Raw genomic sequence first — 461373 nt, 5'->3', positions numbered from 1 at the left:
CCTCTATACTCTGACGCTCTTCGTCTGTCAGTTCAAACTCGAAAATCTGCAAATCCTCTGACATATGTTTTAGCGAGGTGGTGCCTGTTAATGGAATGATGTCAATTTGGCTCAAATAGCGGAAAAAGATTTGCGCTGCGGTGCGCCCGTGTTTTGCCGCCAGTTTTTTTAGAACCTCATGGCCCAGAACATGAGGGTTTGCCGTCAACGTCCAAAAGCTTTGATAGATGATGTGCTGTTGTTTGCAAAATTCACGGATACTGCGGTCATAGTGTTTATCGGCATAAAATCGGTTTTGCAGCACAGCCGGCTTGATTGATGCCTGCCTGTATAAATACTCAAGTTGCTTGAGATCATAGCAATTGCTGATGCCCATCTGTTTAACGCCCCCTTCAGTGAAGATCCTCTCCATTGCCTGCCAGACCTCCAGCAGTTGCTGAGTATCAGCCAAAGGCGAATGCAGCACCAGACAATCCAGGTATCCGGTTTTGAGGTTAGTCAGCGACACCTCAAACGATTGGGCCACCTGCTCACTGAGACTCGCCTTGGCATCATAAGGCACCTGCAAGGGATCTTGTCCGTCTAACGGGGTAAACTTGGTCTGCAAATATAAATCGCTGCGCTCCAAACCCTCTCCCAGTGACGCCACCACACCGTCACCGACCCCGGCTTCGTTATAGTGCTTGGGCTGACAAGCCGTATCGATACCTCTGAATCCCTGTTGGATGGCCTGCTGCACCAGCGCAGCGGTGCGCTCTTTCTTCCAGGCCGTCCCGTAAATAATTCGAGGCATTCTTACGTTATAGGCGGAAGTCAAATAGTGGTTTTGGTTCATGGGGAGACAATCTCAAAAATGACGTGTAAAAGATACCTGCATACTTATAACCTTCAGCCAAATTGAGTTGACTCAGCGTTACCACCTAGGTCCCGTTAGGATGCAGCGGCCTACCGGTGTCTTTTCAGTGGCTTCCCGACGATTTAAGCATATCGCCTAACCCGGCTTACGGCTTTGCTTTTTAGCCTTAATGGTATTGTAGATTTTGTAGCAGAGAATGGAACCGGACAAAACGAAGGTGATTAAGTTGGCCATGATAATGGCATAATCTTGTTTTTGAATGCCGTAGACTAACCATAAGAGAACACCCAGCGTAAACGCGCTGTACATCCCCAATGAAAGTGATTCGGTATTGCGGGTTTTGATCGTCAGTATGGCTTGGGGCAGGAATGAGGCAGTCGTCAAAGCTGCGGCAATATAGCCCACTAAATCCGGCATTAATGTCATCATTACTTATTTCATCATTTTGTAAGCGATGCCGCCAATCACGACGATGGCAACCAAAGCCCAGCCTATCCAGTCCATATATCTGCGTAAATTTGACTCCAGCTTTTCTCCGCCAGCCGCTATCAGTAACGAAACCAGAAAAAACCGGCCGCCACGGCCAATCAAAGAGGCCAGCACAAACGGAATAAACACCATGTTCAAAGCGCCGGCTGCAATAGTAAAAACTTTATAGGGTATCGGCGAAAAGCCGGCAACAAAAACAGCCCAAAAACCCCACTCGCCAAACCAGACGATGGCTTTTGTATAATTTTCCCAGTAATGCGTGGTTTTGAGCCATGGTTCTATATTATCAAACAGAAAATAACCTATTTCATAACCCAAAACACCACCCAGGACCGACGCAATCGTGGTCCAAAGGGCGAACCGAAAAGCTTTGGAGGGCTGAGCCAAGGCCATGGGCGCCAGCATCACATCCGGCGGTATCGGAAAAAAAGAGGACTCGGCAAAACTTAAGATACACAGATAGGTCAATGCGTTGCGATGTTTGGACCAAAGCAGAACCCGGTCATAGAGTTTTTTAAACATTCGGTTATTGCCTTCCTGGGAGTAAGGGGACAAAGCTGACAGGTTCCATCGCTTCAACTTTAAAATCATTTTCAGTTCGGGTGACTCGCTGCAAAACCTGCCCCCCCGCTTTGCCTATGGGTATCAGCATCGTCCCGCCAACTGCCATTTGCATTAATAAATTTTCAGGAATTTCCGGCGGCGCTGCTGTCACCATAATACCGTCATAAGGCGCATGTTCTTCCCAACCCCAACCGCCATCACTGTGCAAATAACTGACATTTTTTATTTTGATTGACCAGAGCAGGTTCTTGGCCTTTTTTTGCAAAGGCTGTATCCGTTCGACGGTATACACATGATCAATCAATTGCGCCAGAATAGCCGTTTGGTAACCGCAACCGGTACCGATTTCCAGCACCTTGTTCAAAGGACCGGGAGCCAGCAAGAGTTCCGTCATTTTTGCGACGATATAAGGCTGCGAAATCGTCTGGTTATAGCCTATTGGCAGTGCAGTATCTTCATAAGCCCGGCTGGCCAGTGCTTCATCCACAAACAAATGCCTGGGAGTATTGCGCATTGCATCCAAAATCTTACGATTAGTGATGCCCTGCTCTTCCAGCCTACTTATCATGCGTTCACGGGTCCGCATGGAGGTCATACCTATGCCGTTGACATTTTGCTTCATAACCAGGCTCCCTCATGGGGTAGCCAGTTTTTCAATCCATCAATACGATCATGCCAGGTCAGATCCAATTGCAGCGGCGTTACGGATACATAACCGGCTTTAACGGCATAAAAATCGGTACCGGGGCCCGCATCCTGCTCAGGACCTGGAGGCCCCACCCAATAAATCAGCCGTCCCCGGGGATCATGACTACTGATCATGGCTTCAGCTTTATGGCGCTGACCCAGGCGCGTTGCCTGAAAGCCTTTCAATTCGAGCAAGGGCAGATCGGGTACGTTAACATTCAGTAAAGTGTCCTGGGGTAAAGGCGAATCAATCAATCGTTTCAGAATTGTTACAGCAACATGCGCGGCTGTATCAAAGTGCACAGGATCACTGGACGCCAAAGAGATAGCAACGGCGGGCAAGCCCAAAAAACGACCTTCTGTAGCAGCGGCTACGGTACCGGAATATAAAACATCATCACCCAGATTTGCGCCGTGATTGATGCCTGCAAAAACCATATCCGGTTCCTTGTCCAACAATCCGGTTATTGCCAAATGAACACAATCAGTCGGAGTTCCATCGACTTTGACAAAACCGTTCTCGCCTATTTGAGCCCGCAACGGCATTTCAAGAGTTAGCGAATTGCTCGCAGCGCTTCTATTTTTATCGGGGGCTACAACCGATATTTCTGCATATTTGTTTAATGCATTGGCTAATGCAGCTAAACCCGGCGCTAGATAACCGTCATCATTACTCAACAGAATGTGCATTTCAGTTCGCTCTGAACAACAATAAGCTATAAAATCAGCAATGTTAGCAACTTATCAAAGCAAAATCAGCTCACGTGAGAAAAAAAAACATAACACCTGAAGACAGGGAGTTATTTAGACAATCGGTAGGCACCGTAAAATCGATAAAAAACGACCGGATTGCTGTAGATAACGGGAAGAAACCCAAGCCCATACCCAGAACTCAAGCAGCTGAAGTTGAAAACGTGTTGAATCATGAAATCGGCGTAACAGAAATGTTGAGCCTGGAAGATACGCTCAGTTTCATTAGCCCCGGCCTGCAAAAAAATGTTTTAAAAAAATTGCGGCACGGCAATTACGGACTTGATGCGGAAATTGATCTGCATGGCTTAACCAGTCAGGAAGCCAAACGGCAACTGCTGGATTTTTTGCATCGCGCCGTCCAGGAAGGCTGCCGTTGTGTGTGTATTGTGCACGGCAAAGGCTACCGGTCTCCTGACAACCACCCGATTCTGAAGAATAATCTTAATCTATGGCTTAGGCAGCATAAGGAGGTTCAGGCGTTTTGCTCTGCACCACCCAGACAAGGCGGCACAGGTGCCGTTTTTGTGTTACTGCAACTGGCGGAAAAATTTAACCGCCAGGAAGAAATGAATGACCGTTAGTTAAGCGAGCAACCGCACCCCGCCTGCCCGACGTTAAATTAGAGTCCCCAAACCTCAGTCGACAGTCCATTCAACCAATCCACTGTAAGCGGTGCCTATGACTAACAGCCCGAAGACGATGCGGTACCAGGCGAAAACGGTGAAATCATGATGACTGATGTAACGAAGCAAGCCTCTTACTGCCAGTAAGGCACTGAAAAAAGCCGCCAGAATTCCGACACCGAAGATAGGTAAATCGTCACTGTTCAAAAGCTCATGGTGTTTGTATAAATCATAGAGACTGGCAATAATCAGCGTGGGTATCGCCAAAAAGAATGAAAATTCAGTTGCTGCTTTGCGTGATAATCCGAAAAACAAGCCGCCGATAATCGTAGAGCCTGAGCGGGAGGTTCCCGGAATGAGCGCCAAAGCTTGAGCAAACCCCAGTTTTAAAGCATCCGACCAGCTTAAATCCTCAACTTCGTGAATGCGGACGGTGTGTTCTCTTTTTTCAGCCCAAAAAATAATAAAGGCACCGACGATAAAAGCGGTTGCAACCGGTATTGGTTTAAACAAATAGGCTTTGATCAAACTACCGAATAACAAACCGAGAATGGCAAGCGGCATGAATGCAATCGCCAGATTCAATGTAAATTTAACCGCAGCCGCTTCCCATTTGAACAAGCCCCGGATCACCGAACCGATTTTAACCCGGTATTCCCAGCAGATAGCGAAAATGGCGCCCGTTTGAATGACTATTGAAAAAACCTTGCTGGTTTCGCCGGTGTAGTTCAGCAAATCACCGGCCAAAATAAGATGGCCCGTACTGGAAATAGGCAAAAACTCGGTCAGCCCTTCTACAATACCCAATATGATTGCTTTTACCGCTAAAATTAAATCCATTCTTTCCTCGTTTTAATGCTTGATAATTTCTCGTAATACCGCCGTGGCATAACTTCCCGCCGGTAAAGTAAAACTCAGTTCCAACTCATTTTCAGTTAAATACTGCCAACTCAAAGACTCCACATTGATGCGAAGCGGCCGGATATCGGGTTCAAGACCGGCATCGCTCAAGCCCTGAGCTAACTCAGATAAACAGGAAGGTAAAGATGGATCCAGATAATCATCCATCTTCATGCCTTTGCCCCATAAAAAAACCGCAGGATGAATCTGTTTTGCCGATAAGCGCTTCACTATCGTTTCATCCGGCTGTTCCATTGTAAAAAAGCTGTGTGACAAATCGAATACATAAGTATCTCCAGGCAGCGGCTGATTCCAGGTATTTTGCGCCACACGCCGGGCCAGCAAGCAATTGAACAAATACGATCTTGCTGCCGATAAATAAATACTGCGCTGTTCGCGCTTGCATTTCATGCCTTTGAACATCGCCAAGGCTTTAGTTACATTTTGCCCACCATGGCCGAAACGCTGTTCGCCAAAGTAATTGGCAATGCCTTCTTTTTGCAGGGTTTCCAGGTGGCTTTGCGTCAGCGCTTTTTCGCCTTGCCACTGCCGGATAACAATTTTAAAACGATTGCCCGACAGTACACCGCGTTTTAGTTTCCGGGCATGGCGCACTTCCTGAAGCACACGCATCGTATCCGTTTCTATGAATGACCAATCCGGAGCTTGCTTACCGGGCAACCAGACACTGAACCACTGCGTGGTTACGGCATGCCGGTCTTTTAATCCGGCATAGCTCACATCCTGTTGCCTGACGTCTGCAAAACGAGCGAGACAGCGGGCTACATATTCGGTATTTTCGCCTGATTTTTCGATCTGCAGAAAAACGTGTTCCCCTTCACCGGAGGGTGAAAAAGACAGATTTTCATATACGGAAAAATCTTCCGGTCTATCCCTAATGGTGCCCTGTCCGGCAGGACCGCCCAATACATAAGGCCAATCGGGCAATTCAATCGGAGTTACGAAATTATTTTGAGAGTCTTGGGTCAAGGCGAAACCATTAAGGTTTGTAATGTTCAAAGGAATTATAGACAAGCTCCCACCAGATAGTCAGCATCTGCAGGTCAACGCTAAAATGCAGCGGATTTTTGTCCGACGTGCTGTAAGGTCTGATCACATAATAACACGGCCATGGGCTTAACTGGACAATCGCGCCTTCGCTGTCTATTATGCAGGTCCTGATTATGAAGAAGAAAAATTAGGCCTTCCTTATCTTTCGGTTACTAAATAGCGATGGCTGATGTTTATACGACATGGGTATTAATATGGATCATTCGAACCAGTTTAAACAATTCAACATCGCTCACCAACACAAAAACCGGCTTCGTATTATTGCTCATTGCCTGATTAAAGACGACGAACGCGCACTGATTTTGCGCATCCTGTTACTGAAACGCGAAGCGATCAAAGACGTCAAGATTGTTCCTGACATTGGATCAGTCACCCTACGCTATGATGCGGTTCAACTTCCGACAGCCAATCTGCTGATGCTGCTTGAGGCCATCCTGACGAACGTCGGGTTAAAACCCAAACAAGTCATAGATGCGTTGGGGATCAAAAAAACGGCACTCCAGGGTTCAGCAAAAACAATCAATTTTGCTATCCAGGGCATGAGTTGTTCGTCTTGTGCTTTATATATCGAAATGATGCTGAAGCGAGACCCGAAAGTGTCTCATGCTTCGGTTAATTTCATCACTCAAACAGCCAGCGTAACCGGCACTCTGTCCAAAAAAGAACTGTTCGCGCTTATCAATGCCAATGGCTATCAGGCCGTTTCCATGGACACGCTCAGTGAACGCAAGGAAATGTTCAGGCTGGAAAACCGGCATCGCCAAGAAGCCCGAAAACAACTTATCATCGCTGCCGCATTAAGCTTGCCTATTCCGTTACTGAGCATTTTTGGCAAGCGCTCCCTGCCCGTTATTTTGATCCAGGCAACGCTGAGTTCAATCGTGGTATTTTGGAGTGGCAAAGATTTTTTCAAGAATGCCGCCAGACACGCCAAACAGCGCACCGCGGACATGGATACGCTGATCGCACTGGGCGTTGGCGCCGCCTACCTGTACAGCCTACCCAGTTTGTTCAGACGCAGCAGTCACATTTATTTTGAGGCCGCTTCAGGCATTATCGCCTTTGTTTTATTGGGCCGGTTTCTGGAAGAAGTGGCCAAAGGCGAAGTCCTGAGAGATATTCGCAAACTGGTCAATCAACAACCGCAAGAAGCAACGCTGCTAAAAGGATCGGTCGAAATCCGGATTCCGGTGGAAGACATTGTAGTGGGCGACATTTTGCTGATTCGTCCCGGCGAAAAAATTCCTGCCGATGGCGAGGTCATTAAAGGCTTGTCCATGGTTAATGAAGCCCCGGTGACCGGAACCGGCGCGCCCTGCATTAAAGAGGCCGGCCATCAGGTACTGGACGGCAGCATGAACGGCAGCGGCGTTCTGCAGGTGCGGGCTACGGCGATTGGAACCAATACCGTCTTATCGGGGCTGGTTCATATGGTTGATCAGGCACAAACATCCAAATTACCGATTCAAAAAACGGTGGACAAAATATCGGCCATGTTCGTACCGGCCGTTATTGTTCTCGCCGGTGTCACTTTCGGCGGCTGGCTGTTTAAGGGTGAAAAACTGGCTCATGCGCTGGCCAATGCCATATCGGTATTGCTGATTTCCTGTCCATGCGCGCTGGGCCTCGCAACGCCCGCCGCGACAATGGTCGGTACGGGCCAGGCCGCCAGAAAAGGTATCTATATCAGAAACGGGGTTGCGCTTGAAACAGCCGCGAATTTACAAATTATTATCTTTGACAAAACCGGCACTATTACAGAAGGCAAACCGGAAATCAGCGATCTGTTAAATGTGTCGGCTTGGGATGACGATACATTAATACAACTGGCTGCTTCTGCTGAATTTAACTCTGAACATTTTTTAGCAAAAGCCATAGTCGATTACGCTCGCAGCAAGGACTTGGCTATTCTGGAATCCTCACACTTTCACAGTATTCCTGACCGGGGCGTTCGCGCCACAGCAGGTGAACATGAAGTATTGCTGGGTAATGAACCCTGGTTAAATGAAAAAAATATCGACATCGGCGCGTTAGCGGCAACGGCAAAAAGACTGAGCTCGTTAGGACGAACACTCGTGTTTTTGGCGATTGATAATCAACCTTGCGCGTTATTTGCATTTATCGATCCTATCCGGCCACATGCCCGGGAGGTTATCAAGCAACTGCATGACATGGGCATCCAAACACTGATGGTAACCGGTGATACGGAACAGGCCGCCAATCAAATTGCAGGTGAAGTCGGCATTACGACAGTGATTGCTGATGCCAGTCCGGCCAGAAAACTGAAAATCATTCGTGATCTGCAGAGCCAGGGCAAGCGCGTTGCGATGGTAGGCGACGGCATCAATGATGCGCCGGCTCTTGCTGCCGCTGATGTGGGCATGTCCATAGGCAAAGCTACCGGCATTGCGATTGAAACCTCCGATCTGATTTTGATTAACGGTGATATCGCTCAAGTCGCTGAATCAATAGAATTAAGCGGCAGAACATTGGCTGTCATCAAGCAAAATCTTTTCTGGGCCTTCAGCTATAACGCTCTGGCTATTCCGGTTGCAATGGCCGGACGGCTCAATCCGCTTATTGCATCGGGCGCGATGGCTTTAAGCTCGGTTTCGGTAATAGCCAATTCACTGCGACTCAAAGACAAATAGACACATAAAAGCGTTTAATATGTCTGAATTTATACCTTTCGCACTTCAAATTTAGGCAGTGCCTAAGGAGGCAACGGGTTGTTCGGCAAAGGCTTTGCCTACATGGATGGTTTTACGGCGTCCTTTGACGGACACCCCGGTGCCGAATTTCGATCTACGATGGATATAATTTCTTTATGTTGTAAACCTTGTGCAATAAAGTCTTAGCCAACAAGGCAGATTGTTTATCTATGCATAATCTGCCTATTTGCCTGCCCTAATAGCAAGCAGCTGTGGTAATGACTTTATGGAAATATCTGCTGATTGTGGCGATACCTGATTAATCAACGTCTATTCTGATTAATTTTTTGCATCGCCAATTCCCGGTATGACTAAGGTCTAACCCGCATTAAAAGGATGGCTGCTATGCATAACTCTAAAATCACCATTGACGGCAATGAAGCGGCAGCCCATGTCGCTTATTTAACCAACGAAGTCATTGCCATTTACCCCATCACTCCCGCTTCACCCATGGGCGAATTAGCCGACAAATGGGCTTCAGAAAATCGCAAAAACATCTGGGGCACGACACCCAGCGTCATAGAAATGCAAAGCGAAGGTGGGGCCGCCGGGGCTATTCACGGCGCATTACAGAATGGCGCGCTGGCAACTACGTTTACCGCTTCCCAGGGCTTGCTGCTGATGATTCCCAATATGTACAAGATTGCCGGAGAACTGACTCCGGCCGTTTTTCATATCGCGGCAAGGTCTATAGCGAGTCAGGCTTTGTCCATTTTTGGCGACCACAGCGATGTGATGTCGGCACGGGCGACAGGCTTTGCATTCCTGGCCTCCAATTCCGTTCAAGAGGTCATGGATTTTGCATTGATTGCTCAAGCGGCAACGCTTAAAGCCCGCATCCCTATCCTCCATTTCTTTGACGGTTTCAGAACTTCCCATGAGGTCGCCAGTATAGAGCCGGTCAGTAACGAAACCGTGCGGGCGCTGATCGATGACGATTTTGTTCAGGCACACCGCCAGCGGGCATTGTCGCCGGAACACCCGGTGTTACGCGGCAGCACACAAAACCCTGATGTATTCTTTCAGGCGCGGGAGTCGGTGACACCTTTCTATCAAGCCATGCCGGGTATTGTTCAAGAAATCATGGATCGCTTCGCCGCATTAACCGGCCGTCATTATCATATTTTTGACTACACAGGCCCTGCCGATGCCGATAAAGTCATCATCCTGATGGGCTCGGGCGCTGAAACCGTTGAAGAAACGCTGTATCACCTGAACGAAAGCGGTGAAAAGAACGGCCTGTTGAAAGTCCGGCTGTACCGGCCATTTTGTCCGGAAGCTTTGCTGGCGGCACTTCCTTCAACGGTTCGGAGCATTGCGGTTTTGGATAGAACCAAGGAACCCGGAGCCGATGGAGAGCCTCTTTATAAAGATGTGATCACCGCTGTGGCGCAGGATCAGATGAACGATAATCCGCGTTTTAGCCGCTTACCCCGGGTTATCGGAGGCCGCTACGGTTTATCATCCAAAGAATTTACACCGGGCATGGTCAAGGCCATCTATGATGAATTGAGCCGGACTCAGCCCAAGCAACCGTTTACGATCGGTATTATCGATGATGTCAGCCATACCAGCCTGTCCTGGGATCCGTCATTCAGAAGCGATGCGTCCAAACAAACGTTCAGTGCTATTTTTTATGGCTTAGGCAGTGACGGCACGGTCAGCGCGAATAAAAATTCAATAAAAATTATCGGCGATAAAACCCAAGGCTACGCTCAAGGTTATTTTGTTTACGATTCCAAAAAAGCCGGTGCGGTGACCGTTTCACATTTGCGCTTTGGCAGCGATAAGATTCGCTCCAGTTATCTGATCGAAGATCACGAAGCCCGCTTTGTCGCTTGCCACCAGCCGGTTTTTCTGGAGCGTTACCCGATGCTGGATAAAGCCGCCCCCGGCAGCGTTTTTTTGCTAAACACCGCTTTACCGGTTGAAGAAGTGTGGTCTTCATTGCCCCGTTCCATGCAAACCGCGCTGATAGAAAAGCAAATCGAGTTTTATGTGATCGATGCATATGCCATCGCTCAAGCCTCCGGCATGGGTCGCTTGATCAATACCGTCATGCAGAGCTGCTTTTTTGCCCTGGTCAGTATTATTCCCAAAACAGAAGCCATTGACGCAATCAAGAATGCGGTACAAAAAACCTATGCAAAAGCCGGAAAATGGATTCTGGATGCCAATCTAAAAGCCATAGACGCGGCACTGGCCGGACTCCACAAAGTCGCCGTTCCGGCTCAAGTCAGCAGCACTCATGAAATACCGCATTCTGTCTCAGACGATGCGCCGTCTTTCATACGTGAAGTTACCGGCGAAATCATGTCCGGACGGGGTGACGCCATCCCGGTCAGCCGATTTTCCGCTGACGGCACATTTCCTACCGGCACTTCCCGCCTGGATAAGCGTAATCTGGCATTACAGATTCCGGTTTGGGAGCCGGATATTTGTACGCAATGCGGCAAGTGTGTATTCGTTTGTCCCCATTCGGTCATTCGCAGTAAATTATTTACCGATGACAGCGTTGCCGATGCACCCGAGACGTTCAAGCATGTTCCGGTGCTAAGCAAAGCCTTTGGCAACGGCCTTCAGATCAGTTATCAGGTCTCTCCTGAGGACTGTACCGGGTGTAACCTTTGCGTTGAAGTCTGCCCGATTCGCGACCGGGAAAATCCTGATCGCAAAGCCTTGAATATGGCCCCCCACCCCCCCTTGCGTGAACAGGAAAGCATCAACTGGGATTTCTTCGAGCATCTGCCTGACTATGCCCGTACCGCATTGCATCACAACAAAATCCCTGAAGCCATGCATTTGCAACCATTGTTTGAGTTTTCAAGTGCCTGCGTCGGCTGTGGTGAAACCCCTTATATTCGCCTCGCAACCCAGTTATTCGGCGACCGCATGGTCGTCGCCAATGCAACCGGCTGTTCATCGATTTACGGCGGCAATTTGCCGACAACACCGTGGACAAAAAATGCACAAGGCCGTGGACCGGCCTGGGCTAACTCACTCTTCGAGGACAACGCTGAATTCGGCTTGGGCATGCGCATAGCCATCGATAAACAAAGAGAGTATGCGGCCGAATTACTGTCTTCGTTACGCGAAATGGCCGGTGCAGAACTGGTAGATGCCACTCTACACGCAGATCAAAATGATGAGGCGGGTATTTATGAGCAACGTGAACGGGTCGAACGATTAAAACACAAACTGGCTGACTTGCCGGGAGACTCGCCCAAATACCTGTTGAGCGTCATCGACACGTTGATTAAACGCAGTGTCTGGATCATAGGCGGCGACGGCTGGGGATATGATATCGGTTTTGGCGGTTTGGATCATGTTTTCGCGGCGGGACGCAATGTGAATATTCTGTTACTGGACACCGAAGTTTATTCCAACACCGGCGGCCAAACATCCAAATCGACACCGCGCGGCGCTATTGCAAAGTTTTCTGCCGGGGGCAAAAGCACGCCGAAAAAAGATCTTGCCAGGCTGGCCATTGATTATGAACAAGTGTATGTCGCGCAAGTGGCATACGGCGCAAAAGACACCCAGACCCTGCGCGCTTTTCTTGAAGCCGAATCCTATCCCGGAACATCATTGATCATTGCTTACAGCCCCTGTATTGCTCATGGTGTTGACTTATCGAACAACCTGCGACAACAGGATATGGCCGTCCGTTCCGGACATTGGCCGCTGTTACGATACGACCCTAGGGCCATCGATTCAGGTCGCAACCCGTTGCAATTGGACAGCCAGAAACCATCCATCCCCTTCCGGGATTATGCGATGACGGAAGCCCGCTTCAGCATGCTCAGCCGAACCCATCCGGACGAATCTGAAAAATTCATGCGCCAATCACAACAGGATGTGAATAAACGTTACCAGTATTATCGTGATTTGGCGGATAAGCTCTTTGAAAAGAAGGCCGATATCAAAGGAGAAAAAGCATGAACAGCATCGATCTGAGCACCGACTATTTGGGCTTGAAACTGACCAATCCACTGATTGCCTCGGCTTCGCCGCTATCGCGCAGCATTGATAGCGCCAGACAACTGGAGGACGCAGGTGCTGCAGCGATTGTCATGTATTCGTTGTTTGAGGAAGAACTGCGCCATCAGGAAGAGGAGACCGCCCGATTCATGATCCATCAAGAGATAGGCTTTGGTGAAGCGGATAGTTTTCTGCCCTTTGATGACCGGTTTGAACATGGCTTGGATCAGTACCTTAACCAGCTGAGCGCATTAAAGAATGCGCTGGATATACCGGTGATTGCCAGCCTCAATGGTGTCTCGCTGGATGGCTGGGTGGATCACGGTAAATTACTTCAGGAAGCAGGCGCGGATGCTCTGGAATTAAATGTCTATTATCTGAGCAGCCGGATTGAAGAATCCGGAGAAGCGATAGAATCGCGTTATGTATCATTGCTCGAAGCCTTGCGCCGACAAGTATCCATTCCAATTGCAATGAAACTCTCGCCCTATTTCAGCAGTCCGGCGCATTTTATTAAACGGCTTGATCAGGCCGGTGCCGATGGTGTGGTATTGTTTAACCGCTTTTACCAACCCGATATTGATCTGGATACGCTGCAAGTCATCTCGCAACTGCAATGGTCTCGCTCAGCGGATATTCAACTGTCATTACGCTGGGTCGCGTTACTCTATGGAAAACTCAATTTGTCCCTGGCCACAACCAGCGGCGCGCATAATGCTAACGATGTGTTGAAATTACTGCTCGCCGGCGCCGATGCCATTCAGTTATGTTCAGTCCTGCTTGAGCACGGGCCAGCTTATCTGAGCACTATAAAAGAGAACCTGACTCGCTGGCTGGAAACCAGAGAATATGCGGCAGTATCCGAAATCAAAGGCTTATTGAGCCAAAAACAAATCTCAAATCCGCAGGTTTTTGAACGGTCAAATTATATCAACCTGCTTGACGGTTACAGCCGGTCGAAAGGGGTCAGAAGCTAGCACTCAACTGAATGGATGACCAATGGCCGGATGTCATTCACTTCTTTTTATCGCTGGGATAAAGTGAGGATACATTTCCCGCCGTAGCGGCTTCTGATTCTCCGGCGAATATTTTGGCCGGTCCACGTTTTTTGACCTGATCAATCCGAATTATTTTGTGCATCGGTATAAAGGAGCAATTAACGTTTTCAAACTCTGACCTTAATTTTTCCTCTGTAGGATCAATCAAAATGGAGCTTTTCTCACCAAAGACGAAGTCTTCTACCGTCACGAAGCCATAGATATCGCTTTGATAAACATTTTTAGCATAGATTTCATAGATCTGGTCTTGATTGACAAAAACAACCTTGTATAAGTGTTTATCCGACATTTCAAAAAGTAGTTAATAAAGGGGTCTAACTCGAATGTTCTACAACCATCGAATACTGAACTTTACCCTGTATCAAAAGTGAATCCGGGATTCATTTTTGATACAGATTAGTCATGTGTATTGGGCTGTACTTGCAAGATAATACCGGTCTTAAGCTGACAAAGCGAGTTTGATCATAGCCCTGAAAATAAAAACACCACAATAATGTCAGGTCCATAATAAAGAAACCATGGGCTTGTGGACAATAACCTCAGTCACCGTCCTTATTTTTCTTGATGCGCGACCTGAGTCTTGTGTTTTCAAATGCCTGAACGCGACTGTTTGGATGTTGTTTGAAGAGGGCTTGATGAGAGTAAAATTCAGCCATATTGAGCGTTGACTATCGGCAGTAAGCGGACCACTGCGTTACGCCGCAAGTGACAGCACTTGAGTCGATACTAAATGGATGGCGCATTTTTGACATAGGGAATGCCGCTCGCAACAACGCAGGGTTTTCCGGTTCGAACAGAATTTTACGTCGACGGAAAGTCACATCAGAAAAAATAGTTAGCTCTCGACGTTTTGGCGCGGCAATATTGCATATAGATAATCCAAGCGTAGGTCGGGCAACAGTTTTATCGTTGCCCGACATTGCGGTCTTCAATGATAAAATGGCAGATGTAAAACCACAAATCGTTTCCACATTGAAATATTGTAATGTCGGGCACGAAAAGCATGTGCCCGACCTACAAGGCTTTTTGGCGCGGCAATATTGCATATAAACAATCCAAGCGTAGGTCGGGCAACAGTTTTATCGTTGCCCGACATTGCGGTCTTCAATGATAAAATGGCAGATGTAAAACCACAAATCGTTTCCACATTGAAATATTGTAATGTCGGGCACGAAAAGCATGTGCCCGACCTACAAGGCTACAAAGCCGCTATTCAGAGTTGGCCCAAAACTATAGACGGGTGATCAGATGATCGCGAATCAATAAAAATAAGGATCAGGGATCCTGAATTCAGGTCTTGCAATCAAGCATTTTAGTCATGCCTTTAGATGTAAATTGTTTAAATTTGATTAGCAATGACCAATCGCTATAATGGCCGCAATGACTTAATCACTATTAGGCAAGTTGCTATGACCGATGATGAATTACGTGAAATTGTTGCTAATTTAGCGCTGTCTGTCGCAAACCAAAACGGATGCGCAGCTGGCTAAGACAGATGCCCAACTGGCTAAAACTGACGCGCAACTGGCCAAGACGGATGCGCTGTTGGCTAAGACAGATGTTAAATTGAGCAAACTGGCCGATATGTATGGGGGAGTCGGTAATAATCAAGGCAAAGTTGCCGAAGAGTTTTATTACAATTCGCTAAAACACAAGCTGGAAATCAACGGTATTCAGTTTGATTTTATTGAGAAAAATGTTACACGAAGCAAAGGTGATATTGAAGAAGAATACGGCATATTGCTGGTCAATGGTAAAGACGTATTTATTGTAGAGGTTAAATATCGATTACATCCTAGAGATATAGACTGTTTATTAGGCCGTAAACTGGCTAATTTTATAAAATTATTTCCTGAATACCAGGACTATAAAATTCATTTAGCATTAGCGAGTTTTGCCATAGAAGAAGATGTTAAGCGGATGGCGTTAGAACAAGGCATTACAGTATTACAGCGACGGGGAAATATCATAGAAACATTGGCGGCATAAAAGCAGGTCTGGCTCAGGCCTTTTATTTTCTACGCTGTTTTGCCATCATAGTCCTGAAAACAAAAAAAGCCCTTCCGGACTTTTTTTGTTTTGGTCTAACGCGTCTAAAGTCGCATTTTTTATGGCTAGCCGAGTTTATCCAATATGGCTTGAGCTTGCTTTTTCTGTTCCGGATTGCCGTTCAGGACGACTTCGTTTGCCAGTCCCATCGCGGCTTCGGCATCACCCATATCAATATAGGCTCGTGCCAAATCTATCTTAGTTTCAAATTCATCCATATCCGTGAGATCAGAAACACCAAAATCCAGGTCTAACGAAACTGAACTATCATCGTTCACCTTCTCCGGCTTTTTATCCTCATCAAAATCAAAGTTAAAATTAAAATCAAATTCTTCATTTTCATTCGAAGCGCCATCCTCAGATAAATTGACTGCGCTTGGTACTTCCGGACTTTCCTTCTTGCTGAAATCAGGCAGAACAGATAAATCAAAGTTTAACTCGGGAGGAAGTTTATCCTCCCCATTGGGTGCCGGACTCTTGGTATCACTGCTGTCAAATTCAGGAACACTAAAATCAAAATCAAAACTTTCTATATCGGCAGCATAAGGTGCGTCATCTTTCGTTGAATCACTCTCTGATGAATCGTTAATGGCGGTAAAATCAAATTCAATTGAATTATCTTGAATCTCTGTTTTATCCTGACTTTTCTTGGCTACTGAAATTGAGTCAATATTTTCAAATTCACTTAAGTTAAAGTCAAAATCCAGACCGTCGTCCCCATCGGTTACATTTTCATCTTTTAGGGTATGCGGTGTTTTCAAGTCTGTTTTATCGAAAACCGGTAGATCAAAGTCATAAGCATCTTCTTCTTTAGTCTCAACCTGACTGACAGGAACATCGTCCTGCTCCATTGCAGCCAGCGCTTCTAATTCAGAAGTAAAGTCTGTGCCGAAATCAAGATCCTCCGGCACTTCATTTTTGCTTGCTAAACCGGACGCAGGGATACCGTTGCCGGGACTTATTTCACTAGCCATCTCATTGACTTTAGCCCAAAAGTCTTTGTCTTCCTGTTTGCTAGAACGTTTTAACTCGCTAACGTAATGTTCAAATGCCTCTTTGTTTTCATTGGCATAAAAAATTTCCAGCAATTTTAATTTCAGTACATTATTGTCAGGGGCATCAGAAATAGCATGACGAATTAACTCCTCAGCTTGCTGATAGCGGCCGTAAGCCAAATAAACATCCGCTTCGGATATTGGATCAACTTCATGTTGATCCGTGTCGAAAGCATCGAAATCACTGGGCGTGAATTCACTTAAAAACGAACTCTCGCCCACGGTGCCGACATCATAATTTGAGGCATCTTCTATAGAAGGCACATTAAGCTGCTCTTCTAAATCAGGCAAACTGATCTCGGATGAGGCGGCGAACATGCTATGAATTTCTTCTTCAGCCTGGGACTGGCGTTTTCTTAAGCCGTACCAACCAACGCCACCCAATACGCCTAGTCCAAGCAGCGTGAGAAGTTCGTAATAGTAGTCAGAGAAAAAGCTCGTTTCCGGCTCAGGCGCTTTAACCGGTAATGGTTTGGGTTTAACAGGAGCCGGTTTTGCAATCGGTACAGGTTGCGGCTGAGAAGGGGTAGGAATCACAACAACCGGTTCGCCGATCTTATTCGGTTCAACAGTGACAGGTTGGGTTTCTGAAGCTTTTTCCTTATTTTGTAAGGCTGCAAGTTGCTCGTCTTTCAATGCCAGCAACTGTTGCATAACCGCCAATTGTTGTTCAAGCTTCTCCATTCTGACCTGCAGATCTGACTGAGCCTTGTCCTGCGTAGCTGCCAGACCTGTTGCTGACGACGGAGAAACGGAGTCTTTGACACTTCCGTCCTCCTGATTGCCACTGACTACATTGTCCGTATCAGCCACATCAACAGCCGTTGGAGCAACCAGTTTTAATTCGTTTTCAACAGCTTCCTGCACCGGTTTTTCAACTTCAACGCTTTGCCGGCTTAGCCCGCTTTTCCAGGCCTGATTATGTTTTTGAAACTCAGCAATTGCATCCTGCCTGCTCAGTTTCAATATGACATCTTTACTTGGAATTTTAAGCCGGGTTCCGGCTGTCAACGCATTGACATTGTCCTTAAAGAAAGCCTGAGGATTCGCTTCAAATAAGGCCATCATGACCTGTTCTACTGAAGCTTCTTTTGCCCGGTTTATTTTTGATGCGACTGTCCATAACGTATCGGAACGGCCGACTGGTCCATAGACATTAGGATCGGCAGGTTTGGAAGGGCGTCTTGGTCTTGGCGTGTATTCGTAGTCCTCAGCTGATCTTGCTGACGACTCACGACGGGATACAGGAGCGGAAAAAACAGGAACTACGGCCTGTTGATAGGTTGCAGGAGGATCAACCAGAACAGTAAATTCACGGTATATACTGCCTTTAGGCCAAGTGACCTGAAGCAGGAAATCCAAAAAAGGCTCTCTTAAGGCCTCGGATGAAGTCAACCTGACAACAACAGCCCCATTAGGCTTGGTAATCAGATCAAACCTGATCTTGGAAAGAAAACCCGCCCAAGATAAACCGGCCTCATCGAACTTGTCCGGTGATGCCAGTTTAACTTGAATATCCGATGCATTTTCATCACCTGAAAGTTGCAGTGCAATTTCAGCGTTTAAATTCTGATTCAGAGCTGAGTGCAATTTGATCTCCCCTAACCCTAATGGGAGCGCGCTTGTAGGTGTCAGCAACGATACAAGCGCTAAAGTTCTAGTCAAATTGCGCACATTGTTCTCCTTCTATACACATTTACCACTGTCTAAACTCGGATCGGCCAAATACAGAAATAAGCTTAGCTTAGATGTAATTTTTTACCAGCTCTTCGGCTATTTGCACGCTGTTCAAGGCCGCACCTTTCCTAACGTTATCCCCGACTACCCACAGATCCAAACCCAATGGGTGCGAAATATCTTCCCTGATACGGCCTACAAAAACATTATCATGTCCAGAGGATTCGGTTACTGCCGTTGGGTAACCGCCATCCTTACGCGCGTCCATTACCGTAACGCCAGGCGCACGGGCGAGTAACTTTCTCACGGTATCAACATCGATTTTTTTGCGTGTCTCAATATGGACTGCTTCGGAATGCCCATAGAAAACAGGAACCCGAACAGCAGTAGGATTGACCTGAATGTTTTCATCCTCCATGATTTTTCGCGTTTCCCAAACCATTTTCATTTCTTCTTTGGTATAGCCGTTATCCATGAAAACATCAATTTGCGGCAACACGTTAAATGCGATCTGTTTAGGATAAACCGATGACTGAGCCGGTTTGCCGTTTAATAACGCAGCTGTCTGCTGAACCAATTCCTCGATGGCCTCTTTGCCCGTTCCTGAGACAGCCTGATAAGTGCATACATTGATGCGATCAATGCCCACCGCGTCATAAATCGGTTTTAACGCAACCAACATTTGAATCGTTGAACAATTTGGGTTGGCTATTATGCCTCTGTTTTTATAATCGGCAATTCTATGAGCATTGACTTCAGGAACCACCAAAGGAATGTCATCGTCATAACGGAACTGTGACGTGTTATCTATCACGATACAACCCGCAGCTGCAGCTTTGGGCGCATATTCAGCCGACACTGAGGCGCCTGGAGAAAACAAGCCGATTTGTACTTTGGAAAAATCAAAATCGGCTAAATCCTGTACTTTTAAATAGGAGCCTTTAAAATGGATTCGTTTTCCTTCGGAACGGCTGCTGGCCAGCGCATAGACCTCACCCACCGGAAAATTGCGTTCTTCTAATATCGATAGCATCGCTTCACCGACAGCGCCTGTTGCACCTACGACTGCGACGTTATAAAGTTTTGTCATTGTTTATTACTCGTGTGTTAATGCGGATATATCTGCATCACCTGCTCGGTCATGCAGACGCTAATTATGGCTTTAGAATCTATAAGCACCCCGGCATCTAAAGCATTATTACTGTTTGAACGATCAATGTGTCTCTTGTGGCCTGATTTTTAAAGCATTAACTCCAACGTAATGGAGTTATACGCTCTCAGGTTAATCTTATAAGCAGTCAGTAAATAACCAGGGCGCCCGTTTTGCACGCTCAACTTCATAGGCTTTGATTGAATCGGCCTGCAGCAGTGTTAAGGCTATATCATCCAAACCATTTAAAAGTCGGTATTTTCGGGCTGCATCAATCTCGAATGATATTACTTTAGCGCTGGGCGTAGTTATCGTTTGAGTATCAAGATCAATGGTCAATTGATAGCCTTTATCCTGTTCATTAAACAAATCATCAACGATGCCGCTATTGAGAACAATCGGCAACAGACCATTTTTAAAGCAGTTGTTATAAAAAATATCGGCAAAACTGGTTGCGACAATCGCTCTAAAGCCAAAGTCCTCAAGTGCCCAAGGGGCATGTTCTCGAGAAGATCCGCAGCCGAAATTCTCCCGTGTCAACAATATTTCCGCACCTTGGTACTCCGGTTGGTTCAAAACAAAATCCGGATTTACAGGCCGATGGGTACAATCCATCTCAGGCTCGCCTCTATCCAGATAACGCCATTCATCGAAAAGAAAAGGACCAAAACCTGAACGTCGGATAGATTTTAGAAACTGTTTAGGAATGATCGCGTCGGTATCAACGTTTGCCCTGTCTAGCGGAGCCACTAATGAAGTTAGTCGGGTAAATGGTTTCATCGATTTAGTTCCTGCTCAGCTTGCTGACATCAACGAAATGGCCTGCGATCGCTGCGGCTGCAGCCATTGCGGGACTGACCAGATGCGTTCTGCCTCCGTATCCCTGCCGGCCTTCAAAATTTCGGTTAGAGGTTGAAGCACAACGCTCACCGGGTTCCAGTTTATCGGCATTCATCGCCAGACACATCGAACAGCCCGGATCACGCCATTCAAAACCCGCTTCCATAAACACTTTATCCAGGCCTTCGGCTTCAGCCTGCTGCTTAACCAGACCGGACCCCGGAACGACCATTGCCAATTTGATAGTGGCTGCTACTTTTTTTCCTTTTGCCACTTCAGCCGCCGCCCGCAAATCTTCAATACGCGAGTTGGTGCAAGAACCAATGAATATTTTATCGAGGTAAATGCCGGTTATTGGCTGACCGGCTTTAAGGTCCATGTATTGCAAAGCTCGCAACATGCTCTCTTTTTTGACCGCATCGGTTTCAAGACTGGGATCAGGCACGGAAGCATCAACAGGCACGACTAATTCAGGCGAGGTTCCCCAGGTCACCTGCGGCTTGATTTGCGTTGCATCCAGTTCGACCACTTTATCGAACACTGCATCGGCATCCGAATGAAGCAAACGCCACAAGCGTTCAGCCATAAACCAGTTGCTTCCTTTCGGAGCAAAAGGTCTGTCACGGTAATAATCGATGGTAATTTCATCAACGCCGATCAAACCTGCTCGCGCACCCGCTTCAATCGCCATATTACAGACAGTCATACGCCCTTCCATTGACAAGGCTCTGATGGCTGAACCGGCAAACTCAATGGTGTAGCCGTTTCCGCCTGCCGTGCCTATTTTACCGATGATTGCCAGCACGATATCTTTTGCAGTCACACCCGGCCCGACTTGACCTTCAACCTTGATCAGCAGGTTCTTGGCTTTTTTCTGCACAAGACATTGCGTAGCCAGCACATGTTCTACTTCCGAAGTTCCGATACCGAACGCCAGCGCCCCAGAAGCACCGTGCGTTGAGGTATGGGAATCACCGCAGACAACCGTCATACCCGGCAAGGTCGCCCCTTGCTCGGGCCCGACAACATGTACGATACCCTGCCTGATATCCGTCATATTAAATTCGGTGATGCCAAATTCCGTGCAATTTTTATCCAGCGTTTCAACTTGTAAACGCGAAATCGGATCGGCAATACCCTTATCTCTATCGGTTGTGGGCACGTTATGGTCGGCAACTGCCAGATTTCTGGATCTGCGCCACGTCTGACGCCCTGCCAAACGAAGTCCTTCAAAGGCTTGGGGCGAAGTGACCTCATGGACCAATTGGCGATCAATATAAATCAACGCGGAACCATCGTCGTCCGTATAGACCACATGATCGTCCCATAATTTGTCGTATAAAGTTTTACCTGACATAGCTTTATCAATAATTACGCCGGACTGCCGGCAACGAAGAAAAACACCGGTAAACCGTTTAGCGGTTAAACCGGAAACCATTTAATCAGCTCAATATGGCAAATACTTTCTGAGTAATTTGATCTACGGTGCCTACCCCCTCAATGGAAGCAAAGCGGTTGGAGCGTTCCGGAGCCGAGTAAAAACCCACCAAAGGCTTGGTTTGTTCATGATAGACACTCAAACGCTTGCGAACGGTTTCTTCTTTGTCATCATCACGCTGAATCAAAGACTCACCTGTCACATCATCAACCCCCTCAGTTTTGGGCGGATTAAATTCGATATGGTAGGTTCGGCCTGATCCAGGGTGAACCCGTCTGCCGCTCATTCGTTTGACAATGTCTTCATCTTCAACGACGATTTCTATGACCTGATCGATCACCACACCCATGGTCATCAAACCTTCCGCCTGAGCAATCGTTCGGGGAAAACCATCCAGTAAAAAACCATTGCTGCAATCGGGCTGCGTAATGCGTTCTTTGATGAGGCCCAAAATAATATCATCGGAAACCAAACCGCCCGCATCCATTACCTTTTTAGCTTCAATCCCCAAGGGTGTGCCTTCGCGCACTGCCGCACGAAGCATGTCACCGGTCGAAATTTGAGGAATCTTGAATCGTTCGGTAATAAACTGGGCCTGAGTTCCCTTGCCGGAACCTGGACTGCCCAAAAGAATGATGCGCATAACTAACTCCAATGTGGTTATTATTGTATTTGGAAACGTTCAGACTGATGTAAAGTAAAAATACTGCGCCTATACATAAGCAGAAAGTCAATAGAATTAAACGGTCCATTTTATATCAGAACATCTATTAACTCTTGTAAAAATATGATTATTTCCCTATTCTTAGCCGGTTTTATAAAACTTAGGAGTAAAGTTACATGCGCGTTGCAGATTTAATGACAACTAAAGTATTCACGGTTGACCAGCATGACATGGTTGATCGCGTCTTTTTCTTGATCCATTACGAAAAAGTCAGGCATTTACCTGTGACAGAAAAAGGTAAAGTGATTGGCATTGTCTCTGACAGGGATTTATACAAAGCGCTGGGGCCTAAAAGCAATTCCAAATCGATTGAACCGGTTGAAGGATCAACTTTACTCCATGTGATTCCCCAAAAAGTTCAGCACATTATGCGCCGGGGCGTATTAACCGTTAACCCTGAAACCTATGCGTCAGAAGCGGCCGCAATTATGGCTGAAAACAAAGTAGGCGCATTACCTGTGGTTGACCAGAATCATAAATTAGTCGGCATTGTATCGGCAACGGATATTCTGAGGGTTTTTGCAAAGATTCAAAAAGCCAATGAAGCGCGCGAAGAACGCATTTCTGAAGGCGTCAGCCATACTTAAGCTTTAAAACAAAAAGCCCTTCGGGGCTTTTTTATTCCTTTTTCAAAGTAGAAACATGTGTCTCCCGAAGCAATAACTGAACAAACCCGGCATTGGCTGGAGACCGTCGTCATCGGCTTAAATCTGTGCCCTTTCGCCCGTAAAGTCCATGAACAAAAACGCATTCGTTACAGCATCTGCTTTGAGCTCAATCCCGCTTATTGCCTTGATCTGTTGCTTGAAGAGTTTAAACAGTTGGATCAAAAACCCGATATCGCGACAACCTTGCTGATTTATGCCGAGGCTTTCTCTGAATTCGATGACTACCTGGATTTACTCGGCTTGGCCGAGGACTTACTGATCGATAACGGTTATGAAGGTATTTATCAACTGGCAAGCTTTCATCCTGATTACCGTTTTGATGGCTGTGATGACAACGATCCTGCCAATTATACCAACCGGTCACCTTATCCCATGCTGCACCTGCTGAGAGAGAGCGACCTGGAAATGGCGATAGCACAACATCCTGACGCAAGTTTAATCCCCGAAAACAATATAGCTTTGACCCGGAATTTAGGTTTGGAGCAAATGCAAAAACGCCTGGCGGCCTGTTGCGCGAAAAACAAAAACGCTTGAAAATAAAAAGCCCGCCCTTGAATGCAAGGGCGGGCTTTTTAGTCACACGTGAAAATTCTTATCAGCAAAGTTGATCAAGCAGCAACAGACGTTTTACGTGCCCGGGCAAAACCAAACAAACCCAACAAACCCGTACCCATAAACCACACAGCTGCGGGGATAGGAACAGGCGAGCCTTCATCAGGAGTGATGAAGGCTATGTCTTTAGAGCTGCCACTGCCACCATTGGGGCCTGGCCCTACTGACTGAGCTCTGATACCGAATGCAGTGCCTAAGAATACCTCTTCCAAAATTTTACCCGAGCTGGCAAATGTAAAACTGGTTTGGGTAATCAAACCCGAACGCGAACCCGGATCTCCAATTGTCAACAGTACATCAGGCGTACCATTGGAAAACAAATTGTCGCCAGAACCCTGGAAATTGTTGCCACCCCCATTGTTCAGAGTATTAAAACCAACTTTTTCAATATCGTCACCTTTTATAGCTAAATTGTTGGCTATAAACCCATTGTTCAAGTCAAATGCGATACCCAGAATATCGCCGGTATTTGGACTGTTATCGGCAATTTTGACATTGACAGTGAAAGTGTCAGTAAGGTGGTCAATAGTGACAACATAATTGACAGCATCAGAACCGTATTGAACAAAATCATTAAATGTTACAGTGCCTGCACTTGCAGAACCGGCACTTGCCATTAATAAGCCCGCGAGCATCGCGCTACCAGGGGTAATTTTTTTCATACAAGGACTCCGATTGATAAACATCAAAATAATTAACTCAGTCTTTGCTAGTATAAACCAAATAAAATATTGTGACCAATATCACAATAACAGATAAATTTTTTTACACTCTTTCAGAGCAAAAACCCGCTGTCCCCTACCCTGGTAAAGCTGCCTTCTCTGAGGTTGTTCCCAGTACCCATAACCCACTTCAGGACAGAACGTTACCAAAATCATAAATCAAAGGAGCAAAGCCAATTAGCTTTCTTGAATTAATTGACGATTTGCCCGACCTCAAATTTTCTCAAATAATCCCCCAACTGAAAATTCTCCTTAACCTCATCATGCGGGATTAACACATACTTCCAAGCTTTACCGCCGTTTTTCAATAAGTACTCGCCAGCATTCTGACACCATTTAGAAGCAGCGTCTGCTTTCGCCTGTACGATTGCATCGGTCATTTCCGCTTGTGACTTGGTTTCTACCATCAGTACGCACTCGTTCGTTTCAGCAACAAAGTCAGGCACATATTCGGGATGTTCTCCGCCATCACGATAGAAGATTTTGAATTGGCCTTTAGCCGGCTTAAACCACTTTTGTGCGTCACGCTCCAAGATCACCGCAAAGCGGCGTTCGGTATCGGAATCAAACTTTTGCACAGGATATAAACACTTGCTGAATCCGCCAAACAGCATCTGTTTGATCTTGTCTTTCTCTGTAACAGTATCGCGATAGGAATTGACGGCTTGTCCTGCTGCAATGGTATACGCGCAGCTTTTTAATGGGGTAAAGCCGCTACGCACCTAGACCTCATACGAGTCAGCTTTTTCCCAAAAGTGCGCAGCCATTTGCGTGTAGATGAATTTGGCAATCAGCGGGCGATGGTTGCTCAGTACAGTGTTGATTTCTTCATCCGACAACGTCATATCTTTGAGATGCTGAACTACTTGGCCCGACAGGTCATACAGCAAATCTGCATGGTCATCGTAGCTTATATCGTCATAGTCAATCAGCGCATGAACAATATAGTTTTCGGGTTTGTCTTCTGTTAAGCCAATCTGCGAAACCATGAACACTTGCTCGTTGGTTCGTAAATTTTGAATGACAATATCGCGTTCTGATGGATGTAAATTCAGGCCGCTTAAATCCAGCGTAAAGGCTTTATAACCGTAACTGACTTCGCCTTTCGGTACGACGATGACACGCGGAATATCTATAGTATGCTGCACCAGCAATTCAGTAGTCTTTGCCGCAATGTCAGCGACATCAACCGGATGTTCCAAATCAAACAGTGATTGTTGCCCTACTGCTAATTGTTCCGTCACCGCTTTTATCACGGATTGTTGCACAGCATCATTCAATAAGGCTTTGCTAGTGGCAACGGTTTGCGGTGCGTGTTGTAGCTTGTTTAGCTCAGCGATAACAAATTGCGCAACCGTTTGTTCAGCAATTCCAGAAAAAATCGGTTGTTGTTCTTTATCAGGCAATGGGTAGCAAACGCCACCTGAAGTGCTACCTCCAACTAAGGTATCCAAGTTAGAAATAACCGACACGCTAATGGTTTTGTCATCAGCGGATGGGGCATCCAGTATCACTTGTTTCAAGCGCAATGGATTCTCCGGATTGTTTGCTTCATCTAAAATGTGTTGAAACCTGTCGTGCGCAACAATATTCAATCTATCTACCATTGCAACACCGGTACGCTTTCCATACGGTAAACGTAAACCACGACCGATGGATTGTTCAATCAAAGTCCTGGCATTGGCGGCACGTAACGGCACTATCGTATACAGATTAGTAACGTCCCAACCTTCTTTGAGCATGTTGACGTGAATAACAATTTCAGTCGGTTCATCATGGCTTTCTACCGCCAATAACCGGGAAATCATTTCCTCTTCAGCAGCACCTGATTTACTGCTATCCACCTGAATGATTTTGCCTTGATAGCGGCCCTCAAAAAACGCCGACGATTCCATCAACTCCAGCAATTGCCCTGCGTGTGTCGTGTCTCTGGCAATCACCAGCATAAACGGCTTAACCACCGATAAATCGTTTTCGTGCGCATAAGTCAGCAGTTCAACCTTAGTCGCTTCATGTAATCGAATACCATCCATCAGCTTGATACGTTCAATATCTGCTGCCGAATGCTGCGATGGATCAAAGTTGCGTTGCGTGACAACCGCTGGTTCCTTAACAAAACCATCGTCCATCGCTCGCGCTAATGGATAATCTACAACGACATTTTTAAACGGTACGGGGCCTTTGCTGGATTCGGTAAATGGCGTTGCAGTCAGTTCCAAACCCAATAACGGCTTTAATTCATTTAACGCACGAATACCCGCATCAGCCCGATAACGGTGCGACTCATCCATCAACAACACCAGATCAGGCAATGCAGCAAGGTAGTTAAAGTAGCTATCGCCCAGATATTCGGATAAGCGTTTGATGCGTGGCGCTTTTCCGCCGCGCACCTCTGAGTTGATTTTAGAGATATTAAAAATGTTGATGGAAATAGACGAAAATACATCCAGCGCACGACCTTTCACTTCATAGTCGTCGCCGGTGATGATTTTGGGTGAATTAACCGCAAACTCCGCAATGCCTTTAAACACATACTTGGGTGTATTAGGCGTAAAGTCCGCGATCAACTTATTATAGATGGTTAAATTGGGTGCTAAAACAAAAAAATTGCTAATGCCATGCGCCAAGTGCAAATAGCTGATGAAGGCACCCATCAAGCGCGTTTTACCCACGCCCGTTGCCAGGGCAAAGCACAATGATGGAAAGTCCCGTTCAAAATCCGAAAGTTTAGGAAATTCAGATTTTAGAATGTCCAGTATGGCCGCAGTATCCCGTTTAGGATGCAATATGTCAGGTGTTGCAGTAATGGCTTGTTGTAACGCTTCCAATGATTCGCGTTGCGGTGCACGCAGGCTTAACCGTCCGGAAACGGTATTGACAACTCGGTTAGTCATGAGTTGATTCCTTGTCTGGAAGATTGGCTGCGTAGAGGGTTAATTTCAACTCCATATCCGCTAGATTCTCATACAGCGGTTTTTTGCCGGACAGCCGCTCACTTTCCGCCAGAATCACATCAACGCCCGAACCTCTGCGATCCATTAAATACTCGCGGCCTAAACCAGACTCACGTAAAGGGTAATATCGAGAAAATAAGCTGGATAGCACTTCATTTCGCGGCATGGACATCAACCGCATGGTGTCAACCGTCATCGAGTTAGGCAGCGCGCCCGGCGAATACAATTCCAGCCGATCTGCAAACAGATGTAAGCGAATTCGTCCGTTCCAAATCGAATAATCCCGATGCACCACAGCATTGACGATGGCTTCGAAAACCGCGCGCAAACTGTATTGCGGATAATCAATCCGTCCCAAGTCTTTACGCGCCGGCACCTTCATGTGTAAACGTACAAAATCAAAAGCATCCCATATTTGCCGATCCAGCGGACCTTCAAAATCTTTTGCATCCAATTGCTCGTTAGGGTCGTTGACCAAACCGCTATACGCCACCGCCTGAATATAAGCAGCGGGAAACCATTCCGTGGGCTTAGGTGTGCATAACAACACCCCAGCCACGCTTAATCGTGATACGCCCTGATCGTCTGCCATCAAATGCAGGCGGCGCAATTGTTGCTCGGGCTCGCCTTCGTTGGCGCGTAAAAACGGCCTTACCAACAACGCATCCGCCAGCGAAAAATCAGTGGCTAAGACCGCTTGCTCTTCAAAACGAATCAAGCGTGATTGGCTACGTTGTTGAAAGAGTCGCGCCAGAACATCCGGCGTCATCTCGCGTTTAGCATGGGCAATTCGCTTGAAATAACCGTTGGGACTTTTATGCACCATTAAACTGCGCGGCACCTCAACAACAATCACGGGCCGAAGTTGTCCACCGGCATCCGGTAACTCAATATGCCGGGTGAAAAAATCCAAAGGCGGCTGAATTCGGGTTTGACCAATTTCAGCCAGCCACTTTTCCACCGTATCTAAGGCCGCGCATTCAATCCCAAGTATCTGTTTAGTGTTGTCGTCAACACCCAAAATCAAGCAACCGCCATTGCCATTCGCCATCGCTGCCAATTCATCCGCCAAACTATCCGGGTGCGGCCCCTCGACTTTATGATCACCCCGCATCACCAGACGCTTTAACTCCATGCTGGAATCTTCACCCAGGCGAATTCGGGTCAACCAGTTATTAACTGTCATTCTTGGACTCCTCGACTTGCGCCTGCTTTTGAAGTTCGAGCAGTGTACCCCGCATACGCTCCAGAACCGCTTCTGTTTGCTGCAAAATGTCATGATTCCAGAAGCGCAAAATCGTGAACCCCTGAGTTTTAAGCCAGGCGTTGCGTAGCGAGTCGGCTTCATCGCCATGCTGCCCACCATCAGCCTCGATAATTAAACGATATTCAAGGCAAACGAAATCCACAATGTAGCGACCGATGGGTAGCTGTCGTTTGAATTTCAAATCCATGAAACGGTGTGCTCGGAGGTGATACCAAAGGCGTTGTTCAGCATCGGTTTGATGGGATCTTAGGTATTTAGCAATTTCCAGTTGGGTATCCCCACTTTCATCAGAGTGAGTGGAATTTTTGGGGTTGTTTTCATTCATGAAACACCTCCTCGTTAAATAAATCCAGAGTCAGATCATCTTTCAGAGTTGCCCGCTTTTTGCTCCCCTCTCCTTCAGGGAGAGGGGCTGGGGGAGAGGGTGCGACCATCGGCAAATTCGCCACATTCAAACTGTAATCGTCATGCGCCCATTCACAACGCGATAACACCATCTTGGGGATTTTCTTTAAGGTCAGGTTAGCAAACTGATCCGCTTTACCGCGAAACGCTGCGCAGCAGACTAACAAGGAACGATCACCGCCGACTTCCAGCGACAACTCTTCCAGTTGTTGATGCGACAGATTCTGTGTGGTGGCGTAGATAAAATCCAGTTGAGACGAATAGCCATGATTCCACCACTGCAAATCAGAAGGCGCATAAGTAAAACCTTCCAGCTTGCATAACGCTTCGGCCAGCATGGCCGGATTGTAATTTTTATTCACCACCCAGTTACCCCATTTGTCTTGCTCTAATAGAGAAGGTGCCAAGGTGTAATAACGAAAGCCACCACCGCCTTGCCAGTTGACGGCTTTGCTTATACCTCCCTGATCTTCACCGTCTATGACTTTTTGCAAACGCGGGATGATATGGGTTTGGCAATGCTCACCGAGTTCTATCATGATCCAGCGTCGGCCCATTTTGTGGGCGACAGCGCCAGTGGTGCCTGAGCCAGCGAAGGAGTCTAGGACTAGGTCGTTGGGCTTTGTTGTAAGTTCTAAAATCCGTTGGATCAATTTTTCAGGTTTAGGAGTAGAAAATATATTTTTATCGTTGAATTTTGATACTTCGCGTTTTGCATCTTGATTATCGCCAACCTCTGTTCTTAGCCATAAGGTCATACAGACAATACCTTCTTGAACCTCGGTAAGAAATCGTTTTATTCGCGGTACATTATTTCCAGTTTCTCCAAACCAGATTCTATTATCAGCTCGTAATTCTTCAAATCGCTTTGGAGATGCAGCCCAACAACGACCTTTTGTTGGAAGGAGGGTTCTACCAGAAGGGGTAGTTATTTCGTATATATTTTCACTAATACCCGTTTTGGCAAATTGAGCACCGCGCTGTCCACCTGTAAGGCTGATTGTAAAATCGCCTGAAGTCCATACTCCGCGAAGGTCATTGTCAGGATTTAGGTATCTTGAGTCTGAGTCGCTAGTTCTAGGTAAGAGGTTAGGACGCCAAAGCTCCTTATTTTTCGCATATACGAGAACATGGTCATGGCTATCAGAAAGCCAAATACTGTTGGCTTGAGGGGAGAATTTTTTTTGCCAAACCACATTGGCTACAAAATTTCCCCGTCCAAAAATCTCATCACACAAAACCTTCAAATAATGCGCTTCATTATCGTCAATCGTAATCCACAACGAGCCATCATCCGCTAATAACTCACGAATAATCTCCAAACGATCTCGCATCAACGACAACCAAAGGGAATGCTCTAAGCCATCGTCATAATGGGTAAAGGCGCTGCCGGTATTATAAGGCGGGTCGATAAACACACATTTCACCTTACCTCGAAAGTCCTGTTCCAAGGCTTTTAAGGCCAGCAGGTTGTCGCCAAAGATCAGCTTGTTATCAAACTGATCGTTATCATTGACGCGATGCTTAGCGTGATACGACAAACTGGGGTCTTCCAATAATATGCGCGGCTCCAGCTTCGGCCTTTTATCCTTGCCTATCCAGGTGAGTTGCAGTTTCTGCTTTCCCGCCATTAGAAACTCCAATCCTGTTGTTGCATAAACTTTTCCGGATCAATGCAAGGTATTTGGAAATACTGGCAAACGTTCGGTATTTTGGTGGCATTTGGTTTAAACAGCTCTTCGGTCACAACCGTTCCCTGATTGATTTTGGCGCAAGCGATCACAAAAGGATCGGCCACCGGCGTTCCTTTTAGCCGTCGTTGTTCGCCTATAAGCGCTTGAAAGTGGGTGATTTTAAAAATTTCAGCAACAAACCTTAATTCTGCCGCACTGGGGATAGTAAAAATTTCTTTTCGTTCTTTTAGCCATACATTGTTGTATTGGTCTGGATTACCTCGTTCCATTTCATTCCATACTGATTTAAATACGCCGGGATAAAAGTGTTTCAACTTGCTTAGGGAACTCGTATCAAAGACATAAATCATGCGTTACCAACTCCCTGTAATACTTTTTGCTCAAGGCCTGCAAAATTTTTAGCTTTTATTACAAGTAAGTCTGAGGCCTGCTCCATACTGATTTGGCTGCGATAGTACTGGGTAAAAACCTCAGTAGAAAAACGATGGCTTAGATACACATTTTGAGATGCATACCAATCACCACCGCTACCGGTTTTCTTTTGATTAGCCCAGAATTTTGCTTTTTCTTCGTAAAAATTTTTACTTGCGCGCCCTTGATCCAGAAACCGCCGCAAAATAGCTTCTCTGCTTACACTGTATCGGTTTGCGATTTCAGAGAATCGCTCATCAGATACGGAATCAACATTCTGGGGAAAATTAATAGTTTGCTGCGTAAAGTCGTCAGATGGAATCAAGATTTCGGCAGCAATGGTATTACAAAATTGCTCAATTGTTTTTTCTTCGCTGGTTAATCTTTCGATATAACGGCTATCGAATTTACTAAGACCATTGATGTTCATCAGCAAGTGCGCCAATTCGTGCAGCAAGCTGAATATTTGGCGTGTTTTCGTTGTGCCGTTGTTGACGTAGATAATCGGCAGGTTTTTGTCCCTTAGGCAAAAACCGGAAATATCCTTTTGCTTGAAGCTGTTTTTAAAGACAAATACCCCCGCCTCTTCAATTGCTTGCCGCCACTGCTTTAACGCAACGTCATCGCTTGACCAGGACATTTGCTGATCCATGCGTATCCCAAGGAATTCACGAATATTGATGGCCTGCTCATTAATAGGCTTATTTGGAACAAGACTAATGCTTTCCCAAATAGGCTTTTCAACAGGATTTCTCCCGTTGAAAAGCTCATCCAAAGCAATTTGGTAAGCGTGCGCCCGACGGATTTGAATATAGGTTTCAGGGGATAAGTTTTCTAAATCAAATTCAGGAAGGGTTCTGAATTCTCTATCCGGGGTAATTTCGTCTGGTGGTTTCGGCAAGAAAAAGACTGCCAAAGGACGTTTGTAGACCTGATAAGCCAATTTTTCCAATTGTGCATAGCTTGGAGTATCTTTTCCCAATTCCCATGCTTCAACTTCTTCTGACGGACGTTTAAGTTTTCGAGCAACATCGTCGATCGACAAGCCAAGCGTTTGCCTTGCCCAACGAAACATTTCAGGCTGTATGCCATCAATTGGTTCCCGTTTCATATAAGCCTCTATTTTTATGGTCTTTCTAACACAAATAATTTTTTATCAATTCAGTAACATTCTTCCGAACAACACACGAAGGCATAGCTATTCAGACAGATGCTAATCATTGGCTTCGAACTGCTCCAAATTTTTCCGGTATTTAAGCCAAAAGACAGCTGTCGATCCTAACACACACGCCAATTTCAATGCTGTTTCTTCGGTTAAATCAGCTTTACTGTTATACCTTTCGCGCTTCAAATTTCGGCAGTGCCTAAGGAGGCAACGGGGTGTTCGGCAAAGGCTTTGCCAGCATGGGTGTATTTACGGCGTACTTTGACGGGCACCCCGATGCCGAATTTCGATCTACGATGGGTATATTAACTGTTTAAGGTAATTGGGCGAAAAACCGAGCCATTGTGCCAGTTCGGTTTTGGAATACTCGCGTTCTTCAAGTAAATCAAAAATTTTCGCTCCCGGCGGTGATACCCAGTCAGGGTAAAATAAAGTGTATTTATTAGCCATTAATGACCTCTGGTAAATAGGATTTTTACTTAATTTGCCAAGAAAGGATAAACAAATCTTCAATCGCCATATTTTGGTTGAGCTTGCTTTCTAATTGACCAATCAGCGTTTCCCGCCGTTCATCTATTTCATCTTGCCGGTCAAATAACTCTTTGCGCTGTTTATTGCGTGTACGCTCTAGCTCGTGTTGTTGCTTTTGAAAGGACAGTTTTTCTTCCAGCGTTGGCGCTATCTTAGCGTTGCGTCGTACTTCCTTGATTTGCTGGTCGGTGTCTTTAATGCTTTGTTCAAGCCCAAATTTCAAATCATCCGCCCAGTCTCCAGTTTGCTGACTTCTTCTTCAAAAAAGCTCAAGTTGCTCTTGTTGACCATTTTAATGATGTCGCTTTGCGCACTAGTCAGAGACTGCTCAATCTGCTGATTGGAACTAACGAAGCTTTGTATGCAAACTGATGCCGGACATTGCATGATTTTTTTGTACCGTCTCAGCAGGCAGTACTTGCCCAGTCTCGGTGACGGCAGCAAACAACAAAAGATCTTCGCTACGATCCAATGCATCAATGCTAAAACGCTGTAATTTCAATTGGTCGTCAATCTGTGCGTAAGATTTTAGTTGGTGTTGCGTGACCGCCCAAAACCAGCGACTGATTTTATCCAGGCGCTGTTCTGCCTGATCCAGTTGAAGTTTAAGCAAGTCGTGAATATCTTCATCAAAGTTTTCCAGCAAATTTTTGCCCGTAACGGTGGCAACGGCCAATACGCTGCTCTACACGTTGCGGATTCCTGAATAAGTCGTAGTTGATGAGTAGCGAACCAAATTGCCGGTTGACACCTTCCTCACCGGCTTCCGTGGCGATCATGATTTCTGCATGATGTTGGAAGTGGTCAATCAGCGCCTTTCTTCTGTCTATACTGTGTTGTAGAAACGGTCCACACCCACATTAACCTCATTAAAACTTAAAAGTTTAAGTTCATATAGTTTTACAATAGCCACGACGATTTAGGTTTTTAAATACAGTGAACTAAACAGCCCCTAACCATTCATGAATACCATCGATATAGAACAGATAAAGACGTATCTTCTAAACCTGCAAGATCGGATCTGCAGTGCTTTGGAAACTCAAGAAACCGGCCCAGGTTTTATCGAAGATAACTGGATCCGGCCGGAAGGCGGGGGCGGCAGAACGCGTGTGCTGACCGGAGGAAAGGTAATCGAACAAGGCGGCGTCAACTTTTCCCATGTTTACGGCGCACATTTACCTCCTTCTGCCACGGCAGCCCGACCGGAATTGGCGAACCGGAAATTTCAGGCCATGGGCGTTTCGTTGGTCATTCATCCGCTCAACCCATTCGTTCCAACGTCCCACGCAAACGTCAGATTTTTTGTTGCCGAAAAAGCCGGTGAAGATCCTATCTGGTGGTTCGGTGGTGGCTTTGACCTGACCCCTTTTTATCCGGTCGAAGAGGATGTCATTCACTGGCACCGAACCGCAAAAGCGGCATGCGACCCTTTTGGCGCGGACGTTTACCAAAACTATAAAACGTGGTGTGACAACTATTTCTATTTAAAACACAGAAACGAAACCCGTGGCGTAGGGGGTCTATTCTTCGATGATTTGAATGAATGCGGCTTTGAGCGCAGTTTTGCATTCATGCAGAGTGTGGGCGATCATTACATAGACGCCTATCTGCCGATTGTCGAAAAACGCAAAAATACGGCATACGGTGAACGGGAACGCGAATTTCAACTCTACAGGCGCGGACGTTATGTGGAGTTTAATCTGGTTTATGACCGAGGTACGCTGTTTGGCCTGCAGTCTGGCGGAAGAACGGAATCCATACTCATGTCGATGCCGCCTGTCGCGCATTGGAAGTACAACTGGCACCCTGAACCAGGAAGTCCCGAGTCACTCCTTTACGACCGCTATCTTAAGCCGCAGGCATGGCTGGATTAGATTTTTATCGTGCTCTGGACTGCCGATTGAAAAGGGTTAGCAGTCCTTTTCAACTCACACGCATGACATCGACCGAAACCAATAAAGTATGCTGACCGCCGCCGTATGCAACGCCTTTTAAAGGCGTCACATCACTGTAATCGCGGCCCCAGGCTAGAGTAATATGCTGGTCTGTCGGCATCTTGTTATTGGTTGGATCAAACTCGCACCACCCGGTACCGGGAATATACACCGCAAACCAGGCATGTGACGCATCAGCCCCTACCAGCCTTTGCACGCCCGGCATCGGTGTCGATTCAATGTAGCCACTTACATAGCGAGCCGCAAGTCCGTATGAGCGCAGACAACCGATCGCCAAATGAGCAAAATCCTGACACACACCCCGCCGGTGCAATAAAACGTCGGATAACGGTGTTGCAATCGTCGTAAACGCAGGATCGTAAGTAAAATCGTTGTATATACGGCGCATTAAATCGGCGACCGCATCGATCAGCGGTCTGTCGGGTGAAAATGAAGCTCCCGCATATCCGGCCAGATCACCACTGCTGACGACCATAGGCGAATCCAGCAAATATTGCCTGGCGTCCATCAGCTCAAAATCATCCTCAGTCCAATTGGCTTGCGCTAAAGTCCTTACCTGCGACTGAGCCTGAATGAACGGCGACTGCAATATAGACCTCGCCTCTTCCCACGTAATTGAACTGATGGGATTTTGCTGCTGAAGTCCGGAGTGGATAATCACATCACTCAATGCCGTCACAGTTAATTTGGCATGAGACTGCTGGATTGCAAAGTAAGCGACACGGTTACCGAAAAAGTCGATACGTTCTTTAAAGTCACTGGGCTCAGGACTTAACTCAAACCGGCTGGAAACACATTGCTGCCGCCAAAATTCCCGGGGTTGAAGGCGGGCTTCGTTCTGACACAAGCCTACCGGCTGACTATAGTGATAGGTTGTCGTGTGCGTGATATTGAACCTCAAAGCTCCTCCTCGGATTGGGTCGGCGTCAACTGATGGATATCCTGAGCATGACTGAAATAAGCCTGCGCTATCATGTCGGATGCTCGCCATAATCGTTCAGTGACACTGACTAACAATGAGTCCAGCTGACTGTAAACACCTTCATTCTGTTTGACTTTAGTCAACTCAACCAGATTGACCAAGCGTATATCCGTATAGGCCTTAAAAATATCGCGCTCTTGAGGGCTTAATTTTCCTGTATGCCGCTCAGAAGGCATGGCGGTAATATTTGAGCACAACTGCTGAAGCTGGTAAGCCAGTGATCGGGGATGTGTTTCATCCATTAATAACAGCTCCAGCACCATGGGCAACTTGATAAATGACCGGTAGCGCCGCTGATAAACACTGAGGCTGTCGGTTGAAATGAGCACCGCTTCCAACAGCCGGTTTTGCACGGCTTCCTCATGACGCAACACCACAGTGGAACGAAGCAAGGCAATCAGCATCAACGCCCTTTCCAGTCTTCGCCCGCTATCCAGCATTAACCAACCCGATTCGCGCGCCATACTTTCGCTGGTCAACCCCGTGAAGGCGACAATCCCGGTTATTAATTCATTAAGATGATCCAGTAAAGTCTCGATAGATAAGGGCTGAGCAATGACATGAAGCTGCCAGCGCTGTTGAATATCATCGACACATCGCCAAGTATCCAGGGACCAGAGATCCCGAATATTAAACGCTGAGTGGCGAAACGCATTCAGCGAATACGGCAACGCGCCTATCCGGTTTTGATCGCGCGCCAAAGACAGTAATTCAGCTTCAGGTTTATTCAATAAGCTTTCATCACCTCGGATAAAACCCGGATAGGTCACGGTAACCTGAGTCAGCGCTTTAAGCAGAACATGACGGCATTTGATGTTTACGTCGGTGGTATCCAGATTTTCCAGTATATTTTGCAATACGGTGCGCATCAACCGGGCCGCTGATTCAGAGCGTTCCAGATTTCGGCCTACCCAATAAAGATTATCGGCCGCCCGACTGGGCAAAGGCTCGAATACCGGCTCGACCAACTGATTACGGCGCGGCTTCAGCCATAAACTGACTTCATGCTCGGGCTTATCCGCCAATACCCAGGTATCTTTACTCAATCCCCCTTCCTGGTTGGATACGATAAACGTGTCGCGTTCCTTGGCAATCCGGGTCAGACCGCCCGGCATGGCTTCATAGCCGTTATCACCCGCAATAACAAAATTTCTTAAAATCGCATTGCGAGGCTCTATATGCCCGTCGACAAATGCCGGTACGGTTGAAAAGCCCACTTTTTCCTGACCCACAAACAGGTGAGGTTTAGCCAAAATCATCGCACGAAGATTTTCCTTTTCCTGCCGGCTTAATTGAGAACCGAATACCGTCCTTTTCATGGCACTGCGGTTAACGGCCTTGATCACCATTCTGTCGAGATTTTGCAGGACAAAATCACATTCTCGTTTTTGCCCGCACCACCAGGTCGCCACAGAGGGCAGCAGTAATTCCTGATTTAAGAAGTAGCGTGCCAGACGCGGCAAGAAGGCCAGCAAGCCGTTATTTTCCAGGACACTGCTTCCCAATGGATTGGCAATCGTGACGTTTCCCCGTCTGACCGCTTCCAGAATTCCCGCCACACCCAGCCGCGAGCTTGAGCGTAGCTCCAAGGGATCACAAAATGAATCATCCACACGCCTAAGAATCACATCGACCTGATGCAGTCCCTGAAGCGACTTTAACCATACCCGCCCATCCCTGACCGTAAGATCGTCACCCTGAACCAGCGTGTAGCCCAGATGCGACGAAAGATAAGCATGCTCAAAATAAGTTTCGTTAAGGGATCCGGGAGTTAGTACAACAATGCGGGGGAAATCTTTGTTATGTGCCGCCAGATTAGCCAGTCCACTGCGCAATGAACGAAAAAACCCGGATAAGCGATGAACATGGGCATCGCGAAACAGATCAGGCAAAACCCGGGTCATCACTATCCGGTTCTCCAGGGCATAACCGGCACCGGAAGGCGCCTGAGTACGGTTACCCAACGCCCACATCCGCCCATCAGGTCCTCTTGCAAGATCGGCGGAGTAAATAAACAGCTTTTGCTGACTGGCGTTTAATGAGCCAACACAGGGGCGTAAAAACCCCTCATGACCATAAATCAGCTCGATCGGTACCAAACGTTTTTTCAGTAAATTCTGTTCACCATACACATCCTGCAATATCAGGTTGAACAGTTCTGCCCGCTGAACCAAACCGGCGGCAATTTTATCCCATTCCTCGCTGCTGATGAGAAGCGGCACGGGATCCAGCTGCCATGGTCGTGCCTGGGTTTTTGAGTCGGCATAAACATTGTAAGTGACGCCATTATCCCTAAGGATTCTTTGCGCTTCCTGTCGACGCCGAGCCAATTCCTCGCCGCCCATTTTTTCGAGGGAGGCCATGAAGTTTTCCCAATAGGGCTGAACTTTACCCCGGGAAGCATACATTTCATCATAGCTGCCGAGCTGTGTCGCATAGTGTTGCGTCCCCAGATCACAGTTCACTTGATTGGCATTGCTTGAGCTGATCTGTTCCGAATCCATTGAATTAATACATTATGAGAAAGAAACCCTGGTTTCATTGTCCTGAATTTAATCCGTATGCCTTAACCTAAAAACGGCAGTCAGCCCACGAAAAGTAAGAAAACCCTCAATAATCAGTCTGTAGCCCCTGTGCAGCCATCAACCTTCTGGCTAACAGCTGAAACCGGATATCTCATTGATTATTATCGTACTTTGCAAGTTTTTAGTGGACCACAAGCCTTTTCCAAGAAAAGATCAGATTATCCTAAAAAAGCCATTGTCCAGGTAGATGTTGAAAAATCCATACCCACCTGCGTTTTAATCAACAAAAAACGTAACTACTCGCCCGCTTGGAATAGCGGGTGTAGGTGATTGATTGAAAAGCTTTCTGCAACAGGGACGTATTAATACGCCCTTTGAAATCAAGTACCTACACCCAATAAAACGGGAAAAGGGTGAGCAGTTACCAAAAAACAACATCAGGATTATTACCCCATCGTAGATCGAAATTCGGCACCGGGGTGCCCGTCAAAGGACCCGGTAAATACATCCATGCAGGCTCTATGCCGAACAACCCGTTGCCTCCTTTGGCACTGCCGAAATTTGAAGTGCGAAAGGTATAGCTTTGTAATCTTCCATAACTTCAATTTTTTCCAGCCGTCAACACTGCAGATGTGAGTCAGTCACATCTGCAGTGTTTATTTGATGTTTACCAGTACAGCATTTTATTTTCAGTTCCGGTACCTTAAGTCCAAGGTGTAAGGAAAATCTTTATTCGGCTCTTCTTGCGGCGGCGCCATAGGTCTAGGCTCGGCACCGGCAACAACGAATCGACCCTCCATCGGCTTATCGGAAGGCGCAACAGGTGATGTTGCCATAGGCGGCCGGATTATCGTTCCCGGAGTATGCCCATAATCCCAGAACCGCGTAATCCGGCGAGCCTCCGCCTCATACGCGTTAACCGGGAAGGCATCGTAACTGCGTCCTCCAGGATGAGCGACAAAATAGGTGCAGCCTCCAATCGCATGCCCGTTCCAGGTATCAATTACGTCAAACACCAACGGCGTATGTGGACTGATCGTAGGATGCAGTGCAGAGGGCGGCTGCCATGCCCGATAACGCACACCGGCCACATATTCGCCTTTACGCCCGGTATTACGCAACTGCAACCGTCTGCCGTTACAGGATAAAACATAACGCCCTTCGGTAAAGCCGGTCACCTTAACCTGCAGGCGTTCCACTGACGAATCGACATAACGCGCAGTGCCTGCCCGGCTGACTTCTTCACCCAAAACATGCCAAGGCTCAATCGCAAAACGCAATTCCAGATCCATATCATCGATCATGGTATTACCGTAGCGTGGAAAACGGAATTCGAAAAACGGGTCCAGCCATTCCAATTCAAACGGATAGCCTGCCCTTTGCAAATCCTTGACTACATGCTTCATATCCTCCTTGACGTAATGAGGCAGCATGAACCGGTCATGCAATTCAGTCCCCCAGCGCACGAGTTCATGCTTGTAAGGCTCACGCCAGAACCAGGCAATCAATGACCGTAACAGCACCATCTGCACCAACGACATACGGGCATGCGGCGGCATTTCAAAAGCGCGCAATTCTAAAATACCCAAGCGACCGGTTGAACTGTCCGGTGAATAAAGCTTGTCGATACAAAACTCGGAGCGATGAGTATTGCCGGTAATATCGGTCAACAAATGACGTAACAAACGGTCAACCAGCCAAGGTGCAGGCGATTCCCCTTCCGGCATTTGTTGAAAGGCAATTTCCAGCTCGTACAGCTTCTCGTCGCGTCCTTCATCGACCCGCGGCGCCTGGCTGGTGGGACCGATAAACATACCTGAAAACAGATAGGACAAACCGGGATGATGCTGCCAATAGGTAATCAGGCTTCGCAGCAAATCAGGCCGCCTCAACAAGGGGCTATCAATGGGTGATTCTGCGCCCATCGTAATATGATTGCCGCCTCCGGTTCCGGTATGCCTGCCATCCAGCATGAATTTTTCAGTGCCCAGGCGAACCAGGTGGGCTTGCTCGTAAAGCACGGTCGTTTTATCAACCAGTTCCTGCCAGGTTTTGGAAGGATGAATGTTGACCTCAATCACCCCCGGATCCGGCGTTATCATCAACCGCTCTATGCGGTAATCACGGGGTGGCTCGTAACCTTCGAGCACGACAGGAATCTTTAGCGATTCAGCCGTTGCTTCAACGCCAGCCACTAACTCCAGGTAATGTTCCAATAAGGTCATCGGCGGGAGAAAGACATGCATCATGCCATTTCTGACTTCTACGCAAATGGACGTATGCGGCACGCCTACTTGAACAGTTTCTTCGTCCCCTGCTGCTTGCTCAACTATTTCAGGATGGTCTTTGGCACGCTTTTCAAGATGACTGTACCGGCGAGTCACCTCACCATAGTAATCGCCCAGTTCCGGCAAATCCTGGAACAAGCTTTGCGGCTCGCCGCTGTCGCGCTTATCGGGGGCCACCCAGGGCAAACTGTCCAGAGGCTGCCGCATTCCCATCGGAGAGTTTCCGGGAATCAAAAACATAGCTCCGCGACGGAAATTCCAGGGTCCGCTTTGCCAGCGCTGACCTGACCAGTCCCACTGTATCGGCAGAGAAAAACCAACCGGCTCGCTTAAATCATTTTCAAGAACAGATGCCAGCGTCCGGCGATCCAGAGAATCTTTCAAATTGACTTTAAAAGGATCCAGGTTTTCCGGAATATTGCCTTCCTGCCAGACATAATAGAAAGCATCTTCAAACGCCGTCACAATGTATCGCGTCTTTATACCCAGACGCTGAGTCAGTTGACGCATGAATGCATAAGCATCTTTGACGGTAAATGTATGTTCTTTGGTGATGTCGGCGAGTAAATCGGGATTGCGCCAGACTGGAAAGCCGTCTTTTCGCCAAAAACACCCGTATTGCCAGCGCGGCAAAGGCTCACCGGGATACCATTTACCCTGGCCGTAATGCAGCATCGCACCGGCAGCAAAGGTATCACGCAAACGAAGCGTCAGGGCATGGGCTCTTTCCCGTTTGTGATCGCCATCAGCCAGGGTATTCCATTCGGCGCCTTCCATATCATCGACAGATACAAAAGTGGGCTCACCGCCCATGGTCAATCTGACATCGTCCTCTAGTAGCTGCCGGTCGACCTGCTGACCCAACGCATCGATGTAATACCACTGCTCGTCGGTATAAGGCTTGGTAACCCTGGGATCTTCATGCAAGCGGGTAACCGAATTATCAAATTCGAAAGACACTTCACATTTATCCGTGGCGCCCGAAACCGGTGCCGCACTGGCAGGATCTGGCGTACAAGCCAGCGGAATATGACCTTCTCCCGCCAACAGTCCCGAAGTAGGGTCCAGACCAATCCAACCAGCGCCAGGAATATAGACTTCCGTCCAGGCATGTAAATCGGTAAAGTCATGTTCAGGGCCGGACGGGCCGTCCAGCGATTTGACATCGGCCGTCAATTGCACCAGATAACCCGACACAAAACGGGCAGCAAGCCCCAAATGGCGCAGGATCTGGACTAACAGCCAGGCGGAATCACGGCAGGAACCGCTGCGTTTGGTCAGCGTTTCCTCACAGGATTGAATGCCGACTTCCATGCGTATGTTGTAACCGATATCCTGAAATACCTGGCGGTTAACATCGACTAAAAAGTCATTAATCGATCGTTTATCCTTTTTAAAGTTTTTAAGCCATTTCGTTAGTAATGGACCATCTTCAGTAATTACAAGATTAGGCTCCAGTTCTTTAAACAATTGGGCATCGTATTTAAAGGGATAGTCGACGGCATATTCTTCAACGAAGAAATCAAAGGGATTGATCACCGTTAAATCCGCAATCACTTCCACTTCGACGCTGAGCCTTTGGCATTTTTCCGGAAATACAACACGCGCCAAAATGTTACCAAATGGGTCTTGTTGCCAATTGATAAAATGCTCTTTAGGTTCAATTCGAAGCGCATAACCTTTAATCGGTGTTCTGCAATGAACAGCCGGTCTTAGTCTAAAGACATGAGGTGATAGAGAAACGGCGCGATCGAATTGATAGCTAGTCTTGTGGTTAATAGCCACCCGAATGGTCATATACTTTTCCTATTTTGGCACGTGAGATGAACGATCTACTGATGACTGACAAACAAGGCAAAACCGGGCACGACCCAAAAATAACTCTTCTTTGGTGCGCGCGCTTCATTATGGTGCACCAAAGGCCGTCGCTTTTTTAAAAACCAATCCAATGGATACTGATTGCCCCGTTTTAAAGCGTATTTTATGCTCGCTTCATCAGTCACAAATTACACATAATTAATTTAGCAATTTTCGAGCCCAAATAAACCGAATTCCAGAATAACCTTAACAAATGAGATTGGATCAGAATCAACTGCGATCAAAGCAAGAGACCCCAATCAATATTTCCTGAGCTTTAGCAATTTTTACAGATTGTGAGAGGGAGGTTTTCACCGTGATGACTTAAATCAAACGGGAAGTCATCAATTTATAATGAGGGTTCCGGGTAAAAGCTCTCGTGAGCAGAAGCACAAATCCGGCTCAAAACGCGGCAAATGTGTTTACCGCCGAAAAAACATCCCGGTCTTCAGCGGCATTAAATGTGGCAATATCTGAACGTAAAATCCGTTTTATTCGGCTTTTTCTTTTGAATCCGCAGACGCCTTGGGTGGTTCGACTGATGCGGATACTTGCGGCTCTTCCTCACCGGCCTTCTCTTCATTTAATGCGGCTTCTGTTTTATAAACTGCATCTTCGGCTGCCTCGGCTTCCTTGACTTTCAAACCCTCGATAAGATCTGTAAACCACTGATGTGACTTAATATTATTAAGATCCGGATCATTCAAAATGTCTTCAATACTGGGCAGGCTGCCATGCTCATCAGAATCATCCAGAGCCTTCAGGCATTCTTCATTTTCATTTCTTAGCGCATAGATACATGCCAGATTATACGACGCAGTACCTTTCTGGATTCTGTTGGCATTTAAAAAACTTTTCTTGGCCAGTTCATAGAGCTTATCCGAAGGGGGCACACCTTTAGTACGGGCCAGTTCCATGTAGGTAAAACCGCCGTCAATTGCGGCACCGAGAAAATCCGGATCAACGGTTAAACAAAAGTTAAACTTGGAAAGCGCATCTTCAAAAATGCTTATCGCTTCATCGCCCGATTTGGTTTTGCCTTGATGAAGTAAAGCAAACCCCCAGTTATAGAGCGTTTCACTGAACAATAAATCTTTTGCCAGAACTTCAGCAAAGCCTTTATAAGCCGTGCTGTATAACTGGTCGGCTTTAGCACCTTCATTTTTTCTTGCTTGCCTGACCTGCTTGATTGCAGCGTCAAGTTTTGATTTTTTAAAGAACGAGCCTAAAAAAGACATCTTTGCTCCTGAGTGATTGAGTTAATTATTATTAGAACGAACAGCATATCATCCTCATACAGGCGGTCAATGCTAAAGAAATCTTGACCTATACTTCGCGCGATCAAGTTTGCGGCTTTTATGGCAAGGCTATTTTGTTCGAGAGCAAAGTGCGGAAACAAGCGCATAGCAAGCTATGTAACTGTTTTCGCAAAGCTTCCGTTCCTGCTCACTCCCCTTACCTACATCCATGGAGGTAACGCCGCTATCGAACAAAAGAGCGCACTAGAAAACCGAAAATGTGACCGCGCGAAGTATCTTATCGCTTGCCGGCAATAAAGCGTTTTTTCTCCGGCTTGCGTTGAAGTTTGGCGGGCTTTTTGAATGAAGCCGGTTTTGAAATCGGCTTTTTTACAGGCCGTGAAGCGGGCACCTCTTTTTTGGCCTCTAAATTGACCGCCTCGTAACCGGTATCCAGCACTCTTGGAATCGGCTTTTTCAACAATTTTTCAATAGCCTTTAGTGCCATCGCTTCTTCAGGGCAAACCAGCGACACCGAATGACCGGGTAGCCCTGCTCTTCCGGTACGGCCGATACGGTGTATGTAATCTTCAGCCACTGAAGGCAAATCAAAATTTACCACATAGGGCAGCTGATCAATATCCAATCCCCTGGCTGCAATGTCGGTAGCCACCAAGACCTGGACCTTACCCAATTTAAAAGCATCGAGCGCTCTACTTCTTGCGCCCTGCGTTTTATCACCGTGCAAAACGGCGCATTTGATGCCGTCCTTGAGCAATTGCAAACCCAGACGATCGGCACCGTGTTTTGTTCTTACAAATACCAGAACGCCCCGCCACTGACCGTGGCCAATCAAATAGGATAGCAATTCCCGCTTGTACTCTCTTTTTATCGGGTAAAGAGATTGTATGACGGTATCGGCAGCCACACTGGATGCAGCAATTTCTATATCAACCGGTTTTTTCAACCACTGTGACGCCAAATGCTTGATTTCGCCGGATAAGGTCGCCGAAAACAGCAGGCTTTGTTTATCCGATGGCAGCATGGCCAATATCGCGTTGATCTCCTGACTAAACCCCATATCCAGCATCCGATCCGCTTCGTCCAGAACCAAAATGGACAACGCATCAAAAGTAACATGACCTTGCCGGATATGATCCAGCAGACGACCCGGTGTCGCGACTACAATATCACAGCCTCTTCGCAACCTTTGGGTCTGGCTGTTCATGCTCACACCGCCGTATATCAGTTCGGCAAACAAATTGACATGCTTGCCGTAATTGGTGACATTTTCATGCACCTGTGCAGCCAATTCTCGTGTGGGCGTCAATATCAAAGCCCTGACCGGACGCGGCTTGTTATAGGCCGTTTTGGATAAATGTTGCAGCATCGGCAAAGAAAATGCGGCCGTTTTCCCGGTCCCGGTTTGTGCTTTTGCCATGACATCGCAGCCCTTGAGAATCAGCGGAATGGCTTTAAATTGAATGGGCGTAGGAACTAGATAGCCCTGCTCAGTTACAGCCTGGACAAGTTCATCAGCAAGCCCTAGTGATTTGAAAGAAGTAGTTGAATCAGAATTCATTAATTTTGGTATCCAATTGACGGATCAGAGTTGAAAGTGGACGTTGTCATTATGCTAAACATCATGACAAGCCTGTTGGCTAATCCGGGATAACAACTTGCAACAACAATAAGCTTTATAACTTTTGGTCTCGGGTTGACCGGGTTTTAGTTCAGTGCAAAAAATAAAATCCACAAAAATGAATCTTAACTTGTTCAGCTAAAATTTTAGAGCATCCTGACTATTCAGCGTAGGATGAATTGCATGCTTTTCGCAACCCAACAAAGAACGCCTTGGTCTTGAATGTTGGGTTGGCTATCGCCAACCGCAACCTACATTGTATTCTTTAAGGCTTTTACAGCAAAACCAGAGCCGTCTTTAATGCACTATTTTTGGGCCCCATGCTCATTTTTTAAGGTTATATAATGTAGATAGGAATATTCGAGAAAAGCCTTCTCCTTGTCAGTTAATAGTCTGACAGCTTTAGCCGGCGATCCAACATAGAGATAGCCGCTGTCCAGTTTTTTACCGGGCGGCACCAAAGCTCCGGCACCCAACATGACATAATCTTGCAAAACGGCACCGTCCATGATAATCGCCCCAATACCAATCAAACAATAACTGCCAATCTGACAGGCATGCACAACAGCTCGATGACCTATTGTCACCCCTTTTCCTATCACAAGCGGATAGCCTTGGGGGTTATAAGGCCCGGCATGGGAGACGTGCAAAACAGAACCGTCCTGGACATTGGTTCCCGCCCCGATGAAAATTGATTCTACATCACCTCTGATTACCGAGGCAGGCCATACCGAGACATCGTCCTCCAGTGTCACATCCCCTATGACTACCGCAGACTCGTCAATATAGACGGACGCCCCAAGCTTGGGCTGTTTCCCATTAAAATTACGAATTGCCATAGTTTGCCTCTGTTTGTTCAGAATTAACACTATTCACATGCTCAAACAATAGAGTATCAAAGCCTCGTAGATTTTACGTCCTACGGTTACTATACACAGGTATTTTTTATCAATCTCGAGACTTAAGATGCGGTTAAGTTTATCACTGTTTAATTCCCGGCGATTGTATATACTGGGCTCAAGATACGAAATCGAATGCCTAATAAGTCAGATGAGCTATAATTTCCGGCTTTAGTGCTGACAGTAGTCATTTCACTTTACTCCTCAATTGTCAGCTATAATTTTTAAAAAAAGGTTCAGCTGTTCATATCGATGTGTTTAAGCCGTCAATATCATCGATTTTTAGTCCCTTTCCATTGAAAACTGATGCTACCCGTTTCAACTGATAGGATGGCGAATTGATTATGATCAACAGAAAATAATCGGATGTTAAATTAAATCGATTGCATCAATACCAATCGGTTTGCTAGAGAACAAACATGTATACAAAATACTTCGGACTCAACAAAAAACCTTTTTCTCTGATTCCCGACCCGGAATTTTTATTTCTCAGCCCACAGCATCGTAAGGCACTCAGTACCTTGCAATACGGATTGATGAGTCATGCAGGGTTTACTGTAATTACCGGCGAAATAGGATCCGGAAAAACCACTTTAATCCGGAGCATGCTGGGCAAAATTAAAGATCAATGCACCGTAGGCGTAATTACCAACACGCATAGCGCTTTTGGAGACCTGCTGACCTGGGTTCTTGGGGCTTTTAACATCACCCACGACACCAAAAACAAGGCGGAACGCTACGAATTGTTCGTCAGGTTTATCAATGAGCAAAATAAGAAAAAGCGCCGTGTTGTGCTGATCGTAGACGAAGCGCAAAACATGGAACTGGAAACACTGGAAGAATTACGTCTGCTCTCCAATATTAATGTCCATCACGAAATCATGCTGCAGCTTATCCTGGTTGGGCAACCTGAGCTGGTAGATAAATTGAATGACCCTCAATTAGTCCAGTTTGCGCAGCGTATTTCCATTGAGTACCATCTGACACCGCTTAATTTTGAAGAAACTGAACAGTATATAGAACACCGCTTGGCGACCGCCGGTTGTACCAAGAAAGTTTTCAACCGGTCAGCCTGTGCCGCCATTTTTTATTACACGGCCGGCGTCCCCAGATTAATAAACAACATCTGCGATTTGGCCATGGTTTTTGCTTTTGCAAATGATGCTACGGAAATTGGCTGGAAAACCATTATTGAAGTGATCAACGAGAGAAAAACCGGGGGTATCAAACGTTTCAGAGGAAAATATTGCCCTGAACCGGATTTAATGCAAAAAGTAGCGGAAGCAGAAAAATTACGCCGTGCAATTTTAGAAAAAACCGGTGTGGACATCTCTAAAATTCATTAAAGATCAGCAGGATACAAATCTGTTTCGCCCCCACTCAGTAGATAGCTCAACTCATTCCCAATCAAGGGTAGACTGGCCCGCCACAATCAATAACCCGTGTTATTTGCCTGTACTCACTTAAGCCGCATTTAAAACGGCATATCCCTATGCCTGAATATCAAAGGCTTACAAATCCTAGGAATCGTAAACTTTTATTGAGCGGGTTTAGGTTCTTCCACTGGCGCAGGTTTCAGGTCATCAAGTGCTTTTGATGTCGCATCAAGAGAACTGGAGGCTGCATCTTTGGAGGCATCTACGGCCTGAGCAGCACTCTCAGTGATGGCTGCGGCAGAGTCTTTCGCCTCTTCAACCACCTGAGACTGAACCTCTACAGCCTGATCAACAGCATCTTGAACTGCCGTCGCGGCGGCATCATTGACTTCTTTAACCGTTTCCACTGATTCGCTTATGATTTCGCTGGGAGCAGGAGCAGGAACGGCTTCTGTTACACTTTTAACTTCAGTCGGCGCTCGTTGAACTGCTTCAGTTTTTGCCGCTTCGGTATCTTCAGATTTATCACAGCCAGCCAGTGCAACCAAACCCGCCACGCCAATAATTAGTAGTTTTTTAGATTTCATAGCATCCTCATTTTGTTAAATTTATGATGATAAATTAGGTTTCGTCAAATTTTAAAATACTCTTTCGCTGTGCGATCGAATTGGCAATGTAAATGACACGCCAGCATTTGTCCCAATTTACTGCCCGGAAAAAACTCTATACAAACGCAATGACTTACGCAGTCAAACTCAACCATGTTCATCTCATTTCAAAATTTGTTAAACAATCACTTTTATCTGTATCTATTAATAGCTGAAAGTTTCTTAATCACTGTCTCAAAACGACATTAAACCAACTCAAAATGATCACCCGCGGAAGTTGTATGCATCATCCTGCCCAACTTGAATGTCATCAACTGACCTTTTCTATCAAAACTGACTGTCTGGCCTGACTTCATGATTCCGGAAGACAAAAGCAAACTGTCTCTGACCCGTAGCGCTGTAATTTTAGGTATAAATACAGCCCAAAAACCTTCTTTGTGGACTGAGGAAGAACTTATTGACCAGACCGCTTCCGATTCCAGCGCAATCAATTCAATACCCAATCGAATGGACTGGTTATCCAGCTTATTGATTCTTTTGAGGAGACCAATTTCCAGTCTTTTACCCTTATTCTGTTTAATGCCTAAAAGCTCGCCGACTTTTACCCGGCCTTTTTGTGGTTTCATTATGAAGCCGTAGCCTTTTATACTGGTGTCAATAAATTCAAAACCAACCTCCGGACTTTCCGCACCGCCCCGATTATCCAGTCCGTCTGCGGGACCGGCGTCTGATCCGGTTGTCTTATTCTCATGATCTTTTCCTAAGTCAGGCCATGGGATTTTAGGTTTGGATTTTGAAAAATGCGGTTGCTTTGTTCGAGAATCGAAATCAGTGTCTAACGGCACTAAATCCAGATCAGGCACTTTCCAAAAACCCAACATTTCTTCGTGCTTGACAACGGGTAAAGGTATTTTTTGGGTAATCGTTTTCTCATGTCCAGCCGCCAGATAATTGACAATGCTGCCAAATCCCAAATAGGCGCTGATCTCTCCATGAGCGACCAGCCTGGTGTATTTTCGGCTATGCACCAGACTCAAAGAATTAACGGCTTTAACTAAAAGCGTCCCTATTGCCTTTTGCTGTGATGTTTTCACGCCCGGTTCTAAAGGCAGCATCTTATTGATCTGCATGGCGACAGGAAAAACATCTAAATACCGACTGAAAGAATCATGCTCCGTTATCCTTTTAGGCGCAGACTCATTTTCAAAATTGAATCCATAGGTATTTTGCAAAACATCCACTTCAACGGTGTCCTCAATATGCGCATAGTCAACATAGGATTCCAGTAATTCTTTGAGCCCTTTCATTTCCCGTGGACTCAAACTTTGACAGTCACACACTTCAAAAATGAGAATATTCTTGAAGACAGCGTCAATTGTCCTGGTTTTATAAGTCAATTCAGGTAACATCAAATCAACCAGATTCAATTCTTCAGCCAATTTAAAAACAAGGTAGCATTTCGCCCAAAAATGATCCTCCAATTCGGCATAGACCATCTTTCTGAGTAACTGAATTTGTGCTGAAGCGTGCAGCGCCAAATATAAAACAAGAGCCTGTTCCTGTCGCGTAAGAACACCATTAGGCTGGTGACCCAGTTCCGAAACCATCGCCAGCAAACCAGCAAATAAAGCTCTGAAAATAGCGTTTGCCACCCCCATTTGCGCTTCTTCATCATCCGTCACCGGAAACTTTGTATCCAGTAAAACTCTGTCAATTTTTTCAACCAGATTATCTGCAACCGGAGTGATTTGTTCGTATAACTGGCACTTAAGTTTTGGTGGCAGAGACAAGCCGTTCAGCTGATTCAAGACAGCATTAAGCTGGCAACAGGCTTTATACGGATCTTGCAAATTCAATCCATTTAACCAGTCAAGCAATGCCGGCTTGGTGAGATGGAATGGCAAAGCCGAGATTAAATCAGCACTGGATTCTTTTAAATTACCGTTCATTATTTCCTGTTCTACAGCGTAATGTATCGATTAAATCACTGACCAAGCAATACTCGAACCAGCGAAAAAACAGCTGTTAACCGTATGTATAAGATGTCACCCGAGATAAGCGTAGTCACCGGTATCAACAAAGAAAAACAGACTCAAAAAACATTGACTTGAGTAAAGTTAGTTCATCATTCTGTTATACTCCAACAATAATTTTTTGGCTGCTGATTTATGAGACTAACTCAATGAGGGGGGTTAAATTAAAGTTAGCCTACAAAAAATGCTCCCTGTATATTAACCACATCTAAGTGTTTCCAAGGCAACCCGTATGTCGTTAAAGAATTTTTTTTCAAAAAGCGATAAAACAAAACAGCCTCAAGCGATTGAGGCGGAAAATATAACAGTTGAAATGCTCAAGACCTTAATTCCTATCAGAAGCTTGAGCATTGAAAAAATCGAGTCTTTTGCTACTGATAGAAAAGCCGAGAGATATCCAGCCAAGACCATTTTGTTTAGTCAGGGTGATGAGGCCGATTGCGCCTTTTATCTTTTATCCGGGCAAGTCTCCATTTCAGATAATGCCGGAAAAAATTATGAAGTTGAGGCTAACACTGCAAAAGCCAAGTTTCCGCTTTCCAGCGGAATCAAGTACACCTTAACGGCGGAAGCTAAAACCGACGTCAGCATACTCAGAGTTTCACAAAAAATCATGAGCATGCAGCCCTCCGAACCGCACCATCCAATGAGCTTGAATTTTCCGGCCCGTTTAAGTAACAGCCGCCTGATACAAACGTTTTCGCAAAACTACATGGAAGAGGATATTCCGGTGCCTTCCATGCCGGATGTGGCATTAAGATTACGCAAAGCCATGGAAAAAGACATAGGTATTGCAGAAGCCGTCAAGATTATTCAGTTCGACCCTGTGATTGCCGCAAAACTCATACAAGTGGCTAATTGTCCTCTTTATGTAACCGCCAATCCCGCTAAAACCTGCCTGGAAGCTGTCAGCCGTATAGGGCTTAAAGCCACACAAAACCTGGTTATTTCACTTTGCATCAAAGACATATTCCAAGCCAAGAGTAGCGCAATCAAAAAGCTGCTGGAAAGCATCTGGCGGCAAAGTGTTTATGTATCCTGTATCAGCTATGTTCTTGCCGCAGAAACAAAAATAGTTAATCCTGAAGAGGCACTATTGGCAGGATTGATATGCGATATCGGTTTAGTGCCTTTTTTGACTTACGCAGCGAATCTGCCTGACGATTATTACACCGAACAGGAACTGATTGCAGCTATCCCTTACATAAGAGGGCCTGTCGGAATGAATATTTTACGCGAATGGGATTTTCCTGAGGAACTCGTTGTCATTCCTTCCTTTGCTGAGGACTGGTATCAACATACTCAAGATAAACTGAGTCTGATCGATATCGTTGTGCTGTCAAGACTGCACAGCAAAATCGGTACCGCTGATATGGCACAACTTCCAGCCATCACCTCGATACCTGCAGCCAGCAAGCTCGATCATGTCCAGCTTTCACCGGAAAATTCATTACACATCCTGCATGACGCGCAAAACAAAATCAACGAAGCAAAACGCGCTTTTTCTATATAGCTTTAGCAAACTAACCGTATATGGATTGGTCATTTTTCAAAAAAAAGCCCTTACCCCCGCCTTCAACCAAGCCTGAGCCTTCTCTTCAGGAAGAAGAACAAGACATTACGACTTCAGGCCCTGATATTTCAGTGTCTCTCAGTTATTTGAAACGATTGATTCCGGTCGGCCAATATCTGGATAATGCCGCCCTCCAGCAGCTAAAAATCAAAAGCGGTCAGTTCAAACCCGGCATGGCTATTTTCAGCAGTGGCAAAGAAACCGATTCGATTGTCTATTTAGTCAGCGGTGAGGCCTACCTTGAAGTGAATAACGGCACAGCTCAAATGGTCTCATCTGACACCATGAAAGCTTTATACCCTTTATCCAGTGAACGATTTCATCACTTGACCGCCATTGCCAAGTCTCAGGTAACGGTTATTTACCTTCCCCGAACGCTTTTAAAACAACCGCTATCAGCAAGCAAGCTACCGGCAAAACTCAAAATAAATGAGACGCTGGGGCAAAATGTATTTGCTCGTCAATTTATGGATAATTTGACCCAGGGGAAACTCAACATTCCTAATTTACCGGACATCGCGGTGAAGATACGGCAAGCGGACACGGACACCATAGGCATTGCCGAATTCGTAAAACTCATCAACCTCGACCCGATCATCGCCGCCAAATTAATTCAGGTAGTCAACAGCCCGGTTTATCGTCCTATCAGCCCGATAACCAATTGTCTGGATGCCGTAAACCGGCTGGGCATCAGCGCTACGCGCAATCTGATTACTGCGCTTACAATGAAAAACCTGATCAGAAGCCGCACGCCCTTAATGAAAAAGCGTATACAGGAGGCGTGGGTTCAGAGCGTCAAAGTATCAAGCTTGAGTTACATCCTTGCCAAACTCATCAATAAAGTCGATCCTGAAGAAGCGCTGTTAGCCGGACTGGTTCATAACATCGGCATTTTACCCATACTGATTTACGCAGACAGGTTACCGCCAGAAAGCTATCTTATCAGTGAGCTTGATGAAGCCATTCCGGAAATACAGGGGCAATTAGGCGCGTACATGCTTGAGAAATGGCAATTCCCTGATAGTTTAAAAATGGTTCCGGTCAGGACTGAAAATTGGTTTAATAACACCAGTGAGTCATTGGATATTAACGATGTAGTCGTTCTGGCAAAATTCCACAATATTCTGGCGAGTCAAAAAAAGGGCGAATTGCCGTTGATCAACACACTACCGGCTTTTCAGAAGCTTGAAAAAAAGATACTTTCGCCCGACTTGTCACTGCAGATCTTGTTGGATGCAAAACAGCAAATCAGCGAGACAATGAAGCTATTTACAGCCTAATTTAATGAAGTATTTAGAACAGTTTTTTAACGCAAAAGCCGCTGCGCCAAAAGCGTCAATAGACACAAAATCCGTGGTGGACAGTCCCTGCCTCATCGAACAAACAAAGCAACCTTTGGCAGTACTTCAACGATTTGTCCCGATAAGAGAACTGGACAGCAAAACAGTCCAGCTATTACCCCATAAGACACTTCACTATGCTGCCGGTGACACAGTATTTCTGATTCATCAAGCCACGACATCGGTCTGGTACCTTTTTGAAGGAACTCTGACGATGGTGCCGGACGGCGCGACTCCTTTTGAAATGCAAGCAGATTCACTTAGAGCCCATCTGCCGATTAACAGCGGCAAAAAGTTCGGCGCTTCCGGCATAGCCAAATCCTATGTCAAGATTCTTGAAGTTTCGGCAGATCTGATTGCCCATTGGACAAGCCAAAGCAAACAACAGGAGCAATGTGTCGTAATTCAAGACCTCAAGCTGCCGGAGCAAATCAACGAATCATTTTTTTTCACTCAATTTGCCAAGGCTTACCGGGAAAATAAACTGATTTTGCCGACCTTGCCGGATGTAGCTTTAAAACTGAAACAGGCCATGGCCAAAGAAATAGATATCGCCACGGCTGCGCACATCATTCAGGTTGACCCGGCCATCACGGGCAGCCTGATTCAAATTGCCAACAGCCCTTTATACTCACCCATCTCGCCGGTAACCAACTGCCATGATGCAGTAACGCGCCTTGGACTAACCGCAACGCGCAGCCTGGTCTTGGGCATCAGTCTCAAGCAACTGTTCAGAAGCCATAATCCTAAGCTGATAAAAGCGATGCAAAGCTTATGGAAAAAAAGCCTTTATCTGTCCAGTTTGAGTTTTGTTTTAGCTCAGCAAACCCATGATGTTAATCCGGAGGATGCTCTTCTAGCGGGTTTGATCAGTGATATCGGCGTCATTCCCCTGCTGTATTTCGCAGAACAACAAGGAGAAAACGACATTGACATCACGCAGCTTGAAGAAACCATTCCATTGCTGCGAGGCCCGGTTGGCAGGCTGGTTCTGCATACACTGGGTTTCAGTGAAACACTCACTCAAATTCCCTATCACGCCGAAGACTGGTATTTTGACAACAATGACACACTTGGACTCATTGACATTGTCATACTGGCGAAATTACATAGCTTTATCGGCACTGAACGGAGCAAAACGCTTCCCGCCATTTGCTCCATTCCAGCCTATACCAAATTGAACGACGGTAAACTTAACCCTGACCTTTCCCTACAAGTGCTGCGTAACGCTCAACAACGCATTCAAGCAGCCATGAACATTCTTTCCTGATAACTATGAAAAATCCATTACTGATAGACAGCGCACTACCCCATTTCTCTGAAATCAAAACCGAACATATTGAACCCGCCATCGATGCTTTACTTGCAGAGGCGCGCTCGGTTGTCTCCGCCCGCCTGGAGTCAGCCCAAAACTATACCTGGGAAAATCTGGTTGAGCCTATCGAAAACGTTGAAGATAGACTCAACAAAGCGTGGTCTCCTGTCAGCCACATGAACTCGGTGGTCAATAGCGAAGCCTTGCGTGAAGCCTACAATGCCTGTTTACCCAAACTCAGCGAGTATTCGACTGAAATGGGACAAAATGAGCCGCTTTACCACGCATATAAAATGATCGCGCAAAGCAATGATTTCGTTCACCTTGATAAAGCGCAAAAAAAAATCATCGAAAATGCGCTTAGAGATTTTCGATTATCGGGTATCGATCTGCCGGAAAAACAGAAACAACGCTACAAGGAAATCAGCCAGGCATTGTCAAAATTGACCAGTCAGTTTGAAGAAAACCTGATGGATGCCACCAATGCCTGGTCCAAACACATTACCGACAGTGAAGAACTGGCCGGATTACCCGAATCCGCATTACAGCAAGCTCAACAAACCGCGCAGAGCGAAAACCTGCAAGGCTGGATGATCACGCTGCAATTCCCCTCGTATCTGGCGGTCATGACCTATGCCGACAATCGCCAACTGCGCAGAGAGCATTATGAAGCCTTTGTAACCCGGGCTTCTGACTGCGGTCCCTATGCAGGTCGCTGGGATAACAGTCAAATCATGGAGCAGATTCTTAGCTTGCGCCATGAGAAAGCGCAAATGCTGGGCTTTGCCAATTACGCCGAATTATCCCTTTCCACCAAAATGGCCGAAAGTACCGATCAGGTCATCGACTTTCTTGAAGACCTCGGCGACAGGTCCTGGCGTCAGGCACGCAAGGATCTGGCCGAATTGCGCGAATTTGCCGGAAAATATTACGGTATCAAGGATTTGCAACCCTGGGATATGAGCTATTTTTCCGAAAAAATGCGGCAACATTTCTACCAGTTATCCCAGGAAGAAGTTAAAGCCTATTTCCCGGACAGCCGGGTATTAACGGGCTTATTTGCAATCGTCGAAAAACTGTACGGCTTGCAAATTTCAGAAATCGATAAGGTTGACACCTGGCATCCTGACGTCCGGTTTTATCAGATACTCGATCAAAACGGCCAATTACGCGGCGAGTTTTATACCGATTTATATGCCCGTCCTAAAAAGCGTGGCGGTGCCTGGATGGATGTGTGTACTAGCCGTAAAAAAACGGGCGACAGCATTCAAACCCCGGTCGCTTATCTGACCTGCAATTTTACTCCGCCAACCGGCAACGATCCGGCGTTACTTACCCACGACGAAGTCACGACGCTTTTTCATGAGTTCGGTCATGGCCTGCACCACATGTTGACACAAGTCGATCATTTGGGCGTTTCAGGCATCAGCGGTGTGGAATGGGATGCGGTGGAGTTGCCCAGTCAGTTTATGGAAAACTGGTGTTGGGAAAAAGAGGCGCTGGGATTAATTTCAGGTCATTACCAAACCGGCGAAGTGTTGCCTGACAGTCTGTTTGACAAGATGATGGCGGCCAAAAACTTTCAGGCCGGCATGCAAATGGTCAGACAACTGGAATTCAGCTTGTTTGATTTTAGAATCCACCTTGAATATGACCCTAAAAAAGGTGGCCGTATTTATGAAATTCTTGATCGCGTCAGAAAACAGGTCTCAGTCGTTCAACCGCCCGCGTTCAACCGCTTCGCGCACGGATTTTCCCACATTTTTGCCGGAGGCTATGGCGCCGGTTATTACAGCTACAAATGGGCCGAAGTCTTATCCAGCGATGCATTCTCGCTGTTTGAAGAAAAAGGCATTTTTGACGTTACAACCGGCCATGCATTTTTAACCCATATTCTCGAGCAAGGCGGCAGCGAAGACGCCATGTCGTTGTTTATTGCTTTCCGCGGCCGTGAACCCAAAATCGATGCCTTGCTCAGACACAACGGAATTGCTGCATGAAGTACCACGATTTGCGCGACTTCATCAGGCAACTCGAAAAACAAGGTGAGCTGAAAAGAATTCAATATCCGGCCGATCCGGTCCTTGAGATTACAGAAATCTGCAGCCGCACCCTCGAACAACAGGGTCCGGCGCTGTTATTCGAAAAACCGAAAGGTCATACGATACCGCTGTTAGGCAACTTGTTCGGCACGCCTCACCGCGTCGCCATGGGTATGGGTGCCGATTCGGTCGAAGCCTTGCGAGAAATCGGCAAATTGCTGGCCTATCTGAAAGAACCCGAGCCGCCCAAAGGCTTCAGGGATGCGCTGGACAAAATCCCAGTATTCAAACAAGTGCTGAACATGGCGCCTAAAATCGTCAGATCACCGCCTTGTCAGGAAGTCGTGCTGGAAGGCGACGAAATCGATCTGGCCAATTATCCCATTCAAACCTGCTGGCCCGAGGATGCCGCCCCTTTGATCACCTGGGCGCTGGTCATTACCAAAGGTCCCTACAAGGAACGCCAGAACCTGGGTATTTACCGCCAACAAGTCATAGGGAAAAATAAAGTCATCATGCGCTGGCTCGCCCATCGCGGCGGTGCGCTGGATTTTAAGGAATGGCAGGAAGCCCATCCCGGCCAGCCTTTTCCGGTGACGGTTGCGCTGGGGGCAGATCCTGCGACGATACTCGGCGCGGTTACGCCGATTCCTGACAGCCTATCGGAATATGCTTTCGCCGGTTTATTACGCGGCAGTAAAACCGAACTGGCCAATTGCTTGTGCAATAACCTGCAAGTGCCCGCCAGCGCTGAAATCGTGTTGGAAGGCTTCATTTATCCCGGCGAAACCGCACCGGAAGGCCCCTACGGCGACCATACCGGCTATTACAATGAAGTCGATGATTTTCCGGTGTTCACCATCGAAAAAATAACCCAGCGCCACGACCCGATTTACCACAGCACCTACACCGGCAAACCGCCTGATGAACCTGCTGTTTTGGGCGTGGCATTGAATGAAGTGTTTGTGCCTATCCTGCAAAAACAATTTCCTGAAATCGTCGATTTCTACCTGCCGCCCGAAGGCTGCTCGTATCGCTTGGCCGTGATCAGCATCAAAAAGCAATACCCGGGACACGCAAAACGGGTCATGCTGGGTTTGTGGTCGTTTTTGCGCCAGTTCATGTACACCAAATTCGTCATCGTTGTCGATGACGACATCAGTCCGCGCGAATGGAAAGAGGTCATCTGGGCCATGACCACGCGCATGGATCCAACCCGTGATATCACGCTGCTGGATAATACGCCTATCGATTATCTGGACTTCGCCTCACCGGTATCGGGTCTTGGCTCGAAAGCCGGATTCGACGCCACCAATAAATGGCCCGGTGAAACCAACCGCGAATGGGGACGGCCTATCGTCATGTCAAAAGAGATCATCCAACAGGTGGACAGAATTTGGGATGAGTTGTTTTGAAGCGCGGATTCAACTAACAAGTGCCATTTCCGGTTTGAACTTCTAATATGGCTTTGTGGGTTGCGGTAAGCCTTGCGCGGAACACCGCAACCCCATACATACTGGCTTGACGATGGCAATCCGTAACGGGGCGACACCAATTATTAGCCTTAAAATGCTATTGGCAATCCATCGCAAAGGACCTCATTCAGCAAGAATTACCTAAATGACGGCTGCATAGGCGGCATTTAAACTCGCCATCAATGACCCCGCGAAAGCGATGTCTGATACGGCTTTCTGAAGGCTGCAAAAATGAAATAAAAAATGAATCTTGTGCAATGTGTGTCTAAAATTCATTAGCATGAATCGACACACTTTTCTTACCCGCACAGCTTCACTACCGGCAATTGCATCCACGCCTTGGCTTTTCGCCTGCTACCCGGCACAGCTATTGACTGTCGGAATACATCACTGGATGGGTTATGAAACACACAACCTGGCCCGCGATGACCGACTAAAGGGCGCAGCAAAAACAATATCGACTTTTCCCTTTAATACCCGACTACCGGTACAGAAAGATTTGTTGCATCGCCCGGTTTCTGCAAAGCGGCTGCCAAACGCAGCAAAATAGCCAGATGAAAACATTAATGCTTGTTTTGACACTTGCAGGGTTTGGCCTTTCCGAAGCAGCGTTGTGTTCAAACCTGCAAGCTCCGTTAAAATTTGCTGTCCTTGCTTTTCGTCCAAAAGCACAGGCCATGACCCATTGGGAACCCTTGGCAGTCTATCTTTCAGTCGCTCTGGACCAACGCGTCGAACTCGGAGTTTACGACTATTCCGAACTAGACGCCGCAGTATCCCGAAAAGAAGTGGATATTGTGCTGACCAATCCGGGACACTCTATCCAGCTTCAACTTCAAAACAATTTATCGGCACCCTTGGTGACACAGGTGACTCAAGCAGGTGACTATAAGCTTTCAGCGTTCGGAGGTGTTATTTTTACCCGTCATGATGCCTTATCGATTAACGCCTTGGCTGACTTGAGTGAAAAACGTATAGCAATAACCTTTATAAATTCTGCCGGCGGTTATCAGATGCAAGTCTTTGAATTGCTGTCTGCCGGCGTTCCGTTACCCAAAAAGCAAAACCTGATCACAACGGGCATGCCTCACGACCTTGTTGTGGAAGCAGTCATGACCGGCCGCGCCGATGCTGGTTTTGTCCGAAGCGGTGTCCTTGAGGGCCTGCATAACGAAGGCAAGCTTGACCTGAATCAAATCAAGATTATCAACCAGCAGAAGCTGCCCGCTTATCCCTATATCAGCTCCACCCCTCTGTATCCGGAATGGCCGGTATCGGTGATGCCCCAGGTTGATGAACAACTCTCCCGCAGACTGATCATTGCCTTGCTTAACCTGCCTCCCGATAGTTCGGCGGCCCGTTCAGCAGGTATTTATGGCTTCATTCCCCCAGCCAATTATGAAAGTGTGCATGAGGTACTCAGAAAACTACGTTTGCCGCCCTATAGCGAGGCGCCTGATTTTACCCTCTCCGACCTGTGGAAAAAATACCAGCTATGGATTACCTCCATAGGCATCTTGACGCTACTTTTAACGGCATCCGGCTTTCTTTTGATAATACAGAACCGCCGATTACGTCAAAGTGAACAGCGTTTTGCAACCTTGTTTGAGTTGGCCCCGGAACCCACCTGGATTATTGCCGACGGGCGCTTTATAGACTGCAACATGGCAGCCGTGCGAATACTGGGTTACAAAAACCGGACCAAACTGCTGAATGCCCGTCCGGCCGACATTTCGCCGGAACGTCAACCCGATGGTGAAAGTTCACAAAGTAAAGCTGAGCGTATACTGCAGCTAGTCGCAAACGGTGAGCCGCAACGTTTCGAATGGATCCATAAAAAATTTGACGGCAGCAAATTAATAGCCAATGTCAGCCTGGACCCGGCAATTTTAAACGGAAAAAAAGTCGTGCTCTGCTCCTGGCATGATGTCACTCAACGTAAACAAACCGAAGCCAGATTATTGGAGAGCGAGCGCAAATTTCGTGAGCTGAGTCGCCGCCAGGAAGAAATCATCTGGGCTACCAATATAGGCACCTGGGAATGGAACATCAGGAGCGGTGAAACGATATTCAACGAAAGATGGGCCGAAATTACCGGTCATACCCTGGATGAACTGACTCCTTATAATATTAAAACATGGATAGCCCTAGTCCATCCGGAAGATATCAAGCTATCGAGAGACAAACTGGAAAAATGCTTTTCTCGCGAAACAGCTTCTTACAGTTGCGAAGTCCGGATGCGGCACAAGCAGGGCCATTGGATCTGGATTCTGGATCAAGGCCGGATTGTCGAATGGACTGCCGACAACATGCCTTTACGAATGTCAGGGACTCATCAGGACATTACCGGCCGTAAACAGGTGGAGAACGAGTTGAAGCTCGCCGCCAGCGTCTTCACTCACGCCAAGGAGGGCATACTGATTACCGATGCCGACGCCACCATCATAGAAGTCAATAATACCTTTTCGCTGGTCACCGGTTACAGCCGTGCCGAAATCCTGGGCCAAAATCCTCGAATATTAAATTCCGGACGGCAACCGCCGGAATTTTATTCGGATATGTGGCAACAGCTTATCGACAAGGGCCATTGGTGCGGGGAAGTATGGAACCGGCGCAAGAGCGGCGAAGTTTATGCGGAATTGTTGACTATCAGTGCCGTCAAGGACACCTTAGGCAGTACGAAAAGTTATGTGGCTTTGTTCACGGATATTACCCAGATCAAGGAACAACAACACCAACTGGAGCATATTGCGCATTTCGACACGCTCACCCAACTGCCGAACCGCCTGCTGCTGGCTGACCGGCTAAGGCAAGCTATGATCAATAGTGAACGTAGCGGCCGGTCTTTGGCACTTATCTACCTGGATCTGGACGGATTCAAGGCCGTCAACGACCATTACGGACACCCTGCGGGCGATGAACTGTTGATCAAAGTCGCACAACGCATGAAGTCGGTGTTACGAGAAGGCGACACCCTGGGACGAATCGGTGGCGACGAATTTGTTGCGATACTTATTGACCTTGAGCAAAACGAAGACTGGGAGCCGGTTCTTAATCGCCTGCTTATCGCAGCTGCACAGCCTGTGACTATCAACGAAGACCAGTTGGCTGTATCGGCCAGTATCGGTGTCACACTGTACCCGCTTGACAATGCCGATGCCGATCAACTGCTGAGACATGCCGATCAAGCGATGTATCAGGCTAAACAACAAGGCAAAAACAGTTATCAGCTATTCGATATCGCTGGAAATGCCGTAGCAGCAACACAGCGAGAGACTTTGGAGAGCATCCGGCGCGCCATTGATTACGGTGAATTCGTCCTTTATTATCAGCCTAAAGTGAATATGAAAACGGGCGAAATTATCGGCGCAGAAGCGCTTATTCGCTGGCAGCATCCTGAGCGCGGCCTTCTGCCTCCGGCAGCCTTCCTGCCTTTTATCGACAAGCACCCTATTAGTCTGGAAATAGGCGAATGGGTCATTGATACTGCATTAAGCCAACTTGCGGCCTGGCGCGCAGAAGGCTTGGAGATATCGGTCAGTGTCAATATCAGTGCGTTACAATTGCAACAAACCCGTTTCGAAAAACGTTTGTTTGAATTGCTGACCGCTCATCCTGAAGTTGAGCCGTGCCAACTGGAATTGGAAATCATTGAATCCAGCGCGCTAGAAGATATAGCCTACGTATCCGGCGTGATGAATGCCTGCGTCAGCCTCGGCGTGCAGTTTGCATTGGATGATTTCGGCACCGGCTATTCTTCGCTGACCTATTTAAAACGTCTTCCGGCCAGCACGCTAAAAATTGACCAAAGCTTCGTCAGGGATATGCTGGAAGATCAAGACGATCTTGCCATTGTTGAAGGTGTAATGGGTCTTGCCAACGCTTTCGGACGAGAAGTTATAGCCGAAGGCGTAGAGACGATCGCCCATGGCAATTTGCTGTTGGCTCTGGGATGTGAGTTGGCGCAAGGCTATGGTATTGCCAAACCTATGTCTGCGCCCGAACTAAAACCCTGGATTAAAACCTGGCGTCCCGACCCGTCCTGGGCTGCCTGGAACCATTGCCGAATCAGCCGTAACCAGCAACCATTGCTGTTTGCCGAAGTAGAGCATCGCGCCTGGGTAAAAGTCATTGCAGGCTGTCTTAAAGGTGAGCGCGAAGTGCCTCCGCCACTGGATGAACACCTCTGCCGCTTCGGCATCTGGTATAAGCATGAAGGCCGCATCCGCTATGGCAATCACCCTGAATTTCAAGACATTGAGCCATTGCATCGACAGGTTCATGACCTGAGCAAGCGATTTTTGAAAGCCGCCAATGAGAACCGGCATCTGGAGGTATTGGATCAGCTAGATGAATTGTATACAGCGAGCAATCAATTAATCAACGCCTTGCACAAACTGATAGCCGTTATCGAGACTCAGGCATAGCAACTTATAGTATATCCATCGTAGATCGAAATTCGGCACCGGGGTGCCCGTCAAAGGACGCCGTAAAACCATCCCGGTAGGCTCTATGCCGAACAACCCGTTGCCTCCTTAGGCACTGCCGAAATTTGAAGTTCGAATGGTATAACCCAAGCCTATTTAGTTACGGCAGCTAATTTTTAAATAAGCCGCCAGTGATTAGACCTTCGACACGCTCAGGGTAAGCGGACCCCTTTTATTACCCGCAAAAATTCAAGGATGACGGAGTACCCGTTATGAATACCAGCAATTCCCTGTTTGATGATAATAATGGGGAGACGTATGCAATGCGGGGATCTTGTCATCAAGCCCCCATGGGTGGGTTTACGGCGCTGCTGGCTACTTCACCCTAAGCAACTCTGGCGCTTGATCTGGACCTTCGCTTACTCAAGGCCAATCAACCAATGTGAGGGGTGAGAAGATACTATCAAAGTTTGATTGAATATCCGGCAGAGCCTATCTACATGCCAGGACAAAAGCATTAATTTAACAGTCCAAACACCAATGCAGACGGTTTTCTATACCCGAGTGAGCACGTACCGCATGAGCAAAACGTCTGGCATCGGCAGCGATGGAGTTGATGAATTCGCTCAAGCCCATCCACTCAACCTGTGCAGAGGTGGTTTGCCTCGCTTACGGTCTGTCGAGCCTCGCGAAGTCTTACTGTCAATTGCGATGACTTACACCTGACGTTTTTTCCCTAACGCTTTCAACCCAGTACAAAAAACTGGCCCTGAAATCGTAAAACGAAATTCGCTCAAACATATAGGCAATGCAGTCGTGAGAAAGTATTCCATTTTTCCGCGGCACAAAACAGCGTAGTCAATCCAACTTTTCATGAGCAAAATCGACAATACCCTGCCAACCCTCTGCGTCACTGATAATCGCGCAGACACTTAACCCCATTATGTCGATTAAGCCATGAAGCTTTTTGCATTCAACTCGAGAGTCTTTTTGGTTATCAATATCTTCTATAAAACTTATGGAGATATTGATATAGATCCTTGTATGTCAATCATTTTTAATGCATTTGCCCTGCCTGTTTACCCAGGCAGAAACGATGTAGGAAGCAGCCGATAGACTGTTATATTTAGCCATACAACCGGCCGTAACCCGTTATGCTGCGAGGATTAGGGGTGGTTATTGGCAAAACCTCTAAGCCAATCACTCAAAGCTGCGCGAAAGTTCATCAGGGAATGCTGTGTTATTCTTGATGGAATGTAATTAGCTGAAAGGTTGGGGCGAAAACCTATCAACCTGTATAGTTTTCAACCTGACTGATCACTTCACTAGAAGCTAATTCCAGTCCCATTTTGTAGCACTCAATGGCATTATTTTTATCGTCTTTGCCAAAAAGTATATTGCCCAATAACTGATAAGCTGAAACCGAAGGTTCAACAGCAATACTCTTTTCCAGATAAAGTTCCGCTTTATCCGTATCGTTCAACAAAATACATAATTTACCCAGGATTCTCAGCAAGACAGGATCATCCGGGTATACGGTCAACCAGCTTTCCGCTGTTCTAAGCTGTCTGGCCCGGTCATTTGACTGAACGCTGCCGAACAGAACCAGTAAGGTATGGTCCCAGTTCGACGAGATAATTTTAGCCAGTTCATCTTCAATCTTGGCCCCGGCACCCACATCAATCATTGCTGCAAAATAAATGGCAGGAATTCCTGACACGGTTTTGATGTAATCAGGTATTTCCTGCCAAAGTTCTTGAATATCGGTGAAGTCTCCTTTTTGTGCCGCCTCTCTGAGGAGATTGCTGTAAGCGTCAGCCTCCAACAGTTTGACTTCGGCTTCCATCAATACTTTGTTCTTGTTCAGCGAGGGAATCAGTTTCCTGATAGCATCCCAATCGCCTATATGCCGGTATGTTTGATGCAGCAGTTTAAGAACGGCAGCATGACCCGGATTGATGGAATGTAATCTGGCCAGCGTTTGTAGCGCCTCTTCAAACTGATTTCCCGACAAATGCAGTTCTGCCTGAACCAGGCCCACGGCGATATCAGAACCCGGTGCATAATCGGCCGCTTTTTTCAGATATTCATCGCGTTTTTCAACTGCGCCTCGAGATTGAGCCGCCCTTGCCGCAGTCAAATAATGAATCAAAGGCGCGCCGCTATGCGATGCATGCTTGATCAATATTTTTTCGGCTTTTTCCCAATTACCCTCAGCAGAATCAACTAACCCGGCAATCAGTGCTTCTTGAGAACGGTTGAATTTGACACTCTTTCCGCGATCTTTCATCTTGCCCGGCAACCGCATCAACCAGCCTAGCAGGCGAAAAAACATATACGTGATAAAAAAAACGATCACCAGAGCCACACCAAAAAACACCAGCGAAGTCTCTAGAGACCATCGTCCCATACCAATCAATACATAGCCCGAGTCATCATATTGACTTAGCCAGCTATGGACTATAAAAGCGGTTACGACTGCAATAAAGAGCGAACCCAGAAAATAGATGACATTTTTCATAGTTCACTCATTGATTATCTTGAGGTGGCTGTTCAGTAACTTCCGGTTCAACCAGCGCTTTATCAGTTTCAATTCTTAATTTGGTAATATCGCGCAGCATCTTAAGCGACCGGCTGATATCCGGAAATTCGCTCTTTAATCGAATAATATTCATCCGTTCCAGCTCGCCCACAACCGATTTTGTTTCGTCGTTCATCGTGAAGTTTTCCTTGAGCCAGGCTATTGCATCGGCAATGGCTGCCTTATACAGAACTTCATTTTGTTGAACCAACGCAAGCTTGATCATTTCCAGCTTGACTCTGAATTGTTGCTGGATAAACAGAGCTTCCTCGGGTTCCAGAATAGCCTTGATTTCCCTGTCTGTATGACGAATAGTGACAACGCCTTCGAGTTTTTTCATCGCGAAGGACAACATATTATGTTCATCCTCGCCTGAATCACCATGACTATGAATGTCTGAAGATGGCGTAAACGGTTTGCCGGCATAAGGCATGATCAAAGGCAATTGTCCAACTTTATCTTGCAACATCTGCAGCGCCGAATAAATCCCGACCATATCCGATTCGACAATGGTTTTCAATGCGGCTATATCTTTTGAAATCTGCTCTCTGACCTTGAATACTGCAGCATCTCCGCTTTCGCGTAAACGTTGGTCAGCCGCTTCAAGCGCTTCGGTCGTCGTGGCCAAATCGCCCATGAGCTGCAAACGCTGATTTGCTACACTCAGTAAATATTCGGCATCGGCAATCAACCAATCGCCCCGGGTTTTACCCAGTTGACGCTGAACCTGACGAATCTGATTACCCAGGTCTGTTCTGGCATTATCGAGCTTTTCGGTATGAAGCTCAGAGAAGTCGGACAATGTTTTGTTAAACTGCCCGTCCTTGTTTTTAACATCAGCAACCAGTGTCGCCAATTGCGATTGCAAAGCCGATAATTGGGTTTGATAGCCGCTCAGTTGCTTGCTGAGTTCAATGACCTGCATGTCTCCCTTATCAAGCTCGCCACCCAAGTTTTCCTGTTGGGCGCGCAATTGCATGAAAAAATAATAACCAATCCCCCCGATGCTGATAACGATCAGTACAATTAAGAATCCGAACCAAAGCCCGCTTTTGGATTTGCTTTTTAACAAAACTTTATCGGTATTCTGGTCTTGTTTTTCACTTAACTCAGCCACTGGTATTCCCCATTAATGATCTTTTTTATTTCTTCTAAAATAGCGGTATCAGAGGGGTTTTTTGCCACAACCACGTGAAAAAAACCTATCGCCTGCGCATCTTGCGCCATTCTCTCGCTAACAACAACTAAGGGCAAAATTAATAGCGCTGATTTAAGCTCATCACCAATCATCCGGACCAAATTTTTCAGTCCTTCGGAACTCGTTACTGTAATCACAGCCAATTGCTCTTCTTGCAACATCGTTATCAATGGCTCACGACTCGAATCCGGACAGTCTCTTTGATAAACTTCCAAATAATCAACCGAAGCCCCACGTCTGCGCAATTCGTCTGCCAAGGCTTCACGCCCGCCCACACCACGGATGATTAAAATGCGCTGACCTTTAACGGCCTGCAACTGAGGCATAGCCAACAGCGCTTCTGTGTTGAACCCGCTTTCGGGCACCGTATCAACCACTAGGCCTTGCTTAACCAATGCATCGGCGGTAGACGCCCCTACTGCCGCTATTGGCCTTTTAGTAAAAGCGGCTATTTTGCCATCATTCAGGAGCAGTGCAAAATTTACGGCGTTTACACTGATAAATATCAACCGGTCATAGTCATCAATCCTGGCCAGAATTTGGCTTGCCTGATCACTCTTTTGTGTAGGGACTATGTCCAGAACAGGAAACCGAATGGGCAGAAAACCCGCTTCATACACCAAACTGCACAGCTTTTCAGCCTGATGAACCGGACGTGTTATCAGAATGCCCTGTGAGCGTTTCAAGCCAGCAATTCCCTTAGAATCTCATCGGCGCCATTTGCCAGCAAGTCTTCGGCAATCGCTTTTCCAATTGCCTCGGCCTCTTCGGCAGAACCGGAACGTTCCGCCCTGTATAAAACAGTGCCATCAGGGCTGCCGACCAAGCCCCGCATAGTCAGATGGTTACCCGCCAATTCTGCAAAACCGGCTATCGGCACCTGACATCCACCATTCAGGCGCTTGTTCATGGCTCGCTCGGCGCGAACGCAGATAGTGGTGTCCGGATCATGCAGCGTCTGCAGCAAACGGTTGAGTTCCGCATCGTCAATTCTGCACTCTATGCCAATCGCGCCTTGCCCGATAGCGGGTAAACTCTGCGCAGGGTCAAGACAGGCGGTGATGCGATCCCCCATGCCCAAACGTTTAAGACCGGCTGAAGCCAGAATGATGGCATCGAATTCACCGGCATCCAGTTTAGCCAGCCGGGTATTGACATTGCCCCGTAACGATAAAATCTCCGAGTCCGGAAATTTTTCTTTAATCTGGCACTGACGGCGCAAACTGGATGTACCAATTTTTGCGTTTGACGGCAAATCATCCAGAGAACGAAAGTGATTCGACACAAACGCATCGGTAGGGTCTTCCCGCGTCAAAATTGCAGCCAAATGAAGTCCCTCAGGAAATTCCACAGGCACATCCTTCATGGAATGAACAGCAATATCCGCTATCCCTTCCAGCATGCCCTGCTCCAACTCCTTAACAAAAAGACCTTTTCCACCGACTTTGGCAAGAGGCGCATCCAACAACTTATCGCCCTTGGTAGTCATTTTTACAAACTCAGTTTGTAAACCGGGAAATGCTGCTTTCAAACGTTCGGCAACATGCTCTGCCTGCCATAATGCCAATGGGCTTTTACGGGTCGCTATGCGAATAACCTTTTGTACCAAAACAATACCTTATCTGTTATAAATTTAAACCAAACGAAAGCGCATCTGCCCGGAAAACGTAACGCTAACTTTGTAACTTCCTCGACTGATTTGTTTTTTTGTAATTATTTCAGCTTAGGTTAGGCTGCCTGCTTTTCGCAACCCAACAGTTAACGCTATGGCCTTGAAATATTGGGTTGGCTGTCGCCAACCGCAACCTAAGCGGTGCATCACCTTAATTTTGTTGCTCCGCTGAATAGTTACGTTTTTAAGCTCACAAACAAATGCTATTCTGAAATCATCACATTGTACCCTTTTTAACTCATTTAAAACTTATTCGGTTTAAATTTTATTTCATTAGAAAGTATCGGCAAAGACAGAATTAACTGTTTATATGATAACTTAAGACTGCCTTAACAAAGCAGGGTGAGCTCGTCATAAGAACCGATGAACAATGCTGTTAAATCAGGTAACTGCAAGTCAATATAAATTGAGCGCCGAAGTTTCAAGGCAGAACCGGCTACTAAAATAGCTTTACTTAACTATAATGGCCTCTAATCTATTTACTTTAAAAGAAACGATCAGCCAGTCTCTTCCAATAAAAAACAATGGGTTTTTAATTCGCTCTAATGATTCCTTCTAACGCTTGCCAAATCATGCTGGTCGAGGACGACCCCGGTGATGCTCACCTGATAAGTTCCGCGTTAAGAATGAGCCGGGATATTATATTTGATGTGATCTGGGTAACTCATCTGGCGGAAGCCAAGATAAAACTGGAAAAGCAGCTTCCCCAGGTTCTGTTGCTTGACCTTTCCCTGCCTGACTCTAACAGCATCAAAACAGTGGAGGCCTTATTAAAAGAAGCGCATTCCATTCCCATCATCGTGTTAACCGGTCACGAAAATAATGAATTGGCACTGCAAGCGTTAACATTAGGGGTTCAGGATTACCTGGTTAAGGGTAGCTATGACGGTGAAGCACTGATCCGCTCCATCAGCTATGCCATCAGCCGTAACCAGTTGGAACAACGACTCGCCGAAACCGGCTCCCAATTACGTACGCTGATTAACGCCATGCCCGACATTGTCTGTTTTAAAGACGCTGAAGGACGCTGGCTTGAAGCCAACACTTTTGATCTGAAATTATTTCAACTGGAAAACGTCGATTATCGGGGCAAAAAAGATTCCGAATTAGCCGAATACCAAACTTTTTATAAAGATGCCTTTCTTGCCTGCGAAGCCAGTGATGAAAAGGCCTGGCAATCCGGCGTCATGCTCAGAAGAGAGGAAACCATTCATCGCCCCGGCACTAGCCCACTCATATTCGATATAGTAAAAGTCCCGTTATTTCATGAGGATGGCAGACGCAAAGGCCTGGTGGTGGTCGGCAGGGATATTACCGAAATTAGAAAGGCGGCAGAACGACAAAGACTGGCCACCCGTGTATTTGAAACCACCGGAGAAGCCATTGTCGTATCCGATGCGACACCGAAAATAGTCGCCGTAAACCCTTCGTTTCTGAGTATCACCGGTTTTAAAGAAGAAGATGTCCTGGATAAAGACCCGCTTAAATTTTGCTTTGGCCTGCATTCCAAAGATTTTCTGAGAGGTGTTTTGACCTCACTGATGACCAAAGGGCTATGGAGTGGCGAAATGCTCTGCAGTCGTCTTAACGGTGAAGTTTTCCCTGTTATACAAACTATCAGTACCATTAAGGATGAACTCGGCAACATCACCCATTACACCGCTATATTTTCGGACCTTAGCGACATTAAGCGCGCACAACATACCGCTGAACGTCTCTCATGGTCCGACCCGTTGACGAATCTGGCAAACCGGGCGCAGTTTCTCAAACAAATGGAACAAACGCTGGAACAAGCTTACCAGGACGGTCATTTTGCAAACGTTATTCTTATTGATATCGACCGGTTTAAAAGCATTAATGAAGTAAGAGGAATGGCTATGGGCGATGACCTGCTCAAATCCTTCGCCATGAAGCTTGAGCAATGCATGAACCCTAATGATTTATTAGCTAGACTTGATTCAGACGAATTTGCCATTCTCCAAAAAAATGCATCCTCTGACATAAAGAACGGAATGCGTGAAGCAGCAACCACTTCCGAGAGAATGCGCGCGACACTGCGGGAAGGCATCATCATAAACGGCGAAACCATTTATCTGGACATCTGCATTGGGATCAATTTATTCCCCAAATCATCCACGGAAACTGCCATTGATGTCCTTCGTGAGGCCGATATCGCCTTGAATCAGGCCAAAGCAAAAGGCGAAGGCCAGACTGTCATTTTTGAATCCGCGCTCAGCGAGGCCATCATTGAACGCTTCCAGCTGGAAAATGAATTGCGTCTGGCAATAAGCCTCAATCAACTGAAAGTTTACCTTCAACCACAAGTTAATGCGGCAGGACAACAAGTAGGCGCTGAAGCACTGGTGCGTTGGCCTCATGCCAATCGCGGCATGGTCTTTCCAAATCAGTTCATCCCTTTGGCTGAAGCATCCAACCTGATTATCGCACTTGACCGGTGGGTGCTAACCGAAGTTTGTCAACTGCTGGCAAGACTGGAACAAGAGAACCTGGGCCTGCGCATCTCGGTGAATATCAGCCCCCGCCATTTTGACCAGGCTGATTTTGTTGACAAGGTCCTGCAAATCATGACGTCTGCAGGAGCCAATCCGGCTCTTCTTGTTCTTGAGGTCACCGAAAGCCTGGTTATCAATGATATCAATGAAGTGGCTGAAAAAATGAGTTCATTGACAGCGCTGGGAGTTCACTTTTCAATGGATGATTTCGGCACCGGTTATTCAAGCCTTTCATATCTTAAACGATTACCCATTCAGGAAATCAAAATTGATAAAAGCTTTATTCAGGACATACTGACAAACTCCAGCGATGCGGCTCTGGTTGAAACCATTATTGCGGTCGCCAAGCATCTTAATTTGCGCATTGTCGCCGAGGGCGTGGAAACAAAACATCAGGCTGATTTCCTGAATACGCTAGGTCATGTTGTACACCAAGGTTATTTCTTCGGTCGCCCCGAACCGGTTGATTGCTGGCTGAAAAAATTTAATCGGCTAGAACAATCACTACCATGACAGCCCCAATTTTGCTGAGTCACTCATGTTAAACATTGTAATACTTCCCTTGAAAAAGCAGTTTTCATATGCGGCTGCTATGTTTTGCTAAGCGTTGGCTAAGCAAAAGGGGCAGGATGCACCCGGATAATACTGATTTATCCTTATTATCTTCAGCACCTAAAAACAGGAAAACCAGATCCGGCTATGGGCTGTTGATGCTTTATAGTTTCCTGAGCGTGACATTCACCGGTTCCATTCAAGCGGAGCCAGTAAAGATCGGCGTACTTGCTTTCCGCTCCCAGCAGGGCATGCAGCAACAATGGCAACCGCTGACCAGGATGCTCAAAACCGCCATTCCCGAGCATGACTTTGTCATTGAAGCGCTCTCTCACAATGAACTGGAGATGGCTGTCTTTTCCCGGCAGATTGACTTCATTCTGACAAGTCCGGCTCACTATATACAAATCGCTCATCACATCGGTTTATCTTCGCCGCTGGCAACGCTGATTAACAGTTACGATGACAAAGGACTTGCCGCCTTTGGGGGGGTTATTTTCTCGTTAAAAACCCGGAATGACATTCAACGTTTAGCCGATATTCGCGGAAAAAATGTCGCAGCGGTAGGCCAGGAATCTTTGGGAGGTTACCACTTGCAAATTCATGAGCTGCAAAAAGCCGGTTTAAAAGCGGGCAAAAATTATAAAATCCAGACTACCGGCACTCCGCATGACAAAGTAGTTGAGGCCGTTTTGAGCGGCAAAGCCGATGCCGGTTTTGTCCGGACCGGAGTACTGGAAAGCCTGGCTCAACAAGGCAAGCTGGACATCAACACCATCAGCATTATCAATAACCAGGATTTACCCGACTTTCCCCTCTTCATTTCGACACGTCTGTTTCCTGAATGGCCTTTTGCATCGCTGCCACAAATCGACGAAAAACTGGCGCGACGAGTCACAGCCGCCTTATTCATGCTTAGCGATCACTCGGATGTGAGCCGGTCGATCGGCATTCAAGGCTTTACCGTCCCCGCCGATTATCTGGCCACCAATGAGTTGCTTAGAGAACTTCGAGCACCGCCCTACGAAAACTTGCCCGGATTTACATTAAATGATGTCTGGCGCCGCTATAACACCCAAATCCTGGCCATCCTTTTTACTGCCGCGTGTATTATCGCGCTGGGTATTGCGTTGATCATCGCTAACCGGAGACTGCGCGTTGAACGCAAAAACGTACTACAACAAACAATAAAGCTGCAGGAAAGCGAGGCACTCTGGAAATTCGCACTGGAAGGTGCCGGTGATGGCGTCTGGGACTGGCATATTCCAACCGGACAGGTCTTTTTTTCAAAGCAATGGAAAGCAATGATCGGCTATGCTGAGGATGAATTTGAAAACACGTTTGACTCCTGGAAAGATCATTTACACCCGGACGATAGTGATAGAGTGCTTGCCACAGTACACAATTATTTTGAAAAAAATCTGCCACTTTACACGACAGAATTCCGGATACGCAGCAAGAACGGAGAATGGCATTGGATTCTTTCGCGTGGCATGGTTGTGAGTTATTCTGAGTCGAACGAACCCTTGAGAATGATCGGCACACACACAGATATTAATGAACGAAAACAGGCGGAATTTGACCTTCGAAAATCTAATGCCGATCTTGAACAGTTTGCTTACAGCGTATCGCATGATTTGCGGCAACCGCTAAGAATGGTAACCGGTCATCTGCAATTAGTGGAAAAACACCTGGATGCCGTTCTGAATAATGACGATAGGGAAAACATGAACTTTGCGTTACAAGGCGCAAAGAGGATGGATGCGATGATTGTGTCCTTACTCGAGTATTCGCGTGTCGGCCGTAAATCCGCCCCCAAAAGCAAGCACCCCAGCCAAACTGCCCTGGATAATGCCCTGTTTTTTCTGGTGCCTGCCCGTCAGGAGGCTCATGCGGAAATCACTATTAGCGGAGAATGGCCCGAAATTATCGCCAGCCAGGATGAGATGACGCGCTTGTTTCTTAATTTGACGAGTAATGCAATCAAATATCGCAACAAAGAACAGCCGCCCATCATTCATATCCATGGCCACATGGAAAATACTATCTGGCGAGTCACTATAAGCGATAACGGGATTGGCATTATTCCCAGTCAGATCCCCCGTTTATTTCAATTTTTCAGCCGTTTGCAATCCCGGGCAAAATTTGAGGGAACAGGAATGGGTCTGGCATTATGCCGAAAAATTGTCGAACACCACGAAGGCCGGATTTGGGCAGAATCGGAAGGTGAAGGCAAAGGCAGCCGGTTTATTTTTGAAATACCGGTAAAAACCAGTGAGACAGCGTAACCCTATTATCCTGAAACTTAGAGCCTTCGCATGACGTTAACCCCAAACAGACCCGGTCTTTCCCGTAGAGGATTTATCATTCAGCTAAGCGCTTTGGGTTTTTTACCGCTGTTTTCAGGATGTGAAGCAGTATTCAGCAAACCGCTATCCATAGCCGCTCACGCCTGGCCCGGATACGAGTTTATGTTTTTAGCGATGCGGGAAAACTGGCTGGATAAAAACCAGGTGAATCTGATTGAAACGCGTTCTGCAACCGACTCGTTACAAAAGCTGAAAGCGGGACAAGTCGATGGAGCAGCGCTGACGATGGATGAAATATTGACGGCCAGATCCGAAGGAGTGGCTATTTCGATCGTATCGATTTTTAATATATCCGCCGGGGCTGACATGCTGTTGGCGCTTCCCGGCATTAACCGTCTCTCCGATATCAAAGGCAAGCGAATCGGGGTGGAAGAAAGTTCAGTTTCCAGCCTGATTCTCCACAAGGCATTGGAAGCAGCCGGTTTGTCATCAAACGATATCATCAAACTACCGTTAACAATCGCAGACCACCTTGACGCCTGGAAAAATAACCAGGTTGATGCAATAGTGACTTACGAACCGGTAGCCAGCCAATTGCTTGCCGATGGAGCAGTAAAGCTGTTTGATAGCCGGTTAACACCCAATTTGATTGTGGATGCCTTGGCGGTAAGAACTGACCGGCTGAATGTGAGCTACAGGCAGGCAATCATGCATCTCATTGAAGCCCATTTTAAAGGCCTTTATCATCTCAACACCAATCCACAAGACGCTTCTTACCGCATGGCCAAACATCTGAATCTGCCCCCCGAAAATATACTCAATGCCTATAAGGGTCTTGTATTACCCGATCTGAAAAGCAACCACCGTTTATTATCCGGCAATAAGCCCGTCCTGCTTGAAAGCGCCGGTCGTCTGAACACGGTGTTGCTTCAAACCGGAAAAATCAATCGTAGCGATTCACTGAATAACCTGATTGATTCTAGCTTTCTGCCCACAATCCTCTAAAATTCCAATGAACGGTATCGTGAGAGCAGGTTTGCAAAACAAAACAATACCTGATTACATATAAGCTTCAGTCTATTTAAAGTCCGAAGGTAACTACTTGCCCGCTTTTAATTAAGGGGGTAGGTGCTTGATTTCAAAGGACGCATCTATACGTCCCTGTAGCTCTCTGCAACATCCCTGTTGCAGAAGCCTTTTCGATCAACCACCTACACCCACTAAAATTGGAGGGGGTGAGCAAATACGTCCGAAGACAGGTGGGAACTCTGAGTCAAATCAAATTGGCCGAAGGTTCTAAATAATCAAGAAACAATAAGAGTGACAACCCCGTATGATAAATAGCTATAAAACATTTCAACTGATAGCTGCAATAAGCCGTCCGTTATGAGCGCTTACAATTCACTTAATTTCAGGATATTACTGATAGAGGATGAGCCTGCCGAGGCTAATCTGGTCAAGATGGCGCTGAAAGAAAATAACATTCAGTGTAACCTACACCATGTGACTGACGGACTGGAAGCGCTGGAATATCTTAGGAACGGCAACCCTGAAAATGCCGGATATCAGCTACCCGATATCATTCTGCTGGATGTCAATATGCCGCGTATGAACGGACAGGCGTTTTTGACTGAAATCAAATCGGATCACAACCTGTCATATATCCCAGTGATCGTCTTTTCTTCCGCCGATTCGGAAAGTGAAATTACCACATCCTACCAACTGGGCGCGGTGAGTCATATCATTAAACCGACCGACATGGCTGCTTTCATCGATACGTTCAGAATAATCGACGCCTATTGGTTTAAGCTTACCCGCTTACCCGTCAGCAAGCCTTATTTAGATCGTGTTTCAATTGAATAAAGGCGGCACACTCGGTTTAAGTCTGATCAGCAGCGACATTTTGATTCAAAAAGTTTTTCAACTCGGGAAGACACGAACCGCACCCTGTCCCCGCGCTTAAACGCCGACCAATCTCTTCAACAGTTTCCAACCCAAATGTTTTGACCGCTTTGGCAATCGATTTTTCGCCCACGTTAAAACACGAACAGACAATACGTCCACAATCCTCACCCCCCATGGGCGGCAGTCCGCTAAGCAAGCGCAAACGTTCGGGTCGACTTAGCGCATCTTGAGCAAACAACGTTGCCAGCCAGGCGGGTTCCGGCAACACCGGTGTGGACGAGATAAACAAACAGCATTCCAGCCGATTATCAATGACTAAGGCGCTGCGGTAGGCACCCAACTCAGGGTCGCTGTATTCCAGCCAGTCATTATTTTCAGCCGGTTTTGACACGATTGTCTCTAGCCATTGCCGCCAATGCGGAGGTTGCGTGACATCCGCCAATTCATACCGGCTAAAGCCATTTCCCTTGATTTTGACCACGTATTCAATATCAGGGATCATCAACGGTGTGCGCGACAAAATCATCCCATACCACTGCGCGTGATAACGAGTGACAGCTACCGGCGTTTGCTTGCTTTCCGGCTGCCCTGAGCACGGATCAACAACCGGATTGACCAACGCCCCAACTCTGCCCCGGCTGCTGAGTTGAGCCGTCCAATGCATAGGCACAAACACGCTGCCGGGCTGCTGGCCTTCGGTTGTTACAACCCGGGCCATCATGCTGCCCCAAAAGCTTTCCAGCACGGCCAGATCCTGCGTTTTAAGGTTATATTCGGCCGCATCTGCGGGATGAATTTCAACAAAAGGTTCCGGTTTATGTGCATTAAGTCTGGCCGACAAACCGGTACGGGTCATCGTATGCCACTGATCACGCAAGCGTCCGGTATTCAACGTCAACGGGTATTGCCCGTTTGGCGCATTGACCGGAGGACGCGGTTGAATGGCGATAAACTGCGCTTTTTTTGACGCCGTATAAAACTGACCATCGCCAAAGAGCCGCGCCGTTCCGTAGCGAGCCTTGTCTGTAACAGGCCATTGCAACGGCTGTAATTGGTCAAATTCATGCTGTTTAATCCCGGCGAACGAGGAAATATTAAAATCGCGCTTGAGACCTGACGCATCATTTTCAAACCCGGACAAGGCCGCATGTTCTCGAAATATATCGGCGCTGGTCCGGTAATTGAACGCTTCCCGGTAACCCATTCGGCCAGCTACCTGACTGATAATCCACCAATCCGGCTTGGCCATGCCGGAGGCCTGAAACAAAGGCCTTTGCCTGGAAATACGGCGCTCCATATTGGTGACCGTACCGTCTTTTTCGCTCCAGCCCAAGGCCGGCAATTTGATATGTGCCAGATCAATCGTGTCCGTCGCTTCGATACAATCGGAAACAATCACCAGCTCGCATTTTTTCAATGCCGCTTGGATTTTATCGGCATTGGGCAGCGTCACAACCGGATTGGTCGCAATTATCCAGACTGCTTTAACGCTGCCGTCATAAATTGCATCGAACAGTTCCACCGCTTTCAAACCCGGTCGTGTCGCAACACGATCGCTACCCCAAAACCGGCTAACCAGATCAACCTGTTCAGAGTTATCCAGTTCCATGTGTGCGGCCAAGGTATTGGCAAGACCGCCCACTTCCCTGCCGCCCATTGCATTCGGCTGACCGGTAAATGAAAAAGGTCCCATGCCGGGCTGGCCTATTTTGCCGGTTGCCAGATGGCAGTTGATAATCGCATTGCATTTGTCAGAACCGGAACCGGATTGATTGATGCCTTGAGAGTAAACCGTCACAACATTGCGAGTCCCGGAAAACCAGTTGAAAAACTGTTCAACAGCCGCTGCCGTCAAGCCGCAACCTTCGGCCACTGCAGCTATTGTCGGGGCACTGGCTATTGCCGCGGCCAAAGCCGAATCAAAACCTTCGGTATGGGCTTTTATATAGTCGTTATCCAAAGCATCGGTCTGTGCCAGAAAGCTCATCAAGCCATTAAACAACAGTCCGTCCATGCCTGGCTTAACCGCCAAATGCAGATCTGCACTGTCGCACGTAGCCGTCCTCCGCGGATCGATAACCACTATTTTTAATGCCGGATTTTTTTCCCTCGCTTTACGGATGCGCTGGAATATAACAGGATGGCACCAGGCGGTATTTGATCCGGTCAATACGATTAAGCCGGCCAGTTCCAGATCTTCATAATTACAGGGAACCGCATCCGCCCCAAAAGCCCGCTTATAGCCAGCAACGGCTGAGGACATGCAAAGCCTGGAATTGGTATCGATATTTGCGGAACCGATAAACCCTTTCATTAATTTATTAGCGACATAATAATCTTCGGTCAGCAGCTGGCCGGAAACATAAAAAGCCACAGCATCAGGGCCGTAATCTCGAATAATGCGGGTCAATCCATCGGCAACCCCATCCAGCGCCGTATCCCAGTCACAGCGCTCACCCCTAACTTCCGGATACAGTAGCCGGTTTTCCAGCGAAACCGTATCACCCAACGCCGCGCCTTTCGAGCACAGTTTCCCGAAGTTGGCCGGATGTTCCGGATCGCCTTGCACGGTCACCCGATGAGCGAGAGGGTCATCGACAGTTGCAATGATGCCGCAGCCGACCCCGCAGTAGGGACACGTCGTTTTAATCTTGGTCTTTATCATGGCAACAGCTTATGCAGCGGCGGATAAGGGCGTTTGTCCAAAAATCAGGCAGTCACGCAAGGATGAAATATCAGTTTTATTCTTCAGTAAATCCAGATACCAGGCCGAATCGGCCGTGTCGCCGTACAACAACACACCGGCAATCGAGCTGTTTTTTACGGTTATTTTTTTGTAAATGTTTAAGGCCGGATCAATAAATACAATCTGTTCGGCACCGGCTTCACCGGTAAAATCGCCTGCCGAAAACAAATCGATACCCGTCACTTTCAGACGTGTCGCAGGCTGCAGGCTTTGGTACACCGGCGCTTTTTTATGCGCCAAATGCTGCGCGCACACTTTGGCTTGCTCGTAAACCGGTGCGACCAGCCCGAACAGTTCGCCGCGATGCTGAACGCACTCGCCCACAGAATAAATAGCAGGATCACTGGTACGCAAACTGTCATCGACCACAATACCTTGTTCACAGTGCAAGCCGATGTGCCGGGCAAGCGTCATATTGGGCAGAATACCGGTCGCCATTATCAGCAGATCAGCTTGAAGCACGGATCCGTCGCTGAGTTCAACCTGGCTGATATGACCTTGATCGCTGGCAATATTTTTAATCGTGCAGCCTAATTTAAAGCTAAGCCCTTTGCTTTCCAGTTGTTTCTTCAACATGCTACCGGCCTGATCATCGAGCTGCCGGTTCAGCAAATGCCCGGCGCGATTGACGACGGTAACGTTCATGCCGCGTTGCTGCAAGCCATTGGATGCTTCAAGACCCAATAAACCGCCACCCAGGACCACGGCATGCTGACTGGTTTCGGATTTTTTGATCATGGCCTCGACATCGGCAATTTCCCGGAAACTCATGACGCCGTCGGCATCGCGCCCCGGAATGGGCAAAATCAGCGGTACAGAGCCTGTCGCAATCAATAATTTATCGTAATAAGCCTGCGTTCCGTCCTTGGCAAGAACTCTCTGTTTTTCCCTATCGACATCGATAACCGTTTTATCCGGACCGCAATAAAGCGTAATGCCGTGCTTATGATACCAGGCAAAATCGTGAATCATGATTTCATCGATTCGCTTCTCGCCAAACAATACCGGTGTCAATAATATCCGATTGTAATTGCCGTGCGGTTCAGCTCCGAAGACAGTAATGTCATAGAGTGCAGGTGCCGCTTCGATTAACGCTTCAACGGTACGCATGCCAGCCATACCGTTACCTATCACCACCAGTTTCTGTTTCATTGTTTCTCCGGAAATCAAGTCTATCTCGTTGCGACGCGGACATCGCTTCAACTCATTTCGCCAATGAAGCGAGGAGAAATGAGCTGATTTCAACACGTCACACCCTGATTTTGCCTGGCTGCATCCCGATTACGAATTAAAATGCAATATTGCCTTGCAGCCAGATTTTTTGAGTGTCGTTCTGCGCAAATAGCGGGGCATTGTCATCCGCAACGTAGTAAGCGTATTTGGCCAATAAGGAATAATGTTTACCGAACGCCTTGGTGATCTGAAAATCGTATTCATCGCCGAAATCAACGTTACCGGTGTCATCGCTTAATTTGTGATAGACGAACATCAAATTGGCCGTCATAACGGTGCTGGCCAGCGTAAAGTTGACATCGCGAATACCGGTGCCCGGCGTGACCAAAAACCGGTCTGCCCAGCCTTGAAAGGCATGGTTGGTTCCTAGCGGCGTTTGAAAGGCCCCTCTTCCTGCCGGGGTCGTGATACTGCCGGAACCATCGAGCTGCTCCATGGCCGCTTTTGCAGTTAAGCCAAACATCGTCAAGCCGCCCATCAGGTTATAACGATCGGCTGCATAGCTGGTGGGATTATTCTCGTAATCGGTCTGATAGCTGTATTCGGCAATATAATGCAGCGTTAACATGTCGTTAACCTTGGGAGAACCTAGCGTCCGGATGCCGTAGGTTTGACTTGAACGTCCGAATAACGCGGTATCCTCTTCATACTTCAACCAATACCCGTAGGCGATGGCATTACCCAAATTACCCAAGCTGTAATTCACGTTGACAAAAGGCAGTTCGGTCTTGTCATAAAGCGACGTGATCGTTTGAACCCCGTCAATGTAACCGGCTTTAATCGTCAAATCGGCAATGGACGTATTGGTCAACATGACAGCATCGTAAGTCATTTCCATCTGTCGCCAGCCGACGTTGCCGATAAAGCGGTCATCATCGATTTTGATACGCTGCCTACCGCCTTTAATCAAGGTATCCGGTATGCCTTTAAAGCTGATCCAGAGTTGGTTAAGCTCGTGTTTATCGGCCGGATCGGCAACAATATGGTAGTCCCTGTCTCCTGAGGTCACACCGTTATAATCGTTTTGCGCTGCATAAAGATTTTCGTATTCGGCAAAACCCTGAAACCCAAAGAAATCAGGGGTTAAGTAACCCAAACGCAAACGGAAGGTATTGGCATGTGCCGGTTCGGGCGCAGTGCTTTCGGTATCGGCATATTCATAGCGGTAATTCAGGTCGAAAGTCACCTGACCGTACTTGCCGTCTTTTTGACCCAATTTCAACGCGTTTTCGATAGCTTCGTCGATGCCCGTTGCATGCGCGCTGGCCGTAGTAAGTGCCAGCAGCGTCGCTGCGTAAACGGCAGTTCTGCTGAAGCGGGCCTGCCTGTTCATTGTATTTGTTGAAAACATTGATATCCCCTTTATATATTGAATGCTTATTCGTATCTGCTCACCCCCTTCAATTTTATGGGGCGAGTAGTCATGCCTATTCATGCCCAAGCATTGTATTGGGTCAATGCGTGTACTCGCAGTCAGCCAGAAAAGTCAGCAAACTCTCCCGATATTGGTAGTAATCCGGATGGTCGAGTAACGCTTTTCTGGTTCGCGGCCTGGGTAAATCGATGGTTTCAATCTTGCCGATTTTGGCATGGGGACCGTTAGTCATCATCACAACTCGATCGGCTAAAAGAATGGCCTCATCCACATCATGAGTCACGACAATCGCGGTCACATGGGTTCTTTCCCACACTTCCATCAACACTTCTTGCAACTCCCATCGGGTCAACGAGTCCAGCATGCCGAACGGTTCATCCAGTAACAATAATTTGGGGGAAAGCGCAAAGGCTCTGGCAATTCCGACTCGCTGGCGCATGCCGTTGGACATTTCGGCTGCTTTTTTATGCAGAGCCCCCGCTAAACCCACGCGGGTCAGGTAATATTCAACAATGTCGTCGCGCTCGCTTTGTGACGCATGCGGATAGACTTTATCGACACCCAGACTGACGTTTTCAAACGCGGTCAACCAGGGAAACAAACTGGGTGCCTGGAATACCACTCCGCGATCGGGTCCTGCTCCGTCAATTTCCTTATTGTCCAGAACAATACCGCCTTCAGAAATACCGGTAAGTCCGGCCGTCATCGACAACACGGTGGATTTTCCGCATCCGGAATGCCCGATGATTGAAATGAATTCGCCTTTTTTCATCATCAGATCGAAGCCGTCAACCACCTTGACCGAACTGTTACCATTCGGAGTCGGGTAGACTTTGGACAATTTGGAAAACTCCAGATAGCGCGGTTTTTCTTTATCGTCCAGCTTGGGTTTTAGCGCCGAATGATCGAGCTTCCAATCATTGCTGGTATTGGGCCTGACATCGGGAAGAACGACTTTATCCTGCCCGGTGTCTTGTGTTTGGGCGATGCCGATCTGCATCAGATAGCGGGTGATTTCAGCCCGCAATTTTTTAAATTCAGGGTTATGATTCAGCTCGGTTCTGTCCCTGGGACGCTCAAGTCCGACCCGGAACTCGGGTCCGAAGGTAGCCCCGGGACCTGGATTCAATGGGATTACCCGGTCAGCCATATAAATCGCTTCATCGACATCGTTGGTAATTAAAATGACGGTTTTTTTCTCCTGTTCCCAAATCTTCAGAATTTCGTCCTGAAGCTTGCCTCTCGTCAACGCATCTAATGCACTCAGTGGCTCATCCAGCAACAAAATTTCAGGATTGGCCGCCAAAGCCCGTGCGACATTAACCCGTTGACGCATCCCACCGGACAATTCGGCCGGCTTTTTGTCCATCGCCGCACCCAGATTAACCATTCGAATATACTTTTCGGTCTGCGCTTTGCGTTGCGCGGCAGGCCAATGCTTATAAACCTGATCAACCGCCAAAGCGACATTGTCGAACACCGTCAGCCAAGGCATCAGCGAATAATTCTGAAACACCACGCCGCGATCCGGCCCCGGTGAGTTGACCGGTAACCCGGACTTCAGGATTTGCCCTTGATCGGGATGAATCAATCCTGCGATCATCGAAATCAAGGTCGTCTTACCGCTGCCGGAAAAGCCGACGATAGCGATAAACTCGCCATCCTCGATACTGAGATTGATATCTTTTAATACCGAGGTTTTGTTATGTCCTTCACCATAAGATTTGGCAATTTGTTTTAATTGAATCGCCGGTTGAATGTGTTGACTGATCACCGGATTAACCACTGGCAACCGGCCCTCAACATCGACACTGCGTAAAACTGCTGACATGACGACTCCCTATTAAATTTGGCGGCCGAAGGAAAATGCATTTTGCAATGATTGCATGACGCGATCCAGAATGAAGCCGATTATGCCGATCGTAAATACCGCAACCATGATGCGGCCCAAAGAATTGGAGCTGCCGTTTTGAAACTCGTCCCAGACAAATTTGCCCAGTCCCGGATTTTGAGCCAGCATTTCCGCAGCAATTAACACCATCCAGCCCACACCCAGCGATAAGCGCATACCGGTAAAGATGTAGGGCAGCGCGGAAGGCAGAATGATTTTTCTGATTTGCGTACCCCAGTTTAGCTTTAACACTTTTCCGACATTGACCAGATCACTGTCAATCGATGAGACACCCACGGTCGTATTGATCAGCGTCGGCCAGAGTGAACATAAAGTCACAGTAATCGCCGATGTCAAAAATGCCTTTTCGAACCAGGAGTCGTCATTACTGACATAAAGAGCACTGACTACGAGCGTCACAATCGGCAACCAGGCCAATGGAGAAACCGGCTTAAAAATTTGTATCAACGGGTTCAATCCGGTTCTGACGACTGGATTCATGCCGCATAGAATACCAACCGGAACAGCAACAATAGTGGCAATTGAAAAACCGACAAAGACGGTATAAAGACTGGTAAAAATCTGATCGAAGTAAGTCGGTTTTCCCGTATAGCTGCGCACTCGGGTGTCGGCGTCAGGATTACTGGCCCGTTTTTGCTCATTGCTTAAACGTTGGCGTTCATAGAAGCGGGTTGCTTTCTCACGTTCGGTGTAATGGTCCTGCAACAGTGTTCCCGCTTCATGCCAAACCGCACTCGGCCCCGGAATGGCGCCCAAGCTGGTATGAATCCGGGCTGCCGTTACGCTCCAAAGCCCCAAAAAAACGATGAAAGCAAGCAATGGTACCCCTATCATCTGCAAAATCTGCCTGAATTGATGGGCAGGATTTTCTCCGGAGCATAATTTTACAAAAGGGACAAACCAGGTCAGTCCGGTTATCGTAAAAAACTTGATTAACTTATTGCTCATTTTTCTTGCCTCTTGAAGCGACATCCAAACCCAGGCTCAAAACCGTTATTGCCTCAAACCCGGGTTGTGTGTAATTACTCAACAATTTTTCCATCGACCACTTTTTGTTTGGCTTTCAACCCGATCGGGAATTTCGTCAGGTATTCATTAGGTTTGGTCCCGTCATAAACAATACCGTCGATAAATTCTGTTTGTGGCGGCTTGAAACCGGTTTCACTACCGGAAGGAAAATCGCCGGGCTTGGCCTTTCCTTCGGCGATTAATTCTTTAGCCGCAGCCATGTAAATATCAGGGCGATAAACCTGTTTGGCAATTTCCATATACCAATCGTCGGACTTATATTCGTTGATTTGACCCCAGCGGCGCATTTGAGTGAGATACCAAATTGCATCGCTGTAATAGGGATAAGTTGCGTTATAGCGAAAAAACACATTGAAATCGGGCAAGGAGCGTTTGTCGCCTTTTTCATATTCGAAAGTTCCGGTCATACTGTTAGCGATAACGCTGTAATCGGCACCGACATACTTGCTGTCTGATAGAATCTTAACGGCTTCCGGACGGTTTTTATTGTTCTCCGCATCAAGCCACATCGCTGCCCTGATCAAAGCTTTGACCACCGCCAAATGAGTGTTCGGGTATTTATCGGCCCAGGTTTTGCTGACACCGAATACTTTTTCCGGATTGTTTTTCCAGATTTCATAATCAGTGACAACCGGTACACCTATACCTTTAAATACGGCTTGCTGATTCCAGGGTTCGCCGACGCAATAACCGGAAATGGTTCCGGCTTCCAGCGTCGAGGGCATTTGCGGTGGCGGCGTAACCGACAACAAAGCATCCGCATTAATTTGACCGTTGGTATCTTGAGGTGGCGCATAGAAGCCCGGCTTAATGCCCCCTGCGGCCAACCAATACCTTAATTCATAGTTATGCGTCGATACCGGAAAGACCATACCCATATTAAAAGCCTTGCCTTCAGCTTTGTATTTGTCGATAACGGGTTTTAATGCGTCGGCTTTAATCGGGTGAACAGGTTTGCCATCCGTCATGGGAACATGGGGTTTCATTTGCTGCCAGATCTCGTTTGAGACAGTCACTGCGTTGCCATTTAGATCCATACTGAAAGCCGTAACGACTTCAGCTTTCGTACCAAAACCGATGGTGGCTCCCAAAGGCTGGCCGGCCAGCATATGGGCCCCGTCCAATTCGCCGTTGATAACCCGGTCTAAAAGCACTTTCCAGTTGGCCTGTGCCTCGATCTGAACAAAAAGCCCTTCTTCTTCAAAAAAGCCCTTTTCATAGGCAATCGCCAACGGTGCCATATCGGTCAGTTTGATAAACCCGAATTTGAGGTCTTCTTTTTCTATACCTTCAACAGCCTGGGTTACCGGTGAAAACGTCAATACCGAAAGAGACAGTGAAGCGGTCAGAACTGTAAGCCATCGCTTGGAAAGGTGATTTTTGAACTGTTTCATAAGAAATTCCGAAAATGTGGCATAAAAAAAGGCGTCTACATGCGAGAGAGGTGGGAAACCTCGCACGATAGACGCCTTTGTCTTGTTTGCTCGACAGTGAGCTTGATTAAGACCCCAGCACTGGGGGATTTACACTTGACTATGCAAACCTGTTGCCAACTTTCATTTAATCGCTAATTTAAAAATTATTAACTCATAAAAACATAGAGTTAAACAGTTTATAAAAACAGCTTGGCGAACAGTGACGGCTGATTTAATGGCCTCTGTTTAGTGCATAAATTCAAAATTAAAGCAAAAACCGGCACCAATTTTGTGCACACAGGGTTTATCCAAGACGGTCCCAAAAACCATCATTCTCAACTTTTAGCGTAACTACTCGCCCGCTTTGAATTAAGGGTGTAGGTGCTTGATTTCAAAGGACGCATCAATACGTCCCTGTAGCTCTCTGCAACATCCCTGTTGCAGAAGCCTTTTCAATCAACCACCTACATCCACTAAAATTGGAGGGGGTGAGCAGATACCTTTTTAACGTTACACTGAATTTGACCTACTCTCTTAGAAGCGTTATTTGAGGCCATTCGTCTCGTTTAAACGCCGTAACCATTAACAAATCAAGTCAATGCTCTATACTAAAAATCACATTTTCATTGCGATGTGCAGCAACTACCTGATACGCAGGAATCTGGTCCAACCCACAGAGCAGGAATGACAAGACTTAATCCCCCCCGGCATAACCACATCGTCCACTCTGCAATCGAAAATTCGAATTTATGGGATTCAATGAAGGAAAACGATGTTTAGCCTAAACAAGTTGAAATTCAACTATAAAATTGCCTTAATCTCCTTATTGCCCCTTACGGGTTTGCTGTTGATGTCGTCATTTGTGATGGTCCGGCAAATTGATGATATGCAATCGGCCGAGAAGATTATTGCGCTGGCGAATTTATCGGTGTATGTCAGTGATCTGGTCCATGAGTTACAAAAAGAACGCGGGATGTCGGCTGGCCATTTGGGCAGCCGCGGGCAAAAATTTAAAACCGAACTGGTTCAACAGCGCGAAACCACCGATGCCCGTATCAAAAAGTTGAATCAGTTTCTTAGCGGATTCGATGCTAAGCTCAGCCGCGAAATTGCCGCAGGCATGGATAGTGCTGAAAGCCAAATAGCCAGACTCAATCAAATCCGCCGCGGTGTCAGCGCTTTAACCGCTTCCGGAGAGGCCACCCTCGCTTATTATTCAGGAGTCAATGCCGCATATCTGGATATCATCGCGCAACTGCCGCAGTTCAGCACCAATGTTCACATTAACCATAAGCTGGATGCCTACGCCAATTTTCTCAAAGGCAAGGAACAAGCCGGCATAGAGCGCGCTGTTTTAACCAATACGTTTACACGGGACGCATTTGGCCTCGGCATGTATGAAAGACTGGTCAGCTTGATTGCTTTCCAGGATACCTATTTAGACTTGTTTGCCACTGTAGCATCCGCCGAATATAAAGATTTTTTCCAGCGCACCTTGTCCGGCAAGACGGTAGAAGAAACGGCCGCAATGCGGCGTAAAGCCTTGGACAAAGCTGAAAAAGGCGGATTTGGCGTCGATGCGAGCCACTGGTTTGCGATGCAGACCGGCAAAATTGATCTATTGAAAGAGGTGGAAAACTTCATCGCCACCGATGCTATGGCGACTTCAGCCGGCATTCAGCAGGTCGCCACCCGCCAATTGATGTTTAACGGCATTTTCATTTTACTAATCGGCGGATTATCACTCAGCCTGTTCTGGATAATCAGCAAAGACATTGCCAAGCAACTGGGGGGAGAACCTCAAATGGTCAGTGCCATGACGGCGAAAATCACTGCGGGCCAACTGGACCGGCGCACCGATGAACACGCGTCGCAACATTCCGGCATATTTGCAGCGATGCTCACCATGCAAAAACGCCTGGCAGATGTCATCGACACTCTCCGTACATGTTCAGAACATATTGCCCAAGCATCCCAGGAAGTCAACAATGCGGCTCAAACATTAAGTCAAAGTACCTGCGAACAAGCGGCCAGCATCGAACAAACCAGGGCCGCACTGGAGCAACTGACCGGCACTGTTGAAAACAATCATGAAAACGCGCAAATCACCGAAAAGGCTGCGATTGGTGCAGCAGCAATAGCAATCGATGGAGGGCAAGCAGTGAATGATACAGTCGCGGCAATGGAAAAAATTGCTGACAAAATCAGTTTGATTGAAGAAATCGCCTATCAAACCAATTTGTTATCGCTGAATGCCTCGATTGTCGCTGCTAAAGCAGGTGAACATGGCGCCAGTTTTAGCGTGGTGGCTACCGAGGTTCGTAAGCTGTCAACGCGCAGCCAGGAAACCGCCAACGAAATCAGCACGCTCGCGAATAATGGCTTAGCCATCGCCAAAAGAGCCGGAAATCTGTTGAATGAAGTGCTGCCTAACATTCAGAAAACGGCCGGCCTAGTGCAGGAAATTGCAACCGCATCTGATGAACAAGCCACAGGCGTCCGGCAAATCAGTCAAGCCATCCTGCAACTGGATGGTGTCATTCAACAAAATGCCGCCGCATCCGAACAATTAGCCGCCACATCAGAGGAACTTAAGGATCAAAGCCAGTTATTGATGGCGCAAATTGGATTTTTTAAGTTGCAGTAAGTTTTACAAATCATGCACTTAAACCCCTCGTCTATTTACACTGCAAACAGTGCTCATGAAAGAAAAACCAGCCATTGATTCCCTGCTTCGCAGAGTCCATCTTCCTCTGTTGCTTCTGGTGATCACACTGATTCTGGCAGTATCGTTATATTTTCGTATCAACTCGGTCCGTCATCATTATTTGGAATTAACGACCGTCGGGGCACGCAATATTTTTCAGATAATCGTTCTGACCCGGCAATGGAATGCCGAACACCAAGGACTCTATGCTTTTGTAACCGCCGACACGCAACCCAATAACTATCTGGAACATCCAGACCGAGATTTGGAGCTGGCTGACAAGCGCCTGTTGACCATGATCAATCCGGCCTATATGACCCGACAGATTGCCGAACTGGCCATGGAGGATGAACAGCTGCATCTGCATCTGCATATCACCAGCTTAAAGCCCATCAGACCTGAAAGCGGACCGGACGAATGGGAAGCCTTAGCGCTAAAAGAATTCGCGGAGGGTAAATCTGAAAAGTTCAGTATCGAAAACATCAATGATCAAAGTTACTTGCGTTATATGGCCCCTTTAGCCGTCAAGAAACCGTGCCTGGCCTGTCACGAAAAGCAAGGCTATAAACTGGGTGACATGCGAGGAGGCATTAGCGTCAGCATGCCCTATAAGGCCATTGAGCAGGCAACGCAAAAAGAAATTAAGGCTACCGTGATCCATCACGGCTTGTATTATGCTCTGCTGGTCACAATCAGCTGGGTCCTGATCGAATTACTGGCTCGCCGATGGCGCAGTCTGGACGACACGATTGCGTCATTGGAAGCCACTCGTAATGGATTGGTTGCCACTGAGAAAATGGCTTCGTTGGGGCGTCTGACCGCCTGTTTCGCGCATGAATTGAACACACCCGTAGGTGTGGCCGTTGGCGCCATCAGCCACAGCGACGAAATCATTAAAACACTGCGACACTTACTGACCAAAGACGAAGTCAGCGAAACAGAGTTTTCTACCCAGATGGATTATCTGGGCGAAAGCCATCATTTGGCTTTAGCCAATTTACGCCGCGCCGCAGATTTGGTACAGCGTTTTAAACGCACATCAATTGACCGCGGTTCAGAGCAAAAACGCGAGTTTCTGCTGGCAGAACTGATACAGGATGTATTGACCACGCTACGCAATATCCTGAAAAAAACCACTATTAAAGTCGATATCGACTGCGATCCTGAGCTCAAATTGTACGGAGCGCCCGGTTTACTGGAACAGATATTCACCAACCTGATTACCAACAGTATCACTCACGGTTTCGATGAAGGCCAGCGCACCGGACGCATTCTGATCAAAGCCTTTAAAAACCCTGACGGGCAACTAATCATTGACTACCAGGACGATGGTGCAGGAATGAACGACGAGGTTTGCCGTCAGGCTTTCGAACCTTTTTTCACAACCAAACGGGACCGCGGCGGTTCCGGCTTGGGACTTTATATAATCTATACTTTTGTTACTCTTCAATTGGCCGGTACAATTCATATCAAGTCAACGCCCGGCCTGGGTTCTCATATTCACATTGAATGTCCGATAGAAAACCCGCCCAACCAAGGAAACCGTTATGAAGCTAATCCGTCGCTCAAACCCTGACCCAAGCGAAGATAACAGCGGTCATAACCAGCCTCCCGACAGCGAAACGGGGCGGTATTTCTGGAAGATTCTGATTGTCGATGACGAATTGGATATCCGCACGTTGACGCGCATCAGTCTGCGTGACTTTACGTTTGCCAATCGTTCTATTGAATTTATCGAAGCCGGTTCGGCGCAGGAAGCGCTGGACCAACTGACAAAACATGACGATATCGCCATGGCATTAATTGATGTAGTGATGGAGACCGATGATGCCGGACTGAAACTGGTTGATCATATTCGATATCAGCTTAATAACGACATGATCCGGATCGTTATCCGCACCGGCCAGCCCGGAATAGCCCCGGAACGTTATGTCATTGATCATTACGACATAGACGATTACAAAGATAAAACCGAACTGACGGCATCGCGGCTATACACGACGGTTCGCTCAGCATTAAAAGCCTTTCGTGACCTGCAAACTATTAACACCAATCGTCTCGGTTTAGAGTGCGTATTAAATGCCACACCGGCTATCTATAATCTGGGCCATAGCCATTTATCCAATTTTTTTAACGGTATGTTGACCCAGGTAATCGGACTTTGCAGACTCTCGCCCACCACCTATATGGGTTCATTGGAAGGCGTCATCACGACCATCAATAATGATGAAATCAAGATCAGAGCCTACACCGATCATTTTGTCGATAACCCGCGTTTTGATGAAATCCATCAGCAATGCGTCAACAGAATTCTTTACGATCAACCGATAACGCAATTACGCGACAAAGCGGAAGTCCTTCCGTTAAGCATAGCCGGCAAGCCGGTCGGCTATATCTATGTTGAACCTATCGAGGCTTTATCCCAGATTGACCGCAGCCTGATTACTATCTTTGCCCGCCAATGTTCGCAAGCCCTGGAAAATTTCGAACTGCACAGCACTATACTCAATTCATTTGAAAGCGCAATTGACATGCTGGCTGAAGTAGCCGAATACAAAGACAAAGCGACCGGCGGACATGTCAATCGGCTTGATCATTACACTCATGCGACCGCGCTAGCCATGAATGTTGATAAAAATGAAGCCTGTTGCTACGGCAAAGCGAGCCGTCTGCATGATGTGGGAAAAGTCGGGATTCCTGATTATATTCTGTCAAAACCCGGCAAGTTGACGACGGAAGAATTTGAAATCATCAAAACACATACTACACTGGGGGCCAATATTCTGGGTCACGATACGGCCTTTGATCTGGCGCGGCAAATAGCCTTGTTTCACCATGAACGCTGGGATGGCAGAGGTTATCCGCAAGGCCTGATGTCTTCGGGATTACCGCTTGCTGCCCGGATTGTTTCAGTCGCGGACGTATTTGACGCAATGATAAGCTGGAGGCCTTACAAACAGCCGTGGAGCACCCAGGACGCGAGAGAAAACATCGCCTCCGGAGCCGGAACACAATTTGACCCCGCCGTAGTCGCCGCTTTTTTAAACGTATTGGATAATGGAGGATTCGATCAAACGATTGAGAATGCCGTCAAAACCATCGAGTGAGGCGTCCCTTCATCCTGACAGTCATTATGCCGTTAAGTTAAGGCCATTCCAATCAATTGATAGGCACAATTGTAGGAGCAAGCCATGCCTGCGATCTAAGGTGGTTCAATCGCGGGAATGGCCCGTTCCTCCAAATTAAAAGGTATTGAGGATCAGGCGATAGGCGTAACCCGGAAAATCGACCCTTGAAAACAACCCATTCGATTTTATTGGAACTATTCCTGAGTCTCAAACTAGACGAGTCATGCTATGTCATTCCATCTCCCACTTTTTTTTGTATTTCCCTAGCCTTATCAAAGTGACTCATGTTCACGCTTAATCTTAAACGGCAATTGGTAATAATCATTTGTCTGGTTGTTACTTTCGTCTCCACATTTTTTTCGTATCGTCTGTTAGATAGTCAAAAACGGAATTATCTTGACGTTGCCGATGCCGAGTTGTTAAAAGGTGTTCAGTCCCGTAGGATGCGATGAGGCACGAACCGCATCAATCGCGAACGATGCGGTGCACGCAGATGCCTTCAATCGAAAGCGGTTGGCATTAGCGCAGGGCTAACGACCTGCCTCCTGATATCATCTTGACTATTTTCATACCTTATCGATAGGCATAACTGATATAAATGTGATAACCCATCAGAAACAAAAGCCCCGTTGCCAGAGTGACATGCACTATCACCCACAAAGTATGAAACCAGGCATTGCGAATAGCCATTGTCTCAACATTGAATAGTCCGGTGAAAAACAGGGCAAAATAAACCAGACTCAAAAGCTGTAAATAACCAAACCCTATCGTTTGTGAATGGGTAAAAAAAATCAGCGGCGCCAAACTGCCGATCACTTTGTGACGATGGATAAGCCTACCTGCCAACCGCATCAAGCCTCGATTGCGCAACACTGAACAATGCCATTGATGTGCCAGATAAGTCAGTATTGCAAACCCTGAAAGCTGTTTATAAACATCATCCGCCTGCAGCTCGCTCAGCCAGGCCCATCGCCACTCATAAGCGATAAAAACACCCAGCAACAGCATCAATATAAGCCCCAAATAAAAATAATTTTTACCCCTGATTTTAGTCGTAGCTGAACCCGATTTTTTGCTTGCCGGCGGCGCAACGGCTTTATCGATGACTAGCATGATCTGGCACCTCCAGGCGATGAATTGACTGCTGAATCAAGCTGAGTGTTTGGGGAGCCGTGCGCGCCAAAACCTCCCGCATAAAAACCTCGCCAGAGGGTAAATAATAGCCTTCGCGCGGCCAGTGCTCGCCCAGAACCGGCGGGTTGGCAAATGTTTTGACTTTGTCCAGGTAGGTACTGTAAGCCTCCTGGACACTCTGATGAAAAACCGTCAGCACGCGAAAAAGTTCTTCCAGCGAAACGGCCGGAGCGGGATACAACCAGGTAGTTCCGCCCATGATATCGCGCAGGCGCCAATCCCTCTTCGGGGATTGTTGATGTTTATTGTGACAATCGATGCAGGGTTCAGCGATGGCCACATCGGCAAACATGCCCGTATATAAATGCGTATCGGTCACGTAAAAAAACTGCGCTTGTTGCGTCTGACGAAGCAGCTGAAATTTGTCTTGTTGCAGTCCTTCAAACCGGTTATCAGGGCTGATTGGAAAATCGGAACCCAGAAATAAACTGATGCGTACGGGACTTTTTTCCAGGCTCTTGGCTGTTTCTCTCAGAAACAAAGCCGGCAAAGGCCCCGCTTCCAGGTCCTTATCACGCCAATGTTCATCAAATTTAAGCCCGGCCTTAGTGCCGCTGCCTACAATTTCCTGTGTCCAAAGCGCCCGTACGGCAGCATTTTCCGCTTGTAACAGCTTAAACAGTTGCTCCACCGGAATACTGGCCTCCTCGCTCTTATTCGTCTCTAACGGCGGCGGCGCACTGACAAATAAATAAATAGCCAAACAAACAAGTGTCAATACGATGATTCCATTGCTTTTATCTACCATCATCGGTCTCCTTTTTAGCCTGGTGATGGCGCTGTTCGCCGTAAGGTGACAGACCACCGTTAAAGTAAGCGGTAATTTTTTCAGGCGGAATGATTTTCTCTACCGTTTTGGCAGGCTGCCTGATATGGTTACCGTGAAAATCATGACAACCCAAACAGCTGTCCCAAAGATTAAGAGCGATTAATCGATCATGAGGAACATCCACGGGGTCTTTTCTCAGTTGGGTATTCTTGTGGCAGTTCCGGCAATAACTTGTATCGGTCAGCGTGACGCGTCGGCCATTATGTTCAGCATGACAGGAAAGACAACGATCTGGCCCCAGAGCTTGTCTGGCTTTCAGAAAACGCGGTTCAAGAAACCGGTAAACCGGATGGTTGTCATTGGGTCTTTCGTGACACTCAAGACACTCTTTATTACTGACCGGAGCATGGATAAAATTCGCGCTGTTTTGGCGTTTTCCTAATACAAATTGCAGGTTGGCTTGAATTTGCTGGCGGGCGGACCCCGGCGCATCTTTATGGCAAGCCATGCATTTGACATCTTCATGACCGGTATTCATAGGTCCACGAATATGGAAACGGTCCATCTGCGACAAGAACAACAGACCGGCCAGACCCAAGACAATGCCCAATAAAAAGGCCAGATGCTGTCTTTTACGCGGCGTGGTTGGTTTATTCATTTGACACCTGAAAAACATTACTAGAATAAGGTCGGAAACAACTTCTGCTATTCCTCCCTCGTTTCAGCAATTCCCAGTTTGACGGTAAAAAAAGGGCGTCTTAAGCTTTGCGAGGATGTCGGCAGCAGGGATGCTGGCGTCAAGCCCCCATGGAGGGGGTTATGGCGTTCCTCGCAAGGCTTACGACACTCCTTAAAGCCATATTAAAAGTTCAAACCGAGAATTGCTGCCATCGGTTTAGATAGCTTTGAAATACCCGGCTCCAATCCCATCCAATCGAGTAACACGCGGCTTTTCACGTAAGTGCTAAACCTTTGATTAACAGCCTCCGCCGTCAATTTTTTATCCAATTGAAAGTCATCCGTAATAGCCCCCAAAACAGTTGACGCGGGAAGCAGGTCGGCAAGACGCTTACTCAGATAAGCTTTGGTTTGAGCCACGTCGTCCAAAGGCAACTTGTTAATTATAAGCCCCACGCTATCTATCCCATGGCTGTTGATGAACGAAACGCACAGCACGGTATTATCGATTGCCGCGCCAAGACCAGGCCGGCTTACAAAAATGACCCTGGCCGAAAAGGCCTTTGCCAGACTGGCATTGGATACCCCAATGATACTGCCTGTTGCCGGGTCTCCAATGCCATCAATAAGCACGATTTTTTTGTTTGCCCCGACATCCGAAATCTTTTGCAGAATCTGTTTTTTGAGTTCTGTCGAATCCGGCGTTAAACCATCAATGAAATCCCGGGTAAAACCTTTCCTGAAAATTAAGGCCGCATCCCGGTGTTCAATAGTTTGCTGCTTACAAAAAATCGTTACCGCCTGCCTGTCCGTGCATTGTGTCATCGGTTTGATATAGGCCAATTCACTCGGCGCATAGCCATCAGACAGCAACTGACCCAGGATACCCAAACACACAGTGCTTTTACCTGCACCGGATTCAGCGCCCATGACATAGAGGTATAGCTCTGCCATTTCAGGCATTCATAACCAACGCGTTAAAGCTGGATTTATTATTGACCATTCGGTCTGCTTGCCGGTGAATGGCTATATTTTCAGGGGTCTGGAGTTCACCGCCCAGTTTGTAAACAAAGCGCTTTCTTGCCTCATGGTAAGCTTCATTTCCATAAAAATTGTCGTACATCTGGGTGAGTTCAAATTGCCTGTAGGACGCCAAAGCTTTGGCCGCTTCGTCAAAACAGCGGGTTCTGGCTTTCTTAATCAAACTTTTCCTCAAATTTGTACTGTCCTCACTATAGGTTTTGGCTACATATTTGACTTGCGCGTAAAAAATAGAATGCTGTTTATCAAGCATTTTGTCGACAAGTCCGATACGCCAGGCTGCTTTGGCACTGATAGGCAAGCGCTGCTCGGTCAGTGAGGTGGCTAATTCCAGACCCACCCGTTTGGGCAGCAAATAAGTCCAGTATTCAGAACCGTAGAGTTCCCCCATATTTTTGTAATGCGGATTCAAAATGATGCCGTCGCGTGCCAACACAACATCCGAAGCGAGTGCTAGAATTGCGCCCCCTGCCCCCGCATTGCCTGCCATGGCCGAGATGGTCAATTTATCCGGCGTCGTAAGGATCTGATAGATCAAATCATCTATCGCGTTGATATTGGCCCATGATTCATCCGCCGGACTGTCGGCATTTTCGATATGATTGAGATGAATCCCATTGGACCAGAACTCCTCGCCCCCCATCAGCACAATCACATTAACCGGTAACGTTGCAACATGACGGTAGACCGATAACAGCAAGCGGCATTGATCAGTGCACATCCCGCCATTATGGAAAGGAAAATTCAGATAGGCGATATCGCCATCCAGTTCATACCACACTTCCTGAACCGGCAACTGGCGGCCTGGCTGGGTATAGTCTATGTCCAGGGATTGAATCGATTTGTACACCAGATTCTTTAACGGACTTTTGAAAGGCTTGGGCAACAGGTCTTTCAAGACCTCCGCCGCGGGTAATTTGAGTCCTTTGGTACCGTTATCCAGTTTTGGCTGTAAATGGCCTATCCAGATCGCGCCATCCACCGTTGCCCGGCAAATTGCCTGATTGGCTGTTGCAATGATATCGCCCGGCTTTCCGGTCAAACCGGACGCTTTATGTGCATTAAACAGATAAAAAGGCTTTCCGTAGAGGGTATCCAATAAACCCGGACTGCCGTCGGCGGCATGGATGCGTTTTAAAATGTCATCGGTTTTGTGCTTTTTCCAATCGATGATTCTATCGGGTTGTTTCATCAAAGGTCTTAAGATGCCTTTGATATCCGGTTTACTGTAATCCAGTGGTTCCGGTTTAAACGCCGGAGCTTCAAAGTAAGTCAGCGCTTCCCACAAACAGTCAATAGCCGCCTGTGTCACCTCGCGATAAAAGAGGCTGCTTTTTGTAGCCATCCGCATCGGAAAGGTTTTACTCGCCCAAATATCCCCGGAATCCATTTCCTCGCGCGCTTCCAGCAAGGTGACGCCCCACTCCTGCTCTCCATTCTGTATCGCCCAATCCAGAGAAGAAGGGCCTCTATCACCTTTGATGCCTGGATGAACGATCAAACAGGTCGTAGTTTGATACAGCTCTTGAGGAATCCGTCTCGTCAAAAATGGACAAATGATCAAATCCGGTTGAAATAATGCAACGCCCTCCAGCAATTGGTGTATATCGCCCAAATGAAGTTCTACCGAAACGATATAACCGGCATCATTAAGCTCTGTATAAAAGCGCTGAGTTAATCCCGAAAAAGCTGATGAAACCAATAAAATACGCATCTTAATCACCTCATTCTAAATGGGTCTGAGAGACCCGCATTTGGCAAACGCCAGCTTTAGATGACTAACCGAGAAGTTTTTTGGGTTCAGATGAACACTGAATCGTTTTCGATAGTCCTGCGGAGACTCCCCTGGGTTTAACGCTTTACCCTAACGGCATGCCAGACCGGTGGTGGACTTGGCAGTAATACACTTTTTGGTTGTGAATCGAGCCTAACAAATCCATTAATTTACGGATTTGTTGATAGCTTTTCTCCTCTTCTGTTTTCGGGTGCGAGGCATTCATTTGCGATAAGTAACCGATTTGTTCACGTACGGCATGTTCAATCAAATCGATTTCGTTGAGGGATAATTTGAACATTTCATTATAATTTGACATAAATACTCCTTAAAAAGAGTCGAAATTGCATTACATCCGTGTGGACTAATCACAATAATAGAAACACCGTAAAGTGTCTTATTCAGGCGACTGTCAAAGCAGTTGCAGAACACGGGCGAACACTGAATCGTTTTCGATAGTCCTGCGGATTGACACCCATGTGTTTGACAAAAGCACGACGCATGCGCTCGGAATCGAAAAATCCTGCTTTTTCCGCCACATCTTCAATCGATAACGCGGTGTTTTCAAGGTGTTGTCGAGCGGCATCGATACGCGCCATTTCGACAAATTTGGCGGGCGTGACTCCGGTTTCCGTCAAGAACGTTCTGGCAAAATTGCGCGGGCTCATCGCCATGCGTCTGGCAAGATTATCAACATGATGTTCCTCGGCCGGATTTGCGATAATCCAGACCTGTAAGTCGCGAATATCAGTCCGATGATGTGCCTCGCTGGTCAGATAAGTGCTGAATTGGGATTGTCCGCCAGGCCGTTTAAGAAACATCACTAAATAACGTGCTACGAATAAAGCCAGCTCCCGCCCCCAATCCTCCTCCACCATCGCCAAAGCCAAATCGATCCCCGATGTTATGCCGCCTGAGGTATAAATAGAGTCATTGCGAATAAATATATGATCTGACTCCACTTGAATCGCCGGATAGTTAAGCGCCAGCTCGGCACACCAGTTCCAATGCGTGGTTGCCTTCTGATTATCTAAAAGTCCGCACTCAGCCAAAAGAAAGGCTCCCGTGCACACCGACGCCAAACGCCTGACCCGAGTCGCCATAAATGTCACCCAGTTTAATAAAGCAACATCTTTCAACCTAGATTGAAGATCAATACAACCGGGAATGACTAATGTATCAATACCGCCACTGATTTCGGCATAAGCCCGGTTCGCAACAATCTGTAGACCGGTCATAGTGGCTACTGCGCCAGGCTTCTCTGCCACTATTTCGATCAGATAAACAGGTTCCTTGATTAACCCTTCTCTTTGTAAATATAAACTGGCAAAAGCAAACACCTCATAAGGTCCTGAGATATCTAAAACTTCCGCCCCGGGATAAGCCACGATACTGATACGTCTGACGGAAGGATTTTGAAGCAACGCACTGGACACAATAAATTTATTAGGCATAAATCCTCCTACGCCGATGAAACAAGGCTAAACAATACAAATCCAAAAGCTGTATCAACCGACAGGAAATTCATTATTAAGCATAAGCAAATAATCGCTCTTTACCCCTTCTTGCACAAGGACAACTTCCCCTCATTTTCTGCCAACTTTGAGTGTTGACTATCAATTGACTGATAAATTACGAACCGGCACAGGCAAATACCGGTATAAAATGAGGCATCTAACTGACTGGATCTGATTATGAAAAAAGCACTCTTGATTTTATTGCTGCTTCTACTGGCCGTTTTTTTGTTTTTTCCAATTTCCAATCTGATGGGTCTACAGGGCAAAAATGAACTTATTGCCAGTGTCCCCGGCACTTCGGAAAACTTTGCCGAGGTATCTCAAATTTTGCAGAATAAATGCGTCGATTGCCATTCGCCGGGCATGACGCGGATGCCGGTTTATGCAAATCTGCCCATCGCTAAACAGTTGATGGAGAACGATATCGAACAGGCTGGAAAAAGGCTGGTGCTAACCAAAAAGATTTTTAGCGGAGAGAATGCTTTTACCCCGTTAATGCTGGCAAGGCTGGAGCACGTCGTTCGATCCGGGATCATGCCCCCGGCAGAGTACATACTGATGCACTGGACAGGAAATTTAACCGATGCCGAGAAACAAACAATACTCGTCTGGATTGCTGGAGAAAGATCCAAATCACCTTGGAGCCAGGATTCCGCAGAACCGTTTAAAGGTGAGCCGGTTCAAACGCTGCCGTTGAGCGTCTCGCTCAATCAGGACACGATCGCGTTAGGCAGAAAACTGTTTCACGACCGTCTGCTTTCCGGAGACAACACCCTGAACTGCGCGTCCTGCCACGACCTGACCCGGGGCGGCACCGATCAGGCCAAAGTCTCTACCGGCATTCGTGGACAACAGGGACCTATCAACTCGCCGACTGTCTATAACGCTATGTACAACATCGCGCAATTTTGGGACGGCCGGGCCAAAGACTTGCAGGAACAAGCCGCAGGACCGGTCGCCAATCCCGGTGAGATGGGCGCAGATTGGGATGTTATGATCGAAAAACTCAAACAAGTTGCAGATTATCAGAACGCCTTTGCCGAACTCTACCCGGAACAAGGTCTGACTAAAGAATCGGTCACCGGTGCGATTGCCGTTTTCGAACAATCACTGGTGACCCCCAACTCCCGTTTCGACCAATATCTGCGGGGTAATAAAACCGTTTTAACTGCTGATGAAAAGGCCGGATATAACCTGTTTAAAGCCAATTGCACTGCCTGCCATTTCGGCCCCGCTCTTGGCGGTTTGTCGTTTGAAAAAATGGGTGTCAAGCAGGATTATTTCAAACTGCGCGGCGGTCCGGTTAACGATGTCGACAATGGCCGGTTCAATGTCACTCAACTGGAAAAAGACCGTCATTTTTTCAAGGTTCCGGTATTGCGTAACATCGAACTGACCCAGCCTTATTTTCATGACGGTTCAGTCGATAATCTTGCTGATGCGGTACGGATAATGAGTCAAGTTCAACTGGATAAAACGTTGACTGATGATGAAACCGGAAAAATAGTAGCGTTTTTAAAAACGCTGACCGGTGAATACAAGGGAAAACCGCTCGCCCGGTTGACGGCTGAAGATATAAAATAAGCAGGCGATTAAGAATCTCGCAACAAATAACTCCACCTTTGAAAAGGCACTGTTCGCGTTAGTAGTTCAAAGAACATCAACATCGTCATTCCGGCATGGATTGCCGGGGCGATACCCACTATTATCGCGAACAGTGCCTATTTAAACCCTACCCTTTGAGATTTGGAATTCGCCTAAAGCCAAATCCAGATTTCACAATATCGCTTAACAAACCGTTCGAGTCTTTAAATAAAGCGGTTCACTTCAATAAATCCGCCATGGAAATTACGTTTTTGGCCATTTCACCGATCGCAATATTTCTATCCATCGCCAGCTTTCTTAACGCATGATAGGCCTCATCTTCGTTGTAGCCTTGCGATTTCATTAGCAGACCTTTGGCTCTGTCTATCAACTTGCGCTCTTCCAGTTGCGATTTGGTTTTTTTGAGTTCATCTTTCAGAGCCTGCTGTTCCCTAAATCGGGCAATCGCAATGTCGATGATGGTTTTAATCCGTTTGGTGTCGAGACCATCGACAATATAGGCACTGACACCGGCTTTGATAACCTGATTAATCGTTTCGGCATCCTGATCCTCGGCAAAAATAATGACCGGTACCGAATGACTTTGATTGATGGTCAAAATGGCTTTAAGCATCGCTTGTGTCGGGGTAAATACGTTGAGTACAACGATATCCGGCAACAGCGACAAGACAATCGCGCTGAGATCCAGCGATTGAAGCGGCAGACAGGCAATCTCAAAACCGTATTTCTGCAGCGTCTCTTCCAACAGTTTATCGGATTGCACTTCGTCGACAATCAGTACTTTCAAGGGCTTCATATCAGTCCAGTTCGATTTTAACGAGCGTGCCATCGGCCATGATTTCTGTTATGAATTCTTTGGGTTCCTCAAGCCAGTATATTAATATCAATGCCGCCACCGAACAAACACCCAGTCCTATGAAAAAAATCGACGGCGTGGCCATGCTCATCAAAACAAGAAATACAATCGCTCCGGCATTGCCATAAGCCCCTATGATACCGGCTATCTGTCCGGTTATAGATCGTTTTATCAAGGGCGCAATCGCAAAGACGGCACCTTCGGCCGCCTGAATAAATATCGAACAAATGATGGTGACCGTTACCGTCAAATAAATCGGCCAATCACTGGCTATGAAAGACATCATAAAATAACCGAACGCCGTTCCGCTCATAAAAATCATTAAAGAAAATCTTCTGCCTATTCTGTCACTGAGCCAGCCTCCGGCAGGACGTGCGATTAAATTCATAAAAATAAAACTGGACGAGAGCAGACCCGCATCTATCATCGAAATCGGCTGGGTTTCCCGGTAAGTCGTGAAGAAAAAAATGGGCAACATAGACACCACGGCCAGTTTGGAACCGAAGGTCATCAAATAGGCCACACTGAGAATACTGACTTGTTTAAACGAATAACGATGAATACTGTCTATAGGCCCACTAAGCCGATCAGCATTGATATCCACGATCCGGTGTGCATGAAAAAAGAACAATACCCAAATTAACAGATTAATGGCAACAACCCACGAACCGGACAGTAAATCGGCTTCAGGAGTGGAGAGTTTCCAGGTCAACAGCGACATGGCGGCATAAAGCGGCACGGTGGTGGCTATATAGAAGAAAAGATCCCTGATGCTGGTCACTTCTATCGCACCCGAACGTTTGGGTTTCAGGTAAGGAACATGTGGCGGCGTGTCTTCGACGTTTTGATAGTAAATAAAAGCATAGGCTAGCGATAGAACACCGGTAACGGCAATGGCGTAGCGCCAGCCTTGCTCCGCACCAAAATAAAGCGCAAGTCCGGGTAAAACCAGCGTTGCCGCAGCCGAACCGAAATTGCCCCAACCACCATAGAGACCCTCGGCGATACCGACTTGTCTGGATGGAAACCAGTCGCCAATCATGCGAATACCGATCACAAATCCGGCACCGACAAAGCCCAGAGCAAACCTTGCCCAGGCCAGTTGTTGAAACGTTTCGGCGGCAGCAAAAGCAAAACAGGGCAAACTGCACAAGGCCAATAAGGTGCTGTAGCTGATCTTGGCACCAAACCGGTCGACAACTATTCCGATTATGATACGGGCTGGAATCGGCAAGGCAAAATTAAGCAACAACAAAATAGCCACTTCCGATTCGCTCAAATCCATTGACGTCATGATCATCAGCATCAGCGGCGCATGGTTAAACCAAACGACAAAACTGATAAAAAACGCTATCCAGGTCATGTGAAGGATTTTTATTTTCCCGGAAAAGCTGAAAATATTCATGGGTAAGGCAGACCTGTAAAGTAATTTAAGCCGAAGAACTCATTCTAAGTTAATCCAAAATATAGCAATTAATAAGCCAGTGCATTTTCTTCATGAACCCGCCGGAGACTTTATCAACACCTGAGAACGATGCAGTTCGTTCCTCACCACATCCTACGGGTTAACTCGATAATGTTAACCAAATAGGATGTGCCGACGATAGGAGGCGCATCGTTCGCGATTCAAATAAACCCTAACCGAATACCGACGCTTTTACCTACCGAACGCCCTATGGTTTTTCACCGTCAATCTTGCCGATCGGAAATACAAGCATTGGTTGATCAACAAGATTGAGGTGTTGCGTGATGCCTTTTGATAGGTAAAACAACGAAAACCTTTATGTGAAGCAAGGCTTTTATGAAAAAAATTGGGAAAATGAAATGCCTGAGTTTAAAAGTATTGGGTAACCCGACAGATGCGCCTCCTGGCGTCGGCACATCCTATTTGGCGTATCTGACGAGTTTTCGCTCCACAATAGTGCAATACCTCTTCTTTCTCCCCGAATCAGTGCGCTCCTGACGGGTTGCTGTGCGTTGCCGACGCTGTGTTGTTGGGCTCAGGGCCGGATGGTTCGCTTTTGATTCTTTACCAAACAAGCACTTACACTTCTTTGTCGGCCTTACCGGTCTTTCTGGCATTACCTTTGCTTTAGTTGAGACAAAGCTCCTCGTCGGAGCGGTTATGATTTTGGGGCAATGGCGTCCGGGTTCAGTGATTTTTTCACGTGGGCCGGACGCCTTTTTTTTTGCCCGAAATTTAGGTTTTTACGTTTTCTTTGCAGCAGATCCGGGGTTACCGATGAGTCACACACAGACACTGGTCGTTATTGGCAATGGCATGGTCGGTCAACATTTTTTGGCCGCTCTGGTCAACAGCGCCGCGAAGGCGCGCTATCACCTTGTGGTGTTTTGCGAAGAGCCCCGGCCGGCCTATGACCGGGTGCATTTATCGGAGTATTTTGCCGGTAAAACGGCGCAGGATCTGTCGCTGGTACCGGACGGCTTTTTTGCCGAACACGGCATCACCGTGCATGTGGGGGATAAGGCTAAAACCATTGACCGCGCCGCCAAGACGGTGATTTCCGAACGCGGCGTGGTGATCGCGTATGACACCCTCGTTCTGGCTACCGGTTCTTACCCCTTTGTCCCTCCGGTGCCCGGTCATGACCGTCCGCACTGTCTGGTGTACCGCACCATCGAAGATCTGGAGGCGATGAAAAGCGCCGCGGCCTGCTCAAAAGTCGGCGTGGTGGTCGGCGGCGGCTTGCTCGGGCTGGAAGCGGCCAAAGCCTTGACCGATCTGGGACTGATTACCCATGTCGTGGAATTTGCCCCGCGCCTGATGGCGGTGCAATTGGACGAAGGCGGCGGCGCCTTGTTGAAACGCAAAATTGAAGCGCTGGGCGTCAGTGTCCATCTCAATAAAAACACCACCTTGATCGATGACGGCAGCACCTGTTTGCATAAAATGAATTTTGCCGGGGGCGATGTGCTGGAAACCGATTTGATTCTGTTTTCCGCCGGCATCCGTCCGCGCGACGACCTGGCCGCCGCCTGCGGCCTGGACATCGGCCCGCGCGGCGGCATCGTCATCGACAACCAGTGCCGCACCTCCGATCCGGCCATTTTTGCCATCGGTGAATGCGCGCTGTGGAATAACCGGATTTTCGGTCTGGTGGCACCGGGTTATGCGATGGCCCGTGCCGTCGTCTCGGTACTGGAAGGCGCCGGCAGCGCCTTTACCGGTGCCGACATGAGCACCAAACTGAAACTGATGGGTGTCGATGTCGCCAGCATCGGGGATGCCCATGCGGCCACCCCGGGCGCCCTGGTGTACACCTATCAAGACGGCGACAGCGATATCTACAAACGCCTGGTGGTCAGTGCCGATAAAAAGACCCTGCTGGGTGCGGTGCTGGTCGGCGAAGCCGCCGATTACGGCACCTTGCTGCAATACTGCTTGAACGGCATCGCCCTGCCGGAACACCCTGAAGCCTTGATCCTGCCGCGGCTGTCCGGCGAGCCGGTCGGCTTGGGCGCCGATGCGCTACCGGCCTCGGCCCAGATTTGCTCCTGCCACAACGTCAGCAAAGGCGACATCTGTGCGGCCATCGACACCGGCTGCACCTCGCTGGGCGCGCTCAAACAAGCCACCCAAGCGGCCACCGGCTGCGGCGGCTGCGGCGCCTTACTCAAATCGGTGTTGGATGCCGAATTGAAAAAACAGGGCGTGGCCGTCAATACCGACCTCTGTGAGCATTTTCCGCACACCCGGCAAGGCCTGTACCATTTGGTTATGGTCGGCGAGATCAAGACTTTCGCTGAATTGCTGGACAAGCACGGCCGCGGGCGCGGCTGTGAAATTTGCAAACAGGCGGTCGGCTCGATCCTGGCGTCTTACTGGAATGACTACATCCTGAAAAACGAGCACCTGGGCTTACAAGACACCAATGACCATTATCTGGCCAATATTCAAAAAGACGGCACCTATTCAGTGGTACCGCGCGTCGCCGGAGGTGAAATCGAACCGGAGAAATTGATCGTCCTGGGCCAGGTTGCCAAAAAATACGGACTGTATACCAAAATCACCGGCGCTCAACGGGTCGATTTGTTCGGCGCCCGCGTCGACCAGCTGCCGCTGATCTGGCGGGAGCTGGTCGATGCCGGCTTTGAAAGCGGCCATGCCTACGGCAAATCGCTGCGCACCGTCAAATCCTGTGTCGGCAGCACTTGGTGCCGGTACGGCGTCGATGACAGCGTCAGTCTGGCACTGTCCCTGGAAAACCGCTACAAGGGCCTGCGCTCGCCGCACAAGCTCAAATTCGCCGTGTCCGGCTGCACCCGCGAATGCGCCGAAGCGCAAAGCAAGGATATCGGCGTGATTGCCACCGAACACGGCTGGAATCTCTATGTCTGCGGCAACGGTGGCATGAAGCCGCGCCATGCCGACCTGTTCGCCACCCAGCTGGATCAAGCCACGCTGATCAAGTACATCGACCGCCTCCTGATCTTTTACGTGCGCACCGCCGACCGCCTGCAACGCACCTCGGTGTGGATGAACAACCTGGAAGGCGGTCTGGCGTATTTGCAGTCCGTGGTCATCGACGACAGCCTGGGCTTGGGCGATGAACTCGAAGCGCAGATGCAGCGCGTCATCGACACCTATCAATGCGAATGGAAAACCACGCTCGCCGATCCCGGCAAACTGAAACGGTTCCGGCATTTCGTCAACAGCGACCAGCCCGATGAGCGCATCCTGTTCGTTCAGGAACGCGGCCAGATCCGCCCGGCCAAAGACGAGGAACGCGCCGCCTTGACCCCGCACAAGCACTTCACCCTGTTAGAGGAAGCCTGACCATGAGCGAATGGCAAGATGTCTGCAGTGTCGATGATCTGCAACCGGATTCCGGCATCTGCGTAAAAGTCAACGCGCATCAGATTGCCTTGTTCTATATGCCCAAAGAACAGGCCCTGTACGCGCTCGATAATTTCGACCCCTTTGGCCAGGCCAATGTCTTGTCCCGCGGCATGATCGGCGATATCGGCGGCCAGCCGATGGTCGCCTCGCCGATGTACAAGCAGCATTTCAATTTGGTCACCGGCGTGTGTTTTGAAGATGAAACCGTCAAAGTCGCCACCTACCCCACCCGGATCGTCAACCACCGGGTCGCAGTCTGCGTTCAGGAGGCGCGATGAAATACCATTACTACATTGCCGACGTGTTTACCCGGCGCCTGTTCAATGGCGCACAGATCGCCGTGTTTCCCAATGCGGACGGCCTGAATGCCGACACCATGGCCCTGATTGCCAAAGAACTGAACCTGTCCGAAACCGTCTTCATTTTTCATCAACTGAAGTCTGCCCAGACCCGGCGCATGCGGATTTTTTCCCCGTTAGCCGAAGTCAATTTCGGCGGCCATCCGATCATAGCCGCCGCCTATGTGCTGGCCTGCTGCGGCGACATTGACGTCTCCGCCCCGGTCACCTCGCTGAGCTTCGAACAAAATGCCGGCAACGTGGAAGCCAACATCTCCAGCCGGGACGGCATCCCCTATTTTGTGCAATTTACCCGCAAAGTCAGCGCGATCGTCGACCGCTTTGCGCCCAGCGACGAAGAACTGGCCGGCTTTTTAGGCCTGGACCAAGCCGAACTTGATCACAAGAAATATTCGCCCCGGCTGGTCTCCTGCGGCTATCCCTACCTGATCGTGCCGGTCTGGCAGTATGAAACGGTGCGCAAAGCCCGCTTCGATTACAGCGCCTGGAGCCAATCCACCGCGCCGCAGACCGCCGCCCAGGAGATCTTAGTGTTTGCGCCGAAATCACCTTATGCCGACGCCGACTTCAACCTGCGCTTAGTCGGCCCGCGCATCGGCCTGACCGAAGACCCACCGGTGGGCAGCGCCTTACCGGCGTTCTGCGCCTACCTGTGTTCGTTCGAGCATACCCGCAAAGGCACTCAGACCTTCGCGGTGGACCGCGGTGATGCCGGCTCCCGGCGTAGCGTCATCAATCTGGAAATGGATCATAAAGGCGCCGAGTTCCTGACCGTCCGGGTCGGCGGCGAAGCCGTGCTGTTTGCCGAGGGGACGATTGATCTGGGCGCCATGAATACCCGGGGATGAAGACAGGGTGGGGCGTAAATTCCGGGAGAGACGCAAAATCTTGCGTCTCTGCGAATCGCCTATAAATCCAATATCTTCTTCCTTATAAAGTGATTTTTTCGTAAATCTCTTGAGCTTGAGCATTTCTTGGGTACATTGTTTATGGCTATACGTAGGTGTAGCACCTGAGTATACAATTCATATAAACAAGGAGTTCTTTCTATGGCTGGCAAATTTCTTATCTATGGCGGTTATGGCGCAATCGGCTCGGCAACTGCACGAATTCTAGCTGAGCGTGGCGATACGCTTCACTTGGTTGGACGAAATGAAGCCAAACTTACAGCGCTTGCAACCGAACTGGGCGCCGGTTACACCGTAGGGGATATCAATGAGACCGATCTGTTTGCCCGCGCCTCAAGCGATGCGGGAGAGGTTTTGGAAGGATTAGTCTATGCCGTAGGCTCCATCAATCTGCGGGGACTTCAACGGCTAACCGAAGCCGATTTTCTGAATGACTTCAGGGTCAATGCACTGGGCGCGGCATTTGCCGTGCAGGCGGCTTTGCCGATGCTCAAGAAAAGCGTTGAAGGTGCATCAGTACTTTTTTATTCCAGCGTGGCCGCCTTGCAGGGTTTTGCTTTTCATGCCTCAGTCGGTATGGCAAAAGGCGCAGTGTCGGGTCTGACATTGTCGCTTGCGGCCGAGCTTGCCCCTAAAATACGCGTTAATGCGATAGCGCCGTCACTCACCCGAACACCTCTGGCTGATGGCATTCTTGCCAATGAAAAATTAGCCGCCGACATTGCCGGACTGCATGCCTTGCAAAGACTCGGAGAACCGAAGGATATTGCGTCTCTCAGCGCCTTTCTGCTGTCACCCCAAGCAAGCTGGATAACCGGGCAGATCATCAGTGTTGACGGCGGCCGGTCAACTTTGCGCGTCAAAGGCTGATTAATACGGATTGTCAGGCAAGTTCTGAACGGGCTTTAAACTTTCATTCAAAAGGCAAACATTTCGACTGATTAAGTACCTTGATCAATTTTGCAAGTTATCTTGTGAAATTGAGTTCCTACGCAACGCCATACTGTATCTAAATTTGCTGCATTTCTTAAATAACCGAGCCCTTGAAGTCAGCGCTTTCGGCGCTGACCTCGTGGATCATTTAAGCAGACAAGCAAAGCTAATCGTTATGAATGTGTTCGCGAATAACCGATTCATCCTCAACAACCAGATTTTTATGCATCGACTTGATAACCAAATCTGAAACATGACTATTGAGAGACTCGCGCAACACACCTAAAAAGGCAGGTGGCGCTATTAAAATCAGTTTTGCATACTCGTTGTTGACACGGCCCCGTTCAAGTTTAACGCCTATTTGTTTTGCAAACAGTTGCGCTTCATGGTGCTTAAAATCGGTGGGCGCTTCAAAAGTATGATCACCTTCACCATGACCTCCAGCGATGCCGCCTTGTCTATCAGATACTTCATCCAGTTCACGCATTCTGCTTTCAACATGAACCATTCCGTCTAATTCTTGCATTGACTCAGTCCGGCTGACCAATGAGAAAAAACGCGCTCTGGAACTATCTGCGACGACTACCCAGGTTGACAACATAAAACCCCCTACAAATTAAATTAACAGCTTGCAAATTTAGGCTTTGATTAAGCATAACTTTTCCGAGACAGGCATACCCTGCATTTTCAAAAAAAGAGGGTGATTTCGGGACGAATTTTATACTTTGAAAATAAGGACGTCTCAAAATTGAGTTTGAATTGAGTTGGAATGCAGATGGACGGTTTGTATCCTTTACGAAAGCAGGGAGGAGCCCTGCTAAAAGCTCAGCCCGGCAGGATGCGGTGAGGCACGAACCGCATCAATTGCGACGGGATGTGTATCCTAATAAGTCGGGTAACAAATATACCCAAGTAGATCGAAATTCGGCACCGGGGTGCCCGTCTAAGGACGCCGTAAAACCATCCCTGTAGGCTGAATGCCAGCATCCATGCTGGCAAAGCCTTTGCCGAACAACCCGCTGCCTCCTTAGGCACTGCCGAAATTTGAAGTGCGAAAGGTATAAACGTATCGACGGTGGCCTGTAAGCGAATGACGTAAACGATGCGGCTCAGGTTGTTCACCGCATCCTGCGAGCTGGCTCAGCTGAAACGGGCCAGATCATCAATGGCGATTTTAACAATACCATGGAGAGCTGAGCCGTCTTTTTCGCAATAGTCAATGATCTCGCGGCGCATTCTCGGATCCCAGGATCTTAAAATATGATTTCTGATGCCGATAGATGCCGCCTCTTTATCGCTTTCTGCGTTAAAAAAATCGCCTATGTCATTGGCCATTTTGATGAGTCTTTCTATATTCATGGTAATTCGTTCCTGATCAAGGAAGGATAAGGGGGATGTGTCAAGCGGTGGGAGTGAGCATAAACCACATGCTGATCATCGCGGGCAAAGCCGACCAGCGTCAGTCCGGTTTCTTCCGCCAAACGTATTGCCAAGCCGGTAGGTGCAGAAATGGCCGCCAGCATGACGATGCCCACACTGGCCGTTTTTTGAACCATTTCATAGCTGGCCCGGCTGGTAACAATGACAAAACCACCGGCTAGATTCTCTGCATTTGATAATAGTGCTCCTATCAATTTATCCAGCGCATTATGCCGGCCCACGTCCTCGCGGATATTTTGTATGCCGGAACCGGGGACAACCCAGGCTGCGGCATGGACTGCTCCGGTCAATTGATTAAGCCGCTGATGCAGCTTGATTTTATCCAATGCATTCAAAAGCTCGGCTGCGGTTACCGTCAACTCGCCTTGGACGGGCTCAGGACTGCGGATGGCTTGCTGCAGCGTACTGGCACCGCATAAGCCGCAACCGGTGCGACCTGTCAAATTTCTGCCCTTATCTGATATATATTGGAAGCGCTGCTCCGGAATTTTCAACCTGACTTCAATGCCGTTGGAACGCGTCACGACGCGCGAGCCGAGCAATTCGGAACGGTCCTTGATAATACCTTCGGTGATACTGAAACCCAAGGCAAAATCTTCAAGGTTCGTCGGTGTCGCAAGCATCACCACGTGCGGCTGACCGTTATATACCAGAGAAACGGGGACTTCCTCGGCAATATAATCCTGCTGCACAATCTGCTTGCCCCCGGTCCAGCGCTCGACGCGGCTTTGCTGGTAACTGGGCCAGCCCAGTTCCAGTGACGCCGGCATAACCGCTGAGCCGTTAAGCATGGTGACTGCCTTGTTCCAGCAATTCCAGTTGCTGCTGAGAAAAGGCCTCGTATTTTTGCTGCCATTCTGATGACTGGCTAACTTTAGCAACCTGCACAGCCGTAACTTTATATTCAGGACAGTTGGTCGCCCAATCAGAGTTATCGGTGGTAATCACATTCGCACCCGATTCAGGAAAGTGGAACGTGGTATAAACTACGCCCGGCTGAACCCGTTCACTGATCAAAGCACGTAACACGGTCTCACCGGAACGGCTTTTAATGCCCACCCAATCGTTATCAACAATGCCTCTGTCTTCGGCATCATGAGGATGAATTTCCAGGCGGTCTTCGGAATGCCAGGCGACATTTTCGGTACGGCGGGTTTGCGCGCCGACATTGTATTGCGACAGAATCCGGCCGGTGGTCAGAATCAGCGGGAACATGCGGGTTGTGCGTTCCTGTGTCGCGACATACTCCGTCAGCATAAACAAGCCTTTGCCGCCTGGGCGCATAAAGTTTTGCTCATGCATGGTTGGCGTACCGTCAGGCGTTTCATCGTTACAAGGCCATTGAACACTGCCCAAACTGTCTATTTTTTCATAGCTGACGGACGCAAAAGAAGGGGTTAATCGGGCAATTTCATCCATGATTTCAGAAGGATGGGAGTAGTTCATCGGGTAGCCAATCGCATTGGACAGCAGTTGCGTAATTTCCCAGTCTTCGTAGCCACCCAAAGGTTTCATGACTTTACGCACGGGTGAAATACGGCGTTCGGCATTGGTGAAAGTGCCGTTTTTTTCCAGGAAAGAGGAACCAGGCAAAAACACATGCGCAAACTTGGCCGTTTCATTCAAAAACAGATCCTGCACGATCACGCATTCCATTTCCCTTAATGCATGGTGGACATGTTGAATATCGGGGTCCGATTGCGCAATGTCTTCGCCTTCGACATAAAGCCCTTTAAAAGTGCCGTCACTGGCGGCGTCGAACATATTGGGTATACGCAACCCGGGTTCGGACTCAAGTATGACATTCCAGTCATTTTCAAACAGCGTGCGCGTTTCGGTATCGGACACATGGCGGTATCCGGGAAACTCATGCGGAAACGAGCCCATGTCGCAGGAACCCTGAACGTTGTTTTGACCGCGTAACGGATTGACGCCCACCCCTTCCCGGCCCAGATTACCTGTTGCCATCGCCAGATTGGCAATGCCGATAACTGTCGTTGAACCTTGACTGTGCTCGGTAACCCCCAAACCATAATAAATGGCACTGTTGGCGCCGGTAGCATAGAGCCTGGCTGCTGCCCGCACATCCGAAGCCGGAACACCGGTCACTGCTTCTGTCGCTTCAGGCGCATGACGCGGATCGGCGATAAACGTTCTCCATTTTTCGAATGCCGCCGTCTCGCACCGTTCTTGCACAAATTCATGATCGACCAGATTATCAGTGACGACAACATGTGCAATGGCATTGATCAGGGCAACGTTGGTTCCAGGCCGCAGTTTCAAATGATAATCGGCTTTGACATGCGGCGTTTTGACCAGATCGATACCGCGAGGATCAATAACCACCAGTTTTGCACCCTGCCGCAGACGTTTTTTCATTAATGAGCCAAAGACCGGATGACCGTCCGTCGGGTTAGCACCGATAACCATGATGACATCGGCCTTCATCACCGAATCAAAGTTCTGCGTTCCGGACGATTCACCAAAGGTTTGTTTGAGCCCGTAACCGGTAGGCGAATGGCAGACGCGTGCGCATGTGTCGACATTGTTATTACCGAAACCGGCGCGAACCAGTTTTTGCACCAGATACGTTTCTTCATTGGTGCAGCGCGATGACGTGATGCCGCCTATTGCGCCAATACCGTAACTTGCCTGGATACGCTTCAACTCGGAGGCGGCATAACTGATAGCCTCTTCCCAACTGACTTCCTGCCAGGGATCTTTGATACTTTTACGAATCATCGGTTGGGTAATGCGATCTTTATGCGTGGCATAACCGAACGCAAACCGGCCCTTGACACAGGAATGACCATGATTGGCTTTGCCGTCTTTATGCGGCACCATACGGATAACCTGATCGCCTTTCATTTCGGCCCGGAATGAACAGCCGACGCCGCAATAAGCGCAGGTCGTAACAACCGCGTGTTCAGGCTGGCCGTGCTCGATGACTGATTTTTCCATCAATGTCGCCGTTGGACAGGCTTGGACGCAAGCACCACATGAGACACATTCCGAATCCATAAAGGCTTCGTTTTGGCCGGGCGAGACTTTGGAATCAAATCCGCGTCCGTCTATGGTCAGCGCAAAGGTACCCTGGGTTTCCTCGCAGGCTCTGACACAACGGGAACAGACGATACATTTGCTGGGATCGAAGCTGAAATAAGGATTGCTCTCGTCCTTGACTGCATTCAAATGATTCTGACCTTGCGGGTTATAGCGGACCTCACGTAAACCCACCGCACCAGCCATATCCTGTAATTCGCAATCGCCGTTTGCCGAACAGGTCAGGCAATCCAGGGGATGGTCGGAAATATATAACTCCATGATCCCGCGGCGAACATCGGCCAGCTTTTTATTCTGCGTGACCACTTTCATGCCTTCGGCAACCGGGGTAGTACAGGAAGCGGGCATACCTCGCGCGCCTTCAATCTGGACGACACACAAGCGGCAGGAACCAAAAGGCTCGACGCTGTCAGTGGCACATAATTTCGGAACATCGATCCCGATGCTTGCTGCCGCCCGCATCACTGACGTTCCGGCAGGCGCTGTTACCTGAAATCCGTCGATTTCCAGATTAACCAGCGTAGCTGCAATCCTGGCGGGTGTTCCAAAGTCTTGTTCTTTATTCATGGACATAGTATTTCCTCAGGAAAGTTTAAGCCGCGTCAGCTTGATCGGTCAGTCCGAAATCGAGCGGAAAATGGTTTAAGGCACTTAAAACAGGATAAGGCGTCATTCCGCCCAGGGCGCACAGGGAGCCATTGAGAAGGGTGTCGCACAAATCGCGCAGTAACGGAATGTTTTTATTGAGTTCGCGGCCATTGATAATGTCATCCAGTACTTCCATGCCGCGCGTCGAGCCTATCCGGCAGGGTGTGCATTTGCCACACGATTCTATGGCGCAAAACTCCATACTATAACGGGCCATTTCCGCCATATCGACGGTGTCATCGAAAACCACGATGCCGCCATGCCCGACAACGGCCCAAATTGCGGCAAACGCTTCATAATCCAGGGGTATATCGAATTGTGATTCAGGTAAATAGGCTCCCAAAGGACCGCCAACCTGCACCGCCTTGATCGGTTTTCCGTTGGCTGAACCGCCGCCGAAGTCATAAAGCAATTCACGTAAGGTCAAACCGAATGCCAGTTCAACCAAGCCCGGATATTTGATATTACCGGCCAGTTGTACCGGTAGGGTTCCACGCGAACGGCCCATACCGAAATCGCGGTAAAATTCACCGCCCTTGTCGAGAATAATTGGAACTGAAGCCAGAGAAATGACATTGTTGACGATAGTCGGTTTACCGAATAATCCGCTGATTGCGGGCAGTGGCGGCTTAAACCTGACCAATCCGCGTTTGCCTTCCAGGCTTTCCATTAGCGAAGTTTCTTCACCACAGACATAAGCGCCGGCACCCAGGCGGACTTCCAAATCGAAAGTTTTGCCGCTACCCAGGATGTTTTGACCCAGATAGCCTGCCGCATATGCCTTGGCGATTGCCGTAGTCAGCGCTTTATGAGCATGCGGATATTCAACGCGTAAATAGATATAGCCTTGCGTCGCTCCTACCGCAATACCGGCGATGGTCATCCCCTCAATCAGCACAAACGGATCACCTTCCATCACCATGCGATCGGAAAAAGTCCCCGAATCACCTTCATCCGCATTGCAGATAATGTATTTTTGATCCGCCTCGGCATTCAACACCGTATTCCATTTGATCCCGGTGGGAAATGCTGCGCCGCCACGGCCTCGCAAGCCGGAATCGGTCACCTGCCTGACAATGTCTGCACCGCTGATGGTCAGCGCATTATGGAGACCGCGGTAGCCGTCATGCGCCAGATAATCTTCCAGACTGACCGGATCGGTTAGCCCGACCCTGGCAAAAGTCAGGCGTTGCTGTTTTTTGAAAAACGGCAGCTCTTCTGTTAAACCCAAAAATAAGGAGTGCGGACTGCCGTTCAGAAATCCTGAATCGAATAATCCGGAGACATCATGGCCCTGCACCGGTCCATAAGCGATTCGGCCCTGATCAGTCTGCACTTCCACTAAAGGTTCCAGCCAGAACAGGCCTCTTGAGCCATTACGAATCAAGCGGATATCGATACCGCGCTGTTGCGCTTCCCGACTGACTGACTGGGCAATTCGTTCCGCGCCCAACGCTAGTGCGCCTGAATCACAAGAGATATAAACAGTGACCGTCATGATTAAGCTCCTATCTTGGCTAGCGAACGATCAAAGGTTTCCGGAGAAACCCGCCCGAAAACCTCCGAGTCAATCTGCATCGCCGGTGAACAGGAACAAAGCCCTAGGCAATAAACCGGTTCCAAAGAGAACTTGCCGTCCGGAGTCGTTTCGTGAAAATCAATACCCAGCCGGTTTTTGACATGCGCTTCCAACTGCTTACTGCCCATAGCCTGACAGGATTCTGCACGGCATAAATGAATCGTATGATGACCCGGAGCCGACTCCCTGAAATAGTGATAAAAACTGATCACACCATGCACTTCCGCGCGTGACAAGTTCAGTTCTGAGGCGATAACAGTAATGCTGTCTTTGGGTATATAGCCAAATGCATTTTGAATCTCATGCAGGATGGGCAGCAAAGCGCCGGGCTTATCCTTGAGGCGGGTAGTGATATCTTGCAATGTCGTTTGCATCGAAGCGGTTTCAGTCATATTTATCTCGCTATGCGATCCGGATCGGCTCAGACACTGACGGATCGGGGCCGGGTAATTAAAAGTCACTTGGAATAGAGCCGGCAGTCACTAAACCGACGTTTTTTTTAAATCTGACAGGCGTAGTAAATCCTTATGTTAAGGAAAGCAGGCCAATTTAGCTCTACTCTCGAGAATATCATGAGAATACTCTTTTGTAAAAAACACATAATTAAACCTATTTAAACAAACTGTAGAATGACTCATTAAATTGATTTATTCCTTATTTTTTATGCCTTTTAATTATATGAACAAAGTTTGATTAGTAAAAATCACATTTTTATGACATTAATATCACTGTTTCTGATAATGCCTTACGGAAAAGCCGGCCATACACTCGCATTGCGAGGACCTGATAAGCTCGCTATATTGTTGCCCCCAGTAATGTTTTTAGCGAGGTCTGCCCCTTGTCCGACATGATGACCGTTCATGAGGTTGCCGAATATTTGCGCGTAAAAGAACGCAAGATTTACGATTTAATTACTCAAAAACAAATTCCCTGCACCCGCGTGACCGGAAAATGGCTTTTCCCCAGGTATTTGATCGATATGTGGCTGATGCAAAACAGCGAGTCGGTCTCTCAAGACACGTTATTCAGAACCGTTCCTGAAATTGTCGTGGGCAGTCATGACCCACTGTTGGAATGGGCTTTACGGGAAAGCAGCCTGCCTATGGCCATGCAGGCAACCGGCAGCATGGAAGGACTGAGCCGCTTTGCGTCAAGTGAAGCGTTGATCTGCGGCATGCATGTTCTGGATACCGAAAGCGGCGAATTCAATGTCCCGGTCATTAGAAACGCGTTACCGGATCACAGCGTGGTCGCCATCGAGTGGGCTTGGCGTGAACAAGGCCTGGTCGTCGCAGCGGGTAATCCTTTGCAACTCACTTCCCTCGACGATCTGATCAGCAAGAAAGCGGTCTTAATCGATAGACAAAGCGGTGCAGGGAGCCGCATTTTGCTGGACCATTTGCTTGAAAAATCAGGGATAGACAAGACACACATCAAAATCGCTGACAAACCCGCCCGAACCGAAATCGATGTAGGTCTGACCATCTCCAGCGGCAAAGCCGATGCCGGTATCGCCGTAGCCTCAGTCGCGATGCAACTGCATCTGGATTTTATCCCGTTGACAAAAGAACGCTTCGATCTGGTGATGCGGCGTTATGATTATTTCGAACCTCCGGTTCAACGCCTGCTTGAATTTACCCGTACTCCCGCGTTTGCAGAAAAAGCCAGGGAACTGGGCGGTTATGATTTATCGGGTGCGGGTAAAGTCGTTTTGAATTTACGTTAGGTAAAGAGTAAGTATACCCATCGTAGATCGAAATTCGGCACCGGGGTGCCCGCCAAAGGACGCCGTAAAACCATCCCTATAGGCTCTATGCCGAACAACCCGGTGCCTCCTTAGGCACTGCCGAAATTTGAAGTGCGAAAGGTATACTCGCCCGCTTTTAATTGATTTCCAATAGGTCAATCGTATTAAAATTGCGCCAAAACCCATTTCTTTTATCTAAACATGTCTATTCAATCGACCTTCAAACCGGCCTGGTGGCTGAACAACCAACATTTGCAAACCATTTATCCGTCATTGTTCAGAAGCGTACCCAATCCGCCGGACTATTTCCGGGAACGGCTGACGACGCCGGATGATGACTTTATCGATGTGGATTTTTGCGGAACCGGTCCAAAGCCTTTAATCATGCTATTACATGGACTAACCGGAAGTTCACAGTCGGGTTACATCAAAGGCCTGCAAACCGCTTTGTTAAAAAAAGGGTTTCGAAGTGCTGCACTCAACTTTCGTGGATGCAGCGGTCAATCCAACAACAGCGCCCGCTGTTATCATTCGGGCGAGACTGAAGATATCCATTTTTTATATCAAACACTGCGTGAACGCGAACCTCATACGCCGCTGGGCGCTGCCGGCTTCTCTCTGGGCGGGAATGTTTTGCTCAAATGGCTGGGCGAACAAGGTGACAGTTTGAATCTGTTTGGCGCCGTGGCCGTGTCAGTCCCGCTGCTGCTGGGTCATTGTGCAACCAAACTGGACCAAGGCATGTCGCGGCTATACCGTAAGAACCTGTTAAAAGAACTTAAAGAATACATGTCAAAAAAAGAGCAGCATTTGGAGCGTATAGGCCGACACGGAGAATTAAACAGAATCAGGCAGCTGGGTGATTTATCGAATATCCGTTCATTCTGGCAGTACGATGACCGGGTTGTCGCCAGATTGCATGGCTTCAAGGATGTCAACGACTATTACCAGCGCTCCAGCTCACGCCAGTTTCTCAAATCGATTACCGTACCGGTATTGCTGATTCAGGCTGAGGATGACCCCTTTATGACACAGGAAGTGCTGCCGGCTTTGAATGAGGTTTCGGCAACCGTCGAATTGGAATTTACCCCGAAAGGGGGACATGTCGGTTTCGTTTCAGGCCGCCTGCCCTTAAGACCTGTCTTTTGGCTGGAGACACGGATCCCTAACTTTTTCGATGAGAAATTCAAACAGTCCGAAAACGGCTGATTAATTGGCTATCTGAAATCCTTTATTCTCGTTGCTGTCTCCAGCGATAATAGACACGGCCGTCATCACACTGCCAGCTTAATCGCTGCGTTCCTGTCTCGCTAACCAACTGTTTGCATTGGTGTTCTTGTTTGAATTGCTCCCATTGCCCTTCATCAAGATTAGCACTGGCATAAAGGCTCCAAAGCTTGAAAATAACCAACGCAAAAATGACCGCAATCCCAATATCGAAGGGTTTCGCGCGAAATTTCCGGAAATTGATACTGTTTGAAAGCTTGAAATTCATGAGGCACTCCTTTTAAATCAGGATTTAATGAAACAAGACTTGTAACTATTCAGCGGAGCAACAAAACTAAGGTGACGCACCGCGTAGGTTGCGGTTGGAGCTAGCCAACCCAACTTTTCAAGGCAATGGCGTTTATGGTTGGGTTGCGAGCGTCGATCGATACCTGGGGACTGGAATCGGGCAATCCCTGCCGGAATGAGGAGCAGAATCAAGCTATCCAAAAATGCTTAACCGGACGGGCACTGAATTTTTAAGTTTTTTACGGTAAACAACGCTTTTTCAAAGTCAAAAGTTTTAATCTGATTACCCGACTTAAGGGCAACAACATCCAGCGCCTTGTATGCAGCTTACGACTCAGTCAGAATCAGAAGAAGGCTGCGCGTCCAAACCTTGGCCTTGATTGATTATAGGCGTTACGAACTGCAAAAAAGGCCTCAACACCCGATCGACTTCAGCCAATTCCGCCAGAATAACATCCACTGGCTGGCCGCGATGTATAGCCAGATCCAAGGCTGCGGCTTTGCTGTAAATGACTTCCAGGCCCAGCGTTGCAGCAACGCCCTTCAGCGTATGAGACAAGCGATTGGCCTCTTCCATTTCACCTTCTTGCAGATGGTGCCTCATTAAAACGACATCGTGCCCATGCCCTTCTACAAACATTTTAAGCAGCTTGGCATACTTGGCCAGATTGCCTCTGACGACGCTTAGTCCGGCATCTAAATTGACGCCATCAAGACCCGTTAAAAGAGACTTTAACGACTGATCATCCTTATCTTTTTTATCATCGTTAAGTTTAGTTGTGCCAGTATTTTCATTCATCAACCACTTTAATAGGACTTGGTAAAGCAGATTGGGATCAACGGGTTTGCCAATAAAATCATTCATACCCGCATTTAAGCAAAGCCGTCTATCTTCGTCAAAAGCATTTGCCGTCATAGCCAAAATTGGAACATCATTATTACCAGATGCCAGACGAATTAAACGTGTTGCTTCCATACCATCCATTACCGGCATTTTCATATCCATCAAAACCAGGGCATAACGCCGCACTTCCATTTGCTGCACTGCTTTGAGACCATTATCGACAATATCTGCCTGTAAGCCAACTGCTGCCAGTAATTCGCGGGCAACCTCCTGATTAACAAGATCATCTTCTGCAACAAGAACCCGGACACCTGCATATTGACTGCGCAAAGTCTGCTCAGCCGCGTTACCCTCCTTACAAGAACAGGAGGGCAGTTGCTCAGGAATTTTCTGACTCTTGGTTTTACCTAATACAACGGAAAACCAGAAAATACTGCCTTTTCCCTGCTGACTTTCGACGCCTACGTCACCCCCCATCAACAAAGCTAAACGCTTGGTAATCGCCAATCCCAAACCCGTGCCGCCAAACTTTCGGGTAGTCGACTCATCAGCCTGGGTAAATGCTTTGAAAAGTTTTTTCTTTTGACCATCTGCCAAACCGATACCCTGATCTTTGACAGCAATACGCAGCATAATCGATTCTTCGTTTGCGTTAATAATCTGGGATGTCACTGTAATTTGTCCGGAGACGGAAAACTTGACCGCATTACTGATAAAATTAATTAGCATCTGCCGCAAACGAAGCGCATCACCGATCAAAACCGCAGGAACTGTTGGATCAGTCACCATAACCAGCCGCAGTCCCTTTTCGGCGGCTCGCTGGCTCATCATACTTAGAGCATCACCCATCAAGCGTTGCAGTGAAAACTCGCTCTGCTCAATGCTCAATTGACCAGCTTCAATTTTTGATAAATCGAGAATATCGTTGATGATAGCCAATAAATGCTGAGCCGCATCTTCAACCTTACCTAATTGGTTCCGGGAATGAGGTTCGGTACTCGCGTTTCGCAGCAAATGCGTCAATCCGAGAATAGCATTCATCGGCGTCCGTATTTCATGGCTCATATTGGCCAGAAACGTGCTTTTCGCCCGATTTGCTTCTTCAGCCTGCCTTTTGGCCTCAACCAACTCAACGGTTCGAGTTTGCACCAGCTCCTCCAAATGATCCCGGTAGTTATTCAGTTCCTGCTCGGCTATTTTCCTGGAAGTTATATCCCGGCTGATACAAATTAACAGATTTTCGCCATCCCAAACGGTGCCGCTGGCGCTAACTTCAACATCGAAAATAATGCCGTCTTTACGACGATGCTGTGTTTCAAAAATAGTCTGGGTCTGCAACAGATTGGAAAAGCCATTTTCAATTTGATCTTGTGAAAAACACGTATCGAAATCCCAGGTATAAAGACCGATTACCTCTTCGACCGTATACCCCAACATGTCGGCAAAACGCTGATTTGCCTCACGCACCCGATGTTGCTGATCGATGATGACGATGCCGTCCCTGGAATTATCGATCAGTGCCTGACGGCGCTCCATCTCATACGCCAATGATTTTTCAAGCTCTTTGTGCTGAGTGATATCCGTCCAGATCGCAACAATAAAGTAACAATTCTGCAGTTTAATCATCTGCTTGCTAATATTCATGTTTCGCAGGCGACCGTCTGCATGCAGCAAAACAGTTTCAAAATTATCATTACCTGTTTCAAGAATGGTCGAACTGCTATACCTGGCTGAAGCGGGCACAAGATCCTTAATACCTAAAAGCTTGAAATCTTCCCGGGTATACCCTAAGCACCAGCAAGCTGCCGAATTGAACTCGACAAAGTGACCCATAACCGGATCCATCAACACAATACCTACCGACGCCTGTGTGACGATGGAACGGAAAATTTCGTTGCGCTCCCGAAGCAGTCTAGCCGTTTGCCGCCTGTCTATAACACTTGCCAAACGGTCAGCTACGCTATCAATCAAAGTGCGTTCTTCACGTAAAAACAGGGAATCCACTTTAAACGGCGGCTCTTCTGTATAAATAACAGTGACACTTCCTTTGTGTTCCTGCTTGAATTTGATAGCCGCTGTCTGGGCATAGGGGCTGTCCTTGTATAAAGGACTGGTGTAAAACATTCCACACCAGTCAATACAGGCACCGGCAATATCGCTATACCGCCAACCCTCAGGCAACAGTTCAACCACTTCTTGAAGCATCACATCCAAATCCTGCTCCACATTTTCAGTAATGCTGTACACATTATGCAAACATTTCTGCTCCTTGATACGTTCGTTAAGCGCCAACTGCATTTCCAGTCTATCAGTAATATCCCGTGCAACACCAACTACGCCTATCAGCTGGTTTGTACTATCGTACATCGGCGTTTTAATGGTTTCAAAATACCCCCTGTAACCGCCATCGGCAAAAGTCAACCATTCTTCATTAACAAGGGACTGATTGGCTTCAATCGCTTTAAGATCATTTTTTCTGAAAAAATCAGCCTCTTCCTGACTAAAAAAATGATAATCTGATTTTCCTATCGCCTCTTGTTCGGAAACACCCAAAAGCCCCTCAAACATGCGGTTGCAGGCCATGTAAATACCTTCGGGATCCTTTAGCCATACCAAATCAGGTATCGTTTCAATGAGGGTTCTCATCCGGACTTCACTGAGTTTTAAGGCCGCATCATTACGTTTACGTTCACTGATATCCCTGACAATAGCCTGAATAAAAACCTGCCCCTGCGTGCTAAAAGAGTTTAAGTGAATTTCTGCATCAAACTCAGCGCCTGACAGTTGTTTATGCCGCCACTCAAATAAGTTGAGTTTTCCTCCCAAGGTTTGATCGATTTTAATTTGGGCTAACCGCGCAGAATCTGAGCCGTCCGGTTGAAACTGCGGCGAAAAAACCGCCGGGGAGACACCTATCAATTCACCACGACCACAGCCAAAAAGCTGCAAGGCTTTTTCATTGCATTCTACAAACAAACCATCCTGGATTATCGCAATGGCATCGGCTGAATTTTCGAATAATGTGCGGTATCGAATTTCACTGGCATGAATCAGTGCTTCCGTTTTGGTTCGTTCGGATACGTCGTTCCAAATGGCGACCAAGTAAGGCTGCTCTCTCAGATAGATCAGAAAGTTGTTGGCGCGTATATTCATCAACGCACCACTTTTATTTCGGTGTATTGTTTCGAAAACACTGATTTCGGCTTGCACTATTTCGCTAATTTTAATCGCCACCTGAGCAGCATCCAGTTCACCCTGTATATCAGGAATACTCAGCTTGGAAAATTCCTCACGGGAGTAACCGAGCGTATGACAAGCCGCATCATTAAATTCCACAAAACGAAAGGTATCGACATCAATCAGGCAAATGCCATCGGAGGCATGAGTCACAATTGCGCTGTAAATTTCCTCACGTTCAGCCAATGCAGTTTCTAAATATTCCTGAGGGGTGACGTCCTTGTAAGAAATGATGCGGCATGGGGTGTCTTTAATAACCAGGGACTTACTGCTACGCGTTACTATTCTTCCATCCTGACAATAAAGTTTGTCGCGAATGACATCCCTGTCAAGATGAAGACTTGAACCTAAATGATCCAGATGATCCGGATCACTTAATTGACCCAAAACGTGTTGACGCAGCACCCTGTAGTCTTGTGTGTTTACCAAATTAGCCGGGATACGCCAAAGTTCGAAATAACGATGATTGGCAATCAGGACTTTATTGTCTCTAGTGATGACCAGAATGCCCTCGTCGGTTGAATCCAACGTCATCTTTAAAAGCGCTTCCGTTCGGAACAACTGGTCTTCTGTCCTTTTTTGCAGCGTAATATCGGTGAGCATCGAAAAACAGCCGGCAAACTGATCATGCTCATCCGTTATGGCCGAGGTCGTGACTTTGACCCATACGGCTTGTCCGGCTTTGTCACGCAATCGTCGCTCATATTCAGCAGGCAAGCCTTGTTTTACCTCCGTCATAATCCGTCGATGATCGTCCAGATCTTCATCCTGAATAAATCGACTGACAGTCTGTCCCATCAGCTCAGGCTCCGCCCAACCCAATAGCGCCGAGATACGCTTATTGGCAAACGTGATTTGCTCGCCTGCATCCAGTGTTAAAATGCCCTCTTTTGCCAGTTCCATAAAACGCTGATTGCGCTGCTGACTTTCGGCTAACGCCAGTTCGTTTACCTTGCGCTCGGTGATATCCATTGATGCGCACAAGCTCAGTTCCGGGCGCCCATGCTGATCACGCCTGACCACCCTTGAGCGTGTATGCAGCCAAAGCCAATCCGAATGGTTGGATTGCATTCGGTAAACCACATCAACCAACGGATTGTCAGGCTGCATCGCTTGATTAAATTGAGACCGGACATTGTTCTTATCGTCCGGATGAACGAGCGCCAGCCAATCATCAAAAGTCTTGGCCGCTTGACCTGCTTCAAGTCCTAATATTTTTAAACAGTTTTCCTGAAAACGCAGCCTTCCGCTGACATAATCAATTTCCCAAAAGGCCAGATGAGTCACCTCCACCGCTAAACGCAAACGCTGTTCAATATGCTGCCGGTTCGCCGCTAACTTGTCTTTTTGATGCTGGGCCGCCGCCAGCAAAATAGTGGTTCCAATCCGTTCCATTAAGCTGTGACGACTGATAATACCTTCCACTTCGCTTTGGTCATTAACAACCACCAAATGTCGCAACAACCTGGATTGCATAAGCTTCAAGACATCAAGAACCGCCAGATTGCTTGGCACCGTCACGACAGGCTGACTCATCATTTGGCCTACCGGGATCAAGTGTAAAGGACCTGCGCTCATTGCAGAAATGACCGCTGGAATTTCTCGCTCAGTCAAAATTCCCAGCATCTTTGCATCGCCCATGACTAAAACATAGGAACTTTGTTTCAGCAGCATCAAGGCTATTGCTTCATCTAAACCGGCGGAAGGCAGTATGCGCGGCAAATCCTTATCCATAATTCCATTAAGATCCCCCAACTGACTTACCAGCGTCAGTCCGATATGCCTGAAAAAGTCAGATTCACTGACTACTCCAGCAACCCGATCGAAGTCATCGACAACCACAAGATGGCGGATAGGACGATCAAGAAACAGTGTTAAAGCCGTTTCAATAGAGCTTTTTGTCTTAATCGTTAGAACAGGCGAGGTCATGACCTCGTTAATCGGTGTGAGAAGTGAACGATCAGCATGGGCCAGTTTCAACAAATCCCGCTCAGTTAAAATTCCCAGCGGTTTGCCGTTATTCGTTATGACAATCGAGGAAACTTGATCATCAGCCATTTGCCTGGCCGCTTCACCCAGCAAACAATCCGAAGACACGAGGTATACCTCACCGTTCATGATGTCGGCTATGGTCAGATCATAAACTGATTTCAAGTGTTAACTCCTTAAAAACGAATGTCACAGGGGGCATTAAACTCCTACTGATTGGAAAGCTTCATTACTGAAATTTTCCCGAAAAACTGACTGATTAGCCCAGCAAAAGCATCAGATACAAGTATTTTTAAATTATGTAATAGATATAGGTGATTAGAAATAAATCTGCTGAGAACTTTTACTGCAACACATATATTTAGATAAATAAGAACAGAATCGGGAGCTCATAAATCAAGTTCATTCATTTTAATACCCTTATGCCGCCATTATAGTGATTAGGCCAGCCAGACAGCGTTTTGAAATTGATCTGATTAGGCGTTAAGAAAAATACGGAGGCTTATTCAGTTCTTGGATTTACTTAAGATCATTTCAAGCTAGTTTAATCTCAGTTTTAGGTTACAATATGGGGTTTTTCGATTCTGGACGCGTTTTGCAGGGGATAGCTCTCGCAGGTGAATGCTTAAACACAGTCACTCGAGCCGTAAAGTAGTGCTGATGATTTTCATTTTGGATTTTAGCAGTGCAGCCCCATTCCCACTGCAGAAACCGGTGATTAAAAGTGTTTCCCTAAGAAACCCGGGCATGTCCTGATGAAAAGTTTTTTATGCCTTAAGCCTTAACTTTTAGAGTACAAACATGACAGATCTATCGCTATACAGAAACATCGGCATATTCGCGCACGTGGATGCCGGGAAAACAACTACGACAGAGCGGATTCTCAAACTCACCGGAAAAATCCACAAAATTGGTGAAGTGCATGACGGCGCGGCAACCACCGATTTCATGGAACAAGAACAAGAACGCGGCATTACCATTCAATCTGCGGCGACGACCTGTTTCTGGAAAGATTACCGCTTTAACATTATCGACACTCCCGGGCACGTTGACTTTACTATTGAAGTTTACCGCTCGCTGAAAGTCCTTGATGGCGGCATCGGTGTTTTCTGTGGCTCCGGGGGCGTAGAACCGCAATCCGAAACCAACTGGCGCTATGCAAATGACTCAAAAGTTTCTCGTGTCATCTACGTCAACAAACTGGATAGAACCGGCGCAGATTTCTATCGCGTGGTTAAGCAAGTTGAAGATGTTTTGGGTGCCGTTCCTGTTGTAATGACGCTGCCTATCGGCACAGAAGATGAGTTTGTCGGTGTTGTCGATTTATTGACGGAAAAAGCCTGGATTTGGGATAACTCAGGCGACCCAATGAATTATGAAATCACAGACGTTCCTGCCAACATGCTGGAAGACGTTAAAAAATGGCGCGCTGAATTGATCGAAAAAGTTGTCGATCAAGATGACGATGTCATGGAAAAATACCTTGAAGGCGAAGAACCCGATATCGAAACACTGAAGCGTTGCATCCGCAAAGGCGCTATCAAGATGGATTTCTTCCCTACTTTTTGCGGCTCATCGTTCAAAAACAAGGGCGTGCAATTGGTTCTGGATGGCGTTATTGATTACCTGCCAAGCCCAACCGAAGTTAATCCGCAACCGGAAGTTGACCTGGAAGGCAACGAAACGGGCAATTTCGCTATCGTTGATCCAAACAGACCTTTACGGGCGCTGGCATTCAAGATTATGGACGACCGTTACGGCGCATTGACATTCTTACGCATTTATTCGGGCCGACTGGAAAAAGGCACAAACGTTCTCAACACGTTCACCGGTAAAACCGAACGTATTGGTCGTATCGTAGAAATGCATGCGGATAACCGCGCTGAAATCGATTCGGCCCAAGCGGGTGACATTGTTGCTGTACTGGGCATGAAAAACGTACAAACCGGCCACACCTTGTGTGACCCGAAAGAGCCTGCGACGTTAGAGCCAATGGTTTTCCCTGACCCGGTTATCTCGATCGCAGTTGCTCCAAAAGATAAAAGCGCATCAGAAAAAATGGGTGTTGCACTGGGCAAAATGATCCAGGAAGATCCTTCATTCCGCGTTGAAACCGATATTGACAGCGGCGAAACCATTCTTAAAGGGATGGGCGAACTGCATTTGGATATTAAAGTTGATATTCTACGCAGAACCCATGGCGTTGACGTTATCGTCGGCAAACCCCAGGTGGCTTATCGCGAAACGATCACTCGCCGGGTTGAAGACAGTTACACACATAAAAAGCAAACCGGTGGTTCAGGCCAATACGCGAAGATCGATTACGTAATTGAGCCAGGCGAACCGGGCAGCGGCTTTGTTTTTGAATCAGCGGTTACCGGTGGTAACGTACCTAAAGAATACTGGCCTGCCGTTGACAAAGGCTTCAAAAACAGTCTGGATAAAGGTGTTTTGGCAGGATTCCCCTGTTTAGACTTCAAAGTTATCCTCACTGACGGTGGTTTCCATGCGGTTGACTCCTCGGCGATTGCTTTTGAAATTGCTGCCCGCGCCGCTTATCGCCAAACAGTTCCTAAAGCCGGTCCACAACTGATTGAACCGATCATGAAAATTGATGTATTTACTCCTGAAGATCACGTAGGTGATGTCATCGGTGACCTTAACCGCCGCCGCGGCATGATTAAGTCACAAGAAGCGGGCGTCACTGGCGTCCGGATCAAAGCCGAAGCTCCGCTGAGCGAAATGTTCGGCTATATCGGTGATTTGCGGACTATGACTTCAGGTCGCGGTCAGTTCTCCATGGAATTTTCTCATTACTTACCTTGTCCGAAAAACGTATCGGACGAGGTCATTAAAGAAACACTGGAACGCAACGCTAAAAAGTAAGCATCGCGAAATTAATTAGTGATTCAAAGCCCCTGGTAAACACGTTTGCCAGGGGCTTTTTTTTGCATATTTTTGACTATTCACCGTTATCTTTTGACGGGTCACTACCCCTGCTGACACCACTATCACTCTTTTTCTCCACATTATTTGGATTCAACCAATACGCCATCAATCGATGGTTTTTTTGATCTTTAGCTTAATTATCAGTATGCTCGAAGTGTGCAATAAACTGAGGATTGACTTATGACCAAATCGACTTACCGGGAACGGTTACTTGCTCTGTCCAATCAGTTAATCAAAATCCAAAAACCGATTCAAATTTTGGATTCGATCAAGTGGCCACGCGAGATAAGAACTGAATTTTTTGACCACAAATTTCGGAGACTGCCCGCTGTTGACGCAGCGTTTTATCAGAAACAGAAACCCAATTACGATGTCTCTGCGGTTTTTGAAGCGCTGAATGAGCTTCGCCTGACTATCGCACGCGAATTGGGAAAAACCGATCCCTTAGGCCTGATATTGCAGGACACAACAACACAATACATGCGGGTTATCAGCTTACTCCGTACGCGCGGCACCCCCGATTTCTTAATGCACAGTCAATCACTCTACGGTTCGGCCAAAGACCATCTGTGCGGCGACAATAAAAGCCTGTTAGAACTCGGCGAAAGTTTATGCGGCATTTTTTCATTACCGGGCGCCAAACATCTGAATCGCTCCTATCCCAAGGTATTTTCAGCGGATGACGCCGTACAACGCTTATCTTATCGCTTGTCGAATCATTTTGGTGACGGTGCTCTAAGCGTGGTTCTGGACGATGGTATTGTTTCGGATGCCTCAGCCGGAGGAGATAAAATAAAAATCAATAAAAATGCCAGCTTTTCGGAACTTGACCTGCAAGTCCTGGAAGTTCACGAAGGCTGGGTGCATGTCGGAACCACCTTAAACGGACGCAACCAGCCCTGGGCTACCTGGCTTAGCGTAGGCTCACCCCGCATTACCGCGACACAGGAAGGGTTAGCCGTTCTAATCGAGACATTAACCTTCAGTTCCTTTCCGAACCGGGCAAAGCGCGTAAGTGACAGAGTCATTGCCATTGACATGGCCGAACAAGGTGCGGATTTTCTGGAGGTTTTTCATTATTTCTGTGACTCCGGCATCAGCCCAAGCGACAGCTATACGATTGCGCAGCGGGTCTTTAGAGGCGGCATGGTTGAAGGCGGGGCTTGTTTTACGAAGGACTTATCCTATGTAAGAGGCTTTATTGAACTGGTTAACTTCATCAGAACCGCGACACTGGAAGGCGTGCCTGAAATCTTACCCATGCTCTTCGTGGGCAAAGTGACACTGGACGACATTCCCGTAATTTATGAACACTATCTTGATGGTTTAATCAGCCCGCCTGAACATCTGCCGCCTATGTTCAGAGACTTGAATGGTCTTTATGTGTGGTTCGGCTTTTCATCCGGTATTGCTCAAATCAATATCAATAATGTACAAGAGCATTTCAGCGAAATGTTCCGCCATATTGCCCGGTTGCCTCCTGCCCCTAGCCCCGATTGCGAGCTGAGTTAATTCATACTGATTGAAAAGGCTTCAGCAACAGAAATGTTTTAGAGAGCTACAGGGACGTTTTTTCATGCGCCCTTTGAAATCAAGTACCTACACCCAATAAAATGAGAGGTGATGAGCAGATACGTTAATTCATTTCAAAAACTCACTGTATAATGAAACGGTTGATTTTTATTGAATATCAAGCCCATTTCATTACAAATACCTTCACTTTTTTTCTTCAGGAGCATTTATGCAAAACAGGCAGTTTTATGCGTTAGGTTTACTCATTTTTACATTAAGTTTGTTTTCGAAACTGTCATTGGCTGCTGATGATTTAGTGGCTGCCCAAGATGTCATTAAAAAAAGCGCTACTCAAATTCAGGAGAACCTGAAACTTCCCGTTTACCAGAATGATTTCAATCAAGCTGCAAACTTTATTGACGGTGTAGTCTCGCAATTTGTCGATATGCCGAGAGTCTCTTTACTGGTGTTGGGAAACAATATTCGCAAAGCGTCTACTGATCAAAGACAACAATTTATGAACGAATTCAAGACACTGCTTGTCAGGACCTATACCCAGGCATTTCTGGAATATAAAGAATGGCAGATCTCTTTTATGCCTAATAACGATTCGAAGGACGACGGCAGAACCATAGTCAGAGCCCAAGTCATTCAACCCGGCAAACAACCTGTTAATATCAGCTACCGGATGATATTAAACAAAAAAGGTGAGTGGAAAGTTTACGACATTATGATTGAGGGCATTAGTCTTATCACCAATTACAGGACTACATTTAATCAGGAAATCGCCCAAACCGGCTCTATCGACGGTGTCATTCAAAGTCTGGTAGACAAAAACAGCAGATCCCGCCTGAATTAATAAGCCTTGACATCAGAGCCCTCGAATCAGACTGGTTAAGTCACTTGACCTAGAGTTTTTTTGCGGGGGTTATTCGGTTAAGCGCATCGTCTTATTCGACTTTACCGAGTTTAAATTTAAAGATGTTTAAAAACACCACTACCTAAGACGAAGGAGCTGAAAAGTTTAAAACTAAAGCTTCGGGTATCTGCTCATCCCCTTCTATTTTATCGGGTGTAAGTGGTTGATTGAAAAGGCTTCTGCAACAGGGATGTTGCAGAGAGCTACAATGACGTATTTACGCGTCCTTTGAAATCAAGCACCTACACCCTTAATTCAAAGCGGGCGAGTAGTTACAGCTTCAGATCAATTTTACCTTTATAACTGAAAGGCAGTTTCATGAATTGATTGGCTAGTTGAATTTCGCCATTCAATTCGTAATTCAATTTTTCATGCCTGGCCTTTTTGAGCAGAGACAGTAATACACTGAGGTTAGAACTGATGGGCAAAGATATGACGTGTTCGCCAAATTTAGGGATGGTGATTTCTTGATCGGAAATGCCATGGGCAAATTTTCGTCCTTCCACGTCAAGGAAATACTGCATGCCTTTTATGGACAAAGCGGCTTCATTGGGGTTTTGAACACGTAATTTAAGTTTGAAACGCTGCTCAAACAAACCTAAAGCAATTGGCGAAATACCGGCGAGGGAAACATGAGGCGTTTTAAATTCACCGGCAAAATAAGAACAAGCTGAGAGCCAAAAAGTAAAAAAGATAATTCCAATCAATTTTATTTTCTTCACATTCCTCTCATAAAAGGGCTGATTTTAGGATCTTAAATCCGGTAGCTTTATTGAATTTAATCGTCGGCACTGTCAAGAAGCTTTACTTTTAATAGATGGATGCGCCGGCTGTCAGCCTTTAGCACTTCAAATCGAAACCGGTCTTCGACGACTTTCTCGCCTTTCTTGGGCAAATGACCCAGTCGTGTAACAATAAAACCACCGACGGTGTCGTATTCATCTGTCGCGAAATCAGTGGAAAAATATTCGTCAAAATCCTCAATCGGAGTCAGCGCCTTTACCGTATATTCGGCATCGCTGCGCCTAAAAATATAATCTTCTTCATCGTCTTCCAGATCGTGTTCGTCTTCAATTTCGCCCACAATCTGTTCCAGAACATCCTCTATCGTAACTAAACCTGCAGCCGCACCATATTCATCGACCACAATAGCCATATGATTACGGTTAGCCCTAAACTCCTTGAGCAAAATGTTCAATCGCTTGCTTTCCGGAACTACGCTGACCGGACGCATGATTTCTTCAATCCTGATGGTCAGGTCTGACAAAATGTGGGACAACAAATCCTTTGCCAACAAGACGCCAACCACTTTACTGCGGTCATCTTCTATAACCGGAAAACGAGAATGCCCATGTTCCAGCACTAAAGGCAGTATGGATTTAAGTTCGGCATCATGAGGAACAACCACCATTTGTACACGCGGGATCATGATATCCCGGACGCGCATTTCAGAAACCTCCATGACGCCTTCAATCATCGCAAACGCGTCACTGTCGATCAGATGGTTATCTTTCGCTTCCCTGAGAATATCCATCAAATCTTCTTGATCCTGGGGATCACCGCTAAGCATTTGTCCGATTTTACTTAACCAGCTTTTTTGTGTGCCGCCGTTACTACTGTGAGGAGATTCCTCGCTCATGATTCGCATACCTCGTTATACGGGTTTTGGATATTTAATCGGGCTAAAATAGCAATTTCATGGGACTCCATTTCTTCGGCCTCAATATCGTCAATATGATCAAAGCCTAACAAATGAAGTACACCGTGTACAATGATATGAGCCCAATGGTCGTTTAGCAATTTGTTTTGTTCAACCGCTTCTTCCGCCAAAACCGGTGCACATACGACCAAATCACCCAAGAGGTTAACATCCATAGAAACGCCCTCCGGCACTTCAAAAGGAAAACTTAAGACATTGGTGGGGCCGCTTTTATCGCGGTATTGCTCGTTGAGCTCGGCGCTCTCTTCTATATCGACAATGCGCACAACCAGTTCCGCATCGTGAGCATAGCCCTCCAACGCTTCATCAACCCACTGGTGAATCAGCTCTTCGCCCGGTAAACCAGCCGTGTCAACCATCCATTGAATTTCAATATGATTCATTAAGACGACTTGTTATTTTTTTCATAAGCCTCATAGGCGAGCACTATTCGCTGAACCAGAGGATGCCTGACCACGTCCTTGGCAGCAAAAAAAGTAAAGCTGATGCCCTCCACATCTTTGAGCACCTGAAGCACATGACGTAATCCGGACATTTTCTCGGAAGGTAGATCGATTTGCGTGACATCACCCGTAACAACGGCTGTAGAACCGAAGCCAACCCGGGTCAGGAACATTTTGATCTGCTCGACCGTGGTATTTTGCGCTTCATCAAGGATGATAAATGAATCGTTAAGTGTTCTGCCCCGCATAAAAGCCAACGGAGCCACTTCAATAACGTCACGTTCAATCAATTTTTCGACACGTTCATAGCCCAGCATTTCGTATAGCGCATCATACAGAGGCCGGAGGTAAGGATCGACTTTTTGAGCCATATCGCCGGGTAAAAAACCCAGCTTTTCACCCGCCTCTACTGCTGGACGCACCAGAATAATACGCCTGACTTTTTCAGCTTGTAAGGCATCCACTGCACAGGCGACCGCCAAATAAGTTTTCCCGGTTCCCGCAGGCCCCACCCCAAAATTGATGTCGTTGGACATAATTTTTTTTAGGTAATTTTGCTGATTGGTGCCGCGTCCTTTAACGATTCCGCGTTTGGTTTTAATCATCACATGATTATTTACCTCGGCCTCGCCATGGCCCGCATTAACGGCGTCATCAATGCTGGATTCCTGCATTGCCAGATGAACCTGTTCCGGGGTCAGGAGTTCCTGACCGGTGGATTCAAACAATTTGTGCATCACTGCACAGGCGGCTTTGACTGACTGGTCACCGCCCGTTACTTTGAAGTGATTGCCGCGATTGGCTATTTCGACTTTAAGCCGCGTTTCGATTTGCCTCAGGTGACTATCAAATTGACCGCAAAGATTGGAGAGTCTGCCGTTATCCGACGGCAACAGGGTGATTTCCTCAGAATACATCTAATATTTCAGCTTGATTTTTTATCTTATCGACTGAAGATTCAACCAGTCGGCCTCTGAGTGAATTGGGCAATGCCTCAGTAACCAATACGTCGACAAATTGTCCTGTCAAACGCGAATGCCCAATAAAATTAACAACGCGGTTATTTTCTGTTCTGCCTTGCATTTGTAATAAGTTCTTTTTTGATTGGCCCTCAACCAAAATGGTTTGAGTGGTTCCAATCATGCTTGTTGAAATATGGGCAGCCATATCGTTAATCAAGTCTTGCAATCGCTTCAATCTCAGCTTTTTGACTTCAGCAGGCACATCATCCGGCAAATCGGCGGCCGGCGTACCCGGTCTTTGACTGTAAATAAAACTGTAGGACAGATCAAAACCGACTTCCCTTATCAGGCGCAGAGTATCTTCGAATTGTTCATCTGTCTCACCCGGAAACCCGATAATAAAATCAGAAGACAAGGTCAAATTGGGACGAACTTTACGCAATTTACGGATAGTTTCGATGTAATCAGCGCGAACATGGCCACGCTTCATTGCCTTAAGAATGGCGTCACTGCCGCTTTGCACCGGTAAATGTAAATGATTGACCAGTTTTGGAATTTCTGCAAAGGCATCAATCAAGCTATCGGTAAACTCAACAGGATTAGAGGTTGTAAAGCGAATCCGTTCAATGCCGTCTATAGCCGCCACATGATGCAGCAACAAGGCAAAATCGGCGATATCGCCGTCTGCCATCAAGCCGCGATAAGCATTGACATTCTGACCTAACAAACAGACTTCCCTAACGCCTTGGTTTGCCAAGGCCGAAATTTCGGCAATCACATCATTCAGCGGACGGCTGATTTCCTCTCCGCGCGTATAAGGCACCACACAGAACGTACAATATTTACTGCAGCCTTCCATCACTGATACAAACGCTTTCGGGCCCTCCGCTCTGGGTTCGGGCAAAGCGTCAAATTTCTCAATTTCGGGAAAACTGATATCGATAACACGGCGTTTTTTGCTGCGCGCTTCATCCAGCAATTGCGGCAACCGGTGCAAGGTTTGCGGACCGAAGACGATGTCGACAAAGGGCGCTCGCTGCTGAATTGCCGAACCTTCCTGACTGGCCACACAACCACCGACGCCAATGATGACATCAGGACGCAGTTCCTTGAACGGCCGCCAGACACCCAGCGCCGAAAAGACTTTTTCCTGCGCTTTTTCGCGTACCGAGCAGGTATTCAATAATAAAACATCAGCCTCATGCGGTTTATCGGTCAACTCCAGTCCATGCGAGGCTTTGAGCACATCCCGCATCTTGTCGGAATCGTACTCGTTCATCTGACAGCCGTTAGTCTGAATATAAAGTTTTTGGGTCATACAACACTGCAAATAAAGTTACACATCAAACACTGAACAACCCTTCCATCGTCATCCGGTGTTTATACAAAACAAGCAAAAAAGCCCGGTTTTTTTAAACGCGGGCTTAAACTTTGGAATTAATTATACCCTGAAATAATGATATTCAAACAAATCAGTATGATCTGCCCGTTGATCAGAAAATACGCTCAACTCATTAAACTACAGGCATTTGGCTAAAAAGGATTAAGAAAGCAATCTCAAGCCGACGGAACTTGCGCCTTCGATTTAAAGGGGTTTGACGATGGCCACCACCCCAAATTTGGGATGATCGAAATAGTGTTGTTCGTTGAATTTAATCCGGCGCACTTCATTCAGCCGATAGAATTGATTGGATAACGGCTGATATTCAAGATCAAGCATCAGCTCAAGATATTCGCCTCGTTGAATGCGCATAAACCCGTTAACCTCGCCCCTCACATCCCGGATACGCACCGCTTCCCCAGTTGCATTGGCACTGAGAGTTTGTTGCCAGGCAGCATGCACCAAGACATTATAGGAAAGCTGCGCTGCCAATTTATCGTAAACCGGCTTAAGCATTTTTGCATTTTCGGCAACACTACCCAAAACATCAAAATCCAGTACGGCATCAGGCCATTCAATCCTGGTTTGAGTCTGATCAAACAATTCGGTGCTGGGCATGTCTTGAGAGAACACAACCAGTTCGATTTGAAAGCTGTCATCGGCGCAAACCTGAAAAACACATAAAAATAATCCGAAAACAACACTCAACCGTATTAACTGTAACATCAAGATATCCTACCGTTCTATAGCCAACACTAAAACCAGCCTTTACGTTTAAAAATCCAATAAGGTGCAATTCCGGACAACACCATCAACACAATTGCGCCAGGATAGCCCCACAACCACTTCAGCTCGGGCATCATTTCAAAGTTCATCCCGTAAATACTCGCAATCAGCGTTGGCGGCATAAATACCACAGCGGCGATGGAGAACGTTTTAATGATCTGATTTTGCTCAATATTAATAAAACCTAAAGCCGCATCCATCAAAAAGTTGATTTTTTCAAACATAAACGTGGTATGCGACAACAAGGTATCCATATCGCGCATCATGTCGTGAATAGGTAATTGTACATCCTTATCCATTCGCATATGCCGCTGTAAAAATGCGACTGACCGTTGCGTATCCATCAAACAAAGTCGGATTTTACCGTTACTGTCTTCGAGTTTGGCTAATTGATCAATTCCATGTTCGTGATTTGCGTCATCTTCTTCAAGAATCTGATAACTGACCTGTTCCAACAGGCAAAACACATCTTCAATTGCATCGGCCAGATTCTCAATTTTTTGCCCAAAGATTTCTATTAACAGATTCTTGGGTGAATCGACCTCAACCTGTTGTCGGCGAGCCCGCATTCGCAGCAGTCTGAAATCGGCCAAATCCAGTCCTTCTCTAAGCGATATCAGGCGCTCGGGTTGTAAAATAAAGGCTACGGAAACAGTATCCAAGCGGCCTTCACTTTGCGCTAAAAACAGGGAATGGATATGAATGCCGTTATCATCGATAAAATACCGGGCGGAGGCCTCGATTTCATCGACTTCGTCAGAATCAGGCAATTGCGTATGCAGAAAGGTCTGCAATTGGGTTCGCTCAAGCTCATTGGGATCATGCGCATCAATCCAGTGCGCTTCATCAAGCAGTTGTTTGCGGATTTCCTTCGGCAGATATTGTGCGTTAAGAATGCCGTCTTTTATATTGCATAGTCTCAGCATGAGGCTATCCCTTTACCCATTATTTAGTGTTAAAGATATGATATGCGAATATTTTACCTGAAGCCTGGACGACTGAAGCATTTATCCGAAAACAGGCCATCAATTCAGTACGCATGGGTATCTGCTCACCCCTCAGATTTTAGTGGGTGTAGGTGGTTGAATGAAAAGGCTTCTGCAACAGGGACGTATTTACGCATCTTTTGAAATCAAGCACCTACACCCTTAATTCAAAACGGGCGAGTAGTTTCACGCACTGAATAACACATCAAACGTCAAAATAATGTAAAGCGCCCAATAACGGTGTTTTCGGATTGAGTGATAACTTGACCGGTACTTTGTCCAGCAAAGCCGTGAAACGACCTTTCGCTTTAAACGCATCCATAAAAACGCCGTTCTGCAACAAAGGACGGATTTTTGGACCGATACCGCCACCGATATAGACTCCGCCTATTGCAAAGGATTTTAACACCAGATTTCCGGCTTCCGCCCCATACAATTCGGCAAACAACCGGACCGCCTCGGCACAAAGTGCATCTTCACCATTGACACCCAGGCGCGAAATGATGGCGTTTCGATCCACGCCCTCGTTATAGAGGGCATTGACCGGAGGAACAGCGGGACACTCCGGAGCAAATTGCTGCTCGCGCAGAAAGTCGTATAAATGACTGAATCCGATGCCTGAAATAAGCCGTTCGCAACTGACATGATCGTTATATTTTCTGCGCATGTAACTCAGCAGCAAATCCTGTTGCGTATTTTGGGCAGCGAAATCGCAGTGCCCGCCTTCCGTTGCCAGCGGATGGTATTTTACGCCATCCCAATACAATATGGCTTCACCCAACCCTGTCCCTGCAGCGATAACGGCAATATTGCCTGCATGACTCTGGGCATTGGGATTTAGCTCCAGCAAATCTTTTTCAGGCAGATGCAACATACCCAATGCCATCGCTTCCAGGTCGTTCAAAATTCTGACTTTGGCCACATTGAGTTTTACTTTCAAGTCTTCTGCATCCAAAATCCAGGGCAAATTGGTTGGATGACAACGTTGATCCAGCACAGGTCCGGCAACGCCAAAACAAACAGCTGAAAGGGCAACGCCGTCCGGCAGAAACGCAGCAAGCAGTTCATCGAATTCCTGAAAATCGGCACTCGCATAGGTTTCTTCCCGCTCGCAGACCAATGAACCGCCGGCTTCTTTTTTAAACAATGACAATACTGTTTTGGTCCCACCTATATCGCCTGCAAGAATCATAGAGTACCTTCTTGTTCTGAGTGTTGATTATTATCAAGTAAATGGATAAGAGCATCGAGCATTGCATTTGCGACTTTATGCGGTGGTAACTGATAAAAGGCCTGCCAGGCAAAAGACACCTGTTCTTCATAATATTCCTGCGCTTCAGGATGACTTTGCAGCCAGGTTATGCGAACAGCATGACCAATGATGACATCGATAACCAAGGTATCGTCAATCTGCAAAGCCGGATTCACCTGCATGATCGAAGCCACAGCCAGAAGCGCCTCGACGGTCAGTTGCCGATAAACCGGAGACTGTATTTTATTGAGCAGATGACTGACAAAAAGTTTAAAGCTTTGTTCACCCGAGGTCATGTGTGCCAGAGTCGTCTCACTGTCCAGACGACGGTTACTGTTAAACTTTTCACCTATCATCAAGCCTTTACAGTGATGCAGAATGTCCCATACGCAGGCAAAGAAAGACTCACTTTCACGGCTGACACTACCTTGGCGCTCCCGCCATTCATACCAATCTTCCGCATCATCCCGTCGGGCATCCATCGCCGGTGAAAAACGTGCGGTAGCCAACTCGCGCGGTTCACCGTCGATATGCAACAACTCGACCCGGCCCAATTGATCTTGAACCTGATTGTAATTCCTGAGTGTATCCTCTACTTTGGTTGCCAACTGATGGGGCGGCATGGCTAATATTTCATTAAACGCTTGATCCAGCGTGCCATCGGAAAGCCGTTTTCGCGTTGCCAGAATTAATTGCAGAATATGACCGACCCTGATCGTATGCATATCGGCGAACAACTCGGGATCCGATTTGATCAACATACCCAAATAGATAATCAGTTCCTGGATCAAAATCTGTTCACTGATGTTTCCGGTGCTGTTATAGGTTCTGATCGTTTGCAGGATTTCAGAAGAATCTGCCGGACGTTTCAAAGTGGCTTTGCCGCTGTAGGCTCGTCCTACCGTCAACTGATGCTGCCTGACTAATATTTCAGTAGCCGCCTGTTCAAGGTTAATATCGTATTTGCCCAATAAACCGGCACAACGCCTGACAATATCCCAAACATGCAGATCACCTGCCCTGGCATAAATCTCTTCCAATAAATTTTTGACCGAACAGTCTTCTGAATCGGGCGCCGTCAGGTTTAACTTATAATCAAGCCCATGTCGTAAAGCTAACTGTGACAAGGCTTCCAGCTGCCCGTAAAGCGGCTGGCCTGATTTCAGATAATCGACTAAACCGGCATCATCATTGATTTCAAAATCCATCGCTGCTTGAGGGGTCAAAAGCACCGGCGTTGAATCGACACTGGACAATAAACGAGAGTAGGGCCGCTCGGAGGCATCCGATAACGGGTCTGAAAACTGAAAATCATGCAGATAATCGATTTTTTCATGACTGGTCGCCGCCGCCATGTCTGATAAAGATCCCAAACGCACCGGAATAGTCTTGATCAAACCACCTTGCAATTCCTTGATAAAATCAATCAGTACATTCCTGCCTTGATTATTCAACATATTGCGTTTGATCGTCATGACCATCAGCGGATTTCCCTGCCTGTCCCAATGTCGGTAAACATAAGAGATTTCCAGACGCAACCGCTGAATCAGCAAGCGATTATCCATGGCCAGATAGAAGCCTTTCTGGCTTAAAAACTGCGGTAAAAAAACCAGGCGCTGATTAGCCAACACATAAATCTGCGAAGTCGCCAGGGTTCTTAACTGACGGTAGGGGCGGCCAGTCAATCCAATCCGGTCATTTCTACCGATATGGGTATAAGCTCTGGCCAGTTCACTCGCCTCACGCATCTGTATTGGAACAATTTCAGCCAAGGTCTGAGTTGGAATACCAGCGCTCAGCAAATCTTTCTGAACGGCTTCATCCTCAGACAGCAAGGCAAACTGCACGGTCACTTCCCGGGCGTGCTTCACTGTCTTATGACGCCCCAGCGGATCGATATCATTGATATCAAGCAGCCCGTCCTGAATCAAACTGCCCAACACATAAAGACTTTGCGCCCACACCAGTGGAATATTTTCATTGGGTTTTCGAGGCTGACTGTGTGGCGATGCTTTTTCCGCTTCAATTAAATCAAGCGGCACGATATAAAGTTCAGGCAGCAGTTTTTGTCCATTCTGTTCAACCATGAGACTGTCAATTTTTTCACGGTATTCTTTTGCACCTTCCTGGTGGTTCGCGAAAAGCCGGTTCAACAGCAAATAAGTAAAAAACAGCGGCCATTCGCATTCAATGTCCATAAATTGTTTGAGTTCATGCGGATCATAGTGCAGCCGGTGACTATCCTCTATCTCTGTTTGATGCCCATCGAGTAAAAAACGTTTGCAGCCGTAACGACCTTGTAATTTATCGATAATCAGTTGTTCGGTCCTGTTACGCAGCGAATCCTGGTCAACAGCGAATGCGGGATAACCAATCACGCTAAGAACCGCTGAATCAACTTCTTTTGACAAGGATTCTCTGGGTAACAACGATTCCAGCGCGATACGGGTTCGGGCGATATCATCACTGATGACATGGATCACAGCGGTTTGTCCGCCATTCTTTCCGAACAAATTAAAACCGGACATGGCTTCCAAAGCCGCTTTAGCCATGCCGATTGAACTGGCATTCAGCTCGGCAATACCATGATTGATCTTATTGCCTCGCTCCCATATGCCGTAATCGGGGGTCCTGTAAGTGCGACTAATATAGTGAACCAGATTTTGGACAAAATTGACTTCGTCTATCGTAAAAATGATACGTAACCCGGAAGCGGTCATTTGCGCAAGCATCAACAAAAAGAGAGAGGTCGCATCCAGTTGCAGATGCCCCCATTCGCTGTCGCCTACCACAACATTCCCGGTTTTGGTGTCGTATTTGGCATGCAAGGCATCCAACGGATCTTGCGTATGTTTGAAGCGCTCGACTTTAACCGCCTGCCGCATCATTGCCGTCAGCAAACCGCGCATCAGCTTGACAACGCTTTGCTCCAGCAAATAGGTTTTACCCTCTGCTTCGCCAAGTCGCCGGTAAGCCAGCGCCAAACCCCAGGCAGATAAAACACTGTAGACATTATCCCTGACCCACGCATCGGTATAATTACCGTGGATATTGACGGCCGTACTCGCCGGCAGCAAACCGCTGACCCAGTCCTGTCGCTGCAGGATAATTTCGTTAACCTGCCGGTAATAGGCGTCAAGTTGAGCCAATTGCCCGTTGCTATTCTCTTCGATAGAATCTGTCATATTTAAACGGTCTGTATTTTAAGAAAAGTAGGGATAAACACACATCTGAACCGTTTTAATAGTATGGTCTTCCTAACCCGCGACCAATCATAAACCGATTGATTGCCTTGCACCAACTGACTTTTACCCAAAGGCTATTGATTCGCAGTGTTTGGGCCTTGTAATTGCGACTAAATGCCGTTATGCACGATGAAGCTCTCGCTCAGACCGACTGGATGACCGGCAAACTCAACGTCTTTGCAAACTGTTCCAATTGTTTTCTTGCTACATCCTCCACCCTGGCTTTGTCTGATGCCCATAAGACGATAGTGCGCGAAGAATCGGCGTGAACCAGTTCTATCCAGTACAGCGTGATGAGCTCATGCTGACGAAGTTTTTTCTCCAGTTCCGTGTAAAACAACTTGCGCGTTCTGGGCGGCGGCTTATAAGTCACTCTATGCCTTAACGCGAGGCCAAGGTAATGGGCAACCTGCTCTTCCCACTGCCCTTTCGGTGATTCCATGCTGACCTTATCAACAGACAAGCGAAGTCGAAACCAGGCAGGCACACCTCTGTAAATCCAACGCACCCAAAGCACACCCGTCAAAAGGGTCAAAGGAACTGACGAAACGCCGAAAGCAAACATGACAGGATCAAAAGGCTCATCTGTCAACCCTATCCCCGAACTGATCAACGCAACGAATCCTAGTGCAATTTTGAGTATCAAGCGTTCATTGTTGCGCCTATCAATCCCGGGTTTCAACTCGACTATCCACGGTAATTGCCGGGGATTAAACGGTTTTTTTATAGTCCGAAATAACTCAGCATAATAGGCTTGACGAGCGGACGGCTTCTTCAAAACTATTGTGCTGCTATCGACAGTCAATGATGATTTGCTCATGAGTCCTCTTTTAAGAAATGTTCTTAACCTTCAGCGAATTTATGCAGAGTCAGGTAACTGATCAAGGCATAGTCTTGATTTCTTGATATTCAAGAATAAGCCGTACTTGCGCATCAAACGGCACTTTTTCTGCTTTTGATAAGCCGCTTTGATGAACTGTTGAGTCGCCAATCAATACTTTTTCAACACTCACTCCAGTTACGGTATAGGGAGAGCCTTCAAAAAAGTCTTGTAATCGCCTGATAAAAACCGGTTCCGATAAGATGCCTGAAACAAAAAGGTTATCACTCCCGCTTAAACTCCGCCCTTTGTGAATATCCCAAGCAGTCGAAGCAAGTGATGCTTCAATAAGATAATCGACCAGCCAGGGATAATTTATTGCCCGCCCCAGATTGACACTGCGAATAGGCCAATGCAACGCTGCCCATGCATTTAATTGGTTTTTAATCCCCTCACGTAAGGCTGTCTCGCTGATTAAACACTGGCGATAGTCTCCACCTTCGGGCCGTACTCTGGCCTCTTGACTATTCACAGGTAACTCAATGATCAAATCGCATTCTTGCTGTTGCGCCAAAATTTGAGAGACAGGAAACAGGACAAGCGTTAAGCTCCATAAAAAAGCGTTCATCATTTACACCGTTATAAAAAAGTCAAATATGGATTTTGACTAAAATTTAGGCCTCTTTCCATAACTCAATTTTATGACTTAAATAAGCATCAAGCTTGCAGAAAAAGGCAAGCAATCCTATGCTCAAATTACTGGTTTAATAAGACTCACCTCCTTTTCCCATGTCCGATTTCGACCCAACATACGGTTACACCCTGGAAAAACTGCTGCGCATCAAACCGCCGACACCGCCGGAGGATTTTGCAGCGTTTTGGCAGTCTCGCTATCAAAAAGCCCTGCTGACAAAACCCAACGCGCGCCTCTTACATAAAAACACCTTTCATGCTGATTTTGAGTGTTACGACTTGAAATACCGTTCCACAGACGCTTTCGAGATTGGCGGCTGGGCTTTGATCCCCAAACATAGTCAGGTCAGACGGGGCATCATTGTCGGACACGGTTATGGGGGGCGGGATGAATCGGATTTCAATCTGCCTGTTTCTGAAGCGGCCTTTCTTTTTCCTTGCTTTCGAGGCCTGTCTAAAAGCCGGTGCGAAACGATTTCTGACGATCCCAGCGTTCATGTTTTACATAACATTGACAATCGGGATCGCTACATTTTAGGCGGTTGCGTGGAGGACCTTTGGCTTGGGGTGTCTGCATTGCTTGAGCTATTTCCATCCGTTGCCGGACATGTGGGCTATCTCGGGATCAGCTTTGGTGGCGGAATAGGTGCATTGGCATTACCGTGGGATGCCCGCATTCAACGCGCACATTTCAACGTGCCCAGTTTCGGAAATAATCCGTTGCGCCTGCAATTACCGACCTGGGGCAGCGCGGCGGCGGTGCAAAACTATCAACAGCAACACGGCTCTATTCTCTCAACATTGAATTATTATGATGCCGCTATGTCTGCTCGTCACATCCAAGTACCCGTGCATATAGCAGCGGCCCTGGCTGACCCTGCGGTTGCTCCGCCAGGGCAATTCAGCATTTACAATGCGTTGCCTGGGGAGAAAAAGCTTTTCGTACTCGACAGAGGCCATTCAGAATACCCAAGACAGGTAGAGCAGGAACGTGATTTGTTGTCAGAATTGCAGTTATTTTTCAGCCAATTATAAACTCACGCAATTGATAGCCCGGCTCATCGTTCAGTCAGGCTCTCATGCCCGTATTGCATAAGCGGGCTAAGGAAATAGTCAATCACGCGCCGTTTGCCAGTCTTGATCTCAACTGTAACCGCCATTCCGGGACTCAGATTCACCTCGGTTCCCTCTATATTCATCGTCGAACGGTCCATTTTTACTCTTGCCGAATAGATCAAGCCGCGTTTTTCGTCATTGATCGCATCATGCGATACAGATGTTATCTTAGCGTCAAGGGTTCCGTATTTGGTGTATTGAAAAGTTTCAATTTTAACTTCGGCCTCCTGATTGACCTTCACAAATCCTATGTCTTTATTTTCGATAAACGCTTCCACTTCAAGCGGATTATCACTTGGCACCACGGACATCAACGGTTGTGCCGGAGTTACCACGCCGCCAACCGTATGAACCGACAACTGCTGAACGGTGCCGTCTACCGGCGAGGTCAGCTTCATGAGCTTACTGCGCTGGGTGGCTTTTAGTAACTCTTGCACCAATGTTTCAGCTTTTTGCTGCCCTTCGATAATGCTGTCCAGTGTTATACGTCGTGTTTCAGCAGCCAGTTCCGTCCGTTGCGCAAGTATCCCGGATTTCATGGCGTCAATTTCCTTGAGCCGGCTTTTTAGATTGGCAAGGTCGCCTTCCTGCTCTATCCGTTTTTGCTCCTGTTCCAAAAAGCCATGCCTGGATACAAAATTTCGTTCAACCAAATTTTTATAATCTTCCACCCTTTGCCGCGCAATAGGCACGATCAGCTCCAGCTTGCGCACAAGCGCTTGGGTTGAATTCAATTCAGCTGCGTGCCGAGCAATTTCCGAGTTGATCACACTGCTCTTGGCAATATATTCGTCAAATTGTGCAGTGAGCAATCGTTCAGCCTCCTGAAACTTAACCTCATCATTGTCAAAGATATCAGCATGACGCTTTAAACTGGGAGTTATTCCTTTATCGAGTGCAGCCAGCAAAGCCAAGCTGCGGGCAACTTGAAGCCGGGCGCTGGTCAGATCACTTTGAAGACGTTGCTGATCAGCCAGTGCAGTGGTAGGATCCAGTTCTATCAACACCTCGCCGGTCATAACAACCTGACCATCGGTCACATAAATAGCTTTAACCCTGGCCGTTTCCAGCGGCTGAATCGTCTTGATACGATCATTGGGAACAATTTTGCCTTGCGCGCTGGCAACCACATCAATCCTGCCGAAGACAGCCCACAAAAATGCGAGTCCTGCAAATGCAATCAATACCCACGCAGCAAACCTGGGAGCAGGAGAAACTGGGGTTTCCTGCAATGCCAATGCCGCAGGAAGAAACTGAGTCTCATGCCGCAAACGTTTTTGAAGCTCATGATCAGCACGCTGTTCCCAGGCATACTCAAATACGGCGCCATAACGTTTGATTAAATCGCAAAATGCGTCAAAGGGTAAACGCCTGCTCATGATGTCATCCCTGTTGCAAACTGAACAATCGCGAATAATACCCCGCTTCACAGGCCAATAATTCGCCATGAGTGCCTTCTTCAACGATTTTTCCGCGATCCATCACGATAATGCGATTCGCATCTCTCACCGCACTTAGCCGATGCGCAATAATAATGACAGTGCGTCCTTTACTGATCGCTTTCATATTGAGCTGAATGATGTGCTCGCTCTCGTAATCCAGAGCACTGGTGGCTTCGTCAAAAATCAGAATTCGAGGGTTACCTATCAAGGCGCGGGCTATAGCAATGCGTTGGCGTTGGCCTCCCGAAAGTGTCGAGCCATGCTCACCGACGGGGGTGTCATAGCCTTCCGGCAACTCCAAAATAAAACCATGCGCGCCAGAGAGCTTGGCCATATGAATTATCTTTTCAATCGGCGCACCGGGATCGGAAAGCGCGATATTGTCACGGATGCTTCGATTGAACAGGACATTCTCCTGTAACACTACCCCGATTTGTCTGCGTAATGACGACGCATCCGCCAAAGCCAAATCCATACCATCGACAAGCACTCGGCCTCGTTCAGGCATATAAAGCCGCTGCATCAGTTTCGCCAGCGTGCTCTTACCTGACCCGGAATGACCGACCACTCCAATGACTTCACCGGGAGATATATCTAAGCGGATATTTTTAAGCACTTCCGGTCCGCCTGGGGTATACCGGAAAACGACATCATCCAAAGTCAGTCGACCATTCAGCGGCGGTAACGCACTTTTATTGCCTGCAACCTCGGTTCGTGTATTAAGAATATCGCCTAAGCGCTGCATCGAAATGCCAATCTGCTGAAAATCTGTCCACAATGACGCCAGCCGGATCACCGGTTGCGCCACTTGACCCGCCAACATATTGAATGCAATCAACTGCCCTACAGTCAATTGGCCTTCAATCACCAGCCTGGCACCCAAATACATCGTAGCAACCGTAACCAGTTTGCTAATTAAAGTAACCCCACTGTTTGCAAAAGTCCCCACTGTGGCAGCCCGAAAACTTGAGGATACATAAGCAGCGAGTTGATTATCCCATTGACGCAGCCACTGCGGTTCCACCGCCATACTTTTTAACGTATCAATACCGCTGATGGTTTCAACCAAAAATGCCTGGTTTTCAGCGTTTCGGTTGAATTTTTCGTGCAATCTGGCGCGTAAAAGCGGCGTAAAAAGGACTGACAAAATTATGTAGCAAGGCAATGATGCTATTACAATCAAGGTCAACCAGCCGCTGTAAAGCAACATTACAGCGATAAATACCACTGAAAACCCTAGATCCAATACCAAAGTAATGGAATTACCGGTTAGAAAAGAACGGATATTTTCCAGCTCGCGTATCCTGGCAACAGAATCACCCACCCGTCTGGCTTGAAAATAAGCGATCGGCAAATTCAGAAGATGCCTGAATAGCCTTGCTCCCAGTTCCACATCCATGCGACTGGTGGTATGGGAAAACACGTAACTGCGCAAGACGGTAAGCGAAACCTCAAATAAAATGACAGCAGCCAAGCCGATGGCGATGACATCCAAGGTAGCAAAGCCCCTATGTACTAATACCTTATCCATTACCACCTGAAAAAACAGCGGCGTAATTAGCGCAAAACATTGCAGCACTAGACTGACCAGCAAGACTTCAGTCAGCAATTTTCGATATTTGACGACAGCAGGGATAAACCAGGTAAAGTCAAACTTGCTGAGATCACCGCCCAAAGACGCACGTGAGGTCAACAAAATCAGCTCGCCTGACCAACATGACTGAAACTCGACCAAGTTCAGCGTTTTAGGGCGTCCCTCATCAGGTGACTGAATCAGCACCTGATTGCCTTCGCAGCGAGCCAAAATAAAAAAATCGCCCGCCCCGCCTATCGCAATGGCCGGTAAAGGCGTTTTTTCGAGCCGATTCAAGCCCGTTTTGATCAGCTTGGCTTTCAAATGCAAATGCTTTGCAGCCAGCAATAACTCGGCAATACCAAATAACCTGCCATCCTCTGAAAATTCATGAGCCAATTGATCCGGGTCGGCCCCTACGCCGAGCAGCCGTGCCATCATGACCAGACAAGTCAAGCCGGTATCCAGCTTTGAGTGTGGCTCTGGAGATTCGACCGCATAAGCACCGGTGGCTGATGATTGGTTTTCGTGAGACTCTTGATCGATTGCTTTAAACATGATTGATCCGATCCTTATGACAGATGCAAACCGGCAACAGTGCTTTCGCTGCCCGTAGAAGGGATTAAGCCCACATCACAAACAATACCTGACACACGTTGCCAGGCATTATTTGTCCCAAACCTCAGGTCCCGGTGTACTTCGTCATCGTGCCATGCACGGCTGAATCGTTACTGCCTATTCGCAGGAATCAGCGGCGTTAGAATAGTTAGCTATTCGGGAACAAGGTCAATCTGAGATTTAACAGAAAAAATAAGAAAGCATACCGGCACAAACTCTAACGTACAAACTTAGTCTATACGTTTTTTATAGCGCTGCATTGGGATCAGACAAAAAGCTTGAGAATAGCCTCACACTTTTCGCTTTTGATTATCAAAGGATTCGGATGAATACAAAAATGGATTTATTTACAAGAGGGTAATAACTCATTATGAACAATACTATTCGCCACTCAACTTAAAACACGCTGCAGACTCTGAGCAAAGAGAGCCTACAGCATTGCTATTGACCGGACAGACCATTGATCAATACACTTTTTTCTTTTATTTCCCGGCAAGGCAAACAGTTGTTGCTTCTAATCAATAAATGGTTGCCGCTTGGGGTCTGATGATACACATGACTTCATATGCTTGAAATAATGCGTCATCTATCGCGCTTTGAATGACATTGGGTGTTAATTTCAGGTAGGTCAACACGTCTGAACTCAAGGTCGGCTCGAGAATATCGAAATTAAAATCGAATTTTGCACAAGGCTCTATGCTATTCACAATTTTTCTAGCCACATTGATAATGCAGGCATCTTCTCTTGGGGTATTGGCTTTAAGAGGATTCAATTGGAACTCGATTAACTCCCAGATGTTGGGCGGTAATTTCCATTGTTTAAGCAATTCCGCACCCAGATCAGCATAGTTAAAACCAAAATGCTCTATTTCTGCCGCAGTCATTACTTCATCGCCGTGTTCTTTAAGCTCAAGAATTTCAGCCGATTCTCTGGGATAAGTCGAAAAAAATATCAGTTTACCTATACTGCTTAATAATCCGGCAATGAAAAAACGCTCCTGGTCCGGATGCTTCAGTCGCTTGGCTAAGTTTCTGGACAATACCCCACAAGTGACACTGTGATACCAGAACACATCCATATCGACTAGTTCAGCAGGAATCCCTTTAAACCGGGTTGTTACAGAGGTTGCCATTACAATATTTCGTAATTCATTAAAACCGACCAGAGTGATGGCCCTTGAAACGGTATCTATTTTTCCCGGCATACCGAAGTAGGCACTGTTAACTACTTTAAGAATATTGGCGGTCAATGCGGGATCGTTGATAATAATAGCCTCAAGCTCGAGGATAGAGGGCTCCGGAACAGTCAGCAATTCGTTAACACGTAATGCGATTTCCGGAAGCGAAAACAGTGACCTGACCTGTTTAACTAATTGTATGGCATCCATTTAGAACCTCTTTATTACATTTAATTATTGAATTAACTCTTTATTTTCCCCAAAAGCATAAGAAACACCTATGTCCCTATATTCTAGAAAAGAGCCGTTGCTGTCTGTGATCCTTTATCAAGGCGACTATCAGCCTAAGGACTTTATGTGAAAACAATAGCAGGTTGCCTTACACTTTTTTTATTTATTTCGGAGTCACCCGTGAGCGCTCAAACAATGAACACCCGCAAAGGAAATCAGGTTCTTGATTTATTATCAAAAATGACCCTGGAAGAAAAGATTGGGCAAATGACGCAGGTTGACTTTACCGTAATCGGTATACCGCCAGAGCAAAACCCAACCTTTCCGATCGACCCTCAAAAGCTTGAAGAGGCGGTCTTGAATCATCATGTAGGATCCATTCTCAACACCCCATTTACACCTGATAACAAAGCTCAATCGATTGAAACCTGGCGAAAAATGATGGAGGCCATTCGTGATGTTTCGCTTAAAACCCGGCTAAAAATCCCGGTCATGTACGGTATAGATGCGATCCATGGCGTCTCCTATACACAAAATTCGATTCTATTCCCACAAGCGATCAATATGGCCGCTACTTTTAATACCGATTTAGCCTATCAAGAGGGGGAAATAACCGCCAGGGAAGTCCGTGCATCCGGTTTACACTGGAATTTCTCTCCGGTAATGGATATCGGCCGGCAGCCTCTTTGGCCGCGTTTATGGGAAACCTATGGTGAAGACGTCCATTTGTCTAGCGCCATGGGTTCGGCCTATATCAAAGGCCATCAGGGAAATGATTTTTCAGCGCCGGACAAGGCACCCACCTGTTTAAAGCATTTTGTCGGATACAGTTTCCCTATCAACGGTAAAGACCGTTCACCCGCCTGGATAGGCGAAAGAATGCTGCGTGAATATTTTTTACCGGGTTTTGAGGCCGGCATCAAACAAGGCGCGCCAACCATCATGATCAACTCGGCTGAAGTCGATGGTATTCCAGGACACGCCAACCACCATTACTTAACGACGATTCTCAGAGATGAACTGGGTTTTAAAGGGTTCACCGTTTCGGATTGGGCAGATATCAATCGCCTATATACGCGTGACAAGTTGGCAGCCTCCCCCAAAGAAGCCGTAAAAATGGCGGTATTGGCCGGTGTCGATATGAGCATGGTGCCCTTTGACTTTTCTTTTTACGATTTGCTGCTGGATCTGGTCCGTTCCGGCGAAGTGCCTCTGTCTCGTATTGATGAGGCGGTCTCTCGTATTCTGACGGTCAAATATCAAAGTGGTTTATTCGACTTTGACCGCCCGATGCCCGATCCAAAGGATCATTTTGCAACACCCCAGGCGCTTGAGATAAATCGACAAGCAGCTCGTGAATCCATCGTTTTGGCAAAAAACTCAGACCACCTATTGCCCTTGAAAAAAGACGCCCGCATTCTGGTCACAGGGCCTACCGCCCATTTATTAAGCGTCCTTAACGGCGGCTGGACTATCACATGGCAAGGCGATGCAGAGGAATTGTACCCTCAAGAAAAATCAACCGTATTAGAGGCGATTCGTAATAAATCTTCAGGAACGGTCACCTATATAGGCGGGCAATCCTTTGATGATGAGATTGATATCGACAAGGCGGTAAGTGAGGCGGCCAACCATGAATTCATCTTACTGTGTCTTGGCGAAAAGCCCTATACCGAAACACCGGGCAATATCGATTCATTGCTGCTTGAGCCCCGGCAACAAAAGTTGGCAGAAGCTCTGCTGAAAACCGGCAAACCGGTTATCTTGCTGACGTTGGGCGGTCGTCCGCGAATCATTACGGCACTTGCCGAAAAAGCTGCCGGGGTTATTCTGGGTTTCTTACCGGGTATGGAAGGTGGTGAGGCCATTGCCGACATTCTGTTCGGCGACTATAACCCGAACGGCAAACTGCCTATTACGTACCCCAGAAACACCAATGATATCGTGCTCTACGATCACAAACCCATAGAGGCATTCGAATGGAATGTCTATAACCCTCTTTACCCCTTTGGCCACGGATTAAGCTATACCCAGTTTGAAACTACCGCCCTGACGCTGGATAAACAGGAGCTTAAATTAGGAGAAAGTCTGAATATCAGCGTCACTGTCAAAAATACCGGAAACCGGACCGGCAAAGAAACGGTTTTGTTATATTTAAACGATGTCGCCGCATCTGTCTCCCGGCCCGTCAAACAGCTTAAAGCCTTTAAAAAAATCGAATTGACTCCGGGTCAACAAAAAACAGTAATCTTTAGCTTGATGCCGGATGATTTGTCCTTTATCGGGGTTAACCTGAAACGCATCATCGAACCCGGGGAGTTCAAAGTCATGATAGGCAATGAATCGAGATCGTTTACCTTAATTAACTCCGCAGAAACTAACCTTTAGGCACACTCATGTCGCTTTTTAACGGCCCTAACAAAACTTCGTTTCATACTGATCAAAACCGGGCAACCTTGACGTTATTGACTTCCTTGTTTTTCATTTGGGGTTTTATCACCTGCTTGAATGACATCCTGATTCCACATTTGAAATCGTTGTTTACGCTCAGTTATACCCAGGTCATGATGGTGCAGTTTTGCTTTTTTACCGCCTATTTACTCATTTCAATTCCTAGCGGCAATCTGGTCAAAAGGATCGGCTATAAAGGCGCCATCGTCAGCGGCTTGGCAATCGCCGGCTTTGGTTGCCTGCTGTTTTATCCGGCTGCGGCACTGAGGATGTATTGGTTATTCCTGTCCGCGTTTTTTGTATTGGCATCAGGAATCACCTTGTTGCAAGTCGCCGCAAATCCTTACGTCACCCAATTAGGGAGTCCTGAAACCTCGTCCAGCCGATTAACGTTGACCCAGGCATTTAATTCTCTGGGAACCACTGTAGCACCTTATTTTGGAGCGACTTTTATTCTGAGCAATACGCTTATAACTGATTCTGCCGTTAACCCTTCCGCAATAGCCTCTCAGCAAGCTATCGAAGCAGCCGCTGTTCAAAATCCGTATTTATTGATATCGCTGATATTATTCAGTACAGCCCTGGTCTGCCAACTGTTTAAATGGCCGGACCTAAGCCTGGATCAAGCCACATCACCTATTGATACGGCTTTGGTTGCCGTAAAAAAAGAAAGCCGCGTTTGGCAGGAAAGACATCTTATTTTAGGCGCCATCGCGATTTTTCTGTATGTAGGTGCTGAAGTGTCAATCGGTAGTTTTATGGTCAACTTTTTATCAGAACCTGCAATTACCGGCCTGCCTAATCATGAAGCTGCCGGCTACCTTTCCATTTACTGGGGTGGCGCCATGATTGGACGCTTTTTAGGTGCGGCCATCATGGAAAAAATCAAACCCAACAAAGTATTGGTATTTCACGCAGTGGCCGCCGCGTTATTGATTATGGTAGTTATTTTTGGTAGCGGTAAAGTGGCCATGATTGCCATTTTATCAATCGGCCTTTGCAACTCGATTATGTTTCCCACCATTTTTTCGTTGGGAATTAAGAACTTGGGGGCTTTGACCGAGCAAGGTTCCGGAATTTTATGCGCGGCTATTGTGGGAGGAGCAATTGTTCCTGTTCTTCAGGGCCTGCTGGCAGACGCCTTTGGCATACAACACGCCTTTGCTTTGGCATGCCTGTGTTATCTATACATTGCTTACTATGGGTGGACAGGTCACACCGTTAAGACATGAACTGCATCAGTGATTGCGCGCGCCAAGCCAAACCTTTGGTTAAATCCAGCCAAGTTGATTTACGCTTTTGATAGTTGAGTATCAACTCTGTCTGATAAGTCAGTTTATTGTCGTTTTTAACTGTACTCAAAATAAATTGAGCCTTGTTATCATCCGAACTGCCGTCTTTAAAATCATCCGGTAACTTAAAATTCACCCGTCCAGACTTATCCGTCCTGCCCTGTAGACGCGATCCATTGGTTGTCTCAAGCAATACGGGGGTATTGGCCATAGGTTCGCCCTCCAAACTAACACTGAAAGTATAAGGCTGACTACTTTCATAGCCTGTCTCAGGTTTTGGCAATACTCTGGGTTCTATTTGCAGAGGCGATTTAACAACAGCAATCAAATCATCGGAGGAGGCTTCAATATCGCGTCCCTCCAGAAAAAAATACCGTGTTTGCGTACGTATAACCTTACCTTGCTGATGCTGAGTCACTAATGCATGGTAGCCCTTTATTTCAGTATTGGGCAACAAAAGCATTCCTGAAAAAACGGATAAGTAATTTTTGGTAAGACTTGGGGTCCAAAAGGCGATTCGCCCTGACGAATCAAGCTCAATACTCATTTTCTCTTGATTTTGCAAGTCAGAACCAGCCAACTCTTTAACTTTGACCTTTACCTCGGATATAACTTGAGGGGTCGTCGTTGTCAGAGCAATCATAACCAATGCAAGGAGAATTTTGTTCATGCCCATACCCTTTTCTTTTAGCCACAATAAAAAATTGCAGACTTTATTTACCACTTCTTAATTGTTCCGCACAATAAAATCGAGTATCAAATTTCCCTCATTTTGGTAAATACCTGATGAAGAAAGCGTTAAGGTACCGAAATATAAATTGCCCTTTCCTACGCTTAACCTGATAAGAAGTATAACTACCAAACTTAGCTATATCCACTTTACATAAAAAATATTACAGCAATATTTAAACCATTATTAAACAACGTTAGCTATTGCAGCAGTCAGCAGGGTTTGATAGCTCAAAATGTAGCGCAAACAAGTTAAAATATGTTATTTAATCCTTAATTAACACATTGTTGCCCTATCCCGCTCTTCCCTAACACACGTTTTTCATAAAAACGCACTCTAAATGTGCATTTTCGGCGTCATCAAGAGGCATTTTCATTAACCGTTACCCTGGGCAAAACTCATACCCAAGCAATAAACTGGTTTCAGCCCCTTTATTTTGACTTAATTTAGAAGCCCTGAACTCTGAAAATAAGCTAAGCTACAAAAAATCCATTAATTAATGTATCTGCTCAGCCCTTCAAATTTTATTGGTTTTAGGTGGTTGATTGAAAGGGCTTCTGCAAAAGGGATGTTACATAGAGCTACAGCGACGATTTCACGCGTCCTTTGAATCAAGCACCTTCGCCCTCAGTTATACCGATCGTAGATCGAAATTCGGCACCGGGGTGCCCGTCAAAGGACGCCGTAAATACATCCATGTAGGCTCTATGCCAGCATCCATGCTGGCAAAGCCTTTGCCGAACAACCCGGTGCCTCCTTAGGCACTGCCGAAATTTGAAGTGCGAAAGGTATAAAAGCGGGCGAGCAGTTGCTCATTAATTTAAAAACCATTGTAAAGATTTTGTGAACGCCTGGACTTCGTTACCAGGCAATGGCTTACAAAATAAAAAACCTTGCCCGCAGTCGCAACCGTATTTTCGAAGTGTATCCAACTGTTCTTGTGTCTCTATACCTTTTGCGACAACAGCCTTGCCAACAGGCAGAGCGGTTCGAATGACGTCCTGAATAAATTTAACACTTTCTGTATCACCGGGAATGTTCCTTAATAATCTCCGGTCCAGCTTTATCAAATCAACCGGCAGTTGTGCGAGAGACTTCAAATCGCTAAATGTCTTCCCCCCAAAGTCATCTATGCAGACAGTGACCCCGGCTTCTTTCAATAAAGATATTTCAGACATTAAAGCACTGTTATCATTCAAAAAAGCGGATTCTTTTAAATCGATAGTAAACCATGCGGGGTTCACATTTAACTGCGCAAGCTGAGTCAGTATTTTGCCTGCCCAATTCGGCGAATTAATCTCGCTCAAAGCCAGATTAACACTCATTTTTGGTGGTCTTATCTTTTCAGAATTCCAAATCAAAAGCTGCGCACAGACCTGGTTGAACATCCATTGAGTGATACTTCCTATATAATCTTTTTGCTCGGCCAAAGGCAAAAAGTCAATGGGCCCTATGGCACCCAACACAGGATGGTTCCAGCGAATGAGGGCTTCATAGCCCAATATTTGATTGTTTGAAAGTGAATGATAGGTCTGATAATACAAAGAAAATTGAGACGTTGGGCATTTCACTGATCCGACAGAAAACTCATTTTTTTCATTTAACAAACTAAACCGTACAGCTTTTACCAAATCTTCGGCAAGCTGCGTCTGGCTAACCTGTAACTCCTGCATCTCTTTGGTATAAAAAGCGAAGCCAAGTTTCTTCTCTTTGGCAGAATACATGGCCGTATCGGCATAATTGATCAATGTTTCCCCATCGTTTGTATGCTCCGGATAAACGGCAACGCCGATACTGGCGCCCAAGGTCAGAATATGTTCGTCAACATAGTAGGGCAGCAAAAGAATCTTAAGCAGTTTTTCAACGACTCTAATCGCGGCATCAGCATCTGTTTCGGGCAACAATAACAGAAATTCGTCACCCCCCATGCGCGCGGCAACATCCGAATCGCGCAGCACTGAAATCATTCGTTTTGCTGTTTCTTTAAGTACTTCATCACCTGCAGAATGTCCGTAACTGTCATTTACCGATTTGAACCGATCAAGATCCAGATAAAACAGAGAAACTGACCATTTATTTCTATGGGCCAAATTTATCGTTTGCTGTAGCCGATCGGAAAACAGGCGGCGATTGGCTAAACCGGTTAATTCATCGTAGTAAGACAACGAAGTAAGAATTTCCTGAGCTTCTCTTCTGGCGGTAACATCATGGGCAATGGTATCAACACCGATACAATCGCCTTTTTCGTTATAAACCGGTGTATTAAGAAGCTCAAGCCAGTGTAAATCACCATTGGCATGATAGATTTCAATCTGGTAAAGAGGTTGCAAATCACCTTGAATACACTGCGCCAGCTTTTCTTCAATTTCTTGATTGACCGGATTATCAGACAGGTAATCTTTAAAATCGGCTTTGAACTCGTCTTGATTAAAGCCCAAAATTGAAGTTACCGAGGGACTTACATAAGTAAATTTTCCCTCGAGATCTTGCCTGTAAAAAAAATATTCATCCCGGAGATTTTCCACCAGACTGCGAAATTTTTGCTCGCTGACTCGCAGCTCCGATGTCCTCTGAGCGACCAGTGCTTCCAATTCCATTTGAAATTCTTGTAATTTTTTGTTGGCTAAAAGGGCTTCCTGATTGGATAGCTCGATTTTTTTATTTTGCCTTCTAATCTGAATAAGCCATGAAATCAGCAAGATCAGGACGATCAACATAGCGCCCAATAGCTTGGCAATAAAAGCAAAATCAACTATCGGTTCAGCCTGAGGCACCCATTTATCGAAGATGGCCTGTTTTTCATCTACTGACAGGGAATCCAGGCCTTTACGAAAAATTTCCGCAAGCACCGGCCAATCTTTTCTGACCGCGATACTCTCATTTGCACTGTTGTGATCGTAAAAAGTCACCACTTTGAGGTTGGGAAATAATCCACGCTGAGAGAGGAAATACCCGACACCGGAAAACCCGATAAAGGCTTCGGCTTTACCGCTATCAACTGACTCCAGTCCCTCAGTAATGCTATCGACAAAAAAAGGGGTTAGCGACGGAAACTCTTCTAAAACTCGATCCACATACTGATAATTTCTGATCAGAGCAACCGTCTTACCTGCGACATCAGCCCGGCTGTTGATGCCTTTAATATCTTTTCTGGCAATAATGACCAGCGATTTGGACAAATAAGGCTGAGTGAAATCAAACCATTCTCGTCTTTCCGGACGATCGACCATCGTCGCAACAGCATCTATGTTTTTAGCTGCCGCCGCATCGTAAAGTTCATTCCAGGTATTATAAGGAACCACTTCGATGTTGATAGACAAACGCTCGCTAATGAGCTTGATGATGTCTATAGCAACGCCTTCAATTTGGCCGCTCTCTCCAACAAAACTGTAGGGAGGAAAATCGCTATCAAAACCCACACGAACAGTTTTGTGCCGGCTTAACCAAACGAGTTCGTCAGGGGTAAGTTTAATTCTTGATACGGTTTGGATTCGCGTTTCTTGGGTATCAGTCAGCGCAGCTAATGATAGGGATGAAAAAGCGATTGATAGTATTAAAGTAAGTACGCGCACAATGGAAGTTTTTTCCAATTTATTAAGACCGTAACGCCGCTCATCGCGAAGGATAAACCGTTCACACAGAATCAAAGTATAGTCATTTCCATAGGCTATTTAAATTTAATCGAAGATTTCATATAAATTAACCTGCCCTTCGGTTAAATAAACACATCAGGCATTTAATGACAATAGAGTTAAGCTGGCTTGCTTTGAATCAAGGCTGGCGAAGCAGCCAGAAAGCTCTGCTTTGAGGGCTATTTGAGATAACAACTATCTGCGAATAATGAAAAAAAAAGCGGTGACCGCTGTTTTTTAAGAAGGAAAAAACACCGAATCCATCCGTCCCTGGAGTGATTCAGTCGCAGCAACAGCAAAATACTGTCGCTTAAAAGTTGTAGAAGCAATCTCCCTCATAGAGAGAGCATGACCCATTAAGGCTAAAGCCTACACTTCATGATAGATCTTCGCCCCTTCCTGCAAAAACTCTTTTGATTTTTCATCCATGCCTTTTAACAAAGCCTCTTCATCGGCCAGACCTTTCGCCTTAGCATAATCACGCACATCCTGACTTATTTTCATCGAGCAGAAATGAGGCCCGCACATCGAACAAAAATGAGCAACTTTGGCTGTGTGCTGTGGCAGCGTTTCATCATGGAAGCTACGCGCCTTCTCAGGATCCAGACCGATATTAAACTGGTCTTCCCAGCGAAACTCAAAGCGTGCTTTTGACATGGCATTATCACGCGCTTGTGCACCAGGATGCCCTTTTGCCAAATCGGCAGCATGCGCAGCTATTTTATAGGTGACAATACCTTCCCGGACATCTTGTTTATTTGGTAAACCCAGATGTTCTTTCTGAGTGACGTAACACAACATCGCACACCCATACCAGCCGATATTGGCCGCACCAATCGCCGAAGTAATATGATCATAACCCGGTGCAATATCGGTCGTTAAAGGGCCTAATGTATAGAAAGGCGCTTCATCGCACTCTTGCAGCTGTTTTTCCATGTTGATTTTAACCATGTGCAACGGCACGTGACCCGGTCCTTCAATCATGGTCTGAACATCATGTTTCCAAGCAATTTTGGTCAGTTCGCCCAATGTTTCAAGTTCTGCAAACTGGGCTTCGTCATTGGCGTCATAAATTGACCCTGGGCGCAAACCGTCTCCCAACGAGAAGGAAACATCATAGGCCTTCATGATTTCGCAAATATCTTCAAAATGCGTGTATAGAAAGCTTTCCGTGTGATGCGCTAAACACCATTTAGCCATGATGGAACCACCGCGAGACACGATACCGGTCATCCGCTTGGCAGTTAACGGCACATGTTGCAGTCTCACTCCGGCATGAATCGTAAAATAATCGACACCTTGCTCCGCTTGCTCGATCAAGGTATCCCGGAAAATTTCCCAAGTCAGCTCTTCCGCTTTACCATTCACTTTTTCCAGCGCCTGATAAATAGGCACCGTACCGATGGGGACCGGAGAATTTCTCAGAATCCATTCGCGGGTTTCATGGATATGTTTCCCTGTTGATAAATCCATAATCGTATCGCCGCCCCAACGGATGCCCCACAGCATTTTCTCAACTTCTTCTTCAATAGAAGAGGTTACCGCGGAATTACCCAGATTACCGTTGATTTTAACCAGGAAATTACGCCCGATGATCATCGGTTCCAATTCGGGGTGGTTAATATTAGCCGGAATGATAGCCCGCCCTCTGGCGACTTCATCACGCACAAACTCAGGCGTTATGACAGCTGGAATAGACGCGCCAAAAGACTCGCCGGGATGTTGATCTTTCCATAATTCTTTCATTTCCTCCATGCGTTGATTTTCCCTGATTGCAACAAACTCCATTTCAGGTGTGACGATACCCTGCCTTGCGTAGTGCATCTGACTGACATTAGCTCCGGCTTTCGCTCTACGCGGTTTGCGAATCAACTCAAAGCGCAAATGCGACGTGGCCGGATCATGCAAACGCTCATGGCCGTATTCTGATGTGGGTCCGTCAAGCAACTCCGTATCACCACGCTCTTCAATCCAGGCCGTTCTCACTGATTGCAAGCCTTTCAAGAGGTTTACCTCAACAGCAGGATCGGTATAAACACCGGAAGTATCGTAAACATAAAGGGGGGGATTGGTTTCTGTACCGAAATGAGCCGGGGTATCGGATAAATTAATTTTCCGCATCGGCACCCTGATATCCGGGCGACTCCCTTCTACATAAATCTTCTCGGAAGCCGGGTAAGGCTCAATTTTGACACTGCTGACAGTTGCGGATGGGATTTCTTGTCGGACTGCGCTCACGCTTATCTCCTAAATCATTTGATAAATCAGGGCGCTGGGAAGATGGCTTCCCTACGCCGGTATTAGCCGGAGTCAGGTTCAAAGGGTTTTTCTCAGCAACAAGACAAATCTTGGAGCACCCCTAGCCTTACGGTTATAGCTTTAAACTAAAGGATAATCAGGCATATTGCAAGCTTGAAAAAGTGTCTTAGGTTCATAAACGGCTCTTTCAAGGCCCCACATTTTCAAATTTTGGGTATGCTCAGGGCGCAGATTACCTGATTTAAGAAAATACCAGTTTTACTTTCCTGGCCTATTCGATCCGGTTTGGGCATATATGCCGCTGACTGACTATTTCTTTAGCGGTTTGGTTTTTGCCGAAAGCTTTGCAACCAGGCATTTATGACAGTTTGATGAACTGTATTACGGATAACCGCAACCCACTCATTTATAGTGATTTTCTGCATCTGTTTTTCCATTAGGATAAAATGCCCCGCAAATTAGCAGCTCCGAGGTGTAAACAAGTGGACTTAAAAAACATCAACCAAATTGAAGAAGCAAGCACATTAACTAAAAAGGATCTCATCAGATTAGGACTTGCGGTCATATTTATGATCATTGTTTCCTTGTATGTAGGCAACATCACTGATCAGGTTGCAGGCCATAATCTCCTTGTTGTTGCTGCTGTGATAGGTGGCTATATGGCGCTTAACATCGGCGCCAATGATGTTGCCAATAATGTCGGTCCTGCTGTCGGCTCCAATGCATTGACCTTAACGGGTGCAATCGTCATAGCCGCCATTTTTGAGGCAACAGGCGCTATGATCGCCGGGGGTGAAGTCGTCAACACCATCAAAGACGGCATCATTGATCCGGAAATGATTAAAAATCCCGATACATTTGTCTGGCTGATGATGGCCGCATTGTTGGCTGCCGCAATCTGGTTGAACATAGCTACTTCTTTAAATGCACCGGTATCAACAACTCATTCAATTGTCGGTGGTGTTATGGGAGCAGGCATAGCGGCAGGGGGAACCGAGATTGTCGATTGGCCTGTTTTAAGCCAAATTGTCCTAAGCTGGATTATTTCGCCCTTATTAGGCGGTTTTTTTGCCGCCCTGTTTTTGTTTTTGATAAAACGAAAAATAACTTATCAGCAGGATATGCTGGCTGCGGCCCAGAGGCTGGTACCTATTCTGGTAAGCCTGATGGCATGGGCATTTTCTACCTATTTGATAATGAAAGGCCTGAAAAATATCTGGAAAACAGATTTATTAACGGCAACAACAACGGGTTTCTGCATTGCTTTAGCAACTTTCTTGATCGTTAAACCAACAGTTCAACGCGCGGCGATAACAATGGATTCAACGAAAGCCGGTGTTAATTCGTTATTTACCATTCCTTTGATCTGCTCGGCCGCATTACTCAGCTTTGCTCATGGCGCTAATGACGTAGCCAATGCAGTAGGCCCTTTAGCAGCTATCAATGACGCAATCGTTAGTCAAACGGTATCCAGTAAAGCCCCCATTACACCCTGGGTGATGCTGGTTGGCGCCGTCGGTATATCGCTGGGACTGGCGCTGTATGGACCAAAACTGATTCGCACCGTTGGCAGCGAAATTACCGAACTCGACAAAATGCGCGCGTTTTGTATTGCGATGTCAGCCGCCATCACCGTGATATTTGCCAGCCAGTTAGGGCTTCCTATCAGTTCAACCCATACCGCCGTAGGCGCTGTTTTCGGCGTGGGATTTTTACGCGAATACCTGAAACACAGTAACGCCAAGCGGATGGAGGAAATCAGAGCGCATCACGAGCATGATGCCCCGGAAAAAATTGTCGCTTTCTTAAACGAGTTCAAAAAAGCATCAATCGATAAAAAAGGCTTAATGCTGAAAGAACTGAAACAACAAGCCAAAATCGAACAAGAGCATTCATTTTTAACCAAAAAAGAACGCAAATCCCTCAAAAAAGTCTATCGCCAGGAATTAGTCAAACGTTCGCATCTTTATAAAATTGCTGCAGCCTGGCTCATCACTGTGCCTTTATCGGCTCTGCTTGCGGGTCTTTTATTCTTCACTATCAGAGGCATCATGCTGCCTTGATACGGATACTTAAGACCGGTTCGATTGCCATCTGGTTTTAACGCCCGAATATTACCGGCATATCAACATGGAAGCGCCACCGGTTGTTGATAATTAACTCGCCGAAGCCATACGCTGGAAAATCCAGGACTTGATCGATTTTCCTTTGGATAAAGCATCTCCGCCAACCGAGCGTGTCAACAGCGGAAACTCCCTTGATTTTATCGCGAGCCCCATCGATACGATTAACAATCAGGTCGAGCTTCGCATAAAAGCCAATCTTAATATCTGATGTTATGCAGCCCCATCCCAAGAAGCGCATCATTTCAGGATTTATAAAGAAAGAACAGAGCTTCATACAGACTACCTGATCTGCAACCATGGCTTGGCAAGGGGGACAAGCCTGTCGGCGATGCTTGATGGTGAAGTCAGCCATGACCCAATAACCCGCCACCTGTCCGCGAGGCTATACACCTCAAAAGACCTGTGGGTTGATGTCAAACCCACCGTTCGTCAGATCGAGCGGGACGACGGCTGCCTGATCTTCAACGACACAGTCCAGAAGAAGACTTTTACTGACGAGAACGAGATGATGTGCTCGCACTATGACCACTGCAAAGGCCGCTCGGTCAAAGGCATCAACCTGCTGAATGAGTTGTAACGCAGCGGGGACGTGTCGATCCCGGTCGCCTTCGAAGTGGTGAAGAAGCCCCTAATCTGCATTTAAAAGCCCCGAAAAAACCGGCTCACTGGATTTGAGCGCTGAGGTTGCTGACTGGCTCAAGTTTACCTGGCAAGGAAAGGAAAACGAGAATCCAAAAGCGAGGGTGACTTTCGGTATTTACAAAGGTGATTCCAGGCAAATTAATTTCCAGGAAGTTTACTGAATAGCCGCTCACTCTTGTATCACTTTTCTCCGTTTTTCAATTTAATTTGACACTATCCATCTGAAAATGCGCGGATTATTCTTCCTTGAAAATGCTTTTTTTTAAAAGCAGTGTTAAAATTTGCGAAAATCCCTGATTTAACAGAGAGAAAATGTCGAAAGAGTCTCAAATCCACCCCTATCATAGACCCGATCTTGAATTTAAAAGCAGTTCTCTCTCTGTGCCGGTGTTAGTGTTGGGCACAAACGATTTATCTGTCATCGAGCAACAATTGCTGTTAAAAATCAAGCAGGCCCCGGATTTTTTTCGTTATTCCCCGTTAATCATTGACTTGCAGGAACTTAACAAACTCGCCCTGACATTGGATTTAACTGACGTTATAGCCCAAATAAGAAAACAGGATTTGTTACCTATCGGTATTCGCGGTGGCACGGAAGAGCAAAACCAGGCTGCTTTAAAATTAGGCATCCCTAAAATGTCGGCTCAGAGCACTTCGGCCTCGGCCCAAGCCAAACCGGTTCAAAAATTACCGTTAGAACCCGAGCCCGAACCCGAACCGGTCAAGAATGAAGCTGAGGCAACAGTAACCCGCGTGATAACGCAACCTATTCGCTCAGGACAACGCATTTACTCGCATGGAGATTTGATCGTACTGGCTCAAGTCAGTGCCGGTGCCGAAATCATGGCCGAGGGCAACATTCACGTCTACAACACGCTACGCGGCAGGGCTTTGGCGGGCGTTCAAGGCAACACGGAAGCCCGAATTTTCTGCTCCGATCTACAAGCGGAGCTTATCTCGATTGCTGGAAACTATAAAATAAGCGAGGACCTTGATTCATCGGTTCGAAACAAGCCCGTCCAAATCTATTTGAATGAACTCGCTTTAATTATTAAAGCTTTATAAATTTACTGTCTCGTTGGAGGACAAACAGTTGGCTAGAATTATCGTCGTAACATCGGGTAAAGGCGGTGTGGGAAAAACCACAACCAGTGCCGCCATCGCTATGGGGCTTGCCAAAAAGGGGCATAAGACAGCCGTCATTGATTTTGATGTGGGCTTGCGTAATCTTGATTTAATCCTGGGCTGTGAACGACGCGTCGTTTATGATTTTGTCAATGTCATCAATGGCGAAGCTTCTCTAAATCAGGCGCTCATCAAGGATAAACGCTGTAATCAGTTGTATATCCTACCGGCCTCTCAAACCCGAGATAAAGACGCTCTGACTGTGGAAGGCGTAGGCCGGGTATTGGAAGAACTATCAAAAGAATTTAAATATATCGTCTGCGACTCGCCTGCAGGAATTGAAAAAGGCGCGCACCTTGCCATGTATTTTGCCGATGATGCCTTTGTTGTCACCAATCCCGAAGTTTCGTCTGTACGTGACTCTGACCGTATGTTAGGCATCATGGCCAGCAAGTCCAAAAGAGCCGAAAATAATGAAGAACCTATCAAAGAATATCTGCTTTTAACCCGCTATTCACCTGAACGCGTTAAATTGGGTGAAATGCTGAGTGTAGAAGATGTGCAGGAAATCTTGTCGTTACATTTATTAGGCGTCATACCCGAATCAAAATCAGTTCTTAATGCCTCAAACTCAGGCATTCCTGTGATTCTTGACGATAAAAGCGATGCTGGCCAGGCGTATGAAGACATTGTTGCCCGCTATTTAGGCGAGGATAGGCCGCACCGTTTTATCGACGAGGAAAAAAAGGGTATTTTTGGGAAGCTATTCAGGAGTAAATGATGAGCTTACTGGACTATTTTAGAACCACAAAAAGAGGCACCGCTTCCCTGGCCAAGGAAAGGTTACAAATATTGGTTGCACATGAGCGTTCATCAAGAACCCAGCCCTCCTATCTCCCCCAGTTACAAAAAGAGTTACTGGAAGTCGTGCGAAAATATATTAATGTAGAACAGGATGCTATTTCGATTAACTTTGAGCAAGATGAAGACCAGGAAGTCTTGGAACTGAATATTGTCTTGCCTGACGAACACAACAAATCTTCTAAATAACTTAAAGGTGATAAAAATGGTTGAAACAATTGGTCAAACTGCCGGGAAAGTGTGGAAATTCCTTGAGGATAACGGCACTGCAACTGTCAATAAAATTACTAACGAAACCGGATTGAGTAAAAACGATATTCAACGCGCGATCGGCTGGTTAGCGAGAGAAGAAAAAATTATTATCGAAATGGTCAACGGACGTATCGAAAATATTTCGCTGGTTTAAACCGGGTTAACTAACAGGTGAGCGAAACGGATTTCGCCGTTTGTGCCTGTCAAAAACCAACTGTCCGCCCACAATCAGATACATTCAGGTAGCTACTGTGCTGCGTTCAAAACCCTCAACGCAACTCGCGGTGACGGACAATCACTTTTAGCGATTGTTGTGAAAAATGCTGGGCTAACGCTTCTGCTAGATAGACCGACCGATGCTGTCCACCTGTACACCCTATCGCAACTGTTAAATAACTGCGACCTTCCGCTTCGAAACGGGGCACCCAGCGATCAAGGAAGCGGGTAATATCTTCAAAAAACTCACGAACTTGCGCTTCTCTTTCAAGAAACTCAATTATCAGTTCATCTTTACCAGTAAATCCGCGCAACTCGGGCACCCAATACGGATTGGGAAGCGCTCGGGCATCAAACATAAAATCAGCATCCAAAGGCACGCCGTGTTTGAATCCGAACGATTGAAACTGAATGGAGATATGCCTGACATTTCTCTCGCCTACCTGATCCCTGATCAGATCGCGAAGCTGATGATAGTGCGTTCGGCTGGTATCAATGACCAAATCGGCAATTCTGGCCAGCGGCTTGAGGATTTCCTTTTCAATACCCAGCGCCTCTCTTAAAGGCACATTGTTGTTGGTTAAAGGATGCCTGCGTCGGGTTTCACTGTAGCGTTTTAATAACGTTGCTTCCTCGGCCTGCATGTAGAGGACTTCGCAATCGATGCCTTTTGCACGAATCAGATTCAGACTGTCCGCAAAATTGACTAAATTCTCGCTTTGATTTCTTGCGTCTATGCCTATCGCTGTTTTGTTATAGGTTTTTGGATCGGCGAGCATAACTTGATTAATAAACCCCTCAAGTAAACTCATGGGTAAATTATCGATGCAATAATAGCCGCAATCTTCCAAAGTCGCTAAGGCAATACTTTTTCCTGAACCGGAGAGTCCGCTGACAATTAAAAGTCTCATAATGGAAAATTCGTTAACGGCTAGACAGTTGGAAGGAACTCAAGCGTGTTACTGAAATGTAAACGCAGTTATTGCAGTGTTAACCAACGGCAAAAAAGCTGCCGTTGGTTCTTAAAATCAATAAGCTAGCGCTTATGATTTTGTCTGCACCTGATGTTGAGGAACAAATTAACGGTGATTACTGATTTTTTCTTTGTGTTTCAAAATTTGCCGATCCAATTTGTCGACCAGATTATCGATCGACGCATACATATCTTCTTGTGTATCTTCAGCAAAGATTTTGGCTCCGCTAATTTGTACAGTGGCTTCGGCTTTTTGATTCAGTTTTTCAACGGTCAAAATAACATGTACGTCGGTGACATTATCAAAATGTCTTTCTAATTTTTCAAATTTAGTTTCAACGTAATCTCTCATGGACTCAGTTACTTCGATATGGTGGCCTGTTACACTGATTTGCATGGAATAAACTCCTTTAGTTGTAATAGTTGCGTTATAAGGTACGCTTTCTCTGGCTAGATGAAGCAACATTCATTGCTTCACGGTATTTGGCAATCGTCCTTCTTGCGACATTGATGCCTTTTTCTTGTAATAAGTCGGCTATTTTACTATCACTGAGCGGTTTTGCCTGATTTTCATTGTCCACGAGTTCTTTAATCAGCGCTCTAATGGCTGTGGACGAACATTCACCTCCACCGGAGGTGGAAACATGACTGGAAAAAAAGTACTTGAATTCAACGATACCATTGGGGGTATGCATGTACTTTTGAGTCGTTACCCGCGAAATAGTTGATTCATGAAGCTCCAATTCTTCGGCAACATCACGAAGCACCATGGGTCTCATGGAAATTGAACCATGCTCAAGGAAATCCTGCTGCTTATCAACAATACAGCGAGCCACTCTCAACAGTGTTTCATTCCGACTGGTTAAGCTTTTAATAAACCATCGCGCCTCCTGCAAATGATCTTTCATACGGCAATTATCCACGCTGCTGTCTGCCCTTTTTATCATGCCCGAATAGAAAGGATTAACCCGCAATTTAGGCGCAATTTCCGGATTCAGATTGACAGTCCAGACGCCGCCTACCTTAACGACGTAAACATCGGGAATGATGTACTCGGAATCACCTTCGCTTATTTGCGCACCCGGCCTAGGATCCAAGGTTCGAATCAGCGCGATAACACCCGCCAAATGCTGCTCGCTGACACCTAAACGCCGTAGCAGCTTTACCCTGTCATGCGTTGCCAGCAGATCCAAATAGCGCGTCACCAGGACCAAAGCCTCTGCCTTATATTGCGTATCGTCGGGCAACTGTAACAATTGCAATCGCAGGCAATCCTGCAAATCAGCGGCAATGACGCCAGGTGGATCAAAATTTTGCAGACGGTGCAAAACGGCTTTAACCTCATCAAATTCCAGCTCATCCAACTGAGCCTGTAAACCCTGAAAAATATCATCAATCGAACTGATGAGGTAACCATCGCCATTGACCGAATCGATAATCGTGGTTGCGATGGCCCGGTCTCTATCTGAAAATGGCGTTAACTCCAGTTGCCAGAGCAAATGATCCTGTAAAGAAACCGACTTGCTGCGTTGACTTTCAAATTCAATATTCTCGGAAGTACTGCTGCTCGATGCCTGCGTGTTATCAAAAACATCTTCCCAGTTCGAATCAGTCGGTAACTCATCCGGAATATCAGTTTGGGAACCCTCCGCGGTTATTTCATCATATTTTTCAGTTTTTTTCTCTAACTGGCTGTCATTGATGTCAACAGGATGATCTTCCTCTACTTCAAGCATCATATTTGATTCTAGCGCTTGTTGAATTTCCTGTTGTAAGTCCAGAGTAGAGAGTTGCAGGAGCTTGATGGCTTGTTGCAGTTGAGGGGTCATCGTCAGCTGCTGACCCAATCGAATTTGTAGAGACTGTTTCATGAGCTAATTGCCGTTAAATGAAGAGTGACTTGAGTGTCGTGAGTTGTATAACATCCAAAGCTGAACCGTATTTATATCCGTCTTTAGTATTTTGTGACTGGAAACATAGCACGCCTTGCGCCTGTTTATTGATTGCCCTTATGGAGACGCAGCTTGCGCCAATAGCAAAAGTTAAGTGATTCACGTTCCTAAAGGCTAAAATTTTCACCCAGATAGACCTTGCGAACTTCCGCATTATTCACAATTGCTTTTGCATCACCCTCGGCGATAACCTTGCCATCATTCAGGATATAGGCACGGTCACATATTCCCAAGGTTTCCCTGACATTATGTTCAGTAATCACAACGCCAATCCCTCTGTCCTTAAGATGCACAATAATCTGCTTGATATCCTCTACAGAAATGGGGTCCACCCCGGCAAAAGGTTCATCAAGCAAAATAAATTGCGGATCTGTCGCTAGTGCTCGCGCTATTTCTACGCGCCTTCGTTCACCACCGGACAGTCCCAGAGCAATCTGGTTACGCAAATGCTCGACATGGAATTCCTGCAACAATTCCTCTATGGCGAGTTCTATCTGACCATTGCTTAAATCGCCCCGAATCTGGAGGACAGCACGTAAATTGTCGGCAACGCTTAATTTGCGGAACACCGAAGGCTCCTGAGGCAAATACCCCAACCCCATCTGTGCTCTGACGTGCATTGGAAAATGGGTAATCACCTGATCATTCAAAGTAATTTCGCCGGCATCGGCTTTTATCAAGCCAACCAGCATATAAAAACTGGTCGTTTTTCCAGCCCCGTTAGGACCCAGTAATCCTACGATCTCGCCTGTATTCACATCCAGCGTGACGCCGTTAACGACATTTCGTTTATTGTAGTTTTTTATCAGCGCAGTTGCCGCGAGTTTCGTCATGTTTTTTATTGTCCTTTGGGTTTTAAAATGACTCGCACACGTTTCGAATCAGACGTTTGTTCGCCTGCTTTGACAATAGCGTTTTTACTGTCATAGCGAATAATGTCACTGGCATAGGTATTTCCATCCTGCCAGACAACCGCCTCGTTTATCAAAATCAACAACGATTGCTCCGGGTAATATTCTCCGGTTAGCGCTTTGCCCGTTATTTCGCCGCCATTATCGGGCTGCTGCTTAAAGCGAGCAGGATTTCCGGTTGCAACCAACTTATCGACATTTCCATTCTTAAAATAAACCACCAGTTTATCGGATTTAACCTCAAGACTGCCTTGAGTCGAAATGACATTACCCGTGTAGGTGCTGATTTCGGTGTTATTGTCATAATTTGCGGCATTTGAATCGATATAAACCGGCTGCTCTGCATCACTTTTCAGTGAGTAGCCGATCGGACTGTACATCGCCATGGCGATCCAAATTCCCCAAAAAAACCCTTTATTTTTTCTTAAATTCATACTTCCCTCGCACCTTTGCAAACAATTTTACACGAATAGGATCGCCATAATTGAGCTGCATTCCGACACCTTCTGTTCTATGTGGCGGACTGAGTAATTCAGCCCACTCATCTGTTTCAGCATAGCTTTCTTCAGGCCTGACTCGTAAATTGGAGCTGTTAATTTTCATGGGTCTGACACCCGCAGCGCCCTCTCTCTGAACAACGGCTTTACCATTTAAAAAGATCAGTTTCCCATCACCAGACACTTTGGCTGTCTCAGACTTAATAATCCAGGGCGGGGCCGCTTCGTTTATCAAAGTCATCACAGGGTTTGTCAAATGGATGGTGCCATCGTCGCTAAAATGCTTCATCTCGTCAGCTATTAATTTATTTTTTAATTGACCGTTAGTGCCCATTTCCCATTTGGTATAACCGTTGCTGAAATAATCCGGACTGTGAACTTCTGCCCCAGGCAATAGGCTTGCTTGCTCGGTTTCATTGAGCAATAACAGCCACCAACTGGCTAATGCAAAAGCGGCCGCATAAACATAAATCTTATAGTTTCCAGGCATGATTTAAAGATACGGTTGAAGCGCCAAATCAAAAGTGCCTTGAGCCAACATGATCAGATCACACACTTCCCTTACCGCGCCTTGCCCACCCGGCACACGGGTACACCAATCAGCACGCTGTTTGACCGCAAAATGCGCATCCTGAACCGCAACAGCCAATCCGGCTCGCAGCATCACAGGCAAATCCAGTACATCATCTCCGACATGAGCCGTTTGTTCCGGTTCTATATTAAGTGCCTCCAACATTTCCTGAAAAGCGGCGAGCTTATGCTCATGCCCCTGATAGACAAATTGAATGCCCAGACTTCTCATGCGCAGTTCTACGGAATTTGATTTTCGCCCTGAAATGACGGCAACTTCCACACCTGATTGCCTTAAAAGTTTAATGCCGTGTCCGTCGCGGGCATGAAAACATTTATACTCTTTACCGAAATCATCAAAAAAAAGTCGGCCATCGGTCAGCACGCCATCCACATCCAATATGAGTAACTTTAATTTTTTTGCCTTATCCACTATCGTTTGATCAATCGAACCTATATCCATCATACAATCCCGGCATGAATCAGATCATGCATATTTAAAGCGCCTATTGCGCAACGGTTATCATCAACAACAATCAGCCCGTTTATTTTTTTGGACTCCATGATTTGCATGGCTTCAGCCGCCAAACGATCCGGACCGATAACAGAGCATTGCCGGGTCATGACCTGGCCAATAAGCGTAGTATGCAGATCAATATTTTTCTCCAGCATTCTTCGCAAATCGCCATCAGTAAACACACCGGCCACTTTTTTGTTGTCATCGACAACAACAGTCATCCCTAATTTTTTATTGGTCATCTCAATCAGCGCCACTTTAATCAATGCGCGTTCATTAACCAGTGGCATATCTTCACCCGTATGCATTAGGTCACTGACTAGAATCAGCAAGCGTTTGCCCAGACTACCTCCAGGATGCGACAGTGCAAAATCATCACGGGTAAAACCACGCGCCTCAAGCAAGGCAACAGCCAGCGCATCACCCATTACCAACGCCGCCGTAGTACTGGAAGTAGGCGCCAAACCCAATGAGCAGGCCTCCTTGGCAACGCTGACATTGATATGCCTGGTGGCAAATCTGGCCAGCGTAGAGCCAGGATTTCCGGTCATCGCTATCAACGGCACGCCGAGTCGTTTAATCAAAGGCAATATTGTCAGCACTTCGCCGGTTTCACCCGAATTTGACAAAGCCAGCACAACATCTTGCCGGGTAATCATCCCCAGATCGCCATGACTGGCTTCTCCGGGATGCACAAAAAAAGCAGGCGTACCGGTACTTGCCAAAGTCGCGGCAATTTTGCCACCTATATGACCTGATTTGCCCATACCGGTAACCACTACCCGGCCCCGGCAGTCAAACATCAACCGACATGCGGCTTCAAATTCTTCGTCGATTCGCTCCGATAATGCCGCTATAGCAGTCAGCTCAATGTCTATGACTTTTTTTGCCCGCTCTCTTAATTCTAATCCATTGATTTTCATTCTAAGCAAACCCATTTATTAAAACGACTCTTGCCAGCCCCGGTATTTTGAACATTTGATAAACGCTTCACTGACCCAAAATACGGTTTTCTTTTAGTCATGATTATCACACTTCAACTGTAAGAATCCATTCTTATGGTTCGAAAATTGCTAATTATGGCACGAATTAATCAGCAATGTCGTCTGAGATAGAGACGTTTGTTGACTTATTTGGTCCAGGTCAGACAAAATAGAACGTTTATTTCTTAGCATTATTGAAGCTTACGCAATGGATGACGACGATAGTATCATCAGCACCAGTTTAGTATCCGTTCGTAATTTGTCATTTCGCCGTGGCAATCGTGTCATATTTGACAACCTGTCCCTGGATATTCAACGCGGCAAAATCACAGCCATCATGGGACCCAGCGGCACCGGAAAAACCACCTTGCTAAAGCTGATTGGCGGGCAATTATGTCCCGATCAAGGCACAGTAACAGTGGACGGAATAGATGTGCACAAATTAAAACGTAAAGATCTGTTTGAATTACGCAAGCGTATGGGCATGCTATTCCAAAGTGGTGCACTGCTGACTGATATCAATGTATACGATAACGTTGCTTTTCCAATCAGAGAACACAGTCATTTAACCGAATCCATGATTCGCACATTGGTATTGATGAAACTCCAGGCCGTAGGTTTGAGAGGCGCCGCCAAACTGATGCCCAGCGAACTCTCCGGAGGCATGGCCAGGCGGGTTGCGCTGGCACGAGCTATCGCACTGGATCCGATGATGATCATGTATGACGAACCCTTTACCGGCCAAGACCCCATTTCAATGGGCGCGCTTATCCATTTGATCAAATCTTTGAACACTACGCTGGGATTGACGAGCATCATTGTTTCTCATGACGTACAGGAAACATCATTAATATCCGACTACATCTATGTCATTTCCGACGGCAAAGTAGCAGTTCAAGGAACACCTGCAGAAATTGAAGCATCGGATTCCCCCTGGGTTCAGCAGTTTATGAAAGGCGAGCCTGATGGCCCGGTGCACTTCCATTATCCGGCTAATGATTATGTTAAAGACTTATTTTATTCACCCGAAAAACCCTTAAAGAGGCCCAAAAAACCAGGAGGCCCCGGTTTTTTCGGCACAAAAAGCAGCCCACCACCTAAAACCGCCGAATCTAAAAAAAGCAGCCGGTCGCGTTACCATAGCCAGGATTAGCATGATTGATTTTTTGACCCATTTAGGAAAAACGACGCGTGCTGCCTTTAACAAACTCGGACGGGCCACTTTTTTTTTACTGCATACCTTGTTTGGCATTGGTGATGTCATCATTCGCCCCCGGTTATTAATTAATCAAATTTATTCCGTCGGCGTTTTGACTTTTTTGATTATCACCATCTCCGGCCTGTTTGTGGGCATGGTACTGGGACTTCAAGGTTATAACATTCTCTCTGATTTTGGTTCGGAGGAAGCATTAGGCGTAATGGTTGCAGCCTCATTGGTCAGAGAACTGGGCCCTGTTGTTTCCGGACTTTTATTTGCGGGTCGGGCAGGCTCAGCCCTGACGGCGGAAATCGGACTTATGAAAGCGACAGAGCAGCTTTCAGGCATGGAAATGATGGCAATAGACCCCATCAAACGCATCATGACACCCCGCTTTTTGGCAGGATTTATTTCAATGCCGCTACTGGCTGCCTTATTCAGCTCTGTCGGCATATTGGGCGGCCATTTGGTGGGCGTAGGCTTGCTGGGCGTAGATGACGGTTCTTATTGGTCACAAATGCAGGCCAATCTTGATTTTCAGGATGACATTATCAACGGAGTGATCAAAAGTATCGTATTCGGTTTTGTCGCAACCTGGATAGCCATTTTTGAAGGGTACGACGCCATTCCAACTTCAGAGGGAGTCAGCAGGGCAACGACTCGAACTGTTGTCAATTCTGCTTTCAGCATATTAGGATTGGATTTTATATTAACTGCTCTCATGTTCGGAGATCAATAACATGCAGCACACCCATTCCCAAGATACTCTGGTAGGACTTTTTGTCGCTGCCAGTATCACAGGTTTGTTTTTTTTGGCGATGCAAGTCAGCAACCTCAGTTCATTTGGCTCTGATGACACTTACAAAGTCACGGCACGATTTTCCAATTCCGGCGGATTAAAAGTCAAATCGCCGGTTTCGGTAGCCGGAGTCCGCATAGGAAGGGTCAGTGCGATTTCGTTTGACAAGGAAACGTTCGAATCCGTCGTAGAAATGAGCATCGAGTCCAGATATGACACCATTCCCGAAGATACTTCGGCCACTATTTACACGGCTGGCCTGCTTGGCGAGCAATACATCAATCTTCAGCCCGGCGGTTCCGATGAACACCTTGAAAATGGTGGACAGATTGAAATCACTCAATCAGCCATTGTTCTGGAAGAAGTGATAGGCAAATACCTCTTTAACAAGGCAGAAGAGAAAAAGTGAGCAATATCAATATTTTGCCTCAAGGAAGCGGAATTTATACCATTCAAGGTGACCTGACCTTTTCGACCATTGATAAGAAAATTGTCAATTCCTTTGCTTTTTTAAAACCGGACTCGACCGTCACAATTGACCTTAGCCAAGTCGTGACCACTGACAGCGCAGGCCTTGCCCTCATTATTGAATGGATAAAATACGCCAGGAATCACAGGGTTAAGATCAAATTTAACAATATTCCGCAGCAATTATTAAAATTGGCCACCCTGTGCGGATTGGAATACGAGCGTTATTTTGGAGGCAGTCCTTCAGAAATAACGCCTTTGGATCCCCCCCTTTTATCAGAATAAAACAGCATCTTCTATGGATAAATTACTTATTACCGGCGGCACGACACTTAATGGCGAAGTACGCATTTCCGGTGCAAAAAACGCGGCTTTACCGATCCTCGCCGCTACCTTACTGTCCGAAACACCCGTGAGTATCGGCAATATTCCTCACCTGAAAGACATCACTACAACCATTGAACTGCTGGGACGCATGGGCGTGCATATGGTGCTTGATGAAAAAATGAACATGGAAGTTGATACCCGAACCATTACCAACTATCAGGCGCCCTACGAACTCGTAAAGACCATGCGGGCCTCTATTTTAGTATTGGGCCCCTTACTGGCGCGCTTCGGTGAGGCTTACGTTTCCCTGCCTGGCGGTTGCGCTATTGGCTCACGCCCCGTGGATATCCATATTGACGGCTTGATAAAAATGGGCGCCGATATCAGCGTGGACGGCGGCTATATCCTTGCTAAAGCTAAAAGACTGAAGGGTTGCAGACTGGTACTGGAGCAAATTACCGTAACAGGGACCGAAAATCTGCTGATGGCGGCTACACTGGCATCCGGCACCACCATAATAGAAAACGCCGCAAAGGAACCGGAAGTATCGGACCTGGCTTACTTTCTCAACAAAATGGGCGCCAAAATTTCAGGCATCGGCACCGATGTGCTGACCATTGAAGGTGTAGAAAAGCTGGGTGTCGACAATCTGCATTATGAGATCATGCCGGACAGGATTGAAACCGGCACCTACCTGATTGCTGCCGCTATCACTGGCGGCAAGGTTAGACTAAAAGACACCCGCCCTGATATTTTGGATGCGGTTCTGGCTAAACTGGTCGAAGCCGGGGCTGAAATAACGTCCGGGGAAGACTGGATTGAACTGGATATGCATGGCAAAAAACCCAAAGCGGTATCCGTGCGCACCGCGCCTTATCCGGCTTTTCCGACCGACATGCAGGCCCAGTTCACCGCCATGAATACCGTAGCCGATGGCGTGGGCATCATCACCGAAACCATTTTTGAAAACCGCTACATGCATATTCAGGAAATGCAGCGTATGGGCGCCGACATCCGACTGGAATCCAACACGGCTATTTGTACCGGTGTCGCAAAATTGACCGGCGCTCCGGTCATGGCTACCGATTTAAGAGCTTCCGCCGGCCTGGTTCTGGCCGCCCTGGCCGCTGATGGCGATACCTTAGTTGACCGGATTTATCACATCGACAGAGGCTACGACCACATCGAAGAAAAACTTTCGCAACTGGGCGCAACGATTCGCCGTGTCCCCTGCTGAGAGAATAGATATGATTACGATAGCTGTCTCAAAAGGACGAATTTACGAAGAAGCGCTGCCTTTATTGGAAGAAGCCGGCATCAAACCCGTTGATGACCCTAAAACAAGTCGCAAACTGATCCTGCAGACCACACGCGAAGATGTACAACTGGTCATTATTCGCGCGACGGATGTGCCCACTTTTGTTGAATACGGTGCCGCAGACATGGGTATTGCCGGTAAAGACGTCTTACTGGAACATGGCGCAGAAAGCCTTTATGAGCCTCTGGATCTTAAAATTGCCACATGCCGTCTGATGACTGCAATGCATAAAGATGCCCCGGAAATCAAGCGTCGAGTCAGGGTTGCGACCAAATACGTTAAAACCGCCAAAAACTACTTTGCCCAGTACGGGATCCAGGCCGACATCATCAAGCTTTATGGCTCAATGGAATTAGCGCCCCTGGTTGGCCTGGCTGACTGCATTGTTGACTTGGTAGACACCGGAAACACATTGAAAGCCAACAACCTGGAGCCCCGTGAATTAATCATGAACATCAGCTCCAGACTTGTCGTCAACAAGGCTTCGATGAAAATGAAGCACCAGGCTATTCAAACGCTGATCGATCAATTTGAAAAAACCCTTTCCCAACGGTAATTTGCAATGAGCGATTTTAAAATCACCCGACTCGATTATGCTGATGCCAACTTTAAGCAACAACTGGCAGCGCTGTTGGCGTGGGATGAAACCGATGATCTGGAAATCCATCAGCGGGTACTGGACATCATCGCACACGTCAAAAAAAAGGGTGACTCGGCCGTCATCGAATACACCAATCGTTTTGACCAACGACACATTATCCAGGCAGACGAACTTGTCCTTAGTCAGCAGCAACTTGAGCAAGCATGGCATTCTCTGAAGCCTGAACAAGCGCATGCACTGGAAACCGCCGCCAACCGCATCAAGGCTTATGCCGAACATCAGAAAATCGAGTCGTGGCAATTTACCGAAGGCGACGGCACTATTTTAGGCCAGAAAATCACCCCGTTAGACCGTGTAGGTCTTTATGTGCCCGGCGGTAAAGCCGCGTATCCTTCGTCGGTTTTGATGAATGCCATACCGGCTAAAGTGGCTGGCGTTTCCGAATTGATCATGGTCGTACCCTGCCCCAAAGGTGAAATGAATTCATGGGTACTGGCCGCCGCTTATCTTGCCGGAGTCGATAAAGTATTTACCATCGGAGGCGCACAGGCTGTCGCTGCGCTTGCCTACGGAACTGAATCGATCCCGGCCGTTGCGAAAATTGTCGGCCCCGGCAATATCTATGTCGCCACGGCAAAAAAACTGGTATTTGGTCAAGTGGGCATCGACATGATCGCCGGCCCTTCAGAGATTCTGATCATTTGTGACGGAAAAACTGATCCGGCCTGGATTGCAATGGATTTATTTTCTCAAGCGGAACATGACGAAAATGCCCAGGCTATTTTAATTTCCGATGATGCCGATTACCTAAATCAGGTTGAGCAAAGCATTTATAAATTACTGCCGGAAATGGAACGTGCCGAGGTCATTAAAACCTCGCTGAGTAACAGAGGTGCGTTTATCAAAGTCAATTCTCTGGATGAAGCCGCAGAAGTGGCCAATACCATTGCTCCGGAGCACTTGGAATTATCGATCGCAAATCCGGCTGACTTATCTGAAAAAATTCGTCACGCCGGCGCCATTTTTATGGGCAGGCACACGGCAGAAGCCTTAGGCGATTATTGCGCAGGGCCTAATCACGTATTGCCCACCTCGGGTACAGCACGTTTTTCATCGCCTTTGGGGGTCTATGATTTCCAAAAGCGGACCAGCTTGATTAACTGCTCCGAGTCAGGCGCGCATGAACTCGGCAAAACCGCCTCCGTTCTCGCCCGCGGAGAAAGCCTGACTGCCCATGCCCGCTCTGCGGAATTCAGAATCAAATCATCATAACGAACGCGTTGGCGCCTTCGCCTTAAACCATGTCCTTCTTTTATGAACAGCGAGCAAATCAAAACACTTTTCAGAGCTGAAGTCCTTGCCTTGTCAGCTTACAAGGTGACAGATGCCCGAAGCTTCATTAAACTGGATGCCATGGAAAATCCTTTCTCATGGCCTGAAGACATCAAACAGCAATGGCTCAACAGCCTCACTGATTGCGCGCTAAACCGTTATCCAGACCCTGAAGCCCGGCAACTGTGCCTGACATTAAGACAAAATAACGGGATATCCGATGAGCATGGCTTGATACTGGGCAACGGCTCGGATGAAATCATCCAGATGTTACTGATGGCGTTGCCAACGGGTTCCGGTGTCTTGGCGCCTGATCCCAGCTTTGTCATGTACAAACAAGTCAGCCTATCACTTGGCCTTGACTATATCGGCGTACCGTTAAACAGTGAGACTTTTGACCTTGATCTGGACGCCATGCTTGACGCCATCGCTCTCCATCAACCTTCCCTGGTCTTTCTGGCTTACCCCAATAATCCTACCGGCAATCTATTTGAAAAAGGGGCCGTTATCGAAATCATCAAGGCTTGTAAGGGTTTGGTGGTATTGGATGAGGCTTACGCTCCTTTTGCGAACGCCAGCTTCATGGGTGAGTTGGGCCATTTTGATAATCTGCTTGTGATGCGCACACTTTCCAAATTGGGCTTGGCCGGTTTGCGACTGGGCTACTTGGCAGGACACCCTCTTGTCATTCAGGAACTCAACAAAATCCGCCTGCCCTACAACATCAATATTTTAACGCAGGCCACCGCTGAATTTGCGTTGCAGCATAGCGAACTGTTTAACACTCAAACCGCTATTCTTTGTAGCGAGCGAAGCCGGGTACTTAGCGTATTGGAAGCGATGAACCGCTTTTGCGTCTACCCAAGTGCCGCCAATTTTATTTTATTCAGAACTCAAGCTGACCAGGCAACCACGCTGTTTGAACACATCAAAAAACAAGGTGTGCTCATTAAAAACATGTCACCTCAAGGAGGATTGATGAAAGATTGCCTGAGAGTCACAATTGGCACACCGGAAGAAAATGACGCCTTTTTAAATGCGTTATCAGCTTAATCTGAAAGCTTAATGTAATAAGGACAGGCTTTTAGTATTTCTAATGCCTTTTCGTAATCAAAAATCTCGAGTTGATGCATAAAATCGGCATAACGATCTCCGAATACAGCCCGTAACTGTTCAACTGACTCAGAAGCAAGACGCCCGGCCCGGATATTACCCTGGATCAACAGACCTTCCATTTCCGCAAGTATGTGCTTGATGGGCTCTTGATCAATCTCGCTGCTGCGAGTTTGATCTGGATCATCGGGCAAACCAAGTATCGCCTCGGCCAATTGTCTCAACTCACTGTCACATAACCGGGCCAGTTCAGTACATTCGTTCAACTCCGCGTTTTTGAACAAGGCATTTTCCAGCTGAGTCACCCGGTCACACACACGATAAGCACCCAACGTCGAAGATACGCCTTTCAGGCTATGCGCCAAATGCCGGACAGCCTGTTTATCGCCTTCCGCCAGCAGTTTTAATGCAACATGCATATCGTCCTTATGCGAAAGCGCAAAAAGACGTAGCAAGGCTTTATATTTGGTGATATTGCCACGAAGAACCTGGAGAGGCGGAGCAAAGTCCATTCCATCTATAGGCGGTAATGATTCAGGCGGAGCTTTGGCAGCCGAATCAATTAATGCCGATGCAACTGGGGTTTTGTCAGTGCTATTGGGCTCCACAGGGGCAACCTCAGGCTGTCCTTTCTTTGATAGCCAGCGCAACAATGTCGCATAAAGCTCTCCAGGCATAACCGGCTTGGCGACAAAATCATTCATGCCGGCTGCAAGACAAGCCAACCGGTCTTCATTAAAAGCATTGGAGGTCATTGCCAAAATCGGCAAGGAGGCCAGACCCGGTTGCGCGCGAATCTTTTGGGTTGCCGTCAAACCATCCATAACAGGCATCTGTACATCCATTAATATCAAATCGTAATTCATTTTACTCGCCTTCTGTAAAGCTACCCGACCGTTTTCCGCCGTATGCACGGCCAGACCAACTCCGTACAACAACTCCAAAGCCACCTCACGATTGACCAGATTATCCTCCACCAGCAACACGCAGGCACCACTATGATCTCGGCGCAAAACCACCTCGGCGGCCACTGCTGATTCCTGTCTTTCCGGCATTTGACCTTGACCTCGCTGAAACCGGGCCGTAAACCAGAAAGTGCTGCCTTTCCCCAAGATACTTCTGACTCCTGTATCGCCTCCCATCATGCTTGCCAACCGCTTGGTAATTGCCAGTCCTAATCCGGTGCCACCGAATTTACGTGTGGTAGAAGCATCCGCCTGAGCAAATGCTTCAAATAATATTGGTAATTTATCCTCCTCTATTCCGACTCCGGAATCCTGAAATTCAAAACGAATCAATAAACCTTCGCGACTCTCTTCAAGCACGCTGACACACAAACAAATTTCACCGGAGTCAGTAAACTTGACCGCATTGTCGGCATAGTTAAGCAAAGCTTGGCGCAAACGGGTTGGATCACCCCGCAGCCACTTCGGAACCTGTTCGCAATCGAACCTGATACTTAAACCTTTAGCCCGAGCTTTATCGGAAATCATTGAATAGATATTATCCAGCACCACGCTCAGTGAAAAATCGACTTCTTCCAGCTGCATATGACCCGCCTCAATCTTAGATATATCGAGGATGTCATTGATGATAGAAAGTAGATGCTGTGTAGCCGTATCTATTTTGTTCAACCGCTCATTTTGCTCGGCAGTCAGACCGCTTCGCCGAAGTAAATAAGTCATGCCGATGATGGCATTCATGGGCGTGCGAATTTCATGACTCATGTTGGCCAGAAATGAGCTCTTGGCACGATTAGCCGCATCAGCAGAAGCCCATGCAGTTTCCAGCTCGAAAGTGCGCTGCTTTACCAGCGCTTCCAGATGGTGGCGATGCTGATCCAACTCTTCATTGAGCCTTTTATTATCAGAGATATCCTCTTTCAAAGCTGCATAGTGAGAAATGCTTCCATCTGCGTCACGGATAGGAATAATAATCGCGTATTCCACATATTCGCTGCCGTCTTTGCGTCTATTGATGAACTCCCCCTTCCAGGTCTTGCCGGACTTAAGCGCATCCCACAGTTTTAAATAAATCTCGGCCGATGTCTTGCCTGACTTCAGAACACGGGGATTTTGACCCACCAACTCCTCACGGCTATAGCCGCAGACTTGAATGAACGCCTCATTGACATATTCAATATTGCCATCCAGGCAGGTAATAATGGTACTTACTGGGCTTTGCTCGACGACTTCAACCAATTTGCGTAACTGCTGTTCACTGTTTTTGCGTTCGGTAATATCCAGATTGATGCCGGAGAGTCTGATCGGTTTGCCGTCCTGGTCATATTGAGCCTGCCCCTTGCTGATTAACCAGCACACTTCGCCCGAATTCCGCCTGAAGCGGAACTCTACCTCGAAAGGCTTGCCCTGCATGATATGTGTCGCCCACACCGCCTCAAACAATGGCAAGTCATCCGGATGCACCCGTGCTAAAAAATCTTCATTCCTTTTTAATTCACCTGGGGCAAGTCCGTAAATCCGAAAACATTCGGGCGACCAATAGGGTTTATCATTACTAATATCCCAATCCCAGATACCGACATGAGCACCTTCCTGGGCCAGTATCAAACGCTGTTCGCTCTCGCGTAACGCCGCATTTACCGTCTCTGCCTGATTTCGAGCAATGATGGCATCTTCCATCAAATTCATTGCGGCCAATTGCGCCTGACGCTGTACTTTCAAAGCGCGTTCCTGGGTTTCGTGCAATACCGTTTCAGCGGCGTGACGTATGCGGCGCTCATTAACCTCATCTATCGCGCGCCGCATAGCCGGCACCAGGCGGATAAGATTATTCTTAAAGACAAAATCAACCATTCCCAAGCGTAACAGCTCTACCGCCATTTCTTCGCCCACGCTACCGGATACTAAAATCACAGGCAATTCGGAATTGGAATTGTGGATTTGTTGAAGCGTGGTACGAAAATCCATACCGGGCACATTGTAATCCGATAGCACGACATCCCACGAGGACTGTAAAGCGTGTTCCAACTCTTGATTAGTAGCGATACACTGACATTCGCCCTCAATTCCATTCAGGCGGAGAAATCGCTCCAGCAATAAAAAATCTGAGGTGATATCTTCAATAACTAATACTTTCATCGAGGCGGGCCCTCGGAAGTCGCCAGCCAATAGACCCCTAAACGCGCTGCAGTCTCGGCAAAATCGTTAAAACCCACTGCCTTTAGGACAAAACTGTTGACTCCATTCTCAACGCTGCTCAAGCGATCACCCTCTAATAAAATGCTTTTTGTCGAACTCATAAAAACTCCGATTTATACTTCTCAGCATGAACGGGCGCTCCTGATAGCGAAAAACAGGTGACCGCATTTTTCCAGATTCAAACTTATCCTCAATAACCCCACCCATCTTGACGATGCCCGCCGCAGCCCGTTCTAATTTGGTTTCAAAACGGGAATAGCTATCGTGCAAGCCTCACTCAGCAAAGTGACCAGTACACCATAAACACCTAAAATCTATACTTAAATAAATCGTAACCCAATGAAATAACTAATTTCCTTGCAAAATCGGAAATATAAACCATAGAAATTGCAATCATTAAGGTAGCGGATATAAATTGATGCAAACCGGTTGGAATGACATCTTGTAGCCTGTTCAAATCTCGCCTCCTTCACCCGGCTCATCCAAAAAAGACAACCTGAAAGGCGGCTCCTGACCAAGCTGCCGGGACAATTCGTTAATCTGTTGCTTCAATGCAATCATGTCCAGTTCACGGCCAACCGAGGCACGATTGAAACGTTCCATTTCTGCATTTCGCTCAGCCAATTCCTCAGCTTGCTTTCGCAGCGCATGTTCGGCAACCTTAGCGGCACTGATATCGTTAATAGTCCCTATCATCCTTAGCGGTTTACCCTCATTCGTCCATTCGACGACTCGGCCTTTTTCATTAACCCAGGTAATTTGCCCTGCCGGCTTTTGAAGACGATAATCGACATCAACAGCGGTAATGATCCCCTGCAAATGAGCGTCTATGGTCTTCATTACTAATGGCAAATCATCAGGATGAATGGTGCTTTTAAAAAATGCAAAATCTGGCGTGACCTCATCGGCCCGGTAACCGGTAATTTCATAGTAACGGGGCGATAGATAGGCAACATCGCTCTGAATATCCCAATCCCAAAGCCCGACAGTCGTGACCTCAAGCGCCAACTGCAGACGTTCCTTACTGATGCGGAGTTCTTCTTCCGCCTTCTTACGTTCGGTGATGTCTCGCGATATACCAAACAAGCCGCTAACATGACCGTCACCATCGTATAAAGGCCCCTTGATCGAAGAAAACACTCGGACGCCATCTGCTGTCATGATTGTTTCTTCCCCAGTAATCGTTTTATTCTCAGCCAGCACGCGGCGGCCGATAGCCATGAGCATTTCAGCCTGATCTGCAGGAAATAAAGCCGTATCATCCCGGCCGATCACCTCATCAACCGACTTACCGACAATCTGACTGGCTGCGGCATTAAACAGCATATAGCGGCCCTGCAAATCCTTGGCAAATATAGCATCACTGGAACTATCGGCAATGGCGGATAAAAGGTTCAAAGCTTGCAGTTGCCTTGCTTGAGATTCCTGTTCAAACCGAGATAGTTCTAATTGTTGGCCCTTCCGCAGCAAATAATGACCGGCACCCGCCACGAATAGAGACAATAAACCCACCATGCCTATCCATACAATATCCTCTCGGGCTTCAGCATAAAGTTCAGCCATGTCCAGCTTGCAAATTAATACCCAATCACTGCCTTCAATAGCCTGCGCTACACCGATAACGGGTTCGTTACGGTAGTCAACGCCTTCAATCGGTTCTCCCAACTGAATTTCGTTACGAAACAACTGGGCAGCTAATAGCTTGGGTGTCGAAACCGGTAAACGAAGATTGAGTTCAGCATTTGCATTGTCCTTTAACGGATTAAGATAGAACAACTGATCATCGTCTTTTCTGATCAATAAGGTTTCTACACTGGCACTGATCATCGGCCCATGTGTCAGCGCAGGAAAAAGCCACTTATCCAGTTCAAAATGCTGGATAAGAACGGGGACTGCACCCTCTTTGGACACACGGTTAATCGGCACAACGAAATCCAGCCTGGCACTGCCTGTCGCGTCTCGATAAGGACCTATTTCATGGACTTTTCTATCGGCACTTGTTAAGAGAACCGCATCTATTGTTTTCTGAGAAAGGGCGACCGAATCAGAATAAGAACTCCATAACCGGGCTCCGAGTGGACTGATCAATGTTACACCATCATACATATGGATCCTGACCGATTGCTCCAATCGGATGTCTAACTCTTTCCCGCTTTGGTGATTACCTGATTCTTGCCACAAACGGTATTGTCTGGCATAGAAAAAGCTAGTTTGCATAAATTCTGCATAACGCTGCCGTTCTTGCCGCCAATCGCCTATTTGCCGTGACTTCAGATCGGCCACGGCCTGCAGTTGACTGATCTTTTGTTGTTTATGATGTTTTATAGACAAGAACATAAAGGAACAGGTCAACACAACAATGACTAAGGCTAACAACACAAATATCCAAGCCTGTAGAGCAGACTTTTTTGCTTTAACGGCAACTGCTGCGGGAACCTTAAACCAGCGAAGCATCAAGCCATAGAGCATCAGTGAAGTGATAATGACGAAAAGCCATCCTTTTAAGATACTGACGAGAATAATCGTTTCCGGGTCGTCAAAAAAAATACGGGTCAACTGATCGGAAAGTAAAATCCAAACGGTAGCAAACAGCGCATATATGAAAACCACAGAAAGATTTTTACCGCGACTGGCGACATCTTGTGATTGGGTTGTTAACGAGTCAGTGATCATAGTGGATTCGTCTGGACCTGGGGCTAATTAGCCGGAAATGACTTGTTGAATAAGGAGGCGACACTAATAAAACGAATTTTAATAAACTTCACAGTTCATCTCCATGTATACCCATAGTAGATCGAAATTCGGCACCGGGGTGTCCGTCAAAGAACGCCGTAAATACATCCATAGGCTCTATGCCAGTATCCATGCTGGCAAAGCCTGCTCCTGCAAGACTACCCATTGATTGATTGTGATGGCTTTAACTTAATGGCATTTCCCTTGTTACGTCTCACAATAAATCATGGTTCGCAGTCCGAGTGAGAATCGCGGTAACGATCGGCAATTTCACAGAAAACATCAAATTTGGAAATGAAGATATCGACTACATCAGGGTCAAAATGAGTACCCCGTCCTTTCAAGATAATGTCCCTGGCATGCTCATAAGGCATAGGCAGTTTATAGACGCGCGGGGAAATCAATGCGTCAAACACATCCGCCAAGGCCATAATTCGGGCTGAAATGGGCGTAGCATCGCCAATCAAACCATCAGGATAACCGCTGCCATTCCATTTTTCATGATGCCAACGGGCAATTTCTTTGGCCAGAGAAAGAAACTCCACTGACTCGACCGTATCCCGCTCAGCAAACTCTATTGCATCACTGCCCAACTGTGCATGAGTCTTCATAATATCCCACTCTTGCGGTGTAAGTGGCCCCGGTTTTCGGAGTATTGCATCAGGAATCCCTACTTTGCCTATATCATGCAATGGCGCCGAACGGGTCAATAACTTGATATAACTGTTTGTTAATGCATCCGTATAATCAGGATTTTTTTGCAGGCCCACTGCCAATTGCTCTACATAACCTTGTGTACGAAGAATGTGATAGCCTGTTTCCGAATCACGTATTTCGGCAAGATGCGCCAACGCACGAATGCTAACTTCCTGAATAAGCTCATTTTCCATCATCCTGCGCGCAACCTCGGCTTCCAGCCACGCATTCTGGTTTACCAGGTGTTGACGCGCTTGTTTTAGTTCGAGCTGGGTATGCACCCTGGCTAAAACAATGGGAAGGATAATCGGTTTGGTTATATAGTCCACGGCCCCTGTATTAAGGCCATGCAATTCCGCTTCCTTGCTATCCATAGCGGTAACAAAAATCACCGGAATATCATGAGTGATCGGATCTGCCCTCAATTGTTCGAATACCTGATAACCATTCATTTCCGGCATCATCACATCGAGCAGAATCAGGTCCGGGTAAGGTTCAATATGTGCCACACGTAAAGCTTTTTGACCCGAGGTGGCCGCTCTCACATCGTAATAAGGTTGTAATAATTCGCTAAGGACGGCCAGATTCTCTGGTAAATCGTCAACAATCAATATGATTGGCTGTGGGGCTTCCACCGGCATAAGGGCTCCGCGATTGAATTATTATCAGAATGATCAAAAGGGAAGATCAAGATAGCTATTACCCAACAATACTAGCACCTCTAACATGGAATGACAGGTTTAAGTTGTCCGGTCACCAGCTCAACGAAAAGCAGCACTTAATCCTTATCCCACTGTCGAGAGATGTTAGTCTGCGTCCTTCTTCCCAAACACTCAACATCCGCATGGAAAATCTGATTTTATTCAGAAAATCAATAATATAAATATGATACGAAAAGAACTTTTCATTTCACGCATCGACAGATCAGCTGATAAGTCGCTGAGTTGAGTAAATTTCAATTTTATTACTTCAATTAACCTCAGATGAAGTGGTATATTGGCCCGATAAAAATAATAAAAGAGTCACCTGTAGCTCAGTAATAACCAGGAGTGTTACCTATGAATAATGAAGGCGTCGACAAATCAAAACGCCAATTTCTGACCTCGGCCCTCACTGTAGTCGGTGCGGTTGGTACAGGCTATTTGGCCGTTCCGTTTCTTGCGCAAATGCAACCCAGCGCGAAAGCCATGGCTGCAGGCGCTCCAGTACAAGTCGATATCAGCAAAATGGAAACAGGGCAACTTATCAGAGTTGCCTGGCGTGGAAAGCCCGTATGGATAGTCAATCGCACAGAAGAGGTTTTAACGACTCTTTCGACACTTAATGACAAATTAAGAGACCCTCTTTCAAACGAATCTATTCAACCGCCTTACAGTAAAAATCCCAATCGATCGATCAAGCCTGATATTTTCATCGCAGTCGGTTTGTGTACGCACTTGGGTTGCTCGCCGACCTTCAGGCCTGAAATAGCCCCCGTCGATTTAGGCAATGATTGGAAAGGCGGTTTTTTCTGTCCTTGCCACGGCTCTTGGTTCGATCTGGCCGGACGCGTCTACCGGGGAGTACCGGCACCGACTAATCTTGAGATCCCCCCTCATCGCTATGTCAATGACTCCTTGATAATCATTGGTGAAGACACCGTGGAGAAGGCAGCATGAAATCAAATCGCTGGACTGATTGTGGCAACTGGGTCCTGGACAGGTTCCCACTGACCAAACTTTGGAATGATCATATGGCGCATTACTATGCGCCCAAAAACTTTAACTTCTGGTATTTTTTCGGCTCACTGGCCTTACTGGTTCTGGTCAATCAATTTGTGACCGGCATTCTGTTGACGATGAACTATAAGCCGGATGCCAAACTGGCTTTTGATTCAGTCGAATACATCATGCGGGATGTCAACTGGGGATGGCTGGTTCGTTATATGCACTCAACCGGCGCATCGGCCTTTTTTATAGTGATTTATCTGCATATGTTCAGAGGCATCATGTACGGCTCATTCAAGCAGCCACGTGAGTTGATCTGGATATTCGGCATGCTGCTGTTTGTTGCGTTGATGGCTGAAGCGTTTATGGGTTATTTGCTGCCTTGGGGACAAATGTCTTATTGGGGTGCTCAGGTAATCATCTCACTATTCAGCGCCATACCGGTTATTGGTGACGAACTGTCATTATGGGTCAGAGGTGATTACGTTGTCTCTGATGCGACACTGAACCGCTTCTTTGCCTTCCACGTCATCTCGGTTCCTCTGGTCCTGGTCTTGCTGGTTCTGCTGCACATCATAGCCTTACATGAAGTGGGATCTAATAATCCGGACGGCATTAATATAAAAGAATTCAAGGACCCATGGGGCCATCCCGTGGACGGCGTTCCATTTCACCCTTATTACACCGTTAAAGATCTTGTCGGTGTTGCGGTATTTTTATTCTTTTTTGCCACTGTCATTTTTTACATGCCGGAAATGGGAGGATATTTCCTTGAACACGCCAACTTCATACCGGCCGATCCATTAAAAACACCGGAACACATCGCACCGGTTTGGTATTTCACACCTTTCTATGCCATTCTCAGAGCAGTACCGGATAAATTTGCCGGAGTAATTGCAATGGGAGGCGCCATCGTTGTGCTGTTTCTTTTGCCTTGGTTGGATCGTAGCGAAGTACGCTCTATCCGTTACCGCGGTGGGATATACAAAAAAGCCTTGCTCTTGTTTGTTATCAGTTTTGTCAGCCTGGGTTATTTAGGCACTCAACCGGCAACACCGACCGCGACAACTTTTGCACGGATATTCACCGCCATCTACTTCGGCTTCTTCTTGTTGATGCCGATTTACTCTCGCTGGGAAAAATTCAAGAAAGTGCCGTCGCGATTAACCCCGGTGACCAGCCTTGAAGACCGAATACCGGCCCTGATTGAGACATTCGAAGAAATTACAGTCAAAACCCCGATCACCAAGGAGGATGGAACAACTGTAGTGAGGAGAAAACCTAACTTTAACGGCATGGCAAACGTAGTTGTTCGTTTGGCAAAAAAACTAAAAGAAAGCCTCGATTGATTATGAATAAATTACTCACATTATTTTTAATATTCATGCTCCCCTTCACAGTGCTTGCCAGTGAAGGCCTTCAACTACAGAAAGCAGACATCGATCTGACGAATAACGCATCCCTGGAACGGGGTGCGAAGCATTTTGTAACCTATTGTTTAGGGTGTCACTCGGCCAAACACATTCGCTATTTGCGTATTGCTATCGATTTTGATCTCAAGGAAGACAAAGTGCTGAAAGAAATCGCTCCATTGGGCGCCAACATTTACGACAAGATGACCTCAGCCATGAATGCTCACGATGCGGAGAAATGGTTTGGCATCATGCCGCCTGATTTGTCTTTGATCGCCCGCTCACGGGGTGAAGATTGGATTTACAATTACCTCAAAGGGTTCTATACCGACAAATCCAAACCCTTAGGCGTCAATAACACAGTATTCCCTGATGTTGGCATGCCTAATGTGCTATGGCAGCTTCAAGGCGAACAAACGCCTGTCTATAAAAATGTCGATGGCAGAGAAGTCATAGAAAAACTGTCTATCAAAGAAGCCGGCCAATTGTCAGAAAAGGAATTCGATATCATGATCAATGACTTGACCAACTTCCTGGTCTATGTCGGTGAGCCGGTTAAACTGGAAAGAGAGCGAATGGGCAAGTATGTTTTATTCTTTATCTTTATGATTTTCATACTTTCGTATTTGCTCAAAAAAGAATACTGGAAAGATCTGCATTAAGATTATTCAGAAAACAGGGACGTTTCCAGCTTTCAGTTAGCGCCGAGGATCGGCAAATAACACTGTTTTTTCATGATATACTCACCTCTTTTTTGTTGTGTATCGAAAGAGGTTTTGTTTTGTGGCCAATACCCATACTCGTAGATCAGTTATGACGCTTTTTTCTTCACCCACTTGCGCATTAAGTCACGGAGCCCGCCTCGTCTTGCACGAAAAAGGAATAACGGCCGACATAGAATATTACGACACCAATGAACCTCCTGAGGATCTGCTTGAATTAAACCCGACAGGTGTTTCACCAACGCTTATAGAACGTGGATTGGTGCTCTATGATTCACGCATTATAATGGAATACCTGGACGAACGATTCCCCCATCCCCCTCTTCATCAAATGGACCCCGTCTCTCGCGCAAACGCCAGGATGATCATTAAACGAATTGATCAGGATTGGTATTCTTTGATGGATGAAATTCTCGTTTCCGGTGAAAAAAAATCGGCACGCGCCAAAAAATTACTTAAAGAAAGCCTGCTTTCTGCCGGTCAAATTTTTGAAGCCCGCCCGTTTTTCATGAGCGATGAATTTTCTTTAATCGATTGCACAATGGCGCCTCTGTTGTGGCGGCTTCCCAGCATGGGCATTGAATTATCGACTACCGGCGAAGCATTGCGCAATTATGCCAACCGCTTATTCAGAAGACCGGCATTTATTGCAAGTTTAAGCAGCGCCGAAAAAGAAATGGGTGAATTACCTAGATGACCCCGATAAAGCCTTATTTGATTCGTTCGATATACGAATGGGTCTTGGATAATGATCTAACGCCTCACATGCTGGTTGACTCCGAAAAAGAAGGAACCGTTTTACCCAGAAATTATGTGGAAGATGGCAAAATTGTACTGAATATTAGGCCGGAAGCAATACACGGACTTACACTGGGTAATGAAACTGTAGAATTTAACGCCCGGTTCAGCGGAAAACCGATGCATATCATCGTCCCCATCAAAGCGGTTCTCGCAATTTATGCAAAAGAAAACGGCAAAGGGATGATTTTTGATCAGGAAGAATACGACGAAACCGACCCACTGCCCACTCCACCCGGCAAATCCCCAAACAGACCCAAACTGAGAGTTGTCAAATAATCTGATTTCTGATCCTCAAGCCTGCTTGTCTAAAAGTCAGGATTGAGTGTAACAATATGACCCTACTTCGACTTGACATGCTGGTCACTGTATTTTTTTGACAAGGTTTAGTTGAAAGAAATATCGAATACCGCCTGCAGGTGTTGTCTTTGGTTATCCGACCCATCAGAAATCATCATCACTATACAAAGAATCCTCGATTTGATCGCCTCAGCTTCTTGAAAATTGATGTCCTGTTAACAGCGGCAGCTTTTAGACTTTGTACACAAAAATCCGCTAAGTGATTAACCTTATTAAACTTATCGAGTTACTCACAAATACTGGGGATAACTCTATGCATATCTTGCCGACACTCAGGCTGACGCCGTATACTTTTTACCGTTTCTTTAAATTGTCTACTTTTTATACAAAATGGTTATTTACCTATATCTCAATTCCTAGGGTATCTTTTTATAGTAAATGTACGCAAAAAGCTTTAAACAGCCAGGTCATTCTTTATTACTGATAATGTGAGTAAAAGAATAAATCTGAGCGGGAAATCAAGTGAAGCATTTCACTTAACTTAAACCGGCCTTGAGTTACAGAGAAATTTAATTTAACTCCGCCAACTGCTCTATATTCCTCTAAAATCTTTGAGCGATAGACGGCGTTCGCCTAAATTTGGTAAACTTAAGCCTAATTTTTTTGCCCTGAGGGAATTGTTGAATTTTTTACAATTACCGCATTGCATGGACGCAAAGCTAAAATCAATAGTTCAATGCCATTGGTTTTATAAATCTACAGTAAACCTCGTTGTCTGTAGATGATTTCCGAAAAAACCCGCTAAGGTTTTTGTCGGCTTTTTCCTTGGCGGCGTTGCTTCCACCTCAATTGAAATTATCAACCAACCGGAGAAACTCTATGCCAATCAAAGTTGCAATTAATGGTTATGGTCGTATTGGGCGCAATATTCTGCGCGCATTGTATGAAGCAGGCCGCACCAGTGAAATCCAAATCGTTGCTATCAACGACCTGGGTGATTCAGCAACAAACGCACATTTAACTCAATTTGACAGCGTGCACGGCAAATTCCCCGGACAAGTCGGCGTTGACGGCGACTACCTGGTAATCAACGGCGATAAAATCAGAGTGTTCTCTGAAAGAGATCCGTCAAAACTGCCTTGGGGAGAATTAGGGGTAGACGTTGTGCACGAATGTACCGGCTTTTTCACCAGCAAAGCCAAAGCTTCTGCACACATCACTGCAGGCGCAAAAAAAGTGATCATCTCTGCTCCCGGCGGCAACGATGTTGATGCAACCATTGTTTTTGGCGTGAATCACCAGGTTTTAAAAGCATCCGATACCGTTATTTCCAATGCATCATGTACCACTAACTGTCTGGCACCTCTGGTTAAACCATTGCATGATGCAATCGGTGTTGAACATGGATTGATGACCACCATTCACTCCTACACCAACGACCAGGTACTAACTGACGTATATCACAGCGATTTACGCCGCGCCCGTTCAGCCACACAATCAATGATCCCAACCAAAACCGGTGCTGCTGCTGCAGTCGGTCTCGTACTGCCTGAATTGGCCGGCAAACTGGATGGCTTTGCGATGCGTGTGCCTACGATCAATGTATCTGTGGTCGATTTGACTTTTCAGGCATCAAAACCGACTACAAAAGACGAAGTGGACAGTGTTTTGAGAGCTGCATCGGAAAAATCTAACGGCATATTGGCCGTAAACGATCTTCCCCTGGTATCTATAGATTTCAACCACAATCCAGCCTCTTCTATCTACGAACCGGCTCTGACTAAAGTTACCGGTGGCAACTTCGTGAAAGTCTTATCGTGGTATGACAATGAATGGGGCTTTTCAAATCGCATGTTAGACACTACGGTTGCACTTTTTAATGCAAAATAATTCAACCCCCTCTATGCTAAGAAGAACCAAAATATTGGCCACACTTGGACCGGCTACGGACAAGCCCGGCGTACTTGAAGAACTCTTCAAAGCCGGACTTGATGTCGTTAGATTAAACTTTTCACACGGCTCTGCTCAAGATCATATTGACAGGGCCAATCAGGTCAGAGCGCTAAGCAACGCAACAGGACGCCGAGTCGGCATATTGGCAGATTTGCAAGGCCCAAAAATCCGCATTGCACGATTTAGGAACACCAAGGTTTTGCTCAAAGAAGGCGAACCCTTTGCACTTGATATGAACCTGGGCATCAACGATGGCGATGAAACCCAAGTAGGCATCACTTACAAACCCCTGGCAAAAGAAGTCAAACCAGGAAGCCGTTTATTACTTGATGATGGAAGAATCGTGCTTGATGTTGTCAAAACCGATGGCTCGCGCGTGGATTGCGAAGTAGTTGTCGGCGGTGACTTATCCAACAACAAAGGCATCAATTTGTTGGGTGGTGGTCTATCTGCCGCAGCCTTAACCGAAAAGGACAAAGAAGACATTAAAACCATTGGCAAAATCGGTTGCGATTTTGTCGCCGTGTCTTTTCCTCGTTGCGCAGCTGATCTTCATGAGGCACGAGAACTGTTATTGGCAGAAGGCTGCCATGCCGGTATCGTCGCAAAAGTAGAACGTGCTGAAGCGTTGGAAGTGATTGATGAAATCATTCTTGCCTCGGACGTGATCATGGTTGCTCGGGGAGATTTGGGCGTGGAAATTGGGGATGCCAACCTGCCCGCCGTACAAAAACACCTGATTAAACGGACGCGGGAACTGAATCGTGTTGCCATCACGGCAACGCAGATGATGGAGTCCATGATAGAAAATCCTATCCCAACCCGGGCTGAAGTATTCGATGTCGCCAATGCGATTGTTGATGGTACGGACGCCATCATGTTGTCAGCGGAAACCGCATCGGGCAAATACCCGGTCAAAGCGGTTGAAGCGATGGTGCGGATTTGTATGGAAACGGAAAAGCAGCCTAGTGTGAGGGTTTCGGATCATCGTCTGGATGTTCAATTCGACCGCGTCGACGAAGCCATTGCCATGTCTGCCATGTACATGGCTAATCACACGACCATCAACGGCATTGCCACACTGACTGAATCCGGCTCCACGCCCTTGTGGATGTCCAGAATCAGCTCAGGCATTCCTATCTTTGCGTTCAGCAGCCAAGAGGAAACGCTGGGAAAAGTGACCTTGTACCGAGGAGTGTTTCCGTTTTACTTCAAAAATGACCAACTGGATCATGCAGAGGTCAACCGGTCCATCGTTAATCGCCTCCGTAAACGCGGACAGGCCAAAAATGGTGATAAATTCATTATCACTAAAGGCGACCTGACCGGTATCGAGGGCGGCACCAACGCACTAAAAGTCATAACAGTCGGCGAAGGTTTAACACCTTAAACCGTTATCTTTTACGCGGCCGGTTTCAAAACTACCGGTCGCGTATCTTTAATTTGACCTAAAAAATCACTGAGCCTTTAGATCTGAATTAAGCAGTTCGTCATATTAGCAAGCTACAATCCCATAGTAAAAATCCAGTTTGTATGCCCAAATTCTATAGTTAAGAGTACGTTCAGCCTGGAAATACGGCATGTTGAGCGCTCACCCGCGAAGAAAAGCTTTTTTTCCAGGCTTATCCAACATAACCGGGTAGCAGAGAAATAATCATTTTTAGAAAAAAGTGCGGATTAATTCACAGTTTGACACGAAGTTTATCCTTACCTTTATTCCCTGGCCGTCATTTAATTCAGTGTTGACAGATAGATGAAAAAATCCGCTCATGGAGAGTTTCTCAAACCATCACCACGCTGCCTTCAAAAGGCGCTGGGCGATTGGATCCTCTTTAATGCCCGGAAACAAAATAAGCCTGACTGTGCATTGGTTGCCACAGGATAACATATCGCTTATAACATTTTATTAACTCACAACATGTCAGGGAAACTATATGATTCACCGGTATATCAACAATATCTTGTAAAAAAATGAGTATCCTGCTAGAGCACAAAGTAACTTGACGTAATAAATTTAATTCCTGGTATCACCCTATGACAAGCTTAGACAAAGGATTGATAAGACAATTTGACACCCAATTAAAGGCATTGTACCGCCTTTCTGATATGGTCATTATTTCTGCGGTATTAGGTGGGATTGTTGAATATTACTACCTGGAATGGGATACCAACTATTCTCTGTGGTTATTGCTGTCTACATTGGGCTTTGCATTTTTCGCTGAATTATTAAGAGTCTACGATCGATTTAGAGGCAATAACTTCTCCAGCACAGGACGCAGCCTTGCCTTATCATGGATTGGCGTTATTTTTGTGATTTCTATGGCGCGATTCTATTACCCTGTCATCAATGAAGATCAGGAATTTTACTTCATGGTTTGGGTTAATCTTGCCCCGTTGTCCTTATTTATCTGGCATTTTGCCATTTTTACCGGACTCACGTTGATCAGATCTTTAGGCAGAAACTCAAGGACCGTAGCCATTATAGGTTCCACCCGCTTAGGCCATGAAATTGCCCAAATCTTAACGACTGAAAGTTGGCTTGGACTTAATCTCACCGGAATATTCGACGACAGAAGAATTAAACAAAAACAGCGAATACTGGCAGAAAGCGAAGATCTGGCCGGCAATATTAACGATGTTGTCATCAGAGCAAAGCAAGGCGAAATTGACATCGTCTACATTACCCTGGAATTAAAAGCACAAGACCGGATTAAGTTTATCCTGGGTGAACTGGCTGATACTACCGTTTCCGTTTACTTTGTACCCGATCTATTTGTGTTTGATTTATTGCGTTCCCGCTGGAGCCATCTAGAGGGCATTCCTATCGTCAGTATTTACGACACGCCTTTTTATGGGATAGATGGCGCGGTTAAACGCATGTTCGACATCATCGCTGCATCCATCATTCTGATCATCATTGCAATTCCCATGCTGATAATCGCCATCAGCATTAAATTGACCAGCCCTGGCCCCATCATATTCAAACAGCGGCGGTACGGCTTTAAAGGTGAAGAAATACTGGTTTGGAAATTCCGTTCCATGACTACCTGCGATAACGGTGACAACGTCAAACAAGCCACACAAAATGATGCCCGCATCACCAAACTGGGTGCATTCTTAAGACGCACGTCATTAGATGAGTTACCCCAGTTTATCAATGTATTGCAAGGCCACATGTCGATCATCGGCCCCAGACCTCACGCCGTTGCTCACAACGAACTGTACCGAACCAAGATTAAAGGCTACATGCTGAGACACAAAGTAAAACCGGGTATTACCGGTCTTGCGCAAATAAAGGGCTTTCGGGGCGAAACAGACACCCTGGAAAAAATGGATGGGCGTATCAGATACGACCTTGAATACATCAGCAAATGGTCGCTCTGGCTAGATATCAAGATATTCTTTTTAACCGTGTTTAAAGGATTTATAAGCAGCAAAGCTTATTAACATTAGGCATGTGCTGCAGATCGTCTTTGCTTGCTAACCCAGTCGCTGCATAAATGCTTTGCAATGCATTAGCAATGCTCCCTTCATTTAAAAGGATCTATTGTTCTGATCCACAATCAGGTGCAGCCATAACAAGGACACTAAATATCCGGTTATGATCCCCCCGCTATCAATCAAAATATCACCCAACTGAGCGGTGCGTCCGTCCATAAACAGTTGCAAAACTTCGCTAATGAAAGCAAACAATACCAAATAAGCGAGCAGACATGCGGTAGATTTTTTATAAGGCCGACCACCGACAACAGCAATTGACAGCAAGGTAAACAGCACAAAATGCCCTGCTTTATGCAGGTCCAAATCCGGCAAATGCGGATTCAAGTTAAATGATTGAGTATTGTTAAATTGAGAGGGAACATAGGATGCAGATGCCACAGTATCGGATGCTAGGATTGCCGCGCCCATTGACTCCTTCATACTCTCCGGCATAAGAACTCCCAAAATAACCCCTGTTGCCAGTATGAGAACAAAACCCTGTTTCAAGCTACTGAATCCGGACTTAAAAAAGGGAACGGATACCCAGAGCAAGATCACCACCCAGATCAGCAATAGTGCTAGCCGATAGTCCCTGAATGCGGTTTTAAGCGTCACAGGACGCAAACTGATCGACTTTATCCATAAGCTTCCCGTACTCTTGATAAGCTGCGCAGCCACCATCATTTTTGACACATCACCAGGGATCGCAAAAACCTTTTCGTACCGCATCCAATCCCTGCTTCCTTGTTGACGAACAAGCACATGAGGAAGACTGTACATGGCATCACCCTCAGCATTAAAGGAAACCAAAACGACTCGAGCTGTTTTCCAGCTCATGTCGCCATTGATAATATTTTCTGTTTTGATTTCGCAGTCCAACTTTACTAAACGGGTCTGAATGCTTGGACGGATAATCTGGGACATGTACGCGGACTCGACCGGAACGGTTGATTCCAATTTTGCACTCACTTCGTTTTGCAAAGTCAAAGCACTGACATTACCGGTGTGTTGCCAATGAGCCAGGCCATTACTGAAATCAGCATTTTCAATGAGTTCAGGCCCAACTAACTGGTATCTTTCGTAAAAATTAAAAAACACTATCGAACAACAACTTATCAAAATAAGCGTTAAGTTTTTAAAGAGAGCGGAATTAAAGCAGGACATGGTTAATAAGAAACGAGAGGGAGATGCGCTTTCACAAGAAGTGTAAGCCAATTTAAAACAACTGAGAAATATAAAAAGCGAACATCAGACAGAAAAAAGCAGACCTATTAACAGTATTTACTGCTAACACCGAGCAGGGAATCCATACACCGGTTTTAAGAGTTGGCAAAACCGAGCTTTCCTATGCATCATTAAGGGGAATTGAAAACTGCAAGACCAATTAGGACATCTAATTTACGCTGAATCCAACATGGGAATACAGCGAATTATACACAGCAAACTACTGAATAACCCTAACCACTTGCAGAATAAAACCCCGCGTTGATTTCCCGCTTAAAAAACTATTCGGCAGAGAGGAAAACACAGATCGGCTAATCTCTCTCATTAATGCCAGAGTATCGGCGAGAACAAATTCATCGAAGTCGAACTGAAAAAACCTACAACCCAGACGATTATCAAGCCAGCAAAATAAGCATAACAGAGTAGTTTAATTTGAATATTAAAGGGGATTAGATTGGCTATATTTGCGTTAAAAGTGTGCGTCTCCCCGGCACTGATTGCCAGGGTCCGGAAGCCATGGATGGCTTTGGACTTTCACATCCTTGCGATCTAGATTCCAGCAATCCATCCCGGAATGACAGCGTTGAAAAGCTTCCATCCCAGATGGATTTAAATCCGGAATTGAGGCAGCAGAGAAAAATCTGTCCGGAGCAACTGCCAAACATTTGCCGCAATTGGCTTTATTGTTGTCTCATACTTATTCAGACCAAGGCTATGATAACCGCTTTCAACCGCCTTACAATGTGAGCTCGGCAAATTTACAAGTCAATATTTCTTTAAATGAAGGCGGCCGAGTGTGGATGCCACCGTCAAAGAAACGGTTGCCCGATTGATGATTGCCAAACAGGAGAATGAAAGAATCCGCCGCAAAATTGAGTTTGAAACCAGAACATCGTTTTTAAATGTTATCGCCAGTCATTCTAAATTGGGCGCGGCAACCATTATCGATGTGCCGGATTCACATCGCCGAGCCTCACAGGGCTCAGATGGATCACCTTAAAGCCCGCAACGACTATATTCGCAACCTCATCGCCTTGAAAATCTGGTCCGGCTGACTTTCCATCGACAAGATTGAAGAGATCGATATCTGGTTTACTCGCTTCAGTTCGGATTAAGCCCTGTATATTCAATGAGATTGACGGGCCATCGAGTCGCTCAAGTGTTGAACGATTTTTTCTAGCGCACCTTGATTCCGGCCAACAAAACTTAAACCTTCATTAATCAGTTGGCGCCTCAGGGGCTCATCGTTTTTAAGTTTTATAAAGTTATCAATGATGGCCTGAGCATCTTGACATTGTATAGCGGCTCCCGCTTCCAGCACCTTTTGCTCGATTTCCCTGAAATTAGCCATAAAAGGACCAAACATAACCGGCACACCCAAAGCAGCCGGTTCCAAAATATTATGACCTCCCACAGGCGCCATGCTGCCACCCACAAAAGCCAGGTCTGAAGCCGCATAAAATGGTTTCAATTCACCCATCCGGTCAACCAGAAAAACATCGGTGCAGCTGGTACAAACCGAACCGGATGATCTCGTTACACTTTTTAAATCATGCAGTTCAATCAACTTTTGAACTTCACTGAAGCGCTGCGGATGCCTTGGCACTAATATCAGCAACAATTCGGGATAATCGGGCTTCAACTGCTGGTATAAGCTTAAAAACAGGTCTTCTTCCGGTTTATGGGTACTGGCGATAATCCAGACAAACCGAGAACCCAATACCGTTGACCTGATCTGCCGCCCTTCTTCCCGCAAACCCTGCGCTATTTCCATATCAAACTTAATATTGCCGGTATTTTCAATCTGACTTTCCAGTGCGCCTATGGCCTTAAACCGCTCAGCATCCTGCCGGGACTGAGTCAGAATACGGGTAATTGTTTGTAAAGTGGGACCGATAATCCAGGGTATTTTTTGATAACGGACTGCGGATTTTTCTGAAAGTCGGGCATTAACCACATAGAGAGGCACATCGGCTTCGGCACAGGCAGCGAAGAGATTGGGCCACAACTCCGTTTCCATAATGACGGCCAGACGTGGCTTAAAATGAGCAAAGAATCGCTGAATGGCAAACGGAATATCATAAGGCAGATAAACATGTTCGACCGTATCGCCCAGCGCGGCAACCACCCGGGCAGAACCGGTAGGTGTCATTGTTGTGATTAACAGCGGTTGAGAAGGGTAAAGCTGCTGGATACGTTTTACCAGCGAAAACAAGGCTTCGGCCTCTCCTACCGAAACCGCATGAAACCAGACAACGGAATTGGAATCTTTATTGCTGTACCAGCCCAATCGCTCGCCTAAACGCCTGCGGTATTCCGGGGCTTTGATACTTCGCCAAAGCAGACGCAAGAGTACAAAGGGCAGCAATAGATAAAAGGCAGCAGAATAAATTGTTCGCATCAACACACTTCCAAAATAGTCAGCGTAAGCTTAACCTTTCTCAAGAGCCGATACCAAATGATAATTTAACAAGCAGAGCTGCGATAAATAAGATGTTGAACAGCGTGGGGATAGCGTTTGAACCGGCTTGTTAGAGCATAACCCAACTGATCTGGACGAACATGTTGGGTTACTCTTAACCTGCCAAAAAAAAGAGTACTTTGGTAAAAATTACTCAGCGACTACATTAACGGATACGGTTGCAACCACATCAGAGTGTAAATCGATATCAATTTTGTACTGACCCAAATGACGTATAACGCCCTGTGGTAAACGCACTTCATGCTTTTCAACTTTTGCACCGGCACTGGTGAGTGCTTCAGCAATGTTTTGTGTTCCGATAGAACCGAACAATTTACCTTCATCTCCGGCTTTATGGGCAATAGAGACTTCCAGACTGTTAAGCTGCTCGGCTCTTGCTTGCGCCGCTTTAATCCGCTCAGCAGCCGCTTTTTCTAAATCGGCGCGGCGTGCTTCAAACTCGGCGATTTTTTTCGCTGTCGCAGGAACAGCTTTACCTGTCGGCACAAGATAATTACGTCCGTAACCGGATTTAATGGTTACTTTATCGCCCAGATTACCCAGGTTGGCCACTTTCTCAAGAAGAATGACTTCCATCTTTAAATACCTCTGAATTCGGATAGACCGAAAATATAACGCCCTATTTGGGCTCGATTACTAAAAATTTATTACGTAAATTCAACCATGTATCCAGCAAACCCAAAACGGCTACCGGCAACATAACATGGGGGATAAGCAGTAAAGTGACGTACATCATGGGCACTAAAAAGTGACTTATTTTTGTTCTTGCCAGCAAGTTATGCAGCACCGCAGAACCAATAAAGGTATACAGAACAAAAAACAAAATAGACACATTCCAGGCGGCTTCAGATAAAACTCCGCTGGTCCACCATGCAGCCAACACGATTAAAACTGAACCAATGGCCAATCGCGGATGCGTTCTTAACGCCAAAAATTCCTGACGAAATCCTCCCGGATTATAGAGTGTGGCTTGCCACCAACGACCCAGGAACAATCCAAACAGCATCCCGTAAACCGCACCGGCGGCAATGATGCCGGTCATAAACCGGGCAAATGTACTCAACGATTGCTGTACGTTTTCCACGGGAACATCAGGATTCGCATCCATCATTGGTTTGGCTATCTGAACCAAAACCGACTCCCACAATCTGGCCGGGTCTTCCTGAACGCCATAAAATAACAATACAGCGGCAGCGCCCAAAAGCACCGCGATTTCTACCGCCAATGACAGATGCCGGCCTTCTCGAAGAACGATTGAGATAACCCAGATAGGAATCCACAAAACCAGACCATACAACAGTGCAAACTGGTAACCGCCCAGAACGAGGAAGCCCAGCAAAGCTGCGGCAACACTGGAACTTATCAGTACGTATAAACCCTCGTATGCGCCTCGCCTCAAGGTGACTAGCGCTACCGTAGCTGAACTTACAATACTGACCGGAGGCAGGATCAAAGAAATCAGAGCAAGCGTTGATGCAACCATCATGGCCGACATTCGGCCCCGCATGATGAATTCCGCTAAAAATTTCACCTGTTCCCCCGGCTAATTCAGTTATTTATGTGCATCGCAAAAAGGCAACAAAGCGGCAAAGCGAGCGCGTTTTATGGCTGTCGACAATTGTCTTTGCTGTTTTGCGCTGATACCGGTAATACGGCTAGGTACAATTTTTCCGGTTTCAGTAATGTATTCTCTCAGTGTATCCAGATCTTTGTAGTCGATTTGGTTTGAGCCATCGACATTGAAATGGCTGCTTTTTTTACGTCTCATGTTACGTGCCATGATAATCCTCTGGTTTATTGACTGGTAATCGATTATTCGGGAGTTTCTTCGCTGAATTCTTCTGGCTCATCAACAACGACGTCAAGATCAACCTCTTCGTCTTCATCAATATCGTCAGCTATTTTGGCCTTAGGTGCAGGCGCCTTGTTTTCGTCATTGCCCGATGTAGCGATAATTGAAGGCTCTGTGACAGGACCCTTTTGCAACAAAGTCATACTCCGCAAAATGGCGTCGTTAAAACGGAATGCGCTTTCCAGTTCTATTAACGTTTCACGATCACACTCAACGTTCATCAGAACATAATGTGCTTTATGGACTTTGCTGATGGGATACGCCAAATGTCTGCGTCCCCAGTCTTCCAGTCTATGGATGGCTCCAGATGCGCCTTCAATAGTCGCTTTATAGCGATCTACCATTGCTGATACCTGAGAACTTTGATCAGGGTGTATTAATAAGACAATTTCATAATGTCGCATGATTGCTCCTTACGGGTTATTAGCTTTCCATCTTTGTCTTTGAAGACGGTAAAGCAAGGATCAGGGTATGGAACCCCAAAAAACTCTGCATTATAGGTTTATACCTTGTTTTTGCAAAACAATTTATTCAAACCGGATTAAATAATCCAGCAATTACCCGTTTGATGATAAATAAAAGGGGGACGTAAGCTTGTTACGGGGATATCGGCGCAGAGATGCTGCCGTCAAGCCCCCAGGAATGGGTCTAAGGCGTTCCTCGCAAAGCTTACACCAAACCTCAAAGCCACATTAAAAGCTCAAACTGGAAATTGCTGAAATAATCCGCTTCGTTACGTCTTTATGCCGATTCCTTTTTTCAACAAATACAAGCTGAACAATGACAATATGACTATAAAACAGCCGGTAATGAAGAATGCGAATTTGATATCGACATCGGTAACGCCAATCAATCCGTAGCGAAATGCGTTGATCATGTACAGAATAGGATTAACCAATGAAATCTTTTGCCAGAACTCAGGCAGCATTGATACCGAGTAAAACACACCCCCCAGATAACTTAACGGGGTCAAAACAAAGCTGGGAATGATGGCGATATCATCAAAACTGTCAGCAAAAACGGCATTGATAAAACCGGCCAACGAAAACAAGGTCGCTGTTAAAATAAAAACAACGACGGAAATCCAAAAATGCGCGATAGAGATGTCCGCAAACATTAAAGAGATAACGGTAACCACTCCACCGACCATGATGCCGCGCACCACGCCCCCAGAAACATAACCGGCCAGAATCACCCAATTAGGTACCGGCGAAACCAGCAACTCTTCGATATTCCGTTGAAACTTTGTCGAATAAAATGAAGATACGACATTGGCATAGGCATGACTGATCACCGACATCAAAATGACGCCGGGAACGATGTAATCGATATAACCCACCCCGCCAATGGGGCCGATACGATCACCGATCAACTTGCCGAAAATTAAAAAATAGAGCGATGTCGTTATCGCCGGCGGCAAAATTGTCTGCGGCCAGATCCGGGTGAATCTTCTTACTTCTTTGGTAACGATGGTCCAAAATGCGATTGAATTATTCATAAGCCCTGCTCCGCTGTCGATGAACCGACCAGGTCCATAAACATTTGCTCCAGGCGGTTGGATTTATTCTTGAGACTGACAACCTTAATACTGTCGGCAGTTAACATTTCAAACAGCTTGTTAAGGCCCTGCTCCTTGGGCACGCCCACACTTAACGAGCGCTCGGATATCATGTCAATCTGATACCCCTGGCAATGCGGGGCAACCTTAACTGGCTCAGCCAAGTCCAGAACAAAATGATCAATATTCAGACGATTCAACAATGAAGCCATATCCGAATGCTCAACAATCTGGCCGTTGTTAATGATGGCGATATTCCGGCAAAGACTCTCGGCCTCTTCCAGATAGTGCGTGGTCAAAATGATCGTGGTACCTTGCTTGTTGACCTCTTCCATCAATTCCCACATGGAACGGCGAATTTCGATATCCACTCCAGCGGTCGGTTCATCTAGAATGAGCAGCTTGGGTGAATGCACCATCGCTCTTGCGATCATCACTCGCCGCTTCATTCCCCCTGACAAGCGTCGGGAGATCGTATCACGCTGAGTCCACAAATCCATTTGTTTCAGGCAGCGTTCGGTCCTTTTTTTGGCTTCTTTCTGACCTATCCCGTAATACCCGGCCTGTATTTGCACGATATGCTTGACGGTTTCGAATTGATTAAAATTGATTTCCTGAGGCACCAGCCCAATGCACGTTTTTGCACGCTCACGGTCTTTCTGCAAATCGTGCCCGAAAATAGTGACTGACCCGCTGGTAGCATTGACCAAAGAGCTGATTATGCCTATCGTGGTTGATTTTCCGGCACCATTAGGGCCGAGCAAAGCAAAAAAATCACCCGAGTCAACATCCAGATCAATGCCTTTTAAAGCCTCAAATCCATTGTTATATTTTTTTGTTAATTTTCGTATTGATAATGCTTTCATTCAGGAACATTCACTTAACGGATATCTTTAAATGAGTTAAATTAAAGGATGGCCTCAACTAAATTGTCTACCCGTTAATTCAGGGACGGCAAAAAAGGCCTCAAAAAACCCTGTGATATTATCAGAAATTGTTTCGCACCGTAGGCAAAAAATGGAAACCAACGTGACTAAAGAAGTCCCAGAAGTTGTTGCCGCTGTTGATCTTGGCTCCAATAGCTTTCACATGATCGTATGCAGACTGAAGGACGGAAAACTGCATACCCTGGACCGCCTTAAAGAAATGGTCAGACTGGCCTCGGGCCTGGATAAAAAAAATCATCTTGATTTGGCAACACAGCGAAGAGCACTGGATTGTCTGGAACGTTTTGGTCAACGCATTCAGAATTTCCCGCCGGGCAGTGTCAGTATTGTGGGAACCAACACCTTGCGAACGGCGACTAATGCCCAACAATTTATTGCAAAAGCCGAGCGAGCTTTGGGTCATCCTATTCACATCATTTCCGGGATTGAAGAAGCCCGCTTGATTTATCAGGGCGTTGCCCACAGTTTGAGCAGCAGTGCCAATAAACGCTTTGTAATGGACATTGGCGGGGGCAGTACTGAATACATCATTGGTACAAATGACACCCCGCTGACTAAAGAAAGTCTAAACATGGGCTGCGTTTCAGTAAGCAATCTTTTTTTTAAGGATGGCAAATTATCGGCGAAAGCATTCAGGCAAGCCACGCTGTTTGCCGAACAAAAACTCGAACCTCATAAAAAGAAATTCAGCTGTAACAATTGGGATGAAGCCATTGGCGCATCAGGCAGCTTAAGATCCATACAGGGCGTTCTGGAATCAACAGGATGGAGCCATAATGCGATAACACGGGATGGCTTGGAAAAATTGGCTAATCATCTCACTCAATGCCCCCATATCAGTATACTTAATCTGCCTGACCTGGATTCAGAGCGACTTCCGATTTTCCCGGGAGGCCTTGCGATTATTTACGCAACCTTTAAAACTCTGGGCATTGAACACATGACCATCTCCGACGGCGCTCTGCGAGAAGGCCTGATCCACGATCTTTTAGGCCGCATCTATAATCAGGATATCCGATCTGAAACGGTGCAATTGTTAAGCGAGCGCTTCCATACCGACAAGGCTCACTCAGCCAGAATCAAGGAAACATTGTATTTTATGCTTCAGCAACTGGATTCGTTCAGCCCCGAGGATCAAATTGAAGACACGTTGAATTATCTGAACTGGGCTGCGGACCTATATGAAATTGGCCATGACATTGCACATAGCCAGTATCACAAACACGGTGCCTATATTGTTGAAAATGCGGACTTAGCCGGCTTTTCAAGGCACGACCAATTTATCCTGTCACTACTGATCAAATTTCACCGGCGAAAGATTTCACTTAAAAACTTCAACAAGTTACAAGATCCCTGGAAAGCCACTGCTCCTCGCATGACAATTCTACTTCGCTTGGCCGTTTTGCTGCACAGAAGCAGAGAAGATAAACCGTTAACGGAATTTAAAATCAGCTTCACCAAAAACAAAATCAGACTTCAATTTCAGGAAAATTGCCTAAATCAATCGCCTTTGACCTTTGCGGACCTTCAAAAAGAGGCTGAACATCTTAAAGAGGCTGGATTTAAACTGGAATTTGAATAGGTCAGATGCTGTTATTTGTTCGTTTTATCTTTGCACTGCTTGTCGGGCCACCGGTTTTTCTCGCCCTGGCTTTATTTTTTGCAGTAGAACAACAGCCTGCCATAAAAACTGACTGGGAGCCGACCACCGAGGATATTGAACGTGCGAAAGCTATTTTTGAGGGTAATCCGATCCGGGATAATTTAAAAACGATGGATTTGAATGCCAGAGACATCAACATCGCGCTGAACTATTTGCTCAACAACTATCTGCCCAGTTCCTCCAATGTCACGCTGGATGATAATTCCATGCACTTTTCCATCGCTCTCAAGCTGCCTAAAAATTCATTCGGCCACTACCTAAATCTGCAATTCAGCCTGGTCAAACAAAACAGCAACTCACACATCAATAGTGTCAAGGTTGGAAATTTGCAGCTGGACGACAATGTAGCCGAGTTTTTGCTGCAAAAAATAATAAAGTACGCTCATCTGAAGCAACATTACATTTTTTTGACCGAACAGATTATTGACCTGGATATAACCGCCGAAAAGCTAACCCTGACTTATCTAACTGACCCCATGTTTGCCGAAAATACGGCAGATTTACTCAATCAGGCTCAAGATAGGCAAGCCATGATTTTTTATCAGCAAAAACTGACAAACATCATCAATCAGCATGATCCCGACTGGCGGCTTTCACTGGCGGAATTGATTCAGCCTCTTTTTGCGATTGCGTATAGACGCTCTTCGCTAAAAACAGCGATCAAGGAAAATCGTATCGTTATTTTTACGATCAACAGTTACGCGAACAAAGATGAAATCCTGCCTTATCTACCGGACAAAGTAACGGCCAAACCCCGCCGCTATTTCCCCGTTTTTCTTTACAAACGAATTGACTTGGCAAAACATTTTATCGCTTCTGCCATGCTCACTTCGACGGGGGGTGGGCACTTAGCCAACATGATAGGTCTCGAAAAAGAACTGAGCGATTCGGTCAGCGGCAGTGGGTTCAGTTTTATTGACATTGCCGGAGACAGGGCGGGAATGCGGTTTGGCAAAATGGCAACCGCTTCTCCCGAGAGCGCGCGCAAGCTTCAGTTAAAAATGGCAGAAATCAAGGACTATACGACTTTTATGCCTAATGTCCTGGACTTACCGGAAGGGCTTGATAATAAACAGTTTAAAAGGCGTTTCGCTAATGTTTACAGTAGCGAGTACCAGAGCATGCTAAAGGAAATAGACTACCGCATTGAACAACTGCCGCTGTATCAGAACGATTAAAATGCACCCTCTGCTGTTGACCTTAAACTAACAGCAGGGGGGCTTTTACATCAGGACTATTATGCGTCCTTTCAATTAATCACCTGCAACCTCAATTCAAAGCGGGCGAGTAGATACATCAAGACAATCAGTGTTTGTTATGCTTCAGCAAAGGCTGGATAACGTTCTGCGAGTTAACCCAACCTTCACCCGACGTATCACCTTCGTTTTGTTGCTCCGCTGAATAGTTACGGATTTTTTTACAAAACACTCATTTAAAAGCGCGGCCTGGAGTTCCCGGCAAAACCGGCATGGCTTGCTTTGGAAACTCACCGGTCAATCCATTCAAAAACACGACGATATCGGCAATATCGTCCTTAGCCAGATCCTGACCCAATTGCAGTTTACCCATCAATTTAACAGCCTCCTCTAATGTCGCAACCGAACCGTTGTGCATGTATGGCGCAGTCAGAGCAATATTGCGTAAAGTCGGTACTTTCCACATGTGCTCGTCTTCGGCATTTTTAGTCACTTCAGCTAGGCCTTTGTCTTTTTTGAAGTGATATTGAGCCTCAAAGTAGCCGTTGCTGTTAACCGGAAACTTTTGGAAGGCTCCCGCGCCATTAAATGCTGGACCACTGTGACAACCCGTGCAGCCTAACTCAACGGCTTTTTTCATGCCGCGCACTTGTTGCTCAGTTAAAGCATCTTTATCGCCATCCACATATTTATCGAAAGGGCTGTTGGGTGTGATCAATGTGCGCTCATAAGCCGCAATCGCTTTGGTTGCATTGTCTTTTGAAATGGAATCCTTGCCAAAAGCTTTTTCAAATGCATCCTGATAGCCTTCGATTGTTTTTAAGCGCTCAACCACATCGTCCCAGCTTTTCATGCCCATTTCGATGGGATTAGTCACTGGACCGGCGGCCTGTTCTTCAAGGCTTGCCGCTCTGCCGTCCCAGAACTGTACCTGATTGAAAGCAGAATTCCATACCGTTGGCGCACTGCGTCCGCCGGTTTGGCCGTTAACACCCATTGAGTTGGGTCGATTATCGTCTCCACCTAACATGGTGTTATGGCAAGACGCACAAGAAACCGTGCCTGTCGAAGACAAACGTGGATCGTGATAAAGCATTTGACCCAACACCACTTTTTCCTGTGTCGTGGGATTATCTGCAGGTGCAGGCGCTGTTTTGGGTAAGGATCCTGCAGCATGAACCGCAGAAACAGATCCAGCCAACGCTAATGCGGTGACCAGAGTTCGCATTTTTAACATACCATCCTCCAATTTTATTATTGTCACTTTCAAATCAATTTATTATGACTGATTGTGCCGTATAGCCCGACCAGTAAATTGATAGTACAAGGAGTTTACCATAATTGTCTTTTTAGTCAGCCGCCAACGATTTTAGATCATAAAAAGGCAAAAAATCGATCGCCTATGACCGGGTTTGCCCATCGCCTGGTTAAGACACCTTAATTACCTGTAAAATCTTGCTTCCTTAATGCCTTGCCCGCTATTATGGCCAGCAGTGAATCTGGAAATCCTCTCTTCTTATCCTTTCGATAATGAAGTTAAATCTTGAACCCTCCTCATCAACCAGAATTCAAACGGACCCAAGCATTTTGAACCAAGAAATTATTTTTATTTCAGACCTCCATATTGCACTGGAAAAACCCGCTATTACCAGACGATTTCTTGATTTTCTTGAAAAAAGAGCGGTTGGCTGCCAATCAATTTATATCCTGGGCGATCTTTTTGACGTATGGATTGGCGATGATGACCACTCTCCTCCTGTTAAAGCCATCAAAAATAAATTGCGCGCGTTAACCCAGTCCGGCGTCGCAATTTATTTACAACATGGCAACCGTGACTTTCTGTTGGGCAACAGATTTTGCAGTGAAACGGGCGTGAACTTGTTACCTGATTACAGCGTCATCGACCTGAAAGGCACTCCTACCTTGCTAATGCATGGCGATCTGCTCTGCTCTGACGATGAAGCGTACCAGCAATTCCGCATTAAATCCCATACCCGCGAATGGCAACAAAACGTTTTATCCAAACCGTTGTTGATCCGGCTTTTAGCGGCACGTTGGTATCGCATCAGAAGTTTTTTTCACAAACGCAAAAAGCCACAGGAAATTATGGATGTGAACCAGACGACCGTCGTCGACACCATGCGTCATCACAAGGTTTTTCGGCTGATTCATGGACATACTCATCGACCGGCTATTCATGATCTTCAGATTGACGGACAATCGGCTCAACGGTTCGTATTGGCTGATTGGAAAAAAGACTATGCGGATGTTTTGGTATGGCGCGAAGGCGAGTTCGCAATTGAACGGCTTTAAAGGGAATCTATCTGCCCGCCATTGAAGGCCAAACATTAACGGAATTTTTCAGCCTTTGTTCCTGTTCAGACATGACTTGGACAATAAAACCGATTAAGGGCAATCATGCATCCAGGGCTAATTTGGCAGGAATAATGGATAACAATCCTAAAGTAAGAATGGTGAGCAGATATTCAGGAAGTTGCATATAATGGCTTGGTTGATAGAATAGCTTTTATAAATGCGGATAGCGTTTATTTTTCTAACTTTCAGCGTGTATTTAAACCTTATCAGACAGCCGTTTTAAGTTGACTTTTAAGGTAAAATCATTAAATTTACGCATCTGGAGTGACGCTTAAAGGAATTCCTCCTTTTTTTGAGGAAATAATAATGTCGCCCACAACTGCTTTAAAACTAATATTAGTCTTAAAATCACAACCCGTATTTTGTTGTACGACAGAATACCAGGAGGAAATATATGAAGAAGCCTGTTAAAAGCTGGCTAATTGCCTCAACAGTTGCTGCCCTGCTTGCTGGACCAGCTATTGCCAATGCAAACAGCGAAGTTGAAAAACTGACCAAGAACCCAGCAAACTGGGCTACTTGGGGTGGGAACTATCAAGGAACTCGTTACAGCGAACTTAAAGAAATCAACACCTCAAACGTAAAGACTCTGCAACCAGCATGGACTTTTTCAACGGGTGTTCTTCGTGGCCACGAAGGCGGCCCATTAGTAGTCAATGATACTTTATACATCCACACTCCTTTTCCTAACACCGTTTACGCGATTGACCAAAAAACTCAATCCGTTATCTGGGAATATACCCCACAGCAAGACGCTGACGTAACGATTCCTGTTATGTGCTGCGATACTGTAAACCGCGGTTTGGCTTACGGTGGCGGCAAAATATTTCTGCAACAATCCGATACCGTGTTAACAGCATTAGATGCTAAAACCGGAAAACGCATCTGGAGCGTTCAAAACGGCGATCCAAAACTGGGTATGACTAACACTCAAGCGCCTATTGTAGTTAAAGATAAAGTTATAACCGGTATTTCCGGCGGTGAATTTGGCGTTCGTGGCTTCCTGGCCGCTTACAATGTCAACACCGGCGAACTGGAATGGAAAGGTTACAGCATGGGTCCTGATTCAGACACTCTGATCAACCCGACTAAAACCACCACATGGAAAGACGGCAAAGTAGAAGCTGTTGGAAAAGACTCAAGTACCAGTACTTGGGAAGGTGACCAATGGAAAATCGGCGGCGGAACTACTTGGGGCTGGTACAGCTATGATCCAGAATTGAACCTGGTTTATTACGGATCAGGCAACCCATCCACCTGGAACCCAACACAACGGCCTGGCGACAATAAATGGTCAATGTCCTTGTGGGCTCGCGACGCTGATACCGGAGAAGTCAAATGGGTTTACCAGATGACTCCGCATGATGAGTGGGATTTTGACGGTATTAACGAAACACCTTTGGTTGATCAAGAAATCAACGGGAAAATGCGTAAAACCGTTGTTCACTTTGACCGTAACGGTTTTGGCTATACATTGGATCGCGTAACCGGTGAACTGTTAGTTGCTGAAAAATTCGATAAAGCCGTAAACTGGGCATCACATGTCGATATGAAAACAGGACGTCCAGAAGTCGTATCTAAATACAGCACCGAACAAAACGGTGAAGATACCAATACTCAAGGCGTCTGCCCAGCAGCATTGGGAAGCAAAAACCAGCAGCCTGTTTCGTATTCTCCACAAACCGGTTACTTCTATATTTCCGGCAACCATGTTTGTATGGACTACGAACCTTTCGAAGTTGAATACACTGCGGGTCAACCTTATGTGGGTGCTACATTATCCATGTTCCCAGCGGGTGTTGATGCGATTACTGGTAAAGAAGACAAATCAACCAACCTCGGACAGTTCACTGCATGGGATGCGACTACCGGTAAAATTGTATGGTCTAACAAAGAGCAATTCTCCGTATGGTCAGGCTCAGTTGCAACGGCTGGCGGCGTAGTATTTTACGGTACTTTGGAAGGCTATCTGAAAGCAGTTGATGCCAAAACAGGAAAAGAATTGTATAAATTCAAAACACCTTCCGGCATTATCGGTAACGTTAATACTTGGGAATACAACGGCAAACAATATGTTGGCGTATTATCAGGCGTTGGCGGATGGGCAGGTATAGGTATCGCTGCAGGCCTGGATTCAGGCGAAGAATCTTCAAATTCTGAAGGTTTAGGTGCAGTAGGTGCTTACAGAAGCTTGAGCTCTTTCACCAAGTTAGGTGGTACGCTCACAGTTTTTGCTTTACCTAACTAAATCTATTAGGTAGATATCTGTGATAAAACCCCGGCCGTGATAAATCGGCCGGGGTTTTTTTTTATCCGGAAAAACAGTTGACGGGCTTACAGACATTCAATCTAAAACCCTTTAAAAATGCCTCACTCGCGCCTATCTATCCGGTTAAGCGTGCACTAGTGTATTGACTTAAGCTGGGCGTACAAAATTTTTTTATGTTCAGCTGTATTTCCAGATAAAGATGAACTAACCCTTCATCACTTATTCAAATGAATTACGATATGGAGTTTACCGATTATTAAATTAACTACTCGCTCGGTTGGAATAGAGTGTATAGGTGCTTGATTGAAAAGGCTTCTGCAACAGGACTGGTTTCATGCGTCCGGTGAAATCAAGCACTTACACCCAATCAAATGGGAGGAAGGGTGAGCCAGATCCACATTAAATTTTCTTCTTGTAGAGGCGCTTTAAATTGCCCTTGCAGATAAGTTGTTGACCAATACTGAATACATACCAAATCAAGCTTAGGAGTAAAAAGAATGAGAGCCAAAGCTCTAAAAATAATATTAGCCGGCCTTATTTTTAACGGCGTAAGTTATAGCGTTAATGCAGAGGAAAAATTCAAAGTTTGTGCTGACCCGCTACACCCTCCCTACTCAACCGACAAGCTGGATGGCTTTGAGAATAAGATAGCGGCTTTATTTGCCGAAGAATTGGGTCAAACCCTGGAATTCACATGGTTTCCTGACCGCATCGGGTTTATCAGAAACACACTGAATGCAACCATCGGTGACACGGAGGAATTTAAATGCGATGTCATCATGGGGGTTCCGGCAAGAAGCGACAGGACGTTGAATACCGTACCTTATTACCATACGACTTACTTACTGTTGATATCCAAAAACAGAGGCTGGGATGACATAACCAGCCTGGATCAATTAACAAATCTTCCACTGGAACGGCAACAGAGCTTACGCATTGCCATGTTTGACAGAGGACCTGGCACAACCTGGCTGCAACAAGCCGGATTGCTGGACGAAGGCATACCCTACCAGACAATGTCAGGGGACAACGAAAACAATATAGCGATGCAAATCGAAAAGGATTTAAAAGCAGGAAAAATTGATATGGCAATCCTCTGGGGACCGATCGCAGGCTATGTGATTTCCCAGAGCCCCGTCAACAGTTATACCGCCATTCCCATGATTTCATCCCCGCAGAATAAATTTGATTTTTCAATAGCGATGGGCGTCCGCTACGGCGATAAGGCCAGAAAAGAACAGTTAAATCAATTAATCCACGCGAAATCCGGCGAAATCAAGAAAATATTGTCCGAATATAATTTTCCTTTATTACAGTTCCCTGTCAATGCGGATGGAAAAGAGGCTGACGATGACTGAGCCAAGTCGTTAAGCTACTCAAGAAAATCAAGAACTGAAGCCTTTCGAAGTATAAGATCTTAGAAAGGCTCAGGAAATGAAAGAGACGATTTAAGGTAACTACACGCCCGCTTTGAATTTAGGGTGTAGATACTTGATTTCAAAGGACGCTTAAATTCGTCCCTGTTGCAGAAGCCTTTTCAATCAACCACCTACACCCACTAAGATGGGAGGGAGCAGATACGGATTTAAGAACGGCCGAATAAATGGATAGCGTGAGCAAGGCGATTCACTTTATCTTGCGATAATTGTCCCCACTCGAAACGCCAGTGCCAATTACCCTCGGTGGTTCCCGGTGTATTCATGCGGTGCTCTGTGCCCAGCTCGAGTATATCCTGCATGGGAATGACAGCTAAATTAGACACGCAAGAAAGCGCAGCCTGAATCAATGTAAAAGGCATCGTTGATGTGGGACTGCCTAGGTACTCATGAATGTAATCTTTTTCCCAATCACTGATTTGTTCATACCAACCCAGCGTGGTGTCATTATCATGTGTTCCTGTATAGACCACCGAGTTTTTTTCCAGATTTCCCGGCAAATAGGGATTGTCATGATTTCCACCGAAGGCGAATTGAAGGATTTTCATTCCGGGCAGACCGAAGTGATCGCGCAACTCTTCAACTTCCTCGGTTATGATCCCCAAATCTTCTGCAACCAGCGCAACAGGTCCAAAAGCATTATAAATCGCTTCCAGTAACTCTTTTCCCGGCGCTTTTACCCAATTACCATTTACGGCGGTAGGCTCATGACTGGGAATCTCCCAAGCCGCTTCCAAACCTCGAAAATGATCAATACGGACAATATCGAACATTTCGATTTGGGTTTGCATGCGCTCAATCCACCATCGAAACCCTGTTTCCTGCAAATAATCCCAATCATAATGAGGATTTCCCCAACGCTGACCGGTTTCAGAAAAATAATCGGGTGGTACGCCGGCAACGACTAACATACATCCTTCGTCATCCAGCTTGAATACTTCGGGATGTACCCACACGTCAGCACTGTCATAAGAAACAAAAATGGGAATATCGCCGAATAACAAAACGCCTCGCTGCGAGGCATAATCTCTTAACGCATTCCACTGGCTAAAGAAAACGAATTGCTCAAATTTTATCGTTTCAATTTTAGAATTCAGCCTTCTTCTGGCACTAATTATGGCTTTTGAGTTCTTATTTTTGTATTCATCAGGCCATTGATTCCAGCATTGTTTATTAAATTCGGTTCTCAGCGCGACAAATAAAGCGAAATCTTCCAGCCAATTCTTTTTTTCCAAACAAAAACGAGCGAACTCTTTCTTCTCATCAGAAGACGCTCTGTCTAAAAAGCCATAATAAGCCTTTGTCACCAAACAGCTTTTTGCAAACTCGAAGGTAACGCTGCATTCGACACAACGATCCGAGGAAGCCAGCCAACCCTTTTTGACCAGCCAGTCCAGATTAATCAAAGCCGGGTTTCCGGCATGCGCAGAAAGACATTGGTAAGGAGAGCCATCCGCATGCGGCATATTAAGCGGCAAGGTCTGCCAGACCGATGCCCCGATGCTGTGTAAAAAATCGACGAAATTGAATGCTTCCTGCCCTAGGTCTCCATTACCATCCCCACCCGGTAAAGAAGTGATATGAAGCAAAACACCCGCTCTTCTTTTATGTAAAATATCAATCACTTGCGTTCCTGGTTATAAGTTTTCCACACCAGGTCTCATAGCGCCTCCCATAGCTGGTTGACCAGAGCCCTGAGCAAAGGATTGGGCAAGATAAGCCGGTGGCTCCTGTCCCATCAGCCGATACAAATTAGTTAAATTCAAGCGATACTGCCTTTCGAAACTGCTGACCGCATCCCCGGGATTATAGTCCCCAAACCACCAAAACCAATCAGAGCCCTCACAAATAGACAGCTGCTGCCGTGCAGCATCCATTTGTTCATGCGTTAAACTATCGGAAGCGATCAAATTGTCATAGCATTTTTTGACATCGCCCAGCATATCCCACCCCCGATTCTTGTCCTTATCACCAATCCACGTAGAAAAAGTGCCGTATACCCAACTTCCCGCCATCATTTTAGGCAAGGGTTTAACAACCGCACCCTGATCAAGACATTCTGAAAAAGTGGTTAACTGAATAAGAGGGTGGCTGCTTAATTTCTGATAAAGGGCCGATAAAAAATAATATCCGTTTTGAGGAAAATACTCCCAGGCATTTTCACCGTCCATGATAATAGAGACAACTTTGCCGTCTGAAGCATCATGTTTGTGAATAAACTCCAAATGCTTGATCAGATCGGCCACCGCATCATCAGCATGCCATTTTGAATATTCAAAACCAATAAGATCGGACAAGCCATCATCTCTAAAAAAGCAGGGTAACCCGATATCCTCAACACAAAAAGGATGATGCGTACTGGTTTCTTCAAGTTGAGAGAGACGCAGACTATTCCTCAGCACATTACCGCCGGATGCGGTCCATTTGAACCCATATTCAGAGAGAATCGAGAGCGTTTCAGCACTTACAGCACCCTCAGAAGGCCAGCATCCTTGAGGTTCAAAGCCAAAAAACCGCCTGAATGTATCAAGGCCGTATTGCAAATGCCATTTTACCCGCTCGGTTCCGCCAGGATAGCTGTCAAGTTCTGGCATGTCCGCATCGGGCATGGCCTGGAGCGCTGATTTAATATCCAGCATCAGCGGCAATATCGGGTGCGCATACGGTGTGACCGATAATTCAATACGCCCTTGTTCCGCCAGCCTTTTGTAACGACCGATGATACTATCCAAATGCTCACCGATAACTTCAGCCAGCTGAATTCTTTCTGCATGAGAAAAGCCTGAACCTTTATCAATCAACTTCTGGATTCGAAAATCGGAAAGCTTGATACTTTCACCCATCCATGCCAGATGATACCAGACCAAAAGATCTTCAAAATAATGGGGGCTCAAATAACTAAGCGCATCGTCATGGTGCCGGACCCAATCCGCTATAACAACGAGATTGAGATACGCAGGATAACGCTCAATTTGCCTGGCTCTATTGGCTTTGACGCAATCATGAATTATTTTCAGACGGCCTTCAGGTTCAGCTGTCACCGAGGTCGCGACTAACGCTGAGAGCAGAGCGTCTTTGACCGGAATATCTTCCCGCAAAAACCCGTTAACCTGCCTCGCGTAGTCCTCGATCTGCTCCAGTAAGATGGGTGCAAAATTGACAACCGCCCTCGCCTCAGGAACCGCTTCAAGATGCGCTGCCATATCACTGTAATCTTTAAGGACATGAAGATAGGTCCACGGCAATTGATATTCGCCAGTCTGCAAATCCCTGTATTCAGGCTGATGCATGTGCCAACAGAGCACCAATTTCAGTTTTTGACTATCTGACATAATGTCTGTTCTGGCCCAACATATCCGGAGTCACCAGTACTACGCCGCCAGGACTGACATGAAATCTTTTTTCATCCTCAGCGCGATCCTCCCCTATGACAGTACCTTGCGGTACCTCACATCCTTTTTCAATGATCGCTTTAGTAATCCGGCAATGCCTGGCGATATTGACTTCAGGCAAGACCACCGTATCCTGCAGCACACTGTAAGAGTTGACGCGGACATTGGAAAACAGCAATGAATGCCTGATTTTGGAACCCGAAATCACACAACCGCCGGAAACCATCGAATCGACTGCTTGACCACGCCTTTTATCGTCGTCAAAAACAAATTTGGCCGGCGGCGTTTGCTCTTGGTAAGTCCAGATAGGCCAGGTCTTGTCATACAGGTTCAAATCGGGCTTAACGCCGATCAGCTCCATATTGGCTGACCAATACGCATCGATAGTTCCTACATCCCGCCAGTAACTTTGCCCACCCTGCATGTTGAGGAATGGGTAGGCATTGATACGGTATTTACTAATGACCGAGGGGATTATGTCTTTGCCGAAGTCGCGTGACGATCCAGGGGTATCGGCATCCTTAATCAATTGTTCGAACAAGAAACGGGCATTAAATACATAAATACCCATGGATGCCAATGCCTTATCTGGCTTACCAGGCATTGAGGGCGGATTCGACGGCTTTTCGACAAACGCTTTGACCCTTCTGTCCTCGTCAATATCCATGACCCCAAACTCAGAGGCTTCGGCCAAGGATACCTCCAGGCAACCTATTGTCAAATCTGCGTTATTGGCTACATGATCAGCAAGCATTGCGCCATAATCCATTTTATAAATGTGATCACCGGCGAGAACCAGCACATATTCAGGATTTCGGGTTCTTAAAATATCGATGTTTTGATAAATCGCATCCGCTGTTCCCTCGTACCAGGATGTTTCAAGCCGTTGTTGAGCGGGCATCAGATCAACATATTCGCCGAATTCGCCTCTTAAAAACCCCCAGCCCTGCTGGATGTGACGAATCAATGAATCCGCCTTGTACTGGGTAAGCACGCCTATCTTGCGTATACCCGAATTCATGCAATTTGATAAGGGAAAATCAATAATTCGGAATTTGCCTCCGAATGGCACGGCCGGCTTCGCTCGCCAATCGGTCATATTTTTTAGACGCGAACCTCGACCGCCCGCTAGAATCAGGGCAATAGTATTTCTGGTAAGATGACTGACAAAACGATCCTGCTGGTGGCTGCTTGTTTCTGACATTGACTTCCCCTTGTGGAATAGAATTACATCTTGTTAGTTATTTGGTAACATTCACAGGAACATTATCCTACTACATTGAGGCGTTTCAAAGTGAAAAAGCAATCCCTCCCAAAGCTTGGAACTGATTTCATCAAAATTATTGAGGCAAAACATCACGATCCCTTCGCTGTCCTGGGTCGCCATTCACACAATGATACTGTCAAAATCACTCTTTACCTGCCCTACGCAGAAACCGTGCGCTTTGCCGAAACCAAAATTCCTATCCCTCGCGTCCCAGGCACTGATTTTTTCGAATACATCGCCAAAAAGAACGAACTGTCCGGTCACTACAAATTAACATGGGTAGACAAAGACGGCGGAAAACATACGAATTACGACCCCTATGATTTTGGGGTACAACTGTCCGATTTTGATAGACACTTGTTTGGAGAAGGCCGCCATTGGCATGTGTACACCAAAATGGGCGCGCATCTCCATACATCGGATGGTATTGAAGGCGTCGTCTTCACCGTCTGGGCGCCAAATGCTCAGCGTGTCAGCGTAATTGGCGACTTCAACCGGTGGGATGGCCGGTGTAATCCAATGAGAAGCCTGGGCAGCAGCGGTATTTGGGAAATTTTTATTCCCGGCTTGAAAGACGGTGCGCTTTATAAGTTTGAAATTCTCAACAGGCATAGCCAGGAACTGCTCGTTAAGACAGATCCTTATGGCCAACAATTCGAATTTCGTCCAAAAACATCTTCAATTGTCGTCAAAGAAAACAGTTACACCTGGAAAGACCAGCAATGGATGGAAAGCAGGCACCAGTTCGACTGGCTGCACGAACCCATGTCCATTTATGAAGTTCATCTGGGATCCTGGCAACGCGACAATTTGGGAAATTTCCTGAATTACCGGGATCTTGCCACCCATTTGGTCGACTACGTCAAAGAGTTGGGTTTTACTCACATCGAATTGCTACCCATAACCGAACACCCGCTGGATGCTTCCTGGGGATACCAGACCATAGGCTATTTTGCACCTACCAGCCGCCATGGGTCGCCAGATGATTTTCGCTTTTTCGTAGATGCCTGCCATCAGAACGGCATCGGCGTCATCCTGGATTGGGTGCCTGCGCATTTTCCCAAAGATAATTTTGCTCTTGCCCGTTTTGACGGCAGCGCACTGTATGAGCATGAAGACCCTCGCAAAGGTGAACACCGCGACTGGGGGACACTCATCTATAACTACGGCCGTAATGAAGTTAAAAACTTCCTGCTAGCCAGCGCCATATTCTGGCTGAATGAGTTTCACCTTGATGGTTTGAGGGTTGATGCGGTGGCTTCGATGCTCTATCTGGATTACTCGCGCGAAGCACATGACTGGATTCCGAACATGTATGGCGGCAATGAAAACCTTGAAGCCATTGATTTCTTCCGGGAACTGAACACCATCACACATGAGCAACATCCCGGCGCAGTGATGATGGCCGAGGAATCGACCGCCTGGCCACAAGTCACGCGTCCAACCTGGGCGGGTGGATTGGGCTTTTCGATGAAATGGAATATGGGTTGGATGCATGACACCCTGGCGTACTTTCAAGAAGACCCTGTCCATAGACGCTTTCACCACGACCAGCTGACATTTGGAATGCTCTATGCCTTCACTGAGAATTTTACGTTGCCTTTCTCGCATGACGAGGTTGTTCACGGTAAGGGCTCGTTGATCAACAAAATGCCTGGCGACGAATGGCAACGCTTTGCCAATTTGAGACTGCTGTATACGTTGATGTTTACCTATCCCGGTAAAAAGCTATTGTTCATGGGCTGTGAATTCGGCCAGGGTTCGGAATGGAACTTCAACCAATGTCTGGACTGGTATGTATTGCAATATCCGCATCATCATGGCATAAAAACATTGGTCAAAGATTTAAATCACCTTTACCGAACTCATCCGGCTCTTTTTAAACACGATTTCGATCATCACGGTTTCGAATGGATTGATTGCCATGACGTCGAACAGTCGGTGATCAGTTACCGCCGAAAAGATGCACATGAGGATTTGATTGTCGTTCTTAACTTTACACCTGTCGTTCGTGAAAACTACCGGATCGGGGTACCAAGTCCAGGGCATTACCATGAAATTTTGAACTCGGATTCTTCCTTTTATGACGGAACCAACATCGGAAACGGCCTGGCTCTTTCCGAACCGATTCCTTGGATGAACCTGCCTTATTCCATTAACTTGACCCTGCCCCCTTTGGCCGGTCTGATATTGAAGCTCTAGCTTGCAGGGAAAAATATCGAAAATAAACCCGTTACCGGCGTTCAGATTACTTATGTTATTGGGTAAAGCTGATCGTTAAGCGTCCCGGATATTGCATCTCTACGAGAAAAAATATCCGGGCGCAGGATTTTGACGCACAGTAAATTAAGACCCTGGCCCTGACATTGTTTGTCCGGATGTTGGGGATAATTATGAAACCAGGCTAGCGACAAAACCACGAAAGTTTGTGTAATTTAAGAGATCTTTTTGATTTATTTGAAAATCATAGTTGGCTTGCTTTAGCAGCTTGTTTTTAATACCCTGCAACGGTATTGGATAAGGATATTGGCATTTTCAATGACCTAAAACACCCTAAAAAACAAAACCGGATTATGAAAAAAATATTGTTTGTCACAAGCGAAGCGCATCCATTGATCAAAACCGGTGGACTGGCTGACGTTTCCGGCAGTCTACCCAAGTCTTTATTAGAATTGGGGCAGGATATTCGCATTATCATGCCCAACTATCAGGCCCTAAACAGACCGGAAAACATTCAGTTCAGATGCACACTTCGGGTCAATAACACGGATGTCAACATCCTCGAAACACGCCTTCCCGGCAGCGCAGTTATTGTCTGGCTGGTGGATTGCCCGGAACTGTTTGATCACCCCGGCAATCCTTATCACGATGAATACGGTAATGCCTGGCCTGATATAGCTGAACGTTTTGCACTCTTTTGCCGCATTGCTGTTGAAATTGCAATGAACCGGGGCTACCTAAACTGGAAACCTGATATCGTCCATTGTAACGACTGGCAAAGCGGTTTGGTACCGGCCTTATTAGCGCTGGAATACAGCCGCCCGGCAACCGTGTTTACTATCCACAATATGGCCTATCAAGGCTTATTTCCCAGTGCGACCTATTCTTATCTGAACTTACCCGGCCAGTTGTGGAATCCAGACGGAATAGAGTTTCACGGCATGCTGTCTTTTCTTAAAGGTGGACTGGTTTACTCAGACCGCATAACGACAGTAAGCCCGACTTATGCAGAGGAAATACAAACAGCGGATTTTGGTTATGGCCTGGAAGGACTGCTGAGTCATCGAAACGATTTTTTATGCGGCATCACTAACGGCATAGATACGGACCAATGGGATCCGGCGATTGACTCATTAATAGCCGAACCCTACAGCATCAAAGACCTGCATAAAAAAGTACTGAACAAAACAGCCCTGCAAACCACTTTGTCGTTGCCTGTTGATAAAAAAATACCTGTTTTTGGACTTATCAGCCGTCTGGTTGAACAAAAAGGGATTGACCTGGTTCTTGACTGTCTGCCTGAAATGATGAAGTTGCCTCTGCAATTTGTATTGTTGGGCAGCGGCAATAAGAGCTACGAACAACGGCTTTACAATTTTGCCGATTTGTATCCTGAAAAAATATCGATCAACATCGGTTATGACGAAGCGCTTTCCCATCAAATCGAAGCCGGGGCAGACATCTTCCTGATGCCATCCCGATTTGAGCCCTGTGGACTCAACCAAATCTACAGCCAGCGTTACGGGACTATCCCTATCGTTCGTAAAACCGGGGGGTTAGCCGACACTGTCGACGACACCTTGCCGGATACGCTTCGCAGCAAAACCGCTACCGGATTTGTATTTAACGATGCAACGCCCGGAGCGTTAATGGAAGCCATCAAACGGGCACTGATTATTTACAGCCTGCCCAAGAGCTGGCGTGAATTACAAGTCAATGGAATGGAAAGAGATTATTCCTGGAAAAAAAGCGCTCAACAGTACCTGAGTTTGTATCATCACCTGTAATCTGTTTTTTCAGACTGCGACTTAATTCAGGAAGTGTTTTTTAGCACTTCCTGAACAATCCCGCCCAAAAGGCCGATTAAATGAGTTTTTTGCCTAGCCAAAAAACGGTGTTTTAATCACTCAACTCAGCAAACACTTAGCCCCTTTTTTTAGACTCATTTCACATATTTGAGCTAAGTGCATACGGCAGTTAAACAATTTCAGTTACCCACAAAAGCTGTGGATAACTTTGTGGATATCATGATGATGACTCCGTCTGACTCCCGTCATTGTTACAGTTTTGTTAAATTGTCCATTTTTTAGACAATCACAATAATTCTATTTATATCAATAACTTGAAATATCAACCAGTATTCCATTACGGCACTGACCCGCACTATCCCACCGTTATTTCACAGCAATTGACAATGTGCATAAAGTCAGGTTTTAAAGATCAAACTAGTTTGCAGCAAGACTTTTTTTAATTCAAAAAACAAGCCACCCAAACAAAATAATACTTGACAAATAAATTCACAAAATAGATTAATGTTTTTGACTTCAACAAACCTCATCTGCTTATGTCCCCCTCTAGAAAAATTGCTCATTTAGATGAGCTGGTCTTCGATAACCGGTTTTTAAGAGAACTTCCTGCTGACCCTGAGCCCCTAAATACCAGAAGACAAGTGTTAAGCGCTTGCTACTCGCGAGTTCAGCCCGTCAAAACGGCAAAGCCCCACTATGTTGCCCATGCCCAAGAAGTGGCGGAATTATTAAATTTATCCGAACAGCTGCCCTTATCGGAAGATTTTACACAGGTATTTTCAGGCAATCGCCTGACCCCGGGCATGGAACCGCATGCAACCTGTTACGGTGGACATCAGTTCGGAAACTGGGCGGGGCAACTAGGCGACGGCCGGGCAATTTATCTGGGCGATGTGATCAATCATCGCGGCGAACGCCTGACGCTGCAGCTTAAAGGCGCCGGTCCCACGCCCTATTCCCGCAATGCAGATGGCCTGGCCGTATTGCGCTCTTCCGTGCGGGAGTTTTTATGCAGTGAAGCGATGCACCACCTGGGCATACCGACAACCCGGGCATTTTCGCTACTGTTAACGGGAGACACGGTAGTCAGAGATATGTTTTATAACGGCAATCCCAAACCCGAACCCGGCGCTGTTGTTTGCCGTGTGGCCCCCTCTTTTACGCGTTTCGGACATTTTCAAATTTTTGCCGCCCGCCGCGAAATTGAACTGTTAAAACAACTGGTTGATTACACCATTCGAACTGACTTTCCCCATCTGGGTGAGCCTGACAGAGACACTTACATCGCCTGGTTTAAAGAAGTCTGTTTAAGCACTGCCGATCTTATTGTTCATTGGCAGCGCGTTGGTTTTGTCCATGGTGTTATGAATACCGACAACATGTCGATATTGGGATTAACCATTGACTATGGCCCTTATGGCTGGATTGATAACTATGACCCAGACTGGACACCCAATACCACCGATTCGGACGAGCGCCGCTACCGATTCGGTAATCAGCCGCAAATTGCCTTTTGGAATTTGGGCCAACTGGGAAATGCCATTTATTCTTTGATTGAAGAAGTCGAACCGCTTCAGGAAGCACTGTCCAGTTACCGGGAACGCTTCGAAACCAGCTGGCAAACTATGGTGGCGCAGAAACTTGGATTGATTGCCTATGAACAGCAAACGGATGATGATCTCTGCCTGGAATTATTTGATCTGCTCAAAGCCATTGAAACAGACATGAGCATTTTCTACCGTAAACTGGCTCTGATCAGCAAAAACCCAAATTCAGAACCGGAAAACGACATCAACACGTTAATGGAAGCTTATTATCTTCCTGAGCAATTGACAGCGGGCTATCGCTCCAGGCTGACCCGCTGGCTTATGAATTACCGCAAACGCCTGCAAAAAGACGATCTGGAAGATGAGCAGCGGCGCATCACTATGAATGCGGTTAATCCCAAGTATGTGCTGCGTAATTATCTGGCCCAGCAGGCCATAGACAAGGCTGGAGAAGGCGATTTCGCGATGATTCATGAGTTACTGGACTTGATGCGCCATCCTTACGATGAACAGCCGGGCAAAGAACACTTTGCCGTAAAACGCCCCGACTGGGCAAGACGCAGACCTGGATGTTCGATGTTATCTTGCAGTTCCTGATCCCAAACAGACTTCCCGGCAGAATCAGTCGAACATTGTGATAGCAGCAAAAAGGGCCGCTATCACAGCTGTAAAGTCGAACCTTCAGAACAGATGGGTGATCGCTTCAACACAGGGTAAACGCATTAAAATAATTAATATATCAATAGGTTATCCGGTTGCTTGGAACGCATAGTCAATTTGGTTTAACTTGTGGTGCCTCTCCCTGGGTCCCGTTAGGCCGCGCCGAGCACTGGTGATTTTGCCGAGAATAGCCCGTTAGGGGAGCGGCAGGGATGCCGCTCGTTTTCGGAGGGCTAGGGATTGCCCTTCCGAAAACCCTCGGCAAAATCGTCAGCGCGCAGGATGCAGCGGCCTACGGGTGTCTTTTCTTTTGGATACTTTTCTTTGGACAAGCAAAGAAAAAGTATCGCGGCTGTCGGTCCGCAAACCGACTCCACATAAGCGTAGCGATAGCGACACAAAGCCTTTTTTAGGTTTCAAATAAACCCAATATTATAGTTAATCCGGAAAAAGGAATATTGTAACTATTTGATTTTATAGAGTGTTTTAATACGTTTTCCCTGCGCTTCAACATCACACTATAAAATCCGGCAGGGGTTTAGGGTTATCCTTGTCCGCCTTTCCATTTTTCTTTTCTGGCTTTCTTCTTGGTCTCTTTTTCCTCTCGTATTGCAACCAACTCAATCAGTTCTACTTCCATCATAGCGGGCGTCTCCAGAGTGAACTTGCCTAACAAACCGGAACGCAATTCGTTGATCAGTATTTTTGCCGCCTTGTCCAACTCAACCACCCCGCCCGACCTCAGGCAACCTCGACGTCTGCCGATTTCATTAAGCAAAGCATGATCAGTCGATGGTAACGGCTCGATTGAGTAGCGTGCTTTTAATGCGTCAGGATAGTGTTTAAGAAAATAATCCGCCGCAAAGAATGCAATTTGATCATGACTGATAGCCGTATCTTTAATAGCGCCCGTCAAAGCCAATCGATACCCGCTGTTTTTATTTTCCACATTAGGCCACAGCACGCCGGGCGTATCCAATAAAACAATGTTATTACCAATATTGATACGCTGTTGCATCCGTGTTATGGCTGGCTCGTCTCCGGTTTTGGCAATGGCTTTACCGGCCAGCATATTGATCAAAGTGGATTTGCCGACATTCGGTATCCCCATAATCATGACCGTTATTAAACGTCCGCTTTCTGCCTTGCCCGCCATCAACTTATTACAAAGCTCAGGAATCTGCCTGGCTTTTTCAGGATGAAGGATGGACAATGCCAGCGTCTTGACACCTTGCTCCTGCTCCAGGTAATGCTGCCATTGCTGGGTTAGCTCGGGGTCTGCCAAATCACTTTTGCTGAACACCTTGATACAGGGTTTATTACCCCGCAATTGCTTGAGCATTGGGTTTTGGCTGCTGAAAGGAATGCGTGCATCAAGAATTTCAATAATGACATCGACTTGCGGCAGAATCTCTTTGATTTCTTTGCCGGCCTTGTGCATATGACCGGGGTACCACTGAATAAGCATAAGATTTGCGCTCTGTTAATGTTGACTATTACACAATAGAATGAAGTCATTCTATCAAGTATCTTGTCTCAACGAACCGATAACAATTTACAACACCATGAAAGAATCAATCATTAATTGCACTTTTTATGCCTATTTATCACGGCTTCGCTGGATCAAGCGCTGGGGATTAAAACGTAATGCCCATGAAGAAAATGTCATGGAGCACAGCTGGGAAGTATCCGTTATTGCCCACACGCTGGCCTTGATAAAAAACCGTTATTTCGAGGGCTGTGTGGATGCTAACGCCATTGCCGCCGCCGCGTTGTATCACGATGTGACTGAAGTCATTACCGGCGATTTACCTACGCCGATCAAATACCATTCAACCGCCATCAACCAGGCTTACAAACAGATTGAAAAACAAGCGGAACTGGAACTCTTGAATTTGTTGCCCGAGCGTTTAAGAGGGGATTTTGAGCAACTGATTCAACACGACAAACTTCCCGAGGAAAACGCACAGATCATCAAAGCGGCCGATAAAATTTCGGCCTACCTTAAATGTCAGGCCGAATTGAAAGCCGGTAACCCGGAATTTGAAATGGCTGCCGCCCAACTGAGCAAACAACTCAATGAATCGACTCAACCCGAGGTGGCATTTTTTATGGCCAGTTTCGTTCCCAGCTGCAGCCTGACACTGGACGGACTAATGAAAACCAATTAAAAATTCTGAGACGCGCCTAGCACAATGAAGGTTCAATCAGGCAAAAATCGCAGAACTGCGATAAGTTTTCAGTCAGGTTAACACCTGTTTAATTAAACGCTTTATGACGGAGATGTGTTATGACTGAAAATGACTGTTTCGAAATTGATTATGAACATTTAGATGATTTGCCGCTTTACAATCATATTGAGTGGCTGAATATAAATCCCAAACTTTTTAAACAAGATCGCAATAAATTGTTAGCCGGGAAAAAAGAAAATGCGGTCAGTAAACATTCTCTTCAAGCTTGTTTACGGTTACACTCGACAAAACCGGCAGGCAGTTAATCGATAAAACAGCGCTTTACCTATGTCCAAAAGAACATTTTTTATTTTTGCTTTGTTATCGTTTCCAGTCCTGCTCGGCGTATCGCTGAGCGGACAAGCCGAAACATTCGCTGATAATCTGAAAGATCAACTTGAAGCATTAAGCCGCAATCATCATATAACCATTAAGAACACTGACCTCATTCAGTCTGCACCCCCTATAAAAGTGACCGGTTCGATTGAAGAACAGCTGAAACACCTTCTCATTGACTATAACTTCGTGCAGCTGTCAAACAGCCAGGGCACTATCGAAAAAATCATCATTATGAGCGTCAAACGCTATGACCATTCGAAGCCGGTGGTGACCGAGACGACCGAAACGAATACCGATGTAAACGTCAAAACAACACGTAATGGCTATCACCATATGGTTCAGACTGAATTATCAGGACCTAATGGTGCTAAAATCAATCTTTCGCTGCTTGTCGATACGGGCGCAACGACCGTCGTGTTACCGGCCTCCTTTAAGGCCAAACTGGGATTTAACGACCATAACCTGGAATCAGGAATCAGTGAAACCGCCAACGGAAGAATTGAAACCCTGCAAGGCACCCTCAAGTCAGTCACCGTTGGAAACGCATCAGCAAAAGACGTTGAGGTGAGTTTTCTATCAGACGATAAATTGCAAAACAGCGGTCTGCTGGGCATGAGCTTTTTAGGGCGTTTTCAGCTGATGTTTGATGACGCCCAAAATCAAATCACGCTGAAATCGTCAACCTCACCGCGGCCTGATTAACAATCGTCCCAACTGTCTTAATCCGTCTGAGGATACTGTCAGTCCTAGTGGTTCACTGATCATTTCAATCTGATAAAGTACATCGGTGGCCGCAATAAAAGTAAGATAACGCAAACCCTCAGCACCCGGCACCTCATTGGCAACAAGCCGTAAAACCGGCGCCAATTTATCCCATGTCGTTAAAAAAAAGGTGCGTACCGGATCTTTCCCATTAACATCATTCGATTGCAAGCCGAGCTGAAAAGCACCTCGCGCTTCCGTCAATATAGCCTGCAAATCAGTACGCAATTGCTGCGATTGAGTGTCGCTGGCGGCCCGTCCAATTGCCTCAGTCAAAAACTGCTCCCACTGCTGCCAGGCAACCTTCCAGGAACGCATCTCATCGTCTGTGAACGCTGCTGCCGGCTCAGAGGGTGCCAACTGTCCTTGAGAAGGCGCATCAAATTCAATTTTGACCAATAGCCCTGATTTCTCGGCTTTAGCTTCACTGAACCTCAACGTGTCCAGCAATCGTTGCATCTGGGCTTTGTTCTGCTCAGTTGTGAGCGCGGCTAATGATGATTCAATTTGTTGACGGGATTCATTTAAATCGATTTTAACCGCAGCTAATCTCGGCTCTGCAAAACGCTTTATAAGGTCCTGCATTCTGTCGATTTTAAGAGCATGTCCTTGTTGATCATAGGCATTGGCTCTGATAACCGGAAATTTCAAGATCGTACCCCCGGCCTCCAGGACCGGTTGCTGAAAAGTTTCCAATCGGCCGTTCCATTCCAAAAGCGTCATGCATTGCCCGCCTAATCCTGTTCCCAAACGGGCATGTACAACGTTCAAAATCCTGACCAATCCCTTTTGACCTTCTATCTTTGGGTCAGATAAATCAAACAGACTGCATCCCTGGTTATCTTTCCAAAGATGTGCCGTCTTGTCCTTTCCGGTATAAAGCTGATTTATCAATAGCTTGCGAACCAACTCATAATCAATGGGCACAGGAACAGTCAGTTGACTTCCCAAACTGGTATTCGAGAATGTGATCAGATACGCAAGCAATAAAAGCAATACTCCATTTTTCATAATGTACCTGCCGCCCCCTTGATCACTTAATGCGGTTGCTTTAATTCTTTAGAAAGCATGATGTAGAGCTTGCTGCTGATAATTTCATTCTTGCTTAAGTTATCTAACGTTTCCAGCTGTAAAGCATCCAGCGTTTTCTTACCGGTAATTGCATTAAAGTGGGTAAGCAACTCATAGTTACTGCTAATCATCTGATCCAGCCTTTCTTTGGTGCTCTTGCCCAATGCTTTGTAGAGTTCAATTGTCCTTTGTAAAGAATCTTTATCGTCAAATACCTCGATCAGACTGGTATTGCTTAATCCCTCTAACCTGGAAACCACGGTTTCCAGTAAATGCAGTTGCGTCCGGTAATAGATATAAAGTTCTTGAGGCTTTAACTCTGAGGAGGATAAAAACAGCATTTTTCGCAAACTGAGAATAAAGGTTTCAATTTTATCAACCGGAAATTTTTCATCTATCGCATTGAGTTGCAAACGACCTTTTTCAACCCGCTCCATCTGAATATCCAGCAAGTTTAAAATTTTCTTGTAGATTTTTTCGTTGATTTCACCGCGACCGTAAATTTCCTTTAATTCGCCTTTTTCGGTACCCAACACATAAACCCGTAACAGGTTTTCAGTCAATTCACTGTCATTCGGAAATTTTTGTTTGTACTCTTTTAGGGCTTGTTCGTGCAGGGTGCGGTAAATGGAATGCATGCCTTTATGCTGTTCTTCACTGATCTGTTGATTTTTGAACAATTTTTCAATGGCAACTAACGCTTCATCATAGATAAGCGCTTTACTCTTGAAATAGCTCACTTCTTCATAATCAGTCAGCGCGTCGATTCCCAATTTATTCATCACTTTGCCGATCGTCGTCGCTTTGACCAGTAGCGTAAAATAAATACTGCCTATCGTGATAGCAGTAATAAATTCTTTAACTGAAAACGTATAGTTCCAGTTGGGCACAGTCACATCATCGGGAATCAGCAAAACCATGATGACCGCCAATGAACCACGCAGACTTCCCCAGGATAAAAGGTGCATCCAGGACAACGGAATCGGCTCTTCTTTCTTGGTCCAGTTCAACAACCCTAACAGAGGATAAATAGATAAGGCCCGGCCAACCATGACGACCAGAATGGAAAGCAAAATGGGCATCAGAGCAACATTTAAATCAATTGACTGCTCTACGAATAACAATCCCATCAAAATAAACACCAGGGAGTTGGTAACAAATCCGAAGTAACTCCAAAACTTTTCCATGTACTCTTCAACGGGCATCGACATTTTAAAGCGGCCGAAATTGCCGATGACCATCGAAGCAACCAATGTGGCAATGATCGATGAAAAACGCACAGGATATCCGGCAATAATAATGTGCTCGGACACTACTTCGGTAAGAATAAAAGTAAAATGCGCGACAAGCAGGGTCAACGTTATTTCCAAATGCTCGTGCCCTTTAACCCACTCAATCAGTTTGGCGAACAAAAACCCCATCGCCAGTCCGAATAAAATACCGCCAAACAGCATCATCGAGAAATTGATCAGCCCGCTGATGATTGAAGTCGATCCGGCGTAGCCGTGGACCAATATTTCAAGCATGACCAAAAATATCGCAAAAGAGGTTCCGTCATTGAATAAACTCTCCCCTTCAAACATCAGTGTCAGCCTCTTGGGTGCGCCGTATTCTTTAAACAATGACAAAACCGCAACAGGGTCAGTTGAGGAAATGATTGCACCAAACAACAGCGTCACAATCATGGGAACCTCAAATCCTATCCACTTGAAAACGTAGTAGCCGCTCACCCCGATAAAAAATGTTGAAACCAGCAAGCCGACAACCGCCAATAAACTTATCGCGCGGATATTATTGAGCATATCGCTGATTTTAATGTTGTAAGCTGATTCAAATATCAGAATAGGCAGAAACACAAAAAACAATAATTCCGGAGTTAACTCAAAGCTGTTGATAAAAGCGAAGGCCTCCAGTTTGCTCAATGGCACCAATAGAGAGCCTACAATGACCAGTAACACCGTGTAGGGAAGCCGCGCTTTCTGCGAAATCATATACACAACTAACGAGATCAGCATCAGGCTGAATAACGACAAGAAAACTTCAAGATTCATTTAGGTTCCTCGAACTATATAGAATTTTGTAACGGTGAGCGCTAAAGCGGCTTAATTGCTGAAACTTATTCCGTTATGTGCAGAATTTATCAATTTATGCGATCTATTCTATAACTTACAACATAGCTTATTAAAATTATTTACGGGTATATTCTGTCACATCAAAGGCGCATTATGCTTACACTCACCGCTTTTTTAGCTCTATATCGGCTGAAATATGGGTAACATCATAATATACGGCTTCTTTTTGATAATACGGAGACAGTTTCCATGACCCAAACATTTGCAACACTTGCCTTCGTCTTCGGTAAACAGCAAAACATAATTGGCGAATACAATGGCGACTTAGCTTGCGCCGACTGCGAAAAAAAAGAATATCATGACAACTTAAAGCCGGATATGACTGACCAAAAAAGAAGGTGCTGTTAACATCAACCCCATCCGCTGAAAATCACGGAAACGGAGCGGTAGCGAAGTGATGATTTTTAGTCCCCGATAGCCGTAGCGCCGGGTGTTTTGCCGGAGTCTGCGCGAGTAGCGCAGGTGAAGGCGTAATACAAGGCATCGCGACACGGCGTAAAGCCATTTGTGGGAGTGCTACGAAGCCTGCATCGAGTTTACGTTGATGTGGCGTAGTGGCACGGACGCAGGGCGAATCGGGGCCGCCGAAGGCAATAATCGCCAGCAAATTTTTCGCTGCTGAAATCGGATGGATCCCATTTCAGCAGCGAAAAATGCTGGCGCCCTTTATCGTTATACCTTTCGCACTTCAAATTTCGTCAGTGCCTAAGGAGGCAAGTGGTGTTCGGCAAAGGCTTTGCCTACATGGATGGTTTTACGGCGTCCTTTGGCGGGCACCCCGGTGCCGAATTTCGATATACGATGGGTATAATCAGACGTTTGATTATCTGATCGGAAAAGATAATCTTTTACTCATAGATCAGGGGAAAACAATTATCGTGCTAACGCCTGCGGGATTTTCCGAATGAGTCATTAACCCGGTAAAAATAAAATCATGCCCGGCAATGCGGCAGAACTTATTATTGTCGGACCTCTTGAAACTGACCTGCTAATTTAATTATGGATACCCTACTGACCTTCATTCAGGCCCACACCGAGTATGCACACTGGATTATCTTCGGCGCTTTACTGCTAGCCGGATTCAACATTCCGGTATCCGAAGATGCAATGCTGTTTATATCGGCCCTACTAGCCAAAAACAGTCCGGAACACCTGCCCCAGTTATTTCTCGGTGTTTACATGGGGGCGTTTATTTCAGACTTGATTTGTTACAGCATCGGCCGTTATTTAGGGCCTAAAATGGCGCATACTAAATTTTTTTCCAACTGGGTGCCTGCTGAGAGAATCAATAAAATTCACGCTTATTACGAAAGATATGGGATTGCGACATTGATTATCGGAAGATTTATACCCTTCGGGGTTAGAAATGGTTTATTCCTTACTGCAGGACTGGGCCAGATGAGTTTCGTTAAATTCTTTTTTTCCGACCTCTTCGCCTGCACACTCTCCAGCGTGACTTTTTTTTATATTTATTATCACTATGGGCATGCCGTCATTGATGCGGTCAAGCAAGCCAACACAGTCCTATTTGTCATCGTGATTTTTGCCGTATTGGCTTTTTACCTGCAATCAAGAAAACGGAAAGAGTAAACGGCACTCATCCGATTTCAGCTTTAATGAAGTTAATTTATGACACTATTCCATGTCGTTTGAATCTGCTTTAGCCACACTGATTGTGCATTCAAACGCTGAAACTCAGCGTTTGAATGTTGCTGTGGGCACTTGCGTCAGGGACGCTTTGGACACGACCGCCATAAGGGTTCGGGCGGCTTGCGGGGGCACAGGAAGTTGTGGCGCTTGTGTCATCAAATATCTATCGGGTGCCGTAAACCCGGCAACCTTGGCAGAATATCAAAAACTTTCCGCCACCGAACGTCAGGAAGGTGTCAGACTCGCCTGCCAAATTCGCGTATTGGGTGATGCTGAATTGTTACTGGAACTTCCGGCCCACGTTTCCAGCTGGAAGAGTATTGCGCCCGAAGACTTGATACCCATCGCGGGTCAATTGCCTGAACTCCAGCACCCTATTTACGGACTGGCGGTCGATCTGGGTACGACACATATTCGTATTTCGCTTTGGAACCGGAAAACAGGCCAGCGCATCGCCAACCGTTCCGGATTTAATCCGCAATCGGTATTCGGTGCAGATGTATTGAACCGCCTGAATGCGGCTTTGCTGAGTGAAATCCGCTCGCATGAATTGGCTCAACTGGCAAGACTGGCCGTGCTCGAGGCCTTACGCGATATTTTGGCTAGAGATATAGGCGAAGTATCGCCTATGCTCAAAGAAATCGGCAGCGTCATTATCGCAGGCAATACAGCCATGCTGGCTTTACTCAGCCTAAACGGGGTGGATCAACTATTGAATCCTGACAATTGGCAACGACCCATCGATTGCCTTCCTCTTGTGCATGACACCTGGCAATCCGAATGGAATCTGCCCAATGCCCAAATCAAACTTGCACCCGCATTGGCTGGCTTTGTCGGCTCCGATTTGTCCGCTGACATCATCGGCACCCGTTTAACTGAAGGTACGGGCGCCAGTCTTCTAGTCGATATAGGAACCAATACCGAACTTGCACTCTGGGATGGGCAAAGGTTATTGGTAACTTCCGTACCAGGCGGCCCGGCCTTTGAGGGTGTCGGCATACGTAACGGCATGAGCGCGGAACAGGGCGCCATTTACCGGGTAGAGCGATTGAACGACAGTCATAGTCTTAAGCTGAGCACCCTTGGCGCATCAACCGCCAGAGGCTATTGCGGTTCAGGCTTGATAGACATGATTGCCATTTTGCTGGAAACAGGCACATTAAAACCTTCAGGCAGATTTTCTCAAAATCCAGGCCTTGATGGCTTTTTAGCCGAGGCTGAGAATCCCAAAACGGCTGTAACGCCGGGCGATGTTGATGCCCTGCAACGCGCCAAAGCAGCTATTGCAACCGCTATGGAAACTTTGTTGACAAATAGCGGATTGACCTGGGAAAGCATAGAACGCTTGTGTGTTTGCGGCACTTTCGGCCGGCATTTGAACATTACGCATGCCCAAGCCATAGGCCTGCTTCCCTTACTGGATAACGACAGAATTGAACTCTATGCCAATGCCACACTGGCAGGATGCGAAATGGCCTTACTAAATAATGACATTCATTTATTCGATCATTATGCCGCATTAACTCAAGTGATAAATTTGTCTTATGTTTCCGGCTATGATGACTTATACATTAACAATCTGAGGCTGCGTCCGATCGAGATACATCCGGGGCTCAACATTTAACCTCCAGCACGAAGTATATAACTGAAGTTTCCCCGTTTTTATAGGATTGTCCAGGCTTGTTAGGGAGCTGCGTTTGCATTAATAGTTGCCGTCGTTCCGGCAGCCAAAGCATAATGACTGTCCGCTTTTGAAATTATTGGGAAACTTCAGGTATATCAGTACTTGATAATATTCATTGCAAGTAAATCACTGTCTTGGTCCTTATGGTTTCAGAAACACCAATAAAGCAGCTCCTTGTTTTTCATTACAAGTTACGATTCCCCGATAATCGTTTGATTGAGTTTTCGATAGAAATTGATCTGGCTGGTGAAATCTTCATTTCCCCGGATCGGGATGACCTGCCGTTTTGGGCTGAATTGGATTATCAGCAATGCGAAAACTGTCCGCTATTTAAACAACAGACCCCTTTTTGTCCGGTTGCGGCGAATTTGTTGCCGTTAATAAAATGGTGCGGGGCACTGTCTTCTTATGAAACAGTGCTGATTGAAGTGACGACCCTTGAGCGAACCATCAGTGGGAACACCACAGTCCAACGCGCGTTGAGTTCGATACTGGGCTTGATCATGGCGACAAGTCCCTGTCCGCATACCGAATTTCTGAAGCCGATGGCGCATTTCCATTTACCTCTAGCCACGCCTGACGAGACCATCTACCGGACCACCTCGATGTTTTTACTGGCTCAGTATTTTCTGCATAAAGATGGACTGGACGCCACACTGGAACTGGACAAACTCACGGAAAAATACCAGCAGCTGCAAGTTGTAAACCGGGCACTGGCAAGGCGTTTCAAGGCGGCAATCAGTGAGGATGCTACAGTCAATGCCATCATTTTGCTGGATTTGCTGTCGAAATCCGTGACCTGGTCAATTGAAGATGGGTTGGAGGAGTTACGCTATCTATTCAAACCTTACGGCGTAAAATAATTTTCGGATCAAACCCTGATCCTTAAAATCAGGTTTTTAGTGCGCTGCCGCATCTCTAAAATAGTGTCTATCTGTTCGGCTGTGAGCATCGTGTTTTTCAGATACAACACATCATTGCAGAAAATTTCAGCCGCTTCCATGCCCGGTTGAAGCTGTGTCCAGGAGATTTCGATGACAGGTCGCTTGTCTTCGCAAACCGTTTCCGAAAGCAGCGTCAGAAAGACATCGACCACATCAGGGTCGTAAACATTATTTTTGCCTGACAGCAGCCTGTTTTTTGCCTGATCCAGCGACATGCTCGAACCGGTAATATGCCCCCCCAGAAAACCGATGAAATCACGTACCACAGCCAAAATCCGCGATCCCAGCGGGATCTGGTCACCTTTTAAGCCATTGGGCTCGCCGGAACCGTCATACATTTCATATTGATACAGGATCAGTTCGGATGCCTTTTTCAATTGATCAATTCCCCGCAGCAAACTCCAGCCATCCTGGCCATGATGCAGATAGCGCTTTTTATTCTGTCTGCTCAACTGGTGTAATGGCTGATTCAGCAGGTCATCCGGCAAACCCATTTTTCCTATTTGCAATAACAGACCCGCAAAAAGAACGTCTTTGACCGCGGCGGGGTCCATGTCCATAAGCTGCGCAACTTCACGGGCATTTTCGGCGATGTATTTTGAATGACCGCTTTTTATGCCAGGCCGCATTTCAATGATTTTGGCAAAGACCTTGATCGAATCCGTGTACTGTTTCTTCAGAGCCGTATGGGCCTGATCAATTTTTTGCATAGACAGCCTGAGTTGTTCCGTACGATGCACGACTTTCTCTTCAAGCCGGGTATTCAAATCTTTCAATTCGGCATTCTGTTGGTTGATGATCGCAAACAACTGTTGCCGCTCATCACGCAGGCGTTTCTGTTCAACCGCGTTTTTAACCAGCATTTTCAGCTCGTTATCTTCCCAGGGTTTACTGCAATAGCTGTAAATCTTCCCCTTGTTAACTGCGGTAATCGTCGATTCGATCTCGGCATAGCCGGTCAACAAAATCCGGACCGTATCCGGCCATTGTTCTGCGGCACGGGTTAAAAATTCGGCACCGTCCATCTGCGGCATACGCATATCGGAAATGATCAAATCGATAGGTGTTTGCTGGAGTATAGCCAAACCTTCCGAACCGCTTTCCGCAAGATGCACGGAGTAATCCGCCGAACGAAACAATCGTTTCAACGCTTTTAAAATATTGGCTTCGTCATCGACAAACAACAGATTCATCGGTAGTGAGGGAAGTTCGGCACTGAAAGGATTAATCATGGCATGACTGTTAGGATGCTTGTTTATCAATGAAGGGGCAGATAAATCCTGAATGTACTGCCCTTACCGGCCTCGGATTGTAAATCAATGCGACCCGAATGATCCTGGATAATTTTATAGGATAGCGACAAACCCAGGCCGGTCCCCTTGCCTACCGGTTTGGTGGTGAAAAACGGATCAAAAATTTGAGCTTTAATCGCGTCGGGGATTCCGTGGCCGGTATCGGCTATTTCCACCCATACCCAGTCGGCATCCTGGTAACCGGTACGAATGGATATTCTGCCGAAACCGTCAATCGCTTGAGCGGCGTTGACCAGCATGTTCATGAATACCTGGTTAAGTTGTGGGCCAACGCATAATAAGGGCTTGACGCCACCGTAATCTTTGATGACTTCGGCTTTTAATTTCAACTCATTGTTGACAATATTCAGCGTTGCATTGAGACCGGCCTCAATATCGAACAACGCCCGTTCTTGTTTGTCGATGCGAGAAAAATCACGCAAATCCTGCACAATTTTTTTGGCGCGATTGGCTCCTTCCATCGCCTCGGCAACCAAATCCGGTAAATCTTGCCGGATGAAATTCAAATCAGCTGACTTTTGCAGCGATTGCAAGCTTTGGACAGCCGGGTTATCGGCCGGTAGTTGTGCGGCCAAAAGATCGGCGGTATCAGCCATCTTCAATAAGTCGTTGAGATAGTGTTGCAGAGTGTTGAGATTGGAATAAATATAACCCAAAGGATTATTGATTTCATGAGCCACTCCGGCGGCCAGTTGACCGATGGATGCCATTTTTTCAGACTGAATCAGATGATTTTGCGCCTCCTTGAGTTGCTGATTCAAGGAAATTTGCTGGCGTTTCTCTATTGCCAGTGTCTGGTTGGCAATCTGAAGCTCTTGGGTACGCACAGTGACTTGCTGTTCCAGATTTGCTTCCGACAACTTTTGCGCGGTAATATCCACACCACAGCCCATCAATCCGGCAAATTGACCATTGCGGCGAATGCGCGGCACCGCAGTTTCCAGCACCCAAAGCGCAGACTTATCAGCTTGGATCAGCCGGTATTCTAATTTGATAGATGTCCGTTGGACCGAGGCTTGCAGATAAGCCTGCTGGACACGTAAACGGTCGCGGTCATCAACTTGATTAAGCCAAGTTTCCTTGCTGAGCTGGGCCTTGCTTAAACCGTAGAGTTTTAAACAAAATCGGTTGCAAAAAATCGGTACTTGCCTGGCATTTGTGATCCAGATTAATGCGGGAAGATGATCAGCCAGATCGCGAAACCGGGTCTCGCTCTCCCGCAACGCCGAATACAAATTGCTTTGCATGATATCGGTCTGTTGTTTTTTTAAAACGCTACTGTCGGTGTTGATACTGCTGATGTCTAGCGCCATTTGTTTGTCGGAATAGAGGATATGGGCGGACAACCACTCGACAAGAAACTCTAACAGGTTATTGGAAACGGCATCAGGATCGGTAACGGCTTTTTGTTGTTCCTCAAGCACCTTACTGACAAACGCCTGGTGCAGCGCTTGATGCTGGGCAAGCTTATTGGCATCGTAACCGGCTTCGCCCATCAACCTTTCCTCATGTTCGAAGTGGTAATGGGTATAATCGATCAATTCGCCGATCAAACTGAGTACCGCCGTAGGTTCATCGCCTAAGGCTACGGATTCATCGAGTTGATTGATGATATCAACCAGACGTCGATGCTGTTGATCAATCGAGTCAATGCCTACGTTTAACTGCTTAGTCCAGGTTAAAATGGCCATCGGACAAATTGGCCCTATCAGGCAAGTTTGTTGAATTGAGTGTCAGATAAAACACGATCGATGCTCCCGATTGAGGTTCGTAAAACCAGACATACCGGCTATTCATTCTGCGAAAATCATGATTTTACAGGCCTTTTGATGCATAACCAGAAACAATTCTCCGAAACAACTGCCACCATCCTGCTGGTTGACGATCATACCATCAATTTGTCGATCTTTGGACAGGCATTGGCGCCACACTACAAGGTATTGGTGGCGACATCCGGAGAGCGTGCGTTACAAATAGTCAACAGTACGCCTAGACCGGATCTGATTTTGCTGGATGTGATGATGCCGGGCATGGACGGGTATCAGGTAATTGAATTGCTCAAGGCGAATCCGACAACCCGGGAAATTCCTGTGATATTCGTCAGCGCATTAAATTCCGATAGTGAAGAAGAAAGAGGCCTGCAATTAGGTGCCGTTGACTACATTTACAAACCCTGCCATTTCTCCATATTACTGGCCAGGGTACGCACCCAGCTTGAACTGAAAAGATCGCGCGATTGGCTGCAAGATCAAAACGCTTTTCTGGAAACGGAAATTCAACGCCGTCAACAGGAAAATCAGCAAGTGCATTTGCAACTTCTGCAGTCGGAAAAACTGGCGGCGATAGGTCAACTCGCGGCCGGCATTGCTCATGAAATCAACAATCCTGTTGGTTTCGTCAATTCGAATATCAATACGCTCAAAAGCTATATGGCCGATTTGTTTGAGGTCCTTAACGCTTATGACGCGCTTATAGAAACTGACCCGCCCACATTGGCGTCAATACAGGAACTGCGCCTGATAAAACAGCAAAAGGACCTTGATTATCTGCGCAATGACATTCCGCAGTTGATTGCCGAATCGATTGAAGGTTTGTCCAGGATTAAAGACATTATTCAGGACTTAAAGAATTTTTCCCACAGCGATGAAAACAAATGGGAATTAGCCGACTTGCACAAAGGCCTGGATTTGACGCTTAACATTATCTGGAACGAGCTGAAATATCACTGCACCGTTCATAAGGAATACGACGACCTCCCTGAAATTTATTGCTTGCCGTCACAACTCAACCAGGTATTCATGAATCTGTTAATCAATGCGGCACATGCGATCAAAACCACGGGCGACATTTACATTCGCAGCGGACAGACGGCTAAAGAAGTATGGGTAGAAATTGCCGACAGCGGCGAAGGCATAGCCCCGGAACTGATGCATCGTATGTTTGAACCGTTTTTCACGACCAAACCGGTTGGAAAAGGAACGGGCCTAGGCTTATCGATTTCGCAAAACATTATCGCAAAACACGGCGGCAGAATCGATGTGAGCAGCGAACCCGGCAAAGGTAGTCAATTTCGGGTTTATCTGCCGTTCAACCTGACGCCTGATGAGGTTTGAGCAGCACCCGCTAGCTGATCAACCTTGCTGCAGATGAGTTTGCTGGATTCAGACAAAAAGACATCGTAATTATTCAGCGCAGCTTGGATTGCATGTCTTTCACAACTCAACCATTAAAGCCATCCTCTTAAAATGTTGGGTTGGCTATTGCCAACTACAACCCATACGAAGTTCAGCCTTTGTTTTGTTACTTCGCTGAAATAGTGATAAACCATAAAAATAAAAGTCCTTAAAACTGCACTTTGACAACTAATTTATTCAGGTTTCCTATACTTGTCTTCAGTATTTACATCTTTGAAACCGTCCGGCAACCCTTCTTAAATTTCCGGAAAATAACGCTGATGGAAAGCCATTATGCCTGCTTTGCCTCAGTAAGGATCAATCATGCTTGACGACATTATCAATCACTATAATGAAGCGGTTTTCGACACCGATAAAGAAGCCGCATTTGAAGTCATCGACAACGCTTTAGCTGAGGGCCATACGCCTGAAGACATTATTTTCAAAGTGGTCATACCCGCCATCAATGAAATGATGGCCATAATTACCAAAGACCCGGATGCAAATCTGGCGCAACACTTTATGACGGCCCAGATTGCCTCTGAGGTCACCGAAAAAATGCTTTTGCAGTTTCGGTCGCCGCCGAAGATCCTGGGCCGTGTAGTTATAGGCACAGCCTTGGGCGATCTGCATTCCCTGGGCAAACGAATTGTTTCAGGCTGTCTTAAAGCGATGATGGTCGAAACCATTGATCTGGGTGTCAATGTCACGGCAGAGCGCTTTGTCGATGAGGCCATTGCTCATAACGCGCAAGTCATTGCCATATCAGCGATGATGGTGCATTCGGCAACAGGCGAAAACGGTTGTCGTAAAGTACGAAAGCTACTGAACGATCAAGGACTGGAATCCGGCATAAAAATAGCGGTAGGCGGTGCGCCTTTCCGTTTCGATCCGGAACTTTACAAAACGGTAGGCGCCGACGCCTGGGCCGCTGATGGCATCAGCGCGGCTAAAACTATCGTCGATCTGATCCATGAGGTGAATGCGAAATGACCCCCATTGAAATTCTCGACGCAACTATTAAGGGATTGCCAACCCCGCGTATACCGGTATTTTGTAATCTGCTGGATCAAGGCGCGCGTGAATTAGGCCTTACTCAGCAGGCTTACTATGCCAAAGGTGAGCATGTCGCCGAAGGCCAGCTCAAAATGCGTGCCCGTTATGGCTATGACAATGTGTGGAGCCTGTTTTATGTCGGCAAAGAGGCGGAATTGCTGGGATGCAATAAAATTCTGTTCTCTGACAGCGGAGCACCGAATGTGGAGGACTTCGTCATCAAGGATTACGATGACATCGCCAAACTGGAAGTGCCGAACGATATTACCGACCACCCGGCATGGGAAGAAACAGCCAAATGCCTGGCTATCCTGAGAGAAGAAGCCGGTGCCAAGTATCCGGTTTGCGCGTACCTGACCGCCTCGACAACGTTACCGTCACTGCTGATGGGTATGGATAAATGGCTGGAACTGCTACTGACCGGGCCCGATGATTTGCGTGATGAACTGGTTCGAAAATGTTCAGACTTTTTTCAAAAAGAAATTGCCGCTTACCGGGCCGCTGGTGCCAATATTTTGATTTATTCATCTCCGTTCGGTTCGCCTTATTTTGTGGATATGAAACGCTTCCACAACTTCTCTATGCCCTGGATGAAACGCGACCTTGAACCAGGTGGCGTAACTGATGTTATCTATTATTGCGGCATGGCACCATTTAACAAGGTTATTGAAGACGTAATCCAAAATCTCGGCATTACAACCCATTACATCAGCCCCCTGGCCGATCTTGCCGAAGCAAAAAGCATCATCGGCTCTAGAGGTTTAACCTGCGGCGTTATCGACGACATCAAGATGATTCACTGGACAGCAGAAGAGACCCGCGCTGAAGTCAAACGACTTTGTAAAGCCGGCAAAGCGGGCGGTCACTTCCTTTTGGGTACCGGCTTGATGCCGTCAGAAATACCGGCAGAAAATATTACCGCGCTGATAAACGCCGCGTTTGAATACGGAAGCTATTTATGAAATCCGGGATGCCGCCAATAGTAGAAGAAAATAAACCCATGGTGCTGGTCGGCTGCGGGATTCTGAGCAAAGAGGTCACGTATCTCATCAATCTAAACGGCTGGAATTTGCAAACGCAATTTCTTCATTCAGCACTTCATAATTATTTCGATAAACTGGCCGCAGAACTGAATTCGGCATTAACCGCAGATGAAAACTCAAACAGAGAAACCATCGTTTTCTACGGCGCCTGTCATCCCAAAATGGACAGCTATCTGGAACAACATCATACCCTGCGCACACAAGGCCAAAACTGTATCGTTATGCTGCTGGGCTACGAACTGTTTATGCAGGAATTGTCCAAAGGCGCTTACTTTTTGGTCGAAGACTGGGCAAACACCTGGGAACCTATGATTACCGAGGTCTTCGGGAAAAATCCAAGCGTGGTTCGGGAAATCTTTCACAGCAGCCACAAATATATACTTGCCTTACGTACACCCTGTTCGGAAGATTTCTCTGCCGCCGCCGTATTAGCCGCTCAATTCGTAGACTTGCCTCTGGTCTGGATGGATGTCGATCTGGAGCATCTGCAGCTCGTTCTTCAAGACGCTATCGCTCAAAAACATCATGCGGCCCAGTGAGAATGCCGATAACCCTGCAGCGGAGATAGACCATCTCCGTGTACGCATGGTCAAGCTCGCCAATGAAAAAGCGTATTTGGAACTTGTTGTCCGTCTGATCGAAAGCATCGACCCCCTCCCCGGCATAAAAGGCATGCTGGCTTCTTTGCTGAACAGCATCATGGAAATTGTAGGGGGTACCGATACCATCATCTATTACTGGATTGATGAAGAGTTGAATTATTTTAATTTTTTCGGCACTCACGCAATCATTGAAACTGTAGATGACCCTCTCGTCCAACAAGTCATTGATCATCATCGACTGGTTGAAGAACAAACCGATAAAACGAAATTACTGGTCAATGGTTTCCAGTTGCAACACGCATGCAACTGGGCCTTCCCGCTGCTGGAAGGCAATAAGCTAATCGGCGTGATCAAGCTTGAAAACATTCATTTCAATAGCGAGCCTTTACGCAAATATCTACCTATTTTTTTTAATCATGCGGCATTGATACTCAGCAACGAAATCCGCAATTACAGCCGCCAGAAAGCCGAGGAGGCGTTAAGGCAAAAAACCCGTGAGTTGGACAGTTACTTTAACAATGCGATGGATTTATTCTGCATTGCCAATGGTGATGGTTATTTCGTCAAGTTAAACCCCGCCTGGGAGCATACACTCGGCTACCCCATTGCCGATCTTCAAGGCCGGTCCTATCTGGAGCTAGTCCATCCTGACGATATGGAAATCACTGTAGACGCGTTAGCGACACTCACAAACGGCCAAATCGTTTCCAGGTTTATCAACCGGTTTCGACACAAAGACGGCACTTATCGCTGGATAGAATGGCATTCTCAACCGCAAGGCACACTCATTTATGCGGCCGCTCACGATATTACGGAGCAAAGACGCCTGGAAATTGACCTGCGCCAAAGCGAACACAAGCTGATGGAAGTGCTTGAAAACGTCAGCGCCTGCATTTATCTCAAAGACACTAAAGGCTGTTATCTGTTCGCGAATCGTATGGCGCGAGAACTTTGGCGCGTCAATGCGGAAGATATTATCGGCTACAGCGATGATAAATTTTTCGACGCTGAATCCAAAGCAATTATCCTGCAAAATGACCAGCGCGTTCTGGTCAATGGCGAGACCATCCGGTGCGAAGAAACCGGAACGGTTACAACTACGGGGCAAACGCTAACCTACTGGTCGGTTAAACTGCCGCTACGAAAAGAAGACGGCAGCATTTATGCCTTATGCGGTATTTCTACCGATATTACCGAACGCATCCAGACAGAGTCGGCCTTGCGCGAAGCCAAAGATCTTGCCGAACATGCGGCCAAATCCAAATCCGAATTTCTTGCCAATATGTCACATGAAATCCGAACGCCGATGAACGGCATCATCGGACTGACGCAATTGGCATTAAATCAGCCGTCTACGCGGGAAGTTAGAAATTACCTGAATAAAGCGTTGTTATCATCGCAAAACCTGCTCGGCATTCTTAACGACATTTTGGACTTTTCCAAGATTGAAGCCGACCGTATGGAAATTGAAAATGCGCCCTTTGATCTTGACGTGCTATTGGATAACTTGCGTAATTTGTTCGAAATCCGCGCACGCGCCAAAGAGCTGGATTTTTCTATCGATGTACCGACTGGCATTCCGCGCAATCTGATAGGCGATGCCCTGCGGCTACAACAGATACTTGCCAATCTGTTAAGTAATGCCATCAAGTTTACCGAACACGGCGGGGTTTTTCTGACGGTGTCTCTAAAGGAATGCGCAGGCACACAAGCGCTTCTGAATTTTTCGGTAAAAGATACCGGCATCGGCATTACCAAAGCCGACAGGGATAAACTCTTCCAGCCATTCAGCCAGGTCGACGGCTCTATTACCCGACGGTTTGGCGGAACAGGTTTAGGTCTGGCCATCAGTTCCAAACTTCTAGCCATGATGGACGGGCAGTTTTTTGTCGATAGCCAGCCCGGCTTAGGCACGACTTTCTTTTTTGATTTACCGCTGACAATAACAGACAAAGGCAAGCACCGTTTAACGCGTCATCGAAATAACCTTCAGTCCGGCTTATTAACCAACGAATTATCAGATCTGGGTCATTCCATTCGCGGTAAACGTATCCTGATTGTAGAGGACAACGAAGTCAATCAGCAGGTGGTAAAGGAATTTTTAAAACTTTGCGGCATAGTGGTAGACGTGGCCATCAACGGCAAAGAGGCGTTAGAAAAAGTTGAGCAACAAAACTTTGACGCCGTCCTGATGGATATTCAAATGCCTGTCATGGGCGGAATTGAGGCAACCCGCGAAATTCGGAAAAATCAACGTCATGCTGAATTACCGATCATTGCCCTGTCAGCAGGCGTTACATTTACCGAAAGGGAAAACTGCCTGTCTCATGGCATGAATGACTTCGTCTCCAAACCGATCAATCCGGAAGAGCTGATTTCCACGCTGGTTCTCTGGATCCATCCGGAAAATGAACTCAGCGCCAAACTGGCTGAGCCCGTCATAGAGGCTTCATGGATAGCTTTTTGCTCTGCCTTACCTGACTTTGACCTGACCCCTCTAATTCAAATGTTAGGCGGCAACCGGTCCGCTTTAATCAATCTGTTCTCGTTATTTCATCAACAAGCACCCATTGATGCCAGGCAACTTATCTCCGATATAGAAAATGGTGCATTAGATAACGCTGAAAAAAAAGCCCATAAACTCAAAGGTGCAGCGGGAAATCTGGGCGCAAAGAATCTGCATCGCATTACTGAAACGCTGGACAATCAACTCAAAAAAAATGAGCATCATCCGGATACCGTCAATGCCTGGCGAACCGTGTTTGAAAAGACGCTTGCTGATATCACGCAAATGCTCCATCAATACCCGGTGGCGGCTTTAACTCCCGGCAAGCATGATGCAAAAGAAGCGGAGTCGGGACTCAATGAACTCGATAAACTACTGACGGAAAACAGTTTCATTAATGACGCATTACTCGATCGTATCGGCCGAAACCTGCCTGTTGAATGGCAAGATGAATTTGAAGCTATGGTTAGCCACATTCATAATTTCAATTACATAGAGGCGCATAGGCATTTGCGGAATATCAAAGACAAATGAGCTAATATCCTATCATTCCTTTTTTACTCAAATATTCGTTAGATCTGAGCATTTCCAGAGATAGGGGGCTCATGGATAGACACGGTTGAGCTTAACCGGATCAGCTCAGTACAAAAAGTTTTTGTGTAACTTATCGCCCACTTTGAATTAAGGATGTAGGTGCTTGATTTCAAAGGACGCATAAAACCACCTACACCCACTAAAATTGGAGGGGGAGCAGATACGGTTTTTGTAACAATTACTACACGTCTCATCTTGCCAGCTTATTGGTTGTTAGTCATAATCTAATATTAGAATTTGATAATCCTCCCAGATCACCTTGACTACTAAATTCACCCTACTTATCGTTGACGATATGCCGCTTAATATACAGATATTGGCGGGGCTATTAAGTGATGATTACCTTATCAAAGTCGCCAATAACGGGTTTACAGCGCTGGAAATCGCCAAAAAAACACCTCCGGATTTAATCCTTCTTGATGTCGTGATGCCTGAACTTGACGGTTATGAAGTCTGTAAAAAACTAAAGGAAGACCCCGTCTGCCGTGAAATTCCCGTTATTTTTATAACCGGCACCAATGATAAAGAGTCAGAAAGCAAAGGCCTGCAACTGGGTGCGCTGGATTTCATCAGCAAACCATTCAACCCGGACATCACCAAGTTACGCATCCGGAATCAGCTGGCACTAAAACAGCTGCAAGAAAAAATGAGCAATTTTTTTTCTTTGGGTTTGGATTTATTTTGTATTGTAGATGCCGATGGACGTTTCCAGAGAGTAAACACAGCCTGGCACAATGTCTTAGGCTACAAACCATCAGAAATAGAAGGCGCAACAATTTGGGATTTTGTACACCCGGACGATAAAGAAAAGACGCATGAGGCTGTCAAAAATCTCTTTCAAGGTAAAGAAATATCCGGCTTCGTAAACCGGTATAAGAATAAAGCCGGCGGGTATTGCTGGCTGGAGTGGCAAGCCTCTCCATCGCATGCGGAAATTTATGCCTCAGCACGCGATATTACCGACAAACTGGCCGCCGAAAACAGTATGCGCTTGAGTAAACGCGTTTTCGAAAATACGCGCGAGGGCATCGTCATAACCGATCATAAAGCCAACATCATCGAAGTAAACGAGGGCTTCGCAAGGATTACCGGCTATAGCCGCGATGAAGTGGTAGGTCAGAATCCACGTATTTTGCAATCAGGCATTCAAAAAGCCGACTATTTCAACATGATGTGGGAAAGTTTGATTACCGAAGGTTTCTGGAAAGGCGAAATATGGAATCGCAAAAAAAACGGTGAGATTTACGCCGAATTGCTGACCATTTCGTCAGTGCACAACGATAAAAACCAGTTAATTAATTTTGTTGGTATTTTTTCAGACATCACATCGCTTAAAAAATATGAAGAGCGGCTACAGAAGATTGCCTACTATGATGCACTGACCGGCATTCCTAACCGCGTCCTGTTGAGCGATAGAATGCAGCAGGCTTTATTACAAATCAAACGGGAACCTACTTTAATGGCAGTATGCTATCTTGATCTGGACGGCTTCAAACCGATCAATGACACTCTCGGGCATTCAGCCGGAGATGTTGTTTTAATCGAAATAGCCAAGCGCATCAGTCATATCATCCGGGAATCCGACACCGTAGCGCGGTTAGGCGGCGATGAATTTATCATCTTGCTACCCCGCTTGCATGATGTGATTGAATGTGAAAAAACCTTGCAGCGCATACTCAACTCGATTGCCGAAACGATCAGGATACAAGACCAGACGTGCCAAGTGACTGCCAGTATTGGCGTAGCGGTTGATCAATCCGGCAACATAGAAGCCGATGTACTGTTGCGGCAAGCCGATCAAGCCATGTACAACGCAAAGCAGTCCGGTAAAAATAAAATCCATTTTTTCAACGTAACACATCATTGACACTGGTGTTTCCCTTGCGGGAGCGGATTGTATTCCACTTAGGATATGGCCACAAATAACTTCCTGAAATTCCGATTGTGCCAAATCACTCGCTTATTCACCCTTCTTTTTAAAAAGAGGGCTGCAGTGATGCAGAAGAAGGAAGGACAACGCATGGAGCAGTTGCCGTGGGACTGAGGGAGTTTTTTAATCAAGCCCCCTTTTTTCAAAGGGGCGGTTATTTTTAACAAGATCCTTACTTAATCAACAAATCCCGCATCATGCCCAGATCTTCGTGTTCGAGATTATGGCAGTGATACATAAACAGACCGGTATAGTCATTGAAGGGCTTTAGTACCGTTACTTTTTCACCCGGCATGACGAGTACGGTATCCTTCCAGCCGCCTCTGACCAATCCAGCCGAAACTGAGGCATAAGTATCGCTGGAATTGGCGTTGACCTGACGTTTGATGACTTGAAACTGCTCACCGTGCAAATGCATGGGATGCGGCATCGCCATCCCGTTCATTCCGCCAAAGCCATTATCAAATTCAATCACTTGCAAGGTATTTACAGGAATGATCTCATCTGCTTTTACATCGTTCATTTTATAAGAACGTCCATTCAACAACGCCGACATATGCCGCATGGAAAGCCTGATCGATCTTGGCTTGTCAGCATTGGCCGCATCGTTCATCTTGAGCTTTGATATGGGCGTCAATTTTTCCGGTAATTTTGATTTGCCCTTTCCGGCTTTAACCACCTTCACACTGAACAGATTATATTCACTGCCCAACGGCAGCGCGGAACCGGACATCATGCCCATCATTCCGCCGCCCATCATGCCTCGCCGGCCACCCCCCATCATACCGCCGCCGCCCATCATGCCCATACCGCCATGCATAGACGATTCGAAGGGAAGACTTCTAAGTGTCACTTCCGAACCCACCTCGCGCGTGCCGAAATCAACCCACAATTCCACTCGCTCGCCAGGTGCCAGTATGACATACGGATAAACTTGCGGTTTTTCCAATAATCCGCCATCGACGCCAATGACAGTGAGTTTCGCACCATCACTCCAGCCCAACTTGTAAATTCGGGAATTTGAACCGTTCAACAATCTTAGCCGGTAGGCCTGTCCGGCGACCGGCATAACATAATCAGGCTGGCCGTTGACAAGAATCCGTTCGCCCAGAAAACCTTGCATACGCTGCATCATATGATCGCTGTAAGCCAGTTGATTCTCTTTGTCGAAGCTGCGATCCTGGATGACCAAAGGCACTTCAAATTCACCGGCCGGCAAATCAAGCGCTTCTTCAGCATCGTCCTGAACGATAAATAAACCCGCCAATCCGGAATACACCTGCTTGGCCGTGAGATTGTGAGTATGGGCATGATACCAATACATTCCTGCCCGGTTTAGCAGCTCGAACTCATAAATATAAGTTTCTCCGGTACCAATCGCAAACATGGGATTGCCATCCATAATGGCGGGAACATGCAAACCATGCCAGTGCAGAATGGAATGAGCCGGTAAATTATTGTTTAAAAAGATTCTGACTTTTTGACCTTTACGCAAACGAATCGTAGGTGCCAGATACGTATCAGCAGAATTTTGCAGGGCATCAGACGGGCCTTTTAAAACTTTGCCCAGAACTTTCCAGACGCGCGTCTTTTGTCCATCCAGCAATTGAACATGCGCGACTTCTTGAGTTAACTCAATTTCGACATCAGGAATAAAATTAGCGGAAGGCTGATTGACGGCTTTAAATTTTCCAGTCGCTTGGGCCCAAGTAGGATAAGTTGCCGCTCCAACAGCAGTTATTGCAGCGTATTTCAACCATTGACGGCGTTGTTGATTGATTGGCGATTTCATTGGGGTTACCTCATGCGGGTGTGCTAATAATTTAGTATATTAGCTATTTCTAATTATTAAAAGTATTAAATACTGGTGTTATACAACCCTTAATTTCTAATATTCTTTTAAACTACCCGCTTCGACTTAGCGAGCATGACAGGCGCTATCAGATTATTGCTATACCGGATAAAATTCCGAATCCAAAATATCATCTTGACCGTATGGACATTGGACGGGGAAATCCGATTCTTCCAATCCGGTTTCCTTGGCTGCCAGTAAGACGGAATCCACATAGGCATCAGCGATAAACTCTGCCAGCCTTGCCTGTAAACTGGGATTATCCTTAAGGAGCCGTTGCAGCTGACGCCGTTGTTTTTTTATCGTGAGTTGCCAACTCCGGCCACGAAAAGAAGGTTGATAATGCCACTTCAAGAGATGTGCTGATAAAACAGCAAGCCGATTGATCAATTCTCGCCGCTCATTTACCCCCATACGCTCTATCTCTTCGATTAAATGTTTAAAATCGACATCAACAAAATTACCCGATTTAATAAGAGCAACCTGTTGCTGAGTCCAAGCGTAAAAATCCAGTTCATGAAGCAAAGAAGTGGCCATAAGCTGCTCTGTAGGGATAGAGGAAAAAATCAAAATTGCAGGTTAGCTTAGCATAACGAAACTGATCGGCAATAAACGAAATGACCACTTTTTCCAAAGTAATAATCTCCTGCCTTATATCGGGAAGTTGCCTCTGACCCCATCAACGGTAACGACAATAGAACTAAAACTGATACATTAAATAAGGCACTGATAGTTTAAAGCTCTAGTTTCCCAGTTTTTATAGGGATGTCCAGGCTTGTTAGGGAACTGTGTTTGCAGTAATAGTTGCCGTCGTTCCGGCAGGGATTGCCGGACCAATCCGCCTGGAGCGGATTCGCACTCGCCCGAAGGGTGCCGGGCAGGACAGCCCGGCATGAGCCCAGAAGCCACGGATGGCAAAGGCTGTAGCACGCCCTTGTGTCCTGGACCCCGACAATCCGGACCGAGTCGAGAACCAACTATTAACGGGTACATAGCCTTAAATTAAATATCGTCGCTGCTCAACTTAAATTCTCGGGACTGAAAACCAAAATCACGGGCTGCGTCGCTGTGGTCAAACACTAAATCCTGGTTCATCCGTTCGGCCATAGCAGCAGTCCAAAGCCGGTATCGAGGCAGCAGTCTCAAAACGGCAACAGCCATCTGAAATAGCCATAAAGGGATAGAAAAAACTCGAGGTTGCCGATGCATGGCTAGAAATATTCGCGAAACCATCGCTCTATAAGTCAGCGTTTCAGCTCCCGAAATATTATACGACCGGTTAGCGGCTGACGGAGCTTGTAATGCGGCCAAGCAGGCACCCGCGACATCTTGCGCATGAATGGGTTGACGCAAACCGCTGGCTTGACCCAAGAGTGGAAAGAAACCGAAGCGCCGAATGAACCGGGCAATTTCACCCACATTGGTATCGCGCTTAAGGCCATAGATCAAGGTGGGACGTAAAATCACCCACTCTATACCCAAATTTTCCGCCCACGATTGAAATAACGCTTCTGATTCAGCGAAACGTAGCGCATACGCCTTTTCTTCAGCATTTGAAGAGTCCACTTTAGTAAAGCGACTGGTGGAAGACAACACCACAACACGACGCACTCCTTGCGCTTCCAGCAACGAAAAGCAGCTGGGCAAAGCCGTGATCGGTGCCAATGACACCCAATATTTAATCGACTTATCATCTAATGCCGCAGCAGCATCCAGCCGATGCCAATCAACTCCATCCACGTTAGAAAGCCTGTCCCGCCGCGAATAAGCGGCAACGCGAATGCCAGATTGAACCAGCTGTTTCACCAAACAATCACCGACCAAACTGGTCGCACCGATAATTCCAACTTTATTTACCGGCAACACATTACTATCCTGCATATCATTTCAGCCCTTTTGAACAGCCACGTCTCAGAGAATGGTAAATTGCTATCATAAAAAATCGAAAAAAAGCCTTGGCCAATGGTTCTCTAAACGATATTAGCCAAATGCTCTTACAAACGAACGCAAAGGCTTAGGTATGCTCCGCCTGCTCCGAACCATCAGGGTTAACGGAAACCTCCCAAAGTTTAAATTTGGGAATTTATGAACCAAATTGACTTATGACCCCAAATTTTTTTTCCTATGGTTTATAGAAGCAGATCATCCATTTTTAACTAATTCACCATATAATTTGATATATGCCTCAACCATCCGATCTGCAGTAAACAATTTCCAATAGCGGGCTTCTGCCGCAGCACCCATTTCTGCAGCTTTTTCAGGATTTTCCCATAAAAATCTCATCGCCACCCTAAGAGCATCCGGGTTACTGGGAGGCACTACCAGACCTGTCTCGTTTGCAATATTAATAAAAGTCGTACCAGTGCCAATTTCACTAGAAATCATTGGTTTTCCATACATCGCGCCTTCCAGCAAAGAAATACCGAAAGCCTCCGAACGTAAATGCGAAGGAAAAACAACACCATAGCAAAGCGTTAAAAGTGCCGACTTATCTTCGTCAGACAATTGCCCAAGAAAATGAATGTTTTTCAATCCAAGCGTTTCAACTTGTTTGCGTAATTCTTGTTCAATTGGGCCTGCACCGACTATTGCTATAGGATAATCAGTGCCCTGCGCTGCTTCTATAAGAATATGTAGACCTTTGTAATAGCGAAGAACACCTACAAACAGAAAAAACTTAGAACCTAGCTTTCCGCTCCAACCACTTAAACTATCTGGTAATGGAGTTGGATAAGATGCCTTGTCCAGGCCTATCGGGATAACATGCACCTTTTCTCGAAAGCATGTTAAAAACTTACTAGTAGCAAAATAGTTTGGGGAGGTCACAACAATAAGATCGACGTTGCCTAGGAATCTTTGCATTAATGGACGATAGATCTTTAGCAGATATTGTTGCCGAATAATATCCGAGTGATATGTCACGATTGACGGCTTATTGGCTCTTGCCAAAAAATGAACCAAGTCCATGAATGGCCACGGAAAGTGATAATGTATAATGTCTGCATTCTTTGCCAATTGGACAAAACGGAATAATGCAGAAATTGAAAATCCTGATGAGGATATCTGAAAGTCAAGCGAAGCACGATGTACCGTGTAATTGTCGATTTTGATTGGTTGAGGATTGATTTCGTCTGTAAGAGAAAGAACAACGGTTTCAAATCCCTTCTTAGCGGCCCCCCTAGCTAGTTGATGAATTACCTGCTCAATGCCACCCATAGTGTCTGGGTATGAAGTCCTGTAAAAATGTAATATTTTCATTTATTCTCTTTAAATCCACCTACTAAAGCTTTATACCAAACGGCATATGGTTGTGCTAACCACCACTTTAACGGTAGCTTCCCGTAGTATTTACGAACGACTCCCATCGCTTCCTGGTAATGCAAACGACGCTGAGTATTTGTCTTGGTGTCTTCATGCTCGCGATTCACCGCCACAAACTCATCAAAAAAATGTAAGGGCCCAAACTGCTTGAACAAACGCCACCATAAATCATAATCCATGACCATGCGCAGTTTCGGATCTACCCCGCCTACAACCGTCCAAGCGGAACGCCGGACCAATGTTGCCGGCTGGGATATAATACAACGGAAAGCTAGACGGCGTTCATCGAATGGCTCTACCCAAACCGGGTATCGCCTGCCACTCCTCTCCACTATATTCCAAGAACGGGCGTAAATGGCTGGCGCATCGGGGTTGTTTTCCATCTGTCCAAGCAGTTTTGCCAAACCTCCCGGCAAAAACCAATCATCACTATTCAACCAGCAAACATAGGGTGCTTTGCCCTGCATAATGCCTTCATTAATGGCCGATGCCTGTCCGTCGTCTGTATGGCTGCGCCACCCTGCTAATCGGTGCTCCCATTTGCGTATAACTTCAAGAGAGTTATCCGATGACCCCCCGTCCAGCACAAAGACTTCGACTGGGATTTCTTGATTAAATATAGACGACAACGCATCATCAAGAAATCGGCCTTGGTTAAACGAAGGTACGGAAATTGTCACTAGTGGTTTTGTCATACTTTCGTGGTCAAAAGATTTGCTAAAGCCTGTCATAGAAACACTAACAAACGGTGCCCTAAAAAGTCTAAAACCATGACTACAGAACTACAGGCTTACTGGTATTAAAGATTATTGATTATCACAACTAAAAAAATTAACAAATGATCATTTCTTCTAGATTTAGATCATTAGCTAAGGAACATCCGACTCATTTCTCTGATGATCCAACCTTTTACCTCTAGTGTATCACTCCCGCCCCACTGTAACTTTAAACCCCTTGCTATTCAGCAAAACATTCCGATTAGCCTGATTGAGATCGTAAGCAATCATTTCCTCAATCATCTCGTCAAGTGTGATTTTAGGTGTCCAGCCGAGTGTTTCTTTTGCCTTAGTAGGATCGCCTAAAAGAGTTTCCACTTCAGCTGGGCGGAAGTACCTAGGATCGATCTTAACAATAACATCACCAACTTTCAGAGCAGGTGCACTATCGCCAGTTACTGAAATAACTCGTCCAAATTCATTAACTCCGTCACCTTCCCATGAAAGCTTAATACCCAATTGATTGGCTGCTTTATTAATAAACTCTCGCACAGTGTATTGAATACCGGTAGCAATAACAAAATCGACAGGCTTATCCTGTTGCAACATCAGCCACTGCATTTCTACGTAGTCTTTAGCGTGACCCCAGTCACGAAGAGCATCTAGATTACCCATAAACAAACATTGCTCAAGACCCTGAGCAATGTTTGCTAAACCACGGGTAATCTTTCTAGTGACAAAAGTCTCACCACGCCGCGAAGATTCGTGATTAAAAAGAATACCATTACAAGCATAAATGCCGTAGGCTTCACGATAATTTATGGTGATCCAATAAGCGTAAAGTTTGGCAACAGCATAAGGTGAGCGAGGATAAAAAGGGGTGGTTTCCTTTTGAGGAATCTCCTGTACCAGACCGTATAGCTCCGATGTACTAGCCTGATAAAAGCGCGTCTTTTTCTCAAGACCAAGCAAGCGGATGCCTTCCAAAATACGTAATGCACCAATCGCATCAACATCGGCAGTGTATTCAGGAGATTCAAAACTTACCGCAACATGCGATTGTGCTCCAAGATTATAAACCTCATCAGGTTGAACCTCTTGTAAAATACGAACAAGGTTAGATGTGTCAGTCAAGTCGCCATAGTGCAACTTAAGAACAGGATGCTTAGCATGAGGGTCTTGATAAATGTGATCAATGCGCTCTGTATTAAACGATGATGCACGGCGTTTGATACCATGTACCTCGTAACCTTTTGCTAAAAGAAATTCAGCCAAATAGGAACCGTCCTGACCAGTAATGCCCGTAATTAAAGCTTTTTTCATTTTTATACAATCTCGCTTAAGAATTTACACGAACCAAATTATTTTTTACTAGGCATTTTAGAATCAAGTCTCGCAATCTGAGCATCAACCATCTTACCGACCATTTGTTCGAAACTAATCGTTGGTTCCCAGTTCAAAATCTTGCGTGCTTTTGATGCATCTGCGAGCGTTTGTTCTGTTTCGAGCGGACGAACCAATGCAGGATCACTGATCACATGATCCTGCCAATCAAAACCCACATGCTCATAAGCAGATTTACAAAGTTGGCGAAGCGTATGAAGTTTTCCAGTACCTATAACATAATCATCCGGCTGCTGTTTTTGCAGCATCAACCACATGGCTCGGACAAAATCGATGGCATGCCCCCAATCTCTAGCAATATCTAAATTACCGAGTGCCAACTGGCCTTTGGATACAATAGGAATACCTCGCTCGTTTAAGTCGACCGAGTCCTTAATACCCAGAGCGGTGCAGGCCGCACCATAGGCAATTTTTTGAGTTACAAAATGGAGCGGTCTACGTTCACTTTCATGATTGAATAGAATTCCACTGGCAATAAACAAACCGTAACTCTCGCGATAAATTCGCACCATCTGATGAGCATAGGCCTTAGCCGCAGCGTAGGGATTGGAGGGATTGAAAGGCGTCTCTTCATTTTGCGGAATAATTTTTGTCTGGCCAAACATCTCCGAAGACGATGCGTGATAAACCCGCGCTTCTGGGCAAGCATGCCGAACACCTTCAAACAAACGAATGGCTCCCATACCGTTGATCATAAGTGTTTCCGGTGCGCGAGCCCAAGATTCTCCCGGACGAGATTGCGAGGCTAAGTTATAAATCTCATCAGGCTTGGCATCCTGTAAAGCAGAGGAAATATCAATGCCTTCTGACATATCGCCAAATAGTACATGTATTTTATTAGCTAAATGACTCGCGTTATTAGGACGGAACCAACTTTCACGCCTAACCAGACCGAATACATCATAGCCTCGCTCAAGAAGGTATTCAGCCAGAAATGAACCATCCTGCCCAGTTATACCTGTAATTAATGCTCTCTTCATTAAGCTATCCGTCGTTTTGGAGAAGCTAAAGCTTCTTCATAAAGTTGCAGCAAAGCTGCCGCACTCTGCTTCCAGTCAAATCGTTTTGATTGCTCTATGGCAGCAAGACTTAATCGATCTCTTTCTAATTTGTTTACAGCTATCCGCAACATGGCTTGAACCCAGCTGTCAGTATCTTCAGGATCCATTAGTATCGCAGCATCACCGGCCACTTCCGGAATAGAAGTAGAGTTAGATGTCAAGGTAGGAGCACCGAACTGCATTCCTTCCAATACGGGCAACCCAAACCCCTCAAACAACGAAGGATAAAGGTTGGCATAACAATTACGATAAAGCCAGATCAATTCATCATCTGAAACATAGCCAGTCATCACGATTTGAGCATTAATCCCCAATGCACTCAAATGTTTTTGAAAATCGTCCATCAACCAACCTTTCCCCCCTGCCAAAACCAGTGGCATCGGTTCGCCTCCCAAGGCTAAATAACGCGCATAGGATTCAACAAGTCGGTGCTGGTTTTTCCGTGGTTCAATAGTGCCTACATTTAACCAATATTTGCCATCAGCCACACCCTCGAGAGCCTTCGGTCGCTTACCCACTGCAGAATAATCCGAGAATCGTGAACACGGGTAAATGACGCGAATCCGGTTTTCAGGGAAATGCGGGAATACACTCAAATAATGAGTTTTGGAAGCATCAGAAATAGCCACTACCCAATCCGCCGCCATAGCTGATCTAAATACTCCATCAAAACAACCCACTCGATTTGCCTCAGTTGTCCAGTCGGGATTAACAACAAATCCCATATCATAAAACGTATAAATCAGACGGCTTGATGTAAATTGAGTGGGACACCAAAAGTTGTTGGCATGAATAATATCTGGCAGGCCTAACAATGCTTCAGCCTCATTCCCAATCCAGAATAAGCTTGCCGCTTCCCTAGTGAGATGCCTTGGACCATAATGCACATCTCGTCCTGAATAGGGATTGGCTAGAGGCATTTTTGCATCAAAATAAAAATTACCGAAACTGGGAAAAAGGGAATATCGATGCTCAGGCACAAGTTCAAGCATTGCCTTAATTAGCGCATGTGAAAAAAAACCGCAACCGGCCTTGCCAGAGCCTGTCTGTGATATGTCAAAACCTATATGCATAGTGTTATTTATACCATCTATATTTAGTAAAATTTAGATTTTAGATTTCAGAAGATTATTATAATTTAAGAAGTCAATGAATGAATCAGCAAGACTTGCTGAGCCGAAAGAATTGAGATGATCTCTATCTCTGAAGATAAAAGTATCATTTTTATGAGGCGAACATCGCGTATTGGATTTTGGACACAAGAGATCAAACAAATTAAAAATATAGATATTAGACTTGTTCTCTGCAACTCTTTTCAAAATCTGCTGAACATCTTCGATTTCTGCTGAGATTGAGTCACGATCAACATCACACGATGAATACCCCAAAAGTTGAGACTTACAAATACCAATATCCTCAAACTTGAATAAAGGAGGTGGTCCAAAAATTACAACATTGACTCCTTTTAATGACATTTCATTTGCCAAAACTGGTATTTTATCTATCCATGGCGACACATCTGCAGCAACTTTTCCCGTCGCTGTACTAATAAATCCACGAGCAACAAGAAGGATATCTCCAGAATGCATCCTTTTTTTAATTTCTTCAAATATAATGTCTCTAGCTTCAAATTTATCATCTGTTTTTGATGGAAACGGTCGCCCTGGAGTTTCTATTAAATGAACGCCTATGCCAGTATTATCATGCATTGCATATAGAAGTCCTTGCAGATGTCCAGAATGACTATCGCCAACAACCCAAATCATTTGTCCATCGACAATCCTAGGTAAAACAGTACACAAATCGAATGTATCAGCGTTTAGCAGCCTTTTATTACCATCTACAACACATATTGGATCATGATTCAAAAGAACATTATTCTTGAGTGGCAAGTAAGCAGGAGGGGAATATAAAGCATTATGATTAATAATAAATCGATTATGATCGAATAACAGGATAAATAATAGAAATACTGAACAAATAGATACACTTATTCCATATCCTATTGTTTGCAAGCTTTTAGTCGACCATTGCGCCTTACGAAGAGGTTTTTCAATATATTTATACGATCCACTTGCTAGAATCAGTATCACCGCAATCTGAAAAGGCACTGTCTTCGCATCAACACCTATGGACCACCGACTAAGACTCAAAACACTCCAATGCCAAAGATACAAAGAAAATGATATTCGCCCTAAATATACAATAATTGGCAAGGTCAGAATGGCATATGTCACGGAAGAAGGCGGAGTAATGCCGATAAGCAGCATCGTAAATAACACCACCAATATCGTCGCGAAAATTGCAAATTGAATAGGAATAAAAAAACTGACTATTATCGCCACCAATATAATTACTGATCCTTTTGATGACAATATCTTGAATTTAGCACTGTGAACTGAATACAAGAATAACAAACAACCTGCACCAAGTTCCCATAGACGAGTGGGCAACAAAAAGTACGCTGCCGGTCGATTAACGTTATAGATACAGACAAACCCAACGAGTGATGCGATAGAAATTATAGCAACAATTAATAATAAGTTTCTCACCCCATTTTTATGTCGACCCAAACCAGCGATAAGAATTAAGACTGGATATAAAAAATAGAACTGCTCTTCAATACCTAGCGACCAAGTTTGTGTAAAAACATTAACCTCCATTGATGGTGAAAAATAATCGGCCGCTTGGTTAAATAGGTAAATATTTGAAAGCCCAAAAAGTGACGCAATGCCAGTTTGAAGTGATACATCAGGATTGCTGTCCAAGAAGCAAATGAGCACACTGGTGATTAAAACGCAAGCTACTAAAGCAGGAAGTATACGTTTGATCCGCCTTTCATAGAACCACAGTAAAAAATTCTTAAAACCATCATGCGACCGACTAACCAATGATAAGGATATTACATATCCTGATATTACATAGAATATGTCAACGCCAAGATATCCGCTTGGCATTAAATCCTTATTAAAATGGTTTATAATAACACTAACTACTGCTATCGCCCTTAGGCCATCAATATCTAGCCTATAGGTTGACTGGGGGAGGGACTGCTTTATCATAACTGTATAAATATATTTTTTAAACTGCAGCTACACTACCTAATATTTTCTTAAATTATTTCAATACATTAAGGTTAAAATATTTTAGTTGACTTTAATACCAAGATACCATATGCACTGAGTTTATAAATGAGCAAGTTTAGCTAAACTATTTTTGGTGTATATATACTATTTATTTGGCCATGTATCTAATCAAAATTTGAAATTTTATTCATCCGAATATTGTATGTTTTTTGGAAACTTGCTTAACGAGTTTGCCAGAAACCCATTCATCGATAAATATCTATTACTTTAGTGGTTTCACTATTATTCTGAGTATAGAACCATCCAACATTCTCTTGTACCGGACTAATAAACAGCTTATATCTTCCAGGTTGCATTGGCATATTGAGTAAAATGGAGACCTTAGTTTTATCATTTGGTTGTATAGGCTCAGGAAACGTAGACCTATTCCCTTCAAATGTAACTTGGCCATTTTCATTAATCCAAACATAGGAAAGATGGACAAACATACCAGGACTAGAAACGCCATTAGCTGGCCAAATCTCACTTCCTGTATTTTCAATTGATACATCTAGCTTTTTAGTTATACCTGCCTGCATTGTGGATGGTAATTCCAATGGATCAATACAATAAGATGGTGAACTCAATGGCGCTAATTGAACCGGAGCGGCAAGACGGTGAACTAACATTGCTGCATAACCTGTGTAACGCATATTTGCAAAAATACCAGATGCGCAGTTATTTTGACTGAACACGCAAATCTTTAACCAGTCCCACCCTGACCATCGGGGTAATGCCCATTCGGATCCGCTTCGATAGATTTCATTACTAGATGGAGCTAGAAGCGGAGGGGTTATAACAACGCTCTGATAGGGATTAAAGACTAAGAGATCACCAATATTAGCGGTATACCCCATTTCATCTTTAACGCCATAATATGAACTTATGTTTTTATTGTCATCTGGCTCAGTAGTCTTTATTTCGAAAGATGTACTTGGTGTCCCTAATGATTCAAGAAAGGTTTTTAAACTAATAATGATTTCTATGCCACTTCCCTGACTAACACCTTTTAGAATTAGGTTGCGGCGCTCTGAATTTGGTAAAGGGTTTTCTATAAGCCATTTTGATAGGACCTGAACAAATTGGTAATGATTATTAGCAATTGATTTCAACGACTGTATGTCGGAAATAGCCACTGGCAATGTATTCGCACCTAGGAGTCCAGTTGTAACTAAGACGATGGTGTTAAACCAGGTAACTGCTTGGCTAGCCAAAATCCCAGCTATACCGCACACAGCAAAACCATAAACTGGCAATAGGTAATAGGTATTAAACATTCTCAAGGCTAAAAAAGCCCCTACATAGGCACTGGCTGCAACCATAAAAGAATCATAGACAGTATGCTTATTAGCGTTATGAATAATCAATAAAACTCTAAAAAATGTTAAAGGCAATACGATGAATATTATAAATGGATCGTTTTTGGCATAAAGATTAATCACATCCCAAATAGCTGTAGTATGCAAACTGGTGTAAGAGTTAGAACTAGTGGCAAAAATGACCCGCCAGAGCCCATAAAAAATGATATAGCATGCACCAATGATTAGTAACGCCCAAATGCGTATAGGAATTTTTCCTTGCTTTTGTCGACAATATCTCAAAAGCTCTACGGTTCCAAATGCAAGTGCAAAAACAAATATCAATTCTTTATAAAAGAAGGCTACTGCCAATGCGACTAACCCAGTAACGGTGATGATATTTTGTTTTGAGGAAAATGGTGATGTCATTTTTTCGGATACTAATGTGGACCAAACAAAAACAAGTATCAGAAAAAGAGCATTTAACTCGCCTATTTGTAATCTAATAGCCGCATTAGCGAAGCCGATTGAATACATTGTGACACACCATAAGATAGCAAGTGCCCAACTATTCGCCCTCGTCAACATCAAGCAATAAAACAATAGCACGCCACACAACAGAACTTTGATGCCACCAATAAAATGAAAAAGAAAAGGTGATGGTTCAATAATTCTTGCAGCAAGATCATATTCTTGTGCAGTTAACGGTATGAAGCGGCCTAGGTCTGGCCTAATATAAAAACCAAAGGGCTTCCCTTGAAATATTGTGCGAATGAATTGATGGTCATCAATAGGCCCTAAACCATCAACACTTAAAACTACAGCTAAAATAGCAACAAGACCGCTTACACAAAAAACTATTATTCCGTATCGCTGAGTAATCGAGTCTCCCTTCAAATTCGCCTCCATAAGCTCATTGTGGCGAAAGAAAGTTTTCGGCCAATCCAATTACCCCAAAATAATCGATCAATTGCAAAAAGACTTTTGACAATATATTTTCCACCAACATTGAGCATTGGAAATGCATCGGGATTATAATAAAAAATATATGCAATTAAGCCTGGGTATACTTCATCAACCTTCTCATAACCAGCATTCTTGAAATACCGATCAAGGTCACGATACTCGAAACCCTGTTCCGTATCATCATCAAAAAGATCATTTGATTTGTAAACCCGTTGCCGGATACGTCTAGCTAACCAATTATCATGAGTTGGTTCAAAACTCAAAAAATATCCGCCAGGTAGAAGAGAATTCCTTAGATTCTTTAGAATATCTTGAGTACGCGAATATACATGATGAAGCCCGCCAATCAGAATTATCAAATCAAATAAATCACCCGAGGTTTGATAAGTGGTTACGTCATTCCATTCTATTTTAAGCAATGGATTTTGATTCCGCGCAATTTCCACCATGTTTTCACTATAGTCGAACCCCTGGTAATCAAAATTTTGTATTAAATTCTTGCTAAGTATCTCGTAACCTTCCGCCATACCACACATAGGCTCTAAAACTCGCTTTACTTCTGGCCCAATATATCTGTTACGTTTTAGAAATTTCTCCCAAATAAGCTCTTTTAGCAACAGATGATTGGGGTGCTTTCTAGCCTCAAAATATTTTTCAGATATCTCGTTAAAATGTTCTCTTTGCTGCTCGACTAGTTTATCCATGGCCTTACTCAACGGTTAATGGCTATTAAAACGATGCCAGTTATAATCAGAAATGCACCTGCAATTTGCCAGATCGTAATGGTTTCGCTTAAAAAGAACATTCCTGTCAGCATTGTACCGATCACAAGGGAGCCTGCAGCAATAGGAAAAGCGAACGACAACGGCATCAGGCGAAGGATTACCATCCAAAGTACAGCACCTGCTCCGTAAAGAACGAAACCGGTGGCAAAGGCAGGTGTTTTCCAACCTTCTGCTGCTTTAATTAGGTACAAGCCAAAACAACTAGTGATAATGTAAATAACAAATAAGCTAGCCGACCAAATAAGGTTAATCCAGTTTATATTCACTAATCCACCTAGGACGCTTTTTTACAGTTTTATATATTTGCCCGACGTACTCTCCAACCACACCTAGACATAGGAGCTGTACACCACCAATAAAATAGATTGGCAGTGTAATTGATGCCCAACCAGGTATCGTATCCCCAACAAATAATTTATGCCAAATCACATAACCACCCATACCCAAGCTGGAGAGGAATATTACAAACCCTAATATTGCAACCATCCGTAACGGCACGACACTAAAAGAGGTAATTCCATGCAAAGCAAGTCGTAACATTTTTGATAGTGAATACTTGGTCTGCCCATACCGCCTTTCACTAACGTCAAAAAAGACAGTACTCACCCTGAAGCCTAACTGAAGACAGGTGGCTCGTAAAAAGATGCTCGGCTCCGGAAAAAGTGCAAGAGCTTCCAATGCTCTTTTACTGAGTAGGCGGTAGTCTGCATGATTGGGGACGATGTCAACACCCATTATTCGCATGAGGTTATAAAACCCTAACGCTGTTTGTCTCTTGAGCCATCCATCTGAATTTCGGTCTTTTCTAACCCCAAGAACAACATCAAATCCTTTACGGAGTTCTCTTACAAAGTCTCGAATAGCTAGTGGATCTTGTTGCATATCGGCATCAATTGATATTGCGGCATCACAGTTCTGAGTTACTTCGGTTAACCCTGCAAGCAGCGCAGCTTGATGTCCAAAGTTTTGAGATAATTTCAAGCCTTTAATAGCCTTATTACCCTGATTTAATTCGTCAATCATCACCCATGAGTTATCCGTGCTTCCATCGTCAACAAAGAAAAGGTAAGAATCCTTTGATATCAGCCCTTCATCAGCTAATTCTTGTATTAAGCTTGTAAGCTGAGTGACCGCGTGGTCAATTGATTCACTTTCATTGTGACATGGCAGCACAATAGCTAACCGTGGCACCTCACTATTTGTATATTGGTTGTTAATCATACACGTGTAATTTCCCGTCAAATTGCATTGCCAAAATTGATCTCATACTACCCGTAGATCCATCTACAAACAGATTTAACCATTGTCTTCGAAATACTTCGATTCCATCTTAAGGCTGCCAAAAGCGAATTCACGCCAATTTTGAATGCAAAAAAAGACCCACTGCCTACGCGGGTAGAATACTGTTCTACCACAACATGTGCATAATTAAACAACCACCTATCCGGCACTCTGCCAAACAGTTTATAAATCATATCGTTGATTTCTTTATGTACCTTTACTCTTGAGCCTAACGTTTTATTTTCTGCATAGAGCCTGGAGCCGGCCAATTTTTCCTCCAGGTAGGCAAAACGCGCACCCGCTTTACCAAGCCTGAGCCAGTATTCATAATCCATGCAATAGTTTAATGATTCATCCAGCAAGCCATATCGCTCAATCACCCTCCGCCTAAAAAACAATGCTGGCTGACAAATAAAGCAGGTTTCTTTTAGTCTTTCAAAATCCCAAGGTTCAGTAGGATATGACTCGAATGCGTGGTCTTCTAGGTCAATGTGGTCTGCCATGCCATAAACCACATCCACTTCCGGATGGGTTTCAAAAAATGCAACCACACGCTTAATAGCATCGGGGTAGTAAATGTCATCGGAGTTTAGCCAACCGATGACATCGCCATCTGTGGCATGGATGCCTTGGTTGACCGCGTCAGTTTGCCCGTTATCATTTTTTGATTCCCAATGCACCGCAGGTCTGAAGCGTTTTAGTATTTCAACAGTGTTGTCGGTACTGCCACCATCGAAGACAACATGTTCGATTTCAAAGCCCTGCGCAGCCTGACTGGCAACGCTTTGTAACGTGCGTTCGAGAAATTGCCCTTGTTGATACGATGGGGTAACGATGCTGACTTTCATGCTGGAACCTGCTCTGGATAAAAGGGCATATATTCACCATTATCTAGACTGACACCACACCGTCGTACCTTCGCTCCCAGTTCGCGTTGATCCTCACCTAAACCAATCAACGCTGGAACGAAGGTCGGAGAAACTCGTAACACGTATACCCCACCTTGCGGCTCCAACGGTAATGATAAAACAGCCTCTTTACCAGCCTGTATTAACAACGGTTTTTGTATTGCCTCTCCGTCAAAATAGGCTTCAATTACTACCTTATGTTGAGGCGCAGTAAATGCAGTTTCCAGAGCTTGAGCACTTGTTGTCGGACCGACCTGAATATTTATTTGGGAACCAGACCATCCGTCCTGGTAAATACCAGTCATGAGACTTTCATGATTTTTATTACCAAATGCAAATTGAAAGAGCTCCCAGTATTCCCTTGTCATTCGCATAGAATCAGAAAACTCTTCTGCCCGCTGCAAACCCGCTTGAATGAGTTGTACCCGCAACTCGGTATTCTCCACCAAAGAAATCATAGCTTGCGAAATCTGGGTGGGTATACGCGGGTCAAACATAATCGCTGCATCTGCCGCCACTTCCGGTAAAGAAGTCCTATTACTACAGGCTACGGGGACACCAGCTGCCATTGCTTCGATAACCGGCAATCCAAAACCCTCGTAAAGTGACGGAAACACTACACCAACACAATGACTCATCAATGCAGCCAACTCAGTGTTAGGAAGATAACCGGGAAAAATGATTCGATCACCCAGATTCATAGAATAAGCCGCTTTCATCAGCCATTCGTAACGTTCACCAGGCGCCCCAGTACAAACCAGTTTAATATCTTTTGCCAACCCTTCATGACATGCCATACCAAAAGCAGTCATCAGCATTTCGTGATTTTTGTGCCGCCAAAAATTAGCGGGATACATCAGGTATCGCTGACGAGTAAGTTTGAGTCGATCTAAAATAGTAGTGTCTTGCTCATCTTCAGGTGCAATGCGTTGTGCCATGCGGAGGTGAATCGTGCGAATACGAGCAGGTTCAAGGCCGCCATGGACAATAGCGGAATCTCTCGAATAATCGGAAATAGCAGTGAGCACTGTTGCTTTTTGACAGGCCTCTAGAAAAGTTCGGTCCCGATGAGCAACATCCTCCGCAGCAAAAAACTCAGGAAATGTTTTATATTGCAAATCGTAAATGGTGGAAACCGTTGGAATGCCGACTTCGAAATAAGTGGGCGCTGTAAAAGGACAAAAAAGCAGATCGGCAGATATGTCGCGCAATAATGTACCGGATTTGCGGCGCTTCAGTATAGTGTTCAGTTTGTAGCCTAGACGACTTACAACTCTTCGTACTCTGCCAGGTAAATAAGGCAAAGTATGTGAGACTAAACCTCGCAAACGTGAAAACAAGGAGTTGACAGTTCCAGGACCAATAACCATTTGACGACGCATATTGGAACGGTCCAATGACGCCAGTTCTTCATGCGATGCTGCTTGAGTAAGCAATATAAACTGGGTTTTCGGTACCATTTCTGCTAAACGAACCAGCAATTCCAATACAAAAATTTTCGCCCCTCCATTTTCTCCACCAGGGAGAATAGGGGTTAAATCCACAGCTATAGTTTTGATCTGCCTATCCATTTAAAATCCAATTTGTTTAGCTAATTTTTTCAGTTCCGACCAATTTGAGACTTTGTACAAACAGCGGAAAATTCGATGGCTAAACAAAGCCCGCAAATTAACCTCGGTTTCTTTCAGCGTAGCTTCGGTTTCTTTCAGCTTAGCTTCGGTTTCTCTCAGCGTAGCATCGGAGTTCTTCACCATTTCCGTGAGCGTTTGGATTTGAACAAATCGAGCAGTTCTATCAATTTCTGATTCAGAAAATTTTTCAGCCAAATCCAGCTCTCGTGCTCGTAAATCGAGCAGAGCCAAAGCCAACCGTCCATTCGGGGTACTTAACAAAGTTGAATCTATCTGTTCAGGGGTATTTAACTGCAGCGGCATCCGGCTAACCACAAAAAACATGTCGTAGTGTCCAAAAATAGCCGGTTCAAACTGGATATACTCTGCACCGAGTTTCTGGAATAGACGAGTAGCCGAATGCTTGCTGAATAGATATATGTGCTCTTCAGGAATTAGCATTTCAAGAAAACGGCCTTTAGTTTCTACCAATGCCAAGTAATCTATTTCCTCCCTAAACTGCGGCGTCTGAATCAGCAACAAGCCATCCGGTTTAAGTAACTTCAAGCAATGAGCCATCGTTGCTGAAGGGTCCGGCAAATGTTCCAGGACATCCATCAAAACAATCACGTCGAGACTGCCAGGGGTAATGTCGAGGTTCTCGACCGGACCAACGAAAATGGGTATATCAAAGGTTTTCTGACCAAAGTCTACAACCCAGGGACTCATTTCCACACCTGATGCGTCATATCCGGCTTGACGTAGAAGGGACACAAAACTGCCATGCGAGCAACCCAATTCGAGCACATTAGCAGGTGGCGTGCGATATTTGAGAAGAGTCTTGATCCAGTGAAGATTGCGCTCAGTAAGATCGTTGCGGGCGCGAGTATGAATGTCTGCATAACCGAACGCATCTTGCTGATGCTTCAACCAATAACTTTTGCCGTAAAAGTCTGTCTCGTCATCACGCACTTGCAACTGCTCAGGCGGCATATCATTGAGATAAACCAGGGTTCCACAGGCACCACATTTACCGTAATCAGAGCTAAATGGCAGAAGTTCGGCATTGCCGCACCAGCATTCTCGGAGAATAGAAGAAATTGTCATTTCAATGCCTTTGTTAAAATTGTTCCAGGCAGATCAGCTACTCCGTGATGCGTCAATACTTGTATTCCATTTTTTATTGCCAATCCAACTGAAAACTGACCAGCATTAGGAACAACACACACCGTTGAATAGCTGGCCGCCCATTCTTCATGGGAAATTAAAAGCCTTCTTTCCCAATCTGATTGTGTCACTGCCGCCAAACCAATTTCAAAAGTGTATTCACCCGGCCCTAGTTGTAAAGCAATTTCTTGTCTACAAAAAATTCGGCTTCCTGCACCCAACCCCAATGGCACATCATTTTCGTATTGCCAAGCATTTTTACCATGAACGATTATGCCTCTCTCATTTGTAATTAGAACACCACATAAGGGCACTCCGATATCAACGGCAAGTTCAAATTCAAAATAAAAGACAGCTAGATCACCCTGACGAAAGCTGTTGCAAGCATTATCGTCCTTGTCGCAAAGAGCTAGCTTGGTACAAAGTGCATTACCATTGCTTACCTGATTTTTGTTAGTTATATCCAGAAATACATCTGGGATCGACATATCCATATCTACGAGCGATTCCGACATTAATTTGTCTATTGCAGGTTTATTTTCAATCTCCACTTGAGGTTGGTGTAACAAGTAATAATGCTTTGCAGCTTCGACAGAAGGACCAATGAATCGCATCTCGCTTCTATCGAGTAATATAGCGCGTTCGCAAAACTGTTCGATATCTGGCATGGAATGAGAAACAAGCAGGATTGCTGCACCAGAATCACGCAGTCGCTGAAGTCGTGCATAACATTTCTGCCGAAAAAAAATATCGCCCACGGCCAAGGCTTCATCAATGATGACGATGGAGGCGTCTATGTGCGCCTGTACTGCAAACGCCAAACGCACGAACATACCACTGGAGTAGGTCTTGACGGGTTGATCTATGAAGTCACCAATGTCGGCGAAATCGACAATTTGATCGTACCGAGCTTCGATTTCATCTTGACTCAGCCCCAGAATACGGCCATTTAACAAGACATTTTCACGCCCGGTAAATTCGAGGTTGAAGCCGCTGCCCAATTCCAGCAAGGCGGCGATGCGGCCGTTGACTATTACGTCCCCGCTGGTTTGAGCTAAAGTTCCTGCCAGAATTTGAAGCAAGGTGCTCTTGCCGCTACCATTACGACCGATGATACCAAACGTTTCGCCTTTTTTAATTTCAAACGAAACATCGTTCAAAGCCCAAAATTCTTTGAAGTATTTCTTACGACCTCGTACCAGCATCTGCAATAAGCGATCCTGGGGTTTATCATAAATTTGGTAACACTTGCTGAGGTTTTCTACTTTGATGGCGATGTCAGTCATATTGACAACCCCGTCAACAAATACCCGGAAAGCTCAGGATAGTTTGGAAATGCCGTGTCGTAACTTGCTAACTGAGCGCCATACTCCAATGCCGTAGCGATGATAATCCGATCTGCCGGATCACGATGAATATCAGTCAATTTCACAGATCGTTGTGCAATTAAGCAAGTAATGGGCAAACATTCAACACCGGAATGATCCAGCGCTTCCCTTAACCACTCATCTGTTGATAGTGGTAGTTCCAGCTTTTGGCCCTTAACTAATAGCATCACTTCAAAACAGGATATGGCAGAAATAACAACTCTGTCAGCGTCTTCTATAGCTGATGCAATGGCCGGTTTTAATGCATCACAACCGAGCAATATCCAGTTGACCCATATGTGAGTATCTAACAATATCATGCTAACCCATTCCAATCCTCAATAGGCGCAGCCGGTGCAATGATGTCGCCCAGAATTTTGCCTTGTCCGGCAATACGTGTGGATGGCTGACGTTTAGTTTTTTGTACTGCGTCTTTTTCGGGAGGCAATAAGGTAACAATGACATAAGCTTCTTCTACAGAGGGCTTATCTCTTAGCCACGTTAAGCGGCCATGATCGTAAATAGCTTGGTAACTTTGTAGCATTTAAACCTCCTAATTTGTGATTATCGATTGCATCTGTAACAACTGTTCAAAAAGCTTGTCGTAAATGCGATAGCACTTGCCGAGGATTTCTAGTTAGATAGTAACCTTACTATTCGCTTTCATTTTACCCCTCAAGACCATTTATCGACGCTTTAGCTTCACTCACATCTCCAATTGAGTCGACTGAGACTGAGCGATAACTTGGAAAGTTGTTGCTACAGCACCACGGTATTTCGACACGATGTCAACGGATAAGCCAAGTTGTGATCCCAGTTCCATTTTAATCTGTGCTCGCTGTATTAGCGATAGCTCCGTATCGGATTCAATGAGTAGATCTATATCCCCGCCTTTTGCTTGGTCGTTGAGTCTGGATCCAAATAAATATATCGCCGATCCAATTCCAGCCAGACGGGTAACTGTTTGAGCAATAGTTTCTGTTTGTTGTTTTGTCAGTCTCATGTTTTTTATTCTTTCAGACGCTAAATGGCAACAAATCGAGTGGACAGGCCATTGATTTGAATGCTACCGCTGGCCGGGCTAGTCGCTGCAAACGGGGCGTTATAAACTGCTGAAGTTGGTCGCGCGGCTTGATATCCTGTACTGAGGTTTTCTGCTTTGATGTCGATGCCAGTCATGCTTGTTTACCTGTCAACAAATAACCAGCAAGCTTCGGGTATTTTGGAAAAACTTAGTCATTACTCGCGTACTGAGCACCCTGTTCCCGAGCTTCCTTTATCCATTCATCTGTTGATAAAGAAAGCAGCCAACGTTTCATGCTGTTCCTGGCTTATTTGCAGCCAGTCCGTGATGGGTAATATAGCTCGAACGCGTTGTGCTGAATACTCTAAATAACGCCGCATTTGTTTTAAGTGTGTAAGTAGCTTAGCCCGCAAACGTAAATGTTCGGTCACAATCTTACCTCTGGACTTTTGCCAGGATATTAATGGGTTTATCTTTACCGGATTGTTTTACGATGATATCAATAGCCAAATTTAGATTCTCTTCCAGCGCAATTTTGCATTGTAATTGTGACATCAGCTTATATGCCGATTCGTGATTATAAAGATAATTCAGCTCTAACTCTTTTTCCCTAGCCGAGCGCGTCATTTCGGCAGGGATTGCCGAAAACCAGACTCCATGGATAGCTCGAAGCTTACCATTCATGGCACTGAATGCCCGTTTCCAGACGGGCATGACGGACTTGTGGATTTGCTGAAACATCTTGGCAATCAGGTGCCGTTTTGTCGTTTCGATATAGATCCACATCGCCGCCGCGTTTATTAACATCCATGTGATCCAAATAGCCAAACCAACGCATCATCGCAAAAGTTTTTGCTAGTCATTTTACGGATTGTGTCTATTTGTGCTTCAGTTGGTCTCATCTTTTGTGCCCACTTGAGCCATGTTAGCAATTAATCCAATAGGCAAAATCATTAGAGGACATCCGCAAAACCCTTCCTTGTTTTTTGAAACCAGGCAAAACCCAGCCATGCAATAGACAGCGATACAAATAGATAAATAATAAACAAGTGCCAATCCGGCATTTTACCCCATACCAACAAAGAGCGGCCTTGCTCGATGGCGGGGGTCAATGGGTTTAGCAATAAAATTGATTGATATTGGGGCGGCAATGCTGTAATAGGATAAAAAATCGGCGACAGAAACATCAATGTTGTCGTTATCAAACCGATGATTTGGGCAATATCACGCAAGTAAACGCCTAAGGAGGCCAATCCCCAAGACAACCCCATGGTCATCAATAATAAAGGTATTAGAATTATCGGAAAAAGCAGTGCTGTCGGGTGAGGCAACCCAAATAGAATAGTATAAAAAATCAGCCAAACGAACAGACTGACTAAGCCATGAAAAATAGCAGACCCCATACTGACCCAAGGCAAGATCTCTAACGGGAAAACCACTTTTTTGACATAGTTGACGTTTGCAAGTATCAGGCTTGGCGCCCGGTTGATACATTCTGAAAACAAATTAAAAACCATCAAGCCTGCGAATAAAACCAAGGCAAATTCGGTTTTTGACTCACTGCCGCCCGTCCAGCGCGCTTTAAATACAACACTGAATACAAAGGTGTAGACCAACAGCATGAATACTGGATTAAAAAATGACCAAAAGATGCCTAATACCGAACCACGATAGCGCCCTATGACTTCACGTTTTACCAACGCTTTTATCAAGCTACGATTACGCCAGACACTAGCTAACATTTCTTGGGGATAAATGGAAAAATGCTGCATAGGCGTTTAGTTTTGTATACGTTGCAAAAATTATTTAAGCCCAGCTAGATAGTAATAATCCATTTTGGGGATTTTTATTTTAATTCCCTAACTTTGCATTATGAAAATTGAATCACTAGCCAACGTCAATTAGTCTGGAGTAAGTTAGAAAAAATCTAACCTTTATTTATGGTGGCGATGGGTGGGATCGAACCACCGACCTTGGGGTTATGAATCCCACGCTCTAACCGGCTGAGCTACATCGCCTAATGAGGTCTGTAAAAGAGCGGGCATTATAGTGACCCGCTTTTTGTTTGTCAAACGTTGAATCTAAAGTGCACGACGTCGCCGTCTTTGACAATGTAGTCTTTACCTTCCAGGCGCCATTTGCCGGCATCTTTAGCACCTTGCTCGCCTTTATGAGTGACGAAATCGTCATAAGCGATCACTTCCGCGCGAATAAAGCCTTTTTCAAAATCGCTGTGAATTACGCCGGCGGCTTGCGGTGCAGTAGCGCCGACAGGTATGGTCCAGGCTCTGACTTCTTTAACGCCGGCGGTAAAGTAAGTTGACAGGTTAAGCAATTGATACCCTGCCCTGACCACACGATTCAAGCCCGGTTCATCCAAGCCCAGATCCTGAAGAAACTCCTGTTTTTCATCTTCTTCCAATTGGGCAATTTCAGATTCAATGGCCGCGCAGACAGGTACGACGATGGCGCCTTCTTTTTCCGCATGAGCACGGACTTTATCGAGCATCGGATTGTTTTCAAATCCGTCATCCTGAACGTTGGCTATGTACATTGTCGGCTTGATTGTCAACAGACACAGTTCTTTGATCAGTGCTATTTCATCATCACTTAGCCTTAACGCCCTGACCGGCTCGCCTTTGTCCAGTTGCTGATTGACTCTTTCCAGAACTTCCTTTTTTGCCAATTCGTCCTTATTGCCTGACTTTGAAGCTTTCATTACGCGCAGCAAGGCTTTTTCAACCGTCGCCATATCGGCAAGCGCCAATTCTTTGTTGATAACTTCTATATCGGCGACGGGATCGATTTTACCGCTGACATGGATGACATTATCATCGACAAAGCAGCGCACGACATGGGCGATCGCATCTGTTTCGCGGATGTTACCTAAAAACTGGTTACCCAGCCCTTCCCCTTTGGATGCCCCTGCCACTAAACCGGCAATATCGACAAATTCAATCGTGGTGGGCAGTATGCGCTGTGGTTTGACAATTTCGGCCAACTTGTCCATACGACTGTCTGGAACCGGAACAACGCCGACATTAGGATCGATGGTACAAAACGGGTAATTTTCAGCGGCAATTTTTGCCTTGGTCAGTGCGTTAAACAAAGTCGATTTGCCGACATTCGGCAAGCCGACGATTCCACAATATAGGGCCATAGTGCTCTCAGTTTCTGGTTATTCGGTACGGGCAGGCTTCCCGTAAAAACCGGCAATTATACAGTTCTTAATTCTACTTTGTCAGATTTAAGAAACGACTTCATGCCCGCCGGGAGCGGATACCCAGCGACATGGATGGTCAGCTTTTATCCATCCATGAGACCGGAATGACGAGATCCTTTTGAGTATCTGACGATTAGAATTAATCCGGCACAGCAATGGCCTGCCTAACCGAGTCCGCTGACTTTAAGCTGCACAAGTAATTTTCTGAAATCGGCGGTTTTCAGAGCATCGCAAAAAATGGGTACGTAAAGTTTACGACTGACTACCGTGTAATGAAGCACAATGAGCCAGGGTGTTATTACGGTAGACGGGCGAATTTGAATGGCTTCAAAACCGTTTCCGGCATCAATTTGCCAACCGTTTGCATCGCTGAATCTAACGGCCATTTTATTCTTGGGATTGGCTGTTCGTTGCGAATAGATAAAACCGCTAACTACCAAACAAAGGATCAGCATAGCCTTAATCCAGATAGACAATGAAGCCAATAATACGGCAGATAGGGCCAGCAAATGAACTAGGCGGATAAAGCGCAGTTGCCAGTGAGAGGAATTGATTTGAAGATGCAGGGATTGCTGGAAACGTGGATTCATGGTGTTGACAACGATTTTTCGAAATTCAAAAAGAGCCTCTATGGTGATATCGCTAAAAAAACATGAAACTGAAATTTGGCGAATTCAACCCACTAGATAAAGTACTGTTCGCGTTAGGCGTCATCCCGGCAGGGATTGCCGGGATCCAGGACACAAGGATGTATAACAGCCTTTGCCGTCCATGGCTTCTGGAATCAGGCCATAGCCATAACCCAACAGATAAACATTTTGTAAGTTGAATGCTTCGATTGTTGGTTTAGGCTCTCCGAGCTGGCTCTATCTGCCTGACTGTGTAGATACTTTATCTGTTACGAATGCTTGACCCTATTTCCACAAACAATTGCCGCTTGCTTTTTCTATGGCGGCCAACCGGGCCTGATGCTGCTGAAGTTCGTCTTCATTACAGTAGATGATGGCTAACGGTTTGCGGTCCGCTAAAACCCGTTTTACTTGCAGATTTGTTTGCTCTTGCCCGCTGTCCGTGGCTTCTTCCAATAGCGAAGATTGCCCACCGGTCATCAATAAATAAACTTCGGCAAGAATTTCGGCATCCAGCAATGCGCCGTGTAGCTCTCTATGGCTGTTATCTATACCATAACGCTTACACAGAGCATCCAGACTATTGCGCTGTCCGGGATGCTTTTTGCGGGCAAAGGTCAATGTGTCAAATACTTCGCTGTATTGGTTAACGGTGCCTAGAGTCTTATCCAGCAAAGCAAATTCGTGGTTGATAAAACCTACGTCAAAAGGCGCGTTATGGATTATCAATTCAGATTCTTTAATGAACTGGATAAAATCATCTGCAATGTCGGTAAACAACGGCTTATCGGTCAAAAATTCATTGGTGATACCGTGCACTTCAATCGCGCCGCTATCAATCACACGTTGCGGATTGATGTAGACATGAAAATGCCGCCCGGTTAAGCGCCGGTTGACCAATTCAACACAACCGATTTCAATGATGCGATGACCTTCCTGGGGATTTAATCCGGTCGTTTCGGTATCCAGTACGACTTGTCTGCTCATTGAAGCTGCCTCACTGATTGAAACACTGTTTTATGAATTTTTTGATCGCATCAATTTCCTGATAAATCACTTCGTGCTGCATCGCAAATTCCAGCCATTGGATCCGATAACCTAATGCAATCAAACCGTCACGCGCCATTTTGCCCGCCTGAATAGCGACCACAGGATCGGCCGTACCATGAACCATCAAAATCGGCGTGGTTTTGTTTGTTTCAGCTGCTTCGGTTTCAAGCTGGGGAATTGTCGGCAAATAGGTCGATAGCGCAACAATGCCGCCCAGTCTCTGCGGAAAGCGCAGACCTGCATGCAACGCAATGACGCCGCCTTGTGAAAATCCGGCGAGCACTATATTTTCGGAAGGAATACCTTTATTGATTTCCATTTGGATCAGCTCATGGATGGCATCTGACGAGGCGTAAATACCTTGTTCATCAACTTTCCGGATCAGCGTCATTTCCATGATGTCATACCAGGCACGCATGACCATTCCGCCATTGATCGTAACCGGTTGCAGCGGAGCATGAGGAAAAATAAAATGAACACCGGCATCATGGAGGTCCAGTGCGGGTGTTATACCCTCAAAGTCATGCCCATCGGCTCCCAATCCATGAATCCATATAATGGAATAACGATGAACGGATTCCGGCAATTGTTCTACATAGTCTAAAGTGCTTGTCATTGTTGCTTAAAAATTGAGTGTTTTAGTCAAGATCGTAAATAGTGCTGTTATTTAAATTTAACCCGCCGGGAAAGCGCCAATGCCTTTTAGTCAATGCCATCGCAATTAATCGATAGGCCCGCTCCTACACAATACGCTTAAATAAACAGCATCGAGAAATCCTTAACCGGTAACAGTTTGCTTGAGTGATTCAATACCCAGATTAGCGAGCTGATCGGCCCGGTCATTGCCGGGATCACCGGAATGGCCCTTGATCCACTGCCATTCCACCTTATGCTGAATGAGCGCCTGATCTAGCCTGCGCCATAAATCTTCATTTTTGACCGGTTTTTTAGCCGCGGTTTTCCACCCTCTTTTTTTCCAGTTGGGCAGCCACTCGGTAATACCTTGTAGAACGTATTTGGAATCGGTATTCAATACAACCTCACAAGGACGACTCAGTTCTTCCAGCGCCTTAATGGCAGCCATGAGTTCCATACGGTTGTTGGTTGTCAAAGCTTCACCGCCATGCAGCTCCTTTTCCTTACCTTTATAGGCGAGTATAACGCCCCAGCCTCCCGGACCGGGATTGCCTTTACAGGCTCCATCGGTATAAATGATGACTGATTCAGACATTATCTTGTGATCTTTGCGAGGATTCCATGTTACCGGCAATGGCAAAACCTGATTTTTTAACAGTGACCGGAGTAAATGGAATCAGATTGTAGCGCCTTTTAATCGCTCTGATTGCATAGGATGTGGCAAACAAAGAAACAAAGCCGCCGTCCACATCGACAGGCCTGGGCTTATCTTTATCAATAGTCAGATCGGAAATAGCCTTGGCCTCAAAGTTAAGTAAGCGCAACCAATCGAGTACTCGTTTTTTACTGATGAAGTGACCCAAAAAGGAATCCGCCAATCGGATATCCCACATATATTGATAACGCACCCAAAAGCTCCAGGGATTAAAGTTGATAATAACCAAGTGACCTTCCGACTTTAATACCCGCTCTATTTCGCGCATGGTTTGAAAGCGATGAGCATCGAATTCCAGCAGATGCGGCAGCAAAATCAAATCAATACTTTCGCTTTGAATGGGCAAAGCATAGGCTTTTGCCCTTAATTTCTTCGCTTTTGGGCATCCCAGGCCGTTTACATCGAGAATTGTAATATCGTATAAATCGCAATCAATAAACTCCTCTTCCCAGCCCAACCCACCTATCTGCAATATTTTTTGTTTGCAACTCACTGTTATTGAACGCTTAATAAAAGAAGCTTCGACCTCTTGCAAGAGCTTTCCTCTTGGCGTTTGATACCAGCCGAATAAAAATTTACGCTTCATACAGGAATCTCAAAATGCAAAATACGATGAATTTCAAACAAAAGCGGCTATACTATCGTTTTCCTTGGTAAAAAAGTATAAATGATATGATTAAGATTAATTCTAACAGGTCATTGCCGATTTTATCGCTTTTGATTATGACCACTGCGGGATGTACTTCTCACACGGCAAATGACAGTTTGAGTCAAAGTGTAAAACCACCTGTAATCTCTCATGATGACTACTACGCTAAGCCAACAGTCAGACCCAAATACCCTAACCGTAAACTCGCTAAATTAAATTTTAAAAAATCTTCAGCGAGTCATGTTAAAAGTGAAGGCGGAAGCATTTGGGACAGACTGGTTTCGCTCTATGCGCTGCCTGAAGTTGAAAATGAACGCATAGAAAAAGAAATCAACTGGTTTATAAAAAACCCTGAATATTTGGTCAGAGTTCAGCAAAGAGCTGAACCTTATCTGCATTTAATACTTGAAGAAATCGAGTCAAAAAACATACCCGGGGAACTGGCACTTCTACCTATCGTTGAAAGTGCATTCCGTCCAGACGCCAACTCATCGGCTCAGGCATCCGGTTTATGGCAATTTATCCCTGAGACAGGACGCCTCTACGGTTTAAAGCAAAACAGGTGGTATGACGGCAGACGCGATGTGTATGCCTCCACTCAAGCGGCCACCCAGTTTTTAAAAGACCTGGGCGAGAACTTCGAAGGCGATTGGTTGCTGGCACTTGCCTCCTACAACTGGGGCAAGGGTAATGTTCAAAAGTCCATAGACAGGAATATGGCTAATGACCTGCCAACTGACTATTGGTCATTAAGAATGCCCAATGAAACCTTTAATTACGTGCCAAGATTAATCGCAGTCGCTAAAATCTTTGCCAATCCAGAGCTTTACAATATTCCTTTACAGGATATTCCTGACCAGCCTTATTTTGAAGTCGTCAACGTCGATTCGCCGCTGGATCTAAGAAAGGCGGCCGAACTGGCTAACACGTCCATGGAAGAAATAGTCAAGCTCAATCCGGCTTTTAAAAAGAACAGAACCACCTCTAACGGCCCTAACCGCCTGTTAATTCCTGTCAATCAGGCAGATTTGTTCCGTCAGAACCTTGCGCAACTTTCCGTTGATGACAGAGTTTCCAGCTACGATGAACCGGAACAAGAGAAACCTGTAACCGCTAAAATTACTAGAACACAACTCCCGGTCAGTACCCAAAAACCAGAGAAGCATGTTGTAAAACGGGGTGAAAGCTTAAGCGAAATCGCCAATAAATACGGCGTTACCGTCAGTGCTTTACTAAAGGCTAACGGCTTGCGCAAAGCATCTCATATACAATCCGGTAAAACGCTTTCGCTACCAGGCTCAGCTAATGTCAGCCAGACTGCTGCAGCATCCAACCAAAAGCTGATTACTACGATACCGGCTAAACAAGTCATTCATACCGTAACAAAAGGCCAAACTTTCTGGCGCATCAGTCAGGAATTTTCTGTCAGTGCAAATGACTTAGCCAAATGGAATAACTTGAAACCGGGCGCTCATATTAAAGCGGGTCAAAAACTGGTTATAAAAAACCCAGGAAAATCAGAAGCTAACAAGACAACAGCGTCTACTCAGCTTGTAACAAAACTAAGCGCTGCAAAACCATCCTCGTCAAAAGTGAAAATATTGGCGAGTGCGAAATCGGTCTTAAAACCGGTAAACAAACAAGTCCAATATAAAATCAAACCGGGTGATTCGCTGAGCCAGATTTCCAAGAAATTTAATGTACCCGTCTCAGACTTGGTTAAATGGAATCCCAGCAATGCTAAAAACCTCAAAGCAGGAAAAGAGTTAAAAGTCGTCTTGGGCAATACTTGAGCCTGACAAGGCTTAAGAGAAAAAGGCCGGGTTAACAAACCCGGTCGGCAAGCCCTAATACATTATCTATCTGCCCTTCGAAAAGTAATCACACCTTAAATCTGTAATTGAGGAACCGCTTTAAGCAGCGTCTTAGTGTAGGCATGTTCGGGATGCATCAACACCTGTTCTACACAGCCGTATTCCACAATCTTTCCATCCAACATGACGGCAACATCATCGGCAATTTCCGCCACTAAGGCCAAATCATGCGTGATAAACAGATAGCTGATACCTTTTTGCTGTTGCAGCAATTTGAGTAAAGCAATGATTTGAGCCTGCACAGACACATCCAGTGCACTGGTTGGTTCGTCACATACGATCAGTTTGGGCTCTACAGCCAAGGCTCTGGCTATACAAATGCGCTGTCTCTGCCCCCCTGAAAATTCATGCGGATAGCGCTGCGCCGATACTTCCGGCAAATCAACCTGCTTGAGAAGTTCAAAGACGCGGCGCTGTCTTTCAACAGTATCGATTTCCGGACGCAAGGCTTTTATCCCTTCTTCAATGATCTCTCCGACCAGCATCCGTGGATTCATCGATGAAAAAGGATCTTGAAAGACAATCTGGACCTCGGCCCGCTTTTTTCTCAATACTTCTCCGTTCAAGCGATTAATTTCAATACCATCCAGTAAAACCCTGCCGGCGGTTACCGGAATCAAATTGAGCAAGGCTTTGCCCAATGTCGTTTTACCGCAACCCGACTCTCCGACCAGGGCCAGCGTTTTGCCGCGTTGAATATCAAAACTCACATCATCAACCGCTTTGACATGATCAACCACGCGCTTAAAAACACCTTTACGAACCGGATAATAGACCTTGAAGTTTTCGATCTTACACACCACCTCACTGGCGGGCATCTCTGCCCTGATGCTGTGCTCCAGCAAAGGCAATGCAGCCATTAATTTTTGCGTATAAAGATGCGTAGGCCGTTTAAAAAGCAAGCTGCTTTTCCCGGTCTCGACGATCTTTCCCTGTTGCATCACGGCAATACGGTCGGCCCGGTTCGACACCAATGCCAAATCATGACTGATTAACAATAAAGCCATGCCGGTTTGTTTTTGTATCGACTTCAATAAGTCAAGTATCTGCGCTTGAATGGTGACGTCCAAAGCTGTAGTGGGCTCGTCGGCAATCAATAGCTCAGGATTTCCTGCCAAAGCGATGGCAATCATGACCCTTTGGCGCTGACCGCCCGATAGCTGATGCGGGTAATCACCCATGCGCTCGGCGGGATTGGGGAGTTCAACCTTTTTCAGCAATTCAATAACCCTGGATTTGATGGCATTTGCAGGCATTGATTGATGTATTTCCAGCACTTCCTCTATTTGCCGGCCAATAGTCAGAACCGGATTCAAGGATGACATGGGGTCCTGAAAGATCAAGGCAATTCGCCGTCCTCTTACTCGACATAAATCAAACTCAGCCATGGTCATTAGATCAAGGTCGCCGAGCTTAATGGATCTTGCCGTCAATTTTGCGTTACGCGGCAGCAAGCGCAGCACAGACAAAGCAGTAAGCGACTTTCCCGATCCCGATTCGCCCACCAAAGCGAATGTCTCTCCCTGCGCAATCTCGAAGCTGACACCGTCAACGACTTTTTGATCACGGCCAAACACGACACTTAGATTATTGACCTGCAAAACCGGTTTACTCATGTTCAGCTCGCCTTGGATCAAAAGCATCCCTGACCGTATCGGCAAATAAATTTGCAGCCAGTACCAAAGTAAACATAAACAGGAAAGCGGCCGCGAGAGACCACCACACGGCGGGCTCGCGGGCCATCTCAAGCCGGGCACCGTTAATCATATTGCCCCAACTGTACGTGGTGGGATCGACACCGATATTGATATAGGACAAAACCGCTTCAGCCAGCACCAAAGAACTGAAATCAAGCACTACGGAAATGATGATGATGTGCATGACATTAGGCAGGATATGCTTGTATAAAATCATCCCCTGCTTAACACCCAAAGCTCTGGCAGCTTGCACATATTCCATCTCACGCAGTTTTAAGGTTTCGGCGCGCAGCATTCGGCACAAACCCGTCCAACTGGTCACCCCCAAAATCAGACAAAGAAACAGCAAACGCATATCCGCTCTAACGATCAAACTGGTAAAGTCATCGGGGTGATTGGCCATATAAACCTGTACCATCAGAATGGACGCCGCTATCAGCAAAACGCCCGGAACGGAATTGAGCGTCGTATAGATATACTGGATGACATCATCCAGCCAGCCATGAAAAAAACCGGCCAATATGCCAAAAACTATCGCCAAAGGCAGCATGACCAAGGTAGTCAGTGTTCCTATCACCAGTCCGGTCCGGATACTTTTGACCGCTTGATAAAACACATCTTCCCCGACTTTATCGGTGCCTAAAATATGATAATGAGCCGATAACTCAATGGCCGTAAAAACCAGCGAGATCAAAACCACCACAACAGCAATGACTGTCTTCCCTGTTGATTGCTTTAGCCAGGCATCTTCCCGCTTACGCACGAGCAACCACAACAGACTCAAAGGCAGTAAAGAAAACACAAGCCCTTCAGCTAAACCTGTTAACGTTTTAATCAAAACATCATCCGCTAATTCACTGTCAGGATCGGCCAGATGCGCGGCCCCATGTTTGAGACGCGGATAACCCCAAACCTGCTTTCCCTCATCTGCGGCCATTAATTCTTTACCGTACAAATACGCGGAGAATGGAGCGGAATAGGTTTTTTCTGAATTTTGACGAATCGGTGAAGCCCAATAATCCAATAAACTGATGATTTCATTGGAACGCTCCTCGTCGGTTCTAAAATGTATCGAGTCCAGCAAGCCTATGCAGACAAACAGCAACAATACAGTCAGCGACACCATACCGGTTTTGCTTCGGCCAACTTTCCGGATAGGCCGCTGCATGGTCGCCCTTCCTCGCACATAAAACCAAAAGCCTGAACCGGAAATCAGCAGCAAATAGATTAACGCATCAGTCCACAGCACTACCATTATGACAACCTGACGCGAGGATCAACTAAGGTATAGGAAATATCGGTCAACAGCAGACCGAAAATGTAGAGCACCGAACCCAGAAAAACCATGGATCTTACGATGGCAAAATCCTGACTGCTGATTGCATCGATAGTGTAACTGCCCAGCCCTGGAATACTGAAAAACGATTCCATGATCAAACTGCCCATAAACAACAAGGGCAACACAACCACCACACCGGTTAAGATGGGAATCATCGCATTTTTGACGACATGCCTGAACAAGGTTTGCGTTTCGCTGAGGCCTTTGGCTCTGGCCGTCCGGACATAGTCTTTTTCGACTTCTTCTAAAAACAAGGTCCTGTACCACCTTGCACCGGAGCCTATCCCCGATACGACGCCGATCAGAACCGGCAGCACAACAAATTTAATCGCATTGAAGCCACCGTCATACCCGGAAATTGGTACCAGCCTGAGGAGTTTTCCGAATAAGAATTGCCCACCGATAATATAAAAAAGCGAAGAAATGGACATCAGTATCACGCACAATACGACACCGCTGAATTCCAGATACGAGTTTCTGAAAAGCACCATCATCAGCGCAACCGTGATATTGACTAACAATCCTAAAACCAAAGAAGGTAAAGCAACAGCCAGACTGGGCCACATGCGCTGTTTGATGTCCGCGCCAATATTACGCTTATCACTGTCTGAAATACCGAAATCGAACCAGAATAATCCCACCGATTTTTGATAAAAAACAGTTTGAGTTACCGCCTCAAGCCCCTGCCCCGCCTCATTCCATAACAGCGGCAAATCGTAACCTCTTTGTTTTTTCCAGTTATCGACGGCTTGCACTGTCACATGCTTTTGACCTAATTGCATTCTCGCCATGTCGTCAGGACTGTTGACAACAAAAAACAACACAAAGGTCAGGATATTGACGCCAATCAGTAAAGGCAAGGCGTATAACAAACGTCTGATAATATAATGAATCACAAGTGCACCTCACTAGCAGTGACTGATAGGCTTCGATTGCTACCTGTCACGAAAACCCGGTTGTCAGAGGCATAAAGTCTGTATTCTCTAGTCATTTAAAACCAATCTTATTTTTTTGCGATAAGCGATAACAGCGGGAACGATCAATCCGATCAGCAACAACAAAAATAAACCCAGCGGCCAAAAGATCGGTGCGTTCCATTGTTGCCGGCTTTCCTTGCGCTTTACTGGATCAATCTTGTGATATTTGAGGCGATTGTTGGCCATCAGATTCGGCTTAACGTTGGTGTACCAGCCGTGATGCAAAACATAATCTTCCGGATAAAGCCCGAAAAGCCAGGGCGCATCGTGTCTTATCATATTCTGCAACTGTTGAATCAATTTATAGCGCTGCTCATTATTGTTGAGGTTTCGCATTTGCCTGAACAAACGATCGAATTTGGGATTTTGATAGTTACCGGCATTTTCGCCACCATACGCGACTTTCGCATTGGGACCGTATAACAGGAAAAAGAAATTTTCAGGATCCGGATAATCTGCGTTCCATCCCCACATAAAAATCTGGGCATTACCTGCCCGCATTTTTTGCTGGAAACGGTTATAGTCTGTCCCACGAATAACGAGCTTAATACCCAGTTTTTTTAATTGTTTGCGAAACCAATTCATCCTGGGCCTTTCTTCAATGCTGGCCGCCGGTGTATCAAGATACAAAATCAGCGATTGACCGGTTTTTCTGTCGACACCGCCAGGATAACCGGCTTCTTTCATCAGTTTTTGGGCATATTGAATGTCTTTTCTCTTGGGTTGACCATCCACCCAGTCGTAGACATAAGGATTCACGCCCTCTTTTCCTTCTGCATACCCGAAGATGCCCGGCGGCAAGGCGCCGTGAGCAGGAATGCCTCTGCCGTTCATGAAAATGGATATAAATTCCTCGTAATCAATAGCGATAGAGATCGCTTGACGCAGTTTACGGGATTTTTCTCCATTCTTTCCCAGGGTAGCATCCAGCATATTGAACCCGATATAAAAGATGGAGCTGGACACCGCTTTTTGAAGGTGGATGCCTTTATTTTGCATGTCTGCAGTCAGATTCGGGTCGCCAGTACCTGAAAACTGCACAACCTGATCAAAACTGTCCGAGGATATACCGGACACATCATAATAACCTTGTAAAAACTTACTCCACGTCGGAATCGTTTCCTTTTCCAGCGTAAACACCACTTTTTCGATAAAAGGCAGTTTCTTGCCAGCATCCGTCAACAACCCGTTTAGCCTATCCTCTTCCTCGCCCTGATCAGGAAAGTAGTCATCGTGAAAATTGGGATTTTTGACCATCACCATTCGACGATTCGGATTATTTTCTTGCAGTTGAAACGGACCCGTGCCGATGGGATACCAATCCAATGTAATATTTCTTTCGGTCAGGCGAGGGTTGTCGTAAAAAACATCCGCTTCCCATGGCATTGGCGCAAAGAAAGGCATGGCCAACCAATAAATAAACTGCGGATACTTTCCTTTGATTCGGATTCGATAGGTATATCGAGACTCGGCAACCACGCCTTCAAGAGGCAATGTGCGTATCTCATTTAACGTTTTTCCGGCAGATTGTTCATAAAACGAGGCAAATCCGCTGATATAATTTTTCATCAATTCGCTGATAGGCGATTGAATTTTTGCAGTAGCCATCCTTTTGATTTGATAAACATAGTCTTCCGCCGTCAACTCGCGCGTACCTGTTTGTTCAAAATCATTAAGTGTGTTGATTCCGTCTAACTGCAAATCGGTCAGATGATGATAAAGATAGGCACCTGAATCTGATTTGGCTAAAGCCGGATGGGGTTGATACAAGATACCCGGTTTTATCTGTATCACATAGTCGGTGTAATGAATCAACCCCTCATCGGCATTAGCGGGCAGCTGATGCCCATTACTATCCAGAAACTGAATAGCAGGCATTCGCTCAGCGGTAAGTGGCTCTAATTCATAGGGCCTTTTCAAATAATGGTACTGGAACGGCGGCTCATAAATATTGCCGATGAAAACATATTCATTGGCACTGTAAGAAACCGCAGGATCAAGGTGTTTTGGCCGTTCAGTAAAAGACGAATACAAGACCGCCTGATTGTCTTCAGCTTTGCTGTAGGGATTGTTCAGCTGGGATAAATCGCATCCCGCCAAATTTAAAAAGAGTGTCAATAACACTAAAAAAAGAACACGCTGCTCAGCTAGTTTCATTGACAAATTACTGGACATCAAATTGAGGCTCATAGATACTTTCGTTATTGTAACAACAAACCAACAGGAGATAACATGGGTTTTATGCAGGGCAAACGCGTTTTGATCGTCGGATTAGCCAGTAATCGATCAATCGCATGGGGCATCGCACAAGCGATGCATAGACAAGGTGCAGAACTCGCATTCACCTTCCAAAACGACAAGCTCCAGGAAAGAGTTGTCAAGATGGCAGAGGAATGCGGCTCAAAGATCACGATAGAATGCGATGTCAGCAATGACGATCACATCACTGGCGTTTTTACAGAACTGGCAAAACACTGGGATGGCTTGGACGGCATCGTTCATTCAGTGGCTTATGCGCCTCGTGACGCGCTGGATGGGGATTATGTCAATGCGACAACCCGGGGAAACTTCCAAATTGCACACGACATCAGTTCCTACAGCTTTACCGCTCTAGCCAAGGCAGGAAGAAGCATGATGGCCGGTCGTAACGGTGCATTGTTAACGCTGACCTATCTGGGTGCAGAAAGAGCCATTCCTAATTACAATGTGATGGGCGTTGCTAAAGCGAGTCTTGAAGCCAATGTCCGCTATATGGCCGTGGCGCTTGGGGCTGAAGGCATCCGGGTTAACGCTATATCGGCAGGTCCTATTCGGACACTGGCCGCCTCAGGTATCAATAATTTTAAAGCGATGCTCAGTAAAGCCGCAGACACCTCCCCCTTAAAGAAAAATGTCACGATAGAAGAAGTCGGTAACGCGGCTGCGTTTTTATGCTCTGATCTGGCATCAGGCATTACCGGGGAAATCACCTATGTAGATGCCGGTTACAATATTGCCGGTCTGGCTGCGTCCTGATCTGACAAAACCAAGCTTTTTATTGGTTTCACCTCACAAAAAAAGGGAGCATTGGCTCCCTTTTTTATCCGCTATTGAAAATAGCCTGAAGACAAGCCTCTAAAAATAATCAATGCAATTATTTTTTGAGAACCGTAATGTCTGCGTTTTGCTCAAGGTTATTTAACAAATCATTAAAGTAAGCCTGTCCAAAAACATTCGCCAGATTTTTAGAGGCAAGTTCCGCTTGTTTTTTATCTTCTTCAGACATTTCGCCCGGCTTGACCTGTTGCAAGCTGACGATAACCTGATCCCCTGATTCCATAGGCACCGTAAAAATCACCGGTTTTCCAGAAACAGGCTTAGCCGACTTGAATATCGCCTGACTTAACTGGAAAGGTATTTCCATGTTCAGCCGAGTGAGTCCTTTATGCGTTTTAACCGGTAAATTTTCAGCCTTGGCAAGCGCTTCAACACTCTCACCACCTTGCAAACGGCTCGTTAATAAAGCAGCCCGCTCAACGGTTTGTTGCTTGGCTTTATCCATCAGTATCGCCTGAATGATATCTTGCCTGACTTCATCAATTTTTCGTGTTGTTGCCGGCTCATGCTTCAGCAGACGCAAGACCACCAGACGCTCACCTTCCAATTCGACCGGTTCACTGTTGTTTCCTTTGAGGACTTCTTCAGAAAATGCCGCATTGCGAATTTTTATCTCGGAGGCAATGCCTTGACCATTGTCTCTGGTAAATAAATCTGTCGTTTTAGTTTTTATTCCCAGTGAATCAGAGGCAGCATTCAAGTTATCTGCATTTTCGTAGCTCAACTCTGTTAATCTTTCACCCAGCTCGTAGAAACGCGTTTCAGCTTCTTTCTTTTGGTAGGTTTTCGTGAGTTCATCTTTAACGCTTTCGAAAGGCTTACTCTCACCTTTGACTAACTCGGTTACCGTAATCAAGTGATAACCAAAAGATGATTTAACCGGTCCGGAAACCTCATTCAATTTAAGTGAAAGAGCCGCGTCTTCAAAGGCTTTTTCCATAACGCCAGCTTCAAATAGCCCCAGATCCCCTCCATTTTTGGCGGTCAACGTATCGTCAGAGATTGATTTAGCCAGTTCAGAAAAGGCTTGATTGGCTAATTGCTGCTGAGCGTCTTTTGCTTTTTGAAGCGCCGCAGCATCATCGGTTTTATCGTTGACTGCAAATAAAATATGACTGATCTTTCTACGTTCTTTAGTGGTGTAGAAATCTTTTTGTTCTTCATAAAAAGCTTTCAGCTGTTGATCTGTCGCCACAACTTCATTTGCCAATGCGTCAAGCGACAACTCCAAATATTCGACGGAGACTTGCTCGGGCTTTTGATAGGCATCCATGTGTTGTTGGAAATAAGCTTCTATTGCTTCGTTACTGGGTTGCTCGGTAATTTGTTTCAGGGCAACGGTTACGTATTCAACATCTCTTTGCTGATTTTGTATTTTGAAGAAACTATCCAAATCATGTTGAGTTGCAAAACTATTCTCCACGACTGCACGCTGGAACTGCTCCATTGTCAGTGCATTTTTAATTCGGCTTATAAATTCCGAAGAACTCATTCCCTGCGAATTAAGCAATGCCTGATACTGTTTTTTGTCAAACTTTCCATCTGTCTGAAAATAGTCCAATGAGGTAATAAAGCTTCTTGCCGTCTCATCGCTGATCACCAGATTCAAAGAATTAACATGCTGCAAAAGCACCTCATCCTTGATTAATTTTTGCAGCGCCTGGCTTTTCAATGACTCTTCATCGAAGTCAGTATTTTTCAGACTTTGACTGTATTGCTCATAAGCTCTGGTCAGATCCTTCTGGAAAAAGTCTTTACTGCCAACCGATGCAACCGGAGTCTCTTTACCTACATCCAGATAGTTTTGAATACCCCATAATGCAAATGGCACAGTTATTAAAATTAGAATCACCCAAGCAAATACTCCCTGGGCTTTCTCTCTTATCTTTGTCAGCATATGCGCGGTCCTTAAACAAAAATCACGTTATCAATCAGACGAGTTTTCGAGTGGTTTACAAAATTAACTTGTGTTGATTTTTCAACCCAAGCACAAAGGTCATAAAGTCTGATATTTTAGGCTTGACCCTTTGTCAACAGTCTATGAAATGGTAACAACACTTTAAATCAAGCAAAAAAAAAACCCCGAACCTTATGGTCCGGGGTTTTTTAAATTGGCGGAGCGGACGGGGCTCGAACCCGCGACCCCCGGCGTGACAGGCCGGTATTCTAACCAACTGAACTACCGCTCCTAAGTCTGGTGGGTGCTGAGGGGTTCGAACCCCCGACCCTCGCCTTGTAAGGGCGATGCTCTCCCAGCTGAGCTAAGCACCCGACTAAAGAAGGCCTAGTTTACAGCATCTTTTAATGATTTGCCAGCTTTAAATGTTGGAATTTTTGCTGCTTTGATTGTGATTTCATCGCCGGTTTGAGGATTACGACCTTTACGCTCTGCTCTTTCTTTTACGGAAAAAGTACCGAAACCAACCAATGCCAAGGAATCACCTTCACTTAAAGCAGTTGTAACCGCACTCAAAAACCCATCTAATGCTCTACCTGCATCTGCTTTAGTCAGACCGGATTTATCAGCAATAGCGTCAATTAGTTCAGATTTATTCATTATTCCCCCTTAGGAAATTACTTAGGTAAATTATTAGTCCGCAAAGCGTTTCTATACTTAATGAGCAACATTGTCAGCTGCGTAGTAAGGTTGACATTTATATCAACACCCCTTGCAAAGTGTCAAGCTATTCAACCTCTCAGGCCTTAATTTATCTGGATTTCTACAAAAAATCGCGACTTCTTAAATTAAAAAGTCCGCTTGCTTTCTGATCAATATTTAACGTTTAAGTTAAGTATTTGCGATATATTGTCTCTTTCTTATGTTTTCGCCGGCTGATTTCACCCGGCAAAAATGAGTTGGCGCACCCAGTAAATCAAACACGTTTTTAAGGGCATCCCTGCCATCAAAAACTTATAAAAATCAATGCGCCGTAAGGTTTTGCTTCTTGGTTTGACTCGCATTTTCTGTTTTTTTAGCTTCGACAGCTTCTTTTTTTTCAGGCGCAACGGGCAAATATTGCAAAGCAGCCGCCAAAACTTCATCTATCCAATGGACCGGTCTAATGTCCAAATTTTGTTTTATATTAGCTGGAATTTCCGCCAAATCCTTTTCGTTTTCTGCGGGAATCAATACCGTAGTAATACCTCCGCGGTGGGCAGCCAACAGCTTTTCTTTAAGTCCGCCAATCGGCAGCACTTCGCCACGCAACGTTATTTCACCTGTCATGGCAACATTGGCCTTGACCGGAATTTTTGTCAGTGCCGAAATAATGGCAGTACACATGCCAATACCTGCGCTGGGTCCGTCTTTAGGTGTCGCGCCCTCAGGGACATGAACATGAATATCATTTTTCTGAAATACATCGTTATCAATATTCAGAATTTCCGAGCGGCTACGCACAACCGTCATTGCAGCCTCGATGGACTCCTTCATGACGTCACCGAGCTTTCCGGTTGCAATCTGTTTTCCTTTACCCGGAATGACGGCTGTTTCAATGGTCAATAGCTCACCGCCCACTTCAGTCCAGGCCAATCCAGTTACTTGGCCAATTTGATCCTGTTCTTCGGCAAGGCCGTAGTTAAAGCGCTTAACCCCCAAATACTTTTCAAGATTCTTGGACGTTACCGTTACCTTTGTTGCTTTGGACTTCAGCAAAAGGCTTTTCACTACTTTTCTGCAAATTTTGGATATCTCTCGCTCAAGACTTCTAACGCCGGCTTCTCTTGTGTAATAGCGGATGATATCGACAATTACCGGTTCGGTAATATTGATTTCATTTGCTTTTAAGCCATTGTTTTTAACCTGTTTGGGAATCAGATATCGCATGGCAATGTTGGTTTTCTCGTCTTCGGTATATCCGGGTAACCGAATGACCTCCATCCTGTCCAGCAATGCCGGCGGTATATTCATCGTATTTGCTGTCGCAACAAACATCACATCCGACAAATCAAAGTCCACTTCCAGATAATGATCGGCAAAAGTGTGATTTTGTTCAGGATCCAGCACCTCCAATAAAGCAGACGCAGGATCGCCACGAAAATCGGCCGCCATCTTGTCGATCTCGTCCAACAAGAACATGGGATTGCGTGTTTTGGCTTTGGACAGATTTTGTAGGATTTTGCCTGGCATCGAACCGATATAGGTACGCCTATGCCCGCGAATCTCGGCTTCATCTCTAACACCACCCAGCGCCATACGGACATATTTGCGATTCGTTGCCCGGGCAATCGACTCTCCCAGCGAAGTTTTACCCACGCCCGGAGGTCCTACCAAACAAAGAATAGGGCCTTTTAACTGCCTAACCCGCTGTTGAACAGCCAAATATTCCAGAATTCGCTCTTTTACTTTATCCAGGCCATAGTGTTCTTCTTCCAAAACCTCTTCCGCCACCTTTAAATCATGACGGACTTTGGTTCTTTTCTTCCAGGGAACATTGACCATCCAATCAATATAATTTCTGACTACCGTCGCTTCCGCAGACATGGGAGACATTAGCTTTAACTTGTTTAATTCAGTATTGGCCTTGTCTCTGGCTTCTTTAGGCATGCCGGATGCCTTGATTTTCCTTTCCAGCTCTTCAATTTCATTAGGAACATCATCCATTTCGCCCAATTCTTTTTGAATGGCCTTCATCTGCTCATTAAGATAATACTCCCTCTGATTTTTTTCCATTTGCTGCTTTACACGGCCGCGAATACTCTTCTCCAACTCCAGGAGATCAACCTCGCCTTCCATGAGCGTCATTAAATTTTCCATTCGCTTTTCAATGTCGGCAAGTTCCAGCAAGGCCTGCTTTTCCTGAACCTTTAGACTCATATGTGCCGCAACGGTATCGGCAAAACGACTGGGATCATCAATGCCTGCCAGAGAATTAAGCACCTCCGGAGGAATTTTATTATTCAATTTCACATATTGATCAAAGGAACTCATAACCGTCCGCTGCAATACTTCCTGGGCTTGCTCGGACAAATTAATCTGATCTTTGATTTCAGTAACTTCAGCGGCGATAAAATCCTCTGTAAGGAAGTATTTTAAAACGGTGCTGCGTTGATTTCCCTCAACAAGCACCTTAACGGTTCCATCGGGCAACTTAAGTAATTGAAGGATATTTGCCAACGTCCCTATCTGATACAAATCAGTAAAATCCGGATCATCAACTTCCGCTTCTTTTTGCGCGACCAGCAAGATTTGCTTGTTATCTTTCATGGCTGCATCAAGTGCATCGATTGACTTTGCCCGCCCAACGAATAATGGAATCACCATATGAGGGTAAACCACAACATCTCTTAAAGGCAGCACTGGCACGGTCAATATCGTTTTTTCAATATCGGTCATAGCTTGAGTTTCCATTGTTGGAACCTATCAATTCATTGTTTGAAGTTAGAATATAGGGACGTGATCACAAATAGCAAGCTTCGCATGATAATAAATACCGAAACTGGCAAGGAACACGCACAAAAAAGGGGCTGCAAAGCCCCTTTTTGTTTTTCACTGTCTGTCTAAATTGATTTCAGGTATCTGACGAAGCCCGTTTCTGTTCTTTCTCATACACCAGAATCGGTTTCGATTCACCGAGAATAACGCTTTCATCTATGACCACTTTGGTAATATTTTCAGCAGAAGGCAACTCGTACATGGTATCCAGCAAGACGTTTTCAACAATTGTCCGCAAACCTCTGGCACCTGTTTTTCTTTCCATCGATTTTCGGGCGATAGACATAAGAGAATCTTCCCTAAATTCCAACTCGGCACCCTCCATTTCAAACAAATGCTGATATTGTTTAATCAATGCATTTTTGGGTTCTGTCAGGATTTTTACCAGCGCGGCTTCATCAAGTTCATCCAGCGTAGCCACAACGGGCAAGCGTCCGACAAACTCAGGAATCAGGCCGTATTTGATCAGATCTTCGGATTCTACCTGGGAAAAAATCTCACCGACATTTTTCTTGTTGTCTTTGGTTTTAACCTCGGCAGAGAAACCTATACCTCCTTTTTCTGACCGTTCTTTAATGACACGATCTAGGCCTGAAAAAGCGCCGCCAACGATAAACAAAATATTGGCTGTATTGACTTGCAAAAACTCTTGCTGAGGATGCTTGCGCCCCCCTTGCGGAGGAACAGAAGCTACAGTTCCCTCAATAAGTTTGAGTAAAGCCTGTTGCACACCTTCTCCCGAAACATCCCGGGTTATTGATGGATTATCTGACTTCCTGGAAATCTTGTCGATTTCATCAATGTATACGATTCCTGATTCCGCCTTTTCGACATCATAGTCGCATTTCTGCAAAATCTTTTGAATGATGTTTTCTACATCTTCACCTACATAACCGGCCTCTGTCAGAGTCGTAGCATCTGCAATCGTAAAAGGTACATCCAGCAATCTGGCCAGTGTTTCAGCCAGCAATGTTTTACCTGAACCGGTAGGACCAATCAGCAAAATATTGCTTTTCGCCAACTCCACAGAATCTTTTTTTGATTTACTGCGCAATCTTTTATAGTGATTATAAACAGCCACGGCCAAAATCTTTTTGGCGCTTTCCTGACCGATGACATATTCATCTAAAACCTGTTTGATTTCCTTGGGTTTTGGCAATGCACCAAAGCCATAACCTTCTTCCTCTTGCAACTCATCTTTAATGATGTCGTTGCACAATTCTACACATTCATCACAAACATAGACTGAAGGACCGGCAATGAGCTTTCTTACTTCATGCTGACTTTTTCCGCAGAAAGAACAATACAGGAGTTTATCGTCATCCTTGCCGCTTTTGTCATTACTCATAAAGAAGACCTCCAAGCTGCCCACATATTAAATTGAGACATTTAACCCTATAGGTAAAAAGAATATATTGAAACGCACATATTACCAATGTTTATTTATCGGTAACATTTATTCTCGTAGTCAGCACCTTATCGATCAATCCGTAATCAACCGCATCATTGGCACTCAAAAAATTATCGCGATCGGTATCTTGCTGAATTTTTTCCAAGGGTTGGCCGGTATGAGCTGCAAGCACTTTATTTAATTTTTCCCTGATCAACAAGATTTCACGAGCATGGATATCGATATCCGAAGCCTGTCCCTGATAACCACCCAACGGCTGATGGATCATCATTCTGGAATGCGGCAAACAAAACCGTTTTCCTTTGGCGCCGCCGGTTAGTAATAGAGCCCCCATACTGGCAGCCTGACCTATGCACATAGTGCTCACATCAGGCTTGATAAACTGCATTGTATCGTAAATGGCCATACCGGCAGTGACTGAGCCGCCAGGGGAATTTATATACAGATGAATATCTTTGTCGGGATTTTCTGACTCTAAAAAGAGCAGTTGCGCGACTATCAAATTCGCGCTGTAATCCTCAACCTGTCCGACTAAAAAAATAACGCGTTCTTTTAACAGTCGCGAGTAAATATCAAACGAACGCTCACCCCGGGCGGTCTGCTCTATGACGATAGGCACCAACCCACCCGCCGCTTGAGGAGAAAATTCTTTGGTCTTTTCGAACGGATAATTCATCAATGCCTCTATAAAATGTTAAGACTGTTGGGTAGTCATAATAGCATCAAAACTTACATTTTCATCGGCTACCTTGGCCTGAGAGACTATCCACTCAACGGTTTGATCTTCAAGAACCATTTGACGGACCTCATTCAACCTTTGCTCATCCGAGTAATACCAATTGACTACGTCAGCAGGCCTCTCGTAACTTTTGGCCATGTCTTCAATGGTTTCACGTACTTTATCAGGCGACACTTTAATGCTGTTTTTATGAATAATCTCCGCCAGAATCAAACCCAAAGCAACTCTGCGCTGAGCTTGTTCCTCGAACATGTCTCTAGGCAAATTAAGGTCTTCCGCATTTAATTTTTGCTTTCTTGCATTTTCCCTGTAAGGCTTCTGCAAGTTATTAATTTCTTCATCAACTAATGAACTAGGCAAAGTCACTTTAATTTTATCGAAAAGTGCATCCATGACTGCATTTTTCAACTGACCATTTAAGGCCATCGCTAATTCACGCGCCATATTCGCTTTTACGTCTTCACGAAAAGCGTTCATATCGCCATTTTCTATGCCGTACGACTTGATAAACTCTTCATCAAGTTCAGGATAGCTAGGCTCTTCGATCTTAGCCACTTCGATTTCAAAAGTTGCCGGTTTACCGGCTAACTTTGCATTTCCGTATTGTTCAGGAAAGTTGACTTCAAACGTCTTGCTATCACCGGCGGAAAGGCCTTTCAAATGATCTTCGAAACCGGGAATCATCTGATTTGCACCGATTTCGACCTGAAAGTTTTCTACTTTACCATCGGTAAAGTTTTCACCTTCGCAAACACCCGTAAAGCTGATGGTAATTTTGTCTTCAACCTGTGACGGTCTTTCTACTTGAGTCCAGCCTTTCTTTTGCTTTCTTATTTTTTCAACCATCGCATCCAGATCTGACGCTTCTATCTGGGCGTGTTTTCTTGTAATTTCAAGCTGATCGATACCCTCTAAAGAGATCTCGGGATACACTTCAAACACGGCGGTATATTTGAAACCCGCAGCTTCGTCTAAAGGATCAATACTGGGATAACCGGCAGGTCTCAGGTTATTTTCCTGGATTGCTTCGTAGTAAGTGGATTGAATCAAATCGCCAGTCACTTCACCCCTGACTCTGTCTCCATACATTTTTTTGACGACATGCTGAGGCACCTTACCGGGCCGAAAACCATCTAGCTTAACTTCGCGCGCCAGTTTTTTGAGCCGATCTTCCATTTTCTCCTGAACAACTTCCTCGGGCACACTAACAGTCATTTTTCTGCTTAATTCAGATGTCTTTTCGACAGAAACTTGCATTTCTTTACCTCAACTTTAAAATAAGGATTGATGAATTTATCAAAGATGCCGAAAGAACGGCCAATGGATACGTGAATCTACCAGCGATAGACGCTATATGATTTAACTGAGAATTTGTTGGTGCGAATGGAGAGACTCGAACTCTCACAGGATTACCTACTGGAACCTAAATCCAGCGCGTCTACCAGTTCCGCCACATTCGCACACCGAATGAACGAGAGATTCTACTTGATTATTGATTTTAAAAACAAGTATTTTTATAATTCCAGCCTGACGTACTGTCAGGAATATTGCTGAGCTGGATGAGAAAACGGACTTGAATAGCACAATCCTCATAGAGTGGAATCGATTTGTTTACGGCTTTCGCTTTTAAATCTACTATTAAGCAAGAACCAACGCGAAGGGGATTACCATGAATATAAGTCCATCCACCCAGGCCCTCAATTTAATCAATACCGCTCAACACAAAGCATCAGAGGCGACACAAACCATAGCTTCATTGCCGGTAAACGCCAACGAAGTCGGTAGCGGGAATTACCAGTCAACCGACCTTATTAAACCCATCTTAAGTTTGAAAGAAGCCGAATTGGAGACCGCAGCAGCTACAAAAATAATCACCCATGAAAAAAAGATGCTCGGCAGCCTTCTCGACATCAAAGCATGACGGGCGCTTTAAACATTGACACTGACATCAAATCCCAAAGCCCTGATCGATTGAGCAAAATCATTGATCACTTCTGCCGGAAGCGGCTTCAAATCAACCGCTTCCGGCTGCAAAGAAGGCCTTGCCAAGCCATAAAGCATGACACCCTTCAAACCGGCAACCAGTTTATACCGGGACAAAAACTCTAAATAAGCGCTCTTTTCCGCTTCGCTCAATCCCATCCCCCGATAATCCATCAGACATGTTTGAATTTTTGTAGCGCACAATTGCGATGAAATATGTAAATTCTCAGCGGTTTTATCAATAGACAGCCCGGCATTATTGATCAACTTCCTTCCGGCATCAGTGGCGCTATCCAGTTTAAACCAGACCTCCCCACCCAATTCGTTGAGCACCCTTAAACCTCTTTGTACCGATGAGTGATGCATCAGACTCCCATTGGTAATCAGAACAAACTTGGCGTCCGGAAAAATTCCCATTTCTTTGGCTATGCTGCCGATCAAGCGTACCGCCTGATCAAAATGCCTCAGGCTCGTCGGCTCTCCATTACCTGAAATCGCTATATCCTTGACCTGCCTTGATCGCGAATCAATAGTAAAACGGTCAAAAAAGTCACCAGACAAAACATCCTTGATAAAAAACCGGAGTTCCTTTTCGAGCAGCACAAAATCCACATCCGGCGCGGCACCCAGGGCTAAGTCAGGAACCTGGCAATAAATACAACGCCAGTTACAGGCATTATTGATATTAAAATTAATGCCAATAGACACACCCCCTGATCGTCTGGACAAGACGGGATAAATATAGGTCAGGCCGGCAGCATTCCGGTTATGATCGGTGGTCGTTAAACTGGAACTCATCGGCGCGGGGTTAAACAAAAAACAAGGAAATGGTATTCTAGCCGAAAGCCTTATCCAGGTTCTGCAATTTATCGAGGAGAAACGAAATGACTGAAAGAATCATCATGCGAACAGGAGAAGCCCTGGTAGCAGGAGGCCCTCCGGGGACAGCAGCCGAACCCGAAGTGATAATCGGCGAACTTGACGGTCCTGTCGGTACGGCCCTGGCAACACTGACCGGCGATCAGGTTCAAGGCCATACCCGGGTATTTGCAATATTGAATACCGACATACAAGTCAGACCGGTCACGCTGATGGTCAGCAAAGTCACCGTCAAAAACAGCCGATACACCAATATTTTAATGGGCACTGTTCAAGCAGCTATTGCCAACGGCGTTCTGGACGCTGTCCGCGCAGGCGATATTCCAAAAGAAAAAGCCAATGATTTGGGAATCATCTGCTCGGTATGGCTTAATCCCAGTGTAATTACCGATAACAATCTGGATCACCGGATACTGTTCGACATTCACCGCAAAGCCATGGCACTAGCCATTCACAAAGCCATGACGAATACACCGGACATTGACTGGCTGCTGGAAAATCAGGATAAAATCACCCATAAATACTTTCAAATGGGCTTGGACGGTAAAATCTGATTGACCGGGGATGCAGCGTCAGCAGACGGTGCATCCCTGTCTTGCTTAAACCGGTTAAGCTCAACTAATGGGGTTTGAAGGTTATTTCTAATGAAAAGGCCTTGTTTTAAAAACAAGCCAACTATCGTAACAATCGGCGCGGGTGCATCGAAATATCGGGCACAACAAGTAGGTGCCCAACCTCGGCTTAATACAAAGAGCATTATTTCCCCTATTCATCACCATAAAAAGTGGCATAGTTTTCTGGAGCCCCGGTCCAATCTGGCGAATATATTTCATTACGTACGAATCGATGAAAACTTGAGTAAGGCCAGTCGCGGACACAGGAAACAAGGCCGTGTTTCACTGGATTCCAATGAATGTAATCACAATGCTTTTCGTAATCCTGTTCGTCGCGGATTTGATGTTCCCAGAAGCGCGGTTGCCAAACGGTTTGTGCCCGTTTATGTTTTTGTGCCGCAGAAGGAGGCGTTTTATATTTGTCCAGACAATAACGGGAAAGATGACCTTTTATCGCGTTCCAGCGCATTGAATAGTCCTTGTCACCCGGCGGCAGTGTCCAAATGCAGTGGAGATGTTCCGGCAACAGCACAAAGGCGTCGATAGTAAATGGATGGCGCATTTTTGTCCTATGGAACGCCGTTCGCAACAATTCACGGTTTTCCGGTTCGCACAGGATTTTGCGTCTCCGGAAAGTCACAACCGTAAAAAAATAGGTAGCACCCGGTGTTTTGGCGCGGCGATAGTGCATATCAACAGTCCAAGTGTAGGTCGGGCAACAGTTTTATCGTTGCCCGACATTGCGATGTTCAGTGATAAAACGGCAGCAGCAAAAGCACAAATCGTTGCCATATTGAAGTATTGAAACGTCGGGCACGAAAAGCATGTGCCCGACCTACCGAGCTGGACGCCAAAACGCTCGAATTTCCGCCTGATGACCATGAGGAGTGCCGCCTTTGAGTTGCCCAGGGTGCATTCTAGCCAGCGGCAAAGTCATAGATGTAGGACGGGCAACAGCTTTATCGTTGCCCGACATTACGTTGTTCAATAATAAACCGCCGGAAGCAGCAAAACCAAAAATCGTTGCCACATTGAAGTATTGAAACGTCGGGCACGAAAAGCAAGTGCCGACCACCTACCGGGCTACCGGACTCATGTCATGTCAGGAAAAATGTAACAATACTCGCTACAAATGATACGGCGAAAGAAACCACGACGCCCCATTGGACCTTATCAAGTGTCTTGTGTCGACGGGTTTCTTGACCTATGAGAAAGGTAAGACGGGGAAATAGGCGATTTCGAAACTGATGAAGAATTGCTCCAATCGTTACGAACGTGAACGCTACAATTAAGCCTGCCGCATCATCGCGGTGTTCAATGATAAAACGGCAGCAGCAACAGCACAAATCGTTGCCATATTGAAGTATTGAAACGTCGGGCACGAAAAGCATGTGCCCGACCTACCGGGCTGGACGCCAAAACGCTCGAATTTCTGCCTGATGACCATGAGGAGTGCCGCCTTTGAGTTGCCCAGGGTGCATTCTAGCCAGCGGCGAAGTCAAAGGTGTAGGTCGGGCAACAGCTTTATCGTTGCCCGACATTACGGTGTTCAATAATAAACCGGAAGCAGCAAAACCAAAAATCGTTGCCACATTGAAGTATTGAAACGTCGGGCACGAAAAGCATGTGCCCGACCTACCGGGCTGCAACGACTGGACGCCAAAACGCTCGAATTTCTGCCTGATGACCATGAGGAGTGCCGCCTTTAAGTTGCCCAGGGTGCATTCTAGCCAGCGGCAAAGTCATAGATGTAGGTCGGGCAACAGCTTTATCGTTGCCCGACATTACGTTGTTCAATAATAAACCGGAAGCAGCAAAACCAAAAATCGTTGCCACATTGAAGTATTGAAACGTCGGGCACGAAAAGCAAGTGCCCGACCACCTACCGGGCTACCGGACTCATGTCATGTCAGGAAAAATGTAACAATACTCGCTACGAATGATACGGCGAAAGAAACCACGACGCCCCATTGGACCTTATCAAGTGTCTTGTGTCGACGGGTTTCTTGACCTATGAGAAAGGTAAGACAAGGTAAGACGGGGAAATAGACGATTTCGAAACTGATGAAGAATTGCTCCAATCGTTACGAACGTGAACGCTACAATTAAGCCTGCCGCATCATCAGTTCCATTTTGGGGCATTATCAATGTGCCTTTTTCGATCCTGATCCACACGTTCGCGACCAGCCAAAGGATTGGGGGAAGCATGCAAAACACCATGAAGACATCAACTTTATGCAAAAACGAATACCACGCGACAGCTCCCTCACAGATTTCAGCAAGGTCATCACGTAGCTTGGGCGCAGTAGCTTGGGTGCCTTTTACTTCAACTTCGAAGGTTCGGAAACTGTTGGGCGTGAACGAGACCCATGCCTGCTTAGACCAATCACCATCCTTCTTTGCCCAGAATCGAACTGATTCGATTCTCGAGTTCTTCGCGTTTTCGAATTTTAAAAGGGCTTTGACTGTTGAGAATTCGTGGTCCGTGCTGTCGGCACATGAAGCAGTAATTATAGGCTTGGCGACCCTGCTTTGAAGTAGAGATTCAACTTTGAATAGAACGACATCGTCGATCACCATCGGATGCTTCCATTCGGTTTTGGCGGTGGTGTTCATAATTGATTTCACTGATAAAAAAGAGTTAAATAGTTAACCGTGTATCTACCAGAAAATGCATTACTACGCGATAATTTATTGATCAGCATACGATTTTCCTTTCTGTATATCATCGGTGGGATGTGTTAATAGCCGGTAATGATGAGTTTGCTGTCAAAGAATCACATGAAGCGACGCCCCCAAAGTCGCTAATTTTTTTTGCCGGATTCCGCCGCTATATTTAGCCTGCCGTAGTCAATAAGCCAAAGCAATTCCTCGAGCATATTTTAGCTTATTAGCTGTGTTCAATAATGAATCGGAAGAGGCAAATCCACTCATCATTGCCACATTGAAGTATTGAAACGTCGGACACTAAAAGTATGTACCCGACCTACCGGCCTGGGTAAACGGTACGAAACTCATTTAACAAAGCAATGTTGCGTCAGGCCTTGAACGGTTGGCAAGGATTACCGGAATCCAGAACACAGGGATGTGCTACAGCCTTTGCCATCCATGGCTCTAGATTCCGGCAAGCCCTGCCGGAATGACGGCAACCATTAATGCAAACCCAGTTCAAATAATCTCAAGCCATTACTTCCTTGGTCATCTCGATAAAAATCTTTTAAAACGGTATGTCGTCCAAATCGGACTCAGAGAAATTGGCAATCAATGCCTCGCTGTAACGCACTTTATTGTTGAGATCCAGCTCAATGACGCCGTTCTTTTTCAAAATATCCAAAATAAATTCCGGATCTACCTGGTTGGATTTGAACTTACTTTTGATGTTATTCAACAAAGTTTCTTTTTTTGCAGGTCGGCTTTTGTGATGATCCATCAGATGCAGGCAATAGGCTTGCAGGAAATAATCGGCCTGATTCGCTTCATCTACAGTAAATCTGACCGGCTCAACGGACTCTTTTTTTCTGCCTATCCGTTCGGCATCGCGGTTCTGGCTGTTGAGCAAACTGACGACATGATCCAGATCGGTATCATTGGACACAATATCAAAGCGGGTATGCTCCGCCAACTGAACCATTAACACACCAGCCCAGAAAGCAATGCCAAAATCGGCCGAGTTCTTACCGCCACTCGGCATCTGAAATATTTTCAACTTATTGTCATTCACGCTGGCCGTGAGCGGATTAATCCAGCTCAAAGGCACTTTTGCTCCGGATTGCGCATAACAGATGACAATATGAGAATAATTGACCAGATCGTCCAGCAGATGATCGATCTGGCCGGGGCAGTTTTCCAGATCAATCATCAGCACACGACTCAGCTCTTTTACAGTTTCGCTATTTTTGACCTTGCTGATAGGTTTAACTGCTTTCATCCAACCCGCCTAACTGAATAACGCTCATGCCATCAAATCTTAACCAAAATTTCGCCGCGGCCCATTTCCGACATATCACCGGCATAGCGCCTGACCCGGTTAAACATCGCCGCAGGTTCCGAAAATGCAGAATTCAAGGTTTTAAACGATTTAAACAATAGGGGCAGAAATGCCAGGGTATGGGCGCCGCAATCATTAAAATTGGCCGGTACTTGCGGGCCATTCCAAAGCAATAAAGTCCCCCGGCGCATCGCATATCCGACATGCTTTCCGGTTTGCCCCATCACGGCTATCGTTCCGGCGGTCATTCTTGAACCGCAATAATCACCGGCATTGCCTTCAATCAGAATATTACCGCGGCGCATATGATCACCGACCCTATCGCCGGCATTACCCTTGACTAAAACGGTCCCTCCTTTCATGCCCATTTTATTGCCAGGCAAAGCACCTCCCAGAAAGTCACCGGTATTTCCATCGATTTCGATCAAACCTTTTTTCATTTCGCAAGCCGTGAATAAGCCTGTATTTCCCGATATCCGGATAAGCCCGGACTTCATGCCCAACCCCAAATAGGCTCCGGCGTCACCAATGACTGAAATTTCGCCTGTTTCCAACTCTTTACCGATGAAATCCAGTTTTTCGTAGCTGTTTTTAATGACAATTTTTTGGGTATCGCTTCCGCTAATGTCGAATAAGCTGTCAACTCTGACTTTGGCTTTACCATTGTGCAATTCCAGAGCCCCGATATCCGAAGGATCAAGTCCCGTCAATTTTTGACACACCAGAGGCGACATGTCGACGCGTTGATCCACTCTGCGTTTCAATGAGAAGGTTAACGCACTCATGCCATGATCTCCTGCAAATGAAAATGGAAAGGACCGAGTTTACCGCCATAATTTCCGGCGCTGATCCTCTTGATGCCGTTTTCCGCACCCAAGTCGCAGACCGCCTGAATGCCCACTCGCATGGCCTTGTCAATGTCCTCTTTAGTCAAACCATCGATCACAATTTCCATGACCGATTCTATCTCAGGGGATAAATCGGTTTTGGTCATACCCTTTAACGTGGGGCAAAACGCATCATTGGTGGACGCGCCCAACGACTTGTATTTGGAACCTACTTTTGAACCGGAACGCACCACGCCGCCAGGAAACGGCATGATGACGTTCGGAATTTTACGCATTTCCTCGATTGCCGCTTCACAAGCCGCCAAAGCTTGCGGTTGAGACTCTGCCAAAACCAGAAAGTTACCGCCACCGACCGCATCGACCTGGCCGGTGGTCGCCTCGGTCAAAAATTCCCCATCCATGACGGGAATTCGCCAATAGCGTTTGCCGCTGATCAGCTTGCTTACCTGAAAGCCATCGCCGAAATAACGCAGATTTTTACCCAACGCGATGCGCGTTCCTCCGTCGATACCGGCAAACAAGGCGGACGTCGGAGAAGTCAATACACATTGACCCGCTCTTGTTTCCAATTGTTTTGCCAGCCCTTTTCCACCCATGGCAAAAATCATCACGGAAACGCCGGGGCGGCCATCGGGCGTTTCCGAAGCATCTAACACCCGCTCTATGCCTGCCTCACACCCACAAGCAATCACAGACGTGGCAAAGCCGGTCATGGCCTGCGCGGAAATCATGGCCCACTTTTCATTTTGGGCGGTAATGATAGCTCGCGTGGCTTTCATCGGAAAGGCTTCAGCAAATGTTTGGTCAATGGTGACGCCATTAATGATCATAAGGACACTCCTTGAGTCGGATGCACAGTCAAACTCCCGCGACCGTCCTCAGTGATCTCATCATCACTGATCTTGAAATTACCCAATTTCATCGTCAGATACCGGTCAAAATAACCTTTTAGTTCATTCTCAACCGACGCATCCCAATCAGGCTTGACGATATGTGTCGTTCCCCACTTGGTATGGACAACCTGGCCATCGACAACGACCAGTTCGCCATCTTTAAACACATAATCCGGTTTTTCAAACATCTTTTGCCTGTCCGAGTTTTCAGTATAAACCGTGATATCCGCCCAATTACCCGGCCCCAAACCGCCGCGATCTTTTAAACCGATAATTTTTGCAGCACCCGCCCGGGTCATGATGGCGATTTCATTAAGCGAATACTCTCTGTTAATTGAGCCCAGTGTCGTCATTTTTTGAGCTTCCGGATGAATCGTTGCCAGCATGTCGTTTCTAAAACTTCTATCCATCAATAAGCGGATCAAATGCGGATAACTGGTAAACGGCGCGCCGTTGGGATGATCCGTCGTCAGGAAAATACGCCAGGGATCGTCAACCAGTAAAAAAGTCTCCAGGCCAATAGCCCATTGCAAGGCGTTGACAAAATTCTGGTCCTTGTACTTGAAAGGCACAACGCCGCAACCGGCATCGCATTCAATATCCATACAAACCCATTTGTTAGGATGGGCATGTTTATGATTGGCGTGCTGACGCATATTGTCGCCCGATGCCGTCACGGTTTGACCGAAAAGGATCTGGCCCACGTCAATCGTTATGTTTTTATGTTTGTTAACCGCTTCGGCGATCTGCGCCGCACCGGATGAAAACTTGAAATCGCCTTCGGTACCGTAGCTGTGAAACTGGATATGCGTCAAATGCATGGGCAAACCACCGATGCCTTGAATCGTGTCCAAGGTAGTATCGACATTACCCGGCACCCCCAAGTTACAGCCATGCACATGCAACGGATGGGTGATACCCAATTCTTTTACGGCTGTAGCCAGCGTTTGAAGAATCTGCCGGGGCGTCACATCGTAATAAGCATTTTTTTCATCCAGATCCAGTTTGCGCTGATTGAACTTAAATGCGCTGATACCGCCCGCGTTGACCACTTTGATCCCGATGCATTTTGAAGCATTGATGATCCAGGCCACATAATCATTAACTGCCTTCTGATCTTTTTTAGCTGTCAGCATCCGCAGCAGAAAATCATCACTGCCCAGCATGGCGTAGCCGCCTTTATCCAGAATCGGAATATCCGCCATTTCCATATGCGCCTGACGGGCATTGATCGGCAATACCGCCGGTTCAAATGCTGCGGTATAGCCCATTTCAGCGTAACGATAACCCGTTACGTAAGTGCTGGGCATGGCGTGCCCTGTTCCGGAACGGGTGATGATTGATCTTGGCACCGGATCCTGACGGTGATCCTCGGGCAGCAACGTTCTGGCGATATTGCCTTTGCCGCCGCCGATATGGGTGTGCATATCAATTGCGCCGGACATCACCACCTTGCCGCTTAAATCATATTCCTTATCAACGGGCATATCATCGATGGGTTTGGCAACGATGCGCCCGTCATGGATATAGATATCCTGTTTTTTTCCGTCTATACCGCTGGCTGGATCATAGACGGTTCCACCTGTTAATTTTATCAGCATAATCTTTCCAAATGACTGGCGTGAATAAGCGCAGAGAAAGCGGTCATTTCGTTAAACAACATGAACATGGCCTCTCTATACCGCCCGCTCGATCGCAGTTAAAACCTCTGCCGAGCTGGGCAGTCCCGCATCACGCAATTTTTTTAAGCGGATCGCAACCACATTATCCATCCTGAAGGCTTGACCGGCATGATCAATACCAGGCGTACCCACCGGAATAAAAACATCCGGCTCTTGGTCAAATGTCATTCCGGATCGGCCTAACACAACGGTAGGAACAGCGACAGAAAGAGGCTTGGCATTGACATTGAATGCCTGTACCCATAACTGTGCATCAACTTCACCGGCGTTCATCATGATCTGTGAGTCAAACAGGAAGGGGTCATATTCAGGAAACCCTTTGGCGAACGAAACTCTGGCAGGATAACCGGTCGTCCATCCGCAAACCTGATTGGCCGTCTGTTCGCCTTCTTTAGCAACCAAAGGGAGCCCAGAACAACGCGACCCTATATCATTGATATCCTTGACTATTTCACAAACCGTCTGGACCGTTAGCTCTGCATGATCGAAACGTAAGTCGGTTGCACTCCAAGTAACAACCCCATAAACCGCAGCTTTTAACTGCGTAGCAATGAGCTCAAGATCAGCAACCGGAATTCCACCGGCCGACTCAGCAAGAATGGGCCGGCCTTTGATTAATGCCCGCAACACTGAAACGGCTTCAGGCAATTGGTCTTGAGCGCATTCAAAAACCTGCGCATTCTTACCTGCCGGTGAAGTAGAGGCATTTCCGGAAGGCGCTTGTCCTAAATAAATAATTTTGCGCTGAGCCGGATTCTCTAAAAACATGGCCGCATCAGTCCAGAGATAGCGCTCAAAAAACCGTGGTGCAAAACTTTCCAGATCGGTTCCAATAATCAGCAAAACATCGCAGCGATTTTTAACTTCGGCCAAGGTTGTAGTCATCCAGCCTGAATCCTGCAAGGTCAGAATATTGCGGCGAGCATTGTTAAAACTCATGTGATCCACAACCGCTCCGGTTTTATCCGCCAAAGCCAGCAAAGCCCTCATACCATTCACATCGGTTGCACAGCCGCCCAGCAAAGGCTGTTTGGCAGCATTAAGAATGGCGGCTGCCTTGTCGACTGCAGTTGCAAGATCAGTGATTTTTCCATTCACTCTAGGCTGCGTATCGGTAAGCGGTTGCTCGAAGGCAGGCGTATTGACCGCGCAACCGTTCTTGATCACTTTCAGCGATGCGCCGTCAACCTGAATGGTCAGATCGTCAGTTCCTGCACCGCAAAAAGGACTGGGCACTTCATTAATTTCAGTCATTAAGCTGTCCTTTTTTGAAACTATTACTGTAGGTGAATTGATGCCTTACACCTTTCGTACTGAAAAATCGTTCAACTTTGTTAAAAGTCCATGATGTGCCTGTCGAGGATCGCCGTGACCCCGCCCATGGGGGCTTGACGGCACCTTCCTGCTGCCGAAATCTTCGCAAAACACACTGAACCTTCTGGAAACCAGACGATTTTTCGATAAGATCAGGAGAAATAGGGTTGTGTATAACCGTCATAATTATAAAAATATTTTACACTGAACAATACAGCCATGTCTCAACCAGCAAAGCGCGAACTCTTCCGAACGCCCATATTTTTAACCCGGCGGATCCAAGTTCAGTTAAAATAGCATAACTTTTCTGATCTATGGCGGCCTTTTATGAGTAAGAAATCAATTTTAACGTTGCTATCGGTATTACTCGTTAGTGCCTGTGCAACCAGCCCAACCGGCAGAACTCAGTTTACATTTATGCCGGAAGCTCAAGTCAACCAGATGGGCCTGCAAGCATTTGAATCATTAAAAAAACAAAAGCCCATCAGTCAAAACAGCCGGCATCATCAATTTGCTTCATGCGTAGCACAAGCAATACTCCCTCTGGTCGGCGGCCAATGGGAAATCGTGGTTTTTGAGGACAGTTCTCAGAATGCCTTTGCATTACCGGGCAACAAAATCGGTGTCCATACCGGCCTGATAGACCTGGTAGACAATCAGGATCAACTGGCGACGGTCATTGGTCATGAAATCGGACACGTTCTGGCGAAACACAGCAACGAAAGAATGTCCCAGGAATTTGCGGTCAATCAAGGCATGGCAGTTGTGCAAGCGATAGCCGCGCCGCAAAGCGCGCTTGGCCAAACCGCAATAGGTTTACTGGGTGCGGGCGCGGAACTGGGGATTATTTTACCTTACAGCCGCCTTCATGAAAGTGAAGCCGATGTTATCGGCCTGGATTTAATGGCAAAAGCAGGATTCGACCCGCAGCAAAGTATACTGCTATGGCAAAAAATGTCCCAAGCGGGCGGCGGACAGGGCCCGGCTGAATTTCTTTCAACTCACCCTGCACACGGCACCCGAATAGAGGAACTACAAAATCGCATGCCGCAAGCGCTGCAATATCGTCAACAAGCGATCGCCATGGGCAAACAACCGCGCTGCGCCAAATAAATGAATCCGCATTTAGCGTCTTTACATCCTTACCCGTTTGAAAAGCTGGCTCAGCTTAAGCAAGGTATTACGCCGCCTGCCAACCTGCGTCCGATTACCTTGTCAATAGGCGAACCGGCTCATGCGACTCCGGATTGCCTACAACATGCTTTATTGACGCATTTACACGGACTGGCCAATTATCCTACGACTAAAGGCATACCGGAACTCAGGCATTCCATTGCACAATGGCTCAGCCGGCGATTCAAAATCCCGCTGGATGTCATCAACCCGGACACACATATTTTGCCTGTCAACGGCACCCGGGAAGCCTTGTTCTCCTTTGCGCAATGCGTCATCAATCCGGCCAGCAAAGCATTGGTGCTGATGCCCAATCCGTTTTATCAAATTTACGAAGGCGCGGCCCTTCTGGCGGGGGCGGAACCTTATTTTCTCAACACCACCGAAACGACAGGCTATATCCCGGACTTTGAAGCTGTCCCGGAAACCGTTTGGCAACGTTGTGCGCTCATCTACATCTGCTCACCGGGAAATCCGACCGGACAGTTAATTGGTCAACAAGATTTGATCAAGTTGATGGCGCTGGCTGAAGAATACGACTTCATCATTGCATCGGATGAATGTTACACAGAACTTTATGACGACGAGAACAAGCCCCCAGTCGGCTTGCTGGAAACCGCTCTCGCGATAGGCAATACCGCATTCAAACGCTGCGTGGTTTTTCACAGCTTGTCCAAGCGTTCCAATGCGCCGGGATTAAGATCGGGATTTGTTGCAGGAGATCCGGAAATACTGAAGCAGTATTTTCAATATCGCACCTATCACGGCTGCGCCATGTCCTTACCGGCCCAGCATGCCAGTATTGCAGCGTGGCAGGACGAAAGCCATGTACGGGAAAACCGGCAGCTTTACCGGAAAAAGTTCGATGCCGTCATCGATATTCTCAACACGGTAACACCGGCCATTCGGCCGCCGGCAGGATTTTATGTCTGGTTGAAAACGCCTATTCCTGACACTGATTTTGCCCAGTTGCTTTATAAGACACAAAACGTCACTGTCTTGCCGGGCACTTTTTTATCCCGCGAATTTAACGGCATCAATCCGGGCAGCCACCATGTGCGCATTGCCTTGGTAGCCCCGTTGGATGAATGCGTTGACGCTGCCAACAGAATTAAACACTTTGTTAACTCACTGACCCTTTGATACACATGACTGAATTAGAAAATATAATAAACACCGCTTTTGAAAACCGTGCCGAAATCACTCCTGCTAGCGTTTATCCAGAACTGCGCGAAGCGATTAAAGACACGATCAATCGGCTAGACTGCGGTAAAGCGCGCGTCGCCGAGAAAATCGACGGCGAATGGGTGGTTCACCAATGGCTTAAAAAAGCGGTACTGCTGTCTTTCAGAGTCAACGAGAACCGTGTCATGGATGGCGGCGTCAATCGTTATTACGACAAAGTTGAAACCAAATTCGCAACCTATACTCCGGATGACTTCGCGAAAGCCGGTGTGCGTGTTGTACCCAACGCCAATGCCCGCCATGGTTCCTACATTGCCCCCGGCGCCGTGCTGATGCCTTCATATGTCAACATCGGTGCTTATGTAGACAGCGGAACAATGGTTGATACCTGGGTAACCGTCGGATCCTGCGCGCAAATCGGCAAAAACGTCCATTTATCCGGCGGTGTAGGGATCGGCGGAGTGCTCGAGCCATTACAGGCAGGACCTACCATCATAGAAGACAACTGCTTCATAGGCGCACGCTCTGAAATTGTTGAAGGCGTCGTCGTCGAAGAAGGTTCAGTCATCTCAATGGGTGTTTACATTGGCCAAAGCACTAAGATATATAACCGTCTCACTGGCGAAATCATCTACGGACGCGTTCCGGCAGGTTCTGTTGTAGTTCCTGGCAACTTGCCATCCTCGGACGGAAAGTACAGTCTTTATTGCGCGGTGATCATCAAGCAAGTGGATGAAAAAACCCGCAGCAAAACCGGCATCAACGAATTATTGCGCGATTAAAACAGCCGGCAGGCCGGAGAAACCGGCCTGCCCTTCACTCTGGAAATATACCTTTCGCACTTCAAATTTCGGCAGTGCCTAAGGAGGCAACGGGGTGTTCGGCAAAGGCTTTGCCAGCATGGATGCTGGCATAGAGCCTACAGGGATGTATTTATGGCGTCCTTTGACGGGCACCCCGGTGCCGAATTTCGATCTACGATGGGTGTAACGGCAATACCGTTATTTTTTAAAAACCAGACTCAACGAATTAAATAAGCCTGACCCGAACCGCATTGAGCCGGAGTATCCGGCACCGCTCTTCGAACCTCAAGTCTCGCCAAACCGATTTTTTAACCTACCACAGACTTTATCATGACTGAAAATCTCACCAGCAACGCCATCATTTATGCCATTCTTTCTTTGAACAGCGAAATTGCATTACAAAAAGAATTTCTGGAATCATCTGAAGAAATTGAAAAGGAAGATCTCGAAAACGAGGAAGGCATCCTGGCCGATCTTGAACAATCCTTTATGGAATTTATTGACCTTTATAAAAATCGCCTGAAAAAAGATAAATCATTACCCAGTATCGAAGAATTACTGAACTCCGAGCTTTAAGCGATTTACATGATCAAACTCTACGGCATCCAACAGTGCGACACAGTCAAAAAAGCCCGCAAATGGCTGGATCAACATGGCATTACCTATCAGTTTCATGACTTCAGAACAGACGGTTTGACCGTGGCGATGCTGGAAGAGTTTGTGGAACAAGCCTCATGGGAAACGCTGTTAAACCAGCGCAGTACCAGCTGGCGGCAATTAAGCGGCGAACAGAAATCCGATCTGTCCCAGACCAAAGCGGTTAGTTTAATGCTGGAAACACCCACCTTGATTAAACGGCCAGTTTTACAGTCAGACACCGGCTTGATGGTCGGTTTTTCCACCGCAAATTATGATAAATTACTGCGCTGAATTCTCGTATGAACGACACGTTAGAACTGCTTAAAGCCCTGATTAAATGCCCTTCCGTAACACCGGATGATGCCGGTTGCATGGATATCATCGCTGAAAGACTCGCCAATTCCGGCTTTAAAGCCGAACGCATGGATTTTGACGACACCCAAAATATCTGGCTTAGAAGAGGCGAAGCCAAACCGCTGTTTGTCTTTTTGGGCCACACCGATGTTGTCCCCCCCGGACCTCTGGACCAGTGGCAAACTCCGCCTTTTGAGCCCACCTTAAAAGACGGCAAACTTTTCGGAAGAGGCACGGCGGACATGAAAGGCGGCATAGCCGCGTTCATCACCGCACTGGAACGCTTTATTGCAACGCATGCCGATCATCAGGGATCCATTGCACTGCTGTTAACCAGCGATGAAGAAGGACCTGCCACCAATGGCGTCGTCAAAGTGATGGAAGTGCTGCAGCAACGCGGCATAGCCATTGACTGGTGCCTGGTCGGCGAACCTTCCAGCGACAAAACGACAGGCGATGTCGTTCGCGTCGGCAGACGCGGCTCACTGTGCGCCAGACTTACTGTCAAAGGCATTCAAGGCCATGTTGCCTATCCTGAAAAGGCGAGCAATCCCATTCATGCCTTTGCCCCAGCATTAAAAGATCTGACTGAGGAAGTATGGGACCACGGTAACGCTTTTTTTCCGCCCACCAGCCTGCAAGTTTCCAACATCAACGGCGGTACAGGTTCTGAAAATATCATTCCCGGCCATTTGGAAATTCAGTTCAATTTACGCTTTTGTACTGAAGTGAATGAAATGATCATCAAGGAACGCACCCAGGCCATTCTGGACAAATACGATTTTGACTATGATCTGCAATGGCGATTATCCGGCAATCCGTTTCTGACGGCCCAAGGCGAACTAATCGCCGCTGCACACGCAGCCATCAACCAAATCATCGGTACAGAGCCCTCGGACGATACCGGCGGTGGAACATCAGACGGACGGTTTGTTGCTCCGACAGGCGCACAAGTTATAGAACTTGGGCCCAGAAATGAAACGATCCATAAAATCAACGAACACATCGAAATCGACCAACTCGACACGTTAAGTCACCTTTATGAAGCAATACTGGTCAATTTACTGGTCAATCGCTCCGTTTAACTAGTCGGCGAATAACCTGGCAAAAGACTCCTGCAATCCCCGGTTTGAACTTTTAATATGGCTTTGAGTGCAGGGGTAAGCCTTCCGAGAAACGCCGTAGACCCATCCGTGGGGGCTTGACGGCAGCGTCCCTGCTGCCGACATCCCCGCAAAGCTTACCGCTACCCTTTTTTATCATCAAACTGGGAATTGCTGCAAAAGACTCATTCTATTTTGCTGCTTCAGAAATTATTAGTACAATCGGATCGCAAGCCCTGCTGATTCAAAAGCGTCTCCTATGCTCAACAGTGAACAAGCCAAACAAAACCTCACTGTTTGAAAATATCGATGTTTTACGCTTGATCATGCAACCCTGACATCAATAACTATAAATAAAACAAGAAGGTTGGAACATGAAAAAAGCACCATTTCTTATTGCCTTATGCCTGGTTATGACCCATGAAATCGCCACGGCACAGACCGACCACAGCATGCATTCAGGAAGCGGCGGAAGTGGTGCGGCCTGTCAAAAACTCAAGCTGCAAAAAAACAAACTGATCCCGCCGCCGCTTACCGTCGTGCCGCCCGGTTCCGAAATTTCTTTTATGGCTTTCGGCGTTGATGACCCGGAACATCTTGAAGTCACGGTAAAAAAGATACCGATAGAAATTACCACCGAATTTAAAGACACCTTCTATCTGGTCCACGGTAAATTACCGCCTGAACTTAAAAATACGGCCGCACGCCTCAGCGTAAAACTCAGAGGTAAAACCGAAAAATGTATTTTTGAAGACGGCTGGCTGGTAAAAATAGGACCTTAAACCCTGATAGACAGCCCAAATATCCAGCACGTTTTATTGATCCACAAAAGCATAACTAACAAAACAAAGCTGATACACCGGGTAGGTTGGGTTAGCTCGGAGAGCCTAACCCAACAATCGAAGAGTCTGACTTTCGTCACTACTCGCCCGCTTGAAATAGAAGGTGCGGGTGCTTGATTGAAAAGGCATCTGCAACAGGAATGTTTTCATGCGTCCTTTGAAATCAAGCACCTATACCCAATAAAATGGAAGGAAAGTGCAGATACCAAGTTTCGAATAAATCCCTTTTCTAAGTTATCAAAATAAAGCTTGCAGTAGAAACTGTTTTGAATTTAACTTAAATCAGTCTCATCAATCCGCAAAGATGCCATGAACGACTTTATAGTCCAACTGCTTGAAGCAAACGGTTACCGCAAAACGCGTCTCTTGGCCATCCTGCGGGCTATTCAGGCAACGTATTTCCATATCCCGAAAGAAGCCATCACTTTATTGTCCCGGTTATTGGGCCTGCCGGTTTCGCATATCATCAGTGTGGTTGATTTTTACAGTTTTTTTCATTCAACGCCGCGCGGACAATATGACATTTTGTTCAGTGACTCCATCACGGATCACATGCAGGACAAGCAAAACCTGATGAATTACTTTTCCCATCAGTGTCAGGTAGGCATTGGCCAGGTTCGCAAAGACGGTCGCGTCAGCCTGGATAATACTGCGTGCACCGGCATGTGCGACCAGGGACCTGCGGCTTTGATTAACGGTTACGCGGTGCCGCGTCTTGACCGGCCTAAAATCGATTTGATTGCAAAGCTGATTGAACAGGAATTGCCTTTAGCCGAGTGGCCTGAGACTATCTTTCAGGTTGACGATCTGATCTGGAAAACAGGCTTGCTGTTAAACAGCCGCTTAGAACCCGGAGAAAGCCTCTTGGCGGCGGATGCCAGGGGGTTGAATGCCACTTTAAATGAAATTGATCAATCGAAACTTAGAGGCCGGGGCGGCGCGGGTTTTAAAACTGCGCTTAAATGGCGGTTGTGCGCCAGCGAACCTGAACAGGAGCGTTTTGTTGTCTGTAACGCGGATGAGGGCGAACCCGGCACGTTTAAAGACCGCGTGCTGCTGAACCGTTACGCCGATTGGCTGATCGAAGGCATGACACTGGCCAGCCTGTTGATCAAATCGCAACAAGGTTTTTTGTATTTACGAGGCGAGTACCTGCATCTGTTTGAGCCTTTGCAGGCAAAACTTGCGGAAAGACGTCGAAACGGTTTGCTGGGAGACAATATCCTTGGCAAAGGCTGGTCGTTTGATATTGAAATTTGCCTGGGCGCGGGATCTTATATTTGCGGCGAAGAGTCGGCATTGATCGAGTCGCTTGAAGGTCGTAGCGGCATAGCCCGAAATCGCCCGCCCTATCCGGTCACCGAAGGCTATCTCAACAAACCAACTATTGTGGATAACGTCGAAACTTTTATTGCCGCCGCCCACATTGCGATTCAGGGCGGAAATTGGTTTGCTGCGCAAGGCACAGAACAATCCAGCGGCACCAAAATTCTCAGCATCAGCGGCGATACGCCGCAACCCGGCATTTATGAAGTCCCTTTCGGCACGCCTATCTCAGCCATTCTTGAAGACTGCCTGGCTGAAGATGTACTGGGTGTTCAGGTCGGCGGCCCATCAGGTACTTTTATTTCGAACCGGGAGTTTCATCGGCGGCTGGCTTTCGAGGATTTACCTTCAGGTGGCTCATTTATCATTTTTAACAGGCAGCGCGATATTCTTGAAATCGTCAGGAATTTTACGCATTTTTTTGCAGATGAAAGCTGCGGTTTTTGCACACCTTGCCGGGTCGGCACAATTTTATTGAGTGAGCAAATCGACAAACTTTATGACGGTTATGGCTCGGTCGGCGATATTGTAGCGCTTCAGGAATTGGGACATCTGCTGAAAACCAACAGTCATTGCGGTCTCGGCCAAACTGCGGCTAATCCCATGCTCAACACCCTGGCCCGCTATCCTGCAATTTACCAGAGCAAAATCAAATTTCCTCATTTCGGACCCGGCTTTAATCTGGATGAAGCCTTGCAAGCAGCCCGTAAAATAGCGCATCGAGACGATAGCGAAGCGCATCTATCTCAATCAGGAGACTGACATGACCCAAACGTTCATGCTGGATGGGCTCGCCATTCCGTTCGAAGACGGCCAAACCATCATGGAAGCCGCGATTGCAGCAGGCCACTACATTCCGCATCTGTGTTATCACCCGGACTTCACGCCCTATGGCAGCTGTAAACTCTGCAATGTGAATGTTAACGGCAAAATTTGTACGGCCTGCACTTTTCCAGCGATGGAGGGACAAACCGTTATCAGCGAATCAGAGGAACAGAACACAGACCGGCAAAGAATCACGCAAATGCTATTTGTAGAAGGCAATCATTTTTGCCCTTCCTGCGAAAAATCCGGTAACTGCCAGCTTCAGGGTGTCGCCTATCATCTTAAAATGACGGACGACCACTTTAATCATCAATTTCCCCATCGTGAAATAGATGCCTCGCACCCGGACATACTGATTGATTTCAACCGTTGTATATTCTGCGCTTTGTGCGTAAGGGCCAGCCAGGAAGAGGACGGCAAAGACGTATTTGCCATCAGCGGACGCGGCATCAACAAACGTCTGATTATCAATTCAGATTCCGGCCAATTGCACGACAGTGAATTGACGGTAAATGACCGCGCCACACATATCTGCCCAACCGGAGCCATTCTGATCAAACACACCGCGTATCAGGTGCCGATCGGAGACAGACAATACGATCATCATTCCATCTCCGAAGTCAGTATGGAACAGGATAGCAGCGCACCATGACCGATAAAATCCGTATCGCAACCACTTCGCTGGCAGGCTGTTTTGGCTGCCATATGTCCTTCCTGGATATCGATGAGCGCCTTTTGGAACTGATTCAACATGTGGAATTTGACCGCTCTCCGCTTACCGATATAGAACATTGCGGGCCCTGCGACATTGGGCTGATAGAAGGCGGCGTCTGTAATTCTGAAAATGTTCATGTCTTGCGTGAATTCAGAGAGCATTGCAAAATCCTGGTTGCCGTCGGTGCTTGCGCGATTAATGGCGGCTTGCCGGCCATGCGCAATTTTGTGCCGCTGGAAGACTGCCTGAATGAAGCCTATATGACGGGTATTGGTATTGAGAATCCCCAGATTCCCAATGACCCGGAACTGCCTTTACTGCTGGACAAAGTCAGGCCAATCCATGAAATTGTCAAAATTGATTATTTTTTACCCGGCTGCCCGCCCTCAGCCGATGTATTCTGGAAATTCTTAACCGATTTATTAGCAGGACAGGAACCCTCGCTGACTTATGAACTGCTTCGTTATGATTGATGCAGCAGTTAATCGCCCTGTGTTCCTTCACCGAATAGACCACTGAGATCCGTCATGTACGAACATTTAGAAACCGCTGAGAATCCTGACAAACTGAAACGCGTCGTCATCGATCCGGTTTCGCGGGTAGAAGGCCACGGCAAAGTCACTTTGTTGCTGGATGAAAATGATCAGGTCAAACAAGCCAGACTTCATATCGTCGAATTCCGGGGCTTCGAACGCTTCATACAAGGCCGCCCCTATTGGGAACTCCCGGTGCTGGTCCAACGATTGTGCGGCATTTGCCCGGTCAGCCATCACTTGGCGGCGGGCAAAGCCATTGATCAACTGGTGGGCGTCGATCCGGAAAACCTGCCGATCGCGGCAACCCACCTTCGCAAACTGCTGCATTTCGGCCAGGTTTTACAATCTCATGCCCTGCACTTTTTTCATCTGGCCAGTCCTGATTTGTTGTTCGGTTTCGACAGCGATATCGCTAAACGCAATATCATTGGCGTGATAGGCGCGCATCCCGACATCGCATTACAAGGCGTCAAACTGCGTAAATACGGACAGGAAGTGATACGGGTGGTATCCGGAAAACGTGTGCACGGCACTGCGGCCATCCCGGGTGGAATGAATAAGCCGCTCAGCACAACCGATCGTGACTATTTATTAACCGACATCGACCAGATCATCGCCTGGACTTCAAGCGCAGTCGCTCTGGTTAAGCAGTTGCATTGCAGCAACCGGTCTTTCTACGATGAGTTTGCCAGTATACCCAGTCATTACATGGGACTGATACAGACTGACGGTGCTCTTGAGCTTTATCACGGCGGACTCAGAGCCAAAGATACGAATGGTGCGGTTATTTTCGACCATGTCGATTATTGCAAGTACAACGACTACATTCACGAACAGGTTAAATCGTGGACGTATATGAAATTTCCTTATCTCCTGTCCTTAGGCAAAGAAAACGGCTGGTACCGGGTCGGCCCGCTGGCCAGAGTGAACAACTGCGACTTTATCGGCACGCCTCTGGCCGAAGCCGCCCGCATTGATTTCAAACAGCATTTTGAAAGCCCGCAAGTACACAGTACACTGGCTTTCCATTGGGCAAGAATGATTGAGGCCTTGCACTGTGCCGAAAGCATCAAACAATTGCTTAATGACCCGGTAACATTGTCTACCGTCCTGGTCACGCAAGGCGAAAAACGTTTTGAAGGCGTAGGCGTTATTGAAGCCCCGCGCGGCACGTTATTTCATCACTACCAAATCGATGAAAACGATATCGTCACTCGCGCCAACCTGATCGTATCGACGACCAGCAATAATACGGCGATGAACGAATCAGTCCGGCAGGTTGCCGCCACCTATCTGAATGGCCGGGAGCTTAACGAGGCTTTATTGAATAATCTGGAAGTCGCGATTCGAGCTTATGACCCTTGTTTATCATGCGCCACCCATGCCATGGGCAAAATGCCTTTAGCCGTTGAACTTGTCGATAATGAAGGGAAAATCGTCGATCGTCTGGTTAAAAGCTCAAGCGGTCACATTGCTGCAGCCTGATATCAAACCGACGCTGCTTATCGCCGTCGGCAACCTGAGCCGGGGCGATGACGCGCTGGCCCCCCTGCTGCAGGAGTTAATAGAACCCGTTATTGACGAAAGCACTACAGAGCTGATCACCGATTTTCAACTGCAGCTTGAGCATGTCCTGGATATCACAGGCAGAGACCGGGTTTTATTCATAGATGCGGCCGTCGAATGCACAACGCCATTCAGTTTTTCCGAGCAACAAGCAAGCACTGAATACACTCATACCTCCCATATTATGTCTCCTGCAGCGATCATGCAGGTTTACCGGACGATCACAAAACGGTTACCGCCCCCGTGTTTTTTGTTGAGCATAAAAGGTGAATCGTTTGAGTTGGGTGAGAGCATCAGTTCAACCGCCGAACAGCATCTTCAGGCGGCAAAAGTTTTTACGCTGGCTGCGTTGAAATTGTCCAGCGTCGAAGATTGGCGGAAACTGTGTTGGAAACCCATCCTCTAAACCTCTATTTTCAGGATTGGGGTGTTGGGTTGGCTATCGCCAACCACAACCTACGATCAGCCCCATTCACGCGTGTAAATTTTCGCCTCTTGTAAGAACCCCGCGGCGGTGCATAATATTTAGGCACTGTTTGCGTTAATAGTGGGAGTCGCCCGCACGGATTGTCGGGGTATCTTGATTGTAAATAACAGTACAATCGTGTCTTAATGATGCAAAAAACGACAAACTTGACTAAAGGCAGTCCTGACAGAAACCAACCTAAATTATCAAATTCAAAGGTATTGGTAATGACAAAAAAAATTGCTTATAAGGTGTTGTTAACGGTGTTGGTCTTACTGGCAGTGGCATTTTATGATTTGACCCTGCCCTTAATTAAAATCATTATACAGTTAAAAATCAATATCTTAGGGTTCTTTTTAGAACCGTTTCTGCAATCGACTTTTGACATAGAGCTTCGCGAAGCTCGGATCATAGCGGCTTGGATCTATTTGCTGATAGCAATTGTTATATCGGGTTATTTGTTTCTTGTAATTCATCAGGCTTTATTCGCTTTTTTTAACACCACTCGTCAATCCTGGTTAGCCAAAAACCGATTGCAGAAAATAAGTCATTTCCTGCTATTCATCTTGCTGTCTATAGCCATTGGTAAAACAGTCATGATTTTTGTTTAATGCTCAGGGTGTAAACCTGCAGAAAAAGGGGGGCAGGAACGGCGAACCTACGGCACTGTCTCCCCTTGACTGGAGGGCTTAAAATTATGAAAGAGGGTTTTTAATAACGGATTGGGAAAGTGACGTTCCGGGGTGATTGCATAAAAGCGTTCCTTGACCTCTGCGATCTGCACGCATTCGACTAAATGTCCGCTCAGCAATTCGTCACGCACCACCACGGGCGGCACCAGTGTCAGTGTTCCGGATTCACGCGCCAACAGTCTTAACATGGCCATGTCGTCCACTTCGGCAATAATTTTGGGCCGAACGCCGGCTTGATTAAGCAAAAAATCGAAAGCGGTCCGAATTTCGCTTTCCATGCTGGGTACCAATAATTCGGCATGGTGCAAATCGTCAGGAAAATGCAAGGCGGCAGGTGCCGTCCTTGCTTGGCAGACCAAGCTGGCTATCTGTTCATCCAACAAATGACATTGCCAATTTCGGTCCAGGGCATCGGGTGCCGGACGATTGGACAAGATCAAATCCAAAGTGTGTTCCTGCATTTGCTGCATCAAGGTTTTAAGACTGCCGGAATGCAGCACCAACTCAATATCTTCCATAACCAGCAACGGTTTAATTAAATCCAACTGAAAGTTGCGTGACAGGGTGGATACTGCGCCGATACGTAATAAACACCGGCTACCCGCTCCCCGGCGTTGCATGACACTCGAAAGTTCATCACCGGCGCGGAAAATGGCTTGCGCATAGTCCAAAGCAATATGACCGGCTTCGGTCAATATCAACTGTCGCCCTTCGCGTTCAAATAAATTTTGCCCGAAGCTTTCTTCGAGTTTACGCAATTGAATACTCAGCGCGGACTGCGAGATATGCAGTTTTTCTGCGGCCCGAGTCAAGTTATTTTCATTGGCAATAACCCAGAAGTAACGCAGGTGGTGATAGTTTAAGGTGGCCATGATCGTTAAAGTACTCAGCGGGTTACAGAATTACGGCAATTGATATATAAAATATAACGATATTGCAGAAAATATCTATTAGATTAAAGCACAGCGTACAGATAGTCTATTGGGCAATCTTCCAACTTTATTATTTTGTATAACGCCCATGCCTAAAACACTTGTCTATACAGATCTTCGTGCAGGTTTTTTTGTCTCTCTCATTGCTTTGCCTTTGTGCCTGGGTATCGCCATGGCCTCGGGATTTCCTCCTATGAGCGGCCTGATTACCGCAATTATTGGTGGACTCTTGGTGTCACGTATAGGTGGCACCCAACTCACGATTAACGGTCCTGCGGCCGGTTTAATCGTGGTGGTATTGGATTCCGTGCTTACCTTGGGGGAAGGCAATACTACCGCCGGTGTTGCCTATACACTGGCTGCCATTGTGTTATCGGGCTTGATCCAGATTGCCCTGGGCGCATTGCGTGCCGGCAAACTCAGTGCCTTTTTTCCTTCATCGGTGGTACACGGGATGCTGGCGGCCATCGGCATTATCATTCTGATTAAACAAAGCTATGTGTTGCTGGGAGTTCCAGCGGAAACGGGTTCTATTCTGCAACAAGCAATAGCTATACCGAAGGCCATATCCCATCTGAATGTCCCTATTGCCATGATTGGCTTAACCGGGTTGGCCGTTATGATCTTTTGGCCCCGTCTTCCATTTAGATTCAGCCGAACGTTACCGGCGCCGCTCTGGGTTTTGTGCTCCGGTTTGCTGTTGACGTATCACTTCGATTTAGATCAGGTACACCGTTATCACTTTGCAGTGACTCAGTTTTTGGCGCAGAGTGAGTTTTTAATCGGACCTGATTTTTTATTGAATCTTCCAAACAATCCAATGGATGCGCTGTATTTTCCCGATTTTGCGCTGATTGGCACGGTTAAATTTTGGTTCTGCGTCTTTAACATCACCCTGATCGGCAGTTTGGAAACATTGCTGAGTGCTGCGGCGGTAGACAAGTTAGACCCCCAGCATCGTTGTTCCGATTTGAACCGTGACTTGATGGCCATTGGCATGGGCAATACGCTCTGTGGCCTAGTCGGCGGTTTGCCGATGATTGCGGAAATTGTCCGTAGCTCGTCAAACATCAGTTATGGCGCTCAAAGCGGCTGGGCGAACTTTTATCATAGTGTATTTCTGCTGCTGTTTATCAGCTTGGGTTCCGATTTGATCCAACAGATTCCGCTGGCTTCCCTGGCGGCATTGTTGGTTTATACAGGTTTCAGACTCGCCTCACCCATGGAGTTTGCCAAAACCTTAAGCATTGGTTTTGGTCATTTCCTGGTGTTTATCATCACCCTGATCAGTATTTTACTGACTGATCTATTGCTGGGAGTATTGATCGGTATTGTCAGTGAACTGGCACTGCATGGGTTACGAGGTCTTAAGCTTGCTCAGATATTCCAGGCCGCTTACCGTATTGAGGAACAAGAACCCGGCAATTTTCATGTCCTGGTCCACGGTGCTGCCGTATTTTCCAACTTTATTGCGCTAAAAAGCATGACCGGTACGTTACCCAAAGGCCGGCAGGTAATTTTCGACCTGAGTGAAGCCAATTTGATCGACAGCACGGTATTGGAATTCATCTACCACTTTCGCGCCGAGTATCGCAGAGCAGGCGGTATCTGCGAAATAGTCGGCTTACAACAACACCATGCCGTTGCCAAGCATCCATTGTCTGTCCGGCGCACACTCAGGGTCTAGGAGCTGTCGGCATTATTTACGATGTGTTTATGTAAAATACCAAGGGGTGACCTCCCAATGTTCATAGAACATGCTGGTTAATTTAAAATTGTAAAAATTATTGATAGATTGCTATGCATTAAAAACAAACCTGGGATTCAAATCGTTAAGAAGTCGGAAAACCTTAATACATCTTAAATGGAGAGGTGAAATCATATGAACATATCTAAAAAGATTTTATTTTTACTGGGGACAATAATTATATTGGCTTCCTGTGCCATTCCAAAAAAAGAAGAACTTCAAACAGAGGGTTCAAAAACAAGCAATGCAGTACAACAAATCATTGACGACTTAGGTTTAGTCTATGTCGAAGAAGGGGCAAATTCTGTTATTACTTACGATGAAGTTAATGCTGCACAACAAGCATGGTGTGATGCTTTGGTGAAAATAGGCCAATTAAAGGAAGAAGGTGGCGATTACAAGGCTTATGCTGAAAAAGTGCTGTCAGAAGCTTACAACTATGACTACGGAAAGGTGTTTTTTAAGCCTACTTTAGCTTTTGGTGACCAAACCTTTAGAAATGATAAAAAAGGCGCATTGGCCTATTTTGTTGGCGGCGATCCTGATTATCCAAATGATAAAGGTTTTGCCCTTAAGCCATGGATTAAGGCGCGATACGATAATGCCGGTAATAATAATGAAGGTATACAAATATACGGTTCGGTAGCTATAACAATGGGAAATGTGTGGGTTACCGACAAAACCGGTAAAGAAGTCATGGTAGATAAAACCTGGGTTTTCAAAAAAGGAAAAGACGGAAAGCTAAGGATCATAGTACATAAGTCTGCCTTACCCTATTCACCATCTACTGAATAAATAACTTCGGGGGTCGGACTAAATAATAAGCAACTCGATAAGGTGAACCAATAGGATGTGCCGACGCTAGTAGGCGCATCTGTCGAGTTACCCAATACCTTTTTATCTCTTGTATTTCCCTAATTTTTTCATAAATACCCTGTTTCATATAACGGGGTAAGCTTGAATAATGCCAATCAATTACATTTTTCACATGGCCTTTTTACCGGGTCAAATGAATATAATCAACATGGCAGTTGTAATCGTCTAGGTCTTCAATTAAATGCGTCCATAATCGGCGTTGCCAAATACCTAGTTTGCGGCTTTGAAAATATTCCTTTTCAACATATTCCATCGAATGGAGAAATTACCGCTTTAGGCGGTTATGTCCAAATACTCGGCAACCGCTCCCTGCTTAGCTCTACCTCCGGCATCCATCCAGTCGAATGCAAATGATCCGGCATGATGACAATGACATTAAGATGAAATGGCTTGAGTTGTTTGACATATCGAAAGGCGCATCGTAATTCATCAACCTGTCAATCAATAAATGTTTGTTATTTGCGTGCGGCAAGATTAACGGTGCCAAACCAAGCCCAGTAGCGAAATGATGCAAAATGCCGCTCCTGCATAAAATGTGAACGATGCCCCGAGTCGGTCCCACAACAGCCCAGCCAGGACGCTTGCAAGTAGCATCGCCAAACCGCTGACCAGGTTGAAAAATCCATACGCAGTGCCGCGCAAGTCGGCGGGTGCGGTATCGGCAACCATCGTTGCCAGCAAGCCCTGAGTGATGCCCATGTGAATTCCCCAGAGGGCGACACCGGCCAGCACCACACTCCAATGATCGTTAGTTGCCAATACCAGGTCGGCCGCAATCAGGACGATTAAACCGAGAGCCAGGAGGGTTCTGTGATTCATACGGTCGGAGAGCTTGCCGAATGGATACGCCGACAGCGCATAGACTAAGTTCATCGCCACCATCACCAGCGGCACCAGAGCAACCGGGACGCCGCCCTGCTGCGCTCGCAAAACCAGGAATGCCTCACTGAATCGTGCCAATGTGAAGACTGCACCGATACTCACCACCCACCAATACGGACCGCCCAATCGCTTCAAATTCTCACACCGGATCGGATAGGTGCGCTTTGTCGCCTGACGTTGTTCCGGTTCGCGTACCCCGAAGAACAACAGCGCAACGGCCATCAAGCCAGGAATCACCGCCACCCAGAACACCGCGCGGAAGTCATTGGTCCAAAGCAGCATCAGGCCGACCGCCAACAAAGGACCCAGAAATGCGCCCACGGTATCAAGTGACTGACGCAGTCCAAACGAGGCACCACGCAGATTTGATGGCGCAATGTCAGCGACCAATGCGTCACGCGGTGCTCCGCGTATACCTTTGCCGACCCGATCCAGCAGGCGTGCGGTCAGCACCATGCCGGTCGTGGATGCCACGGCAAAAAGTGGCTTGGTGAGCGCGCCCATCGCGTAACCGAATACGGCCAACCCTTTACGCTTGCCTAAATAATCGCTGAAGGCACCCGAAAATATTTTGACGATCAACGCCGTGGATTCTGCCAGTCCTTCTACCAAGCCAACGGCGAAGGCACTGGCCCCGAGCGTCGTGACCATGAACAACGGCAGCAGGCTATGAATCATCTCCGAGGAAATATCCATCAGCATACTGACGAAGCCGAGTACCCATATGCCGACGGGTATTTGCTGCAAGGTGCTTTTGTCTGGTGTTGCCATCTATTTGATTCCCATAAGTCCACTAAAGGCACCCTTGATGTAGTCCACAGGGACGTTCTTGCAAGCACACAATCCGGCCTGTAATTACGTTCCTACTGAGCGCAGCTATACTTCGCGAGGTCATGTTTGGATTTTATGGCAAGGCTGTTTTGTTCGAGAGCAAGGCGCGGAAACTGGCGTAAACTAAGCTATGTAACTGTTTTCGCAAAGCTTCCGCTCCTGCTCACGCCCCCGCTGAAAATCTTGGAAACGGAGCGCCAGCGAAGTGAAGTTTTTTAGTCCCCGATAGCCGGAGCGCCGGGCGGGTTTTCGTAGCTTGCGGAGAAAACCTGCCCGGCATCGCGAAACGGCGTTAAGTCATGCGAGAGCCAATGTTTCGACCCCTTGTTGGGTCGAAACGAGGCGACGCTTACGAATCGGGGCCGCCGGAGGCATCAGTGGTCGCGTAATTTTTGCTGCTTGATTGGGCTGGGATGCCCAAAACAAGCTTTCGCAAAAATAGCGACTCCCCGACAACCCATTCTCGGTCGGTACCTTTTCCTGCTTCGAGTTCCGCTATCGATTCAAGAAGGTGGCGAGCGTTTGCAGGGGAGCGGAGCAAATATGCCGTCTCTTCCATGGACTGGTAGTCCTCTAAGGAGATCATAACGACGGGAGATTCTCTTTTTCGAGTAATAATCACCGGCTCATGGTCATTGCAGACCTTTTCCATTGTTTTTGCAAGGTTAGCGCGTGCTGCTTTATAACTGATGGCATCCATAAAAACCTCCAAAGACTATTACTTGTACATTAATGCGTACAGAATTGTAGATAGACAAAGTAATAAGTTCAATTCGGAGTTAAATCCGCCCGCCGGCTACGCTGAAATTGTCCAGCGCCAAAGATTAGCGGTATTTTATATAGTAGTAGACCCACCCTATTAGCCTGTATTTTCAGGATTGCGGAGATTTGCTCTATCAATGTTGGGTTGGCTATCGCCAACCGCAACCTACGATCAGCCCCATTTAAAAGCATTTATGTCAACCGCTGTAAGTCCTAAAGCCTTACCCTGCTTTAGCAGACCCAACTTCTAAATCGTTTTCTTCGGCCCATTCATAAAGGGCGGATTTGATGGCCTCTTCCTCGTATTTATACCAATCATCAAGCAGATCCTCTCGTTCAAGTAAGTCTTTAAATCGTGAGTAGGCTCCGCGTTTTCTGAAGAAAGCATGTGCTTGGTCGGACTTATCCGGCAGCATTTCTTCAATAAACTGGAGTGCCAGACTTTTCCCCAAATCCAGATCAAATTTATGAGGTACAGCAATGTACTTGCTTTCGTCCTCATAATCTTCGGGTAATTCAGTGTCCACATCAACCAACTCCGAACTGAGGTAGACAGTTCCGGTCACTTTATCCAAGTAGGCAGCATTCTCAAAGGGTGCGCCAGCACTTACCCAATCGTAAGCGTCTAACAGATCTGAAAATTTAATGTAAGTGGACATGGTACGGATCTCAACTAAAAGTTAATGATAACTACGCGGGTTGGAATGGCGGCAGCCCAACAATCCTTCACAGCGGTTCCCCAATGACCGGCTCAATTAACGCCACGGCAACCTCTTTATCGACATCCAGCCCCAGAATCTCAACGCCGCGTAATTTTTTCTCCATGGCACTGGTACGGGTGGTTTGCAGTTTTTCCAACGAGCCCGAGGCCGTCGCAAGCTGTTTATGTACCAGGGCCAACTGCTCACTGTACTTGGCAAATTCTGTTTTCACTTCGGCCAGCACTTTCCATACTTCACTGCTGCGCTTTTGCACGGCCAAGGTTCTAAAGCCCATATGCAAACTGTTTAATAATGCCGACAGTGTAGTCGGACCGGTAATCGTAATCCGATAGGTACGCTGCAGCCGTTCAAACACATCAGGATGGCGCAACACTTCCGCAAAAAGGCCTTCTACCGGCAAAAACATAATGGCAAAATCGGTGGTATGGGGAGGATCAATATATTTACTGCTGATATCTTTTGCAAAACTTTCCACTGTTTTCAATAGTTGTTTTTGAGCGGTATCAATACCCAAAATATTGCCCTCTTCAAATCCGTTTAACAGCGCCTGATAACTTTCCAGCGGAAACTTGGAATCGATGGGCAGCCACACTGTTTTTTCATCGGATTTACCCGGTAATTTGATCGCATATTCCACGTTTGCCTGACTGCCTGCCTTGGTTGCCACATTGGTCGCATACTGATCGGGCGACATGATTTGCTCGAGAATATTGCCTAATTGATACTCACCTAAAATGCCGCGGGTTTTGACATTGGACAATACTTTTTTAAGATCACCGACACCCACAGCCAGCGTCTGCATTTCGCCCAGCCCTTTGTGCACCTGCTCCAAACGGTCACTGACCTGTTTAAACGACTCGCCCAGGCGTTTCTCCAGGGTGTTTTGCAGTTTTTCATCCACCGTTCTGCGCATCTCATTTAATTGCTGGTTGTTATCTTCGCGTATCGCTTTCAGTTGCTTTTCGATGGTGTCTTTTATTTCTGTGATGCTGGTTTTGGCCAGCTGACTGGCTTCCAGTTGCTGCTTGTTTAAATCGGAAAACTTGGTGCGCAATTGCTCATTAAAGTCTTTAATATTTTCGGCAAACTTGGCTTCAAACGACTTGAGTCCTTCGTTGAGTTCCTGCCGGTTGATTTTGGCATCATTTTTCATGCTTTGATCAAAAGCATCAAACTTTTGAATACTGTGTTCTCTGAATTCGTCCTGTTTGCGATTTAACGCCTCGCTTGAAGCCTGAATAGTGAGCGTCATGCCTTGCTTAAAGTCAGCTGAATGACTGATCAGCCGCTCAGATAATTCATTCAGGGTATTTTTGAAGCTGTCCAATTGCTTGTTTCGCACTGTGCTGTTTTCGGCAATCCGATTCAGCAAGGTATCCTGAAAGCTTTTAAAAGCCTCCTGCATTTCCCGCCGGTTTTCCGAACTGACTTCCCGTAACTCTTTTCTGGATTCGATGAAACCCTCTTTCAGACTGCTGCCATGGAGTTGTTGTAAATGCAGTAATTCCTGCACGCCCGCTTCAGAGGTCAAGTTGATCAGATACTTAAGTTTGACAAGAACGATACTTATCGCAATTAATAGCATGATAAGAAAAACACCGTAAATAACGGCTAAAACAAAATAGGAGTCGGTCATTGATCAGTCCTTACAGGATCAGAGGGCAAACATTTTGAAATCATCTGTACTTTTTTCTTTGCTTTACCTTCATATTCAGCTAATTTTTTAACCATAAAGGAAGCGGGGCGTCCGAAAGCAAAGACGAGCCGCAATCGATCTTTTTAGGATTTTGCAGCAAGCGTTAATCGGGTATAGTAAAAAGATAATCGCAGTTAGTAAATCAAAGTAAGATTAACAGCATAAGGATTTTCTAAGCGTATCTGCTCACCCGCTCCATTATTATTGGGTTAGGTGGTTGATTGAAAAGGCTTCTGCAACAGGGATGTTGCAGAGAGCTAAAGGGACGTATTCACGCGTCCTTTGAAATCAATCACCTAAACACTCAATTCAAAGTGGGCGAGTAGTTACTTCCAATCAATAATGAGGATGTAGAAATGACTACCATAACAGATCCCGTCATCGATAGATGGTACAAAGATGTTGAGAACAACCTGACTTTCAAGGTTGTTGCTATTGATGAAAGTGACGAATCTATCGAAGTACAATATTTAAACGGTGAGATTGGCGAATATGACAACGACAGTTGGTATACTTCGACCTTTGATTATATTGAAGCCCCGGAAGACTGGAGCGCTCCTTATGAACTGGAATCGGATGACCTGGGATACAGCGATCCTGATGATCATACCCGTTTTATTGACGATGAAAATTTCACCGACTATCTGGAATAACAGGAATCAATTTAAATGAGAATGAGTGCGCAGGAATTTCTGGACTGGGAATCCAAAAGCATTACCCTGCTGGCCATGTCCGGCGCAGGAAAAACCACATTGGCGAATAAACTGCCCAAGGATAAATGGTTTCACTATTCCGGCGATTACCGTATCGGCACCAAGTATCTGGAAGAGCCGATTCTGGACAATATCAAGCAGCGCGCCATGGCAGTGCCTTTTTTAAGAGAACTGTTACTTTCAGACAGTATCTATATTTGTAACAATATCACTGTTGAAAATTTAGCCCCGGTTTCGAGTTTTCTTGGAAAGATGGGTAATCCCGATCTAGGCGGTTTATCGTTGAAAGAGTTTAAAAGACGTCAACAACTGCATCATCAAGCTGAAATAGCCGCGATGTATGACGTGCCCGACTTTATCAAAAAAGCCGAAGACATTTACGGCTACAAGCATTTTATCAACGATGCCGGCGGCAGCGTTTGTGAACTGAACTGTCCGGAGGTGCTGGAAACGTTGGCGGAGCATACGCTGATCGTTTATATCAAAATCCCACCCGAACTGGAACAAACCATCATTGCGCGCGCTAAAAGCGACCCCAAACCGCTTTATTACCGGGAAACTTTTCTTGATGAAAAACTGGATGCCTTTATGAGGGCATTTCATTACACCGATCCAAATTTAATCCCGCCAGATGAGTTCGTAAGCTGGGTCTTTCCGGAATTATTCAAAGCCCGTGTGCCGCGTTATGAAGCCATCGCGTCACAGTATGGTTACACCATCAGTGCCACTGACACGGCATTGGTCAATAACGAAAATGATTTTATCCAGCTTATCGCTAAAGCGATTGCTGAACAGCACAACTGAGCGATAGCGTAATGCCTTTAGTCGCCTATAACGATTTACCGTCCTTTGAACGATTACGTGCGGAGGGCGAAGAAATATTAACCCCTGAACGCGCCAGGCGTCAGGACATCCGCGAAATGCATATCGGTCTTTTGAATATGATGCCGGATGCCGCTCTGGAAGCCACTGAACGGCAGTTTTTCAGACTGGTCGGTGCGTGTAATCAGATCACCCAATTTCATGTCCACCCGTTCACCATTCAAGGCTTGCCCAGAAGTCCGCAAGCCCAAATGCATATCGACCGCTATTACGAATCATTTGAAACCATCAAAAAAGACGGATTGGATGCGCTGATTATCAGCGGTGCGAATGTCACTCATCCCAAACTGAACGAAGAAGCATTCTGGCAGCCTTTAAGCGAAGTTTTCGACTGGGCCAAGCAGAACGTGCCCTCAGTACTCTGCTCCTGTCTTGCTACGCATGCGCTGATTCAATATTGTTACGGCATAGAAAGAACGCCTTTACCGGCAAAACGCTGGGGGGTATTTCCGCATAAAGTGCTGGACCGGACGCATCCGCTGGTTGCGGAAATCAATACCCGTTTTGATGTGCCCCATTCCCGGTTTAACGAAATTTTTCAGGCCGACATGGAAGCGCATGGCCTAAAGATTCTGGTTGCCGGCAAAGAAGCCGGTGTCCACCTTGCCACCAGTCCGGACGGTTTTCGTATCGTTTTCTTTCAGGGTCACCCGGAATACGATGACATCAGCCTGTTGAAAGAATACAAACGTGAAGTGCTGCGTTTTTACCATGCTGAAAGGGCTGATTACCCGCCCTTCCCCGAAAACTATTTCAATGCTGTTTGCCGACAGATCCTGGAAGAGTATAAGGAAGAGGCTATCGCGGCTAAAAATGACAAGAAAATACCGGCTGAATTTCCGGAAGCATTGCTGTTGGAACATATTGACAATACGTGGCGAGACACCGCCAAGGCCGTCTTCAATAACTGGCTGGGCAAGATTTATCAAATCACCGACCAGGATAGACGAGTCCCTTTTATGACCGGTATAGATCCGGAGAACCCCTTAGGTTTATAGATGCATGAGACGTATTTGAAGCAAGCAATCGCATTGGCATGTGAAAATGTCGATTCAGGAGCAGGCGGGCCTTACGGTGCGGTTATCGTCAAAGATGGCGTTGTCATTGCTGCCAGCGGCAACAAAGTCACTCAGAATCTGGATCCTTCAGCCCATGCTGAAATCATGGCCATTCGTATTGCCTGCCGGCATTTGGGCAGCTTCAAGCTTCAGGGCTGCACGCTTTATAGCAGCTGCGAACCTTGCCCCATGTGTCTGGGCGCCATTTACTGGGCAAGGATAGACCGGGTATTTTTTGCGTGCAATCGCTTTGATGCGGCAATGGCCGGATTTGATGACAGCTTTATTTACGAGCAAATTCCCCTGGAACCTTCGATTCGATCAATACCTATGCTGAACATAGACATGGAAGAAGCAGAGACTCCTTTTAAACTGTGGAATAAAGCAACGGATAAAATTCTGTATTAAAACTTACGGATATCGCATAGAAACACGCTACCGGATAGCAACAATCTAAAAACCTTCCCTGGCTTTAATGACAGATCAATCGGCCCAATTTTTATTGGGCAGGCGCACTGGTTTCTTTTGCGGGTTCAGCGGCTTTAGACGTTTGATCGGCTGACTGGGTCGCTTCAACTTTGGGTTCAGCAGCAGTTTGAGGCGCTTCAGCTGGCGACGTTACCGGAGCAGCGGCTTCAGGGGTTTGACCCGCCCCTGCAGCTTGGCCGGAATTAGCCACTTTCAACAACCACCCGTCTGATCCACGACAGCCAAATTCAGCTTTGGCATCCACATTGACCCTGACAAACTTACCATTGAGCGAAGCAGGCAATTTTGTACTGACTTTGTAAAAAAGATTCTTGTTTTCAATCGTTAAGGGCAGTTTTTCATTCTTGGCCTTTACGGTCAGTGTATTAATATCAGTCCAGCCGGAAATGGTGAAGTGAATTTCCGATTCAGGGGGCACTTCAACTTTATTGTCTTCGCTGTATTCAGGGAGATTAAAGCCTAAAATTTTAGGGGTTTTGCAAAGCGCTCTTTTTTCCTCTTCCGTCAAAGCCCAGGCTCCGGACGAAATCAATAATCCCCCGACAACAGCCAAGCACTTGAATAAATTTTTATTATTTTTCATGTTATCCTCACTTCACTTTATTATTGTTTCAATCAGCATTCTGACGACCTACCCTTTGACTAACCGAAAGCACTGTATTGGATTTATAAATTAAACGTAACTACTCGCCCGCTTGTAATAGAGGGTGTAGGTGAATGATTGAAAAGCCTTCTGCAAGAGGGATGTTGCAGAGAGCTAAAGGGACGTAATCATGCGTCTTTTGAAATCAAGCACCTTCACCCAATAAAATGGGTGGGGGGGGATGAGCAGGTACAAATAAACTTTGAATACGTTTGTAAATTTTTTCAACCCCCTTTTCATCGCAAGACCACTTTAATAACTTTTGACATTTTACTCAACTGCTAAACATTTACCGTTTGGGCAATAAGGTAAAAATCAATTCTTCCCCTGAAAAACCCGGTATACCTCTTGGCTCTAGCACTCGGCCCAAGCCTAATATATCTTCAAAAAAGACCCGGTCCCCCTCAAAAGTCACGGCATAGGTATTCAACCCCTGTTTAGTACCCAACCAATTAGCCGATTTAACCATGGGCAATGACGTTAAATAACGATTAATGCGGTTCATGTCGTCTGCGCCTTGCACGCCCATGACACTGACGTTTACTGTGGTTAAATTAACCTCACCGGGCTTGACGCTGTAATATTTGGACAAATTGCTGTAGGTGCCGCCCATTCCCCCGAGCAAGGCTTCGTCTAACGATCCGCAGGCACCCGTCCACTGAGCAACATTGTCATCAAAATACAAGGCCCATTCTGCCTGCCAGCAACCCTGTTTGTAAACTAGCCTACCAGCTAAAATCGAAACCACATCATACCTTGCGGAAATTGTCATTAACTGGGCCGGATAGGCACTCAATACATCACCGACAGTGATCTGGGTTTTCTCAGCAAGATCCATCAGAGGAAAAATGATGGGGATACCGGCAAGACGAGCCGCCTTATTAAGAGACTGACTGATCATGGGCATGGTGTCCGATTTAAAGAATTGCCTCTGCCCTTCTTCCTCCACAACCAGCCAGACCAGGGTTTCAGGTCTAATTTCACTCCAGATACTCAGCTTACTGGACTTAAGCAAGTCAAGCAGCAGTTCTTCATCAAACAAGACTCGCACAGGCCGCTTATCTGATTGGGCTTCATTCCGGTTGTCAATCATCGCGTACTGAAATTGTTTAACGTACACCGGCGCAGTATCCAAAAGCTTCTGAACAACGGGATCAGTCAAAATATCGTTCCCGGCCAGGACTCGCTGCAAAACGACAGTCAATGCAGCTTTGATTGCCGCATTTTTATCATCCTGGGTCTGACTCTTTGCCATCACCTCGGTTTCAAACAGCCCTTTTACCTCAGCGGCAACAGCACTTTGACTTGCTAACACGCAATAAATAACCAGTAACCTTAAAACCCTATTCATAAGCTTCACACAAATCTGATGATGTCTTGTACAATATCGGTCGTTAAAACCTTTACTTTAGCAAGAGAAACTAACATTGAGCGAACAAAATCAACACGGTTTAGATTATAAAAGTGCTGGCGTCGATATTGAGGCAGGCAATCAACTCGTTGAACGCATTAAACCAATAGCGGCCAGGACACGTATACCGGGCGTTATGGCAGGCTTGGGCGGTTTCGGTTCAATGTTTGAATTGCCTCTGGGCCGCTATCGTAACCCCATTCTTGTCTCAGGCACAGATGGCGTCGGCACCAAACTTAAACTGGCCCTGGATACCGGCATTCATTCGACAGTGGGCATCGACCTGGTCGCCATGTGCGTTAATGACATCATAGTGCAAGGCGCCGAACCCTTGTTTTTTTTAGATTATTTCGCAACCGGAAAACTGGATGTGGATACCGCGGCATCCGTCATCGAAGGCATAGGCAAAGGCTGTGAACTAGCCGGAGCAGCGCTGGTTGGCGGGGAAACGGCAGAAATGCCGGGCATGTATGCTGACGGCGAATACGACTTGGCCGGCTTTTGCGTAGGCATCGTGGAAAAAAGTCAGATCATTGACGGCACTCAGGTTAAAGCCGGTGATGCTCTGATTGGTATTGCTTCGTCCGGTCCTCATTCCAATGGTTACTCGCTGATCCGCAAGATCATCAGCCACAGCAATGCCTCGCTTGACGATGACTTTAACGGCAGACCGCTAGGCGAAGCCCTGCTGGAACCCACCCGGATTTATGTCAAATCGCTGTTGAATCTGATTAAGCAGGTGCCGGTTCATGCTTTAGCCCACATCACCGGGGGCGGCATTACTGAAAATCTGCCTCGCGTTTTACCCAATCAATTAAGCGCGCAAATCGATTTGCAAGCCTGGACACTGCCGGGTATTTTTAAATGGCTGCAAGATCAGGGCCGTGTTTCCCAACCCGACATGCTGACAACATTCAATTGCGGTATCGGAATGATTGTCTGCGTCGCTGCGGAAGATGCTGCAAAAACACTGGAGATCCTGAATGCCTCTGGTGAAACCGCATTCAATATCGGTCAAATCATTGCTTCCGAAACCGGTAAAGCCGTGGTTTATGTTAATGGTTAATTAAAACACCCTGACTAGACGCTGATTCATCTGCCGGTTTCCCTAAAGATGAACCAGCGGCACAAGAAAAATTGGTTCTTTCAAGCCTATCGTTGGAATCTAGCCGGAAGGTTGCTGAAAGGCATTTAAAATGGTCAATAACTTCTCAAGCTCAAGCGGTTTGAGTAAATAATGGTCGAATTCGGACGATTGCGAAAGCTCACCACCCACTGCCATTCCGTAACCACTTAGCGCAATCAGCAGCGCATCTTGAGTTACAGGCAACTGGCGAAGCCGTTTGGCAACCTCATAACCATTCATGTCAGGAAGCCCGATATCTATCAACACCACTTGCGGACTAAAAATTTGAGCACACTCAATCGCCTTGGCACCGCAATCTGCCGATTTCAGCTCATGACCGTATATTTCCAACAACATGGTCAGACTTTCAGCCACATCAGCATAATCATCCACAATCAAAATACGAAATTTAGGCATCGGCAGCACAGATAAGGGGGTTGCCGATTCCTGCGGAGAGGATTCCAACGGCAAAGAAGGCAACTTTACAACGAATGTACTGCCTTTGCCAATGCCCGGGCTAACCGCTGAGACGGTGCCCCCATGCATCTCGGTTAACCGGCGCACTAAAGTCAGACCTATTCCCAAACCTCCCTGAGAATGCGCCAGGGAATTATCCGCCTGGATAAAGAGATCGAAAATATGCGGCAATGTCCCAGAGGGTATTCCGATACCCGTATCCTTGATCTCAATCACGGCATTTGAACCTTCCCGCGAAACACTCAGCATGATTTTTCCGCCTTCGCCGGTGTATTTGCTTGCGTTATTAAGCAGGTTGGACAGCACTTGTTCCAACCGGACACGATCGCCCTCAATCCATAGCGGCGCAAAAGTCTGCGAGATAATCAATTCCTGTCTACGCAATTCAATCAGTGGCCGGCTAATTTCCAAAGCTGCATTGGCTATTTCCCCAAGCTCTAGACGCCCGGGTTTCAATGTAATTTTGCCCTGCATAATACGGGCTACATCCAACAGGTCATCAAGCAGTCGTGCAATATTAGACACTTGACGGTCGATAACATTGAGCCCCCATGCCTGCTTGGGATCAGTCAATTGTTGCAATTTGAGAAACTGCACCGCATTGCGAATAGGCGCCAGCGGATTACGCAATTCGTGAGCTAACATGGCCAAAAATTCATCTTTACGTCGATCCGCCAGAAGAAGAGCTTCCTCGGCGCGTTTGCGTTCGGTAATATCGGTCGATACACCCAACAGTTTGTTGCAACTGTTATCGTCGTCGATCAGCGGAATCTTGATCGTGCTGAACCAGTGAACTGAGCCATCGGCATGGGTGACTTTTTCCTCAGGGATGAACTTGGCCTGAGCGGTGTTTATCACTTCCAGGTCATCCTGACAAAATTTAGCCACTTCGTCAGAATTGGGATTGAATTGATCATCAGTCAACCCGATCAAACTGTCAGCATTTGTGCCATAACATTTAGCCAAGGCCTCATTACTCAAAAGAAATCGTCGCTTCCGGTCTTTGACAAAAATCATACTGGGTGTCGCATCGATAACTTGTCTGAGAAAGGCACGCTCCTGTTGGAGTGCTTCCTGACTGCTTTTGATATCGGTAATATCTTCAGTGGTACCGAAAGCACCCAGCAGTAAACCCTGCTCGTCGAATTCAAGTTCGGCCAGTTCACGCACCCATTTGGTCTTGCCGTCTATCAGCAATCTGTGTTCAATATCATAGGACTTGCCGATCAGAGCATCTTGCCACGCCGCATCGACAAAGGCTAAGTCTGCGGGGTGGACAATCTCAAGAAATGACTGGTAGTTTAAAGGCGTACCTATGGGCAGGCCAAAAATGCGATAGTTTTCATCAGACCACTGCAATCTGTTATTACAGACATCCATACGCCAGCTGCCGATATGGGCGACTGCCTGGGCACGATTAAGATCATGTCGGCTTTTGAGCAATGCCTCTTCAGCTTGCCTGCGCTCCGAAATATCGCTTTGCGTACCGGTCATACGCTTGGCTTTACCGTTGACATCGATCTCCATCACACTGCCGTGATCAAGTATCCATTTGATGCTGCCATCTTTATGGAACATACGGTATTCAACTTTATGCACCAATGAACGTCCTTCAAGTGTATCCGTTAAAGACTGCCATACTTTTTCTTTATCATCCGGATGAATAAGTTCAGCCCATTGTCGGCTAGTTTGCTTTAGTTCCTCAGGACTGTAACCCAGCATTCTTGCCCATATTTCATTTCTTTCCACTTTATCGGTTTCAATATCCCAGTCCCAGAATCCCAATTCCGCCCCTTCCAAAACCAATCGGAGCCTTTCCTCACTTGCTTGTAATGCCGTTAATGCGGCATTTTTGGCATGTTCTGCTTTTTCCCTTTCCCGGATTTCATTGCGTAAAATGGTCACCGTATCGGGTAATTCAAGTGCTTGAGGAACGACTCGAAACACAACGATTAAAGTCATTAATGAAAGAACGGCGGTTAGCGCTTTTACCCATCCGTCTAACCAATACAGCGGTATCCAAATGGTAATCACAGAAATGACATGTGTCATTCCACAGGCAACGATAAAGGCACAAAACATCAAAAACACATTACTGTAAGGAATGCCTTTACGTTGCCTTATAAAGCTGAAAATAACCAGAGGAATCAAAAAGTAAGAGAAAGCTATAACAGCGCCTGAAGCAACGTGCAGCCATAGCAGTGTTGAGTCCCAGCTTAAGCAATAACCGTGAGGCGTAAAATTTTTTACCCCCAAAAAATCCATGATTGTTTGTATCATCATTTGCTTGTTTGTTTGATACCGCCATTGCCAATAAGCAATGATTGTCAGCTTGAAACGTTCATTCCCCAAGCCATCGTTTTCGGAGTTTTTGCCGGTTCAGCGCCAGCCACTGTATAGCGATAATCGGAATACCGGAATTGATTTCCCCCTGGTCCATCAGCGCATAAGCTTCGTCAAAACTAACAGCCCGAACCAGGATATCTTCCTGTTCATGGTCCAAACCGTGTATGCCTCCGATGTCCCGGCTATCAACCCGCCCGCAGAACAGACTGATCCACTCAGATGACCCGCCGGGCGTGGTATAAAACTCCTTGATCAGGATCATGTCTTTAACGTCGCAGCCGGCTTCCTCACGAGATTCTCGATAAGCCACTTCTTCAGGCGTCTCACCTTCCTCTATGGCTCCGGCCACGATTTCCAATAACCAGGCGGGTTCTGGCCGCAAAATGGCACCTACGCGGAATTGTTCAATCAACACCACAGCATCGCGATCTGGATCGTATAACAACACGGCTACGCAGTTGCCGCGTCTGAACAGCTCTCGGTCCAGTTCCTCGCTCCAGCCGCCAGCATATAAAACATGTTTCAACCGGTATTTTTCCAGCCTGAAAAATCCCTGGTAAACCACCTCGGTATTCAGAATTTCAAATGCTTTATCCATTGCCTAAGGGGTGTAAGTAACTTTGTAGATAACGCCCAGATGATCGTCGGAAATCAGGAGACTTCCATCCTGCGTTTCCAAAACATCCACAGGACGGCCTAATACCTTCCCAGTTCCGGCCAGCCAGCCCGAGATAAAAGCATCATCCGATACCGGTTTACCTTGCTCGAATTTGACCAGTACCACTCTGTAGCCATGAGGTTCGGTACGGTTCCATGAACCGTGTTGCGCAACGAATAATTGATTTTTAAAGCTCGCTGGAAACTGTTTGCCGCGATAAAAATGCAATCCTAACGGCGCCATGTGCGCTTTGAAAGTCCAGGCAGGCGCAACAAAATCTTTACAGCTTTTATTTTTACCAAATTCAGGATCGGCAATAATGCCTCCGTGGCAATAGGGATAACCGAAATGCTGACCTTTTACCGACCACTGATTGAGTTCTTCAGGCGGCACATCATCGCCCATAAGATCACGTCCATTATCGGTGAAAAACAGTGCTTTTGTTTCGGGTTCCCAAGCCATCCCCACAGAATTGCGGATGCCTCGCGCAATAATCTCAAAATCACTGCCGTCGGGATTCAAGCGGACCAGGGAGGTATAGATGTTCTTGTCAGGCTCGCAAATATTACAAGGGGCTCCAATAGAGGTATACAGCTTGTCATCCGGACCGAAGCGAAGGTATTTCCAGCCGTGATGTTGATCGAAAGGAAACTTGTCATACACGACCCTGGGTTTGGGAGGGGTGTCCAAATGCTCTAGAATGTTTTCGAATTTTATAATTCTATTAACTTCGGCAACATACAATGTCCCCTTATTGTAGGCCACGCCATTGGGCATATAAAGTTGCCTGGCAATCACAAAGGTTTTATCGGCTACGCCGTCGCCGTTAATATCCTGAACGGCATAGACATCGCCTTTTTGGCCTGTACCAACAAAAACGACGCCATTTTCTGCAATAGCCATCGATCGTGCATTAGGCAGATGGTCAGCAAACAATGAAATTGAAAAACCGGGGGGCAGGTGTAATTGTTTGAGAATGGCATGCTTACTTTCAGCCTGTGCATTCAGGATTACCCCAAAAAACAACGCCAGATAAGCGATAAGTTTCATCTTTTAGTCCTCTGCAATAAACTTTGAACTATGTTAGCACTGAGCAGATCAATTGAATTAAAATTTTGAGACCCCATATCGTTTTCAACTCAATCAATATATAGGTCAATAACATGATGCGAATTATTCTATTCCTGGCTACTAATGCGGCGATACTGGTGGTAATCAGTGTCATTTTTAATGTCTTGGGACTCAGCGGTACGCTGGATGCTCAGGGTATCGATCTGAATCTTAACGCGCTGTTGATTATGTCGGCAGTCATCGGCATGACGGGTTCGTTTATTTCCCTGGCCATATCAAAATGGTCGGCAAAATCCAGCATGGGCGTTCAGGTGATAGAACATCCGACCAACCAGACAGAGCGCTGGCTCGTGGATGTTGTTGCCCGTCAAGCCCAGGCCGCAGGCATCGGCATGCCCGAAGTCGGTATTTTCCAAAGTCCCGATCCTAACGCTTTTGCTACCGGCATGAATAAAAACTCGGCACTGGTCGCCGTCAGTACCGGACTTTTGCAGAGCATGAGCACGGATGAGGTGGAAGCGGTACTGGGCCACGAAATAAGCCACGTAGCCAATGGTGACATGATTACCATGTCGCTGATGCAAGGCGTGGTCAATACCTTCGTGTATTTCTTTGCAACAGTCATCGGTCACTTTGTCGATCGTGTGGTGTTCAAAACCGAACGCGGTTACGGCCCTGCTTACTATGTTACACAGATGGTTATGCAAATCGTGTTATCGATTCTCGCGTCCATGCTGGTCATGTGGTTCTCTCGTTACCGTGAATTCAGAGCTGACGCAGGTGGTGCAAATTTAGCCGGCCGCCAAAAAATGATCGGTGCGCTGCAAGCCTTGCAACGGGCTCATGAACCGGCAGACTTACCCGGTCAACTGGCCGCATTCGGGATTCACGGCGGCGGCATCAGTCGCTTGTTTATGAGTCATCCGCCGCTGGAAGAGCGTATCGCCGCCTTGAAAAACCAACGTTAATTAACTCTATTGATGCCGGACAGGCAACTGTCCGGCTTTTATTTTCATGGCTCAAAACCAAATCATTCGATTCTCACTCAATCTAGGCTACGACCAGTACCTTATGGTTTACCAGGGCGTTGCCAAACAAGTTTCTGTCGTGGCCGATGATGGTCGGCGTATCGCCTTTCCCGCTGGCAAAATTCAAAGCTATCTGAATCGTGACGGCGTCTCGGGCTATTTTGAAATGGAGTTAACGCCAACCAATCAGTTTGTTTCGATCAGAAAACTGCGTTAGTCCTCCTGCTTGACATCAAAATCAATATGCTCGGCCCCGTTCAAAACCAGAAAATGACGGCCTTTGGACCTCGCAATCAGCGTGACGCCGGATTGCCTGGCCATTTCCAGACCCATCTGAGTTGCTCCGGACCGCGACAGCAATACCGGTATCTCCATTTGAGTGACCTTGATCACCATCTCGGAAGTCAAACGTCCTGTCGTGTAAAAAATTTTATCCTGACCGGATATGCCGTTTAACCACATAAATCCTGCAATGGCGTCAACCGCGTTATGGCGCCCTACATCTTCGACAAAAAAATCAATGTCCGTTCCTCTGCATAGCGCGCAGCCATGCACCGCACCCGCTTTTTTGTAGACTTCGTTATATTCCTTCAATGACGCCAGCATACCGTACAAGGTCGATTGTTTAATCGCCATGTCCTGTACACGGATCATTTTTAATTTTTCCATCAATCGCCCGAAGACAGTACCCTGACCGCAGCCTGTCGTCACCGTTCTTTGCGCCATTTGTCCGGAAAAATCACTGTTATCCCGATAAGTCGCAACAGCCACCGCTTCGGTTTCCCAATCGACTTGAACCGCTTTGATTTCGGCAATATCCTCAAAAAATCCCTGATTTTTCAGATAGCCCAGCGTCAGCAATTCTGGGTGTGTCCCCATCGTCATTAATGTCACTATTTCCTGTTTGTCGACATAAATGGTCAACGCCCGCTCTCCGACCAGTTCTATCAGGCGTTCCTCGCCTTTTTCATCGACGGCTATGACTGATTTTGAAAAAGCCAGACCGGCATGACTGATTTCCGGTTTATTATTCATGGACCTCAGCCTCCAATTGCTCCAAATCCGACAAGGTGTTGATATTTTGAAAGACTTCGGGCTGTTCGCTGAAATTGACTTTCACCAGAACATGTTGCTCAAGCCAGCGATCAATTTTTCGCTCACCGCTGTTAAGATACTGCTCAAGACTGTCTTTAAGACCGGTTTTAAGTGCCAGAAAAACGGGGTGCAAGCGTTCACCGTCATACGCGACCGCTATATCGGCATCCGCCTCAGCGCGTTCAGTCAATAGTCGCTGCAGATGCTGGGGCTGAATAAGCGGAGAATCGCAAGGCATGACCACCAGCACATCGCCATCGGTTGAACACAGCGCTGATAAAACACCGGCCAGCGGCCCATCAAACGTCTGCGTTTGATCGGCAATGACCGGAAAACCGAAAGCCCGGTATTCAGCTTCATTACGATTGGCATTAATCATCAAGCTTCCGGTAACCGCCCGCATCGCCTCAATCGCATAAGCAACCATTGGCCTGCCTTTGTATTTCACCAAGCCTTTATCTTGTTGATTCATCCGTCTTGCCATTCCTCCGGCAAGAATCACTCCCGTCACTTTTGTTTGATCGTTCATAATGTTAAGCTTTGCCGCAACCCTGTAAATTGTTATAAATGATGCTGATACGCCTACTCATTTTCGCAACTCTTGTGCTAATTGCAAGCTGTGCTTCACACCCTCAGGGAGAGTTTATTCGTTACTACGAGGCAAAAACAGACAAGCCCTATGATGACGTGTTAGCTGAACTGGAAGTTGCCATCGCCGAACACAATTTTAGAATTACCGGTCATAGCCGGGTCGGCAAAGTGATTCGGGATAGAGGCACACCGGACTTTCCGGACTATGACACGATTCAATTCTGCAATCTGACCCATGCTAAAACCCTGCTGCAAATGTCACCGCACGCAGTCAGACACATGCCGTGCAATGTTGTGGTATACCAATTTGAAGGCAAAACCATCATCAAAACGCATCTGATGCCAACCGATACGCAGCATCAGGAATTGAATGCATTTTCTGAAAAAATGAACGAAATGCTGATGAAAATTGTCGATTTCGCTGCCGAGCAATAGTAATAATTTTGTGGCTTTGAAGGATGGCGTAAGCCTTGCCAGGAACGCCGTAAACCCCTCCATGGGGGCTTGACGGCAGCATCCTTGCTGCCAACATCCCCGCAAAGCTTATGCCTACCCTTTTTCATCATTAAACGGGGAATTGCTGGAACAGTAGCAGCAACTTTTAATTTACAATCGGTCGTGATAAAAAAGCGGTCTAGACCGGCCTGGGATACAAAACCACCGAAAACTCTGCCAATGCAGACTGGCCGGGGATTTTTTCAACGCTCTGAACTAATGGAACAAGAGAACTTTTAATGAAATATACACACTTACTTTTTGGTTTAGCCTTGATAGCTGGAACCGTGGGCTGTACTGGCACACTTGAAAAATCTGATGAAGAACCGGTCGCGATCAATGATTTTCCTACTCAGGAACGTATTGATTATGCGCTGAGCTGTATAGCCAAAAAAGGCGGACTGACGTATATCTCTCAATACGGTTGCGGCTGTAAAGTGGATAAAATCGCTGAAAAAATGAGTTTTGAAGAATTCGATCAGGCCCGGACTTTCGGCTTCTTAAGATCAACGCCCGGCGAGGCAGGCGGTGTATTTAGAGATCCTGAACATGCCAAAAAACTAAAAGCAAAATTACAAGCGGCCGAAGAGTACGCGGAAAAAAGTTGTTTTGTAAAACAAATTCAAAACCCCAAACTAAGTCCGACTCCCTCCAAATAAAAGCTGATTGAGGGCGATTCCTGCCGGAATCGCCCTTTTGATGGAAGATCAAGGATTGATCTGATAACTCTCCGAATAGCCATTACCGGACGTGCAGACTGCCCGGCTGGTAGGACTCTCACACGAAGCATCGGTAATTTCCGCTTTCAGCACGCCGGATTTTTCGGGTACAAAAAAGAACCTGAAATTGGGATCTGCGCTGACAGCAATATCGGTTTTAGCAGACAGCACCGGTTTACCCTCGAAAGTAACATTGACCGATCTGACGAAGTGAGACTTTTTAATCGTGCGGCTTACCTGATCCATTTGCATGCCGGAAATATTCGGGTGACTGATGAACAGTTGAACCTCATTGGCCTCGCCGGTTTTCACTTGTTCAGGAACACGGAATTTCATTTTACCCAGACGTTTCATCGCCGCATCCAGATCGGCTCCCATAGGCGCAGAACAGCCGCCACTGGCTTTAATGTATTTTTTTGCCATGAACAGCTGGCCGTCGTTTAATTCGGCAACGACTCTGACAAAACTGTAAGTATTGACTCTCACCCGCATGGCCAGATCGGCTTTGCCGCTATCAGGGCCCATCTCAAATTCGCCGACAAACGGATACGGATTATTGTCGACAAACACGGTAATTTTCTTGATAAATTTGTCTTTCGTTTGCGGTATCTGACTGACAATTTTTAACGGAACCAGTGCGGGATCCTCCGCCCGATAAGGCGCATCCACGGTAATTACCGCGTCGGATTCGACAATGGCCTTGCCTTGATAATACTGATCCTTGAGAACATTCGTCCAGTTTCTTTCATCTTCAGCAGCGCTTACCTGAGTCGCGGCCACTAACAGGATGCAACCCAACAACCACCCAAATCGTTTTCTTTTCATTTTTTGCCTCTCTTTAAAGACGGATAATTGAAAATTTGCTTACATTTGACCTAACTACTCGCCCGTTTTGAATTGAGGGCGTAGGTGCTTGATTTCAAAGGACGCGTGAATACGTCCCAGTAGCTCTCTGCAACATCCCCTCTGTGTCAGGATAGTTGTCGCCTCTAAAATTTTATAGAGGTACAAAATGCAAACCCGTTATAGTGAAGAATTTAAACAGCAAGCCCTGAGTAAAGTATTGCAACGCGGTGATAAAAGCATTCAATCGATTGCCGATGAATTGACTATCAGTGTGTTTACTCTGAAAGGCTGGCTTAAACAGACACGATCCAAATCAACAACAAACACTATGAAACAACAACGTCCTAAAGACTGGACTCGGAAACAACGGTTTGAAGCCTTGCTAGTCAGCGCGAGCTTGGAAGGTGAAGCACTCAACGCCTTCTGCCGTGAACGAGGTTTGTTTACCCATCACCTGCAAACGTGGCAACAAGACTTTATTAAACCTCTTGAGGTCACCGAACCCAGCCAAGTCTCAAGGAAAGCCTTGAAACCCTTGGAGAACGAGATTGCACAACTGAAGAAAGACCTGCAACGCAAGGAGAAAGCCTTGGCAGAAGCCGCCGCTTTGTTGATCCTTCAAAAAAAGTGCCACGCGTTCTGGGAGGAAAAGGCGCCATGATCCCTCTTGCAGAACGCACCCATTTACTCACCTTATTTAACGAAGCGTTTGATCACGGAGCCCGTAAAGCCAAAGCTGCCGAGGTGATGGGCCTACCGCTGCGCACGTTACAACGTTGGCAACGTCCCGAAGCCGTGCCGGTTGACGGTCGCACGCGCCGTCAACACGTGCCTTGTAATCGTTTGAGTGACGAAGAACGCGCTCAGGTATTAGCCCTAGCCAACAGCGATGAGTTCAAAGACAAAACACCGCATCAGATCGTGCCGATGTTGGCCGAACGCGGTGAATATTATGCGTCGGAGTCGACGATTTACCGCATTTTTCGCGAGGCGAAACAAGTCAAACACCGTCATGCCTGCCGTCCATCGGTCGAGCGTAGTAAGCCGAAAGCCCTCACCGCGACGGCACCGAAACAACTGGTGAGTTGGGATATCACCTATTTGACCAGCCTCGTCAAAGGCCAGTTTTTCTATCTGTATCTGTTCATGGATATCTTCAGTCGCAAGATTGTCGGCTGGCAAGTTTATGAACAAGAAAACAGCGAACTGGCGGCCGATCTGATCACGGATCTCTGCCAACGAGAAGGGATTCCACCGCACCAGTTGGTGTTACATTCCGACAACGGCAGCCCGATGAAAGGGGCAACGCTGTTGGCAACCTTGCAGCAGCTTGGCGTCACACCCTCGCGGAGTCGCCCGGCGGTGAGTAATGACAACCCGTATTCCGAGTCGTTGTTCAAAACCCTAAAATACGACGCCCAGTATCCGACCCAACCGTTTGCCTCGGTCACCGCCGCCAGGGACTGGGTAACCGACTTTGTCGACTGGTACAACCATGAGCATCGGCACAGCGGCATTCAATTTGTAACGCCTGAGCAACGTCACACGGGTGAAGACCGGGCGATCCTGAGGCAACGCCAAGCTGTTTATGAGGCCGCTAAGGCCAAAAAACCGGAGCGCTGGAGTCGAAATATCCGAAACTGGGAATGGCAGGCAGAAGTCTGTTTAAATCCCGATAAACCGAGCGATAGTGCGGTAAAAAATACCGACACTACCGTTCATTAATTTTCAACTCATGCGACAACTACGTTGACATTTACCGCATCCCTGTTGCAAAAGCCTTTTCAATCAACCACCTACACCCAATAAAATTGGAGGGGTGAGCAGAGACCATTTGACAGGCCATAGCCTAAGCCTTGATTCACTCTTCCCACTCCAACTCAGCAAATGCAGCCGTAACATTTTTGCGATGAAACTGATCGAACAACAGCCATTGATCCTTAAACTGATAGCCCACCGTTTCAATGGCCTCCTCAATAAATTTCCCCGATTTTATCAGGGCGCGAATTTCTTGCTGCAGGGTTTCCAGATACTGTTTTTCCGGTTGAAGGCTTTTCGGCCAATCTCTGACAATAGGGCCATGGCCTGGAATAACAATCTTAAATGACCGCTTTTCCAGCGCCTTGATTTCTTTCACCCATCCTAAAAGACTGCCGTCTATGACCGGTAAATGCCCTATAAATAACAAATCCGACATCCATAGCGTTTCAGTCGCCGGATCGTAAACCGTCAGGTCATTATCCGTGTGCGCTGCCGCATGCGCCGTCAGTTCCAGTACACGTCCGCCCAGATCGATTTTCATCAGGCCATTGACGGCCTTATCGGGTGGAATGAGGTTTTCCGGTTTAAGATCGACCGCGATTTGCTCAGACGCTCTATCCAGGTAAAACTGAGCCCTGGCAGCCATGGCGCGGGCCAGATTCTTATGCCCGATAAACTGCACACCCGGCATTTTAAAAACGATATTGCCGTAGATATGATCAGGATGGACATGCGTATTGATCACATAACAGACCGGTTTTGACGTGACTTTTTGAATCGCCCGCTTCAACGCCATTCCTTCATTCGGATTGCCGCCCGTATCGATCACCGCGACACAGCGATCTCCGACGATAAAACCGATGTTGGCAATTGCACCATGATTGGTGGTATCAGGTAGTTCATGCTTGCCCTGATGCACATAAATACCCTTGGCGGCTTCGGTCATAGTCAATGCAGACTGCGCATAGAGAGGCCTGGCAATAACCATGCAGAGCAAAATCAAAAAAAATCGCACTTGTTTCTCCGGTTAAACAAAGGAGCAAAAAAACTTAAATTATTGTAACAAATTCCGGTATCAAACCCAGTTATTGCCAAGATACTATCAGGGTAAACGCATTAAAATAATCAATATATCAATATGTTACCCGGTTGCTTAGAACTTATAGTCAATTTGGTTTAACTTAGGGTACCCCGCCCTGGGTCCCGTTAGGCCGCGCCGAGCACTGGCGATTTTGCCGAGAATAGCCCGCTAGGGGAGCGGCAGGGATGCCGCTCGTTTTCGAAGGGCTAGGGATAGCCCTTCGAAAACCCTCGGCAAAATCGTCAGCGCGCAGGATGCAGCGGCCTCCGGGTGTCTTTTCTTTTGGATACTTTTCTTTGGACAAGCAAAGAAAAGTATCGCGGTTGTCGGTCCGCGAACCGACTCCAAATAAGCGTCGCGATAGCGACACAAAGCCTTTTTTAGGTTTCAAATAAACCGAGTCTTATAGTTAATCCGGAAAAAGGAATATATTAAATATTTGATTTTCTATAGTGTTTTAATGCGTTTGCCTGAAGATACTATCGGCAATTCCCATTTTGAACTTTATTTAGCTTTGAGGGTTGGCGTAAGCCTTGGTCATTTACACAACTGAAGAAATGCACTGGCCGCACGGGACTGAATGATGGATTTGGGAGCAATGATGTTTAAATGCCAGATCAAGCCTTCCGGCGGATTGACACGCCGCGCAACCAGACCGCTACGTTCATTGCGCAATGCCTGGGATGAAGCAAAGCCGATACCTAAACCCGCTCTGACGGCCTCTTTGACCCCCGATACACCGGTGACTTCGATATTAACCTCAACATCGACTCCGGCGCGGCTTAAAGCACTTTCCACCACCTTTCTGGCACCTGAACCCGACTCACGCCAGATGACGGGATGATCGGCAAAAACGCTTAACGGAACAGATTCCGGATAAACACAGGCCAACAGATGGTCTTCCGGCAGTACCAGAACAATTTCGTCTTGTTGCCAGGGAATGACTTCATAGTTGCCGGGCAGCACCTCGCTTTCAACAGGTCCTTCGATAAACCCCAAATCGAGTTCATGAAGCTGTTTCAGAATTTCATCGGTATCCGCCGTTTTCATGGTCACCCTGACACCGGCATGCAAGGTCTGAAATTTCACTAGAAAATGCGGTAAATAGTAACTGGCAATGGTTGTTGTAGAGCCCAACCTTAACAGGCCGGCATTGACTTTTTTCAGGCAGCGGACATAGTCGATAGCCTGGTTGAGATCGTCCGACATTTTTTGTGCGTAGCCCAAAAGTCCTGCGCCGGCAGGTGTCAGTTCAATTTGATGGCCTTTGCGCTCATAGAGCGGCTCCCCTACCAATTGCTGAAGCAGCTTTAGCTGACCCGACACGGCGGGCTGTCCGATATGCAGATACTCTGCCGCTTGGGTAATGCTTTTCAAGCGAGCCACAACCGCAAAGGTGAGCAAATGATTAGGGTTCAAGATATCCACCTTCTGCCAAACGGATTGAGTTTGAAATACAGGTTTTCGTTGCCGCCTAACCCCGCAGACCATTGAAGTAACTGTTGATTTAGCCTAAGCAATGAGAGTGAGCCGATACTATCATTATTTATGATGTCAATCCGAATAAATAATTAGTTGAAACATAGTCAATAGCTAAGTTAAAGTGCCAGCAATTTGCGGTAGACGCAACGCAAAAGCGCTGATAAGTTTGTATAGCCCTATAATGAAAGAAAGACCCGCTGACACAGGCGGATTACTTGGAGGAAACACGCGTGGCAGTCATAACAATTACACCTGAACAGATCACTAAAAAGAAACGTAAAGGCCCCAAAGGCCATGCGGTGGACTTAAGCGCATTAGATGAAATCAGAGCCTTGCTGGGCAACGAACCCCGCCGCCGGGATCTGCTGATAGAGCACTTGCATAAAATTCAAGACACATTTCATCATATTTCCTCCAAGCATCTTGTCGCACTCGCCAGTGAGATGAAGCTGTCGCCTGCTGAAGTTTTTGAAGTAGCCTCTTTTTATCATCATTTTGACGTTGTCAAGGAAGGCCAAACACCTCCCCCCGCTTTGACTATCAGAGTCTGTGAATCGGTCTCATGCGAAATGGCAGGCGCCCATGAACTGATCAACGCGCTTGAACACGGCTTAAGCAATAAAGCCCGCATCCAGAAAGTCCCGTGTGTAGGCCGTTGCCAACATGCTCCTGTCGCCGTCGTCGGTCAAAACCCGATTGACAAGGCCGATGTTGAAAAGGTGACCGGCGCCTTAGAAAACAACGCTATTCAAGCGCCTGTATCCGCTTATATCAGCTTTGAAGAATACAAAGCGAATGGCGGCTATCAGACCATGAAAAGCCTGCATGAAGGGGACATTTCTGCAGAAAGCATCATCAAGAAAATGGAAGACTCAGGTCTCAGAGGCCTCGGCGGCGCCGGATTTCCTGCCGGAAGAAAATGGCGCATTGTCAAAGGATTTGCCGGACCACGCATGATGGCCGTGAACATTGATGAAGGCGAACCCGGTACGTTTAAAGACCGTTTTTATCTGGAAAGAGATCCGCACCGCTTTCTGGAAGGCATGCTGATCGCAGCATTAACCGTGGGCTGCGATGAGATTTATGTTTACCTTCGTGATGAATATGCCGGATGCCGGGAAATTCTGACCCGCGAAATTGCCAATCTCCAGAATAACCCGCCTTCGCCAAAATACCGCTTGCCTCCGATTCATTTACGCCGTGGGGCAGGCGCTTATATTTGCGGCGAAGAGTCCGCGATGGTTGAATCGATTGAGGGCAAACGCGGCATGCCGCGTTTAAGACCGCCTTTCCTCGCCGAAGTGGGCTTATTCGGACGCCCCACGCTGGAACACAACATGGAGTCGGTGTTCTGGGTACGCGATATCGTCGAAAAAGGGCCTGCCTGGTTCTCTTCTTTTGGCCGCAACGACAGAAAGGGATTACGGTCATTTTCGGTTTCAGGCCGGGTGAACAAGCCGGGTGTGCATTTGGCGCCAGCCGGTATTACCGTTCGTGAATTAATCGATGAATATTGTGGCGGTATGCTGGAAGGACATGAGTTTTACGGATACTTTCCGGGCGGGGCATCGGGTGGCATATTGCCCGCTTCGTTGGGCGATATTCCTCTGGACTTCGACACGTTGAATCCTTACGGGTGTTTTATCGGTTCGGCAGCTGTGGTGATATTTTCCAATCACGACAGCGCGAAAAAACTGGCCTTGAATGCCATGCGATTTTTCGAAGAAGAATCGTGCGGACAATGCACACCTTGCCGGGTGGGAACCACCAAGGCAGCCCATCTGATGACATCGGAACAATGGGATATCAGCCTGCTGGAGGAATTGTCTTCGGTCATGGTCGATGCGTCGATCTGTGGCTTAGGTCAGGCCGCGCCCAATCCCCTTCGCTGCGTCATCAAATATTTCCCGCACGAATTATGAATCACTGTTTAGTTGAAAAGAGGTCAATCCATGGCTGCTAATCCGGAATTTTTGAACAAACCCATCGTCAATTTCACACTGGACGGTAACGAATTTTCAGCTTTCCAGGGAGAAACCATCCTGCAGGCTGCCAAGCGACAAGGTAAAGAGATTCCGCATCTCTGTTACAAAGACGGCCTTCGTCCCGATGGAAACTGCCGCGCCTGCGTGGTGGAAATTGAAGGCGAACGCGTACTCGCGCCGTCGTGCTGCCGCATGCCAAGCGAAGGCATGAAAGTCAAAGCCGAGAGTGAAAGGGCTATCAAGTCCCAGAAAATGGTGTTGGAATTGTTGAAATCCGACATGCCTAATCAGGGTAAATCGCCTTACACGCTTAAATCCGAACTGGATTATTGGGCCGATAAACTGGAAGTCGGCACACCGCGTTTTGAAGGCCGGAAACAACCCCTGGCCGATTTTTCACATCCTGCAATTTCGGTCAATCTGGATGCCTGTATACAGTGCACCCGTTGTTTGAGAGCGTGCCGTGAAGAGCAGATGAACGATGTCATAGGCTATGCTAACCGTGGCGGCCATTCCGAGATTGTGTTCGATATCGCCGATCCCATGGGTGCCAGCAGCTGCGTGGCCTGCGGAGAATGCGTACAAGCCTGCCCTACCGGCGCGTTGATGCCGGCTAACAACGTGGGTCTAGAGGTCGCCGATAAAACCGTCGACTCGACCTGCCCTTATTGCGGCGTAGGCTGCTTGATCAAATACCACGTCAAGGACAACAAGATTCTATACACCGAAGGCCGAGATGGTTTCACTAACCATTTGCGTCTTTGCGTCAAAGGCCGTTACGGTTTCAACTATATCCACAACCCGCTGAGGCTCACCAAACCGCTGATTAGAAGAGAAGGCGTGGCCAAAACCTCCGAGCTTTTGGACCCTGACCAACTGGATGACGTTTTCCGTGAAGCCAGCTGGGAAGAGGCGCTGGATTTTGCCGCCAATGGTTTGAAAAAAATTCGCGAGGAAAAGGGCAGTAAAGCGCTGGCCGGTCTCGGCTCGGCCAAAGGCAGTAACGAAGAAGCTTATTTATTCCAAAAACTGGTACGTATCGGTTTCGGCTCAAACAATGTCGACCATTGCACCCGGCTTTGCCATGCCTCTTCTGTTGTTGCCTTGCTGGAATGCCTGGGCTCTGGCGCAGTATCCAATCCGGTCGCCGATGTCAGCAAAGCCGAGGTGATTATTATCATCGGCTCCAACCCAACCGTAAATCATCCGGTCGGAGCCACATTCATGAAGAATGCCGCTAAAAAAGGCGCCAAGATCATTCTGATGGATCCGATCAAAACGTCCATTTCAAAGTATGCGACTCACGTTCTGCAATTCCGGCCGGATACCGATGTAGCCTTACTGAACGGCATTATGCATACAATTCTGGCTGAGAATCTGCAAAACGACGACTACATCAAAAATCACACGGAAGAGTTTTATTTGATGAAAGAGCATTTGAGAAATTACAGTCCTGAGCATGTCGCGCCTATCTGCGGCATCGATGCTGAAATGATCAAGGAAGTGGCCAGACTCTATGCGACCTCAAAGGGGTCAATGATTTTGTGGGGCATGGGTATTTCCCAGCATATTCACGGCACCGATAACGCCCGTTGCCTGATTTCCCTGGCATTGATGACCGGACAGATCGGCAGACCCGGTACCGGTTTACATCCGTTACGCGGTCAAAACAACGTACAAGGCGCATCCGACGTGGGCTTGATTCCTATGGTTTATCCTGATTATGAATCGGTAGAAAATCCCGCCTATCAAGCCAAATATGAAAAATTATGGAATGCCAAGCTTGACCCAAAACGCGGATTGACTACGGTTGAAATGATTCATGCCATTCTTGATAAAGAGCTGTACGGCATGTATGTCGAAGGTGAAAATCCGGCCATGTCCGACCCCAATCAGAATCATGCGCGGGAAGCGCTGGCTTCGTTGGAACACCTGGTCGTTCAGGATATCTTTTTGACTGAAACAGCCGGTTTTGCCGATGTCATTTTACCCGCCTCGGCGTTCTATGAAAAAACCGGCACATTCTCCAACACAGACCGTAGAGTCCAGATGGGACGTCAAGCCGTCAATCCGCCCGGAGATGCGCGTCAGGATCTGTGGATCATTCAGGAAATAGCCAACCGCTTGGGCTGCAACTGGAATTATCAAGGCCCTGAAGATGTGTTCAATGAAATGCGTCAAGCCATGACCAGCATTGCCGGCATGACCTGGGAACGGCTTGAAAAGGAAGACTCGCTGACTTATCCGCTGGAAAAAGAAGGTGACCCGGGCCAGCCTGTGATTTTTACCGACGGTTTTCCAACACCCTCAGGCAAAGGTAAGTTTGTACCTGCGCACTTTATTCATGCCGACGAATTACCGGATGATGAATACCCCTTGATTTTCATCACCGGACGTCAGCTTGAACATTGGCATACCGGCAGTATGACTCGTCATTCATCGACCCTGGATGCTATAGAGCCGGATCCGGTTCTCAGCGCGCATCCGAATGATCTGGCCAAATTGAACATCGAACCGGGCGGCTTAATCACCATCGAATCCAGACGCGGAAAAATCACGGCTTATGCCCGGTCAGAACTGGGCATTCAGGAAGGCAGCCTGTTTATGGCTTTTTGTTATAACGAAGCCAGTGCCAACCTGATCACCAACGAGGCGCTGGACCCTGCCGCAAAAATACCGGAATTTAAATTCTGCGCAGTAAAAGCCTATGCCGGAGGCGAAATAGGAACACGTATCCAATAAGGCTGATCGTTGATTGGGTTGGTGTAAACCAACCCAATCACAAACGTTGGGTTGCGAACAGCATGCAACCCAACCTACCTTGGCGGCGAATTAATAGTGCTCATACGTCCGATGCCGCAGTCCTTTTTGGCGTCGTTTCCCGGACATCATCACCAAAACATTAAAGACGTTGAGCGACAACTATAAAAAGGCATGTAGGATGTGCTGAGCGATAGCGAAGCGCATCAATCGCGACCGATGCGGTTCCTGTTGCTACTGCATCCTAGAGAACTTTCAAAATATTGTTAGGCCAGTTTTTTTTGCATTTCTCGTAAACAAACTCAGGGCGTAGGTTGGGTTGCATGCTCTTCGCAACCCAACGGAATCAGCTAATTCAATAATGCCCAGGTCTCCTGGGCAATCTGTAATTCTTCGTGGGTTCGGATGACCAGGATGCGCGTCTTTTGACCCGTTTGGGCTATATCGCAAACATCAGCGTCTTGGATATTATTGGCTGTGTCGTCAATGGCTATGCCTAAATGCGCTAAACCGCCGCAGACCAAGCGTCTTACCAGTGCCGCATTTTCGCCCACGCCGCCGGTAAAAATCAGTGCATCGATGCCGCCCATGACAGCCCAGTAAGCGCCAATGTATTTTTTTATCCGATAACCGTACATGTCCAGCGCCAGGGCCGCTGATTCTTCGCCTTGCTGACTGCGGTTGATGAGTTCTCTGACGTCGTTGGTTCCGGTGAGCGCAGTTAAACCCGAAGCATGATTAAGCTGCCAATCAATCCCTGAGGCTTCCATCTGGTGGTAATTTTGTAAATAAGTGGGTATGGCCGGGTCGATATCTCCGCTGCGCGCGCCCATCATCAATCCTTCCAGCGGCGTGAAGCCCATGGACGTATCGACAGATTGACCTTTGGCGATCGCTGCCGCACTGGCGCCATTGCCTAAATGCAGACTGATCACGGACGTCTCAGCGAAGGGTTTTTCCAAAAACTCCGCCGCTTTTTGCGCGACATAATGATGCGAAGTGCCGTGAAATCCGTAACGCCGGATGCCGAAGGTTTGATACCAGAGCTCGGGAATCGCGTAACGATAAGCCCGGGGCGGTAACGTTTGATGATAAGCCGTGTCAAAGACGGCCACCTGTGGAATCCCGGGGAACATCCTGTGACAGATGGTAATGCCGTTCAGATTGATGGGATTATGTAACGGAGCAAATGCGCTGAGCTCTGAGATCGCCTTTATGACGTCATCAGTCACGCATGTGGCAGAGGCAAATCTCGATCCACCATGAACAACCCGATGGGCGATAGCGCCAAACTCGATAGCTGCGCCTAATGCCTTGAAAACCAGATCAAATGCGGCCTGATGATCGGCCGCATTAACCTGACTTATCTTTTCATGCGCGGGGTCTGAAGCCGTATTGTCCCAATGCTTCAGTCTGGCGTCACCGGAACCGATGCGTTCGAGAAGGCCTTTGACCAGCACCCTGCCCTCAGGCATCGCCAGCAGCTGGTACTTTATCGACGAACTGCCGGAATTGATGACCAATATGTTTGGATGCATGACTCGCCCTATCTGATCAATTCAGCCTCAATCAAACGGCCAAATCCAATTGGCGATTTCACTCTTATCCGTGCCGTGTTCATGCGCGTAGCTGAGATTGTCGATAATTTCATTTTTCATCTGTTCTTTCAAATGAGCGGCTTTGGCGCTTAACCAAGGCACCCGGTCTATGACGTCGATCACCAGATTGAACCGGTCGATTTGATTCAGTATGGCCAGCTCCATAGGCGTATTGATATTGCCGCGCTCCTTATAACCCCGCACATGCATATTGTCATGATTGGTAAAGCGGTACGCAAGTTTATGAATCAACCAGGGATAGCCGTGGAAATTAAAAATAACCGGTTTATCCGTGGTAAAAAGACTGTCGAACTCCCGGTGCGACAAACCATGCGGATGTTCCGTCGCAGGTTGCAATTTAAACAAATCAACAACATTGACAAAGCGCAGCTTAAGTTCGGGAACATGAGCGCGCAAAATAGCCGTTGCCGCCAGCGCTTCCTGTGTCGCCACATCACCGCACGACGCCATGACCACATCAGGCACTTCGCCCTGATCATTACTGGCTTTGGACCAAATCCCGATGCCTTTGGCGCAATGCACGATGGCTTCGTCAATGGTCGTAAACTGCAGATGTTTTTGCTTATCAGCGACAATGACGTTGATTTTGTCGGTAGAACGCAGGCAGTGATCGGTAACGACCAAGAGTGTGTTGGCATCCGGCGGCAGATAAATACGCGTGACCTGTGGACTCTTATTGGTTAACAGATCGATAAAACCGGGGTCCTGATGCGAAAAGCCGTTGTGATCCTGACGCCAGACTGTCGATGACAGTAAAATATTCTCGGATGCAACCGAAGCCCGCCAGGATACCAGATTGGATATGGCCAGCCATTTCGCATGCTGATTGATCATCGAATCAATGACATGTGCAAACGCTTCGTAGGTATGAAAAAACCCGTGACGACCGGAGAGTAAATAGCCTTCCATCCAGCCGATCAAGGTATGCTCGGACAGCATTTCCATTACACGGCCATCCTGGCTTAATTCGCCCCCGTCCGCATCTTCCGGCAGGTAATCGGCCATCCAGCATTTTTTTGAGGCTTCAAAAACCGCTTGTAAACGGTTTGACGCGGTTTCATCCGGGCCGAAAACCCGAAAGTTAGCGGCATTCAGGCTTAACGTATCCCGCAAGAACTCACCCAGCGGCTTGGTGTTTTCATACTCCACACCCCCCGCTTTTTTGACCTCGACAGCATACTGACGAAAATCGGGCAGTTTAAGCTCTTTACGCAGCATGCCGCCATTGGCGTGAAGATTGGCGCTCATCCGGCGTGTGCCTTGCGGCGCCAAGGAACGCAAATCTTCGACCAAGCGCCCTTGCGCATCAAACAATTCAGCCGGTTCGTAGCTCAAAAGCCAGTCTTCCAGCAGCTTTAACGATTCCGGATTTTCCCGCACATCGGAAAACGGAACCTGATGAGAGCGCCACGAGCCTTCCGTTTTATGACCTTTGACCGTTTTAGGGCCAGACCACCCTTTGGGAGAACGTAACACAATCATGGGCCAGAAGGGACGCTCAAGGGTTGTCTTTTCTCCGGAACGGGCGCTTTGCTGAATGGCTTTAATCTCTCCAATCACTGTATTTAAAGTCGCGGCCATCTTCTGATGCATGATTTCAGGATCATCGCCTTCAACAAAATAAGGACGATAACCGTAACCCATGAAAAGCGCTTCCAGTTCCTGATGACTGATCCGCGCCAAGATGGTCGGATTGGCAATTTTATAGCCGTTCAAATTTAATATAGGCAGAACGGCCCCGTCCCTTTGTGGATTTAAAAATTTATTGGAATGCCAGGCGGTAGCCAGAGGACCGGTCTCCGCTTCTCCATCGCCGACGACACATGCGACGATCAAGTCTGGATTATCAAAAGCTGCGCCATAGGCATGCGACAAACTATAGCCCAGCTCGCCGCCTTCATGAATCGAACCCGGTGTTTCGGGCGTCACATGCGAACCGATGTGTCCGGGAAAGGAAAATTGCTTGAAAAATTTGCGCAATCCTTCTTCATCCAGGCTTTTATCGGGGTAAACCTCGGAATATGTTTCTTCAAGGTAACTGGGTCCCAAGACGCCCGGCGCTCCGTGCCCCGGACCCGCGATAAAGATGACATCAAGATCCTGTTCTTTGATCAGGCGGTTGAGATGAGCCCACGTAAAAGAAAGCGCCGGGCTCGCACCCCAATGGCCCAGCAGACGATGCTTGATATGATCAACGGTCAGCGGCTCTTTAAGAAGGGGGTTGTCCTTCAAATAAATCATGCCCACGGATAAATAGTTGCACGCACACCACCAGGCATGAATTTTTCTTAATGTTTCCTGATCAAGCGGTCCGGAACCCGAGTTTGAAAGATGTGCATGTTCCCAAGTTGTCATAGGTTTTCTCCACTGATTGATGGTAAATTTATTTGACACAAAATTATTTCAAGCTTTTGATAGTAATCTACTTAATTAGTGTCTTTTTAACCGCAAGAGTTTATTCCACTGCGATAATGTTAAAACGATGTTCGCGTTAGGAGTTGATCGGTTGGCAGAGGCATCTCTCGGCAAGGATTGATGAAATCAAGGGCACAAGAACGAAAAACAGCCTTTACTACTTTAGATTCTGCGCTTCGGCAATACCTGCTTTAATTGAAGCTGGGAAGTTATTTCCAATACTATCCTTAGTTGAAATAAGACGCCAGCCACACCCTGATTCTTAAACCTAGCTCCGTACTGTAACCTATTGATGAAAAAACGATATGACCGTTGTTATTGAGGAAAAAAATCGCCGGAACACCTTTTATGCCGTAACGTTTTGCGACAGAACCATCGGCATCATTCACCGTGGGCCAATTCAGATTCCGGCTTGCCAGATAGCGATTTACCTGATCGGTGGGGCCTGAATTGAGTGCCACTGTAATTCCGGGTGTATCGTGTAAAACCTTAGACATTGAACCTTGCATCATGCCGCACAAGCCGCACCAATCTGCCCAAAAATAGATAATGCCGCCCCCCTTAGGCATAACGGATTCTGTGGGCAGACCAGCAATTGTTTGCTCGGGCAACTGCGGCGGCACTCCTGAGACCAGACCACGATTGAACAAAAATTGACCTGAAAACAGCACGATAATGACGATGCCATACAGAATGGCGTGTTTAATCCATTTCACTAAAGCCCCATCAGCAAATGGCCGCCGTTGACCTTAAGCCACTGCCGTAAAGTTTTGTATTCAGGCATATGTTCAGCAACCAGATGCCAAAAATGACTGGAATGGTTACGGTGTTTAATGTGACACAATTCGTGCACGACAACATATTCCAATACCTCGGGAGGCGCCAGGATCAGCAGCCAATTCAAATTGATATCGTTATAAACACCGCAACTTCCCCAGCGGCTTTTTTGAGTTTTAATTTTGATACTCCTGGGATAAAGCCCATATCTTGCCGCATGTTTGGCAACACACTGCTCCACCGTGCGTTTGGCTTCAAGCTTTAGCCAGCGCATAAAGGCCGAGCGCATGGCTTCGTGCAGTTCATCTTCCAATAAGGTATGCGGAACTGAGGCAATAAAATGATCGCTGAACTCCAGTGTTATTTTTTTGCGCTTAACAGGAACAATAACCAGCGGATAGCTTCGGTCCTGGTAAGGCAATAAAGCGCCATGCGTATAGGAGTCAGGCGCCAGACTCCGGAGATTTTCCCGCCGGTTTTTAAGGCGCAGTTGAGTGCTCAAAACCCAGTCCTGCTTATCCGAGACGAAACGATGAAGACTATGTTCCGAAACGCCGTGCGGGGCAATAACTTCAACCTGTTGCGAAGTCACGCGCAAGCGCACAAGTCTAGCTCGTTTGCTGCGAAGAATCTGATAGGAAAACGGTAAAGTAATAATGGCTTGGACTCTCTTGGTTGGCGTCTCTATTGAAGTGTCGGGCTTTGCGGAGGCAAGTTCCGCTATTGGGCACCCTGCTTAATCGTCCTTGTTAATCATATGCGTCGCCAAATCCTGTAAAGCCTGACTCAGATTTTGCCGGAATTCCGGATCGAGCGACAATTCGTTTAATGCTTTATTCATACAAAACATCCATTGATCGCGTTCACTTGTGCCAATTTGGAATGTAAAGTGCCGCATTCTGAGCCGGGGATGGCCGTATTGCTCGACAAACAGATCCGGTCCACCCAACCATCCGGACAGAAACTTGAACAATTTGTCCCGCGCGCCATTCAAGCTTTTCTGATGAATAAGCCGAATACCGCGCGCTTCAGGCAGGGTATCCATAAAGAAATAAAACCGGTCAACCAGGCTGTGGACACCTTGCTCACCACCAACAAGTTGATAAGGCGTTATAGAGGGCGTTGTTGTCATATCACTCATCAAAAGTTTCTAATGAAGTTATTGTACTTTTATAAGTCTTGAACGCGAAACAGGCATTGCACATACTCCCTGCCAAACGGAATTTAATTGATTACTCCGCAGATTTCGGGTAAAGGCTTACAAATGAAATGAAACTCTTGTACCATTGCATGGTCTACGATTTGTATTTTTTAACTTTCAACAGGAGTTGATCACTATGCGTTTAAATACCGCTGTATCACGTCCGGAATCGAGTATTCTGGCGACGAACAAATTACTGAGAAACACCTATATGTTGTTGTCCATGACGTTGTTATTCAGCGCCATGACAGCCGGTGCCTCCATGGCGTTTAACTTACCCCATCCCGGCATGATCGTGACGTTGGTAGGCTACTTTGGACTGTTATTCTTAACGACTAAATTTCGTAACAGCGCTCTGGGTCTGGTGTGCGTTTTTGCATTAACCGGCTTTATGGGCTTGACCCTGGGTCCCATTTTGACCATGTACATTAAAGCCTTCAGCAATGGTCATGAATTGATCATGACAGCGCTGGGCGGTACGGGTGTCATCTTCTTAGGCTTATCAGGTTATGCCCTGACCACCCGTAAGGATTTCAGCTTCATGGGCGGATTTCTGATGGTTGGCATACTGGTCGCTTTTCTGGCAGGTATCGGCGCCGTGGTATTTTCCATGCCTGCGTTGTCACTGGCTGTATCAGCGATGTTTATTCTGTTGATGTCAGGCATGATTCTGTTTCAAACCAGCGCACTGGTTAATGGCGGAGAAGACAATTACATCATGGCAACTGTTTCCCTGTACGTATCCATCTACAACTTGTTCTTGAGCTTGTTGCAGATACTGGGCGTATTCGGCGGTGATGAATAAAGCGTTATTTGATTTAGTAAAAAGCCCGGCCAAAACCGGGCTTTTTATTGTTTGGATGTTTCTGCTTTCGGCATGCCAAACACCCAAAACACCGGAGCAAGTCACGGTGGCATTCTGGCAGGCGATGACTGAGAAGGACGTGGAAACAGCGATACAGTTTGTTACCACCGATAGTCAGGTCCTCGTTTCCGCTGATGCCCATGAATTGCCTGAAAATGCTTCTGTTGAAACAGGCCGAATTGTTATTGAAAACCAGCACGCATCGGTTGAAACGTTCATTGCCTCTAAAGATGTAAACAACGTACGGCAATCTTTTTATACCGAGTTACAAAAAGAAGGCGAAACATGGAAAATCGATTTCAGGCAAACAGTTAACGCCATTCCTGGCGATGCCTTGGGCCAATTATTCAAAGACCTGAAAGATATCGGCGAAAATCTGAATAAACAATTAGAAGAGCAAATACCCCTATTCGAGAAAGAAATCGAATCGTTTGGCAGTGAACTGGAAAAACAAATGCAAGAGTTTGAAAAAAGACTAGAAAAACTATTCCCACCCAGTCAACCCAAGGGTAATCCGGATTCGATTTGAATACGGGAACTTTACAAACCACCCCTCTTCGCAACCACTCCCGTTAATCTGATAACAATGACAGGCATTAAACTTTTTGTTGGGCTGGGCAATCCCGGCTCACAATACGAAAACACCCGGCACAATGCCGGTTTTTGGTGGATAGACCAGATTGCTCAGTCAACCGGAACCCGCATGAACAATGAAGCCAAATTTTTCGGCACAGCCGGAAAACTCACTGAAAACAGCCAGGAAGCCTGGCTTCTCAAGCCGGCAACTTTCATGAATTTAAGTGGCCGCTCAGTCAGTGCTTTAGCTAAATTTTACAAAATTCCAGCCGAACAAATTCTGGTAATCCATGACGAGCTGGACTTGCCGCCCGGTACTTGCAAGCTTAAAAAAGGCGGGGGGCATGGTGGGCATAACGGTTTAAAGGATATAGCCGCTCAACTGGGCACCACTGATTTCTGGCGATTGAGACTGGGAATAGGTCATCCGGGCGACAGAAATGCGGTAGTCAATTTCGTCCTGCATCCTCCGTCCAAAAGCGAATGGCAACTCATCAGCCAAACGATTGATGAAAGCGCACTGCTTTTAAATCAGTTGCTGCAAGGACAAACCGAGCAGGCGATGATGAAGCTGCATACGAAAACGCCACGAGGCTAATTGATTACCTCAACGAGGCTATAGCATCAGCCATTCGTCGAAAAACGCGGCCTGGCCTCTATAAATTCCGTCCTCGTCCAAAAGATTCCACACCACTGCATTTTTGATCATAAAGCGTCTGCCATGTTTGGAAATGCGGACGCCCTGATAGTCATTGATGTAACCTTGGGTACTGACCAATGCCAACAGGCGGTTACGTTCGTCCTGATTGACCGGCTCAGCGGAAAGCCGGGACGGCGTGCTGATAAATTCTTCCCAGCTCATTTCAAACAATTCTAGGGCTTTGGCATTCGCATAATTGAATACGGGATCGGCCTTCGTATCGTGGGAAACCACCGCAAACGGCGCAAAATAAAGCGCCTCTCCGATTCCACTTTTATCGCTGATTTCAGCTAGCAAGGGTTTATTAAGCAGCTTTTCAAAACTACGACGGATTAATCGAGCATGTTCCTGATAAAAATGATTTTCTCGACAAGGAGGCATGAGCTATCAACTAAAAACTGTTTTATGACGATCGATTTCTGTGTAGCCGGATCAATAACACCGCTTCGTCCCGGCTCATATTAAACTGCTGCATCAGATCTTCTGCACTGGCACCATTATGCGCTTGTTGAATAGCGCCATAATAAGGTTGTGAAGCTTGAGATAGCTGTTCGACCTCGGCCAGCTTTTCAAATAGCTCTGCCAGGGCGTCATCGGCATCATTCAATCGTTGATCAACGCTTACGGATGCGGTGCACAGTCCTACCATATCTCGGTTAAGCGTGTTGACGATATCCTGCAAGACCTGAAGCTTTTTTTTAAGCTTATGATGGCTCGCTAAAAGCCAGGTTAGGAAAAGACCATTCAGCACGAACAACGCTATGCCGACCAGAATTACATCATTCATTAAACCACTTCATCAATATGCTGCAAAGGTTCATTATCCCCGCTGGAATCCTCCTCGTTATCCGGATTTTGCGAATGCGGTGGATTTTTTTTGTTACGCTCTTCGTCTTTTTCGACTCTCGCGGGCCTAATGACAGGATAAGCAGGAATTATAGGCTGAATTTCCATCGCATTGCCCTCAATTGTCATTGCCTCCAAAAAACACGGAGGCAACAAAGGCTAAAACAGATCCAATTCGGCTTTTTCCTCGTCACTCAAAAACCGGTTCAGATCAACCAAAATCAGAAGTTCATTTTCACGGCTTGTCACACCTTGAATATAGCGTGACGTATCTTCGTTACCTACGTTGGGAGCCGTCTCAATATCGGAGGCCCTCAATTCAACAACTTCTGCAACACTGTCGACAAGAATACCAATGATATGGGCTTCAGTCTCAATGATGACAATTCGGGAATTATCATCCGTTTCTTTCGTATAGAGCCCGAAACGGTTGCGCGTGTCAATAACAGTGACCACATTGCCACGTAAATTAATAATTCCCAATACATACGATGGCGCACCAGGCACAGGAGCAATTTCTGCAACGCGCAATACTTCCTGTACTTGCATGACATTAATGCCGTATTTTTCGTCTCCTAAACGAAAAGTGACCCATTGCATGATTGGATTATTTTGTTTCTCTTCGGACAACTTCATTCCTAATTACTCCCTCTCGATAAAATTTATTAAATGCTGCAAATCTGTCCCTGACCTCAGCAACAACGAATTAAAATGCCGATTTTCAGTGGTTTATTCAGTTAGCTGCTTAACCTTCGCGGTGTCAGTAAATTGACATCGACAACCGCAGCCAAACCATCGATGACTGTTCCGATTAACCAGGGTCTTTGTTTTCTATACGTCCGCCAGCGCACCTGCTCCGGTAGCAACTTACCAATATTCAGCAATTCGTCGCACGCCAACGCCCAATTGCCATCCTGAGTAATCAATAAACTTTTAAAAGGCTGTTCCAGCAGATTTCTTTGCTGACCTATCACCTTTCCAAATATCAACTGTCCGGTATCAAGAACCCCGACATTCTTTTCATGTTCCTGCAACAAACCTATAAACCAGGAAGGTTGACCGGGTACCGAACGCGTTTCACCATCAAATTTTAATGTCCGGGAAAGCTCTGTTAAAGGTGTTGCCAAAACCAATTGATCCACTTTAAAAAACAACGCCTGAAATTCATATCGAGTCCAGTCGGGCATGACAGCCAAGGGCCGGACCACTTTCGGTTCAGGCTGTTTCACAGTCACTTTTTTCTCGGCCTGAGGCACGATGACGAGTTGATTGACCGGTTTGATGTCGAGCTCAGTTGCTTCCAGTAACCTGGATACATCGTTCAAGGATGCCTGTATGGCATCTTCAAAATCGACTCGTGCCTTTAAACTTGGCGATTTCGTTACGGTGTTCGATTTTTCCTGTATCAAGGGAGTGGGATTTTGTATTTCTTTTATCAGGGGTTTGTCAGCCGGTAAGTCAGGCGCTGGCTTCGAGATGGTTTTTTCCGGCACCGGAGGCGCTTTTGTGTCCGCTTCGTCTATTTCCTCTGCATCGGATGAATCGAAGGGCTGATCATCCAGTAATGTCTTCAAATAAAGATCAAGGGCTAAATCCTGATGAATAATCCCCCCATTACTTTTTTGGTCAGTCATCACACAACTGCCGATTTATGCGCGTCAGCATGATTAAACAACAACAGCTGATCCAGCAGCTGTGAATAGGCTGCGACTGATTTGGCCTCCGGCATATACAATGATATGGGCTGACCGGTTTTGCTGGCTTCTCTCAGCTTGGTGTCTACCGGTATCACCGAATTCCACAAAAACTGAGGATATTTCTCCTGCAAAACATGCAGACTGTCAATAGCGGCCCGTGTCCTTCTGTCAAACATGGTTGGCACGATGGTGTAATGCGGCGGAGTCGATTTTGCGTGGTAAACCATCCCCAACGTATGCATCATTCTTTCCAAGCCCTTGAGCGCCAGAAACTCGGCCAATACGGGGATAATCAATTGTTCACAGGCCGCCAGGGCATTAATCATAAGTACACCCAGCATAGGCGGACTATCAATCAACACATAATCGTAATCGTCCTGAACCTTATTCAAAGCGCCGCTGATTACCAGTCCCATACCACCCATGCCAGCAACCTGCCTATCCAAAGTTGCAATGGCAGTAGCGGCAGGCAGAACACTGAGTCCGTCAAAATCGGTCTTAACAATATAAGGCGCCGGGCCAATATTTCTCTTCTTTTGACTGGCATCTTGAAAAAGATTGTAAACGCTGCCTTTAATGTCGTCGGGATTCATCTTGAAGTAACTGGTTAATGCCCCATGCGGATCCAGATCGACTAACAAGGTTCGAAACCCCCAAGAGGACAATAAGCCACCTAGCGATATAACCGTGGTTGTTTTGCCAACCCCACCTTTTTGATTGGATACTGCCCAAACTTTCATAGCGTATTCACCGGTTTTTTTGAGTGTTCTGAGGCTCTACGCCTTCTGTTGTTTCAGGTTGTGCAATATTCAACAACCTGGCACGTTCCTGATCATTCGCCCCATAACGTGCAAAGGCATGCGACATGAGCACGATAGAAACACGTCTATTTTGAAATCGTCCTTCATCAATTGTGTTATCGGCAATAGGATGAAATTCTCCATAACCAATGGCCGATAAACGGTCTGAATTGATACCTTCCCGTTCAAACTCTCTAACAACGCTGGATGCCCTGGCTGAAGACAACTCCCAATTGGACGGAAACTGAAGTCTATTGATGGGACGGTTATCGGTATGGCCTTCTACATTGATGGAATTCGGCATCCGCCTGACAATTTCAGAAACTTTCTGCAGGATGGGGATAGCTTTGGGGGATAAAGCCGCATCTCCGCTGGCGAATAACAACTCACTGTTCATCTCCAGCTCAATCCAGAAATCGTTTTTCTTGACATTGACAAGCTCTTCATCAATAAATGGCGCCAGCACTTCTTTAAACTGCTCGGCTGCCTCAATCAAATTTCGCCTTTCCCTCAAAATTTCTTCGCTCAATTCATGTTTTTTCTCGACTTCTTCCAATGTGGGCTGATCCAGCTCAATCGGTTGAAGGGTCATAGGCGTATCGCCCACCTGAATGGGCTGTATGATTTTATAAGCCGTACCCTCTTGATTCGCTATGTTTTGATCAGAACCCTTATTTGAAAAAGCCCCTTCCAGCGAATTTGAAAGTGTTTTGTATTTGCCTTCATTGACGGATGAAATCGAATACATGACAACAAAAAATGCAAACAACAAAGTGATAAAATCCGCATACGAAACCAGCCATCGGTCATGGTTATCACTCTCTAGCAGCTCTTTTCTTTTTCGTCTCATTATCGACCTCTTTTTTTAGCCTTCAATTTTTCATCCAGATAACCGGATAGTTTTAACTCTATATTCCTTGGATTTTCTCCCTCGGCAATGGCCACTATGCCCTCCATGAGCATTTCCCGATATTGAGACAAAGCAAAAACCTGCATTTTTAACTTGTTGGCGATAGGAAGAAAAAACAGATTGGCAAATCCTACGCCATAGATAGTGGCAACAAATGCCGTAGCGATACCAGTACCCAGTAATGCAGGATCGGTCAGATTTTTCATGACATGAATCAAACCGATCACAGCACCGATTATTCCGAGCGTCGGCGAGTAACCTCCCATAGCCTCAAACAACCTCGCGGCCTGTAAATCTTTAAACTCCCTTGCACCGATATCAAGTTCAAGGCAATCGCGGATAACATCCGGTTCACTGCCGTCCACTAAAAGCTGTAAGCCTTTAACCGCAAAATCGTCTTTTTCAAGATCAATCAATGTTTCCAGACCTAGCAAGCCCTCTTTTCTCGCCATGGCACTCCAATCAACAATTTTTTCAATTTGCTTTCTGAGCATCAACGTCTGCGGCTTAAAAATCCACAAACTGATTTTAAGGCTGCGCATAAAAATAGCAGTTGGAAATTGCAGCAGGGTTGCCCCTAGCGTGCCGCCTAAAACAATCAGAAACGCAGGACCATTGACGAGAGCAGTGACCTGCCCGCCTTCAAGCAAGTTTCCACCGACAATTGCGGAAAACCCAATGATAATGCCGACGACACTTAAAAAGTCCATTAGCTTAAACGGGCAAAAGCCTCGCTCATCTCTTCCAAATTAAAAACAGCATCGGCCAGACCCGCATCTATGATTGCTTTTGGCATCCCATAAATCGTACAACTGGCTTGATCCTGTGCCCATACCTGAGCGCCGGTCCTTTTTAATTTGTCAGCACCCTCCTTGCCATCAGAACCCATGCCCGTCATGATTACCGCCAGGGCGTTTCCCGGATAATGAGCCGCCACCGAGGTCAAGGTAATGTCTGCACAGGGACTGAATATTTCATGCTGTAGTTTTTCTCTTAATCTGATCATTTTTCCCCGTCCCCTGCTTTCAATTTCCAATTGCATTCCGCCGGGAGCCACTAGAATTAGCGGCTCTTCCAGACTGTCTCCGTTAACTGCTTCCCTTGCACGAACCTGGCTCAGTTGATCCAACCTTTCCGCATAGCTATGAGTAAAATTTTGGGGCATGTGCTGAATGATGATCAATGGAATCGTAAATGATTTAGGCAGTGCCTTGATGATTTGCTGAACCGCCAAAGGACCGCCAGTAGAGGCAGCCACTACTATCAAGCGAGGCATAAACGCTTTTTTTTGTGAACCGGCGCTGGATTGAGGGAGACTCTGCTTTAGACTGTATGACTGACATGCGTGGTGGGCCACTTTTTTTGCTTGCGAAGCGACTATTTTGACCCTGCGCCTTAACACTTGTCGTGCTACTTCCGGATCAGCGTCAATCTCTGTCAATTGTTTGGGCAGAAAATCAATGGCCCCTGCTTGCAGGGCATCAAATGTTGCTTGAGCACCAACACGGGTCATTGCCGAAAACATTAATATCGGCACAGGATGTTCTTCCATAATGCGCTTTACAGCAGTGATGCCATCCATAACCGGCATTTGAATATCCATGGTAATGACATCCGGCTTCAGCTGAACTGTTTTTTGAATGGCTTCTAAACCGTTAGCGGCAAATCCTATGACTTCAAGATCGCTGGGGCCTTCCGATTCAGCTGAAAACTCAAGTATTTCCTTTATCCGTTTACGAATGAAACTTGAATCATCCACCACCAACACTTTAATGGTCATAACTTATCCAGTTTTAACTGGCATATTTTTTCATCAGTCCAGGAACATCGAGAATCAATGCGATACGGCCATCACCGGTGATCGTTGCCCCTGAAAGTCCATCCAATCCCTGCAATTTGGCACCCAGAGCTTTGATAACCACTTCTTCCTGTCCAATTAATTGATCTACGACAAAACCCACTTGCCGTCCTCCCGCATTCACGACTACAACATGAGCCGCCACACGTTTTTGAACCTCATAAAGGGGATTTCTTACCAGCCATTCGCCCAAATAAAATAAAGGCAATGCCTTATTTCTGACCATAATCACAAGTTGTCCATCGACAACATTGGTATTGCGTAAATCCAGATCAAGTATTTCTATCACGCTGGCCAACGGCAAAGCGAAAGCCTGATCAAAAAGCCTGACCATTAACGTAGGCATTATAGCCAGGGTTAATGGGACTTTGATGGTAATCGTACTTCCGTAGCCCTCTGTCGAATCAACCTCTACGGTACCGTTCATTTGAGATATTCGCGTTTTGACGACATCCATGCCGACACCCCGCCCTGAAACATCAGAAATTTCAGTTTTAGTCGAGAAGCCGGGCATAAATATCAGGTTAAAACATTCTCTACTATCAAGCCGGGCGGCTGTATCGGGATCCATCAAGCCTTTTTCGACGACTTTGGCACGTAAAACGTCGGCATTCATCCCCTTGCCGTCGTCTCTTATCGATAACAGGATATGGTCGCCTTGTTGAGACGCCGTAAGCACGACAATTCCTTCTTTCGGCTTACCCGCTTTTTCCCGTTCATAAGGCAGTTCAATCCCATGATCCACAGCATTTCTAACTAAATGGACCAGAGGATCAGCAAGCGCTTCAACCAGATTTTTATCCAGATCGGTCTCTTCTCCGATCAACTCCAGTCTTATTTCTTTTTTTAGGCTGCGGGCCAGGTCTCTTACAACGCGGGGAAAACGGCCAAAAACTTTTTTGATCGGCTGCATTCTCGTTTTCATGACAGCCAGCTGTAAATCAGATGTAACAATGGCCAGATTGGCTATAGCTTGGGCCATTTGATCATCTCGTTCGCTAGCCAGTTTCAGCGTCTGTAAACGGTTTCTGACCAAAACCAGTTCACCCACCATATTCATAATCTCATCAAGCACTTGAGTATCGACTCTTACCGACGTTTCCACTTGGGGAGTTCCGGCTTTTTGCGCCTTGATATCTGAACCGACTGGGAAACTTGACGGTGCAGCAGCATTGTCGGCTGATCTGGCCTCGACAGTTGGCCTGGATACCGGTTGCGGAGCGGCGGCAGGTGCAGCCATTGATTTATTTTGTGGAATGGACTCTTTATTGGAATGACCCTCGACAATGCTCAGTTTGGAGGCATCAAATTTACCTTTCCCATGGATTTCATCCATGACTTTTTCAAATTCGTCATCACTGATTTCATCCGGTGCAACAGACGCCGTAGAGGTGGATGTTTGAGCAATTTCAGCACCTTTAAATTTGCCTTTACCGTGTAACTCATCCAATAACCGGTCAAACTCTTCTTCGGTCATTTCATCTGATTCAACAGCTTGCGCCTGACCGGAAGTTTCTTTTACCTTGCTTGCAGGTGCGGCAGAAACGTCCCCTTTACCGTGCAAGGCATCCAGCAACGCTTCAAATTCTTCTTCGGTAATTTCATCAGAAGATGAGCCTGAGTCGCCCCCAGCCTTTGATTCTGCCGCCCTGTCCAGCATAGCTTCAAACTGTGCTTCTACAGCATCGCTCTCATCGACAGACTCTACCGGCATTGTTTCTACATCGGGCGAAACGATATCATCTGATGCCGGGACAGCAAAAGTTTGCAAATTAGCTAATAATTCAGGATCGGCAGATTCGGGTAATATCCCGCCTCTGACTTGATTGAACATGTTGTTTACAACATCCAGAACTTGTAATACAACATCCATAAGTTCGGCAGAAACGCGCCGGTCTCCCTGCCGCAGAATATTAAAAACATCCTCTGCTTTATGACAAATTTCCACTAAGGCATCAATCGCCAAAAAGCCGGCACCGCCTTTAACGGTATGGAATCCTCGAAATATGGCATTGAGCAAATCATAATCTTCGGGCATTTGCTCAAGCTGAACCAACTGCTCTCCCAACAGATCAAGAATTTCACCAGCCTCGACCAGAAAGTCCTGAAGTATTTCGTCGTCCAGGTCAATTGCCATATGGTTTCCTCAAAATCCCAAACTTGATAACAGGTCATCCACGTCATCCTGACTGCTGGCGACTACTGCACCATCACTATCATCCAAACCCGGAACAATTGGTCCCGGCAACTCAGGCTCACTGCTGTCTATGTTTTTTTCTGGCGGCCTGCCGTGCCCCGACAGCTTAATTAAAGCGAGCATACCGGATTCCAGTTCCTCAACCATGGTAATGACTCGCCGAATAATCTGGCCGGTGATGTCTTGGAAACTTTGAGCCATCAGGATCTCATTTAATCCATTTTGAATATTCTCAAGCGATTGAACGGAGACTTTAAAATACTCCGTTAATTCTTGACTCATGTCCTTAAACTCCTGAAAAGGCATTTGCCTGATCAAAAACCGGTCCCAGTTAGCAGACAGCTTTTGCACTTGCTGATTCAGCTCGGAAGCCACAGGATATAAATCTTCTACCGCATTCAAAGTTTTATTCGCAGCTTGTTCGGTCATTGAAATAACATAGTGCAAGCGCTCCTTTGCATCCGGAATATCATTTTGCGCAAAAGCGGTAATTTTTGTTTCCAGCGCAAAAGAAGTCATCGAATCATGTAGTTGCCGCGTTAACTTTCCAACTTCCTGATAAAGCTGAGTCTCACGTATACCGGCAATTTCATCCATATATTTATTTGCAGAAGCTTCGTCTCCATTCACCAACGCTTCCAGCAAATTTTTAGCTAAGCTAAGGCGATCAATTTCGGTCATGGCAATCCTTCTTCAGCTAGCCGTCTATGCGTTCAAAAATCTTCTCGATCTTTTCTTTAAGTGTAGCCGCCGTAAAAGGTTTGATGATGTAGCCATTGACCCCGGCCTGCGCAGCCATAATAATTTGCTCTCGCTTGGCTTCTGCAGTTACCATTAATACCGGCATCTTGGCCAGTTCCGGATCCGCACGAACGGCCTTTAATAAATCCAGGCCGGTCATACCGGGCATATTCCAATCCGTAATCAGAAAATCGATTGCACCTGACTTCAGCTTAGGCAGTGCGGTCTTCCCATCATCCGCTTCCAAAGTATTGGTAAAACCCAGATCCCGGAGCAAATTTTTTACTATTCGTCTCATTGTTGAAAAATCATCAACAACCAGAATTTTCATGTTCTTATCCAAAGATAATCTCCAATCTGTTGTATTTTGTCATTCTCAGTGAACCGTTATTAACTCAATCCAGTTTTTAATCGTGTGAATTGCCTTCGGCTCAATTCATTAAGTAGCGGGAATGAAACAACCATCACAACTTAAGCTGAACTTTGACCCTATTCAAGTAGTAGCAGGCTATGTCAGTGATTGCGTGACGTGAAGATGAGCAAACTGACTGAGCACTGTTGAAGGCATAAACGTCGAGCGCCTAAGTATTTTCACTTCCCGCCTCTTGCCAACCGGCCAGTCTGGCACGCAATCGCAGCATCGCTTTGCTTAAAATCTGACTGACCCGCGACTCACTGACCTCAAGCACTTTGCCAATCTCTCTCAAGTTCAACTCATCGTTATAATACAGTGAAATGACCAATCTTTCGCGTTCGGGCAATTGCATAATGGCTTCTTTCAACGCAGCATTGAATGATTCATGGCTAATTTGCCCAAATGGATCACTTTCTTCTTCGATACACTCATCAAAAGCATGATCACCTTCTTCCGCTAATTTCTCTACACTCAATTCTCTACAGCAAAGCGTATCCTGAAGAATTTGCCCGTATTCATCCATGCTGATGCCTAAGAATTTGGCAACATCGGAATCTCTGGCATCACATCCGGTATTGTTTTCGATCTGTCGGATAGCATCGGCAACCATACGTGCTTTTCTATGCACTGAACGTGGCGTCCAATCGGAACGCCTGACATCATCCAGCATCGACCCGCGAATACGAATGCCGGCATAGGTTTCAAAACTTGCACCTTGGGACGAATCAAAGTTTTTTACGGCTTCCAATAAGCCCAACATACCCGACTGAATCAAATCATCGACCATAATCGTGTCAGGTAATTTACAAATCAAATGATAGGCGATGCGCTTAACGAGAGGTGCATACTGTGCGACAAGGTCTTCTTTAGACCCGGTCTGCACAGAGGCATACATCGCCGCTCCTTTCATGCAACATGCTCCTGAGTGCCGTATTGAATCATCCGCTCAACAAAAAACTCCAGGTATCCGCCCGCTTGATTTTTGATCGGCCAACGGTTGATTTGCTGGGCGGCTGCTTTAATTGCCAGTGACGCCTTACTCCTGGGATATGAAGCAATCACAGGATTTTGCTTTTGCACCGCTTTACGCAAATATTCGTCGAACGGAATTGCCCCGACAAAATCCAATGAAACATCCAGATAACGATCGGTCACCCGGGTTAACTTTTGAAAAAGCAACTGGCCTTGCTGAACCGTCTGAACCATATTAGTCAGCACATGAAATCGGTTAAGTCCGTAATCTCTATTCAACAATTTAATAAACGCATAAGCATCAGTGAGCGAAGTCGGCTCATCACAGACAACGATAATAATCTCCTGACACGCTCGGGCAAAATTAACCACGCTGGGCGAAATACCCGCTGCGGTATCAACGATCATGACATCCAGATCATGATTGATTTCGCTAAAAGCATGCACAATGGCCGCCTGCTCGATATTAGAAAGGTCAGACATGCGTTGCAGGCCCGACGAGGCAGGAATCACCAATAGCCCTGATGGCCCGTGAAGAATAATTTCATCCAGTGTTTTTTCGCCGCTAAGTACATGTGATAAATTGAACTGTGGATACATACCCAGCAGCACATCGACATTAGCCAAGCCCATATCGGCATCCAGCAAAGCCACACGTTTACCCATTTCGCACATGGCCATGCCTAAATTAACTGACAAGTTAGTTTTACCCACGCCACCTTTGCCGCTGGTAACAGCAATGACACGAACAGGGTTTACTTTTTTCATTTTTCTAATTCCGGCAGCTTGATCCAATTGATTATGCATAGCTTTGTGAAACCCAATCATCATAATTCATGCTGACCTTACTTTCGCCGGTCAGCTTAAGTTCTGCGACGCATTGCTCAACAAGATCTCTACCGACTGCATTATGCAAATCTTCGGGAACTTGTTGACCATTGGTGACAAAAGCCAGGGGTAAACGTTGTTCAGTCACAGCAGACAAGGCCGCGCCTTGAGATGTGGTCTCATCAAGTTTAGTCAAAATACCTGCTTCCGGCTGAAATATTTTAAAAGCCTCAATGATTTCTTTCGTCGTTTTATATTGGGTTGCTGCAGACATGACCAGATAACATTTGATAAACAGGTCATCGTGCTGCAAGGTTTTGATCTGTTCGGCAAGACGCTGATCTCTGTGCCCCATGCCTGCGGTATCAATCAAAATCAAGCGTTTATCGGCAAAACCGTTGATCAGTGATCTCAATTGCTCGGCATTTGAAGCAATACGAACCGGTACATCTAATATGCGGCCATACGTATTGAGCTGATCGTGAGCAGCAATCCGGAAATTATCGGTGGAAATCAAAGCCACCTGTTTTGGCCCGTGTTTCAGTATGAACTGAGCCGCCAGTTTTGCGATGGTCGTGGTTTTTCCCACACCGGTAGGACCTACCAGCGCAACGATACCGCCGTATTCAAGCAGATTGTCTTCGGCAATAGGCAATACGTTGATCAGCATTTCCTGCGCTTTTTTAAACGCCAAATCCACATCGCGAAGTGAGCCTAAACGATTAGCCACTTTGATACTGAGGTTCTTGGCTATCCCCATATCCGCCAGTCGGCTCAGCAATTCGAGTCGGGCCGGATTGTTCTGATTATTTTGCTGCCAACCCATTTCAGACAATCGGCTGTTCATCGTCACACGCAATGACTTAAGCTCCTGAAACATGTCCATAATGAGTTGATCGTGGTCAACTTCCTGCTTTTCCTGAGAGATTGTTTGTTGTTGAATTTTTTCTGCGTAATCAATCGGTTTATTAACCTGAGCGGCAGAGGGAGAATTTGCTTTAGGCGATTCAGCAGTGTTTTCCCAATCCTGCCTGACCGAATTTTTAGGGGCTGACAATGGCTCCGGGTAGCTGACTGGTTTTGCCGGTCTGGTGAAATTTGCTTTTTCAGCATAACCCAGATACTCATCCATTTTGCGGCGCGAAGGCCGTGGTGGTATCTCGCCGTCAGCACCTTTTTTTCGGGGGTTGCTGATAACATGTAACGGTTTTTCTTCCGCTTCAAACGTTTGCAAAACGGGTTTTCTTATTTCCTTGGATCTCGCCAGTTTCTGTTCTTCAGCCTGTTTTTGCAGGCTGCTATGAATCAGCTCCTCGTCAAAATCGCGGGCCGCGACAATTTCCACGCCGCCATCAACGGAACGATTCGACATTATCACCGCGTCGGCTCCGAGTTCTTCCTTGACCATACGCATGGCTTGGCGGATATCCTCCGCAAAATATCGTTTAATTTTCATTTACTACCCCGTCAAATTAGGTTCGCTGCCCTCCTCCTACCGTCGAAATCACTTTAATTTGTCTATCTTCAGGGATTTCGTTGTAAGCAAGAACGTGCAAGCCGGAAATTGAATAACGTACGAAGCGAGCCACCCAGGGCCGGATAAATGAGGACACCAATAAAACAGCGGTTTGTCCTTCCAATTCCATTTTTTGTGTACTTTCTTCCAATGCCCTATGCATTTGCTCAGCCAGCCCAGGCTCAATGCCAACGCCACCCTCTCCTGCAGTCTGTAATGACTTATGCAACAAGCGTTCCAAATCTGGATCCAAGGTAATTACAGGTAACTCCTGCTGTATACCACTGATTTCATGAACAATTGCCCTACCCAAAGAGACTCTTACCGCCGATGTCAACACATCGGGATCTTGACTCTTCATGCCGAACTCCGCCAAAGTTTCGGCGATGGTTCTCATATCTCTGATCGGCACCCGTTCTTGAAGCAGATTTTGCAGGACTTTAACCACAACACCCAAAGGCATGGTTTTTGGCACCAGATCTTCAACCAGCTTAGGCGCCGCCTTTGAAAGATTTTCCAATATCCGTTGCGTTTCTTCGTATCCCAGCAACTGATAGGCATTACTCTGCAGGACATGGCTTAAATGCGTGGCGACCACCGTACCGGGATCGACTACCGTGTAACCAAGTGTTTGGGCATGATCTTTTTGATTCGGCTCAATCCATACCGCCTCCAAGCCAAATGCCGGATCTCTGCATTCCTTGCCCTTAAGTGCGCCAAAAACCCTGCCGGGATTGATAGCCAATTCCATGTCAGGGATAACATCCGCTTCACCCACCGTGACGCCCATCAATGAGATGCGATAGGTTGTCGGGGTTAAATCCAGGTTGTCTCTGATATGAACGGATGGAATCAAAAAACCCATCTCTTGAGACAGTTTTTTACGCACACCTTTTATGCGGGTCATCAACTGTCCGCCTTGATTTTTATCAACCAGGGGAATCAACCGGTAACCGACCTCCAGACCAATCACATCCACCGGCATTACATCATCCCAACCCAATTCTTTAATCTCAGCCGAAGGCGCAGGTTGCCGCAATGCTAAATCCTTTTTAACTTCAACACTCTGAACCAGCTCCTGCCGTTTTGCGGCCATATAACCGACACCAGCCAACGTTGCCGATAAAAAGATGAATACTAAATTAGGCATCCCCGGAATAATGCCTAACAGACCGATGACCGCCGCTGTGATGTATAACGATTTGGGATTGTCGAAAAGTTGAGAACTGACTTGCTGCCCCAGATTCTCATCACCCACTTTGACGCGGGTCACCACGATAGCCGAAGCAGTCGACAACAAGAGTGACGGTATTTGCGCAACCAACCCATCACCGATGGTCAACAATACATAAACTTCGCCCGCATCACTAAAGCTCATGCCATGTTGCGCCACACCAATCGCCAGGCCGCCGATGATATTGACAAATAAAATGATGATACCGGCCACGGCATCGCCTCTGACGAACTTACTCGCACCGTCCATTGAGCCGTAAAAATCCGCTTCGGCGGCCACTTCAGCCCGTCTCTGCTTGGCTTGATCCTGATTGATCAGACCGGAATTCAAATCAGCATCGATCGCCATTTGTTTGCCCGGCATCGCATCCAAAGTAAACCGCGCGCCAACTTCCGCGACCCGTCCGGCACCTTTGGTAACGACAACGAAGTTGATAATCACCAGAATGGCAAACACGACCAGACCCACTGCAAAATTGCCGCCGATAACGAAATTTCCAAACGCTTCGATGACCTTACCTGCGGCCGCACCGCCATTATGACCATCGAGTAACACGATACGGGTTGACGCGACGTTAAGAGCCAGCCGAAGCAGGGTTGCGATCAGAATGACCGTTGGAAAAGCGGAGAATTCGAGAGGATTTAGGGTGTAAACAACAACCAGCAGAATGATCAGTGAAAAAGCAATGTTAAAGGTAAAAAACAAATCCAATATAAAAGCCGGCAACGGCATCATGACCATTGCCAAGATCATCATAATAAAAATCGGTGCGCCCAGTCCTGAGCGGCTGATTAACTTGAGACTTTGGGTGATTTTGCTGAGATCCATGGTTTTATTTCCGGTATTCTTCAGGAATTGGCAGGTCGCCGGGCGCTAATGGCTCGGCCCAGCCTTGAGAACGCGCAGTTTTTAGCTGAAACACATACGCTAAAACCTGAGCTACTGCCAAAAACAAACCTTGAGGTATTTCCTCTTTTAATTCGGTTGAGTAATACAGCGCGCGCGCCAAGGGCGGAGCTGTCACTAAAGGGACTTTTGCCCCTGTTGCCAGATTGCGTATTTGTGCAGCAATCAAATCGGTGCCTTTGGCCACCACTCGCGGCGCAGCATTTGAGTTTTGATCGTACTTAAGAGCCACGGCAAAATGCGTAGGGTTAGTGACGACCACATCGGCTAAAGGAACTTGTTCCATCATCCGTCTTTGCGCCATTTCCATCTGGATTCTGCGTTGACGCCCCTTGATTTCCGGACTTCCCTCCGATTCTTTCATCTCATCCCTGACTTCCTGTTTGGTCATCTTTAACTTTTGACTATGATCCCACAACTGATAGGGCACATCGAACATGACAATGATCAATAACGAAGCGCTCAATATCAAATAGCAGAAACCGATGGTTTCAAGCGCATGCCTGATCGCTTGTTTAGGCAACTGGGCACTCAGCCCGAGCAAGTCATTCATGACGCTTTTAAACAAAATGACGGCGACGATGAACACCAGCATAAACTTTATCAGCGCTTTCACCAGTTCTATCAAACCCCGAACAGAAAACAGCCGCGCCATACCTTTTATAGGATCAAGCTTTTCAAATTTAGGGGCCAGTGCATCCCAGCTAAACAACCACCCCCCCATAGAAATGGGACCCAAAAGCGCGGCAATCACCATTACTATAAAAAAAGGCGCCAAGAGTAAAACCCCGTCAATCAGTGACTGCTTTAAATTGAGGTACATACTTTCCGGTGAAAAAATAGTCTCCCGGCTTAACTGAAAAGCGGATGTCATCATCTTCAGCATGCCTTGTGCAATATGATCGCCCATCACCAGCAGCATCGTCGCTCCGGTTATAAGCATCACGCAGGTATTCAGTTCTTTTGAACGGGCGACCTGACCTTTTTTTCTTGCGTCATCAAGCCGCTTACCCGTGGGTTCTTCTGATTTATCTTGCCCGGAATCTTCTGCCATTTCGCCTCTTAAATCCGAAGAATCTGCCCGATTAACTCATAGGCATCCATAAGCAGGCCGGTGAAGTTATCAAGTACAGATGGCAAAGTCAGCCAGATCAAAAGCAAGCCCAGCATCAGGGTGACGGGGAAGCCGATTGAGAAAATATTTAACTGGGGTGCCGCCCGTGAAGCCACACCAAAACTGACATTGACCAACAACAGGCTCGCAATCACCGGCAAAGCGAGCAGTAAACCTCCGGCAAACAAGCGACTGCCCCACGCAATGATTGACCAGATATCCGCCTTATCCAGACTATCCACGGCAATAGGTAACGTAGCAAAACTGTCCAGGATCAATTTGATCAACAGCAAATGTCCATCCATAGCCAAAAAAATCAATGTGCTCATGATGACATAAAATTGAGCGACTACCGGTACCTGTTGGCCATTTTGCGGATCAACCATTGACGCAAATCCCAGACCCATCCCGTAAGCGATACCTTGCCCGCCAAAAACGATTGCACCAAACACCATCTGAAGAATAAAGCCCGTCGCCAATCCAATAAAAACCTGATGCGCTGTAATCAAAAGTCCTTGATAGCTGAACAAATCAATAGGAGGCAACGGCGGCAAAACAGGAATGACCACTAAGGTCAGTACAACCGCCAAAATCAGTCTTACCCGGGCAGGCACACCATTTAAACTGAATAACGGAGCAGCTATGAACAACGCTCCTATACGGATCAACGGCCATACAAATACTGTCACTTTAGCCATGAGTTCCGCCTCGGTAAAATGCATTAGTAAACCTTCAGCATCAACCGATCAAATGAGGAATATCCCTTATCGCTTCCTGGAAATAATCAACATACATTTGAAGCATCCAAGGCCCCAAGATCATTAATACGGCACCGATAACAATCAGCTTTGGCACGAAAGTCAGCGTCATTTCATTGATTTGTGTGGCGGCCTGAAACATCGCAATCAACAAACCAACAATCAGAGAAGGAATCAAAATCGGCGCTGTCAGCTTGACTGCCACCAGCATGGCCTCCTGACCCACGTTATAAATAGATTCGGGCGTCATAACAACCTTCTTGAATTAAGTGACATAAAAGCTTGCTGCCAGCATTTCCATGATCAAGGACCATCCGTCAGCCAACACAAAAAGCATTAGTTTAAAGGGCAAAGAAATAATCATCGGCGACAACATCATCATACCCATGGACATCAGGACGCTCGCGACCACTAAATCAATAATCAAAAAGGGCAAAAAAATCAGAAAGCCAATCTGAAACGCTGTTTTCAATTCGCTGGTCACATAGGCCGGTAATAACAGTGAAAATGGTACATCTTCGTCGGATTGAAGCTCTTCATGCCCGGAAATACGAACAAACATTTCCAGATCCGACTCACGCGTCTGTTTGAGCATGAACAAACGAAACGGGCCCGACGCTTTTTCGATCGCGGTTGTGACATCAATTTTTTCATCAAGATAGGGCTGCACAGCGTCTACGTAAACCTTATCGAAAACCGGCATCATGATGAAAATAGTCAGAAATAAAGACAGCCCCAAGAGAATTTGATTACTGGGCGCCTGCGCTGTGCCTAACGCTTGCCGAAGTAAACTGAGCACAATCATGATTCTTGTAAAAGACGTCATGGTTAATAACAAAGCCGGTAACACTGTTAACGCGGTCATCAACGCCAGAATTTGTATTGTCACCGAATAAGTCTGTCCGCCCTGCGCATTTGTAGACACGCTAAAGGCGTCAATCCCCACCGCATAGACGCCGGTAACCGGCCATAAAACGCTGATTAGCAAAACAATAAATTTAAGCTTGTGTAGATTACGCATCCGAACGCCCCGCCCCTTTCATAGCCAGCATCAACTTTTGAGCAAAAGCACTACCGCCATCCGGATCGCGGCTTTGTTGCAGTGATAAGCAGTCATCGCCTTCCAGCACCAAAAGCGTTTCAATACGTCCCGGTGCCACACCGACCACCAGCTGTTTTTTTCCGACTTCAACCAGAACAATACGCTCTCGCATCCCGACTGAAATTCCTCCCAGCACCCGCATTTTTGCTGCCGACCCCGGTGTTAAAGCCGTTAACTTGCGCATTGCCCACACACAAGCAAAGAACATTGCCAGCACAACCAGCATGCCAACTCCCCATTGCAGCAAATCGGCCGGTTCGACGACACGGTTTTTCAAATGGCCGGCTGCTTGGGAATTTTCCGCCGCCAGGCCCGGAATACTAAAGCCAATAAGAACGGCGCAGATGAGGGGCTGAATCTTCATTAACTCAATCGTTTGACTCGTTCAGAGGGACTTACGACGTCGGTCAAACGAATACCAAATTTATCATTGACTACCACAACCTCTCCGTGAGCAATTAAGGTACCATTGACCAATACATCCATGGGCTCTCCAGCAAGCCTGTCCAGCTCTACCACAGAGCCTTCATTAAGCTGCAGCAAATTCCTGATATTGATCTGTGCCCGACCAATTTCCATCGAAATGACTACCGGAATATCGAGAATAACATCCAGCTCTATGTCCTCTTTGGACATTTTCCGCTCACCCATCATTGATGGCATACTCTCAAGCTCATCAAATTGGGCTGCCTCAAAATCTCCAGTATTGCGCCGTCCCTGAGTTTCGGCCGAGGCTTGCTCGTTCATTGCCGCAGCCCAGTCGTCCCCCAACTCTTCGTCTTCTTCTATTTCACTCATAACTATCCGGTCTCACTGGTTTGGCTGTGCCCGCTATAACAAATCGGGATTCACTTTTCTAACTATTTGCACGGCATAATTGCCGTCTGATAATCCAACTTTTCCTTCAAAAACAGGTACGGCTTGAGAGTTAAGACGCACCAGTTCAGGCATGTCAATCGGAATCACATCCCCTTTTTTGAAATGCATCACATCTCTGACCGTTACCGTTTTTTCCACCAGGACACTCTCCAGCGTCAGGTTGACACCCATGACCGTTTTACGAAGCGATTCCTGCCAGCGGCCGTCAGTTTCGCCACGGTCACTGGTTACTTGATCCAACAATTCCCTGATCGGCTCGACCATTGAGTAAGGTAAAACAATATTGATATCGCCTCCACCGCCGTCAAGTTCTACGTGAACCGTCGAAATCACAACAATTTCGGAAGGACTGACAATATTGGCGAATTGGGGATTGACTTCAGACGTCATGTATTCAAATTCCAATGTCATGACCGGCTTCCATGCTTCAAAAAGATCCTTGAAGATCATATCAAGGAACAGCCTGATCACACGCATTTCGGTTGGCGTAAACTCGCGGCCTTCAACCTTGTTATAAAATTGTCCGGTTCCCCCGAAAAAATTATCGACCGCAGTAAAAACCAACCTCGGCTCCATGACAATCAGAGCTCTCCCCCGCAAAGGCATGAAGCGAACCACATTCAAGTTCGTTGGAACATAAAGGCCTTGTATGTATTCTGAAAATTTCTGAACCTGAATACCCGAAATGGAAATTTCCGCTGCTCGACGTAAAAAATTGAACAGGGTAACCCGGAAATAACGGGCAAATCGCTCATTGATCATTTCCAGGGTCGGCATCCGCCCCCGAACTATTCGCTCCTGGCTGGTAAAATCGTAAGCCCGGGTCCCACCCCTGTTCGCCGAATCGTCCGTTTCGGTTTCAATAGCCCCATCGTCTACACCATGCAGCAGCGCATCGATTTCTTCTTGTGAGAGCAGGTCAGCGGTAGACATGGCTATTGCATAACAAAAGCGGTGAAAAACACTTCTTTTAGACGATTACTGCCTGACATTTTTTTCAACACATTCCCCACTTCCAGTTTCATTGCTTCTTTAAGTTTTTCCTTGCCTTCACGAGAAGCCAAGTCTTCGCCGCTCTGAGAACTGATTAACATCAATAAATTGTTCCTAATCATGGGATCATGTTTTTTCAGTGCATCAAGGGTTTCCTGGCCTTTGACCATCAGCGACACAGAAACCTGTATCAGTCGAATGGAAGATCCTCTGGGAAAGTCCACAATCAGAGGTTTACTCATATCGTAATAAAGACTCTCTAATTTTACTCCGGCACTGTCAACTTCCTCATCATCGCTGTCATCCTCAGCTTTTTTCTCTTTTGTTTCTTCCTTTTTTTCTGAGTTTTCAGTTGATTCCTCAGTTTCAGCCCCGGAATCTCCCATCAAAAAGAAATAAGCCCCTGCACCTCCGCCAGTCAAAAGCACCAGAATTACAATGATGATAATTAACTTTTTTGAGGACTTTTTTACTTCACCCTCAATAGGTTGAACCTTTTCAGCCATATGGAAAATCCTAAACGTTTAAAACACAATTAAGCAAAAAACAAACCAGAACATCTTAATGGTAGTTATACTAAGAACAGATCACCGCTTCTTGCTACGTAACTCATTAATAAAAATGTATTTTATAGATTCTGGCGATGAAACAAGCTAAGTCTTCAAGACTCGCGGCACTTTGTAAATGTCATTTTTTTGACACCAAGCCGTATCAATCGCCAATAAACATCAAAGTATAGAAGATACTGGCACTTGCTGCTTAAACGGTTTCCTGCAACCCAGGGCAAACGCATTAAAACACTATAGAAAATCAGATAGTTAAAATATTCCTTTTTCCGGATTTACTATAAGACTCGGTTGATTTGAAACCTAAAAAAGGCTATGTGTCGCTATCGCGATGTTTATGTGGAATCGGTTCGCAGACCGACAACCGCGATACTGCTACGAAACCCATCCTTGGGTTTCGCCCTTCGGGCCAGCTAAAGCTGTTCAAAATCGTTCCCGCCGATATTATCTTTGCTTGTCCAAAGAAAAGTATCCAAAAGAAAAGACACCCGAAGGCCGCTGCATCCTGCGCGCTGACGATTTTGCCGAGGGTTTTCGGAAGGGCTATCCCTATCCCTCCGAAAACGAGCGGCATCCTTGCCGCTCCCCTAGCGGGCTGTTCTCGGCAAAATAGCCAGTGCTCGGCGCGGCCTAACGGTCCCCAGGGAGAGGCACCACAAGTTAAACCAAATGGACTATTCGTTCTAAGTAACCGGTAACATATTGATATATTAATTATTTTAATGCGTTTACCCTGTCCTGCAACCTTAGTAAACACCCGGAAAATAGCTTTTTTAGCGATAGACGAATTCAATGAACTAAACCAAACCGGCTAAACTCTATACACAAAAACATTTTGTCTATTAATGGACCCAAGGTGGGTCAACTGTTTTAGTTGCAAAGCACGCTGTCTTCAAAGCCACAATAAATTGATTACGACAAGTCTTGAAGTTTGCTCCTAGTTATTAACTGAGCCTGATGAAACCTCAAAAACCTCACCTTATATTACTGACACTCAGCCTGGTTCCATTCTTATGGACTTTTCTAGGGGTCATTTTTATGTTTGTAAGCACTGGTAAGGTAGGGATCTTGGCAGATTCTTTATCCAGCTTTCTGCTGATTTTTTTAAGCGCTTCGCTAATCGCTTTATTACTTACCCGATTTTATTCTGACAAACTCAAACACATCATGGATGAGCCTGCTGTAAACGGAGACAAAGCGGCCAAACAGACGTCAGAAATCAGCAAAGAAACTCAAACTACCCGTTTAGATAAATCCGCTAACGAGTTAACGGCGAAAACAAATGGAAGTCAGCAACCCAGAATTGGACTTGATGAAACCGGTCACCGCAAACTTGAAGTGTTGATAGCCGATGATAACGCCATTAACCGTTTATTACTTCAAAAACAATTGGAACCTTATGATTTATGGGTCACAGAAACCAGGGATGGCATCGAAGCCCATGATGCTTTATTGAAAAAACGTTTTGATCTGGTGCTTTTGGATTTGAAAATGCCCGGATATACCGGCCACGACCTGATCAAAATCATCAGGGCACCTGGATCGCCCAACCTGAATACGCCTGTCGTTGCAATAACCGCACATGCTCAAAAAGAACAGTTAAGCGGCATTATTGCTGAAGGGTTTGATGAATGCCTGATTAAGCCTGTTTTACGCGAACACTTGGATGAAACGCTAAGCTTATGGCTACCGATGTCCCAGCCATCGGATAAAAAAAGAGTTTATGCCGGCCAACTGTTAGCCAAGACGTATAACGACAGAAACCTGGCCGCGACATTATTAACAAAACTATGCGAAGAACTGCCCCAGTTATCTGCTCAAGCATCAAACCTGTTTAAAATAAATGATTTAGATGAAGCGCGCAATAGTATTCACAAGCTTCATGGATCAGTCAGTTTCTGCGGATTGACGAACTTTCAAGCTGTTGCACGTCAAATAGAGGACGGGTTGCTGACTCAAAATTACGCGTCGATAGAGGATGACTTTCAGCAACTTAATACGCTAATACAACAATTATTGGACATAAAGCAGGAAACGCTAAACATTATTAACGGCGAAAAGTCACAATAGCGTCGAATTAGGTTTTTATTTATATTTTGTAACTACTCGCCCGCTTTGAATTAAGGGTGTAGGCGCTTGATTTCAAAGGACGCATCAATACGTCCCTGCAGCTCTCTGCAACATCCCTGTTGCAGAAGCCTTTTCAATCAACCACCTACACCCACTAAAATTGGAGGGGGTGAGCAGATACTATATTTTTATCTTTTATGAAAAACTCGAACTGACCTGGAAACCTATTTGAAAAATTCACCGGTTTCCCGACTTTTGGCTATGGAACTGAATTTACTAAAATAGCTATTTTAGTAAATTGTATCGGCAATAGCAGATATAGAAACTTCGTCTACACTCAACATTGTGAAAACAACACAGGAATTGCTTATGGGTGAATCTTAAATGCAAGTCGTAACTAACGCTGTTTTCGATCGTCTTACGGGGCGATAAATTATCATCAACAATACGGTTATCCACAAAAGCTGTGGATAACCCTGTCATTAATTTGTCATATTGTCCCTTAACTCCCCCTTCCCTTCCACCTTCGAGTTAAATTGACTAAATACTGGCCAACATTTTTGCAGGACAATTCAAGGTATCCGGAAACAGTTGCGGAAGCCGTCGATCGGCTGATGGAATTACTGCACGGCGAAGCAAGCAAACTGATTGATTCCTGTAACCAGACTTTACATCTCGCGGCTTTATATAATTCTGTTCATCCGGATGATGTTTCTGATGTGATTATTGGCGATGCCATTCATTACCAGAAGGGCTTTGACAAAAGTGGAAAGACTTACGAAGAAGAATTTATCTGATAATAAAAATATTTAGGTGGAGATAATGACAAAGAAAAAACGATATTTTGTTATAGTTTTTCTATCGCTTTCGGCAACATCGCTTGCCCATGCCGAGGGATCCTTGTTGAAAGAGCTTGGCAGTATCATTGGCAGTTTCGGCACAGGAGTTGGCGAAGAAATCGGCAACAGCATGGCGAAGCAACAACCGCAATGGATTACGATCGAACCCGGCAGCAAAGAAGAATGTATCGCCAAAGCCGGTGGCGTCCTGAACAACACTTACATGCGTTGCCGTAATGGCCGCCAAGAACAGGTCCGGATTGGTGCTGATGGTAAAAAAGTTGTGCTTAACGAACGTCCAATCCCGAGGCACTGATGGATGTATCCCAAATTCTTATACAAGCTTTTGCCTCATCAGTAAGCGATTATTGGTGGCTGATTCTCCTCCTTATCTTCGTCGCCTTCTTAAAATCGCCATTCATGAAAGGCGTTTTGGGTGAGTTTCAGGTCAATCTGGCGGCTAAATTCTTTCTCGACAAAAACATCTACCGGTTGTTCAAGAACGTCACCCTCCCAACCGAGGACGGAACCACCCAGATCGATCATGTCATCGTGTCCCGATATGGCGTGTTCGTCATCGAAACCAAGAACATGAAAGGCTGGATTTTCGGCAGCCCTCAACAAAAAAACTGGACCCAAAAGATTTACCGGCATACCAACCTATTCCAGAACCCACTGCATCAAAATTACAAACATACTCAGACGCTGCAATCGGCGCTGGAGCTTGATCCTGGAAATGTGTTTTCGCTGGTTGTCTTTGTCGGCGACAGCACATTCAAAACGCCGATGCCGGACAATGTGGTTAACGCCGGTGGTTATATCCGGTTTATCAATAGCAAAATGCAACCGATCCTGAGCGATAGTGAAATAATGGCTATTTACTCCAAGATTGAATCCGGCCGGTTAGAGCCGTCGATCAAAACGCACCGGGAGCATGTAAAGCACGTTAAAACGATCATTGAGGAAAAACAGCGTCCGGCTGATGTTAATTCATGCCATAAATGCGGCAAGCCGATGGTAATGAGAACGGCCCGAAGTGGAGCAAATCAGGGTAAGCAGTTTTTGGGGTGTTCCGGTTTTCCGAAGTGCCGAGCTATGAGACAAGTATCATGAATAGCGACTGTCGGCCAAAAGCGGGTGTTAAGCACACTTCTAATACTGACGCACAAACAGGCATAAACAGACGTTCGTCCAACTCCACGTCTACCACGATAATTCTTGGTTTAGTGGAGCCCTTTTCTTGGAATGGGCTTAAAAACCCACATAAATGATTCCTTCGTAAACCATCAACACGTCTTTTTGCGATTGGCAATTCCCAAAAGACCCATGACCCCTGAACCGAATAGCCAGAGAGTGACGGGGATGGGAACAGCTGCGGGCGGATTTTGCCCGAACTGAATATTATCAATACCGATGTTGTCTTGCGTGCCAACTGCCAGGTTGCCGTGGTCAATTTGTATAGTTAGCTCAGTGCCACTCAAGGGTACAGCAAAGTCAAATGCTGTATGCATGGGGCCGCCATCATTAGCCCCTTGGACAAGTACGTTGTCCTGAGAGAATAACGTACCGGCATCACTTATCACACGGACGGCATTGATGGTATAGTCTGTCAGATACCAGCCGGCCAAATCAAAATGATACAGATCAACGGTATACCCTGGATCCGCGATTAACTGCACATTGAGTGAAACCGATTGGTTATTGCCAAAGGCAACATTGGTGAGATCGCCATAACTGTCACGCCAAAGTGAAAGGCTGGCGCCGTTTCCAGCGACAAAATTGGTAATAACGTTCGGGGTAAACCCCTCACCACCATTTCCATAAGTAAACTGGCCGCCAGGCACATTCATGGGTGAATCGGTAATGCGGTCACCGTAATCGTCTTCAAGGTCATTGCCACTAATAGTAGGAACAACAACACCGACTTGACGGATTTGGTCGAACGTCAAAATGCTTGCATTGGCCGTACTGGCCAAACAAAGCATTAAGGCTGTAAACGTCAATCGCCCTCTAAAATGTTTTAACAGAACCTCGCGGGTCTTACCGGCACAATTGAAGTTGGTGCAAATAAAGGCAAAAAATCTGCTCATAGTCATACCCCTTCAAAACGACAAATAAGAATCGTAACTCTTGTTTCAAGGAGGTTGCAAACCTTTTTTCCATAAAATAAGCACGCACGAATACTTGTTTAAAGTGTTGGCTATTATTTGGTGAACTGTCAAAAATCAACGGGGTCAGTATCGATTGAAAATACCCTTTAGCACTATTAACGCAATCTGAGTTTGTTTGTGTTGAATGTGGCTATAGCAATAACGCTGATCATGTTGGCGCAATCAATGTACTAAGCCGGGGACACCGACAGTTAGCAAGCCAGGCGAGTGTGCAGTAATATCACCGGCAACAGGAAACCCTGACAAGCGACGACAGCAAGATCACTTTTGAGAAATCAGGAATCGCCGTCTCTTTAGGTCGGTGAGGGTGTCAAATATTTAGCGAGATCCTAAACAATCTCATGCCCTTGATTGTTGGGTTGCAAAAAGGCAGCAACGCAACCAGCCTCGGCTGCCGATCAGTGGACTAATTTTTGTAGGATGCAGTGAACGCAGTAAACCGCATCGTTCGCGATTGATGCAGACTATGTTCGCATTAATAGTCGATGCCGCCCCGGCACGGATTGCCAGGATCCGGAAGGCATGGATGGCGTTGGACTTTAACATTCTTGTGACCTGGATTCCGGTAATCCATGCCTGAATGAAGGCGTTTATGTCTTTTCAACTAATCACACGAACAGAGCCTTGCTTTTGACATTCGAATGAACGAGAACACAGCTTTAAGGTTTTAAACATGAGTCTTAATCTTTAAAATCCATTTCAATCGAATCGGCGTCCAGCGCCTTGTCAAACCAATGTTCAAATTGCTGGGGATCGGCTTGGTCGATATTGATAAATACTGCTGGAGGTCATTCACCAAATCTCTTATTCAGGGCACCAAGGAGCAAAGGCTTCGCTTCAGACGTTATCCCTTTTTCTACGCCTCTCTCCATTCCTTTTTGTATTCCCTTTTCTATACCGGTTTTTCACCTCGAAAAAACCGTGCTACATTCCTTTTTGATAACTTGGCAGTTTTTCTATATCTATGTGTAACTTGTCATACGCCTCTTGGATATTGACGCTAAGAGCCCGATTGTCCGTCAGAATTTCCAGCATTTGCAGACAGTCACGACGCATTTTTTCGTCTTGTCCGGTTAACTCTTGCAACCTTGTCATTATAAATCGCAGCACGTCATCTGGCGATTCGCCTTCAAAGTTACATAGGATCGATAAAATCAGAGCATTCGGATCATCACTTTCGATTAAATTTCTAAAGCCAATAGCGCGCATGTCCACTAATTGATAACGATACTATAGTTGAGCACTGCTTTGACCATCGGCCATACTGAGAGGTTTGCGGCCAATATAAATAAGGCATTGATACACCTGATAACCTGTGAGTGAACGGACTTCATTTTATTGCCCGGCATATTGGGGATATGGCGTACAGCTATCGCTCTGGCCCCCCTCTTAATTTGAAGCATCAAGCTTACCTTGGTATTTTCACCCATTGGATGAGCCCGGTTTCGAGAGGGATAATGCAATCCGGATTGTTCGGCCGGATTCTGGGCGTGTAATCAGAAATGGGCCGGTTTGCGGCAATAACTGCGCTGTAGAGATAGCCGTTAACGGCACCTGGAATTGCATGCTCTATTTGCATGGGGGTCAGTTCAAACGTTTTTTGTTCTGCCGGTTCTGAGAATAATTCTACGCAAATATCGTTTGCTTCAATATCACCCAGATAGAGCATCAGGCTAAAGCGATAAGTATTTTCGATTTTTTCGGCTACCGGGTTTTCCACATGGATTTTTGTCCACAGTTCTTTGATGCGTTTTTGCCAGTGTTGTAATGCTTTTCCCAGTTTGACATTATCGGCAATCCGTTTGTTATAGCTGGCTGCCAAGGGAAGGTAATAATGTTCGGTATATTCACGAACCATCCGGTTGGCGGAAAAGTAGGGTGTCAGCGTCGACATGCTTGCCCGTATAAAATTCACCCACCGCCGGGGAATACCGACCGGATCGTGATCATAAAAATGAGGAATAATGGTATTTTCCAGATGTTGGTACAGGATTTCCGCTTGTGCCGGATCTGCAAGTTCATCTTCCAGGCCGTTTAAAGCCCAGCCTACTTCGGGTGAGTAAGCTTCAGCCCACCAGCCGTCCAGTTCGGATAAATTTAATCCGCCATTGACTAAAATTTTCATGCCGCTTGTACCACACGCTTCCCAGGGTCTGCGCGGGGTATTAATCCATAAATCGACGCCTTGCACCAAATATTCGGCGGTTATCATATCGTAGTCACTTAAATAAATTGCCCGTTCGCGTATTTCCGGCCGACGCATGAACTGATACCACGCTTTGATCAGCGCTTGTCCGGGGTGATCGGCAGGATGTGCCTTACCTGATATAACGAGCTGAACGGGGCGTGTCGGGTTAGTGAGTATAGCGGCGAGCCGGTCCGGATCAGTAAGCAGTAGATTAGGTCGTTTATAGGTGGCAAATCGGCGTGCAAAACCAATGGTCATAACATTAGGGTCGAACAGTCGTAATACGCGATCTTGCCGTTCGGTTTCGGAGATCATGCTTTGAGAATTTAGCTCTCTAGTATACTCATCGCGCACATAGTCAACCAGGCGCCTGCGATTTTTGGCGCGTAACGTCCATATTTGCTCGTCGCTTACACGGTCAAACTTTTCCGCCAGATTTTCATGTTCGCAATACCAGCGGCTTTTACCGCATAAATTAGTCCAGAGCTCATCAGCATCCATTGAGTCCCAAGTCGGCACATGAACTCCGTTGGTAATATGCCCCACCGGTACTTCCTGAAGAGGCCAATCTGGAAATAAGGGGCTAAAAATGCGCCGACTTACCTCACCGTGTAAACGGCTGACGGCGTTAATGGCTGCGCTGCCATGAATTGCGAGATAAGCCATATTGAACGGCTGTTCGCTGGTCGGTTCATGAGGATTACGACCCAGATTGATAAGCGTTTCCAGGGAAATATTAAGTGATTGCGCATAATGTCCCAGATAACGGGTGATCAATTCCGGACTGAACCGGTCGAAACCCGCTTCAACCGGGGTGTGGGTGGTAAAAAGATTGCCTGCACGCGTCACGGCCAATGCGGTTTCAAAATCCAGGTGAAATTCTTCCATAAAATCTCTGGCCCGCTCCAATACCAGCAATGCTGCATGTCCCTCATTGAGATGACAGACGTCCGGTTTGATGCACATGGCTCTCAAGACACGCCAACCGCCAATGCCGAGCAAAATTTCCTGGGTCAGGCGATGTTCCGGTCCGCCCCCATAAAGTTCGGTTGTGATACAGCGGTCAACCGGATGATTAATCGGATCATTGGTGTCTAAAAGATACAATTTGATGCAGCCGATTTGCGCTTGCCAGACACGGACCCATAAACGCGACGGCGTAAAAAGCTGAATACGCAGCCATTCGCCTTCTTCGTTGCGTACCGGACAAACAGGCAGATCGCCGGTGTCGCTGGAAGGATAGAGCGCGATTTGATTGCCGTCTTGATCGATGGCTTGACGAAAATAGCCGTTTTGATACAGCAAGCCGACGCCGATCAGCGGAAGCCTGAGATCGTTTGATGCTTTTAAATGATCGCCAGCCAGTAAGCCCAAGCCGCCTGAATAAATCGGCAGTGCCTCGCTGAGGCCAAATTCCATGCTGAAATAGGCGACTTGCTTGAATTTTGCGGTCGCTTGCAGTTCATGTTGAAACCAACGCTCTTCAGTCAGCGATTGCCTGTAATCACTGACAATGCTTTTGAGATTCTTGCAGAACGTTTCGTTGTTAGCCAGTTCTTCAAGGCGTTTATTGGAGGTGGTTTGCAGCACTAACCAGGGATTACGGGTTTGTTGCCACAAATCGGCATCCAACTCCTGCCAGATTGCATCGGCTCGATGACTCCAGGAAAAATTACAATCGAGCGCTAATTCAGGAAGGCCGTCCAGTTTTTCAGCCAAATGGGTAGGAAAATTTCTAGGCGTAGTCATGGCGCCACCTCTTGTGAGGAAATAATGTTACGAACTTGATCTGATTTAAACTAAGGGACAGGCACAAAATAAAAGAGAGTTTTATTCATGTCGCCTTTTTGCTAAACGCTTTCTTAGTCGTAATATAATTATTTCAACGTAAGTTGAATTAAGCGGTAGCCGTTACCCAAAAAATAGACTTTTGGAAGCTTAATGCTTTGATTGCTAGGTGAGACTCCCCGGGCTAACCCAGCCTACCCTATGTCGTTATGCGTATTTTGTAGGAGCGGTCCATGCCCCCCATTGAACCACTTTACTTCGCGGGCATTGCCAGCTCCTAAACTACTGTCAATCGATTCTTTGCAATGGCCTTAAAATAATGGCATTGCAATCTACCCGGTTCATCACCTTCGTTTAGTTGTTACGCTGAACAGCTACATCGAAATAAAATAACTTAGTCAACGCCAAATCGAAGCAAAGTCAATAGTAAAACTACACGCCTTAATATCAAATTTAACCGTTTCAGAACAATAATCGCCTGATTTCTTAAAACCCTGCGAATCATTACGATAGACTTTTGCCAAACGCTTTTCCGGATAAACAAGGATGTAGTAAAGCAGACCCTCTCGCTGATAGAGATCAAACTTCATGACCTCATCTCTCTTCGTACTCGTTGAAGAAACAACCTCAATAATCAGCTCAGGTGTTACCAACACTTTTTCATCAATATCCTGACAAATAACCATTACATCAGGCCTGACTACTGTGTCATTGGAGACTTGCCAGTCTGTCTCCATAAGAATACAGCAAACATCAGAGCAGTTCTTGTCATGGCTGAACTTGTCCTTAATCATTGCAGCAACATTGAAAGCAACCGTTTGGTGAGTTACTGTCGGCGATGGGGTCATAGCATAGGGCATTCCTGCTATTAACTCCCAATTACCTTCCCAATGTTGATAGTCATCAAGTGTGTAATATTCCTGGTAAGCTAAAACCACTTTTACCCTCCAAATACAAGAAACCAGAATTTGGATCCGGTTGTAAATATACCTTTCGCACTTCAAATTTCGGCAGTGCCTAAGAGGAGGCAACGGGTTTTCGGCAAAGGCTTTGCCAGCATTCATGCTGGCTTAGAGCCTACATGGATGTATTTACGGCGTCCTTAGACGGGCATCCCGGTGCTGAATTTCGATCTACGATGGGTATAACTTTACGCAATTCCCGCCCGACAAATCACAAGAAATTTCTTCCCTCTTTAAAAAAAGACTATGTTTGCGTTAAAAGTTGGTGTCGCCCCAGCACAGAATACCGGGGTCCAGAAGCCATTGATGACGTTGGACTTTCACATCCTTGTGACCTGGATTCGCTAACGTGGTCTAACGGCTCGGGCAATCCATGCCGGAATAACGATGCTCTTGTATTTTCAACTAATAACGCGAACAGTGCTTTAAAAAATGGGAAGTTTGACGACTTTTTTTTCAGAATTAGTTGGGAATATAACCTGGCAACTGCCCATGCACGTCTTTAATAAACGCTTCGAGTATCTTATCGCCCTCCTCTGTCGGACGGCTTTCCGGCAATGCTACAACTAATCTGACCAACGCACCATCGGTTCTCTGACGCGTAAGAGCGTCCCAGAAAAGGTACCATTTAACCAGATATTCGTTGGTTATATTCCTGCCGCGTTGCTGAAACCAGTAGTAAACGAGTTGTTTACTTTCCCCTTTCGAAATAACAGCACGATTAACGCGTATCGGACTGCCATCAGACATAGTTGCACCCGGTAAGCTTCGTTGCGTAAATTCCCCAATACGCCAGCCGTCACCGGGGATACAGGATTTGGGGGAATGCGCAGAAGCGCCCTGCCGCTGAGAGGCGTAATAAGCCACGTAAAAATTGACCGGTGAGACCTCATTCGGTTTTGTATAGTTTGCAATGATGTAATCATCGAATTTAAGTTCGTCGATGTATTTCTGGCCCATGCCTACTTCGACACCTTTCCAGTCTGAAATCGCCAAAGGAAACGTAGTAAAGCGGGAACGTTGGGGTACGACTTCCTCACGATCCCCCACGAACAGTGAAATAGGAGCGGCAATTATTAAAATCACTATGGCGGTCAGAAAAGGTTTTGGCAATCCGGAAAAAAAGGTTTGCGGCTGCTCGCTATGTACCTGCTCTGCTTCTTCAGGAATACCCAGTGCGTCCAGTGGCTGTGCGCCGATCACGAATACCTGTGAAAATTTCTTACCTTTATAAAAAATCTTGACCAATAGCCACATTTCGATAAACAAAATGCCCAGGCAGCCAATAAAAATAACCCAGCCCTCAAAATCATGAAGAAACCCTTCCGCTTGTTCAATGCCCCAATTATCAACCAGGATACCAATAACACCGATACGAAAACTGTTCATAAATACGGTGATGGGCAATGTTGATAGCACAATCAAAATGCGCATCCATAATTTGGCTCTAAAAAAATACGCGCACAGGAAACAGAAACTGGCGAGAGGAAACAGGTAGCGCAATCCGCTACAGGCTTCGACCACTTGTAACTGGAAGTTACCCAGGTCAATGACATTGCCCGCCAAAAATACGCTGATGCCAAAGGACCGGATAACCGCAACGCCGATTTGAGAGGAGATGAGTTGAAGCTCTGAGGACAGGTTGTTGTATAAAAAATTCGGCAATGGAATCATGAAAATTAAATAGACCAGAGGAAACCAGAGCAGTCTGATGCCCTTCCAGCCGGTATAAGTCAGACACATGCCAAACAAAACCAGTAAAAATGCGTACTGGGTAATGATGGACAATGTAGCCAAATTACCCACGAAACCAATCAACAGACCTAAAAGGACAAAGACAACCCCCAACCATTGGGGTTCGAATTGCATTTTGGCTAAAGCCGATCTGTTTTCCCAGACAAACCAAAACGAGATAACCGGTATCAGATAACCGTGACTGTATTCCTCGCTTTCCCAGCGGTTGACCATAGCAAGCAAGGCATCGCCAAAGATCACGCCGATTAACAAGGCAATTAATGTTGCCGCGATCAAAAGTGCATAATTCAATTTCATAAAACTTCCATAATTTTGGGGGGGGTTATTAACTGCTTTCCTAAATCCGTTTTAATAGTAATTATTAGGCTAACTTGCGTTTAGTCTGCTTAACGTCAGGGATTGCCTGCTTCCAGGCGTGACGTTGTCCGTTTATCCAGGGTTAAAATGTGTCCATCTAGATTATGCCCAAAGCCAGGTTTACTTGGAAGAGGGCTGATGAATTACATTAAATAATAAGGTCATTATCCGCGTTGGGTTAGCGCTTTTAACAAACCAACAATAAACGCCAACCGCAACCCACAAGTTGCATCACCCTTGTTTCGTTGCTCCGCTGAATAGTAACAAAATCTAGAGCTCTCTATCTCTCCAGGAGCTTTTTGACTATCAAGGCACACGCATTACCGTCACCATAGGGATTATGCGCTTTTGACATTCGCGCATAAAGCTCCTTATCCTGCAATACCGTTTCCACGCCGTTAACAATTTTTTCTTTATTTGTGCCAACCAATAAAACAGTCCCGGCATCGACTGCTTCAGGCCTTTCAGTCACGTCCCGCATCACCAGAACCGGCTTACCCAACGATGGCCCCTCTTCCTGAATGCCGCCGGAATCGGTCAGAATAAGATCACTTTGGTTCATCATCCAAACAAAAGGCTCATAATCAAGCGGTGCAATCAAATAGACATTGGGCAAATCCGCCAAAATTTCATAGACCGGTTTTTGCACATTCGGATTGAGATGCACAGGATAAACCAAATCCCAGTCGCCATGTTTTAGTGCCAGCTCTTTAATCGCATTACATAAATCGATAAACCCTTGTCCAAAATTTTCACGCCGGTGGCCGGTAATCAAAATCAGTTTTCGCTGCTTATTGACCACTGTTGTGTAAAGAGCTTCACCAAAATGATCACGCCACACACCTTCAGGCTGCGCCGTCACTTTATCCCTGACGATCAACAATGCGTCAATGACGGTATTGCCGGTTACAACAATGGCTTCATCTTTAACACCTTCAGCCAGTAAGTTGTTTTTAGAGGATTGGGTTGGGGCAAAATGATAATCCGTTAGACGGCTCACCAGGGTTCGATTAGCTTCTTCCGGAAAAGGCGCGCGCAAATTGCCCGTTCTAAGACCCGCTTCGACATGTCCCAATTTGATGTTTTCATAAAAGGTGGCAAGACCGGAGGCAAAACACGTCGTCGTATCACCATGCACCAGCACCACATCAGGGCGGGCCTGCCTGAGCACATCGCGTAAGCCAAGTAACACTTTGGCCGTAATATCAAACAAATCCTGATTGGGTGCCATAAGATCCAAATCATAATCCGGTTTTATGACAAACAGATTAAGAACCTGATCCAACATTTGTCTGTGCTGAGCGGTAACGCACACTAACGATTCGATACCTTGGGCTTGTTGCAACGCCAATACCACAGGAGCCATCTTTATGGCTTCCGGACGTGTGCCGAATACAGTGAGTACCTTTAATGTCATGCTTTTACTCTCTTTCCGTCTGATGGACGGAATGTACTTTGGTTAGTTAAGAAATCAGTTAGTATTCCTTCTCCCTCTGGGAGAAGGTTAGGATGAGGGTGTAAAAAAGCAGTTTTCCTTAATTTTTATTCCCCTCATCCACCCCTCAATGCCTTTAAGTTAAAGCCATCGCAGTGAATCGATAGGCAAGGATGTAGGAGCGGGCATAGCACGCTCCTACAAAATACGCTTAACTTAACGGCATTGACCCTGTAGCCTCTCCCGCAAGAAGAGTGGCTATTGTGCTTGGCTCTGAGCTTATTAAAGGACTATCCACGAACGTTTTTTCAGAGACCTGCAGGAACTGAATTGACTGACAATTGGATTTCTACTTGATGACGCCACGCGTATCAATCAGAATTTTTTCTTTAAGCTCCACTGCTTTAAGGCTCTTGAACGGTTTATGATCAACCAGCAGCAAGATAATGTCGGACCTTTTTATGACCTCTTGATAAGGCAGTAAATCAAACTCTTTATGCGAAGCTAAGTTGGGTTCGGCAACCAGCACCTCACCGATATTTTGTTCCTGAATGTGTTTGACGATTTCAACCGCCGGGGATTCTCGCAGATCATCCACATCGGCTTTAAAGGCCAGCCCTAAACAGCCAATGACGGGATTTTTAAACTTGTCGGCGCTGGCTTTTACCTTTTCAATGACCCAATGCGGCTTGGCATCATTGACCTCGCGGGCTGTTTTTATCAGCCTGGCATACTCAGGCGCGCGAGCGACGATAAACCAAGGATCAACAGCGATACAATGCCCGCCGACACCCGGCCCCGGTTGCAGGATATTAACCCGAGGATGCCGATTGGCCAGTTTGATCAGTTCCCATACATTGATATTTTCCTTATCGCAAATCAAGGACAGCTCATTGGCAAAGGCGATATTGACATCTCGGAATGAATTTTCACTGAGCTTACTTAATTCTGCCGTCTTGGCATCTGTCGCCAGAATTTCACCCCGCACAAATGTTTGATAAAACTCCACCACTTTGTCAGTAGAAATTGCGTTAATGCCTCCGACGATCCGGTCGTTTTCGACTAGTTCGGTCAAAATTCTGCCGGGAAGCACCCGCTCAGGGCAATGCGCGACATAAACATCCCTGCCGACATTATGTCCATTTTCCCTAAGGATTTTGGCCACGACATCATCGGTTGTTCCCACCGGACTGGTCGATTCCAAAATAACGATATTGCCGGGTTTTACATAAGGCGCAATCACCCGCGTCGCAGCTTCCACATAGGAAAGGTCCGGAATGTGATTGTCTTTGAATGGGGTGGGCACCGCTAAAATAAATATATCGGCTTCTACCGGCTTAAGCCCTGCTTTGAGATTACCTGATTGAACCGCTGACTTCACCAAGATATCAAGATCGGGCTCAACGATATGAATTTTACCTTGATTTATGGTATCGACGACATGCTCAGAAGTATCGACACCAAATACCTCAAATCCTTTTGTACCGAGCAACGAAGCGGTAGGCAAGCCAATGTAGCCTAAACCGATAACGCAAACTTTGGTCTCTGATGCTTGCATGATGTATTCCTGTGTAACTTAAAGTGAATGTAATTATTCAGCGATGGCGGGGTTAGAGCTATAGTCTGACCCAACTGATAGACTTTCAGCTTTGATTGCTGGGTTAGGCTCTGCGAGCCGATCCAACCTGCGCGACTATAAGCTAACCCACCTTCTCGGCTAAACTCCGGAAAGTATAGACATAACCGCCAAAGTTGTTGTCAATCCCAGGGGGAAGAAGCGAGGAATTAGTCATGCAATTTTGCCGGGTTAGTTCTATCGAGCTAGCCCGGCCTACTGTTCTTTAAGCCAGATTTTTCTGATACCAATCGTAAAGCTGGGTTATGCCCTGTTCTAAAGGCACTTTCGCTTGCCAGCCTTCGGCGCTCAATTTCGAAACATCCAACAATTTACGCATAGTTCCATCAGGTTTGGTCGTATCAAACTCGAGATTTCCGGCAAAACCGACCACTTTCTGTATCGTTTCTGCCAATTCTCTAATGGTCACATCCTGACCGGTTCCCACGTTGACGATATCCAAATCCGAGTAATTCTCCATCAGGTAGACTGACGCATCGGCCATATCATCAACATACAAAAATTCTCGCATCGGCGTTCCCGTCCCCCAAATTACAACTGACTCGGCGTTGCTTTGCTTGGCTTCATGAAACTTTCTGATCAACGCAGGCAGTACATGGGAATTCTGCAAGTCAAAATTGTCGCCGGGCCCATACAAATTGGTCGGCATCAGGCTGATCGCATCAAAGCCGTACTGTTTGCGGTAAGCCTGACACATTTTAATGCCCGCAATTTTAGCCACCGCATACCATTCGTTGGTGGGCTCCAAAGGACCGGTCAACAAATATTCTTCTTTCAGAGGCTGGGGAGCCATTTTGGGATAAATACAGGACGAGCCCAAAAATACAAATTTTTTGACACCCGCTTGATAAGCGCCATGGATCAGGTTGTTTTGGATACACAGGTTGCTGTAAATGAATTCAGCCGGATACGTATTATTGGCATAAATTCCACCCACTTTCGCAGCCGCATCAATAACAACCTCGGGCTTTTCGGTATCATAAAAATGGTTCACTGCGGCTGAGTCCATCAGGTCCAGCTCAAGCCTGGTTTGAGTGACAATATTGGTATAGCCTTTACCTTCCAAATTTCTGACAATCGCGGAGCCCACTAACCCGCGATGTCCCGCCACATAGATTTTGGTTTGTTTCTCGATAACCGCTTTATTAATGTTCGCGTCCATAGCATTTCACTCGTTTAAGAGGGTTTAAGTCAGCAAAATAGCCCGTTTATTCATGGAAATTAAAGGTTTTATAACCTTGACGCTGACAAAGTTCATCACGCTCGGCATCTTTAAGATCCTCTCTGACCATTTCCGCCACTAATTCATGGAAGGTGATTTTCGGTGTCCAGCCCAATCTTTCCTTGGCTTTTGTTGGATCGCCCAGCAGCGTTTCAACTTCTGTCGGTCTGAAGTAACGCGGATCAACCGCTACAATGCATTTTCCGTTGGCTTCGTTATACCCTTTTTCATCAACACCCTCGCCCTCCCAGCGGATAGCAATATCTAATTCCTTGGCGGCAGCATCAACAAATTGTCTTACCGAATATTGAACTCCGGTTGCTATGACGAAATCTTCCGGTTGTTCTTGTTGCAACATTAACCACTGCATTTCCACATAATCTTTAGCGTGGCCCCAATCTCTCAAGGAATCAAGATTGCCCAGATACAAACAATCCTGCAGGTCCAGCTTAATTCTTGCGATAGCTCGCGTAATTTTGCGGGTTACGAAGGTTTCGCCCCGTAACGGCGATTCGTGATTAAACAAGATGCCGTTACAACCATAAATTCCATAGGCTTCCCGGTAATTCACGGTAATCCAGTAAGCATACATTTTTGCCACCGCATAAGGTGAACGCGGATAGAACGGCGTCGTTTCCCGTTGCGGAATTTCCTGAACCAGACCAAACAATTCGGACGTTGAAGCCTGATAAAACCGGGTCTTTTTTTCCAGCCCTAAAATGCGGATGGCTTCAAGAATTCTCAAGGTTCCCAGAGCATCGACGTCGGCCGTGTATTCAGGGGATTCAAACGAAACCGCAACATGACTTTGCGCACCTAAGTTATAAATTTCGTCCGGTTGAACTTGCTGAACGATGCGCACCAGATTGCTTGAATCGACCAAGTCGCCATAATGAAGGATGAAATTACGATTTTCTATGTGCGGGTCTTGATAAAGGTGGTCAATTCGATTGGTATTGAATAATGATGCGCGGCGTTTGATCCCATGCACGACATAGCCTTTCTTGAGCAGAAACTCAGCCAGATAGGCGCCGTCTTGTCCGGTAATGCCGGTAATTAATGCTGTTTTAGCCATATAACATCCTGAAAGTTTTGATTTAAATAAGAAATTTAGTAAGTATCCAATGCAGGTTGGGTTAGGCGATAGCCGTAACCCAACAGATTGCCTTTTTGAAAGTTGAACACTTCGATGGTTAGGTTAGTCGCTCAGAGCTAAGCTTCCATGCCCTCTAAAATATAGGCAAGTCGCAGCAGATTTGAAGGTGCCAGCCGCTATAAGGATTTTAATTCCTCTTCGTCCTCATCCTGTTGCAACAGGCCAATATCGATATTTTTTTGCTGCAAAATCAGCGCTCTTACTTTTGACATTTCGTTGGTTTCTTTTTCGGGAGCAGGAAATATGCCTCCTTGCAGCTTATCTCTGATGACATCCAGCACCAGCGGCATCGTCAAGGGCTGAATTTCCTCGGCAAAACCGTAAACGAGTGAAAAATCACACAAGGTATTGATGAGTCTTGGAATACCCTGGCTGTAGTAATAAATAACCGCCATGGCGTATTTGTCAAAAACGTTTGTTGCCCCACCGGCTACAGCCAATCGATGCTGGATGTATTCAAGCGTCTCTTTGTATTTTAGGGGTGTTAAGCGGTAGTCGACAGACACTCTCTGAGCGAGCTGTCTTAATTCGGGCCGCTGCATCAATTCCAGCAGTTCCGGCTGCCCTACCAGAATAAGCTGCAATAACAGATATTTATCAGCGTTTATATTAGAAAGTAACCGCAATTCTTCCAACGTCTGCATGTCGAGATTTTGGGCTTCATCAATAATGAGAACTGTACGTCTGTTTTGACCGTATTCACTTACCAAAAAGTCGACAAACGTCTGATACCGTGAAGCCTTGTCGGTAGCGGAGGTATCGAGCTCGAACGCATTAAGCACCCATTGCAGTAAATCACCGAATGCGTTGTGTGCGTTTGATATCAGGCCTACCGTAATGTCCTGATCTATTTCCTGAAGAATCCGTCTGACCAGCGTGGTTTTACCAGACCCGACTTCACCGTTGATGACGGTAATACCGGCCTGACTGTGCAAACCGTATTCGAGCATGTTTAGTGCTGTCCTATGCTGTTTGCTCAAATATAAAAAATCAGGATCGGGCGTCAGTGAAAACGGTTTTTCTTTGAATCCGAAAAAGTCTTGATACATAGGCTAATACGCTGCGGGTGACCAGATTTCAGCAGATTTATTCAATACTGATCCCAGATATTTTTTCTCTTCGATTAACTGTAAGCTCCGTTCTATCTCGGGATTAGTCGTTAAACCTTCAGCCACCACGAGTAAACAGGCATCCACATAAGGCAAAAAAACCATTGCGTCATCGGAACTCATCAACGGCGGCAGATCGACGATAATCAACCGATCTGAATAGCGATTTTTCAGCTCGTTAACCAAATTCAACATTTTTGGTGTGGCCAGCAATTCGGACGACTGTCTGATCGGCTTGCCCGCCGGCAAGAGCACCAGCCTTTCAATACTGGGATTAATAAACAACTCATTGATAGGCACGTCATCGGTGAAATAATCGACGATGCCTTTAGGCGAGGAAATCCCGAAATAGTGATGAATATTCGGCCTCCGTAAATCCAGATCCGCCAGTAACACCGAATGATTGCCTTCCATTGCCAGACTGATCGCCAGATTGACAGCGGTGAGCGATTTTCCAACGCCCGCAGTAGGACTGGTAACCGCCAGCATATTCCAACCATTAATGCTCATCCGTTGTAATACTTTGGTTCTTAAAATCTTGAACAAATCTGCCGTTTCGTTATCTTTAAGATGCGCAACGACCCGGTTTTGTTTGAGTAATTGCTGGGATATTTCTACTGTCTGGGTTTGAGTATATTTGATTTCCTGGACAGCAGCGGCGGTCACATAATTCGGCTTGCCGGTTCGCGGTTGCGGCTTGTTACCGGGCCGATTTCTTTGTTCTCGCGCTTTTTCAAGCGCTTTATGTATTCTTTCCATTCGCTTTCCTGATGAATTTGATGGTTACTTAATTCTTAGCTTAAGAACGTTACAGGCCAAAAGTTGGGTTACGTCTATCACTAACCCAACCAACGCTTGCTCCGAAAATTACCCGTTTTTTCTAACCAACTGCTTAAAAAATCAACCCAAACCTAACTTTCTCATTACGACATACCAGAGCACATCCAATGGCTTTATTACAAAATGAAAAAAGAGGATGACGGCAATGAGGGCCCCGATTATTGAAAAAATAATCTTCAATTTTGTGCTTTGATTTTTTGAAATATCTTCATCGGTTTCGATATAGGGCAAGACCACCAGAGGGGCCAGGCCGGTAACCGCTAAAACCGCCCTGGAACCGAATATGGCACTGCTCAGACTTTCCTTGACCACGGCAAAACCAAACGAACTGCCTATGGAAAGAATCAAACCCAGGAAAATAATGGCTTTACGGTTCGGTTTAAAAGGTTCTTCAGGGAACATCGGCGGCTCGATTAACGAAAAGCGTTCGCCTTTACGGTCTTTTTCCATGGCTTGAGCCATATCCGCTTCCATTTGTTTGGCTTTAACTTCGCGGTATTTAACCGTCGCATTTTCATAATCTCGCATCAGTGACTGGTATTCACGCTCCACTTGAGGCGCTTGCAGAATACTTTTTTCATATTCACCCAATTTTTGCCTCAGAGATTCTTTTGAAGTACGCTGAGCTCTTAATTCGGCTTCGGCCGCTTCCAGTTGCGCTTTAAGTTGAATATATGCAGGGTTATCGGGTTTGGCTGTCGATTTGGGCAACGACACGGATAGCGGCCGATTTAACTGCGCTTCCAGGCTGCTTATTTCTTTTCTTAGTTTTTTGACATCCGGATGAGATTCCGAATAACGGTCTATTAGGGTTGCCAGTTCAGCTCGTTTGCTGGTCAATTGAGTGAGTAACTCGCCATTGTCGGTTGCTCCGACTTCTTTACGCAGCGCTTCTATTTCCCTTTTTGTTTTGGCTATATCGGGGTGATTGCCGCTGTAACGCGCACTTAACGCAATAAACTCCGCTTCCAGGGCTTTTAAACGGTCTTCAGAACCGTAAATTCTCTCACCGGTTGCAGAATAAATATTGGTGTTTGGATTTAACTGGGATAGCTCTGCCTCTAGATAGACTTTGCGTTCGTTTAAGGCATTGATTTGACGATCAACTTCAATCACTTGTTGTTCGGTTTTATCCATCAACTGCATATTAAAGTTTTGCAATTGAGGCAGGCTGCTCGCATTTTTTTCTTTAAAAATAGCCAATTCCGTTTCCAGATTGGCAATTTGCTCACTGAGCTTGGCGGCTTCCAGGCCAAGAAAACTGGTAGTTTCAGCCGCTACTTCGGAACGCCTTTTCAGGTTTTCATCAAGATAAAGGCTGACCAGCTCATTGGCAACTTCCTGCGCAATTTTGGGAGATTTACTACTGAACGCCAAGGTAAAAGCAATAGTTGCCTGCGTTGGCCTGCCGCTTACCGGATCAACGACATCGGCACTGACCATTTCGAGTTGAATATCTTCTTTCATCGTTTCAAGAACGACGCTCAATGGATTAGCTTTCTGTTCGTCTACATATAGACCGAATTTGTCGATGATGCGTTTGAGATTGGATGAGGTCATGACTCGCTGGCTGATGACCTGAATCCGTTGGTCGGCATAACTGGTTACTGTTGAACGTACCAAATCGGGCGGGATTTCCTGTTGTTCAATCAGGATGGTGGCCGTTGCCTTGTAAACAGAGGGCAAACTGATAGCCACCAAGATGGTCAATAGAAACAATCCGGAGGCAATCAGCAACAGCTTTCCGCGTTGCCGTTTAAACATGGCTACGTAATCCTGCAAGCCTTTGGTGTTCTCTTCTTCCATACGCTGTCTTCTTTGGTCTGTGTTGGATGATAAATGAAAAAATCGTGTTTAAGCGTTACGCCAATACCGGAGCTGCATCAACGGGAAATAGCAAATTTATCCCATTGATAATTGAACAGAAAATAAACACTGTTCGATTCTTGCATACCTGAGTTATTAGCAGTAAATTCCTGTGAACGATAACGGTAGCCGCCAGTTAAGGTCATATGTCTATCGATTAACCAGCTGAGTTTGGGCTCCACCATATAAGCATCGCGGTCAAAGCGACTGGGCTGGTCTTCATTAGCGGCGGACGTCTGTTGCGTGGCTGAAGCCGTCAGATTGAGTCTCAAGTGTTCATTGAGACGGTGTTCACCGTCCAGCGTCAAACCCATATATTCCTGGAGCACACCATTAGCCGTGGGTCTGACATCCTGGTAGAACCGGGCGCCAATCGAGCTTTTTTCAAAGCGCTTGGTGGTGCTGGCTGTTAAAAGGTAGCCCAGGCCGCTGGATGATTCAGGGGATGTGCTACCAAAGGTTATCGGCTGTATAGGAATTCCAGGGGAGGGTCTGAACACTTGAAATTGCGTACTCTCGACTTCTGTCCACCGCCCACCGGCCATCAATTCACTGTCCCAGGTCTCGGTAATATTAAACCGAACGCCTGTTTGGAACGTATACATATCACTGACCGATCCGCTGGTAGTATCAGATATACCAGGAACAATTATGGAACCGCCGCTAATTGGCAGCTGGACCGTACCAGTTACACTTGTTGTAGTCTCGGGCACATCAAACCTTAAGGCACTCACCGCGCTGTACCACAATAGCCTTTCAGTCCACTGCAAGGAGTAATTTAAGGTAGCAGAATCAGTAGCATAGCTGGTCAAAAAATTATTTGAGGTATTTTCTGCAAACGACACGTCCGTATGGTTGTAACTGCCGGTCAGGCTTGCTCGCTCAGTCAGCCTATAAGTCCAACTGGGGTCAATTGACCAAGATGTTCTATCAACTAGCGCTTGAACTAAACCGGAAGCATCAAATTCGCTGATGATACTGTTATCCATCGTGTAATTGCCTTTCAGCCCGAACTGGTTCCTGTCGGTCAAGTTGTAAGTGCTAAAGCCATTAAAAAAGAAATTCTCACTGTCGATGTTGTCTCTCGCTTCGTAACGATTGATGTCGACCCTGGCGTCGCCAGCAATATCGTAAATTTCGGAGCGCACCCCGAATTTTGACTTGGCCGATAACGTCGCACCGAATGCCTCAAATTTATCATCGCTCTGCCTAAGCAATAAGTTGTCATCATAAAAAGTGCGCAAACTGGAAGACGGCTGCGCATACCATTCTCTTGCATGCCCCGGAAAAGGCAGCAAAGCCAGAACGAGCAGAACCGTTCCTATCGGAGTTCTTAGAAGGTGAGACGTCATATTCAAAAAACTATCCCTCGGGCAACCATTACCGTCATTGAATAATTGTAAAATTAAGGTACGACAATCACATCGCCAGGTTGCAATACTATATTTTGATGAAGATCATCTCCATCTTCGACGTCACCGTAACGGAATGGAATGGCTTCTTGTTGTCCATCGGCGTGGCGTCTTAGGATAACAATGTCGTTAACCGCCGAAAAAGGCGTCATTCCAGCAGCCATAGCTAACCCCTGCATCACATCCGTCGGTCTGTTGATAGGATATTCGCCGGGTTTATTGACTTTACCAATGACATACACCTTATTACCAAACAATTGCTTGGCTGAAACCGTCACAACCGGATCGGCAATATAATCAGCCAGCCGCTGACTGATGATAGATTCGATCTGCTCCAACGTTTTGCCTTGAGCCTGGATGTTTCCCGCTAAAGGAAACGAAATACCGCCATCCGGCCTGACGAGAACTTCTTGCAGCAAACCCTCTTCTTTCCAAACGGAAACAGTTAACACATCACCCGGCTCGACTTTGTATGTCCCAGGCTCATACCCCGCTTCCTCTGCTGTTGCTTGAGTTGTGCCAACCAGCAACAACGAAAAAACCAACCCAAAAAACCACGGCTTAAACTGCATTGAACGCTCCATAAGATCAGGCTTAAAAATTTATTATAGCTAATGATAAAGTCTTTTCTAAGACAGATGATAATCTGTTGAAAAGAGCTAACCCTTTATCGTTGATTTTTCCGGTTAAACAGCAAATTTCTGACGCTTAACACTCATTTATTTCCAAATGACTAAAATAGTGAACATTTAGAGCGCGTTGGCCGGGAGTGTGTTGTGCGCATTGACAAATGAATAGTACAAACACTATAGCAATTTTTTCTTTATTAAATCGCAGAATTGCTAACCGGCCATAAAAATGAATGTTTTCAGAACAGAATATCTTTAGGGGATATGATTGATTCGGGCACTATCCGATGATTACGCCGTCCCTTTATAATCCGGAAACTTTTTTGTTCAGTACTAAAAAAGCTTCTATTAATGCGATATTATTTGATTTTCCCTACCTTTTGCAGTGATTAAAACATAGAAATCTTAATGTTTCATTACAATAGCAGGGTAAATAATATCAGAATTACGCTTTCTCCATCGGCCAGGCTACTGTAAGACCAGGGTAAACGCATTAAAGTAATTAATATATCAATATGTTATTCGGTTGCTTAAAACGCATAGTCAATTTGGTTTAACTTATGGTGATCTTCCCTGGGTCCCGTTAGGCCGCGCCGAGCACTGGCGATTTTGCCGAGAATAGCCCGCTAGGGGAGCGGCAGGGCTGCCGCTCGTTTTCGGAGGGCTAGGGATAGCCCATCCGAAAACCCTCGGTAAAATCGTCAGCGCGCAGGATGCAGCGGCCTCCGGGTGTCTTTTCTTTTGGATACTTTTCTTTGGACAAGCAAAGACAAAATCGGCGGGATCGATTTTGAACAGCTTTAGCTTGCCCGAAGGGCGAAACCCAAGGATGGGTTTCGTAGCAGTATCGCGGTTGTCGGTCCGCGAACCGACTCCACTTAAGCGTCGCGATAGCGACACGAAGCCTTTTTTAAGTTTCAAATAAACCAAATCTTATAGTTGATCCGGAAAAAGGGATATTTTAACTATCTGATTTTCTACAGTGCTTTAATGCGTTTGCCCTTATTGTAAGACCCTAATTAATGCAACCGCTGAAGATTGGCGTAAGCCAGCATCAGCCATTTCATTCCGGCATCGCTGAAATTGATCTGCGCCCGTTCCTGATCGCCACTGCCATCAATTTGCAACACCACACCTTCCCCAAATTTTTCATGACTAACCCGCTGGCCCAACCTAAATGAAGCGGACGCTTTATTCGCATCAGACAGGGTCGAAACGGCTGTAACCGGACGGCTTATCTGAGCTCTTAGCCTCACTTCCTGCAGTGTATCGGCAGGAATCTCTTTTAAAAACCGCGACGGCCTGGGATTGGTTTCACGTCCGTAGATACGCCGTGATTCCGCATAAGTCAAAATCAATTGTTTCTTGGCCCGGGTCATGCCTACATAGCATAAGCGTCTTTCTTCTTCCAAACGTCCGGCATCTTCGACTGATTGCTGAGACGGAAACAAACCCTCTTCCATCCCCACGACAAAAACCAAATTGAATTCCAGTCCTTTGGCAGAGTGAAGCGTCATCAGCTGAACACAGTCTTCGAAATCGCCGCTCTGCATATCACCGGATTCCAAGGCAGCATGAGCCAAAAATAAATCGAGCTCGCCCATTTGTTCTTCGTTATCCTGATCAAAAACATAGGCTTTCGCCGCATTGACCAGCTCTTCCAGATTTTCTACGCGAGCCTCACCCTTATCACCTTTTTCTTTTTGATAGAATTCAAGCAAACCGGAATGCTCGACAACCCATTTGACTTTTTCAAAAAGCGGTAAGGATGCGGTCTCTGCCGCCATTTTGCCGATCAGCTTCAGAAAGCCCGCCAAAGCCCCGGACGCCCTGGGTGTCAACCGTTGCTGAGCAATTAATGCTTCGGTTGCCTGCCATAACGACAAGGGTTGATCTCGGGCAAACAGACGCAAATCATCCAGCGATTTTGCGCCTATGCCCCGCGTCGGTGTATTGACTACACGCTCAAATGAAGCATCATCTTCAGCATTGGCAATCAGCCGCAAATAAGCCAACGCATTTTTAACCTCGGCTCGTTCGAAAAAGCGTAAGCCCCCATAAACGCGGTAAGGCGTCCCGGTGTTCATCAACCGTTCTTCGAACTGACGGGATTGCGCATTGGAGCGATATAAAATCGCGATATCACTGCGCGCTCCGCCTTCGCTCACCCATTTTCGGATCCTTTCCACGACAAAATAGGCTTCGTCCTGTTCGTTGAATGCCGAATACAGTGAAATCAGATCGCCCAGACCGGAGTCGGTCCACAATTCTTTCCCCATCCGTCCTTCGTTGCGGGCAATCACATGGTTAGCGGCTTTTAATATGTGTCCGGTGGAGCGGTAATTCTGCTCCAGTTTAATGACCTTATGCCCCGGATAGTGCTGTTGAAATTGATAGATATTCTCTATCTTGGCACCGCGCCAGCCATAGATGGACTGATCATCATCGCCTACAACAAACAGATTATCCTTACCCCCGGTTAAAAGTCGCAACCAAGCGTATTGAATGGTGTTGGTATCCTGAAACTCGTCGACCAGCACCTGTAAAAACCGTGATTGATAAAACGCCAAGACATCAGGAACATCCCTCAGCAACTCATGAGCTCGCAGCAATAACTCGGCAAAGTCTACCAATCCCGATTGTTGACAAATTTCTTCATACATCCGGTAAACCGCCAACATTTGGCGAAGATAAAAATCGCCGGTATCGGCCATATGCCGGGCACGAACACCCTCGTCCTTTTGAGCATTGATATACCATTGGGCTTGTTTGGGCGGCCAGCGCGCATCATCCAGATTCAAGCTCTTTAAAATCCGTTTAATGACTCTGAGCTGATCATCCGAATCCATGACCTGAAATGATTCCGGCAATCCGGCCTGTTGCGCATGGCGTCTCAATAGCCGGTGCGCCAAGCCGTGAAAAGTACCAATCCACATGGCGCGCGCCGAAATACCTAGCAGGCTCTCAACACGCGTGCGCATTTCCGCTGCCGCCTTGTTTGTAAATGTGACCGCCAAAATGCTGTGCGGCGACACACCTTCCACCTGAATCAGCCAGGCAATGCGATGCACTAAAACCCGGGTCTTGCCGCTGCCCGCTCCTGCGAGCACCAAAATAGGCTTAAGGGGGGCAGAAACAGCTTGTCTCTGGGCATCGTTTAAAGGATCAATGATATTTGTAATGTCCATCTGTTATCGCTTGCACATTTTTTTTAGCTGTGTATATTTGAGGGCCAATTGAAGAAATGCCGGGTAAATTTTTCGCGTGAAATTACACTCGGTTACCAACGGCATTAATGGTTTGTTGTTGGAAATCAGATCGATGATTTATAGTCATCAATATTGGGTGTGCCTGGTTTGATTCGGGCACTATTGAACCTATTAACCATTGTTAATGATGTTTGTAAAAGGCTCAAAACTGTAACTGTTCATGATAGGCGCTAACCGTCTTCTGCGTCGGAGAAGCAATGGTCTTTCAGGAATAACAGTTGCCAATAATTTTAATAAAAAAACTAATGAGGGGTGATCATAATGAATTTTGATGTCAAGCGAATGGTTAAATTTGAACACAACATCGGCGTTCCGGAAAAGAAATATCGCATGTTTGGCGGCGCGGCTCTGGTTTTAGCCTCACTCTTTACCGCGAAGATACTGTTAATAATAGTGGGCATGATATTGATAGCCACAGCTTATTCAGGATGGTGTCCCGTTTATTCAGGGCTTAACAAAAGCACTCTGACTCCGGATTCCCCAGCGGCACCTGAAAGCTCAATTGAAGAATCAGAAAGTCATAAAGACTGATCAGCCTTCACACTACAGGGATGTAGTTCCTTCCTCGCCTTAAATCCAATCATTCTTCCTTGTTGTATTCACCTTCCAGCACCTGGGTATCCTTTTTTGAACCCGCCGTCCCTGAGAAAACGCTGCCGTCAATCAAGTGATTTTCAATGATGTAACGGGCGATTTTTCTGCGCAGTTGTGGCACCAAACAAATAAATCCCACTGCATCGGTAAAAAATCCGGGGGTTAACAGCAATGCTCCGGCAATCAGCAGTAAAGGCCCTTCGACCAGCTCATAAGCGGGAACAATGCCTTGCGCCATAGATGCCTGAAAGCGCTGCCAGGTCTCAAAACCTTGCCGTCTTAATAAGACCGCACCCAACACGGCCGTCAATACCACCAGAAGTACAGTAGGAAAAACACCCAACAGGCCGCCTACGGAAATTAACAGATAAATTTCAATAATCGGAATGAGCAGAATCAGCAAAAAAACGCCTTGGAAAGCTCTCATTAAAAACACCTTTTGATAAAGTCACGGGGTACAATATAAGGAGAACCCGATTTAATTTCCAGAACAATATTCTACCAACCCCCTCTTCAGGGTTTGCCATGTCCCAAAATTACCAGATTATTTTTTGTACCTGTCCTGATCAACAAACCGCAACAAAACTGGCCCATCTGTTGATAAATCAAAACCTGGCCGCCTGCGTCAACCTATTACCCGGCCTGACTTCGGTGTACCGGTGGCAAGATAAAATAGAAACAGCCAATGAACATTTATTACTGATCAAAACGCGCGCTGACTTTTACTCCCGCATCGCTAAGCTGATAAAGTGCCATCACCCCTATGAACTTCCCGAAATCATCGCGGTCACTGTCGACAATGGTGCACCTGACTACCTGCAATGGATCGATCAATGTTTAACTTCAGAATAATTTCTTTTTTGCTTTTATGTTTGATTGCTTTTAAGGCATCAGCCTTGGCAGAAAGTGATCTTTTGCCCGTTGAACAGGCATTCAAATTATCAGTCAAGGCGGCTGCGCGGGATAAGCTGATTGTCAGTTTTGAAATTGCTGAAGGCTATTATCTTTATCAAAATAAAATCCGGATGGAATCATTGACGCCTTCAATCAAGCTGGGCGAACCGGCTTTTCCTGAAGGTCACACTTATAACGACGAATTTTTCGGCGAGGTCATCACGCACCGGCAAGCCATTGATATCGCCGTACCTATCAGTCAGATTGATACAACGTCCACCTCTTTACAACTTCTGGTTCAACATCAGGGGTGTGCGGATGCCGGGATCTGTTATCCTCCGCAAAAAACAACGCTGACTATCGCCATTCCCGGTGCCATGCAATCGACCGGCATCCCGCCATCGGCAAACGCCCTGATCAATAGCTTGGGGACCATCAAGCAACGCTTTTTCCAGGATGAACTACTGCCACCGGATGAGGCATTTCCATTTTTCGCAACAGTTGCAGCCCCTGACCGGCTGGAGCTGACCTGGCAAATTGCTGACGGTTATTATTTGTACCGAGAAAAATTTCAGCTGGAAATCATAGGTGCAGAGGATGTAAAGCTGGGCGCTTTTGAGTTACCGCATGGCAAACAGCAATTTGACGAGGCTTTTGGCGAGGTGGAAACCCTATACGGAGAATTGAAGCTCAGTATTCCGCTCATCAGAACGACCGCCGCCGCTCAAGCTATTAAATTAAAGGCTAAATTCCAGGGGTGCGCCGACCGGGGCGTCTGTTACCCGCCCATGGAGAAAATCGTTGAACTGAACTTGCCTGTGCTGCCGGTAATATCTGCTCCGGCAGAGGCGGCAAAACCGGGCAATACCACCTTGTCTGAACAGGACAGTATTGTGTCATCCATGCAACATGACAGTTTCTGGCTGACCCTGGCGAGTTTTTTGGGTTTTGGACTGCTGCTGGCTTTCACACCGTGCATTTTTCCGATGATACCTATTCTTTCCGGCATTATCGTCGGCCAAGGCCATCCGCTTTCGACGAGAAGAGCTTTCATGCTTTCTTTAAGCTACGTTGTCGCTTCAGCAGCGACTTATACGCTCTTTGGCGTTTTGGCGGCTTTATTCGGCAGTAATCTGCAAGCCACGTTTCAGCAACCCTGGATCGTCGGCACATTCAGCGCCATCTTTATCTTGCTCGCCTTGTCGATGTTCGGTTTTTACCAGCTGGAACTCCCCAAATCACTGCAAGCCAAAATCCATGACTCCAGCAATCAACATCGCGATGGCTCACTTTGGGGTGCGGCCATCATGGGTTCGCTATCATCGCTGATCGTTGGGCCGTGCGTTGCGGCTCCACTGGCCGGTGCTTTGATTTATATCGGTCAGACCGGCGATGCGGTCCTGGGCGGATCGGCGTTATTCGCAATGGGCTTCGGCATGGGCATCCCTTTGCTACTGGTCGGTGCTTCGGCAGGAAAACTGCTTCCCAAAGCGGGCCGCTGGCTTAATTCAACGAAAGCGGTGTTCGGGGTCATCATGCTGGCTATGGCGTTATGGATGCTTGAACGGATCATCGCACCTTCAGTTGCGATGTTTTTCTGGGCTATTCTGCTGATAATCCCTGCGATTTACCTCAATGCCATTGATCCTTTGCCTGAAAATGCAGGCGGCTGGCACAAACTGTGGAAAGGAACCGGCGTCGTCATGCTCATTTACGGGGTTTTATTATTGATTGGCTTAAGCGCAGGCAATCATAATCCGCTCAAGCCACTGGAAAACTTAAACATCGCTCAAGCCAATGCGGCGACTCCTGCGGCTCAAAAAAACCTGTTTCAACGCATCGGCTCCCTTCAGGAATTAGAACGCCAAATCGATCTGGCAAACGCCAACAACCAAATGGTTATGCTGGATTTTTATGCTGACTGGTGCATTTCCTGTAAAGAGATGGAAAACTACACCTTCACCGATACTGCAGTCAGGGCGCAATTATCACGATTCGTACTTTTACAAGCAGATGTGACTCAAAACTCCGAAGCGGACCAAGCTTTACTGAAGAAATTCAATCTTATCGGACCGCCCGCTATTTTATTTTTTGGCCCCGGCCATCAAGAAAAAATCAATCGTCGCATTATCGGTTATCAGGATGCTGAAACCTTTATAAAATCCTTGCAGCAGGTTAACTGATGAAACAATCCCTGATCATCCTGGCTATCGCTTTCTGCGCGTTAGCGGCCGGAATTTATGTCAATCAACTCACTGATAACCAAAGCAGAGTTGACACACCGGCCTTACCTGACTTCAGTTTTCCGGATTTAGCGGGCAGGACACACAGCTTGACCGAATGGCACGGCAAGATAATCGTGGTGAACTTTTGGGCAACCTGGTGTCCGCCTTGCCGAAAGGAAATCCCGGAGTTTGTCGAGTTACAAAAAGAATACGGTGAACAAGGACTGCAATTTGTCGGCATTGCACTTGAAGAAAAAGAAACCGTTGCGGCGTATCTCAATACCCTGGAAACCAATTATCCTATGCTTATCGGCGGCGATCAGGCCATGGCACTGGCCCAGCAAATGGGCAATATTGCCGGCATTCTCCCCTTCAGCCTGGTCTTTAACCGGGATGGCCAGCTCATTCACAGGCAGGCCGGTCCTTTTTCAAAAGAAGATCTCATCAAACTGATCAAGCCTCTGCTTTAAATCCGTCTTTAATTTCAATAGCGCCTGAGCCGGAAACACATGATGCGTTGCAAGGGAAAGTCATTTTCACAGCCGCTGACATAGCCGCGATTTAACGAATTTTCTTTGACGAAAGACATAGTTATAGACAAATTCACGTAAATTAGGGAAAATTGGCTGATAATTATAATAATTTTCAAACCTTACCTTAATGTCTAAAATTTTCGTCCTCAATGGACCTAATCTAAATTTACTGGGCGTCCGAGAACCATCACTTTATGGCCATCAGACCCTGAAAGACATTCAAAATACCTTAGAGTTGCAAGCGGCGGAAATGGGGCATTCCCTGTACTTCTATCAGCATAATGCTGAACACCAGATGGTGGAGCTTATCCATCAGGCCTTTGCCGATAAGATTGACTTTATCATCATTAATCCTGCCGCTTTTACTCATACCAGCGTTGCTTTACGCGATGCTTTACTTGCTACAAAAATTCCGTTTATAGAAGTTCATCTATCTAACGTGCATGCCCGTGAACCGTTTAGAATACACTCCTATTTTTCAGATATAGCCGAAGGCGTTATCTGCGGACTAGGAGCAATCGGGTACGAACTGGCTCTGAAAGCCGCTCATGAGATACTAGCCAAGAGACATTAAAGACAATGGATATAAGAAAAATAAAAAAGCTGATCGAGATTATCGAAGAATCAGACATTGCAGAAATAGAAATAAGCGAAGGTGAAGAGTCCGTAAGAATCAGCCGTTATTCCAGCGCGCCGGTTGCCTATGCACCTGCCCCGCAAGCACCCACAGCAATCAATCTGGCCCCTGCCGCAACGTCTGCGCCCGCTCCTGCTGCGGCACCCGTTGAAAACAAAATAAGCGGTCACATTGTAAAATCGCCTATGGTCGGTTCTTTTTACCGCTCCGCGTCACCCGGCTCCAAGGCTTTCGTCGAAGTAGGCCATACCGTTAAAGCGGGCGATACTTTATGTATTATTGAAGCAATGAAAATTCTTAATCAAATTGAGGCCGACAAGAGTGGGACTATCACTCAAATTTTGGTCGAGAATGGACAACCTGTCGAATATGACCAACCTTTATTCGTTATTGAATAACAACACTTAGGTGCCTGATCATGTTCGATAAAATTGTCATTGCCAATAGAGGCGAAATTGCTCTGCGTATTTTGCGCGCCTGTCGCGAAATGGGCATTAAAGTGGTCGCGGTCCACTCTTCTGCAGATCGTGATTTGAAACATGTCCGTCTCGCCGATGAATCAGTCTGCATCGGCCCGGCATCATCCAGCGAAAGCTATCTCAACATTCCGGCTATCATCAGTGCGGCTGAAGTCACTGATGCGGAAGCTATCCATCCCGGCTATGGGTTTTTATCCGAAAATGCCGATTTTTCGGAAAAAGTCAGGCAGAGTGGCTTTGTTTTCATTGGTCCAAACCCTGAAACCATCCGCTTGATGGGTGATAAAATTTCAGCCAAGAAAGCTATGAAAGCTGCAGGCATCCCCTGTGTTCCCGGCAACGGCGACCCGCTGGGCGATAACAACAAGAAAAACCTCAAGATGGCTCAGGAGATCGGTTACCCGGTCATAATCAAGGCTGCAGGCGGCGGTGGTGGCCGAGGCATGCGAACAGTACATACCGAAGCGGCATTAATTAATGCCATCACGATGACCAAAGCCGAGGCCGAGGTCGCTTTCGGTAATGGCACGGTTTACATGGAAAAATTTCTGGAAGATCCCCGACACATTGAGTTTCAGGTAATGGCTGATTCTCACGGCAATGCGATTCATCTGGGTGAACGGGATTGCTCCATGCAGCGCAGACATCAAAAAGTTGTAGAAGAAGCGCCTGCCCCGGGGATTACCGAAGAGCAACGCAACCGGATGGGTGAGTTATGCGCTAAAGCCTGCCGCGACATTGGCTATCTGGGTGCTGGTACTTTCGAATTTTTATACGAAAAAGGCGAATTCTTTTTCATTGAAATGAACACGCGAGTCCAGGTTGAGCATCCGGTCACCGAGATGATTACCGGGTTTGATATTGTTAAAGAACAATTGCGAATCGCCTATGGTTTACCGCTTTCGGTTACCCAGGACCAGGTTATATTTCGCGGCCACGCCATTGAATGCAGATTGAACGCTGAAGATCCCAAAACATTCATGCCCTGCCCCGGAACCATCAATCAGTTCCATATGCCGGGCGGGCCCGGTATCCGTTGCGAAACGCATATTTACAACGGCTATAAAGTGCCGCCTTACTACGACTCAATGATCGGCAAACTGATTGCTTATGGTGATGACAGAAACAGCGCCATCGCCAGAATGAATACGGCTTTAAGTGAAATCATCATCGACGGCATCAAAACCAATATCGAATTGCACAAGGATATTATGACCGACCAGGGTTTCGTCAGCGGTCAAAGGAATATTCATTATCTGGAAAAAAAATTAGGCATGACCTCCTGACGATAAAGCACCTTGCATGAAGCTCTGTTTTTAGGCGCATCCTTCAAGATGCGCCATTTACAAACGGCAAATTACTCTGATTAATGCGAACGGATTAATTAACTTCTAACACCATCGCATTCAGGCAGTCTTATCTGCATAAACCGCTTGAACCGAACAGCCCGCCAATGAACCCCGCATAATGGAATTTTAAGTTTTAGCCATTATTTTGAAGTTAACCCCTAAGAGCAGACATCCGTCTGCTTTTGTATTTTAGAACGTGTAAAAACATGGCCTGGCACCAATTATCTGTTACCACCAATGAAAATACAGCTCCCGAACTCGCTGATTATTTCAGTGAAATCGGCGCGGTCTCAGTGACTTACATGGATGCCGAAGATCAGCCGGTCTATGAACCGCTGCCCGGCGAGACGATAATATGGCCTAACACCCGGGTCATTGCCTTGTTTGAACTTGAGTCCGACCCTGAGCAGGTTAAAACATGGGTCAATGAGCAGTTTAATAGCGGACTTTCTCAATGGACCTATGAAAGACTGGAAGATCAGGCCTGGGAACGCAGTTGGATGGATTATTATCAGCCTATGAAATTTGCCGACCGACTTTGGGTCTGCCCTACCGGACAGGAGCAACTTGAACCCGGGACCGTCTGCCTGACTCTCGACCCCGGACTGGCATTCGGCACAGGCACTCATCCGACTACAGCGCTGTGTCTGGAATGGCTGGCAAGCCATGATTTAACGGATAAAGTTGTGATTGATTACGGCTGCGGTTCGGGTATTTTAGCGGTAGCAGCTGTGCTACTGGGAGCCCGCGAGGCGCATGCCATTGATATTGACCCTCAGGCACTGACGGCCACTGAAGAAAATGCCAGAAAAAACCATATACTGGAACGTATAACCTGCTATTTACCTGACAACTTTGCGCCTTTTCAAGCCGACGTTGTGCTCGCCAACATTCTGGCTAAGCCGCTGATTGATTTATCACCGGCTATTTCCGGATTAGTCGCACCTGCAGGCTGTCTGGTTTTATCCGGCATCTTAAATGAACAGGCACCGTCTGTTGCAGAAGCTTATAATCCCTGGATAGACCTAGGCCCACCTGTGCAGCAAGAAGATTGGTGCAGACTCGATGGCATAAAAAAGGCTTGAACCATGTTTACTGACTGCCCTGAATGTCAAACCCGTCAAACTGTAACTATTGAACAGTTGCGCCTTAACCGAGGTTTGATGCGCTGTTCAATTTGCAATACTCTGTTTGATGCCTTAAAACAACTCAGCGAAAACACCTCGGAAGCGCCTCAAAAAATCGAAGCTAAAGAACCGGCTATCAAATGGCTGAAATCACCTGAAGTACCCAATGCAAAATTTTGGGGCTTCGCTCTGGCTGTCAATTTACTGCTGCTGATCAGCCAGGGAGTTTATTTTTACGGGAACGATGCGCTACAAAATCCGTCATTAAGACAGCAACTGGAACGAGGTTGCCAAACCTTGGGCTGCGTGCTGCCGTCCTATAAAAATCACGATGAACTGGTCGTGATGCAAAGTGCATTGACCGAAAAAAACGGTTTTTATGAATTTTCTTCGGTCATCATCAATCAAGCCGAATTTGCTCAAAATTATCCCAGCATTAAATTGACTCTGCTAAATCTTAACGGTGAGCCTTTGGCTCAGCGCATCTTTTTAGCCAAACACTACTTGAATGCAGGCAATCGCGCTATTGCCTCAAATCAATCATTTCAAGTCATCCTGGCCATTGCCCCCACTGGAAAAACGATCGGTGGTTACACTTTTGAGCTGATATAAAACATGGCTTACCCTGAACTTTACTTAAAGAAAAACGAAGACAAACGCTTGCGAAAAGGCCATGTATGGGTCTTTAGCAATGAAGTAGATACACACCGCTCACCTTTGGATCACTTTGCGCCCGGCGATCTGGTCAATGTCGTCACCGAGGACGGAAAGCCGGTAGGCACGGCCTACGTTAATCCTCAAACACTGATTGCGGCCCGCCTTTTATCGAGAAAGCTGAATCTATCCTGTGGGATTAATTTTTTTAAAGCCCGCCTGACAACCGCGTTACGGTTAAGAGAGCAATTGTTCGATAAACCTTACTATCGATTAATTTTCGGTGAGAGTGATGGCTTGCCGGGTTTAGTGATTGACCGCTTTGATCGCGTATTTTCGGTGCAAATTACGAGTGCCGGCATAGAAAAACATAAACCCTTTTTGATGTCTGCTCTCGTTGAACTGTTTAATCCTGAAGCGATCGTGCTCAAAAACGAAAACAGCCAGCGGGCACTTGAAGGCTTACCTCAAGAGAATGAAATCGGCTATGGCAAAATGCCCGAATTTCTTATCATCGAAGAAAATGGTGTAAAATTCGCCATCGATGTTTTAAAGGGCCAAAAAACCGGCTGGTTTTATGATCATCGCAATAGCCGGCGTGAAGTAATGAGTTTATGCCGCGGCCTGACTGTGCTGGATTTATTTTCTTACACGGGAGCGTGGGCCATTCCGGCTGCAAAAAATGGGGCTCAGCATGTCACCTGTGTCGATGCCTCCGCTGCCGCCTTGGCACTGGCTTCCGAAAACGCCAGGCTCAATGAGGTTGAACAACGGGTTGACTGCGTCCATAGCGATGTATTTGATTTTCTGAAAACCGCGCGCTCTGATAAGCGGAACTTCGACGTCATTGTTCTGGACCCACCGGCATTGATCAAGCGCAAAAAAGACTTTAAACAAGGCTTTGAGGCTTACCGGAGACTTAATGACATGGCATTACAGATTTTGTCGCCTAACGGCATACTGATATCGGCTTCTTGCTCGCATCACTTAAGCCGCGATAATCTGCATGAATTGCTGCGTGCATCCGGACGCCATATTGACCGGCACTTGACTTTTTTTGGAACGGGCGGCCAAGGCCCCGATCATCCTATTCACCCGGGCATGCCGGAAACGGAATACCTGAAAACTTATTTCTGCTATGTGTCGCCAAGTTTATAGCTGATTTATAAAGAGTTACCTTACCCGTGACCAATAAAAAAACATCGCTTACCTGCGCACTCTGTAATCTACCCGTTACCATAAAAGGCTTTTCTTTAAAAGCTGAAGACGGTGAGATAAATTTTTGCTGCGGAGGTTGTCAAAGTATCTATGAATTACTGAACGCTGACAAATTGACGCCATCCACCAAAACTAAAACAAAGAGAGGTCTTATCAAATGAAATCCTGTGAAACCTGCACCCACCGCGTCGAAATAGGTCGACATTACAAAGAACAGCCCGTTTGGATACGGGGTATTGGGATGGTACTCGTGTATTTACCGATCATTACGCTGCCTTTTGTTTTTCTGAGTGCCTACCTGACGTATTACCATCTGCGTATGATGGGCGCCAAAAATATCAAAACTTTATCGGACTTTCTGCCTAACAGAAGCAGCCACCGGTATACATTGAAAGATCAAATCACCATGAATGCCTCATTTAAAGGCAGCACATCTCAATACAAACTGTTTTGGATATTGAACTGCACCTGGTATTGCCCGGTGAGCGTGGCTTTGTTCGAATGGCATGCCTATATGGTTAAAGTCGTTGAAAACTGGTGGTGTCCTTTTGGTCACGATAAAAAGGAAGGTTACATGGAAGGCGCAATCGATAAGTCTTTTTGGCATGTATATCCGCATGACAAGGCTAAATTAAACCCGGAAGACCGCGACAATCCCATATGGAACGAAGAGTCTTCCTTCGAAAACAAGCCCAACAGTTAAGCCGTGATGACCTTCAGCGGAACACCAAAACAAAGGTGATGCACCGGGTGGTTGCGGTTGGCGATAGCCAACCCGACCTTCTCTGAATAATTACACAGCAGTCTTTTTTATTTTACTCTCGGTTGTCGATGACTAGCTTGACCGGATTTGAGCCAATTGCCGCAGCTGATTCTAAAATACTTATTTTAGGCTCGATGCCCGGCGTTCAATCCTTACAAAAAAGCCAGTATTACGGCCACCCACGCAACGCTTTTTGGCCGATTATGGCCGCACTGTATGATGAATTTGACTCAACTGATTACGAGACTAAAAAACGCATGCTTGAACAACGCGGCATTGCCGTCTGGGATGTGATCCAAAACTGCATCCGAATCGGAAGTCTGGATGCCCATATTCAAAAAGCATCTATCAAGCCGAATAATTTCCGCTGTTTTTTTAATGAACACCCCCGCATCACCACTGTTTTTTTTAACGGGGCTACTGCCGAAAAACTGTTTAAAAGTTTTGTTCTCTCCACGCTTGATCCGTCTATTAAAGCGCGCGTTTACCACCGTTTACCGTCGACAAGTCCAACGTACGCCGGCCTCTCTCTGAATGAAAAGATCCGGATCTGGAAATCAGCATTAGCGGCTGTTTTATAGGCAACTTTTTACGTTTATTGCGGTATGATACCCGCCCTTTTTTGATTATTAATGACCATGCAGATAGGCCCTTATAAACTCGGCAGTCCATTGATACTTGCCCCGATGGCAGGCGTGACTGACCTGCCGTTCAGAAATTTGTGCAAACTATTGGGCGCAGGCATGGCCGTATCTGAAATGGTCACCTCAAAACCGGATTTACAGCAGCATAAAAAAACACTGCTCAAATCTGAACAAACAGGAGAAACAGGATTACGCGCCGTTCAGATTTTGGGCACGGATCCGGCACATATGGCTGAAGCGGCCAAGATCAATGTTGAACGGGGCGCCCAGATAATCGATATCAACATGGGCTGCCCTGCTAAAAAAGTCTGTTCAGTTGCCGCAGGTTCTGCACTCATGAGAGATGAAGCATTGGTCTCCGAGATTCTTGAAGCCGTTGTCAAGGCAGTCTCGATACCTGTTACGTTAAAGATGCGCACGGGCTGGGACCCGCAAAACCGCAACGCGTTAGCCATTTCAACCATTGCTGAAAACGCCGGGATCGCGGCACTGACTATTCATGGCAGAACCCGTGCCTGTAAGTTTTCAGGGCAAGCGGAATACGAAACTATAAGACAGATTAAAGAATCAGTTAGAATTCCTGTCATCGCCAACGGTGACATCACCTGTCCGCAAAAAGCGCAAGAGGTTCTCAGCTACACGGGCGCTGATGCCTTGATGATCGGGCGGGGAGCTCAGGGCAATCCCTGGATTTTTAAGGAGATAGATCATTATCTCCAAACCGGCAGTGTCCTAAAAAAACCGGATGTTTTACAATTAAAAAACACGGTTCTGGAACACCTGGATCAACTCTACAGTTTCTACGGAAACCTGACCGGTGTTAGAATAGCAAGAAAGCATATCGATTGGTATTTTGGCCATAGAGGCATCTTGCCGGCTTCACTCAAAGATAAAATCAACAAGGCTCAGCAACCGCCTGAGCAGTTAGCATCAGTTAATCTGGCTTTTAGCCTCTTTACTTAAGAAATGAACAGCACAATGGAAGCAATGCACAAATCCGCTAAGGTGATCAATATCAACAGTAAAGAAACCACCCAAATTCCCCTTTCTATTCATGTCAAACAAGCCGTAGAGCATTATTTTGCGCAGCTAAACGGACATGAGACAGCTGGACTTTATGCGATGGTGATCAGTGAGGTTGAGAAACCGCTGCTGGAAATTACCCTGCAACAAGCCGGATATAATCAAACCAAGGCAGCAAAGGTATTGGGACTGAGCCGGAGTACGCTCAGAAAAAAGCTTGAACAATACGGACTTTCATAAGTTAAAGCTCAAAATGACCAGCACCCAGTGAACAATGTTTCCTCTTAATCTTTTTTTCTTTAGTTAACATTATTGCGGTATTGATTTTTCTGCATTCCTGCTTCTTTTACGATTCTTTCTCCAGAGATTTTCATGAATAAAAAAATAAATCGCGCGCTGATCAGCGTCTCGGATAAAACCGGTATTATCGATTTTTGCCGGTCTCTCAGCGCAAGCGGCATCGAATTGCTGTCCACCGGCGGTACGGCAAAACTCTTGTCCGAACAAGGCATTCCAGTCATTGAAGTATCCGACTACACCGGTTTTCCGGAAATGATGGACGGCCGGGTCAAAACCTTGCACCCTAAAATCCATGGCGGCATTTTAGGCCGGCGCGGCATCGACGATCAGATCATGGCCGCTCATGGCATTCAACCTATCGATATGGTGGTCGTGAATCTCTATCCTTTTGCCCAAACCATCGCCAAACCTGATTGTGATCTGGAGACAGCCATTGAGAACATCGACATAGGTGGCCCGACAATGATCCGCGCTGCTGCCAAAAATCATAATGATGTGGCGGTTGTAGTTAATCCGGAAGATTACCCGCTGTTACTGGCTGAATTGGCGGCGCAACACGGCGAATTGACTCAAGCCACCCGCTTTAATCTGGCGCTGAACTGTTTTGAACATACCGCAGACTACGACACCATGATAGCCAGTTACCTGGCCCAGGCTAATCAACAACAGTTTCCTGAAACTCTGAACCTTCAATTCAAACGTGTTCAAACGATGCGCTACGGGGAAAATCCCCACCAGCAAGCCGCCTTTTACCGTGATCATTATCCAAAACCAGGAACCGTGGCTTCTGCCATTCAGCATCAGGGCAAAGAGCTGTCATTCAACAATATCGCAGACACGGATGCCGCGTTGGAATGCGTTAAATCGTTTTCAGACCGTTCAGCCTGCGTCATCGTCAAACACGCCAATCCTTGCGGTGTTGCCGTTGCAGAGACTAACTTAGAGGCTTACGACTTGGCCTATGCGACCGACCCGACTTCGGCATACGGCGGCATCATTGCTTTCAACCGTGAACTTGATAGCGCAACTGCAACGGAAATTATCAAAAGGCAGTTTGTTGAAGTCATCATCGCCCCGACCATTCAAAGTGAAGCACTTGCAGTGCTTGCTGCCAAACAGAATATTCGTGTTCTAAGCTGTGGTTACTGGCAAGACAATCAGGATCCCACACTTGATTTCAAACGCGTTTCCGGCGGACTGCTGGTCCAGGACAAAGACATAGGCACGATTACTGCGTCAGATTTAAAACTGGTCAGCCAGCGAGCTCCCACCGAACAGGAAATGCGCGATCTGCTATTTGCCTGGAAAGTCGCAAAATTTGTGAAATCAAATGCCATTGTTTATGGCCAAAACGAAAGAACGATTGGCGTAGGCGCAGGGCAAATGAGCCGGGTTTATTCGGCTAAAATTGCCGGCATCAAAGCCGCGGATGAAGGTCTTGCAGTCGAAGGATCGGTAATGGCTTCAGATGCATTTTTCCCCTTCCGGGACGGGATTGATTCGGCAGCCGGAGCCGGTATCCGTGCGGTGATTCAACCGGGTGGCTCGATGCGTGATGATGAAGTCATTGCTGCAGCCAACGAACATGATATTGCCATGGTATTCACTGGCATGCGTCATTTTCGGCATTAAGCTACTGACAAACAGCATTCATTACCGGATGAGTCCTTGGACCACCTGATACCGGCAAATATCATGCGGAGGTTTCAGGTGAGGGCATTGAGTTCATCCTTTAATTGATAAACACCGGCAGGTCTTTAGACATCACGCTTTTGACCTGCAATCAACGCCCAGCGTACCCCGAGTGAGATCTCATTATGAAAATATTAATCGTCGGCAATGGCGGTCGTGAACATGCCCTGGCATGGAAAGCAGCCCAGTCACCCCGAGTAAAAAAAGTTTTTGTCGCCCCTGGAAATGCCGGCACCGCACTTGAACCTCAGCTCGAAAATGTCGCTATTGCAGCCGATAACATCCCTGAACTGCTTGCCTTTGCCAGGCACCAAGCCATTGATTTAACTATCGTAGGGCCGGAAATACCTTTGGTAAACGGCATTGTCGATCAATTTAGCGCAGCCGGACTTAACTGTTTCGGTCCAACCGCCAAATCGGCACAGCTTGAAGGCTCCAAGCGTTTCAGTAAAGACTTCATGGCACGGCATCATATACCTACCGCAGACTATGAAACGTTTACCGATGCGGAAAAAGCCATTGACTATATTCAAAATAAGGGCGCGCCTATCGTAGTCAAAGCAGACGGCCTTGCCGCAGGCAAAGGCGTGATAGTCGCTCAAACCGAACAAGAAGCCATATCTGCCGTAAATGATATGCTGTCAGGCAATGCGTTTGGCGAAGCCGGTAGCCGCGTGGTTATCGAGGAATTTTTGGCAGGGGAAGAAGCCAGCTTTATCGTCATTGCCGATGGCCTGCATGCACTGCCCATGGCCACCTCACAAGATCATAAAGCGCGTGATAACGGGGACCAGGGCCCTAACACCGGCGGCATGGGAGCGTACTCCCCGGCACCGGTTGTTACGGATGCCATTCATAACCGAGTGATGCAGGAAGTGATTGCCCCTACACTTAAAGGCATGGCAGCAGACGGCAATACTTATACGGGATTTTTATATGCCGGTTTAATGATCAGCCCTGACGGCAGCATTAAAGTACTGGAATTTAACTGCCGGTTTGGAGATCCTGAAACCCAGCCTATTATGATGCGACTGAACAGCGATTTGGTGACGCTGTGTGAGGCCGCATTAGGGGGTAATCTCGATACCATGGAAACCGAATGGGATGAGCGTCCGGCTCTGGGCGTAGTTCTGGCTGCAGGCGGTTACCCTGACCAGTATCAAAAAGGCGACGTCATAACAGGCTTACCCGACTCTGAAGACGCTGATTGTAAAGTGTTTCATGCCGGTACTTTGTTGCAAGACGGCCAAGTTATCACTAATGGGGGGCGGGTATTATGCGCTTGCGCCCTGGGTGACACGGTCAAAGCAGCGCAAGAAAAAGCCTATGCCCTGGCTCAAAAGATACATTGGGATGCCATGTATTACCGTACCGATATCGGCTTTAAGGCAATAAAGCCATAAAACTTGCAAACATCATTTGATGCACAAACGACGGTATTTGGTTTAATGTTAAGGAACGGGAGTTTACGCTTCCCGTTCTTGTTCCTTTTCTGCCCTATTCTCAACAGTCAGAACTTGCCTGAACGTCAAATTGATGCGTTGAGTCTTAATCTGCTTGGTTTTAGGAACGCTATGCCGCCAATGGTTTTGTAATCTGCCCGCCATAACCACTAAATCACCGTGCTCCAGGTCCAAATCAATACGGTATTTTGTGGTGTTGTGGCTCAACCTGAAGATTCTGTGGTCACCGAAACTGACTGAAGCAATAACGGGATTGGGGCCCAGTTCTTTTTCATTATCGGCATGACAACCCATTGAATCCTTGCCATCACGGTACAAATTAGCCAGAACGCTGTTAAAAGAGTGACCGCAGGTTTTTTCAAGCCGCTGTCGAATACCGATCAGGTCAGGTGTCCAAGCCAACGGTATATGCTCAACTTTTGAATAGGTATAGCGAGCCTGCGGATCGCCATACCAACACATTAACCGCGGCACCTTGACCCAGCGACCAAACAACCAAATGGCTTCTTCCTGCCAAGCCAGGTTATTTATCAGGGTTTCAAACAAATGATCGGCTTCCGGTTTTGGATAAAATCCTTTCAAGTGAAACAACTCCCCGTCCTTAGGGGCTAAATTGTCACTGGTACAGAACATGTCGAGATTGGAACCGCAGAGGGTTTTTAAGAGGAATATTTTGCTGACGGCCGCTATTACCGCGCACTCATAGCTTGGAAAGTGGCACTGGTTTGCCAATTCCGTAACCCTGAGCATAGTCGACACCCAGTTGTTTTAATATGTTGAGAATTTCATCATTCTCTACAAATTCGGCGATGGTTTTTTTATCCATGACATGGCCGACCTCATTAATTGACCGCACCATAGCCAAATCAACTTTGTCATCGACAATATCTTTTACAAACAATCCGTCTATCTTGAGAAAATCGACAGGCAAATTCTTTAAATAAGCAAACGATGACAATCCGCTTCCAAAATCATCCAACGAGAAAAAACAGCCCTCTTGTTTTAACGTCCTGATAAAGTGGGTCGCATTGGACAAACTGGCAATTGCCGCCGTTTCGGTTATTTCAAAACAAATACAATGAGTAGGAATCTTCCATTTGTTAAATTGCTCCGATATGAAGTCGAGCATGGTTTCATCGGATAGCGATAGCCCGGACAAATTGACCGAACACATAGCCAAGTTTTCGATAAATCCGGGTGTTTTAGCCATCCATTCAAATAACGTGGAAATGACCCATTTATCCAATTCGGCGGCCAGATTGTAGCGTTCCGCGGCCGTTAAAAATGCACCGGGTGGAATAATGTGACCATCGGCGTCCTGATAGCGAATCAATGTTTCAAAATGCAAACCTTCTTCACGGCTATCAATCGGCACGATGGGCTGACCAAAAAGACAAAACCGGTTATTGATAATTCCTTGCTGAATTTTTTCAACCCATTGCATTTCACCCTGCCGTGAGGCCAACTCCTGGTCATTGGGTCTGAACACATGCACCCGGTTACGGCCTTTTTCTTTGGCGGCATAACAGGCCGCATCAGCCTCTTTTAGCGACTCAATACTGTTACCGCTGATGCTGTTAATGCTGGCTATGCCAATACTGATTCCCACTCTGAAAAGACGATCTTCCCAAGCGAATTGAAAATTCTGTACCGCATTGCGAATTTTTTCACAGGCGTTGTAAGCCTGTGACAACAAACAACCGCGCATCAAAATGCCAAATTCGTCGCCACCCAAACGGGCCAATAAATCATCCTGGCGGATCTGTTTTTTTAACAAGGCGCCCAACTGCCGGAGCAATTCATCTCCCGCAATATGTCCGCAGGTATCATTAACTACCTTAAACTGATCCAAATCAAGGTAGCACAGGGCATACTCAGTTCTATTGTTATGGGCAGAAAGCAAGGCTTGCTGAATTTGCCTGTCGAATTCGCTACGATTCAGTAATCCGGTCAATTCATCGTGTCTAGCCTGATGCGCAATTTTTTCGTTAAGCTTTCTTGTCTCAGTAATATCTTCGCAAACCAGTAAAACATTCACTTTTCCATTGCTTTGCCGGGTAGATCGGATGGCACCTCTAACCCAGATGACTTTTTTATCAACACAGATTAGCCTCAATTCCAGCTTGTGAACTTTATCCAGCTCGGCGGTACACATATTTAAGACGTGTTGCATTTCATTACGGTCATCCGGATGTACAAAGTCAAAAAGTGAAAACCCATGTAAGCGGTTTGCAGTTTGACTTAATTGACGGGCCCCAAATTTGTTGACTGATATGATCCCACCTTCTTCTTCAATATTGAATATCATTGATGGGTTATCATCAAATAAAAGAAGATACCGGTTTCTGGCTTCAACCAGGGCTTTGTTCTGCCTGTCAACCGTAGCCAACATACCGTTAAAGGTATCGATTAACAGTCCGACCTCATCATTATTACTTTTATGAGCACGCAGTTCGTAGTTTTTATCAATGCTGATTTTTTTGAGTGTCTTTACCAATCGACCGATAGGTAAAATAATGTTCTTATTTAAATATAATGATAATAGATAGGTGAAAACGCTGGCTCCCGCGAGGATACCAAGAATGCAATAAAAAACGTTAAGCTGACCCCAATACAAATGACCAAGATCAGCTTCTATAAAGACCAGCCCTACTGTTTTATTCTCAAATTGAATTGGCGATGAAATAGTGACTTTGAACCAACCCAAAACACTTTGACTAACATCTGAATAAACGGGACAAAAAACCAATGCTGAGGCTCTTTTTGCCAAACGGCTATAAACATTCCCATTCGTGTCATAAATGCAAATTTGGTCTATGTAGTCCAACCCTTTACTAACCCGAAGATTTTCCTCAACCACCACCCTATCGTCCAAATTGAGCGCTGAACCGCTATGAAAACCTATATTGGCAGCAACAGCTTCCAGACCTTCAATTGTTGATGTCCTTATGTTTGCCAAGTCCTTTATTTCCATAAAACTGCAGTTCAGTAGCAAAAGAATACTGAAAGTACCAAATGTGACAAAAGAAAATTTTTGTTTGATACTTGATTTATTGATATAGCGATAATACATTTCTCGCCATTGACTTAATCGCACAAAAATTCCCTCAAACAAGTGAAAAAATAAGCTCAGGATTGGAATAAAAAATAGCTTACCCGTTTATGGTCTCCCAAACCCAGCGGTATCGCCATTAAGTGTAGGATCAAGTCTCTGTAGGGTGTGGATTTATCCCCGCTTTGCGAATCAATTCGCAACTGCAACAGCCACGTACTTTTTCCAGACGGAATATATAAGATCGCCTCCCATGAGAGCGCAATCAGCACCGACCCTGCAATAAACAGCTTAACCCGTATAAAATAACTCCGCTCAACTTCTATAATTCAGATACTTAGCTGCTATTTACATGACTTATGCGTTTAAATCAACACCCCATGGCAAGTCTTCATATGGTTTTAGAACTGTCTAGGCTTAGGCATCAGTAGTGCTATCTGTCAAAAACTCAATGCAGAAAAAACCATTTCATAACTTCAATGATTGCAGCATGATCTTCAACCCCGGCACTTTCCCTAAGACTGTGCATGGCCCACATAGGATTACCCACATCTACCGTGTTAATTCCCAGCCTGGCAGAAGTCAACGGACCAATTGTACTGCCACAGGGTAAATCGGTTCGATGCGCATACTTTTGATAACGCACATTCACGGCTTCACACCAGGACGCGAACAGGGCCTCAGAAACGCTGTTAGTTGCATACCTATGATTTGCATTGACTTTTATAACCGGTCCATGATTGACCAATACTTTATGATCCGGCTCATAAGCCATTGGAAAATTCGGCTGGTAGGCATGAGCCATATCGGCGCTGATCATAAAGCTGCTTGCCAAAGCACGTTGATATTCCTCGCCTTTTCTCTCATCAGCCGTCATCCCAATGCGTTGCAGAATGTCCGACAGAAAACTGCCATCAGCGCCTTTAGAAGTGGAACTGCCTATTTCCTCATGATCAAAAAATGCACAAACCAGGGTGGCGTCCGCTTGTAAAACTTTGTCATTCAGCAGCGCCGTGAGCCCAGCATGACAGGATGCCAGATTATCCAGCTGACTGTCCGCATAAAACTCGTCTTCAGCGCCCCAAAAGGCTCCCTTTTGAGTATCATAAACATTCAACTCCCAGGACAAAATTGCAGAAGCATCTACTTCAGCCTGTTCAGCCAATGTTGTCAAAAATTGCTGCTGGGGCGTTATTTGATCTTTAACCAGTGAAAATAACAGCGGCAGTTCAAGCTGCTTATTTAATTTCAAGCCATCATCATTGACGGTTCGGTTCATATGAATCGCCAAATTAGGCAACCGAAGCAACGGTCTCGTAAAATCTACCAGCTTGGTTGATATCCCCTGGTCGGATCGATAACTAATCCTCCCGGCCAGGCTCAAATCTCTGTCAGTAAAGGTGGCCAAAATCGGTCCGCCATATACTTCCACGCCGATCCTGACAAAATTATCTACGCCCATCACCGGATTGGGTTTTAATCGCAATCCCGGCGAATCGGTATGAGCGCCAATGATTTTGAAACCGGTTTCCACCAGCGGTTTTTGCCCCATCACAAATAGGATGATCGAAGAGTCGTCGCGTATCACATAGTAACGGCCTCCCTGCTTTAAGTGCCAGCGTTCGTGTTCATTCAATCTGACAAACTCACAATCCAGAAGCTTCTGCTGGATCGTGTTGACAGCATGCCATGGACTCGGACTTACATCGATAAAGTCTAATAAATTTTGAACTCTCTGTTTACTGTTCATGATCTTTCTTGCAAGTCCAGCGATGCTGAATTAATGCAATAACGCAACCCCGTTGGTTCTGGTCCGTCATTAAAAACATGCCCCAAGTGCGAACCACAATTTTTACAGATTATTTCTACCCGTCTCATCCCGTGACTGTTATCGGTGATTTGATCGAGGCTATTTTCCGAGATTGCATCCCAAAAGCTGGGCCAACCGGAACCCGAATCATACTTGGCAGCAGAATCAAAAAGCGCATTTCCGCAGCACACACAATGATAAATCCCCTCTTTTTTACAGTCTGCATATTTCCCGGTAAAAGGGGGTTCGGTGCCTTTATTCCAGCAAACATTAAATTGTTCCGGGGTTAATTTATCTTGCCATTCATCTGTTTTATTTGTTTGTTTAGTCATTATCTCAACCTAATATTTGAATATACTTAACCGCATTAACTGGATTGTTTATTATCCACTGTCAAAAATGACGACCCTATTAAAACTTTACATGCCGCCTACCGCCGATTAAACCAACCTTCTCTATTGCGATTGAATTTTTAATGTTCAATCGGCGTTCGTTCGATACCTTTAAACAACACATCAAACAATAACGACAAAAGCAATCGACTGATAGTTTCAACCGATGTATCAATACATATGGCTTTGTCGAGAACACCATAACCCGCATACTCTGCTGCCGGATTAAAATAATCAAAGACAAACTCACAAATATTTTGGCACTAAGCTTCCAGTTTTATAAAGAGGATGTCCGTAAAACATTCCTGATTGCGTTTGAACAGCAATCAAAACAAAGCAATCCCGGCATCAATCTATCGATATAGCATGGAAAAACAGCTCAAAACGCCTGTAAGCCTTTATGATACAATTTCTACATTGGATAATTTTTTTACTTTGGTCATCAGTTATGAACGAAATGTTAGAGAGCGGCGTTGAACTAATGCTGATAGGCATGGGCATTGTATTCTTGTTCTTAGCGTTACTGGTGGTCGCAATCAGCGTAATGTCTTCACTTATTACCCGTTTTTTCCCAGAACCACTGGCCGTCCCTCCACCAATTCCAAGCCTTGCAGCCAAAAAAAAATCTATTGACTCGGGCGTGATAGCAGCAATTTCGGCTGCTGTTCATCACTATAAAAAACAGCACTCACAACAGTAAGTGAGTGTTTGGCAGGCTTCTAAAGCTTTATCTTAGCGGCACACATTGATAGCTCAATCGAGCAAATCTCCATTCTCAGAGAAAAAAGTATGAATGATCATAATACTCAATCCTTAGGCATAACCGAAGTTGTTCTGAGAGACGCACACCAATCGCTTCTGGCGACTCGTCTGCGCATTGAAGATATGCTGCCTATTTGCGCCAAACTTGATCAGATTGGTTTCTGGTCATTGGAAACCTGGGGGGGCGCGACCTTTGATGCCTGCATACGTTATTTGGGTGAGGACCCCTGGGAGCGCCTTCGTTTACTGAAAGCGGCTATGCCCCGCACACCACAGCAAATGCTGTTAAGAGGTCAAAATTTACTCGGTTACCGGCATTATGCCGATGACGTTGTTGATAAGTTCGTAGAACGTTGCGCAGTCAATGGTATTGATGTATTCCGTATCTTTGATGCAATGAACGACATGAGGAATATCAAGCAAGCTATCAAAGCTGTTCTTACAACTGATGCACACGCACAAGGCACTATTTCCTATACCGTCAGCCCAGTTCACACACAAGCTATGTGGGTTACGCAAGGCAAACAAATAGAAGATATGGGGGCCCATTCGGTCTGCATCAAAGACATGGCTGGACTCCTAACACCTTATGATGCTTACGACTTAGTCAGCCAACTGAAAAAAAACCTGTCTATTCCTGTCCACTTGCATTGCCATGCCACGACCGGACTCAGTGTTGCAACCCTGCTAAAAGCGGCCGAAGCGGGAGTGGATAATGTCGACACCGCTATTTCATCGATGAGCATGACGTACGGTCACAGTCCAACAGAAACAATAGTCGCCGCCCTGTCCGGTCAACCGCGAGATACCGGCCTCCCCATCAAACCACTGGAAGATATTGCTGCCTATTTCCGTGACATCCGCAAAAAATATGCGCAATTTGAAGGTAACCTCAAAGGCGTAGACAGCCGCATTCTGGTCAGTCAGGTTCCAGGAGGCATGCTCACTAACATGGAAAGCCAGCTTAAAGAGCAAGGTGCTGCGGAACGCTTTGACGAGGTTCTTGCCGAAATTCCGCGTGTTAGAGAAGACCTTGGTTTTCTGCCTCTTGTAACGCCCACTTCACAGATTGTGGGCAGTCAGGCTGTTATTAATATCTTAACAGGGGAACGGTATAAAACTATCACCAAAGAATCAGCCGGTGTTTTAAAAGGTGAATATGGCGCCCCCCCAGCACCTGTCAACAAAGTGCTGCAAGATCGTGTGCTTGAGGGAGCCATACCTATAACGTGTCGGCCTGCTGATTTATTGGCGCCGGAAATGGATAAATTAATTGCTGAAGTTAAGGCCAAAGCCCAGGCTGAACAGGTCAAACTGGCTGATAACATTGAAGAAGATGCTTTAATTAACGGCATGTTTGCTCAAATCGGCTGGAAGTTTATTGCCAATCGGGGCAAACCCGATGCTTTTGAGCCGGCGCCCAGCAAAGCGTCACCTAAACCAGTATCGGCCAGTCAGCCCAATGCAACCGAAAGTTACTCTGTCAATGTTGACGGACGTAATTACAATGTTGTTGTAGCTCCCGGCGGAGCTGGACTTGTGATTCAACAGCCCGCCGAAACACAGCAAACAGTTGTGGCGCCAGCCGCAATTTCGACGGGCGAAATCGTCCGTGCGCCGATGGCGGGTAACATTTTGAAAATTAATGTGGGCGTGGGTAGTGTGGTTAAAGAAGGCGATGTTGTTGTAATCATGGAAGCCATGAAAATGGAAACCGAAGTTCGTGTTAAAAACAGCGGCACTGTGACTGGATTAAATGTCAAAGATGGCGCCGCCGTAGCGGTGGGTGATGCGTTGATTACTTTATAATCCAGCCATTGAAACGAGGCCGGAAGTTTCTTGCTCCGGCCTCAAGCCACACCAACCTATTCACGCCTACCGCCTCTTTCATTTCGTCCTTCTCTTTCTTGTCTCTCCATTCTCCTTTCTTTCTGTCTTGGTTCGCTCTGATTCAATTGGGTATTGCGAGCAATCGTTTGACGTCCGCTTCTTTCTGCACTTTCTACTCTCCCCTCACGTCGATTGTATGAAGGCCTTTCGCGGCGATTGCTCTCTTGCGGCATGACTTGATCACTTCGTGACCATTCTCGTCTATCATTTCGAGCATCGACTCTACGACGATCATTGCCATCTCCTTTTCTAGAGTGATCAAAGCCATCCCTTCTCCGATCGTACCCGCTATCATGTCTATCTCGCTGACCTTGCCATTTTGGCACTGGCCTAATGACATCAACCCTTTTGTTAATTACAGTTACCGGAGTTCTGCGTTCAATTATCCGCACAGGCGCAGGAGCGTAGTAATCTCGGTAGGAAGGCCGGGCCGAATAATATCTGCTGTAAACACGGGTATCAGAATGGGGATAAACAGGATAATACTCGGTACTCTGATAAATTCCACGTGATGCGCAACCGGAAACGGTTACTAGCACGGACAATAGAATTAGTTTGCTTATGCTGTTCATTTGCTTATCCTTCCTCTTTGAAGTGTGGATAAAGCTTGCGCCGAACAGCATGAATAAGAAGTGAATGCTAAAACACCTTTGAATTGATTTTATGCGTGAGGATTAACCGCCAAAAATCATTCTGCTTTTAATTTTGATGAATACTTAACCAGTTCTGCACCCAAATTCAGAACCGTTGTATTGATCTGTTCATCGCTTAATTGATCATTAACTGAAAAAGCTTGGCTGGCATGGGTCAAAGCATATTGACCGGGTAAAACTACAACTCCGATATTAGCTAAAAGCATTCTCAAAAACACCAAGCCTCTTAACCCGCCTAAGGCACCGGGCGAAGCTGACATAATCGCTGCACATTTACCCCGATAAGCGGCCAAAGGTTGCTCATCGCCCTCTTTTCGGGAAGCCCAATCCAGGACATTTTTAAGTAAAGGTGTAAAAGCACTGTTATATTCGGGCGAAGCTATTAAAAAACCGTCATGTTCTATCAAAAGTTTTTTAAATGCTTTGGCTGTTTCAGGCATACCTTGTTCAGCTTCAAAATCCTGATCAAAAATCGGCATTGGATAATCAGCCAGATTGACGACGGTAACTTCCCCACCCGCTTTTTCGGCTCCCTTCGCAGCCAACGTAACTAATTTCTGATTAAAAGAATCTTTCCGTGCACTCCCCGAAAACGCCAAAATTTTTACCATTTAAACCCCCCTGTATTAAAAAAAGTCTTCATTTTGCTGATCAACTGTTGATGCGATAGTCCGATGTCAATCGAAAAACAACAGGGCTTAATAGCGCTAAGGCAATTAAATTGGGGATTGCCATCAACCCGTTCATGATATCGGCTAATAACCATATCGTACTCAATTTTCCCATCGCACCCAAGGGAACGGCACAAATCCACAGAATACGAAACGGCAGAATTACCTTGATCCCAAACAAAAATTCGGCGCATCGTTCGCCGTAATAACTCCAGCCTACAAGAGTTGTAAACGCAAAAATGACGATTCCAAAAGCAACAATATAGCCACCCCAGCCCGGCAATGCACTGTTGAAAGCTAGTGCCGTTAAGGCCGCGCCATTCTCACCGCTATCCCATGAATCAGTAATGACAATTACCAATGCGGTCATCGTACAGATAACCAACGTATCTATAAAAGTACCCAGCATTGCAATTGTCCCTTGCTGCACAGGGTTATGCGTTTTGGCTGCTGCATGGGCAATAGGCGCACTTCCAAGCCCTGCTTCATTGGAAAAAATGCCTCTTGCTACGCCATATCGTACTGCCGCCCATACGCCCACACCGGCAAAGCCGCCTGTCGCAGCCATTGGATTAAATGCGCTGTGTATTATCGTCATAAATGCGGCTGGCACGGACTCAATATTGATGCCGATAACCAGGAGTGAACCTGAAACATAGCCAATCGCCATGAAAGGAACTAATTTTTCGGCCACTTCGGCAATCCGGGTAATTCCTCCCAAAATCACAAATGCGGTCAGAATGGTCAGCATCACCGCTGTTACTTCATTTGAGAGGTGAAACTGAAGTGACAGCGCACCGGCAACTGAATTTGCCTGAACCATATTCCCTATTCCAAACGAAGCCAAAGTACCGAATGTCGCAAATAACGGAGCTAACCAATACCATCGTTTTCCCAATCCATTCTTGATGTAGTACATAGGACCGCCTACATGCTTGCCCAAATGATCGGTCTCTCTATACTTAACGGCCAGCAACGACTCTGCATACTTGGTAGACATTCCAAACAAAGCGGTCATCCACATCCAGAAAACTGCACCAGGACCACCCATGTAGATAGCGGTTGCAACACCCGCGATGTTTCCTGTGCCTATGGTGGCGGATAAAGCCGTCATGAGGGCTTGATAAGGCGTGATATCACCTTCCTGCTCGGATTTTCTTCCTCTCCAAAGCGAAACGAACGCATGCGGGGTGTTCAGCCAGGTAAAGGCTTTAAGCCCCAATGTCAGGTAAACACCCATACCCAGCAAAAGAGCCATCGTAGCAGGCCCCCAAACAAAAACACTGAGTTGATTAAGCCAATCATGAAAGACATTCATCAGGATAAATTATTCACTTCAGATATCTTGTCATAATCAACCCCGACACTGACTATAAAACTGGTAGCCTGCTCTACATTCATCTCTGATTTAATCACTTTTGACTTATTAACGATAACGGTAAAACCGGAGGTGGGATTGGGTGAGGTAGGAATAAACAAAATATACCTATCTTCAAATTTGTTGGTCACATAGGAAGGCACCCACAGTCCTTCTTTTGGGTATTCCACATACACCACCTCCCGCGCATCTTTTCTATCATGAGAAGAAAACATATTGATCACTTTTTTAGTGACGCGATAGATGCTGTTTAAAAGCGGAATCCTGTCAATGATGAAATCAAAAGCGGCAATAGCCCAAAACTTACCTTCTTTGACTATTTTATGGCCAATTAGCACCAACAATAAAAAACTGACAGCAAAAACCACGGATGTATACAGATAACTATCGGCATAACCGTAGACCAGCCCGAAAAGATCAGCCACCCTGTCTTTCACAAAAATGACAATCTGCAGCACAATAACGATGGGGATAACGGCAAAAATACCTATTAGAAAATTATTAAATATTTTCTTTAAAGAAACATTCATATGACTTTTCTCATTAAATTAGACGTTAAAAAAGTCAATATAGCTAATTGTTGACATAATATTGACTGACTCGAAATATCGGAATGGTTACCCATGATAAAGCCATTCGATTAGGAACAAACTAAAGTTTACACACAGGGCGTTCAGCTATACATATTACGTATTTAAATTTTCGGGTTTTCAGTAAGCACTGAATTTGGAGCACGCCCATTAAACTCAGCACTCAAATCTGGTTAGGCGAGGATAAGCTATAGCGTTTTTTGAGGCAAGTACAAGCGGATATTTATGCGGGGTATTTCGGTGAGTTTGAAGCCGATAAAATAGCGTGCGAGTTCGATCTGGATTGAGAAATAAAAATCAGCAAATCAATCGTAAAACTAAAAATTAAACAAAAAAAAGGGGCGCAAGCGCCCCCCTCTAAACTGAATACAACTATTACGCTGTCACAACGTTAGCTGAAATGCGTTTTTTGCGTCCAACACTTGATAATAGACCTACTAAACCAGCGCCGAACATCCAAACAGCAGAAGGTAATGGTACTGGCTGAATATCATGCGCTAACACAAATTGTGAATTTGGACCGAAACCACCAAAATTCAAAACGTATGTGTCAATTAAACCAAATGGTGTCAAAACCAAACTAGGAGCATTCCAAACGTTGTTAAAATAAGAAGCAACTTTAAAATTACTAGCAACTCCACTTAACAAAGAACTATCCCAATCCAGGGTTGCAGGAACATAAGGAGCAAGTGTTACCGTAGTCACTAAGTTATCGGTAACGCCATCAAAAATGCCTAATTGGACTGAGGTTGAGGAGCTTGAAAACAGTAAACTGCTATTATCTGTAGCAAACCAATTTGTTGGCACCGAATTCGCCGAAGCTAAACTGGTCACCACCATTAAAAATAAAACACTAAGAGATTTTTTAAGAAACATAATTACACCCATTTTGAAAAGTGCAACCAGACTGTCTGAACAGAAAAACATTATTCAGACTCTTGGCTTTCCGTCCCTACCTCACGATAGGTTTAGCCTGACTTATACGATTACTAAAGAATCCCTTTGTTTAAAATTGGGTCATACACTTGAGTTAAAAAATGTATGACCTATAATCCAAATATGATCCTTCACATTTGGCATTATCCCTTGCTTGTATTAAATACACCTTAATAAAATACCAAGCGATTGAACATAAAAAAATTACTCAATTGTTCAAAATTGACCGAACTAATCCACCAATCAAAGGCGTAAACTTATGTTTTTATTGCAACTATTAAGACAAAGTCAAACGTTTAAATCTTGATCAATTACAAACTTTTTAACATTAGCCTGATAAGCTACTTTTATTATTTTGATTAAAATATGAGGGGATTTAAGTTAATTTATATTTACAGCTACATTATTACCTTAAAAACAACTTATTAAAATTGTACTTAAGTGCTACGCATAAATACTGTAAACAATTTAACTTTTTAAAATCACTCCTGCTCATAACAGATAATGCTTTCGGGAAAGATGCAGCTAAAACAACTGCCTTTACCCAGTTCACTGACTATTTCAAGCCGTGCATTGTGATTGAGCAACACATGTTTTACGATCGCCAGACCCAAACCGGTGCCGCTTAATTTTCGCTTTCTCTTAACATCAACACGATAAAAACGCTCAGTAATCCTTGGAATCTCAAACGGAGCAACGCCCTCGCCATGATCGGTCACATCAAGTCTGACCCCATCGCCGTCCATATACCAGCGAACGCTTACCAATGATTCTTCGGGTGAATATTTCAATGCATTGATGAGGAGATTACTGAATGCGCTTCGTAAGTCTTCTTGAACACCAATAAGCCCTTTCGGTGTCTCTAATAACAACTGTATTCTTTCTGACGCGCTTTTAAGATTCCCATCCTCATTGCAAATGGCTGTCAAGAGCCCGCATACATCAACACATACTGTTTTTTTTCTTTGCGTTTCCAGTCGAGTCAACAGCAGTAAATCATCAACCAAATGCTCCATTCTTTCTGTTTGGCTTTGCATCTGGCGCAACGAATTGGTGAGCAATGGAGAATCCTGATCATCCATGTCCTTTAATGTCTCCAGATAGCCTTTAAGCACCGTCAGCGGAGTTCTCAGTTCGTGTGATACGTTTGCGACAAAATCCTTGCGCATACTTTCCATCTTTTTTAATTGCGTAACATCCTGAGCCAGCAATAGCCGCAACCCGGCACCATAGGCGACAACTCTAACCGATAGAATGATACCGCTGTCTATGGGCGAGGGAATGATGATGGCATTATCAAAATTCCCCAGCTGCAAGTAACTGAGAAAATCAGGATGACGGAATAAATTAATTATTCGCTGTCCTTTATCGGCTCTTTGTAAACCAAGCACTTTCATGGCTGATTTATTTGCCCATTCAATTTCATCATGGCAGCCTAACACGACGGCCGCATCGGGCAAGGCTTCAGTCGATTTACGAAACTGATCAATCATTTTGGTCAGCTTTTTTTTACGCTTTTTTTGACTTTTTCTGAGCTTGTAAACATGATAATAGATACCCGCCCAAATCCCGTTGATATCCGAATATTTTTCTGCTCCACCAAATTTGATCCATTTTTCAAAACGATAAATCTGAACATACTGGCGCAAAAGCAGAAGGCTGATAGCGATTAGATAAAGAAGAATGAAGTGCCCTGTAAAAACGCCTAAAATCCCTATAAGCACCAACAAGGTGATTAGCATCAGAACTTCTTTATGCCATAGCGTCATAAAGTCAGTCTATTAATGAAAACCGGTAACCAAAACCACGAACTGTCTGGACTAAATCCTCACGACCGTATTCTGCCAATATCTTTCTTAATCTCCGGATGTGGACATCCACCGTTCGCTCTTCGATATAAACGCTTCTTCCCCAGACTTGATCAAGCAATTGCGTCCGGCTATAGACTTTATCCGGATGAGTCATAAAAAATTGCATGAGACGAAATTCAGTTGGACTGACTTCCAATTGCTTATCGCCCAGAGTAAGGCGATGTTGTTCGGTATCCAAAATAATATCGCCCAAGGTAATCTGGGCTAAATCCTGAATTTTACCGGCTCTTCTAAGCACTGCGCGAATCCTGGCGACCAATTCTTTAGGCGAAAAGGGTTTGGTCATGTAATCATCAGCACCTATTTCCAATCCTCGTACCTTATCCTCTTCCTCGCCCCGGGCAGTCAGCAAAATAATGGGGATCTCCCGGCAAAACTGATCTTTTTTTAAGCGCCGGGCCCATTCGACCCCGGATATACCGGGCAACATCCAATCCAGCACGATCAGATCAGGTTGATGATCACTTAATGATTTGTTGGCCTGCTCGGCATCACAGATTCCTGTTGCATTAAATCCAGCCTGCTCCAATACCATGACCAACATATCCCTGATAGCATCTTCATCTTCAACAACAAGAACCGATATTCTAGTCATAAATACACAACTTTCACTTTAATGCTTGATTTTAACAGTTAGTGTATTACATTTTTATGACAAGGCTCATTACCACACTCACTTCACTAAAAACTATCTGCCCAGTTCCTTGCAGAGTGATAGCTCAAAAGGTAATTTCATCGACTAAAGGAGCTTAAAAAAATCAGTATTTACTTTGCTTGACTAGATAACGAACGGGCACGGAAGTAATCATCGCCGAGAGGAGCGGCAATTAAGAAAAACTAAAGCCGAGCAGATAAAGACCAAAACAAAGTTTTATGCATCCTTGCACACAGGTCCTGCCAAAAGAAAATGAATTTATACAGCGTCACCCACATCCAGCGCTACAAACCAATTCAGAAAGCGCTTTATGTCATCTCCCTTAAATAATCGGACATGCTGGGCGCCATAATATCCATCATCAATCTGCATCGCTATTTGCCGATTTAAGATTGGCCGGCAATAGCTTCATGATGGCCTAAATCCACTATCACCTTTTTAAATACTTAACGACAGCATCCCATACCGGCTCACCTGATAACGGCTCGCCCACGCCGGCCCATCCGGCTACTTTGTAGGTTTTATCCGCTTGCAGCAACGCACTGCCGGTCAAGGCAAGCCCGGAAATCCGCCCGCCAATATCGGCATACGGATTGCTTCGAAACGTCATTCCGCCAACCCGGACCATATCGCCGCCCTGCCGGTAATAAGGATCCTTATTAAACAAATTATCCGCCACATCCTCCAGAATGCTTTTTATTTCATACCCCTTAAGCCTTCTTACAAAGGTTTCAGGATAGGTGATGGCGGTATGGTTCATGATATCTTCAAAGGTAATTTGATCTCCAGGCAGCAAAGTATGGCCCCAGCGAAAGCCCGGAGAAAAAGCGATTTCAGCGTCATGGACCGTCATCAATGCATCCAATATCAGTTGATCGAAAGAGCCGTGAAAATTATCCCGCCTGAACAGCAGCCGGTCTGCCACCGCCACAGGTGTTTGCAGCTTGGTCAGATAGGGCGCCCTGATCGAATTGATTAAAACTTGCATGTCCGGATCAGACGGGAGCAAATTGGCAAAAACCGGCAATAAACGGTAACGAAAATCGCGTAGCCGGCCATTAACAATATCCAAATCCAGCACCGCTAGAAACTTGCCATGACTGCCCGCATTAGTGACCCAGGTTTGGCCCCCCCGATTTTTGACTAAAAACGGTTTTGGCAAGGCATCGTGCGTATGTCCCCCCAAAACAAAATCCAGCCCGGAAACCTGGGAGGCCAACTTCACATCCACATCCAAACCGTTATGAGACAGCAACACAATCACATCGGCCGCTTTAAGCCGCTTGATTTCATCGATAGTAACCTGCAGATTCTTTTCTTCAATCCCAAACTGCCAATCAGGCACAAAGCGCTTGGGATTGGCTATCGCCGTGTAAGGAAAAGCCTGACCGATAACCGCAATGCGGGCATGGCCCAGTTGTTTAATGATATAAGGCTTAAAAACGCCGGCAATTTCTGAATCCCGCTCAAACTGAGCCTCATCGGTCAACGCGATATTCTGAGCAACAAATTCCCCGTTGAATGATTTTAAATTCTCCATGACCTGGACGGAGCCATAAGTAAACTCCCAATGCCCTGTCATAATGTCGACACCCAATAAATTGGCCGCAGCAACCATGTCCTGGCCCTGTGTCCAAAGAGCCGTTGCCGAACCCTGCCAACTGTCGCCTCCGTCTAATAACAGCGTATTTTCAGCGCCGCGCTCTGCTGTTATTTTTTTAACCAGCGCAGCCAGATGAGCAAACCCCCCGACTTTCCCATAAACACGTGCAGCTTCGACAAAATCAAGGTGCGTAAAAGCATGGGCCTCTATTGAATTCGGCTTAAAACCATAATGATCCAGCAAGGCTTGCCCTGCCAGATGAGGCGGTTTACCCATATCGTCCCCCAGACCCAAATTGACATCCGGCTCACGGTAATAAACCGGCATCAACTGCGCGTGACAATCGGTGATGTGAAGTAAGGAACATTTACCAAAAGACGGTTGTTTATAAAATCCATCCATTTTGGAAGACTGCAACAGTTGCCGTCCCGCACAGCCCGAAACCATCACGGCCGTAGCGAGCGTTTGGATAAAATCTCTGCGATTCATGAGGTAAAAATATCAATGCCTTGATAATGGATTTTTTTGTTAATCAAATACGTCTTTTCAATCGCTTTGACAGCCTGATATATCAAGACAAGCATTAAGCTATAACGAGGCTTAATAACTAGCTCTATTTCCTCAATAGAGATCATTTCTAATCGTGTATTCATCTGTATTTCGGCATTTTTTAGTATTTATTTGCTATCACAAAAACTAGTCTACAATTGTGATTAGATTCAAACTATTGTATGAATTTTTGCAATTTGTAAATTTTCCTGCCTTGGTTGGTGTAGAACAGGGGATTAAACCCGAGTTAATTCAGCTTCTTAAAACTGTTAAGTTCCGTGCTGAAAGGCCTCAATATAATATTTTTCAACAATAACTTGTTCCGGCTTTGCTTGAATAGCTCTAACAAAAGCTAGGTTTCCCGTCCATTATTACTTCGCAACCACATTCCTCATGAAACCTTACCTGTTCTTGGCTGTTTTCTGCTTGCCTTCGGCAATTGCTATTGGACAGCCAAGTGACGAAGAGCAACGCTATCAAGACGCACTTACTGCAGCACGGTCCGGTAACACTCAGTGGGCATTAGGGCAATTGAATCAACTCAAAACCCAACACCCTGAAACACTTCGCTATCTTTACGATTATATTCAAATCCTGTCCTGGACGGACCAAAGCGAAGCTGTTATCAAGCAAAGCCGACAACTGAACTTAAAGCAGGCTCCTGTCTACGTCCTTGAAGCCATTGCCAAAGCCGCCAGAAATACCGGTGATTTTATTCAATCGGAAAGTCTGTATCGATTGGCACTTGAAAAATCGCCCGCCCGTTTCGAACCCAAACTGGGGATTGGACTTGTTATTCTGGATAGCGGCGAATACGAACGCGCTATTGCCTATTTTACTGAACTGACAGCGGCTTACACGCAACACATTGAACCCTCACTCGCATTGGCTTACGCCTATGAATACCAAAAGGATTTTGCTAATGCCATAAAACAGTATCAAAAAGTTTTAGCCCAACAAACCGATCATTCCGGCGCATGGATAGGGCTTGTTTTTGCACTAAGATCGTCAGGTGAATACGAAGCAGCGCTTTCGATGGCGAAACAGCATCGTTCAGTTTTTTCTGATGAGGAATGGGCTGAAATCAATTGGGATTATGCCGCATTCCTGATAAGAAAAAGCGAGCGCATTGCAACAGCCGATCCTAACCGCTATCCGGAGATGGATAAAGCCATTGATGCCGTATATTCGAACCTGAATTCGATCGATAAACTCAGCCTGACCGATCCGCAAAGCTGGCAGAATCGGGCATCATTCGATTTAATGCTTGCTTTAAGAAATCGCAAAAAAATGCAGGCTGTCATCAAGTTATACGAAGAACTCCATTCTCAAGGAATAGAAATACCCTCTTACAGTCGAACTGCTGCAGCCGATGCCTATTTATATTTGCAGCAACCAGAAAATGCGCGCGATCTTTATCTTTCCGTTATCGCCGAATCCCCGCAGCACTTTAATGCGCGCTCATCGTTGGTCTATGCCTATCTGGAGTCAGAACAAATAAACAAGGCCATCCATCTGGCCGATCAGTTAGATGCCGAACAACCGGATACCATTCAATCGAAAGATGCACAAGGCCAGTTGCAAAGCACACTCAATCCGGTAAAAACAGCCACGGAACTGACGGCGGCGATAATGAGAGCTTATGCCGACAGACTTGAAGAAGGACAAACCAGAATGGAAAGTCTTCGTCAAAAATCGCCGTACAACCCCGACATAGAAAGCAAATTAGCCGAGATTTATTACTACCGGGGCTGGCCACGCAAAGCCCGGCAGCAAATTGAAAATGCACTGATTGAATCGCCAGATCATTTGGGCCTTCAGATTGGTCAGGCTGAAGTAAATCATGAATTGCGCGCCTATCCGGCAGAAGAGAAACAAACGCATAAACTTTACAAAGATTTTTCCGATGATACCGGCATTCAACGGCAAATGCGGTTATGGAGAATCCATAATGACCGGGAATTAAAAGTATTTACAGGCGGTGGCCTGAGCAACAATCAACAAGACGGCATAGGCAACCCGAATGTGGGCACGGAGGATGTCAGTGTGGACTCCTATCTGTTTTCCAGCCCAATAAATTACAACTACCGCGCCTTCATCCACCAAGGTTGGAAAATGGGCTTATTCCCTGAACCTGAAGGCCGAGGTTATTTGCGAACATATGGACTCGGAATGGAGTACGCTGCCAATAATGTGCTGGCAAGCGCCGAAGTCCATTACGACAACTTTGCCAGAGAAGCGGTCGGGGTAGGCTTGGGGTTGGCTTACGATATTGACGATCATTGGCGTGTTTCTACTTATCTTGACAGTAAAAATAATCGAATATCCCTGCGCGCCCTGACGGCACTCGCCGACGAAAAAAGAGCCACCACGGCCAAATCGGCACAAACCAGACTCACTTACCGGGTTCATGAGTCCAGACAATTCGACTTCACTTTTAATTATCTTAATTTCAGCGACAACAATAACCGATTCGGCATTGACGGAACTTATTACGAACGCTGGATAAGCGGTCCCATTTACAAAATGGCAACTTATATGAATGCGGGATACTCAACCAATACACGCAGTAATGTTACGCATAGGGACGATTTCAATGGGTATTATTTTAACCCTGCACAAGATGCTTCGATATCGATCACCCTGGACAACGATTTTTTGACTTACCGTCATTATGATACGGCATTTAATCAACGTGTTGCAGTATCAATTGGCGGCTACTGGCAAGAATATGCTACTAAAAATAGAGACTTAAACGAATGGAATGATCACTCCCAAATTAAACCTGTCGGCAACATCCAATACGAACATCGCTGGAAAACCGCCAATCGTTTCGAAATCTCTTATGGCGGCATCCGCGGCTATCACTACTATGACGGCAATCTGACCGATAGCTGGTACATGTATATGAATCTTAATCTGCGCTTTTAATCATGAAGCAGGTTATTTTTTTGCTGATCCTGTTTATCGCACAAAACACTGCCGCAACAGATAAATCATTTATGGCGCTCAGTTATCATGATGTTCAGGAGGAAGGGAATGGCGAACCATTGACCATCAGCAAAGACCGTCTGATTGAACAGTTCTCTTGGCTGAAAAAAAATAACTTTCACCCTGTCAGTCTTCAAACCCTGATAAACGCGCAGCTCAAAAAGACTCCGTTACCCGATAATGCAGTGTTGCTGACCTTTGATGACGGCCACGCCAATTCATATAAAATCGTCTTTCCTTTACTTAAGTCTTTTGGTTTTCCTGCGGTTTTCAGCATTGTTACCAGCTGGATTGACACGGGTCCTCGTGAATCGGTCAAGTACGGAACAGATTTAAGACCTAGAAATGACTTTTTAACATGGAGTCAAATCGAAGAGATGCATGTCTCAGGATTGATTGAAATAGCAACTCATAGCCATGATCTTCACAAAGGGATTCCCGGCAATCCCCAAGGTAGCTTGCAACCCGCTGCAACTACACGAATGTATGACAATTCTAAGCAGCACTATGAATCGGACGAGGTCTTTGCGAGCCGCATTACGCAAGATTTGGAACATAGTGTAAAACGCATAGAACAACATCTTAAATTAAAGCCCAGAATCATAAACTGGCCTTATGGCTCCTATAGCGTCGAAACACTTCAGCTTGCGCAATTACAAGGATTATCAGTGTCCTTAACCTTGGATGAGGGTCAAAACAAACTGACAGAAGCCTTAGTGATCAAACGCCATTTAGTCGGTAATGCTATGGATATTGATGAATTCGAAGCTATTTTAAAGTTTACCCCAAAGCGCATACCTATCAGAGTGGCCCAAATAGACATGGATTACATCCATGACCCGAATTCTGAGCAAACGTTGCGCAACCTGAATCTTTTGCTTGATAGAGTCAAAACAACGGGCATCAATACGGTCTACCTTCAGGCATTTTCTGACCCCAATGGCGATGGCAATGCCGATGCGGTGTATTTTCCAAATCGGCACATGCCATTGCGTGCTGATTTGTTTAATTTTGTCGCGTGGCAATTACGAAAAATAACCGGTGTGTCTGTTTACGCCTGGATGCCGGTATTATCGTTTGTGACAGCAGCGCCATCGGATTGGTGGGTATACGAGATGAAAAATGGACAGCCGGTACCCAGCCAAAATAATTACAAACGCCTCTCACCCTTTAATAATAAGGCACGGCAATGGATAGGCGACCTTTATGAAGACCTGGCAAAGCATACAGAGTTTTCTGGCATTTTATTTCACGACGATGCTTTTTTGACGGATTACGAGGACGCAAGTCCATCTGCTTTAAGCTACAAAATGAGCATTCCTGCGAATGCCATAACCGATGAAAAAATAAAAACCCTGACAACCTTCACCGGATTTCTTGCCGATAAAGTGAGATTTTTTCATCCCAACATTAAAACTGCACGAAATCTTTACGCCAAAGTGGTTATGAATCCTGAAAGCTCAGAATGGTTTGCCCAATCCCTTCCCAACTTCTTGCAAAACTATGATTACACGGCGGTCATGGCCATGCCTTTTATGGAAAATGCTGAAAAACCGTTGGATTGGCTAAGAGTCCTTGTTACCAAAGTATCCGATCAACCTCAAGGTTTAAGTAAAACCGTTTTTGAACTTCAGTCAGTCGACTGGCGAACTCAAGAAAAAATTCCTGAAGCTTTATTTTCAGAACAGATAACTTTATTACAACGACTGCAAGCAGTGAATTACGGTTACTACCCCGATGACTTTCATAAGGATCAGCCACCGGCATCGATGCTCAAGACACTGATGCCGGTAAAGTGGCGCTGATGTCTTTATAACTGACTACGTGCAAGCAATGAAGTACTACGGATATCCAAATTACATCAACCCGGCATATGGAAAAATGGATCTAATAGACTTGATTTATTCTAATGTTAAACCAGGCACGTTATCTCCCGTAGTTTATGAAATAACTGATATTTTGCAGACAACGCTATCTTATATAAGTAAGGCACTCGCTAATGGATATGACAGTTTTTTAGTGGGTGGAACCTACCTATCCAAAAACACTATTCATTTTTTGCTGGATTTTGCATTTTATTATCCTTTGTTCATGGCTTATCTGTGGATGATTGGCGCTTTGATCTATTATTTTCACTGGGAAAGAAAATCAAGCTATCAAACTGACCAAGTCCCTGAACTCAGCTCCTACCCTCCGGTATCGATCATTATTCCCTGTCATAATGAGGGTAAGGACATCACAGAAACCATCGAATACCTGTTACATCAAAAATATCCGGATTTTGAAATTATCGCAGTTAACGACGGCAGTACCGATGATTCATTAGAACACCTGATAAGGTTATCTCATCAGCACAAACAGGTCCGCGTGATCAATCTTGAACATAATCAGGGAAAAGCGGTTGCTTTAAACACTGGGGCACTTTTTTCAAAGCATGAATTTTTAATCTGCATTGACGGTGATGCCCTGCTTGCTCCGGAAGCAACTGCGTGGATGATGCGACATTTTTTAAATGGCCCTCGCGTAGCTGCTGTTACCGGCAATCCGCGTATCAGAACCCGCTCTACTCTGCTGGGAAAAATCCAGGTCGGGGAGTTTTCTGCGATTATTGGTTTGATTAAAAGAGCTCAAAGGATATACGGCAGACTATTTACCGTTTCAGGCGTCGTTGCCGGCTTCAGAAAATCGGCGCTTCAAAGAGTCGGTTACTGGAGCAATGACATGCTGACCGAGGACATAGATATCAGCTGGAAATTACAATTGGACCATTGGGACATTCGCTATGAACCGAACGCATTATGCTGGATATTGATGCCGGAAACTTACCGAGGCCTATGGCGGCAGCGATTAAGGTGGGCTCAGGGTGGTTCTGAAGTGTTACTACGGTATTTTCGTAAACTGGGCTTATGGAAATCCCGCCGTATGTGGCCAGTTTATCTTGAATATTTCATCAGCGTCTTCTGGTCATATACGATGATGCTGACTTTCGTGTTATGGATAGTAGGCTACTTTTTTGTCGATTTACCGGAGGAATTATTTATTCCTTCTCTGCTACCCAGTTGGGGCGGGGTTTTATTGGGCATGACCTGTTTATTGCAGTTTGCAATAAGTCTGGCGATTGACTCACGGTACGAAAAAGGAATAGCTCGCGTTTACTACTGGATGATCTGGTATCCACTGGCCTATTGGATTATTGCCGTCTTTACTACCTTTGTAGGTTTAATCAAAGCGTTGCTTAAAAAACGCAATACGCGCGCCATTTGGACAAGTCCGGACAGGGGGATACGTTGAGACCATTGATCATAGACTCACCGAATTTACAAAGTTTAAAGCAGAAATATTTATCCACATTACTGACTTTTGTTTTCTGGGTAATCTGGCTTTATCTTTGGATGCCGCTAATAACCTTGATAGGATGGTGGACGGGCATTGATCTTTTTTATGTTCACATGATCAAGTTAAATGGCAACCAGTTACTTTACCAAGACTTATTCTTCTTTTTAAAAGGCATTTCTCTGCTGGGCAGTACGCTTGCAATATGGGCTTTATACAACTATTTCCGCTTCAGAAAGGTCGATAGAAGAACGGCTCTACCACCGGTCAAAAATGAACAATTATCTGCATTTTTCGGCATTGAAAAAGACAATCTCCATAATCTGCAAGATACAAAATATATCAGCGTTTATTTTGATCAAGACGGACAAATCACTGAAACCAGAAATAATGATGCCCTCGCTAAGTAAAAAAAGATAAAAAAATTACGCCATCAAGGCTACAAAAAATAGTGGTACGAATACTGCTGTATTTTTTGTTAGACGGTTATTTGTCATTTTATGTCTATGTTATGGTGACATCTCATTTTGAATATAAATCTGTTCAGATAAATACCTACCAAAAATTATTCAAGCTGATGAAGTAGCTAAATTGAAAATTTGATATACCCTTTACTGCTAAAGCTAAATTTTAAACTTTGTTTATTTCTTTAAGGAACACACTCATGGCACACTTTTCTCGCATAGCTTTAGCTTTTTCGCTATCTATGGCATCGTTTTCTTCTCACGCAATCGTTTTTAATCCCGGCAACGGACATTACTATCAAATGGTTGATTTTACCAGCGACTGGAAATTGGATTGGAATGAAGCGAAAGCCTATGCCGAAGGCTTGAACCATGAAGGCAGAACAGGTCATTTAGCTACCATTACGAGCCAACAGGAAGATGATTTTGTTTGGGGAAATGGGGGTGAAGGTCGTTTTTTAGGTGGCTTTGATATCAGCTCTCAAGATACTTCCGGTAATTGGGTTCATAATGCATGGCAGTGGGTAACCGGAGAAACATTCACATTTACAAATTGGATAACTGGCGAGCCTAGTCATTGGCAGGATGGCTCGGAACTGACCCCTAATAACGAAGACTATCTGATGTACTGGTGGACTAAAGAAGGGCTTACAGGAAGATGGAACGACACTAATTTGGATTCATCCTGGCTAGACGGCAGCACTATTGCCTATACAACCCGAGGTTTCGTTGTAGAGTTTTCAGAAAGCAGCATAACTTCCGTTCCATTACCAGGTGCCTTTTGGCTATTTGCAAGCGGGCTATTATTTATTGGCTCGTCTTTAAAAAAGCGTTCAAAATCATAGGATTTAGAAAGAGCCAAGGATGGCTCGAAACCTAAGAAATAACCCTCATATCGTCGATATAATTTGAATCTTGCCTGTGGAGAGCCACCTGATACTGCCAGCAGAGATATCAGAATACGACTAAACGGCTTTTATATTCTGACTAACCAGCGTCTCTCTCAATCTATCCAGCACTTTTCCGACCATACGACGGGAAATCCAGGCTTCACCTGCCATTATCGCGGCAATCAGTTTACTGAATTGTCTATCCAGCATTTCTATGCTGGCATAGCCGTGAGCACCGGCAATCAAACAATCCATCAAATCGAATTCTTCCAGTTGATCCGCAATCAGCACAATTTTACTGGTGAAACATCCCTTTACTAAAAGACTGATGTATTCAGGTGTTTGCTGTTTCCTTAGATGATAGTCCAGCAAAATAACCGAAGGTTTTAACGCTATGGCCGAGTTAAGTCCGATAATGTCATTATCACTTACAGAAATGGACAAGCCTTCTTTATCCGCCAGCACCCGGCATATCTGGCTTTTATCGATCAGTAAAATATCAGTCATGGCTCATCAACGATGTTTTTTTTGTAATTATTGTTTTAATCCTAAAACCTGACTGGTTTTAAGACTACCGGACTGGAAAGGGATAAAGATACAAGAATGGCCGTAAGTTTAGTTTAAGTTTGCTGAAATAGAAATGGACGTAAGTACAAGTGCTTATTGTCATTGTTAAATGAGTTGGACAAACCTTGTTTACTGGTGAAGAAACTTTTGAATTGGGCACTGTTCTCTTTAGTAGTGGCTGTCGCCCCGGCACGGATTGCCGGGGTCCAGAAGCCAAGGATGGCGTTGGGCTTTAATAGCCTTGTGACCTGGATTCGCTTACGCAGTCTAACGGCTCCGGCAATCCATGCCGGAATGACGGCGTTGAGGTACGTTCAACTACTCAGGCGAACAGTGCCTTGAATTGACGAGACACTAACGTAAGTAACCATGATCTGATAAACCTACCGCAGACGGTTTTAGGGGCAATCAACTGCCTTTTGAAAGTACGCGATCATAAGAGGCTGCTCGCTAGACAGGCGTCGGCGGCACTGAAACCCAACCTTCGATTATCTCAACTCGCTGGGTAATTCCACAAAGTAAGGTGTACGGAATGGTATCCGCGCACAGGGCTATTTCTTCCACAGCCAACCCCCTACCCCAGAGCGTGACCGGATCCCCCGGCTTTGCGTCAGGTTGACTCGCTAAATCAACCGTAATCATGTCCATTGAAACCCTGCCAATCAGCGGCACGCGTTGACCGTTAACCAAAACCGGCGTTCCTGATTTGGCGTAGCGGGGATAACCGTCTCCGTAACCAATGGCCACCACCCCCATCATCGTCGCACGCTCGCACAGCCAAGTGCCGCCATAACCTACGGTATCGCCTTTTAAAATGGGTTTTACCGCAATCAGTCTTGAGTGCAGTTCCATGATGGGTTTAAGCCCAAGCTCTTCACCCGTGTTATCGGCAAAAGGTGAAACGCCGTATAACATAACGCCGGGTCTGACCCAATCGGCCAACGAGGCCTTCCAACCGATGATACCGGCCGAATTGGCAACACTTCGTGGGCCAGGAAAGTCTGCCACTGCGTCGTTAAAAAGTCTGATTTGCGCCATTGTCATACCATCTGACAAATCATCGGCGTTAGCCAAGTGCGTCATGAAATTGAATGGTTGCTTGATTACGGGGCACTGTAATAAACGCTGATAGACGACTTTGATTTCGTTGGGCTTAAATCCCAGCCGGTTCATGCCCGAATCGACTTTTATCCAGATAGCGATTTGTTCATGCGCCTGCTTTTTTTCAAAAATGTCAACCTGCCCCAAAGAATGTACGACAGCATCCAGATTGAAACGGATCAGACTGTCCAATTCTTCTTCACAGGTAAATCCTTCCAAAACAGCGATGCGTTGCTGTATACCCGCCTGTCTCAATCGAATTCCCTCATGGACTCTGGCGACGGCAAATCCATCCACAGGCTTGAGAGCCTGAGCAATGCGTAACATGCCATGGCCATAAGCATTCGCCTTGATCACCGCCATGATTTTGGCATGCGGGGCAAAGTGATGAACTTTCATTAGGTTATGTTCGACCGCATCAAGATTGATAACGGCATAAGCGGTAGGCGTCATAAAGAGAGGAAATGGTTATTCGTAGTCATTGTCACTGTAGCTGTGCCCTGCAAAATTCTCAAAGCGCGTGTACTGTCCCAAAAAGGTGAGCCTGACCGTTCCAATTGGACCGTTTCTTTGTTTACCGATAATAATCTCGGCAACACCTTTATCGGGCGAGTCGGGATTGTAGACTTCATCCCGGTAAACGAAAACAATGACGTCGGCATCCTGCTCGATACCGCCTGATTCTCGAAGATCCGACATCACCGGGCGTTTATTGGGACGTTGTTCCAGATTCCGGTTCAGCTGTGACAAGGCAATGACCGGCACGTTCAGTTCCTTGGCCAGAGCCTTGAGGCTTCGCGATATATCGGAAATTTGTTGCACGCGATTTTCACCGCTGGCAGGCGATTGCATCAATTGCAGATAATCCAGCACGATAAGACCCAACTGACCGTGTTCACGCATTAAGCGCCGAGCTCTTGAACGTACTTCAGTCGGCGTCAGTGCGGGCGTATCATCGATAAACAATTTGGTTTCCGCCAGCATATTAATCGCCGAGGTCAGACGCGGCCATTCATCATCATCCAGCTTACCCGTCCTGACCTTATGCTGATCAATACGGCCTAACGACGACATCATCCGCATGGCCAATGAGTCACCCGGCATTTCCATACTGAAAACTGCGACCGGTTTATCCCCTTTGATCGCAACGTTTTCAGCCATGTTCATGGCAATGGTAGTTTTCCCCATCGACGGCCGCCCTGCTACGATAATCAGATCAGAGGGCTGCAGACCTGAAGTCATTTCATCAAAATCGCTAAATCCCGTGCTGGCACCGGTGATTGAGCCCTCCTGCTCGTAAAGCAGTTCAATTTTATCGACTGCTTGCGCCAATAATGACTTAATTGCGGTAAAACCACCTTGTCCGCGCTGCCGCTGCTCGGCAATGTGAAACACCTGCCGTTCGGCATTCTCCAGCAATTCCGCCGTATCCCGGCCTTCGGTATTAAAAGCGGAATTGGAAATATCGGTACCGACATGAATCAACTGCCGGAGTATCGCTTTGTCCCTGACAATTTTGGCATATGCGACAATATTGGCAGCACTGGGCGTGTCTTTGGCCAGCGTCCCGAGATAAGCCAATCCGCCGACCGTTGTTAACTCGCCAATTGCTGACAAGGATTCGGATAGCGTGATGACATCAAAAGGCTCCTGCTTTTCAGCAAGCTGCTCTATCGTCTTAAAAATCAGGCGATGGTCCTTACGATAAAAATCGCTTTCAACTACTTTGTCAGCAATGGAATCCCAGGTCTGATTATCCAGCATCAAGCCGCCCAGCACTGATTGTTCGGCCTGTATAGAATGAGGCGAGACTTTCAGTGCCTCCATCTCATAATCACGATCGTAGGTATAGTCTTCAGACATTCAGATAAAGTATTGAAAAATTTTGCATTATAAACCCGGAAAAATCTTTTGATCCACGAAAAACACTAAAAGTACGCAAAAGTTCAACGAGATACCAACGGTAGACAAGGTAACGCCTTATTTGGGGTTTACGCCGGATGCTGATAGATTGTAAAGCAAAATTATTATGTGTGAAGATGGCCAAAAAAGTTAGATCGCCCAATCCCCAAGGCAAAGGTTTGTGTTCTGTAATCGACCGTTTGAACGATCTGCAGCAACACGTTAACGCGCCGCCAAAACCCATTACCCAGATAGCGTCGGAACTGTTTACCTCGCTTTTCATTCTGGAAAGCCGCATTCGCTTCAAACCGGTGCTGGACAGGAAATATTGGCTTTATAGAAAAGGTGATAACTACCACCTTTCATTGATTAGTCCAAAGGAATGGCATCAATCGCTTTCGGGCCATTATATCGGAGAATGCAGGCTTCACCCTGACTTAACCTGGTCTCTGGCACTGTCGGAAGAAACACAAAATAATCGTTTATTGATGGAAGAGATACATTTTCGCCGTCAGGCATTCGATAAAAAACTCAAATCCGCCGAACAACTCAATGAAACACTGCCCGTTTTTGTTAACGATTTCTCCTATCATTCCAGAGTTCTGGCGTCTGCATTAGCTTTTTCTCTGGCGTCGTCAATGAGACAAACCGATATTCTGGGTCTCAGCTTTGATCAGGCTCTCAAATTAGAATGCGGTCCGATCACCAAAACTCATGACGACGTTTAACCGGCAATTTGAGTGACACTGCATGCCTGGCAAGCCCGAGCATCGGATGACTTAAAAAAACAGTTACTTGAAATTTCTGACGAACACTTTAATAAACACCTTTACGGGGACAGGGTTTCCCAAAAGCTCATCGTAAAGCAGTTTGATATGATCAAAGCTTAAAAAGGCATAGACGCCATAGCCTTTGGTGCTAAAAAACTCTGCATTCAGCGATTCTATGAAATCCGACCATTCTACCGGGAATGATTGTAATGGATGCTCGCTCATGTTACGTACTCCACATTAGTTCTTGACTCGCATTAATTAATGCATTCCATGTGCCAAGAATAACTTCCCCTTCACAACCAGATCCTAACGAACATGAAGTCACACCATCACGTCAGAAAATGAAAGATGAGCAGGATGTGCTGAACAGCGTGAAGCGCATCGTTCGCGATTGATGCGCTTCTTAACTCAGCACATCCTACACTCTGTATTTTCAGAATAAACAGTCAGGAGTTGTATAAAAAAACATTCAAGCCAGATTTATTAACCAGGCCTTTCAACAATCCTAAAAACTGTAACAAAACTGTCACATTTCTGTCACAAAGCTGTCATTTTAAGCCTATAAGCTTGCTGCAATTTCTACTCTTATACAAGCTTACATGAAACTTACAAAAATGAAGTTGGCGATCATTTCAGTTCTGGGCTTCAGCCTTTCGACCAGTGCTTTAGCAATAGATCTTTATATGGACAGCGAAACCAAGCAGCTTTTTGCCGAAGACGGTCCTGGACGGGTTAAATTGGGCACGTTTGAAAAAGTAGAGGACAAAACCAAGCAAAATGAGGAAATTGCCGAGATTCGTAATGATCTGAAAAATAAGGAGCAAGAGTTTAAAGAATTGGAAGAGCACGTAGTCGCAGTCAGAGAAGCGAATGCTAAAAATGACGAAAAATGGTTTAACAAAATCAATCTAAGAGGCTATACCCAGCTTCGTTATAACCAAAAACTGACCGGTGACCGCACCGCAGGCGAGCCTGAGTTGCGTTCTAACGAAGGCGACAAATCGATCAAGGACAACAGCAATTTCTCGTTCCGGCGGGTTCGTTTGGTGTTCTCGGGCGACATCAACGAATATGTATCGCTGTATATACAACCGGATTTTGCGACTTCAACCGGTGGCAGTCAAAATTTTGCGCAGTTGCGTGACGCCTATGCTGACTTAGCCTTTGATAAAACGCATGAATACCGTATCCGTGCAGGTCAATCCAAAGTTCCGTTTGGCTGGGAAAACCTGCAGTCATCACAAAACAGGTTGTCCCTTGACCGGGCCGATGCGCTTAACAGTGCGGTACCCAGTGAGCGTGATTTAGGCTTGTTCGCCTACTGGTCTCCGACTCATGTGCAAAAGCTGTGGAAAGATTTAAGTCTGAAAGGTCTGAAAACGTCGGGTGACTATGGCGTATTAGGCTTCGGTGTCTATAACGGTCAAGGACTTAACAGAGATGAAACCAACGATGATCTGTACATGGTTGCCCATGCAACGTACCCGATCGAACTGGACTTTTTAGGTTCTGTATTTGAGGGACAGGTCGTGGAGGTTGGCGCGGATGCGATGTCTGGTAAATTCAATGTCTCTCCAGTCGATTACAGGACTTTCGACGGAATATCTAATAAAAAACCCTCTGCAGATGATAAAGGCAATAGCGAAGATAGAGCGGCGATTCATGCCATTTTGTTTCCACAGCCCTTTGGCTTACAGGCTGAATGGAACTGGGGTAAAGGCCCTACACTTAACGTAACTGACAACGTCATCGAGAGAAAATCCCTCAGAGGCGGCTATGTGCAAGCCATGTATAAAATCGATAAGATTCTGGGCTCACAAGGCACCTTAATTCCGTTCGTGAAATGGCAACATTACGACGGCCCGCATAAAGGTGCAGCAAATGCCGCTTATACGCATGTTGAAGAAATTGATTTTGGCTTTGAATGGCAAATGATGAAAGCGCTGGAACTGGTCATGACCTATACGATGATGGACAGAACCAATACCGTCGTAAGCACAAGCTCCTCTAGCGATTATCTGGGCCAAGCCTCAGGCGACCTGATCCGCACCCAGTTGCAATGGAACTATTAATTCGTAACTTTTCAGCATAGAAACAACGCTCCACGTAGGTTGCGGTTGGCGATAGCCAACCCAACATTTCAAGGCCGAAGCCTTAATTTGTTGGGTTGCGAAAAGCATGCAACCCAACCTACCCAATTTTTAACTCAGGTTTTGAACAACAAAAATCCTGAACCAAAAACCTTTAGCGTCTTTACTCTTTCTGCCCTTTGAGTAACCGCTTGGCTTCATTCCACAGTTCATCCAGCTCTGCGAGTTCGCAGTCCCGCATCCCGCGACCGGAAGCCAGCACTTGCTGCTCTATGTATTGAAAACGGCTGGAGAATTTCTTGGTGCTTTCCCGCAATGCAATTTCAGGATTGACTTTAAGATGACGGGCCAGATTGACGGCTACGAGTAATAAATCGCCAACTTCTTCCTGAATATGAACCTGATCGCCGGATTCCCAGGCTTCCCTGACTTCTTCCAGTTCTTCCATGACTTTATCGAATACCGGCAACACCTCGGGCCAATCAAAACCCTGGCCTGCGGCACGATTCTGAATTTTTTCGCATTGCACCAACGCCGGAAGATTGCCGGGAACGCCGTCCAAAACACTGTCAGGTAAGGCGCTGCGATTTTTACTTTTTCGCTCTTCGAGCTTAGCGTCTTCCCAGGCATTTTTTCGCTGGTCATCGTCATGATACTGGGTATCACCAAACACATGAGGATGGCGTCGAATCAGTTTCTCGCAGATGCCTTGCGCGACATGCTCGAAAGTAAACAGGCCTTGTTCCTCAGCAATCTGCGCATGAAAAGCAACCTGCAACAGCAAATCACCCAATTCCAGCCGCAAATCATCCCAGTCGCTGCGCTCAATCGCATCAGCCACTTCATAGGCTTCTTCAATCGTAAAAGGAATTAAACTGTAGAAGTCCTGCTGGATATCCCAGGCGCAGCCTCCGTCCGGAGAACGCAGGCGCGCCATGATTTCGAGCAATTTTTGGGTATGCTGGAGCATTAAAAAGAGGAGCCGAAATTCTCTTTATAGCGCGCTTTGAAGCTTTCCATTAAAAAGCCATGATTCTGAGTGCCGTGGTGTTCTATTTTGATAGCGCCCAGCAAAGAGGCAATGCGACCGGTAACCGGCCAGCTCAGTTCGTTAATCAAACCGTATAACAATCCCGCTCTAAATGCGTCACCGCAACCCGTTGGATCATTGATCGATTTTGGTTTAGCGGCTGGTATTTCAATGCATTCGTCCTGGGTGTAAATTTTTGAACCGTTTGCACCCAAAGTGACAATCAACGCATCGACCTTTTCGGCCATTTCTTCCAGGCTCAGCCCGGTTCTTTCCTGCATGAGTTCAGATTCATAGTCATTCAAGGTCACCCAAGTGGCCTGATCAAGTAAATGAATTAATTCCTCGCCATTGAACATGGGCATGCCTTGACCCGGATCAAAAATAAACGGAATACCCTGCTCTACAAATTGCTCGGCGTGCCGCTGCATGCCTTCTTTACCATCAGGAGAGACGATACCAATACTGATAGGAAGATCGGTAGGCACTTCATTCAGGTGTGACATATTCATGGCACCGGGATGGAATGCAGTAATCTGATTATCATCTTCATCGGTTGTGATATAGGCCTGCCCCGTATAGTTGTCGTCGAGTATACGGATATGGTCTCTGGAGATGCCGCATTGGCATAACCACTGCGCATAAGGCTCAAAATCATGCCCGACCGTCGCCATGATGTAAGGATCTTCGCCCAGCAATTTAAGGTTGTAGGCTATATTACCGGCACATCCACCATATTCCCGGCGCATCACCGGCACCAAAAAAGATACATTCAGAATGTGGACCTTGTCAGGCAAAATATGATTTTTAAATTTATCATGAAATACCATGATGGTATCGTAAGCCATAGAACCACAGATCAATGCACTCATAAATTCCTCAGAACCCCTCGTTAACAAATCGCAGTCTGCCTCCCATTATAAAAAATGAAAAGCCTGCGAATTTCAAAAAATTACATCATTATTAAACGTAGGTTGGGTTCCATGCTTTTCGCAACCCAACCTACAGTGAGCATCACTTTATTTTGATGCTCCGCTAAATAGTTACAAAATTACAATAATATCACGCCCCAGGTCACAGCTGCCCAGAGCAAAGACAGCATTACTGCAGCGGATCCTATATCCTTCGCTCTGCCGGACAACTCGTGATGATCCAGCCCGACGCGATCGACAACCGCTTCCACCGCCGAATTCAATAATTCAACCACCAAGACCAGGACCATACTGCCGATCAGCAAAAGCTTGTCTGTAGCCGTTTGACCCAACCACAGAGCCACGGGCGTCGTAACAACAAACAGGAGCACTTCCTGCCTGAACGCTTCTTCATGCGACCAGGTTGCCTTAAAACCCGCGATTGAAAAGAACACTGCATTAAAAATGCGTTTTATGCCTTTTGCGTTTTGATTTGCCATGTTTGTTCGACTATCCATTATCCAAAACGTCCATGTTAGCCCTGTAATTTGTCAGAAAAATGACAATTGTCATTCCTGAAAAATCATTTCAACCTTCAATCATTTCCCGATAGGCATCGGCATCCATCAATGCGTCAAGTTCGGAAGGATTATCTGCTTTGATGCAAAACAACCAGGAAGTATAGGCGTCATCATTCACCTGTTCAGGTGCGTCGTTTAATAGCTCGTTAACAGACACGACCTCACCCGAAACGGGACTGTATAAATCCGATGCGGTCTTTACCGACTCAACAACCGAACATTGTTCACCTGTTTTTACTTGCCGCCCAATTTTAGGCAACTCGATAAAAACCAGATCACCCAGTTCAGCCTGGGCAAAATCGGTAATGCCGACACGCACTAGATTATCGTCTTCCAGTTTTGCCCATTCATGGGTTTTTGCATATTTTAAATTATCGGGTAATTCGTTCATTGTCCTACATACCTGGTTAGTTTAAATCCGGAAACAACTTTTACACGGCTGTTTCGTTGATAAGGTGTCTTGGCTTATAAAAGCTTGAATTAATCGGAGTCTCTCCGTTAGACAGGATTATCCTGTGTTAATCTTGAACCGTAAGCCGGACAATAACATCATTAAAACGGGCCGATTCGAGAACCGGGTACCAACCTGTTATTCATCCTAAGCGTTGCTAAAGAATAACCTGCAATCCGTTAAAACAACAAAAATTTAATTATAGATTTCAGTCCGACTTATAATCTCCTCCAGCAAATCAAGCCGCCTCACTTAAGTTTATCGCTTGACCCCTGATTTTTGCCATTATTTCAAGGGAAACCCCGGGCTCAGCATTAAAAATATCGATTTTGAATTTGAGCAACTCTACCTACTTTTTAAACTGAATGTCCAGATTGCCTGCCGTCAACATCTTTAAGCCGCTTTGTTTGATTGCCGCCACAACGCTTGGCCTGATTACCATTCCAGGCTTTGCCAGCCCAAAAGCTGACTTGCAAGCACCAACGGAGATAAACCGGCGCGCTGACGTTGAGATAGAAACAGAACAACAAGCCTTGTCAGGCATCCAAACATTGACATTAGAACCCGAAAGCTTTCTACCTGAAATAGCTGTTTACGGCAATGCACTGAGTCTGCAGCCCTTACTGGACCTTAGGAACCGTTATTTAAGCGCGCTGGCAGAAACACAAAACAGCCGGGCCCGTTTGCAATTGACCCAAAAAGCCATGGCCCGGACACGCCACTTGCATGACAGCGGCGTCGCTGCAAAACGCGCACTGGAAGAACAACAGGCGCTGTTTCAATCGGAACAGGCCTTGTCTCAAAATGCGCAATGGACCGCTCAAGGTATTCGAAACGAAGCCATCATGAATTGGGGAGAGAAACTGAGCGGTTTGTTTATACAACAAGACAGCCTTGCCGTGACACCTTATTTAAACGGACAGCAAGCATTGTTACTTATCACCTTCCCCAGCGCCACCCAGCTAAATCCGGCTGGTCAAAAATTGACCGTAAGCCCTTCCGGTGAGAGAGATCAGGCACAAAGCGCCGAATGGATCGCAAAAGCACCGCAGCTTGACGGACTGACTCAAGGCGAAAGTCATTTTTTTACAACTCGGCATCCCGGCATTCGACCCGGCGCCCGCGTTGCTGCATGGCTACCGAAACAACAAGAAGCACTTTCCGGTGTCATCATACCCCGCACGGCTTTGATCTGGCATCTTGGGCAAGCGTTTGTTTACATCAAAACCGGCCCGGAACACTTTAATCGCCGCGCCATCCAAACGTTCGATGAAGCCCAGAACGGCTATTTCATCACCCAAGGACTTGCCACAGGAGAAGAGATAGTCATCACCGGAGCTCAAATGCTGCTATCAGAGGAATTTAAAGCCCAAATTCCTGATGAAGACGATGATGACTAGCTTCCTATGCTGACGGCACTGATCCGATTTTCAATCCGTTATCCGGGCCTTGTAGCCGTTATGGCTGTGCTGTTATTCAGCTACGGACTGTATCGTTTTGCATTTGCGGGTCTTGATGTATTTCCCGAGTTTTCGCCCAAACAAATTACGATTCAGACTGAAGCACCGGGTTATTCAGCCGAACAGGTTGAAATATTGGTCACCCAACAGATAGAAAGTGCCATTAGAGGCCTCAGCCAGCTCCATAGCGTTCGGTCCGAGTCTATTCAGGGCCTGTCAATTGTCACGGCAACGTTCAGCGAAGATAGCGAGATCTATCGTAACCGCCAGTTATTGGGTGAGCGACTGGCCGGTTTGGCAAACCAATTACCTCAAGGGGTTGTCAGCGCGCCAACCGCTGTCCCGCTGTCTTCTTCATCGGCGACTGTTCTGACCATCGGTTTGAATTCGGACAAAAGTGATTTGATGACATTGCGCAATCTGGTGGACTGGACTATCGTCCCCAGACTTCTTGCGGTCCCGGGCGTGGCCGACATCAACGTCTTTGGAGGCGAAATTCAACAACTGCAGATTCAGGTCGATCCGGCCAAATTACAGCGTTTCAATCTGGCCTTGAATGACGTTATTCTGGCGGCATCAGAGGCGGCTCAAGTGCAAGGCAGTGGTTTTATAGAAAATACCAACCAGCGCTTTACTCTGGAAATCACCGGACAAAAAGCCACACCTGAAACATTTGCGGGTGTCGTGCTTAACCACCAGCAAGGCCGCGCTGTGACACTGGGTGATGTCGCCCTGATCCGCCATGCGCCTGATGCGCCCATCGGTGCGGCCCAGATCATGGGAAAACCCGGGATCGTCATGATGGTGATCGGTCAATTCGGGTCGAATACATTAACCGTATCAAAACAGGTAGAAGAAACACTAACCGAATTCAGTACCCTGTTTCAAACCCACGACATCAGCTTTTACCCGCATTTATTTCGACCGGCCGATTACATTGAAGCATCCCTGGCCAATTTATCAGGCCATTTATTGTTCGGCGGATTGTTCGTCTTGATTATTCTGTACGCTTTTTTGTTTAACCTGCGTACCGCCATCATTTCGGCGGTTGCGATTCCGGTTTCGCTGATTTCCGCCATCGTTATTCTACTGGAATCCGGGATCAACCTGAATATCATGGTGCTTGGCGGCCTGGCCATTGCCCTGGGCGAAGTCGTCGATGACGCCATTATCGACACCGAAAATATATTCCGCAGGCTACGCGAAAACCGACTTATCCCCTCACCCCGGCCTTTATCGGAAGTTATCTACACTGCTTCCCTGGAAGTGCGCAGTTCGGTTGTCTATGCCAGCTTTATCGTCGCACTGGCTTTTGTACCTTTATTGACTTTAGGCGGAACCGCCGGACGCCTGTTTGCGCCTTTGGGAATTTCGTACATTCTGGCCATCCTGATGTCTTTACTGGTTGCGCTGACGTTAACACCGGCACTGTGCTACCTGTTATTGGGCAAACAGCTTAATGACGCCAGAGAACCGCCAGCCATTCGATTGATTAAACCCGGTTACCAGAAAGCGCTGGGCTTTGTGACCCGCCATTTCAATACCGTGTTACTCATCAGTTCACTCCTGTGTCTGTGCGGCATTTTTGCCTTCTTTGGCATGGGTAGTAAATTTTTACCGGAATTGCGTGAAGGCCACTACATTGTTCATACCACCAGCATTCCAGGCACCTCGCTGCAGGAAACTATTCGTATCGGCAGCCAAATTACCGGAGAGTTTTTAAAAATTCCGGGTATTGAATCTGTTTCGCAATGGGCGGGGCGGGCTGAGCGGGGCGCCGATACCTACGGCAGCCATTACAGTGAGTTTGAAGTGCGTCTAAAACCCCTATCCGGCCGGGAACAACAGCGTGTCCTGACCGCGTTGCGCAAGATTCTTGGCGCATTTCCCGGCATTCTGTACGAAGCCAATACCTTTCTTACCGAACGCGTTGATGAGACTATCTCTGGCTATACATCGCCTGTCGTGGTTAACATCTTCGGAAATGATTTAAACGCCATGGACCTTAAAGCGGAGGAAGTGGCAGCCGTCATACGCACCATTCCGGGAGCTGCAGAAGTGCAACTGCGCTCACCGCCTGCTACGCCGGTTATTCAGATCAATCTAAATGAAGACAAACTTATTTTTTGGGGTTTAAGATCGGCTGAAGTGATGAATGTCATCCAGACGGCTTATCAAAGCAAGCTGATAGGCAAGAATATTCAGGGCAACCGTATCTTTGACATCAGCGTAACGCTCACGCCCGAATTTCGGCATCGGCCGGAACTGCTGGGTCAGTTGCCGATACGGACGCTGGATGGCACCTTGATTACCTTGGCCCAAGTCGCCGATATCAGATTGACCACAGGACGCTACAATATTTTGCATCAAAACGCACAGCGCAGGCAGACCATTACCGCCAACGTAGTTGACCGCGATTTTGACGCCTTTATGACGGACTTAAAATCACGCGTTTTTAAAGAGGTCAACTTTCCTGCTGACATGTACCCTGAATACACCGGTGCCGCGATAGAACAGAGTAAAGCCCGTAAAGACTTAATTTTATATTCATTGCTGGCCGGAACCGGCGTGATGATTTTTATCTACATTGCCTTGGGCAGTTTCCGGCATACCCTGATCACTTTGGTTAACCTGCCGTTTTCATTAGTGGGGGGAGTTGCCGCTGTTTTGTTAAGTGGAGAAAGTCTTTCTGTAGGCTCAGTCGTTGGCTTTGTTACGCTATTCGGCATTACTGTACGCAACAGCATCATGCTGTTATCTCATTACCGCTACCTGACCGAAACCCAGGGCAAACCCTGGAACCTGGAGACAGTGACTCAGGGGGCTCAAGAACGATTACCTTCCATACTGATGACCGCTTTGGTCACCGCCTTGGCGATGTCTCCCATCGCTTTTAACAGTGACAATCCGGGAAGAGAAATCATGGGCCCCATGGCCGCCATCATTATTGGGGGCTTGGCCTCATCAACGTTATTGAATCTGTTGCTGCTGCCTGCAATCTTGCTGCGTTTTGGCAATTTCCGGCGTTGAGTGTTGATCCCCTTCTGTACGATCAAAAATGGAAAGCACAAACGTAAGACAATTAACCAAATCTTAACAAAACAGTAACTTATATTTTATGTGACCCAGTTAACATTTTCTGGCGCCATTTGGAGGCGTTTTGTAATTCAGAATTTTAACTCTTTCTAATTGCTTGTTAACGAAAACAACTTGTTTGGAGTCACAAAAAAAATGAAATCTATCAAATTATCATTGATTGCTTCCGCTGTAGCAATCGTTCTAGCCCCTCTCTCAGCTCATGCTGCTTTTGACGATTTTACTCCCTTGGCAAATTCTGTCGCTGCGGGTTCATTGCCTGAATCAGCGCCATTCCAATTCGCCAACCCTACCTGGACCCAAGAATCAATTGCCAATCGTAATGCACAACTTGCTGCAGGACAAAGCAACAGCGGTAACTGGGATATGATCACTGCCAATGAAACAGGTCCTGATGCAGGCCGTTATTTGTTCATGCCTTATGAAACATCAGCGGGCGGCGTTCAACGAATAGACCTGAGCACCAAAACAACGACGACTATCGTCAATAGCGGTACTGCCGGTTTTGTAGCGGGTGACGCATCACGCTGGACACCTTGGGGTTCATATCTGACTGCCGAAGAATCTTGGAACGCTAACGGTACCAGCACAAAAGGCCGTCTGTTTGAAATAACCAATCCGGTTAATGCGACTGGACCCAGCGACGTTAACTTCGTCCATAGATCAATCATCCCACGCGTATCGCATGAAGGTCTGGCGTTTGATAAAAACAATAACCTTTATTTCATTGATGAGTTAAACGGTGGCGGTATTTATAAATACACTTCTGCTAATCCATTAGCCACGAACGGAAACGATTTCTTCGCAGCCGGTCAAACTTCTGTATTGAAAGTCGGTGATGGCGCCAACGCCAATGCTTCAGGCAGTTTTACCTGGGCTTCTATCACTGATTTATCAGGAGCGGCTCTTCCAGGCATTCCAGTGACTGACGGCAGTGTTGATGGCCGTTTAGCGCAAAACGTCGTGCCCAGCACAGAATACCAACGCCCTGAAGACCTGGAGATCAAAACACTGGAAAACGGTAACCAAATGCTGTTTTTCGCAGCAACAACTACCGATGATGTTTGGACAATCGACCTTGAAAACAACAATATTTTCCAGTTCGTGACTCGCGATACCCTTGACGAAGCAACTGGCCTTGCTGTGGGTGACTCGCTTAACAGTCCTGACAATTTGGCAATCGACTCAAAAGGCAACATCTACATTATTGAAGATCAAGGTGCCGGTTTCGCTGATATCTGGGCAGCGCGTGATGAAAACAACGACGGTGTAGCCGAATCAATCGGCCGTTGGGCTACCTTGGCCACTTTAGGCGCAGAACCAACAGGTCTTTACTTCGACTTGTTCGATGAAAATAAGGCTTATGTTAACGTCCAACACCCTACCAGCGGCAATGACCAAACTTTCATGATCACAGCACCTGCTGCAGTTCCTGTTCCCGGTGCGGTATGGTTGTTCGGTACTGGTTTATTGGGTTTGATCGCTCGTAAACGTAACAAAGCTTAATTTGCCTAAGTAAGACTTGAAATATTGTTTCTGCTAGCTTGCTGCAAAGAAACACGTATTCTCAACCTGTTAAAAGGTAAATGCTCACCGGCCTTGCTGTTGCTTCATGGATGATGCGACAGCAAGGCTTCTTATTTTCCAGCATTTTATGTTTTGAATCCGCTGGCTACCCACCTGGCTGATCATCTCGCTCCAACCACGTTAAAACGCCGTGTCCAGCGGCTCTTCCGGTTGCCAGACAAGCCGTCAGCAAATAGCCGCCGGTTGGCGCCTCCCAGTCGAGCATTTCTCCTGCACAAAAAATTCCCGGCCACGCCTTAATCATCAAATCACCGGTCAGCGCTTCAAAAACGACGCCTCCGGCGCTGCTGATCGCCTCATCCAAAGGTCTAGCTGCTATGACGCTCAAAGGCATGTGCTTGATCGCGTGAGCCAGATGCGCCATATCGTCAAACAGACCCGGGGCAAGGCACTCGCGTAAAAGACCTGCCTTTACGCTTGTCAAACCGGCTTTTTTTCTCAGGTGATTGGTAAGCGATGATTTCCCCCGAGGCTGTTCCAAGCGTTCTATCAATCGATCCAGCGGGACATCGGGTAATAAATCGATGAGTGCATCCGCATGACCGGATGAACGTGTTTCATCGCGCAGAACCGAAGACAAAGCATAAATGAGGCTGCCTTCTACGCCGGTTGACGTAATGTTAAATTCGCCCCGCTTTGAATGCGGGTTGCCCTGACTGTCGGTAAAAGACATCACCACCGTTTTAACCGGTTGTCCGGCAAAATGCTCGCTGAAATACTCAGACCAGGCGACATCAAAACCGCAGTTTGACGGCAATAAAGGCGCGACCGATATGCCCTGATGCTGCAGTAAAGAGACCCATGCGCCTGTAGAACCTAACTTGGCCCAGCTACCGCCCCCCAGCGCGAGTATGACCGCATCAGTTTGCTGAGTTTTTATGCCTTCAGATGTGTTGAACTCCAATAAATAACCTTGATCTATGGCTTGCCAGTTGCGCCATTCATGACGCATGAAGAATTTGACGCCGCTCTCACGCAAGCGGTGTAACCAGCTTCTCAATAATGGAGCGGCTTTCATCTGCTCAGGAAATACGCGCCCCGAACTGCCCGTAAAACTTTGAATACCCAGCTCTGCCAGCCAGGCTCTGAGTCTTTCCGGGCTGAATTGACTCACACAGGGCGCAAGTGCAGCCTGTCTTTTACCATAGCGCGTCAAAAATTGAGGTAACGGTTCGGAATGGGTAATATTCATACCGCCCTTGCCCGCGATCAAAAATTTGCGCCCTACCGAAGGCATCGCATCATAAACATGAACCGTCAAACCGGCACCGATTAACACTTCGGCAGCCATCAGTCCCGCTGGACCGCCACCGATGACAGCGACTGTTTTTTCCGGAATAGGTTTCTGTTGCATTGAATAACCGTCGAAATAATAAATCTGAAAACCGGATAGTTTAACCGAATGATTGGTGCTGTAGACCGATTCTTGCTGATCTAAATCAGGCGACCGACATCCCTGAATTCTCCGGGCGGAAAGCGGCGGATGCCGGGATTGCATTTTCAACAGGCAAAAAAAAGCGGACTCGATGTCCGCTAAAAAAACCCTTGAAACCCTTTAGGAGGTAAGAATGTATAACGCAATACATTTAAGAGTTGAGCTGATTCTAAAGGGATTTATTAACTAAGAAAATGTGGCCGATTGCCGCGCGACAGGTTGTCGCAGTCAAAACCGAAATCCGAATGAAGTTTATACAGGCTGGTCAGCCGCAGAAAAAACCCGGCTGTAACAATCTAAAAGCCGTTTAAAGCCTGCCTATCCAGGGCTAAGGTCGGGATACAGACGGGTAAATCTAGACAGAAAAACTCTCGCCGCAACCGCAGGTGCCGGTGACCTTTGGGTTATTGAATTTAAAGGCTTCGTTGATGCCTTCTTTCCGGTAATCCAGCTCAATCCCGTCAATAACAGCAAGATCAGCGTTTGACGTGATGACTTTAACGTCAAACTGTTCAAATACGACATCATCTGCATTTAATTGATCGGCATAATCCAGCGTATAAGCAAAACCAGAACACCCTGATTTTTTCACGCCCAGCTTTAAGCCAAGGCCTTTGCCTCGTTTTTCCAGCTGTTTTTTTATCTGTTTTGCAGCATTTTCAGTAATAGAAACTGCCATAGTTTTCTCCTTTTTGCATTTACTTATAAAAATTATTTAATCCACGAAAAGCACAGGAAATCAAAATACCCGATTTACTCCTTTCACACTAAATATCATTCGACTTGTTTAAAAGTGCGTGATACGCCTGTCGAAGAGCGCCGTGAACCCATCCATGGAAGCTAGACGTTTTTTCGATCAGATTGGAGTAGCGAGCACTTTCATAGTAAAAATCGGGTTAACCGATTTAGAAATTCATCCACTTCGGCTTCGGTATTATCCTTACCCAAGCTGACTCTGATAGCGCTTTTGGCCAATTCCGGCGCAATTTTCATTGCCGTCAATACAGGACTCGGCTTGCCTCCGCCACTTGCACATGCCGAGCCGCTGGATATCGCGATGCCTTTGGTATCCAGCTGCATTTGCAACATTTCCCCATCGACGCCGTAAAGTCCAAACTGAACCGTATTAGGCAAGCGCAGGTCAGGATGTCCGAAAATGACGGCACCGGACACTGTCTTCAAACCGCTTTCCAGACGGTGTCTTAATTTAAGCAGGTGATCATGCCTCTGATCCAGTTCAGCCTTGGCAATTTCCGCTGCCGCGCCGAAACCGACAATGGCAGCAACATTTTCAGTGCCGGGCCTGATGCCTTTTTCCTGCCCACCGCCTAATTGCATGGGTTCTAAATTTAGGCCTTTTTCTACAATCAACGCCCCGCAGCCCTTAGGCCCGTATATTTTGTGCGCCGACAAAGACAGTAAATGCACCTTGAGCTTGGAAAATGATACCGGTATTTTACCCAGAGCCTGCACCGCATCACTGTGAACGATCACGTTGTGGCTGCGTAACGTATCCGCATAGACCGCGACATCCTGAATGACGCCGGTTTCATTATTAGCCAGCATGATGGAGGCAAAATCCAGCGGTAATCGGCTGACTTGCTCGAAAGACGCTTGTTCAATCAGGCCCCGGGTATCCACATCAAAGGTTTCAACGGCACAACCCCTGTGTTTTAACCTCATCACTGGCTCAGTCATACAAGGGTGTTCTGTCGCCGAAATGGCAACACGGGATTTGATGGCCGGCACCTGCAAAGCCAGATTATTCGATTCGGTTCCACCGCTGGTAAAAATCACCTGAGCAGCAGTAGTATCAACCAATGCAGCCACTTGCTCTCTGGCCGCTTCT

Annotated in this window: 389 protein-coding genes, 4 tRNA genes, 2 pseudogenes and 2 riboswitches (2 of these 397 only partly in view); of the genes and pseudogenes, 150 read left to right on the top strand and 245 right to left on the bottom strand. The window is 46.3% G+C overall.

The window, feature by feature from the left end:
• From GO003_RS11480 to surE, 5 genes are all read right to left on the bottom strand, one after another.
• Positions 1 to 835: the 5' portion of an aldo/keto reductase family protein gene (locus GO003_RS11480; protein ID WP_159655167.1), read on the bottom strand. 17 nt of this gene lie to the left of the window's left edge; the window shows 835 of its 852 coding nt (coding positions 1-835); the start codon lies at positions 833 to 835; its stop codon lies beyond the left edge, outside the window.
• A gap of 156 nt (positions 836 to 991) precedes the next feature.
• Positions 992 to 1282 carry a SemiSWEET transporter gene (locus GO003_RS11475; protein WP_159655239.1) on the bottom strand — a complete coding sequence of 97 codons (291 nt, stop codon included), beginning with the start codon at positions 1280 to 1282 and terminating at the stop codon, positions 992 to 994.
• Positions 1283 to 1288: 6 nt separating this feature from the next.
• A complete protein-coding gene (locus GO003_RS11470) occupies positions 1289 to 1867 on the bottom strand; it encodes a YqaA family protein (protein WP_159655165.1) in 579 nt (192 codons plus the stop codon).
• A gap of 4 nt (positions 1868 to 1871) precedes the next feature.
• A complete protein-coding gene (locus GO003_RS11465; RefSeq protein ID WP_159655163.1) occupies positions 1872 to 2531 on the bottom strand; it encodes a protein-L-isoaspartate(D-aspartate) O-methyltransferase in 660 nt (219 codons plus the stop codon).
• The gene (gene surE / locus GO003_RS11460; RefSeq protein WP_159655161.1) at positions 2528 to 3286 is read right to left on the bottom strand and encodes a 5'/3'-nucleotidase SurE; all 759 of its coding nucleotides are present in this window, start codon (positions 3284 to 3286) and stop codon (positions 2528 to 2530) included. The genes GO003_RS11465 and surE overlap by 4 nt, the downstream gene beginning before the upstream one ends.
• Before the next feature lie 74 nt (positions 3287 to 3360).
• On the opposite strand from surE, the gene GO003_RS11455 reads away from it, so the two are divergent.
• Positions 3361 to 3930, top strand: coding sequence for a Smr/MutS family protein (locus GO003_RS11455; RefSeq protein ID WP_159655159.1), 570 nt, complete (start codon positions 3361 to 3363; stop codon positions 3928 to 3930).
• A 54-nt stretch (positions 3931 to 3984) separates the two neighbouring features.
• Here the strand turns inward: GO003_RS11455 and GO003_RS11450 are convergent, their stop codons facing one another.
• Positions 3985 to 4812 carry an undecaprenyl-diphosphate phosphatase gene (locus GO003_RS11450; RefSeq protein ID WP_159655157.1) on the bottom strand — a complete coding sequence of 276 codons (828 nt, stop codon included), beginning with the start codon at positions 4810 to 4812 and terminating at the stop codon, positions 3985 to 3987.
• 12 nt (positions 4813 to 4824) lie between these two features.
• Positions 4825 to 5907, bottom strand: coding sequence for a tRNA pseudouridine(13) synthase TruD (truD, locus tag GO003_RS11445; protein WP_331001636.1), 1083 nt, complete (start codon positions 5905 to 5907; stop codon positions 4825 to 4827).
• Between the two features lie 230 nt (positions 5908 to 6137).
• Here truD and GO003_RS11440 point away from each other — a divergent pair, with 230 nt between their 5' ends.
• From GO003_RS11440 to GO003_RS11430, 3 genes are all read left to right on the top strand, one after another.
• A complete protein-coding gene (locus GO003_RS11440) occupies positions 6138 to 8594 on the top strand; it encodes a heavy metal translocating P-type ATPase (protein WP_159655155.1) in 2457 nt (818 codons plus the stop codon).
• A 405-nt stretch (positions 8595 to 8999) separates the two neighbouring features.
• Positions 9000 to 12596, top strand: coding sequence for a pyruvate:ferredoxin (flavodoxin) oxidoreductase (gene nifJ / locus GO003_RS11435; protein WP_159655153.1), 3597 nt, complete (start codon positions 9000 to 9002; stop codon positions 12594 to 12596).
• Positions 12593 to 13612 carry a dihydroorotate dehydrogenase-like protein gene (locus tag GO003_RS11430; protein WP_159655151.1) on the top strand — a complete coding sequence of 340 codons (1020 nt, stop codon included), beginning with the start codon at positions 12593 to 12595 and terminating at the stop codon, positions 13610 to 13612. The genes nifJ and GO003_RS11430 overlap by 4 nt, the downstream gene beginning before the upstream one ends.
• Positions 13613 to 13649: 37 nt before the next feature.
• Here the strand turns inward: GO003_RS11430 and GO003_RS11425 are convergent, their stop codons facing one another.
• A complete protein-coding gene (locus tag GO003_RS11425; protein WP_159655149.1) occupies positions 13650 to 13982 on the bottom strand; it encodes a DUF1820 family protein in 333 nt (110 codons plus the stop codon).
• Positions 13983 to 15238: 1256 nt separating this feature from the next.
• Between GO003_RS11425 and GO003_RS11420 the strand changes: the two genes are divergently transcribed.
• Positions 15239 to 15682 carry a hypothetical protein gene (locus GO003_RS11420; protein ID WP_206444641.1) on the top strand — a complete coding sequence of 148 codons (444 nt, stop codon included), beginning with the start codon at positions 15239 to 15241 and terminating at the stop codon, positions 15680 to 15682.
• A 125-nt stretch (positions 15683 to 15807) separates the two neighbouring features.
• On the opposite strand, the gene GO003_RS11415 is transcribed toward GO003_RS11420, so the two are convergent.
• From GO003_RS11415 to adk, 5 genes are all read right to left on the bottom strand, one after another.
• A complete protein-coding gene (locus GO003_RS11415; RefSeq protein ID WP_159655147.1) occupies positions 15808 to 18471 on the bottom strand; it encodes a FimV/HubP family polar landmark protein in 2664 nt (887 codons plus the stop codon).
• 70 nt (positions 18472 to 18541) lie between these two features.
• The gene (locus GO003_RS11410) at positions 18542 to 19564 is read right to left on the bottom strand and encodes an aspartate-semialdehyde dehydrogenase (RefSeq protein ID WP_159655145.1); all 1023 of its coding nucleotides are present in this window, start codon (positions 19562 to 19564) and stop codon (positions 18542 to 18544) included.
• Between the two features lie 198 nt (positions 19565 to 19762).
• Complete coding sequence (gene leuD / locus GO003_RS11405) at positions 19763 to 20404, bottom strand: 3-isopropylmalate dehydratase small subunit (RefSeq protein ID WP_159655143.1); 642 nt, start codon at positions 20402 to 20404, stop codon at positions 19763 to 19765.
• Positions 20405 to 20408: 4 nt separating this feature from the next.
• Positions 20409 to 21821: a 3-isopropylmalate dehydratase large subunit gene (leuC, locus tag GO003_RS11400; protein WP_159655235.1), complete on the bottom strand. Its 1413-nt coding sequence runs from the start codon at positions 21819 to 21821 to the stop codon at positions 20409 to 20411.
• A gap of 85 nt (positions 21822 to 21906) precedes the next feature.
• Positions 21907 to 22545 (bottom strand): adenylate kinase, encoded by a 639-nt coding sequence (gene adk, locus GO003_RS11395; RefSeq protein WP_159655141.1) that lies wholly within the window; start codon positions 22543 to 22545, stop codon positions 21907 to 21909.
• Between the two features lie 215 nt (positions 22546 to 22760).
• Between adk and GO003_RS11390 the strand changes: the two genes are divergently transcribed.
• Positions 22761 to 23213: a CBS domain-containing protein gene (locus GO003_RS11390; RefSeq protein WP_231088950.1), complete on the top strand. Its 453-nt coding sequence runs from the start codon at positions 22761 to 22763 to the stop codon at positions 23211 to 23213.
• A 57-nt stretch (positions 23214 to 23270) separates the two neighbouring features.
• Entirely contained in the window at positions 23271 to 23828 is a 558-nt protein-coding gene (locus tag GO003_RS11385; RefSeq protein WP_159655137.1) for a DUF1415 domain-containing protein, read from the top strand.
• A gap of 74 nt (positions 23829 to 23902) precedes the next feature.
• On the opposite strand, the gene GO003_RS11380 is transcribed toward GO003_RS11385, so the two are convergent.
• From GO003_RS11380 to GO003_RS11330, 12 genes are all read right to left on the bottom strand, one after another.
• Positions 23903 to 24568, bottom strand: coding sequence for a VPLPA-CTERM sorting domain-containing protein (locus GO003_RS11380; RefSeq protein ID WP_159655135.1), 666 nt, complete (start codon positions 24566 to 24568; stop codon positions 23903 to 23905).
• A 251-nt stretch (positions 24569 to 24819) separates the two neighbouring features.
• Entirely contained in the window at positions 24820 to 25350 is a 531-nt protein-coding gene (locus GO003_RS26575) for a hypothetical protein (protein WP_407942099.1), read from the bottom strand.
• Entirely contained in the window at positions 25351 to 27522 is a 2172-nt protein-coding gene (locus GO003_RS11375; RefSeq protein ID WP_407942098.1) for a DEAD/DEAH box helicase, read from the bottom strand. It lies immediately after the preceding gene.
• Positions 27515 to 28768 carry an ATP-binding protein gene (locus GO003_RS11370; protein ID WP_159655133.1) on the bottom strand — a complete coding sequence of 418 codons (1254 nt, stop codon included), beginning with the start codon at positions 28766 to 28768 and terminating at the stop codon, positions 27515 to 27517. Before GO003_RS11370 ends, GO003_RS11375 begins: the two co-directional genes overlap by 8 nt.
• Complete coding sequence (locus GO003_RS11365; RefSeq protein WP_159655131.1) at positions 28758 to 29174, bottom strand: endonuclease domain-containing protein; 417 nt, start codon at positions 29172 to 29174, stop codon at positions 28758 to 28760. Before GO003_RS11365 ends, GO003_RS11370 begins: the two co-directional genes overlap by 11 nt.
• Positions 29167 to 30885 (bottom strand): site-specific DNA-methyltransferase, encoded by a 1719-nt coding sequence (locus tag GO003_RS11360; RefSeq protein WP_159655129.1) that lies wholly within the window; start codon positions 30883 to 30885, stop codon positions 29167 to 29169. Before GO003_RS11360 ends, GO003_RS11365 begins: the two co-directional genes overlap by 8 nt.
• Positions 30885 to 31298 carry a PIN domain-containing protein gene (locus GO003_RS11355; RefSeq protein WP_159655127.1) on the bottom strand — a complete coding sequence of 138 codons (414 nt, stop codon included), beginning with the start codon at positions 31296 to 31298 and terminating at the stop codon, positions 30885 to 30887. The genes GO003_RS11360 and GO003_RS11355 overlap by 1 nt, the downstream gene beginning before the upstream one ends.
• On the bottom strand, positions 31295 to 32434 hold the full coding sequence (locus GO003_RS11350; protein ID WP_231088949.1) for an XRE family transcriptional regulator: 1140 nt from the start codon (positions 32432 to 32434) through the stop codon (positions 31295 to 31297). Before GO003_RS11350 ends, GO003_RS11355 begins: the two co-directional genes overlap by 4 nt.
• Before the next feature lie 381 nt (positions 32435 to 32815).
• Complete coding sequence (locus GO003_RS11345; protein WP_159655123.1) at positions 32816 to 32974, bottom strand: hypothetical protein; 159 nt, start codon at positions 32972 to 32974, stop codon at positions 32816 to 32818.
• A 25-nt stretch (positions 32975 to 32999) separates the two neighbouring features.
• On the bottom strand, positions 33000 to 33278 hold the full coding sequence (locus GO003_RS11340; RefSeq protein ID WP_159655121.1) for a hypothetical protein: 279 nt from the start codon (positions 33276 to 33278) through the stop codon (positions 33000 to 33002).
• Positions 33279 to 33401: 123 nt separating this feature from the next.
• Positions 33402 to 33701, bottom strand: a complete 300-nt coding sequence (locus tag GO003_RS11335) for a hypothetical protein (RefSeq protein WP_164505711.1) — start codon at positions 33699 to 33701, stop codon at positions 33402 to 33404.
• Positions 33685 to 33885 carry a helicase-related protein gene (locus tag GO003_RS11330; protein ID WP_164505713.1) on the bottom strand — a complete coding sequence of 67 codons (201 nt, stop codon included), beginning with the start codon at positions 33883 to 33885 and terminating at the stop codon, positions 33685 to 33687. The genes GO003_RS11335 and GO003_RS11330 overlap by 17 nt, the downstream gene beginning before the upstream one ends.
• 132 nt (positions 33886 to 34017) lie before the next feature.
• On the opposite strand from GO003_RS11330, the gene hemF reads away from it, so the two are divergent.
• Positions 34018 to 34929: an oxygen-dependent coproporphyrinogen oxidase gene (gene hemF, locus GO003_RS11325; protein ID WP_159655119.1), complete on the top strand. Its 912-nt coding sequence runs from the start codon at positions 34018 to 34020 to the stop codon at positions 34927 to 34929.
• Positions 34930 to 34978: 49 nt separating this feature from the next.
• Here hemF and GO003_RS11320 read toward each other — a convergent pair whose 3' ends face one another.
• The 6 genes from GO003_RS11320 to GO003_RS11295 form a co-directional block, all read right to left on the bottom strand.
• Positions 34979 to 35911, bottom strand: coding sequence for a transglutaminase family protein (locus tag GO003_RS11320; protein ID WP_159655117.1), 933 nt, complete (start codon positions 35909 to 35911; stop codon positions 34979 to 34981).
• Positions 35908 to 38496, bottom strand: a complete 2589-nt coding sequence (locus GO003_RS11315; RefSeq protein WP_159655115.1) for a circularly permuted type 2 ATP-grasp protein — start codon at positions 38494 to 38496, stop codon at positions 35908 to 35910. Before GO003_RS11315 ends, GO003_RS11320 begins: the two co-directional genes overlap by 4 nt.
• 710 nt (positions 38497 to 39206) lie before the next feature.
• The gene (locus GO003_RS11310) at positions 39207 to 42602 is read right to left on the bottom strand and encodes a transglutaminase family protein (RefSeq protein ID WP_159655113.1); all 3396 of its coding nucleotides are present in this window, start codon (positions 42600 to 42602) and stop codon (positions 39207 to 39209) included.
• Positions 42603 to 43153: 551 nt separating this feature from the next.
• Positions 43154 to 43900 carry a TPR end-of-group domain-containing protein gene (locus GO003_RS11305; protein WP_159655111.1) on the bottom strand — a complete coding sequence of 249 codons (747 nt, stop codon included), beginning with the start codon at positions 43898 to 43900 and terminating at the stop codon, positions 43154 to 43156.
• A 298-nt stretch (positions 43901 to 44198) separates the two neighbouring features.
• Positions 44199 to 45482 carry a DEAD/DEAH box helicase gene (locus tag GO003_RS11300; RefSeq protein WP_159655109.1) on the bottom strand — a complete coding sequence of 428 codons (1284 nt, stop codon included), beginning with the start codon at positions 45480 to 45482 and terminating at the stop codon, positions 44199 to 44201.
• A 365-nt stretch (positions 45483 to 45847) separates the two neighbouring features.
• Positions 45848 to 46381 carry a gamma carbonic anhydrase family protein gene (locus GO003_RS11295; protein WP_159655107.1) on the bottom strand — a complete coding sequence of 178 codons (534 nt, stop codon included), beginning with the start codon at positions 46379 to 46381 and terminating at the stop codon, positions 45848 to 45850.
• 479 nt (positions 46382 to 46860) lie between these two features.
• On the opposite strand from GO003_RS11295, the gene GO003_RS11290 reads away from it, so the two are divergent.
• Positions 46861 to 47787, top strand: coding sequence for an ExeA family protein (locus tag GO003_RS11290; protein WP_159655105.1), 927 nt, complete (start codon positions 46861 to 46863; stop codon positions 47785 to 47787).
• A gap of 191 nt (positions 47788 to 47978) precedes the next feature.
• Here GO003_RS11290 and GO003_RS11285 read toward each other — a convergent pair whose 3' ends face one another.
• Together GO003_RS11285 and GO003_RS11280 are read right to left on the bottom strand one after the other, a co-directional pair.
• Positions 47979 to 48404 carry a hypothetical protein gene (locus GO003_RS11285; RefSeq protein WP_159655103.1) on the bottom strand — a complete coding sequence of 142 codons (426 nt, stop codon included), beginning with the start codon at positions 48402 to 48404 and terminating at the stop codon, positions 47979 to 47981.
• Positions 48405 to 48670: 266 nt separating this feature from the next.
• On the bottom strand, positions 48671 to 50374 hold the full coding sequence (locus GO003_RS11280) for a hypothetical protein (protein ID WP_159655101.1): 1704 nt from the start codon (positions 50372 to 50374) through the stop codon (positions 48671 to 48673).
• A 316-nt stretch (positions 50375 to 50690) separates the two neighbouring features.
• On the opposite strand from GO003_RS11280, the gene GO003_RS11275 reads away from it, so the two are divergent.
• The 7 genes from GO003_RS11275 to GO003_RS11245 all read left to right on the top strand — a co-directional run bounded on the left by GO003_RS11275 (position 50691) and on the right by GO003_RS11245 (position 63356).
• The gene (locus tag GO003_RS11275; protein WP_159655099.1) at positions 50691 to 51971 is read left to right on the top strand and encodes an HDOD domain-containing protein; all 1281 of its coding nucleotides are present in this window, start codon (positions 50691 to 50693) and stop codon (positions 51969 to 51971) included.
• Positions 51972 to 51991: 20 nt separating this feature from the next.
• Complete coding sequence (locus tag GO003_RS11270; RefSeq protein WP_159655097.1) at positions 51992 to 53311, top strand: HDOD domain-containing protein; 1320 nt, start codon at positions 51992 to 51994, stop codon at positions 53309 to 53311.
• Positions 53312 to 53315: 4 nt separating this feature from the next.
• Positions 53316 to 54641, top strand: a complete 1326-nt coding sequence (locus GO003_RS11265; RefSeq protein WP_159655095.1) for an HDOD domain-containing protein — start codon at positions 53316 to 53318, stop codon at positions 54639 to 54641.
• A gap of 5 nt (positions 54642 to 54646) precedes the next feature.
• On the top strand, positions 54647 to 56686 hold the full coding sequence (gene prlC / locus GO003_RS11260) for an oligopeptidase A (RefSeq protein WP_159655093.1): 2040 nt from the start codon (positions 54647 to 54649) through the stop codon (positions 56684 to 56686).
• Positions 56683 to 58143, top strand: a complete 1461-nt coding sequence (gene ubiD / locus GO003_RS11255; RefSeq protein WP_159655091.1) for a 4-hydroxy-3-polyprenylbenzoate decarboxylase — start codon at positions 56683 to 56685, stop codon at positions 58141 to 58143. The genes prlC and ubiD overlap by 4 nt, the downstream gene beginning before the upstream one ends.
• A gap of 614 nt (positions 58144 to 58757) precedes the next feature.
• On the top strand, positions 58758 to 62630 hold the full coding sequence (locus GO003_RS11250; protein WP_159655089.1) for an EAL domain-containing protein: 3873 nt from the start codon (positions 58758 to 58760) through the stop codon (positions 62628 to 62630).
• A gap of 579 nt (positions 62631 to 63209) precedes the next feature.
• Positions 63210 to 63356: a hypothetical protein gene (locus GO003_RS11245; RefSeq protein WP_159655087.1), complete on the top strand. Its 147-nt coding sequence runs from the start codon at positions 63210 to 63212 to the stop codon at positions 63354 to 63356.
• Between the two features lie 132 nt (positions 63357 to 63488).
• Here GO003_RS11245 and GO003_RS26570 read toward each other — a convergent pair whose 3' ends face one another.
• The 5 genes from GO003_RS26570 to hemC form a co-directional block, all read right to left on the bottom strand.
• The gene (locus tag GO003_RS26570) at positions 63489 to 63632 is read right to left on the bottom strand and encodes a transposase family protein (protein WP_407942117.1); all 144 of its coding nucleotides are present in this window, start codon (positions 63630 to 63632) and stop codon (positions 63489 to 63491) included.
• Positions 63633 to 63918: 286 nt separating this feature from the next.
• The gene (locus GO003_RS11240; RefSeq protein WP_159655085.1) at positions 63919 to 65151 is read right to left on the bottom strand and encodes a heme biosynthesis HemY N-terminal domain-containing protein; all 1233 of its coding nucleotides are present in this window, start codon (positions 65149 to 65151) and stop codon (positions 63919 to 63921) included.
• A gap of 7 nt (positions 65152 to 65158) precedes the next feature.
• Positions 65159 to 66328, bottom strand: a complete 1170-nt coding sequence (locus tag GO003_RS11235; RefSeq protein ID WP_159655083.1) for a uroporphyrinogen-III C-methyltransferase — start codon at positions 66326 to 66328, stop codon at positions 65159 to 65161.
• The gene (locus GO003_RS11230; RefSeq protein WP_159655081.1) at positions 66316 to 67095 is read right to left on the bottom strand and encodes a uroporphyrinogen-III synthase; all 780 of its coding nucleotides are present in this window, start codon (positions 67093 to 67095) and stop codon (positions 66316 to 66318) included. Before GO003_RS11230 ends, GO003_RS11235 begins: the two co-directional genes overlap by 13 nt.
• Positions 67092 to 68018 carry a hydroxymethylbilane synthase gene (hemC, locus tag GO003_RS11225; RefSeq protein WP_159655079.1) on the bottom strand — a complete coding sequence of 309 codons (927 nt, stop codon included), beginning with the start codon at positions 68016 to 68018 and terminating at the stop codon, positions 67092 to 67094. Before hemC ends, GO003_RS11230 begins: the two co-directional genes overlap by 4 nt.
• A 608-nt stretch (positions 68019 to 68626) precedes the next feature.
• On the opposite strand from hemC, the gene GO003_RS11220 reads away from it, so the two are divergent.
• From GO003_RS11220 to GO003_RS11205, 4 genes are all read left to right on the top strand, one after another.
• Positions 68627 to 71107: an EAL domain-containing protein gene (locus tag GO003_RS11220; RefSeq protein WP_231088947.1), complete on the top strand. Its 2481-nt coding sequence runs from the start codon at positions 68627 to 68629 to the stop codon at positions 71105 to 71107.
• A 197-nt stretch (positions 71108 to 71304) separates the two neighbouring features.
• The gene (locus tag GO003_RS11215) at positions 71305 to 73434 is read left to right on the top strand and encodes a PhnD/SsuA/transferrin family substrate-binding protein (protein WP_159655077.1); all 2130 of its coding nucleotides are present in this window, start codon (positions 71305 to 71307) and stop codon (positions 73432 to 73434) included.
• 30 nt (positions 73435 to 73464) lie between these two features.
• Positions 73465 to 74460: an ABC transporter substrate-binding protein gene (locus tag GO003_RS11210; protein ID WP_159655075.1), complete on the top strand. Its 996-nt coding sequence runs from the start codon at positions 73465 to 73467 to the stop codon at positions 74458 to 74460.
• A gap of 381 nt (positions 74461 to 74841) precedes the next feature.
• Positions 74842 to 75318 carry a response regulator gene (locus GO003_RS11205; protein ID WP_159655073.1) on the top strand — a complete coding sequence of 159 codons (477 nt, stop codon included), beginning with the start codon at positions 74842 to 74844 and terminating at the stop codon, positions 75316 to 75318.
• Positions 75319 to 75334: 16 nt separating this feature from the next.
• Here GO003_RS11205 and GO003_RS11200 read toward each other — a convergent pair whose 3' ends face one another.
• From GO003_RS11200 to GO003_RS11175, 6 genes are all read right to left on the bottom strand, one after another.
• Positions 75335 to 78025 (bottom strand): nitrate reductase, encoded by a 2691-nt coding sequence (locus GO003_RS11200; protein WP_159655071.1) that lies wholly within the window; start codon positions 78023 to 78025, stop codon positions 75335 to 75337.
• A 9-nt stretch (positions 78026 to 78034) separates the two neighbouring features.
• Positions 78035 to 79258 (bottom strand): NAD(P)/FAD-dependent oxidoreductase, encoded by a 1224-nt coding sequence (locus tag GO003_RS11195; RefSeq protein WP_159655069.1) that lies wholly within the window; start codon positions 79256 to 79258, stop codon positions 78035 to 78037.
• Positions 79259 to 79394: 136 nt separating this feature from the next.
• Entirely contained in the window at positions 79395 to 80690 is a 1296-nt protein-coding gene (locus GO003_RS11190) for an alginate export family protein (RefSeq protein ID WP_159655067.1), read from the bottom strand.
• 103 nt (positions 80691 to 80793) lie between these two features.
• The gene (locus GO003_RS11185) at positions 80794 to 82545 is read right to left on the bottom strand and encodes an ABC transporter ATP-binding protein (RefSeq protein WP_159655065.1); all 1752 of its coding nucleotides are present in this window, start codon (positions 82543 to 82545) and stop codon (positions 80794 to 80796) included.
• Between the two features lie 12 nt (positions 82546 to 82557).
• The gene (locus GO003_RS11180) at positions 82558 to 83574 is read right to left on the bottom strand and encodes an ABC transporter permease (protein ID WP_159655063.1); all 1017 of its coding nucleotides are present in this window, start codon (positions 83572 to 83574) and stop codon (positions 82558 to 82560) included.
• A gap of 74 nt (positions 83575 to 83648) precedes the next feature.
• A complete protein-coding gene (locus GO003_RS11175) occupies positions 83649 to 85049 on the bottom strand; it encodes a CmpA/NrtA family ABC transporter substrate-binding protein (protein ID WP_159655061.1) in 1401 nt (466 codons plus the stop codon).
• 793 nt (positions 85050 to 85842) lie between these two features.
• Here GO003_RS11175 and GO003_RS11170 point away from each other — a divergent pair.
• The 3 genes from GO003_RS11170 to GO003_RS11160 are packed head-to-tail and all read left to right on the top strand — an operon-like array spanning position 85843 to position 90884.
• Positions 85843 to 87717: a methyl-accepting chemotaxis protein gene (locus GO003_RS11170; RefSeq protein ID WP_159655059.1), complete on the top strand. Its 1875-nt coding sequence runs from the start codon at positions 85843 to 85845 to the stop codon at positions 87715 to 87717.
• 55 nt (positions 87718 to 87772) lie between these two features.
• Entirely contained in the window at positions 87773 to 89353 is a 1581-nt protein-coding gene (locus GO003_RS11165; protein WP_159655057.1) for an ATP-binding protein, read from the top strand.
• Entirely contained in the window at positions 89325 to 90884 is a 1560-nt protein-coding gene (locus GO003_RS11160) for an HD domain-containing phosphohydrolase (RefSeq protein WP_159655055.1), read from the top strand. The genes GO003_RS11165 and GO003_RS11160 overlap by 29 nt, the downstream gene beginning before the upstream one ends.
• Before the next feature lie 594 nt (positions 90885 to 91478).
• On the opposite strand, the gene GO003_RS11155 is transcribed toward GO003_RS11160, so the two are convergent.
• From GO003_RS11155 to GO003_RS11125, 7 genes are all read right to left on the bottom strand, one after another.
• Positions 91479 to 92018, bottom strand: a complete 540-nt coding sequence (locus tag GO003_RS11155) for a hypothetical protein (RefSeq protein ID WP_159655053.1) — start codon at positions 92016 to 92018, stop codon at positions 91479 to 91481.
• Positions 92002 to 92850, bottom strand: a complete 849-nt coding sequence (locus GO003_RS11150; protein ID WP_231088946.1) for a DUF3365 domain-containing protein — start codon at positions 92848 to 92850, stop codon at positions 92002 to 92004. The genes GO003_RS11155 and GO003_RS11150 overlap by 17 nt, the downstream gene beginning before the upstream one ends.
• The gene (locus GO003_RS11145) at positions 92837 to 93526 is read right to left on the bottom strand and encodes a cytochrome c3 family protein (RefSeq protein WP_159655051.1); all 690 of its coding nucleotides are present in this window, start codon (positions 93524 to 93526) and stop codon (positions 92837 to 92839) included. The genes GO003_RS11150 and GO003_RS11145 overlap by 14 nt, the downstream gene beginning before the upstream one ends.
• Before the next feature lie 203 nt (positions 93527 to 93729).
• The gene (locus tag GO003_RS11140; protein WP_159655049.1) at positions 93730 to 94500 is read right to left on the bottom strand and encodes an AAA family ATPase; all 771 of its coding nucleotides are present in this window, start codon (positions 94498 to 94500) and stop codon (positions 93730 to 93732) included.
• A gap of 1 nt (position 94501) precedes the next feature.
• Positions 94502 to 96301 carry a hydrogenase maturation protein gene (locus GO003_RS11135; protein ID WP_159655047.1) on the bottom strand — a complete coding sequence of 600 codons (1800 nt, stop codon included), beginning with the start codon at positions 96299 to 96301 and terminating at the stop codon, positions 94502 to 94504.
• A gap of 145 nt (positions 96302 to 96446) precedes the next feature.
• On the bottom strand, positions 96447 to 96680 hold the full coding sequence (locus GO003_RS11130; protein WP_159655045.1) for a hypothetical protein: 234 nt from the start codon (positions 96678 to 96680) through the stop codon (positions 96447 to 96449).
• 82 nt (positions 96681 to 96762) lie between these two features.
• Positions 96763 to 97815 (bottom strand): GlxA family transcriptional regulator, encoded by a 1053-nt coding sequence (locus GO003_RS11125; RefSeq protein ID WP_159655043.1) that lies wholly within the window; start codon positions 97813 to 97815, stop codon positions 96763 to 96765.
• Between the two features lie 240 nt (positions 97816 to 98055).
• Here GO003_RS11125 and GO003_RS11120 point away from each other — a divergent pair, with 240 nt between their 5' ends.
• Positions 98056 to 99462 carry a cytochrome c peroxidase gene (locus tag GO003_RS11120; RefSeq protein ID WP_159655041.1) on the top strand — a complete coding sequence of 469 codons (1407 nt, stop codon included), beginning with the start codon at positions 98056 to 98058 and terminating at the stop codon, positions 99460 to 99462.
• Positions 99463 to 99700: 238 nt separating this feature from the next.
• Here GO003_RS11120 and GO003_RS11115 read toward each other — a convergent pair whose 3' ends face one another.
• Together GO003_RS11115 and GO003_RS11110 are read right to left on the bottom strand one after the other, a co-directional pair.
• On the bottom strand, positions 99701 to 100279 hold the full coding sequence (locus tag GO003_RS11115; protein ID WP_159655039.1) for an ANTAR domain-containing response regulator: 579 nt from the start codon (positions 100277 to 100279) through the stop codon (positions 99701 to 99703).
• A 1-nt stretch (position 100280) separates the two neighbouring features.
• On the bottom strand, positions 100281 to 101744 hold the full coding sequence (locus GO003_RS11110) for an MFS transporter (protein ID WP_159655037.1): 1464 nt from the start codon (positions 101742 to 101744) through the stop codon (positions 100281 to 100283).
• Positions 101745 to 102581: 837 nt separating this feature from the next.
• On the opposite strand from GO003_RS11110, the gene nirB reads away from it, so the two are divergent.
• The 4 genes from nirB (at position 102582) to GO003_RS11090 (ending at position 107337) form a co-directional block, all read left to right on the top strand.
• On the top strand, positions 102582 to 105137 hold the full coding sequence (nirB, locus tag GO003_RS11105) for a nitrite reductase large subunit NirB (protein WP_231089188.1): 2556 nt from the start codon (positions 102582 to 102584) through the stop codon (positions 105135 to 105137).
• Positions 105138 to 105139: 2 nt separating this feature from the next.
• The gene (gene nirD / locus GO003_RS11100) at positions 105140 to 105478 is read left to right on the top strand and encodes a nitrite reductase small subunit NirD (RefSeq protein WP_231088945.1); all 339 of its coding nucleotides are present in this window, start codon (positions 105140 to 105142) and stop codon (positions 105476 to 105478) included.
• The gene (locus tag GO003_RS11095; RefSeq protein ID WP_231088944.1) at positions 105475 to 106407 is read left to right on the top strand and encodes a PhzF family phenazine biosynthesis protein; all 933 of its coding nucleotides are present in this window, start codon (positions 105475 to 105477) and stop codon (positions 106405 to 106407) included. Before nirD ends, GO003_RS11095 begins: the two co-directional genes overlap by 4 nt.
• A gap of 201 nt (positions 106408 to 106608) precedes the next feature.
• A complete protein-coding gene (locus tag GO003_RS11090; RefSeq protein WP_159658667.1) occupies positions 106609 to 107337 on the top strand; it encodes an SDR family NAD(P)-dependent oxidoreductase in 729 nt (242 codons plus the stop codon).
• Positions 107338 to 107566: 229 nt separating this feature from the next.
• Here GO003_RS11090 and GO003_RS11085 read toward each other — a convergent pair whose 3' ends face one another.
• The 6 genes from GO003_RS11085 to GO003_RS11060 all read right to left on the bottom strand — a co-directional run bounded on the left by GO003_RS11085 (position 107567) and on the right by GO003_RS11060 (position 114522).
• Positions 107567 to 108001, bottom strand: coding sequence for a host attachment protein (locus tag GO003_RS11085; protein WP_159658668.1), 435 nt, complete (start codon positions 107999 to 108001; stop codon positions 107567 to 107569).
• A gap of 539 nt (positions 108002 to 108540) precedes the next feature.
• Positions 108541 to 108759, bottom strand: a complete 219-nt coding sequence (locus GO003_RS11080; RefSeq protein WP_159658669.1) for a formate dehydrogenase subunit delta — start codon at positions 108757 to 108759, stop codon at positions 108541 to 108543.
• Positions 108756 to 109631: a formate dehydrogenase accessory sulfurtransferase FdhD gene (gene fdhD, locus GO003_RS11075; protein ID WP_159658670.1), complete on the bottom strand. Its 876-nt coding sequence runs from the start codon at positions 109629 to 109631 to the stop codon at positions 108756 to 108758. The genes GO003_RS11080 and fdhD overlap by 4 nt, the downstream gene beginning before the upstream one ends.
• On the bottom strand, positions 109624 to 112476 hold the full coding sequence (gene fdhF / locus GO003_RS11070) for a formate dehydrogenase subunit alpha (protein WP_159658671.1): 2853 nt from the start codon (positions 112474 to 112476) through the stop codon (positions 109624 to 109626). The genes fdhD and fdhF (GO003_RS11070) overlap by 8 nt, the downstream gene beginning before the upstream one ends.
• Before the next feature lie 19 nt (positions 112477 to 112495).
• A complete protein-coding gene (locus tag GO003_RS11065) occupies positions 112496 to 114049 on the bottom strand; it encodes a formate dehydrogenase beta subunit (RefSeq protein ID WP_159658672.1) in 1554 nt (517 codons plus the stop codon).
• Between the two features lie 2 nt (positions 114050 to 114051).
• Entirely contained in the window at positions 114052 to 114522 is a 471-nt protein-coding gene (locus GO003_RS11060) for a formate dehydrogenase subunit gamma (protein WP_159658673.1), read from the bottom strand.
• A 455-nt stretch (positions 114523 to 114977) separates the two neighbouring features.
• On the opposite strand from GO003_RS11060, the gene GO003_RS11055 reads away from it, so the two are divergent.
• Together GO003_RS11055 and GO003_RS11050 are read left to right on the top strand one after the other, a co-directional pair.
• Positions 114978 to 115856 carry a helix-turn-helix transcriptional regulator gene (locus tag GO003_RS11055; protein WP_231089187.1) on the top strand — a complete coding sequence of 293 codons (879 nt, stop codon included), beginning with the start codon at positions 114978 to 114980 and terminating at the stop codon, positions 115854 to 115856.
• Between the two features lie 222 nt (positions 115857 to 116078).
• Positions 116079 to 117086: a hydrolase gene (locus tag GO003_RS11050; protein ID WP_159658674.1), complete on the top strand. Its 1008-nt coding sequence runs from the start codon at positions 116079 to 116081 to the stop codon at positions 117084 to 117086.
• Between the two features lie 22 nt (positions 117087 to 117108).
• Here GO003_RS11050 and GO003_RS11045 read toward each other — a convergent pair whose 3' ends face one another.
• Complete coding sequence (locus tag GO003_RS11045) at positions 117109 to 117372, bottom strand: hypothetical protein (protein WP_159658675.1); 264 nt, start codon at positions 117370 to 117372, stop codon at positions 117109 to 117111.
• 354 nt (positions 117373 to 117726) lie between these two features.
• Positions 117727 to 123627, bottom strand: coding sequence for a PAS domain S-box protein (locus GO003_RS11040; protein WP_159658676.1), 5901 nt, complete (start codon positions 123625 to 123627; stop codon positions 117727 to 117729).
• Between the two features lie 636 nt (positions 123628 to 124263).
• On the opposite strand from GO003_RS11040, the gene fusA reads away from it, so the two are divergent.
• The 3 genes from fusA (at position 124264) to GO003_RS11025 (ending at position 128782) form a co-directional block, all read left to right on the top strand.
• The gene (gene fusA, locus GO003_RS11035; protein ID WP_159658677.1) at positions 124264 to 126348 is read left to right on the top strand and encodes an elongation factor G; all 2085 of its coding nucleotides are present in this window, start codon (positions 124264 to 124266) and stop codon (positions 126346 to 126348) included.
• 243 nt (positions 126349 to 126591) lie between these two features.
• On the top strand, positions 126592 to 127923 hold the full coding sequence (locus GO003_RS11030; protein WP_159658678.1) for a flavohemoglobin expression-modulating QEGLA motif protein: 1332 nt from the start codon (positions 126592 to 126594) through the stop codon (positions 127921 to 127923).
• A 229-nt stretch (positions 127924 to 128152) separates the two neighbouring features.
• Entirely contained in the window at positions 128153 to 128782 is a 630-nt protein-coding gene (locus tag GO003_RS11025; protein WP_159658679.1) for an MlaC/ttg2D family ABC transporter substrate-binding protein, read from the top strand.
• Positions 128783 to 129114: 332 nt separating this feature from the next.
• On the opposite strand, the gene GO003_RS11020 is transcribed toward GO003_RS11025, so the two are convergent.
• The 11 genes from GO003_RS11020 to GO003_RS10970 all read right to left on the bottom strand — a co-directional run bounded on the left by GO003_RS11020 (position 129115) and on the right by GO003_RS10970 (position 141065).
• Positions 129115 to 129564: an LEA type 2 family protein gene (locus GO003_RS11020; RefSeq protein ID WP_159658680.1), complete on the bottom strand. Its 450-nt coding sequence runs from the start codon at positions 129562 to 129564 to the stop codon at positions 129115 to 129117.
• A 56-nt stretch (positions 129565 to 129620) separates the two neighbouring features.
• Positions 129621 to 130481 (bottom strand): HlyC/CorC family transporter, encoded by an 861-nt coding sequence (locus tag GO003_RS11015; RefSeq protein ID WP_159658681.1) that lies wholly within the window; start codon positions 130479 to 130481, stop codon positions 129621 to 129623.
• The gene (ybeY, locus tag GO003_RS11010; protein WP_159658682.1) at positions 130478 to 130945 is read right to left on the bottom strand and encodes an rRNA maturation RNase YbeY; all 468 of its coding nucleotides are present in this window, start codon (positions 130943 to 130945) and stop codon (positions 130478 to 130480) included. The genes GO003_RS11015 and ybeY overlap by 4 nt, the downstream gene beginning before the upstream one ends.
• Positions 130945 to 131922 (bottom strand): PhoH family protein, encoded by a 978-nt coding sequence (locus GO003_RS11005; RefSeq protein WP_159658683.1) that lies wholly within the window; start codon positions 131920 to 131922, stop codon positions 130945 to 130947. Before GO003_RS11005 ends, ybeY begins: the two co-directional genes overlap by 1 nt.
• Entirely contained in the window at positions 131912 to 133285 is a 1374-nt protein-coding gene (miaB, locus tag GO003_RS11000) for a tRNA (N6-isopentenyl adenosine(37)-C2)-methylthiotransferase MiaB (RefSeq protein WP_159658684.1), read from the bottom strand. The genes GO003_RS11005 and miaB overlap by 11 nt, the downstream gene beginning before the upstream one ends.
• A gap of 267 nt (positions 133286 to 133552) precedes the next feature.
• Complete coding sequence (locus GO003_RS10995) at positions 133553 to 134074, bottom strand: CsiV family protein (RefSeq protein WP_159658685.1); 522 nt, start codon at positions 134072 to 134074, stop codon at positions 133553 to 133555.
• Positions 134075 to 134103: 29 nt separating this feature from the next.
• Entirely contained in the window at positions 134104 to 135060 is a 957-nt protein-coding gene (gene corA, locus GO003_RS10990; RefSeq protein ID WP_159658686.1) for a magnesium/cobalt transporter CorA, read from the bottom strand.
• 265 nt (positions 135061 to 135325) lie between these two features.
• Positions 135326 to 136312: a glucokinase gene (gene glk / locus GO003_RS10985; RefSeq protein ID WP_159658687.1), complete on the bottom strand. Its 987-nt coding sequence runs from the start codon at positions 136310 to 136312 to the stop codon at positions 135326 to 135328.
• Entirely contained in the window at positions 136309 to 139557 is a 3249-nt protein-coding gene (locus GO003_RS10980) for a glycoside hydrolase family 15 protein (protein ID WP_159658688.1), read from the bottom strand. Before GO003_RS10980 ends, glk begins: the two co-directional genes overlap by 4 nt.
• Positions 139558 to 139759: 202 nt before the next feature.
• Positions 139760 to 140437 (bottom strand): hypothetical protein, encoded by a 678-nt coding sequence (locus GO003_RS10975; protein WP_159658689.1) that lies wholly within the window; start codon positions 140435 to 140437, stop codon positions 139760 to 139762.
• 61 nt (positions 140438 to 140498) lie between these two features.
• Positions 140499 to 141065, bottom strand: coding sequence for a hypothetical protein (locus GO003_RS10970; protein ID WP_159658690.1), 567 nt, complete (start codon positions 141063 to 141065; stop codon positions 140499 to 140501).
• 161 nt (positions 141066 to 141226) lie between these two features.
• On the opposite strand from GO003_RS10970, the gene GO003_RS10965 reads away from it, so the two are divergent.
• Complete coding sequence (locus GO003_RS10965) at positions 141227 to 142165, top strand: acetylxylan esterase (RefSeq protein ID WP_159658691.1); 939 nt, start codon at positions 141227 to 141229, stop codon at positions 142163 to 142165.
• A gap of 23 nt (positions 142166 to 142188) precedes the next feature.
• Here GO003_RS10965 and GO003_RS10960 read toward each other — a convergent pair whose 3' ends face one another.
• The 3 genes from GO003_RS10960 to GO003_RS10950 form a co-directional block, all read right to left on the bottom strand.
• Positions 142189 to 143625 carry an HlyD family type I secretion periplasmic adaptor subunit gene (locus GO003_RS10960; RefSeq protein ID WP_159658692.1) on the bottom strand — a complete coding sequence of 479 codons (1437 nt, stop codon included), beginning with the start codon at positions 143623 to 143625 and terminating at the stop codon, positions 142189 to 142191.
• Between the two features lie 4 nt (positions 143626 to 143629).
• Positions 143630 to 145819, bottom strand: coding sequence for a type I secretion system permease/ATPase (locus GO003_RS10955; RefSeq protein WP_159658693.1), 2190 nt, complete (start codon positions 145817 to 145819; stop codon positions 143630 to 143632).
• A gap of 578 nt (positions 145820 to 146397) precedes the next feature.
• The gene (locus tag GO003_RS10950) at positions 146398 to 147267 is read right to left on the bottom strand and encodes an HDOD domain-containing protein (RefSeq protein ID WP_159658694.1); all 870 of its coding nucleotides are present in this window, start codon (positions 147265 to 147267) and stop codon (positions 146398 to 146400) included.
• Between the two features lie 201 nt (positions 147268 to 147468).
• Here GO003_RS10950 and GO003_RS10945 point away from each other — a divergent pair, with 201 nt between their 5' ends.
• Together GO003_RS10945 and GO003_RS10940 are read left to right on the top strand one after the other, a co-directional pair.
• Positions 147469 to 149676, top strand: coding sequence for a glycoside hydrolase family 3 N-terminal domain-containing protein (locus tag GO003_RS10945; protein WP_231088943.1), 2208 nt, complete (start codon positions 147469 to 147471; stop codon positions 149674 to 149676).
• Positions 149677 to 149684: 8 nt separating this feature from the next.
• On the top strand, positions 149685 to 150971 hold the full coding sequence (locus GO003_RS10940; RefSeq protein ID WP_159658695.1) for a sugar MFS transporter: 1287 nt from the start codon (positions 149685 to 149687) through the stop codon (positions 150969 to 150971).
• Here the strand turns inward: GO003_RS10940 and GO003_RS10935 are convergent.
• The 3 genes from GO003_RS10935 to thiC form a co-directional block, all read right to left on the bottom strand.
• Positions 150961 to 151755, bottom strand: coding sequence for a hypothetical protein (locus GO003_RS10935; RefSeq protein ID WP_231088942.1), 795 nt, complete (start codon positions 151753 to 151755; stop codon positions 150961 to 150963). The two genes, GO003_RS10940 and GO003_RS10935, sit on opposite strands and share 11 nt — an antisense overlap.
• Positions 151756 to 152576: 821 nt before the next feature.
• Positions 152577 to 155408 (bottom strand): bifunctional diguanylate cyclase/phosphodiesterase, encoded by a 2832-nt coding sequence (locus GO003_RS10930; protein ID WP_159658697.1) that lies wholly within the window; start codon positions 155406 to 155408, stop codon positions 152577 to 152579.
• Between the two features lie 354 nt (positions 155409 to 155762).
• Positions 155763 to 157631: a phosphomethylpyrimidine synthase ThiC gene (gene thiC / locus GO003_RS10925; RefSeq protein WP_159658698.1), complete on the bottom strand. Its 1869-nt coding sequence runs from the start codon at positions 157629 to 157631 to the stop codon at positions 155763 to 155765.
• A gap of 31 nt (positions 157632 to 157662) precedes the next feature.
• Positions 157663 to 157764, bottom strand: a riboswitch (TPP riboswitch).
• Positions 157765 to 158134: 370 nt separating this feature from the next.
• On the opposite strand from thiC, the gene GO003_RS10920 reads away from it, so the two are divergent.
• Positions 158135 to 159715 carry an inorganic phosphate transporter gene (locus GO003_RS10920; protein ID WP_159658699.1) on the top strand — a complete coding sequence of 527 codons (1581 nt, stop codon included), beginning with the start codon at positions 158135 to 158137 and terminating at the stop codon, positions 159713 to 159715.
• Between the two features lie 37 nt (positions 159716 to 159752).
• Here the strand turns inward: GO003_RS10920 and GO003_RS10915 are convergent, their stop codons facing one another.
• Positions 159753 to 160130 (bottom strand): hypothetical protein, encoded by a 378-nt coding sequence (locus tag GO003_RS10915; protein ID WP_159658700.1) that lies wholly within the window; start codon positions 160128 to 160130, stop codon positions 159753 to 159755.
• Between GO003_RS10915 and GO003_RS10910 the strand changes: the two are divergent.
• From GO003_RS10910 to GO003_RS10890, 6 genes and pseudogenes are all read left to right on the top strand, one after another.
• Positions 160026 to 160352: pseudogene (locus GO003_RS10910) on the top strand (IS701 family transposase); the annotation flags it as partial. The gene GO003_RS10915 and the pseudogene GO003_RS10910 overlap by 105 nt on opposite strands.
• Positions 160353 to 160428: 76 nt before the next feature.
• Positions 160429 to 160581: pseudogene (locus GO003_RS26565) on the top strand (DUF6701 domain-containing protein); the annotation flags it as partial.
• Between the two features lie 151 nt (positions 160582 to 160732).
• Positions 160733 to 161485: a septum site-determining protein MinC gene (gene minC / locus GO003_RS10905; protein WP_159658701.1), complete on the top strand. Its 753-nt coding sequence runs from the start codon at positions 160733 to 160735 to the stop codon at positions 161483 to 161485.
• Between the two features lie 28 nt (positions 161486 to 161513).
• Positions 161514 to 162326: a septum site-determining protein MinD gene (gene minD, locus GO003_RS10900; RefSeq protein ID WP_159658702.1), complete on the top strand. Its 813-nt coding sequence runs from the start codon at positions 161514 to 161516 to the stop codon at positions 162324 to 162326.
• Entirely contained in the window at positions 162326 to 162595 is a 270-nt protein-coding gene (minE, locus tag GO003_RS10895) for a cell division topological specificity factor MinE (protein WP_159658755.1), read from the top strand. The genes minD and minE overlap by 1 nt, the downstream gene beginning before the upstream one ends.
• 16 nt (positions 162596 to 162611) lie before the next feature.
• Positions 162612 to 162812, top strand: a complete 201-nt coding sequence (locus GO003_RS10890) for a winged helix-turn-helix domain-containing protein (RefSeq protein ID WP_159658703.1) — start codon at positions 162612 to 162614, stop codon at positions 162810 to 162812.
• Between the two features lie 115 nt (positions 162813 to 162927).
• Here the strand turns inward: GO003_RS10890 and rapZ are convergent, their stop codons facing one another.
• The 8 genes from rapZ to GO003_RS10850 form a co-directional block, all read right to left on the bottom strand.
• Complete coding sequence (rapZ, locus tag GO003_RS10885) at positions 162928 to 163785, bottom strand: RNase adapter RapZ (RefSeq protein ID WP_159658704.1); 858 nt, start codon at positions 163783 to 163785, stop codon at positions 162928 to 162930.
• A gap of 168 nt (positions 163786 to 163953) precedes the next feature.
• On the bottom strand, positions 163954 to 164244 hold the full coding sequence (gene hpf, locus GO003_RS10880) for a ribosome hibernation-promoting factor, HPF/YfiA family (RefSeq protein ID WP_159658705.1): 291 nt from the start codon (positions 164242 to 164244) through the stop codon (positions 163954 to 163956).
• A gap of 31 nt (positions 164245 to 164275) precedes the next feature.
• Positions 164276 to 165718, bottom strand: coding sequence for an RNA polymerase factor sigma-54 (locus tag GO003_RS10875; protein WP_159658706.1), 1443 nt, complete (start codon positions 165716 to 165718; stop codon positions 164276 to 164278).
• A gap of 188 nt (positions 165719 to 165906) precedes the next feature.
• Positions 165907 to 166632, bottom strand: a complete 726-nt coding sequence (gene lptB, locus GO003_RS10870; protein WP_159658707.1) for an LPS export ABC transporter ATP-binding protein — start codon at positions 166630 to 166632, stop codon at positions 165907 to 165909.
• A 5-nt stretch (positions 166633 to 166637) separates the two neighbouring features.
• On the bottom strand, positions 166638 to 167144 hold the full coding sequence (gene lptA, locus GO003_RS10865; protein ID WP_159658708.1) for a lipopolysaccharide transport periplasmic protein LptA: 507 nt from the start codon (positions 167142 to 167144) through the stop codon (positions 166638 to 166640).
• Positions 167125 to 167697, bottom strand: a complete 573-nt coding sequence (gene lptC / locus GO003_RS10860; RefSeq protein ID WP_159658709.1) for an LPS export ABC transporter periplasmic protein LptC — start codon at positions 167695 to 167697, stop codon at positions 167125 to 167127. The genes lptA and lptC overlap by 20 nt, the downstream gene beginning before the upstream one ends.
• Before the next feature lie 3 nt (positions 167698 to 167700).
• Positions 167701 to 168243: a 3-deoxy-manno-octulosonate-8-phosphatase KdsC gene (gene kdsC / locus GO003_RS10855; protein WP_407942097.1), complete on the bottom strand. Its 543-nt coding sequence runs from the start codon at positions 168241 to 168243 to the stop codon at positions 167701 to 167703.
• The gene (locus GO003_RS10850; RefSeq protein ID WP_159658710.1) at positions 168240 to 169217 is read right to left on the bottom strand and encodes a KpsF/GutQ family sugar-phosphate isomerase; all 978 of its coding nucleotides are present in this window, start codon (positions 169215 to 169217) and stop codon (positions 168240 to 168242) included. Before GO003_RS10850 ends, kdsC begins: the two co-directional genes overlap by 4 nt.
• A 268-nt stretch (positions 169218 to 169485) precedes the next feature.
• On the opposite strand from GO003_RS10850, the gene GO003_RS10845 reads away from it, so the two are divergent.
• From GO003_RS10845 to hisC, 8 genes are read left to right on the top strand one after another with little or no spacing between them, the layout of a single operon-like run.
• On the top strand, positions 169486 to 170430 hold the full coding sequence (locus tag GO003_RS10845) for an ABC transporter ATP-binding protein (protein WP_159658711.1): 945 nt from the start codon (positions 169486 to 169488) through the stop codon (positions 170428 to 170430).
• A 1-nt stretch (position 170431) separates the two neighbouring features.
• A complete protein-coding gene (gene mlaE / locus GO003_RS10840) occupies positions 170432 to 171214 on the top strand; it encodes a lipid asymmetry maintenance ABC transporter permease subunit MlaE (protein WP_159658712.1) in 783 nt (260 codons plus the stop codon).
• A 1-nt stretch (position 171215) separates the two neighbouring features.
• Positions 171216 to 171683: an outer membrane lipid asymmetry maintenance protein MlaD gene (gene mlaD / locus GO003_RS10835; protein ID WP_159658713.1), complete on the top strand. Its 468-nt coding sequence runs from the start codon at positions 171216 to 171218 to the stop codon at positions 171681 to 171683.
• Complete coding sequence (locus tag GO003_RS10830) at positions 171680 to 172027, top strand: STAS domain-containing protein (protein ID WP_159658714.1); 348 nt, start codon at positions 171680 to 171682, stop codon at positions 172025 to 172027. Before mlaD ends, GO003_RS10830 begins: the two co-directional genes overlap by 4 nt.
• A gap of 13 nt (positions 172028 to 172040) precedes the next feature.
• The gene (murA, locus tag GO003_RS10825; RefSeq protein WP_159658715.1) at positions 172041 to 173306 is read left to right on the top strand and encodes a UDP-N-acetylglucosamine 1-carboxyvinyltransferase; all 1266 of its coding nucleotides are present in this window, start codon (positions 172041 to 172043) and stop codon (positions 173304 to 173306) included.
• A gap of 10 nt (positions 173307 to 173316) precedes the next feature.
• Complete coding sequence (gene hisG / locus GO003_RS10820; RefSeq protein WP_159658716.1) at positions 173317 to 173943, top strand: ATP phosphoribosyltransferase; 627 nt, start codon at positions 173317 to 173319, stop codon at positions 173941 to 173943.
• Positions 173944 to 173949: 6 nt separating this feature from the next.
• Positions 173950 to 175260, top strand: coding sequence for a histidinol dehydrogenase (hisD, locus tag GO003_RS10815; protein WP_159658717.1), 1311 nt, complete (start codon positions 173950 to 173952; stop codon positions 175258 to 175260).
• Positions 175261 to 175302: 42 nt separating this feature from the next.
• The gene (gene hisC / locus GO003_RS10810) at positions 175303 to 176373 is read left to right on the top strand and encodes a histidinol-phosphate transaminase (RefSeq protein WP_159658718.1); all 1071 of its coding nucleotides are present in this window, start codon (positions 175303 to 175305) and stop codon (positions 176371 to 176373) included.
• On the opposite strand, the gene GO003_RS10805 is transcribed toward hisC, so the two are convergent.
• The 5 genes from GO003_RS10805 to GO003_RS10785 form a co-directional block, all read right to left on the bottom strand.
• The gene (locus GO003_RS10805) at positions 176370 to 179534 is read right to left on the bottom strand and encodes a response regulator (protein WP_159658719.1); all 3165 of its coding nucleotides are present in this window, start codon (positions 179532 to 179534) and stop codon (positions 176370 to 176372) included. The two genes, hisC and GO003_RS10805, sit on opposite strands and share 4 nt — an antisense overlap.
• Positions 179531 to 179695, bottom strand: coding sequence for a response regulator (locus GO003_RS10800; RefSeq protein ID WP_159658720.1), 165 nt, complete (start codon positions 179693 to 179695; stop codon positions 179531 to 179533). Before GO003_RS10800 ends, GO003_RS10805 begins: the two co-directional genes overlap by 4 nt.
• A 352-nt stretch (positions 179696 to 180047) precedes the next feature.
• The gene (locus GO003_RS10795; protein WP_159658721.1) at positions 180048 to 182267 is read right to left on the bottom strand and encodes a PAS domain-containing protein; all 2220 of its coding nucleotides are present in this window, start codon (positions 182265 to 182267) and stop codon (positions 180048 to 180050) included.
• Positions 182268 to 182355: 88 nt separating this feature from the next.
• Positions 182356 to 182493 (bottom strand): hypothetical protein, encoded by a 138-nt coding sequence (locus GO003_RS10790; RefSeq protein ID WP_231088941.1) that lies wholly within the window; start codon positions 182491 to 182493, stop codon positions 182356 to 182358.
• A gap of 58 nt (positions 182494 to 182551) precedes the next feature.
• Complete coding sequence (locus tag GO003_RS10785) at positions 182552 to 183664, bottom strand: response regulator (protein ID WP_159658722.1); 1113 nt, start codon at positions 183662 to 183664, stop codon at positions 182552 to 182554.
• Between the two features lie 417 nt (positions 183665 to 184081).
• On the opposite strand from GO003_RS10785, the gene petA reads away from it, so the two are divergent.
• The 8 genes from petA (at position 184082) to GO003_RS10745 (ending at position 193361) form a co-directional block, all read left to right on the top strand.
• Positions 184082 to 184681 carry a ubiquinol-cytochrome c reductase iron-sulfur subunit gene (gene petA, locus GO003_RS10780; protein WP_159658723.1) on the top strand — a complete coding sequence of 200 codons (600 nt, stop codon included), beginning with the start codon at positions 184082 to 184084 and terminating at the stop codon, positions 184679 to 184681.
• Complete coding sequence (locus tag GO003_RS10775) at positions 184678 to 186078, top strand: cytochrome b (RefSeq protein ID WP_159658724.1); 1401 nt, start codon at positions 184678 to 184680, stop codon at positions 186076 to 186078. The genes petA and GO003_RS10775 overlap by 4 nt, the downstream gene beginning before the upstream one ends.
• Before the next feature lie 2 nt (positions 186079 to 186080).
• Positions 186081 to 186803: a cytochrome c1 gene (locus GO003_RS10770; protein WP_159658725.1), complete on the top strand. Its 723-nt coding sequence runs from the start codon at positions 186081 to 186083 to the stop codon at positions 186801 to 186803.
• Positions 186804 to 186954: 151 nt separating this feature from the next.
• The gene (locus GO003_RS10765; protein ID WP_206444782.1) at positions 186955 to 187560 is read left to right on the top strand and encodes a glutathione S-transferase N-terminal domain-containing protein; all 606 of its coding nucleotides are present in this window, start codon (positions 186955 to 186957) and stop codon (positions 187558 to 187560) included.
• Positions 187557 to 187940 (top strand): ClpXP protease specificity-enhancing factor, encoded by a 384-nt coding sequence (locus GO003_RS10760; RefSeq protein WP_159658727.1) that lies wholly within the window; start codon positions 187557 to 187559, stop codon positions 187938 to 187940. The genes GO003_RS10765 and GO003_RS10760 overlap by 4 nt, the downstream gene beginning before the upstream one ends.
• A 900-nt stretch (positions 187941 to 188840) precedes the next feature.
• The gene (gene gap, locus GO003_RS10755; RefSeq protein ID WP_159658728.1) at positions 188841 to 189851 is read left to right on the top strand and encodes a type I glyceraldehyde-3-phosphate dehydrogenase; all 1011 of its coding nucleotides are present in this window, start codon (positions 188841 to 188843) and stop codon (positions 189849 to 189851) included.
• A 13-nt stretch (positions 189852 to 189864) separates the two neighbouring features.
• Positions 189865 to 191304, top strand: coding sequence for a pyruvate kinase (gene pyk, locus GO003_RS10750; protein ID WP_159658757.1), 1440 nt, complete (start codon positions 189865 to 189867; stop codon positions 191302 to 191304).
• 644 nt (positions 191305 to 191948) lie between these two features.
• Positions 191949 to 193361: an undecaprenyl-phosphate glucose phosphotransferase gene (locus tag GO003_RS10745; RefSeq protein WP_231088940.1), complete on the top strand. Its 1413-nt coding sequence runs from the start codon at positions 191949 to 191951 to the stop codon at positions 193359 to 193361.
• An 87-nt stretch (positions 193362 to 193448) separates the two neighbouring features.
• On the opposite strand, the gene GO003_RS26395 is transcribed toward GO003_RS10745, so the two are convergent.
• The gene (locus GO003_RS26395; RefSeq protein WP_159658729.1) at positions 193449 to 194492 is read right to left on the bottom strand and encodes a VanZ family protein; all 1044 of its coding nucleotides are present in this window, start codon (positions 194490 to 194492) and stop codon (positions 193449 to 193451) included.
• 722 nt (positions 194493 to 195214) lie between these two features.
• Between GO003_RS26395 and GO003_RS26560 the strand changes: the two genes are divergently transcribed.
• Positions 195215 to 195451: a TolC family protein gene (locus GO003_RS26560; RefSeq protein WP_407942116.1), complete on the top strand. Its 237-nt coding sequence runs from the start codon at positions 195215 to 195217 to the stop codon at positions 195449 to 195451.
• Positions 195415 to 195618 (top strand): hypothetical protein, encoded by a 204-nt coding sequence (locus GO003_RS10735; RefSeq protein WP_159658730.1) that lies wholly within the window; start codon positions 195415 to 195417, stop codon positions 195616 to 195618. Before GO003_RS26560 ends, GO003_RS10735 begins: the two co-directional genes overlap by 37 nt.
• Before the next feature lie 126 nt (positions 195619 to 195744).
• Here GO003_RS10735 and waaA read toward each other — a convergent pair whose 3' ends face one another.
• The 7 genes from waaA to GO003_RS10700 all read right to left on the bottom strand — a co-directional run bounded on the left by waaA (position 195745) and on the right by GO003_RS10700 (position 201376).
• Positions 195745 to 197019, bottom strand: coding sequence for a lipid IV(A) 3-deoxy-D-manno-octulosonic acid transferase (gene waaA, locus GO003_RS10730; protein WP_159658731.1), 1275 nt, complete (start codon positions 197017 to 197019; stop codon positions 195745 to 195747).
• A gap of 210 nt (positions 197020 to 197229) precedes the next feature.
• Positions 197230 to 197676: a 50S ribosomal protein L9 gene (gene rplI / locus GO003_RS10725; protein WP_159658732.1), complete on the bottom strand. Its 447-nt coding sequence runs from the start codon at positions 197674 to 197676 to the stop codon at positions 197230 to 197232.
• A gap of 43 nt (positions 197677 to 197719) precedes the next feature.
• Positions 197720 to 198631: a DUF2232 domain-containing protein gene (locus GO003_RS10720; protein WP_231088939.1), complete on the bottom strand. Its 912-nt coding sequence runs from the start codon at positions 198629 to 198631 to the stop codon at positions 197720 to 197722.
• Between the two features lie 21 nt (positions 198632 to 198652).
• Positions 198653 to 198880: a 30S ribosomal protein S18 gene (rpsR, locus tag GO003_RS10715; protein WP_159658733.1), complete on the bottom strand. Its 228-nt coding sequence runs from the start codon at positions 198878 to 198880 to the stop codon at positions 198653 to 198655.
• Between the two features lie 32 nt (positions 198881 to 198912).
• The gene (gene rpsF, locus GO003_RS10710) at positions 198913 to 199356 is read right to left on the bottom strand and encodes a 30S ribosomal protein S6 (RefSeq protein WP_159658734.1); all 444 of its coding nucleotides are present in this window, start codon (positions 199354 to 199356) and stop codon (positions 198913 to 198915) included.
• Between the two features lie 329 nt (positions 199357 to 199685).
• Positions 199686 to 200450: an ABC transporter permease gene (locus GO003_RS10705; protein WP_159658735.1), complete on the bottom strand. Its 765-nt coding sequence runs from the start codon at positions 200448 to 200450 to the stop codon at positions 199686 to 199688.
• A complete protein-coding gene (locus tag GO003_RS10700; protein ID WP_159658736.1) occupies positions 200447 to 201376 on the bottom strand; it encodes an ABC transporter ATP-binding protein in 930 nt (309 codons plus the stop codon). Before GO003_RS10700 ends, GO003_RS10705 begins: the two co-directional genes overlap by 4 nt.
• Positions 201377 to 201539: 163 nt before the next feature.
• On the opposite strand from GO003_RS10700, the gene ppx reads away from it, so the two are divergent.
• Positions 201540 to 203039, top strand: a complete 1500-nt coding sequence (ppx, locus tag GO003_RS10695) for an exopolyphosphatase (RefSeq protein ID WP_159658737.1) — start codon at positions 201540 to 201542, stop codon at positions 203037 to 203039.
• Between the two features lie 5 nt (positions 203040 to 203044).
• On the top strand, positions 203045 to 204298 hold the full coding sequence (locus tag GO003_RS10690; protein WP_159658738.1) for a hypothetical protein: 1254 nt from the start codon (positions 203045 to 203047) through the stop codon (positions 204296 to 204298).
• A gap of 250 nt (positions 204299 to 204548) precedes the next feature.
• On the opposite strand, the gene GO003_RS10685 is transcribed toward GO003_RS10690, so the two are convergent.
• The gene (locus tag GO003_RS10685) at positions 204549 to 205553 is read right to left on the bottom strand and encodes a cytochrome-c peroxidase (RefSeq protein ID WP_159658739.1); all 1005 of its coding nucleotides are present in this window, start codon (positions 205551 to 205553) and stop codon (positions 204549 to 204551) included.
• Between the two features lie 350 nt (positions 205554 to 205903).
• Between GO003_RS10685 and lpxH the strand changes: the two genes are divergently transcribed.
• From lpxH to GO003_RS10670, 3 genes are all read left to right on the top strand, one after another.
• A complete protein-coding gene (gene lpxH / locus GO003_RS10680) occupies positions 205904 to 206629 on the top strand; it encodes a UDP-2,3-diacylglucosamine diphosphatase (RefSeq protein ID WP_206444783.1) in 726 nt (241 codons plus the stop codon).
• Between the two features lie 457 nt (positions 206630 to 207086).
• A complete protein-coding gene (locus GO003_RS10675) occupies positions 207087 to 208940 on the top strand; it encodes a methanol/ethanol family PQQ-dependent dehydrogenase (protein WP_159658741.1) in 1854 nt (617 codons plus the stop codon).
• A gap of 518 nt (positions 208941 to 209458) precedes the next feature.
• On the top strand, positions 209459 to 210319 hold the full coding sequence (locus tag GO003_RS10670) for a quinoprotein dehydrogenase-associated putative ABC transporter substrate-binding protein (RefSeq protein WP_159658742.1): 861 nt from the start codon (positions 209459 to 209461) through the stop codon (positions 210317 to 210319).
• 227 nt (positions 210320 to 210546) lie between these two features.
• On the opposite strand, the gene malQ is transcribed toward GO003_RS10670, so the two are convergent.
• From malQ to glgC, 3 genes are read right to left on the bottom strand one after another with little or no spacing between them, the layout of a single operon-like run.
• Positions 210547 to 212022, bottom strand: coding sequence for a 4-alpha-glucanotransferase (malQ, locus tag GO003_RS10665; RefSeq protein WP_159658743.1), 1476 nt, complete (start codon positions 212020 to 212022; stop codon positions 210547 to 210549).
• 12 nt (positions 212023 to 212034) lie between these two features.
• Positions 212035 to 213729 carry a glycoside hydrolase family 57 protein gene (locus GO003_RS10660; protein ID WP_159658744.1) on the bottom strand — a complete coding sequence of 565 codons (1695 nt, stop codon included), beginning with the start codon at positions 213727 to 213729 and terminating at the stop codon, positions 212035 to 212037.
• Positions 213719 to 214993 carry a glucose-1-phosphate adenylyltransferase gene (gene glgC / locus GO003_RS10655; RefSeq protein ID WP_159658745.1) on the bottom strand — a complete coding sequence of 425 codons (1275 nt, stop codon included), beginning with the start codon at positions 214991 to 214993 and terminating at the stop codon, positions 213719 to 213721. Before glgC ends, GO003_RS10660 begins: the two co-directional genes overlap by 11 nt.
• Before the next feature lie 90 nt (positions 214994 to 215083).
• Between glgC and glgB the strand changes: the two genes are divergently transcribed.
• From glgB to GO003_RS10640, 3 genes are all read left to right on the top strand, one after another.
• Positions 215084 to 217258: a 1,4-alpha-glucan branching protein GlgB gene (gene glgB, locus GO003_RS10650; RefSeq protein ID WP_159658746.1), complete on the top strand. Its 2175-nt coding sequence runs from the start codon at positions 215084 to 215086 to the stop codon at positions 217256 to 217258.
• Between the two features lie 371 nt (positions 217259 to 217629).
• Entirely contained in the window at positions 217630 to 219063 is a 1434-nt protein-coding gene (gene glgA / locus GO003_RS10645; protein ID WP_159658747.1) for a glycogen synthase GlgA, read from the top strand.
• A 557-nt stretch (positions 219064 to 219620) separates the two neighbouring features.
• Positions 219621 to 221228, top strand: coding sequence for a protein adenylyltransferase SelO (locus tag GO003_RS10640; RefSeq protein ID WP_159658748.1), 1608 nt, complete (start codon positions 219621 to 219623; stop codon positions 221226 to 221228).
• Positions 221229 to 221835: 607 nt separating this feature from the next.
• Here GO003_RS10640 and ylqF read toward each other — a convergent pair.
• The gene (ylqF, locus tag GO003_RS10635) at positions 221836 to 222759 is read right to left on the bottom strand and encodes a ribosome biogenesis GTPase YlqF (protein ID WP_159658749.1); all 924 of its coding nucleotides are present in this window, start codon (positions 222757 to 222759) and stop codon (positions 221836 to 221838) included.
• Positions 222760 to 222856: 97 nt separating this feature from the next.
• Between ylqF and yfbR the strand changes: the two genes are divergently transcribed.
• From yfbR to GO003_RS10620, 3 genes are all read left to right on the top strand, one after another.
• The gene (yfbR, locus tag GO003_RS10630; protein WP_159658750.1) at positions 222857 to 223462 is read left to right on the top strand and encodes a 5'-deoxynucleotidase; all 606 of its coding nucleotides are present in this window, start codon (positions 222857 to 222859) and stop codon (positions 223460 to 223462) included.
• A 119-nt stretch (positions 223463 to 223581) separates the two neighbouring features.
• Entirely contained in the window at positions 223582 to 223788 is a 207-nt protein-coding gene (locus GO003_RS10625; RefSeq protein WP_159658751.1) for a hypothetical protein, read from the top strand.
• Positions 223789 to 223810: 22 nt separating this feature from the next.
• Positions 223811 to 224563 carry a retropepsin-like aspartic protease family protein gene (locus GO003_RS10620; RefSeq protein WP_159658752.1) on the top strand — a complete coding sequence of 251 codons (753 nt, stop codon included), beginning with the start codon at positions 223811 to 223813 and terminating at the stop codon, positions 224561 to 224563.
• Here the strand turns inward: GO003_RS10620 and GO003_RS10615 are convergent.
• Together GO003_RS10615 and GO003_RS10610 are read right to left on the bottom strand one after the other, a co-directional pair.
• Entirely contained in the window at positions 224546 to 225634 is a 1089-nt protein-coding gene (locus tag GO003_RS10615) for a hypothetical protein (protein WP_231088938.1), read from the bottom strand. The two genes, GO003_RS10620 and GO003_RS10615, sit on opposite strands and share 18 nt — an antisense overlap.
• Positions 225635 to 225660: 26 nt before the next feature.
• Positions 225661 to 227745, bottom strand: a complete 2085-nt coding sequence (locus GO003_RS10610; protein WP_159653991.1) for a cation:proton antiporter — start codon at positions 227743 to 227745, stop codon at positions 225661 to 225663.
• A gap of 270 nt (positions 227746 to 228015) precedes the next feature.
• On the opposite strand from GO003_RS10610, the gene GO003_RS10605 reads away from it, so the two are divergent.
• From GO003_RS10605 to GO003_RS10590, 4 genes are all read left to right on the top strand, one after another.
• Complete coding sequence (locus GO003_RS10605; protein WP_159653993.1) at positions 228016 to 228174, top strand: hypothetical protein; 159 nt, start codon at positions 228016 to 228018, stop codon at positions 228172 to 228174.
• Between the two features lie 651 nt (positions 228175 to 228825).
• Positions 228826 to 229416: a DedA family protein gene (locus GO003_RS10600; protein ID WP_159653994.1), complete on the top strand. Its 591-nt coding sequence runs from the start codon at positions 228826 to 228828 to the stop codon at positions 229414 to 229416.
• A gap of 52 nt (positions 229417 to 229468) precedes the next feature.
• A complete protein-coding gene (locus tag GO003_RS10595) occupies positions 229469 to 231100 on the top strand; it encodes an ASKHA domain-containing protein (RefSeq protein WP_159653995.1) in 1632 nt (543 codons plus the stop codon).
• Between the two features lie 203 nt (positions 231101 to 231303).
• Positions 231304 to 232023 (top strand): DUF6901 family protein, encoded by a 720-nt coding sequence (locus GO003_RS10590; RefSeq protein ID WP_159653997.1) that lies wholly within the window; start codon positions 231304 to 231306, stop codon positions 232021 to 232023.
• 8 nt (positions 232024 to 232031) lie between these two features.
• Here the strand turns inward: GO003_RS10590 and GO003_RS10585 are convergent, their stop codons facing one another.
• Complete coding sequence (locus tag GO003_RS10585; protein ID WP_159653998.1) at positions 232032 to 233336, bottom strand: HD domain-containing phosphohydrolase; 1305 nt, start codon at positions 233334 to 233336, stop codon at positions 232032 to 232034.
• A 26-nt stretch (positions 233337 to 233362) separates the two neighbouring features.
• Positions 233363 to 235108: a bacteriohemerythrin gene (locus tag GO003_RS10580; protein ID WP_159653999.1), complete on the bottom strand. Its 1746-nt coding sequence runs from the start codon at positions 235106 to 235108 to the stop codon at positions 233363 to 233365.
• A gap of 39 nt (positions 235109 to 235147) precedes the next feature.
• Here GO003_RS10580 and GO003_RS10575 point away from each other — a divergent pair, with 39 nt between their 5' ends.
• From GO003_RS10575 to GO003_RS10550, 6 genes are all read left to right on the top strand, one after another.
• Entirely contained in the window at positions 235148 to 236530 is a 1383-nt protein-coding gene (locus tag GO003_RS10575) for an ATP-binding protein (RefSeq protein ID WP_231088936.1), read from the top strand.
• 384 nt (positions 236531 to 236914) lie between these two features.
• A complete protein-coding gene (locus GO003_RS10570; protein ID WP_159654002.1) occupies positions 236915 to 237583 on the top strand; it encodes a cobalamin B12-binding domain-containing protein in 669 nt (222 codons plus the stop codon).
• Positions 237580 to 238608 carry a uroporphyrinogen decarboxylase family protein gene (locus GO003_RS10565; RefSeq protein WP_159654003.1) on the top strand — a complete coding sequence of 343 codons (1029 nt, stop codon included), beginning with the start codon at positions 237580 to 237582 and terminating at the stop codon, positions 238606 to 238608. Before GO003_RS10570 ends, GO003_RS10565 begins: the two co-directional genes overlap by 4 nt.
• 8 nt (positions 238609 to 238616) lie before the next feature.
• Positions 238617 to 239228 carry a DUF1638 domain-containing protein gene (locus tag GO003_RS10560; protein ID WP_231088935.1) on the top strand — a complete coding sequence of 204 codons (612 nt, stop codon included), beginning with the start codon at positions 238617 to 238619 and terminating at the stop codon, positions 239226 to 239228.
• Positions 239215 to 242331, top strand: coding sequence for a PAS domain-containing hybrid sensor histidine kinase/response regulator (locus GO003_RS10555; protein ID WP_159654005.1), 3117 nt, complete (start codon positions 239215 to 239217; stop codon positions 242329 to 242331). The genes GO003_RS10560 and GO003_RS10555 overlap by 14 nt, the downstream gene beginning before the upstream one ends.
• Positions 242332 to 242650: 319 nt before the next feature.
• Entirely contained in the window at positions 242651 to 244258 is a 1608-nt protein-coding gene (locus tag GO003_RS10550) for a diguanylate cyclase domain-containing protein (protein ID WP_159654006.1), read from the top strand.
• 235 nt (positions 244259 to 244493) lie between these two features.
• On the opposite strand, the gene GO003_RS10545 is transcribed toward GO003_RS10550, so the two are convergent.
• The 30 genes from GO003_RS10545 to GO003_RS10400 form a co-directional block, all read right to left on the bottom strand.
• Positions 244494 to 246113 carry a multicopper oxidase family protein gene (locus tag GO003_RS10545; RefSeq protein WP_159654007.1) on the bottom strand — a complete coding sequence of 540 codons (1620 nt, stop codon included), beginning with the start codon at positions 246111 to 246113 and terminating at the stop codon, positions 244494 to 244496.
• Positions 246114 to 246272: 159 nt separating this feature from the next.
• Positions 246273 to 246710, bottom strand: a complete 438-nt coding sequence (locus GO003_RS10540) for a DUF29 domain-containing protein (RefSeq protein ID WP_159654008.1) — start codon at positions 246708 to 246710, stop codon at positions 246273 to 246275.
• Positions 246711 to 247175: 465 nt separating this feature from the next.
• Positions 247176 to 248054 carry an NAD-dependent epimerase/dehydratase family protein gene (locus GO003_RS10535; protein ID WP_159654009.1) on the bottom strand — a complete coding sequence of 293 codons (879 nt, stop codon included), beginning with the start codon at positions 248052 to 248054 and terminating at the stop codon, positions 247176 to 247178.
• A gap of 261 nt (positions 248055 to 248315) precedes the next feature.
• Positions 248316 to 249431, bottom strand: coding sequence for a glycosyltransferase family 4 protein (locus GO003_RS10530; protein ID WP_159654010.1), 1116 nt, complete (start codon positions 249429 to 249431; stop codon positions 248316 to 248318).
• Positions 249428 to 250189: a glycosyltransferase family 2 protein gene (locus GO003_RS10525; protein ID WP_159654011.1), complete on the bottom strand. Its 762-nt coding sequence runs from the start codon at positions 250187 to 250189 to the stop codon at positions 249428 to 249430. Before GO003_RS10525 ends, GO003_RS10530 begins: the two co-directional genes overlap by 4 nt.
• 228 nt (positions 250190 to 250417) lie before the next feature.
• Complete coding sequence (gmd, locus tag GO003_RS10520) at positions 250418 to 251533, bottom strand: GDP-mannose 4,6-dehydratase (protein ID WP_159654012.1); 1116 nt, start codon at positions 251531 to 251533, stop codon at positions 250418 to 250420.
• Between the two features lie 38 nt (positions 251534 to 251571).
• Positions 251572 to 252594: a GDP-mannose 4,6-dehydratase gene (locus GO003_RS10515; RefSeq protein WP_159654014.1), complete on the bottom strand. Its 1023-nt coding sequence runs from the start codon at positions 252592 to 252594 to the stop codon at positions 251572 to 251574.
• Positions 252594 to 253748 (bottom strand): glycosyltransferase family 4 protein, encoded by a 1155-nt coding sequence (locus GO003_RS10510; protein WP_159654015.1) that lies wholly within the window; start codon positions 253746 to 253748, stop codon positions 252594 to 252596. The genes GO003_RS10515 and GO003_RS10510 overlap by 1 nt, the downstream gene beginning before the upstream one ends.
• A 33-nt stretch (positions 253749 to 253781) precedes the next feature.
• The gene (locus GO003_RS10505; RefSeq protein ID WP_159654016.1) at positions 253782 to 255737 is read right to left on the bottom strand and encodes an acyltransferase family protein; all 1956 of its coding nucleotides are present in this window, start codon (positions 255735 to 255737) and stop codon (positions 253782 to 253784) included.
• A gap of 269 nt (positions 255738 to 256006) precedes the next feature.
• Positions 256007 to 257995, bottom strand: coding sequence for a hypothetical protein (locus GO003_RS10500; RefSeq protein ID WP_159654018.1), 1989 nt, complete (start codon positions 257993 to 257995; stop codon positions 256007 to 256009).
• Positions 257992 to 258768: a class I SAM-dependent methyltransferase gene (locus tag GO003_RS10495; RefSeq protein WP_159654020.1), complete on the bottom strand. Its 777-nt coding sequence runs from the start codon at positions 258766 to 258768 to the stop codon at positions 257992 to 257994. The genes GO003_RS10500 and GO003_RS10495 overlap by 4 nt, the downstream gene beginning before the upstream one ends.
• An 8-nt stretch (positions 258769 to 258776) precedes the next feature.
• A complete protein-coding gene (locus GO003_RS10490) occupies positions 258777 to 259115 on the bottom strand; it encodes a DMT family transporter (RefSeq protein WP_159654022.1) in 339 nt (112 codons plus the stop codon).
• Positions 259096 to 260070 (bottom strand): glycosyltransferase family 2 protein, encoded by a 975-nt coding sequence (locus GO003_RS10485; protein WP_159654024.1) that lies wholly within the window; start codon positions 260068 to 260070, stop codon positions 259096 to 259098. The genes GO003_RS10490 and GO003_RS10485 overlap by 20 nt, the downstream gene beginning before the upstream one ends.
• Positions 260071 to 260117: 47 nt before the next feature.
• Positions 260118 to 260978, bottom strand: coding sequence for a glycosyltransferase family 2 protein (locus GO003_RS10480; protein WP_159654026.1), 861 nt, complete (start codon positions 260976 to 260978; stop codon positions 260118 to 260120).
• Positions 260975 to 262609: a glycosyltransferase family 4 protein gene (locus GO003_RS10475; protein ID WP_206444611.1), complete on the bottom strand. Its 1635-nt coding sequence runs from the start codon at positions 262607 to 262609 to the stop codon at positions 260975 to 260977. The genes GO003_RS10480 and GO003_RS10475 overlap by 4 nt, the downstream gene beginning before the upstream one ends.
• The gene (locus tag GO003_RS10470; protein ID WP_159654028.1) at positions 262610 to 263755 is read right to left on the bottom strand and encodes a class I SAM-dependent methyltransferase; all 1146 of its coding nucleotides are present in this window, start codon (positions 263753 to 263755) and stop codon (positions 262610 to 262612) included.
• A complete protein-coding gene (locus tag GO003_RS10465) occupies positions 263752 to 265101 on the bottom strand; it encodes an ABC transporter ATP-binding protein (protein WP_159654031.1) in 1350 nt (449 codons plus the stop codon). The genes GO003_RS10470 and GO003_RS10465 overlap by 4 nt, the downstream gene beginning before the upstream one ends.
• Positions 265098 to 265502 carry a type II toxin-antitoxin system VapC family toxin gene (locus GO003_RS10460; RefSeq protein WP_159654033.1) on the bottom strand — a complete coding sequence of 135 codons (405 nt, stop codon included), beginning with the start codon at positions 265500 to 265502 and terminating at the stop codon, positions 265098 to 265100. The genes GO003_RS10465 and GO003_RS10460 overlap by 4 nt, the downstream gene beginning before the upstream one ends.
• Positions 265499 to 265726, bottom strand: a complete 228-nt coding sequence (locus GO003_RS10455) for a hypothetical protein (RefSeq protein ID WP_159654036.1) — start codon at positions 265724 to 265726, stop codon at positions 265499 to 265501. The genes GO003_RS10460 and GO003_RS10455 overlap by 4 nt, the downstream gene beginning before the upstream one ends.
• Positions 265727 to 265888: 162 nt before the next feature.
• Positions 265889 to 266185, bottom strand: a complete 297-nt coding sequence (locus GO003_RS10450; RefSeq protein WP_159654038.1) for a nucleotidyltransferase domain-containing protein — start codon at positions 266183 to 266185, stop codon at positions 265889 to 265891.
• A gap of 20 nt (positions 266186 to 266205) precedes the next feature.
• Positions 266206 to 266361: a hypothetical protein gene (locus GO003_RS10445; protein WP_159654041.1), complete on the bottom strand. Its 156-nt coding sequence runs from the start codon at positions 266359 to 266361 to the stop codon at positions 266206 to 266208.
• A 280-nt stretch (positions 266362 to 266641) separates the two neighbouring features.
• Complete coding sequence (locus GO003_RS10440) at positions 266642 to 267013, bottom strand: hypothetical protein (protein WP_159654044.1); 372 nt, start codon at positions 267011 to 267013, stop codon at positions 266642 to 266644.
• Between the two features lie 146 nt (positions 267014 to 267159).
• Positions 267160 to 267978, bottom strand: a complete 819-nt coding sequence (locus GO003_RS10435) for an ABC transporter permease (RefSeq protein WP_159654046.1) — start codon at positions 267976 to 267978, stop codon at positions 267160 to 267162.
• A gap of 169 nt (positions 267979 to 268147) precedes the next feature.
• Positions 268148 to 268224, bottom strand: a tRNA-Met gene (locus GO003_RS10430).
• A 50-nt stretch (positions 268225 to 268274) separates the two neighbouring features.
• Positions 268275 to 269366 (bottom strand): redox-regulated ATPase YchF, encoded by a 1092-nt coding sequence (gene ychF / locus GO003_RS10425; protein WP_231088934.1) that lies wholly within the window; start codon positions 269364 to 269366, stop codon positions 268275 to 268277.
• 227 nt (positions 269367 to 269593) lie between these two features.
• Complete coding sequence (locus GO003_RS10420) at positions 269594 to 270019, bottom strand: protein YgfX (protein WP_159654051.1); 426 nt, start codon at positions 270017 to 270019, stop codon at positions 269594 to 269596.
• Between the two features lie 324 nt (positions 270020 to 270343).
• Positions 270344 to 271045, bottom strand: coding sequence for a DNA polymerase III subunit epsilon (gene dnaQ / locus GO003_RS10415; RefSeq protein ID WP_159654054.1), 702 nt, complete (start codon positions 271043 to 271045; stop codon positions 270344 to 270346).
• A 10-nt stretch (positions 271046 to 271055) separates the two neighbouring features.
• Positions 271056 to 271724 (bottom strand): alpha/beta hydrolase, encoded by a 669-nt coding sequence (locus GO003_RS10410; protein ID WP_159654057.1) that lies wholly within the window; start codon positions 271722 to 271724, stop codon positions 271056 to 271058.
• Between the two features lie 162 nt (positions 271725 to 271886).
• The gene (rnhA, locus tag GO003_RS10405) at positions 271887 to 272339 is read right to left on the bottom strand and encodes a ribonuclease HI (protein ID WP_159654059.1); all 453 of its coding nucleotides are present in this window, start codon (positions 272337 to 272339) and stop codon (positions 271887 to 271889) included.
• Positions 272332 to 273045, bottom strand: a complete 714-nt coding sequence (locus GO003_RS10400; protein ID WP_159654062.1) for a class I SAM-dependent methyltransferase — start codon at positions 273043 to 273045, stop codon at positions 272332 to 272334. The genes rnhA and GO003_RS10400 overlap by 8 nt, the downstream gene beginning before the upstream one ends.
• Before the next feature lie 179 nt (positions 273046 to 273224).
• Between GO003_RS10400 and GO003_RS10395 the strand changes: the two genes are divergently transcribed.
• On the top strand, positions 273225 to 274901 hold the full coding sequence (locus tag GO003_RS10395; protein ID WP_331001635.1) for a LysM peptidoglycan-binding domain-containing protein: 1677 nt from the start codon (positions 273225 to 273227) through the stop codon (positions 274899 to 274901).
• Between the two features lie 95 nt (positions 274902 to 274996).
• On the opposite strand, the gene GO003_RS10390 is transcribed toward GO003_RS10395, so the two are convergent.
• The 4 genes from GO003_RS10390 to GO003_RS10375 all read right to left on the bottom strand — a co-directional run bounded on the left by GO003_RS10390 (position 274997) and on the right by GO003_RS10375 (position 281185).
• Entirely contained in the window at positions 274997 to 276598 is a 1602-nt protein-coding gene (locus GO003_RS10390) for an ABC transporter ATP-binding protein (RefSeq protein ID WP_159654067.1), read from the bottom strand.
• Positions 276591 to 277934 (bottom strand): ABC transporter permease, encoded by a 1344-nt coding sequence (locus tag GO003_RS10385; protein WP_159654069.1) that lies wholly within the window; start codon positions 277932 to 277934, stop codon positions 276591 to 276593. Before GO003_RS10385 ends, GO003_RS10390 begins: the two co-directional genes overlap by 8 nt.
• The gene (locus tag GO003_RS10380; RefSeq protein WP_159654071.1) at positions 277934 to 278914 is read right to left on the bottom strand and encodes an ABC transporter permease; all 981 of its coding nucleotides are present in this window, start codon (positions 278912 to 278914) and stop codon (positions 277934 to 277936) included. The genes GO003_RS10385 and GO003_RS10380 overlap by 1 nt, the downstream gene beginning before the upstream one ends.
• An 87-nt stretch (positions 278915 to 279001) precedes the next feature.
• Positions 279002 to 281185 (bottom strand): ABC transporter substrate-binding protein, encoded by a 2184-nt coding sequence (locus GO003_RS10375; RefSeq protein WP_231088933.1) that lies wholly within the window; start codon positions 281183 to 281185, stop codon positions 279002 to 279004.
• A gap of 42 nt (positions 281186 to 281227) precedes the next feature.
• On the opposite strand from GO003_RS10375, the gene GO003_RS10370 reads away from it, so the two are divergent.
• Positions 281228 to 282010: an enoyl-ACP reductase FabI gene (locus tag GO003_RS10370; protein WP_159654073.1), complete on the top strand. Its 783-nt coding sequence runs from the start codon at positions 281228 to 281230 to the stop codon at positions 282008 to 282010.
• Between the two features lie 118 nt (positions 282011 to 282128).
• On the opposite strand, the gene GO003_RS10365 is transcribed toward GO003_RS10370, so the two are convergent.
• The 9 genes from GO003_RS10365 to GO003_RS10325 form a co-directional block, all read right to left on the bottom strand.
• The gene (locus GO003_RS10365; RefSeq protein ID WP_159654075.1) at positions 282129 to 283988 is read right to left on the bottom strand and encodes a SurA N-terminal domain-containing protein; all 1860 of its coding nucleotides are present in this window, start codon (positions 283986 to 283988) and stop codon (positions 282129 to 282131) included.
• Between the two features lie 215 nt (positions 283989 to 284203).
• Positions 284204 to 284280 (bottom strand) — tRNA-Asp (locus GO003_RS10360).
• A 6-nt stretch (positions 284281 to 284286) separates the two neighbouring features.
• A tRNA-Val gene (locus GO003_RS10355) sits at positions 284287 to 284362 on the bottom strand.
• Positions 284363 to 284375: 13 nt separating this feature from the next.
• Positions 284376 to 284648, bottom strand: coding sequence for an HU family DNA-binding protein (locus GO003_RS10350; RefSeq protein ID WP_159657108.1), 273 nt, complete (start codon positions 284646 to 284648; stop codon positions 284376 to 284378).
• 363 nt (positions 284649 to 285011) lie between these two features.
• Positions 285012 to 287441 (bottom strand): endopeptidase La, encoded by a 2430-nt coding sequence (gene lon, locus GO003_RS10345; protein WP_159657106.1) that lies wholly within the window; start codon positions 287439 to 287441, stop codon positions 285012 to 285014.
• Between the two features lie 160 nt (positions 287442 to 287601).
• Positions 287602 to 288873 (bottom strand): ATP-dependent Clp protease ATP-binding subunit ClpX, encoded by a 1272-nt coding sequence (gene clpX / locus GO003_RS10340; RefSeq protein WP_159657104.1) that lies wholly within the window; start codon positions 288871 to 288873, stop codon positions 287602 to 287604.
• Between the two features lie 91 nt (positions 288874 to 288964).
• Positions 288965 to 289612, bottom strand: a complete 648-nt coding sequence (gene clpP / locus GO003_RS10335; RefSeq protein WP_159657102.1) for an ATP-dependent Clp endopeptidase proteolytic subunit ClpP — start codon at positions 289610 to 289612, stop codon at positions 288965 to 288967.
• 18 nt (positions 289613 to 289630) lie between these two features.
• The gene (gene tig / locus GO003_RS10330) at positions 289631 to 290932 is read right to left on the bottom strand and encodes a trigger factor (RefSeq protein WP_159657100.1); all 1302 of its coding nucleotides are present in this window, start codon (positions 290930 to 290932) and stop codon (positions 289631 to 289633) included.
• Positions 290933 to 291050: 118 nt separating this feature from the next.
• Positions 291051 to 291135: transfer RNA gene (locus GO003_RS10325), tRNA-Leu, on the bottom strand.
• 209 nt (positions 291136 to 291344) lie between these two features.
• Between GO003_RS10325 and GO003_RS10320 the strand changes: the two genes are divergently transcribed.
• The gene (locus tag GO003_RS10320) at positions 291345 to 291596 is read left to right on the top strand and encodes a hypothetical protein (RefSeq protein ID WP_159657098.1); all 252 of its coding nucleotides are present in this window, start codon (positions 291345 to 291347) and stop codon (positions 291594 to 291596) included.
• Positions 291597 to 291604: 8 nt separating this feature from the next.
• Here GO003_RS10320 and GO003_RS10315 read toward each other — a convergent pair whose 3' ends face one another.
• Complete coding sequence (locus GO003_RS10315) at positions 291605 to 292456, bottom strand: radical SAM protein (protein ID WP_159657096.1); 852 nt, start codon at positions 292454 to 292456, stop codon at positions 291605 to 291607.
• Between the two features lie 86 nt (positions 292457 to 292542).
• Between GO003_RS10315 and fae the strand changes: the two genes are divergently transcribed.
• The gene (gene fae / locus GO003_RS10310; RefSeq protein ID WP_159657094.1) at positions 292543 to 293091 is read left to right on the top strand and encodes a formaldehyde-activating enzyme; all 549 of its coding nucleotides are present in this window, start codon (positions 292543 to 292545) and stop codon (positions 293089 to 293091) included.
• A 211-nt stretch (positions 293092 to 293302) separates the two neighbouring features.
• Here fae and GO003_RS10305 read toward each other — a convergent pair whose 3' ends face one another.
• From GO003_RS10305 to GO003_RS10270, 8 genes are all read right to left on the bottom strand, one after another.
• Positions 293303 to 293842: an REP-associated tyrosine transposase gene (locus GO003_RS10305; protein ID WP_159657092.1), complete on the bottom strand. Its 540-nt coding sequence runs from the start codon at positions 293840 to 293842 to the stop codon at positions 293303 to 293305.
• A 709-nt stretch (positions 293843 to 294551) separates the two neighbouring features.
• A complete protein-coding gene (locus tag GO003_RS10300) occupies positions 294552 to 294842 on the bottom strand; it encodes a hypothetical protein (protein WP_159657090.1) in 291 nt (96 codons plus the stop codon).
• Positions 294843 to 295131: 289 nt separating this feature from the next.
• Complete coding sequence (locus GO003_RS10295; protein ID WP_159657088.1) at positions 295132 to 295767, bottom strand: hypothetical protein; 636 nt, start codon at positions 295765 to 295767, stop codon at positions 295132 to 295134.
• 601 nt (positions 295768 to 296368) lie between these two features.
• Entirely contained in the window at positions 296369 to 297079 is a 711-nt protein-coding gene (locus GO003_RS10290; protein ID WP_159657086.1) for a PIN domain-containing protein, read from the bottom strand.
• Positions 297080 to 297111: 32 nt separating this feature from the next.
• Entirely contained in the window at positions 297112 to 297924 is an 813-nt protein-coding gene (locus tag GO003_RS10285) for a formylmethanofuran dehydrogenase subunit C (RefSeq protein WP_159657084.1), read from the bottom strand.
• Entirely contained in the window at positions 297921 to 298817 is an 897-nt protein-coding gene (fhcD, locus tag GO003_RS10280) for a formylmethanofuran--tetrahydromethanopterin N-formyltransferase (protein ID WP_159657082.1), read from the bottom strand. Before fhcD ends, GO003_RS10285 begins: the two co-directional genes overlap by 4 nt.
• Positions 298814 to 300481 carry a formylmethanofuran dehydrogenase subunit A gene (locus tag GO003_RS10275; RefSeq protein ID WP_159657080.1) on the bottom strand — a complete coding sequence of 556 codons (1668 nt, stop codon included), beginning with the start codon at positions 300479 to 300481 and terminating at the stop codon, positions 298814 to 298816. Before GO003_RS10275 ends, fhcD begins: the two co-directional genes overlap by 4 nt.
• Positions 300482 to 300556: 75 nt before the next feature.
• Positions 300557 to 301816 carry a formylmethanofuran dehydrogenase subunit B gene (locus tag GO003_RS10270; protein ID WP_159657078.1) on the bottom strand — a complete coding sequence of 420 codons (1260 nt, stop codon included), beginning with the start codon at positions 301814 to 301816 and terminating at the stop codon, positions 300557 to 300559.
• Positions 301817 to 302203: 387 nt separating this feature from the next.
• On the opposite strand from GO003_RS10270, the gene GO003_RS10265 reads away from it, so the two are divergent.
• From GO003_RS10265 to GO003_RS10205, 13 genes are all read left to right on the top strand, one after another.
• The gene (locus GO003_RS10265) at positions 302204 to 302989 is read left to right on the top strand and encodes a M48 family metallopeptidase (protein WP_159657076.1); all 786 of its coding nucleotides are present in this window, start codon (positions 302204 to 302206) and stop codon (positions 302987 to 302989) included.
• Positions 302990 to 304192 carry a succinyldiaminopimelate transaminase gene (dapC, locus tag GO003_RS10260; protein ID WP_159657074.1) on the top strand — a complete coding sequence of 401 codons (1203 nt, stop codon included), beginning with the start codon at positions 302990 to 302992 and terminating at the stop codon, positions 304190 to 304192. It abuts the gene before it with no gap.
• Between the two features lie 5 nt (positions 304193 to 304197).
• Positions 304198 to 305016: a 2,3,4,5-tetrahydropyridine-2,6-dicarboxylate N-succinyltransferase gene (gene dapD / locus GO003_RS10255; RefSeq protein WP_159657072.1), complete on the top strand. Its 819-nt coding sequence runs from the start codon at positions 304198 to 304200 to the stop codon at positions 305014 to 305016.
• A 351-nt stretch (positions 305017 to 305367) separates the two neighbouring features.
• Positions 305368 to 305613 (top strand): hypothetical protein, encoded by a 246-nt coding sequence (locus GO003_RS10250; protein ID WP_159657070.1) that lies wholly within the window; start codon positions 305368 to 305370, stop codon positions 305611 to 305613.
• A 9-nt stretch (positions 305614 to 305622) separates the two neighbouring features.
• Positions 305623 to 305967, top strand: a complete 345-nt coding sequence (locus GO003_RS10245; protein WP_159657068.1) for an ArsC family reductase — start codon at positions 305623 to 305625, stop codon at positions 305965 to 305967.
• Positions 305968 to 305975: 8 nt separating this feature from the next.
• Positions 305976 to 307115 carry a succinyl-diaminopimelate desuccinylase gene (gene dapE, locus GO003_RS10240; protein ID WP_159657065.1) on the top strand — a complete coding sequence of 380 codons (1140 nt, stop codon included), beginning with the start codon at positions 305976 to 305978 and terminating at the stop codon, positions 307113 to 307115.
• A gap of 392 nt (positions 307116 to 307507) precedes the next feature.
• Entirely contained in the window at positions 307508 to 307915 is a 408-nt protein-coding gene (locus tag GO003_RS10235; protein WP_159657063.1) for a hypothetical protein, read from the top strand.
• A 369-nt stretch (positions 307916 to 308284) separates the two neighbouring features.
• Complete coding sequence (locus GO003_RS10230) at positions 308285 to 310063, top strand: NAD(P)H-dependent oxidoreductase subunit E (protein WP_159657061.1); 1779 nt, start codon at positions 308285 to 308287, stop codon at positions 310061 to 310063.
• 1 nt (position 310064) lies between these two features.
• Entirely contained in the window at positions 310065 to 310778 is a 714-nt protein-coding gene (locus GO003_RS10225) for a 2Fe-2S iron-sulfur cluster-binding protein (RefSeq protein WP_159657059.1), read from the top strand.
• On the top strand, positions 310775 to 311314 hold the full coding sequence (locus GO003_RS10220) for an NADH-quinone oxidoreductase subunit B family protein (RefSeq protein WP_159657057.1): 540 nt from the start codon (positions 310775 to 310777) through the stop codon (positions 311312 to 311314). The genes GO003_RS10225 and GO003_RS10220 overlap by 4 nt, the downstream gene beginning before the upstream one ends.
• 54 nt (positions 311315 to 311368) lie before the next feature.
• A complete protein-coding gene (locus GO003_RS10215) occupies positions 311369 to 312862 on the top strand; it encodes a Ni/Fe hydrogenase subunit alpha (RefSeq protein WP_159657055.1) in 1494 nt (497 codons plus the stop codon).
• On the top strand, positions 312801 to 313349 hold the full coding sequence (locus GO003_RS10210; protein ID WP_231088932.1) for a hydrogenase maturation protease: 549 nt from the start codon (positions 312801 to 312803) through the stop codon (positions 313347 to 313349). Before GO003_RS10215 ends, GO003_RS10210 begins: the two co-directional genes overlap by 62 nt.
• Positions 313350 to 313636: 287 nt before the next feature.
• Positions 313637 to 314020: a hypothetical protein gene (locus GO003_RS10205; RefSeq protein WP_159657053.1), complete on the top strand. Its 384-nt coding sequence runs from the start codon at positions 313637 to 313639 to the stop codon at positions 314018 to 314020.
• 47 nt (positions 314021 to 314067) lie between these two features.
• Here GO003_RS10205 and GO003_RS10200 read toward each other — a convergent pair whose 3' ends face one another.
• Positions 314068 to 314973 (bottom strand): LysR family transcriptional regulator, encoded by a 906-nt coding sequence (locus tag GO003_RS10200; protein ID WP_159657051.1) that lies wholly within the window; start codon positions 314971 to 314973, stop codon positions 314068 to 314070.
• Positions 314974 to 315121: 148 nt separating this feature from the next.
• Between GO003_RS10200 and GO003_RS10195 the strand changes: the two genes are divergently transcribed.
• The 3 genes from GO003_RS10195 to GO003_RS10185 all read left to right on the top strand — a co-directional run bounded on the left by GO003_RS10195 (position 315122) and on the right by GO003_RS10185 (position 318010).
• The gene (locus tag GO003_RS10195; RefSeq protein WP_231088931.1) at positions 315122 to 316720 is read left to right on the top strand and encodes a SulP family inorganic anion transporter; all 1599 of its coding nucleotides are present in this window, start codon (positions 315122 to 315124) and stop codon (positions 316718 to 316720) included.
• A 195-nt stretch (positions 316721 to 316915) separates the two neighbouring features.
• Positions 316916 to 317575 carry a hypothetical protein gene (locus tag GO003_RS10190; RefSeq protein WP_206444689.1) on the top strand — a complete coding sequence of 220 codons (660 nt, stop codon included), beginning with the start codon at positions 316916 to 316918 and terminating at the stop codon, positions 317573 to 317575.
• Between the two features lie 162 nt (positions 317576 to 317737).
• Positions 317738 to 318010 carry a hypothetical protein gene (locus GO003_RS10185; protein WP_159657049.1) on the top strand — a complete coding sequence of 91 codons (273 nt, stop codon included), beginning with the start codon at positions 317738 to 317740 and terminating at the stop codon, positions 318008 to 318010.
• A gap of 120 nt (positions 318011 to 318130) precedes the next feature.
• Here the strand turns inward: GO003_RS10185 and GO003_RS10180 are convergent, their stop codons facing one another.
• The 4 genes from GO003_RS10180 to rmuC form a co-directional block, all read right to left on the bottom strand.
• The gene (locus GO003_RS10180) at positions 318131 to 319309 is read right to left on the bottom strand and encodes an MFS transporter (RefSeq protein WP_231088930.1); all 1179 of its coding nucleotides are present in this window, start codon (positions 319307 to 319309) and stop codon (positions 318131 to 318133) included.
• Positions 319310 to 319718: 409 nt separating this feature from the next.
• The gene (locus GO003_RS10175) at positions 319719 to 320069 is read right to left on the bottom strand and encodes a type II toxin-antitoxin system Phd/YefM family antitoxin (protein WP_206444694.1); all 351 of its coding nucleotides are present in this window, start codon (positions 320067 to 320069) and stop codon (positions 319719 to 319721) included.
• Positions 320070 to 320352: 283 nt separating this feature from the next.
• Positions 320353 to 320790, bottom strand: a complete 438-nt coding sequence (locus GO003_RS10170; protein ID WP_159657298.1) for a UPF0158 family protein — start codon at positions 320788 to 320790, stop codon at positions 320353 to 320355.
• Positions 320791 to 320857: 67 nt separating this feature from the next.
• Positions 320858 to 322489 carry a DNA recombination protein RmuC gene (gene rmuC, locus GO003_RS10165; RefSeq protein ID WP_206444695.1) on the bottom strand — a complete coding sequence of 544 codons (1632 nt, stop codon included), beginning with the start codon at positions 322487 to 322489 and terminating at the stop codon, positions 320858 to 320860.
• A gap of 416 nt (positions 322490 to 322905) precedes the next feature.
• Here rmuC and GO003_RS10160 point away from each other — a divergent pair, with 416 nt between their 5' ends.
• The 4 genes from GO003_RS10160 to GO003_RS10145 are packed head-to-tail and all read left to right on the top strand — an operon-like array spanning position 322906 to position 325610.
• Positions 322906 to 323202, top strand: a complete 297-nt coding sequence (locus GO003_RS10160) for a DUF6763 family protein (RefSeq protein WP_159657300.1) — start codon at positions 322906 to 322908, stop codon at positions 323200 to 323202.
• Between the two features lie 15 nt (positions 323203 to 323217).
• The gene (locus GO003_RS10155) at positions 323218 to 324066 is read left to right on the top strand and encodes an ATPase (RefSeq protein WP_159657303.1); all 849 of its coding nucleotides are present in this window, start codon (positions 323218 to 323220) and stop codon (positions 324064 to 324066) included.
• Positions 324067 to 324077: 11 nt separating this feature from the next.
• A complete protein-coding gene (gene metA / locus GO003_RS10150) occupies positions 324078 to 325142 on the top strand; it encodes a homoserine O-succinyltransferase MetA (RefSeq protein ID WP_159657305.1) in 1065 nt (354 codons plus the stop codon).
• A gap of 15 nt (positions 325143 to 325157) precedes the next feature.
• Positions 325158 to 325610 (top strand): nucleoside deaminase, encoded by a 453-nt coding sequence (locus GO003_RS10145; RefSeq protein ID WP_331001634.1) that lies wholly within the window; start codon positions 325158 to 325160, stop codon positions 325608 to 325610.
• 91 nt (positions 325611 to 325701) lie between these two features.
• Here GO003_RS10145 and GO003_RS10140 read toward each other — a convergent pair whose 3' ends face one another.
• Together GO003_RS10140 and GO003_RS10135 are read right to left on the bottom strand one after the other, a co-directional pair.
• A complete protein-coding gene (locus tag GO003_RS10140; protein WP_159657308.1) occupies positions 325702 to 326274 on the bottom strand; it encodes a hypothetical protein in 573 nt (190 codons plus the stop codon).
• Positions 326275 to 326623: 349 nt separating this feature from the next.
• The gene (locus GO003_RS10135; RefSeq protein ID WP_159657310.1) at positions 326624 to 327685 is read right to left on the bottom strand and encodes a DUF2066 domain-containing protein; all 1062 of its coding nucleotides are present in this window, start codon (positions 327683 to 327685) and stop codon (positions 326624 to 326626) included.
• Between the two features lie 76 nt (positions 327686 to 327761).
• Between GO003_RS10135 and purM the strand changes: the two genes are divergently transcribed.
• Positions 327762 to 328811: a phosphoribosylformylglycinamidine cyclo-ligase gene (gene purM, locus GO003_RS10130; protein ID WP_159657312.1), complete on the top strand. Its 1050-nt coding sequence runs from the start codon at positions 327762 to 327764 to the stop codon at positions 328809 to 328811.
• A gap of 99 nt (positions 328812 to 328910) precedes the next feature.
• Here purM and GO003_RS10125 read toward each other — a convergent pair whose 3' ends face one another.
• From GO003_RS10125 to GO003_RS10115, 3 genes are read right to left on the bottom strand one after another with little or no spacing between them, the layout of a single operon-like run.
• The gene (locus GO003_RS10125) at positions 328911 to 331631 is read right to left on the bottom strand and encodes a PAS domain S-box protein (RefSeq protein ID WP_159657314.1); all 2721 of its coding nucleotides are present in this window, start codon (positions 331629 to 331631) and stop codon (positions 328911 to 328913) included.
• Positions 331632 to 331689: 58 nt separating this feature from the next.
• Positions 331690 to 332292 carry an NUDIX domain-containing protein gene (locus GO003_RS10120; protein ID WP_159657316.1) on the bottom strand — a complete coding sequence of 201 codons (603 nt, stop codon included), beginning with the start codon at positions 332290 to 332292 and terminating at the stop codon, positions 331690 to 331692.
• 3 nt (positions 332293 to 332295) lie between these two features.
• A complete protein-coding gene (locus tag GO003_RS10115; protein ID WP_159657318.1) occupies positions 332296 to 333402 on the bottom strand; it encodes a PQQ-dependent sugar dehydrogenase in 1107 nt (368 codons plus the stop codon).
• Positions 333403 to 333515: 113 nt separating this feature from the next.
• On the opposite strand from GO003_RS10115, the gene htpX reads away from it, so the two are divergent.
• Together htpX and GO003_RS10105 are read left to right on the top strand one after the other, a co-directional pair.
• Positions 333516 to 334391 (top strand): protease HtpX, encoded by an 876-nt coding sequence (gene htpX, locus GO003_RS10110; RefSeq protein ID WP_159657320.1) that lies wholly within the window; start codon positions 333516 to 333518, stop codon positions 334389 to 334391.
• Positions 334392 to 334437: 46 nt separating this feature from the next.
• Complete coding sequence (locus tag GO003_RS10105) at positions 334438 to 334668, top strand: DUF2835 domain-containing protein (protein ID WP_159657322.1); 231 nt, start codon at positions 334438 to 334440, stop codon at positions 334666 to 334668.
• Here GO003_RS10105 and GO003_RS10100 read toward each other — a convergent pair.
• Positions 334665 to 335486, bottom strand: a complete 822-nt coding sequence (locus GO003_RS10100; RefSeq protein ID WP_159657324.1) for a formate dehydrogenase accessory sulfurtransferase FdhD — start codon at positions 335484 to 335486, stop codon at positions 334665 to 334667. The two genes, GO003_RS10105 and GO003_RS10100, sit on opposite strands and share 4 nt — an antisense overlap.
• Complete coding sequence (mobA, locus tag GO003_RS10095; protein WP_159657326.1) at positions 335479 to 336075, bottom strand: molybdenum cofactor guanylyltransferase MobA; 597 nt, start codon at positions 336073 to 336075, stop codon at positions 335479 to 335481. The genes GO003_RS10100 and mobA overlap by 8 nt, the downstream gene beginning before the upstream one ends.
• 74 nt (positions 336076 to 336149) lie before the next feature.
• Between mobA and GO003_RS10090 the strand changes: the two genes are divergently transcribed.
• Both GO003_RS10090 and GO003_RS10085 read left to right on the top strand, forming a co-directional pair.
• Positions 336150 to 336572 carry a DUF302 domain-containing protein gene (locus GO003_RS10090; RefSeq protein WP_331001633.1) on the top strand — a complete coding sequence of 141 codons (423 nt, stop codon included), beginning with the start codon at positions 336150 to 336152 and terminating at the stop codon, positions 336570 to 336572.
• Positions 336573 to 336871: 299 nt separating this feature from the next.
• On the top strand, positions 336872 to 337291 hold the full coding sequence (locus tag GO003_RS10085; RefSeq protein ID WP_159657328.1) for a hypothetical protein: 420 nt from the start codon (positions 336872 to 336874) through the stop codon (positions 337289 to 337291).
• A 48-nt stretch (positions 337292 to 337339) separates the two neighbouring features.
• Here the strand turns inward: GO003_RS10085 and GO003_RS10080 are convergent, their stop codons facing one another.
• The gene (locus GO003_RS10080; protein ID WP_159657330.1) at positions 337340 to 338176 is read right to left on the bottom strand and encodes a quinoprotein dehydrogenase-associated SoxYZ-like carrier; all 837 of its coding nucleotides are present in this window, start codon (positions 338174 to 338176) and stop codon (positions 337340 to 337342) included.
• Between the two features lie 187 nt (positions 338177 to 338363).
• Here GO003_RS10080 and GO003_RS10075 point away from each other — a divergent pair.
• Positions 338364 to 339922, top strand: a protein-coding gene (locus GO003_RS10075) for an IS3 family transposase (RefSeq protein ID WP_231088785.1) whose coding sequence is annotated in 2 segments (ribosomal slippage) — positions 338364 to 338826 and positions 338826 to 339922 — 1560 coding nt in all. Because the reading frame shifts where the segments join, the coding sequence is not laid out codon by codon here.
• Between the two features lie 136 nt (positions 339923 to 340058).
• On the opposite strand, the gene GO003_RS10070 is transcribed toward GO003_RS10075, so the two are convergent.
• Positions 340059 to 340973 carry a quinoprotein relay system zinc metallohydrolase 2 gene (locus GO003_RS10070; protein WP_231088929.1) on the bottom strand — a complete coding sequence of 305 codons (915 nt, stop codon included), beginning with the start codon at positions 340971 to 340973 and terminating at the stop codon, positions 340059 to 340061.
• Positions 340974 to 341576: 603 nt separating this feature from the next.
• Positions 341577 to 342458, bottom strand: a complete 882-nt coding sequence (locus GO003_RS10065; protein ID WP_159658082.1) for a LysR substrate-binding domain-containing protein — start codon at positions 342456 to 342458, stop codon at positions 341577 to 341579.
• A 293-nt stretch (positions 342459 to 342751) separates the two neighbouring features.
• Between GO003_RS10065 and GO003_RS10060 the strand changes: the two genes are divergently transcribed.
• On the top strand, positions 342752 to 344443 hold the full coding sequence (locus GO003_RS10060; RefSeq protein WP_159658081.1) for an NAD(P)H-dependent oxidoreductase subunit E: 1692 nt from the start codon (positions 342752 to 342754) through the stop codon (positions 344441 to 344443).
• Between the two features lie 30 nt (positions 344444 to 344473).
• Complete coding sequence (gene fdhF / locus GO003_RS10055; protein ID WP_159658080.1) at positions 344474 to 347248, top strand: formate dehydrogenase subunit alpha; 2775 nt, start codon at positions 344474 to 344476, stop codon at positions 347246 to 347248.
• 368 nt (positions 347249 to 347616) lie between these two features.
• Here fdhF (GO003_RS10055) and GO003_RS10050 read toward each other — a convergent pair whose 3' ends face one another.
• The 5 genes from GO003_RS10050 to GO003_RS10030 form a co-directional block, all read right to left on the bottom strand.
• The gene (locus tag GO003_RS10050) at positions 347617 to 348804 is read right to left on the bottom strand and encodes an acetate/propionate family kinase (protein ID WP_159658079.1); all 1188 of its coding nucleotides are present in this window, start codon (positions 348802 to 348804) and stop codon (positions 347617 to 347619) included.
• Between the two features lie 27 nt (positions 348805 to 348831).
• Entirely contained in the window at positions 348832 to 351240 is a 2409-nt protein-coding gene (locus tag GO003_RS10045) for a phosphoketolase family protein (protein ID WP_159658078.1), read from the bottom strand.
• A gap of 287 nt (positions 351241 to 351527) precedes the next feature.
• Positions 351528 to 352016 carry a redoxin domain-containing protein gene (locus GO003_RS10040; protein ID WP_231088925.1) on the bottom strand — a complete coding sequence of 163 codons (489 nt, stop codon included), beginning with the start codon at positions 352014 to 352016 and terminating at the stop codon, positions 351528 to 351530.
• Positions 352016 to 352669, bottom strand: a complete 654-nt coding sequence (locus tag GO003_RS10035) for a M48 family metallopeptidase (protein ID WP_231088924.1) — start codon at positions 352667 to 352669, stop codon at positions 352016 to 352018. Before GO003_RS10035 ends, GO003_RS10040 begins: the two co-directional genes overlap by 1 nt.
• Positions 352670 to 352813: 144 nt before the next feature.
• Positions 352814 to 353209 (bottom strand): group II truncated hemoglobin, encoded by a 396-nt coding sequence (locus tag GO003_RS10030; protein WP_159658084.1) that lies wholly within the window; start codon positions 353207 to 353209, stop codon positions 352814 to 352816.
• 205 nt (positions 353210 to 353414) lie between these two features.
• Here GO003_RS10030 and GO003_RS10025 point away from each other — a divergent pair, with 205 nt between their 5' ends.
• The 3 genes from GO003_RS10025 to pth are packed head-to-tail and all read left to right on the top strand — an operon-like array spanning position 353415 to position 355317.
• Positions 353415 to 354083, top strand: a complete 669-nt coding sequence (locus GO003_RS10025) for a Bax inhibitor-1/YccA family protein (RefSeq protein WP_159658077.1) — start codon at positions 353415 to 353417, stop codon at positions 354081 to 354083.
• Complete coding sequence (locus GO003_RS10020) at positions 354076 to 354672, top strand: hypothetical protein (protein WP_159658076.1); 597 nt, start codon at positions 354076 to 354078, stop codon at positions 354670 to 354672. The genes GO003_RS10025 and GO003_RS10020 overlap by 8 nt, the downstream gene beginning before the upstream one ends.
• Before the next feature lie 57 nt (positions 354673 to 354729).
• On the top strand, positions 354730 to 355317 hold the full coding sequence (gene pth / locus GO003_RS10015) for an aminoacyl-tRNA hydrolase (RefSeq protein WP_159658075.1): 588 nt from the start codon (positions 354730 to 354732) through the stop codon (positions 355315 to 355317).
• 18 nt (positions 355318 to 355335) lie between these two features.
• On the opposite strand, the gene GO003_RS10010 is transcribed toward pth, so the two are convergent.
• The 24 genes from GO003_RS10010 to GO003_RS09895 all read right to left on the bottom strand — a co-directional run bounded on the left by GO003_RS10010 (position 355336) and on the right by GO003_RS09895 (position 375691).
• A complete protein-coding gene (locus tag GO003_RS10010; protein ID WP_159658074.1) occupies positions 355336 to 355800 on the bottom strand; it encodes an MEKHLA domain-containing protein in 465 nt (154 codons plus the stop codon).
• A gap of 22 nt (positions 355801 to 355822) precedes the next feature.
• The gene (locus GO003_RS10005; protein ID WP_159658073.1) at positions 355823 to 356206 is read right to left on the bottom strand and encodes a DUF2802 domain-containing protein; all 384 of its coding nucleotides are present in this window, start codon (positions 356204 to 356206) and stop codon (positions 355823 to 355825) included.
• Positions 356206 to 356394 (bottom strand): hypothetical protein, encoded by a 189-nt coding sequence (locus tag GO003_RS10000; protein ID WP_159658072.1) that lies wholly within the window; start codon positions 356392 to 356394, stop codon positions 356206 to 356208. Before GO003_RS10000 ends, GO003_RS10005 begins: the two co-directional genes overlap by 1 nt.
• A gap of 30 nt (positions 356395 to 356424) precedes the next feature.
• Complete coding sequence (locus tag GO003_RS09995) at positions 356425 to 356901, bottom strand: chemotaxis protein CheW (RefSeq protein ID WP_159658071.1); 477 nt, start codon at positions 356899 to 356901, stop codon at positions 356425 to 356427.
• A 101-nt stretch (positions 356902 to 357002) separates the two neighbouring features.
• A complete protein-coding gene (locus GO003_RS09990; RefSeq protein ID WP_231088923.1) occupies positions 357003 to 357899 on the bottom strand; it encodes a chemotaxis protein CheW in 897 nt (298 codons plus the stop codon).
• Entirely contained in the window at positions 357899 to 358702 is an 804-nt protein-coding gene (locus tag GO003_RS09985; RefSeq protein ID WP_159658070.1) for a ParA family protein, read from the bottom strand. Before GO003_RS09985 ends, GO003_RS09990 begins: the two co-directional genes overlap by 1 nt.
• 7 nt (positions 358703 to 358709) lie before the next feature.
• Positions 358710 to 359612, bottom strand: coding sequence for a flagellar motor protein MotD (gene motD / locus GO003_RS09980; protein WP_159658069.1), 903 nt, complete (start codon positions 359610 to 359612; stop codon positions 358710 to 358712).
• Positions 359612 to 360382, bottom strand: a complete 771-nt coding sequence (locus GO003_RS09975) for a flagellar motor protein (protein WP_159658068.1) — start codon at positions 360380 to 360382, stop codon at positions 359612 to 359614. The genes motD and GO003_RS09975 overlap by 1 nt, the downstream gene beginning before the upstream one ends.
• Positions 360382 to 361452 carry a protein-glutamate methylesterase/protein-glutamine glutaminase gene (locus tag GO003_RS09970; RefSeq protein WP_159658067.1) on the bottom strand — a complete coding sequence of 357 codons (1071 nt, stop codon included), beginning with the start codon at positions 361450 to 361452 and terminating at the stop codon, positions 360382 to 360384. Before GO003_RS09970 ends, GO003_RS09975 begins: the two co-directional genes overlap by 1 nt.
• Before the next feature lie 13 nt (positions 361453 to 361465).
• Complete coding sequence (locus GO003_RS09965) at positions 361466 to 363667, bottom strand: chemotaxis protein CheA (RefSeq protein WP_159658066.1); 2202 nt, start codon at positions 363665 to 363667, stop codon at positions 361466 to 361468.
• Positions 363668 to 363676: 9 nt separating this feature from the next.
• Positions 363677 to 364408 carry a protein phosphatase CheZ gene (locus GO003_RS09960; RefSeq protein WP_159658065.1) on the bottom strand — a complete coding sequence of 244 codons (732 nt, stop codon included), beginning with the start codon at positions 364406 to 364408 and terminating at the stop codon, positions 363677 to 363679.
• 16 nt (positions 364409 to 364424) lie between these two features.
• On the bottom strand, positions 364425 to 364799 hold the full coding sequence (cheY, locus tag GO003_RS09955; RefSeq protein WP_206444726.1) for a chemotaxis response regulator CheY: 375 nt from the start codon (positions 364797 to 364799) through the stop codon (positions 364425 to 364427).
• Positions 364800 to 365049: 250 nt separating this feature from the next.
• Positions 365050 to 365793, bottom strand: coding sequence for an RNA polymerase sigma factor FliA (locus GO003_RS09950; protein WP_159658063.1), 744 nt, complete (start codon positions 365791 to 365793; stop codon positions 365050 to 365052).
• Positions 365790 to 366623 carry a MinD/ParA family protein gene (locus GO003_RS09945; RefSeq protein ID WP_164505730.1) on the bottom strand — a complete coding sequence of 278 codons (834 nt, stop codon included), beginning with the start codon at positions 366621 to 366623 and terminating at the stop codon, positions 365790 to 365792. The genes GO003_RS09950 and GO003_RS09945 overlap by 4 nt, the downstream gene beginning before the upstream one ends.
• A gap of 31 nt (positions 366624 to 366654) precedes the next feature.
• Complete coding sequence (gene flhF / locus GO003_RS09940; RefSeq protein ID WP_159658061.1) at positions 366655 to 368139, bottom strand: flagellar biosynthesis protein FlhF; 1485 nt, start codon at positions 368137 to 368139, stop codon at positions 366655 to 366657.
• A gap of 16 nt (positions 368140 to 368155) precedes the next feature.
• Positions 368156 to 370261, bottom strand: a complete 2106-nt coding sequence (flhA, locus tag GO003_RS09935; RefSeq protein ID WP_159658060.1) for a flagellar biosynthesis protein FlhA — start codon at positions 370259 to 370261, stop codon at positions 368156 to 368158.
• Positions 370262 to 370265: 4 nt separating this feature from the next.
• Positions 370266 to 371393, bottom strand: a complete 1128-nt coding sequence (flhB, locus tag GO003_RS09930) for a flagellar biosynthesis protein FlhB (protein WP_159658059.1) — start codon at positions 371391 to 371393, stop codon at positions 370266 to 370268.
• A gap of 8 nt (positions 371394 to 371401) precedes the next feature.
• Entirely contained in the window at positions 371402 to 372175 is a 774-nt protein-coding gene (gene fliR / locus GO003_RS09925; protein WP_159658058.1) for a flagellar biosynthetic protein FliR, read from the bottom strand.
• 16 nt (positions 372176 to 372191) lie between these two features.
• On the bottom strand, positions 372192 to 372461 hold the full coding sequence (fliQ, locus tag GO003_RS09920; protein ID WP_159658057.1) for a flagellar biosynthesis protein FliQ: 270 nt from the start codon (positions 372459 to 372461) through the stop codon (positions 372192 to 372194).
• Positions 372462 to 372476: 15 nt separating this feature from the next.
• Positions 372477 to 373232 carry a flagellar type III secretion system pore protein FliP gene (fliP, locus tag GO003_RS09915; RefSeq protein WP_159658056.1) on the bottom strand — a complete coding sequence of 252 codons (756 nt, stop codon included), beginning with the start codon at positions 373230 to 373232 and terminating at the stop codon, positions 372477 to 372479.
• Complete coding sequence (gene fliO / locus GO003_RS09910) at positions 373225 to 373677, bottom strand: flagellar biosynthetic protein FliO (protein ID WP_159658055.1); 453 nt, start codon at positions 373675 to 373677, stop codon at positions 373225 to 373227. Before fliO ends, fliP begins: the two co-directional genes overlap by 8 nt.
• A complete protein-coding gene (fliN, locus tag GO003_RS09905; protein WP_407942115.1) occupies positions 373677 to 374102 on the bottom strand; it encodes a flagellar motor switch protein FliN in 426 nt (141 codons plus the stop codon). The genes fliO and fliN overlap by 1 nt, the downstream gene beginning before the upstream one ends.
• Positions 374103 to 374144: 42 nt before the next feature.
• On the bottom strand, positions 374145 to 375125 hold the full coding sequence (gene fliM, locus GO003_RS09900) for a flagellar motor switch protein FliM (RefSeq protein WP_159658053.1): 981 nt from the start codon (positions 375123 to 375125) through the stop codon (positions 374145 to 374147).
• Between the two features lie 2 nt (positions 375126 to 375127).
• Positions 375128 to 375691: a flagellar basal body-associated FliL family protein gene (locus tag GO003_RS09895; RefSeq protein ID WP_159658052.1), complete on the bottom strand. Its 564-nt coding sequence runs from the start codon at positions 375689 to 375691 to the stop codon at positions 375128 to 375130.
• A gap of 1098 nt (positions 375692 to 376789) precedes the next feature.
• Between GO003_RS09895 and GO003_RS09890 the strand changes: the two genes are divergently transcribed.
• From GO003_RS09890 to GO003_RS09875, 4 genes are all read left to right on the top strand, one after another.
• Entirely contained in the window at positions 376790 to 377821 is a 1032-nt protein-coding gene (locus GO003_RS09890; RefSeq protein WP_159658051.1) for a response regulator, read from the top strand.
• Between the two features lie 536 nt (positions 377822 to 378357).
• Positions 378358 to 378618: a hypothetical protein gene (locus tag GO003_RS09885; protein WP_159658050.1), complete on the top strand. Its 261-nt coding sequence runs from the start codon at positions 378358 to 378360 to the stop codon at positions 378616 to 378618.
• Positions 378619 to 378643: 25 nt separating this feature from the next.
• Positions 378644 to 378976: a hypothetical protein gene (locus tag GO003_RS09880; RefSeq protein WP_159658049.1), complete on the top strand. Its 333-nt coding sequence runs from the start codon at positions 378644 to 378646 to the stop codon at positions 378974 to 378976.
• Complete coding sequence (locus GO003_RS09875; RefSeq protein ID WP_159659539.1) at positions 378976 to 379773, top strand: nuclease-related domain-containing protein; 798 nt, start codon at positions 378976 to 378978, stop codon at positions 379771 to 379773. The genes GO003_RS09880 and GO003_RS09875 overlap by 1 nt, the downstream gene beginning before the upstream one ends.
• 173 nt (positions 379774 to 379946) lie before the next feature.
• Here GO003_RS09875 and GO003_RS09870 read toward each other — a convergent pair whose 3' ends face one another.
• The 15 genes from GO003_RS09870 to uvrD form a co-directional block, all read right to left on the bottom strand.
• Complete coding sequence (locus GO003_RS09870; protein ID WP_159656574.1) at positions 379947 to 380750, bottom strand: hypothetical protein; 804 nt, start codon at positions 380748 to 380750, stop codon at positions 379947 to 379949.
• A gap of 1005 nt (positions 380751 to 381755) precedes the next feature.
• Complete coding sequence (locus GO003_RS09865) at positions 381756 to 381926, bottom strand: hypothetical protein (RefSeq protein ID WP_231088922.1); 171 nt, start codon at positions 381924 to 381926, stop codon at positions 381756 to 381758.
• A 313-nt stretch (positions 381927 to 382239) separates the two neighbouring features.
• The gene (gene glgP, locus GO003_RS09860) at positions 382240 to 384768 is read right to left on the bottom strand and encodes an alpha-glucan family phosphorylase (RefSeq protein ID WP_159656578.1); all 2529 of its coding nucleotides are present in this window, start codon (positions 384766 to 384768) and stop codon (positions 382240 to 382242) included.
• Between the two features lie 437 nt (positions 384769 to 385205).
• Positions 385206 to 385871, bottom strand: coding sequence for a Uma2 family endonuclease (locus GO003_RS09855; RefSeq protein WP_159656580.1), 666 nt, complete (start codon positions 385869 to 385871; stop codon positions 385206 to 385208).
• 360 nt (positions 385872 to 386231) lie between these two features.
• The gene (gene xrtD / locus GO003_RS09850; protein ID WP_159656582.1) at positions 386232 to 387821 is read right to left on the bottom strand and encodes a VPLPA-CTERM-specific exosortase XrtD; all 1590 of its coding nucleotides are present in this window, start codon (positions 387819 to 387821) and stop codon (positions 386232 to 386234) included.
• 340 nt (positions 387822 to 388161) lie between these two features.
• On the bottom strand, positions 388162 to 389298 hold the full coding sequence (gene wecB, locus GO003_RS09845; protein ID WP_159656584.1) for a non-hydrolyzing UDP-N-acetylglucosamine 2-epimerase: 1137 nt from the start codon (positions 389296 to 389298) through the stop codon (positions 388162 to 388164).
• A gap of 367 nt (positions 389299 to 389665) precedes the next feature.
• On the bottom strand, positions 389666 to 390874 hold the full coding sequence (gene wecC / locus GO003_RS09840) for a UDP-N-acetyl-D-mannosamine dehydrogenase (protein ID WP_159656586.1): 1209 nt from the start codon (positions 390872 to 390874) through the stop codon (positions 389666 to 389668).
• A gap of 283 nt (positions 390875 to 391157) precedes the next feature.
• Positions 391158 to 392114, bottom strand: a complete 957-nt coding sequence (gene fcl, locus GO003_RS09835) for a GDP-L-fucose synthase (protein ID WP_269144364.1) — start codon at positions 392112 to 392114, stop codon at positions 391158 to 391160.
• 46 nt (positions 392115 to 392160) lie between these two features.
• The gene (gene gmd / locus GO003_RS09830) at positions 392161 to 393249 is read right to left on the bottom strand and encodes a GDP-mannose 4,6-dehydratase (protein WP_159656588.1); all 1089 of its coding nucleotides are present in this window, start codon (positions 393247 to 393249) and stop codon (positions 392161 to 392163) included.
• A 197-nt stretch (positions 393250 to 393446) separates the two neighbouring features.
• Positions 393447 to 394379, bottom strand: coding sequence for an ExeA family protein (locus GO003_RS09825; RefSeq protein ID WP_159656590.1), 933 nt, complete (start codon positions 394377 to 394379; stop codon positions 393447 to 393449).
• A 3-nt stretch (positions 394380 to 394382) separates the two neighbouring features.
• Positions 394383 to 395198: a CpsD/CapB family tyrosine-protein kinase gene (locus GO003_RS09820; RefSeq protein WP_159656592.1), complete on the bottom strand. Its 816-nt coding sequence runs from the start codon at positions 395196 to 395198 to the stop codon at positions 394383 to 394385.
• 141 nt (positions 395199 to 395339) lie between these two features.
• On the bottom strand, positions 395340 to 397085 hold the full coding sequence (locus GO003_RS09815) for a GumC family protein (protein ID WP_159656594.1): 1746 nt from the start codon (positions 397083 to 397085) through the stop codon (positions 395340 to 395342).
• 77 nt (positions 397086 to 397162) lie between these two features.
• Entirely contained in the window at positions 397163 to 398497 is a 1335-nt protein-coding gene (locus GO003_RS09810; RefSeq protein ID WP_159656596.1) for a porin family protein, read from the bottom strand.
• Between the two features lie 53 nt (positions 398498 to 398550).
• Positions 398551 to 399129: a polysaccharide biosynthesis/export family protein gene (locus GO003_RS09805; RefSeq protein ID WP_206444676.1), complete on the bottom strand. Its 579-nt coding sequence runs from the start codon at positions 399127 to 399129 to the stop codon at positions 398551 to 398553.
• A gap of 1076 nt (positions 399130 to 400205) precedes the next feature.
• Complete coding sequence (gene uvrD, locus GO003_RS09800; RefSeq protein WP_159656600.1) at positions 400206 to 402374, bottom strand: DNA helicase II; 2169 nt, start codon at positions 402372 to 402374, stop codon at positions 400206 to 400208.
• A 342-nt stretch (positions 402375 to 402716) separates the two neighbouring features.
• Between uvrD and GO003_RS09795 the strand changes: the two genes are divergently transcribed.
• Entirely contained in the window at positions 402717 to 402986 is a 270-nt protein-coding gene (locus tag GO003_RS09795) for a YgaP family membrane protein (protein ID WP_159656602.1), read from the top strand.
• Positions 402987 to 403035: 49 nt separating this feature from the next.
• Here the strand turns inward: GO003_RS09795 and GO003_RS09790 are convergent, their stop codons facing one another.
• A complete protein-coding gene (locus GO003_RS09790; protein WP_159656604.1) occupies positions 403036 to 403476 on the bottom strand; it encodes an FxsA family protein in 441 nt (146 codons plus the stop codon).
• Positions 403477 to 403574: 98 nt separating this feature from the next.
• On the opposite strand from GO003_RS09790, the gene cutA reads away from it, so the two are divergent.
• The 16 genes from cutA to purD all read left to right on the top strand — a co-directional run bounded on the left by cutA (position 403575) and on the right by purD (position 417990).
• Positions 403575 to 403901, top strand: a complete 327-nt coding sequence (gene cutA, locus GO003_RS09785; protein ID WP_159656606.1) for a divalent-cation tolerance protein CutA — start codon at positions 403575 to 403577, stop codon at positions 403899 to 403901.
• 44 nt (positions 403902 to 403945) lie between these two features.
• Positions 403946 to 406126, top strand: coding sequence for a protein-disulfide reductase DsbD (gene dsbD / locus GO003_RS09780; RefSeq protein WP_331001632.1), 2181 nt, complete (start codon positions 403946 to 403948; stop codon positions 406124 to 406126).
• Positions 406126 to 406638: a TlpA family protein disulfide reductase gene (locus GO003_RS09775; RefSeq protein WP_159656610.1), complete on the top strand. Its 513-nt coding sequence runs from the start codon at positions 406126 to 406128 to the stop codon at positions 406636 to 406638. The genes dsbD and GO003_RS09775 overlap by 1 nt, the downstream gene beginning before the upstream one ends.
• Positions 406639 to 406828: 190 nt before the next feature.
• Positions 406829 to 407275 carry a type II 3-dehydroquinate dehydratase gene (aroQ, locus tag GO003_RS09770; protein ID WP_159656612.1) on the top strand — a complete coding sequence of 149 codons (447 nt, stop codon included), beginning with the start codon at positions 406829 to 406831 and terminating at the stop codon, positions 407273 to 407275.
• A 5-nt stretch (positions 407276 to 407280) separates the two neighbouring features.
• On the top strand, positions 407281 to 407736 hold the full coding sequence (accB, locus tag GO003_RS09765; protein WP_159656614.1) for an acetyl-CoA carboxylase biotin carboxyl carrier protein: 456 nt from the start codon (positions 407281 to 407283) through the stop codon (positions 407734 to 407736).
• A gap of 20 nt (positions 407737 to 407756) precedes the next feature.
• Positions 407757 to 409103, top strand: a complete 1347-nt coding sequence (accC, locus tag GO003_RS09760) for an acetyl-CoA carboxylase biotin carboxylase subunit (protein WP_159656616.1) — start codon at positions 407757 to 407759, stop codon at positions 409101 to 409103.
• 269 nt (positions 409104 to 409372) lie between these two features.
• Positions 409373 to 410251 carry a 50S ribosomal protein L11 methyltransferase gene (prmA, locus tag GO003_RS09755; protein WP_159656618.1) on the top strand — a complete coding sequence of 293 codons (879 nt, stop codon included), beginning with the start codon at positions 409373 to 409375 and terminating at the stop codon, positions 410249 to 410251.
• Positions 410252 to 410254: 3 nt separating this feature from the next.
• Positions 410255 to 410905, top strand: a complete 651-nt coding sequence (locus GO003_RS09750) for a zinc-ribbon and DUF3426 domain-containing protein (protein WP_159656658.1) — start codon at positions 410255 to 410257, stop codon at positions 410903 to 410905.
• A 3-nt stretch (positions 410906 to 410908) separates the two neighbouring features.
• Positions 410909 to 412105, top strand: a complete 1197-nt coding sequence (locus GO003_RS09745) for a class I SAM-dependent rRNA methyltransferase (RefSeq protein WP_159656620.1) — start codon at positions 410909 to 410911, stop codon at positions 412103 to 412105.
• A gap of 26 nt (positions 412106 to 412131) precedes the next feature.
• On the top strand, positions 412132 to 412326 hold the full coding sequence (locus GO003_RS09740) for a heavy metal translocating P-type ATPase metal-binding domain-containing protein (protein WP_159656622.1): 195 nt from the start codon (positions 412132 to 412134) through the stop codon (positions 412324 to 412326).
• Positions 412323 to 412868 carry a hypothetical protein gene (locus GO003_RS09735; protein WP_159656624.1) on the top strand — a complete coding sequence of 182 codons (546 nt, stop codon included), beginning with the start codon at positions 412323 to 412325 and terminating at the stop codon, positions 412866 to 412868. Before GO003_RS09740 ends, GO003_RS09735 begins: the two co-directional genes overlap by 4 nt.
• Before the next feature lie 128 nt (positions 412869 to 412996).
• Positions 412997 to 413509, top strand: coding sequence for a DNA-deoxyinosine glycosylase (locus GO003_RS09730; RefSeq protein ID WP_159656626.1), 513 nt, complete (start codon positions 412997 to 412999; stop codon positions 413507 to 413509).
• A 57-nt stretch (positions 413510 to 413566) separates the two neighbouring features.
• On the top strand, positions 413567 to 414535 hold the full coding sequence (dusB, locus tag GO003_RS09725) for a tRNA dihydrouridine synthase DusB (protein ID WP_159656660.1): 969 nt from the start codon (positions 413567 to 413569) through the stop codon (positions 414533 to 414535).
• 15 nt (positions 414536 to 414550) lie between these two features.
• Positions 414551 to 414835 (top strand): DNA-binding transcriptional regulator Fis, encoded by a 285-nt coding sequence (fis, locus tag GO003_RS09720; protein WP_159656628.1) that lies wholly within the window; start codon positions 414551 to 414553, stop codon positions 414833 to 414835.
• A gap of 132 nt (positions 414836 to 414967) precedes the next feature.
• Positions 414968 to 416527 (top strand): bifunctional phosphoribosylaminoimidazolecarboxamide formyltransferase/IMP cyclohydrolase, encoded by a 1560-nt coding sequence (gene purH, locus GO003_RS09715; protein WP_159656630.1) that lies wholly within the window; start codon positions 414968 to 414970, stop codon positions 416525 to 416527.
• A 185-nt stretch (positions 416528 to 416712) separates the two neighbouring features.
• Positions 416713 to 417990, top strand: coding sequence for a phosphoribosylamine--glycine ligase (gene purD, locus GO003_RS09710; RefSeq protein WP_159656632.1), 1278 nt, complete (start codon positions 416713 to 416715; stop codon positions 417988 to 417990).
• Between the two features lie 63 nt (positions 417991 to 418053).
• Here purD and GO003_RS09705 read toward each other — a convergent pair whose 3' ends face one another.
• The 4 genes from GO003_RS09705 to msrB all read right to left on the bottom strand — a co-directional run bounded on the left by GO003_RS09705 (position 418054) and on the right by msrB (position 423244).
• A complete protein-coding gene (locus GO003_RS09705; protein WP_331001631.1) occupies positions 418054 to 418800 on the bottom strand; it encodes an alpha-ketoglutarate-dependent dioxygenase AlkB family protein in 747 nt (248 codons plus the stop codon).
• Complete coding sequence (locus GO003_RS09700) at positions 418751 to 421147, bottom strand: EAL domain-containing protein (protein ID WP_231088921.1); 2397 nt, start codon at positions 421145 to 421147, stop codon at positions 418751 to 418753. Before GO003_RS09700 ends, GO003_RS09705 begins: the two co-directional genes overlap by 50 nt.
• A 403-nt stretch (positions 421148 to 421550) precedes the next feature.
• The gene (locus GO003_RS09695) at positions 421551 to 422852 is read right to left on the bottom strand and encodes a M18 family aminopeptidase (RefSeq protein ID WP_159656634.1); all 1302 of its coding nucleotides are present in this window, start codon (positions 422850 to 422852) and stop codon (positions 421551 to 421553) included.
• Positions 422849 to 423244, bottom strand: a complete 396-nt coding sequence (gene msrB, locus GO003_RS09690) for a peptide-methionine (R)-S-oxide reductase MsrB (protein ID WP_159656636.1) — start codon at positions 423242 to 423244, stop codon at positions 422849 to 422851. Before msrB ends, GO003_RS09695 begins: the two co-directional genes overlap by 4 nt.
• Before the next feature lie 508 nt (positions 423245 to 423752).
• Between msrB and GO003_RS09685 the strand changes: the two genes are divergently transcribed.
• Both GO003_RS09685 and oadA read left to right on the top strand, forming a co-directional pair.
• The gene (locus GO003_RS09685; RefSeq protein WP_159656638.1) at positions 423753 to 424004 is read left to right on the top strand and encodes an OadG family protein; all 252 of its coding nucleotides are present in this window, start codon (positions 423753 to 423755) and stop codon (positions 424002 to 424004) included.
• 89 nt (positions 424005 to 424093) lie between these two features.
• Positions 424094 to 425875 (top strand): sodium-extruding oxaloacetate decarboxylase subunit alpha, encoded by a 1782-nt coding sequence (gene oadA / locus GO003_RS09680; RefSeq protein WP_159656640.1) that lies wholly within the window; start codon positions 424094 to 424096, stop codon positions 425873 to 425875.
• Between the two features lie 193 nt (positions 425876 to 426068).
• Here the strand turns inward: oadA and GO003_RS09675 are convergent, their stop codons facing one another.
• From GO003_RS09675 to GO003_RS09635, 9 genes are all read right to left on the bottom strand, one after another.
• Complete coding sequence (locus GO003_RS09675; protein ID WP_159656642.1) at positions 426069 to 426224, bottom strand: hypothetical protein; 156 nt, start codon at positions 426222 to 426224, stop codon at positions 426069 to 426071.
• A 420-nt stretch (positions 426225 to 426644) separates the two neighbouring features.
• Positions 426645 to 427220 carry an NADPH-dependent FMN reductase gene (locus GO003_RS09670; protein ID WP_159656644.1) on the bottom strand — a complete coding sequence of 192 codons (576 nt, stop codon included), beginning with the start codon at positions 427218 to 427220 and terminating at the stop codon, positions 426645 to 426647.
• A gap of 40 nt (positions 427221 to 427260) precedes the next feature.
• A complete protein-coding gene (locus GO003_RS09665; protein WP_159656646.1) occupies positions 427261 to 428598 on the bottom strand; it encodes an alanine/glycine:cation symporter family protein in 1338 nt (445 codons plus the stop codon).
• A complete protein-coding gene (locus GO003_RS09660) occupies positions 428598 to 429188 on the bottom strand; it encodes a DUF502 domain-containing protein (protein ID WP_159656648.1) in 591 nt (196 codons plus the stop codon). Before GO003_RS09660 ends, GO003_RS09665 begins: the two co-directional genes overlap by 1 nt.
• 435 nt (positions 429189 to 429623) lie before the next feature.
• Positions 429624 to 430175, bottom strand: coding sequence for a hypothetical protein (locus tag GO003_RS09655; protein WP_159656650.1), 552 nt, complete (start codon positions 430173 to 430175; stop codon positions 429624 to 429626).
• Positions 430143 to 430231: riboswitch (cyclic di-GMP riboswitch) on the bottom strand. (Overlaps the previous gene by 33 nt.)
• 435 nt (positions 430232 to 430666) lie before the next feature.
• Positions 430667 to 431953 (bottom strand): phosphate regulon sensor histidine kinase PhoR, encoded by a 1287-nt coding sequence (gene phoR / locus GO003_RS09650; protein WP_159656652.1) that lies wholly within the window; start codon positions 431951 to 431953, stop codon positions 430667 to 430669.
• Positions 431954 to 431957: 4 nt separating this feature from the next.
• The gene (gene phoB / locus GO003_RS09645; RefSeq protein WP_159656654.1) at positions 431958 to 432650 is read right to left on the bottom strand and encodes a phosphate regulon transcriptional regulator PhoB; all 693 of its coding nucleotides are present in this window, start codon (positions 432648 to 432650) and stop codon (positions 431958 to 431960) included.
• Positions 432651 to 433140: 490 nt separating this feature from the next.
• Entirely contained in the window at positions 433141 to 434802 is a 1662-nt protein-coding gene (gene soxB / locus GO003_RS09640) for a thiosulfohydrolase SoxB (RefSeq protein WP_231088920.1), read from the bottom strand.
• A complete protein-coding gene (locus GO003_RS09635; protein ID WP_159652429.1) occupies positions 434799 to 434966 on the bottom strand; it encodes a hypothetical protein in 168 nt (55 codons plus the stop codon). The genes soxB and GO003_RS09635 overlap by 4 nt, the downstream gene beginning before the upstream one ends.
• Before the next feature lie 289 nt (positions 434967 to 435255).
• On the opposite strand from GO003_RS09635, the gene pgaA reads away from it, so the two are divergent.
• The 5 genes from pgaA to GO003_RS09610 all read left to right on the top strand — a co-directional run bounded on the left by pgaA (position 435256) and on the right by GO003_RS09610 (position 442495).
• Positions 435256 to 437793, top strand: coding sequence for a poly-beta-1,6 N-acetyl-D-glucosamine export porin PgaA (pgaA, locus tag GO003_RS09630; RefSeq protein ID WP_159652431.1), 2538 nt, complete (start codon positions 435256 to 435258; stop codon positions 437791 to 437793).
• 2 nt (positions 437794 to 437795) lie between these two features.
• Positions 437796 to 439658 (top strand): poly-beta-1,6-N-acetyl-D-glucosamine N-deacetylase PgaB, encoded by a 1863-nt coding sequence (gene pgaB / locus GO003_RS09625; RefSeq protein ID WP_159652432.1) that lies wholly within the window; start codon positions 437796 to 437798, stop codon positions 439656 to 439658.
• A gap of 76 nt (positions 439659 to 439734) precedes the next feature.
• Positions 439735 to 441144, top strand: a complete 1410-nt coding sequence (pgaC, locus tag GO003_RS09620) for a poly-beta-1,6-N-acetyl-D-glucosamine synthase (RefSeq protein WP_159652433.1) — start codon at positions 439735 to 439737, stop codon at positions 441142 to 441144.
• Positions 441141 to 441596 (top strand): poly-beta-1,6-N-acetyl-D-glucosamine biosynthesis protein PgaD, encoded by a 456-nt coding sequence (pgaD, locus tag GO003_RS09615; protein WP_159652434.1) that lies wholly within the window; start codon positions 441141 to 441143, stop codon positions 441594 to 441596. The genes pgaC and pgaD overlap by 4 nt, the downstream gene beginning before the upstream one ends.
• A 254-nt stretch (positions 441597 to 441850) precedes the next feature.
• Complete coding sequence (locus tag GO003_RS09610) at positions 441851 to 442495, top strand: C-type lectin-like domain-containing protein (protein ID WP_159652435.1); 645 nt, start codon at positions 441851 to 441853, stop codon at positions 442493 to 442495.
• A gap of 120 nt (positions 442496 to 442615) precedes the next feature.
• On the opposite strand, the gene GO003_RS09605 is transcribed toward GO003_RS09610, so the two are convergent.
• From GO003_RS09605 to dnaB, 3 genes are all read right to left on the bottom strand, one after another.
• On the bottom strand, positions 442616 to 443047 hold the full coding sequence (locus tag GO003_RS09605) for a DNA-binding response regulator (protein WP_159652436.1): 432 nt from the start codon (positions 443045 to 443047) through the stop codon (positions 442616 to 442618).
• A gap of 510 nt (positions 443048 to 443557) precedes the next feature.
• Positions 443558 to 444661: an alanine racemase gene (gene alr / locus GO003_RS09600; protein ID WP_159652437.1), complete on the bottom strand. Its 1104-nt coding sequence runs from the start codon at positions 444659 to 444661 to the stop codon at positions 443558 to 443560.
• A gap of 15 nt (positions 444662 to 444676) precedes the next feature.
• On the bottom strand, positions 444677 to 446071 hold the full coding sequence (gene dnaB, locus GO003_RS09595; RefSeq protein ID WP_159652438.1) for a replicative DNA helicase: 1395 nt from the start codon (positions 446069 to 446071) through the stop codon (positions 444677 to 444679).
• 176 nt (positions 446072 to 446247) lie between these two features.
• On the opposite strand from dnaB, the gene GO003_RS09590 reads away from it, so the two are divergent.
• Complete coding sequence (locus GO003_RS09590) at positions 446248 to 446838, top strand: DUF2452 domain-containing protein (protein WP_159652439.1); 591 nt, start codon at positions 446248 to 446250, stop codon at positions 446836 to 446838.
• A gap of 63 nt (positions 446839 to 446901) precedes the next feature.
• Here GO003_RS09590 and GO003_RS09585 read toward each other — a convergent pair whose 3' ends face one another.
• Positions 446902 to 447105 (bottom strand): hypothetical protein, encoded by a 204-nt coding sequence (locus GO003_RS09585; protein ID WP_159652440.1) that lies wholly within the window; start codon positions 447103 to 447105, stop codon positions 446902 to 446904.
• Between the two features lie 377 nt (positions 447106 to 447482).
• Between GO003_RS09585 and GO003_RS09580 the strand changes: the two genes are divergently transcribed.
• Entirely contained in the window at positions 447483 to 448955 is a 1473-nt protein-coding gene (locus GO003_RS09580) for a porin (RefSeq protein WP_159652441.1), read from the top strand.
• Positions 448956 to 449136: 181 nt separating this feature from the next.
• Here GO003_RS09580 and mazG read toward each other — a convergent pair whose 3' ends face one another.
• The 4 genes from mazG to gcvH all read right to left on the bottom strand — a co-directional run bounded on the left by mazG (position 449137) and on the right by gcvH (position 451886).
• A complete protein-coding gene (mazG, locus tag GO003_RS09575) occupies positions 449137 to 449943 on the bottom strand; it encodes a nucleoside triphosphate pyrophosphohydrolase (RefSeq protein WP_159652443.1) in 807 nt (268 codons plus the stop codon).
• Entirely contained in the window at positions 449943 to 450875 is a 933-nt protein-coding gene (locus GO003_RS09570) for a carbohydrate kinase family protein (RefSeq protein ID WP_159652445.1), read from the bottom strand. The genes mazG and GO003_RS09570 overlap by 1 nt, the downstream gene beginning before the upstream one ends.
• A 179-nt stretch (positions 450876 to 451054) precedes the next feature.
• The gene (locus GO003_RS09565; RefSeq protein ID WP_159652447.1) at positions 451055 to 451414 is read right to left on the bottom strand and encodes a diacylglycerol kinase; all 360 of its coding nucleotides are present in this window, start codon (positions 451412 to 451414) and stop codon (positions 451055 to 451057) included.
• A gap of 88 nt (positions 451415 to 451502) precedes the next feature.
• The gene (gene gcvH / locus GO003_RS09560; RefSeq protein ID WP_159652449.1) at positions 451503 to 451886 is read right to left on the bottom strand and encodes a glycine cleavage system protein GcvH; all 384 of its coding nucleotides are present in this window, start codon (positions 451884 to 451886) and stop codon (positions 451503 to 451505) included.
• Positions 451887 to 452311: 425 nt separating this feature from the next.
• On the opposite strand from gcvH, the gene GO003_RS09555 reads away from it, so the two are divergent.
• The 3 genes from GO003_RS09555 (at position 452312) to GO003_RS09545 (ending at position 458008) form a co-directional block, all read left to right on the top strand.
• Positions 452312 to 453346 carry an efflux RND transporter periplasmic adaptor subunit gene (locus GO003_RS09555; RefSeq protein ID WP_159652451.1) on the top strand — a complete coding sequence of 345 codons (1035 nt, stop codon included), beginning with the start codon at positions 452312 to 452314 and terminating at the stop codon, positions 453344 to 453346.
• A 6-nt stretch (positions 453347 to 453352) separates the two neighbouring features.
• Complete coding sequence (locus GO003_RS09550; RefSeq protein ID WP_159652453.1) at positions 453353 to 456436, top strand: efflux RND transporter permease subunit; 3084 nt, start codon at positions 453353 to 453355, stop codon at positions 456434 to 456436.
• Between the two features lie 201 nt (positions 456437 to 456637).
• A complete protein-coding gene (locus tag GO003_RS09545; RefSeq protein ID WP_159652455.1) occupies positions 456638 to 458008 on the top strand; it encodes an alkaline phosphatase PhoX in 1371 nt (456 codons plus the stop codon).
• A gap of 166 nt (positions 458009 to 458174) precedes the next feature.
• Here GO003_RS09545 and GO003_RS09540 read toward each other — a convergent pair whose 3' ends face one another.
• The 3 genes from GO003_RS09540 to GO003_RS09530 form a co-directional block, all read right to left on the bottom strand.
• Entirely contained in the window at positions 458175 to 459443 is a 1269-nt protein-coding gene (locus tag GO003_RS09540) for a TIGR03862 family flavoprotein (protein WP_159652457.1), read from the bottom strand.
• Between the two features lie 436 nt (positions 459444 to 459879).
• On the bottom strand, positions 459880 to 460203 hold the full coding sequence (locus tag GO003_RS09535; protein ID WP_159652459.1) for a HesB/IscA family protein: 324 nt from the start codon (positions 460201 to 460203) through the stop codon (positions 459880 to 459882).
• A gap of 200 nt (positions 460204 to 460403) precedes the next feature.
• Positions 460404 to 461373: the 3' portion of a cysteine desulfurase family protein gene (locus GO003_RS09530; RefSeq protein ID WP_159652461.1), read on the bottom strand. 134 nt of this gene lie beyond the right edge of the window; only the last 970 of its 1104 coding nucleotides appear in the window; its start codon lies off the right edge, out of view — the gene reads right to left on this strand; its stop codon occupies positions 460404 to 460406.

This window comes from Methylicorpusculum oleiharenae, assembly GCF_009828925.2.
GTDB classification, from domain to species: Bacteria; Pseudomonadota; Gammaproteobacteria; order Methylococcales; family Methylomonadaceae; genus Methylicorpusculum; species Methylicorpusculum oleiharenae.
This window is presented reverse-complemented; position numbering and strand designations above follow the sequence as displayed.

Bases quoted from the DNA above. Each gene is read 5' to 3' on its own strand.
- GO003_RS11475 (WP_159655239.1), bottom strand. From the start codon at position 1,282: ATGACATTAATGCCGGATTTAGTGGGCTATATTGCCGCAGCTTTGACG.
- GO003_RS11470 (WP_159655165.1), bottom strand. From the start codon at position 1,867: ATGTTTAAAAAACTCTATGACCGGGTTCTGCTTTGGTCCAAACATCGC.
- GO003_RS11465 (WP_159655163.1), bottom strand. From the start codon at position 2,531: ATGAAGCAAAATGTCAACGGCATAGGTATGACCTCCATGCGGACCCGT.
- surE (WP_159655161.1), bottom strand. From the start codon at position 3,286: ATGCACATTCTGTTGAGTAATGATGACGGTTATCTAGCGCCGGGTTTA.
- GO003_RS11450 (WP_159655157.1), bottom strand. From the start codon at position 4,812: ATGGATTTAATTTTAGCGGTAAAAGCAATCATATTGGGTATTGTAGAA.
- GO003_RS11440 (WP_159655155.1), top strand. From the start codon at position 6,138: ATGGATCATTCGAACCAGTTTAAACAATTCAACATCGCTCACCAACAC.
- nifJ (WP_159655153.1), top strand. From the start codon at position 9,000: ATGCATAACTCTAAAATCACCATTGACGGCAATGAAGCGGCAGCCCAT.
- GO003_RS11430 (WP_159655151.1), top strand. From the start codon at position 12,593: ATGAACAGCATCGATCTGAGCACCGACTATTTGGGCTTGAAACTGACC.
- GO003_RS11425 (WP_159655149.1), bottom strand. From the start codon at position 13,982: ATGTCGGATAAACACTTATACAAGGTTGTTTTTGTCAATCAAGACCAG.
- GO003_RS11410 (WP_159655145.1), bottom strand. From the start codon at position 19,564: ATGACAAAACTTTATAACGTCGCAGTCGTAGGTGCAACAGGCGCTGTC.
- leuD (WP_159655143.1), bottom strand. From the start codon at position 20,404: ATGAAACCATTTACCCGACTAACTTCATTAGTGGCTCCGCTAGACAGG.
- leuC (WP_159655235.1), bottom strand. From the start codon at position 21,821: ATGTCAGGTAAAACTTTATACGACAAATTATGGGACGATCATGTGGTC.
- adk (WP_159655141.1), bottom strand. From the start codon at position 22,545: ATGCGCATCATTCTTTTGGGCAGTCCAGGTTCCGGCAAGGGAACTCAG.
- GO003_RS11390 (WP_231088950.1), top strand. From the start codon at position 22,761: ATGACAACTAAAGTATTCACGGTTGACCAGCATGACATGGTTGATCGC.
- GO003_RS11380 (WP_159655135.1), bottom strand. From the start codon at position 24,568: ATGAAAAAAATTACCCCTGGTAGCGCGATGCTCGCGGGCTTATTAATG.
- GO003_RS11375 (WP_407942098.1), bottom strand. From the start codon at position 27,522: ATGACTAACCGAGTTGTCAATACCGTTTCCGGACGGTTAAGCCTGCGT.
- GO003_RS11370 (WP_159655133.1), bottom strand. From the start codon at position 28,768: ATGACAGTTAATAACTGGTTGACCCGAATTCGCCTGGGTGAAGATTCC.
- GO003_RS11365 (WP_159655131.1), bottom strand. From the start codon at position 29,174: ATGAATGAAAACAACCCCAAAAATTCCACTCACTCTGATGAAAGTGGG.
- GO003_RS11360 (WP_159655129.1), bottom strand. From the start codon at position 30,885: ATGGCGGGAAAGCAGAAACTGCAACTCACCTGGATAGGCAAGGATAAA.
- GO003_RS11355 (WP_159655127.1), bottom strand. From the start codon at position 31,298: ATGATTTATGTCTTTGATACGAGTTCCCTAAGCAAGTTGAAACACTTT.
- GO003_RS11350 (WP_231088949.1), bottom strand. From the start codon at position 32,434: ATGTTTCGTTGGGCAAGGCAAACGCTTGGCTTGTCGATCGACGATGTT.
- GO003_RS11345 (WP_159655123.1), bottom strand. From the start codon at position 32,974: ATGGCTAATAAATACACTTTATTTTACCCTGACTGGGTATCACCGCCG.
- hemF (WP_159655119.1), top strand. From the start codon at position 34,018: ATGAATACCATCGATATAGAACAGATAAAGACGTATCTTCTAAACCTG.
- GO003_RS11315 (WP_159655115.1), bottom strand. From the start codon at position 38,496: ATGGATTCGGAACAGATCAGCTCAAGCAATGCCAATCAAGTGAACTGT.
- GO003_RS11310 (WP_159655113.1), bottom strand. From the start codon at position 42,602: ATGACCATTCGGGTGGCTATTAACCACAAGACTAGCTATCAATTCGAT.
- GO003_RS11305 (WP_159655111.1), bottom strand. From the start codon at position 43,900: ATGTCTTTTTTAGGCTCGTTCTTTAAAAAATCAAAACTTGACGCTGCA.
- GO003_RS11300 (WP_159655109.1), bottom strand. From the start codon at position 45,482: ATGAATTCTGATTCAACTACTTCTTTCAAATCACTAGGGCTTGCTGAT.
- GO003_RS11295 (WP_159655107.1), bottom strand. From the start codon at position 46,381: ATGGCAATTCGTAATTTTAATGGGAAACAGCCCAAGCTTGGGGCGTCC.
- GO003_RS11290 (WP_159655105.1), top strand. From the start codon at position 46,861: ATGTATACAAAATACTTCGGACTCAACAAAAAACCTTTTTCTCTGATT.
- GO003_RS11285 (WP_159655103.1), bottom strand. From the start codon at position 48,404: ATGAAATCTAAAAAACTACTAATTATTGGCGTGGCGGGTTTGGTTGCA.
- GO003_RS11280 (WP_159655101.1), bottom strand. From the start codon at position 50,374: ATGAACGGTAATTTAAAAGAATCCAGTGCTGATTTAATCTCGGCTTTG.
- GO003_RS11275 (WP_159655099.1), top strand. From the start codon at position 50,691: ATGTCGTTAAAGAATTTTTTTTCAAAAAGCGATAAAACAAAACAGCCT.
- GO003_RS11270 (WP_159655097.1), top strand. From the start codon at position 51,992: ATGGATTGGTCATTTTTCAAAAAAAAGCCCTTACCCCCGCCTTCAACC.
- GO003_RS11265 (WP_159655095.1), top strand. From the start codon at position 53,316: ATGAAGTATTTAGAACAGTTTTTTAACGCAAAAGCCGCTGCGCCAAAA.
- prlC (WP_159655093.1), top strand. From the start codon at position 54,647: ATGAAAAATCCATTACTGATAGACAGCGCACTACCCCATTTCTCTGAA.
- ubiD (WP_159655091.1), top strand. From the start codon at position 56,683: ATGAAGTACCACGATTTGCGCGACTTCATCAGGCAACTCGAAAAACAA.
- GO003_RS11250 (WP_159655089.1), top strand. From the start codon at position 58,758: ATGAAAACATTAATGCTTGTTTTGACACTTGCAGGGTTTGGCCTTTCC.
- GO003_RS11245 (WP_159655087.1), top strand. From the start codon at position 63,210: ATGAGCAAAACGTCTGGCATCGGCAGCGATGGAGTTGATGAATTCGCT.
- GO003_RS11240 (WP_159655085.1), bottom strand. From the start codon at position 65,151: ATGAAAAATGTCATCTATTTTCTGGGTTCGCTCTTTATTGCAGTCGTA.
- GO003_RS11220 (WP_231088947.1), top strand. From the start codon at position 68,627: ATGATTCCTTCTAACGCTTGCCAAATCATGCTGGTCGAGGACGACCCC.
- GO003_RS11215 (WP_159655077.1), top strand. From the start codon at position 71,305: ATGCTTTATAGTTTCCTGAGCGTGACATTCACCGGTTCCATTCAAGCG.
- GO003_RS11210 (WP_159655075.1), top strand. From the start codon at position 73,465: ATGACGTTAACCCCAAACAGACCCGGTCTTTCCCGTAGAGGATTTATC.
- GO003_RS11205 (WP_159655073.1), top strand. From the start codon at position 74,842: ATGAGCGCTTACAATTCACTTAATTTCAGGATATTACTGATAGAGGAT.
- GO003_RS11200 (WP_159655071.1), bottom strand. From the start codon at position 78,025: ATGATAAAGACCAAGATTAAAACGACGTGTCCCTACTGCGGGGTCGGC.
- GO003_RS11195 (WP_159655069.1), bottom strand. From the start codon at position 79,258: ATGAAACAGAAACTGGTGGTGATAGGTAACGGTATGGCTGGCATGCGT.
- GO003_RS11190 (WP_159655067.1), bottom strand. From the start codon at position 80,690: ATGTTTTCAACAAATACAATGAACAGGCAGGCCCGCTTCAGCAGAACT.
- GO003_RS11185 (WP_159655065.1), bottom strand. From the start codon at position 82,545: ATGTCAGCAGTTTTACGCAGTGTCGATGTTGAGGGCCGGTTGCCAGTG.
- GO003_RS11180 (WP_159655063.1), bottom strand. From the start codon at position 83,574: ATGAGCAATAAGTTAATCAAGTTTTTTACGATAACCGGACTGACCTGG.
- GO003_RS11175 (WP_159655061.1), bottom strand. From the start codon at position 85,049: ATGAAACAGTTCAAAAATCACCTTTCCAAGCGATGGCTTACAGTTCTG.
- GO003_RS11170 (WP_159655059.1), top strand. From the start codon at position 85,843: ATGTTTAGCCTAAACAAGTTGAAATTCAACTATAAAATTGCCTTAATC.
- GO003_RS11165 (WP_159655057.1), top strand. From the start codon at position 87,773: ATGAAAGAAAAACCAGCCATTGATTCCCTGCTTCGCAGAGTCCATCTT.
- GO003_RS11160 (WP_159655055.1), top strand. From the start codon at position 89,325: ATGAAGCTAATCCGTCGCTCAAACCCTGACCCAAGCGAAGATAACAGC.
- GO003_RS11155 (WP_159655053.1), bottom strand. From the start codon at position 92,018: ATGCTAGTCATCGATAAAGCCGTTGCGCCGCCGGCAAGCAAAAAATCG.
- GO003_RS11150 (WP_231088946.1), bottom strand. From the start codon at position 92,850: ATGATGGTAGATAAAAGCAATGGAATCATCGTATTGACACTTGTTTGT.
- GO003_RS11145 (WP_159655051.1), bottom strand. From the start codon at position 93,526: ATGAATAAACCAACCACGCCGCGTAAAAGACAGCATCTGGCCTTTTTA.
- GO003_RS11140 (WP_159655049.1), bottom strand. From the start codon at position 94,500: ATGGCAGAGCTATACCTCTATGTCATGGGCGCTGAATCCGGTGCAGGT.
- GO003_RS11135 (WP_159655047.1), bottom strand. From the start codon at position 96,301: ATGCGTATTTTATTGGTTTCATCAGCTTTTTCGGGATTAACTCAGCGC.
- GO003_RS11130 (WP_159655045.1), bottom strand. From the start codon at position 96,680: ATGTCAAATTATAATGAAATGTTCAAATTATCCCTCAACGAAATCGAT.
- GO003_RS11125 (WP_159655043.1), bottom strand. From the start codon at position 97,815: ATGCCTAATAAATTTATTGTGTCCAGTGCGTTGCTTCAAAATCCTTCC.
- GO003_RS11120 (WP_159655041.1), top strand. From the start codon at position 98,056: ATGAAAAAAGCACTCTTGATTTTATTGCTGCTTCTACTGGCCGTTTTT.
- GO003_RS11115 (WP_159655039.1), bottom strand. From the start codon at position 100,279: ATGAAGCCCTTGAAAGTACTGATTGTCGACGAAGTGCAATCCGATAAA.
- GO003_RS11110 (WP_159655037.1), bottom strand. From the start codon at position 101,744: ATGAATATTTTCAGCTTTTCCGGGAAAATAAAAATCCTTCACATGACC.
- nirB (WP_231089188.1), top strand. From the start codon at position 102,582: ATGAGTCACACACAGACACTGGTCGTTATTGGCAATGGCATGGTCGGT.
- nirD (WP_231088945.1), top strand. From the start codon at position 105,140: ATGAGCGAATGGCAAGATGTCTGCAGTGTCGATGATCTGCAACCGGAT.
- GO003_RS11095 (WP_231088944.1), top strand. From the start codon at position 105,475: ATGAAATACCATTACTACATTGCCGACGTGTTTACCCGGCGCCTGTTC.
- GO003_RS11090 (WP_159658667.1), top strand. From the start codon at position 106,609: ATGGCTGGCAAATTTCTTATCTATGGCGGTTATGGCGCAATCGGCTCG.
- GO003_RS11085 (WP_159658668.1), bottom strand. From the start codon at position 108,001: ATGTTGTCAACCTGGGTAGTCGTCGCAGATAGTTCCAGAGCGCGTTTT.
- GO003_RS11080 (WP_159658669.1), bottom strand. From the start codon at position 108,759: ATGAATATAGAAAGACTCATCAAAATGGCCAATGACATAGGCGATTTT.
- fdhD (WP_159658670.1), bottom strand. From the start codon at position 109,631: ATGCTTAACGGCTCAGCGGTTATGCCGGCGTCACTGGAACTGGGCTGG.
- fdhF (WP_159658671.1), bottom strand. From the start codon at position 112,476: ATGTCCATGAATAAAGAACAAGACTTTGGAACACCCGCCAGGATTGCA.
- GO003_RS11065 (WP_159658672.1), bottom strand. From the start codon at position 114,049: ATGACGGTCACTGTTTATATCTCTTGTGATTCAGGCGCACTAGCGTTG.
- GO003_RS11060 (WP_159658673.1), bottom strand. From the start codon at position 114,522: ATGACTGAAACCGCTTCGATGCAAACGACATTGCAAGATATCACTACC.
- GO003_RS11055 (WP_231089187.1), top strand. From the start codon at position 114,978: ATGATGACCGTTCATGAGGTTGCCGAATATTTGCGCGTAAAAGAACGC.
- GO003_RS11050 (WP_159658674.1), top strand. From the start codon at position 116,079: ATGTCTATTCAATCGACCTTCAAACCGGCCTGGTGGCTGAACAACCAA.
- GO003_RS11045 (WP_159658675.1), bottom strand. From the start codon at position 117,372: ATGAATTTCAAGCTTTCAAACAGTATCAATTTCCGGAAATTTCGCGCG.
- fusA (WP_159658677.1), top strand. From the start codon at position 124,264: ATGACAGATCTATCGCTATACAGAAACATCGGCATATTCGCGCACGTG.
- GO003_RS11030 (WP_159658678.1), top strand. From the start codon at position 126,592: ATGACCAAATCGACTTACCGGGAACGGTTACTTGCTCTGTCCAATCAG.
- GO003_RS11025 (WP_159658679.1), top strand. From the start codon at position 128,153: ATGCAAAACAGGCAGTTTTATGCGTTAGGTTTACTCATTTTTACATTA.
- GO003_RS11015 (WP_159658681.1), bottom strand. From the start codon at position 130,481: ATGAGCGAGGAATCTCCTCACAGTAGTAACGGCGGCACACAAAAAAGC.
- ybeY (WP_159658682.1), bottom strand. From the start codon at position 130,945: ATGAATCATATTGAAATTCAATGGATGGTTGACACGGCTGGTTTACCG.
- GO003_RS11005 (WP_159658683.1), bottom strand. From the start codon at position 131,922: ATGTATTCTGAGGAAATCACCCTGTTGCCGTCGGATAACGGCAGACTC.
- miaB (WP_159658684.1), bottom strand. From the start codon at position 133,285: ATGACCCAAAAACTTTATATTCAGACTAACGGCTGTCAGATGAACGAG.
- GO003_RS10995 (WP_159658685.1), bottom strand. From the start codon at position 134,074: ATGTTACAGTTAATACGGTTGAGTGTTGTTTTCGGATTATTTTTATGT.
- corA (WP_159658686.1), bottom strand. From the start codon at position 135,060: ATGCTGAGACTATGCAATATAAAAGACGGCATTCTTAACGCACAATAT.
- glk (WP_159658687.1), bottom strand. From the start codon at position 136,312: ATGATTCTTGCAGGCGATATAGGTGGGACCAAAACAGTATTGTCATTG.
- GO003_RS10980 (WP_159658688.1), bottom strand. From the start codon at position 139,557: ATGACAGATTCTATCGAAGAGAATAGCAACGGGCAATTGGCTCAACTT.
- GO003_RS10975 (WP_159658689.1), bottom strand. From the start codon at position 140,437: ATGAGCAAATCATCATTGACTGTCGATAGCAGCACAATAGTTTTGAAG.
- GO003_RS10970 (WP_159658690.1), bottom strand. From the start codon at position 141,065: ATGAACGCTTTTTTATGGAGCTTAACGCTTGTCCTGTTTCCTGTCTCT.
- GO003_RS10965 (WP_159658691.1), top strand. From the start codon at position 141,227: ATGTCCGATTTCGACCCAACATACGGTTACACCCTGGAAAAACTGCTG.
- GO003_RS10960 (WP_159658692.1), bottom strand. From the start codon at position 143,625: ATGAGCAGGCGTTTACCCTTTGACGCATTTTGCGATTTAATCAAACGT.
- GO003_RS10955 (WP_159658693.1), bottom strand. From the start codon at position 145,819: ATGTTTAAAGCAATCGATCAAGAGTCTCACGAAAACCAATCATCAGCC.
- GO003_RS10950 (WP_159658694.1), bottom strand. From the start codon at position 147,267: ATGGATGCCATACAATTAGTTAAACAGGTCAGGTCACTGTTTTCGCTT.
- GO003_RS10940 (WP_159658695.1), top strand. From the start codon at position 149,685: ATGTCGCTTTTTAACGGCCCTAACAAAACTTCGTTTCATACTGATCAA.
- GO003_RS10915 (WP_159658700.1), bottom strand. From the start codon at position 160,130: ATGGCTGACTTCACCATCAAGCATCGCCGACAGGCTTGTCCCCCTTGC.
- minC (WP_159658701.1), top strand. From the start codon at position 160,733: ATGTCGAAAGAGTCTCAAATCCACCCCTATCATAGACCCGATCTTGAA.
- minE (WP_159658755.1), top strand. From the start codon at position 162,326: ATGAGCTTACTGGACTATTTTAGAACCACAAAAAGAGGCACCGCTTCC.
- GO003_RS10890 (WP_159658703.1), top strand. From the start codon at position 162,612: ATGGTTGAAACAATTGGTCAAACTGCCGGGAAAGTGTGGAAATTCCTT.
- rapZ (WP_159658704.1), bottom strand. From the start codon at position 163,785: ATGAGACTTTTAATTGTCAGCGGACTCTCCGGTTCAGGAAAAAGTATT.
- hpf (WP_159658705.1), bottom strand. From the start codon at position 164,244: ATGCAAATCAGTGTAACAGGCCACCATATCGAAGTAACTGAGTCCATG.
- GO003_RS10875 (WP_159658706.1), bottom strand. From the start codon at position 165,718: ATGAAACAGTCTCTACAAATTCGATTGGGTCAGCAGCTGACGATGACC.
- lptB (WP_159658707.1), bottom strand. From the start codon at position 166,632: ATGACGAAACTCGCGGCAACTGCGCTGATAAAAAACTACAATAAACGA.
- lptA (WP_159658708.1), bottom strand. From the start codon at position 167,144: ATGAATTTAAGAAAAAATAAAGGGTTTTTTTGGGGAATTTGGATCGCC.
- lptC (WP_159658709.1), bottom strand. From the start codon at position 167,697: ATGCCTGGAAACTATAAGATTTATGTTTATGCGGCCGCTTTTGCATTA.
- kdsC (WP_407942097.1), bottom strand. From the start codon at position 168,243: ATGATGGATATAGGTTCGATTGATCAAACGATAGTGGATAAGGCAAAA.
- GO003_RS10850 (WP_159658710.1), bottom strand. From the start codon at position 169,217: ATGAAAATCAATGGATTAGAATTAAGAGAGCGGGCAAAAAAAGTCATA.
- GO003_RS10845 (WP_159658711.1), top strand. From the start codon at position 169,486: ATGGATGACGACGATAGTATCATCAGCACCAGTTTAGTATCCGTTCGT.
- mlaE (WP_159658712.1), top strand. From the start codon at position 170,432: ATGATTGATTTTTTGACCCATTTAGGAAAAACGACGCGTGCTGCCTTT.
- mlaD (WP_159658713.1), top strand. From the start codon at position 171,216: ATGCAGCACACCCATTCCCAAGATACTCTGGTAGGACTTTTTGTCGCT.
- murA (WP_159658715.1), top strand. From the start codon at position 172,041: ATGGATAAATTACTTATTACCGGCGGCACGACACTTAATGGCGAAGTA.
- hisG (WP_159658716.1), top strand. From the start codon at position 173,317: ATGATTACGATAGCTGTCTCAAAAGGACGAATTTACGAAGAAGCGCTG.
- hisD (WP_159658717.1), top strand. From the start codon at position 173,950: ATGAGCGATTTTAAAATCACCCGACTCGATTATGCTGATGCCAACTTT.
- hisC (WP_159658718.1), top strand. From the start codon at position 175,303: ATGAACAGCGAGCAAATCAAAACACTTTTCAGAGCTGAAGTCCTTGCC.
- GO003_RS10805 (WP_159658719.1), bottom strand. From the start codon at position 179,534: ATGAAAGTATTAGTTATTGAAGATATCACCTCAGATTTTTTATTGCTG.
- GO003_RS10800 (WP_159658720.1), bottom strand. From the start codon at position 179,695: ATGAGTTCGACAAAAAGCATTTTATTAGAGGGTGATCGCTTGAGCAGC.
- GO003_RS10795 (WP_159658721.1), bottom strand. From the start codon at position 182,267: ATGATCACTGACTCGTTAACAACCCAATCACAAGATGTCGCCAGTCGC.
- GO003_RS10790 (WP_231088941.1), bottom strand. From the start codon at position 182,493: ATGGGTAGTCTTGCAGGAGCAGGCTTTGCCAGCATGGATACTGGCATA.
- GO003_RS10785 (WP_159658722.1), bottom strand. From the start codon at position 183,664: ATGCCGGTGGAAGCCCCACAGCCAATCATATTGATTGTTGACGATTTA.
- petA (WP_159658723.1), top strand. From the start codon at position 184,082: ATGAATAATGAAGGCGTCGACAAATCAAAACGCCAATTTCTGACCTCG.
- GO003_RS10775 (WP_159658724.1), top strand. From the start codon at position 184,678: ATGAAATCAAATCGCTGGACTGATTGTGGCAACTGGGTCCTGGACAGG.
- GO003_RS10770 (WP_159658725.1), top strand. From the start codon at position 186,081: ATGAATAAATTACTCACATTATTTTTAATATTCATGCTCCCCTTCACA.
- GO003_RS10765 (WP_206444782.1), top strand. From the start codon at position 186,955: ATGACGCTTTTTTCTTCACCCACTTGCGCATTAAGTCACGGAGCCCGC.
- GO003_RS10760 (WP_159658727.1), top strand. From the start codon at position 187,557: ATGACCCCGATAAAGCCTTATTTGATTCGTTCGATATACGAATGGGTC.
- gap (WP_159658728.1), top strand. From the start codon at position 188,841: ATGCCAATCAAAGTTGCAATTAATGGTTATGGTCGTATTGGGCGCAAT.
- pyk (WP_159658757.1), top strand. From the start codon at position 189,865: ATGCTAAGAAGAACCAAAATATTGGCCACACTTGGACCGGCTACGGAC.
- GO003_RS10745 (WP_231088940.1), top strand. From the start codon at position 191,949: ATGACAAGCTTAGACAAAGGATTGATAAGACAATTTGACACCCAATTA.
- waaA (WP_159658731.1), bottom strand. From the start codon at position 197,019: ATGCGAACAATTTATTCTGCTGCCTTTTATCTATTGCTGCCCTTTGTA.
- rplI (WP_159658732.1), bottom strand. From the start codon at position 197,676: ATGGAAGTCATTCTTCTTGAGAAAGTGGCCAACCTGGGTAATCTGGGC.
- rpsR (WP_159658733.1), bottom strand. From the start codon at position 198,880: ATGGCACGTAACATGAGACGTAAAAAAAGCAGCCATTTCAATGTCGAT.
- rpsF (WP_159658734.1), bottom strand. From the start codon at position 199,356: ATGCGACATTATGAAATTGTCTTATTAATACACCCTGATCAAAGTTCT.
- GO003_RS10705 (WP_159658735.1), bottom strand. From the start codon at position 200,450: ATGAATAATTCAATCGCATTTTGGACCATCGTTACCAAAGAAGTAAGA.
- GO003_RS10700 (WP_159658736.1), bottom strand. From the start codon at position 201,376: ATGAAAGCATTATCAATACGAAAATTAACAAAAAAATATAACAATGGA.
- GO003_RS10690 (WP_159658738.1), top strand. From the start codon at position 203,045: ATGCTGTTATTTGTTCGTTTTATCTTTGCACTGCTTGTCGGGCCACCG.
- GO003_RS10685 (WP_159658739.1), bottom strand. From the start codon at position 205,553: ATGTTAAAAATGCGAACTCTGGTCACCGCATTAGCGTTGGCTGGATCT.
- GO003_RS10675 (WP_159658741.1), top strand. From the start codon at position 207,087: ATGAAGAAGCCTGTTAAAAGCTGGCTAATTGCCTCAACAGTTGCTGCC.
- GO003_RS10670 (WP_159658742.1), top strand. From the start codon at position 209,459: ATGAGAGCCAAAGCTCTAAAAATAATATTAGCCGGCCTTATTTTTAAC.
- GO003_RS10660 (WP_159658744.1), bottom strand. From the start codon at position 213,729: ATGTCAGATAGTCAAAAACTGAAATTGGTGCTCTGTTGGCACATGCAT.
- glgC (WP_159658745.1), bottom strand. From the start codon at position 214,993: ATGTCAGAAACAAGCAGCCACCAGCAGGATCGTTTTGTCAGTCATCTT.
- glgA (WP_159658747.1), top strand. From the start codon at position 217,630: ATGAAAAAAATATTGTTTGTCACAAGCGAAGCGCATCCATTGATCAAA.
- GO003_RS10640 (WP_159658748.1), top strand. From the start codon at position 219,621: ATGTCCCCCTCTAGAAAAATTGCTCATTTAGATGAGCTGGTCTTCGAT.
- ylqF (WP_159658749.1), bottom strand. From the start codon at position 222,759: ATGCTTATTCAGTGGTACCCCGGTCATATGCACAAGGCCGGCAAAGAA.
- yfbR (WP_159658750.1), top strand. From the start codon at position 222,857: ATGAAAGAATCAATCATTAATTGCACTTTTTATGCCTATTTATCACGG.
- GO003_RS10625 (WP_159658751.1), top strand. From the start codon at position 223,582: ATGACTGAAAATGACTGTTTCGAAATTGATTATGAACATTTAGATGAT.
- GO003_RS10620 (WP_159658752.1), top strand. From the start codon at position 223,811: ATGTCCAAAAGAACATTTTTTATTTTTGCTTTGTTATCGTTTCCAGTC.
- GO003_RS10615 (WP_231088938.1), bottom strand. From the start codon at position 225,634: ATGAAAAATGGAGTATTGCTTTTATTGCTTGCGTATCTGATCACATTC.
- GO003_RS10610 (WP_159653991.1), bottom strand. From the start codon at position 227,745: ATGAATCTTGAAGTTTTCTTGTCGTTATTCAGCCTGATGCTGATCTCG.
- GO003_RS10605 (WP_159653993.1), top strand. From the start codon at position 228,016: ATGACCCAAACATTTGCAACACTTGCCTTCGTCTTCGGTAAACAGCAA.
- GO003_RS10600 (WP_159653994.1), top strand. From the start codon at position 228,826: ATGGATACCCTACTGACCTTCATTCAGGCCCACACCGAGTATGCACAC.
- GO003_RS10595 (WP_159653995.1), top strand. From the start codon at position 229,469: ATGTCGTTTGAATCTGCTTTAGCCACACTGATTGTGCATTCAAACGCT.
- GO003_RS10590 (WP_159653997.1), top strand. From the start codon at position 231,304: ATGGTTTCAGAAACACCAATAAAGCAGCTCCTTGTTTTTCATTACAAG.
- GO003_RS10585 (WP_159653998.1), bottom strand. From the start codon at position 233,336: ATGATTAATCCTTTCAGTGCCGAACTTCCCTCACTACCGATGAATCTG.
- GO003_RS10580 (WP_159653999.1), bottom strand. From the start codon at position 235,108: ATGGCCATTTTAACCTGGACTAAGCAGTTAAACGTAGGCATTGACTCG.
- GO003_RS10570 (WP_159654002.1), top strand. From the start codon at position 236,915: ATGCTTGACGACATTATCAATCACTATAATGAAGCGGTTTTCGACACC.
- GO003_RS10565 (WP_159654003.1), top strand. From the start codon at position 237,580: ATGACCCCCATTGAAATTCTCGACGCAACTATTAAGGGATTGCCAACC.
- GO003_RS10560 (WP_231088935.1), top strand. From the start codon at position 238,617: ATGCCGCCAATAGTAGAAGAAAATAAACCCATGGTGCTGGTCGGCTGC.
- GO003_RS10555 (WP_159654005.1), top strand. From the start codon at position 239,215: ATGCGGCCCAGTGAGAATGCCGATAACCCTGCAGCGGAGATAGACCAT.
- GO003_RS10545 (WP_159654007.1), bottom strand. From the start codon at position 246,113: ATGAAATCGCCAATCAATCAACAACGCCGTCAATGGTTGAAATACGCT.
- GO003_RS10540 (WP_159654008.1), bottom strand. From the start codon at position 246,710: ATGGCCACTTCTTTGCTTCATGAACTGGATTTTTACGCTTGGACTCAG.
- GO003_RS10535 (WP_159654009.1), bottom strand. From the start codon at position 248,054: ATGCAGGATAGTAATGTGTTGCCGGTAAATAAAGTTGGAATTATCGGT.
- GO003_RS10530 (WP_159654010.1), bottom strand. From the start codon at position 249,431: ATGAAAATATTACATTTTTACAGGACTTCATACCCAGACACTATGGGT.
- GO003_RS10525 (WP_159654011.1), bottom strand. From the start codon at position 250,189: ATGACAAAACCACTAGTGACAATTTCCGTACCTTCGTTTAACCAAGGC.
- gmd (WP_159654012.1), bottom strand. From the start codon at position 251,533: ATGAAAAAAGCTTTAATTACGGGCATTACTGGTCAGGACGGTTCCTAT.
- GO003_RS10515 (WP_159654014.1), bottom strand. From the start codon at position 252,594: ATGAAGAGAGCATTAATTACAGGTATAACTGGGCAGGATGGTTCATTT.
- GO003_RS10510 (WP_159654015.1), bottom strand. From the start codon at position 253,748: ATGCATATAGGTTTTGACATATCACAGACAGGCTCTGGCAAGGCCGGT.
- GO003_RS10505 (WP_159654016.1), bottom strand. From the start codon at position 255,737: ATGATAAAGCAGTCCCTCCCCCAGTCAACCTATAGGCTAGATATTGAT.
- GO003_RS10495 (WP_159654020.1), bottom strand. From the start codon at position 258,768: ATGGATAAACTAGTCGAGCAGCAAAGAGAACATTTTAACGAGATATCT.
- GO003_RS10485 (WP_159654024.1), bottom strand. From the start codon at position 260,070: ATGATTAACAACCAATATACAAATAGTGAGGTGCCACGGTTAGCTATT.
- GO003_RS10480 (WP_159654026.1), bottom strand. From the start codon at position 260,978: ATGAAAGTCAGCATCGTTACCCCATCGTATCAACAAGGGCAATTTCTC.
- GO003_RS10475 (WP_206444611.1), bottom strand. From the start codon at position 262,609: ATGGATAGGCAGATCAAAACTATAGCTGTGGATTTAACCCCTATTCTC.
- GO003_RS10470 (WP_159654028.1), bottom strand. From the start codon at position 263,755: ATGACAATTTCTTCTATTCTCCGAGAATGCTGGTGCGGCAATGCCGAA.
- GO003_RS10465 (WP_159654031.1), bottom strand. From the start codon at position 265,101: ATGACTGACATCGCCATCAAAGTAGAAAACCTCAGCAAGTGTTACCAA.
- GO003_RS10460 (WP_159654033.1), bottom strand. From the start codon at position 265,502: ATGATATTGTTAGATACTCACATATGGGTCAACTGGATATTGCTCGGT.
- GO003_RS10455 (WP_159654036.1), bottom strand. From the start codon at position 265,726: ATGCTACAAAGTTACCAAGCTATTTACGATCATGGCCGCTTAACGTGG.
- GO003_RS10450 (WP_159654038.1), bottom strand. From the start codon at position 266,185: ATGAGACTGACAAAACAACAAACAGAAACTATTGCTCAAACAGTTACC.
- GO003_RS10445 (WP_159654041.1), bottom strand. From the start codon at position 266,361: ATGACTGGCATCGACATCAAAGCAGAAAACCTCAGTACAGGATATCAA.
- GO003_RS10440 (WP_159654044.1), bottom strand. From the start codon at position 267,013: ATGTTAATAAACGCGGCGGCGATGTGGATCTATATCGAAACGACAAAA.
- GO003_RS10435 (WP_159654046.1), bottom strand. From the start codon at position 267,978: ATGCAGCATTTTTCCATTTATCCCCAAGAAATGTTAGCTAGTGTCTGG.
- ychF (WP_231088934.1), bottom strand. From the start codon at position 269,366: ATGGCCCTATATTGTGGAATCGTCGGCTTGCCGAATGTCGGCAAATCG.
- GO003_RS10420 (WP_159654051.1), bottom strand. From the start codon at position 270,019: ATGAATCCACGTTTCCAGCAATCCCTGCATCTTCAAATCAATTCCTCT.
- dnaQ (WP_159654054.1), bottom strand. From the start codon at position 271,045: ATGAGCAGACAAGTCGTACTGGATACCGAAACGACCGGATTAAATCCC.
- GO003_RS10410 (WP_159654057.1), bottom strand. From the start codon at position 271,724: ATGACAAGCACTTTAGACTATGTAGAACAATTGCCGGAATCCGTTCAT.
- rnhA (WP_159654059.1), bottom strand. From the start codon at position 272,339: ATGTCTGAATCAGTCATCATTTATACCGATGGAGCCTGTAAAGGCAAT.
- GO003_RS10400 (WP_159654062.1), bottom strand. From the start codon at position 273,045: ATGAAGCGTAAATTTTTATTCGGCTGGTATCAAACGCCAAGAGGAAAG.
- GO003_RS10390 (WP_159654067.1), bottom strand. From the start codon at position 276,598: ATGAGTAAACCGGTTTTGCAGGTCAATAATCTAAGTGTCGTGTTTGGC.
- GO003_RS10385 (WP_159654069.1), bottom strand. From the start codon at position 277,934: ATGGTAGTGCTGTGGACTGATGCGTTAATCTATTTGCTGCTGATTTCC.
- GO003_RS10375 (WP_231088933.1), bottom strand. From the start codon at position 281,185: ATGAGCCTCAATTTGATGTCCAGTAATTTGTCAATGAAACTAGCTGAG.
- GO003_RS10370 (WP_159654073.1), top strand. From the start codon at position 281,228: ATGGGTTTTATGCAGGGCAAACGCGTTTTGATCGTCGGATTAGCCAGT.
- GO003_RS10365 (WP_159654075.1), bottom strand. From the start codon at position 283,988: ATGCTGACAAAGATAAGAGAGAAAGCCCAGGGAGTATTTGCTTGGGTG.
- GO003_RS10350 (WP_159657108.1), bottom strand. From the start codon at position 284,648: ATGAATAAATCTGAACTAATTGACGCTATTGCTGATAAATCCGGTCTG.
- lon (WP_159657106.1), bottom strand. From the start codon at position 287,441: ATGGAAACTCAAGCTATGACCGATATTGAAAAAACGATATTGACCGTG.
- clpX (WP_159657104.1), bottom strand. From the start codon at position 288,873: ATGAGTAATGACAAAAGCGGCAAGGATGACGATAAACTCCTGTATTGT.
- clpP (WP_159657102.1), bottom strand. From the start codon at position 289,612: ATGAATTATCCGTTCGAAAAGACCAAAGAATTTTCTCCTCAAGCGGCG.
- tig (WP_159657100.1), bottom strand. From the start codon at position 290,932: ATGCAAGTTTCTGTCGAAAAGACATCTGAATTAAGCAGAAAAATGACT.
- GO003_RS10320 (WP_159657098.1), top strand. From the start codon at position 291,345: ATGAATATAAGTCCATCCACCCAGGCCCTCAATTTAATCAATACCGCT.
- GO003_RS10315 (WP_159657096.1), bottom strand. From the start codon at position 292,456: ATGAGTTCCAGTTTAACGACCACCGATCATAACCGGAATGCTGCCGGC.
- fae (WP_159657094.1), top strand. From the start codon at position 292,543: ATGACTGAAAGAATCATCATGCGAACAGGAGAAGCCCTGGTAGCAGGA.
- GO003_RS10305 (WP_159657092.1), bottom strand. From the start codon at position 293,842: ATGCACTATCGCCGCGCCAAAACACCGGGTGCTACCTATTTTTTTACG.
- GO003_RS10300 (WP_159657090.1), bottom strand. From the start codon at position 294,842: ATGGTCATCAGGCAGAAATTCGAGCGTTTTGGCGTCCAGTCGTTGCAG.
- GO003_RS10295 (WP_159657088.1), bottom strand. From the start codon at position 295,767: ATGAACACCACCGCCAAAACCGAATGGAAGCATCCGATGGTGATCGAC.
- GO003_RS10290 (WP_159657086.1), bottom strand. From the start codon at position 297,079: ATGAAAGCAGTTAAACCTATCAGCAAGGTCAAAAATAGCGAAACTGTA.
- GO003_RS10285 (WP_159657084.1), bottom strand. From the start codon at position 297,924: ATGAGTGCGTTAACCTTCTCATTGAAACGCAGAGTGGATCAACGCGTC.
- fhcD (WP_159657082.1), bottom strand. From the start codon at position 298,817: ATGATCATTAATGGCGTCACCATTGACCAAACATTTGCTGAAGCCTTT.
- GO003_RS10275 (WP_159657080.1), bottom strand. From the start codon at position 300,481: ATGCTGATAAAATTAACAGGTGGAACCGTCTATGATCCAGCCAGCGGT.
- GO003_RS10270 (WP_159657078.1), bottom strand. From the start codon at position 301,816: ATGACTGAAATTAATGAAGTGCCCAGTCCTTTTTGCGGTGCAGGAACT.
- GO003_RS10265 (WP_159657076.1), top strand. From the start codon at position 302,204: ATGAGTAAGAAATCAATTTTAACGTTGCTATCGGTATTACTCGTTAGT.
- dapC (WP_159657074.1), top strand. From the start codon at position 302,990: ATGAATCCGCATTTAGCGTCTTTACATCCTTACCCGTTTGAAAAGCTG.
- dapD (WP_159657072.1), top strand. From the start codon at position 304,198: ATGACTGAATTAGAAAATATAATAAACACCGCTTTTGAAAACCGTGCC.
- GO003_RS10250 (WP_159657070.1), top strand. From the start codon at position 305,368: ATGACTGAAAATCTCACCAGCAACGCCATCATTTATGCCATTCTTTCT.
- GO003_RS10245 (WP_159657068.1), top strand. From the start codon at position 305,623: ATGATCAAACTCTACGGCATCCAACAGTGCGACACAGTCAAAAAAGCC.
- dapE (WP_159657065.1), top strand. From the start codon at position 305,976: ATGAACGACACGTTAGAACTGCTTAAAGCCCTGATTAAATGCCCTTCC.
- GO003_RS10235 (WP_159657063.1), top strand. From the start codon at position 307,508: ATGAAAAAAGCACCATTTCTTATTGCCTTATGCCTGGTTATGACCCAT.
- GO003_RS10230 (WP_159657061.1), top strand. From the start codon at position 308,285: ATGAACGACTTTATAGTCCAACTGCTTGAAGCAAACGGTTACCGCAAA.
- GO003_RS10225 (WP_159657059.1), top strand. From the start codon at position 310,065: ATGACCCAAACGTTCATGCTGGATGGGCTCGCCATTCCGTTCGAAGAC.
- GO003_RS10220 (WP_159657057.1), top strand. From the start codon at position 310,775: ATGACCGATAAAATCCGTATCGCAACCACTTCGCTGGCAGGCTGTTTT.
- GO003_RS10215 (WP_159657055.1), top strand. From the start codon at position 311,369: ATGTACGAACATTTAGAAACCGCTGAGAATCCTGACAAACTGAAACGC.
- GO003_RS10210 (WP_231088932.1), top strand. From the start codon at position 312,801: ATGAAGGGAAAATCGTCGATCGTCTGGTTAAAAGCTCAAGCGGTCACA.
- GO003_RS10205 (WP_159657053.1), top strand. From the start codon at position 313,637: ATGACAAAAAAAATTGCTTATAAGGTGTTGTTAACGGTGTTGGTCTTA.
- GO003_RS10200 (WP_159657051.1), bottom strand. From the start codon at position 314,973: ATGGCCACCTTAAACTATCACCACCTGCGTTACTTCTGGGTTATTGCC.
- GO003_RS10195 (WP_231088931.1), top strand. From the start codon at position 315,122: ATGCCTAAAACACTTGTCTATACAGATCTTCGTGCAGGTTTTTTTGTC.
- GO003_RS10190 (WP_206444689.1), top strand. From the start codon at position 316,916: ATGAACATATCTAAAAAGATTTTATTTTTACTGGGGACAATAATTATA.
- GO003_RS10180 (WP_231088930.1), bottom strand. From the start codon at position 319,309: ATGGCAACACCAGACAAAAGCACCTTGCAGCAAATACCCGTCGGCATA.
- GO003_RS10175 (WP_206444694.1), bottom strand. From the start codon at position 320,069: ATGGATGCCATCAGTTATAAAGCAGCACGCGCTAACCTTGCAAAAACA.
- GO003_RS10170 (WP_159657298.1), bottom strand. From the start codon at position 320,790: ATGTCCACTTACATTAAATTTTCAGATCTGTTAGACGCTTACGATTGG.
- rmuC (WP_206444695.1), bottom strand. From the start codon at position 322,489: ATGACCGACTCCTATTTTGTTTTAGCCGTTATTTACGGTGTTTTTCTT.
- GO003_RS10160 (WP_159657300.1), top strand. From the start codon at position 322,906: ATGACTACCATAACAGATCCCGTCATCGATAGATGGTACAAAGATGTT.
- GO003_RS10155 (WP_159657303.1), top strand. From the start codon at position 323,218: ATGAGAATGAGTGCGCAGGAATTTCTGGACTGGGAATCCAAAAGCATT.
- metA (WP_159657305.1), top strand. From the start codon at position 324,078: ATGCCTTTAGTCGCCTATAACGATTTACCGTCCTTTGAACGATTACGT.
- GO003_RS10140 (WP_159657308.1), bottom strand. From the start codon at position 326,274: ATGAAAAATAATAAAAATTTATTCAAGTGCTTGGCTGTTGTCGGGGGA.
- GO003_RS10135 (WP_159657310.1), bottom strand. From the start codon at position 327,685: ATGAATAGGGTTTTAAGGTTACTGGTTATTTATTGCGTGTTAGCAAGT.
- GO003_RS10125 (WP_159657314.1), bottom strand. From the start codon at position 331,631: ATGATGATACAAACAATCATGGATTTTTTGGGGGTAAAAAATTTTACG.
- GO003_RS10120 (WP_159657316.1), bottom strand. From the start codon at position 332,292: ATGGATAAAGCATTTGAAATTCTGAATACCGAGGTGGTTTACCAGGGA.
- GO003_RS10115 (WP_159657318.1), bottom strand. From the start codon at position 333,402: ATGAAACTTATCGCTTATCTGGCGTTGTTTTTTGGGGTAATCCTGAAT.
- htpX (WP_159657320.1), top strand. From the start codon at position 333,516: ATGATGCGAATTATTCTATTCCTGGCTACTAATGCGGCGATACTGGTG.
- GO003_RS10105 (WP_159657322.1), top strand. From the start codon at position 334,438: ATGGCTCAAAACCAAATCATTCGATTCTCACTCAATCTAGGCTACGAC.
- GO003_RS10100 (WP_159657324.1), bottom strand. From the start codon at position 335,486: ATGAATAATAAACCGGAAATCAGTCATGCCGGTCTGGCTTTTTCAAAA.
- mobA (WP_159657326.1), bottom strand. From the start codon at position 336,075: ATGAACGATCAAACAAAAGTGACGGGAGTGATTCTTGCCGGAGGAATG.
- GO003_RS10085 (WP_159657328.1), top strand. From the start codon at position 336,872: ATGAAATATACACACTTACTTTTTGGTTTAGCCTTGATAGCTGGAACC.
- GO003_RS10080 (WP_159657330.1), bottom strand. From the start codon at position 338,176: ATGAAAAGAAAACGATTTGGGTGGTTGTTGGGTTGCATCCTGTTAGTG.
- fdhF (WP_159658080.1), top strand. From the start codon at position 344,474: ATGGCTGCTAATCCGGAATTTTTGAACAAACCCATCGTCAATTTCACA.
- GO003_RS10050 (WP_159658079.1), bottom strand. From the start codon at position 348,804: ATGCATCCAAACATATTGGTCATCAATTCCGGCAGTTCGTCGATAAAG.
- GO003_RS10045 (WP_159658078.1), bottom strand. From the start codon at position 351,240: ATGACAACTTGGGAACATGCACATCTTTCAAACTCGGGTTCCGGACCG.
- GO003_RS10030 (WP_159658084.1), bottom strand. From the start codon at position 353,209: ATGACAACAACGCCCTCTATAACGCCTTATCAACTTGTTGGTGGTGAG.
- GO003_RS10025 (WP_159658077.1), top strand. From the start codon at position 353,415: ATGCGTTTAAATACCGCTGTATCACGTCCGGAATCGAGTATTCTGGCG.
- GO003_RS10020 (WP_159658076.1), top strand. From the start codon at position 354,076: ATGAATAAAGCGTTATTTGATTTAGTAAAAAGCCCGGCCAAAACCGGG.
- pth (WP_159658075.1), top strand. From the start codon at position 354,730: ATGACAGGCATTAAACTTTTTGTTGGGCTGGGCAATCCCGGCTCACAA.
- GO003_RS10010 (WP_159658074.1), bottom strand. From the start codon at position 355,800: ATGCCTCCTTGTCGAGAAAATCATTTTTATCAGGAACATGCTCGATTA.
- GO003_RS10005 (WP_159658073.1), bottom strand. From the start codon at position 356,206: ATGAATGATGTAATTCTGGTCGGCATAGCGTTGTTCGTGCTGAATGGT.
- GO003_RS10000 (WP_159658072.1), bottom strand. From the start codon at position 356,394: ATGACAATTGAGGGCAATGCGATGGAAATTCAGCCTATAATTCCTGCT.
- GO003_RS09995 (WP_159658071.1), bottom strand. From the start codon at position 356,901: ATGAAGTTGTCCGAAGAGAAACAAAATAATCCAATCATGCAATGGGTC.
- GO003_RS09990 (WP_231088923.1), bottom strand. From the start codon at position 357,899: ATGACTGACCAAAAAAGTAATGGGGGGATTATTCATCAGGATTTAGCC.
- GO003_RS09985 (WP_159658070.1), bottom strand. From the start codon at position 358,702: ATGAAAGTTTGGGCAGTATCCAATCAAAAAGGTGGGGTTGGCAAAACA.
- motD (WP_159658069.1), bottom strand. From the start codon at position 359,612: ATGAGACGAAAAAGAAAAGAGCTGCTAGAGAGTGATAACCATGACCGA.
- GO003_RS09975 (WP_159658068.1), bottom strand. From the start codon at position 360,382: ATGGACTTTTTAAGTGTCGTCGGCATTATCATTGGGTTTTCCGCAATT.
- GO003_RS09970 (WP_159658067.1), bottom strand. From the start codon at position 361,452: ATGACCATTAAAGTGTTGGTGGTGGATGATTCAAGTTTCATTCGTAAA.
- GO003_RS09965 (WP_159658066.1), bottom strand. From the start codon at position 363,667: ATGGCAATTGACCTGGACGACGAAATACTTCAGGACTTTCTGGTCGAG.
- GO003_RS09960 (WP_159658065.1), bottom strand. From the start codon at position 364,408: ATGACCGAAATTGATCGCCTTAGCTTAGCTAAAAATTTGCTGGAAGCG.
- cheY (WP_206444726.1), bottom strand. From the start codon at position 364,799: ATGAAAATTCTGGTTGTTGATGATTTTTCAACAATGAGACGAATAGTA.
- GO003_RS09950 (WP_159658063.1), bottom strand. From the start codon at position 365,793: ATGAAAGGAGCGGCGATGTATGCCTCTGTGCAGACCGGGTCTAAAGAA.
- GO003_RS09945 (WP_164505730.1), bottom strand. From the start codon at position 366,623: ATGAAAAAAGTAAACCCTGTTCGTGTCATTGCTGTTACCAGCGGCAAA.
- flhF (WP_159658061.1), bottom strand. From the start codon at position 368,139: ATGAAAATTAAACGATATTTTGCGGAGGATATCCGCCAAGCCATGCGT.
- flhA (WP_159658060.1), bottom strand. From the start codon at position 370,261: ATGGATCTCAGCAAAATCACCCAAAGTCTCAAGTTAATCAGCCGCTCA.
- flhB (WP_159658059.1), bottom strand. From the start codon at position 371,393: ATGGCAGAAGATTCCGGGCAAGATAAATCAGAAGAACCCACGGGTAAG.
- fliR (WP_159658058.1), bottom strand. From the start codon at position 372,175: ATGCATTTTACCGAGGCGGAACTCATGGCTAAAGTGACAGTATTTGTA.
- fliQ (WP_159658057.1), bottom strand. From the start codon at position 372,461: ATGACGCCCGAATCTATTTATAACGTGGGTCAGGAGGCCATGCTGGTG.
- fliP (WP_159658056.1), bottom strand. From the start codon at position 373,232: ATGCGTAATCTACACAAGCTTAAATTTATTGTTTTGCTAATCAGCGTT.
- fliO (WP_159658055.1), bottom strand. From the start codon at position 373,677: ATGAAGATTCAGCCCCTCATCTGCGCCGTTCTTATTGGCTTTAGTATT.
- fliM (WP_159658053.1), bottom strand. From the start codon at position 375,125: ATGTCTACCGCTGACCTGCTCTCACAAGAAGAAATCGATGCGCTGCTG.
- GO003_RS09895 (WP_159658052.1), bottom strand. From the start codon at position 375,691: ATGGCTGAAAAGGTTCAACCTATTGAGGGTGAAGTAAAAAAGTCCTCA.
- GO003_RS09890 (WP_159658051.1), top strand. From the start codon at position 376,790: ATGTTTGTAAGCACTGGTAAGGTAGGGATCTTGGCAGATTCTTTATCC.
- GO003_RS09880 (WP_159658049.1), top strand. From the start codon at position 378,644: ATGACAAAGAAAAAACGATATTTTGTTATAGTTTTTCTATCGCTTTCG.
- GO003_RS09875 (WP_159659539.1), top strand. From the start codon at position 378,976: ATGGATGTATCCCAAATTCTTATACAAGCTTTTGCCTCATCAGTAAGC.
- GO003_RS09870 (WP_159656574.1), bottom strand. From the start codon at position 380,750: ATGAGCAGATTTTTTGCCTTTATTTGCACCAACTTCAATTGTGCCGGT.
- GO003_RS09865 (WP_231088922.1), bottom strand. From the start codon at position 381,926: ATGACAAGGTTGCAAGAGTTAACCGGACAAGACGAAAAAATGCGTCGT.
- glgP (WP_159656578.1), bottom strand. From the start codon at position 384,768: ATGACTACGCCTAGAAATTTTCCTACCCATTTGGCTGAAAAACTGGAC.
- GO003_RS09855 (WP_159656580.1), bottom strand. From the start codon at position 385,871: ATGAATGCTGGCAAAGCCTTTGCCGAAAACCCGTTGCCTCCTCTTAGG.
- xrtD (WP_159656582.1), bottom strand. From the start codon at position 387,821: ATGAAATTGAATTATGCACTTTTGATCGCGGCAACATTAATTGCCTTG.
- wecB (WP_159656584.1), bottom strand. From the start codon at position 389,298: ATGACATTAAAGGTACTCACTGTATTCGGCACACGTCCGGAAGCCATA.
- wecC (WP_159656586.1), bottom strand. From the start codon at position 390,874: ATGCAAGCATCAGAGACCAAAGTTTGCGTTATCGGTTTAGGCTACATT.
- fcl (WP_269144364.1), bottom strand. From the start codon at position 392,114: ATGGACGCGAACATTAATAAAGCGGTTATCGAGAAACAAACCAAAATC.
- gmd (WP_159656588.1), bottom strand. From the start codon at position 393,249: ATGGCTAAAACAGCATTAATTACCGGCATTACCGGACAAGACGGCGCC.
- GO003_RS09825 (WP_159656590.1), bottom strand. From the start codon at position 394,379: ATGTATCAAGACTTTTTCGGATTCAAAGAAAAACCGTTTTCACTGACG.
- GO003_RS09820 (WP_159656592.1), bottom strand. From the start codon at position 395,198: ATGGAAAGAATACATAAAGCGCTTGAAAAAGCGCGAGAACAAAGAAAT.
- GO003_RS09815 (WP_159656594.1), bottom strand. From the start codon at position 397,085: ATGGAAGAAGAGAACACCAAAGGCTTGCAGGATTACGTAGCCATGTTT.
- GO003_RS09810 (WP_159656596.1), bottom strand. From the start codon at position 398,497: ATGACGTCTCACCTTCTAAGAACTCCGATAGGAACGGTTCTGCTCGTT.
- GO003_RS09805 (WP_206444676.1), bottom strand. From the start codon at position 399,129: ATGCAGTTTAAGCCGTGGTTTTTTGGGTTGGTTTTTTCGTTGTTGCTG.
- uvrD (WP_159656600.1), bottom strand. From the start codon at position 402,374: ATGGACATTACAAATATCATTGATCCTTTAAACGATGCCCAGAGACAA.
- GO003_RS09795 (WP_159656602.1), top strand. From the start codon at position 402,717: ATGAATTTTGATGTCAAGCGAATGGTTAAATTTGAACACAACATCGGC.
- GO003_RS09790 (WP_159656604.1), bottom strand. From the start codon at position 403,476: ATGAGAGCTTTCCAAGGCGTTTTTTTGCTGATTCTGCTCATTCCGATT.
- cutA (WP_159656606.1), top strand. From the start codon at position 403,575: ATGTCCCAAAATTACCAGATTATTTTTTGTACCTGTCCTGATCAACAA.
- GO003_RS09775 (WP_159656610.1), top strand. From the start codon at position 406,126: ATGAAACAATCCCTGATCATCCTGGCTATCGCTTTCTGCGCGTTAGCG.
- aroQ (WP_159656612.1), top strand. From the start codon at position 406,829: ATGTCTAAAATTTTCGTCCTCAATGGACCTAATCTAAATTTACTGGGC.
- accB (WP_159656614.1), top strand. From the start codon at position 407,281: ATGGATATAAGAAAAATAAAAAAGCTGATCGAGATTATCGAAGAATCA.
- accC (WP_159656616.1), top strand. From the start codon at position 407,757: ATGTTCGATAAAATTGTCATTGCCAATAGAGGCGAAATTGCTCTGCGT.
- prmA (WP_159656618.1), top strand. From the start codon at position 409,373: ATGGCCTGGCACCAATTATCTGTTACCACCAATGAAAATACAGCTCCC.
- GO003_RS09750 (WP_159656658.1), top strand. From the start codon at position 410,255: ATGTTTACTGACTGCCCTGAATGTCAAACCCGTCAAACTGTAACTATT.
- GO003_RS09745 (WP_159656620.1), top strand. From the start codon at position 410,909: ATGGCTTACCCTGAACTTTACTTAAAGAAAAACGAAGACAAACGCTTG.
- GO003_RS09735 (WP_159656624.1), top strand. From the start codon at position 412,323: ATGAAATCCTGTGAAACCTGCACCCACCGCGTCGAAATAGGTCGACAT.
- GO003_RS09730 (WP_159656626.1), top strand. From the start codon at position 412,997: ATGACTAGCTTGACCGGATTTGAGCCAATTGCCGCAGCTGATTCTAAA.
- dusB (WP_159656660.1), top strand. From the start codon at position 413,567: ATGCAGATAGGCCCTTATAAACTCGGCAGTCCATTGATACTTGCCCCG.
- fis (WP_159656628.1), top strand. From the start codon at position 414,551: ATGGAAGCAATGCACAAATCCGCTAAGGTGATCAATATCAACAGTAAA.
- purH (WP_159656630.1), top strand. From the start codon at position 414,968: ATGAATAAAAAAATAAATCGCGCGCTGATCAGCGTCTCGGATAAAACC.
- purD (WP_159656632.1), top strand. From the start codon at position 416,713: ATGAAAATATTAATCGTCGGCAATGGCGGTCGTGAACATGCCCTGGCA.
- GO003_RS09705 (WP_331001631.1), bottom strand. From the start codon at position 418,800: ATGCTCAGGGTTACGGAATTGGCAAACCAGTGCCACTTTCCAAGCTAT.
- GO003_RS09695 (WP_159656634.1), bottom strand. From the start codon at position 422,852: ATGAACAGTAAACAGAGAGTTCAAAATTTATTAGACTTTATCGATGTA.
- msrB (WP_159656636.1), bottom strand. From the start codon at position 423,244: ATGACTAAACAAACAAATAAAACAGATGAATGGCAAGATAAATTAACC.
- GO003_RS09685 (WP_159656638.1), top strand. From the start codon at position 423,753: ATGAACGAAATGTTAGAGAGCGGCGTTGAACTAATGCTGATAGGCATG.
- oadA (WP_159656640.1), top strand. From the start codon at position 424,094: ATGAATGATCATAATACTCAATCCTTAGGCATAACCGAAGTTGTTCTG.
- GO003_RS09675 (WP_159656642.1), bottom strand. From the start codon at position 426,224: ATGGCTTTGATCACTCTAGAAAAGGAGATGGCAATGATCGTCGTAGAG.
- GO003_RS09670 (WP_159656644.1), bottom strand. From the start codon at position 427,220: ATGGTAAAAATTTTGGCGTTTTCGGGGAGTGCACGGAAAGATTCTTTT.
- GO003_RS09665 (WP_159656646.1), bottom strand. From the start codon at position 428,598: ATGAATGTCTTTCATGATTGGCTTAATCAACTCAGTGTTTTTGTTTGG.
- GO003_RS09660 (WP_159656648.1), bottom strand. From the start codon at position 429,188: ATGAATGTTTCTTTAAAGAAAATATTTAATAATTTTCTAATAGGTATT.
- GO003_RS09655 (WP_159656650.1), bottom strand. From the start codon at position 430,175: ATGTTTTTCTGTTCAGACAGTCTGGTTGCACTTTTCAAAATGGGTGTA.
- phoR (WP_159656652.1), bottom strand. From the start codon at position 431,953: ATGACGCTATGGCATAAAGAAGTTCTGATGCTAATCACCTTGTTGGTG.
- phoB (WP_159656654.1), bottom strand. From the start codon at position 432,650: ATGACTAGAATATCGGTTCTTGTTGTTGAAGATGAAGATGCTATCAGG.
- soxB (WP_231088920.1), bottom strand. From the start codon at position 434,802: ATGAATCGCAGAGATTTTATCCAAACGCTCGCTACGGCCGTGATGGTT.
- GO003_RS09635 (WP_159652429.1), bottom strand. From the start codon at position 434,966: ATGAATACACGATTAGAAATGATCTCTATTGAGGAAATAGAGCTAGTT.
- pgaA (WP_159652431.1), top strand. From the start codon at position 435,256: ATGAAACCTTACCTGTTCTTGGCTGTTTTCTGCTTGCCTTCGGCAATT.
- pgaB (WP_159652432.1), top strand. From the start codon at position 437,796: ATGAAGCAGGTTATTTTTTTGCTGATCCTGTTTATCGCACAAAACACT.
- pgaC (WP_159652433.1), top strand. From the start codon at position 439,735: ATGGATCTAATAGACTTGATTTATTCTAATGTTAAACCAGGCACGTTA.
- GO003_RS09610 (WP_159652435.1), top strand. From the start codon at position 441,851: ATGGCACACTTTTCTCGCATAGCTTTAGCTTTTTCGCTATCTATGGCA.
- GO003_RS09605 (WP_159652436.1), bottom strand. From the start codon at position 443,047: ATGACTGATATTTTACTGATCGATAAAAGCCAGATATGCCGGGTGCTG.
- alr (WP_159652437.1), bottom strand. From the start codon at position 444,661: ATGACGCCTACCGCTTATGCCGTTATCAATCTTGATGCGGTCGAACAT.
- dnaB (WP_159652438.1), bottom strand. From the start codon at position 446,071: ATGTCTGAAGACTATACCTACGATCGTGATTATGAGATGGAGGCACTG.
- GO003_RS09590 (WP_159652439.1), top strand. From the start codon at position 446,248: ATGGCCAAAAAAGTTAGATCGCCCAATCCCCAAGGCAAAGGTTTGTGT.
- GO003_RS09585 (WP_159652440.1), bottom strand. From the start codon at position 447,105: ATGAGCGAGCATCCATTACAATCATTCCCGGTAGAATGGTCGGATTTC.
- GO003_RS09580 (WP_159652441.1), top strand. From the start codon at position 447,483: ATGAAACTTACAAAAATGAAGTTGGCGATCATTTCAGTTCTGGGCTTC.
- mazG (WP_159652443.1), bottom strand. From the start codon at position 449,943: ATGCTCCAGCATACCCAAAAATTGCTCGAAATCATGGCGCGCCTGCGT.
- GO003_RS09570 (WP_159652445.1), bottom strand. From the start codon at position 450,875: ATGAGTGCATTGATCTGTGGTTCTATGGCTTACGATACCATCATGGTA.
- GO003_RS09565 (WP_159652447.1), bottom strand. From the start codon at position 451,414: ATGGCAAATCAAAACGCAAAAGGCATAAAACGCATTTTTAATGCAGTG.
- gcvH (WP_159652449.1), bottom strand. From the start codon at position 451,886: ATGAACGAATTACCCGATAATTTAAAATATGCAAAAACCCATGAATGG.
- GO003_RS09555 (WP_159652451.1), top strand. From the start codon at position 452,312: ATGTCCAGATTGCCTGCCGTCAACATCTTTAAGCCGCTTTGTTTGATT.
- GO003_RS09550 (WP_159652453.1), top strand. From the start codon at position 453,353: ATGCTGACGGCACTGATCCGATTTTCAATCCGTTATCCGGGCCTTGTA.
- GO003_RS09545 (WP_159652455.1), top strand. From the start codon at position 456,638: ATGAAATCTATCAAATTATCATTGATTGCTTCCGCTGTAGCAATCGTT.
- GO003_RS09540 (WP_159652457.1), bottom strand. From the start codon at position 459,443: ATGCAACAGAAACCTATTCCGGAAAAAACAGTCGCTGTCATCGGTGGC.
- GO003_RS09535 (WP_159652459.1), bottom strand. From the start codon at position 460,203: ATGGCAGTTTCTATTACTGAAAATGCTGCAAAACAGATAAAAAAACAG.